Below are 381,460 nucleotides of genomic sequence, written 5' to 3' on the forward strand. Positions count from 1 at the left end.
GCTGCTGTTGCATCAATAGAGTTCGGCCAGCTATCAGCGATTGTTTGACGAGCTGGATCTACTGCGTAATCCATTGTAAAGTTCGGAATGTGTTTACGGATTGATGCTGCAATTTGCTCTGGTTCAAAGCTCATTGCTGTAATGTTAAACGCATTTCTATGAACTAGTTTATTTGGATCAGCTTCCATTAATGAGATGATTGCTTGTAAAGCATCTGGCATATACATCATGTCCATGTATGTTCCTTCTGCAATGTATGAGGTGTATGTACCTTTTTTAATCGCCTCATAATAAATTTCAACTGCATAGTCAGTTGTTCCGCCTCCTGGAGGAGCTACGTAAGAAATTAAGCCTGGGAAACGTACACCGCGCGTATCAACGCCAAACTTTTGATGATAATAATCACATAATAATTCTCCTGCTACTTTGTTTACCCCATACATCGTAGTAGGACGCTGAATTGTATCTTGTGGTGTATTATCTTTTGGCGTTGATGGACCAAATGCACCGATAGAACTTGGCGTGAAAAACTTACAGTTTAATTCACGTGCTGCTTCTAATGCATTTACAAGTCCGCCCATATTTAAATTCCAAGCAAATAACGGATTTTTTTCTGCAGTTGCTGAAAGTAAAGCCGCTAAATGAATAATTGTATCTACTTCATTACGCTTTGCAATATCATGTAATTTTTGTCCATCCGTTACATCTAACGTTTCAAATGGACCAGACGTTACTACTTCACTGTCTGTTTCACGAATATCTGTTGCAATAACATTTGATGCGCCGTATACATCACGAAGTTTCATTACTAGTTCAGAACCAATTTGCCCTAAAGAACCGGTTACTAGAATTTTTTTCATTTTTCCCACTCCCCATTTGCAAGCTATTCAAAAGATGTCGTTACTTAAATGATACCCATTTCTTTCCCTACTTTTTCATACTTACGAACTGCTTCATCTAGCATTTCTTTCGTATGAGCTGCTGTAGGCATATTACGAACGCGTCCCATTCCTTTTGCTACGGTTGGGAATACGATAGATTTTGCGTAAACGCCTTCTTCATTTAGACGTTTACTAAATTCTTGTGTTAATACTTCATCACCAATAATACAAGGTGTAATTGGTGTTTCACTTTCTCCAATGTTAAAGCCAAGTTCTTTTAACCCTTGTTTTAAATAGCGACCATTTTCCCATAAACGATCGTGTAACTCTGTGCTTTCCATTAGAATTTCAATTGATCTCATACAAGCAGCTGCATCAGCTGGTGTTAAAGCTGTTGAGAATAAGAATGGACGTGAACGCACTTTTAACCAATCGATTAAGTTTTGTTTCCCAGCTACATATCCACCAATTACCCCAATTGCTTTTGATAATGTACCGATTTGGAAATCAACTTTATCAGAAAGACCGAAATGTTTTACAGTGCCTGCACCTTTGCCAAGTACACCTGAACCGTGTGCATCATCTACATATGTCATTAAATCCAGCTCTTCTGCAATTTCAACAATCTCTGGTAATTTTGCAATATCTCCATCCATTGAGAAAACACCGTCTGTAATAACCATTAATTTATTATAAAGACCTGATTCTTTTGCCTCGATTGCTTTTTTGCGTAAATCTTCCATATCAGAATGCTTATAAACGATGATTTTCGCTCTTGATAGACGACTACCATCAATAATAGATGCATGGTTTAATTCATCTGAAAGAATCGCATCATTTTTATCCATAACAGCTGAAATCGCTGCCATATTACAGTTAAATCCTGATTGATAAGCAATTGCTGCTTCTGTATGTTTAAACTTTGCAATTGTTTCTTCTAATTTAATATGCAAATCTAAAGTACCGTTAATTGTACGAACAGCTCCTGCTCCAACGCCGTACTTATGAATTGCACCAATTGCTGCTTCTTGTAAGCGATTATCAGTCGCTAATCCAAGATAGTTGTTTGAAGATAAGTTAATATATTCTTTTCCGCCAATTGTAATAATCGGTCCATTTGGACTTTCAAGCGGATCAATTACGTTATAAAGCCCCTTTGATTTTAAATCCTCTAAATTTTCTTCTAAAAAGTTTGCAAGTGTTTTACTAGACATCGTGAAGCCTCCCATCGTTCATGTAAGCGGATTATTATCTTAATAGTTCTAATAATCCCTCTACTAGCTTAACACGTTTTCAGAATTTATTATAGAAAAATAGTTTAAAGAAACCGCTTACAATTTCAGATTATATATGATTCATTACAAGAAATCTATCATTTACTTTTCATATTTGATAGAATTAAAAAAATATTTAGGAGGCTTTTAAAATGGCATTTACTGAATCTGATGTATATAATAACGAAGCATTTTTTGAGCAATATATGAAACGAAGATACCGCGAAAATAGCCCGAATGAATCGATTGAAAGGCCGACATTCTTTCAGCTCATTGGTAATGTACAAGGAAAGAATGTTCTCGATTTAGGTTGTGGTGACGCTAAATTTGGCGTGGAATTATTAGAACATGGATGCCACTCTTACACTGGTATTGAAGGCTCCGAGCTTATGTATGAAAAAGCTAAAAAACAACTAGAAAATAAAAATGGCACCGTTCATTTTTTAAACCTCAAAGACTACACATACCCTCCTTCTACTTTTGATTTAGTAACATCTAGACTCGCCTTACATTATATTGAACACCTTGATATCATTTTTCAAAATGTGTTTCAAACTTTAAAAACAAACGGAACCTTCACCTTTAGCGTTCAACATCCCGTTATTACCTCTTCATTTGAAAGCTTGCAAACGAGTGGTAAAAGAACTAGTTGGCTCGTCGATGATTATTTCAAAACAGGAAAACGAGTTGAGCCATGGATTGATCAAGAAGTTATTAAATATCACCGGACTACGGAAGAATATTTTACATTATTACAACAAGCAGGATTTACGATTACAAACTTAAAAGAAGCTACACCAAATCGAAACTGTTTTCAAGATGAAGAAGAATATGAACGACGTTTACGTATTCCCCTTTTTCTATTATTTTCTTGCCGAAAATAAAGTGAAACTTTAATCAGTGGGGGATGTTCATCCCCCACTGATTATTAGCCCTCACCAATCGGGCTTTTACAGGCAGTTGATCCCCCAACCAGCTTCTTTGCTTTCGCTGAATTTTGAGATGGGGATCTTACTGCCCTCAAATAGCGGGGTAAAAAAGACGATGAATCCTCATCGTCTTTTTTCGTTATCTCATCGCTTGAACAGCCTCTTTAAGTACACGTCTTCCTCTTCCATGTGGGATACAGAGCGGTGTCCCGAATAACGGATCAGCGCTTATTTGACACTCCATACGGAATACATCCCGAACTAACTTCTGGTCAATAACTTCTTCTGGTTTACCTTGCGCATATATTTGTTTATCTTGAATAGCTACAATATTGTCTGCATAACGACATGCCAAATTTAAATCGTGCAATACCATAACAATCGTTCTTTGCTCTGTTTCATTTAATTCGAATAATAAATCTAACACTTCAATTTGGTGCGTCATATCTAAATATGTAGTCGGCTCATCAAGCAAAATAATATCTGTATCTTGTGCAAGGGTCATTGCAATCCAGGCACGTTGACGTTGTCCACCTGAAAGGGCATGAACATCACGCTCAGCAAATTCTGTCATACCCGTTGCAGCAAGCGCTTTTTGTACCATTTCCTCATCTTTTTCGGACCATTGCTTCAGCCATGTTTGATATGGATAACGTCCTTGCTTTACAAGTTGCAATACTGTAAGTCCTTCTGGAGCTTGTGGCCCTTGCGGTAAAATTGCCATTTGGCGAGCAATTTGCTTCGTTTGCATACTTTGAATTGCTTGATTATCTAACAAAATGTCACCGGTTGTTGGCTTTAATAATCTAGCTAGTGAACGTAATAAAGTTGATTTCCCACAACCGTTAGAACCGATTAAGATTGTAATTTTCCCTTTTGGAATTTCTAAATTCAGCTCATCAATAATAATCGTTTCACCATACGACAGCGTCAAGCGTTTCGTCTCCAATGCTTTTTGCATATTAATCTCCCTTTATGAATTCCGACTTTTATAAAGTAAATAAATAAAATAAGGTGCACCAATTGCTGATGTAAATACCCCTGCTGGAATTTCAAGTGGTGTGAAAACTGTACGCCCAATTAAATCTGCAGCGAGTACTAGAATTGCACCGATAATCGCCGCAACTGGGAGCAATGCACCGTAGAAAGAGCCAACTAATCTTCGCGAAATATGAGGTGCCATTAAACCAACAAATCCAATTCCTCCTGCAAAGGCAACTGCCCCGCCAATTAAAGCTGTACTAAGTAACAACATAAATACACGCGACTTCGTTAAAGGAACACCAAGTCCCACTGCTATATCATCCCCTAGCTCTTGTGCATTTAAATGTCTCGCAGCGATAAATGATATTGTCGTTAAAATGAGAACCCACGGCGCAAGTACCATAACATTTTGCCATGAAGAACCGTAAACAGTACCTGTGATCCATACATTCGCTTGACTTGCTTGATAAATTGGTGCTAACAACATAAATAAAGTTGTTGCTGCTTTCGTTAATGCCCAAAATCCAACACCAATTAAAACAAGACTAATCGGTGATAACCCGTCATTTCTCCATGCAAATAAATATACAAACAACGCTACAATCGTTGCACCAGCAAAAGCTGCTAATGGCATATAATGAATGCTTACTGTTAGCGCATTATTTTTATCACTAAATATAGCTAAAAATAGTACAACTGCAACACTTGCCCCGCCCGTAATCCCGATGATATCAGGAGAAGCCAGTGGATTTCGAACGAGCCCTTGTAAAATACAGCCCGCTACAGCAAGTGCGATTCCTACAAGGATGGCAATTAAAATACGCGGCATACGAAATTTATTTACAACCATATTTGACATCGCATCGCCATTTCCCGTAATCGCTTGCCATACATCATAAGGAGCAATTTTCATATCTCCCATACCTGCACTCGCAAAAAATAATCCTATTAAAACAACTAGTAAACTAAACAAGACTAGAACAGCTCGTTTATACATTAAAAACGAGAGCACACCTTTTCCTATACGAAACGGAATATACTTCTTCATTTGCTAAACCCTCTCTTACGTGCAATATAAATAAAGAATGGGGCCCCGATAAATGCTGTCATAACCCCTACTGGTACTTCTTGTGGCATAATGACATATCTAGCTGCTATATCAGCTAAGAGTAATAGTATTGCACCTAACAATCCGCTATACGGTACTCTCCACCTGTGATCTACTCCAACAAGGAATCTGGCAAAATACGGAGTAACAATACCAATAAATCCAATTGGACCAGCGACCGCAACTGAACCACCAGACAGCAATACAATAATAAGTAGTACGAATGATTTCGTTAAAATTGTTCGTTGTCCAAGTCCTTTTGCAACGTCTTCCCCCATCATTAATGTGTTTACTTTCCCTGCCATCATAAGAGATGCGATCCAGCCTATTAATAAATATGGGAATACAGATTGTAAAATTTCTAACTTTCTTCCTTGCACAGATCCGGCAAGCCAAAATAACACTTCTTCAAATGCTTTTTCATTTAAAACAAGTAACCCTTGTGTTAATGATGAAAATAACGCACTGATTGCAACACCTGCTAACGTTAACTTAAGAGGTGTTGTCCCTTCTTTTCCTAAAGAACTAGAGGCGAATACAAGTACTGCTGCAACTGCCGCTCCTAAAAAGGCAATCCAAGTGAAAGCCGATAAAGACGTAACGGAAAAAAGTACAATTGCTACAACTATAAAGAACGCAGCGCCTGAATTTAATCCAATAAAATCTGGAGAAGCAAGCGGATTCTTTGTTAAAGTTTGCATTAAACAACCCGCAATGGCTAAACTAGCACCAACACTAGCTGCAATTAATGCCCTTGGTAGACGCACATTTTGAATAATAATATGTTCATTGGAACCATTAAAATGAAAAAAAGCATCTAACGCTAATTTCCAACTCGTATTTGTATACCCGAAAATAATACTTCCCCAAATACAAATAACGACTGCAATGATTCCAACAAATAATCCAATCCATTTTGCTTGATTTGTTTTTAATAACATGCAGCGTTTCCCCTTCAATGTATAATGATACGTTGTAAGTGTATTTCAACTTAATTCTCATTGTCAATGATAATGAGAATTATTTTCATTGACAAATGGACCATGAAGTATTACTATCATGCTTGCTATTGAAAAAACTTCTCAGTATGTAGGGGGTACATAATGAAATTTATGCGAAAGAACTCGTTTACAGTATTTGTATTTTTACTAGCCTTTTCATTACTTTTAAGTGCTTGTGGAAAATCAAATACTAAAGAGGAAACAAAAGAAGATACGAAAAAAGAAATGATTACGGTTGAACATGCAATGGGTAAAACAGAAGTTCCTGCTAATCCAAAACGTGTAGTTATTTTAACAAATGAAGGAACTGAAGCTTTACTTGAGTTAGGGGTAAAACCAGTTGGTGCTGTAAAATCTTGGACTGGTGATCCGTGGTATCCACATATTAAAGACAAAATGAAAGATGTAAAAGTTGTTGGTGATGAAGGACAAGTTAACGTTGAAACAATTGCTTCTTTAAAACCTGACTTAATTATCGGTAACAAAATGCGCCACGAAAAAGTGTACGAGCAACTAAAAGCAATCGCACCTACTGTGTTCTCTGAAACATTACGCGGTGAATGGAAAGATAACTTCACATTTTATGCAAAGGCTTTAAATAAAGAAAAAGAAGATCAAAAGGTTTTAGCTGATTACGAAAAACGTATGAAAGATTTGAAAGGCCAACTTGGCGATAAAGTAAATCAAGAAATTTCTATGGTACGTTTTATGCCTGGTGATGTTCGTATTTATCATGGCGATACATTCTCTGGTGTTATTTTAAAAGAACTTGGATTTAAACGTCCTGGAGATCAAAACAAAGATGATTTCGCCGAACGTAACGTATCTAAAGAGCGTATTTCGGCAATGGATGGCGATGTATTATTCTACTTCACATTCGATAAAGGCAATGAGAAAAAAGGTTCTGAACTAGAAAAAGAATATATAAACGATCCTCTCTTTAAAAACTTAAATGCAGTAAAGAACGGAAAAGCATACAAAGTTGACGACGTTATTTGGAATACAGCTGGCGGTGTAATGGCTGCTAACTTACTACTAGACGACATTGAAAAACGCTTTGTTAAATAATACATCTCTAGCCAACTCCCTCCAACAGAGGGAGTTGTTTTTTCAATTCACTTAAATGTCACATTATTTCATTTTGTATTTTTATTCCCAATATGTTATATTATAAAAGTAAATAAAATATTTTTTCTCTATATCAGAATAAATATTTTAATCTAAATTTTCTGATTAATCACTATTTTGAATTCGTTTAGAATTCAATTACTACATTTGAAAACGCTTATTATCGAGTTTTCAGGGCAAAATACAATAACGGTTGAAGAAAAATAGAACTTTTTTAGAAATTTTCTTTCTATTTCCATATAATTCTATTGACTTCTAAATATTTTGTAAATTAAAATGATTACATAAATATCCGTTATACAGGATTAGGGGGAAACAAAAATGGATGCAGCTTTAAAATTAGACAAAGCTGGAGAGCAACAATCACCAAAAAAACATCCACCAGGGTTGTATTTGTTGTTCTTAACAGAAATGTGGGAAAGATTTAGTTACTATGGAATGCGCGGCCTTTTAGTTCTTTATTTAACAACTGCTGCTGTTAGTGGCGGATTAGGATTTGATAAAGCAGTCGCAGTGCAATTATACGGTACTTTTACAGCGGCAGTATATTTCATGCCAATTATAGGCGGATGGCTAACGGATCATTATATTACAAGACGTCATGCCATTACTCTCGGCGGAATTATTATGGCAATCGGCAACTTTGTACTATTCTCAATGAATACAAAAACAGGACTACTCCTTGGATTAATACTATTAGTTATTGGTAATGGATTCTTCAAACCAAATATTTCTACACTGTTAGGTGAATTGTATGGTGAAAATGATTCACGTCGTGACAGTGCATTTACTATCTTCTATATGGGTATTAACGTAGGTGCTTTCTTCGCTCCACTTATTTGTGGATTTTTAGCAGAAGATTTCTTTAAAACAAGCGCTAATGGCGTTATTGTTATGGGATATAAATACGGATTCTTAGCAGCTTGTATCGGTATGATTATTGGACAAATTGTTTTCAACTTATTAGCTCCTCGTTACCTTGGTAAAGCAGGAACAACAGTTGTCGGTAAAAAATCAAAAAATCAACCTGTAATCGAAAAGAAACCTTTAACAAAGCAAGAGAAAAATCGTACTTGGGCAATTGTAATTTTAACTTGTTTCGTAGTATTCTTCTGGGCAGGATTTGAACAAGCTGGTAGTTCTCTAACACTTTATACAGATAAATTTGTTGATCGTACAATTTTCGGTTGGGAAGTTCCAACCTCTTGGTTCCAATCAGTTAACCCAGCATTCATCGTACTACTTGCACCATTCGTATCTATGTTATGGTTAAAACTTTCTAAAACAAAACGCGGTGATTTAAAAGTGCCAACAAAAATGGCATTAGGTATGATTTTACTAGGTATAGGTTACCTTGCTTTAACATTAGCAGTTCTAAAGACTGGAAGTAGTGAAGCAGATATAACTGTAAAAGCGAACTTATTATTCATCGTTATCACTTATCTCTTCCATACAATTGGTGAGTTATTCTTATCACCAATCGGTCTATCAATGGTAAGTGCGATTGCTCCTGTAAAATTAGCATCATTACTAATGGGGGTATGGTTAGCTGGTACGGGTATGGCTAACTGGTTAGCAGGTAAACTTGCTTCATTTACACAATCATTAGGATACCTTGAAGTATTTGCAAGTATCGGTATTATCGTTATCGTCTTAGGATTTGTACTCCTTCTCTTCTCTAAAAAAGTTGCGAGTATGATGGAATAACACAAAAAAGACGCTTCTAAAATTAGAAGCGTCTTTTTTATTATTTCTCCTCTAAAGCCGTCACGTCCACATGAACGCTCTCATCAGGATTAGATACGTCATACACTTGAGCAACTCCGCTCTGCTCGTCACAGCTCTCAATCCATACTGGTACGCCTTCATATGTAACGTCAATTCTACTTGAAGAAGATAAGATTTGTTTCACACGTGTCACATCCATACTACTATCCCTCCTTTTTCTTACTACACTCCTTTCTATCTTTTCATATCCCTTCAGAATATATTCCGTCAATTTAGTACTTCAACCGATAGTTTGTTTCTTTCTAACGCGCTAATATATACGCTCTCAAATCTTCCTATTATTAGATCCTTTCCAAATAAAAAAAGACGTATATTTCACACGTCTTCTTTCCATAATATTCAAAAATTAAGAAAATAATGTTTTTACTACTTCACTTACTTTATCGTTATGAATTTGATAGTACACTTCTAACCCGCGTCTCTCAAAGCGTACTACTTTATTTTGTTTTAATTTCGTTAAATGCTGCGAAACAGTTGATTGCGGAATTTCTAATACCTCTTGTAATTGTGTTACATTACATGTTCCACGCTGCATCAGTTCCATTACTAAACGTAGACGAAGTGGATGAGCTAATGCTCTTAACATCTGTACGTCTTCTTCTGAAATACGACAGTCAAATTGGTTTTGGTTCATAAAATTCCCCTCATTTTCATTTTTTATTTTCTCTTTATTTATTTATATATCTGTTCTTATATTTCCTGTTACGACATAACTTTATCAACCTATAATGCTGAGAAAATTTTCCGACTTTTATCAGCACACAGTTCAAGAAAAAATCCCACCTGATTTTGAATATTATACTATATGATACAATAAAAAAGCAAAACAAAGGGCTAGCAATACTTTGCTTACAAACGTTGTTTTATCAGGCTTTTTGTTATATTTTCACCTTACTGAAATGTACAGTAATGATATTGTAAAATACCGTCCATAATTGATAACCTATCGTAAAGTAATTTGACCATATTTAACCACTTTGTTACGATAAAAAGGAAATTTAAGTAAGGAGGATGATGTAATATTAAAAAATGGTTTATTATTGCGTTAATTAGCATTGCCGTTGGCTGGACTATTATCGATCACTTCCTATTAGACAACAAAGAAGATATAGCTTCAAAATCAAACACCCCCATTGGAACTGAAGTTGGCAATGTTGCCCGCAATTTCCTTCTAGAAACAACCACTGGTCAAGAAGTTCGTCTTACAGACTATAAAGGAAAAAAAGTAATATTGAATTTTTGGGCAAGCTGGTGTGGTCCATGCAAAATAGAAATGCCTGATATAGAAAAGTTTTATCACGATACTAAAGATATGGGGATTGAAATTGTCGCTGTAAATGCGACAGCTACTGAAAAAGACCCGAACAATGTAAAACAATTTCTTGAAGAAAACAAATATACCTTTCCCGTCCTATTAGATCAGAAAGGACAGGCAAGTGCCGCATATCAAATTATCAGTATTCCAACATCTTTTGTCATCGATTCAAACGGTGTCATTCAATATAAGCATGTAGGACCAATGACATATGAAAAAATGAAAGAATATGTAAATAATTTATAGAAGCGTAATCAAATCAATTTGATTACGCTTTTTGTCTACTTTATGAACAAAATGTTACTTTTAATACTATTATGGAATAATTATACTTTTTCACGTTGACAATAGTGTTGAAGGAGAATATACTAAGCATGTAAGTTGATTGTGAATTGTTTCACAAATAATGTGAATTTCTTCACATACAATAGATAGGAGTTGTCATTAATATGAGTACTTGGACACAAATTTATGACCCATTAAACAATATTTGGTTATCTGCACTAATCGCAGCACTTCCAATCTTCTGTTTCATCATTTGTTTAATGGGACTCAAAATGAAAAGTTACATCGCTGGGCTTTATAGTGTGATCGTCGCTATTATTCTTGCTATATTTGTTTATAAAATGCCCGCAACTGTAGCTGTAGCATCTGCCGGATTCGGTGTTTTATCTGGATTTTATCCAATTTGTACTATCGTTATCGCAGCCATTTTCCTTTACAAATTAACTGTTAAAACAGAGCAATTCAACATAATTCGCGATAGTATTTCAAGCATTACGAATGATCAACGTTTACAAGTATTATTAATCGCTTATTCTTTCGGTGCTTTCTTAGAAGGCGCAGCTGGTCTAGGGGTTCCAGTTGCTATTACAGCTGCATTACTTGTAGGTATGGGCTTCAATCCATTAAAAGCAGCAGGTATTTGTTTAGTCGCTAACATCGCTGGTGGCGCTATGGGTGCTATGGGGATTCCAGTTACAGTACCAGCACAATTAACTGAACTTGACGCATTAACTATTGGTCGTCAAACTGTTCTTATTTTACCTTTCATTAGCATTATTTTACCTTTCTTACTTGTTTCAATGGTCGATGGAATTAAAGGTATTAAAGAAACTTGGCAAGGTATTCTTGTAAGTGGTGTTTCTTTCGCAATTACTCAGTTCCTTGTAACTTACTTCTTAGGTGCAGAACTTACTAATATTTTCGCAGCCGTTGTAAGTATGGTCTCTCTGGCATTATTCTTACGTGTTTGGCAGCCAAAATCTTCTGCTAAAGAAGAAAAACAAGAAGAAAAAAAATCTCATACATTCAATCAAATTTTATATGCTTGGTCTCCATTCGTATTCTTAACTGCATTCGTAACAATCTTTAATTTAAAACCGATTAAAGCTTTATTTGCTCCGGATGGTCCATTAGCAAACTTAGTATTTAACATTCAGTTCCCTGGTCTTCATAATATGGTTATGAAAACTACACCAATTACAAAGGCTGATACACCTTTCGCAGCGGTTTTCAAATTCGATGTATTCTCTTCTACAACTACTGCAATTGTATTAGCAATTATTGTTTCACTTATCGTTTACCGCGTAAAAGGTAAAATGGTTAAAGAATTAATAGTAGAAACAATGAAAGAACTAAAAGCTCCAGTATATACAATTTGTAGCGTTATCGCTTTAGCTTACGTAGAGAACTACTCTGGTATGTCATCTACACTTGGACTTGCATTCTCTTCTACTGGTAATGCATTCCCAGTTCTTTCTCCAATCTTAGGATGGATTGGCGTATTCATTACAGGATCAGTAGTATCAAGTGGTTCATTATTCGCACCACTTCAAGCAGTAACTGCAGATCAATTAAACATCGTTCCTTCTACACTCGTTGCATTAAACGTAGTAGGTGGTACAATGGCGAAAATGGTTTCACCACAATCTGTAGCAGTTGCTTGTGCAGCAGTTGGACTAGTTGGTCAAGAATCTGCCTTATTTAAAACAGCAATGAAATACAGTTTAATCTTCTTAGCTGTTATTAGCTTACTTCAATTAAACGCTGTATTTAATATCTTCTAAAAAAAAGCACCGATCCAAATGGATCGGTGCTTTTTACATTACATTTTTTTAGTCTTTAATAAAGAAGCACCAGCAATTTCAGGATGCGTCATTTCGTATGGATCCAAAATAATATCAAGCTCTTCTGCTGTAAGTACACCATGTTCTAAACATAGCTCCCTAACAGACTTTCCTGTCGCAATTGCTTCACGTGCAATGCGAGAAGCTGCTTCATAACCAATATGAGGATTCACTGCTGTAATAACTCCAACACTTTTTTCAACATATTGCTTAAGCAACTCTTCATTCGCTGTAATTCCCTTTATACAGTATTCACGGAATACACGGAAACCGTTATTCATAATACTGATGGATTGAATTAAATTAAATACTAATACCGGCTCCATTACATTTAACTCTAATTGTCCAGCTTCTGACGCTAAGCAAATTGTATGGTCATTTCCAATTACTTGGAAAGCAACTTGGTTAATTACTTCTGCCATAACTGGATTTACTTTACCCGGCATAATAGATGAACCTGGTTGACGAGCTGGTAATTGAATTTCCGCCAACCCAACACGTGGACCAGACGCCATAATACGAAGGTCATTTGCAATTTTAGACATATTCATCATACATACTTTTAGTGCTGCAGATACTTCTGTATATGCATCTGTGTTTTGCGTCGCATCAACTAAGTGCTCTGCACCAACAAGAGGGAAACCACTAAAAGTTCGTAAATGCTTCACAACTTGTTCTATATAAGTAGGGTTTGCATTTAATCCCGTACCGACAGCTGTCGCACCCATATTAACTTCGTATAAATGTTGACGAGACTGTTTAATTCTTTTTATATCACGCTCTAGCACTCTGCTATATGCTTCAAATTCTTGTCCAAGGCGAATTGGAACTGCATCTTGCAAATGCGTACGCCCCATTTTAATAACGTGATCAAACTCTTTTGCTTTATCATGAAAAGCAGAGTGAAGTTCTTCCATTGTAACAAGAAGTTCTTCCAGCATCATAAGAGTTGCTATATGAATCCCAGTTGGGAACGCATCATTTGTTGATTGAGCCATGTTCACATGAGTGTTTGGGCTAATTTTCGCATATTCACCTTTTTCGTATCCCATACGCTCTAGCGCTCTATTAGCAATTACTTCATTAGTATTCATATTAATTGAAGTCCCTGCTCCGCCTTGAATCGGGTCTACGATAAATTGATCATGGAACTTTCCATCAACAATCTCTTGTGCCGCTTCTGCAATTTCTTGTCCGATATCTTTAGCTAAGTAACCTGTATCTATATTCGCAAGCGCTGCCGCTTTTTTTACAATTGCCATTGCCGTAATGAGTGACGGATGAATGCGGTATCCTGTAATAGGAAAGTTTTCTACGGCACGTAATGTTTGTACACCATAATAAGCTACACTCGGTACTTCCTTTTCACCTAAAAAATCTTTTTCTATACGTATATCCTTCGTTGCTATCATTTTTCATCACCTATACTTTTCATTCTAAATCCTTATCTAAAGAATTCGCCCTATAAAATACGAGTATCATTAAATGAATTCTTCAGTATCCACTTTCACTATATAGCACCTTTTTTGAAAGCGCAAACATTTATTTTTCTATATATACTTTTTATTAAAGTTTATATAATAGAAAATCCATTCATTCTTCTACTTTCTTTATTTCAACTCGCTTAATTTGATGCATATCCTTTTCAAGAACTTTAAAAGAAAAGCCGTGTTTTTCAATAATATCTCCTTCAGCAACGATTTGCTTTTGTACCATAATCCAGCCACCAATTGTATCTACATCATCAGCGATTAAGTGTATGCCAAATAAATCATTTACTTCACTAATAAGCACTTTTCCCTCTACGATTTTACACCCTTCACTTATATGCTCTATAGGCGGGTGTTCATCTTCATCGTATTCATCTCGGATTTCTCCAACAATTTCTTCTAAAATATCTTCTAGTGTAACGATCCCCGCTGTACCACCATATTCATCATATAATACAGCTAATGGAATTCGTTTTCTTTGCATTTGTAATAGCAAATCATGAATAGGGATATTTTCTAACACTTCAATAACTGGTCTTGTATATGGCGTAATCGAGCACCCCTCGTCTCGATTACCATCCATATAACGAATAAATAAATCCTTTACATTAACCATCCCAATAATTTCATCTTTATCTTCACCAAATACGGGATATCTCGTGTACTTTTCTTGTGCGATTATTTTAATATGTGTTTCAAATGGTTCGTCCTCATATAAACCTACAACTTCCGTACGAGGTACCATAATTTCCTTTGCGACTCTATTATCGAATTCAAAAATATTATTTACATATTTAAATTCCCTTTGATTAATCTCTCCACTCTCATAACTCTCAGATAAGATTAATCGTAATTCTTCCTCCGAATGAGCTACTTCATGTTCAGAAGCCGGATGTAATCCGAATAACCCTGTTACAAGCCTTGCAGAACCATTTAAAGCCCAAATAAACGGATACATTACTCGGTAAAAGTAAATAATTGGCTTCGATAATAATAAGCTAACTTGCTCTGCCCTTTGTATAGCGAGCGTCTTCGGAGCAAGTTCACCAATGACAACATGTAAAAACGTAATAACTGCAAAGGCAATAATAAATGAAACTGTACTTGCAATTGCAGGAGATAAGTGTAGTTTTAAAAACAACGGCTCGAGTATATGTTTTATAGTGGGCTCTCCTAACCACCCAAGCCCTAAAGCAGTAATTGTAATACCTAACTGACATGCTGATAAATACTCATCTAAATTCGAAGTTACTTTTTTAGCTGCCAATGCTCCTCGTCGTTTTTCACTAACGAGTTGATCAATACGACTGCTACGCACCTTAATAATTGCAAACTCAACAGCCACAAAAAATGCTGTTAACGCAATAAGGATGGCTACCATCAGTAATTTTAAAATATCCACATATGTCCTTTAGCTTTCTTAGCTAAAGTTACACCTCCTTTAAAAAAGAAGTTTCACTTTAGTTTCTTCATTTATTTGAAAGCAACCCTATATAAAATTCACCAATTTCAAGCCTCATACAATTCTAAAGGCAAGCCATCAGGATCTTGGAAAAAGACAAATTTTTTATCCGTAATTTCATCCATACGTATCGCTTCAGTCTCCACACCGCATTGTTTTAAATGGTTTACAGCTTCTTCTATATTTGTAACAGCAAATGCTAAATGTCTAAGTCCAGCTGCTTCTGGAAAACTTGGGCGCTTAGGTGGACTAGGAAATGAAAATAATTCAATTTGATACTCTTCCCCTACACATAAATCTAACTTATAAGAATCTCGTTCTTTTCTATATACTTCATTTATCGCTTTAAAACCTAATATCCGAGTATAAAAATCCTTTGACAGTTCATAATTCGAACAAATAATTGCAACGTGGTGCACTCTACATATATTCATGCTCTCTCTATTCCTTTCTTTACCAAAGATGCATATTCTCCCTTAAAATGAAAAACATATATAGCAGAATATCTCTTTTAGGGGGCTTATTATGAAATTTATCACTTTTTTCGTTGGACTTATCGTTGTTTTTCTCCTTGCCTACATCGCTAGTAACAATAAAAAACATATTAAATTCAAGCCAATTTTCATCATGCTTATTATACAGTTAATTTTAACCTATTTATTATTAAATACAGAAATTGGCCTCATCCTTATTACGATAATTTCCAACCTGTTTACAAAGTTACTCGACTATGCTGCATCTGGTATAAATTTTGTATTTGGAGGTCTTGCAAACAAAGGTGAAATGCCATTTTTCCTTAATGTATTATTACCGATTGTGTTTATTTCCGTCTTAATTGGCATATTACAACATTTCAAAATACTACCATTATTTATTCATTGGATTGGTTTCTTTCTTAGCAAAATAAATGGTCTTGGGAAATTAGAATCTTACAATGCCATCGCTTCCGCTATTGTCGGCCAATCAGAAGTTTTTATTACGGTAAAAAAACAATTAGCTCAAATCCCAAAACATCGACTTTATACACTTTGCGCCTCTGCTATGTCTACCGTATCTATGTCCATTGTTGGTGCCTATATGACGATGATCGAACCAAAATATGTAGTAACCGCACTCGTTCTGAACTTATTTAGCGGTTTTATTATCGTACTCATTATTAATCCTTACGACGTTAACGACGACGAAGATATTTTAGAAATAAAAGGTGAAAAGCAAAGTTTTTTTGAAATGCTCGGAGAATACATCCTTGATGGTTTTCGCGTAGCAATTGTCGTCGGCGCTATGCTCATTGGATTCGTCGCATTAATGAGTTGTATTAATGACCTATTCCTCATTATATTCGGCATTACTTTCCAACAACTAATAGGCTATGTATTCGCCCCTATTGCATTTCTTATCGGCGTACCAAGTTCTGAGATTGTCACAGCTGGTAGCATTATGGCAACAAAGCTTGTAACAAATGAATTTGTAGCAATGATGGATCTTAGTAAAATTTCCAGCACTCTCTCTATCCGTACAGTTGGTATTATTTCTGTCTTCCTCGTTTCTTTTGCCAACTTTTCTTCCATTGGAATTATTTCCGGTGCTGTAAAAGGGTTAAACGAAGAACAAGGAAATGTTGTTGCCCGGTTCGGCTTAAAATTACTATACGGAGCTACTCTCGTTAGTATTCTATCTGCAATTATTGTAAGTATTATGTTGTAATTAGGTAAAATTTTATCATTTTCTTATCCTTATCTTTTGTATACAATAACGAATAGATGTCTCATAAATAATCGAGACATCTATTTTTTATACATGTACAATCCATTTTATTTAGCGTAAAATATTTTTTATGTGTTTTAATACGCTTCTAGATATATACACTTTGATAGTTTTAAAGGAGAACAAATGATGAAATCCGACGTTAACAAAAATAATCGAACCACAAAAAAACAATTAAAGAAAAAACGCCTACTTTGGTTCATTCTCATTCCATTACTTATTGTAGCAATGGGAGCAGGAGGCTATTCCTTCCATATATACAGTAAAGCAAAATCTGTCTTAAGCAATGCCTATTCTGAACTCGGCCGGGGAGATAAATCCAGCAAACGTGAAAAAGCTGTTAAACCTATGACTGACAACATTTCTGTCCTTATTATGGGTGTTGATGAAAGTGATATCAGGGAAAAAGGTTACGGAAAAGCAACTCGTACGGATGCATTATTACTTGCAACAATTAATAAAAATGATAAATCAGTTAAACTTGTCAGCATTCCACGTGACTCACGCGTCTACATTAAATCACGTGATAAATATGATAAAATCGCACACGCACACGTATTTGGTGGTGTAGACAGCACAATTGATACAGTAGAAAACTTTTTAGATGTCCCAGTTGATTACTATGTAAAATTTAATTTCAAATCCTTTATCAAGATCGTTGATTCTCTAGGTGGTATAACTGTCGACGTTCCCGTTGAGTTCACAGAACAAAATAGTAGCGACGAAGCAGATGCAATTCACCTCAAAAAAGGACGTCAACATTTAAATGGAGAAGAAGCACTTGCACTAGCTAGAACTCGCCATATTGACAGTGATTATATGCGCGGTCAACGACAACAACTTGTTTTAGAAGCTATTGCTGAGAAAGCACTATCTCTCAATTCCATTAATAAAATCGGAAGCCTATTAGATGCTGTCGATACAGACTTAAAAACAAATTTAACTTTTGATGATATGATGACTATTGCAAAAAATTCAATGGATTCAAATTTAAAAATGGATAAATTGCAAGTGGAAGGTACTGATAAATATATAGGTGGTATTTATTATTACGTTCCAAACGAAAAGAGTGTTAATGATATATCGACAACACTTCAAGAACATCTCGGTGTTACGAATAAAAATGAGCATAAAAAATTATAATAAAAAGGCTGCTAGATTTTTCTAAGCAGCCTTTTTATTATAATTTTCAACATATTTCTCATTCATATTGTGACAAAAAGAGACAATTATTACAGCAGTGTAACATTTTTTATGAAAACATTACACACGTAGTGAAAATAATAGTATACTAGGACGTACATAATGTTATTTTCATCATTTTTATACAAAAAATGTAATACATATATTTATACAAATTTTTCTGGGGGGAAATAAATGAAGCTAAGCAAAATCCTGATCGGTTCCGCTATCGCTGGTGGCATATTACTTTGCGTTGGTGGTGTTGGTGGATATCAATATGTATCCAAATTAAATAATCAACTAAATACAACTGCACTACCAAACACTACATTTGAAGGTATTTCTCTTGATGGAAAAAATAAAGCAGATATTCAAGCCCTTGTTAATCAAAAGGTGAATGAATTAAATCAAAAACCTCTTAACTACGTATTCCAAAATGATAAGCAAAATTACACGTGGAAAGATTTAGGAGTAGATTATAAAGAGAAGGATATTGTCGACAATATCTTTAAAGAACAAGAAGGGAACGTAATGAATCGTTACAACATGCGTAAGCAAGCTGAAAACGGTGAAGTAAAACGTGACTATAAATTAACACCACAATTAAATACAACAACTTATGAAACCTTTATAAAGGATAAATATAATGAAACATTAAAAAATCCTGTCAACGCCGAATTAAGTGTTGAAGGCTCTACAGTAAATATTAGCCAAAGTCAAAATGGGGAAAAAATTGATAAAGGAAAATTAACCGATTTAACAAGCGCAGCTATTACTTCTGGCACATCCGATGTTGTATTACCAGTTACACTAATAAAACCTGAACGTTCTACAGAAGATATACAACAAATGGGGATTAAAGAAGTGATTGCTGAATACTCTACCCCAATGGCTGGCCGTAATGGAAATCAGTCCTATAATGTAAATAAGTCAGCTAATACTTTAAGTGGAGTTATTGTAGCACCTGATGAAACGTTTAGTTTTAATGGCCGTGTTGGCGTAACTGATGCTGCACATGGTTATAAATCCGCAGCAGTATATTCACAAGGTAAAGTTATACAAAGTGCAGGCGGAGGTGTTTGCCAAGTAAGTAGTACTTTATACAGCGCAGCTTTAAGGGCAGATTTAGGAATTGTTTCTCGAAGCAATCATTCTATGCCCGTAAATTATTTACCACTTGGGCAAGATGCAGCAGTAGCAGATTATGGTCCGGATTTAAAATTTAAAAACAATACAGGTAAGCATATTTACATTCAAGCATTTTCAAATGGCGGTAGTATTACTACACGTATTTTCGGTACAAATACTGGTAAAAATGTTGAAGTTTCTTCTCAAGTAGTTAGTAATACTGGTGATAAAATAACAGCGGTTACGTATAAAAAAGTAACACAAAACGGTGAAGTACTCTCAAATGGACAAATTTCAAAAAGCGTATATAAAAGTGCCCCAAAACAATGAGATAATATCAAACGGACAAATTTCAAAAAGCGTATACAAAAAGGCGTGATCTACTCACGCCTTTTTCTTTTGCAATAATAGTAAAAAATTTTCCAGATGATCTTTCGTTTCTTCTAAAGACCACACACGATTGCCTTGCTTCGCAGCTAATACGCACGCTTCTTCCCACGCGTTCTTTTTCTTCATATTTACTAATTCATCGCGTAATTTCAAAACAATCTCTTCGTCCTCTTGCTCTATAAACTCTTCCATCACGCTTACTATTTCATCCTCATGAATACTTAACGTACAGTACGATTTAAGAAAGTATTGTAATGTTGGATACATATATACTCCCCCCTTTATTTATCTGATGGATAAGAAGTAATAATCTTAAATCCTAGATTTCCTGATTTATCTCTCGCTAAAACAGTAACAGTCTTTACTAGCTTGTCTTTTACATTCATATTTTTCTTTATTACTGTTTTTCCAACTGGGAATGAATGGGTTGTATTCAATACAAGACGAGCCTCTTTAGAGTTTTTCAACCAATCCTGAATTTCTTTATCATGTTGTTTTAAACTATCTTTCACAGCCTTTGTCGCTGTTTCCTTATCATAGTATGTACTTGCCGCTGAAACTTTATCTGTCTTCAAACGATTCTTCAAATCCTCTTCCGATTTGCCTACATGCCTTTCAATCGTATGACCATTTTTAGGTGGCCCTTCCATTTCATCTAAAATATTATCACTAATTTTTTCTACTGATGTAGAATGATCCTCTTTTGGTTTTTCTGTTTTTTGTTCTTTTCCTGCACATCCACTTAAAATCAGCATTAGTGCCAATAAACTACTCAAGAACAGACTACTTAATCGTTTCATCGTATCACCTCTTCCATGATTATTATCGTAACTCCACTAAAAGTCAATTTCACAAAGAAAAAACACATACATTTTTTAAATCCTTCAGCTATTTTGTTATATTTACCACTCTATTTTCATCAAACCACTGTTTTTCACCTACTTTAAAATATACCCCTATGATTTTCTAATTATTTCCCGAATTAAAACACCATTCGAAACACTCCGTAAATCCTTTTGTAATAGTATTTATGGAGTGTTTTTCGATAAATTAAAATATACCCCTTATTTTACATACCCAATACCTATATAAGGTATATAAAAGTCGTTTTATCAACACTTTTCTACATTATGTAAATTCCCCCTTGCCTATACAATGGAAATATGGTGTAATGCAAAAAAAGATAAAGGATTTTATAAAATGGTTGAAACAATTCAAAACTTCTTAACAGATTATTATTCGATCGCAATTCCACTTAGTATCTTAATCAACATCATCATCAGTCTTTTAGGTTTTATCCCTAGTATTTTTTTGACCGCTATTAATATACAACTCTTCGGTGTAACAAATGGTACAATCATTTCGATCGCAGGTGAGGCATTAGGGGCTATTATCTCGTTTTATATTTATCGTATAGGCCTTCAAAGGTTCACTCACGATAAAGTAAATAAGTATCCAAAGGTAGAACGCCTTCTTTACGTAGAAGGCAGAGAGGCATTTCTACTCGTCCTATCTTTTCGTTTTATTCCTTTCATTCCGTCCAGTATCGTTACTTTATTTGCAGCTCTAGGCAAGATGTCATTACTCTCTTTCAGTATTGCCAGCACAATAGGGAAACTACCGGCCTTATTGATTGAAGTATATTCTGCATATCATGTCATAAACGGAACAAATGAAGCGAAGTGGATTATAACAATCGCGGGTTGTGTTGGATTATTTTATTTGTGGAAAAAATGGAGAAAAAAATAAAGAAGGAGCCTATGCTCCTTCTTTATTTTTGAGGTATTTTATTAATAACTATCCCTTAAAGCCTTAGTTTACACCAACAGCACTAAATGATTGCTTAACTGCTGCTACTTCTGCAGAGCTAGCACCATATAAATCAGCTGCAGCTTGTACTGCACCAGCACGAGCTTGACTAAATGTAGTAGATTGCGTGAAATACTGTGTATTTGCACGGTAGTAAATCGCACCTAATTTATCTTTACCGATACCAGTTACAGTTACACCAGAATGCGTACCACCATTTGCTAATAAATAAGCTTGTTTGTTAATAATACCACTGTTTGTATGAACGCCACCGTTATCACTTGAACCAGTGTAACGCTTAGAATAATGGTCTGGATCACCATATTTCGTTGGATCACTCATAGAACGCAGTGCATCTCCTGCTTTACCAGGCGTGTAAATATCTTCACCAATCTCCCAATCCGGGTTACGGTTATCATAGAATTCTACTAACGTACCAAAGATATCAGAAATTGCTTCATTTAATGCTCCTGATTCATTTTGATAAATTAAATTCGAGCTATTTTCCGTAACTGCATGCGTTAATTCGTGACCAATTACGTCAATACCACCAGATAATGAAGTGAATGTTACACCATCACCATCTCCGTATACCATTTGTGAACCGTTCCAGAATGCATTATTATACTTACTTCCGTAATGAACAGTTGATTTTAATGGTGCTCCTGCATCATTAATAGAATTTCGGTTAAATGTATCTTTATAGTAATCATATGTTTTACCTGCATAGTAATGAGCATCTACTGCTGCTGCATCATACGCTGCATTGAAAACATTATCTGCATCTGCCCATAATGTTCCTGGTAACGTCGAACGATTTTTCGCATCATATGTGAAAATTGTTGCTCCGCGCGTATTATCTTGCAAGTAGTAAGATGATCCAGATAACGTTGTATTAAGCGATTTCGTATCTCCTAATACACCTTTACCAGTTCCTACTTTATTCGTTCCTGTTACAGGCTTTATAACCGCTTTCGCATCCTGTTTAGGAGCATCTTGTTTAACAGGAGACTTATCATCATTTGTTACATGATCAATTGTATTAAACTTATTTAATACTTTACCGCTTTCCGCCTCAATGAAATAGTAGTAATTTCCTGGGCTTGGATCTAAGAAGTTTAGATTTACAACGTATGCATATGTCGTTTCTTCACCGTTTTGATATACATATAAGTCCGCTTTTGGTTCTACCTCATATTTAGGTGTTACTCCTAAATCTTGCTGCGCGATTTCAATTGCTTTTGCGCCTTCAATCTTATTTTTGTTTTTTAACTTTTCCTTTTTGTCTAAATCAGGCGCAACTGTTCCAGACAATACCTTTAAAGAACCATCTTTACTTACGTGAGCTACTTGAGTAGATCCCCATACAGGTACTCCCTCGTAAACTTGTTGCATACGTACTACTGTTGAATCAGTTACAGCGTCTTTTTTCACTTGTTTCACTTTGAAAGAATCTTGCGCACTCTTTTCCCCTAACTTATAATCACCTTTTGCCGCGTTTAAGTAATCAAACACAACAGATTCCGCTTTCTTACCAGTCGCTCCAGTTAGATCACCAGAAATAAACTCAGGTGACTGTACCGTCTCATTGTACTTCTTAGTAGAGAGTACATTTTTAGAATCCGCAAATGCAGAGCCTGTCCCTCCGAACGTAGTAACTGCCATTCCTGTCGCTAACACTAACGCTAAACTCTTTCTTTTCATATAACCTTCCCCCTAATAAAAAATTTTTGAAAAGAGTAATTTCATATTAGCATTATGTTTCCACTATTAATATACTAAAAATTCAATTAATTGTTTTCTCAAGTTTTGTAGAATTTTCGGGAGCAAATATTGAGAAACCCCTTTCCGTTTGGAAAGGGGTTTTTTTGGTTATGAATTAATTTGTTGAACCGTTTTAGCTTGTTGACCAACGATATCAGGTTTACTACTATACTGATGTATTCCTCCAGCAACTGTAAGAGTTACTATAAACGCCAATACTCCAAATACCATCTTTTTCATTTTCACTCCTCCTTATTATCATTCATCAAATCAATAACTAACCTATAATATCGATTACTTTCCTCAAATCTCGATAAACTAGCGAAATGTTCTGCGAGTTCAACGTATACTTTCTTTAATTCTATTTTATTTCCCGCAGATTTATACAAAGGAATAGCCTCATTTTCCAAAAATACTTTATAATCTTTTGCTTCTTCAAAATGTTTATATCTAAGAATTAAAAGCAAATATAACTTTGCATTAAATCTCTCTTCTTGTTTTGCTGCAACAATTCCCTTATCAATCCATTCCTTTGCCTCTTCTAATTCTTCTAATTTAATGCATACTAATGCCAGTTCATATATTGTATCTAGATAGTTTAAATCTACTTGTTTTTGAAGTTGCAGACTATCCAAATAATATTTCTTCGCCTGCTGATATTTGCTTTTTTTATAATATATACTTCCCATATTGCTTAAAGTAATAGCTAAAAGTACATCCTTATCAGCAAAAGATGTGGCCTCCCTCAATATACTCTCATACATTCTTAAGGCCTCTTCATACTGACCTTTTTCTGTGTAACTTACTGCAATAAGTATCTGGCAATTAATTATATTTCTAAACTTATATTCACTACGAAATCCTTCTAATGCTATATTCACAAAATGAATTGCAAGGTGATGAATATCTAAATGAGTATATGCAAGCGCTATATTATAGTACATACCCGTTTCATGATACCCTTGTTCCTTGGCCATTACTTCTGTTTTTAATAAGTGGTCTAGTCCATCCTTCCATCTATACTGCAAACAGCACAATAACCCTCTACTGTACGTATATAATAACTTCTGAAATGGAGAATACTTTTTGTAGACTTTCTTTAATCTCTCTAATTCTTCTTCAATTGCAGATATATCCCTTTTCATAATTAAATAACGTGTATACAGCAGTTTATAATAATTTATAATTTCAAAATCCAACACATGCTTCATTTCACCTTGCAACTCTTCGTATATGCGCTCTACTTGTTGCTTGTCCAAATGAACTAATGCATTCAACCACTCGTCCAACTTCACCTTCACATCTTCTTCTACATCTCTCAAATCCGTCACGGCAATTTCTAGTCTTGTGCAGAGCAATTGTAGAATTTCTTCTGATGCTTCAATCTTTCCATTTTCGATCTTACTTAAGTATGAGACAGAACAAATGCCCTGACATAATTCTTCTTGTGTCATTTTTTGCTGTAGCCGTTTATAAAAAACTTGCTTGCCTATTTTTTCTAATGTTTGTTGCATTGTCCTCCTCCATTCTCATTACCCCCATTACTCTAATAATACATAAAATCTTGAGAAATATAAATTGATAAATGTAAATTTTCTAAAAAATATGCATTATTTCATTTTTTTCTCCCTTGACTTCAATCCCCTATTACTTCTTTGCTACGAAAGGGGGAAAATTGGTATACTATAACCAAATTGCGGAGGTGTTTTCACAATGAATCATTATAAAGACGATAGTTACGCCTTACATACAGATTTATATCAAATCAACATGGCTTATACATATTGGAAAGATGGTATTCATACTCGCCGTTCTGTTTTTGATCTATACTTTCGAAAGCTTCCATTCGAAAACGGCTATGCTGTTTTTGCTGGTCTTGAAAAAATTGTAGAGTACATAGAAAATTTCAGCTTTACCGAAAGTGACATCGCTTATTTAGCAGAGCTGCAATTTGAAGAAGACTTCCTTCATTATTTACAAAACATGAAATTTACTGGCACGATTCGTAGTATGCAAGAAGGCGAAGTTGTTTTTAATAACGAACCATTATTACGTGTTGATGCACCGCTTGGCGAGGCACAAATAATTGAAACTGCCCTCTTAAATATTGTAAATTACCAAACATTAATTGCTACAAAAGCTGCACGTATGAAGCACGCTGCAAATAATGATGAGCTTTTAGAGTTCGGTACAAGACGCGCTCATGAGTTTGATGCTGCCCTTTGGGGAACACGAGCTGCCTTTATTGGTGGGTTTTCATCTACAAGTAACGTTCGCGCAGGGAAACGCTTTGGCATCCCTGTAGCTGGCACACATGCCCATTCTTTCGTTCAAGCATATCGCGATGAATATGTTGCATTTAAAAAATATGCTGAAACACATAAAAAATGTGTATTTCTTGTCGATACATACGACACATTAAAATCTGGTGTTCCAAATGCGATTCGTGTTGCAAAAGAGTTCGGGGATCGTATCGATTTTTATGGCATTCGCCTTGATAGTGGTGATATGGCATATTTATCAAAGGAGGCCAGAAAACAACTTGATGCAGCTGGATTTACAAACACAAAAATTATCGCTTCTAGCGATTTAGATGAATATACGATTATGCACTTGAAATCTCAAGGGGCAAAAATTGATGTATGGGGTGTTGGTACAAAACTGATTACATCCTTTGAGCAGCCAGCATTAGGGGCCGTTTATAAACTAGTCGCTATTGAAGATACTGACGGAAAATTAAATGATACGATTAAGATTTCATCTAATCCTGAAAAAATTACAACCCCAGGACTTAAACGAATTTATCGTATTATTAACCGTGTTAACGATCATGCAGAGGGCGATTATATTGCTTTAGAGTCAGAAGAACCCGGAAAAGAAGAGCGTTTAAAAATGTTTCATCCAGTTCATACATATATAAGTAAATTCGTAACAAGCTTTGAAGCACGCGAACTGCATCAAGATATTTTCATTAACGGTAACAGAGCGTATGAATTACCTAATATATTAGAGATTCAAAAGTATAATGAACGCAGCCTCTCACTATTTTGGGAAGAGTATATGCGAACTTTAAACCCAGAAGAGTACCCTGTCGATTTAAGCCAAGAATGTTGGGATCATAAAATGAATTATATTCAAACTGTTCGAGAACAAGTTGAAAAAAACATACAAAAATAAAGTGAAGCTTTAATCAGTGGGGTTTTGTCCCTCCCCCACTTCTCCATTTTTCAATACTATATAGATATTTGTAAAAAATATATTAAAATAATAAGAAGAATGTTGTTTTTTTGAAATTTTATATATTACATTATTTAAAAACAAAATAATATTTGATATTATTTTCTTGAGTCCATTTCAACAAAATAACCAATAAAAAAGAGGACGCAATTGCGTCCTCTTTTTTATAAATCTTTTACTCTTAGTACACGCATTGCATTTAATACTGCAAGTAACGTCACACCAACATCTGAGAAGACTGCTTCCCACATTGTTGCAATACCAAAGGCACCGAGTAATAACACTAACCCCTTTACCCCTAATGCAAATATAATATTTTTCCATACGATGCTACGTGTACGTTTTGCAATTTTTACTGCTGTCGCAATTTTTGAAGGCTCATCAGTCATAATAACGATGTCAGCAGCTTCAATTGCTGCATCTGATCCTAAACCGCCCATCGCAATACCAACGTCTGCCCTTGCTAGTACTGGCGTATCATTAATACCATCACCGACAAATGCAATCTTTTCTTTACCGCGTTTTGCTGCATCAATTTTTTCGATTTCTTCTACTTTTTGGTGTGGTAATAATTCGGCATGGACTTCATCTAAACCTAATTCTTTACCAACAGCTTCACCAACTGATTTTGCATCACCAGTTAACATAACTGTCTTCTTAATACCTAGTTCTTTTAACTTTTGAATTGCTTGTTTTGAATCCTCTTTTACCTCATCAGAGATAACGATATAACCTGCATATTTACCATCTACAGCAACATGAACTAGTGTACCTACTGTATTTGGTTGCTTAAATGTAATGTTTTCTTTGCTCATTAATTTAGCATTACCTGCGAAAATTTCTTTTCCTTGTACTTTTACAACCGTACCATGACCAGAAATTTCACTATAGTCTTCAATAGCATTTTCATCGATTGATTTTCCATATGCATTTCGAATAGATTGTGCAATCGGATGATTTGAATATACTTCTGCAAATGCTGCATATTCTAATAGCTCTTCAGCTGTGATACCTTCACTAGGCTCCATCTTCGTAACTTTAAAGACACCTTTTGTTAATGTTCCTGTTTTATCAAAAACGATATATTTCACATCATTCAATGCTTCTAAATAGTTACTTCCTTTTACTAAAATACCACTTTTAGATGCCCCACCAATACCGCCAAAGAATCCAAGAGGAATCGATACAACGAGCGCACATGGACAAGAGATTACTAAGAACACTAAAGCTCTATAAATCCAATCGGAGAATGTAGCACCCTCTAAAATAAGTGGTGGAATAAATGCCATTATTGCTGCTGTTATAACTACAACAGGAGTATAATAACGTGCAAACTTCGTAATAAAGTTTTCTGTTGGCGCTTTTTTGCTACTTGCATTTTGTACTAAGTCTAAAATTTTCGATACAGTGGATTCACCGAACTCTTTTGTAACTTCGACAATTAATACACCATTTTGGTTTACAAAACCACTTAATACGTCATTACCAACTTCTACTTCCCTCGGTACAGACTCACCTGTTAACGCTGAAGTATCCATCATTGATGTTCCCTCAACTACTTTCCCGTCTAACGGTACTTTTTCACCTGGTTTTACGATAATATACTCACCAATTTGCACATCTTCTGGTGATACTTGTTTCGTTTCGTTTCCAACTTTCACATTCGCATAGTCAGGACGAATATCCATTAATGACGTAATTGATTTTCGAGAACGATTTACTGCAATACTTTGGAACAGTTCCCCTACTTGGTAAAATAGCATAACTGCTACCGCTTCTGGATATTGTTGAATCGCGAAAGCTCCTAAAGTTGCAATTGCCATTAAAAAGTTTTCATCGAACACTTGGCCACGAGTTATGTTTCTTGCCGCTCTCCAAACGATATCTCCACCTATTAATAAATAAGCAAGGACGAATAATGGAATTGTTATCATTTGCGGTAATCCGGCTAATGCAGCAATTCCTGTCAAAATTCCACCGACTACTAATCGTCCTATCATCTTTTTCACATTACCATCACCATGATCATGGTCGTGTCCTTTTTCCTCTTCACGAACAACTTTTACATCAGGCTCTAACTTTTGAACAACATTTTTTATATTTTGTACAGTCGATTCAAGTTCTCGTTTATTTGCAACTTCTACTCGTAATTTCTTTGATACGAAATCAACAGTCGCTTCTGAAACCGTTGGCATTTCCTTTACCTTATTTTCAATCTTCATTGCACAATTTGCACAGTCTAAGCCTTCTAATACAAATACTTCTTTTACTGATTTTGTTTTTTGCTCTTCTTGTACTTTAATATGCGGCTCTAATTTTGTAACAAGTTGCTTCGCTTCCGTAACAACTTGATTTTCTTTATTTTGCGGTGTTTCTAAAAGCATCGTTTTTGTTGCAAAGTTTACGGAACAAGATGTTACCCCTTCTATATTCCCAACACCTTTTTCAATTTTCATTGCACAATTTGCACAATCTAAACCTTCTAGCATAAGTTTCTTTTTCACTAATGCTTCTGCCATCGTTCTCCCTCCTCGCTTTTTTATTCTTCCTCGTTTACGTGTTCAAACGCTTGCTCGAAGATATGAATTACGTGTTGATCAGCTAATGAGTAATAAACTACCTTTCCTTCTTTACGGTTCTTTACAAGCTTTGCTTGCTTTAATACACGAAGCTGATGTGAGATTGAAGATTGCGTCATTCCTAATAAATAAGCTAAATCACAAACACACATTTCAGCTTCAAATAATGCATGTAATATTCTCGTACGTGTACGGTCACCTAATACTTTAAATAATTCTGCTACTTTACTTAAACTTTCATCAGTCGGAATTGTTTGTTTTACTTGATCCACGATTTCCTCGTGAATTACCGTTTGAGAACATGCTTCCTGTTGCGTTTCTACTTTATTTTCAGCCATCACAGCTCACCTCTTTATCTGAACATATGAACAACTATTCATATGTCTTATACCTTTATTATATGAGCGTCCATTCATATGTGTCAATGAATTCTCATACATTTTTTAAAACATTTCGTTCACATTTCAAAATAAACATATAAATATTTTCCGCATCTATCATGCTCTTCATACAAAAAGGATGCACGAAAACTACCATGCATCCCTTCTTATTTATTAACTTTTACTGCATCCACAATTAACGAAGCAAATCCTAATTTACCATCTTGATTTCTATGATCAAAACGTTTCGATCGATAAATAAATCCACCGTTCTCTTCCCAATCACTATAATGAAACTGGCCATTCTCATCACAGTATTCTAAAGGCTTTACTTGAAAACCTGCTGCTTCAAACATAGATGTAATCGTTTTGTAGTTATGTACAATTTTATGACTTGCAGCTGGATGATCTAACGGGCCAGGTCCTCCCACTTGCACACCACGCTGATACTCTTCATTTGGGAAAAATGCATCCGGCACTGCACAGCGAATATATCCATTATACTCCAAAAACTCATAACAAACTTTAGCTGCTTCTATACCTTCTTCATACGATAAATGCTCCCATACGTGCTCAGCTAAAATTACTGATAAAGAATTAGACGGAAATTTATTAATCCACGTTTCTCTTTTTAATAAATGTAATTCTTTTTCATTCGTATGTAACCACCCTGGGTTATTATTATATCCCTCTGCTCCAACGACAACTTTCGTCTCCATCTTTCCACCCCTTCTTATATTCCGACATAAAAATTCGACAACATAACATTGGTCTCCTTTATTTCCCCAAAAGAAAAAGCCTTGCGCGCTCCCTAGACGCACAAGGCTTACTAACTTTATATCCCTTTAATTAGCTTTTTCTAAACTATCTTGCGAACTTCCATCGTCTTTTAAATGACTATGTTTTTTCGAATAAACAAAGTATACAACCACTCCGATTGCTAACCAAACACCGAAGTATATCCATGTTTTTAACGGTAGATTTACCATTAAGAATAGACAGCTTGCAACTGAAATAATCGGTAAGATTGGTACAAGTGGTACCATAAATCCACGTTGTAATTTCGGGTGCGTTTTACGAAGAATGATGACAGTTACACCAACCATCGCAAATGTTAATAACGCTCCAATATTTGCTAAATTCGACAATTCTTTTAAATCGATAAATCCGGCAATTAAAGCACTACCAATTCCTGTTAACCAAACTGAAAATGTTGGTGCTTCCGTCTTCTTGTTAATTTTCGCAAAAGATTTTGGCAATAAACCGTCACGGCTCATCGCGAAGAATACACGTGTCGTAGCGTAGATGTATGCGAAAATTACAGCCATAATACCAATTACAGCTCCAATAGCGATTACACCAGCCACTTTATCTTGTCCTACAACTTCTAATACATAGGCCATCGCTTCAGGTACATCTAATTCCTTATAAGAAACCATACCTGTCATAACGAGACAAACTACAACATAAATGATTGTACAAATGACTAATGAAGCAATAATACCAATCGGCAAATCACGTTGTGGATTTTTCACTTCTTCAGCAGAAGTTGCTAATGCATCAAATCCTAAGAATGCGAAGAATACTGCTGCTCCTCCGGCAAAGACTCCACTTAAGCCGTACGGTGCAAATGGTATCCAGTTTTCTGGTTTCACGTAGAATACACCAACTGCAATGAATAAAACAACAATACCAATTTTAATTAATACCATTATGTTATTCACACGCTTACTTTCTTTTGTACCTCGTGATAATAACCAAGTTATCACCAACGTAACGATAACTGCGGGTAAGTTCACCATACCACCTTGCGATGGAATCGTTAACAACGCTTTTGGAATTTCAAGTCCCAATCCACTCACTAAATTATTGAAATAACCTGTCCATCCGCCAGCTACTGCGGCAGTCGTTACGACATATACGGATAGCAATGTCCATCCCATTAAATGGGCAACAAACTCACCAATTGTTGCATATGAATATGTGTACACACTACCTGAAACAGGAAGTGCAGATGCAACCTCTGCATAACATAAAGCTGCAAATCCACAAACAATTGCTGCAATCATAAACGAAAAAATAACTGCTGGACCAGCATCTCTTGCTGCTACTAATCCGGTTAATACTAGAACTCCTGTACCAATTATCGCACCAATCCCTAGCATTGTTAGGTCAAATGCCCCTAGCGTTTTCGTCAAAGTTTTACTTTTACTTTCCCCTAACAATTGCGTAACGGATTTCTTTTTAAATAGGTTGGCCACGATGAATGCCCCCTTTTACCAAGAAGAGCTAAGAGGTATTATCTCTTAGCTCTTATCATGTTGTTTTATATATTGTTCGATTTTGTTTTGTATAATGCTTCTATTAGCAAGATACTGTTTCTGCTTCTAATAATTCTTTAGCACCTTTGTACTCTACACCGTGAGCTTCTGCAACTGCTTCGAATGTTACATAGCCTTCTAATGTATTAATACCTTTTAATAATGCAGTGTTGCCTAGGCAAGCTTCTTTGTAGCCTTTGTTAGCAATTTGTACTGCATATGGTACTGTTACGTTTGTTAATGCAAGAGTTGATGTACGTGGAACCGCACCTGGCATGTTCGCAACTGCATAGTGAACAACGCCGTGTTTTTCATAAGTTGGGTTATCATGAGTTGTAATACGGTCAGTTGTTTCGAAAATACCACCTTGGTCAATCGCGATATCTACAACAACAGAACCTTGTTCCATTGATTGAATCATTTCTTCTGTTACAAGTTTTGGCGCTTTTGCACCTGGGATTAATACTGCACCGATTACAAGATCAGATTCTTTTACAGCTTCTGCAATATTGTAAGGATTAGACATTAAAGTTTTTACTTGGTTTCCGAAAATGTCATCTAATTGACGAAGACGTTCTGCACTTAAGTCGATGATTGTTACATCCGCACCTAGTCCAACTGCAATTTTAGCAGCATTTGTACCAGCTTGTCCACCACCGATAATTGTTACTTTACCACGTTTAACTCCTGGAACACCTGCAAGTAAGATACCTTTACCGCCTTTGTTTTTCTCAAGGAATTGCGCACCGATTTGTGCAGCCATACGACCAGCTACTTCACTCATAGGTGCAAGTAATGGTAATGAACGGTTTTCTAATTGTACTGTTTCATATGCGATAGCAACAACTTTCTTCTCGATTAACGCTTTTGTTAATTCTGGTTCTGGAGCTAAGTGTAAGTATGTGAATAAGATTAAACCTTCGCTGAAGTGTTTGTATTCGCTTTCAACTGGTTCCTTAACTTTCATAACCATTTCCATGTTCCAAGCTTCTTCAGCCGTATCAACAATTTTCGCTCCCGCTTCAACATACTGAGCATCTGTGAAACCAGATCCTACACCTGCGTCCTTTTGAATGAATACTTCGTGATTGTTACGAACTAAATGTACAACACCTGCTGGTGTCATTGCCACACGGTTTTCGTTGTTTTTAATTTCTGCTGGTACCCCAATACGCATAATGAAATGCCCCCTTATAATTAACAGAAAAAAGGAATTCTTTTTTCTTTTTTAAATAATTAATAACTTATGTCCTTATTCTAGCATAACTTAAAAGTTATGAAAACGCTAACATACTATTTTTTTAAAGTTTATATATTTAGAATAGTGTAAATATATAAAACATTGATTTTATTGGGTTCTCCGTACCACTCCATCATCTATTACTCTATTTCTATTATATCCATTCAAAATGCATAGTAATTATTTATTATTTGACAATAATGTAACAATGTAAAAAAACTAAGCAATGACGTATACATATACACTTATTACTTTGTTCAATACTTTAGAAATATATTCTTTTCACAAAAAAACAGCTACTGGCATTTAGCCAGCAGCTGGATAACTTATAAATAACTTTGAAAATAGATCTTCTGTCGTCTCACTAATTTTATCAAACATATCACTTTCACGATCTTCTTGCTCTTTTAACATCTTAATTGTTTCACGTGCATCTTCAGGATAATCGGTAATGATACCATCTACGTTTAACTTATAATATCCCTTTAACCTTTCCATATCATTTACCGTCCATACGTAAATTGGCTTGTTTAGCTTCCTTGCTTCTTTTACTAATTTCTTATTTAACATGTATTCTTCTGCTACATAAAAATCAGCCTTCACATTCTTTAAGTTAGCTCTACTCGCATACAGTATATATCCTACTTTTATATTTGGATTTGCACGTTTAAACTCTTTAATAAGCGGATAGTGTAACGTTTGAATGACACATTGCTTCTCAAATTCATTATCTTTAATCGCTTTTAATACTTTGTTTACGAAATCTTTTTCGCCACCATGAAGCTTCACTTCAATATTAAGTTTGATTTTTCCTTTTGCCAGCTTAATGATCTCATCAAGTGTACTTATTTGTCCTGAAAAACCATCTTGACTAAGGGTAAGCTGTCTTAACTCCTCCATCGTTAAATCTGACACATGAACATTAGCATTAGCAAGACGTTTTAGCTTCAAATCATGTATAACTGCTAGTTCACCGTCTTTTGTTTGCAGTACATCAATTTCAGCGTAGTCTGCTTTGGCATCAATAGCCCCCTGCACAGCTTCTTTCGTATTCTCTACACCTTTTGAAATATAACCACGATGAGCCATAATAATTGGTTCTTTATATGAATTTGAAATAAACGTTACAATGAAGGCAACGACCATTCCGGCGGTAATAATTCCTACAATATATACACCAATAAATTTCCAACGATGTTTTTGGAAGAAACATTTATCTGCTTTTGTTTTCGAATAATCTAATCCTTCTTCTAATAAAACATCTTCAACCGGAACCTTTTGTAAATACAATCGTGTTATTCCCATAATATAAAATGGCGTCACGATAAAACTAAATAAATACAATGTACTCGTTAAAAATACAGACATTGTTGATTCCGCTAATAATGCAAATGTTCCCTGTGGATTTGTAAATTCATACATGCCCCATAGACACAATAAATACATTCCCAAAAATACACCGTACACAATCCCTATTGAAATAAAAAATCCTACTAAAAAGAATAGTACTTTAAAAAAACTTTCTTTTACTAACGTTGCACTTTTACGTGCTGCTGTGCGAAACGGCTTTTGCTCTAAAACAACAATAGGTAGAACAAAAATCCAGCGAAGGTTCAAATACGCAACTACAGCAAAGAACGTGTAATAACCAACTTGTCCCATCGTTGTCTTAAACAGTTCTCCTGTAATAAAGTTAGGAATTTGAATTTGTGGAATTAATGCCGTTTCATATCCAATATTTAAAAGAGGTAACAATACGACCGCATATAAAATAAATCCTGGTAAGCAATATGTGAAAAGAGTAGGTAAATACGTTACGGTTTTATATAAAATCGGACGTAATTTCACCTTTTGTCTTTTATGAGCGAAGTACGAAATGATAATAAGCACCGCAAATTCCGTAAAGATAAGAAACAGTGCTAACAATGATAAAATGACGATTGCCAAAATGCCATATGATGTCTTTAAAAACGCTAATAATTCATCATTCGTCGCATTTGCATAACCACCAAAATACAATAACTTATTAAAAATGATCCCAAATAGCGGGACAAATACAATCGCTGCTAATAATTTATAAGCAAGTTGAAAGGTTAATACATTCCAAAAAGCAAATCTAACTGTTTGAAAGGAATGTCCCATTACTCCTGGTATAGATAGTCTTTTACGGTGTTGCATATATTCCTCCACATTCTAAAACGATATTTGAGATGGATTCCACATTTCCAATTTCAATCCATCTTTTTAATAATAATATATTCCGCTTAACATGAACACTCTTATACATATAATGAAAAAAGTGATGGCTAATCCCATCACTTTTTTCACTCACTCTATTTTTTCTCTAATCCTTGTCCAAATGCTTTTAAGAAACTAAAACCGAATGTAATCGCCCTGTTGATATCTGGATCTTTTAATACTTTAAAGAAATCCATCACTTTTGTTTTCTTTCCGTTTTTCAGCTCATCCGTTGCAAATTGTAATCCAATGACTAAACTAGATGTTATTTGTTTCGTTATTTCTGGGTCCACTGAAGATAATGCCTCTCCTGCCCCCATCATATTGTTTAATGCGTTTTTTACTGGTTCACGATTCAATTGTTCAACAGCTATTTTGGAAACATCTTCTTTTGCAGCAAGTAAACTAATTGCTGCATCTAAAATTCCAGCTTTTTGCAACTGCGCTAATAGCTGCATCGTCTCTTCTACTGCTTCTCTATTTTCAGCTAGATCATTTAACAACTCATCTGTTACTTGCTGTTTTTTTTCTTCTTCTGTTACAATCTTCTTTTTAATTAAAGTAATCTCTTTTGCCATTATCTCCGCCCCCTAATTCTGGTCCACAAGTGATACGTATTGTTTTCTTTGCCACTTTCGCTCGATTTCAACACCATTTTGCGGATGACGTTTTTTATCTCTCGGGTTTGAAGATGGTAACGGACGATTTCCTTTTTCACGTAATACGCGCAGTTTCACCATTGTTTGTTTATAAGCTGGTGTACACGTATAAATGTCTGTTGCTGTTCCTGTTAAAATATTGATTGCCTCTTCATTTACTGTCGCATGCATCGGCAAATATAACTCATTTCCAGTTACACGATCTGTAACAAGCGCTTGTACTTTGATTTTTCCAAATGGTGATGCTAACTCTACAAGACCACCATCTTTCACATTGCGTTCTTTAGCAAGTTCAGGTGAAATTTCAACAAATACTTCAGACACTTTAGATAAAATACCAGCCGACTTATTCGTCATATTCCCTTCATGGAAATGCTCTAGCATACGGCCATTATTTAATAGTAAATCATACTCATCTGGTGCTATAACTGGCGGAACCCATTCATCTAGTGATAAACGTGCTAGTTTGTCTGGGAAGTTAAATCCATCTACATATAATAATGGTGTATCACTACCATCATGGCTACCCCAACATAAACTATTCCAGCCTTCTAGACGGTCGTACGTCGCTTGAGAGTATAACGGTGCAAGCGATGCAATTTCGTCCATAATTTCACTTGGACTTCCATAATTCCAGTCTCCGCCCAGTGCACGAGCTACTTTTTGTAAAATCCACCAATCTGGTTTTGAATCACCAAGCGGTTTCAATACTTCGTATAATCTTTGAATACGGCGCTCTGTATTCGTAAACGTTCCTTCTTTTTCTAAGCTTGGTGCTGCTGGTAAAATAACATCGGCGAAACGAGCTGTTTTCGATAAGAACATATCTTGAACAACAAGGAAGTCTAAATTCGCTAAAATATGTTGTACATGGTTGGCATTTGAATCTACTAAAGCCATTTCTTCTCCCATAACATACATACCACGCAGTTTTCCTTCTTCGGCCGCAAGTAACATTGCGATATTATTTAATCCCGGTTCTTTCGGAATGGTAGTACCGTATGCTTTTTCAAATTTCGCACGATGCACATCATCTGAAACTGCTTGGTAACCCGGAAGCCAGTTCGGTAATGTCGCCATATCACAAGCACCTTGTACGTTATTATGCCCGCGTAACGGATACGCACCGGCACCAGGACGACGGTAGTTACCTGTAACCAGAAGTAAATTTGAAATTGCTGCTGACGTTGTACTTCCTCCTGTATTTTGAGTTACACCCATTCCCCAAAGTACACAAGTACCATCTGCTTCATATACCATACGAGCCATTTCTTTTAACTGATCTTTAGAAATCCCTGTAATTCCCTCAGTATAATCAAGCGTATATTTTTCTAGCATTTTGCTATATTCATCAAAATTCTTTACATTTTCAGCTATGAACTTTTTATCGTGCCAATCTTGATCGATAATGTATTTCGTTATCCCAGCAAGCCATACATAATCCGTCCCTTGACTCGGGTGAACAAATATATCAGCACGCTCCGCCATTTCATGTTTACGAAGGTCTGCGACAATTAGTTTTTGTTCATCTAATTTATGAGCACGCTTCACTCTAGTCGCAAGTACAGGATGTCCTTCTGTTGGATTTGCCCCAACAATAATAACAAGACCTGCCTCAGCAATATCTTTCACTGTTCCAGCATCTCCGCCCATACCGACAGTTTTAAATAAACCGTCTGTTGCTGGAGATTGGCAATAACGGGAACAGTTATCTACATTATTTGTTCCATATATTTGACGAGCTAGTTTTTGCATAAGATAGTTTTCTTCATTTGTTACTTTCGAAGAAGAAATAAACCCAAACGCATCGCTACCATACTCTGATTTAATATGTTGCATATTAGATGCAACAACTTCAAGAGCCTCTTCCCATGAAGCCTCAACAAACATATCCCCTTGGCGAATTAACGGCTTTGTAATACGCTCTTCACTGTTCACAAAGTCCCATCCGAATTTTCCTTTTACACATGTGGAAATACCATTAACCGGTGCATCTGAAACAGGTTGCACTTTTAAAATTTGACGATCTTTCGTCCATACCTCAAATGAACAACCTACACCACAAAATGTACAAACTGTTTTTGTCTTATTAATTTTCGTCTTACGCATCGCGGACTCTACTTCTGAAACTGCTAAAATACTGCTATATCCAGGCTCCACATCTTTTACAAAATCAATCATTGGATTTAGCACATCTGGTTTTAAACCAGTCATAAATCCAGCTTCTCCTAGCATCGTTTTTTCCATTAATGCATTACAAGGACAAACTGTTACACATTGCCCACAGCTAACACAAGACGAGTCATTTATACTCACACCATTGTCCCAAATAACACGTGGACGGTCTAAACTCCAATCAATCGATAAAGTTTCATTTACTTGTAAATTTTGGCATACTTCTACACACTGCCCACAAGCAATACATTGATTTGGATCGTATCGATAGAATGGATGCGACGTATCCACTTCGCATGCACTTACTTTCGGTTCATATGGATATTTCTGTTCTTCAATCTCCATCATATGTACTGTATTATGGACTTTACAGTTACCATTATTGTTATCACATACTGTACAATACAATAAATGATTCTCTAATATTCGATCCATCGCTTCAGTTTGTGCTTCCTTTGCACGTTCCGATTGCCTCTCAATATGCATGCCATCTTCCAACTTCGTCGAACAGGCACGTAGTAAACTTCCATTCACTTCTACAATACATGTATCACAAGTTTGAATAGGATCTACCTCTGGTACATGACAAATTTGAGGATGCTCTAAATTACTTTCGTTAAACAATTGGAGTATCGTCTTTTCACCTGATACGAAAAATTCTTTACCATCAACGGTTACACGGACTGTCTGTTCTGTCATAGTTTCCCCTCTCCTTACAACTAACTGTACAACACAATTATGAATCCGTTTTCATAATTGTGTTGTACATATTTTTGAAGCGCCCTGTTGAAATACTTTCCTTTGGAAGTCGATTCTAGATGTTATAAGGTATAACTACGAAAGCTTGAAAATGTCGCTATTCTACAAATCTATTATATCGTACATATACAATAATAACCAAAATAATCTGCCATCTTCTTGTTAGTAGATGCTTTTGTTTTTTCGATGTTTTATGATAAATATGGAGAAAAATACATATAAAGGGGAATTTAATATGGGGCCTATTCAAGAAACATATACAATTGTACGTTATCAATCTGGTACATTTTCAAAACAAACCGATGAGGTTGTTACGGAATCTCCTATTACAATTAAATTAAATAGCGAAGAATACGTAACAGTTGTATGCACTCCTAATTACATTGAAGATATGGTAACCGGTTTTTTAATTTCTGAAGGAATTATTTCTTCTTATAAAGATATTGAAGAATTATGGATCCAAAAAGAAAACGGAATTGTCCATGTAAAATCATCAAAAATTAATCCGCTCTATCAAACTTTATATAATAAACGGTACGTAACTTCTTGTTGCGGGAAAAGTAGACAAGGTTTTGTTTTCGTCAACGATGCAGCAAAAGCAAAAAAGTTACATGATATACATATAACTATTACTCCGGAGGAATGTTTTCACCTAATGACTTCCTTACAACAATCTTCAACTACATTTCGCCAAACGGGTGGTGTGCATAATACCGCTTTATGTGATCGAAATAACATTCTTTTATCAAGAATGGATATCGGAAGACATAATGCGCTAGATAAAATATACGGTCATTGTTTACGAAACAATATCTCTGTTCAAGGGAAAATCATTGCGTTTAGCGGACGCATCTCATCTGAAATTTTGTTAAAGGTTTCAAAAATAGGTTGCGAAATTGTTCTATCTAAATCAGCTCCAACTAAACTAGCTCTGCAACTCGCCCACGATTTAGGTATTACCGTAGTAGGATTTATTCGAAATGGATCTTGCAATATTTATACACATCCGAAACGAATCGATGGCTACAAAATAAACGATTGAATACGTAAAAGAAAGTGAAAATTTAATCAGTGGAGGGTTTTTCCCTCCTCACTGATTATTAGCCCAACCAATCGGGCTTTTACGGGCAATCCGACTCCCACGAATAGTTGGATAAAAATGACTCCTTTACAAAGCGGGAATTTTAGTTATAAAAATGTAACATATTAAAACCTTGAATAGTTAATAAAGTTAATATATAATTTCATTACATAAATAAAATGAAAACATAGTAGCATAATCTTTTCATTCTTTTACAAATTAAGAAAGAATAGTCACAGAATACATTTAACTAAACTTAATCTTACAAAGTTAATGAATTAAATTTGAATCAATCTAGGAGGTTACAACTATGGAAATTCGCTTATTAACAACAGAGGATGCAGAAATTTATTTGAAAGTGTGTATGGAAGGTTTAATGAAAAACCCTGAGGCTTTTAGCTCTTCTTATGAAGATGTTCTTAAACAGGAAAACCCTGTCGCTGCTATGGCAAAGCGATTAAGCAATCCGGATAAGTATACTCTAGGTGTCTTCAAAGATAATGATTTAATCGGTATTGCTACTCTAGAAACAAAGCCATTTATTAAGCAAGAGCATAAGGCAAAAATCGGCTCAGTTTTTGTTCCTCCAAAAGCGCGTGGCCTCGGTGCAGGACGAGATTTAATTAAAGCGATTATTGAAAATGCCGATAAATTACATGTAGAACAGCTTATGCTTGATGTTGTCGCTGATAACACTGCTGCAAAAAAATTATATGAGTCCCTCGGCTTCCAAACTTACGGTGTGCAAGAACGGTCCTTAAAACATAATGGCCAATATTGGGACGAAGAGCATATGGTTTTATTCTTAAATAATTAACATTTTAATATAATTTTTCAAAAGCATCTTCTTATTAATTAAGATGCTTTTTTCATTACAACAATGTAATCTTCATGTCACCTTTATCGATCGTTCCAATCCTTTCCATTCGTTATACTAAAAATATAAAGTGAAACTTCACTCAGCGAGGAGGATCCGTCTCCCGCTAATTATTAAATGAACGTATAGCATGCAATTGATATGTAGAGGAGAATGTAACATGAAACAAAACAAACAAGCTATCTTTTTAATATTTGCTACAGCAATTGTAACTTCTGGACTGGCAATTCTACCTTGGTTTATTATATAGAACACATTAAAAAAGCTTATTGCTTCTTAAGAAGCAATAAGCTTTTTTTCTATTATAAAATCCCGAAAAATTTATTTACACAACTTATCATAATAAGCATAGATACCGCAACACACATTACAATCGCATTACGATCTTGCTTTTCTTTTTGTAAAAGTTCTACTTTTTTACTCATGTGTACAATCCCCTTTATATTAAAAAAAGTGTGAGATAGGAAATTTTTCTTATCCGATGCGAGGTGAATACGAAAACCCTCTCTATCTCACATACACAATAGAATGGAATTGTCATTTTATAAATAAAATGACATGACGTTATGTCGCAACATAGGGTATTTGTGTCGCTACGTTTTCTATTATAAAAAATAGTTGTGCAAAACTAGTGCATTTTTTATGTCAATTGCCCTGATTGAAAAAATCAGCCATCCATTCAATCACATAAAAAGAGTTTTTTATTATTTTCATGTAAACTATACAAGTAGAATGAATAGTTTGGGGTGCACAAGATTATGGTGAAAATTTTATTAGTAGACGATGAAGAACGTATGTTACGATTGTTAGATTTGTTCTTAAGCCCTCGTGGCTATTTTTGTATGAAAGCTACTTCTGGCCTTGAAGCGCTAGAATTAATCGAACAAAAGGACTTCGATATTATTTTATTAGATGTTATGATGCCGAATACGGATGGGTGGGATACTTGCTATCAAATCCGTCAAATTTCCAACGTTCCAATTATTATGCTAACAGCTCGCAACCAAAATTATGATATGGTCAAAGGCCTGACCATGGGAGCAGATGACTATATTACAAAACCATTTGATGAGCATGTATTAGTCGCACGAATTGAGGCCCTATTACGCCGTACGAAGAAAGACGGATTTGTTAGCTTCAATGGTATTGAGTGGGATAAAACGAAACATACTGTTACAGTTTATGGTGAAAGAATCTCACTAACTCCTATTGAATTCTCGTTACTTGGACTCTTTTTACAAAATACAAACCGCGCTTACAGCCGTGATGATTTAATTGAAAAAATTTGGGGATATCAAACAGACATCGAATACAGAACTATCGATTCACATATTCGTAATATCCGTGATAAATTACGCAAAAAAGAATTTCCAGTTGAAGATTACTTAGAAACCGTCTATAAAGTCGGATATAAATGGAAAAGTGAATAATTACTTCGGTCAGTGGGGATTGATAAAACCCCACTGATTAAAGTTTCACTTTATATGAAATAAGGTATGGTGAGAAAATGAGCAAACTTTCCCTTAAAGTTGGGACATACTTTTTAATATTAGCTTTATGTATTGAGACAATTGCTTTCGTATCTTTTTATAAAAGTCTTTCAAAAATGCGGGTTGAAGAGGAAACCGTTGCTCTATTAGAGAAAGGCAATCGGTATCGTGACAAAATTGTAAACCGAGCAAAATGGAATGAACATTCTAAACAAACTCCAAACACCGAACGTCCTAAACGCCCTTGGTATCAAGAATTCACTATCGAGCATGCAGCTGAAGAATTAATTGGATCAGAATTAATTGCTAATACCGATATCACTATCATTATAACTGACAATAACGGCAAAATCATTTCCACCTCAGAACCCGTAACGAAAGAAATGCAAAAACAACTTACTTGTAAAACGGAAACTATTCCTAAAAGTGGGTTGATTGTAGAAAAAAACTGGAAAAAATCGAAATTCATCTCAACAGTAAGCCCACTTGAAATAAATGGATTTCAAGGTAACTTACATATGTTATTAAAAACATCCTTCTTAGAAAATATGCTACTTAAACTCATGGATCAATTCATTATCGTGAGTATTTTAACACTTATTTTAACAACTATTTCTGTCTTTGTTTTTTCTCGTGTTATTACAGAACCGCTTATAAAAATGAAGCGGGCGACAGAAAAAATGTCGAAATTAAATAAGCCGATTCAATTAGGAATTAAACGAAATGATGAACTTGGAAGCTTAGCAAAAACGATTGAAGATTTATCTAGTGAACTTACGTATATGAAAAAAGAACGAAACGAATTTCTCGCTAGTGTAGCCCATGAATTACTAACTCCATTAACCTATATGAAAGGTTATGCAAAGGTAGCAAAAAGAGATTCTCTAACGAAAGAAGAACGTGAAGAATACTTACAAATCATTGAAGACGAAACGGATAGTGTAACTGATCTCGTACAAGATTTATTTATGCTCGTACAATTAGAGCAACATCAATTCGTTATTAAAAAACAAAAAATGCTCCTGAGGCCATTTTTAGAACGCATGGTTGAAAAAACAAAAACAACATTAACGAACAAACAAATGCAAATTCATGTATACTGTAAAAATGATTTAGAAGTTTGTATAGATGAAAGGCGTATGGAACAAGTGATGTTAAATTTATTGCATAATGCTTATCAACATTCGCTAGAAAACACTTCTATAACAATACGTGTACTAGCAGCCAGTGCGAATACTTTTACAATAAGTATACAAGATGAAGGTGAAGGTATTCCTGAAGAAGATATCCCACACATTTTCGATCGCTTTTATCGTGTCGATAAATCTAGAACACGAGCTACAGGTGGAAAAGGTATCGGACTGGCTGTTGCAAAAGAAATTGTAGAACTTCATAATGGTTCTATTGAAGTTAAAAGTGAAGTAGAAGTCGGAACAGAATTTATAATTGAATTACCATTTGAATAATATATGCGTGAAATCACCAGTAGTAGTCAACACTACTGGTGCTATTTTATTTATAAAACCAGCTCATATAAGCTAAGCTTTTGAAATTATTCTTATTTCAATATAAAATATAGGTATAACTGTCAAAGATTTGGAGGGTGATACAATTGGATATCCATGTATTAACAAAAGACGAAGCAGAAATTTACTTAGAACTTCGAGTAGAAGGATTAAAACAAAATCCGGAAGCTTTCAGCTCTTCTTATGAAGATATTATTAATAAAGAGTGTGCTATTGAATATAAAGCCCAAAAATTAGCACAAGATGAGAACTATACGCTAGGTGCATTTAAAGATGGCACTTTAATCGGAGTTGCAACACTGGAAACGAAACCATATGTAAAACAAGAACATAAAGCAAAAATCGGTTCAGTATACGTGTCTCCAAAAGCACGCGGACTTGGAGCGGGAAAAGCACTTATTAAAGAATGTCTTGAGCTTGCTAAATCTTTAGAAGTAGAGCAAGTTATGCTTGATGTTGTTGTCGGAAACGATGGTGCAAAAAAACTTTATGAGTCATTAGGCTTTAAGACATTTGGTGTGCAAGAACGTTCATTAAAATATAACGGACAATATTGGGATGAAGAGCATATGGTTCTTTTCCTAGATGAAGAAAAATAATAAAAAAACATCCTCCATTTATGAGGATGTTTTTTTACTTTCTTGTAAACCATGCTGTATATAATAATTGAATGGCCTCTTCAATTTCTTCCTCTAATAAAGTCGCAAATCCAAGCAATACTGTACTTTTGGGAGAAGTCCCTTCCTTATAATATATCGAAGCAGGATACACTTTAATACTCCTTTCAGCTGCAACTTCCATTAATTCTTTCTCTTCCATCCCATTATGCACTTTTAATAAAATATGTAGGCCGGAATCTTCCCCTATTACTTCAATTCGATTAGAAAAATATTTTTCTAATACCGAAACAAGACGGTCTCTCTTCTTTCGGTACACAACACGCATTTTATGAATATGTTTTTCCCAATGCCCGTCATTTAAAAATTTCCTAATGATCTCTTGATCCATTCTTGAAACGCTTTGTGTGTAAAATAAATATTGCTCTTGATACTGCTTAATAAGGGATTTTGGTAACACCATGTAACTCATCCGTAATGATGGCAATAGCGCTTTAGACAGCGTCCCCATATAAATAACTTTCCCATCTCTATCTAAACCTTGCAGCGCTGGAATCGGCTTTCCTGAATAGCGAAATTCACTATCATAATCATCCTCAATAATATATCTTCCTTCTTCTTTTTCCGCCCATTGTAACAGCTGCAGTCTTCTCGTAATTGGCATAATCATCCCGCAAGGAAACTGATGCGAAGGTGTAACAAACACAATATTAGCTGAACTATTTTCTAACTCTGAAATACAAATACCATCTTTATCTAAAGATAACATTTGAACATTTTGTTCACCCTGCTCGAAAACAACCATCTTTCGGTGGTAGCCTGGATTTTCAACTGCATAACCACTTCCTTTTAACAATTGAAATAACAACTTCACTAATATCTGCGTACCAGCTCCGATTACAATTTGACTAGCCGAACATCGCACACCTCTTGATTCATATATATAGCTCGCTATTTCTTCACGCAAGCTCACTTCACCTTGTGGATGTCCAAGAAAAAGTAATTCTTTATTCTCTAATTGCCATACCTCGTTTGTAATTTTTCGATATACATGAAACGGAAAAGTACTAGTATCCACACCCGTTTGAGTGAAGTCAAATTTATACTCCTTATCTTGAAAAGGCGCTTCTCCTATTACCTCTTCACTGCCTTCCACATGAATCATTTGCTCGATTTCACATACAAAATAACCTTTTCTAGAAATCGACTCAATATATCCTTCGGCAAGAAGTTGCTCATAAGCAGCTTCAACTGTATTTTTACTCACTTGTAAATATGTCGCCAGCTTCCTCTTAGCCGGTAATTTCGTAAAGGCCGGAATCGTTCCATCTTTAATCTCTTTTTTTATATACTCATACAATTGTACATACAATGCTGTCTTACTATTTGCACTCAAATTAGGCGTTAGTTCTAACACAACATCTGACCCCTCCGAAAAACACATAACTGATACTTTTTACAGTACCAGAAGTTCTATATAATTCTTTTTATCATGTAACACATTAATAATCAAATACTAGAGAGGAGATGCATGATAATGAACAATGGTAGACGCATCGGACTTATGATGATTATTACAGGAGCTACCCTATGGGGATTATCTGGTCCCATGATTCAGTGGCTATTTCAACATACGAACGTATCATCAATTGATTTTTTAACAATTCGCCTGTTACTCGCAGGAATATTCATTTTGGCTTTCTTGCTTATAAAAAAACAAAACATATTTCACATTTGGAAACACCCTAGACATTCTATACAGCTTATTATTTTCTCTATTCTTGGCATGCTTGGTGCGCAGTACGCTTTTATCGAAACAGTTCATATTAGTAATGCGGTCACGGCAACACTATTTCAATTTCTAGGTCCTGTTCTTATTACCATTTACGTTGCGTTTGAGCAAAAGAAATTCCCTGCTTCTATGCAAATACTCGCAATTATAACTGCTCTAACAGGGACATACTTTATTATTACAAACGGTTCAATTGAAAATATTGTTTTATCTAAAGCAGCTATTACTTTCGGCCTGTTAACAGCGATTGGTTTTGCGTTTTATACCCTTCATCCGGCTTCTCTTATTAAAGAATGCGGAACAACTATAGTAATTGGCTGGGGGATGTTAATTGGAGGGATTGCACTGCTTATTTGTAATCGTTCTTTTGGGTGGAATCAGATTTTGCAAACTTTCACACTTCAAACTTTTTCTATGCTTATTCTTATCATTATAAGTGGCACTCTTTCTTTCCTTCTTTATATCGGGAGTCTTAAATATTTAGCAGCAACAGAAACAAGTATTTTATCTAGCATTGAACCACTTGTAGCTGCCATCGTTTCAATCGCTTGGCTTAATGAGTCTTTTGGAGCATATCAATTATTAGGCGGAGTATGTATTGTTCTTTCTGTTATTTTCTTAACAATGCCTCAAAAAGAGAGAGAACCAACCTTTTCAACTGAGCAAATATAAAGTGAAACTTTAATCAGTGGAGGTTTTGTTCATCCCCACTGATTATTAGCCCGCACCAATCAGGCGTTTACGGGCAGTTAATGCGGGATAGAAAATGTCAAAAGAGGTCGTACAAAACTTACGACCTCTTTTTATGATTTAAAGGAATTGTCCCGCCTGCTAGCAAATACAATTACACTAACAATAAAAATTAGGAGTGTGGCAACATGAAAAAAATCGGAACTATGCTACTTTTCTCCTTCCTCATTACTGGCTGCGCACAAGTGCAACCAGATTCAAATGCACCTAAAAAAGAAGTACTAGAAACGTCATCCTCTCAAATTAACGCACCTTCCTTTTTTCATCTTAGTGTTTTAAAAGATGTAAATTGGGAAGAAGCACCTTCATTCGTAGAAGGAAAAATACCGTTAAAAGGCATTGAAAGAAAAATTGCAATGGCTGATAGCTCTATTATCGCAAATGAGCAAAATGAAATAATGTGGTTCTTCCTAGATCCTAAAATACCGACTGGAAAACTATCTATTATCGCGCTAAAACAAGGATCTACAACTCCAACACCAGTACTCTTTCAAAAAGAAACTTCCAAACAAACTTGGACTACTTCAAATACAGTCGATACAACCATAAAGGAACTCCCTCTCGTAATGTCTCTACCTTCATCTGGATTATGGGTATTAAATATATATGTGAATGAAAAATATTATGATCAGTTTGTAATCAACGCCGAATAAAGTGACAAAACTGAAACACTTCCTTACAACAATGTAATTTCTACGTCACGTACTTCGATAGTTGGATTATCTCTCTTCTCTTATACTTAAAATAAGAAATGAAGCGAGGAGAGATGAGAGATGAAAAAAATGATAGAAGTGATCGTAGCAGTAACTGAGGTTTTAGTAAATGGTAAACCAGTTGCAATGGAATTAAATAAAGTGAAACTTTATTCAGTGGGGGTTTTCCCCATCCCCCGCTGAATATTAGTTGAACCAATCGGGCTTTTACGGGCAGTGAATCCCCCAACTAACTTCCTTGCATCCACTGAATTTTGAGTTGGGAGTCTTACTGCCCGTTAATGCGGGATAAATAATGAAAGGGGCTTGAATAAATTTACACTTCTTCATTTTTTTAATTTCTTATCTCAAAAAAAGCAGTGCCTTTTTAAGGCGCTGCTTTTGACTATTTATAACTTGGCATTTTCGTAATTTGCGCCACTCCTGAATCAATGGCTGCTTTTGCTACCGCTTCTGCAACACTTGGAACAACTCTTTTATCTAATGGATTTGGAATTACATAATTCGCATTACGCTCTTCGTCCGTAATTATGTTAGCGATCCCATATGCTGCCGCTAATTTCATCTCTTCTGTAATATCAGTCGCACGAACATCTAACGCACCACGGAATATTCCAGGGAACGCCAATACATTATTTACTTGATTCGAATAATCAGAACGTCCAGTTCCTACTACAGCTGCCCCAGCTGCTAATGCGTCCTCTGGGAATATTTCTGGGATTGGATTCGCCATTGCAAACACAATTTGTTCCTCGTTCATCGTCTGTATAAGTTCTTTCGTTAATACGTTTGGAGCAGATACACCGATGAAAATATCAGCTTGATGAATCGCTTCCTTTAATGTTCCACGTACATATTCTCGGTTTGTCTTCTTTGAAACTTCGATTTGCGCTTCGTTCATCCATGTTTCACCTTCACAAACAATACCTTCTAAACTAACTAACGTAATGTGTTTTGCGCCAGCTTTTAATAATAATTTTCCAATTGCAATTCCTGCCGAACCCGCACCGTTAATAACAATTTTCACATCGTCCATTTGTTTACTTACAACTTTTAGTGCATTAATAACAGCTGCTAAAACGACAATAGCCGTCCCATGTTGATCATCATGGAATACAGGAATATTCGTTTCTTCTTTTAATCGTCTTTCAATTTCAAAGCAACGTGGTGCTGCAATATCTTCTAAATTAATTCCTGCAAATGTAGGCTCTAAATTTTTAACAAGGGTAACGATTTCATCCACATCAGTCGTCCCTAAACATAACGGGAAAGCATCTACATTCGCAAATGTCTTAAATAAAATACTTTTCCCTTCCATAACAGGCATAGCCGCTTTCGGTCCAATATTCCCTAAACCAAGTACTGCAGTTCCATCTGAAACAACTGCAACCATATTACCACGTGCTGTATAGTCATAAGCTGTTTCCTCATCTGCCGCAATTGCTTTGCAAGACTCCGCTACACCTGGTGTATAAGTCAGGCTTAAATCATCCGCTGTATTTACTTCTACCTTACTTGTAATCTCAATTTTCCCTACTAACTCTTTATGCAATAACAATGATCTTTCATTAATTTGATTTTCTAACATACTTATAATCTCCCCTTAATTTGACAAGCTAGCTATATGAATATAGCTAGCTTGTTTGATCATGAAAACATTGTTAATAAGATTGTCGCTGTTACAACCATTGCTGCCCCGCCTAAACGCGTCGAAATTTGCGCAAATGGCATTAATTCCATACGATTTGAAGCTGATAAAATTGCAACATCTCCAGTTCCACCTAAACCGCTATGACATCCAGTTACAATCGCTGATTCAACTGGATACATTTTCATCACTTTTCCTATAAGAAAACCTGACGCTACCATTGTAAGAACAACCGATGCACAAACAACAACATATCCTACAGAAAGAACTGCTGCTACGTCTTTTAACGGAATATATAGCAATCCTAAACCGACCATTAGCGGCCAAGTTAAATTCTTTGAAATAAATTTATATAAATGGAATGCTCCTTGTTCCATTTTTGCTGGCATTAATTTAAAGTATTTCACAAGTGCCGCTGAGAAAATCATAATGATTGCTCCTGGAATACCGATGAACTTAGAAGCAAATCCTCCAAAGATGAAGAACGTACACGCAATTAATAAACCTGCTCCCATTAATGAGAAGTCAATTGGCTTCTCTGTATTTTGTTCTTTTAATAACTCTGCTTGATTATCTGTTTTCACTAATACACCGTTACCACTAAGCTCAGGTCTCTTCTCACCTAAACGCTTCATATACCCTGCACTCACGATTGCAAACATATTCCCAATAATAGCTGCCGGAATAAGCTGTGATACAAACGTTGCTGATGATTCGTTTAAAATATCGCTGTAAGCTAGTGACAATGGTAAAATCCCTTCTCCAATACCACCACTCACAATAGGTACAATGATAAAGAAGAATGTCTGCTTCATTTCAAATCCAAATAGTGAGCCGACTAATAAGCCTACTGCTACAGAAGCTAACGTTCCTACTACTAAAGGAATAAACATGCGAACGAAACCTTGTACTAACACTTTCCGGTTCATTCCTAAAATACTTCCAACTACTAAACAAGAAATATATAAATATAAAAAGTTCGATTTTTTCATTAACATAGTCGCAGCTTCCATTGAAGCTGGATTCATCCAGTTAAAAAATACAAGTAACGATGGAATAAATAATGAGAGAATTGCTGGACCACCGATATTTTTTAAAATTGGAATTCTCATCCCAATGTCACCTAAGAAAATACCCATGATCATAATAACTGCAAAACCACCAATCATATCTGCTGGTAATTTATTATATACAGATGCTCCATAAATAATAGCAGCCAATACTACATATAACGGTAAAGGTATAACACCGATTTTAACGTTCATAATTTTAGAAGCGAAAGATTCACTTTTCAATTCATTGCCTTCAGAAAATGATACCGCTTCCACATTCTTTTGAATTCCCATATGGCACCCCCTTGTTTTCTTAATAACAATATTAAAACGCTTTCAATAGTAAAAATAGTTTTTGTAAGTTTTGTAATTGGTTTTGTAATTAAAAAAAGTATAAGCGACTTATAATAAGTCACTTATACGTAAAAACTTATTTTATTTTGGTCAATACACCTTAATTTACTCACCGGTCTTCCCACATTTTGATACACCATTTCATTCTCTAATACTCCAATTTCAGTCAAAAACATTACATACTTTCGAATAGAAACTCTCGAAACCCCTACTAATTGCGCCATCTCATCTGTTGTGAACGCTTGTCCATGAAGCGATTCGATTTTCTGCCAAATTAGTTGCAACGTTTGCTTTGTTAACCCTTTTGGAAGCTCTTTAGTAACAAGAGCCTCTCTTTTGTCTTTTTGTAAAATTAGTGAATCTAGTTCCGATTGACTAATTTTTTGTTGTTCTTTCATGAAAGTAAATTTTTCTCGATACACCGTTAATGCTTCCTTAAAGCGTTCAAATGTAAATGGTTTAATTAGATAGTCTACAACTCCATATTGTAATGCTTTTTTAATACTTCCCATATCATGCACAGCTGAAATCATCATAATATCAATTTCTTTTTCTTGATTTCGAATATACATTAAAAGCTCAAATCCAGTCTCCTCAGGCATAAAAATATCAAGTAATATGAAGTCTACTCGTGACTTCTCTAATACTTGTATCGCTTCTTTAACTGAGTTAACTGCATGGACAAGCTCAAATCCTCCCACTTGCTCTAAATAATGCGTATTTAACATCGCAACCATCGGATCATCTTCTACAATCAAAACTTTGATCATTTTATCTCTCATCCCTACTTTTAGGTATTTCAATCGTTATTGTTGTTCCCGTTCCTAACAATGACTGCACATAAATTTCCCCATTTATTCGCTGTATACTTTCTTTTACAAGATACAAACCATAACCGCGATTATCCCCTTTTGTGGAATAACCTTTTGTAAATAATGCATCCACTGCGTCTTCTTCTATACCTTTCCCCGTATCTTGCACTGTAATAGTTAATGTATTCTGATATTGTATCCCAACTTCAACTTGTTTCTTTTTGCAATGTATCACTGCCTCTAATGCATTATCTATTAAGTTCCCTACAATCGTAATAAGTTCATGAGTAATACTTTCATCATATATTTCCGGCAAGTAAGAATCTTCACTTATAATTAACTTTATATTTTTCTCCCTAGCATAACTAAGTTTACCTAGTAAAAATCCAGCAAATACTGGACTTTTTATTCTTTTCATAACCCCACCAATTTCATATTGATGCTCTGATACCATGCCGCTTATATACTTTTGTAATTCTTCATATTGTTTCATATGTGTAAGCCCTAATACGACATGCATCTTATTCATAAACTCATGAGATTGTGCCCGTAATGCTTCCGCATATAGCCTAATACCAGTTAGTTCCTCGGCTAGTTTTCTAATCTCTGTTTTATCACGAAATGTTGCAATTGCGCCAACTATTTCTCCTTTTACATATAAAGGAACACGATTCGTCACAATCGTAATTCCATAAATATTTTGTTCTTCGTTTAATTGTACCTCTCCCGTTTGCAACACTTCTTTTATACGCGAATTTGGCATATACAACTCAACATCTTTACCAATAAAATCTTCTTCCAGTCCACTTTTTTTAAATAGCCGTTTCGCTTCATTATTAATTAATGTTACTCTCGCCTCTTTATCTACAGCAATAATGCCTTCTTTTACAGATTGTAACATCGTATTTCTTTCTTCAAGAATTTTCGCTATCCTGTGCGGCTCAAGACCGAATAAACTTTTCTTTATATGCCTAGCTAGCAATATTGCTCCTATAAGTCCGACTAATACTCCAACTCCGACACCGATATAAATAATATGTCTACTTTCCTTAACTCTCTCTTTTACATTATCTGCCGAGATACCAACGGCCACCGCGCCAAGTTGTTCACCTGTTTCAGAAAATATTGGTACAAACACTCGCATTGAAATACCTAAAGTTCCTTCTGCTAGCGATACATGTTCCTTTCCTTTCAATGCAGGCCCTTCATCTCCCCCAATAAAATGATGACCTATTTTTTGAGGATCTGGATGTGATTTTCTTATTCCATTCATGTCCATAACGACAATAAATTGAACACCTGTGTTTTTTAATATTCTATTTGTATACGTTTGAATTGCAGAAGTATCTGCTTTCCCAATCAAACCATCGATTACAATCGAGTCATTCGCCACAATATGTGCAATTGTTTTCGCTTTCTCTGCCTGGCTATCCTCCGTTGTCCGCTCTACATTATGACTAATTAATATATCTGTAACAAGTAAAGAAAAAATTACAACTGTACAAACTAACAATGTAATCGTTTTCCATAAATTCCATAGTCTTTTTCTTTTTTTCATCCCGTTAATGACTCCCCTAATTACTGAATATAAAAATAAGTAAGGTGATATTATTTTCACCTTACTTATTTGCTGTTATTATACTTTAAATTTACTAATCATTTCTTATAGTTCTTCTGTAGCCTTTGCAATTTCATCAATAGCATTCGTTACTTCATTTTCATCGCAGCTAAACCTTTCATTGTTTCTGCTGCTCGATTAATTTCGGAAACAAAATATAATAATAACACGTATTTTTTTTTGCTGATTATGCATTTTTACATATGTAATTATTCTTAAAAGTTTAAATTACAAAATAAGAGAACTTCCATACATAGAAGTTCTCTTTCTTCTTATCAATTTTTCTTCTTTAAAACACTTCTCACAAAACCTTCTTTATAATCCGTATACTCTTATTCCCTTACTTCACTTTGAACTTTTCACATAACTAATTGCTTGGCTCTCCATCTGTATCCAAGCCTTTTCAAAATTCTCCCTCGGTACGCTTATATTCGGACTATCATTAAGAGGATCTTGAATATATACAGACTCCTTATCATATCCAACAAGAACAACACAATGTTCATTATAAGTAATAGAAACATCTCCACCATTTGTTTCCCATATAGTGAATTCCTCCTCATCTAGTGGGGCATATGTTGCATTTGTAATCATGACTACCGGTTGTCCTGATTTTACACTCTTATAAATTTCTTCTATACTTTTTCCTGTTAAATCTATAGCTTCATTCGGTAAATATTTTTTTGCTAATTGAAAAAGCGGTCCATGATATACACCGTATCCCGATTCAGAAAACGTATAAATGTTCCCCACAAATCCTTCATTCGGATTTCCTCTTACACCATCGTCTAAAAAATCTACCTTTTTGATGTCACTCGCTAATTTCATCTTATCTATAGAAACACCCGCATATTGTAACATCATCGCTAAACTTGTTACTTCGCAGCCTCTATCTAACTCTGGTAACTGCTGAATTAAAGGCACATTTGATAACATGACTTTTTCATCGTTATTACTAAACTCTATTCGTTTTTGACTTTGTATACTTGATAATAGTAATCCCTTTACTTTCTCCACATACTCTGTAATCCCATTTGTATATGCACCCCATACCCCTATACATAGTACGGACATACATATATACCACTTCCATTTTCGTATCACTCTCACGCCCTTTTTAATTCGTTAAATACGAATAAAACGCATCAGCATCTGTTTGAATCATCGGTACAAATTTTAATTCATTTCCTTTTTCAGGTTGTTCTCGTTTTATTTTTTCCGCTAGCTCTTGAATGCCTATATTCGTTCTATCCATATTAAGCTCATCTGCCATTTCTACTACTTTTTGTTCATTAATTTCTCTTAATACTTGATATATATCTTTGCCGTATAAATCAATATGATATTTTTTTGCTTCTCCCTGCACTTTTTGTTCGTACACTTCTTGTGCTAAATCTTCCATCTCTTTTCCTTTTTGAGAAATACCTAACTTTCCTGCTTCTTCTCTTACTTTCGTTCCATAGATTTCTTCCGCAATGTCTTCTATTTCTTTTCCATTTGTCGAAATACCTAATTTATCCGCTTCATCATTAATTTTAATCGTATTAATTTGAGTAATCAAATTCACAATCGATGTATTATCTATAGATATGCCTAGTTTTGACGCTTCTTGCTTCACTTTTGTTTCATAGATTTCTTCTGAAAGAGTTCCGACATCTTTTCCTTCTGCCGAAATACCTAATTGTTCTGCTTCTCTTCCTACCTCAGTCTCATGAATTTCTTTTTCTAACGTAATTTGTTCTTTCCCATCCGTTTCAATGCCTAACTTTTCCGCTTTTTCTTCCGTATGCATTGCATGTATTTTCCCATCATTTAATTGTTCTTTACTACGCTGCGTGTAATCTGTCTTTCCTTTTGTCATCCCAGAAGGAGAGGCCCCCCCTAATATACTTAAACTCATTACTCCAATAATGAATACCGTCATCATTTTCTTTTTCAATACTTCTTCCTCCTTCTCACGCTTTCTGTTTCCATCTTTCCCATAATTTTTTTAATACTATACATCAACTTCATCACCGTTAAAAATAACAGTATGATTCATCTAATTCATCCAAAAATATCTACTCCAACATCTCTTTCTATTACAAGTTTCCATGATGTAATACATGATACAAGTTGTTTCTTAACTTTCCCTTAAAAAAAGACGACCTTGTAAAAACAAGATCGTCTTCTCACTTATATTCTTTGGTTTTTAGGGAAAATCACTTCAAAACAAGTTCCTTCTCCCCATTTGCTCTCCACCGATATTTTCCCATAATGCTTTTCTACAATCCAATTAGCGATTGAAAGACCTAACCCAGCTCCTTCTGACATACTTCTTGCTTTATCTCCTTGATAAAAACGATCAAATAACTTTGGAATATCCACTTCTTTAACTCCTATCCCGTTATCCTTCACTTGTATGCGAATCGAACTACTCGTTTGTATACAAGTAATTTGAATATGTCCACCTTCATTCGTATACTTCATTGCATTATCTAGCAATATGACCATCAATTGATGAATTCTCTCTCTATCGCCAATAAACGATATGTCACGTTCTACTTTTAATATCATCTCTTTTTCTTGATAAGAAGCAATCTCTTTATATGGATCTACTATTTCTTCTAACAATTTATCCACTTCAAATGTTTTCTTATCCATCTCGATTTGATTAGAATCCGAACGTGCTAACAATAATAAATTGTTAACTAGTTTTGATAGCCGTCTACATTCCTTTGAAATTGTAGAAATATCCATCGCCTTTTCTTCTATCGTCGCAGATGGTGACTGGAATAATACATCTGTTTTTGATTGAATAACCGCAAGTGGTGTTCTTAATTCATGCGATGCGTCCGAAACGAACTGCTGCTGTTTCTCCCATGAATTTTGAATCGGTATGAGTGCTCTACCCGCTAGGAAAAAGCCGATTCCTATTGCACATAGACTTCCTATGCTGCAACCTATAACGAGAATTAAAAATAAAGTATTTATCATTTCTTTTTCGGCTGTTGTATCACGTACGATTTGCACAATTTGTCCGTCATCCTGAAACGCTAATGTTCTGAAATAATGCCCCTTTACTTCTATATCCTGAAGAACTCCTAATTTCTTTGGCGCAAAAGCTGGAATATTCTCTGTAAAAATAGAGAAAAATCTAGGGTTTTTCTCATCCATTGAGATTGTATTTCCCTTCCAGAACAACTTCATGACTCTTGGATCCCCAATTTGAATATTTTTCATGCCTCCCTTTGGAGGATTCTTAGATTTAACCCCATCTTTATATTCAATTATTTTTTCAAATGATTTATCTACTGCACCATAAATTCGATTATATGTGTATAAATAAATTATACTGCCTAATACCCCAATTAATACGATAAAAACTAATGAATTTACTATAGTCAAACGAATGCGTGTTTTTTGAAACATACTTCCCTTTTTCATTGTTCTTTTAATATATATCCAATACCACGAACAGTTTGAATATCTTTCTGATAACCGAATGGTTCTAATTTTTTACGTAAATGATGAACATACACTTCTACTATGGCTACTGTTGTATCCGAATCAAATCCCCAAACACGATCGAAAATTTGTTCACGCATTAAAATCTTCCCGCTATTTTGAATAAGATACTCTAGTAGCTCGTATTGTTTTAATGTCAGCTTAATACCTTGTCCATCTACTTGAATGTCTTTATCTTTTCCGAACAATTCAATTCCTTTATAGCGAATGGTCTGCTGTGTTGTTAAACTACCACTTCTGCGTAGTAATGCACGAATTCTCGCTTTTAATTCAGGGGCCTGAAACGGTTTAACAATATAATCATCTCCACCAAAGTCCAACCCTTTCACTCGATCTTCTAAAGAATCCCTCGCTGTCAAAAACAGGACTGGTGTTTCAATCTTTTCATCACGTATTTTTTGAATCACTTCAAAACCGTCCATTTCTGGCATCATCACATCAAGCAAAATGGCATCATATATATTCTGTAAAGCTAGAAATAATCCATCTTCTCCATTCAATGCTGTATCTACTTCAAATTCATCGCGTAAAATTTGTACGATAGACTCTAATAACGAGGCATTATCTTCTACTACAAGTAAGCGCATATTCTCACCTTACACAATCTATTTCAACTCTCTTTATTATTGCATCTCTTCTCTTCATAACGAAATAATGTAATCATATTATGTAATTTCATTTTCAACTATTTCCTTCTAAAGTTTTGCTCGATATAAAATTTTGAACCTTTATTATAAAGGCTCTTTCTTAAATTTTGCTTAATAAAAAATTGAAAGAAATAAGATTCCTCTTATCTCTTTCAATTTTTTACTACATATACCTTTTTACTTGGCAACTCCAAACAATTTAACTGACCACCATACACAGCCCCGCCATCAATTCCAATAATACGATTACTACCAAAATACACTCCGCAATTCTCACTACCATGAAGCGTTTTTGTTTCCGTATGGCCAAATACAACAACCTTTTCGCCGCTATATCCATTATGAAATTCATTACGGATCCACATTAATGTATATGGTTCAGATTCAGAAACTCGGTTCATCGGCTCAACACCAGCATGTACAAAGATATACTCTTCTGTTTCAATGTAATGATCTAATTCTTGAATAAACGTTACATGTTCCTCTAATATATGAGATTGTAAAATCGGTTTTTGGAAGTTTTCCTCATTAACCGCAATGTCTTCTTCTACAAATCCATAGCTATATAACGTTTTATCTCCACCATTCCTTTTTACCCAATGGTTCCATGAACGTTCCTCATCAGTCGTTAACGCCTTGATCATCATATCTTCATGATTGCCCTTTAGAACGAGGGCTCCCTCTTCTTTTAACTCTTTTACCTTTTCAATTACTGCACGCGCATTTGGACCACGATCTACATAATCCCCTAATAAAATCAATTGATCCTGTCTTGCATCGTATTGAGCTTCTTCCAATAACTGTTCGAACTTTTCTATTTCTCCATGAATATCACTAATAACAAGTATTCTCTTCATTTCTTCTCCTTCTTTCTAAACCATTCTCTTTCTAATTATAGATTAAAATGAAGGAAATTTCTGAATACTAATCCGAAATAGCATTTATTACAAATAAAACTATTATCCTTACAACACTGTAAGTCTCTTGTCATCCAATTCGATAGTTGCAATCACTATATTTCTTTATACTAAAAGTAAGAAATGAAACAAAAAACAAGGAGAGATGAGATATGAAAAAAGTGATGGAAGTTGTAGTAGCAGTGGCAGAGGTTTTCGTAAATGGTAAACAAGTTGCAATGGAGTTAAACAAATAATGAAAAGGACAATATTCTTTCTAGACCCTTTACTCATATAAAATAGATAAGAATTCATCATTTCTTTGATCCCTTATCTCCTTATAAAGAAAGCCGTATCCCTCATAAGGATACGGCTTTCTCTTATTTTTGATTCGTACGAGCTGAAATACTAATTGCTCTATCTGTTGTTTTTGCAGCTTCATCTAACGCTTCTTTACTATTTTTCCCGTCATACATTGCTTCTAATGCTTTTACGACTGCATCTCTTGATTCTGGGAATACACTAATTAATGCACCTTGAGTTGCTGGAGATTGCTTCGTTGCTTGTAATTGCTCTACCGTTACTTTTAACTGCGGATACTTTTCATACTGCTCTTTTACTAACGGCTCATTATATGCATCTGGATTAATTGAGAAATATCCTGTTGCAGTATGCCATTTTGCTTGTACATCTGGCTTCGTTAAATATTTCATAAAGTCCCAAGCACCTTGCTGCGTTTCTTCTGAAACCATATTCGTCATCCATAATGATGCACCGCCAATAACAACACCATTTTGTTTCGAATCTTCTGGATACGGAATATACGAAACGCCTACATTAAACTTAGATGCATCAATTAAATCACGAACACCAGCTGAAGAATCTAAATACATAGCAACTTGTCCAGACTGAAACGCAGCACGAATATCATCCCAACTTGCTCCATACTTTCCAAGTGCACCAGCTTTATTTAGTTCATCTAACATTCCAAATACTTTCTGTCCTTCTTTACCGTTAAATACCGCTTTCTTTGCAGCATCTTTACGGCCGTTTTCGTTGTCTACATATAAAGCACCTTGTGTCGCTAACAATTCTTCAAAGAACCAACCATAATTCAGCATTGAAAATCCATACTGTTTTACATTTCCACCTTCTTTAATCGTTAACTTTTTCGCCGCTTCTTTTAATTCTGCATATGTTTTCGGAGCTTTCTCTGGATCTAATCCAGCCTTTGCGAAAGCATCTTTATTATAAATTAATACTGGTGTAGATGAATTAAACGGCATAGAATACATTTTTTCATCAACTGAATAATAGTTTGTAATTGCTTTTTCTAATTTTGATGTATCGTACTTATCTTTTTTAATCCAGCTATCGATAGGCGTAATCTTTTTGCTATCAATCATATACTTCGTTGTAATTTCACTCGATTGAACAAGAGCTGGCGCTTCTTTCGTTGCAGACATCGTTTTAAATTTCGTTAAAGACTCTTCGTATGTTCCTTGGAACTCTGCCTTTATCTCGTATTTATTCTGCGACTTATTATAGTCTGCAACAAGCCCATCTAGTACACCTTGTGTTTTTCCACCCATTGCATGCCAGAAACGGATTACAGTTTTATCACCATTCTTTTCAACAGGAGCTACTTTTGTCTGTGCTTCAGGTTTCCCCTCTGTTTTACTATTTGAACAAGCTGCGCCGGTTAATGCCATTGTGGCTGCCATTAAAAGAGCAGCACTTTTTTTCAATAAACTCATCTCAATCCCACCTTTTCCTATGTATGCTTATTTAATTGCACCTTTTGTTAATCCTTTTTGTAATTGCTTTTGCCCTAAAAATAATAAAATCAATGTTGGAATGACGATAACCGTAACACCGGCCATTACACTGCCCCAATCAGTTGCAACTTCTTGAGATTGAAGCTGCTTTACACCAATTTGAACCGTTCTTACTTTTTCATCAGTGGTTACTAAAAGCGGCCACAAATACATATTCCACGTTGTTAAAAAGCTATATACTCCAAGAGTAATAAAACTCGTTTTACAATACGGCATTACTACGCTGAATAAAAACCTTACATTTCCAATACCTTCAATAAAAGCAGCTTCTTTCAGTTCATTCGGAAGCGTCATAAAATGTTGACGTAGTAAGAAAATACCGAAAGCTGTTGCAAAAAACGGCACCGTCATCCCAGCAAAACTATTAATCCATCCGAAGTTTTGAATCGTTAAAAAGTTCGGTACCATCGTTGCTTCCCACGGAATAAGCATTGTTGAAATAAACAAGAAGAAAATTAAGTTTCTACCTTTAAACTGAAGAAAAACAAAAGCATAAGCTGCTAAACTGGATACGATAAGTTGTCCAAGCATAACAACTGTCGATACAATTAAACTGTTATATAAGTATGTAAAAAGAGGTACTTTTTGAAAAATATTAATGAAATTATCAAAAGTAAATTGAGTTGGAAATAACCTTCTCATTTGAATATCGTCTGGTGTCATAAAGCTTATTAAAAACGCATACAGTACAGGAAAAAACACCATTACTGCACTAATAATGAGCAGCATGTATAATAGGAAATTTTGTTTCCACTGTTTAACGATCATTTATAATGCACCTTTCTCTCAGCAAACTTAAATTGAAGTAATGTAGCAATGAAAATGAAAATAAATAATACCATAGCTTGTGCACTTGCTGTTCCAAATTGATGATTCACAAATGCCTCTTTATAAATTGAATACACAATTAAATTCGTTGCATCATTCGGTCCACCGTGCGTTAAAATATCAATTTGTCCAAAGCTTTGGAACGCACTAATTAACGTTACTGTCACGATAAAGAATAAAGTTGGTGATAGCATCGGTAATGTGACGCGGCGAAGCTTATATAAATAACTAGCACCATCTATAGATGCACTCTCATATAAAGACGTATCAATATTTTGTAAACCACCTAATATAACTAAAAATGCAAATCCTGTATTCACCCAAACCGTTGTAACCGATACAGAAAACAGTGCCCATTCTGGACTCGTTAACCATGCGATTGCAGGAAGATTCATAGAGGCTAATATATTATTAAATAACCCTACACTTGGATGAAATAAAAATAGCCAAATCACTGCACTAGCAGCTACTGATATTCCCATCGTTGAAGAAAACAGTACTCGGAATAACCCGATCCCTCTTACTTTTTCATTTGCAATTAATGCAAGAAATAAGGCGAATACAATGCTAGTAGGCACTGTATATAAAACAAATAATAAAGTTGACTTTATACTTTTGTAGAAAGCAGGATCCGAAAATAAATATTGATAATTTTCTAAGCCAACGAAAAGATTAGCTTCTCCGTGTATATCTGTTAAATAAAAGCTATAGTAGATCGTCCTAAACAATGGATAGAAAAGAAAAATTGAAAATAACAAAATAGATGGCGCCAAAAACAATAATCCTATTCTTAAATCTTTCGTTCTGCCCCATAAACTCTTCTTTTTTGACACTGTTGTTTGAACTGGTAACTTACCTACTTCAATCATTATTTCGCCACCACTTTCAACTCTTCTTCAGCTACCACTTTTAATCTTTCATTCGTATTTTGGTGAAAGAAGCATAGTTTTTCTTGCGAGAATAATAATTTTACTTTGTCACCTTTATTCAGGAGTAACTGTCCGATGACTTTCGCACTCCAAGTTGTTCCATTTACCGCAAAGTTTAATATAGATTCATTCCCTAATACTTCTACAGATTGCAGCGTAACTTCTTGTCCTTCCTCAGACAATGCAATATGCTCAGGACGCATGCCGATTCGAATTATTCCTTCTGGTAATTGCTTTAACTGTCCAATAGATAATGGAATTTGCAATTGCCCTATATGTAATATGCCTTTTTCTTTATCCACTTCCCCATCATTTATATTCATAGAAGGAGAACCTATAAAACTTGCAACAAATTCGTTTGCTGGTTCGTTATATATATCAAGCGGTGTTCCAACTTGTTGTATAGTTCCTTTATTTAAAACCATAATACGATCTCCCATAGTCATTGCTTCTATTTGATCGTGAGTAACGTAAATCATCGTAATTCCTAATCGTTGCTGAATTTCTCTAATTTCAATCCTCATCTGTGCACGTAATTTCGCATCTAAATTCGAAAGTGGTTCATCCATTAAACAAATCGGTGCTTGACTGACGATGGCCCTAGCAAGTGCAACACGCTGTCTTTGCCCACCTGATAGTTGCCCAGGCTTCATTTTGACATATTCCTTCAACCCTACCATCTCAACAGCTTCCATCAATCGTTTTTGTCGTTCTTCTTTCTGTACTTTTCTTACCTTAAGTCCAAATAAAATATTTTCTTCTACAGATAAATGTGGGTATAACGCATAATTTTGAAATACCATTGATAGATTACGGTCTTTCGGCTCTAAATCATTTGCAACATGTTCATTAATAATTAAATCTCCCGAAGAAATTTCTTCTAAACCAGCCAGCATTCGTAATAATGTACTTTTTCCACATCCTGAAGGTCCAACTAAAACAAAAAATTCTCCTCTTTTAATATGAACTGATACGTCTTTAACTGCTGTCTCTTCCGCATTTTTATATACCTTTGAAACATTTTTCAATTCAATCACAAGGTTGCACTCCTTTTTTCTTCTTGTATCCACACTTCATAATGACTCGTTGAAATTGCACTTGCTCCTGCACGAATTGCGATTTCTGCATCCTCTCGCGTTTGAATCAGCCCACCTGCAATAATAGGGAATTTTATTTCCTCCGCTAGCTGTTTAATAATAGAAGGCATAATGCCAGGCATAATCTCTACTGCATTCGGTTTAGTCGTTTTACAATTTTCAATTGATTTTGTAAGAGATAAAGTATCAACAATAAAAATGCGTTGAATCGTTTTCAATCCAATTTTATTGGCATTTCGAATTGTCGATCCCTTTGTCGAAATAATACCTTGTGCTCCGATAACATCTTGAATATATAAAAGTGCTTCCTCTGTGTTCGTATTTAAGCCTTGTATAAAATCACAATGAAGAAATACATCGTGTCCATGTTTCTGTAGTTCATATACACGCTCTGGTAACTCCAGCATTGAACCAGTCATAAGAAAAACTGTTTTCGGTAATTTTTTGTATGTTTTGTACCCTTTCCAATCCTTTATCATCGCAATATAAGGTTCTTTAAACATTTATTCCACCTAGCTTTTCTATTTTTATCCAAACTAAAAACACCTACTTACATAGAACACCTTTCTCCTTATTTGAACTCTAGGGAATAGAGCACACTTAAGAAAGCGGCACGTTATATGTAAGCGGGTGTTCTCAAATGTTCTCTACCCTAGTTATTTTGTTACCTTTACTATATTACGCATTTATTAAGTCAGTTTTGATAAATTGTTAATTAGATGTTAATCGAATGTTAATATTCACCATATCACTTTTACAATAATCTAGATATACGAATAAACTCCAACAGCAAACAACTGTGTTTAAAATTTAAGTGATATGCAAATTCATTCCATAATTAATCAATTCTAGTTTTCTTGCCACTGCTTGCGAAGCAAAGTTATCCCAAGAAGTACTATAAAGCGGAATGCGCTTTTCCTCTTGTATTGATAGTGCCCAGGCTGTAACGACATCAGCACCATATCCATTCCCTTGAAACTCCACTAAAGTTTCCACACTTGCCTCAGCAGCTACGGGCGTACTTCTGGCACTGCAACATATAGAAACTACCTTTTCATTTTTTACAATTGCAAAATAAGGTTGCCTCCATTCCATCTGTTCTATTAGATTAGAAAAATTTTCTCGCAAAAGCTCTTTATTCTTCTCTGTTATTTGTATTGTTCTAGTTGGCTTATGTAAATTATTAGGGAACATGAAAGCAGGACCCACCCAAATATTCTCCACCGTTCTCTCTTCATTTAATACTTTAATGATCTTTGCTATCTCAATGTGATTTGAGCATTCTCGAATTAATTTCTCAATCTTACTTATCATTTCATCATGCAGTTTATAATGATACCTCGTTATATTCCCTTCACGAGTTCTGCTAAGAAAAAAACGTGGTGCTTTCAGATTTCCATTTTCATTTACACACTTTATTCTTCCTACTTGATTATGAACAAATAAAACTTCTGCCTGAATTGCTATTAACTCAAGTTCTGAAAATCGCATTTATACCCTCCTTAATTACTATTTGTAGCCTTCTCGATATAGCATCCATCCATTTTTTAAAAACAAAAATCCCATTTAAATACACATTACTGAATCCATCATACTAAAATGACTTCTTCATTCTGTCTATCTAAATGGGATTATTTCGTGCTTCTTATTTCTTCAGCTTGTTATTCCGCCAGTTGTGGTTGCGGCTGTACTACTTCATTCGCTCCAGCTATCCTCAACATATTCGCAATATCTTTAAAACCTCTTTTTTCAGCATATTGCAGCGGCGTAATATTTTCCTTATTGGCCATATTTACATCTGCCCCGTGGTCAATAAGCATTTGAATTACTTTCTTATGACTTTCACTACCATTTCCTAATACAATTGCTTCTAATAAAGCTGTTCCACCACGTTCATTCTTATAATTCACATCAATATCTGTATGCTCTAATAATTCTTTAACAACCTCTACATGGCCACGCTCAGATGCAGAAATAAGTGCTGTTCCACCTGACTTAGTCGTTTCCTTCGTATTAACTCCTGCATTAATTAATACTTTTACAATATCCGTATATCCTTCTCTACTTGCATAAAGAAATGGATTGCTTTGTTTTTCGTCTTGAATTTCAATATCAGCACCCGCATCAATTAATGCTTTAACTGTCTCTACATGATTTTGATACGTCGCTGCAAGGACAGGCGTTTCTCCGTTGTCACCTTCTACATTGATATTCGCTCCATCTTGGATCAGCTTCATAGCTGTTTCTGTGTCTCCAAGCGTCGCAGAAAGTAGCAACTGTTTGTCCATTAAATTTATACTTTTTTCTTCTTTAGATTCTTCCTGTTCTTTATGCTTCTCTTTTTTCTTTTCGTTTTTCACATGAACCGGTTTTGATTCTGGCTCTTCTTGCTTATCGCAAGCCACTACCGTCATTAAAAGTCCTAATAACATACATAATAAAATTTTTTGTTTTCTCACAACTACAGCTCCTATGAAAGATAATGTTTTCTTAACCATTCCTCCATCACATACAATAACTCTTCTTGAGTACATTTATCCATAAGCCCTTTAGATTCCTTCTTTAATCGGATTATCTTAAACTTATACTATGTTTCTCAACCTATTGGAATGATACGCCTGATGGCCTCATCATTAACATTATGAAGCAATTAGTTTAGCACGTTTTTACCGCATTTGTATACATTTCTAAAAAGTACATAAATGATTGCTTTAGGTTACTATATTCCATTGTAACCGTTCTTCTAAAATTTTTACACCTTTTCTATATTTGCACCTGAGTAATAATAGAAAAAGACAACTATATAGTTGTCTTTTTCTATTATTAATGATGCCCACCGTGATTCCCTGTTTTCGGTTTTCCCATCATCTCTTTATTCATTTCCCATTTATGCTCTGATAACTCTTTATACGAAAGAACTTTCCCCTTATAGTTAGATACAAAACTCTCTGCATCTTTTTTATTTTTAAATGAAATGACATTATAAGCCATCGGTGTCGTTATTGTTTTATCATATACGTAAGTAGCATCTTCCAACGAAACCCAATCTTTCGAATCATAATCTCGAACAAATTTTTCTTTCGTCTTTTCACCTGAATTGATCTCCATCCATTTATACATGCAACCAATATCATCAAACTTTAATGCTTTTCCATTTTCTAAAATAATTTCGGTTGCGAATTGATTATCGATTACCCCAATTTGGCAAATGTCACACTTATCATTTTTCTCATTAATCGCAACAGCTGTTAGTTCTTTTTTCCCACATCCTACTATCGTAAATATGAAACATAAACATATAGCAAGTACGACATATTTTACTTTCATCAATATTCCTCCCTAGAAACCGTATACTCCACGAAAAGAATACCAAAAGGTTGTGTGAGATTTGTGAAAAAACAATGTTCTTTTTGTAATATATGGAACAAAAAAGAGATGTGCAGTTACTTCTACACATCTCTCATCATTCACAACCAGTAATTAATAAATCATCTTCTAACTTAACTAATAATGTGTCCGTATCAATGTTTTGTCCAACTTCTACATTTACTAACCTTATATTCCCACTGATCCCTACCCCGATTTTCTCAAGCTCACCATCGTGCTTTCGAATCATCATTAATTTTTCCCATTCATATACGTAAGAGGATTCATTAATAAAAATCTCCTCTACTTTTCCTTTACACGAACTATAAATTTCTTCTATTCTTGTTTGCATTCAAAATCTACTCCCTACTTCACGCTTCGCTATTTCCATCTTATTCTACCATTCTTGCATACAGGCATTTATCTTTTTAAAAATTCAAAATTACCCTGTGAACAAAATGATCAAAATAAAGATTATGCTTCTAATGATGTTATTTTTCAAATTATTTACCATTCCAATTGAACCTTTTATTATAAACAAAAAACCTTTTATCTGAATTTTTATTTTATTTTGAAAGCGTAATCATTTTTTTGGAGGGGGAGATTACATGTTAGCATTACTCGGATTTACAATGGTATTTGTCTTTATGTTTTTGATTATGACGAAACGTATGTCTGCATTAGTAGCATTAATATTAGTTCCAATTATTTTCGCATTAATTGGTGGCTTTTATGCCAATATGGGCCCGATGATGTTAGAAGGAATTCAAAAGCTAGCACCTACTGGTATTATGCTTATGTTCGCCATTTTATATTTCGGAATTATGATTGATAGCGGTTTATTCGATCCTGTTATTAGTAAAATTTTAAAATTTGTAAAAGGTGATCCTTTAAAAATTGTTGTTGGTACAGCTATTCTTACTATTATCGTTTCATTAGATGGTGACGGAACAACAACATATATGATTACAGTTTCCGCAATGTATCCACTATATAAACGTCTTGGGATGAATCCACTTATATTAGCTGGGGTTGTTATGTTAGGGGCAGGTGTTACCAATCTTACACCTTGGGGTGGACCAACTGCTCGGGTTATGAGTGCTCTTGGACTTGATGCATCAGAGCTCTTCACACCACTTATACCAGGAATGATTGCTGGTGCAATTTGGGTAGTTTTCGTTGCCTACTATCTTGGAAAAAAAGAAAGGAAACGTTTAGGAATTATGGATGTCCAATATTTAAAACACATGCAAACAATGGATGAGCAAGCTGCGACAGTCGAAGCTGAAATACATAAACGCCCGAAACTGCTATGGATTAACTTTTTATTAACTGTTGCCCTACTCGTCTGTCTCATACTAGAAATCATGCCGTTACCTGTGTTATTTACAGTCGCTTTTGCTATTGCGGTGATGATTAATTATCCAAGCTTGGAACAACAAAAAGAACGTATTGCTTCTCACGCTGGAAACGTATTAGCGGTTGTTTCTCTCGTATTTGCCGCTGGAATTTTCACTGGTATTCTATCAGGGACAAAAATGGTAGATGCAATGGCTCAAAGTGTAGTGACTCTTATACCAGATGCTCTTGGACCACAACTACCAATTATTACAGCTCTTCTTAGTATGCCGTTCACATTTTTCATGTCCAATGATGCTTTTTACTTCGGTGTACTACCTATTTTAACAAAAGCTGCCGCTGCTTACGGAATTAGTGCAGCAGAAATGGGACGTGCTTCGTTACTCGGTCAACCTGTTCACTTACTGAGTCCCCTCGTTGCTTCCACTTATTTATTAGTCGGAATGGCCAAGGTTGATTTTGGTGAACACCAACGATTCACTTTACTTTGGGCTGTTGGAACGACAATGGTTATGTTGATTACTGGAATTGTAATTGGAATTATTCCAATATAAGATGAAACTAGAAAAAACAGTAGAGGAAATGTAATAATCCTCTACTGTTTTTATTGTTGTAAAAATCCCCTATGAAGAAACGCGGAAATACCTTCTTTCTGGCCTTCCCACACTTCCATATATAAGCTCCGCATGCACTTTCTTTCCAGAGATCAAATACTCTAAATAGCGCCTTGCAGTTGATCGGCTTACACCTACCATTGAACTTAGTATCTCTGCAGTAATTCCCTCTTCATTAATAGTTAGCATATGCTTTTTTATTTTTGCTAACGTTAAAGGGTCGATTCCTTTTGGCGCATATTCTATTGGATTTGCCTGTACCCCTCTTTGGGACCATAGATGTTCAATCTGTTCTGAAGATAATTGAGCATTTTTCTTTAACTTCGTAATCTTCTTTTGATAACTTTCTAAACTTGTTTTAAACCGATCAAATGTAAGTGGCTTTACGATATAATCTGTTACCCCGCCTCGTAAAGCATGCCGCACTACATCCGTCTCTGATGCGGCTGTGATCATAATAATATCTGTATCATGCAAATTATGCCTAATATATGTGACGAGTTCTGTCCCTTGCATGTCAGGTAAATATACATCTAATAAAACGAGTTGTGGCTTTACAAATTCTAACCATTCCTTCGCCTGTTCTCCAGTCGTTGCTGTTCCAATTACTTTAAACCCCTCAATTTTTTCCGTAAAACGACGATGAATTTCCGCAATCCGAATATCATCTTCTACAATTAATACTTCAATCCCCTCATTCATTACAATTCGCCTCTCTCTTTCGGTAATGCAATGATAAATAAAGCACCACCTAAATCCCCTTTTTCAATCGCAATACTCCCGTTTAAATCTTCTACTAACTCTTTCACTTTTGCTAATCCATACCCACGTTTTTCGCCCACTTTCGTCGAAAAACCTTTATAGAATATACTTGTAATTATTTCATCATGAACACCTTGTCCTGAATCTTCTACTTCAATTAATATTTCTTCCCCAATGTCTGTTACAAACATTCTTACTTTCTTATTATGCTCGTGATTTCTTTCAATTGCTTCAAATGCATTCGTAATCAAATTCCCTAAAATAGAAACAACGTAATTACTCTCAATATGCGGACTTAACTCTTCTAAACTACTTTCCCGATCTAACATAAAATCAATCTTCAACTCTCGCGCCCTATTATAAAATCCAATTAAAATCCCACCTAACCATGGATTTTGAATTCGTTTCATAATAAATTGAACGAACTCTTGATATACTGCCGTTTCCTTATGAATAAGCTCTAAAGCATCTTCATAAGACTCTAATTGAATAAGACCTGAAAGCGTATACAACAAATTGTTATATTCGTGTGTTTGCGCCCGTAATGCCTCTGTATATTGCCGTGTTTGAGATAATTCCGCTGTTAATTGATCCATTTCAGATTTCAAGCGCAAGCTGGATACTACACCAGTTACTTTATTATTAACTTTAATAGGTAGGCGATTGGCAATAACATCCTGCCCCTTTATATTTAATTGGCGATCAAATTGTTCTTCTCCGGTTTGAAGCACATCCAGTATCGATGAATTAGGAATAACATCTAAAATAAATTCTCCCATTATATTTTGTTGTTTATCTAAAGAAAGGATATCGTATGCCGCTTGATTTACTAAACTAACCATTCCATTTTTATCGATTACTACAATCCCTTCACGTACAGATTGAATAACTGTACTATGCTCCTCGTATAAAGATGAAATTTCTTCTGGCTCCATTCCAAACATCATCCGCTTAATACTTTTTGCTAAATATACAGAGCCCATTATCCCAATTAACAGACCTGTTATTGTAATCCAAAACACACGCTTTCCATACACTTCTATCGCTCCATGAATATCATCCATTGAAAAACCAACAGATACTACACCAATAATTTCATTATCCTGATTACGAATCGGTACTTTTCCACGTAGTGAAGGCCCTAATGATCCCGTTGCTTTCGAAACATAAGATTCCCCTTCTAATAGAACCCCTTCATTATCTCCGCCAACCATTCTCTCTCCTATTTTATCTCGCTTAGGATGCGCATAACGAATACCATCTTTATTTCCAACTACAATAAAATCAGCATCTGTTTCGATTCGAATTTTTTCTGCAATTGGCTGAATAATAGAAGCTGGATTTTCTTTTTGAAAAGCTTCCCCGATTTCCGGTATAGCAGCAACTGTTTTCGCAACATGCAGCGCTCTTTTTCCGATTTGGTCTTCTACTGTTTCAGATAATATGTAGTAAAATAAATAACTCGTTAACAGCAGTACAGCAAGAATAAGTGTACTAATAGTTAATGTAATTCTCGGTTGCAGTTTCAATTTCTTCAATTTCAAAATCATTCCCCTAACATGGCTAAAGATAGAATTTAAAGAAAATACAGTCTTTTCAATTATCACCTTTTATCATAACACGGTTACTATATATTTCTTTATCTTTATCTTCATAAAGTGAAACTTTAATCAGTGGGGGTTTTGTTCCTCCCCCACTGATTATTAGCCTTCACCAATCGGGCATCTACGGGCCGCCCGACTCCCACCTAACTTCTTTGCTCCAGCCGAATTATGAGGTGGGAGTTTTACTGCCCACAAATAGCGGGATAAAAAAAGAAACGAAGTAAAATTACTACCTCGTTTCTTAATGCTTGTTATTACACTTTAAATTTACCAATCATCTCTTGTAATTCTTCAGCCATTCGCGATAAGTGAACTGCTGCTGAATTTATTTCTTCTACTGAAGCTACTTGTTCTTCAGAGGAGCCAGCAATATTTTGAACGCTTGCTGCATTTTCTTCAATCGTTGCTGCAATTTCATTAATAGATGCACTTACTTGTTTTGTATCTATCGTCATTCGCTTCGCTACATCTACCATACTATCAATTTGTACAACTGTATCATTTGTAGATTTCAATATTTCTACAAAGCTTTGCTTCGCCTCATTTGCAACTACAAGCCCTGACTGTACCTCTGTCCCAACTTGATTCATAGAACTTACAGTTTCTTTTATATCAAATTGTATCTCTTTCACTAACTTTCCAATTTCCGTAGAAGACTGTCCCGATTGTTCCGCTAGTTTACGTACTTCATCTGCTACAATTGCAAAACCTCTTCCTTGCTCTCCAGCTCTTGCAGCCTCAATTGCAGCATTTAATGCTAATAAGTTTGTCTGCTGTGCAATATGTTGAATCACTTCTAGAATAGCTCCAATTTGCTTCGACTTATCATCTAATAAAGAAATGACTTCGTCTGACTGTGACACAGACTCATGAATTAATTGCATTTGATTCACAGTTTGTTCAACTAACTTTCCACCACCTTCAGCTTTTTGCTTCGTATACATAGATGCTGTGGACACTAATGAAGAGCTATCCGCAACACGCTGAATTCCTTCTGTAACTTCTTCTAACAAAGTCGCTCCTTCTTCAACTTCCCGCGTTTGTATTTCTGCCCCACTCGATACTTGTTCCATCGCCCTTGTAATTTGTTCCGTCGCTTCACTTGCTTGCTTCATACTAGCTGTTAATTCTTCCGAAGAAGCTGCTACATGACCAGCTGAAATATTAATATTTGAAATTACATCATGTAATGATGCCGCCATCTCATTAAAGCTTTCACCTAACTGACCAATTTCATCTCTTGAACGAACAGTAATTGACTCCGTTAAGTCACCTTCGCTAATTTTCCTCGCTGATATAACAAGTTGTTTTAACGGTTTAATAATAGATGCGATTATGAAGTAAATTACAATCCCACCAATTATTAATGAGATACCAATAACAGTTAATGTTTTATAGAAAATAGGTTCAGCCGCTTCAATTATTTCTTTTGAAGGCATAATTCCTGCTATTTTCCATCCGGTTTGCTTATTTGTTTTAAAAGTGATATTGCGATCCTCGCCATCTAATGAAAATTGAAAATCACCTGTTTCTTGTTTATACAGTTCCTTTTCAAGTTTCTCTTCTACCTTTTCCCCTGGCTTCAGCGTTGGATGTGCTACCACATTTTTATCCTGATCAAAAATTGCAACATACCCTTCTTTACCGATATTAACCATTTTTGAAGTATTTACAATATCATTAATAATTAAATCAATACCGATAACGCCACTTTTATCTTCATTTTGTTTTGCTATTGTAACAACAATATTTCCTGTCGTTTTTGATTTATATGGAGCTGTGATAATTACTTCACCACTTTTTTTCACTGCCTCTTTATACCAATCTCTTTCTGTAGGATTATACCCTTCTGGCATTTGAATTGCCGGTGATTGAATAAATTGCCCATTACTAGATCCAGTATATATTGCTTCCATTTCTGGATGTAATTTATTATATTCTTCTAATTTATTTTGCACGTTTTGAAGCTGATCTGCTTGATAACTCGCTCCAGTGAATAATTTTGTAAAATATGCTGCGTCTACTTTCTTACTATCTAACTCTTTATTAATTACATTATTTAAAACCTTCACGTTATCTTTTGCTGATTGCAAAATTGTCTCATTAAAATTTTTCTTCGCCTGCTGATAAGACGTCCAACCAATTACAATACTTGGAAAAATTAAAATAATAATAAATGATACAAGTAACTTTGTTTTTAAGCTTCTACTCCTTAATTTTCCTTGAAACATATTCCTACCCCTCCATACCGTTTTAAATGCAATTGTTTTACATTTAATCTCTTTATACAAATCATGCGATTTAAATGTATTGATGAGACCCTCTTTCTCTTTTCCCTCATCTTTCTCTACATTTAAAGTATTGTTACATACCTTTTTCATTCTATAGAATTTAAATAATTAAAACAATATATAAAAATGTACATTATTCGAAATATTACATTTCACGAAAGAACCTCTAGTATCCCATTTACTAGAGGTTCTTTTCATCTTGCTATTCTTTATCTTTGTTTATTTCTTTCTTCTCATCTTCTACTACAGATACGACAGGTTTATCGTTTGATAGTTGCTGCACGGCACCTTTTCCAGCGAATCCTTCTAGTAATTCTTTTAAATCAATACCAGAAGAGGCTTTTAAAGTTTCTTGCATTGTTGCCATTAAATCGGTCGCATACCCTGCAACTTTCCCGGCGCCGCTATTCTTTCCACCACCGCCTGTATCAACGACTGTAATTTTATCAATGTTGCTAAGCGGACTCGCAATTTCTTTCGCATAACTTGGAAGCATTTTAAGAACCATATCCATAATCGCGGCTTGCCCATATAATTCAAATGCTTCTGCAATTTTTTGTTTCGCTTCTGCTTCTGCTAAACCTTTTAACCTAATAACATCTGCTTCCGCTGTACCTTGCGCCTTTTGTACTTCTGCCTTTGCCTGACCTTGTGCTTTTTCAATTTCTGCTTTTGCTAAACCTTCTACACGAACTTCTTCTGCACGTGCTCTTGCTTCTGCTTCAATTTTATATTGATCCGCATCTGCTTTTTTCATTTGTTTTACTTTTTCCGCTTCAGCTGATTGTTCAACAGCATAGCGATCTGCATCTGCCTTTTTCTTTACTTCTGCATCGTATTGCTTTTCACGACGCGCAATCTCTTTTTCTTCTAACTCAATTTGCTTTTCACGCTCAATGATTTTAACTCGCATTTGCTCTTCTGTAACACCTTGTTGCGCTTTCGCTTGTTGTAATTCGTAAGAAAGATCTGCATCTGCACGAGCTTGTTCTTGGTCCCTCTTATAAGATTGTACTTTTAATTCCTTATGTTTTTCAGCTTCAGCGATTTGTGCATCACGTTGATATTCTGCTTCTTTTGCTTCTTTCTCAGCACGAGCTTTTTCAATTCGTGCCTCTTTTTCACGCTCTGCATTTGCAACTGTTGCATCACGCTTAACCATTGCAATTTGCGGCTGACCAAGTGCATCTAAGTAACCGTTTTTATCCATTATTTCTTTAATTGTAAAGGAAACGATGCGAAGTCCCATCTTCTTCAAATCAGTAGAAGCCACTTCATGCACCTTTTGTGCGAATTGCTCTCTATTACTATAAGCATCTTCTACTGTCATAGAAGATAAAATAGCACGTAGATGCCCTTCTAAAACTTCTTTTGCTTCTACTTTTAACTCTTCCGTTTCTTTTCCTAAATATTGTTCAGCTGCTGTAGAAACTTCTTCAATTGTCGATCCTACTTTAATAATAGAAACACCGTTTACTGTAATCGGTACACCTTGTTTCGTATACGTATCACGTGTTCCAACTTCTAATTTGTAGTTTAATAAGCTAAGAAGTTCTGCTCGTTGCATAATTGGAACAACGAAAGTACCACCACCGCGGATAATCTTAATCTTCTTTCCATCATCAGTGGTAACGACATTCTTTCCACCACCAAGCCAGTTCCCTGTTACAATTAATGCTTCGTCCGGGCCAACTGTACGATACTTCGTAATAAATACTAAAATGAGTAAAAGTAAAATTGCGAGTAAAACTCCACCGATAATTAATGGAATCGTCATGTAAATTCCCCCTTATAATTTTGGTTTTTTTAAAGAATAAGCAATGTTTTGTACAAGTAAAACACCATCTTGAACTCCCTCAATAATGACCTCGGTTCCTTGTGAAATATCTTTTTTCCCAATTGTTTTCGCTGGTATTGCATTACTTCCAAATTGAGATGAGATTAATACTTCACCAAACCCTTCTGTAGGAATTGTCGTAATGACTTCCCCCTTGCAACCAATGAATTCATCCATACGTTGCACAGTATTTTGTTCCGCTTCTGCAATTGGTTTTAAAATTAGTATTTTCATTATGAAAACACCGATAAAAGATATAGCAAATGAGGACCCGAAAATAACGAGACTATTATAAGAATATAAATATTCTCCTATATAACTAAATCCACATAACATTGCAAAAAAACTAAGTAATAAAGTTACAACGGATACAGATCCTCCACCAAAACTAAATATTGATTCAAATATATCTCCAAAGAAGATATAAATGACAGTAAGTATAGATGCAATTATGAATCCGTATAAATAAATTGTTTCAAGTGGATAACCAAACAAGACCATTTCTTATCCCCCTTTCTTAAACAATCCCTTTTTTGTTATGTGTATGCCCCACCTCTTTCAAAAAATATTAATCTTAATTTTCAGTTATTTACTTTTTAAAGAAAAACCTGTAAGACAGGTCTCTAAAAAAGAACAGGAGAAACCTATTGTGACAGGCTCCTCCTAGTAAATAACCGATATATTGTATATCTATATAATATACTATTTTCCACAAAAAGTAAAGTTAAACATACATTGGAAGAGTACTTATTTTACTGATAATGTGTATGTTCCATCACCATTATCATATTTATATACATACAAGTAATACTTACCTGGTTTTGCATTAAATTTTGCTTCTATATGATTTCCATTAGCTTGACCGTAAGCTGCGTAATTTTGCATATCTGATTCATGGTGAAGTACCCATGTCATCCCGATTCCATACTCATTTAAAACAGAAATATCGATATCTTTCGCTGATGCGACATTAAATGTATAAACATCGGTGTGATCCCCACCGATAAGGCTACCTTTTATAGTAGTGTTTAACCCAATACGATTTGCTTCTTCTGGACGATTATTTGGTTCTGATTCTGTTACACTTCCATCTTTAATTGTAACAGTTGTTTCGCTTCTACTCTCTTTTCCTTTATCATCTTTTACTACTAACGCCACTTTATAAGTTCCTTCTCTTTCATATGCATGTACTGGATTAACTTCTGTACTTGTACTTCCATCCCCGAAGTCCCATAAATAAGAAACGATTTTTCCATCTTCATCGTTTGACCCATCACTTTTGAATTGAATTCCTTCTTTTACAAGCCCGTTATAAGGTCCGTTTACATTAACCGTCGGAGCTTTATTTTCTCCGTCATCTTTTGCGATACCGTGGAAGACTACATCATATTCAAATTGATTAGAGCTATTCACACGGTAATTGACGAAATATGCTGTAACAGTTTTGTAGCCACTCCATTCTTTTTGCGTCAATTGTTCTAAAGCCTCATTTACTCTTTTACTCATTGCTTTCCAGTCTTCTGACTCACCTTTTGTTACACTACCTGTAAATGTGCCTTCTAATGTAAATGTATTAAAGAATTGAGATGTATGCTTTGTCATTTTTGTATCTTTCATAGACAACGTTTCACTAATTTCTTTCTTCACTTCTGTTAGTGCTTTTGGTGCATGTTCAGCTAAATAATCATCTGCTACTTCCGGCACATTGTACTTATCTTGATTATCAATTAGCTGCTGCATATACTCTTGATACTCTTGATTTAACTTAGAATCTTTACTTAAAGTCTCACGATACGTATCATAATTTCCCACATCATTCGCACGAATTAAATCTTGAATTTTATCAAACGTTTCAAATTGATGAGTATATAAGTAAGACTGCAATGCGAACGAGTAGTTATAGAAATCCCAAGAACCATATTTAGCAAATAGTGTACGCTCTGCTGTATAACGGCTTGCAGGATCAGATGATAATCCACTAATTATGCTCTTTCTTGGTACAACGTTATTTGTACGAGTAGATCCTGCGAAAAATTCTGCATTCCCTTCTTGGAACCAAGTTAATCTTTCATTTTGATACATATCTCCTCTTCCAAATAAACCGGGAACTTCATATCTCCCTTGAAGATAATGAGTAAACTCATGACGGAATAACTCTTCTAAACTATAAATACTTTGCTCTGGCGTACGCTCATATGTAAAGAATGTGCCTGTCTCTTCAATATAAATCCCACCGTTGTTTGTTTCATATCCGTACAGTTGTCTATTTAATTGATATTCATCTGGAGTGTTATAGATTACTATCGTTAATACATCGTCTGCATTACCTTGTTCTAAAGCCTTGTCATTTCCGATTACGCGGTGATATTGCGCTTTTACTTCCTTCGCAGCCCAATATAATCTCTTAATTTTTTCTTCTGAAACTTTATCCCCAGTTTTAAATACAATAGATCCATCGTCGAATGTATACGTTTTTGGTAAGTATTGCTCTTTTCCTTCCTTACGTATCTTCTCTAAATCTACCGTATTCCCGCTATAATCTTTCCCGTTATAGTTTGTTGTAATTTGTTCTACTGCAACAAAATACGGTTCACTTAAACGCGGGTACATATGCATTGCCTGTGTAACAACCTCTAATCCTTTATTTGGATTACTATGAAACTTACCTAAACGACTAGCAAAATAAATTCCATTATTAACGAGCCATTTATTTTCTGGCGTTACTTCATTTAGAAGAGCAATACGATTTATTTCATTAATAAACCCATCTACTTTTCCATACCACATCGTTTCATTCGCTTCTTTACGAGCCTCATTTAAGTAAGACTGTATATCATAATCAATGCCTTGCATCATATCGTATACAGCTTGTCCTTTCATACGATCGTCTACATATGCATTAAAATTATCATTATATTGTTTTAAAATATTCGATGCGTATTGCACCGTTTCAACATCACTTGATGCATTACTAATTAATTTTCCGTATGCAGATACGACTGTATCTTGCTCATTTGTTCCAAGCTTAAAGTTGGGATTTTTCGCAATAGCTTTTAACGCTGGTAAACATTTGTCCTGGAAGCTTCTTTCATTTAAGTCGCTTAATTCATTATTATAAAATGCAAGATAAAAAGCTGAACGTAACACTTCAGTAAACGTTTGAATTCCTTTTGAATCATCTTTCGTAAATGTACTACCTCTATGAGCTAATTCGTCTATAATTACTTGCATTTTTCCGTTATCTTTATAAAAGGCTTTTGCATCTTCATTAAACTGGAATAAGTCTGTAATTTGGTGCCACTTAATACTGCCTAACGTTTCAATTAATTCTTGATCATTCATTTTGTTTAAATCAGCCATTGAATAGCTTTCTTTAGCTTGCTTTACTGCCGAGTTCTTCGTAATAGATGCTGGTCGCTGTGAAAAATCTCCTACTTTTAAACGTTCTTGAAATGATAATGTTTCCTCGGCTTTAGAAGCGTGTCCGATCTCATCTACTGGTTTTTCAATTCCAACTGGTTTCGAATGCAATACATTATACGGTACCTTTTCTTCTGCTGATACATTCGTTTGAATTGCTCCGAGCGATAGCGCCATTGTACTAATACTAAGCATAACTTTATTAATCTTTGATTTCTTGTTCATATCCTTGTCCCCCTATTTAAATATTCCATCCAAGAATTTAACATAAAATCCAGATACAAAAATATAAAATGCAATATTTCATATTATTTCTTCCTACATTTTGTACATATCGTGAACGCCCTTGCCTTTATCTAACCTCCAATGATTATGAATCTATAGCGATTAAACTGTCCTTTTACACACGATAAAAAAACGAATTTTTTGACAATTAAACCTTTAATTGTTATGATTAATATAATTGTTAACTTTATTAAATAAAGGTGGGATTCTATGATAAAAAAAGAGAACAGTGTATTCTATATCTCCATCTTGCTAACAACATTATTCATCATATGGGGAATTACCCCGGCAAGTTGGATACAAGGCTATGATTTACAAAGCGTTACATCTTCTTTAAACTCATTCATTCTCAATAAATTTGGATGGTTTTACTCTCTACTTATGACCTCAATGCTTATTTTAGCTACTTATTTAGCGTTTTCTAAGTATGGATCCATTCGTCTTAGTAAAGATGGAGAAAAACCAAAGTATAGTTATCCATCTTGGCTATCCATGTTGTTTGGGGCAGGAATGGGAATTGGACTCCTCTTTTACGGAATTACTGAACCGATTTCACATTTTACAGATCCATTAACAGGAAAAGCAGGCACAGAAGAAAGCGCCAAGCTCGCTATGCAATATTCATTTTTCCACTGGGGACTCTTTCCGTGGTCACTATACGCGATGGTTGCTTTAACAATTGCATATTTCACGTTCCGCAAACAAAAAGGTAGCACAATTGGTGCTACAGTTACTCCATTATTTAATCGATCGAAAAATTCTCCTATCGGAAAAACAGTCGATATTTTAGCTGTTTTAGCCACAGTATTCGGTATTGTGCCATCTGTTGGGATCGGTGCTCAACAAATCGCCGGAGGATTAAGCTATTTATTCCCTTCTATTCATAACACTTTACTTACACAGCTCGTACTTATCGCCATCTTCGCTGTTTTATATTTAACAAGTGCACAAACTGGCTTAGATCGTGGGATTAAATATTTGAGTAACTTAAATTTCTCTCTTGCAGGTATTTTACTCGTCTCCTTTTTACTTTTAGGACCAACTGTATTTATTATGAAATATTTCACATCTACACTCGGTTCTTATATTGGGGCTTTACCTAGTATGGGATTAAATTTAGGAGCATTTAATGAAAAATCTTCTTCTTGGATTGAAAACTGGACTATTTTTTATTGGGGATGGTGGATCTCTTGGTCTCCATTCGTTGGCACATTCATCGCCCGTATTTCTAAAGGGCGCACAATAAGAGAATTTATTTTTGGAGTTGTATTAGTTCCAACTCTTATCTGTACATTTTGGTTTGCAGTATTTGGCGGTACCGCTATCCATATGGAAATGTTCCAATCGCTTGGAATAGCTGATGAAATCGCAAAAAATGGTACAGAGATTGGATTATTTGCTGTTATTTCACACCTACCATTCTCTACATTTTTAACAATTATCGGGTTAATTTTAGTAGCCACATTTTTCGTTACTTCTGCCGACTCGGCAACATTTGTTGTTTCAATGCAAACGAGTAACGGAAGCTTATCACCGAAAAACAGTTTAAAACTTATATGGGGATTAACAATCGCGATAATTGCAGCTATTTTATTACAAGCAGGAGGACTAAATGCACTACAAATTGCAGCTATAATCGCAGCTCTACCATTTTCTATCGTAGTCGTCCTTATGGTTACTTCGCTCTTTAAAGAGCTGAGAAAGGAAGATGTTAATTCGCAAACAAAAGAAGTTCCGCAAAAGATAAAAAAGGTTATGTAACAATTAGCACCTCTTCTAAATGGGGGTATTCGCTCCTCAGATTAGTCCTGAATCCGTTATTACTGAGAGCGGCAAAGTAAATTAAATAAAACCCATTCGTATGAAATATAATTTTCATACGAATGGGTTTTTACTCTATTATATAGTGCTGTAAACATGCTTTCTCCTCAAAACCTACTTTCTTGTACAACTTCATCGCACGAACATTATTCGTATTCAAACATAGTTCTATCTCTCTCATCCCTTGAAAGGAGAAAATATACTGAATTGCACCTTGTAATAACCGCTCTCCAACACCTTTTCTTCTACTATTTTCAGTGGTTGCAATAAATTCTATATTCGCTTCTTGAAACTCCGGATTTACTTCAATATATACATAACCTTCTAACTTATCATTCTTCATACTTACAAATAATTTATTCGTATCACTTAAACGTTTGATAATTTCATTTCCTTCATAATATGTATTAGGGAAAACATTATTTTGTAAAGTAATAAACTGCTCAAATACTTTTGGTAAAGCTTCTTCTACATTACATATAATACGTTGTCCCGCAATATTATTTAAAATGAGAATACTATGTCGATCTTGTTCTTTAGCATGTAAATCCTTCATTAAGCGGGCACAATTATTATTTTCCACATGATAAAAACCATAAAATTTCTCAATATGAAAAGGCACCTTTTCTATAAGTTCCTTCCACATATGTAAAGCAACTTCTTCCCAATTCTCTGCAATAATAAAAGGCCCCCATATTTCTGCACATTTTTTTACTTCATCCACATCAAATCCTAATACACCTATTATTTTATTATTTTCATAAGTAATAACAAAAGATTGTTCCCAGCCTATATCAGAAAAATCATGGGTAATTGTCTGTAATAACTCCTCTTTCTCATCTCCACAATAACCAACATGATGCGTAGCATCTTTATTTACAGTTGCAATAAATGATGCCACTTCTTCGATTTTCAAAATAGAACTAACATGCATAACCTCTCCTCCTTCTCTAATACATTTACACTTTCCTCATTTATATCCTTCTAAAAAAAGACATCATCATAAGCATATTTCAAAATGAAATCGCCATGATAATGTCTTCTCAAAAACTCATATAATCAATTTACATTATAATAAGATAAAACGTTTTTATTTCTTAAATAATCTCTTTCTAAATACAAACATACTCAGTGCTGAAAGAACTAATGCTACGCCTGAAAGTAACGTTGATGTATTCGCTTGTCCACCTGTTGCTCCTAGCGACTTCTTACTTTCTTCTTGTTTATTAACAACTGGTTTATTTTCTTTCATGCTTTGATTCTCTACTACTTTTTCTGTCACAACCTGATTATTCACGTTTTGTTCTTGAACTACTGTGGCTTGATTTATTTCTTCTTTCGATTTTTCAATTTCTCGTGCTACTTCTTTTTCTTTCGCCCCTTCAACTTCTGTTGTTGGCTCTTTCAATTCTTCTTGCGAGCCTTCAGCTTCTTTTGCTGGTTCTTTTACTTCTTCTTTCGGTCCTTCAACTTCTTTTGTTGGTTCTTTTACTTCTTCTTTCGGTCCTTCAGCTTCTGTTGTCGATTCTTTTACTTCTTCTTTCGCTCCTTCAACTTCTTTCGCCGGTTCTTTCACTTCTTCTTTTGTACCTGCAACTTCTTTCGCCGGCCCTTTTACTTCTTCTTTTGTTTCTTCAACTTCTTTTACCGGCTCTTTTACTTCTTCTTTTGTTTCTTCAATTTCTTTTACCGGCTCTTTTACTTCTTCTTTTGTTTCTTCAATTTCTTTTATCGGCTCTTTTACTTCTTCCTTTATTTCTTCAACTTCTTTTGTTGGTTCTGTCACTTCTTCTTTTTCAACTATATTCTGGATTACTGTTCCGTTAAAGCTTATACTAGTTTCATCCGAATCTAAATCAAATTTATATACCTTTTCACCTGGAGTACTCCATTTCATTACTCCGTTATTAAACGTTCCACCCTCACTTGTTAGTTTAATATTCTCAATAGTTTCTCCTTCTAAGTCATATACCGGAACTTGAATTTCTTCATTTACTTTCGCTTCATTTAAAATGATGTTTTGTCTTCCGACATCAATTGAAAACCATTGACCTAATTGTATTAACGGCCTTACATCACGAATCTCATTTCCATCTAACTTTAAACTTAGTAGGTCTAACATTGAACCAAGAACTGATACATCTTTAATATGATTATCCGCAAGGTTTAACCACTGTAAATTTTCCAGTGAAGATAACAGCGTTATATCTTCAATTTTATTATGAGATACATTCACGTCTTTCAATTGTTTCAAGTTTGAAATGAACTCAATATTTTTCAACCCTACTCCTTCTAAAGTGAGGTTTTCTAAGTTCGTCATGTATTCTAAACCAGTTAGATCTTTTATCTCTTTTTCTTTTTCTTTTTCTTTAAGTATCTCTAATGTTTTAATCTGTAATAAATCTTCTTTTGTTATAGCGGCATTTAGATTCTCTCTACCAAAATTCTTTTTATTAATATGTTGTTGTAAATTTTTATCAAGAATTACATTTTTACTTTCTGTTTGTTTTTCAACTATACTTTGTATAACCGTCCCATTAAATCTTATTTTACTTTCAGCAGAATTCGTATCTAGTTTAAATTCATATATTTTTTCTCCAGGACTATTCCATTTTATAAACCCGTTATTCAGAGTAGCCTCTTCACTTTTCACATTAATATTTTGAAGTGTTTCTCCTTTAAGATTGTATATTGGAATTTTTATTTCTTCATCCACGCTTGCTTCATCTAAAAAGATTTTTTGTCTTTGAATATCGATATACATTCTTTTTCCTAATTCTTGAACAGGTCTAACATCACGAATTTCATTCGAACCCAGCTTTAAATCATATAAACCTGTTAATTGACTAAGTGGTGTTATATCTGAAATATAGTTTTCCTCTAAATTAAGTGATTGTACAGTAGATAATCTTAATAAAGGTTCGATGTTTTTTAATTCATTTTTAGAAAGGTCTAACTCCACTAACTTTTTCATTGAGGTAATATGCTCGATATTAGTAAGTCCATTATTACTTAAAGATAAATTTTTCACATTTTTCAATTGCTCAATCCCAGCGAGATTAACATTACTAATTTGATTATTTGCTACAGTCAAAGTCCTTAAAGTCGTTACTGTAAATAATGGTTTAATATCTTTTATATAATTGCTGTTTAAATCTAACATTTTAATCTTCTTCATTTGACTCAATGGACTTAAATCTGAAATTTTATTGTTTCTCAAACTTAAAATTTCAACATGCTCTAACTCAGCCAAAGGTCCAATATCTTCGAGTTCACCATACGTTATACTTAATGATTTTAATTGTCTCAACTTCGAGATAAACTGTATATTTTCTAACTTAACTTCTTCTAACGTTAAGTTTTCTAAGTTCGTCATATATTCTAGACCGCTTACGTCTTTTATTCCTTTACTTTTTGCCTCAACGACTATTAAAGATTTAACTTTTAATAAATCTTCCTTAGTTATTGGCGTATTTAGATTCTCTCTATTCAAGTTATATTTATTAATATGCATTTGCAATTGCTTATCTACTATTACATTTGCACTTTCATCTTGTTGATCCACTTTATCCTCTTTATTTTCCTTTTGTTCTTCTGGAACATTGCCTTCTAAACTCAATGTATTTACTTCAAATTGCACTTGATACTTATTATCATAGGCCATTGTTGGAATATAAATATGCATTTGCATATTATACCTCTTTCCTAATTCCCCTACTTCAAACTGAATCACTTTCGTTCCATTTTTCTTTTTATCTTCTGATATTACTTTTACATCATGAAACACACCAGGAGTATGAATATCTTCTGTTTTCAAGTATTTGAAGAAATCACTATCACTTAACGTTGCCGTTACAATTTTCTTCCCATTCTCAATTGTTAATTTCGGATTTTTTATATAAACAGCTGCCATAGACTCTTCATTCGTTTTATCTTTATACGCTTTAATAACAGCATCATATGTACCATCTTCTAAAGCATATCCCGTTTTATTAGCCTCAATTGCTACCGCTGCTAAAGCAGGTGTTGAATACGCAGCAAACGGTAGCGATAACGCCGCAGCGATAATCATCGCATTTATATGTTTTCTTTTAGTTTTTTTCAACTTTACATCTCCTCCAAAATATATAAATCGAAATGTAATCATTTCTCGAATAAATGATAATGATTTTCATTATCATTGTCAACTAAAAAAATAAAAAGTTTACAAAAAAATAACCCCTTTACAAGGGGTTATGCCATTTTTTCTCCTGATTCTTCTTTAAAAAAGCTTTTCATCGCATGGAATACATCTGCTTTTTGCTTTAAAATATAATATCTGAAATTCTCGTCTTTAATATTTTTATATGCTGACATAAGCGTACTGTGGCGGTTGTACTGATTCACTTCCCCATACCCAAACATATTACACTTCTTCATCAACTCTTCCACAAGCTTTACGCATCTAGCATTATCCGAAGTTAAATTATCACCGTCTGAAAAATGGAATGGATAAATATTATAACGGTCTGGTGAATATTTATTATCGATTAACTCAAGTGCTTTTTTGTATACAGAAGAACAGATCGTTCCGCCACTTTCCCCTTTTGAGAAAAACTCTTCTTCTGTGACGACCTTTGCTTCCGTATGGTGAGCAATAAACTCAATGTCTACGGTTTCATACTTTGTGCGTAAAAATCTTGTCATCCAGAAAAAGAAGCTACGTGCCATATACTTCTCCCATATCCCCATCGATCCACTCGTATCCATCATCGCTAATACAACGGCTTTTGAATCTGGCTTTAACACTTCATTCCAAGTACGGAACTTTAAATCTTCTTGGTGAATTGGATGGAAAGATGCTTTACCACGCATTGCATTTCGTTTATATGCAGATATCATCGTCCGTTTCTTATCAATATTTCCCCATAATCCTGTTTTTCTAATATCATTAAATTCAATATGTTCAATCCGGTTTTCATCCATTTCTTTTCTCTTTAAATTAGGCAGCTCTAACTCTTTGAAAAACGCTTGCTCCAATTCTAAAATTGAGACTTCTGCTTCATAATAATCTTCTCCAGCTGCATCTCCTGCCCCTTGCCCTTTTCCTGGTCCCTTCTGCTTTTGACCACCGGATCCATCTCTTGCAACAACATCACCAACTTTGCTGTCACCGTTTCCTTGCCCAACGTGTTTGTTTTTATCATAATTGTATCTAATCTTATATTCATCTAAAGAACGAATCGGTATTTTCACAACATCCTTTCCATTAGACATAACTATACTTTCTTCTGTTACAAGGTCTGGTAAATTATTTTTGATTGCCTCCTGCACTTTTTCTTGATGGCGTTGTTGGTCGTCATATCCTTTGCGATGGAGGGACCAGTTTTCCTGTGAAATCGTATAATTTGGTTGGTTTTCTTCGCCCATTCCTTTCCCTCCTTACTGTAATTGTCTTCCTCTATGAACAGCAATCTATAAATTTTGTTCTGTAATATGCCAAGCTAGAATATTTGAAAGGTAACTGTCCATCGAAAATCATCCCATAAACATATATAGCGTTTTTCATACAATACTCCGAGCATCCTAAACAAAATTTTGCCACTCACATACTAGGAAGAAATATTCAGCCGTTGATAAGAAAGAAACACAATGCATTGTTGCACACATTTTCACTTTGCAACATATTGTATTGTGTTGGCTTTTTTCGTATGAATGGTTGGTTACTCTATCATATGCATATTGTAAAAATAATTGACAATAAATTCATGAAATTGCATCTTAATTTATTATATTCGGACAAGGTATGACACTTTTTACAAGTATCAATAGATAACAAAACGCCGTCCCAAGAACAAGAGACAGCGTTTTGTTATCAAACTATCGATTTAACAAACTACCTACATATCGTAACAATTCATTCGCAGATGAAGAATTATATCCATGCTCATCAATTAAGCGTGCAACAACATCATTAATTTTCTTAAGCTGATTTTCATCTGGCGTTTTCGTTGATGTTGTAATTTTCACTATATCTTTTAAATCAGCAAATAGTTTTTTCTGAATCGCTTCACGAAGACGTTCATGTGAATTATAATCAAAGCGCTTTCCTTTACGGGCATAAGCAGAAATTCGAATTAAAATTTCTTCACGGAATGCTTTCTTAGCATTTTCTGAAATTCCAATTTGCTCTTCAATCGAACGCATAAGTTTTTCATCTGGGCTCATTTCTTCACCTGTTAAAGGATCACGTAATTTTGATTTATTGCAGTACGCTTCGACGTTATCTAAGTAATTATCCATAAGTGTCTTAGCTGATTCTTCGTATGAATAAACAAACGCTTTTTGTACTTCTTTCTTAGCAATTTCATCGTATTCTTTTCTCGCTAATGAGATGAAATTCATATAGCGCTCTCGATCTTCATTACTAATTGACGGATGCTGATCCAACCCGTCTTTTAGCGATCTAAGTACATCTAGTGCATTAATAGATGGTACCTCTTTTCGAATAATTGTAGAAGAAATTCGGTTAATGACATAACGAGGATCAATCCCCTTCATACCTTCATCTTGATATTCGCGTTGCAATTCTTCTACATCAATCGCATTATATCCTTCTACCGTTTCTCCATCATATAAACGCATCTTTTTAATTGAATCAATATCCGGACGCTTCGGATCTTTTAAACGAGTTAAAATAGTGAACATTGCCGCAACGCGAAGTGTATGCGGTGCAATATGAACATTAGACACATCACTTTCACGAATCATTTTTTCATAAATATGTTCTTCTTCACTAACCCGTAAATTATATGGAACCGGCATTACAATAATTCGTGAATGCAATGCTTCATTTTTCTTATTTGCTATGAAGGAACGATACTCCGTTTCATTTGTATGCGCTACAATTAATTCATCTGCTGAAATAAGCGCAAATCTTCCTGCTTTAAAATTCCCTTCTTGTGTAAGCGATAGTAAATGCCATAAAAATTTCTCATCACATTTTAACATCTCTTGGAATTCCATCATGCCGCGGTTCGCCTTATTTAATTCTCCATCAAATCGATATGCACGAGGATCTGATTCCGAACCGTATTCTGCAATTGTAGAAAAGTCTAGACTACCTGTTAAATCGGCAATATCTTGTGATTTTGGATCAGAAGGACTAAATGTACCAATTCCTGTACGGCGATCTTCAGAGAAGAAAATACGCTCTACAACTACATCCTCAATTCTTGATCCATATTCTTGCTCTAAACGCATAACATTTAATGGTGATAAATTCCCTTCAATCCTTACTCCATATTCATCAAAGAAATCATTCCGTAAATGCTGTGGAATTAAATGAAGTGGATCTTCATGCATTGGGCATCCTTTTATTGCAAAAATCGCTCCACGATCTGTTCGTGAATATGTTTCTAATCCTCGTTTCAACATCGTAACTAATGTTGATTTCCCCCCACTAACAGGCCCCATTAATAACAAAATACGTTTCCTAACATCTAATCGTTTTGCAGATGGATGAAAATATTCTTCCACAAGGCGTTCTAAAGCATCCTCTAATCCAAATAGCTGATTACTAAAGAAGTTATATTTTCTTCTACCATCAACTTCTTCAATTCCAGCATCTTTTATCATATTGTAAATGCGAGAGTGTGCTGTTTGAGCCACCCATGGTCTTTCTTTCACAAGCTCCAAATACTCCGCAAACGTACCTTCCCATTGTAAACGTTCTTCTGCTTCCCGATATTGTTCAATTTTCTTTAAAATATCCATTATAGCTCCTCCCCCATCTCCTTGTTCAATCGGATTATTATAAAAGGTATGCTAGGATGTCCTTAAACATTCTTTAAATCAAAACGAAATATATAATAGCGCTATAAAATTCTCTCCAAAATTCAAAGAAAATTCTGTATAATAAAGGTATTAAAGTTTTCACGCTGCTATTCATTGTAAATAAATTCTTTTCTTCTAGGAACCTTACATACATTTCGATTCACAAATAGGATTCGTAAACCGAAAAAGTAAGGAGGAAATTAGTATGAAGTTATTATTAATTTTAGGTGTATCGCTCACATTTCTTACAGCTATTTTTACATCTGGTTATAACGATAAACCAGGTACACAAAAAAAGTGATGTGCTTTTCAGCACATCACTTTTTTTCTTGTTTTTTATACACTATTTAAAATAAATATTTTCCACATCGTATATCGATAAAGGGCGATTATAAAAATAACCTTGCGCTATTTTTACATTTTTCCCCTTTAAAAACTGTATTTGTTCCGCCTTTTCTACTCCTTCTGCAATTACATTTAACCCTAGAGTATGTGCTAAATTAATAATTGCAGCCGTAATATTCGTATCTCTTTCATCTATATATATACCTTCCATAAAAGAACGATCAATTTTTAACGTATCAATCGGATATGTTTTTAAATAACTTAAAGATGAATATCCCGTTCCAAAGTCATCTAAATGAATCTTTAAATTTTGTTCCTTTAACTGCAATAACACTCTTTTTGATACATCTTTATGTATAAGAGCCCCTTCTGTAACTTCTATTGCTAATAAATGAGGGGGAACGTTGTACTTATTTAAAGCACGTGTAATCATCTCTATTAATGTAATAGAGCGAAAATGTTTAGCTGAAATATTAACTGCGATTGGTACAACCACATATCCTTTATTTAACCATTCACGTATCTGTTCACAAACTTGATGTACTACCCATTCATCAAGTTTAATAATAAACCCTGTTCTTTCAGCAAGTGGGATAAATTGATTGGGCGAGACAAAACCTAGCTCCTTATTCTCCCACCTTATTAAGGCTTCCATACTGGCTATCTTTCCCGTTTCAATATTAATTTGAGGTTGATAATAGAGGGAAAATTCATTTTTCTCTATAGCACGATGTAACTGATTTTCTATTATAAACCTTTGTTCACGTTCACAATCTAATCCACTACAATAAAAATGATAATACCCTTTTCCTTTTTCCTTTGCTTTTTCCAAAGCTGCGTCGACTCTTTGGAAAAGCATTTTTTCATCCATTCCATCTTCTGGGGCCATTACAATCCCAATTGATGCACTCAAATAAACATCCTCTTCTTCTATTACAAAATGCCCACTAATTTTTTTTAATATTGTTTGTGCAACTTCCTCTACGTATTCTCTCGTTATATTTTCTATTAACATAACAAATTGATCATCATGTTCTCTAAATAAATGCATATCTTCTATTTTTAGGTCTCGTAAGCATTCAGCAACTTTTTTTAAGACTTGATCCCCTTCTTTATGACCAAATGTATCATTAATAAGGTGAAATTCATCCAAATCTATAAAAACCAATGCGAATTCTTTATTCTCAGCTAAAAATTCATTTAGCTTATTTGTACATGATATTCTATTCATTAACCCCGTTAACTGATCAAAGTAAGCCAAATATTCTGTTTTCATCTCATTTAATACTTGCCTCGTAACATCCCTCGTAACAATGTACACCCCGACGATTTCACTATTCACAATAATGGGGATTGTCCTCACGGAAATATAAAGTTCATATCCTTCTTTATGAATATATTTCTTTGCAACAATTTGTTTTGCTCTTCCCTGTAAAGCATTTTTAAATATAATTTGAAAAGTTTTTTCATATTCTTTATTTATAAACTGAAAAATAAATTGGTCCTTTAACTCTTCATATCGATACCCAAAAATTTCATAAGTCGCTGGATTTGCATATGTAATTCTTCCCATAGAGTCTACAGATATAATGGAATCATTATTATATTCTAGTAATGACTTAAATAACATTTGTTTTTCTTCTATTTCCACTTTTTTCTTAACCTGTGCTGTAATATCTCTAGTAATACAAATAATAAACTGACATGTTCCATTTACATCGCATACTGGATTAAGTGAAGATTCATAATGTATATCACCAGTTGGCAAACTAATTACATCACAAAATGTAATTGCTCTCGCTTCTCTCATTACTTTTGCATATTGTCCTTGCAATAACCTTGCCGTATCTTCTGGTAATACTTCTGCAAAAGTTTTCCCATAACATTCTTTCCCTAGCCTGGCGTGATTCATTCCTATTTTATTCACATAAATATATTTAAAAGTTTCATCATCAATAACTTTCACAATAAACACTAAATCTTGAATAGCATGTAACAATCCCTGTCTTACTAAATCCATATCTATCATACTTAAAAAGGTATTTTGATTATTATATTGTTCCTTCATATTTATCTCAACCCGTCTTATCTATTTTTATTCATATATCTCATTCTATATGAATATGTACCTTTTTTAAAATGTATGATTACATATTTTTTTAAAAAATAAAAAAGCCGCCAAATGGCGACTTTTAATAAACGATTTCTAAATCTAATCCTGGATAATTTTGTTGACGGAACGCTTCATAAATTAAAATTGCTGCTGTATTAGATAAATTTAATGAACGTACTTTATCCGTCATTGGAATACGTAAACAATGATCGAAGTTTTCTTCAATTACATTAGCTGGTAATCCATTTGTTTCTCTTCCAAATACGAAATAGTAATCCTTCTCACGTTTGCTATAATCAAATGCTGTATGAGCTTTCTCGCCATACTTTGTTAAATAAAAGAATTCACCATCTTTATTTTTCTCATAAAATTCTTCGATTGAATCATAATACGTAACTTTTACGTGCTGCCAATAATCTAATCCTGCACGCTTTAACATTTTGTCATCCGTTGAAAATCCAAGCGGTCTAATCAAATGCAATTCTGTTCCAGTTGCTGCACAAGTACGTGCAATATTTCCTGTATTTGCTGGAATTTCTGGTTGATATAAAACAACATGTACTCCCACGCGATATTCACCTCTATTTTTTATCTACTACGTATTATACCACTTGAACGAAAAATCTCTACCCATTAATAATATGAAAGAATTTATATTTCATTTGTGGTGTATATTTACTAGAATCTTCATAGTTCCAATAACGCCTGCGGCTATTCGCTGAATGTGCATTTACAAGCGGCATACCATCTGCGTCTTTTGCTACTACAATTGTCGTATGATTCCACCTACCATCATCCTCAAAATCATACGCAATTACATCGCCAAGAATAAGGTCTTCTGGCCTTTCTACTGCTTCTGCTCGAAGCCCTGTTGTAGCACCTGACAAATACCAATAAAAAGAGTGTGCTACAGCCCAGCTCCAACTCCACTGGTTTCCCCTTTGCCACCACCCTTTACGAATGTTAGGATGTCCATTCATTGGTACTTCTCCAGTGTGCAGACATTGTGAAATGAAATTTGTACAATTATCCGGAAAATTACGGTATGCAGAATTACGATCATCCCACCAACGCTCTGCATATTTCACTGCCTCTAAACGATTATATTGATATGAACCGTATTTTTCTTTCGTGACTTCCCGTTCTAACGTTTCACCTATTCCTATTTCTTCTGACACTTCAAGAGCATAATCATCTATTATACAACTATTTTTTAAATAAACTCGTCGTTTTAATTGTTCCTCTTCGATATAAAATAATTCTTTATGCTTAATTAAATATTTCAAGTGTATTTGATAATCAATTTCTTGATGCTCATTACTATTTAATTGTCTAATGAAAGAAATATCTGCAGTTGCTTTCACTATATGTGCACTACGCTTTTGAAACAATTTTTTCTTTCTCTGTACCATTTGTAACAAATCTACTGCAATACCATCTACATCTGTTCGTTTCTCTGTTATATATGCTAAAAACTGTTGCACTTGCTTTTCAATATTCGCTTTTACAACCATTTCGTCTCCCTCCCATATTACAATATGAAAAAGGGAGATATTATCTACTCTTTTTTCTGTGCTAACAATTCAAGTCCACGATTCATTTCATGAAGAACCTCTTCATCTTTCTCACGTTCCATCGCTTTTTCAATCGCTTCTCCTACTCCATCTCCACCAATTTTCCCAAGTGCCCATGCTGCTGTTCCTCGAAGTACTGGTCTTGGATCATCTTTCATAACACTGATTAAATCAGGAATTGCTGCTGTTTCTTTAAAATGTGCAAGTGCTAAAATAGCATTTCGTTGCAATGGTTTTTTACCTCTCCATGAACCAGACATAATTCCATACTTCTCTTTAAAATCACGATTACTAATTGTTAAAAGTGGTGTTAATAACGGTTTAACTAACTCAGGGTCAGGCTCCATTTCAGGATGGTTATGAAAATCCATTCCTTTATTTTTCGGACAAACAGTCTGACACGTATCACATCCATATATACGGTTTCCTATTTTATCGCGATATTCTTCAGGCAGAAACCCTTTTGTCTGTGTTAAAAATGCAATACATTTCTTCGAGTCCAACTGCCCCCCTTGTACTAAAGCACCTGTAGGACAAATATCAATACATTTCGTACAACTTCCACATTGATCTTCTATTGGCCGATCAGGAGGGAATGGAACATTCGTAATCATTTCTCCTAAGTATACATACGAACCAAATTCCGGCGTAATAATAGCGCAGTTCTTACCACTCCATCCAATACCGGCACGCTCTGAAACAGCTCGATCACTTAGCTCCCCTGTATCAACCATTGATTTCACTTCTATATCCGGCAGCTTTTCGATTAAATACGCCTCTAATTTTTGCAAACGATCTCGTAGAACAAGGTGATAATCTTGGCCCCAAGAAGCACGGCAAAAAATCCCACGTCGTTCCCCTCGTTTACTTAATGGTGCATTTTTTAATTTTGAAGGGTATGCTAAAGCAATCGCAATAATTGATTTCGCACCAGGTAACAATAGCTGTGGATTCGTTCTCTTCTCTATATCAGGCTCTTCGAATCCAGACTGATAATTCAATTGTTGTTGCTGGATTAGACGCTGCTTTAATTCCTCAAATGGTGAAGCACTGGCAAAACCTATTTTATCTATACCAATCGTTTTACTATACGCAATTACATCTTGCTTTAATTGTTCAAAGTCCATTTTCAATCGCCTCCACCGATGAATTCATCCCTTATGTAACGACTATATTGGTTATCAATTCACTTTTGGAATAATATTCTTCACTTCTATTTTCGCATACAATTATGATTTTCAAACATTAAAAAACGCAATGCTTCGTTTATCTTAGAAACGAAACACTGCGTTGATCACAATTTATTAGAAAAACATTAAATAAAATTTGGAGCGGGTGAAGAGAATCGAACTCTCGACCAGAGCTTGGAAGGCTCTTGTTTTACCACTAAACTACACCCGCAAATATGAAAAAAATATAAGATATTGAAATAACTTATGTAAAGTAGTATAGCATGTAAAAAAAATCGAAGCAAGAAATTTATCGAAAAAAGTCGAAAAAGTGATGAGATATCTCATCACTTTTTCAATTCTTTATCAATCGCCTTCTTCATACTATCGAAATCAGGGTTTGCAAGATTCCCATTTATATATACTGAAGGAGCACCTTGAACTTTTAATTTTTGAGCACGATCTGAATCTTTACGTACTTTGTCTTTCATTTCTTTACTGTGTAAATCTTTTTTAAACTGTTCTACATTAATTTTCGGAAGCTTTTCTTTCACAATATTAAGAAGTAATTCTTCTGTAATCCATTCTTCCGTATCTTTCTTTTGATTTTGATAAATCTCATCATAGAAAATCCAGAATGAATCTTGATCTTGTTTATAAATTGCTTCACCGGCAGCTGCACCTAAATCAGAGTCTTTTCCGATAAACGGGAAGTTAATAAAATATAACTGCACTTTACCTTTATCAATATACTCTTCTTTTAATCGTGGTAATACTGTTACATCCCAAGTACGACAAGCTGGACATTTAAAGTCTCCAAATTCAACTACCTTAACTGGAGCATCATCTTTCCCTAAAGATTGTTGCGTAGAATAAGCAAACATCTCATTCCCTTTATCTTTCTTGTCATTTATGATGCTATACACAATCGTCCCGATTACAATCAATACTGCGATAGAAAAAACTATACCAAGAGCCATGAGTTTGTTTGATGATTTCATATACATTCCTCTTTAATTTCATATTCTGTATACATCATTGTACACAATACACATAATATCAATACTTACATAGGTCACGCAATGAACACGCTCACATAAATTACAAAAATACAACGTTTGTGACAATATTGTGTCGCCTTTTGTCACAAATTATTAAAAAAGAAGCTCCTATGTAGGAACTTCTTTTAACTTACTGCTTTTTCACGGGCATTTTTTAACATGGATTGCTCTGTTTTTATATCATGGCGAATTACTAATTTCTCACTAACTGCTTGCACATATTCATCATGATTTATATACCCTTCTTTCTCCATTAGCCTTAAAACTACATTCCGTCTCTCAACTGCTTTATCATAATTTTGTGCAGGTGAGTAATAAGCCGGTGCTTTTACTATAGCAGCCATCATTGCACTTTCAGCCAGTGTTAATTGATCCACCTTTTTACCGAAGTAAAGGTTTGCTGCTTTTTCAATCCCCCATGCGCCTTCTCCGTAGTAAATATTACTTACATACAATTTTAATATCTCATCCTTTGTGAATGTACGTTCAATCTTTTTCGTATAAAAAATTTCTTTCCACTTACGGGAAAATGTACGTTCATTAGATAAGAAAGCATTTTTAGATAACTGCTGTGTAATCGTGCTTCCTCCTTGCACAACACCACCAGCTTTTATATTTTCAATAGACGCCCTGATAATCGCTATATAGTCTAAACCGTTATGATGATAAAACCTTTTATCTTCCGTCGCAATAAATGCGTTTGTTAATGATTCTGGCACCTCTAACTTAGCGGGTACATGTAATTTACTAATATCACTTCGCTCAATCATTACATTTCCAGCGAATAATAATGCAAAACTTAACAATAATAATAATATAATGGCTTTATAAAGAAATTTAGTTAATGGATTTAATGCAACTTTTTGATTATAATTCACTCTAGATAATACTCGTTCTTTCATCTCGAACACCTCTTTTCCACACAGCATATAACTCTTAATTTAAGAATACCTTGTTATAAAAGAATATCCCATCGATTTCTCTTACACCTACCTTACAACATTGTAAGGTGTAAAAATGTATTGTATCACAGTCCCTTTTTATCTACTATTCATATGAAATATTGAATATACATTTATTTATCACACTATTCATAGGAAGTAGGACTCTCCTTAATTTCACTTTATTCTTTTATTATATCAGTTTATACATTTATGCTTTTAAACATCTAGCAATCTAATTATATACGATATATCACCATTATACAGAACGAACGTTCTATAAATCAATACTAGCTTTCGGATTATCTCGCTATTTGTGTGCCGTAAGAATTCTCCCTCAAAACTTGGCTAAAACTAGGAAATTAGGTGGTAGTCCTGCTTCCTCCACCAATTATTAGCCTACACTTTATTATTGTGACCTTTTTCTGAAACAGTATACATAAAGAAAAGGTTAGCAATTTGAGCTGTCCTCAAATAACTAACCTTTTCTTTACAACCTTCCTATAAGATTATATGGCTGAACTTCCCATGTTTCGTATGGAATAAAATGCATTGCTTTCATCGCATCAAGTGTCCTTGATTTCATATGAGGACGCGTTATATACTCATCAATGTTCTCTTCGTTTAAAGCAACAAATTTAGCCTCTTGTATTTCTTCAGATTGAATTTTTATTTCACCACTAACATATGCTACTTTAAAAACAACAGCTACAATATGCATAGAAGCATTATAATAAATCCCTGTAACTCCGATAGGCTTCACAGTTAATCCTGTTTCCTCCATTATTTCTCTGCAAACAGCTTGATCGAGCGCTTCCCCTTCTTCTACCTGTCCTCCAGGCATTTCCCACGTATCTGCTCGCCAGTGCACTTTCGTTAAAAGCACCTCATTCTTTTCATTTGTTAAATAACCTGCTACGGCAACAATATGTTTTGGTGTTTTATGCTCCACAGAAATACCTCCTAGAAATCCAGTTATTTCATGTACAATCTATAACCATATTCCCTACCTACAACAAAACACCTTTAATAATTCATCATCTTAATTAACTTCACAAAAAAAGACCTATTCGTTAAACGAAAGGATCTTCTGTCTTATTATTCTCCTAAGTCTACGTTGTGGTAAACTTGTTGTACATCTTCTAAATCTATAGATGAATAATTAATATATCAACGTTATTTAATTTTCCATCCCATATTTATACAAAGGGATATTACTTAATTGAGGTATATCATTTTTATCCATTCAAGCTACATATTAATAAATCTAAATATTAATTTGCGCTATGCTGAAACATTTTTTGCGGGTAATTCATTTTCTCTTCCTTTATTATATCTAGTTATTAGAAATCCTTGTATAGGTTTCTCAACACCAAAAGTAATAACTGTTGCTAAAGCTATTGATATTAATATTGGAACAAGGATAAATATCTCATTTATTAAGCCAAATTGTTCTATAAAATCAATAATGATATATCCAATACTTTGATGTATCAAATATAGACTGTAAGATATTGTTCCTAAGAATGTAAATATTCTAGTACCTAAGAAGCTCAATTTATTATTAATTAGTAAATAAAAGACTCCAACGAAACAACAGATTATTAAACCTGACAATACACCATGAAAGCAAAATTGAAACACTAATGCAAAAACAATAATCAAATGGTTGACTATCAATTTACTTTGTTTCAATTGATAAAACATGATACCAACAATGAATAAATTCGAATAATTTATTATACCTAAATCACCAATAATAGGAGTTATAAGGCTATTTACATAAAGTATTTTAATTGTAAATAGCCCCAGCAACCATAAACTTGTAATTAATACAGGTCGTTTAGCTAGTCCCATTGATAACAAGATTACACAAAAGATATAAAAAGTTACTTCTATACCTAAACTCCAATATGAACCATCCACCAAATCAATTCCTGTGCCTGGAATAACCCCTTGAAACATGGTTAAGTTAAACAAATAATCCCTTAAACTAACCCCCATCCCCTCTAAACCCATTAAAACTATAGTCATGAAAGTTAATGTTACTGCTACCAAATAAGCAGGATAAAGTCTAACCGCCCTCTTAAAGATGAAATCTTTTGTATTATTAGTTTTTAAAAGTGTCATGTATATAACAAAACCACTAATCATAAAAAATAAGTGTACCCCATAACTACCGTACTTAAAATTTAATAAATACTCTTCTTTTACGTGACCATAGGATTGATTATAAAAATAAGTGTAATGAAATAGTAGTACAGACAGTGCTGCTAAACCACGTAAAGCATCTAGTTCAGTTAACCTTTTCTCCTTCAAAAAGAACGCCTCCAAACAAATTGCGCTTTATTAAGAACATAAAATATATCATTCCCCATAAATTATTTAACTTCTACCCTTTCATTTCGTGGCTAACTAAAGCTAATCCTTTTTGTTATTATATTTACCTTATTTAATTAACTAACCAATTGTATTACTTTATAGTAGTTATAGGTTTTAATTGTTCGGTTGGAGTAGTTCTTAATTTGCAAATCAAAAAGAAATCCCTTATAAATATATTCCAACAACGAAAAAACTCACCTCTTATATGAATGGTTTTCATACAAAAAGTGAGTTTTTATGTGTTTTGTTTCCCAAAATGAAAATGGTAAATTTATCACAGTATTTTTAAGAAATCTTCAAAATGGATATCGTAACCCTAAAAAATACTGTTTATATTTTACGGCTCTTTACCACTTTAAAATACTTACACTTTGATTATATACGTTGATTTAATAAGACTGGCAGACCTTTCCTACAAACAAAGGATCTTCTGTCTTATTATTCCCCTAAGTCTACGTTGTGGTAAACTTGCTGTACATCTTCTAAATCTTCTAATGCATCAACCATTTTTTCAAATTGTACTTGAGCATCTTCAGGAAGTTCTACATCACTTTGTGCAAGCATTGTTAATTCTGCAACTGTAAATTCTTCAACACCAGCACCTTTAAGTGCAGATTGTACTGAATGGAACTGATCAGGTTCAGCATAAACGATAACAGAATCTTCTTCTTCTAGAATGTCACGTGCATCTACATCTGCTTCCATTAAGATTTCAAGAACTTCATCTAATGTTTTACCTTCAAGACCGATAACAGCTGTCGCATCAAACATGTAAGCGACAGAACCGTTTACACCCATGTTACCACTGTTTTTGCTAAATGCAGCTCGTACATCTGCTGCAGTACGGTTTACGTTATTTGTCAGTGTATCTACAATTACCATAGATCCGTTTGGTCCAAAGCCTTCATAACGAAGCTCGTCATAGTTTTCTTCTGAACCGCCTTTTGCCTTTTCAATCGCACGGTCAATAATTGTTCTTGGCACGTTGTATGTTTTCGCACGTTCTAATACAACTCTTAACGTTTGGTTTGATTCTGGATCTGGCTCGCCTTGTTTTGCTGCCACATAAATTTCACGTCCAAATTTCGCGTATATACGGCTTGTATTTGCATCTTTTGATGCTTTTTTTTCTTTAATATTGTTCCATTTACGGCCCATACTTTCCACTCTCTTTCCCATTTTAAATCTACATAAAAATATTAATATGAAATATAATGTGTATTCAACACATTTTTAAAAGAAATATAAAAAGTTCATTTTTGATTCATATTACAGACATAATATAAATCATTATCATTTTGTTCTTTCAACAAGTTATATTATACATGAATTCCTAAGTTTATTACGAATTTTAGAATCACATAGCATAATTTAACAAAAAAGACCCTAACATTTCTGTTAGGGTCTTTTTAGGTGACATTTATATAGAGTGCTACCCTTAAAATCCTTTATTTTAAAGCATTTTAAAAATTTTGAGCTTCTTTAAACATGATAAATTAAAATGAAACGGAGCCAAAATGGAATCATATTAAATAACTGACACCTTTTACTTTCATTTCTCTCCCTTGATTAAATTTATCATATTTCATTTATTACTGTGATGATTTATTTTATTATTTCTCGCTAAACAATAAGAAACAGGGCAAAGCTGCCATGTCCTTTTAAAGATTTGTTATGTAGTATGTTATGAACTATTCATTATTAAACTAAAGCTATTCCTTTTCATCCCTCTATCAATTCCCTAATATTACCATAATTACTTTCTATTGCTGTATAATTAAAATAGGAAAAAATTTGAAGAAAAAGATAGGGGAGAATTATGACACATTCAAATGAGAAAAAAGCGCATGGTCTTAAAGGGATAGGAGAAAAGCTAAACCCAACTATCTATCAAGTGAGATTCATAAAATTGGATGGTCCAATTCAATTTTAGCCGTTCCCTAAATTAAAGGAATTAGGGGACTGGTTGAGTACTTCAACGCAAATATGGTCGTGTCACTCAACTATGTACAAGTACAACAGAGAAGAGTTTGAAAAGAAGTTTTTCGAAATTACCAGCTGATAATGTGGTAATTTCAACTGGTGGTATCGGATTTAACTTCATGTCACCAGGGTGGAGAGATTCTCTCTAGAGTGCTCGAAAAAATTCTTGTATATGTAATATTCTACTGAAATTTTATCCTTTTAATACTCATAGTTTCTTCCAACTGTATCTAAAGTTCGTCACTTACTCACCGCACACTACCCCAACGCACTATTAGTGCTTATTTTGTAGTGTGAAGAAAACACAAAAAAACTCTACACAATTAGTGTAGAGCCTTAATGTTACGCCGTTCGTGATACCGATGGTCGGGGTCGAACCGACACTCCCGAAGGAACACGATTTTGAGTCGTGCGCGTCTGCCAATTCCGCCACATCGGCATAAAAGAAAGGCGGCAACCGGATTTGAACCGGTGGTAAAGGTTTTGCAGACCTCTGCCTTACCACTTGGCTATGCCGCCATATGAAGTTAAAATGGAGCGGAAGACGGGATTCGAACCCGCGACCCCAACCTTGGCAAGGTTGTATTCTACCACTGAACTACTTCCGCAAAAATGGCTGGGCTAGCTGGATTCGAACCAGCGCATGACGGAGTCAAAGTCCGTTGCCTTACCGCTTGGCTATAGCCCACCGAAGTTTTACTTAATTATATGTAAGTATCCATTAATTTATTTGTAATTTTAAAAAATAAAAATGGGGCGACTGATGGGAATTGAACCCACGAATGCCGGAGCCACAATCCGGTGCGTTAACCACTTCGCCACAACCGCCATGTTGTGTTTATATATTTGGCAGGGGCAGTAGGAATTGAACCCACACTGGAGGTTTTGGAGACCTCAGTTCTACCTTTAAACTATGCCCCTATGTAAAATGGTGGAGGGGGGCAGATTCGAACTGCCGAACCCGAAGGAGCGGATTTACAGTCCGCCGCGTTTAGCCACTTCGCTACCCCTCCGAAACTTACATGGTGCCGGCTAGAGGACTTGAACCCCCAACCTACTGATTACAAGTCAGTTGCTCTACCAATTGAGCTAAGCCGGCATATTTTATTAAAATGGTGGCTCGGGACGGAATCGAACCGCCGACACGAGGATTTTCAGTCCTCTGCTCTACCGACTGAGCTACCGAGCCTTATTAAAATGGCGGTCCCGACCGGGGTCGAACCGGCGATCTCCTGCGTGACAGGCAGGCATGTTAACCACTACACCACGGGACCATTTGGTTGCGGGGACAGGATTTGAACCTGCGACCTTCGGGTTATGAGCCCGACGAGCTACCGTACTGCTCCACCCCGCGACAATATTATTCATATGATTTATATGGTGGAGGATGACGGGATCGAACCGCCGACCCCCTGCTTGTAAGGCAGGTGCTCTCCCAGCTGAGCTAATCCTCCAAAAGTGGTGACCCGTACGGGATTCGAACCCGTGTTACCGCCGTGAAAGGGCGGTGTCTTAACCACTTGACCAACGGGCCAAATATTATAAATTCCTTATGGCGGAGAGCAAGGGATTCGAACCCTTGATACGCTTGTGACGTATACACGATTTCCAATCGTGCTCCTTCGGCCAACTCGGACAGCTCTCCAATGGCTCCGCAGGTAGGAATCGAACCTACGACCGATCGGTTAACAGCCGATAGCTCTACCGCTGAGCTACTGCGGAATAATATTGCCTGGCAACGTCCTACTCTCACAGGGACAAGGTCCCAACTACCATCGGCGCTAGAGAGCTTAACTTCCGTGTTCGGTATGGGAACGGGTGTGACCTCTCTGCCATCATTACCAGACATTATTCTTTTGAGACAATCATTATTATAACTTATTCACCCTGAAAGTCAATAAGTTTTTTATATTCTCTCAAAACTAGATAACGTTGCTTCATATTATATGGTTAAGTCCTCGATCTATTAGTATTCGTCAGCTCCACATGTCACCATGCTTCCACCTCGAACCTATCAACCTGATCATCTTTCAGGGATCTTACTAGCTTACGCTATGGGAAATCTCATCTTGAGGGGGGCTTCATGCTTAGATGCTTTCAGCACTTATCCCTTCCGCACATAGCTACCCAGCTATGCCCTTGGCAGAACAACTGGTACACCAGCGGTGCGTCCATCCCGGTCCTCTCGTACTAAGGACAGCTCCTCTCAAATTTCCTGCGCCCACGACGGATAGGGACCGAACTGTCTCACGACGTTCTGAACCCAGCTCGCGTACCGCTTTAATGGGCGAACAGCCCAACCCTTGGGACCGACTACAGCCCCAGGATGCGATGAGCCGACATCGAGGTGCCAAACCTCCCCGTCGATGTGGACTCTTGGGGGAGATAAGCCTGTTATCCCCGGGGTAGCTTTTATCCGTTGAGCGATGGCCCTTCCATGCGGAACCACCGGATCACTAAGCCCGACTTTCGTCCCTGCTCGACTTGTAGGTCTCGCAGTCAAGCTCCCTTATGCCTTTGCACTCTACGAATGATTTCCAACCATTCTGAGGGAACCTTTGGGCGCCTCCGTTACACTTTAGGAGGCGACCGCCCCAGTCAAACTGCCCACCTGACACTGTCTCCCGGGTCGATAAGACCCGTAGGTTAGAATTTCAATACAGTCAGGGCGGTATCCCACCAGCGCCTCCACCGAAGCTAGCGCTCCGGTTTCAATGGCTCCCGCCTATCCTGTACAAACTGTACCAAAATTCAATATCAGGCTACAGTAAAGCTCCACGGGGTCTTTCCGTCCTGTCGCGGGTAACCTGCATCTTCACAGGTACTATAATTTCACCGAGTCTCTGGTTGAGACAGTGCCCAAATCGTTACACCTTTCGTGCGGGTCGGAACTTACCCGACAAGGAATTTCGCTACCTTAGGACCGTTATAGTTACGGCCGCCGTTTACTGGGGCTTCAGTTCAGAGCTTCGCTTACGCTAACCCCTCTCCTTAACCTTCCAGCACCGGGCAGGTGTCAGCCCCTATACTTCGCCTTACGGCTTCGCAGAGACCTGTGTTTTTGCTAAACAGTCGCTTGGGCCTATTCACTGCGGCTTTCCGTTAAGAAAGCACCCCTTCTCCCGAAGTTACGGGGTCATTTTGCCGAGTTCCTTAACCAGAGTTCTCTCGCACACCTTAGGATTCTCTCCTCGCCTACCTGTGTCGGTTTGCGGTACAGGCACCTTTTATCTCGCTAGAAGCTTTTCTTGGCAGCGGGGAATCAAAGACTTCGCTCCATAAGGAGCTTCCCCATCACAGCTCAGCCTTCACGATAAGCGGATTTGCCTACTTATCAGCCTAACTGCTTGGACGTGCACAACCAATCGCACGCTTCTTCTATCCTTCTGCGTCCCTCCATTGCTCAAACGATAAAGAGGTGGTACAGGAATATCAACCTGTTGTCCATCGCCTACGCCTGTCGGCCTCGGCTTAGGTCCTGACTAACCCTGAGCGGACGAGCCTTCCTCAGGAAACCTTAGGCATTCGGTGGACGGGATTCTCACCCGTCTTTCGCTACTCATACCGGCATTCTCACTTCTAAGCGCTCCACCAGTCCTTCCGGTCTGACTTCACTGCACTTAGAACGCTCCCCTACCACTGATACCATTGGTATCAATTCGCAGCTTCGGTGGTGTATTTAGCCCCGGTACATTTTCGGCGCAGAGTCACTCGACTAGTGAGCTATTACGCACTCTTTAAATGGTGGCTGCTTCTGAGCCAACATCCTAGTTGTCTAAGCAACTCCACATCCTTTTCCACTTAATACACACTTTGGGACCTTAGCTGGCGATCTGGGCTGTTTCCCTCTTGACTACGGATCTTATCACTCGCAGTCTGACTCCTAAGGATAAGTCATTGGCATTCGGAGTTTGACTGAATTCGGTAATCCGATGAGGACCCCTAGTTCAATCAGTGCTCTACCTCCAAGACTCTTACACTTAAGGCTAGCCCTAAAGCTATTTCGGGGAGAACCAGCTATCTCCAGGTTCGATTGGAATTTCTCCGCTACCCACACCTCATCCCCGCACTTTTCAACGTGCGTGGGTTCGGGCCTCCATTCAGTGTTACCTGAACTTCACCCTGGACATGGGTAGATCACCTGGTTTCGGGTCTACGACCACGTACTAAACGCCCTATTCAGACTCGCTTTCGCTGCGGCTCCGTCTCTTCAACTTAACCTCGCACGGGATCGTAACTCGCCGGTTCATTCTACAAAAGGCACGCCATCACCCATTAACGGGCTCTGACTATTTGTAGGCACACGGTTTCAGGATCTCTTTCACTCCCCTTCCGGGGTGCTTTTCACCTTTCCCTCACGGTACTGGTTCACTATCGATCACTAGGGAGTATTTAGCCTTGGGAGATGGTCCTCCCAGATTCCGACGGAATTTCACGTGTTCCGCCGTACTCAGGATACATTCAAGAGAGAACGAAGTTTCGACTACGGGGTTATTACCCTCTGTGACGGACCTTTCCAGGTCGCTTCGTCTACCTCGTTCCTTTGTAACTCCGTATAGAATGTCCTACAACCCCAAGAGGCAAGCCTCTTGGTTTGGGCTAGATTCCGTTTCGCTCGCCGCTACTCAGGAAATCGCATTTGCTTTCTCTTCCTCCAGGTACTTAGATGTTTCAGTTCCCTGGGTCTGTCTTCCATACCCTATGTATTCAGGTAAGGATACCATACCATTACGTATAGTGGGTTTCCCCATTCGGAAATCTTCGGATCAAAGCTTACTTACAGCTCCCCGAAGCATATCGGCGTTAGTCCCGTCCTTCATCGACTCCTAGTGTCAAGGCATCCACCGTGCGCCCTTTCTAACTTAACCAAACTAAAATTAAAAAAATATGAGCTACACTGTTATCTAGTTTTCAAAGAACATACATTTAAACTTGAGAGATAGTTCTCTCAAAACTGAACGAAACAAAACAAGTCAACGTTTATTGATGAACTGCGTTCATCAATTCTCCATAGAAAGGAGGTGATCCAGCCGCACCTTCCGATACGGCTACCTTGTTACGACTTCACCCCAATCATCTGTCCCACCTTAGGCGGCTGGCTCCATAAAGGTTACCCCACCGACTTCGGGTGTTACAAACTCTCGTGGTGTGACGGGCGGTGTGTACAAGGCCCGGGAACGTATTCACCGCGGCATGCTGATCCGCGATTACTAGCGATTCCAGCTTCATGTAGGCGAGTTGCAGCCTACAATCCGAACTGAGAACGGTTTTATGAGATTAGCTCCACCTCGCGGTCTTGCAGCTCTTTGTACCGTCCATTGTAGCACGTGTGTAGCCCAGGTCATAAGGGGCATGATGATTTGACGTCATCCCCACCTTCCTCCGGTTTGTCACCGGCAGTCACCTTAGAGTGCCCAACTTAATGATGGCAACTAAGATCAAGGGTTGCGCTCGTTGCGGGACTTAACCCAACATCTCACGACACGAGCTGACGACAACCATGCACCACCTGTCACTCTGCTCCCGAAGGAGAAGCTCTATCTCTAGAGTTTTCAGAGGATGTCAAGACCTGGTAAGGTTCTTCGCGTTGCTTCGAATTAAACCACATGCTCCACCGCTTGTGCGGGCCCCCGTCAATTCCTTTGAGTTTCAGCCTTGCGGCCGTACTCCCCAGGCGGAGTGCTTAATGCGTTAACTTCAGCACTAAAGGGCGGAAACCCTCTAACACTTAGCACTCATCGTTTACGGCGTGGACTACCAGGGTATCTAATCCTGTTTGCTCCCCACGCTTTCGCGCCTCAGTGTCAGTTACAGACCAGAAAGTCGCCTTCGCCACTGGTGTTCCTCCATATCTCTACGCATTTCACCGCTACACATGGAATTCCACTTTCCTCTTCTGCACTCAAGTCTCCCAGTTTCCAATGACCCTCCACGGTTGAGCCGTGGGCTTTCACATCAGACTTAAGAAACCACCTGCGCGCGCTTTACGCCCAATAATTCCGGATAACGCTTGCCACCTACGTATTACCGCGGCTGCTGGCACGTAGTTAGCCGTGGCTTTCTGGTTAGGTACCGTCAAGGTGCCAGCTTATTCAACTAGCACTTGTTCTTCCCTAACAACAGAGTTTTACGACCCGAAAGCCTTCATCACTCACGCGGCGTTGCTCCGTCAGACTTTCGTCCATTGCGGAAGATTCCCTACTGCTGCCTCCCGTAGGAGTCTGGGCCGTGTCTCAGTCCCAGTGTGGCCGATCACCCTCTCAGGTCGGCTACGCATCGTCGCCTTGGTGAGCCGTTACCTCACCAACTAGCTAATGCGACGCGGGTCCATCCATAAATGACAGCCGAAGCCGCCTTTCAATTTCGAACTATGCAGTTCAAAATATTATCCGGTATTAGCCCCGGTTTCCCGGAGTTATCCCAGTCTTATGGGTAGGTTACCCACGTGTTACTCACCCGTCCGCCGCTAACTTCATAAGAGCAAGCTCTTAATCCATTCGCTCGACTTGCATGTATTAGGCACGCCGCCAGCGTTCATCCTGAGCCAGGATCAAACTCTCCAATAAAGTTAGTTTGTCTAGCATCTAAAAATAAAAATTGACGTTCACGTTGTTTGTTTCGTTCAGTTTTCAAAGAACTACTTCGCCGCTCAATTGCGACTTTCTTATGTTAACATCTTCGTATTCCGATGTCAACTAAGTTTTTCAAGTTTCTTTTTTTGTCGTTCACTGCGTTTCCGCATCAGCGACGTTTATTAATATATCATGCAGTATATGTAGGGTCAATACTTTTTATAAAAAAATTTCACATCCCGTTAAATGTTAAAAAACTCGTTTCAAAAATCATTATAGCCTCCCTTCATTCTTCATCATACTCCACATTTCATATCTTATCGCTTTATCACGTTTCTGAACGAGTGAAAATTCTAAATTTTATGTTATATTATTATTATAGGAGCGTGGTGAGAATGAGCATTAAATATTCGAACAAAATCAATAAAATTCGGACCTTCGCATTAAGTTTAGTATTTATCGGCCTCTTCATTGCATACTTAGGAGTCTTTTTCCGTGACAACATTATTATTATGACAACATTTATGATGGTTGGCTTTTTAGCTGTTATCGCTAGTACTGTCGTTTATTTTTGGATTGGTATGTTATCTACTAAGACTGTACAAATTATTTGTCCAAGCTGCGATAAGCCAACAAAAATGCTTGGTCGTGTCGACGCATGCATGCATTGCAACCAACCTTTAACACTGGATCCGAGTTTAGAAGGAAAAGAATTTAATGAGAAATACAATAAAAAAAGCTATAAAGGATAACACGTACTTTCACTTTAGTATTTTTTCATCCCTATATAATAAAGAAAGAGGGTGACTTAATCGTCACCCTCTTTCTTTATTATATATTACGCCTTATGACACTCTGGACAAACGCCATAAATTTCTAAGCGATGACTATTAATAATGAATCCTGTCGTTTTCGCAGCTTCCTCTTCAAGCTGTTCCAAACCTCCATAAGGAAAATCAACAATCTTACCACATTTTTCGCAAATCACATGATAATGTTGACTTGTAACATAATCAAATCTACTTGAAGCGTCCCCATAAGTTAATTCCTTTACAAGTCCAACTTCTTTAAACACACGTAAGTTATTATAGACAGTTGCAACACTCATATTTGGAAACTTACCTTCTAATGCTTTATAAATGTCATCCGCTGTTGGGTGCGTCATAGATTCCACAAGGTACTCTAAAATAGCATGACGCTGTGGAGTAATGCGTACACCCGTATTTTTCAGCATTTCTAGCGCTTCTTTTAATTCTTCTTTGACCACCGTCATGCACCCCGATTCTATACGGATTATTATTTTATAATTCTTATAAAGAGTGTACTCCTTTTCTTATAAATCGTCAATATTTCTACTATAAGTATGTGGTTTATTTTTGTATATAGCCTTATTCTTATGTAACTTCCCGTATTTCCTATACATTCACATAGAAAAAAGTGCGACATAATCGCACTTGGAATACTATCATCTGAGGAGGTATGCCCTACACTTTCACTTTATGTATCGCAAGAAAATATGTATAGACGCATGCCTTACATATGTATTTTTTTCCACATTAATATAGATTTATTTTATATAAGAAAGAACGTCCTCAATATGTCCTTTCACTTTCACTTTACGCCATTCTTTTACAAGTTCACCATCTTTATTGATAAGGAATGTAGAACGCTCGATTCCCATGTACTCTTTTCCAAAGTTCTTTTTCAACTTCCAAACATCGTACAATTCTGCTACTTTATGATCTTCATCTACTAAAAGTACAAATGGAAGCTCATGCTTCTCGATGAATTTCATATGTCTGTTCACCGAATCAGGACTTACGCCAAGGATGACCGTGTCCTTCTCTTGGAATAATCCATATGCATCACGAAAATCACATGCTTCGGTTGTACACCCTGGAGTCATATCTTTCGGGTAAAAATATAAAACTACATTTTTACCTCGGAAGTCAGCTAAGCGAATTTGTTCTCCGGTACTTCCCTCTAATGTGAATTCCGGTGCTATTTCTCCTACTGTGATCATTGTTATCACTCCTTTTCTTTTCTATTACTATAACAAATGCTACCTTATTTTTCATTGTCCATTACAGTCCTTACCACAAAAGCAAACGGTAATGTATATCCAATTAATGCTTCTCCAATTGCAATCCATCTTCCGATTCCAATCGGAGCTATATCACCATATCCAACGGACAATAAAGTAACCGCGCTAAAATATAAACATATTTCAACGAGTTGAAAGGAATGAGCACTTAGCCTATCCCCATCTTCTTTTAAAACCGCAAAACCCATTTCCTCTAGCACAACATAACTTAATCCAAACGCAATCAGTACCGTTGTATAAATTAAAAACAACGTAGCTAAATTGTACAGCGAAAAGAAACGATTGGAATTTGAATATGAACTCCATAATAATTGGACACTTCTCAAAATAGCGATTGCCGCAATTAATAGAATAAATCCCCATAACATGTCCTCCACCTCATTTTATATGTATGAGGACTATAGCGGATTTATCCCTTAGAAACGAACAAGCTTCTATAATTAATTTCCCGCACCACGATATCGTTTAACCCCTTGATTCCAGAGGGTAATTGCAATAGTAAAACAGATAACACCAACAATTGGTGTTGCGAAAGCATAGCTATTCCACTCTGTTTTTCTTAAAAAGTATGCTGCTGGATATACCCCAACAAATGCAAACGGTAAAACAAATGTTAAAACAAAGCGAATAACACGGTTATAAATATCAACAGGGTAGCGTCCATAATTCCCTATGTTATACATAAGCGGCATAATGGAACTTTTCGCATCCGACCAAAAGCCAAGACTTGCAAGCGTAACAAATATCCCGCCGTACACAAGTGCTCCTCCCCCTGCCATAAGTAGGAATAAGAAGAAATCATACCAGTAAAAAGATAGTTGCAGCTCCATTGCTGCATAACCCATCACAATAATCCCCGTAATAGCTCCAATTAAAGATTCAAGTTCCATTCTTTCTAATATAATTTGAAATAAACTATGAATCGGTCTCGTTAATATACGGTCCATTTCTCCTTTAATAATGTAACGATCATTAAAGTCCCATATATTAAAGAAAGCTGAAAAAATGGCAAACGGTACTAAAAAGAACCCATAGATAAAGATTACTTCTTCTCGGCTCCACCCTTTTAGTACTTGAGTATGCCCAAACACAACGAGAATGAAGATTAAATTAACAGCTTGTAGTGATAAATCTGAAAGTAATCCGACGATAAAATCGCCACGATACTCCAATTTTGTTTTTATATATTGACTTGCATATTGCAAAAACAATTTTATATATATCATCTCATCATCCCCCTTGTACAATTAGACGTTTTCTCGCCGTTTTCCACATGAGTACAATTGGAATAATAAGTATAATTGCCCACATCACTTGAAATAATAAAGCTTCATATAACTTACTTCCTTGTATACCTTCAGAGAAAATCATACTCGGAATATAACTAATTGCTTGAAACGGTAAAAACATCATTGTTTTTTGGGCCCATAACGGATAAAAACTAATCGGTAATAATAAACCAGAAAATAAATCAATCACGACACGTTTCGCATACATAATTCCACTATTATTAAATAAGAAGAATGTAAGCATCCCTGTCATTAAATTTATTTGTGTATTAATGATAAAACTAAATATTAAAGATAAGAAGAAATATAACCATGTTTGAAAATTCGTTGTAATTTGTAATGAAAATAATAACGTAACAATAACCATACCTGGAATTGAAAAGAAAGCAAAACGAAATATCCCTTCTCCAAGACCTTGCATAACTTTCATACCTAAATAGTTATACGGACGAATTAGCTCTACCGCCACACGTCCTTCCTGAATTTCCATCGCAATTTCTCTATCTATATTATTAAAATAAAAAGCACGTGCCATCCATGCGATCGCAATATAAGTAGTCATTTGTGAAATAGATAAACCTTCAATGTTCTCTTTCCCGCTATAAATCGCTTGCCACAAAAAATAATACGCACCGATATTAATCGTATAAATTAAAATCCCGCTGTAATAATTTGTACGATAGGCAAGCATCATTAAAAAGCGAATCCGAATCATTTCAATATACTTACCCATGCATAATACCTTCTTCATAAATGTTACGAATAATTTCCTCTGTAGACACTTCGTTAATTTTTAAATCTTTAATTTGAAAAGCTTGTACCACTTTAGAAATCAGCATAGAAATGATAACTTCTTCATTCGGTATTTTTGCAACCCACGCATTTTCCTCTTTTGCTTTTGACCAAACGACATGACTATCAGGCATAACCATTGATAACGCCTGGTATGAAACCGGAGCAACAAACTGAAAATGTATTTCCTTCTCCGCTCCCCACTGCGTGCGAAGGTTACCTAAAGATCCATCATACATAATGCTTCCTTCATCAAGCATAATAACGCGCTCACATAAAGCTTCAATATCAGTAATATCATGTGTTGTTAACAAAATTGTTGTTTTATAACGTTCATTCATCTCTTTTAAGAATTCTCGTATTTTCAATTTCACAAGAACATCTAGTCCAATTGTTGGCTCATCTAAAAATAATAACGGCGGATTATGAATTAACGCCGCTGCTAATTCACAACGCATTCTTTGACCAAGAGATAATTTCCGTACCGGTTTATCTAACAAAGGACCAATATCTAACGTTTCAATAACATGTTCCATATGTTCCTTATACTGAGCATCCGATACACCGTACACTTTCTTCAATAAACGAAATGATTCTTGTACAGCGATATCCCACCAAAGCTGAGAACGCTGACCAAACACAACACCGATTGTTCTTACAAATTCTTCTCTCTGTTTGTGTGGGTTCATTCCGTTCACTGTAATTTGCCCTGATGTCGGAGTCAAAATCCCCGTCAGCATTTTAATTGTCGTTGATTTACCAGCACCATTTTCACCAATATAACCAACCATTTCACCTTGCTTTACAGTAAAAGAAACATCATTTACTGCTGGTACTATTTTATAATTACGATTTAATAAATCGCGAAATGCACCCTTTAAGCCCGGACGACTTGAATAAGCTGTAAACTCTTTACGTAACCCTTGTACCTCAATTACCGATTTCATAATCGGACCCCCTTCCTAAATGTCACAACGAATAGTTTACCCAACTGCTCCTTCTATCACAAACAATACGTCTTTTCAAAAAACATGTTAGAATAATACATAGATTTTTGTAAGGAGATGAATTGTAGTGAATTTCACAAAATCAGAAGCGTTACATAAAGAAGCTTTAGAACATATCGTTGGTGGTGTTAATAGTCCTTCCCGTTCTTTTAAAGCAGTTGGAGGCGGTTCTCCTGTTGCAATGGAACGCGGAAAAGGTGCTTATTTCTGGGATGTAGATGGAAATAAATATATCGACTATTTAGCAGCGTATGGCCCTATTATTACTGGACATGCTCACCCACACGTAACAGAAGCAATTAAAACAGCGGCTGAAAACGGCGTACTATACGGTACTCCAACAGCACTAGAAGTAAAATTCGCAAAAATGTTAAAAGAAGCAATGCCCGCTTTAGATAAAGTTCGCTTCGTGAACTCTGGTACAGAATCCGTTATGACAACCATTCGTGTTGCTCGTGCTTACACTGGCCGCACAAAAATTATGAAATTCGCTGGTTGTTACCACGGTCATTCCGATTTAGTACTTGTAGCAGCTGGCTCTGGTCCTTCTACTCTTGGAATTCCTGATTCAGCTGGTGTGCCACAAAGTATCGCTCAAGAAGTTATTACTGTTCCATTTAATAATGTAGAAACTTTAAAAGAAGCGTTAGATAAATGGGGACACGAAGTAGCAGCTATCCTTGTAGAGCCAATCGTTGGAAACTTCGGTATTGTTGAGCCAAAACCTGGCTTCCTTGAAAAAGTTAATGAACTCGTTCACGAAGCTGGTGCACTAGTAATTTATGATGAAGTTATTACTGCTTTCCGCTTTATGTATGGCGGCGCTCAAGACTTACTTGGCGTAACCCCAGATTTAACAGCACTTGGTAAAGTTATCGGCGGTGGACTTCCAATTGGTGCTTACGGTGGTAAGAAAGAAATTATGGAACAAGTTGCACCGCTCGGCCCTGCATACCAAGCTGGTACAATGGCTGGGAACCCTGCTTCTATGGCATCAGGGATTGCCTGTCTAGAAGTACTTCAACAAGAAGGCGTATACGAGAAATTAGATGCACTTGGCGCAATGCTTGAAAAAGGAATTTTAGATCAAGCTACAAAACATAACATCGATATTACAGTAAACCGTCTAAAGGGTGCATTAACTGTATACTTCACGACAAATACAATTGAAGATTACGATGCAGCCAAAAATACAGATGGTGAAATGTTCGGTAGATTCTTCAAGCTGATGCTTCAAGAAGGTATTAATTTAGCACCTTCTAAATATGAAGCATGGTTCTTAACGACAGAACATACAAAAGAAGATATTGAATATACAATTGAAGCTGTTGGCAGAGCATTTTCTACCCTAACGAACAATAAATAATCTCTTCATTACAAAAGGAAAAAAGAAAGCCCATCTTTCTTTTTTCCTTTTTTCTATTTCATAAATCCCTCATTAATAGTATAATTATTCATAATTATCTGTTTTATATCCTTTTATATCTTTACTATCCATGTATACAAGGCAGTTCACGCCTTAAATAGTAAGATTATTCAAAATTCATTTTCCAGAGGGGGGATTGACGGATGCTCAATAAAAAAAATAAATGGACACCGTCTTTATTTCGGAATTATAAAAATGCAGAACATGATGCGTGTGGAATCGTTTCCGTTATGGAAAAACGAAGAATTCCTACAAAAGAAAACATCGATCTTTGTATACAATCTCTAGTCAAAATGAATCATAGAGCTGGTTTCATTAACGGAGAAGGAGATGGTATCGGAATTCATATCGACATGCCAAAAGCACTTTGGAATGAAAAACTGAAAAGTAGCGGATATAATCCAACGATTGTGGATCATCCCCACTTTATCGTTGGACATTTTTTTCTAAATAAAAAAGAAAACATTGCCGAGTTAAAAGATTACATTCGTACGCAACTAAACAATGAAAGCTTTACAATTGTTCTCGAAAATGATGATGTAATAAACTCAGATGCACTCGGTCCTCTTGGTAAACAAGAAGAACCTTTATTTTGGCAAATTGCCCTTATCGCCGAAAGTGAAGTTAAAAATATTGAACAAACATTATTTTCTGTAACAATAAAAATCGAAGAAAATGAAGCAATTCATGTTGCCTCATTAAGTCATGAACATGTTGTATATAAAGTTCTCGGTGCTGGCGATACACTCGTTGCTTATTACAATGATTTACAACACCCACTTATCGCTTCAACTATGACACTAGGACATAATCGCTATTCTACTAATACGTTATCTAATTTTTTTCGTGTACAACCATTTAGCATTCTCGGACATAATGGCGAAATTAACACGATTGCAAAATTACGCGATCAAGCTGAAATGATTAATGTACCACTTACTGCCGGGGGCAGTGATTCCCAAGATTTAAACCGCACCTTAGAAACCCTTCTCGTTCAGTATAACTACAGTTTATTTGAAGCAATGGATATATTATTTCCACCAATTATTAATGAAATAAAGCTTTACGAAACAAACTTACAAAACTTATACACTTATATACGTGAGGCTTGGGGGCATTTCGCACAAGGTCCAGCTGGTATTATTTCACGTTATAAAGATGAAGCTGTTTTCAGTGTCGATTCCCTTGGATTACGCCCAGTTTGGAAAGTAGAGACAGAGAGCTCCTATATTTTCTCTTCTGAACCTGGAGTTGTATCACCAACTGAATATGTAGCAGAGCCGAAACCACTCGCTCCTGGAGAAAAAGTTGGATTAAAATGGAATCAACAAGATGAGCTCGTTCTCTATGAATACGACAATTATCAAATTGAAGTATATAACCGTTTTAAGAAACGAATCGATGTTACCAATTATCATGTAAACTTATCTATCCCTGAAACGAAAGAAACTGAGGGATTATGTGATTCGGTTCAAGTTGAAACGAATCAATACGTCGCTTTCGGCTGGGATCGAGAACATATTCAGCTCCTTGAACAAATGGCGACAAAAGGCGTCGAACCAATTCGTTCACTTGGGCATGACTCACCACTTGCCGCACTTGATACAGATAGACGAAGTATTGCTGATTTCATTAAGGAAAGTGTAGCCGTTGTTACAAATCCAGCAATCGATCGCGATCGAGAAGTTGAACACTTCTCCACACGTACTGTACTCGGAGAGCGTCCGGGTTTATTAGATAACTCTAAACAACCATTTGTAATCGAGATGCTTTCACCCATTATTTTAGAAGGGAATTTAGCTCAATCTATCGCGGCAGACTTACACACGATTACGTACGAACAACTTATACAGCTATTCATTACTCATAGCTCTGTCTCTACAATTTCTGTTACATTTAGTCCATCAGAAACTCTAAAAATCGCATTAAATCGAATTAGTTCCGAAGCGATAGCAGCCGTTAAAAATGGTGCTTCCCTACTAGTATTAGATGATGCTAAATCTCATCAAAATGAACTGTTATGGATTGACCCACATTTAGTTACTGCCAAAGTACATCAAGCATTAACTAAAAATAAATTACGCCGGAAATGCTCTCTCGTTATACGTTCCGGTGCCCTTCGCTCCTTACACGATATCGTCACGCTATACGGATTAGGGGCAGATGGTATTAATCCATATTTATTGTTCGCAACGGTAAATGATGAAACAAAAGTACCAATTACTAATTTGTATACCGCACTTAATAAAGGACTAGAGAAAGTAATTTCAACGATTGGAATTCATGAATTACGCGGTTACGGTCGCCTCTTCTCCTCTATTGGATTACATGAGGAAATCGCAAATATATTACAAATTACAAACTTCTGCGGTTCAAATAATTTAGCTTTTTCACTTGAATCACTTGCTGAAGATGCAAAAATTCGAGCTGAGGATTTTAACAATCCAAAAGTTAGAATGCGAAAATCATTTCATATATTCCCGCGGATTTGGAAAGCAATTGGTGATGTTGCAAAAGGAAACTCTTATGATGATTACCGCGACAAGTTAAGTGAATTAGAAGAAAACACTCCCATCGCAATTAGGCACCTTGTTCAAACAAAACAAGCACAGCATGTAGTTCCGACTGAAGAAGTGTCCATCGGCATTCACAATCATGATTTACCATTTATTATTAGTTCTATGTCATTTGGTTCTCAAAATGAAATTGCCTTTCGCGCGTATGCAGAAGCTGCCGATCAGCTAAATATGATTAGTTTGAACGGTGAAGGCGGCGAAATTAAAGATATGATTGGTAAGTACCCACATACACGCGGACAACAAGTTGCATCTGGCCGATTTGGAGTAAACGCTGAACTACTAAATTCATCAAATTTAATTGAAATTAAAATAGGTCAAGGAGCGAAGCCTGGTGAAGGTGGACATTTACCTGGTTCAAAAGTGACTGCCAAAATTGCGGAAGCACGTAATGCTACAATTGGTTCGGATTTAATTTCACCTTCTAACAACCATGATATTTATTCAATTGAAGACTTAGCTCAAATGATTACAGAAATTAAAACGGCTAATCATCTTGCAAAAGTAGCTGTAAAAGTTCCTGTCGTTCCTAACATCGGAACAATTGCTGTTGGTATCGCAAAAGCTGGCGCTGACTTTATTAACATTAGTGGATTTGATGGCGGAACAGGTGCTGCGCGTATTCACGCATTGCAACATGTTGGTCTTCCTGTAGAGATTGGTGTTAAAGCTGCTCACAATGCGTTACTAGAAGCAAATATGAGACATAAAGTAGAGATTTGGGCAGATGGCGGTATTCGAAGTGTAAATGACGCCTTAAAAATCATGCTTCTCGGAGCAAACCGAATCGGATTTGGCACATTATCAATGATTGCAATCGGCTGTACAACTTGCCGTGGTTGTCATCTTGATACGTGCCACGTCGGAATTGCAACACAAATTGAATCTGAAGCTCAAGCGAAAGAACATGGACTGCGCCGTTTCGTTCCACGTGAATTAGAAAGCGCAGTTACAGGGCTATTAAGCCTATTCACTACTTTCGGTACAGAATTGAAACGTTTAACAGGGCAGCTCGGTTACACAAACTTGCAAGATATTATCGGACGATCAGATTTATTAGAACAAACTCGAGGCAAAGACTTATTAGACTTACGTAATTTAATACACACGATAGAAGATTCATCTGTGAAAATAACGGCATCTGTACAAGAAAAACAATTTGAAACAACAAATTCTCTCCAGTCAAAAGAATTAGTAAGCGTCGGCGTAGAGCAACGCGTAATGGGCGGTCTAGAATCCTGTTATCGTATTCGTAGTAAATTATATGAAAACACTCATCTTGAACCACTTACATTAAAGTATACAAACGGTTCTGTTCCCGGAAACGGATTAGGCGCGTACAATAGTGAGAACTTATTTATACACGTAAATGGTGGCGCGCAAGATGGAATTGGAAAAACTTCATTTGGCGGTGGCATTTATATAACGAAAGCAAAAGGAACAGATGGAACATATTATAACGGTTCTGTCGGAAAAGGATTTGGATACGGCGCTCAAAAAGGTGCATTATACGTGCAAGGTAACGCTGATGCTCGTGCTGGCATTCGCCTTTCTGGAGCAGATATGATAATTGGCGGCAGAATTACAAAACCACTCCGCGAAAAAGAACAAGGAAATATCGGAGTATATTCTAATATAAAAGGATTTGCTTTTGAATATATGACAAATGGTCGCGCTCTTGTTTTAGGAGATCCTGGTCCATGGATTTGTGCCGGTATGACTGGTGGCGTTGTTTATTTACATCATGATCCAAACTTAGGTTTAACAGAACACGCTTTAAAAAGAAGAATTGCTAAAGGTGCAAATGTAACATTGCAGCCAATTAGTAAAAATGGTTTGCAAGATGTGAATGAATTATTATTAGACTACATTCGTGTATTAAATGAGCACGAACAATATGAAGAAGTCGCTTTGTTAACACCATTATTAGATGATATCCAGCTTCACTTCTATGAAATTATCCCAAAAAAAGAACAGGCGGATCCATCTATTTCAACTGAATGACATGTACAATATTTATTTCCATAAAAAAATTGACGAAGCGAGCATCGCATAGTAATCTAGAATAACAATTTGAAACCTGCTGAAATTCAGCAGGTTTTTTTATTAAAGAATAGATGTTTAAAGAGAATTTGGAGAAATTATAAATTGATTGTAATTTATTTATTAAACTTTTTAACGTCACTAAAATATCACTTGCTAACATATTGTAATGAATGTATAGTATCATGTTGTACATTCATTATGACAAGAGAAAGGATATCAATAAGGGTATGAAACTTGGTGCTCGCATTTTAAAAACGGGTATTGCCATTACATTAGCTTTATTTGCTTGTATTTTACTTCAATTACCGAGTCCTGTATTTGCGGGAATCTCAGCTATCTTTGCTGTTCAACCGTCTGTATACCGCTCGTATTTAACTGCTCTTGAGCAAATTCAAGCAAACGTAATTGGTGCTGTATTCGCTATCGTATTTGCTACTGCTTTTGGACATAATCCTTTTATTATTGGATTAACGTGTATATTAGTAATTGCTCTTACTTTGCAATTACGCTTAGAAAAAACAATATCACTCGCTTTAGTAACAGTTATCGCCATTATGGAGTATCAAGGCGAAGATTTCTTTAATTTTGCCTTACTTCGATTCGCGACGATTATGATTGGAATTATTGCGGCTTCTCTTGTAAATTTAGTATTTATGCCGCCAAAATATGAAACAAAACTTTACCATCGCATCGTTGATAATACAGAGGAAATTGTTAAATGGATTCGTATGAACAGTAGGCAAGCTTCTGATTTTACAACGCTAAAAACCGATATTGATCGCATGAAAGAAAAAATGATTAAACTAAATCATTACTATTTGCTGTATAAAGAAGAAAGAAGCTATACGAAAAAAATACAATTCGCGAAAATTCGTAAGCTCGTTTTATTCAGACAAATGTTAGCGACAACAAGCCGCGCTTTAAGCACGTTAAAATCATTACATCGCACCGAAAATGAACTGCGCTATATGCCAGAAGAGTTTCAGGAATCTATTCAAAACGAACTTGATTCATTGACGCATTATCACGAACAAGTGTTATTAAAATTTATTGGTAAAGCAAAGAAACAACAATCCGTTGAGATGCTTGATGAAGTTGAAACAGGTAAACAAGAATTGATTGATATCTTTATGGATTATCAAAATAAGGACGATGAGGAAGCATACAAAATATGGTTACACCTCTTCCCTCTTATTTCTTCAATTATTAACTACAGTGAGGAAGTAGAGCATTTAGATTTACTTGTGGATAGCTTCTACACATACCATAAACCAGAAAGCGAACTCCAAATCGAAGATAAAAAAGAAGACGAATAAAAAACAGCTCCTTTTACGCTAAAGGAGCTGTTTCTGTTATATGCTGAAGTTGATATAGATTGTAATAAAATCCCCTCTTTTTCATTAACTCTTCATGAGAACCCTTTTCTTTTATTTCACCATCTTCAACATAAATAATTGTATCAACATGCGTAATCGTCGCTAATCGATGTGCAATAATAATTGTTGTCCGATCTGCAGCTAACGTTTGCAGTGCCTCTTGAATATATCGTTCATTTTCTAAATCTAAAGCGGAAGTTGCTTCATCTAATATAAGTAAAGACGGATTCTTTAGAAAAACCCGTGCGATTGCTACACGCTGTCTTTGTCCACCAGATAATTTCACACCACGTTCCCCAACGACAGTATCATAGCCCTCTGGCAACTCTGTAATAAAATTATGAATTTGTGCAGCTTTGGCAGCTGAAATCACTTCCGCCTCTGTAGCTTTCGGATTGCCATATAAAATATTAGCCCCGATTGTATCGCTAAATAATAAATTATCTTGTAGCACAATTCCAATATGACTACGTAAATTTCTCATATTATACTTTCTTACATCTATCCCGTCTATATAAACTGCACCTTCAGAAACATCGTAAAAACGCGGAATTAAACTAGCAAGAGATGACTTTCCTCCTCCACTTGCCCCTACAAGCGCAACCTTCTCTCCCGGGCGCATAGTTAATGACAGATTATGCAATATTTCTTTTTCATCCGCATTATAACGAAAAGAAACATTATCAAATATAACTTCCCCATCTAGCCTTTTCGTTTGCACCGCATTTGGCACATTAACAATATCGTATTTTTCATCCAACAATTCAAACACTCGATCCATCGAGGCGAAGGACTGTGTTAATGTTGTAGATGAATTAACAAGGCGACGAAGCGGACTATATAAACTATCCATATATCCAACAAAAGCAACCATCGTGCCCAGTGTTAACGACCCTTGAATTACCTCATATGCCGCAAAACCAATAACAAGTAACGGCCCTAAATCCGTTAACGTATTCACTACCGAAAACGTTCTCGCCGTCCAACTCGTATGAGTTAGTGCTTTCGTTAAAAATTCATTATTTCTCTTTTCAAACTGTCCTCTTTCATACTCTTCTAATGCAAAACTACGTGTCACTTGCATTCCTTGAATACGTTCATGTAAATACCCTTGCATAGTTGCTAACGCTTGCGAGCGCTCTTTCGTCAATTTTCGAAGGCGCCCGAAAAAATATTTCACTGCAACTACATAAATAGGTAAAATTAATAAAGCAACAAAGGTTAATTTTATATTCATAGAAAACATAACGATAATGGCAATAACAATTGTTGCAGTATCTAACCAGACATTCATAAGACCAGTAATTACAAAGTCCTTCGTTTGTTCTACATCATGGATTACACGTGAAATAAGCTCCCCTGTTTTTGTGTTCGAATAATAACGTAAGCTCAATTTTTGCAAGTGCCCAAAAATGTATTTTCGTAAATCATATAGTATTGTATTGGCAATGCGCTGTGCGAAATATTGACGATAATATTCTATCGGCGGTCTTACTACTGCAAAAATAAAAAAAGCAATCCCAATTGCGGTTATTAATTGAGACGTTTTTTCTTGAAGCGATCCCGTGCCTTGAATAACATCATCAATAATATACTTTAATAACCATGGCATAATAAGCGGGATACCGAACTTCACAAGACCAATAATAATTGTAATAGCAATAAGCCATCGATATGGTTTAACAAATTGTAAATATCTTTTTATACCTTGCACATAATCCCCCCTCTAATAGGACAAACCTGCCGGGAAATTCCCTGCAGGTTTGTTTTAATTTCTGTACATTAAATATCTTTCGTACCACATATCTACGAAATCCGGCGCGAATGGACCTTTCCTTTGATGAATCCACTGTGTTAAATGCGCTACATTTCGTTTTAAAATTGTATCAATAACAGGTGGATACTGCATGATTTGACTATGCTTCTCATACTCATCTTCATCTAAAAGTGTATATGTCATATCTGGATACACTTTAATGTCTAAGTCGTAATCAATATACTTTAATGCTTCAGAGTCATATGCAAAAGGAGAACTTAAATTACAATAATAATATACTCCTTCTTCTCTCAGCATTCCAATTACATTAAACCAATAATTAGCATGGAAGTAACAAATCGCAGGTTCGCGAGTAACCCATGTTCGGCCATCTGATTCAGTAACTACTGTACGATCATTCGCTCCGATCACAAGACTCTGCGTCCCTTTTAAAATCGTTGTCTCTTCCCACATTCTATGAATGGCGCCATTATGTTTATAACTATGTATTTGTACCTTTTCTCCTTCTTTGGGAAATCCCATATATGCTCCCTTCTTTCAACTGCAAATGCCATTCTTAAGTTGTCTTAACTACCCCTTGAACTGCATTCACTTTTTTTCTATTATAACTTTTTTGTCAAAATTTTAAAACTAAAGCGATAGGACACTTGTTTTCATGAGGAATATAATGAAGTTTGTATTATTGAATACCACATCACTAACCCTTTTAACTAAGGAACATTTCCTATGAATTAGCAATACGTATTTTAGAAGATTAAACGAAGATATAACAAAAAGAAAAGTCCCCCTCATCTCTGTTTAAGAAAGGACTTTTCCCTAAAATCAACAACATATCTCACCCTTAATTTCAAATTATTTTTTCGGTTTCAAAAGATTGAATCACATTATTCGTTTGCTGTTCAAATTTTTCATGCAAAAGTTTTAATGCTATTTCTGTTCTGTATATTTCTTGACGGATAAAATGCAATTCTTTTTTATCACACGTATCCCTTCCACTCATTTCAATTTGCTGATACTTCTCTAAATGTGATTGTAACTTTAAAAGCTCATCCATCGTTTCCAACTGCTCTCCTACCAACTTATCAAAATCGTTCATCACTTACCCCCTTTTTGATTCATTCGCCATTTATAATTCCTATTACATATTTCTAATCGTGAACTTCTTTCTCCTTTGACTACATTTGTTGACTTATTAGAAGTTATGTCGTTCCCTTTATTTTCATTACAGTGACACGCACACAAAGAAAACACTTCTCTCGAATTGGAGAAGTGTTTTTCTTTCATTACTCGTTTGAACTAGAAGATTGTGATTGTTTTGCAGCTGATTGTGCATTTTGTTTTTTCACTGCATGCACATCTGTTTCAGTTGCAAACTCTGTACCATAACTAGCATTTGCACTTTGAGCACCAGAAGCTTGTGCTTTCTGTGCCTCTGATTGTGCGTTTGCTTGTTTTACTGCTTGTACATTCGTTTCAGTTGCAAACTCTGTACCATAGCTAGCATTTGTACTTTGAATGCTAGCACCAGAAGTTGCCTTATTATAACCTTGTTGTTTTTTACTCATCTTTCTCACCTCCACAATCAATAATGTAACCAATTCACTTAGAAGTTATCCTTAATTTTCTTTTAAAAAATTCACGCATATATCTCTTATCACTCATTCAAACTACATATGATGGAGGTGGGAATATGTATACTGGACGTGATATGACTGAGCTAACTATGATTTCCAAAAATGAATGGAAAGCGGATGAATTAGCTTATTTTCATCATTCATTTCAGCAAATTATGCCTTATCTAAATGTAGAGGGCCAAACGATTTATAAAGAAGTTGTGAAAGAAATCGAGTCACGGGGCGGATTATAAACGCGTGGATTTTCAATCTCAAAATACAAATTTATTTTCAATATAAAAAACGTGTTCCAAAGTTCTGGAACACGTTTTTTATTATTTATCCCGCTATTTGCCGGGCAGTAAGACCCCACCTCAAAATGCAGCGAAAGCAAAGAAGGTAGGTGGGAGCCCTGCTGCCCATAAAAGCCCGATTGGTGAAGGCTAATAATCAGTGGGGGATGAAGAAAACCCCCACTGATTAAAGTTTCACTTTACTGCATTGTAATTTTCTCAACACACTTTTCGTAAATTGTACGATGTGATTTCGAGAAAGGTAACTGTTCAAACGCTTCTTTCGACACAAACTTTAATGTATCCGTTTCGACAATATTACCTGTTACTTTTCCGTAAAATATAAATATATCCCAAGTACGATGTGTAAAAGTATGTTGTACATTCATCGCGTATTCATCAATAGAAACAGAGAGATCAAAGCTCTCCTTCATATAATCCGTAAGCTGTTGTTTTTGATTACGAATACCTTCACTTAGTTCAATATTCGGGAACTCCCACATATTAGCCAGTAATCCCGTACTTGGTCGTTTATTAATTACGTAACGGCCATCTTCAGTTTGAAGTACTCCTGCAACGAGCGGTACCATTGTAGGTGCTTTCGCTTTACTCTTCACTGGTAGTTCTTTTTGAACACCTTCAGCATACCCTCTGCAATGTTCACGTACAGGACAAAGTAAACAAGATGGATTTTTCGGTATACAAATTAATGCCCCTAATTCCATCAAACCTTGGTTAAAATAAGATGGATTTTCTATAGAAATAATTTCACGCACAATCTCTTCAAAAACTTTTCTCGTTTTCGGTTTTGCAATATCATCCCACACTGATAAAATACGAGATAATACGCGCATAACATTTCCATCAACCGCTGGCTCTGGTATTCCATATGCAATGCTTAAAATGGCACCTTTTGTATATGGTCCCACTCCTTTTAATTTTTCAATTTTCTTTACATCGCTCGGTACTGTCCCGCCGTATACTTCTTTTACCTCTTTTACTGCAGCATGTAAATTTCGTGCTCTAGAATAATAACCTAAGCCTTCCCATGCTTTTAATACTTCTTCATCATCGGCAGTTGCTAGCGCTTCAAGCGTAGGAAACTTCCCCATAAAATTTGCGTAATATGGTTTTACAGCCTCTACCCTTGTTTGCTGTAACATAATTTCTGAAACCCAAACACGGTATGGATCTTTATTTTTTCGCCACGGTAAATCACGTTGTTCTTTTTCAAACCAACCAATTAAATCATTTTGAAACTGTTCTATGTTAAACTCATTTAATATTTCAAGTGTCAAACTTGATCCCCCTCATTTTTTTGCATATACGTACTATTATAAAGATTTTAGGAAAAAATTTAAGTAAGATGACATAGGAAATAGAAGGCAAAGGACTTGAGGTATCGAATAAAAAGAGTTACATTAATAAAAAACGGAGGTGGATTTCTATGGACACAGCCACTCACCTTGTTATGGGCGTTACTCTAGGCAGTTTGGCAACATTAGATCCAGCTATAGCACAAAGTGATATTGGGCCACAAGCAGTAATGCTTGCAACAATTGCCGGTTCCAATATTCCTGACATCGATACAGTTTTAAAATTGCGTAATAACGCTAAATATATAAGAAATCATCGCGGGATTACTCATTCCATCCCTGCAGTGATCCTTTGGTCACTCCTTATAAGTGGCATCTCTTTCGCCTTCTTTTCAGACGCTCCCTATCTGCATCTGCTACTTTGGTCATTTATTGCCGTCTTTCTTCATGTCTTTGTGGATATTTTCAATGCCTATGGTACACAGGCATTAAGGCCCTTCACAAAAAAATGGGTAGCGCTCGGCATAATTAATACGTTTGATACTGTCATTTTCTTTATCCATATACTAGCTATCGCCTGTATGCTTGTCGGAGCACATAAAGGCTATACTGCTTTAGCAGCGTATATATTAATGTTTGTTTACTACATTGGCCGCATCATGATGCATCGAAATATCAAAAGTGTAGTATACAAACGTTTCAAAAATGTAGAGAAAGTAATTATTTCTCCTTCTTACAAGTTTTATCATTATCATTTAGCCGTCGTTACAACTGAACATTACTACGTCGCAAGATGGCACCGCGGTAACATCCTTGTATATGACAAATTCGATCGCGTACCGTTCCCGAATACCGCCATTATGCAAGCTGCTGTGCGAGATGAAAATATATCTGCTTTCTTATCTTTCTCGCCTGTATATCGCTGGGATATTTTCGATTATGATAACTATTATGAAGTTCGCTTTATTGATTTGCGGTATCGAAGTAAAGATTATTATCCATTCGTCGCAATCGTTCAGCTCGATCAAAATTTGAATATTATTAGTTCATATACAGGATGGATTTTCAGCGAAGAGAAACTTCGAAAGAAACTGGAATTGCTTCCACATTAAAAAAAGCGACCTACGTCGCTTTTTTTAATGTTTCAAATGATCTTCTTGATTGATTAAATGGCTATACTTCGGATTATTTGTACGCATTTCATGAAGGCGCCCTCCATGATTATTAACCCATGTTCGTACCACTTGTTCAGTCATTTCCTCACCTTGGTAACGACCTGATTTAGCATAAGTTGTTCGGAAGTCTTCCCACAGTAATTCAACCCATGCACGAGCTTGTGCGTAAGAAAGGTTGTCATTTTTATCTAATAATTCTTTCGTTAATGTTTCATAAATATCATTCATGTTCTATTCTCCTTTTACCTATTTATTCCCTTAATTTCTAAAGGATAGTTTCTTCTATTTTGCACATTCTATAAGTGATACTTCTTAAAGAGGTATCAACTGATAATGAGGGGGCGTTCTTAATGGGTAGACAAGCCGAATTTTGGTCTGAGTCAAAAAACAACAGCAAAATCGACGGTCAACCGAAAGCGAAATCACGCTTCGCTTCGAAACGACCTAACGGCACAATTAACACGCACCCACAAGAACGTATGCGTGCTGCAAATCAGCAGGAAGAGTAGTACAAATTAAATTCCTACACGAGGTGATAAAGATGAGCTACCGTGATCGTTTAGATAGTCGTTCTGAATTATTTAACCATACGTGGACTCGTCCGAAACATGCGAAAGCGCAAGTTAACGGACAGACGCAACAAACCCAGTCTCTCATTATATTGGCAAACGAATGTAAAAAACGCCAATTTTAGAATCTCCTATCTCCTTTAACGCCTACCAAAGATAAAAACCAGAGAGAGATTCACTCTCTGGTTTTTATTTTTCTTGCAATAGGGAAATCGGTATTCCAATTTCTTCCTTATCATTTTGCTTATATCCCCAAGCAAATACCCCATTGAAATACGTAATTTTAAATACCACACCAGGTTCTTCTACTAATTCATATGTCTCACCAATATGGAATTTATTTATATCTATCATATAAGCACGAGCCATAGCCATTTTTCTCATTAATACATCGAACTCATTTACAATTCCAAGTTGCTCAGCCTTTACTGCTTGCTCCTTCAAAACCCCAATTTCTTCCCTTAGCTCATGTGGTGTCATTTCACTGTAGCGTTTTGGCATACCCATCTTATTTCCTCATCCCTCTTCACGTTTCATTTGTAAAAATATATCTATCTCATCAATAGAGAATCCTTTTCGATATAACGCTTGCTTCACCTTATTTTCGAATGTCCAACCATCATACTTCTTATATTTCTCATAATATTTATTCCCATGATAGTGTAACGCTTCTTGTTGCTGTTCGTCATCTTTTTCGTCTTTCAATTCTTCCAAACAAATTTGAATCACATCTCTAGAATATCCTTTACGAACGAGCATTTCGTCTAACTTTAGCTTCATTTGTAAAAAGGAATGCTTTTGATAAGATTTTTTCTTCTTTTCTATAAGAATTAAAGCATTCTCAATTTGCTTTTCCTTCGGATATTCTTGTAAACTATGCGTAATAATTAGATCCTGAACACCTTTATTTAATAACTCTCTTTTAATAACAGTTGGACCCTTTCGATTCACATTACTTTGCGTTCTCGTATATAAAACAGCGTACTCTTTATCATTAATATATCGATCATGTAATAATTTCGAAACGACTTCAGAGATGACGGCCTGTCCCACTTCTTTTTTTCGTAAGAAATCTTCTATTTCTTGTTTCGTTCTCATTTGATAGGATAAATAGGAAATTGCTTGTAAATATGCTTTTTGTACCTCTTCATTGTATAAAATATTTCCTAACACCATTTCATCAATTTCTAAGCCTTTTTGTAATCCATGTTTCATTAAGATTACTTGATCCACACTAAATCCGTATTCTTCACCTTGACCTTTATCAATATAAATATTAAATCGTTCTTTCGATCGTTTTTGCACTTCTATTTTTGTAATGACAGCCATACTCTCACCTCTCTATTATTTTAACGTATTATCCGAAAGAAGTCTCCTTCCTGGGGCGTGTGAAAGACGATAGTCTAGCGGTAGGTGGGGGATGAATTTCGGTTTGGCGTAGTCAGAAATTTGGTTTTCTTCTTTATTTCGCCTCTGATATAATCATTCTTATAAGAGGTAAAGTTTGGTATAACAATGAAAGTAGATAATAATGTAATGTTCAGGTTGTGTGCGATGAACCGAGAAGCCCCCACTTCGGGGTAAGCTCGTAAGAGATACTAAGTGGTGGGTAGTTCACCATAGTCAAGGAACGTTTTTGCTTTTCAAGAATATATATAATGAGGAGGAAATAATTGTGAGAATCGCAATTTCTGGTGGTACTGGCTTTATCGGTACATACCTTTCTACTTTTTTTATTCAAAAAGGATATAATGTTTCCATTCTTACTCGAAACGAAACTACTGAAACTTCCCACCCTAACCTTCGGTATGTACAATGGACACCAGATTTACAAACCTTTCCCCTCTCTTCTATTGATGTAGTTATTAATCTAGCTGGAGAGTCTATTAATAGTAGATGGACAAAGAAACAAAAGGACTCCATTTTAAACAGTCGAATTCAAACAACAAAAGGGCTCATTAAACAATTGCAGACACTTGGTACAAAACCAAATACATTTATTAACGCGAGTGCTATTGGATACTATGGAACGTCTGAAACTGAGTCATTTACAGAACAGCATGAGATTCCTGGAAGTGACTTTTTAGCAAATACAGTATATTCATGGGAACAAGAAGCATCTAAAGCACGTTCTCTTGGAATACGAACAATCTACGCAAGACTTGGAGTTGTATTAGGCGCAGACGGAGGAGCTCTTCCAAAAATGCTACTCCCTTATCAATTCTATATCGGAGGTACAATCGGATCTGGAAACCAATGGTTATCATGGATTCATATAGACGATGTAGTTCGCCTAATTGATTTCATCATACACAAAGAAGAAATTGATGGACCTCTTAACATTACAGCTCCCCTACCTATAAGAATGAAGGAATTTGGCGAAACCATTGCAACTATAATGAAAAAACCTCATTGGTTACCTGTCCCTTCATTTATGCTTCACACTTTATTAGGTGAGATGAGTATACTCGTACTAGAAGGACAACATGTATTACCTAGTAAAGCCATTGAACATGGGTATCAATACACATTTCCGGCAATAGACCATGCATTACAAAATATACTTTCGCATACAATATAGTACTTCTAAAACACAGTTTTACAGGGGCCCCTTTCAAAACTTTCATTTTCTAGCATCCGGAGCATTATTACACAAATAACCTTTCAGTTACTTTCCCTTAAATTCCATTAACCTTGTAAAGTAACAGAAATGAGGTATCTATGAAAATATTGCTCAAACAAGCCATTGTATATCCTATTACATCCCAAAAGTTTCAAGGAGATGTACTCGTTATAGGAGAACGCATTGCCGCGGTCAAACCTCATATTGATACTACTCAGGATATGACCGTTATAGATGCACGAGCTCTTCATCTCTTGCCTGGATTTATTGATGTTCATACTCACCTTGGCCTCTACGATGAAGGTACTGGTTGGGCTGGTAATGATGCAAATGAAACATCCGAAGTTTCAACACCACATATCCGTTCTTTAGACGGGATCCATCCTTTTGATATTGCATTTCAAGACGCTGTACAAAATGGTGTTACGACTGTTCACGTGATGCCTGGAAGCCAAAACATTATCGGCGGTACTACTTGTGTAATAAAAACTGCTGGAACTTGTATTGATCATATGATTATTCAGGAACCTGCTGGTTTAAAAATTGCCTTTGGAGAAAATCCTAAAAAGTTCCATAGCAACGGCACAAAAGAATCAATAACACGTATGGGAATTATGGGTTTACTTCGTGAATCATTCTACGACGCACAACACTACGGGCATGAAGCTGATTTTCGAATGCTACCTATTTTAAAAGCACTCCGCCGAGAAATACCGGTACGTATCCACGCTCACCGCGCAGATGATATCACTTCAGCTTTACGCTTTGCGACAGAATTCAATCTTGATTTACGTATTGAACATTGTACAGAAGGACACTTTATTGTTGAAGAGCTTTCGAAACACAATTTAAAAGTTTCAGTTGGACCTACTCTTACACGACGTTCGAAAATCGAATTAAAAAACAAAACGTGGGATACTTATCATATTTTATCGAAAAATGGAGTAGAAGTTTCTATTACAACCGACCACCCTTATACACCAATTCAATATTTAAATGTTTGCGCTGCTATTGCAGTAAGAGAAGGATTAGATGAGAAAACAGCGTTGGAAGGAATCACTATTTTCCCAGCTCGAAATTTACGTTTGGAGGATAGAATTGGAAGCATTGAAGTTGGAAAAGATGCTGACCTCGTGTTATGGACACATCATCCTTTCCATTATTTAGCCAAGCCTGTACTCACTATGATTGACGGAAAAATAATTTACAAAAAAAATAAAAAAAACTAGTTTATTTTTTTGACTAGATACAGTATTATACGATTATAAACTGAATGAAACCATAATCAATTTGTGTCGTGATTATCATTTTCAAATTGATGAATGGGGAAGGCAAATGGTGCGCCACCAGCGTTAGAAACTGGTTCTAGTGGGTTCGATTCCCACCCCGAAATTTTTTAAAGATTGATATAAAAATTTCGAGGGTGGGTGCTTTTTCGTCATGCTACCCTCGTGTGAGGAGGAGTTAGTGTGTTGAAAAAACGCGACTTACACGACAGCCACGTTCTATACGAATTAATGGTGGATCCTGCTGTCTTCCCTTTTGTGCGTCAAAAGGCCTATTCTTATGAAGAATATTTATTTTTAACGAAACAAACAATCGAAGCCGAAGAGCGTGGAGAATTAATCTCACGCACAATTTTAGATGAATGGGGTAACCCCATCGGCACAATTACTTTATTTGATGTGCAAGAAAAAGCTGGATTCCTCGGAACTTGGCTTGGCAAACCATATCATGGTAAAGGATATAATAAATTGGCGAAAGATTCATTTTTTAGCGAACTTTTCTATGAATTAGATATTGAAACGATTTTTATGCGTATTCGTAAAATAAATATTCGGTCTATTAAAGCTGCCGAAAAACTACAATATGTAAATCTAGCAAACGAAACAAGAAAAGCCGTTTATGATGAAATTAACGCGCATGAAGAAGTATATAATTTATATGAAATTCCAAAAGATCAGTATACACTTGCAACAATGCGCGATACAACATTCCAAGAAGCACACCAATTAAAAGAGGCGTAATCTAAAAATTCAGAAATGATAATTAATCATTGCTAGTTTGACATATATGTATATCACCCCATGTCTTTGGAAACGATAGATAGTGACTTTAGGACACGAGGTGATTTGTAATGGATAAAAAGAAACGTGATAAAGCAAAAAACACATTATCTAGTACACAAGAAGTTCTCTATCAGCGAGAATTTCGAAAAGCAGATCGTGCAGCGGGCTATCGCTCAAAAAGTATTTAAAGTGAAACTGAATAATTAGAAGGTTTCCCCCCTAATTATTCAGTTTCATTACATAAGATTTTCCAATGAATTAGCAAAAAAGGTTCCTTATTTATAAGGAACCTTTTTTGTGGACAACCTTATCCACAAAAACCGTAGAATTGTGCATAAATTACAAAAGTATTTTACGAATTCATTTATTTAAATGAATTCTAAACGTGAGAATTGTGGATAATTTTCTAAAAATTGTGGACTATGTGGATATAGTTGTTAATATTTCGACTTTACTGTCTAATAGAAGCGCAATCCTTTGTGGATAAAGTACAACTTTAATCAGTCGGAGTTTTGTTTATCCCCACTGATTATTAGCCCTCACCAATCGGGCTTTTGCGGGATAAGTTAATAATTCACGTTTATTTTTTTACAACAATAAAAAAAACCCTCTTTAAATGCTTAAAAGAGGGTTTCATATTAAGTAAAAGATTCGGCAAGAACTGGTGATTTAATAGGTATATGATTCGGCTCTGCATGATTTTCTGCCAAAATTGTATCCACAATATGACCAGCTGGCTCAGGACGATAAATACTTTTCATTGCTTCTTTCATCTGAAGAAGCTTCATATCATCTTGTAATAACGCCTCTGTTTTTGCAAAAACTTCACTATCATCACGAATTACAACTGCAGCCCCTTGTTTTTCAAAATACAACGCATTTTCATTCTCTTGTCCTGGGACAGGTTTATATAAAATGACAGGTACTTGTAATGCTGCTGCTTCGCTTAATGTAATACCACCTGGCTTCGTAATCATACAAGAAGTAACACGGAACAATTCATCAATGTTTTCAACATAACCAAATACTTTTAAAGCATCAGAACTTTGTTCCTGTAGTTCCATTAAATCCTGCTTTAAAGCTTCGTTTTTCCCACAAACGACAACTACTTGTAAGTTTGGTACTGACATAAATGACTGGCATAGCTCTTTTACACTCCCTAGCACACCATGAGCACCTGCTACAATTAGTAACATCTTTTTATCCTTACATAACTGATATTTATTATATATAATTGCTGGATTTATCTTTAGCTCAAAACTGCTACGAATCGGAATCCCTGTTTCAACAATTTGTTCTGCAGGTACACCGATATCAACCATCACTTTTTTCACATGATCGGTTGCTACAAAATAACGATCTACTTCTCGATGGATCCATATTTTATGCACGCAAAAATCCGTTAATACGTTATAAACAGGAATAGAAATACCTATTTGCTTTTTCAATTCTGGTACAGCGATGATTGGAAAGGTATTAATAACAATATCCGGTTTCTCCACCTGTAATAGCGTCTTCAAACGCTTTCTCCCAAAATTCGCATACCAAGATGCTATTTTTTTATCGTAAATTTTCTCTACACCATAATAAAACAAACGATATAATTCTTTTCCTACCGTATAGCTTTTTAAATATAAATATTTTGTAATATCGGTTATAACTGGATGTGATTCTCCAAACAAGTCGCATACAATTACATCTTCGATTCCTTTTTGGCGAAATGTTTGTTCTAATGTTTTTGCCACTTGCACATGACCGTTACCGTAATGTGCAGTTAATATTAAAACCTTGGGGTTTTTTATCAAACAAATCCACTCCTAGCTTTTTGTTTCTCCATATTGCATATACGACAATAGGAAAAACATTTTCCTTAAAAACTACATACTCGGATTCTAATACTTTCCTGTTAGCTATGTATCTGTCGTGGATATGCAAAGCATATAAGATTGACCCCTTAATCCTATCTGTGCTCATATCTTTACATTATACTTTCCTATAAGAGCTTTCGCAATAACTTACAAATGTTCTATATTCCATAATACTCACTCTTTTACTTCTTAATTCTTTTTACTATTTTGATTTCCCTTTACAATTATGTAAATTTCTCCGCTTATTCTTTACAAAAATATGGATATTCCCTTTTCAGTATACTCTTTTCTAAATATATACTCTAGATTTTATTATGAAGAAACAAAAAGCCTAACCAAATGTTTAGGTTAGACTGCTTGTAAAATATGTTTTGCATGTTCAACATTTTCTTCTGTCGGTGGATTCACATCCGCAAGTGGATACTTATGTCCAAGTGCCTCCCATTTATAAACACCGAGCTTATGATATGGCAGCACTTCCACTTTCTTAACATTAGATAGACTTTGAATAAAGTTTGATAATTTTTGCAAATCCTCTTAACCATCGGTAACACCGGGAACCAATACATGTCTTACCCAAATTGGTTTCTTTCTATCCGATAAATAACGAGCAAATTGTAAAATGTGTTCATTTGGTTTCCCTGTTAATTTACGATGTTTCTTTGAATCAATATGCTTCAAATCCAATAAAACTAAATCTGTATACTCCATTAAAATATCTAGCTTATTTTGGAATTCTGGTTCTTCAGAATAACAACCGCCAGAAGAATCGATTGTTGTATGGATACCAGCTTCTTTGCACTTTTTAAACAACTGGGTTAAGAAGTCTAGCTGTAATAGTGGCTCTCCACCGCTAACTGTTATACCGCCTCCAGAAGCTTCAATAAATGGAAGGTAACATGTCACATCCTGCATCACTTCTTCAACTGTTATTTCTTTACCTTTACCGATTTCCCATGTATCAGCATTATGACAATATTGACAACGTAATAAACACCCTTGTGTAAATATGACATAACGAATCCCTGGGCCATCAACAGTACCACAAGACTCTACAGAATGTATTCTTCCTTTTACCATGTTACTTCCTCCTTTATTGAAACAGCCTCCCTCCGCTATATATTAAAAGCGGAGGGACACTTTTTTCACTTACATGCTTTCATGCATTGTACGGTTTATTACATCAATTTGTTGTTCACGAGTTAATTTAATAAAGTTAACAGCGTAACCAGATACACGAATTGTTAATTGTGGATATTTTTCAGGATGCTCCATTGCATCCATTAATGTTTCACGGTTAAATACGTTAATATTTAAGTGGTGTCCTTCTTTTATTGCATATCCATCAAGCATAGATACTAAGTTGCGTACTTGTACATCATCTTCTTTACCAAGTGCTTTTGGAATAATAGAGAATGTATTTGAAATACCATCTTGTGCATCTTCATATGGTAATTTAGCTACAGATAATAATGATGCTAATGCACCTTTTGTATCACGGCCATGCATTGGGTTTGCGCCCGGTGCAAATGGTTCTCCAGTACGACGTCCATCTGGAGTGTTACCAGTTTTCTTACCGTATACAACGTTAGATGTGATTGTTAAGATTGACATTGTATGAACAGAATTACGGTATGTTTTATGTTTGCGAAGCTTGTTCATAAATGTTTTCACAAGATTTACTGCAATTTCATCTACACGATCATCATTGTTACCGTATTTAGGGAAATCTCCCTCAATTTCGAAATCAACTGCAATACCATTTTCATCACGAATTGGTTTTACTTGTGCATATTTAATTGCACTTAAAGAATCTGCTACTACAGATAATCCAGCGATACCTGTTGCCATTGTACGAAGAACATTTGTATCATGAAGTGCCATTTCAATACGTTCATAGCTATATTTATCGTGCATATAGTGAATTACATTTAATGTATTTAAGTATAGACCAGCTAACCATTCCATTGTCATATCGAATTTACGCATAACTTCTTCATAATCTAATACTTCAGAAGTAATTGGTGCGTATTCAGGACCAACTTGTGCTTTTGACTTTTCATCTTTACCACCGTTAACCGCATATAGTAATGCTTTCGCTAAGTTTGCACGTGCTCCGAAGAACTGCATTTGTTTACCGATTCTCATTGCTGATACACAACAAGCAATACCGTAGTCATCACCGTAGTCAGGACGCATAATGTCATCATTTTCGTATTGAATTGCTGATGTTTTAATAGACATTTTCGCACAGTAGTTTTTAAAGTTCTCTGGTAATTGTTTAGACCAAAGAACTGTTAAGTTTGGTTCTGGAGCTGGTCCTAAATTATCTAATGTATGCAAGAAACGGAATGAGTTTTTTGTTACTAACGGACGACCATCTAACGCCATACCACCGATAGATTCAGTTACCCAAGTTGGATCTCCAGAGAATAGTTCATTGTAATCAGGTGTTCTTGCAAATTTCACAAGACGTAATTTCATAATGAAGTGATCCACAATTTCTTGTGCTGCTTCTTCTGTTAAAGTACCATTTGCTAAATCTCTTTCAATGTAAACATCTAAGAATGTAGAGGTACGTCCAAGGCTCATTGCTGCCCCGTTTTGCTCTTTAATTGCTGCAAGATAAGCAAAGTATAACCATTGGAAAGCCTCTTGTGCATTTGTAGCTGGCTTAGAAATATCGAATCCATGAGAAGCAGCCATCTGTTTTAACTCTTGAAGTGCACGCATTTGCTCAGATAATTCTTCGCGTAAACGCATTGTATCTTCGCTCATTACACCACCAGTTAAATTATAATCAGCTTTTTTCGCTTCAATTAAATGATCTATACCATATAGCGCTACGCGGCGATAGTCACCGATAATACGTCCACGTCCATATGCATCTGGAAGACCAGTAATAACACCTGATTTACGAGCCGCTTTCATTTCTGGTGTGTATGCATCAAATACACCTTGATTATGAGTTTTACGCCAGTCTCTGAAAATACTGCTAAGTTCTTTATCCATTTCATATCCATACGCTTCACACGCTTGTTCCGCCATACGAATACCACCATATGGTTGTAAAGAACGTTTAAATGGTTTATCAGTTTGGAAACCGACCACTTTTTCAATATCTTTATTTAAATATCCTGGCTCATGTGATGTAATAGAAGAAACAATTTTTGTATCCATATCAAGAACGCCACCGTTTTCACGTTCCTTTGTTGTTAAATCCATTACTTGATCCCAAAGTTTTTTCGTTTCTTCAGTTGCTTCCGCTAAGAAAGAGTCTTCTCCCTCGTAAACGTTTACATTATTTAAAATGAAATCGCGAACATCAATCTCTGCTTTCCATTTTTCACCTTTAAAGTTTTCCCACGCGTTTTTTACATTTTCTAATACTTGAGTCATCCTAATCTCCTCCATTTTTGATTAGTACAGGACTACGTTTTTTTATATAACAGCTTACACACTTAGAATACTACTTTTTTTCGGAAGTGAACGAAATAGTTGTGACATGTTTGTGAAATATTGAGCAAACTACTACATACATAGTGTTAACTTCATATAAAACTCTTTAGAATTAACCCTTTCTTTAATTGTATTTTTTTGGTATTCTTATATACGAGTCCTATTTTGTAATATAAGAACGATACCCATTGTAGATCTGTAATACTCTTATCTCCTAATCTGTTATAGTTTTTATAACAGAGCAAAAAAGTGTACATACGTTGTACACTTTTTTTGTTACTACTCTAAAACATCTCTTTTTCTATTCCCATCATAGAATCCACCACGACTACCTTCCAATACAATTAATTGCTCTAACCCTTCTATATGATCACCTATAATTCGAAGGACAGCTGGAGGATGACCTATTTTTGCAAAATGTTCACTGGGACGAATACGGTTCATCTTATCGACCTCAACACGACTTACACATGCGATTTCGAATCCTGAAAGAATAGCTTTCACTTGCGCTACGCAAGGTGACAGTAAAGATCTATACCCAATTGCTTGCAAACATGTACGGCTAAACGCATTAGGTACAGCAATAAGAGAGCCTACTCCTAAATCTTTTCTATCACAAGCTAAATTTAATGCATATTTAAATGCTGTTACAAGATGAAGTGGTACTCTCAAATCTAAATAATGATTTAAATCATTTAATGCGACATCCGTTCCATCTGCAATAGCTTTTGCAAAGGGATATAGCTCACTAGCTGGAATAACAAAATCACCGTCTATAAATAAAACAATTTCTCCTTTTGCAAAATAAGTTCCAAGCGAACGCCCCACATCGTTTCCAAGTGCTTCTTTATACACAATTGTTGTTGCTCCCTTGTCTTTTGCAATTGTTGCCGTTTTATCGGACGAACCATTTACAACAACGATGATTTCAAAAGGTTCAATTTTGCGAAGCTCTTCTATAACGTTTCCAATTGTTTTCTCTTCATTTTGCACAGGAATAATTACCGATAATTGCTCTCCTTTATACAAATTAGATGTAACGCCCCATCCTTGATAAAAATCTTCAAAATTTAGAGTATGATAGACACTCTCTCTTTTCCTATTTCCATCATAATATCCTCCGCGCCCATCGCTGCCTAATATCCGCTCTGCTACAGCTTCTATATGATCACCTATCATTCGTTTTTCAGATTGAGAAAGATCCGTGCCATATGCAGCATGCTCGAATGGACGAAATTTATTTGGCGTAATAACGTCAATTGCACAATGACGACTAATTCTCCATTTACTTTGTGCTAGGCGTAGATGAGCCACAATAGGATTAACAAAACATTCGTATCCAATACTTTGCACAACTTCCTTCGTCAGCGCATGAGGTACAGATAATAAAGAATCAATTTTTAATTCTTCACGCTCTAACATTGCATTTAATATTTGGCGCCATACTGTCACGGAGTGCGGTTTTTGTTTCTTTAAAAATAATGCGTCTACATTATTTAAAACGATGTCCGCCTGATCATGTAAAATCGGATTAAGGAATAATTGTAATTTTGAAGTTTGAATAGCAAAATCTCCATCTACAAACAGTAATACATCACCTATCGCATGTTTTGCACCAACTGCGCGTCCAACGTCGTTACCAAGTGACTCTTTATGCTGGATTACTGTACATCCTAAGCTCTCAGCAATCGCTTCTGTACCATCATTACAACCATTTGCTACTACAATAATCTCTACTGGATTCAATGGTTTTACCGATTGAACCACATCTGAAATCGTATCCACTTCATTGCATACGGGAATAATAACTGATAACGACTTAGCCATTGTTTTCTTCACGAAACCATTTAATAGTTTCTTTCAATCCTTGTTCCCACGTTACTTTCGCTTGAAACTGAACAAGTTCTCTTAATTTCGTTACGTCTGGTCTTCTATTTGGAATCTCTTCAAATCCATGTGGATATACTTCCTCAAATGGAACGTGCACAATTTTGGAAATAGACTTCGTTAATTTTTTTATATCTTCCGCTACTACCCTTATATTTTTTTCATTCTCAGAACCTATATTAATAATTTCACCATTTACCTTCTCATCCATTGCACGAATTGTTGCCTCGACCGCATCACTTACATACGTAAAGCAGCGTGTCTGCTTTCCATCTCCATACACGAGAATATCGTCACCTTGCAAAGCCGCACGAATAAATCGTGGAATTACTCCTGCGTACGGACCATCTTTCGCTCTTGGACCATAAATATTAAAATACCGAACAATCGTTACAGGTAAACCTTCTAATGCGTACCCTAAACATAATGTTTCCTCTAACGTTTTACAAATTGCATAACTCCAACGTATTTTGGAAGTTGCACCGTATAAACGATCTCCTTCTTCAGAGAATGGTGGCTCTCCCTTTCCATATACTTCAGAAGTAGATGCAAATACTACTTTCTTCTTCCCTTTTAACGCTGCTTGTAAAATATTTCTCGTTCCATCGAAATTTGTTTCAATAAGCTCTACACTTTTTTCCATTGTAGTTTTGACTCCCAAAATTGCCGCTAAATGAAACACCACATCATGTTGATTCACTAATTCATAAATTGAATTTTTATCTAAAACGCTTATTGGAATAACCCGGAGCTCTTTCATTAACTCATTATGATATTTATTTTTTCCTTTATAGAAGTTATCCACAATAGTAACTTCATAACCTCTTTTCACCAACTCTTCAGCTAAATGCGAACCAATAAATCCTGCTCCACCTGTAATCAAACATTTTTCACTCATACACTCACCTTCTTTACGATTCCACGTGTATCTATTAATCGCTCAATCCCTTTAAAAAGATTCCAATCGATACTAGAGTGATCCGTTACAATTAAAATACAATCTGCTTGTTTAATTCTTTGTTCATCTAATGGAACAGATTGATATAGTGTATCTCCAATTTTCGCTGTAGAAATATACGGATCATGATATTCTATCTTGTATCCTTCTTTTATTAATAATTGAATAATTGGCAACGCCGGTGATTCTCTCAAATCATTTACGTCTTTCTTATATGCAATCCCTACTATTAAAACCGTTGCGGGTGATTGCACCATGTCTTTTACTTTCCGGACTATTTTCTCTGGCATTTCTTCATTAATTACATGTGCCGCCTCAATTAATCGGCTAATTGCTCCATTCTTTTTTATTCTCCATTGAAAATATAAAGGGTCTACCGGTATACAATGTCCCCCTATTCCTGGTCCTGGCCAATACGGAGTAAATCCAAATGGTTTTGTAGATGCTGCTTCAAGTGCCTCATAAAAATTAATATTCAAACTTTCACAAAGTATATTTAGCTCATTTACTAATGAAATATTAACTAAGCGCTGAATATTTTCAAATAGCTTACACATCTCGGCTACTTTTGGGGAGCTAACTGGAACGATTACATCAAATATAGTGCTATACAAATCCTGTACTTTTTGTTTACACTGCTCGGTTTGTCCACTAATAACTTTTGGAATTGTTTCGACTGAATACTGGCTATTCGCTGGGTCAATTCGCTCTGGTGAATAGCCAATATAATAATCTTCTCCTACCTTTTTACCTGTTTGAGAAATAATCGGAATGATAACTTCCTCCAGTGTACCTGGATATGTGGAGCTTTCAAAAATGAAGGTTTGTCCTTTTTGAAGGTTTTGTTGTATATAATGGGAGGCTGAAATGAGGGCACTTAAATCTGGTTCTTTCTGCTCATTAATTGGGGTTGGCACGGTCACAATAACATAATCGCTACGCTTAAAATCCGCAACACCTTTATCTGGTGTATTCACTATTAATCTTCTTTCGTTTATTAAGCCTTGTAATACTTTAGAAGAAACATCAGGAATATAACTTTCTCCTTTAATTATTGATTCTATCTTCCTAGTATCTTTATCTAATCCAAGTACAGCATGTCCTCTTTCTGCAAAAAGGACCGCTAAAGGAAGGCCAACATATCCTAATCCAATAATGGTTACTTTACTACTAGCATTCATCTATATTTTCTTCTTCCCTTCTCAATTGTAGTATTATATCTCTATCCCTTTCTCCGTCTGTAAAACTCCCGCGCCCATTCGTATGTTGTAATAAATAAGCAATCGCCTCAAGCTGATCACCGAAAATACGATCGAATGCAGGAATTCGTCCATTTACAAACCCATGTTGCTCTGGACGTACTCGATTTGTTTTTATAACATCTACGAATTCCACTGCTGTAATAGAACATTCTTCTAAAATAGCTTTCATTTGAGCTAGTGGTGGAATGATAAGAGAATCATATCCAATTTTCTCTATTACCTTTTTATGCATAGCATGTGGCACTGCCGTCAATGAGTTGTTCCATAAATCTGGTCGTTTCGCTACCAAATTCACGAAATATTTGCCCATACTAATTGGATCTGCCGGGTGAAACATATCTAACAAACATTGCAAATCATTTAACGCCACATCATTTCCGTCTTCAATAGCATGCAAAAATGGAATTAGCTTTTTTGCCGGAATAACAAAATCGCCATCAACAAATAAACAAATATCTGCCGTAGCATGCATAGCCCCTATCGCTCGTGCTACATTATGTCCAAGTGCCTTCGCGAATTCAACTACAATAACATTCTCTAGCTTTGCTTGTTTAATTGTCTCGGCATCTGCTCCATTCGCAACAACTATAATTTCATCTACACCTGCTTTTTTCACTTCCTGTATGACAGATCTTATAGTCATTTTTTCTTCTGATACGGGTATAATAGCACTGTATTTCGCTTTTTCCTTTTGTAATAAAACTAGCTTATACTTCCCTATAAACTCTCTATCCCTGTTTCCCTCCGAAAAACCGCCACGTTTACCATATGTTTCGATTACGTATTGCAAAGCACGTAAATGATCACCCATAATGCGACTAGTCGCTTTCGGATAAGGAGAACCAGGTGATGTACCAGTATGCACAGGACGAACTTTATTTGTATGAATTACATCAACCGAAGCCATATCGACAATATCTACTCCTCTAGACATAGCCATCGCTTGAAATAGTGCTGGATCTGCTAAGTTCCACCACCCAAGCTTCTGAATAACTTCCCTACTCATCGCATGTGGAATTGCGATTAAAGAACCAACAACAAGCTCTTTTTTATTCAAATAACGATTCAACATACATTTTCCAACTGTTGTATAATGTGGTCTCATCTTTAAATACACAGACCATGTTAAATTATTCACAACGATTTGATGACCCTGCTGAATTCCTTTCACGAAACGTTGTAGCTCTACATTATCAATGACAATATCACCATCTAAAAATAATACGATGTCACCTTTTACTTCCCTAGCTCCAATTGCCCGTCCAACATCATTGCCAAGAGAATGTTTATAATAAATCACGTGGCAACGATGTTGTAATGCTATTTCTTTCGTCCCATCTGTTGACCCATTATCTACTACGATAATTTCATATGGTTCGAGCTTCTCTACTTCTACTAAAACTTGAGATAAAGTACTTGCTTCATTATGCGCTGGAATAACAACTGATACTTTCATACTTGTATCACTCTTACCCTTCCAAGCGAACATAAGAAATAATAGGAATACGCACAAGTACATCTTCCGGTGGTCCATAAGAAGGAGCTGTACGAACACTTACTGCCCCGTCCGTCACAGATAAAAGAATGCCTGCAACAATTTCGGCCGCTGTCACAACTTGCACTAATTCACCAACATGCTTACGCAATTCATCAGTAAATAACATATATAAGTCTCCTTTCTTACGCTTCTTTCATTGATATAATACTTGTAAATGGTAATAAAACTTCTGTTCCTATTCCCTCTTGCAGCGTTAAGAAATCGTCACCAACGGCTACAATAACACCTGTTAACTGTCCAACTGTCACAGTAATTTCTACGTTTTTACCTAAATATTGCTTTGCAATTTCTTTAAATGGTGATGTATTGCATTCTTTTAAAATGTTACAAATAATAGATTGAAATTGACTTGATTCTATAAACTCTTCCGTAGCTTGCTTAGAATTTCTTTGAATAAACTTTGCAAAGTTTTGCGAAAATAAAAGTCGTTCCACAGCAGGCAGTAACTTGTCATCTAAAAAATAGCCTAATTGTCTATTAAACAGTCTGGATAATTTATGCCAATATTTTCTGAACAGACACATATGCTTCTCCTCCTATTATTTTTAAAGTATAAAAATTTACATCCATACATCTTAATCTATACAAAGCAGGCTTTTTTTGTGATAGGTAAGACATACATTTTCTAAAAGAAATAATTGTTTCAGAGCATAAAAAAAGATAGATGGTTTCCCATCTATCTCTTTGCTAATCTTTAATTTTTAATTGTCACAATGGCAGCTACGCCGTAATACACCGCTCTTGATAATTCTGCTTGTCCGGATATAGAAGCTGCAACAAGGGATCCACCACTTGCCGAAAAATATTTTGCAGCTTCTAACGGAATACCATCTTCTTTCACATCAATATGTGTTCCATCTTGCCAATCTATTTTCTGCATTGTTGCTGAAAAGTCCCCAGTCACTTTACCAATTTCCTTACCATTCATCTCTAAAAATATCCATTCCCATTTTGTTAAACTTAGTACTTGTTTCAACTCTCCAATTTTCTTTCCATTTACACTATAAAATATATAGAAGTTACGCACGCCCATCTTCTTTTGAACACGCAGCAACCTTTCTCCCGATTGATTATATAAATAAAATTGTTGCTTATGTAGTCCCTTAAAAAGAAAAGAAAGTGCACCTTTCCATATACTTTGAATAACGGAATTATACTCTTCTTTTAAAAACCCTACTGCACTGCCATCTAATCCAAAGTACGTTATTACTTGAAATACCCCTACCTCTCTACGAACAACGAACTTTTGTTGTTCAAATAATCTAGAGCTCCCTATATTACAATTATCCTGTCTAAGCATTTTTGCTCTTCGTTTTTCTATAAAACTATATATTAGTAATCCAAACGCTGGTAGCAAAATACCTATTAATTTCAGAATTTCTTTATCTGAAGTGAATATTGTTCCTTTTTTATATTCCATAACTAATCCAATTACAACGATAATCCATACAATGATAGCTATAAACAAAGTTCGTTTCGCATTGCGTGCATGATGCTTATGTATATTCATAAACCTCCCCCTTTTCCATTTATTTCATTATCGCACCGCACATATATTTCCTCAATGCAAAAAAAACTATCCAAAAGGACAGTCTTTTACACTTCTATATTTCGTAACATCGTATAAATGTCGTTATTCACTTTACCAAATGATTTAATGTTATTTTGAATGTTAGATAATAAAACCACATATACACTACCATTTTTACTAAAACCATTTAAGCAATTCCAACCTGGCATTACACCGTGATTTGAATAGCTTCCTGGATCTACATACCAGCCAAATCCATAATCCTTTTTCACGGCTGTAAACATTTGATTATAACTCTCTTTTGAAATTAATTTTCCAGAAAAGAGTGCTTCATTAAATAAATATAAATCATGCGCGCTCGTATATATATCACCACAACCATATAGTTGTGACATGCTCGGAATATTAGGTGTTGTCATATTGTTATTCACTATTTTATAACCCGTTGATGGGAATCTTGTTTGTTCCAACGCTGTACCGAAACCAGAATGTTTCATACCCGCAGTCGCAAAAATATGTTGTTTTATATATTCTTCGAGTGACTGTCCACTTACCTTCTCAGCAATGTAGGCAAGTATAGAGTAGTTCGAATCTGAATACTTCCATTTCTCTCCTGGTCCTGCAATACGCTTTTGGTTTCCTATTCGTTTTATCAACTCTTCATGAGAAATATCTTCTTTTCCCTGCTCATACTCTGGAATCCCTGATGTATGTGTTAATAAATGTTTTAACTGAATGCTATTACCTTGCGGAAAGTCTGGAATATACTTTGCAACTGTATCCTCTACTTGTAACTTATTTTGATCTTTGAGTTGCATAATAGCAGTCGCCACAAATGCTTTTGAAATAGAACCAATATAAAAGGTCGTCTCTGAATTATTCGGCACTTGCTTCTCTTTATTAGCCATGCCGTATCCTTTATTCACAAGAACTTTCCCATTCTTCACAATAACAGCTGTCCCACTAAATCCCATGCTCTGTAAATATTGATCCAATTGAGCGTTTTCATTAATTTCTTGAGGCGGTCCCTCAGCAGGTTTCTCTATAACTTGCGCCTGTTTTATCTGTTCTTCCTGTTCTTTTTGTTTTCTTTGTTTTTCAGCTTCTTGCCTTTTCACTTCTTCTATCTTTTTTATCTCTTCTTGCTTCTTCATTTCTGCTGCTGCTTTTAAAGTTTCCTCTTTTTTATTATGCGCAACAATTTTTGTATACATGAAATATACAAGTGAAAATAGTAGGACGAGAATGATTGTTCTTTTTATGTATACAATCGGACGACGTACTTTCCCATTAACAGTATTTTTTTCCTGATCCATGATTACCTTTTTCCCCTTATTTACCGATAATTTAATTCATCTACACAAGACTTTCTCCAAATCATTTCAGTAGATTATAGACATTCCATTCTATGTCATCCCTACTTTATCACGCGCTGAACATATTACCAACCTATATGTATAAAAAAGAAAAAGAAAATTTACAAAAGTAAGATTCCCTTTAAAATTTCAACATAATAAAAGAGGATATCCTGTAAAAGACTGGTGTTATCAATCTTTTTGGATATCCTCTTATCTAACTATTTATACGTGTTTTTTCATATCATCGGCAACAGATTCAACATTTGTACCTACGATAACTTGTACACTTGTGTTACTTAATTTCATAACGCCTTTTGCACCTGCGCGTTTTAATGCTGGTTCATTTACTAAACTTGCATCTTTCACTTGTAAGCGTAAACGCGTTGCACAGTTATCAATAACTGCTAAGTTTTCTTTTCCGCCTAAAGCTGCTACGTAAGTTTCACCAATTGAACCTGCAACTGGTGCATCACCCTCTTCAGCTAACTCATCGTCATCTTCACGACCAGGAGTTTTCAAGTCGAACTTCTTAATTAAGAAGTAGAATACTGCAAAATAAATTGCTGCATAAATTAAACCGACTCCTGCTAATAATACAGGTTTTGTTGCAATACCGAAGTTTAAAACGTAATCGATTGCACCGGCACTAAATGAGAAACCATCATGAATGCCAAGTGTTGTTGTAATGAATAAAGAAAGACCTGTTAATACTGCATGAATACCATATAGTACTGGAGATAAGAACATGAATGAGAATTCAATTGGTTCTGTAATACCAGTTAAGAATGAAGTTAATGCTAGGCCACCTAACATACCTGTAACCATTTTACGTTTTTCTGGTTTCGCAGCCGCAATCATTGCGAAACATGCTGCCGGTAAACCGAACATCATGATTGGGAAGAAACCAGTCATAAACATACCTGCTGATGGATCTTTTGCGAAGAAGCGTGCAATATCACCATGAACGATATCACCAGCTGCGTTTGTAAAGTCACCAAGTACAAACCAGAAGTATGTATTCATTACGTGGTGTAAACCGATTGGAATTAATAAACGGTTTAATAATCCGAATAAACCAGCACCAACTGAACCTAAGTTTACGATACCGTGTGCTACTGAATCAATACCACTTTGAATTGTTGGCCAAATTTGACCGAATACTAATCCTAACAGAAGCATTACAATTGAAGTAATGATTGGTACGAAACGTTTTCCAGCAAAGAATCCTAACCATTCTGGTAGTTTAATCTTATGGAATTTGTTGTATAGTAATCCAGCAACAACCCCAGCAATAATACCACCGAGTATGGCCATATTTATTTTTGGCGTTAACGCCGCTGCTTTTGAAACTTTTGTCATTGTATCTGCTAATTTAGTTGGATCTGCTGAACCGACTAAATCCTGAACACTTTTCAATTTATCATTCAGCTCTGCTGCTGAATATGCCTTACTTAGAGCGTTTGTTGTATTTTGTAAAACAAGATATCCAATTGCCCCAGCAAGTCCTGCTGCTCCACTACCATCAATAGACAAACCTATTGCAACACCAATTGCAAAAATAAGTGCTAAATTATCAAAAATTGCTGCACCGGCCTGTGCCATAACAGGAATATTAAATACATCTTCTTGCCCTAAACGAAGCAATAATCCTGCTGCTGGTAGCACTGCGATTGGAAGCATTAACGCTTTACCAATACGTTGTAAAAACTGCAACATTTTAATTCCCCCTATCAAATTTATGAAATCGTTATCATTATAAGTACGCCTTAGAAAACGCTTTCTATTTACATAACCATAATAACATATAGTTGTATAGATGTGTAGTTTTTATTTCCGAACTTTTTATGGATAAATCTCCTATTTCCAAACTGTTATATAAAAGGAAAATTTTCCTTTTATATAACACGGAATAATCGAAACTGAAGACTCACTATAGAACATTCAACTTTCGTTTTATCATTCCACTTTTTCATGTTATTATTTATTTCCGAGCATATCGGGAAAAGTAAACTTAGTTAATTCGAAATAGGAGCGTTGGTACTATGCAGTGCATTGAAACAAACAACTTACAGCAGTTGTTAGAACAAGTAAAACCATATACGAAAAAAGGAAAACTTGCTACTTATATCCCCGAACTAGGAAATGCAAATCCAGATGATCTAGGGATTGCTATTTTTCATAAAGAAACAGCATATATCCATGCTGGTAACTCACAAACACTATTTACTCTTCAAAGTATTTCTAAAGTAATTACACTTGCCCTTGCCCTTTTAGACCGTGGTGAAGAATATGTATTTTCTAAAGTTGGAATGGAACCAACTGGTGACCCATTTAATTCTATTATTAAGCTTGAAACGACAAGTTCTTCCAAGCCTCTTAATCCAATGATTAATGCGGGTGCATTAGCTATTACAAGTATGCTAGCTGGTAATGATAACGAGGAGAAGATGGAACGCATTCTTCAATTTGTGCGTGATATAACAGACAATCCTACTATTAGTTATTCTTCTAAAGTTGCCACTTCTGAATTAGAAACAGCTTACTTAAACCGTTCACTTTGTTACTATATGAAACAAAATGGCATCATCGATAACGATATTGAAGAACTTATGGATTTATATACGCGTCAATGTGCAATTGAGGTTAACTGTATCGATCTAGCACGTATTGGTTTAATCTTTGCAATGGATGGATATGATCCTTATAAAAAGAAACAGATCATCCCTAAACATATTACGAAAATTTGTAAAACATTTATGGTTACTTGCGGGATGTATAATGAATCTGGTGAATTTGCAATTCGTGTTGGAATCCCTGCAAAAAGTGGTGTAGCGGGCGGAATTTTCGGCTGCGTAAAAGGCGAAATGGGAATCGGTATTTTCGGACCAGCTTTAGATGCAAACGGAAATAGTATCGCTGGTTTTAAAATTCTTGAATTACTTTCTGCCCAAGAAGGTTGGAGTATGTTTTAATTTAGAAGTTATCCTGCTATATTGGCAGGATTTTTTATTTCACAAAAATCCGTTCTACTAGGCATCAACACACTTCAAAAAACAGTAATAAAAGTTCTCTTTATTATGCATATTTGCTCCCCCCTCCTGAATAATATAGTACAACCTAGCGCTGTATGTGGAGGTGTAAAAGATGAAACTCATATTTCAAATGGAGAAACAACCTGTTCTCGAAAAAACAATTCTTCTTTTCATATTGAGTATTGTAGAAAGTTTGAAACTAAAAGTTGTTTCACTCGATGAAGCTCACCGATACATATTCAATTTAGAAGTGCTTGAACTATTAATGGATCGGAACATCGATGATCAAGTACTAGAACTTATTCATTTCGGAATGGGACTTGAAGACATTTACCATGTACTTCCCGAAGAACTTGAGCATAGTATCGAAGAACTGAAATGGCTTTGTATTCAAGTTTTAAGTGAGTACAGTATGCATGATGATGAATGTGCACAACTAATTGAAGATATACGCTAAAAAGCACCTATGCAGGTGCTTTTACTTTTTTAAACCTTTTTACACACAAAGATTTGTATAATACTTACAATCTTTCATTACCGTGAAAAGATTTCACGTCGATATATGCAATTTCTTAGTGTATTTCCAAGGAAATACTCGAATACTGTTTTCCCTATCATTCTTACAACAATTGATCAATTCCAATAAGAATTAATAACACACCTGCAATTATAGTTGCCCATTTCCCTAAGTATTCAGCTAAAAATCTTTTACCAACATACGTAAAACCACTAATACAAATAAAACTAAAAACTCCAGAAATACATGCCGTAAGCCAAAGATTTAAATTTGTTACTCCAGCATCAAATCCACCTGCAATATTGTTTATGGACAATGCAACTCCTAAAACAATTGCTTCAGAAAAACTAATTGTTTTAGAACCATCAAAATCTGCTTTTTCTGGATCACGTAAAACCCCCATAAGTACACTACCATCTTTAGATTCTACGGTATCTTTTTGACTCAAGAAAGGCTGACATAAAATAAACACCCCGATTATTCCTAAAACGATTGCTCCAATAATGTTTGCTGTGAACTCTGAAATAAATAATGCGATCCAATTCCCAAAAAATCCAGCTAGTAAAGTAAATAAAAATCCAAAAAATGCGATGATAAAATTGTTAAGCCACGAAATTCGAATTTTACGAATGCCATATGCAATCCCAACACCTGCATTATCTAAATTAGACGCAATCCCGATTAAAAAAATTGAAAATAAACCTGCCGTACTCATCATGCAGTCACCCCTTTTCTCACTTTTCATTGCATATTATGAAAATGTTGAGCAACTGTGCCTGTCTGTTTCATATACTTGTAATAAATGCTCAACATTTTTTCAACGATAGACAATAGAAAAGGAGTGCCTACATTATGCCCAATGAAAATCCAAATGAGCGGCTCGGTAAATTAATAAAGAAACTGTTAAAGGAGCGCGCTCTATCTATGCGCCAACTAGGAACACTTACAAATATTGATCCTGCAACAATTTCAAGAATAATTAATGGCAAACAACAACCGAAGCAAAACCATTTACAAAAATTCGCAAACTGTCTACAAGTTCCACCGCAATTATTACTTGATGAAATGTACCCTGACTCTCCACACATAAATAAGGAAAAAGCAGATATGTACACATCTCTCGATACAATTCAGCAAACATTACAATCCTCTAACCTATTCGACTTCGAATACACAACAACTCGTGTGAAACAAGAACTTGAAAATTACGAGCGCTATGCCCAAACTACTGAAGGCGAAAAACGTATTCACGAGAGTTTCAAAAGTAAAATAGAACAAATTGATAGTGCTGGTCCTTTCATTGAGCAATTAACAAATATGTACCAACAATTTTGTACAGAAACCATTTCAACCGAAGAGCGTGCAATTATTGGGGGTGCCTTACTATATTTCATTTTATCAACAGACATTATCCCCGATTATCTTTTTCCAATCGGCTATTTAGATGATGCGATTGCCGTTGAATTAGCTAAAGAGAAATTAATTGAAATAAAACGAAAAACATAGAAAAATAAAGAACTATTTCAGTTGTTTATGTTCAACTCTGAAATAGTTCACTAAAAAAGCGTACAAGTACATACCTGTACAATTTCAATATACTAATCTATTTTTTTTGTATGACACCATTCATATATGAACGCTGTTATTACTTTTGTAAATTCAATTAACTGCTCAACTTCAACTTTCTCATTTATTGAATGAGCTTCTTCTAATGTACCTGGTCCGTAAATAACAGCTGGAATGTTAAACTCACTAAACCATCCGCCATCAGTTACCGTTGCTGACATATTTAAAATTGCATTTTCAGATAAAATAGATTCATGTACTGAACTTAGCGTTTTTACAGCAACATGTTCGCTATCTACTTCTAAAGAAGGAAAAATTTCGCCACGATCCACAATCATTGATTCTCCGCCCCACTTAAATTGTGGTGGGTTCTCGCTTAACCATGGATCTGCTGCTGCCACTTTTCCTAAATACTCTTCTATTTCTTCTATTATTTGTTCATGCGTTTCATTTGGATAAAAATGTACGGTTATCCACAATCGGCACTCATCCGCAATAAATGCCGCATGACGTCCTCCTTCAATAACAGCTGGATTAATTGTTGTTGTTCCAGATGGATAGCCTTCATATGTTTTCATGACTGCCCAATGACGCTCTAATTCTTGTAAGCTTTGGACAATCTTCATCATTTTCTCAATCGCACTTGCACCAAACAAACGGCCTCCAGCATGAATCATTTGTCTACGTGTTGCATCATGAAACGTTTGCGGGCTTTTCACTGTAATCCATCCAGTAATTACGCCTCCCTGCCCTTGCATATGTAAATTACTTGTATCAACTACTACTGCAAAATCAGCATCATAACCACGCTTACAACATTGAAGTGTCCCTGCTTCTCCTACTTCTTCGCCAATTACCGATTGAAAAATTAAATCTCCAGGTAATTCAATTCCCACTTCTTCTAAAAGCTGAATAGCAAATAAGGCTCCAGCTAGTCCACCTTTCATATCTGCCGCGCCTCTCCCAACTAACCAACCATCTTTTATAAACGGCTCAAATGGATTTGTTTCCCACGGCTCGTCCTTTGATACTTCTGCAACATCTATATGTCCATTAATAATGAGACTTTTATGTGACTCACTTGCTGTCCCTTTTTTCACTCCAACAACATTCGGATCATTCGGATATACATCCCACTTATCAATACTAAAATTTCGTTTTTTTAGAAACTCTGCCACAAATTCTTGCGCCTCATTTGTATTTCTTGCTGGTGGTGCTGGTGTTTCAAAGCGAATTAAAGCTTTTGTAAGTTCTAGTAGCTCGTCTTTTCGTAAATCAATCTGTTTTAATAGCTGTGAAACTTCTTGATTCATTGCTAATTCCCCTTTGCATACGTAGTATGTTTCCAGCTTTATTTTTACAAAAAAAGAGACTGTTTACAATTCTACAGTCTCTAAATTCCTTGTTATTATAAATTCAATTTCAACTATAAACTTTCTAATTCTGTTGTATTCATCTTTTCGATATGTTCTATTTTACTTTTCTTACTTCTTGTAGCACGGTAAAACAGTAAACAAACGATCATAAATGGAATACCACAATATAATGCCATTCTTTGTTCTGGAATAAAAGCCATAGCTACAATTACTGTTAAATTTAATACTAAAGCAAGAATTGGAACAAATGGATACAGTGGTGTTTTAAATTTTAAGTCCTTAATATCCCCGCCTTGCTTCAAATATGTCCTTCTAGCCAATAAATTTGAAAGAGCAATAGATGCCCAAACTAATATTGCTCCGAACCCTGCAATTGAAAGAAGCCATAAATAAACTGTATCTTCCGCATAAATACCTGATAGTAATGAGAGACACCCTACAAACGTACTTACAATCAATGCATAAATAGGAACACCGTTTTTAGATAACTTACCAAAAATCGGGCTAATCATTCCTTGATTAGACATAGACCATAGCATACGGGAAGTTGCATATAATCCTGAATTCGCAACTGATAGTACAGCTGTAATAATAACAAAATTTATAATATCAGCCGCATAAGGAATACCAATTTTATCAAATACAACTACGAATGGACTTTCTATCACGCCTGCTTGCTGCCAAGGAAATAGTCCCGCAAGAATAAAAATAGATAGTACAAAGAAAATAAGTATGCGCCAAACTGTATTATTAATTGCCTTCGGGATAGTTTTCTCTGGATTTTCACTCTCACCAGCTGCAATACCAACTAGTTCTGTTCCTTGGAAGGAAAAATTAACTGCAATCATCGTAATTAAAATGGCTGATAACCCATTTGGGAACAATCCACCATAATCAGTAAAGCTAGAAAACATCGGCGCTGGTTCATTTCCTTTCATATCTAGAAAACCAAACATTGCTGCCCCGCCCAAAATGATAAATGCAATGATTGTAATTACTTTAATACTTGCAAACCAGAATTCAACTTCCGCAAAACTTCTTGAAGATAATGCATTAATAGCAAAGAGCAACACTGCGAACACTACACACCAAATCCATGACGGTACATCAGGAAACCATCGTTTCATCAAAATACTAACTGCAATTAGTTCAATGCCTATCGTAGCCGTCCAGTTTAGCCACGACATCCATCCCACTACATAACCCGCTGCAGGTGAAATATGTTTTGTAGCATATGTTTGATACGATCCTGCATCCGGCATCGCGACTGCTAACTCCCCAAGACAGAGCATCGTTAAATACATAACAAATCCACCGACAAGATACGCTACAATCGCTCCTCCAGGTCCAGCTTCATGAATTGTATAACTGGATCCTAAAAAAAGCCCAGTACCAATAACCCCTCCGAGTGCAATCATAAATATGTGCCGACTTTTCAATTCCCTTTTTAATCCCTGGTTTTGATCCATCATATAAATCCCCCCTTTTCACTTAGTAAACCCTTTTAATGTAAGCGTTTTTAAAACCCTTCATAGTAAAAATAATTATTAAAAAGTGCAAAATACATATTACTACTATTAATCACTACCTGTTATTAAAAGGTCATCCCTCACTGTTATTAATAATTTTTGATCAGCGATAGCTTGTCCTTCTACCACTTCTAATGATTCAATATAACCACTGATTCCCACTTTAATTTCTACTTTCTGTTTATCTATCGTTTCAATTAACGCTAATTTTTCCCACTCATATACGTAAGAACTTTCAGTAACAAATAATTTCTCTACTTTCCCATAACAAGGACTATACACGCCTTCTATAACCGTCTTCACTTTATAAATTCCTCCCTCTTATTAATTGAAACTGAAACGTTGCATACACTATAAAGATTCATAATCCCCCTACTCTTTAAATTTAGAGATCTTAACTACTATTCATGCAAAATACGTACCAACCTCAATACCTATGTAAAATTAGGATTTCTTACGAAAAAAATCTGCATAACCGCAAAAATTTTCTATCATTTGAAAATTTTTAAGAGAAAATAGCAAAAAAATTTTGCGATTTTATAAGAATTTTAATAAAATTATAAAAAGTCAGTCTTCATAGGGTATAACGAGGAGAAGATAATACATGCATACAGAAGAAATCAATTTTAAAAAGATTATTGAAATGAATATGCTATATGAAACTTTACTCAATGAACTCGATATCGGGATTCATATTATTAATGAGGAAAGTAAAACGATTATCTATAACCGCAAAATGATGGAAATTGAATCAATGGACCGCTTAGATGTGCTAGATAAAAATCCTTTAGAAGTATTTGCATTCGAAGAAAATAAAAATAGTACTCTTATAGAGGCGTTAAAACTTGGAAAAACAAACAAAAATATAAAACAAACTTATTTTAACAATAAAGGACAAGAAATTACGACGATTAACGATACTTTTCCTATAATAGAAAATGGAAAAATTAAAGGCGCTATTGAAATTTCAAAAGAGATTAGTCATTTAAAGCAAACAATGAAAACGAACCTTTCTCGAAAACAAAATACTAAGTTTACCTTTGATCACATAATTGGTGATTCTAGAGCTATTCAATCGGTCATTGCAGAAGCAAAGAGAGTAATACGTACATCCTCCTCCATACTTATTGTCGGAGAAACAGGGACTGGTAAAGAGCTATTTGCGCAAAGCATCCATAATGAAAGCCAGCGTTCAACAAAGACATTTATTTCGCAAAACTGTGCCGCCATACCAGAAACCTTAATGGAAAGCCTACTATTTGGTACGAATCGAGGTGCTTTTACAGGAGCAATAGATAAACCTGGTTTATTTGAAGAGGCAAATGGGGGAACTTTATTATTAGATGAAATCAACTCATTAAGCCCAGCACTTCAAGCTAAACTATTGCGTGCTATACAAGAAAAAACAATACGAAGAATTGGGGGCGCGCAAGAAAAAGAAATTGATGTTCGTATTATAGCAACTATTAATGAAGATCCTCTTGAAGCCATAGCACACAATCGATTAAGACAAGACTTATATTACCGATTAAGCGTTGTTACTTTATGTCTTCCACCTTTACGGGAACGAAAAGAAGATATTGCATATCTTGTTCAACACTTTATTGAAAAATACAATATCCAATTTGATCTTAGCGTAAAAGATGTAGATTTAAACGTAAATAACTTCTTCTATAAATACGATTGGCCTGGTAATGTGAGAGAACTAGAACATATAATTGAAGGCTCCATGAACTTAATAGAAGATGAAGATATCATTACAGCGTTCCATATGCCAACGCACTTTCGCGAACTAGCAAAAAAGGAACTGAATATGCAGACTCTGCTAACTAGTCACAATACTGATACGCCACAAACTTTAAAACGTATAATCGAAGAAATGGAAAAGAAATATATCCATCAAATTCTTAAAGAAAATAAAGGTAATATCTCACAAGCCGCAAAGTTTTTAGGATTGAGCAGACAAAACTTACAATATCGAATTAAAAAATTGCACTTACACATATGAAATGAATCTTTCTCCAAGTACAAGTAACCATTTGGAAAAATATGTTATAATTTACATATGACATGATAGAAAGGGGCGATATATATGAGTAATGATAAAAAATTAAAGTTATTACAATACTTATACCTTCTTCCTGCCGTTCTATGTATGATGTTATTCATTAATATTGATATGAACAGCTTTCCTTATGCAAAGCTATTAGCCACAATTAGCGGCTCCTTTGCAGCTATTATGCTTGCTACTTTTTGGAATTTGAAGCTACGTATGAAAAGAGAAAAATCTTCTTAAACGAACAAAGTTAATTATCATAAAAAACACGAGACGGTTACCGCTCTCGTGTTTTTTCATTCTACTCTCTTTATCTCAATGATTTGAAATTTAACTCAAAATTAGTTATATACTGAAAAAATGTACTTTAGTAAAATCGACAAATTTCGACATTTTGTTTTCATTATATTTGTTATCATGTAAGTTCTAAATCTGACATTTCAACATCTTTGAAGATTGTTTATATAAACTTCACTTATGTTAATAACATGTAGTTCATTTTGTTGAACTAACAAATTGTGAGTTGGATGAAAAAGCTAATAAATATTTTCTAAAAGGTGGTTACTATGAAAAGAACAGCAGAATTTGTATTAGGATTAATTGGTGGTATATTCGGGATTTTATGTGCATTCATTGCTTTATTTATCGGAGGCATAGGAGCAGCAGTTGAAGCTGACGGAGCTAATCAAATTATTGGATTAGGCTGGGCTGCTGTAGCTCTTTCAATATTGGGGATTGTTGGATGTGTTATGGTTAAGAGCAAAGCTAAAGTAGGTGGCATTATGATGACTATCGCTGCCATTGGTGGATTTATTTGTATTTCTATTGTTTACTTATTACCAGGTGTTTTATTATTAATCGGCGGATTAATGGGGATTTTCCGAAAAGATAAGACTACTGCATCAGCATAAAAGAAGAAGCACTCAAATGAGTGCTTTTTTCTTATTCATATCTTTTCTAAAACTCAATCTTCTCCAAGTACAATCCACTCGCCTCAGCAAGACAATTAATTTGATTACGTTGTTTTTCCTCTAAAATGTTTGGAATTGCGTCCGCCTCTAATTGTCCTAATCCAACTTCAATTAATGCTCCAACAATTTTCCGCACCATGTTATGAAGGAATCCGTTACCACTTACTCTAATTTGTACAAATCCTGATTCTTCGGAAACATCAAGTGTATACACTTCTCGAACCATAGATTTTTTCTTAGACTTTGCATTTGAAAAAGCAGTGAAGTCATGTGAACCAATTAAATGTTTCGCAGCTTCTTTCATGCTTTTCACATTTAATTGTTTATTCACGTGCATGCTGTATTTACGCATAAATGGGTTCGTATGCTCTTCATTCCAAATTTTATAAAGATATGTTTTTGCTTTAGAATTGTAACGAGCATGGAAACGATCTGGTACTTCTTCTACACTCGTAATACTAATATCATTTGGTAAATATTGATTTAAATACTTTTTCACTTTACGTTCTACTAACTTCTCATCACTTTGAAAGTTAGCTACTTGGTTCAAAGCGTGTACACCAGCATCCGTTCTACTACAGCCGATAATTTCAGTTTCTTTTCCGACCATTTCAGATATTATACTTTCGATTTTCCCTTGAATCGTATTGTCATTATTCCCAAGACGTTGCCACCCTTTATAACGCGCACCGTCATATTGAATCGTCAATTTATAATTGTTCATCGTATTCTCCTTACTTCCATTCGCTAAATAAAATATACCCTCACATAGCTCCTGCTTTGTGAGGGACATATCCTTATTGAATGTTACTTTCTAACAAGTTTCACTACATTTTCTACATGAGCTGTATGTGGGAACATATCAACTGGTTGCACATACTCCACTTCATAACTCTTCATTAATGTTTGCACATCACGTGCTAATGAGGATGGATTACAAGACACGTAAACAACTTGTTTCGGTTTCACTTTTAAAATCGTTTCAAGTAATTTATCATCGCAACCTGTACGCGGTGGATCGACAACAATGACATCTGGACTCCAGCCTTCTTTCACCCATTTTGGTAACCATTGTTCCGCTTTACCAGCTTCATACTTTGCATTTGTGAATCCGTGGCGTTTTGCATTTTTCTTTGCATCTTCAATCGCTTCTGGAATTACATCCATACCACGTACTTCCGCTGCATCATTCGCAAGCCAAAGTCCAATCGTACCGACACCGCAATACGCATCCACAATCTTCTCGTTTCCTGTTAAAGCAGCCGCTTTTTTCGCTTCATCGTATAAAACAACCGTTTGTTCTGGATTTAATTGGAAGAATGCGCGTGCTGATAATTCAAATGATAAATCACCTAGTGTTTCTTGAATGACTTCTTTTCCAGCTAATTTAAATGTTTTATCACCGAAAATAACAGATGTTTTACGCCAGTTTACGTTTTGCATAATTGATTTAACACTTGGCATTTGTTTTTGTACTTCTGCGATAAATTGATCTTTATTTGGTAATTCTTCTTTTGTTGTAATAAGTGTGACTTGCACTTCCCCTGTTTGAACTGCAGTACGTGTCACAATTGTGCGTACTAAACCTTTTTGTTTTTTCTCATTGTAAATAGAAACATTTAATTTTTCTAATATACGTCTTACAACTTTTGTCGCTTCATTCGTTGCTTTATGTTGAATCATGCAATGAGAAATATCAATTAACTGATGTGAGTTTTGCTTATATAACCCTGTAATAACCTTTTCGTCTTTACGCCCCACTTGCAATTGACTTTTATTACGATAATGCCATGGATTTTCCATACCAAGCGTCGGACGAATTTTCTCTTCTAGACTGTCATTCATATACTTCTCGAATGCTTGTACAACGATATCACGCTTTTGATTTAATTGTTCTTTATAATCTAGATGCTGTAATTGACAGCCACCACACTCCTCATATACTGAACATGGTGCTTTCACACGATGTGGTGATGATTTACGAACTTTTTTCACTTTCGCTTCAGCGAAGCCACGCTGAATTTTCGTTGCTTCAGCAACAACTTCTTCTCCTGGCAATGCCCCTGGAATGAAAACAACTTGTCTCTTAAAATAACCAACGCCTTCTCCGTTAATCCCAAGACGTTTAATTGTCACAGGAAACGTTTGACCAACTTCCAACTTACTCTCTTGTTGCTTTTGTATCATTATTACACCTCTACTCTATACTTTTCCATAAATATAACGCTGCATAACTGCAATATGGTTCACACTCTTGTTTCACTTTTTCTAAAAATGCATCATCAGGCTTATCATCTAATTGAAATACACCTTGCACTGCGCGCTGAATTCCAATGTCTGCTTTTGGAAACATATTTTTCCGACCAAGCCCAAACATTAAAAAGTTTTGCACTGTCCATGCCCCAATACCCCTTATTGGTAACAATTGTGCCGATACTTCTTCTTCTGTTTCGTTTTCTATCCTTGCTAAATCTAATTTACCGCCTACAATATGTTTTGCTAATCCTACTATATATTCGGCTTTTCGCTGACTAAACTTCTGCTCTCTCAATTCTTCTATTGAAATGTTCGCTACTCTTTCTGGTGTTGGGAAAAAGAAAACGCCGTTCTTCTCTGTCCCATATCGCTTTACAAATTGATCTGTTAGCACAGTAGCAAATTTCAAATTTATTTGTTGATGAATAATACAGCGAAGAAGACAAGCGAAATAATCGAATTCTAAAATAATTGGAGTATAAGCATATGTTTCAAATAGTGGACGTAATGATGTGTTTAAAAAATGATTTTGTATATTTTGAAACGGTTCATTCCAGTGAAAAATGGATTTCATTCGTTTCATTACTTTCTCTTGATCTCCTGCCTGACTAGAGATCCAAAACTGTGGATTTTGAACAGTACCAATCCCTTGCAAACGAACAACAATCTGTTCTTCGTCTATAAAAAGCGGGACATAAATTACTTTCTCGTCTAATTGAATGACGTTTAACGGGTCGAAAGATAAACGCTTTAGTACTTCCTCAAAATGGTACGGATATTCTAACGTAACATGTTCGCTCCACATACGTTTCCCCATCCTTTTTACACATCATTATAGCATGAGAAAACCGCAAGCATACATGCTTACGGTTGATTGCTTTTTACTAAATCATCTAGGCTTTTAAAATGATACCCTTTCTCGCGCAAATCATCAATGATTTTCGCAAGTGCTTCTGCATTATCTTTTGATATTGCATGAAGTAACAAAACAGATCCTGGATGAATCATAGTCATTACATTATTATGAGCGTATTGCCATCCTCTTTGCTGATCTACTTTCCAATCAAGAAATGCAAGCGACCAAAACACGTTATGATATCCCATTTCTTTCGTAAGAGCTAACGTTCTTTCGCTAAATACACCTCGCGGAGGGCGTACATATTTCACTTCTTTTTGCCCTGTTACTTTTTTAATCTCTTCCGTTACGCTCGTTAATTCTTCACGAAGTTTTGCATCATTTACTGTTGTAAAATCTGGATGACTCCAAGAATGATTACCAATAATATGTCCTTCATTTTTCATTCTTAATAATAAATCTTTTTGTGTTTTTATATAATGTCCCGTCACAAAGAAAGTTGCTGGTACTTTTTTCTCCTTTAATACATCTAAAATCTTTCCTGTATATCCATTTTCGTATCCATTATCAAATGTTAAATAAATATCTTTTTTCTTCGTATCTCCTAAATAAAACCCACCATTTTTTTGTAGTAATTCTGTATATAGTTTCCCTGCATCTGGCACCGTTTCATTTTTAGGACGTGGGATTCCCCAGCTATGTGATGTATTCGTATAAGCAAATGTTGAAACTGGAACAAGTGCCATCATAATTGAAAAAATGAGACCTATATATAACCATTTATATTTCATAAATAGTCTCCTTTCCATATATAATCGTACCTATAGTTTCTGTTTCCCTGCTTTCTTTCATGCTGAACATGTTTTTCTATATATGCCAAAAAATGCACCTCGAATAATTCGAGATGCACTTCTCTTTACTTAAATACAGGTTCTTTAAAGCTCGCCAATTTTTCAAGTGATGTTTTATCAACATCAGCATGTAAACTTTTACCATGAGAATCCATCGTTACAACTGCTTTAAAACCATCGATACGTAAATGCCACATTGCCTCTGGGATACCGAATTGTAAGAAATCAACATCTTTCACTTCTTTAATACATTCAGCATAATATTGCGCTGCACCACCAATTGCATTTAAGTACACACCACCGTGTTCTTCTAAAGCTGCTAATGTTTTAGCACCCATACCGCCTTTACCAATTACAGCACGAATACCGAACTTTTTCATAATGTCGCCTTGATATGGCTCTTCACGAATACTTGTCGTTGGACCTGCCGCTTTAATTTGCCAATTATCATTTTCATCTTTCACTACAACTGGACCACAATGATAAATAATTTGTCCCTTTAAATCTACTGGACAATCGTTATCCATTAAATGTTTATGAATCGCATCACGTCCTGTATACATCATGCCGTTAATTGTAACAACATCACCAACACGAAGTTCACGAATTTGCTCTTCTGTAATTGGAGCTTGTAATACGATTTCACGCTGCTCTGTTTGTTCTTGCGCAGCATCTTGCTGAAGTGTATCTTCACCTTCCTGGTACAACCAATCCATAATTTCACCTGTTTCAGGATGAATTGTTACACCAAGACGACGATATGCCCAACAATTATATGCAACAGATACGTAGAAGCTTGCTGGCAAACGATTATATACTCCAACTTTGCAACCTAATAAAGTTGTTTCTCCGCCAAATCCCATCGTACCAATGCCAAGCTTATTTGCATTCTCTAATACGTACTCTTCAAGCTTTTGTAATTCTGGAACTGAATTTACATCATCTAATGTACGGAATAATTGATTTTTTGCTAATTCGTAACCTGATGTGCGGTCTCCCCCGATACCGACGCCGATTACTCCTGCGCTACACCCTTGACCTTGCGCTTGATATACTGCATGAAGAAGGCATTTACGAATTCCTTCTAAATCACGCCCAGCTCGTCCAAGTCCTTCTATTTCACAAGGCAGGCTATATTGAATATTTTTATTCTCACAACCGCCGCCCTTTAAAATTAAACGTGCATCAATGTAATCTTTTTCCCATTGTTCAAACTTAATAACAGGTGTACCTGGTCCTAAATTGTTTCCGCTATTGTCTCCAAAAAGAGAATCAACAGAGTTTGGACGAAGTTTACCATCTTTTGTCGCCCGCTCAAGCGCACTATAGATAGCTTCCTTCAGTTTTAATTGATTCACACCAACTGGTGTATAAATTTTAAACGTTGGCATCCCTGTATCTTGGCAAATTGGCGAGATATTATCATCTGCCATTTTAATGTTATTCGTAATTGTGCCAAGTGCCATCGCTGAACGAGTCCCTGCATTTTCTCGCTCTTTCGCTTGTTGAATCGCACGACGAACATCCTTCGGTAAGTTCGTTGACGTTTCAACAATTAGTTGATACATGCTTTCTTGAAGCTTTTCCATTGTACTTCCCCCTCAATTGTGAACGCTACCAAAACGTTATGAAATGAAAATTCCATTGTTATACTCTTCAGCTGTTTATTTATCCCGCTATTTGCGGGCAGTAAGACTCCCACCTCAAAATTCAGGTGGGGCAAAGAAGTTAGGTTGGAGATCAACTGCCCGTAAACGCCCGATTGGTGAAGGCCATTAAAGGTTAAATGAAATTTTTCACAACTTGATTATACCTTTTTTTCTATATTCCTTCTATTATCCGTACAGAAAAAGGCTGCCAATTTTGTAGTGGCAGCCTTTTTAATATATTATTCGTCTTTTTTAAATTGCTCACATTTCAGTTCTAATTCATCTAACATTGCAAGAAGACGATCTACATCCTCTAATTCTACCTCTTCTGGTTCAATCGTATCAATTACTTCAATGAACATATTTAAACGTTCTTTCAAATATACTAGTTGTGAATCTTTACCTTGAATTGCTTTTCCCATGAAGGCACTCTCCTTTTAATTCGAGTTGCTTTTATTATACCGCAAAAATGATTGCTATGGGCATGTAATTTCATCAATTTTGTCGCAGTAATTCATTATAATGTAAGCCCTCTCTCTTTTTTTACAAAAAAGTTTCACTTTATAAAAAGCACATATTCTTCTATTATAGAGAATGGACAAATTGTTATTTCAATAGTCAAAGGAGTATTTCATATGACGATATCACAAATAATGAAGCCGATTACTCCTTCTTACGATCCATGGGAAGCGTATATGGACCTTGAAGAGTACGGCAAACTACTATTAACAAACGTTGAGTTTACAACGACGACGTTATGCAATATGCGTTGCGAGCATTGCGCTGTTGGTTACACATTACAGCCGAAAGATCCAAACCCGCTTCCGATGGAGCTTTTATTAAAACGATTAGATGAGATTCCTCATTTACGTTCTTTAAGTATTACAGGCGGAGAACCTATGCTTTCAAAAAAATCCGTCGACAACTATGTAACACCACTCTTAAAATACGCCCATGAACGAGGCGTTCGCACTCAAATCAACTCAAACTTAACTATAGATTTAGCACGTTACGAACAAATTATTCCCTACTTAGATGTATTGCACATTTCACATAATTGGGGAACAATCGATGACTTCGTTGAAGGCGGATTTGCAATGATGGAGCGTAAGCCTACTTATGAACAGCGCGCTAAATTATTTGAAAGAATGATTACAAATAGTAAAGCTCTATCAGAGGCAGGTGTACTCGTATCAGCCGAAACTATGTTAAACAAACGAACTCTACCACATATTGAACATATTCACCGTCAAATCGTTGAAGAAATGGGCTGTAAACGTCATGAAGTGCACCCGATGTATCCGAGTGACTTCGCTAGCACACTTGAAATTTTAACAAAAGAAGAAATTCGAAATGCAGTTGAACATTTATTAGAGATCCGTGATGAAAATGTGTGGATGTTATTCGGAACATTACCTTTCTATGCATGTAGCGATAATGAACACGATTTAGCTACACTAAAGAAATTACATGAAAGTAAAAATGTAACTGTCCGCAATGATCCAGATGGTCGTTCTCGTTTGAACGTAAATATTTTCGATGGAAATATTATCGTGACCGACTTCGGTGATGTCCCGCTTCTAGGTAATGTACAAACAAATACACTACAAGAAGCTTACGACAAATGGTGTGACTCAAAAACAGCAAAATCATTAAGTTGCCATTGTCCTGCTGTGAAATGCCTTGGACCGAATGTTCTTGTAAAAAATAGCTACTATCCAAAAGAAGATTTCTTATCAAAAACATCAAACATTATGTTATAAATAAAAAACGTCAGCTTATAGGCTGACGTTTTTTATTTCATTGTGCATGCGATGAAGAAACAAATTTAAAAAATAAATGATCATGAATTGGAATAGCAGCTCCGATTCCTTGAGATGTAATATTTTTCACGACAAGCTTTTTTTGATTCCCTTTTAACACAAGGTAGACTTCTCCAAATGTTACTTTTCCTTTTTCATTTACTGCTGGTGTATACGCATATAAATATCCAAGTTGACTTGGACTAATATTATAAACACGCTCATGTCCGGTACCATAACCAATGGTTGTTTTAAATGAAAGTGGCAATTGTACTTTTTCAAGCGCTTTTAGAAGCATCATTTTTTTCACATCTGTAGTATCTTTCATATCTGCTGTTAAATCACCTTCGATTGTCTTTTGGGTTTCTTGCTTATAGCGAAGTGGGTATAAGCGATCCCCTCCGCGATTATCATATACATTTCGATTTACTTGCTTATATTCCCAATTAATCGATGTGTCTATTGACTCATAATTTAATGCCCATTGCCCTAAATAAATTTTCGCTCGGTACCCTACTGCAAGCGGTGCATTCGAAATCGTCGTTTCATTAAACATTCGAATTAAATCTGGGTTTTCAATTTTAATATTTGTTGTTTTCAATAATTCTTGAGCAAACTTACTCGGCTGTAAACGTGGTAAATCTTGTGCATCATTTGGAAATGTATTATCTTTTGAAATATTTAAAACAGATGAAGGCATTTTTACTTCTACTGTCGTCTTTGCAAAACTACTGTTAGGAAATAATAAAATAAACGAGACCATAGTTGAAAGACATATGCTGTACACTCGTTTCACCTGTCAGGCTCCTTCCTACGTAAAGGTATATAAATTACTGTATTTATTGTTTTCCCTCAAACACATTGTTATCCCTATTTTTCATAATAAATAAAAACCAATTCCCATAATGACATACGCAGCTAATAAAGTGCCTCCTTCAAACCAGTTTGTATCCCCATCATTTGAAATAGCAATAGTTAAGAAAACAGCTGTAATCATGGAAACAAGCTCTGGTATTGTAAATACTAACGGCATCTTTTGTGCAAAAAACATCGAAAGAAGTACTAACACAGGAGCAACAAACATGGCGATTTGTAATGTAGAACCTACTGCAATTTCAACGGCGATATTCACTTTATTTTTATACGCCATAATAATTGCAGATGCATGTTCTGCTGCATTACCAACAATCGCAACGATGATAACCCCTATAAATAACTCTGACCAGCCAAATGACTTTGCAACCGTTTCAAAAGTATGTACGAGTGCCTCTGAAACATAAGCTACCGCAATTGTTGCTATCGCTAAAACGAGTAGCGCTTTACCTTTCGACCACTCAGGCTCCTCCTCATGTACTTCTTCATCGCTCTTATGTTGATATACACCGCGGTGTGTAACTAACTTAAATAGCAATGCAGCAAGGTACATAATGATCATAATAATAGAAACACCAATACTTAATTGATACGTCTTTCCAGCATCCATTTTCATTGAAAAAATCTCTGGAATAACAAAAGCTACGACAACAGCAAATATTAATAAAGCTGAATTATGCCTTGCATCGTAAACATTAAAGCTTTGTCTTTTATATTTAAGGCCTCCTATAAAGAAGGATAGCCCTCCTACTAATAGTAAGTTTCCAAGTACAGAACCAGTTAAAGATGCTAGCACTACTTCAATTAATCCTGCTTGAAGTGCGAAAATTGAAATGATAAGTTCAACCGCATTACCAAAAGTAGCATTTAATAATCCACCTATCCGAGGTCCAGAAACAATTGCTAAACTTTCTGTTGCTCTCCCCATAAACCCCGCTAATGCGATAATCGTAATGCAATATACAGCAAACATAATTGTTTGAGGCCACTGCAATGTTTTTCCGAGTACAGAAAGTGGTACACCTATAAGCGCTACTATAAGAAATATTTTATTAAACATGCTTTCCATCCTTCCATCTTCTGTATTTCTCCTCAATATTATTATTATTCTTCTCCTAACTTGTCCGATTTCATCACAATTACGTTTAAAAAATCGAATTGAAGAAAACAGTATGAAAGATATTTAAATTGTCTTGTTTAGACAGAAAGAATTAAAAATTTGAAAAGGGGTTAAAAGCATGCACTTAAAAGAAAAAATCGCAACTATTATTCAAGGTCAACGAACAGGTATATTATCTACTGTACGTAACGATAAGCCACATGGTGCCTTTATGATGTTTTTCCATGAAGATTTTGTACTATATGTTGCAACAGATCGAAATTCAAAAAAGATAACAGATATCGAGAAGAATCCAAATGTGCACGTACTACTTGGACGAGAGGGAAAGAAATTAGATAAAGATTACATTGAAGTTGAAGGTATCGCTTCCATCGAAGAAGATCAAACATTAAAAAACAAATTTTGGACTAATAGCTTAAAACGCTGGTTACTCGGTTCGGAAGATCCTAATTACGTACTAATAAAAATCAATCCTGATACAATTTATTACATCGATAGTGCTGGTGCGACCGAGCCCGAGTTTTTACGACTATAAAATAAAAATAAGCCCGCCTTAGGTGGGCTTGTTTTGTCGAAAGGTTCTTCTGAAAAAAACAATAAAATAGGTGGAACTTTCTAAAGATTCTGTTATATAATAGCAGTAACTTAAATAAACTGTATTAAAACAGATTGAGGGGAGAAATAAAAATTGATGAAAAGAGAAGAACGAAAAAACATGATTGAGTTTATTGAAAAGAAAAAAGGGATTGAACGTGACGAATTATTATTTATGACAGACGATGAAGTAGAGCATATTTATAATGTAACGTACTTTTTATATGAAGAAATAGCAGAGTAGTATAATAAACCCCCACCTTATTAAAAATATAGGGCGGGGGTTTATTTCGTTTTTTATACATGAGAATGATTTTCATGTATAATAATGTAAGATTGGAGGAATTTCACTATGAGTTCATGGCTATTATTCGCACTATTATCAGCAATTGCTGCTGCCCTCGTATCTATTTTTGGAAAGATTGGCTTAGATGGAATCGATGCCAATGTTGCAACAACGATTCGCTCTATTATTATGGCATTATTTATGGTAGGAGTTATTATTATACAAGGTAAATTTCAAAATATCGGTGATGTCCTCCTAAATAAAAAAGCACTGCTATTTATCACATTAAGTGGAATCGCTGGTGCTTCGTCATGGCTATTTTATTTTCTTGCATTAAAAACAGGAAAAGTTTCACAAGTAGCACCTATCGATAAATTAAGCGTAGTATTTTCCATTATTCTCGCGATGATTATATTAGGTGAAAAGTTAAACTTTATGACTGGTATTGGTGTAGTCTTTATTACAGCTGGTGTATTATTTGTTGCTTTCAGCTAAAAAACCGCTATTATTAGCGGTTTTTTCTTTTCCTTATGTAAATCCACACAATAAATGTTACAATTGCCGAAACTAATAAAATCCATATTCCATAATGATGGAAACTATATTCAACAAAGCGCCACTTCTCTCCCAGTTTCCAACCTAAGCCAATAAAAACACTTATCCAAATTAGTGCACCACCGTAAGCATACAAACAAAACCGCCACAATGTTAAATTTGAAACTCCAGCAAAATATGCTGTTAAATGACGTACTCCCGGTATAAAGTAGCCAATCATTAAAAGAAATGGACCGTATTTTTCAAATAAAATATGTGTTTTTTCAATATGATGTTCCTTAATTCTAACTTTCGGACCATATTTTTTTAAAACAGGGAGCCCAAGTTTTAAACCTAATATGTAACTTAATGTAATGCCAAGCATTGCACCTGCCATTCCACTTAAAAAAGCAGCTGTTCCTGACATAACTCCTTTTGAAATGTTATATCCGATAAAAGTCAATAAAAACTCATCCGGTATAGGTAATCCAACAATCCCGCCAGCTAAAGCTATAATAATTCCAAAATATCCATAATGTGCGATTAACTCGCCAATATGTTGTTCCATTCGGAAGACACATCCTATACACGATCGTTATTCCATATTGTGCCCATTCTATCTTTAAGACAAACATGGTATACATATTCACTATACATTGTTTTTATAATGAACTCTACTTCTATTCCATTCCTTAAACAGAGATTTAATCAGTGGGGTTTTTTATCCATCCCAACTGATTATTAGCCTGAACCAATCGGGATTTTACGGGCAGCAGGGCTCCTACTTAGCTTCCCTGCATTCGCTAAATTTTGGTGTAGGAGTCTTACTGCCTATAAATAGCGAGATAAAAAAATAAAAATTCATAGGCTTATTTTTTTGTTACAATAAAGGGAAGTTACTTTTTGCAACGGTTTAACTCTCAAGAAAAATGATATATCTAGCAAAAACATAGTTTGGTCTATATAATGCAACTTCTACCTATTAGAGTAACATGCACCCTTTTACATACAACATCATTTTTCTAAATTATACAGGGGGAACGAACATGACCATTGAAAAACAATTTATCCAAAAGATTTACTATAAAACATTTTTAACAGAAGACTCTTCCATTCCGGTAGCGGAAGTACTCGGTGAAGCATATATAAATGAATCAAAAAATGAATTCTCCAACATATCTAATATTCGCTTTGCACAAGGTGAAGTTTATTTCCTAACTAACGACTTTGAAGCCGCTATATTCAAATGGGAGAAAGTAAATAATGAACTTGCTCTCTGGGCTATGAAGAATATTGCAGATGCTTATTTCGAATTAGATTTCTTACCAAAAGCAGAAGAAATTTATAAATTTATCCAAACAGAAGATACAACTCTTACGATGGAAGTTTCCCTACAACTTCTTTCTCTTTATATCGAGCAAAATCGTTTAGGTCTAGCATTTAAGACGATTAGTGACGCTGTTGCGTTTCAACCGGACTATCCAAATATTACTGCAATCGCTCGATCGTTCTATGAAAAACAAGAAGATTGGAATAATGCTATTGAACTAGCCGTTCAAGAAGGAATTCGAACTAAATCTTTACACTGGTTTGATACTTTAATCAATTATGTAAACAGAGGCTTTACTAACAAGATAAAACCTGAGTATTTCTACGAATCTTTAAAAGCCTTATATGCTATTGATCAAGTTCAGTTTAAAGAACTTGTTATTTCACTTTGGAACAGCTATGAAAATGAATCATTCCATCTACCTTGGATTCAAACAATAAATCACCTATTCTTACATATTGAAGTAGATGCTAATGATGATTGGAATGAAATTTCTACTCGCTATCAAGAGACGTACTTCGAATTGATTACTGGACAACATTTCATGCACGAATTACAAGGACTTGTACCAGATTTATTAACAAATTGGTTTAGTTTAACGAAAGCGGAAGATTCTTTACTTGTCTCCGCAGCAGTATTAGCATGGAATGAAGTTTCACCGACAACTCTAGAATCATTACTCGTAAAAAGCGCATTTGCCTTACTTTCAAATGCATCAGCTCATGCAAATGTTGATATGGCAGACGTATCAGCATTATTTGAAACGATTGCTGTATGGGCTGAGAAGAATGATGTAGATTTAGGTCATCAATTCACACTACTTGTTCGTGAGTTATACGATTTAACTGTTACACAACTTCTAGTAGCAGGAGCTAGCGATTATGATAAATCAGCCTTTATTAACTCTATACTAGGAGAAAATATATTAAATGAGGCTATAACAACTTCAATTACATTTAAAGATGATAGTCAAACTGAAATAACTGAGCTTACAGAACTAGATATACGAAATATACCAAACTTTGACGAACTTCATAACATACTAGCGGTACCTTCTCAGTCAAAACTAGAAAGAAAATGTATTGAAGTTAAATTACCAAGTAGATTTTTACGAAAAAATAAGTTTTCATTCCTTGTCACACCTACTGTGCATGGACAACTTGACAAAAACAGCTCTCACTTTGAATACTTACAGGCAGCAGATAGTCTCATCTATGTACTAAATTCAGCTTCACCATTACATGATGAAGAGCTCGATACATTATTATATATTCGTGAGCAAGTACCAAATTTACAAATTAAATTCGTCTTACAAACAATTGATACGAATACTAGTGAAAATATCACGAACAGCATTAAAAAGAAAATACTCGTACATTTCCCAGAAGCACACTTTTTCCCTTACTCTCCTTCACAAGAGAGTAGTGAACAGCTAGGTAACGTAACAGACTCTATTCTTTCTAACCTTACTCAGCGTAACGTGGAAAAAGAACGCATTGAAAAATTATTATGGTTTATCCAAAAAACAATTGCATACCTTGTAAATGAACGTGTGGAATTAGAAAATACGTTAGTGAAATCCGTTCGCTGGAATAAACATATTTTAGTAAAACTTGATGGTTTTATTAATAATCTTACTGCCATTCAAAAAGATAAAATTCGTTCTATTACAGAATCTTATCTCTTAACGAAAGAAGAGATTACGCAGGATATACATTCTCAAATTCCTGAATTGTTGCAGAGTTGCTCTGACCTCGTTCAAGAAGATAGTGATTTCAAACTGGTCCATGAAGAACTAAATGTAGCAATGAATGAAAGAATTCAAAAACATGTACAGCAAGTGCTCCTTCCTAAGTTTACTGGGTCTATTCAAGAATGGATTGAAACTGCTCATAATGAATTCATTCAAGCTCAGGCTTATTTAGATGAAATGAGCGATACCTTTAATAAGCTCTATGAGGAAGAGCGTATTAAACTTCCTTGTGATTTCAAATTACTAGATGACTGGGATAGAGATGTTGCAAGAATGACGAATAGAATTACAGTAGCTAACATCAATATTTTATTACGCTTTACACCGACACAATTTTTCTTAAAAAGTGCAGGAAAGTTATTCGGTAATATGCAAAAAAATCAATCTATGCTATCAAATAAATATAAACAATATATTGAAACAGAAGATTATACAGAAGTTGCTCAGATGATTTCAAAACAATTCTTCCTACAATTTGAAGTGTTTGAAGGTGCGCTAGAACGGGATATCATGATGTTCTTTAAAGACCCTCTTAGCATATTGAAACAAACCGTAGAAGCGGCCCAACTTGAAATACAAGAAGATGAGCAAACATTAACAAAGCTAAGAACGAACCCAGAAACTTATCATGATCCTTTAACACTCTTTAAATTGCAATTGTTACAACGAAAATTCATGTTAAATATCGACCAAAATAATGAACATATTGCTTCACAAGAAACAATAAATAAAACACCAACTGTTTAAATAAGAAAAACCAAGCAACTAATTCGCTTGGTTTTTCTTATTTTCAATCTACAATTTTCACATGTTCAAATGGATAATATATCGCCATGAACTTTCCTAATACTTCTGTTCTATCAATGAGCCCTAAGCCGTTCCTACTATCCCTACTAACTAAACGATTATCTCCCATCACAAAAATTTTATTTTTAGGAATTGTAATCGGTCCAAAATCTTCAGTTAAATTGATAAGTAATTTTTCTGCCTGTTTTTTATTATTCTTTAAATACTCTTCATTTTTCACTTGATGATTAACATATAATTGATCATTCTTCATCTCAATTACATCTCCTGGCAATCCAATAACTCTCTTCACGTAGAAATTATCTGTCTTCACGACAATAATATCCTCTCTCTCATAACTTTCAAATCTCTTTGCAAGTTTATTAATAATTACTTTATCTCCATCTTGTAACGTCGGCCTCATCGATGCTCCTTTTACAGTCGTAGGGAAAAACAAAAAGATTTTTGCCAAAAACACTAATAAACATGCAATTGCAATTATTTCAAAGAATTCACGCAAACGTTTTTTCTTTTGCATCATTCCACCATCTCATCATCTTTTTATTTTTATTATAAGTACTCCGACTAGTTAATTTCCACAAAATTCTGAATTATAACATTAGAATATTACAAATATAAAAATAATATTCCCTATAAATTCACTATTTTTATATACTATGTTTTCCATCTATCAAACAGGACTTTTCCTATGAAATTTATGCTTAAAAAGTATAAAATACTGCACAAATTAAACAAACAAATATAATAGCATAGCAATAAAAAAGATACTCTCAAAATAGTCTATCAACTATTTTTGAGAGTATCTTTTTATAATCCTACATATACAATACACATCTGCGCTGCGACATATGTAAACCAAATCCAAAGCGGTTCATACTTCAGTTTGCGCCCTCCGATATCTGTCACACCGATAATAAAATCAGAAATCACAAACAGTAAACCACCAAGTGCTGGTATCCACCATATTCCTATATTCTCGTAATATAAGGCGAATGCAAAACATGCCATTCCTCCAACCCACAAACCGTAAATTAGAGCGCCTATTGTAAAAAGTTTGTCTTGTTTTTCATTTCGAATAAAGAAAAACCACCCTATAATTAGAAAGAGTCCGTATACGAGTAAACCGATCCAAAAACCATTCCATGAAATACCTGTTTGTAAAAATGCTTTCACATAGAAACAATGTGCAAGAGCGAAAGTAACCATTCCTCCAATTAATCGATGACCAATTGGAATTAATCCTGCCATAAATAAATCCCCTACAGTTGATAAAGTCATACCGAGTGCAACCCACGTACTGTACTCAGCCGATGGATCTTGTAACCATATCCAAATTGCACTTCCTGTTAAAGAAAAACTAAGAATAAGACGAACGGCTAAAGGTAACGGCATATTATTTCTCGTTCTCTTCGTCTGTCCTATTGCATAAATTGCTCCCATTAAAAAAAGAATAATTTGCCCGACTAACACAATGTAAAGTACATTCATAATATGTTCTCCTCAATAAATGCTTTATTCTATCTTTTTTTCGTTACATATATCACATTCTCCTTTTTCTATGTAAAAAAAGAAGAACAATACTGTTCTTCCATTTTAATCGTTTTTCTGTTCTCTATGCTACTTGTTTTTCTTGCTCAACTTTCTTTTTAACCGGGTTACGATTTACTACAATAATTCCCGCTGCGACACACGCTAAACCAAATAGTACAAAGGAATGGATTGCTTCCCCTAAAATTAGACTTGATAGTAGTACACCAAAAACTGGTATAAAGAACATATACATTGAGACTTTCCCTACTTTGTTATACTTCATAATTGTATTCCATATACAGAATCCGGCTGCTGATAAGAACGATAAATATATGAGCATAAGTATTGCATGTAGATTAAATATGAATGGCATCATTCCAACTTGAGATGCACCTATACATAGCAACCCCATTGATCCGAAAATCATCTGATATGCTGTCATATACCCAATATCTAATGTTTTACTACCTTCTTTCGCTAATATGTTTCCATACGAATACATCATGGCTGCCCCAAGAAGTAATAAGCTACCTATTCCAAAATGAAATGATAAACTTCCATCACTCGGTACATTCACTAAAATCACACCGCAAAAACCGATAGCTACTCCAATTACTTTTCGCCTATTTAGAGCATCATCTTTATATAAAAAGTGTGCGAGTAAAATTTGAAAGAATGATGATGTTCCTGAAATAATCGCTCCTTCAATTCCTGAGCTGTAACTCATTCCAATATAAAAACATATATATTGAAGAAAAGTTTGAAACAAGCCAATTTGAACTAACTGCTTTCCTGTTCCTTTTTTGAACTTCATATCTTTTCCTAACGCTTTAAAAAATAATAAGAGCATTACACCAGATAAGAAAAAGCGATAGCCAGCAAATAATATTTGTTCCCCGACTTCTTGTGGCTGAATTCCAAGTTCAGCATAGCTTAATTTAATAAAGGGAAATGCGATTCCCCATAAAAATGTTGCTACTATTGCAGCAATAAACACGCCAATCGGATGGGTGAAAAATTTCTCTGTCTTCAACTTGATGTCTTCCTTTCCGACCTTTTTATGAACAATATTCATATATACCAAAGGAAATACGAAAACACAAGTTTTCAGTTTATCCCGCTATTCGCCGGGCAGTAAAACTCCCACCTCCAAATTCGGCTGGGGCAAAGAAGTTAAGTGGGAGCCCTGCTGCCCGTAAAAGCCCGATTGGCGAGGGCTAATAATCAGCGGGAGATGAACAAAACCCCCACTAATTAAAGTTTCACTTTATACTAAAACAAAAACATATCATCTAAGAAAAACATATGCTATACTATAGAATAATTACAATATAATAACTATTAAAACCAGATTCAACAGAAATGCTGCTATCCATTATGGATGGCAGCTTTCGTCGTTTTATAGGGGTTTCGATTTTGATTCTTTTTCTCAATAAGAATTCGGAAGGAGCGAGTATTAATGAACGCAGAAGTAAAAACATTACAAGCACAAAAAGATATTTCTCATCCCTCTTTATGGGATACATTAAAGAAACATTATGAACTTATATTTGCAATCGCATCTGGTATTTTTATTTTAGCTGGTTGGTTATTCACAAAAAATGATGCAATAAGTGCAGGTATTACTTTATATATCCTTGCTTATGTAGTTGGAGGATTTGCAAAAGCAAAAGAAGGTATTGAAGACACAATTGAAGAGAAAGAGCTAAATGTTGAAATGCTCATGATTTTTGCAGCTATCGGTGCCGCAGTTATTGGTTACTGGGCAGAGGGTGCTATTTTAATCTTCATCTTTGCATTAAGCGGAGCAATGGAATCTTATACATTAAGTAAAAGCCAAAAAGAAATTTCAGCGCTTCTTGATCTACAACCTGAAGAAGCATTACGTATTTCAAACGGAACTCCGGAACGTGTTCCAGTTGAACAATTACAAATTAACGATATTATTTTAATTAAGCCAGGTGAGCGTGTTCCTGCTGATGGCACAATTCATACTGGTGAAACAAATATTGATGAAGCTGCTATTACAGGAGAACCCATTCCGAATGAGAAAAAATTCGGCGATGGAGTATTTGCCGGCACTGTAAATTTACGTGGTGCTATTGAAGTTAAAATTACGAAGCCGAGCGATCAAACATTATTCCAAAAGATTATTCGTCTCGTTCAAAGTGCACAAAGCGAAAAATCCCCATCACAACTATTCATCGAAAAATTTGAAGGAACATACGTAAAAGGTGTACTACTTGTTGTTGCGCTTATGATGTTTGTTCCTCATTTCTTACTTGATTGGAGTTGGAATGAAACGTTTTATCGCGCGATGATCTTACTTGTAGTCGCTTCTCCTTGTGCGCTAGTTGCAGCCATTACACCGGCAACTTTATCAGCAATTTCAAACGGAGCGAGAAACGGTATTCTCTTTAAAGGTGGTATTCATTTAGAACGTCTAGCTTCAGTAAAGGCGATTGCCTTTGATAAAACAGGAACATTAACACAAGGAAAACCTACTGTAACAGATGTATATGTTCGAGAAGGCATAGCAGAAAGTGAAGTACTTTCTATTACAGCAGCGATTGAAAGTCACTCTACACATCCTTTAGCAGAAGCGATTGTTAAATATGCAAAACATGCTTACGACATTACGATAAAAAAACCAGAAAACGTTGAAGATGTAACTGGTTTTGGATTAAAAGGAATATTAGAAAACAAATCTTATAAAATTGGTAAAGCTGATTTTATTGGAGAAGAAACAAAGACATTTCATAATGGCATTTCTGCTTCACTTGAAAAAGAGGGGAAAACGGTCGTTTATATTAGTGATGAGGATGGTATTCTTGGACTGATCGCTTTAAAAGATACCCTTCGCCAAGAAACGATAGCGGCTATTCGTGATTTGCAAAGCATTGGTGTCGAAGCAATCATGATTACTGGTGATAATGAAGAAACAGCAAAAGCAATTGCCAATGAAAGTAATATAAAAGAATATTACGCATCATGTTTACCGGAAACAAAAGTTGAAACGATAAAGCAGTTAAAAGAAAAGTACGGCATAGTCGCCATGGTTGGAGATGGTATAAACGATGCACCTGCACTCGCTACTTCTAGTATTGGTGTTGCAATGGGTGAAGGAACAGACGTAGCATTAGAGACTGCAGACGTTGTTCTTATGAAAAACGAATTATCTCGTCTCTCTCAAGCAATCCGTTTATCAAAACGAATGAACCGTATTGTGAGGCAAAACGTTATCTTCTCTTTAGCTGTCATTGCAATGCTGATTTGTTCTAATTTCTTGCAGTTTTTAGCTCTTCCATTCGGTGTTATTGGACATGAAGGAAGTACCATTCTTGTAATCTTGAATGGCTTACGATTATTAAAAGGAAATAAGTAACGGGTCCCTGATAAAGGACCCGTTTTTTTTAATGGTAGCTATTGTGACCGTTCGCACTACTGCTCGTTTTATGCTTTGGATGCGAACTGCTCTTTTGTTTATTATTACTTTTATTATTGTGGTTCTTCTTATTATTACTCATGAAATATCCCCCCTGTTCCCTTTTATTATGGAACAAGAGCTCATTTTTCATTACGGGAATTATTGTCACCCGTTCTATAATGATGGAGTAAACCATTAATTTCACCGCCAAGTAAAATTACCCACGCAGTTAAGTAAAACCATAACATTAAAATAATGATACCACCGAGACCACCATATGTATTAGCGTAATTTGCAAATTTATCTACATAATAGGCAAATGAGTACGATACCACAATCCATCCTACAGTAGCAAATATTGCTCCCGATATGACTTCTCTTCGCTTTAATTTCCGATCAGGCGCAAATGTATATAAAAAGCTAAACAAAGCGATTAAGACAAAGAAACTTGCTACTAAACGCGTAATACTCCAAACATAAGAAAAACTATCCGATAAACCAATTGCTTTAAACACGGCTGCCCCAATCACTTGTCCAAATACTGGAACGATTAGTGCAAACACAATCATAAAAATTATCGCTAACGTGAACACGATAGATAAAGCTCTTGTTTTAATAAAAGAACGGGTTTCTGTTACATCATAAGCACGGTTAAAAGCGTTCATAACCGCATTCACCCCGTTTGAAGCAAACCATAACATCGATAGTAAACCGAATGATAATAAACCACCATTTTGTTCGTTTACAACTTTATCTACGTTTACTTCAATTAAGTTCATCGCATCTTCTGGTACGTACGGTTCTAATAAATTGAGCACACTTTCTGTTTGAAGGTCAATAAAGCCAAGAAGCGTAATTAAGAAAACAAGCCCAGGGAAAATCGCAAGCAAGAAGAAATAAGCGAGCTGTGCTGCTAAGCCCGCTACATCATCGCGCATCGTCCGGTCATATAAATCTTTCCCAAACGAAAAAGTGCGATTTCTTTTTGCTTTTTCTAGAAATTTCCTCATATTTTTTAGACGCTTTTCTTCTCTTCTTTATTTTGCTTTAGCTCAATGTATGCTTCAGTTTTTTTTTCCTCTGCATTTGAGTCTTTCATAAATAATTCACGCGCTTCTTTCATACCACCATCTTCAGCTACCACTGGCTCTTCTTCTGCTTTAAGCTCATCTACCTTTGGAGATACAGCTTGAATTTCAATCGTTTCCGGCTTTTCTACTGGCACGATTTTTTTCTTACTAAAAATTTCTTTCGTTTCTTTTAACGTTTCTACAACAGACGGCGTCAATTTTTTGATTTCTGCTACTTTCGCTTTCACTACATTAAAATCAGCAAGTTCGCGTCCTTTATCTGTAACAGTTTGCACTTTTTCTTTTATCTTCGCATTTTCACCAATTTCAATCATCTTTGTTTTTGCTTTTTCTGCCGTGTTTTTTACTTTTTCACGGTTTTCTTTCTTTAACATAGATACAGCTACACCTGCAGCTACACCAATCGCAATGTTTCGAGCAATATTATTTTTCTTTGCCATATTCCTTCACCCTTTCATTTCTTATATTAGAAAGTATTACTTTCTAAGCTTCCTCATATTCCTTGTTCATTTCGAATGAAAGCTACTAGCTTTGCACACCCTTCTGTTACAAGGTCATACACTTCTTGGAAGTTCCCTGTAAAGTAAGGGTCAGGAACGTCTGTCCAGCCACCGTCTGGAACAAAATCGGACAGTCTACCAATATAGCCTCCAGTTTTACCAAAACTTTTTAAATCCGCTATATTCTTGTTGTCCATGGCAATAATATAATCAAACTTTGTTAAGTCTTCTTTTTCTACTTGGCGTGCTTTAATTCCTTCAAAAGAGACTTCATTTTCTTTTAAAATTTTTTTTGTTCCTTTATGTGGTGGATGACCAATATGCCAATCTCCAGTTCCTGCAGAATCAATGACAATTTTCTCTTCGAGTCCCTCTTTTACGACAAGATCCCGAAAAATTGCTTCTGCCATTGGAGAACGACAAATGTTCCCAAGACAAACAAACAATACTCGGACCATATTTTTGTTTCTTCCTTTCTTGGTGCAGTTCTTGCTATATACTTATATAGTATAAACAACCAATTATTAATTATAAAGGAAATCCCTACTAATTTAATAGGATTGAAAAGTTTCATTAACGAAAATGATAAAAAAATGTTAAGATAACCTTATGTTATTTTAAAGGGGGACACTTCGGTGGATTTATCCGTAAAATCAGAAGTAAACGTTGAATATATGGTAGAAGCTATTAAAGAAAAATTACGTATGGTTAATGCTGGAGCAATGAGAGCTGCTAGTTTTAACGAAGAAATGTACGAGGACTTACGTGACATTTATGAGCACGTTATGAAACGTGAAACATTCAGTATTAGTGAAATGCAAGCTATTACTGAGGAATTAGGTACATTAATTAAAAAATGACAAAGAGCCTCACGTATTCGAGGCTCTTTTAATTTCAACAAATTCATGACAACTCTTCTCTTTTCCTCCTCACATTCTAAATTACTGTACAATGAAAGTAGAACCTCACCTTAGATTTTTTCTCCATACATACTACTCTAAAAAAATTGCCACACTACCATTGCTAACTGTTTTTACTGGAGGTGCTTACTTATGAGCAATTGGTACAGTAAGACGAAAAATCAAACATTAATCGACCTAGAAACAAATGAACAACACGGTTTAACAGATAAAATCGTAAATGAACGTTTAAAGCAATATGGTTCTAATGAATTAGCTACCAAGCAAAAACGTACTTTATGGCAGCGCGTTTTCGCCCAAATTAATGACGTCCTCGTATATGTCCTTATTATCGCTTCCCTTATTTCCGCCTTTGTAGGTGAATGGGCCGATGCAAGTATTATCGCGCTCGTTGTAGTTTTAAATGCTGTTATCGGTGTAATCCAAGAATCGAAAGCGGAACAGGCTTTAGAAGCATTGAAAAAGATGGCAACACCTAAAGCTATCGTAAAGCGAGATGGTGAACTAAAAGAGATTCCATCTGAGCACGTCGTTCCAGGTGATATCGTTATGCTTGATGCTGGGCGGTATATACCATGTGATTTACGGCTTATCGAAACTGCTAATTTAAAGGTTGAAGAATCTGCTCTAACTGGTGAATCTGTCCCCGTTGATAAAGATGCAGTCTACCATCCTTCCATGCAAAGTGATGAACAAGTACCGTTAGGCGATCAAAAAAACATGGCTTTTATGTCGACGCTAGTAACATACGGACGTGGCGTCGGCGTTGCTGTTGAAACTGGGATGCACTCACAAATTGGTAAGATTGCTACCCTTTTACATGAAGCAGACGATGATATGACACCACTTCAAAAAAGCTTAGCACAAGTAGGAAAATATTTAGGCTTTGTCGCTGTAGCTATTTGTGCTACTATGTTTCTCATCGGTTTTTTACAAGGACGAGATACTTTAGAAATGTTTATGACCGCAATTAGTTTAGCTGTTGCAGCCATTCCAGAAGGCTTACCAGCTATCGTTTCCATCGTTCTTGCAATTGGTGTTCAGCGTATGATTAAACAAAACGTTATCATTCGTAAACTACCAGCTGTTGAAGCTCTCGGTTCTGTCACAATTATTTGTTCAGATAAAACAGGTACATTAACTCAAAATAAAATGACTGTTACTCACTTTTATAGTGATCGCACATACGACCAGCTAGAAAATTTGAATGTAAATAATGATGCACACCGTCTATTATTAGAAAATATGGTTTTATGTAACGATGCTTCTTACGGTACCGACTCACAAACAGGGGATCCTACAGAAATTGCCCTTCTTGTTGCCGGAAGCTCTTTTAACATTCAAAAAGATCCGTTAGAAAATGCACATGAACGCGTTAACGAACTCCCTTTCGATTCAGATCGTAAAATGATGTCAACCGTGCATACATACGATGAAAGCTACTATAGCATGACGAAAGGTGCTATTGATAAACTCTTACCTCACTGCACCCATATCTTTATAAATAACAAAATCGAGGTCCTAACAGATTCTGATAAAAATCAAATATTAGACGCTGCCGGGGCAATGTCTCAAGAAGCTTTAAGAGTACTTTCATTCGCATTTAAACAATACAATTCAAGCGATGTGGATATAAATCATCTCGAAGAAAATCTCATCTTTATCGGTCTTGTCGGTATGATTGATCCACCACGTACAGAAGTAAAAGATTCCATTACAGAGTGTAAAAAAGCTGGTATTCGTACAGTTATGATTACTGGCGATCATAAGGATACCGCCTTTGCAATTGCCAAAGAACTTGGTATCGCTGAAGAAAAATCTGAAATTATGCTTGGAACTGAATTAGATAACATTCCAGATACAGAACTAGCAAGTAAAATTAACCACTTAAATGTATTCGCTAGGGTCTCTCCAGAACATAAAGTGAAGATTATAAAAGCATTACGTGCTAAAGGAAATATCGTTTCCATGACTGGTGACGGTGTAAATGATGCTCCATCTTTAAAACAAGCAGACGTTGGAGTAGCAATGGGAATTACAGGAACAGATGTCGCAAAAGGCGCAGCAGATGTAGTTTTAACAGACGATAACTTCTCATCTATTGTGAAAGCTGTTGAAGAAGGAAGAAATATTTATCGTAATATTAAAAAGTCTATTCTCTTCCTACTCTCTTGTAACTTCGGCGAAATTATAGCTCTCTTTTTAGCTATTTTACTCGGCTGGGCAACACCACTACGCCCTATTCACATTTTGTGGGTAAATTTAATTACAGATACACTGCCTGCATTATCACTCGGTGTTGATCCTGAAGATCCAGATGTGATGAAGGAAAAACCACGACATGCGAAAGAAAGCTTATTTAGCGGCAGCGTTCCTTTTCTTATTTTCAATGGGGTTGTAATTGGACTTCTTACTTTAACAGCCTTTATCGTTGGGGCAAAGCTCTATACAGGAGATACAAATTTATTTCCTCTCTTCCCAGATCAAATTGATGAAGACGCTCTATTACACGCTCAAACGATGGCATTTGTCGTTCTTAGTTTTTCTCAACTCGTTCATTCATTTAACTTACGTTCAAGAACGAAATCAATTTTTTCAATTGGGATATTTACAAATAAATATTTAGTTTTCTCCCTTCTTATCGGTGTTCTTATGCAAGTTTGTATCATTTCCATCCCACCTCTTGCCAATATATTCGGTGTGCATGCATTAACAATGCGAGATTGGGGATTTGTTCTCTTGTTAAGTATCATTCCGCTTGTTGTGAATGAAATCATTAAATTAGTTAAGAGAAACTAAAAGGCAATGAGGACTGTTCCTCATTGCCTTTTCTTTATCCTTGTAATTCTTTTTTGATATTCTCTGTTAATGTAGCCATACGCTTACGACTTTCTTCACGCTCACGTTTATTTTGCTCTTCAATTTGTTGTGTTTCTTGCATACCTCTTGAAATAATGTTCCAAGTTTCCTCAAGTGTTTCCATCTTAATACTAGAAGAACCTGATAATCTCGCTACTTCCACACTTTGAGTTGCGATATTTTGTGCATTTTTCTTAAGTAATTCATTTGTACGGCGATCAAGTTCCGCCATAGAGTCCGCAACAAGCTTTTGACGTTTCGCATTTACCGCTTGAATGATACCATTTTTAAAGATAGGAATCGTTGTAATAAATGCTGTATTGATTTTACCGATTAATTTATTGTTACCGCGTTGAATCATACGAATTTGTGGTGCTGTTAATAGAGCAACCATACGTGCTTTTTCTAAATCATCAATACGCTGTTCTAAAATTTCAACAGAGTTTTTAAGCGATTCTAATTCAATACCCGCTAACTGATCATTATTACGTATGCGCTCTTCGTACATCGGAACTAACTCTGTATTTAAACGCTCTAATAACATTTCCCCTGCTACTACGTATTTTTCTAAGTCTAAATAATACTTTAAGTTTTGCTCATATAAACCATCTAACGTACCAATTGATTTTTTCATTTCATCTTGATACTTCGTAATTTCTACGTATACTTTATCCATTTCGCGACCCATCGTCTGATACTTACTAAAGATTTGTTCAATCATTTTATCTGCTTTTTTGAACATACGTGAGAAGAAACCACTTTTCTCTTCCGCAAAGTCTTTACTATCAAATCTGTCCATAATTTTACCGAGCTGCTTTAATAATTCACCAGAGTCTTCTACTTTCGATAAAGACATTGTATGTAAAATTTGATCAGCGAAACGTGAAATTTCCATAGAAGGTTCTTTTCCGAGTTCAATTAATTCTAATTGATCTTTAATGTCTACTGCGTTATAAATACGTTGCACTTCTGCATCTTGTCTAAGTTGCAAGCGAACATCTTGTGCGGTTTGCTCATTCAATTCTATTTTCGAATCTAGTACGACTGGGTTATTCATATGGTATTCTCCCTTTCCTTATAAAAATGGACGAAATAGTCCTTTTATTGTTTGTGATAAATTTTTATAGGCTGATGAACCATGAAATTCAAGATCGAAATTAACTTCTTCAAGCCAATGTGAATCAAATGCTCCTGATTGAATATACGGTTCAATATCGTTTCTCCCCGTTGGATTAAAGTGGAATACATCTACTCCAATTTGATTTAAAAATAGTAATAACACAGCATCAGAACGACTTAATTCTCCGCTCTTCTCATTATTAAATATAACAATTTTCGGTACTTCTTGCGAATAATCAAATTTCTCAAGCTGCTCTAAAATGTTCGGTGGTATTTGAGAGAGTTGTGCGAAAACATACAGCGCTACATCTTGTTTCGTCTCTTTCGCAATTGGTTTACACATTTCACTTTCACACGTATGGATCATTGCTTCTGCAATACCATGTTGTAATCCTTCTGGTAAACGCTTATGCGGCCACCAATGGCTGTTCATAATTAAATCCGGATGTAACTTTCCCCCGCGGTCCAATGCATCTCGATAATGATATTGGAAATTCGCTTTTTGTTCTTTCGTAAACGGGAATGTATTAATTAATAAACTGTTATCAAATGATGTAATAGCCTTTAATCGCTGAAAATATTCTTTATCATTCTTTGAAACGCCTGATATTTTTGCAAATAAAGAAGGAATATAAATATGCTTATTTTCAACAAAGAATGTTGGACGTACAAATGCCTTTTCTTTCGTAATTAAAAAGAGTTCATCGTACGTCGTTTTGAGCGTACGGGCTACAGGTGTATACGAACGGAATTGCCACGGTTTGTATAATAATGAATTATCATGGTGAAGTACTTGCTCGATTTCTTTTGAAGCTTGATAAGCTACTGTTGCGACGCGTTCACGACGCCGATCAGGAAATGGTTCCAATGAAATACGTCCTGAATGAGATACGACAAAGGTCTTTCCTTCCTCATCTACACTCTCAAATCCATCTTTTCCTTCTGGGTGATAATAAAGCACATCACAGCCGAGCATAATAAGAAAGTATAAGAAATATATACGACTCTCCGTCGCATCACCGTACCAAACGATACGTGGCATTTGCTTCTTATAATTAATTGTAGAAAACCACTTTGCTACGTAATTTTCACTTAATTTAATCATATCGATTAAGAAACGCCGGAATCCTTCTGTTTTTAAAGATTGATTATGTTGTTTCTCATACAATTTCAATACAGAAATAAACGTCGTATGTATATAATGCTGTAAATCAGGATTGTCTACTTGTGGTAATAGTTGTTTTCCAGACAAATGTGCTACAAGCCTATTGACGGTAAGTCCATTCGGCGCTTCTTGATGTAATGCAAAAACTTCTTGAATATGGCGCAGTTTTTCGGGATCAATCACCTTATTTAAATTTTGTTCATGCAAAACCTCGATCCCTTTTGCTTCACTATAATCAAATAGCCCGTTGAAATATTCATCTACATCATTAGGTACACCAAGAATGCGACTTGCTATGTAACTAAATTTCATCTCATTCTCTGTCAGTTCATATTGTGGACGTTTTTCTAAAAGCGCTTCAAATTGCTTTAAATCTGATTCTTCTTTTAATGCACATGGTTGAAGTGTAAAACGTGAAAACACAACAGTTCACCTCCAAAAACATTTACGTTTTTTCTAAAGTTTCTCTTCTATTATAAACTATTTTTAGTTATAAAAAATGGGCGCTCGCATAACGAGCAAACCCATTTCAATTATTTATGTTCACTTTTAGTAGCTGCAACTTCTTCTTTAGCTTGTCCAGAATTCTTCATGTAGTGAAGTATAAACGTTGCTCCAAACGCTATAACTAAAATAATAAAGAACAGCGTATGACTTACTTCAATATGAATGACAGACAGTAGCATTTTTGCTGCAATAATTAAAATTAAAATATATGCTGTCGTTTCAAGTTCTGGAATACGCTCTAACAATTTTAAGAATACGCCAGCGATACCACGCATCATTAAAATACCGAGCATTCCACCTAATAGTAAAATCCAAACTTCATTCGATACACCAAATGCAGCAAGTACACTATCTACAGAGAATGCGATATCCATTAATTCAACCATCGCAACCGTCCCCCAGAAAACACCGAACATTCTGAAGAGAATACTGTTTTGGTTCATACCATGGGCTTCCGCTTCTTCTGAATTGCCTTTTCTTTTATCAATGAAATATTTAATTGATAGCCAAGCTAAGTAAAGCGCACCTAACACTTTTACCCAGGCCAATTTAATTAAGAACATTCCGATTCCAATTGCAATAAAACGGAATACATAAGCTCCAATCAGTCCATAGAATAATGCTTTTTTTCGTTTTTCTTCTGGAAGATGTTTTACCATTACTGCTAATACGAGTGCATTATCGGCAGATAATAAGCCTTCAAGTACAACAAGTGTACCTATTAACCCCCAAGATACTGGATCTTGTAACACTTTAATCCACATGTCCAAGTCGAAAAACTGAGCATACGTATCAAGGATTCCTTGCAAAATACTCATCTTACCTTTATCCCCTATTCTTTGCTAGATTTATAGAAAGGTCAAAAAAAGGAAACGAATGTCGTTTCCCTTCTTATGCATCCAAGCCATACGCTTTTACAAGCGCACCTAATCCACCTTGGAATCCGCTTCCTACTGCACTAAACTTCCACTGTCCATTATGACGATATAATTCACAAAAGACAACTGCTGTTTCAATGGAGAAATCTTCCCCTAAATCAAAACGAAGAACTTCTTCGTTTGTTTCTTCATTTGCTAAACGAACGAATGCATTTGCAACCTGTCCAAAGTTTTGATTACGGCCTTCACCATCATAAATTGTAACTGTAATAGCAATTTTATGAACATCTGCTGGAACCTTTTTCAAATCGACAACAAGTTGCTCATCATCACCGTCACCTGCACCTGTACGGTTATCTCCTGTATGTAAAACTGATTCACAAGGAGACTGTAAATTATTATAGAAAATAAAATCAGTTTCCTTCGTACATTTCCCGTTCGCATCTAATAAAAAGGCAGATGCATCTAAATCGAAATCAGATCCACCATCATAAGATTTAATATCCCATCCAAGACCAATTACTGCTCTTGATAAACCTGGGCTTGTTTTAGCTAAATCTATTTTCTGTCCTTTTTGCAATTGAATAACCATATATATTCACCTCTATATTTTAATTTTTAAAAATATATCCATCAGTAAATACGCGTTTCACTGATGGATATATAAATCTATTACTCTACATCTAAACCAAAGTTATTACATAGAGAACCTAATCCACCTTGGAATCCACTTCCGATTGCATTGAATTTCCATTCACCTGCGTGACGGTATAATTCGCTTACTACTACAGCTGTTTCAATAGAGAAATCTTCTCCTAAATCGTAACGAATTAATTCTGCATTCTTTTCTTCATCCATAATACGTACGAAAGAATTAGAAACTTGTCCGAAGTTTTGGCTGCGGCCTTCTCCATCATAAATTGTAATTGTGAAACAAATACGCTCAATGTTAGCAGGAACATTTTTTAAGTCTATTTTAATTGTTTCATCGTCGCCTTCACCTTCGCCTGTACGGTTATCTCCTAAATGCTCTACAGCACCATTCGCACCTTTTGGATTATTATAGAAGACGAAATCCTCTGCTCCTGAAACTTTACCGTTAGCACCTACTAAGAAGATACTAACATCTAAATCGAAATCGTTTTGTCCATCATAACGATTCGTATCCCAACCAAGTCCTACAAGAACTTTCGAAAGACCTGGATTTGTTTTTGTTAAGTCTACCTTTTGTCCTTTTTTCAATGAAATAGATGCCATATTATACTATTCCTCCTTGGTTTATTTTATTGGTAACGTGATACAATCTCACTTAAGTTTTTATCTTGTGTTCCTTCTCCCACTGCTGAAAACTTCCATTCGTTTCCATGTCGGTACATTTCACCTGCAATTAAAGTCATTTTGCCAGCATAATTATCTGACAAGTTATAACGCGCTAATTCTTCACCTGTTTGTGGGTTTTGAATACGAATATATGCATTGCGAATCATCCCAAAATCTTGACGACGATTTACACAGTCATAAATATTTACAACGAATACTAGACGATTAATACGGCTCGGAACTTTATGTAATTCTACGAAAATTGTTTCGTCGTCACCAGCGCCTTCACCTGTTAAATTATCTCCTGAATGAATGATACTACCACAAGTAGAAAGTTTGTTGCCGAAGTAAACTAAATCATTTTTGTTTAAAAAACGATCCCCTTCTAACATAACAACTGATGCATCACAATCTACATTTGGTTTACTTCCAAATAATGAAGACAGAAATCCACCTGATTGCCCAATTGGATCCCAGCCTAAGCCAACCTGCATTTTCGCTACTCTAGGTTGTCCTTTCGTTAAATCAATCTTTTGTCCTTTTTCTAAAATAATAGGCATGAAGTTTCTTCCTTTCTACAAAGCATTTTCCAACTCGGAAAACATTGTATTCTTCTCTTATATTGTAGCATTATTTATCTAATGAGAAAAAGGATAAATTCTCAATTATATGAAAACAGATACTATATTTATTTATACTGATGTAATAAGTGGTAAATAGAGCCAATCATTCCTGCACAATTACCGCTTTGCGCAAGTTTAATCTCACAATTACTATAAATCTCTTGATTTAAGTATGTTCCTATCTCTTCCTTCACTTCATTTAAGAAATCATCGCCTCTTTCAGTAATTCCCCCACCAATAATAATCATTTTCGGATTAAAAATATAAGCAAGATTGCTAATACCAATCGCCAAATGTTTAAAGAAAATCTTCACGGCTTGAGTAACACCGCTATCACCCTTATCATATAATTCGAAAATTATTTTACCATCCCACTCCTTTTTACCTTTATATCTTCGTACAAGATGAATTAATCCCGAAATTGAGGCAACCTCCTCAAAAGTTTTCCCTTCTATTAACATGTTCCCCCATTCCCCAGCGCCAAACAAATGTCCACGGTATAATTCTCCATTTATAACAATTGCTCCACCAATGCCAGTTCCAAGCGTAAGCATAATAAAATCGCTTTCTCCCCTTCCTGTACCTTTCCATTTCTCTCCTAAGGCTGCACAATTAACATCATTTTCAATAGATACAGGAACTTTTAATACTTCTTGTAATCTCTCAACAATAGAAATATTAGCATAACGCGGAATATGATCCACACCTCCCGTTATAACTCCTTTATCAATATCAACAATTCCCGCTGTACTAATACCAATTCCGGAAATAGTATATTCAGTCATTAACTTTTTTGATAAATATATAAGCTTTTGAACAATTTGTTCCCCGCCCAAGTGAATTTCTGTCGGGGCCTTTTTATGTATTAGTACTACACCTATTTCTGAAACAATTCCATATTTAATTTGCGTACCACCAATATCAAATGCAATATATTCTTTCATCCGTTGCCACTTCCTCTACTGTTATGAGTGTAAATTCTCCATCACTCTACTGTTTGCAAGGAATTTACATTAACTCTTTTCTCCTTTTAGAAATACACCACCTTTTTCTATATATAGTTTTTTTTGCATAAAACTCTTTTTCCTATGAAATATTACAAAGGGGTGTATTTTAGATGGAACAATAATTTTTTCTTCAGGAGGAAAACAATGACAAAAATATTCATTTTAGCATCAACACTTTCTTTATCCTTTTTTAGTGGCTTAAATATTGGTAATGCTGCAACTGAAAACTTCAATCCAATAACAAACGCTATTGTACAAAATAACGATAATTTAGCAGAAGGTAATTCAAAAGATAATAATAAACCTCCAGGAAACAATGGCTCTCAGGACGATAGTGGTTCTGACGGCAACGGCTCTGGTGGCAGTGGTTCTGGCGGCAATGGTTCTGGTGGCAGTGGTTCTGGCGGCAATGGTTCTGACGGCAACGGTTCTGGTGGCAGTGGTTCTGGTGGCAACGGTTCTGGCGGCAGTGGTTCTGACGGCAACGGTTCTGGCGGCAGTGGTTCTGACGGCAACGGTTCTGGTGGCAGTGGTTCTGGTGGCAACGGCTCTGGTGGCAGTGGTTCTGGCGGCAATGGTTCTGGCGGCAATGGTTCTGGTGGCAGTGGTTCTGGCGGCAATGGTTCTGACGGCAACGGTTCTGGTGGCAGTGGTTCTGGTGGCAACGGTTCTGGCGGCAGTGGTTCTGACGGCAACGGTTCTGGCGGTAACGGCTCTGGTGGCAGTGGTTCTGGTGACAATGGCTCTGGCGGCAGTGGTTCTGGTGGCAGTGGTTCTGGTGGCAGTGGCTCCGGTGGCAACGGTTCTGGTGGCAGTGGTTCTGGTGACAATGGTTCTGGTGGCAATGGTTCTGGTGGCAACGGTTCTGGTGGCAGTGGCTCCGGTGGCAACGGTTCTGGTGGCAGTGGTTCTGGTGGCAGTGGTTCTGGTGACAATGGCTCTGGTGGCAATGGTTCTGGTGGCAGTGGCTCCGGTAGCAATGGTTCTGGTGGCAGTGGTTCTGGTGGCAGTGGCTCTCAGGGTGGCAACCGTGTTAAAGGCGACAGTAGTTCTCAAGGTGGTAATGGCTCTCAGGGTGGCAACCGTGTTAAAGGCGATAGCGGCTCTCAAAGCGGTAACGCAAAAGATAATGCAACAAAACAAGGCAATAAGCTGCCTAATACTGCAACGCGTTATCCTGCATCTATTTTAATTGGTCTTTCGACATTCCTAATTGGTGTGTTACTATTTATTCGTCGTAAAAACGCAAAATAAAAAAATCATCCTTCCATCTAAAAATACATGAAACAGATTATAAAATGAAACTTTAATCAGTGGGGATTTTGTTCATCCCCCACTGATTATTAGCCTTCACCAATCGGGCTTTTACGGGCAGCAGGGCTCCCACCTAACTTCTTAGCTCCAGCCGAATTTTGAAGTGGGAGTTTTACTGCCTGGCAAATAGCGGGATAAAACTAAAAAGGACTTTGATTGCATTTTATTATGCAATCAAAGTCCTTTTTGTCATCTAGTAGAAAAAGTATTAATACGCTTTTCCCCAATACACCATCTGCTTCGCTTTTTTACTACAGCAAATACATTCGTCAGCTAAACTTTCTTGTTCGAACGGAATACAACGTGAAGATACTCCAACTTCTTCTTTTAATTTTTCTTCACAAGCTAGTTCTCCACACCACATCGCTTTAATAAAACCTTGCTTTTCATCAGCCGCTTTTTTCATCTCTTCGAAATTCGTCACACTATACGTATTCTCATCGCGAAATACTTTTGCTTTGCTAAATAAAGAATGGTGAATTTCCTCAAGTAGTGCTGGAATGCGTTCTTCTAATTGATCCATTGATATAAATTCTTTTTCTTTCGTATCTCGCCTTACAAGTACAACTTGATTCTTTTCAATATCCTTTGGACCAACTTCTAATCTAATTGGAACACCCTTCATTTCATACTCATTAAATTTCCAGCCAGGTGTTTTATTGCTAGCATCTATTTTTACACGTGCAACCTTCTGAATACGTCCTTGCAACTCTGTTGCTTTTTCTAACACACCTTCTTTGTGCTGAGCAATAGGAACGATAACAACTTGTACTGGAGCGACTTTCGGTGGCATTACAAGTCCGTTATTATCGCTATGAACCATAATAAGTCCACCTATCATTCTTGTTGATACACCCCAAGATGTTTGATGTACGTATTGCCATTTACCGTTATGGTCTAAAAACTTAATATCAAATGCTTCAGAGAAATTCGTTCCAAAGTTATGAGATGTTCCTGTTTGAAGTGCTTTTCCATCATGCATTAAACTTTCAATCGTATAAGTTGCCTTCGCTCCTGCAAACTTTTCTTTTTCTGTTTTTTGCCCTTTAATAACCGGAATCGCTAAATACTCTTCACAAAAAGCAGCATATAGATTTAAAATATTTAATGTTTCAATTTGAGATTCTTCTGCCGTTTCATGAATCGTATGACCTTCTTGCCATAAAAATTCAGTTGTACGAAGGAATGGTCTCGTCGTCTTCTCCCAACGAACTACTGAACACCACTGGTTATATAACTTTGGTAAATCATTATATGATTGAACAATTTTTGAAAAATGCTCACAGAATAGAGTTTCAGATGTAGGGCGTATACAAAGTCTTTCCGCCAATTTCTCATCTCCGCCATGAGTAACCCACGCTACTTCAGGAGCAAATCCTTCAACATGATCTTTCTCTTTTTGTAATAAACTCTCTGGAATAAACATTGGCATGTACACATTTTCATGACCAGATTCTTTTAATTTTTCATCCATCACTTTCTGCATATTTTCCCATAATGCATAACCGTATGGACGTAAAATCATACAACCTTTCACACTTGAATAATCAACAAGCTCCGCTTTTTTTACAATATCGGTATACCACTGAGCAAAGTCTTCTTCCATTTTCGTAATGGCTTGTACTTGTTCTTTTACCATAGTTATTCTTCCTCCTTTAGAAAATAGAAAAAGCCCGCGTCCCCAAATAGGGACCGAGCTTTGTCGGCGTTACCACCCTGATTCATACACAAAAAAATTGAGTATGCTCTCTTTTTGATAACGGGAATTTCCCGCTGCATATGCAGAACTCAAAGGTAGGTTCCATATCGCCTCTTTAAGAATCTTCCAGCCAAAAGGATTCTCTCTCTGCAAAAAGGTAAGACATGTACTATTCCTTTTTCATCGTTATAACAAAATAAATTTGTTGAATATCATAATATATATTTTATTTCAAAACAAGAGCCAATTTTCTTATTTTTATACATTATTTTCAATTATCACTGTTTTATACGTAACTTTTCCGAACTATTTTTACAAGTTGATGAGCAACCATACCAATTAGTGTACCAATTAAAACGAAGAAACAAATAAATCCGTATCCCATTCCTTCCCAACCACCAATAGCGATCATTGTTACAGGAAAGAGAGCTAAACAAAGAAGTACTAAACTAAGTGCAAATATAATATCAAACTGTTTGTCTGGAAAACGTTTCTTTAGTAAATATGACATAAAAAATACAAGGAGAACGGTGACTCCACCAATGATGTAAAAGATACCAAATCCATCTAGCCAATCCATAGTATTCCCTCCTTCCATTCATTCCCTTATACTTATTATATGTTTAATTTTTCTGAAAATAAATAACAAAATTTTATTCGAAAATATATTTTTATTACCAGGTATTAATAGTAATATATAAAAATAGGTTTTATATAATCAGGAGGGAAACTTTATGGATAAAGCATTAACAAATCGCGTCATTATTTTATCTTTCGACTGCTTATCAGCTTTAGATTTTCCTATATTACAAAAACTACCTAATTTCCAAACTTTAATAAACAGGGGCGCGATTGCGAAAAAAGTGGAGCCAATTTATCCTTCTGTAACATATCCAAGCCACTCAACAATCGTAACCGGTAATTATCCTAATAAGCATGGCGTTGTCAGCAATACATTACTTCAACCAGGACGTGATTCACCAGATTGGCATTGGTATCGAAAGTCCATTAAAGGAACAACTTTATATGATGAAGCACGCAAAGCAAATTTAACGACAGCAGCCCTTCTATGGCCTGTTACTGGAAGAGCAAATATCAATTACAATTTACCAGAAATTTTTCCAAATAGAGCGTGGCAAAATCAAATTTTAGTTTCATTATTTAGCGGTAGCCCGCTATATCAATTAGATTTAAATCGTCGTTTCGGCCATATACGAAATGGATTGTCACAGCCTGAGCTTGATGATTTCGTCCTTGCTTCTGCCGTACATACAATCCAGACGAAAAAGCCTAATGTTATGTTTATACATTTTACTGATTTAGATACGCAAAGACATTACCATGGCTTCGAGTCCGAGGAAACAGTAGCTGCAATCCATAGACACGACGAACGCCTTGGAAAAATTATTCATGCATTAAAAGAAAGCGGGATATACGAAGAAAGTACAATTATTGCACTTGGCGATCATAGCGCTTTAAGTGAAAACAAAGCAATCCAATTAAATGTCCTATTTCGTCAAAAAGGACTTATATCCGTAAATAAAAGTGGCAAGTTACTAGATTGGAAAGCTTATTGCCAAAGCTGTGATGGATCTGCCTACGTACATGTAAGAGATAAAAATGATACTGAAACGATTAAAGAGATTCAACTTCTTCTTGAAGGACTTCTTCAGGATAAACAAAATGGAATTGAATTTATTCTGCACGATGAAGATGCAAAAGAACGTGGTGCTGATGGTAATTGCTTATTTATGCTAGAAGCCATGGAAGGTTATTACTTCATTGAAAATTATACAGGTGATTTCATAAAAGAAATTACTAAAAAAGATGTTACTTCTAGTAAGAAATATACATTTGGAACACATGGATATTCCCCAACAAAACCTAACTATGAAACAATTTTTATGGCTACTGGGAAAGGCATTCAAAGTGGCGTTACAATCCCGTATATGAGACTGATTGATGAAGGTCCCACTATTGCTAGGTTACTCGGTTTGCACTTAGGTGAAACAGACGGAGCAATTGTAGAGGATTTACTTCAATTGTAAAGAACTGTGTATATATGTAAAAGTTATGTAAAAATCATCACTGTTTCTCTTTTTACAATTTTTATTTTTGTACACTGTTAGTAGAACAAATTTAAGGGGGAACATTATATGAAAAAAATGTCCAGACAAGAAAAAAGCTGGATATTATATGATTGGGCGAACTCGGTATATTCGCTCGTCATTACAACTGCATTATTTCCAATTTACTTTAAAGCAGCTGCAAAAGAAGCTGGACTATCTGGTGCAACTTCAACAGCCTATTGGGGATATGCAAACTCGTTCGCTACACTTTTAATTTCTATACTCGCTCCTATTCTCGGCACGGTTGCTGATTATAAGGGATTTAAAAAACGATTTTTCACATTCTTCTTTGGACTCGGTATCGTATTTACAAGTATGCTAGCAGTTGTTCCAACATCTCAGTGGTACTTATTACTAGGATGCTATATGCTCGCATTAGTTGGCTTTGCTGGAGCAAATATTTTTTATGATGCATTTCTAGTAGATGTTACCTCTGGAGATAGAATGGACCGAATTTCTACGCGAGGTTTTGCATTAGGTTACATTGGGAGCACAATTCCTTTTATCGGTTGTATTGCTCTTATTATTCTTGCTCAAAAAGGAACTATCCCCTTATCAGTCGGAATTGCTAGTCAAATTTCCTTTGCAATAACAGCTCTTTGGTGGGGACTATTTACGATACCAATGCTAAAAAATGTAGAGCAAACACACTATATTGAACGTCATCCAAGACCAATTGCAATGAGCTTCAAGCGCCTTGCTAATACGTTTAAAAATATTAAAGAATATAAAACTGTATTTATGTTCCTAATAGCTTACTTTTTCTACATTGATGGGGTAGATACAATTATCACTATGTCTACTGCTTACGGAACAGATCTCGGTATTAGTGCAACCAATCTATTAATCATCTTATTTGTAACACAAATTGTCGCTTGTCCATTTGCTTTATTATATGGAAAACTATCGGAAACATTTACCGGTAAAAAAATGCTATATGTCGGCATTATCATTTATATCATTATTTGCACATATGCTTATTTCTTAAAAACGACGTTTGATTTCTGGATTTTAGCAATGTTAGTTGCTACTTCTCAGGGCGGGATTCAAGCACTTAGCCGTTCTTATTTCGCAAAACTAGTACCGAAAGAATCTGCAAATGAATTCTTCGGATTTTATAATATCTTTGGTAAATTCGCGGCAATTATGGGTCCGGTATTAGTTGGTGTCACAACACAATTAACAGGAAAAACAAACGCTGGTGTCCTTAGTATTATTGTCCTATTTATTATCGGTGGATTCTTATTAACTAGAGTACCCGAAAATGATACGTCCGTTACACCACCTAATCCGAAAACTAAAACAATATAAGAGAAAGATCCCCTTCACACAAGAAGGGGATCTTTCTCTTATATTTTTAACGATAACGCCCCACAATTAAAAACTCTAAAGCTTGTACAAAAATAGTTTATCGACAGTTGTTCCTAATACTTCTGCTAACCGGAATGCTAGTGCTAAGCTTGGATCATATTTATTATTCTCAATTGCATTTATCGTCTGTCTTGATACGTTACACTTATCCGCTAATGCACCTTGTGAAATACTATTTGCAGTGCGCAATTCATAGATTTGATTTTTCACACCGTTTCTCCTAACCTGTAAAATCGTTTTTACATCATCAGTATATAGTTGGTACATGTCATTGTCAAAAGATTGCCACAAGAAAAGGGAGCAATTCTGCTCCCTTACAATAGCTATTTCGAAACTAATCAATTCGTCATTTCCTCTCGATTCACAATGTCTTCTTTCTTTATTTGCATACGTAAAACCGGGCCTATCGCAAATAAAATAAGTGCCATTGCTATACAAAATACAGTAACTAGTGAGGTCATCTCCTTCAACCCTCCAGCTAGTGAAGTTCCAATTAACATTGCCCCCATGAACAGTGGTAAAATCGTTCCATTTACTCTTCCAATCATGTTTTCTGGTACAAGCTGAATCATAAGCGTACCGACAACGATATTAACACAAGCTAAACAAATACCTGTTCCAAACCTCATGAAACTAGTAATCCAAAATGATGTAGATAGCCCTTCTACTAAAAATGACATCGCTAATATGCTCATACCGAATACAAACATCTTTTTCGGATTCACTTTTGAAGCGAAAACAGCAGCAACAATACCACCGATTAGCATACCTATTCCATCCGCTGCCGCTAAATATTGAACGGCTTCTTTTTCCATTCCAAGCCGTTCTATTACAAGAAACACCTCTAACGGATTTGTTAGTCCAACTGCTAATCCCATAATGGTGAAAGTGATCGTAATCATACGTAAATTTTTCGTATGAAGAACGTACTTCCAACCCTCTTTTATATCATTTTTTAATGAATCTCTCACCACTTGCTCTTGTTCCACCCATTTTGGTAAAAATGAAAGAGCGATAGCAGATAACAAAAATAAAATAATTAAGCTATATAGTGACGTAAATAAACCAAGTTGTGTGTACACAAGCGATCCTACCACTGGTCCAAAAATCATAAATAGCGACTGTAATGTTTGATTAAATGCAATTGCATTTGCTACCTGTTCTTCTTTTACATAGCGTTTAAATATACGCGAAGATGATGGCTGAGAAAACTGACCTACAATCGCGGAAATGAGTGTTGCAAAAAATATAGCCTGCCAATAATCCAGCTTTAACAACAAGACAATTCCTACAATAGACAGTACACTTAATACATCTCCAGCAACCATCGTTCTTTTCGGATTCCAGCGATCAGCTAGTGCCCCACCGATAAACGAGAAAATAAAAATAGGTGCATATTCCATAACCGATAACAAAGAAACTGAAACTGGATCATTATTCGTTCGCTCCATTATGAAATACAAAAGAGCCATATTTCTAATCCAAATTGCAAATTGTTGTAAAATATCAGATGCCATAACGAGCATAAATGCTCGGTTTTTAAATAAAGCGTTCATTTTCATTCCCCTTTCATAAACCGACCGTTCGGTCTAATTTATTTTGTAAGAAAAGCAACTGACCTATTATTCAGCTGCCATTCCTTTTAACAATACATCTATTGCCTTTTTATAAATACGTTTCAGCTCTTTATAATCTAACTCGTAGTAAAGTACTCCAAGCCCCGATAATAATCCATTCACAATATACATAAGATCACGTGTATCATCTTCTTGAAACTCTCCAGACTGTATACCTGCTTCAATTAATTTCTCAACCATAACATATGATTCTCTAGTTAAAGCTAACAGTTCATCCAGAATTTCTTTACTTACAACTTGGCTCATAGAGAATTCCTCTATTGCATTTGAAATGGGTTGCTGTATGTCCTCTACATAATATTCCGCGAGACCATATAGTTTTTCAATACTAGTACTATACAACTTCTCTTTTTCATTCCATTTTTCAAGCCAATCATACGTATGCTGTTTCACTACAAATAAAAATAATTCTTCTTTACTTTTAAAGTGATAATAAATGCTTCCTTTACTTCTCTCTGTAATTTCACAAATCTCTTCCATAGATGTAGCTGCATAGCCCTTCTGTGAAAACAAACTTTCTGCTTTATAGGCAATTTCTTTCTTTATCTCTTCTGCGCTTCTTCTCATATTCACACCTCTTTAAACCGACCGTTCAGTCTAATAATAACAAATAAAAAACCTCTATCGCAAGAGGCTATACTCCTTATTTAAGAAAACGTACTTTCAAACCACATTCGAATCATATGTATTATTCCAAATTTAAATCCTAATTTAGTAAGAGATACGGTTCCCTTTTCATTTCCCCTAGCATGTTAAAAATATTTAATCAAACGTTTGTTTAACTGTTTTTATGCATATGTAAGCCAACTAATTAAACGTTTGTTTAAAAAGAAATACGCCCCCTATAGGGCGTATTCTCATCAATCACCGCCGCCTCCACCACAGCTACCTCCACTATCTCCGCCAAAAGACCCTCCGCAATCATGTGAATGCCCGCCATCATGTGAACTATTACTATCAGATCCAGCAAAGAAAAATGATGGTGAGGAGGTGTTAGACGTACTATGTGTATTACTCTTTTTAGTAAGGTTTACTCTTCGATTATTTGATTTAACTGATGCTGCAATCATCCAAATTAAAGCACAAAATAGTAATGCTGCTATAACAAACCCCATATAAAAACCTCCCTTATTTTTTTACCAACTGAAGTACTCTCTCAATATTTTCAAGCGAAATAAAGCGCGATTCACGAAGGATCTCTTTTCCATTATGAAATAATAAAATTGTCGGCCCTGTAAATACCGCATATCGCCCTGCAATCTCTTGCATGTCTTGCAGTAATATTTCTACTTTCTCTACGTAATCATAATTCTCTAATACGCAATTTACTTTTCTTAACATAACATCACAAACACTACAATTTTCCGTTTTAATAAACAGCAGTACTAATTGTTGTCCTTCAATATATGTCGCTAATTCTTCTATCGTTTCAAATGTATTCATCTTATCCCTCTTAGCGTAATTTACGAAATACTTTATCCTGATACATACGAAAAGCTGAACTATCTTTAATCTTTCTCTTTTCCATTACTTGCTGAAAACGCAGCGTTTTTGCTGTTAACTCTTCTTGTAATTCTTTTCTCTCTACTTCATCATAACAGCACGCAATTAAGTCTTCTATTTTTAATATATCTTTTTGTAGTTCCATTTCTGGTGGAATCATACCTGCATTTTTCAAGATTTTATAACTCATTCTAAGTTCTGTAGGTACCATTGAAAGGTCTTCTAATTGTAGTGGTTTTCCTTTCCCCGGAATATGATCGAGATCACCATTCCGTATTGCTTGTCGAATTTTTTCTTCAGCAATGTTCAAAAAGACATCCACACCATTCGCTCCTTTACATATTTTTACTATTATTTTACATGATATTTTCTCATCTTGCTACGCTATTACAAATTGACTTTATACAATTTTTTCTCAAATTTAATTACAAGGAGCCTTTTCCTCCCTAATCAATATTTTATTTTCATGTGTAGTCTGTATTAGAGCCATTTAATATTGAGAAAATCTTTGCGAATCAAATAAAGCGTTTACACCAAATCTTGCATTTGCTACGATTTAATCACCCCCAGCTCCCTTGTATAGACTTCGTGATGTCTGATCATTTTTATCCCGCTTTAATGGGCAGTAAGACCCCCACCTCAAAATTTAGCGAAAGCAAAGAAGTTAGGTGGGGGATCAACTGCCCATAAAAGTCCGATTGGTTCAACTAATAATCAGTGGGGGATGAAGCCCCCCACTGATTAAAGTTTCACTTTATCTAGACGTTTCATACGTCTAGATTCACTTTGGTTTATTGGCGCATGCCTTTAAATATATCTTTTATTTTGAAAGGAGAAATGACTATGAGATCAAAAAAATTCACGCTACTATTACTATCCCTACTACTTTTCTTACCTCTTTTTCTCACAAACTTTATTACTCCAAATTTCGCATTAGCAGATTCACCAAAGCAAGGTCAAAAAATTGTTGGGTATTTTCCTTCATGGGGCGTTTACGGACGTAATTATCAAGTTGCAGACATTGATGCATCAAAGCTAACTCATTTAAACTATGCTTTCGCTGATATTTGCTGGAATGGAAAACATGGAAACCCTTCTACTCACCCCGATAATCCAAATAAACAAACGTGGAACTGTAAAGAATCTGGTGTACCACTGCAAAATAAAGAGGTCCCTAATGGCACTCTCGTACTCGGTGAACCATGGGCTGATGTCACAAAATCTTATCCGGGATCGGGTACAACTTGGGAAGATTGTGATAAATATGCCCGCTGTGGAAATTTCGGAGAACTGAAACGATTAAAAGCTAAGTATCCTCACTTAAAAACAATTATTTCAGTTGGTGGCTGGACTTGGTCTAACCGCTTTTCTGATATGGCCGCTGATGAAAAAACAAGAAAAGTATTCGCTGAATCTACAGTAGCTTTTCTTCGCGAATATGGATTTGACGGCGTTGATTTAGACTGGGAATACCCGGGTGTTGAAACGATTCCTGGTGGTAGTTATCGTCCTGAAGATAAACAAAACTTCACCCTTCTGCTTCAAGATGTTCGAAATGCATTAACGAAAGCTGGTGCAGAAGATGGTAAACAATATTTACTAACAATCGCGTCAGGTGCAAGCCAACGTTATGCGGATCATACAGAGCTAAAGAAGATTTCTCAAATACTGGATTGGATTAATATTATGACATACGATTTCCACGGTGGGTGGGAAGCTACTTCTAACCATAATGCTGCACTATACAAAGATCCAAATGACCCCGCAGCGGATACGAAATTTTACGTAGATGGTGCGATAGACATTTATACAAATGAAGGGGTTCCAGCGGATAAACTCGTATTAGGTGTACCTTTTTACGGACGTGGATGGAAAAGTTGCGGAAAAGAAAATAATGGGCAATACCAACCTTGTAAACCAGGTAGTGACGGAAAGCTCGCTTCTAAAGGCACTTGGGATGATTATTCTACCGGTGACACAGGTGTGTACGATTATGGTGATTTAGCATCTAATTATGTGAATAAAAATGGTTTTGTTCGCGGATGGAACGATGTAGCGAAAGTACCTTATTTATATAATGCGACTACAGGAACCTTTATTAGCTATGATGACAATGAATCTATGAAATATAAAACAGACTATATAAAGACAAAGGGTTTAAGTGGCGCAATGTTTTGGGAACTAAGCGGTGATTGCCGTACAAGCCCAAAATATAGTTGCAGTGGACCAAAATTACTTGATACGCTAGTAAAAGAATTACTTGGTGGACCTATTACTCAAAAAGATACTGAACCACCAACAAACGTAAAAAATATTACTGTTACAAATAAAAATTCAAACTCAGTTCAATTAAACTGGACTGCATCTACTGATAACGTAGGCGTTACTGAATATGAAATTACTGCCGGAGAAGAGAAATGGAGTACAACAACAAATAGCATTACAATTAAAAACTTGAAACCTAATACAGAATACACATTTTCAGTATTAGCAAAAGATGCTGCTGGTAACAAATCACAACCTACTTCTATTCTTATAAAAACAGATGATGCTAACACAACACCTCCTGGTGGAAATGGCAATGCTACCTTTTCAGTCACTTCAAATTGGGGAAGTGGTTACAACTTCTCAATTATAATTAAAAATAGCGGAACGACCCCTATTAAAAACTGGAAATTAGAATTTGATTATAACGGCAATTTAACACAAGTTTGGGATTCTAAAATTAGTAGTAAAATAAATAATCATTACGTAATTACGAATGCAGGATGGAATGGTGAAATTCCTCCTGGTGGATCAGTTACAATCGGAGGGGCAGGAGCAGGCAATCCCGCCGAACTTGTAAATACATCCATTAATGAAAACTAAACGTAACCTCCATTAATTATTTCACTAAAGTTTGAATTTAGGTTTGAGTGCTCTATCCTAAATTCAAACTTTTAATTTTATGAAAAATCACAATTTATATTATAATAACCTATTATAATTATATTTAGTTTCTAATATGAAGTTCGCGTGAAGTTCATCTGAATTTTACATGAATTTCCTTTAAGTTCTATTGTCTTCCCATACTAATCACATTATCCTTTACATATAGGAATCATTTCCATTCCATTTCAAACTATCTATATATATATAAAAGATAGTAGCCTATTAGGGAAAGGCATCTAGTATTATTATAAATATAACCAAAGAAAAAGAACTCTTATGGTGCGCTTATAAGCGCACCATAAGAGTTCTTTTTCTTACAATTCTCATTTGAGAGTTCTCGAAAATCATGTTAATCACAAAGAAAAGGCATTAGCTCATAAAAGCTAACGCCTTTTCTTTGTGATTATTGTTAAACGTTCCATTTTTCGATATTCCATATTTTCGTTATCCATGCTTCATAGAAAGAGGGCTCATGTGAAACAATTAAAACTGTACCTTTATATTGTTTTAACGCCTCCTGTAAATCCGTCTTAGTCTCTGTATCCAAATGGTTAGTTGGTTCATCTAAAATTAAAACATTGCTTTTAGTTACGATAAGTTCGCATAATCGTACTTTTGTTTGTTCTCCTCCACTTAATAACTGGATAGGTTTTAATACATGTTCTTCTTTCAATCCGCACTTTGCTAATGCTTGTCGGATTTCTTTTCTTGTCATATCTGGTCTCCCTGCCCATACTCTTTCTAGTGCAGTTATTTCTGAGGAAAATTCCTCTTGTGCAAAATAAGCGGGTTTTACTCGTTCCCCAACAGAAACTGAGCCGCCTAACGGTTTTATTTGTCCTAGTAATGTTTTTAACATTGTTGTTTTTCCAATCCCATTATGACCAATAATCGCAATCTTTTCCCCTTTTTTCACTTGAAAATCCAATTCTGGAAATAACGGTTCACCATAACCAATTTTCAGTTTCTCTACCTGTAATATACGACTCACTGGCTCAGTATAAACATTAAAATCAAAACGGGCGCGAGGTACATCATTAACCTTTTCAACCTTTTTCATTTTCTCTAATACTTTTTCACGACTTTTCGCTTGCTTCGCTTTACGAATTTTATTTTTTTGAATAAAACCCTCTAAATGTGCAATTTCTTTTTGTTGTTTCGCATACGCCGCTTGTAATTGTTTCCTTTGTAATTGATAACTTTGCAAAAAGGTTTCATAATCTCCCGCATAGCGCTTAACCTTTCGTTCTTCTAGATGATAAATAACATTCGTAATATTGTTCAAAAATATTTCATCATGCGAAATGATAATATAAGCTTTTTCATACATTTGTAAATATGATTGCAACCATTCTATATGTGCTGTATCTAAATAGTTAGTTGGCTCATCTAATAATAAAACATCCGCTTTTTCTAAAAGGAGTTTCCCAAGTAACAACTTTGTCCGCTGACCACCACTTAACTTTGAAACATCCTTTTCCAATCCTATTTCAAACAAGCCTAAGCCTGTTGCTACTTCCTCAATTTCTGTATGAATTTGATAAAAATTAGAATTCTCCAATATAGTTTGTAACTCTCCATACCTTACTAACAATTTCGCTACTTCTCCTGCTCCAGCCATCTCTTCTGTAAGTTTTAACATGTCACGTTCCAACTCATACAGGTTAGAAAACGCACTTTGCAAGTATTCTTCAATTGTTATGCCTTCTTGTAAATCTATATGCTGTTGCAAAAAGCCAATCTTCACATGTGGAAACCATTCAATGTTTCCATCATCATGTATAAGTTCTCCTGTTAACAAGCGTAATAATGTGGATTTTCCAATTCCATTTTTCCCTACTAGCCCAACATGTTCGCCCTTTAATAATCGAAAGCACGCTTTATATAAAATGGTTTTCTCACCATATGAATGACTTACATTTTCTACTGTTAATATACTCATTTTTTTCTCTCCTTTTCTTATGATCCATAAGCTAAATAGAGAGAACAACAGTATAAAGCCTTATTTAATTGTGCATATAAAAAATGGGTAAGGTGAATACACCTTACCCATTACATATTATCGTAAAAAAGGATTAAGGTTCTTTACCTGCTGTCTTCAATTTAGCTTAATCGTTAAAAATGGGCAGACTTCTCCCGTATCAAGCTAAAACCATTTGAAGAACAGTTGATAAAGTCATTTTATCCTTTCACTCCTTTAACATTTGTTATATTAAGAGTATAAACTACTCTGTTATATTCTATTCTCTATTTTTTCTTTTGTTCCTTCTTCCAATTTATCCGATGTTAATGAATCCACTGTTTCCCCTATAGATTTCATCTTTCTCCTTCAATAGAAAAAAGCCTCTTAACAGCAATTATACTAAAAACTGTTAAAAGGCTTTTTCTATTTTTTCATATAAGGAGCTAATACTCTTAAAATTTCTTCCTTATCCTTCTTTAACTCAAGAGATGTTAACATATCCATCGTTCGCGGCCTAGGTAATTCCACTTGTACCTCGCCAACTATTGATGCTGGTCTTTGAGATAAAATAAATACGCGATCAGAAAGTAAAATTGCCTCATCTAAGTCATGTGTAACCATAACAATTGTTTGCTTTTCTTGATGCCAAGAATTTAAGAGCCAACTATGTACTTCCATTTTTGTAAATGCATCTAATTTTCCAAAAGGCTCATCAAGTAGCATAATTGGCTTTTCACATAAATATGTGCGAAGGAAACTAATTCTTTGACGCATTCCACCTGATAACTCATCTGGATAATGGTCCGCATATTCATCTAGCTCAAACTGCTTTAATGCTTCCATTCCTTCTGTCAGCCTTTGTTTTTTAGGCTTTCCTTCAATTTCCAATGGAAGAACGATATTTTGCAAAGCCGATCGCCACGGTAGTAATAAATCTTGTTGCGGCATATAACTAACAACATCTTGTTTTTTTACATACTCTTCGTTATAAAACACTTCTCCGCTCGTTGGCTCTTCAACACTTGCAATCATATTTAATAATGTACTTTTTCCACAACCACTCGGACCTACAAAAGAGACAAACTCTCCCTCTTGTATAGAAGCACTAATATTTGCTAATACATTCTTTCCATCGAAAGCTTTTACAATATCTTTTATTTGTAATCCACTCATTTTTCACTTGGAAGGAATTCATTTGTAAAGGCATCTTTTACATCGATTTTCTTTTTAATAACTTTGTTGTCATATAAGAAATTCATGTAATTTGTCCAAATCTCTTCCTTCTGTACTCCCCACGCTTTTGCATCATCTTGATACTTTGTACTTAACCACTTTTGGCTTTCTTGTACTAATTCTTTATTCACATCCGGAACAGCTTTAATTAAAATATCCGCAGCTTCTTTCGGTTCTTTAATTGCAAAATCATAACCTTCTGTCGTTGCCGTCATAAATTTTTTCACAAAATCTTTATCTTGCTTCGTATGTTTTTCACTTGTAATAATAACAGGACTATAGAAATCAAGCGCTGGATCTAAGTCTTTTACCATAATTGTATTTAACTCTTTTCCTTGACGCTTCGCTTCAATTCCATCCCATCCATAATAAATCCATTCAAAGTCTGCATCACGACCGATTGATTTAAAGAAATCTGTTTGTCCAAGAATAATTTTTTCAACTTTATTAAAATCAGCTTGATGTTTCTCCATAATCGTCTTTAACGTCGCTTCTTCTGCTGGTCCCCCCCAGCCGCCATAACGTTTACCTTCAAAATCTTTCGGTGACGTCATATTATCTTTTTTTAGAGATGCAAAAGCAGAGGTATTATGCTGAATAATTGCACCAACAGAAACAACTGGGATTCCTTCAACACGAGCTAATGTTACATTTTCTTGTGCGCTTATCGCAAAGTCTGCTTTCCCAGAAGCAATCATCTGCTCTGCCGTTACATTATCACCAGGCTGGATAATTTCTACATCAAGCCCTTGCTTTTTGTAATAATCTTTCGTTTGCGCTACATATAAGCCAGTATGATTCGTATTTGGAAACCAATCTAAAACGACTTTTACTTTTTTATCTTTACTTGAACTTTCTTCTTTCTTCGCCGGATTACATCCGGCAACAGTTACTGCTAATAATGCAGCTAACATAATTTTTAAACCTTTTTTCATTTTCTGCCGCCCTTTCTGTATATCCATGGTGCTGTTATTCTTGCCATAAATTCAACAATAAAGTACAGACATAATGTCACCATGACGATAATCGCTGCAACACCAAATACTCGAGCCGTTAAAAAGGATTTTGTTGCTCTTGTAAGCATAACTCCTAATCCTTCACTGGCACCAAGCCATTCCCCAATAATCGCCCCCATCACACTATATGTAACAGCAATTTTTAAACCTGAGAAAAAGTATGGGAGTACTGCTGGAAACTTTACTTTCTGGTAAACTTGCCATTTCGTTGCCTTCATTGTTTGTAACAGTTTCAGCATATTTTTATCTACCGTTTGGAAACCTTCTAAAATGCTAAGCGCAATTGGGAAGAAACAAACAAGAATAACAACCATTACTTTTGGCAACATTCCGTATCCAAACCAAATAATAAATAATGGTGCGAGCACAACGATTGGAATTGTTTGCGAAATAACGAGCAATGGATTCATTAAAATCCGAAATAAAGGGATGACATCCATAATGATAGCAATACTCGTCCCAAGTAAAATTGCAAAAAACAACCCAATTATTACTTCCTGTAACGTTTGCACTGTATTCGGTAATAGTAAATCTTTCATTCCAATTAACTCTTGCACAATTGCAGACGGCTTCGGTAAAATCCACGGCTCAATTTTAAATAATGAAACAGATCCTTCCCATATAGCAATGAGAAGGATAAGCCAAATTGTTGTGATTATTTTAGATCGCTTCTGGTTTTGCATATTCATCACGGTACTTCCAAACTTTTTCGTCAATCGTTACGCCTGTACTTGGACGATAGTGAATTTTAATAGAAGTAATTACTTCTTCTGCTCCAGCATCGACGCAAGCTTGTTGCGCGCGTTTAATGACGTCAAGAAGTACATCTAATTCTCCTTCCAACGTTGTTTCCATTGCCCCTACTTCATAACGAACTCCCGACTGTTGTACAACTTCAATTGCTTTATCAACAACGGAATACACATCTTTGTTCTTCGCTTGTGGTACTACTGAAAATGAAATTGTAACTTGTTGTGACATAATAAAATCCCCCTTACAAAATATGGTTTCAAAAAAGAAAAGGCTTTCCTACCATGTAGGAAAGCCTTGTATACAAGTTATTCTATAATAACTTATGCTACATCACTTTAAAGTAACTCCCTACGCTGGCATTATCCAGATCAGGTTGAGGGTCGATGTATACTTACATCCTCTCAGCCAATTGGCTCCCCGGTTCTTAATTCGTTTTCATTGTAGCATGATTTATTTTATTGAACAAACAAAAGCGTACATATCATTTCATTATTTTTGGAAAATATCCAACTTCTTCACCATGAGCTAATAATTGCTGAATAAATTCTTTATTAATCGCTGGCACTACCAGTTCTTTTTTCTTAATCCATTCATTCGTTCTACGAGTACCCATTACAATTTCAGATTGCTGTGCTCCATCTCCTGCAACTTGAGAAGCAATTAGCTCTGCTATTACTTCATTTCCCTTCGCTAATTCAAGCCCGGTATTTACATATTCCGAAAGTGGAACCATTTCAAGGTTGTATCCACATCCCTCAATTAGCTTTATAAAATGTTCAAATTCAACTTGATATGGGTGACAGATGTGTAACATTTCTCCAGCTATTTGTGAATCTTGTACATATGTTACAATCGATTTACTAGCAAAATCAATTGGTGTAAAATCAATTTTCCACTTTACATTCGGAGCTTGTCCAATAAGTAACATCGCTTTAATCAGACGATAAAATGCATTTCCTTCAATATTTTGTTGGAACCTTCCTGTTTCTGAATGACAAGCTAAGTTACCCGCACGATAAATATTTCCTCGTACACCATCTTTTATCGCTTCACGAACAAGGTTTTCTGCCTGTAGTTTACTATTAGAATACACATTCTCCAACACCACATCGTAGTTAAAATCACCTGTTTTTTCATATATATCCCATTGATCCATCGCTAATTCTATCGGAATACCAATTGTTGAAACAAAGTGGAATGTCGCTCCTTCTTCAGTTAACGCTAGCATACGACCCGTTCCTTGCACATTCACATTTTCAAACTGAGCCACATCTCCAAAATGTCTTACATCTGCACCACAATGAATTACAGTATCAACCTTGGAACGAATGACTTTAAATTCTTCCTCACTCATACCAAGATTCTCTGCCCCAAGATCACCAGGTACTGCTGTTATACGTTGTAGCCATTCTTTTTTTATATTTTTAAAGTAATTTGTTAATGTATTAACAATTCTTTGTTGTATATCTTGCGTTGGTCTTACTAAGCAATAAATATGTGCTGTTGTATCTTTTAGTAATTCATACAATATGTGAGAACCTAAATAACCAGTAGCTCCTGTTAAAAAGATATTTGAAACTTTACCGTTTTTCACTTCTTTTATATGTGAAATTGTTGCTGGCTCATGAATTACTTTATATTCACGGAATACGTCTTCTTCCTCTACTTTTAATTCCCTTTGAATTTGCGATAACCTATATATTGTGCGTTCCTGGAAAAAGTCTTGAATTGTTAAATGCGGGAAATCCTCTTTAAGCAAAGTTAAAACTCGTAATACCTTTAATGAATGCCCACCAACTGTAAAGAAGTCGTCATGGACACTAACTTTTGAGACACCTAATACATCAATCCAAGCTTTTGCTATTTTTTCTTCCGCTTCAGTAGATGGTGCGATATATTCTTGTGAACGAACTGGCTCATACTCTTCTTCCAGTTGTGCTAATCGCTTCACATCAACCTTTTTATTTGGTGTAAGTGGCAGTTCATTAATATAAATTAACTTAGATGGCACCATATAATCTGGTAATTGTTCTCTTAAATCGTGTATTAAGGTTTCCATAGCAACTTCATTAACAGTTGTATAGAAAGCAACTAAATAATGACTACCTTCTTCACTTTTCTTCGTAAATACAACGGCATCTTTTATCATTTCATATTTTGCAATTGTATTTTGGATTTCACCTAGTTCAATTCGGTGCCCTCTAATTTTCACTTGATTGTCTTTACGGTGTAGAAATTCAATATTTCCATCTTCCAATATTTTAACAACATCACCTGTTTTATATATCCTACTATCATAATTTAAGGGGTGTGGAATAAACACTTCTTCTGTTTTCTCTGGCTTATTAAAGTAACCTTTCGCGATACCTACTGATTCTATATATAATTCTCCTGGAATACCAATTGGACAAACTTTCATATTGTCATTTAATATCCAAACTTTATAATTATCCGCTGGCTTCCCAATTGGAATACTAGCAAATTTATCATTTAACTCCGCTGGAATTGGATAAGTAGTTGTTGTAATTGTACATTCTGTCGGACCATATGCATTATTCAATTGAACATGAGTACCAATTCTCTGTCGCCATAATTTCACTACTTCAGCAGTAAGCATTTCTCCACCAACTGCAATTCTCTTTAATGAATCCAACTTATATTTACTTTCATCTGGAAGGTATGTTGCTACTTGTTGTAAGAAAATTGTAGCTAATCCTAAAATAGATGTTGCCTTTTCTTTATAAATTGCATTTGCAAAAGCATCGACTGAAAGTCTTTGCTCATCTAATAAAACATATACATTTCCACCACAGAATAATGAAGCAAATAACTCCCAAATAGACGCATCGAAACTAAATGATGGAAACTGTGCAAAAACATCTTCTTCAGTTAATCCATAATGTCTTTGCATCCATGTACATAAATTAACTACCCCGCGGTGCGCAAGCATTGTTCCTTTCGGGTTTCCTGTAGAACCTGATGTGTAGATCATATATGCAATATCATCAAGATGAATTAACAATTTCACATCTGCATCTGAAAACTTTTCAATATTATAAAGAGACAACTCTCGAATGCCTTCATACGGAATTTTTGTTTCTTTTGTTAGCACTAATTTCGATTGGCTATCCTCAATAATATACTGCACCCGATTGGCAGGATAATCTGGATCGATTGGAATATACGCAGCGCCTGCTTTTAAAACCGCTAATAAACTTACTACTGTATCAATACTTCGTTTCATGAAGATACCAACATAATCACCTTGCTTCACTCCATTATGTAATAACATATGAGCGATTTGATTACTCCTTTTATTTAGTTGTTCATATGTTAATGTTCCTTCTACTGAAGACAAGGCTATACGATTTGAAAACTTTGTTACTGTTTCATAAAACATATCGGAAATACTCTTATTCGGATATGGTACTTCTGTATGATTTATCTCTTTATATATTGCTAACTCTTCTTCTGGAATAATATCCATAGATACAATACATTGCTTCTCGTTTGTAATTCCTTGCTGTAATACATACTCAATTTGCTCTATATAACGAGTCGCTGTTTTTTCTTCCAATTGCATTTTATTATAAGAAACCTCAAAGTAATTATTCTTTAATTCAATAAAGTTCAACTGACTATTTCTATTCTCTTTTCCTACTGTAACTGCAGGTTTCCCCCATTTCCCCTCATCATATTGTAATAATACCTTTTGTACTTCTTCCATGTTTTCTAACTGCACAATTTGATCATTAATTTCTACTTTTAGCTCTTCATAAGAAAGTTCCTCTGAAATCGTAATACATAACGGATAACTACTCTGTTCCATATAATGAGGAATCACTATACATTTTTCATTACTAACATGATGCAACCATACAAAAGTAGCGACTATTATATCTAACTTACTATGTTCGATCGCTTGTATATCCTTAATTTTCATCTGCTTATATTCGTTTACTTGAAAATCCTTCGGTATCATAAGTGGTTCATAATTTTGTTGCAAAAATTGTTCATATCTCTCCACATATGAACGTTTTAAGAAAATACTCATACTGAATCCTCTCGCTCTCCATAAAATAAAGTGAAACTTTAATCAGTAGGGGTGTTCATCCCCCACTGATTAAAGTTTCACTTCTAACATCCTTAAATTCAGATATTAGACTGTTAATTAAAGAAATAAAGGTGCAGATTATATCTACACCTTATATTTTTTATTAACTTTTAAATTCTCCAATCAACTCTTGTAGCTCCTGTGAAAGCCAACTTAAAGATGTAGCTAATTCTGCAATATCTTGTACTGATATTTCTTGCTCCTTCATACTTTCTTCAACATTACTACTGCTATTCGCATAAGTATTCGCGATATGTGATAATTCATTTACGACTTGAACGATATTCTGGCTATTTTGTAAAATATCACCTGAGTTGCTAGAAACAGCCCTAACTTGATCTGTAACAGACTGTGCTGACTTTGAAATTTTCTCGAAGAACGCACCACTACTTTGAACAAGAGTAATTCCAGATTCTACTTCTTTTGAACCTTTCTGCATTGAAACTACAGCCTCTTCTGTTTCAGTCTGCGTTTCACTAATTAATTTCGCTATATCTTTCGCTGACGTTTCAGTTTGTTCTGCTAATTTGCGCACTTCATCAGCAACAACTGCAAACCCTCTTCCAGCTGCTCCAGCACGTGAAGCTTCAATAGAAGCATTTAAGGCTAATAAATTTGTTTGATTTGAAATACCTGTAATTACAGTTACAATATCACTAATTTCTTTTGACCTTGTTTCTAACGAATAGATGATAGAAGATAAATCTTGTACTGCATTTTGGATTAAACTCATTTGATTAATAATTTGTCCAATGACTTCATTACCTTCAATTGAATGTTGCTCCATACCTTCTGAAGCAACTGCAACTTGTTTCGCAGCCCCAGTTATCTCTTCTACCTTATTTTCCATTCCATGTACAATTCCTAGGCATTGTTGTACTGAAGTTTCTTGAGATTGCGCTCCTACTCTTAAACCTTCAATAGAACTTGCAATCTCTTGAACTGCCATACTGTTTTCCTCTGTACTTGCCGACAATTCTTGTGAAGAAGAAGAAACTTGCTCAGCAGTCTGTCTTACTTTATCTATAATCCCTTTAAATTTATCAATCGTATTATTGAAATATACATTAATAATTCCAATATCATCTGGTCTTTCTTTTAATTTAATACTTAAATCACCTTCACCAATCTTACGTAATCCCTCTCGTAAATCTTTTAATGGAGCTAACGAGTGACGTACGATAAAGAATTGAGTAATAGTTGCCATTGCTAATGAAATAATAATAAAGAGTATACCCTGTATCACAAAATCCTTCTTTGTACTAGGAACGATAGAAGCATCTAAGTCAGCCGCAACAATTGCAACAATATTGTTTTCTCCATCTGTAATTGGCTCTAATATTGTCACCCACGAACCTAATTCATCTTCATATACTTCTGTCATCTGAGCCTTTTTCGTATCCATCACTTTATCGTATGCATTCATCCAATGAGCGGGTTGTTCATAATAATCTCCCGGCTTTACAGGGACTGCATTTGTTAACTCTGTAGTCAAACCAACGAGTTGTAACTCTCGCTTTTCATTCGCTTTTGCTCCTGTAACATACGTTTGTCCAACACTTTTCAATTCTTTTGACACTTCATCTAATTGCCCTGTTAACTTTTCTTTTTTCACTCTTTCGGCTGTAGGGTCTTTCGTCATGTCTCTAACTAATTCTACATCCAGTTTTTTTAGCACTATCTCTCCCGTTTCAATAGACTGTCTTTCAAATAAAGACATCATACTATTTTGAAACATGTTGAAGCTTAATGCACCCATACTTCCAACAAGCGTCAAAATAACTAAGACAGTTAATAAGACGTTCTTTTGAAGAAATGATAACTTATGCCAATACTTTTTCACTAATATTCACCTTCCTTAATTATCAAAATTAAAAACAAAAAAAACAAAATATACGAATATTTTGTTTGGAAATGATTCTCACTATGTTCGAGAATAAAAAAAGACCAATGAAAAGAGCATTGGTCAAGACCAACCCTATCCGTCCGGTAACTGGCTAGCGTAGCCTTTCGACCTTAGCTCCTGTAGTTTTGCGTCCTAATGTTTCCATCAGTTTGCCTTTCTCGCTGAACGAGTTGAACGATATGGGAGTTCTATGAGAATTAAATTATTCTCTATCAAAGATTACAACATAAAAATTAAAATGTCCACCCATTTGTACATATAAATATAAAGTTTTAACGGATTATTTTTTCGAAATAATTTAACAAAGTACGTAAATGTTACATTTCTTGTGTTATATAATAAAAAATGTATATAGAATAAGGATTATTACGGATGTTTATTTAATTTTCATTCAAATTAAATTATTCAAACATATCTTAACTTACGAATTTCGGAGGTAGTTTATCATGTTTTGGCTACAATTTCTTACGTTACTAATCTGCATTTTTATTGGTGCACGCCTGGGCGGAGTTGGTCTAGGAGTAATGGGTGGCGTTGGTATGGCAATACTTGTTTTCGTCTTCCACTTACAACCTACAGCTCCTCCTATTGATGTAATGCTTATGATTTTAGCAGTAATTACAGCTGCCGGTGCTTTGCAAGCTGCTGGAGGAATGGATTACCTTGTCTACCTTGCTGAGAAAGCATTACGAAAAAATCCAAAGCGTATTACATTTTTTGCTCCTATTGTTACTTATTTATTCACGCTATGCGCGGGAACTGGTCATGTCGCTTATTCTGTACTTCCCGTTATCGCCGAAGTATCTCGCGAATCAGGAATTAGACCTGAACGACCAATGTCAATTGCCGTTATCGCTTCCCAGCAGGCAATTACAGCTAGTCCAATATCGGCTGCAACAGTTGCGCTTTTAGCAATGTTAGCCGACTATAAAATCACCTTGTTAGATATTTTAAAAGTCAGTATCCCTTCTACTTTTATTGCTTGTATGGTAGCTGCATTCGTTGCTAGTAAAATGGGAAAAGAATTAAATGAAGACCCTGAATACTTGAAGCGATTAAAAGAGGGAATGATCCCTAAACTTGAAGAGAAAAAAGAATTTTCGGGTGTAAAAGGCGCTAAATTATCAGTTATCCTTTTCCTAGTAGGAACTTTCCTTGTCGTACTTCTTGGTTCATTTGAAGCCCTTCGTCCGGGATGGATGGTTGACGGAAAGTTAGCTCGTCTTTCCATGCCAAACACAATTGAAATGGTCATGTTAACCATTGCTGCTCTTATTATTATTTTCTGTAAACCAAATGTGGAAAGCATTGTAACTGGTAACGTCTTTAAAGCAGGCGCAACAGCAGTTGTTGCTATTTTTGGTATCGCTTGGATGGGAGATACTTTCTTCAACGGAAACTTAAATATAATTCAAGGATCAATTCAACACTTAGTGACAAGTGCACCATGGTTATTTGCTATTGCACTATTCATTCTATCTATTTTACTGTATAGCCAAGCAGCAACAGTTCGTGCTTTAGTGCCACTTGGACTATCACTTGGTATTCCACCGGCATTACTTATTGCGATGTTCCCTGCAGTAAATGGATATTTCTTCATTCCAAACTACGGGACAATCGTTGCTGCAATTAACTTTGACCGTACTGGTACAACAGGAATTGGTAAATATGTTTTAAATCATAGCTTTATGATTCCGGGCCTGATCGCAACCTTTACTTCTATTGGAATTGGAATGCTCTTAATTTCAATTATGTTTTAAAGAAAAAGCACAAACCTTTATTTAAAAAGGTTTGTGCTTTTTTAATCAAACGTTTGTTTAAACTTTTTTGGCAGTCTATTCCTCCATATAGCATTTAAAATATTACATGGGCTTTTTCTACAAACTCTTATTTACTTCCTCAACTAATTTCTTCGTACTTTCATACGCAGATTCCGCTAAGCTAATCGCTGAAATAACTGAAACACCATCCGCACCCGCTTCTATAACAGAAGCTGTATTTTCAATTGTAATCCCACCAATCCCAACGATCGGTATTGTAATCTCTTGTTCCCTAAAATACTTTAGACCTTTCGTTCCTTGAACCGCTTTTGTATCTTTTTTCGTACTCGTCGGAAAAATTGGACCAACTCCTAAATAATCGGCTCCATTTTCAATCGCCCAGCGTGCTTCTTCAATTGTATGTGTAGATACTCCAATAATTTTATCTCTCATTTTTTTACGAACAGATGTAATTCCTTCATCATCTTGTCCAACATGCACGCCATCTGCATCTAACTCGAGGGCTAGTTCCACATCATCATTTACGATGAATGGTACATCGTACTCCTTGCAAAGCGCTTGCAGTTCTTTCGCAAAATCAATACGTTTCTCTCCCGTTAAAGCCCCTTTCCCCTTTTCACGAAATTGAAAAATTGTTATACCGCCTTCAAGTGCATCTCTCAATACTTGTAGTGGCTCCTTCGTACAATTGTTACTTCCCATAATAAAATATACTCGTAATAACCTAGACATTTCATCCATTGTAATGCGCGACATCTAGTTCCCCTCCTTACTGTATAACCTCAATCTTTCCATACTTCTCAATATCATCTGAAGTTGTATTCGCTAACTGATTTAAAAATTCAATTTGAAAGCTTCCTGGTCCATTCTCTACTGTTTTCGAAGCCGCTATTTCTGCTGCTACTCCATAGAATGTTAATGCGGCTACTGCTGCCTTTACATAATCCTTTTCTACCGCTACAAATGCTCCTATTACAGAAGTTAGTAAACAACCTGTTCCAGTAACTTTCGTTAAAATAGGATGGCCATTTCGAATAAGAATACTTCGCTCTCCATCTGTAACAACATCTTCTTCTCCAGTAATTACCGCAACTGTATTTAATTCATCCGCTGCCTGTTTTGCAATATTTACAACATTACCGTTTCCAGTACCAGCATCTACACCTTTAATTTCCCATTTTTCATTAATAACGTTAGCTATTTCAGCTGCATTTCCGCGAATAACAGCTAAATCGATTTCAGCTGGAATATATCTCGCGACTTCTGTTCGATAAGAAGTTGCTCCTGCCCCAACTGGATCAAACAATACTGGTACATCATTCGTATTTGCTGATTTACCAGCAAGTAACATCGCTTCTACCTCTTCAGGACGAAGTGTACCCATATTTAAAACAAGGGCTCCCGCAATGCTAGCCATTTCTGCTACTTCTTCTTTTGCATACGCCATTACAGGTGATGCTCCTAATGCTAACAAACCGTTTGCTGTAAAATTTGTTACAACAACATTTGTAATATTATGCACGAGTGGATTAGACTCTCTCACCAAATCCACTACTTTACTAATTTCTTTCATATTCATCCTTTTCATCTCCTAACTTTAATGATGGGAGATACACAAAAAGGCACTTTGCGCGTACGCAAAGTGCCTGAACATGTGCTTTTACACTCTCCCTACGCTGGCATTATCCAACAGGTTCAAATGGTCAATGACGGATTAGTCATACTCTCAGTTTGCATCCACAAACTCCCATGTGTTTATTATTCATCTACTTCAAAGTCTACTCTTATTCTAGTAAAATAACAAGTTCTTTACTTTTATAAAATGATAGAGATCATAACTCTCCTGGTTCAACCATTCTTCGCCTTTATATAAGTAAAACTCTCACACGTATATTTCACCACAAATAACTCAAACCGTCAGCAAGACTGAATAGAACAAAGATGTATGCTATATTTAACGTATGGAAATTTGAAAGGATGTTTTTAAACATGGCAAAAAGTATTGTAATTGCTGAAAAACCTTCTGTTGCACGTGATATCGCACGTGTACTGAAATGTGATAAAAAAGGGAACGGCTATCTTGAAGGTAGTAAATATATTGTTACTTGGGCTTTAGGTCATCTCGTTACATTAGCTGATCCAGAAAGCTATGATGTGAAATATAAACAGTGGAATTTAGAAGATTTACCAATGCTACCGGAGCGTTTAAAACTAACCGTTATTAAACAAACAGGGAAACAGTTTAACGCTGTAAAAAGTCAGCTTCTTAGAAAAGATGTAAATGAAATCATTATAGCTACTGACGCCGGTCGTGAGGGAGAGTTGGTCGCACGCTGGATTATCGATAAAGTTAAAATGCAGAAACCGATTAAACGTCTATGGATTTCATCTGTTACCGATAAAGCAATTAAAGATGGCTTCGCAAATTTAAAACCAGGAAAAGCATATGACAATCTATACGCTTCAGCTGTCGCACGTTCAGAGGCTGACTGGTATATCGGACTTAATGCGACTCGAGCATTAACTACTCGCTTTAATGCCCAACTAAATTGTGGTCGTGTTCAAACACCTACTGTAGCCATGATTGCAAGCCGTGAAGATGAAATCAAACATTTCAAAGCTCAAACTTACTATGGTATCGAAGCTCAAACAGCTGAGAGATTAAAGCTAACTTGGCAAGATACAAAAGGAAATAGCCGTAGCTTTAATAAAGAAAAAACTGATGCAATCGTGAACAAAATTAGTAAACAAAATGCTACTGTTGTAGACATTGATAAAAAACAAAAGAAATCGTTCGCTCCTGGTCTTTACGATTTAACTGAACTACAACGTGATGCGAATAAAATATTTGGTTACTCTGCGAAAGAAACATTAAACATTATGCAAAAATTATATGAACAGCATAAAGTTTTAACGTACCCTCGTACAGATTCACGCTATATTTCATCTGATATTGTCGGCACACTTCCAGAGCGTCTGAAGGCTTGCGGAGTTGGAGAATACCGTCCTTTAGCACATAAAGTATTGCAGAAACCTGTAAAATCTAACAAATCATTTGTTGATGATAGTAAAGTAAGTGATCATCACGCAATTATTCCAACAGAGAGCTATGTAAACTTCTCAGCTTTCACAGATAAAGAACGTAAAATTTATGACTTAGTTGTAAAACGTTTCTTAGCTGTTTTATTCCCAGCCTTTGAATATGAACAACTAACATTGCGCACGAAAATTGGTGATGAAACGTTCATCGCACGCGGAAAAACGATTTTACATGCTGGTTGGAAAGAGGTTTATGAAAATCGATTTGAAGATGATGATGCAAGCGATGATGTAAAAGAACAAATCTTACCTCGCATCGAAAAAGGCGATACATTAAACATAAAACTAATTGTCCAAACATCAGGGCAAACGAAAGCACCTGCACGTTTTAATGAAGCAACATTACTTTCAGCGATGGAAAACCCAACAAAATACATGGATACGCAAAACAAACAACTTGCTGACACGTTAAAGTCGACTGGTGGATTAGGTACTGTAGCTACACGAGCTGATATTATCGACAAGCTATTCAATTCGTTCTTGCTTGAAAAACGTGGTAAAGATATTCACATTACTTCAAAAGGCCGTCAGTTACTTGATTTAGTGCCGGAAGAACTGAAATCTCCTACACTAACTGGTGAATGGGAGCAAAAGTTAGAAGCTATCGCTAAAGGAAAATTAAAGAAAGAAGTATTCATTTCAGAAATGAAGAACTATACGAAAGAAATTGTTGCTGAAATTAAATCGAGTGATAAGAAATATAAACACGACAACATTTCAACGAAGTCTTGTCCAGACTGTGGTAAACCAATGTTAGAAGTAAACGGTAAAAAAGGTAAAATGCTTGTATGCCAAGATCGCGAATGTGGTCACCGTAAAAATGTATCCCGCACTACAAATGCACGCTGTCCTCAGTGTAAAAAGAAGCTAGAACTTCGTGGTGAAGGAGCAGGCCAAATTTTCGCATGTAAATGTGGCTATCGCGAGAAACTTTCTACATTCCAAGAGAGACGTAAAAAAGAATCCGGCAGCAAAGCTGATAAACGCGACGTTCAAAAATATATGAAACAGCAGCACAAAGAAGAAGAACCATTAAATAATCCGTTCGCAGAAGCTTTAAAGAAATTAAAATTTGATTAAACAAAAAGGTTCCTACCGCTATCGGTAGGAACCTTTTATTTTTAATGAATAATTTTACTTCCTTTTGCGTTCTCAACAAACTTTTCACTTGATTTGTTAATTGGTGTTTTCAGTAATAACGCAGCAACAATCATAACTACTACGAAAACACTTAACACAAGTAAATCTCTAGTTACTATATCCCAAAGCATTCCGCCAACTGTTTCACGAATTGCACTAATTGCATATGTGAATGGTAAGAACGGATAAATCGCTTGGAAGAACGGTGGTGTCATTTGAATTGGGAATGTTCCGCCTGATCCTGCTACTTGCAGTACAAGTAAAATGATCGCCATCGATTTCCCAACGTTTCCGAAAATAGAAACGAGTGAGTATACGATACAAACAAAGACTCCCCCAATAAATAAACTAAATAACACAAACCAGAACTTATCGACTACGTACGTACCGAGTAAGAATATATCTCCCATTGATACGATAAACGCTTGTGAAAGACCTATCGTTAAGAATGTTAATAAACGTCCGAAGTAAACTTCATGGCTCTTATAATTCGCGCCCTCTTCGTGTACTTCTACCGTTAATAATGAAACCATTAATAATGCGCCTACCCATAATGCAAGCACTGTATAGAATGGTGACATTGCTGAACCGTAGTTCGGCATTGCAAATAATTTATTCTCTTTTAAATTTACTGGATTTGCAAAGTAGTCACTTTGCTTTTCAACATCATTCTTTAATAAGCGTATGATGTCTTTTATATCCTCTTCAGATTCAAAATCACGAATTTTATCTGCTAATTCTTTAATCTTTTTCTCAGTCTCCGGCATTTCAGCTTTAATGTCTGCTAATTTCTTTCTACCGTCTACTAAGCCTTTTGATGAATCTTCTAGTAATTTTTTAACATCTGGAAGCTTCTTATCTGCCTCGCCTAAAATTTGAGATGTATTTTTAGACATCTCTTTTGTACGAGCAATTGCTGCATTGAAATTTGGAGTGATTTCTGAGTCATATTTAGCTAAAATGTCACCAATTTGGCCCGAAACATTTTTAGACACTTGATTAATACTTTCAATAACATCTGCTGCTGGTTTTTGACCTTTATTAATAGCGTCAATTCCTTTATCAGTTAAATCGATTCCTTTTTGCAAACCATCTTTTACTTTATTTAACTTAGCAATTGTGCCATTAAGACTTTTATCACTATTCACATCGCCCAAAACTTTATTTGTACTTTCCATAACCGGAATCATATCATTAACTAAATTCCATCCTGCTTTGAACTGTCCATTTAAATCATTTAAGGCTACTTTTGTAGAATCTAATCCATTAACACCTTTGTTACTTAAGTCTTCTCTTGCTTTTTCAAGCTCCGTTTTTAATCTGCTGTAATCATTTACAGCCTTATCATATTTTTCTCTACCATTGTCTAATGCTTCATTTGTTTGGTTTACTAAATCATTTACTGCTTTTATATCTTGATTTAAATTCCCTCTTAACTGCTGAGCATCTTCTTTTACATTTTCAGCTTTGTTTTTCAATTGCTCAGCTGTGCTTACTGCTTTTTCGAAATCTGCTACAAACGTAGCATTATAATCTGCTTCTGCTTGATTTACCAAGTTATTTATTGCATCTAATTTTTTATTAGTAGCGTCTCTTACATCTTGTTTCACTTCTTGCCCTGTACCAATAATATTGGCAATATCTTTAACGCCACCATTTGCATTTTCAATAGCTGATTTAAGGTTTGTTAATTTTTCTATTCTCTTTTGGAAGAATTCTTTTCCAAAATCAGTTGATGCAGACTCTTTAAATTTAGTAAAGACATCAATTAAATATGAAACACTATCTGCTCGACCTTGCAGCGTCTCAGAAACCTTATTAAGATCTTGTTTCGCTTTTTCCGGATCCAAATTACCATTTTGCAACCCGTTTATAACACCTTGTGCATAAGTTGTTCCGACACGTATCGAACTAAAAACATTATTTACAGTTTGATCAATATTTTTAGCAATATTTTTATACCCCTCACCATTCACTTGCGGTAACGCTGGAATTTCTGGTATTTGTGGTACTTGCGGAATAGTTATATTAGGCAACACTGGGAATTTAGCCGGATCTGGAATTTTCAGATTAGAATCAAATGATGGATTTTTTAAGAAATCCGTAATTGCTGCCGCACTATCTAAACCTTGTTGCATTACAATTAAATTATTCTTAATTGTTCCAGGTGCGCGCTTCAATGTTTCATCATTTCTCGCAAAGAATTTATCTAAATTCCCTAACGCCTCTTGCCCATCATTCATAACACTTTCTACAACTGGCAACTCTTTTTGTGCTACTTTCACAACATCTTCTGCCCGAGTCGCATCATCTAATGCCTTATCCACAAGTGTATTCATTTCTGGGAACTGTGCTTCTAACTTAAATACGAGATCCTTGACCTTCTCAATACTCGGTAAGTTAGTTTCTAAATCGATTCCAAGGTCATTGAAGATTTTAAAAATCTCACCGTTTGCTGTTTTAACAAAGTTTTTACTAACCTCTTCTGTAAGACCCGATGCACCTTTAGCTGTAATTTTCGGTGCAATCGCATTTACTTTTTCATTTACATAGTAATCAAGTTCTGGTTTCTGTGGATTTTCATTCAAGACCGTTGCAATCTTTTCAGAAAAATCTTTTGGAATAGTAATACTTGCGGAATAATCTCCACGCTCTACTCCATAAATTGCTTGCTTTTCATCAACAAACTTCCACCCGAAATTTTTGTTCTTCTTAAGTGAATCTACAATTTCTTCCCCGATGTTAATATCTTTCCCTCTTAAATTTGATCCAACATCTTGGTTAGAAACTGCAATTTGGATTCCTTTCGTATTTCCGTAAGGATCCCAAGAAGCTTTAATGTTAAACCATGCATATAACGATGGTAAAATCATTAACCCTAAAACAATAACAATTGCAGCCCAATGTTTGGCTACATTCCGTAAATCTGTCTTATAAATACGCCAAATTTGTTTCATAAAAGTTATCACCTAATTATATATTTTTCCTTCTTTAGAAAATGATACATACATTTTGTAATTATATCACTTTCTACATCGTGGATTAAACGAAAACATACTATTTTTCCCATTAAATATTTCACTTACTTCATTATATAACGAAGTAAAAAAAGTATACATACAAAATGACCGAATTAGTTTTACATTCAATAATAACAAATATATAGGAAATGTCATAAAAAATACAAGTATTTTCTCTTGGGAATACTTGTATTTATCAAAAAACCCTCCCAGCTTTTCATTATCTGTGAGGGTTTCTTCTATTATATATCTAATTGTACTTCTACACCGAAATGGTCAGAAATTACATTTCGATTTGTTCCATTAAAAATGACTTTTGAAGAAGTAACTGTTTTACTTTGATTGCTTAATATTAGGTCGATTCGTAAGTTTTGTTTATTTTCATCCCAACCAGCAATCTCTCCTTGGACAGTTGTTCCTTCATCCTTCTCTATCGCTAGTTCATATGTGTCATATAAACCTTTTTGCATCATATACTCATAACCCTCTCCTTCTAAACGAGCATTGTTATTAAAATCACCCATTAAGAAGGAAAGTTCATTGCTATTTACACGCTCCATTAAACGATCAACTTGGTCTTGGAATGATTCTTCTTCATCATTCCACCAACCGAGATGGCAAGAATAAAACGTTATATTCTTATCATTATAAGCAATTGTTGCACTTACAATTTTGCGTGTTTTCCAATACGTTGTATCCTTATTTTCTGAGACAAAGAACGTATCTTCCTTTACAATGTTGTGCTTTGTTATAATTGCTAATCCTTCTTCGTACACATCATATCCAATATGAGAGAAATCCCAAATAATATTGTATTCTTTTACATTTAATGCTCTTAACTCTTCTAGCAGTAAAAGTCCAAAATTATCTTTTTTCTTGTTACCGCATACATTTTCAGCTTGTATAGACTGACTTACTTCTTGCAATGCGATCACATCATAATCTTCTTCTTGAATTGCTTTAGCAAGATACTTTATTTTTTCAATTTGATTCTCTTCTTGCCAAGAGTGACAATTTAAAGTTAGCAATTTCATATTATTACGCACCTAACATATCTTGAATATCTGACTTTAATACGTCAGCTTTCGGGCCATATACTGCTTGTACACCTTTATCTTTTACAATAAGTCCTAAAGCACCATTTTGTTTCCATTTTGCTTCTGGTGCAACGGCATCTAAATCTTTTACTGTTACACGTAAACGTGTCATACAAGCATCTACGTCAGCAATATTATCTTTTCCGCCCAATAAATCAATAACTTTTGTTGCTAATGAACCATCTTGTACATTTCCTGTTCCTTCTGTTGACTCATCTTCATTATCAATATAGTTTCCTGCACGCCCTGGCGTTGGTAAATTGAATTTTTTAATTAAGAAGTTGAATAACGTAAAGTTAAGGCCGAAGAACACTAATGAAACAATGACAAAGTTGATTAAATCTCTCGTTAAACCTGCATTGATCATCATTGGTGTACGAGTAATTAACTCAATAAATCCAAATGCATGAACACGTAAATTAATTAAATCCGCTAATGCGAATGCAAGTCCTGTTGTAATCGCATACACAATATATAATACTGGTGCAATAAACATGAACATGAATTCAATTGGTTCTGTTACACCTGTTAAGAATACTGCTAATGCAGCTGATAAGAACATTGGTTTATATTTTGCACGTTTTTCTTTATCAACATTACGGAACATCGCAAACGCAATCCCCATTAACGCTGCCGTTGAGCCGATAACTTGTCCAGCTTTGAAACGAGCTGGTACAACGTTATTTAATAAATCGTTATATGCTTTCGTATCTCCATTTGCTAATAAGTTATTTAAATCTGTAATCCATGCAAGCCATAACGGATCTTGTCCCGCTACAATTTGTCCAACCTTTGAGCCAGTTAACATCGTATATGTTCCACCTAGCTCTGTGTAGTTCATCGGAATCGTTAACATATGATGTAATCCAAATGGTAATAATAAACGTTCTAACGTTCCATATACAAACGGTGCAATAACTGGTGCACTATCTTTAGATGCTGCAATCCAGCGACCAAATTCATTTAATCCACTTTGGATAAATGGCCATACAAGTGATAATACAATCGCAGTGACTGTAGACCAAACAATTACAACGAATGGTACAAATCGTTTTCCATTAAAGAATGCTAGTGCCTGTGGCAGTTTATTATAATTGTAGTATTTGTTATATAAAGTAGCTCCTAAGAAACCTGTAATAATCCCTACGAACACTCCCATGTTTAATGCTGGTGCACCAAGTACAGAAGTGAAATAATCTTTTACAAGTAAATCACCTGCTAATGATGAAGAAACTGTCGCTTTTGAATCCGCTAACATTTGAGCGTTTACGCCAAAGATAGCTCCTGTAATTCTGTTTGTTAAGACGAATGCTAACAGTGCTGCAAATGCACCACCTGCACGATCCTTCGCCCAAGATCCCCCAATTGCTACTGCAAATAAGATGTGTAGATTTGTAATAATTGCCCAACCGATGTCTTCCATTACTCGAGCAATTGTATGAACTGCGTTAATATCCCCAGCAGACATCCCAATTAACTTACCGATCGAAATCATTAAACCAGCTGCTGGCATTACAGCTACAACCACTAATAATGCTTTCCCGAACTTTTGCCAAAAATCAAAAGACGTAATTTTCATCTGTTCTTCCTCCCCTTTATTTATAACAACATAATGATTTAAATTATAATTTCTGTTTCTCTTATGAAAACGATTCCTTATGTTACTTTTTTCCCTTTACGCAACCGTTTTCATAAATCTATTTTAATAAAAGCGTTTTCACATTGCAATAGAAATTTATTTTTTTTCATAAAAAAAGATGCTCAAGGAGCATCCTTTTTCATTATGAAATGCGATAAACCCTTGTTTCATAAGGTTTCAACGTGATTGTAGTTATTTTTTCATGTTCCGCAACTTCATAGTTATTTAAAAGCAAACGTTTGCGTTCTAATGCGAATAAACTCTCATTATACACAGCTTCCTCTTTTGAGATATTACTAATTACAATGACTTTTTCATCCTGTAGCGTACGTGTATATGCATAAATTTGTGGATCGTCTTCTAAAAGTAAATCGTACGTACCGTAGTTCAGTACATCGTGCTCTTTTTTCAAGGCAATCATTTTCTTATAGAAATTGAAAATAGACTTTTCTTCATTTTTTTGCTTTTCAACATTAATTTCTTTGTAATTTGGATTCATGCTAAACCAAGGTGTACTTGTTGTGAAGCCAGCATTCATTTCATCATTCCACTGCATAGGTGTACGTGAATTATCGCGGCAAGAAGCCCATATAATTTCCATCATATCTTGATGTGATACGCCCTCTGCAATTTTCTCTCGATATAAATTTTTAATTGCTACATCATCGTAATCTTCAATATTTGGTAACTGAACATTTGTCATACCAATTTCTTGTCCTTGATAAATAAACGGTGTACCGTGCATAAAGAAATACATCGCTCCTAGAGCTGTTGTACTTTCACGCCAATATTGTTTATCATCTCCCCACGTTGAAACGATACGTGGCTTATCGTGATTCTCGATGTATAAAGCGTTCCATCCTTTATTTTCTAATCCTTTTTGCCATTTCGTTAATACTTTTTTCAATCCTACAACATCAAGGTCTTTCTTCTTTTCTGCATCCCATAAGCTTAAATGTTCAAACTGGAATACCATATTGAATTTACCTTGTTCTTCTCCAACCCAAAGCTCAGCATCTTCAATCTTAACGCCATTTGCTTCACCAACAGTCATAATATCGTACTTAGAGAATGTGTTTTCTTTTAACTCTTCTAATAAAGGTTGAATACCGTCCACATTCATATGTTTATCAAAAGATGGTACATATTTTAATTCTTTTGGATTTGGCATATCCTTGAGGCCATCTTCTTTTTTAATATGACTAATTGCATCAACACGGAAACCATCAATCCCTTTATCAAGCCACCAATTAACTGTATCGTATAACACTTCACGAACTTCTTTATTCTCCCAGTTCAAATCTGGTTGTTTACGCGAGAATAAATGTAAATAATATTGTTCTGTTACTTCATCATACTCCCATGCAGAACCATTAAAAATACTTTCCCAATTGTTTGGTTCCGCCCCGTCTTTCCCATCCTGCCAAATATACCAATCACGCTTCGGATTGTCTTTAGAAGAACTTGATTCAATAAACCATGGATGTTCATCACTTGTATGATTAATAACTAAATCAATAATAAGCTTCATGTCACGCTTATGAACTTCATCTAGTAGCATATCAAAATCTTCCATCGTACCAAATTCATCCATAATATCTTGATAGTCACTAATATCATAACCATTATCGTCATTAGGTGATTTATACATTGGACAAATCCAAATTACATCTATACCTAAATCTTTTAAATAATCCAGCTTTGCAATAATCCCCTTTAAATCTCCAATACCATCACCATTTGAATCCATAAAGCTACGTGGATAAATTTGATAAGCAACTGCTTCTTTCCACCATGTTTTCTTCATAATAACTCTCTCCTTTTGCATCTCGATTTTTTATGCAAACGTTTTCGTAACACTATCATAACAAAATATGAATAGTTTGCAACTGTTTTCATTGAACTCTATGTAGTTTCCTTATACCTTATTTATTTCTCACAAAGATAAAGTGAAACTTTAATCGTTAAGGAGGTGTCCATTCCCCGTTGATTATTAGCCCTTACCAATCGAGCTTTTACGAGCAGCCCTATCTTCTTTGCTTCAGCCCGATTGTCTTACTTCTCGCAAATAACGGGATAAATCTAACTCTTCTCTTCTTCTCGTCCATGCGTGTTAAATACACTCTTCATATACTAATACGAGCTCATATTATTTCAGAAAGGAGATATAAATTGAAACAAACAAAATTAACTGGTCGTATCATCGTTCCCTCGGATCCTGGGTATGACATAGCCCGAATAAATTTAAATTTAAGCATTCCAAAATTTCCTTGTATTATTGTTTTTTGTCAAAATAAAAATGATGTGTGTAACGCCTTAAAATGGGCACGTGAGCGTCATATACCATTTCGCTTAAGAAGTGGACGACATAGCTATGAAAATTTCTCTCTTTTAAATGGCGGGCTTATTATTGATGTGAGTGAAATGAAGCAAATTACGGTTAGTACAGGAAAATTAACAGCAACAATTGAAGCGGGTGCACATCTTGGCACTGTGTATAAAGAACTTTGGAAATACGGTGTTACAATACCAGCTGGCACAAGTGCAAGTGTCGGAATTGTGGGGCTAACACTCGGCGGTGGCATTGGCATGCTTTCACGCTTATTTGGACTAACATGTGATCAATTAGTAGAAGTCGAAATGGTACAAGCGTGCGGGAAATTTGGTGCAAAAATCATTCGTGCAAATGAACAAGAAAACCCTAACCTATTTTGGGCATGCCGTGGCGGTGGTGGTGGAAATTTCGGAATTGTTACTTCCTTAACCTTTCGAGTCCACCCTATTAAAAACGTATCAATTTTCTCACTTACATGGGAATGGAAAGACTTTATTGCTGCATTTCAAACTTGGCAAAACTGGGCACCTTATATAGATGAACGTCTCACTTCATCAATTGAATTATTCTCTAAACAACGAAATAAAATCGAGGTGAAAGGTGAATTTGTCGGCTCTCCTTCTGAACTCTATCATCTATTATCTCCTCTTCTTGAAACTGGTAATCCTTCTCTCTTTATAGATGAAGTCCCGTATATAAAGGCTGTTCAATTCTTTAATAGCGGCAATATTCCTGAAAAATTCAAACGTTCTGGTTCCTACGTATATAAACCTATCCCTCTTAAAGGTATTCAAATCTTACAATATTTTCTTTCTCATGCACCAAATAAAGATGCGAGTATTTGGCACCAATCACTCGTAGGTGCTGTAGAAAACATTTCGCCTAATGAAACAGCTTATTTCCACCGCAAGGCAATTATTGCTCAAGAATATATTACTTCTTGGAAATGCAACGATGAAGAAAATCGAAATATACGCTGGGTTAAAGATTTACGGGAAAGCTTAGATCCTTACACACTAGGAGACTATGTCAATTGGCCCGATATCGACATAAAAAATTGGCAAACTAGTTATTATGGCTCTAATTTCCAAAGGTTGCGTAAAGTGAAGACAGCATATGACCCTTGTAATGTTTTTCGTTTTCAACAAAGTATCCCACCCTTTCATACGTAAAAAAGGGGATAAAATAAAAAACCATCCAATATGCCGTTACCTCACAGCATGTTGGATGATTCAAGTTGATTTTCTATATCTTTTCAAATTATTGCTCCTACTCATAAACTTTCAATTACGGATTAATTGTATTTCTCATCATTTTTATGCAATGAATGTAATTTAATATTTGGTACTTTATCTTTTTCAATACCGCTATTATAAGCAACAGGAATTTGGAATTCGAATTGTTTTGTCTCATGTTTTTGTAAATAGACTGGTTTCGGTACTGGATAACCTTTTGAATTCTCGTTTGCATTATCATATAAAACAACTTTTAATGCCTGTGAATGATTACGATAATTTTTTAAAGTCACAATGCATTTTTGTTCGATACCCTCTCCATTTTTCTCCATTCTACACTGGCTATCTTCTTTTTTATATTCTATCGCCTCTACCCCTGTTTTTCCTGCGTAGTACCATGTTTTATTCAATGTATGGAGAATGTTATTTAAAATAAACGGCATCATTAAAATCAAAATACCAATGCCTACTACTTTTATCTTATTCATTGTTCTAAATGTACTAGATTTCTTTTTTACTAGCCATTTTACAAATAATATAAATGCGATTATATGTAGTACGAAAGAAACAATTAATATATTTGAAACTTTATAACCCATATAAATATATGTATATACCGGAACCTTATAGAAATTGAATAGTTTTTCCCCAATTAATTCATTATCGTTTGGAATTTTTAATAATAACAAAACCCCTATACTGTAACAAATAGCTACTAATCGATCATACTCAATTCGAACCATTCCGTCTCCCCTTCCTTTTGCTTTTTTATTATCGATTTTAGCTATTATTACCATAATATACAATCATTTCATAGAGGATAACGTAAAAAAGTCCCTTATAAATATATAAAGAACCTTATTAATATACAATATGAATTAGAAAATCAATATGCAATTTTCACATAGAGACCTCCTCAAAATATGTTGGATTATGTATTGTAATTTTTTTATCCAGAATTGTAACAATACTATCGTTTTTTAATTGTTTTAATACGCCGCTAACCGTCTCTCGGGACGTCCCAGATATTTTTGATATTTCAATTGTTGTAAGTGGGCATGAAATTACAATCGTTTCGCCACTCTGTTCTCCTAAATCTTGCATTAAATAATTTAATGTTTGAATGACTCGATCTTGTGCATTAGGAATTGTAATATTTTGCACTCGATTTTCGTTTAGTTTTAATATTGATGATAATTGCTGAACAACGTACATTAATTGCGTCCTACTAGATTTCACCATATCTTCGAAAATTACTGTCGGAATATAATATACCTCTACATCTGTCATCGCTTCTGCCGTATAGTTATATCCTCTGTCTGTAAACATACCACCATAAGGAAAAATAGAATACCGCTTTACATAGTCATCATATAATAAATTTCCACTTTGATTTACCCGCTCTAACTTTACAAAACCATCTAACATGAAGTAAATTCTTTCTCTTGAATCCCCTTCTAAAAATAAAAATTGACCCTTTTTATAAGTTCGCCAATAGACAAACTCCGCCAAACCTTTCAATTTCTTTTCTGTTAAATGAGCAAATAATTCAAATTGTTTTAAGTCTTTAACTACGTTCCGTCTATTCATAAAATTCCCTCTCTCTTGCTGTATGTTGGAGCGAAAAATCAAGAAAGCGTATTCAAATTAAATTTTATCATAATTAACTTATATGTTAAGATTTCATCATGAAAACTTTATGAACAATGAGTACAAAAAATATTAATAAATAAAAAGAATGAAGTTACTAACTTCATTCTTTTTTTACTAATAAATAGCGCACACAATTATTTAAACATACATGCATACATTCTGTTTAGAAATAATAGTACCAGCTTTTTCTTCTAGTGCTTCATATACTTTTTCTAAAGACGTAATAATTGTTTTTCTTTTTGGATTTGTATTAACAAAATTAATAGCAGCTTCAATTTTTGGAAGCATACTTCCCGCAGCAAATTGTTTTTCCTCAATGTATTCTTCTAATTGATTCACTGTGACATGCTCTAATTTCTTTTGATTCAGTTGATTATAATTTACATACACATGATCAACTGCAGTTAAAATTACGAGCGTATCAGCATCTACTAATTCAGCTAATTTCTGCGCAGCGAAATCTTTATCGATAACCGCTTCAGTTCCTTTTAACCCTTCTTCGGAATCAATTACTGGAATTCCACCACCACCAACAGCTATCACTATATTTCCATCCTCAACTAAAGAATTAATTACTTTATGCTCATGAATACTTACAGGCTTCGGTGATGGAACAACACGTCTCCACCCTCTGCCAGCATCCTCTTTAAACACTGCTTTTGTTTCTTCCATTAATCTTCTTGCTTCTTCTTCCGTATAAAAAGGACCAATTGGTTTAGTTGGATTTTTAAATGCCTCATCTTTTTCATCCACGACAACGCGTGTTATAACCGTTGCTACGTCTTTTTTTATATTCCGTTTTTTCAATGCCTTTTCAATCGCATTTTCCATCCAATATCCAATCATCCCTTGGCTCATTGCACCACAAGTATCTAATGGCATTGCAGGTGTCTTTTCCGTTTCTGCAGCTTTTTGCTGTAATAAAATATTCCCCACTTGCGGGCCATTTCCGTGCGCAATTACTATATCTACATCATTTTCCATTATTTTCACAAGTTGTTCCGCTGTTTTTTCTAATGCTTCTTGCTGTGCCCCTGCAGTAGCTTTTCCAGACTGTATCGCATTTCCCCCTAGTGCAACTACAATTTTTCTTCGTGCCATATTTCAGCCCTCCAGTTAATTTCGCTTTCACAGCGCTTTATAAAGTAATACTGCCTGTAATTAATCCATAAATCGCAAAGAATGCTAAAGCACCAATTGCTACCGATGATGCTAATTCCACTCGAGTAAATATTTGCTTCGAACTCTTTTGCTTTTGAACATTGTAAAAAATAAAAATACCTGGCGCATATAAGGTCATTGTTAATAATAAATACTCTAAACCAGCTGCATAAACTAACCACACACCATAAATACTTGCTATCAAACCAATTATTATATTTTTATTTCGATCCACTTCTTCAGACTTTAAGCTATGCTTCAGTTGATAAAATGCTGAAAAAGCATATGGGATTAAAATAGCTGAAGATGCTAAAGAGAATGCAAAGTTATACGCCTGATCGGAAACGACGAATGTTAATAAGAACATTTGAATTAAGCCATTTGTTATCCATAATGAATTTATTGGAGCCCTATTTTTATTTTCTTTTGCAAACCATTTTGGAAATACTCCGTCTTTAGCCGCCAAATATGGAATTTCAGATGCGAGTAAAGTCCAGCCTAACCAAGCACCTAATACAGAGATGACTAAACCTAAATTAATAAAGATAGCCCCCCATTTTCCAACAACACTTTCAAATAAATAAGCCATAGACGGATTTTTCAAATTAGCAATATCTGCTTGCTGCATAAGTCCAAGAGACAGTAATGTAATTAAAATGTAAATGATGAGTGTACCAATTAAGCCAATAACCGTTGCTTTCCCTACATCACTTCTATTTTTTGCTCGACTAGATAAAACAACAGCCCCTTCTACCCCAATAAACACCCATAAAGTTACAAGCATTGTACTTTTAACTTGGCTGCCAACCGCTCCCCATGAAAAAGAACCAGTTTGTCCCCAAAATCCATCTAGAAACGTATCAATATGAAACGCGAAGATTCCTATAACAATAAATACAAATACAGGTACTAATTTTGCGATTGTAGTTACTAAATTCACAAGTGCTGCTGATTGAACTCCACGTAAAATTAACATGTGAACACACCATAATAATACGCTTGCACCAATAATGGATGCTACATTTTGACCGCCTTCAAAGATGGGGAAGAAATACCCTAATGAAGAAAACAATAATGTACCGTAAGCTACATTACCAAGCCAGGCAGATAGCCAATATCCCCACGCACTATTAAATCCCATGAAATTACCAAATCCTGCTTTTGCATAGCTAAAAATACCGCCATCTAAATCTGGCCGTTTTACAGTTAGATTTTGAAAAGATAATCCAAGCGCAATCATCCCAATTCCTGTTATAACCCAACCAATAATAATGGCTCCAGCACCAGCACCTTTTGCCATATCACTTGCTAAATTAAATGCTCCACCGCCAATCATAGACCCCACTACAAGCGCCGTTAATGTAAACAACCCTAATTTCTTATCTTCATCCATTCCACTCACCTCTCTTTAATTGCAATAACAATACGAAAGCCATAGTGAATGATAGTGTCTAAAGGAGGAGAAAGAAGAAAGGAAGACTCCCTTTCTTCTTTACTCCATGTTTCCTAAAGTAGCTGCCATAACCGCTTTAATTGTATGCATTCTATTTTCAGCCTGATCAAATACTTTTGAATGTTTACTGCGGAATACTTCGTCAGTTACCTCCATTTCCCTCAACCCATATTTCTCATAAACTTCCTCACCATACATCGTTTCAACATCATGGAATGCGGGTAAACAATGTAAGAAAATCACATTTTCATTTCCTGTTTCTTTAATCATTTTCATATTTACTTGATAAGGTTTCAATAACTCGACACGTTCAGCAAATTTTTCTTCCTCACCCATAGACACCCATACATCTGTATAAATTACATCTGCATTCGCAACAGCTTCTTCCACATTACTTGTTATCATTACCTGTTCATTATATTTTTTTGCTAAATCAATTACTTCTTGCTCTGGCCATAAAGATTCCGGTGCACAAATACGTACATCCATTCCAACGATCGCTCCACCAACTAGTAAGCTATTAGCAACATTATTTCGTCCATCCCCAACGTAAACGAGCTTCACATTTTCTAATTTCCCTACATGTTCTCTAATTGTTAATAAATCTGCAAGTGTTTGTGTTGGATGCCACATATCTGTTAATCCATTCCAAACCGGCACACCAGAATTTTGTGCTAAAGATTCTACAGTTTCATGATTAAATCCACGAAACTCAATTCCGTCAAACATGCGTCCTAACACTTTTGCTGTATCCTCTACGGATTCTTTTTTCCCAAGCTGAATATCACCTTTCCCTAAATATTCAGGGTTCGCCCCCAAATCCGTACATGCTACTGTAAATGCACATCGCGTACGAGTAGAGGTTTTTTCAAATAATAGCGCTACATTTTTACCTTCTAAATAATGATGTGGGACACCGTTTTTCTTTTTCTCTTTTAATTCTGCTGCTAAATCTAGAAAATATAATAATTCTTCTTGTGTAAAATCTTTTTCAGCTAGAAAACTTCTTCCTTTTAAATTTGGTCTAGTCATTAACATACTTCATCCCTACTTTCTCCGTTATTTATACTAAATATCTTTACGAACAATTGGCATACTCATGCAACGTGGCCCCCCACGACCACGAGATAATTCCGAACTTAGCACCTCAATGACTTCTATACCATGCTCCCTTAATAAAGTATTGGATACATAGTTGCGATCATATGTAACAACTACACCTGGCGCAATTGCTAATGTATTAGAACCGTCATTCCATTGTTCACGGGCGGAAGCAATTGCATCTCCTCCTCCACAAGGAATAAGAACTAATTCACTTAAACCTAATACCTCTTTTAATGCTTCCATTAAAGAAGTACGATGTGTAATTTTAAGATTTTCCGCATCTGGACCTTTTTCTAAAATATAAATATTCATATTTCCTTTTGGCCCTTGAATGGCTGGGTGAATTGTAAACTTGTCATAATCAACCATTGTAAACACTGTATCTAAATGCATAAATGCTCGGCATTTTGGAATTTCTATTGCTAACACTTTCTTAATTTTATTTTGTCGGCTAAAAAGATTTTTAGCTAAACGTTCAATTGCTTTAGCTGACGTACGGGCAGATACTCCAATTGCAATTGTTTCTTCATTTAAAATTAGCTCATCGCCACCTTCAATCGGAAACTTATAATCGCGATCTAGCCAAATTGGCACATTGTGATTTGCAAATCTTGGATGATATTTAATGATGTACTCCATGAATAATGATTCACGTCTACGCGCCGGTTCTCTCATCTTATTTATCGTTAAACCATCGCCCACGCTAGCTGCTGGATCACGAGTAAAATATAAATTAGGCATTGGGTCTAAGTAAAACGGATAATGATCTTCCATTAATTCGTATAAATGTGTCTTCTTACTTGTTTCAATTTCGTTTTTCCGTACACCACCCATAATTTTTTGAACTAATTCTTCATTTGAAAAGGAAAGTAAATATTCTTTTAAAGTTTGATGTGCAACATTTACGTCAGCCTGTCCTTCTTCTAAAATACGATCAACAAATTCTTCTCGAAGTTTTTTATCTACTAATGCCTCAGCAGCTAGTTTTTCTAAATAAAGAACTTCAACACCCCGATTGCGTAATGTTTGTGCAAAATAATCATGCTCTTTTTGAATAATTGGTAAGTATGGAATATCGTCAAATAATAATTGTTGCAAATAATCTGGCGTTAAGTTTTCCACTTCTTTACCAGGTCGTTTTAATAAAACTGTTTGTAATTCCCCAATTTCTGAAGTAACATGTATCGGATGCTTCATTTGTTGTACCTCCTTTTAAATATGTTTGATGTCTTACAAGTACATAATAAATGCTACGCGCTTTCATCTTTGTGAAAACATCCACATTATCATTGTGAAATATTAAACAAGTTATTTTTTTAAAATCATATAAATTTGTATTTTTATAACATTCCATCCCGCTTTTTCAATAAAAAAATACATATATTACGCATATATGCTGAATATTTAACTTCCGTATTTTTTAAAAAATCCTGTTTTTAATTTTTATTAAAAACAGGATTTTGCATCTAAATAATTAAATTTAACCTTTCTTCTAAAATCTCCCTATCTGATTTCGACTGAGAAATTATAAGGCATGTATCATTTCCACATATACATCCTATTTTTTCTTTCCAATCTAACTCATCAAACAAAGCACCAATAACATGTGCATTACCGGGTAATGTTTTAATAACCATTAATTGATCTACACAATCAATTTTTACAACAACCTCTCGTAATTTTTTCTTTAACTTTATATCAGTTTGTAAATGCTCTTCTGAGAAAAATTTATATATCATTAATCCTTCTTGAGAAGGTACCTTCGTTAAGTTTAACTCACGAATATCTCGAGAAACTGTAGCTTGTGTTACTAATACATCTTTTTTTGCTAACAATTCTACTAATCTTTCTTGCTTCTCTATTTCATACTCCTTTACAAATTGTTTAATTAATCGTTGTCTTTTTTCTTTTTTCATAAAAGACACCCCTTTTAATATTATAGCTCGCTATAATTTTCATCCGAAAGGGACAGAAAAGAATGTTGCGGAAACGTTCATAGTTTATACTTTTTAACTGTTGATATTAAATCTAGCTAAAAAAAGAGAAGAACAGCATTCTGTTCTTCTCTTTTACATTGAAAATCGTTCAATCGTTTGTTTCAAATCCACTGATTGCTTCTCTAAGTCTTTTAATAATTGATCGATCGCTATCATATTTTTAGACTGTTGCAATGTCACACGTGCCACTTCTTGTGAACCAGCTGACGTTTCTTCCGCAATTGCTGCTACAGCCTTCGTCTGTGCTCCTGTTTGATGAATGTGACTCACTTGTTCGTTCATATAGCTACTAATTTGCTTAGTTGCATCGGCAACTTCCATAATACTCGATGACATTTCTTTTAAAATTAATTCAGTAGCTTCTCCTCGTTTCGCCTCTTCTTTAGCTGTTTTCACTTGCTCCGTCATTTTCAATGCGACTTGTTGCACTTCCTCTTGCATATTTCGTAATAACTGCGATATATTTCTTGCAGAATGATCGCTTTCATCAGCAAGTTTACGTACTTCTTCAGCTACAACTGCAAAGCCCCTTCCATGCTCTCCAGCACGAGCTGCCTCAATAGAAGCATTTAATGCTAATAAATTCGTCTGGCTAGCAATCTCACTCACAACAGAAACAATGTGTTCAACTTGTTTCATTCGCTCTTCTAATTTCTGTACATTTTCCATCGAATCTTCATTTTCTCTCGCCAATGTTTGAATACCTTGAATTAAAGACGTAAAGACACGTGTACTTTGTCCTAAAGCTTGAACCATTTCTGAAGACAACTCGTCAGACTGTTTTGCTTTTCCTTCTACTTCATTTGCAATAGAAGTCGTTGTATCAACAGTAGAAACGATCGCTTGAATCGATGCTGCTGATTGCTCGGCACCGGAAGAAATCTCCGCAAGAGTTTCAGACACACCTTGTGCTTGCTTTGTCGCTTCACCTGTTTGTTTTCTAATTTGCTGAACTTGATTATTTGTATACGAAAATGTAGTATCTATATTTTTTACCATGCCCCTTAAGTTCCCTAGCATCATATTAAATGCAACACTTAAAGAATTAATCTCATCATCGGTCTTTGGCAATGGGACATCTTCACGAATATCACCTTCAGCCGCTTTCCTTGCTGCTTCTTCCAACTTTCGAAGTGGTTTAATTAAAAATATTGCTGCCCCATACGCTAAAATTCCAGACCATACTACACCTAACAACATAACGATAATATTATAAACAGTTTGACTTACATAACTTTGAAAATAATCATATATAACGTAAATGAAAATTAAACTTGTTGAATATGTAATTAAAGCTAAAACTGTAGTGAATAGCATAAGTTGTGTACGTAAGCCAAAAGAAAATGTTTTTCTTTCTTTTCCCATCTCTTCTTTCCCCCTTCTTATAAGCAATATAAGTACTACCTATATATTATTATCCATATTTTCGTTATAGAAAGATATAGGGATTTTAAAAATCATAATTCCCTTGAATATCAAATTCCGCCAAAAAAATAAAGGATTCTGACAATTTATGACTAATAACAGAAATAAGGGGCAACATTTGTAAAATATATTTTTGACTGGGGGTTTTGTATGATTCAAGTTCGAAATCTAGTAAAATCATTTGGCTCACTTGATGTTTTAAAAGGAATTGATTTAGAAGTAAAAGAAAAAGAAGTTGTTGTTTTAATCGGTGCCAGTGGTTCCGGCAAAAGTACATTACTTCGCTGTCTTAACTTTTTAGAAATGTACGATGAAGGTGAAATTCACTTACAAGGTGAACGAATTGATCCGAAGCATTCAAATTTAAACAAAGTCCGTGAAAATGTCGGTATGGTTTTTCAACACTTTAACCTCTTTCCTCATATGACCTCACTAGAAAACATCATAGAAGCACCTATTCACGTAAAAAAATTGGAGACAGCAGACGCGAAGGATGTTGGGAATCAACTCCTACAAAAAGTCGGCCTACAAGATAAGGCGGATGTAACTCCTCACCTACTTTCAGGTGGTCAAAAACAACGCGTTGCGATTGCACGAGCTCTTGCTATGAATCCTAAAATTATGCTATTTGATGAACCTACCTCAGCCTTAGACCCTGAACTTGTTGGAGAAGTATTGCAAGTTATGAAAGAACTTGCTGAAGAAGGAATGACCATGATTATTGTTACTCATGAAATGAATTTCGCAAGAGATGTAGCTGATCGCGTCATATTTATGGATGACGGAAAGATTGTAGAGGACGCTCCGCCAGCACAATTCTTTTCAGCTCCATCACATGAACGAGCAAAACAATTTTTACGCAACGTTTTATAATGTAACTTCTGTTTCAAATGAAAAGAAATACATCCATACGGTGCACAACTAATTGTCCAATTAAAATATCTCAGTAACATACTTAAAACCATCCGTATGATCAATATATAGGAGGGGTTTTATGAAAAGAAAACTATTAACCATTGTTGCGAGTATTACATTATGTACATCCTTCATACTAGGAGCCTGTAGTAAGGAAAGTGCTACTACTTCTTCAAATGGTGAAAAAGAATTTCGTTATGCGATGAGTGGCTTATATAAACCTTTTAACTATAAAGAAAATGACGGAAAGCTTGCCGGTTTTGATGTGGAAATTGGTGAGGCACTTGCGAAAAAAATGAATATGAAACCCACTCCTATTACAAATCCATGGGAAACGCTAATTCAAGGTCTACAATCGAAAAAATATGATGCTATATTGGGCAGTATGGCAATTACAGAAGAACGCTTAAAAGCTGTTAGTTTCTCCAATCCTTATTATCGCTCTGGTGCCCAAATTTTTGTGGCTAAAAAGAATACATCTATCTCTTCTCCAGAAGATTTGAAAGGTAAGAAAATTGGTGTTGTAAAAGCTAGTACCTTTAAAGACCTTGTTGCAAAACATACAGATCAAATCACAGAATATGATAGCGATATTACTGCACTTATGGACTTAGAGCCTGGACGTATTGATGCAGTAATCACTGATCAAATGGTCGGTTTACGTATGATCAAAGAAGGTAAATCAAATATAAAAGAAGCTGGAAAACCATTAAATCTTGATGAAATGGGAATTGCTATTCGTAAAGATGATAAAGAAATGGTTGAGAAAGTAAATAAAGCTTTAGATGAAATCATTAAAGATGGTACGTATGAAAAGATCAGTAAAAAATGGTTTGGGCGTAATATTCTTGGAGACGAGGCAAAAACAAAGTAAGTTAGCCATTTAGAGATTTCATAAATCATGCCCCACTTTGTATGTGGGGCACTTCATTCACTACTAAAATCCATACAATATGAGGTGACACATATGTTTGAAATTTTTATCTCTACCTATCCCACACTCTTAAAGGCTACTATTGTCACATTACAATTAACATTAACATCCCTATTACTCGGTTCACTAATTGGATTACTAGTCGCTTTCTTTCGAATCTCTAACAATAAGGTTTTAAATAGTATTGCTCATGTATATATCGCCATTATTCGTGGTACACCTTTAATTGTTCAAATTGCCATTCTCTATTTCGGTATTACATCGATTATTGTCTTCACTCCTTTTTGGGCAGGAGCAATTGCTTTAGCAATCCATAACGGTGCATATATTACTGAGATTTTCCGCGGATCCATTCAGTCCGTTGACCGTGGACAATTGGAAGCCGCTCGCTCTTTAGGTATGCCTTACCCTTTAGCTATGCGCCGAATTATATTACCACAAGCATTTCGTCTGTCTCTTCCCCCTCTAGGGAACCAATTTATTATTGGATTAAAAGATTCTTCTCTTGTTGCTTACGTAGGGTTGTCCGAATTATGGGGATCAGGTTTATCAATTGCTGCAAGTAACTTCCAACAATTAGATACATACATAATTGTTGGTTTATATTACCTCGTACTTGTTCTTCTATTTACTTATTTTGTTAATCTTTTAGAAAAACGACTTCAACGAAAAGAAAATAACTCTGTCCAGGTCAAGACGAAGAACAAGAAAGAAGTCTCTTTATAACAAAAAGCAAGCTCTAAGAGAGCTTGCTTTTTCATCGTAAAATATGTCTATTATTGATTTACTTTTTTTATAGTCTCTTTTTCCTCTATATGTTCCTCACGATATGAAATATTATGAGGATCCAATCCATTTCCTAAAGAACCATAGAAATGCTCCCTATGCGGATCAACTAATTCACTTCCGTGATAATACACACGTGGTGTATTCCAAAGTGCTGCCAAAGCTTTTGTCATCGGCATTTCGTGATAGCGTTCCGGCCACATTTCTTTAATTTTATCTTTTACTAATGGATAGTATTTAGAACTCATAGCAGGAAACAGATGATGTTCTGTATGGTATGAGAAATTGAAATGTAAAACGTCTACCCAGCGCGGTACTGTTACTGATAAACAGTTTGCTAAAGGATCATTTACTGGAACAATAGGATTTAAGCGGTGATTTGTTGCGATATACGCCATTACAATAAAGTTAGCAATTAACAACGGAATCACGTATGCAAAGAACCACTTTGTAGGTCCCATAATAAACAATAAACTAATCCAAACTGTCCAGGGCAAAAGAAGTTGAAGCCATACAGATTTTTGATTGGATGACTTAAATTCTTTTATAAAATGAAAGAACATTCGAGTCGAATGTAACGTAAATTGAATTGTTAGTGACAGGAAACTAAAGAATGAACGTACATGAAGAGGCATGCGATATACCCAACTCAAAAACTTACTCTTTTTCAGTTTCTCAAATGTCGGCCATGCATCTGGATCATTCTCTTCATGCTGTGTGTGAACATGATGCGTTGCATTATGCCACTTTCTCCAAAGTTTTGGGCCAGTTGATAATGGCATAAATGCTATCGCACCTAAAAAATCACGAAGCCATGCCTTTCTTACAACTGTTCCATGTAAAATTTCATGTCCTAAAAATCCAAGTGAAGCAAAACATAATCCAAGAACAATTGCAATTCCTAGATTTGCCCACACATTCAATTCAAATACACCGATCGTTATTAAACCAGCCAATGCCACAAGTAAATAAGCCAGTCCACCAAATAATCGATTAGGAACTGGTTTAAATGCTTTTTTCGGCAAATGTGGTGCTACACGTGCTGCATACCACCCAAACGTATGAAGCTCCTTCATCCTTTTGCCCCTTTCTTATGCCGCGCCCCGCGCAACTTGCATATATCAATTCTTGCTTCCAGATTGATTTTACTACGTGATCCAAAAAGCATTTATCATAAGGAAAATATACTCACTCTATCGTCACTTAATTTTCGCTTTTATTATCAATGAAAAACATTTCTCTTTTTACTCTCTATCAACCTTTCCACATGATGAATCATAACAATAGAATTTCTATATTGTCAACAACTTTTATGACCTAGTAATAAAGGTTGGTTATATTTTTATAATTATACTTTATTTCACTAAAGAAAAATCATAGATTTCATAAGGCTTTATCAGGTATATATACATATCCACTTAAACAACATAGACTCTATCTTATTCAAGAACTCTCTATGTAATCAACAAATGGAATCACTTGAATTTAGCTTTATATAAATCCTACTTCTTCATACTGCCCCAATAAAATAATTATATTAAAATATTTTTTCTTTCGTTTAGTAAGAATAGAACGCTACGAAAACAACATACATGAATTCCATATAATATGGAAATATTAAAAGGAAAATTGTTCTAATTTGGAGGTTTTCAAAATGACAGATGACACATTTCCGCAGTTACCATCATCCTATTGGATTGAATCTACTCAATTTCCTACTTTTCCTCATTTATCCGAAAATATAAAGACAGAAGTTGCTGTTATCGGAGCTGGTATTACAGGCATTACCACTGCCTATTTACTCGCTAAAGAAGGAATGAAAGTCGTTTTAATTGATTCTGGTCTTATTTTAAATGGAACGACTGGGCATACAACCGCAAAGGTAACGGCACAACATGATCTTATTTATGATGAATTAATAAATCATTTCGGTGTGGAAAAAGCCCGACTTTACTATGAATCAAATAATCATGCTCTACAATTCATAAATGAGACTGTGCAAACATATAAAATCGACTGTAATTTCTCAAATGAAGATTCGTATTTATATACAACTACTGATAATGGATTAAGAAATTTATCGAAAGAATATGAGGCCTATCAAAAATTAAATATACCTTGTGACTATGTTCAATCTCTATCGATTCCGATTCCAGTACAATCTGCACTTGTCATGAAAAACCAAGCACAATTCCATCCCCTCCTTTATTTGAAAACACTTTTAGAAAAGTTTGTGGAGATGGGCGGCAAAGTTTATGAACAAACAACAGCTATTGATGTGGAAAAAGGTGATTGTCCACAAGTCATTACAAAGGGTGACCATCGCATCACTTGTAAATATATTGTCTCTTGTTCACATTTTCCTTTTTATGATGCTAATAGCTTTTTCTTTACGCGAATGTATGCAGAACGCTCATATGCTCTTGCAATAAAAGCAAAAACAGATTATCCAGGTGGCATGTATTTAAGTATTGATGATCCAAAACGCTCCTTACGCTATATAACAAACAATGGAGAAAAGTTGATTTTGATTGGCGGAGAGAGCCATAAAACGGGACAGGGAATAAATACGATGCTTCATTATGAAGCACTCTATTCTTTTGCTGAAGCAACTTTTGGAGTAGATGAAGTTCCCTATAGATGGTCAGCGCAAGATTTAATTACTCTAGACAAGCTCCCTTATATCGGACATATTAACGAAAGAAATCCAAATATATTTGTTGCAACTGGATATCGTAAATGGGGAATGACGACTGGAACTGCAGCAGCTCACTTACTGAAGGACTCCATTCTAAAAGTCCACAGCCCATATAAAGAACTGTTTGCACCATCACGCTTTCATGCAAATCCGGATATAAAAACTTTCCTCTCTCAGAACATTGATGTTGCTAAACATTTAATTGAAGGGAAAATTGAAACCGCATTACGTAAACCAGAAGATCTTGAAGTTGGCGAGGGATCTGTTGTACATGTTAACGGTAAACGAGCAGGTGCTTATAAAGATAAAGAAGGAAAATTACATATCGTCGATACGACTTGTACACACCTCGGCTGTGAAGTTGAATGGAATAACGGTGATTGTACTTGGGATTGCCCTTGTCACGGTTCCCGTTTTTCAATTGATGGGAATGTTATGGAAGGTCCAGCAGATCAACCATTAAAACGAGTTGATAACGAATAAAAAAGCAAAGAAGTTCAACGGGAATCCTGTTGAACTTTTTTATTTTTCATATAAATTTCGACATACGCAGGGAAATATTAACATTAAATAAAATAATATATTCATCTACAAATAAAAGGAGTGAATACTATGCAACCTTCTGCTCCACCTCATCTAGAATCTACAGAAACTATCTTTTCAAGTTCTATTACAAAACTTGTTGTTTTTATTTGTTGGCTAGCCATTCTAGCTGACGGATATGATTTAGGTATTTACGGCGCCGTTCTGCCAAAGCTCCTAGAAGACAAAAGCTGGGCACTATCACCAGCCCACGCTGGAACAATTGCCAGCTATGCTTTATTTGGGATGTTTATTGGTGCTATTCTAGTTGGAACCATTACAGATCTAATTGGACGAAAATGGACACTTATATGCTGTTTAGCCCTTTTTTCTATCACAATGGGCTTAGCTGCAATTGCTCCTTCTCCTGAATTATTTGGGTTATCTCGATTTATCGGAGGAATCGGATTAGGCGGTGTTATCCCAACGGCTTCAGCACTTACTGTTGAATATTCACCAAAAAAACGGCAATCTTTTATTTATGCTCTTATGTTTACCGGCTATCCTTTAGGTATCGTGTTAGGCGCTATTTTATCCATGTTTATGCTAGAAGATTTCGGATGGAGAATTATGTTTGGCATCGGAATGATTCCGCTACTCCTCATTCCTTTCATTATTCGTTATTTACCTGAGTCCATTCAATTTTTATTATCGCGAAATCGACAAGAAGAAGTGAATAAAATTCTTAATCGCTTTCAAATTGAACTCCATGTAAAAGATGAAATTCCTGAAACACCATCTAATATACAAAAGAAAAATGGATTTCTTACGTTATTCTCAAAAGATTACATAAAAGCAACACTACTTTTTTGGCTCACTTATATAATGGGAATGTTTTTAATATACGGTTTAAATACTTGGCTACCACAGATGATGCGCCAGGCAGGATACCCTCTTGGATCTAGTTTATCATTTCTACTTATACTAAATATTACTGCAGCTATCGGTGCATTATTTGCTGGGGCGATTGCCGATCGTATAGGAGCAAAAATTGTTATTAGTATCTCCTATCTTATGGCAGCCATATGTATTGGACTATTAACAATTAAACCATCTGTTACAATCATTTATCTTTTAATTGGTCTTGCTGGAATTGGATCAGTCGGTATTACTCAAATATTAAATGCTTATGTAACACAATACTTCCCATCACATGTACGAGCTACCTCCTTAGGCTGGGGACTTGGACTTGGCCGAGTTGGTGCGATTGCTGGCCCTATTCTTGTCGGTATTATTATGACAATGCAATATGACTTGGCGTGGAATTTTTACTTATTCTCCTTTGCAGGTCTTATCGCAGCTATATCTGTTTTCTTTATTCCTACAAAATAAAGTGAAACTTTAATCAGCCCTCACCAATCGGGCGTTTACGGACAGTTGACCTCCCACCTAACTTCTTCGCTCCAGCCGAATCTTGAGGTGGGAGTCTTACTGCCCGTTAATGCGGGATAAAAAAGAGCACAAACTCACTTGTGCTCTTTTTCATATACTTCAAACAACATATTTCGAAATAATGTATTCAAACTCTCAATATCAATCCCTAATCCCTTTTCAATCCCTTTCACGTATTGCTCATAATAATCAATTTGTTCTTCTAAAAATTGATTTAACACCTCAATTTTCAATCCAACATCTAATTCCGTACCTGCTTTTTTCTTTATTAACAACTTTTCAATTTCATCTAATACACTAGGCTCTACTGATAGTTCCATAATTAACCGGTCAAATTCTACTGGGGGCAATGTCCCTTTCTCTTCTAACCATTTACAAGCTAAAATAGGACGTAATACGTAAAAGTACTTTTTCAACTTTACATTTTCACCTTGTAAAAATTCACGATAGTTTTTTGAAGCCATATGTAAGTAATGATATATCGTTGATTTCGGATTAAAATCCTTTTCACTCATTTGCTGAAGCTGTTCTGGAAGGTTCGAGTTTTTCGAATAAAAAATCGGCGATCGAATCCATTCGAGTAACGCTGGATTTGACTTTGCAAACAGTTGCAAAGCCTTTTTAATATCCCAACCACTTATGTCTAAATCATCACTAATTGGATATTCGATTACATCACGCTTATCATGGATTGATAAATACCATTCTACAGGGTGTATATAAACAAACCTAACATCATAATCACTATCTTTCGATGGAAACCCCCACGCCCGACTCCCTGATTCCACAGCGAATAAAATTTTCACACCATTCTCTTTTTCAATTCGCTCTAGTTCTAATTCAATTTTCTCTCTCATTTCATACCATCTCCATTTTTTGATTATTTCCCTGGGAATTCGACAAATATACGACTAATTTTACTATATACCAAAACAGCTGTCAGACAATTTCTGACAGCTCAATAAAGCACCTATTTTTTATTTTCAATTACAGTAGCAGTAATTCGTTCAAACTCTTTTTGAATTTCCTCTTTATATGCATCCACTTTTGAAAAATCCATAGCAGCAATATAAATTCGTTCTAATTTATCACGAACTGATTTTGCTTTTGCTAAGAAAGACATTGCCTCATTCATTTTTGCTTTATATTGAATGGAAACGTCACGAATTTCTGTAGCATACTTCTCATCCGTCCCCGGTTTAACAATAAGAGCATACATATCTATAATCTCATCACCTTCGCGACTTGGAAAATATTCATGTGGTGCGGTACTATCAAAAATTGCAAATCCTAATTCTCTTACGATAACCATATCAAGACTATTCGGGTCAAATCCGCAATGATATACTTCAACGTCAAAACCTTTTTCTTCTGCTGCCTTCGATAACTTTTTGAGCATTGTTGATTTTCCAGAGCCCGGGCGTCCTTTTATAAAATAACGATGTGGTAACCCTTCTGTTAAATTAGGAACAAAATCAACTGCTCCTTTCGGTGTAGCAGCTCCTAAAAAACGATGTTTCACAATCGATTGTTTCTCCTTTTTATCTGCAAATAATTTCTGAATTAGCTGATCTGTTAGTTCATTTGCTTTATTAAAATCAATGTTATTAATATATATTTTCTCCCACTCATCATGTATAACTAATGCCTCTTTAAAACATCCGTAAGCAGATTTGAAAGCCTTTCCCGCTTCTGATACAAACCGTTCAATTTCTAACTTCTGCTTTCTTAATTTATCTGAGTCCCAAGCAACTCCTAAATTTATATACTCTTCAATAACTCCTGGCATTTTCGGCTCAATAACATGCGGTGATGTTCCATCAACAATTCCTACTTTTAATTTCGGAATAATCACCCCATCAACTGACTTATTATCAGAAGAACAATGCAAAAGTTCAATATCATATCCTTTTTCAACCCATTCACGACCTATTGCCTTAATTAAAGAAGATTTTCCCGTTCCTGGACCACCCTTTAAAATAAACAACCTGTCTAGCCCCTTCAAATTCTCTTCGTATAAGCTGTGAAATCCTCTAGCTGTATTTCCACCGGCATAATAATTCAATACATTCCCTGTCACTGCACTCACTCCTTCGCAACAGTCTACTTACATAAGCTACAATATGCGAGCAACTTTATTTGGGTGAACACCTAATTTGTATTGCACGAAAAAAGGAAATGAATTACAATTTAAATATCACAAACATTCCGAATTTAAAACCGAATAAACCTTTATCAAGAGAGGCAGAGGGACCGGTCCTTTGAAGCCCAGCAACCTCAGTTTATGCAAACTGAATAGGTGCTAATTCCTGCAAAATGCATTGCATTTTGGAAGATAAAACTCAACTAGTATGTAAAGCTCATCTTTCTTGATTATGAAGGATGGGCTTTTTATTATTTGAAAAAAATATATTGGAGGTATGTAAAATGAAAGTAATTGATCTATCACAAACGTTTGAAAATAATATGTCTCAATTTCCTGGAACACCAAGAATCCAACTAGAAGCCATTACAAGCGTTGAAGAAACAGGTTATCAAGTTACGAATTTTCATTCTGTCGTTCATGTTGGTACGCATTGTGATGCGCCTGCTCATTTCATTTCAGGCGCAACCACTATTGATCAATTACCCCTAAATCAATTTGTAGGCGAAGCTGTCCTTATCGATGTGACTCATGTTCAAGAGCGAAAATTACCTAAGGAAGTATTACATACTGTCGACATAAAAGAAGGCGATATTGTCATTTTCCATTCCAATCTATCTAATAAATGGAATACCGAAGCTTATGAGAAAGAAGCGTTTTATCTTTCCGAAGAATTAGCTGAAGAACTAGTTCAATTAAAAGTAAAATCTGTCGGTTTAGATTTTATTTCTCCTGATGAGGTAACGACAGAAACATCACCGATTCATCACATACTGTTAGGAAATAATATTTACTTAATTGAAAACTTAACAAACTTAGATGCCATTAAAGCGAAACGATTCTTTTTCTCAGCAGCACCTTTAAAAATTAAAAATAGTGACGGTGCTTTCGCAAGGGCATTCGCTGTTATTTTTTAAACATGGTCTACAAAAAAAGCAAAGATCACTTTTGACCTTTGCTTTTATATTTTTTATTTAAGTTAAAAAAGAATTGCTCCACCTTTGGTCGTATCCACGCTAAATAATCTTTATCTTTCTTCTTTGTACAAGCTATCTCTTCTCCATCTACCATTTCGACAAGTTCTAGCTCTAACAGTTGCCTCGTAAATGCTACCATATTTACTTCTTCTGCTGGATATTCTTCTTTTAATTTCTCCTCAATTTCTCCCAATAAAAAACCGTCACGCATCATTGCTAGTGCATCAATCCAAAGTGGCGGCATTTCATATGTCTCTCCTGTAATCGTATCTTTTACAATATAGTTCTTTTGCTCTTTTCGAAATTGAATCGTGTGTAAGCATACAGTCGAATTTAATGTTAATTCCATCATACCACCCCTTTCATCATATCCGCATAGAAAAAAGGATGCGCGTGCACCCCTTCTTTTCTTTTCATAACACTACTGAACCGTTACATGAGCTAAAAGCTCTATGTCGATATTTTCCTCCATTATAAACGAAGTTTTTTATAAAAAAAACCCTTCTTGAAACATTTTATAAAATGTTTATATTTACACAACAAGAACACTTTTCTGAAAAGTAATTTCGTCTAATGCACTACACTGTTGGTAAATAAATTTCCACTTTCGTTCCTATCCCCATACTACTTTCAATCGCGATACTCCCTTGATGTTCTTCAATAATTTTATATGTAATCATTAATCCAAGACCTGTACCATTCTCTTTTGTTGTATAAAAAGCTTTTCCGATCTTTTCTATTTTCTCATTTTCTATCCCAAGACCTTGATCTTCAACAGAAATACACAAGTTCTCTCCAGCTTTTTCATATGCCAGAATCCGAATATTCCCGCCTCCTGGCATCGATTCAATTCCATTTTTGATGATGTTTAACAACACTTGTTTTAATTGCTTATCATCACCATTTATAACGGGTAAATTTCCATCTACTTGCAAATGAAATTTCACTTTATATTGAGTCGCATAGCTTTCCATTAACTGTACAACATATAAAAGGATTTCCCCTATATTACACCATTCATAATTTGTTGGTTTCGGTTTTCCTAATAACATCAATTCACTAACAAACCCATTAATTCTCTCAATTTCTTGCAGCATAATCTCATAGCTCATCGTATCTTCAGGATTTCTTTCTTTTTGAATTTGTGTAAATCCTTTTAAAGCTGTTAATGGATTTCGAATTTCATGAGCTATTGTTGTAGACATAGTCCCAATAACCGCTAAATTTTCTGTCTCTTTCATACTGTTCATCATCTCAACAACTGTCCTTACATAAGATTGAAATCTCTTTAATAAAGAATGCGAAATGATGAAAAAGAATATACATAATACAAGCGGAATCACAACTTTTGCATCTTGTAATATCAAAGTAAAAAATACATATTTTCCAATTACACTACAGGAAACGAAATAAAAATATTTTCTGTTCACAAAAATCGGTGCAAATAGAATTAAAAATATTTCAACCATATTTCCATTTTCAAAAACACGATCACTGTGTAAATAAATCATTAAGTTATTAATAAGATCAATAAGCATGTACCCAATTAAAAATAAGTATTTCACAAAATATACATAACCTTGTTTTTGAAGATATATTGAAATAGGAAATAAAGATATTACTAATATATATACACCTATTCCCATACCACCTTCTGGCCACCCTACCCTTGCTTCATTAATATTCATAGCAGGATAAACAAAATAATAGATAACGTCATATAAAAAGAAAATAATATAGAATAATAATATAAATACTTTTAAAGCTTCTCTTTCTTCATAAATCAAGCTCTTGTATTTGTTCATATAAAAACTCCTCTTGATCAATACAAAAAAACATTTCAAGTGTTATCTCTTTAAATTATAATTATGAAATTGCTTTCAGGGCAACATGTAACCTTCTAATACTAAAAGGAAGGAAGGAGATACAGCTCCTTCCTTTTCAGTTACAATTTATATCCATCTTACCCTATCATTTAGCAATCCATCTGTAAAATTATTATGTCCTACTACAAAATCCTTCATATATAAATTTAAATATTCCCCATACTTACTTTCAGTATTTAATAATAATTCTTCTACATAATAAGCGCCTTGTCCAAAAGTATCTAACAGTAAACTACATAAGCCAGCATAAATTCCACACCCTACTTGGAAGTACGTCGCATTTGTTTTATATTTTTGAAAAACTTGGCTACTATTCATTACATTATACATGTATGTCTCATTATGTTCATAAACGAGTAACACACCGACTAAATCTTCTCCTATAATATCATCTTCTGCTGGATTAAATACTTTACGATTCCAATTCCATAAATCTTCCACTTTATCTAAGTTCTGTCTAATTAAGTTTGTTGTATACTCATTGATCCGATAAAGAAAACCCACTTCCATATTAAAAGATTTCCCTAAAATTAAAACTTCTTCATGTGGCATTAAGCAACCATAAAATTCTTTTTCACCTAACTTTACTTTATACTCTGAAGCATATACATCCTCATAAAAGTAAAGTGGACGATGATGACTCATATACATAGGATAACTCCATATCGCTTCATCAAGAAAACGCTCAACTGCCCATGATGCATAAAGTGTATGAGGTTTTATAAGCTCTTTATCATTCAAAAATGAATTATCATGTTCTACAATATAGCATGCTCGCGGCTTTTCATTTGGACGTTCTTTCATAAGCTCAACAACCATCCATTGAACAACACCAGGATTCATACCTGAGCCTATAATCGCTCTTGTATTTGTAAATGTTTCTTTCTCCTTCTCAAACCTCGTATACCTTTCCGTAAGCTGAAAACCAAGTAAACTATCGTCTTGATCTACTGCCTCATTTTCCAAAGCCGAATTAATATAACAAATGCCAAGGTCATTACAACAACTCAGTACCCTAATTGTATCTGCACCTGAAACATCAATAACAACCTTCGTTCTTTTTTCCTTTAAATGATGTTTAAATTTGACTACATCTTGAAGGTTTATTTCATATAAAAAAAATTGCTCTTTCAAATTTGGAAACAACTCATCATAATAACTTTTATCTTTTTGTTTTATATCCACCAAATGGAAGTTCATATTCTTTATCACTTCATAAATTGGATCTTTTTCATTTACTACCGCTTGATTCAAAATTGCTAACACTGCTTTTGCTGCTCCACCAGCACTTCCAAGTAATGTAATCGAAAACGAATTTGGAAACTGCTCCACAAACAAAACCCCTTTAATAAAGTAGTTGAGCAGCTCTTCCTCAAAAAGTGAGTTGAATACACCAAAAGGTAGCTCGTACACCTTTAGTACAAGATTGCCCCTTCAAAGATTACACTAACATACCTATATGATATTCAATTCATTTTCCCCTCATATCCAAATCGAATTAAACAAATAGGCTCGACCTTTTCTTCCCTATATATAAAAGAAAAAGCCAGCCCTTTCAACTAGCCTACGGACAATGGACAGATTTCACATGTTGAATATTCACGTACATTTTTGCGTCACGTGCTTTTAATATTTCAATATGCCCTTCATCAATTTTCGTCATCTTTCCGATTTTATTAGATTCCTCGCCTAAATCAAACACCATAATTTTCCCTGACATTTTAATAAGCTGTTCTTCAAAAGTTCTAGCTAGAGTAATATTTAATGGATTTACGGGGAGTTCATTTTTATTGAGGGAATAAGGTACTTGGTTCTCTTTATAAGGAATTAACCACTTCAAATGCTTTAAAGATATATATACAGTTTTGTAAACAGGGCTATAAAAAACAATATAATCGTTCATCACACTTGTAACATAACCGTGTATCGGAACATTTCCTGCCACATAAATTTCTGTAAAAATCCCTTTAGATGTGATTAATACTTTTCTCAAAGAAATTGAAGGTGATTCCCTCTTAATTACAGAGTCCACACCAGGCTTTAATATTTCTTCATCATGCTCTCTTAAAAATTTATAATACTGGATATGGTATAAAGATATATATACATAGTCTTGTCCATTGTAAAGAACTACAATATCATTTCCTACATCAATTAATACACCTTTAAATCTTTTTTCACCGATTAATTTAACGTATATATTTTCTCCAATATTTTTGTTTAACTCATTCATCTATATCCTCCTTTCTATAAAATACTACTTTTCCTGCCTTCCATTTCTAAAAAAATAATCAGGGCAATGTTCTGTCTTTTAGTAGTAAGAAATTCTTTTTCATATATCGCTAATAATTGTAGCGAACTATGAAATCGTTCTTCACTTCCAATCATAATGCCCCTCTTATTTATCAAACATTATTCTTCTTCATTCTTTTTACACTTAACTACTTGATTCACACTCTTAATATGATAAATAATCACGTAAATGACTTCATCACCATTTACTAGCGTAATGCATTCATCATGTACTTCACTTAATAAACCTTCCACACACTCTGGTCCACCACGATTAACCTTTATCCACTTATACTTCAGGTCACTTAATACATCTAAAAAAGTATCTTCATCAGAATAGAAACATGAACCATAGTAATCGTCACATTTTGTTTCTTTCACTTTCTTGACTAGACTCTTCACATGTTTCAACTGATAATATACTACTTCTCCATGAGGTAATTGTAGTGTAAGGTAATCTTTCCCCAACGATAAAAGTACACCTACTCGACTTTCCGGCCCGCGCAGATTTACCTTTACATTTTCACCGACTAAACCTTTAATTTGATCACAGCATAATAGACTCTCCAATTTCATATCCTCCTTTCTTATTATCTTCCTCTTCTTGATTGTCTTTGTGCACGAGCTCGACTTGAATCATTGCTACTTTCATCACTTTTCTCATCGCTCTCTCCACATACTGATTCGTTATAACTAACACTTTTAATATGAGCTAGTGCAATTAATATAACTTCCTCTTTTATAATTAACGTTACATAATCACAAGAAACGTCTTGTAAAATGCCTTCAACTTTCTCTGGACCACCACGATTAATTTTTACCCAGCGGTATTTGAAGCTTTGAAGTAGCTTTTCAAAATCTTCTGCACAGTCATATTCCAACCAGCCACAATCATCTGTTACACAATCTTTCGTATTCTTTGTAATACTTTTCAGATGGCGAAGCTGATAGTAATAGCGCTCTCCTTTTTCATTCTTTAATACGAAGTAGTCCGTACACACTGATACTATTGTTCCTTTTTGAGATTCTGGTCCACCTCTGTTTACTCTTACATAAGATCCAATTAAATCTTTCAAAAAATCACAATGAAGTAAACTCACGAGAAAACCCCTTCCATTAATTTATAAGCTTTTGCACTGATAGTATATGTATCTGTACAGGTTATGTTCGCTATGTTTGTCCCCGCTATGAAAAAATATGCTTTTAACTAATAATACTAATCCCTATAAAATCTTCTTTCCCTTAAAGTAACTCTAGGATTTCGGATGACTTTTTCATCCCTTAATATAAAAAGCCCCCGTATTAAGATACATTTCTGCATATCTTAATACGGGGGCTTTTTATAAATTTAATCTTCGTCTTTAACATCCATATCTTCTGGAATTGGTTCATTTAATATTTCTTCCACTAACTGCTTATATTTCTCCATTTGTTCTAAATGTGTATTAAACTGTTCCTTATTTATTAAATATTGCTCTCCATCAAACAATGCACGAACTTTCTTTTGCTGAATTAAGTCTTCAACATACGATTTTGGTAATTTCAAATACTCCGCAGCCTCTTCTATCGTTATATACAATGTGTTCATTCCTTTATTATTTTTTCATATACATAATGTATCTTACTTTATTTTTGTAAACAAATAAAAAAGATTTTGTAAATACAAATTAAAAAGCAGGTAGATGCATTCCATATATTGTATAATAGTATAGTAAGTATTTTTTAAATATAGAATGGTATTACCCATTTACACAAAGGAGAGTTAACATATGGCTACTCGTCACATCATTACAATGTTAGAAAAAACATTACGAGTTGAAACAGAAAACACAATTTCTCATCTATCTAAGTCTTTATCCGATCGTATTCTTTCACAAAGTGCAGCAGTACATGAAAATAATTGTTATCATACGATTGGTGAATGGTACAAAAATCATTTCTTATTCCAACAAGATGATTTCCTTTGGGCTAAATACGTTTTCTATGATGCATATTGTGAAGCTATAAAAAAACAAGGCAATCTTACAAAACGCGTTCGTCAAATATTAGAATCATTAGCTCGACAACATGGAAAACAATATATTGTTTCTATACAAAATATTCCATTTCCTAATAAACAGACAAAAGGGACCGCATAATTTAATAATGGTCCGCACAAACCAACTATAGATTCATTGTTTCCTAGAAAGATTTACAAATAAAATGTTCAAGTCTTTGTATTCCCTTTTTATAGAAATACATTCATATGACATGAACTAATGAAAACGGTGTCATGAAAATGATTGAAAATATAGTAAACAGGAAAAACCCCATTTGTATCTCTCGTCCATAGAAATAGAGATGTAAATGGGGGTATACTTGTTCCTTTATTATTTCATCATCTGCTTAATCAATTCTCGATTTCTCTTCTTAAATACTTCATTATGAGAAGAAACCATTCCGTACTCACTTGCATCAGGTTGAATAAATTGTTTCGCTTTATTCACAGCGTTTCCAGCATCTTGGAATGCCCCTGCGATTAAATGCAATTTCCCTTCATGCTTTAAAATATCTCCAGCGGCATATAATCCGTCTACCGAGGACTCACTATTTGCATTCCCCGCAATATAATAATTGTCAACAATAGCAACATCTAGCTCACTATTTTCTAATAATGTTATATCGCGTTCATATCCATGATTAATAATAACTTCATCGACAGATAAATGAGAAATTTCTCCAGTTTCATGATTTGTTAATTCTATATATTCAATCGCTTCATGGTTATCACCAGCAATTAATTTTGTAATCGATGTATTAAAGAAACATTCTGCTGAACTGTTCATAAGTTGTTTTACTTGTGCTTCATGACCAGATAATTCTTCTTTTCTATATGTTAAATAAACTTTTTTTGCGATTGGTTCTAATTCGTTCGCCCAATCAATTGCGGAGTTCCCTCCACCTGAAATAATTACCGTTTTATCTTTGAAACGTTTTAACGATTTAACTGTATAATTTAAATTTGAGACTTCGAATCTCTCCGCACCTTCAATTGATAGCTTTTGTGGATTCAATATACCACTCCCAGTTGCGACGATCACTGTTTTTGAAAAATGTTCTTCCCCAGAGCTTGTTTTTAATGTAAAAATGCCATCCTGATTACGAATAATCGATTCTATTTTTGTATTCAATACAACTTCAGGCTGAAATGTTAATCCTTGTTGTACAAGTTGCTCAATTAATTTATCACCAGTAACCGGTAATAATCCGCCAATATCCCAAATCATTTTCTCCGGATAAACATGTATTTTTCCACCTAACTGTGGTTGAAATTCTATTATTTTCGTTTTCATCTCTCTTAGTCCACTATAAAAAGCTGAATAAAGCCCTGCAGGTCCTCCGCCTATCACAGTTACATCAAACAATTCTTCTTGATTCATTCGTGTCACTCCTCAGCTACTAATAATTGATTATCATTCTCAATAAAATATAACTTGTTTTTATAAATTTTACAATCAAAATCACTATTGACAATACACCTATATAAAATTATAGTATTTAAAGAATCAATAGTGATAATCATTATCAATTTGTTAATTATTAGCAACTGTGAGATTACATCTTCTTCTATTACTATGGTGAATACTATATGGTAAAATCTCAAGTTCAAGATTGTTAATAAGACTTTTGTATTACCACTAACTTTTCAAAAGATCAAAGCTAAACAATTTATTGTATATCACATATCATCTATCAAAAGGAGCAAGACGATGAAAAAATTATTCATTTCACTAACAGTTCTGTTCGTCCTTGTTATGAGTGCTTGTAGCAATGGTTCAACAGACAAGAAGAACGACGCAAAAGGTAAGAAATCAGAAACAATTACATACCAATCTGAAAATGGTAAAGTTGAAGTTCCAGCAAATCCACAACGTGTTGTTGTCCTATCATCATTCGCTGGTAACGTAATGTCATTAGGTGTAAATCTTGTTGGGGTAGATTCATGGTCTAAACAAAACCCACGTTTTGATAGCAAACTGAAAAATGTCGCTGAAGTATCAGATGAGAATGTTGAAAAAATTGCTGAATTAAATCCAGATTTAATCATTGGTTTATCAAATATTAAAAATGTTGATAAGTTAAAGAAAATCGCTCCTACTGTAACATACACTTACGGAAAAGTTGATTACTTAACACAACACTTAGAAATCGGTAAATTATTAAATAAAGAAAAAGAAGCAAAAACTTGGGTTGATGATTTCAAGAAACGCGCACAAACAGCTGGAAAAGACATTAAAGCGAAGATCGGTGAAGATGCAACCGTTTCTGTTGTTGAAAACTTCAACAAGCAGCTTTACGTATACGGCGAAAACTGGGGCCGTGGAACAGAAATTCTTTACCAAGAAATGAAATTAAAAATGCCTGAAAAAGTAAAAGAAAAAGCTTTAAAAGAAGGATACTACGCATTATCTACTGAGGTATTACCTGAGTTTGCTGGTGATTACTTAATCGTAAGTAAAAACAAAGATACTGATAACTCATTCCAAGAGACAGAATCATATAAAAACATTCCGGCAGTAAAAAATAATCGTGTATATGAAGCAAACATGATGGAATTCTATTTCAATGATCCACTTACATTAGATTTCCAACTAGACTTCTTCAAGAAGAGCTTTCTTGGTCAATAATACAAACATGAGGAATTCTTAATTTAAGAATTCCTCTTCCTTTATTCTATGAAAAGAAAAGATGTGAAACTGATGAAAAAAGAGCAAGACAACCTACGTTCCAACGCTTTTACATACAAATTAATTTTGAGTATCATTGCATTCTTTCTTATTTTTATGTTTGCAATGGTGTTAGGCGCTGCAGATACTTCTATAAAAGACGTATGGTTAGCACTTACTTCCTCTGCTAAAGGAGATAAGCTATCCATCCTTCGTGAAATACGTTTACCACGTGAAGTTGCTGCTATTTTTGTAGGAGCTGGACTCGCTGTTTCTGGTGCAATTATGCAAGGATTAACGCGAAACCCACTTGCCGATCCTGGATTACTTGGCCTAACTGGTGGCGCAAATGCTGCACTTGCACTAACACTTGCCTTCAATCCTTCTATAAGCTACCTTTACTTAACACTAGCTTGCTTTATCGGTGCTGCAATTGGCGCTATTATGGTATTTGGAATTGGCATGGTGAAAAAGGGCGGACTTTCTCCTCTTCGAATTGTATTAGCTGGTGCTGCTGTTTCAGCATTTCTACTTGCAATCTCAGAAGGTGTTGGCATTTACTTTAAAATTTCACAAGATGTATCAATGTGGACGGCTGGGGGCGTAATTGGAACGAGTTGGAGCCAATTAAAAATTATTATTCCGGTTATTTCAATAAGTATATTTATCGCTATCTTACTTGCAAAGAAATTAACAGTTCTTAGTTTCAGTGAAGAAGTTGCCGTTGGACTCGGTCAAAAAATAATCGTTATTAAAACGATTTTATTTATCATTATTATCTTACTTGCTGGTGCTTCTGTAGCACTTGTCGGAAACATGGCATTTATCGGCCTTATGGTACCCCATATGGTTCGTCCAATCGTTGGACCAGATTACCGTTTTGTTATACCGATGTCAGCGATTGCTGGTGCTTCTTTTATGCTGCTCGCAGACACAATCGGACGTACAATTAACGCTCCATATGAAACACCAGTTGCTGCAATCGTCGCAATTGTAGGATTACCATTCTTCCTATTTATTGTACGTAAAGGAGGAAGAACTTTCTCATGATGCAATCTATTCTAAAGAAACAACGCCTTATCATACTTGCATTACTCATACTTACCATCACAACAATTGTAATTGGAATGGGACTCGGTTCTGCCGCTCTCTCCTATGACAGATTAATCCCAACACTTATGGGACAAGGTACATTTAAAGAAGAATTCGTTTTATATTCTTTAAGGCTACCTAGAATCGTCATTACATTATTAGCCGGTATGGCACTCGCTTTATCAGGTGCTATATTACAAGGTATTACCCGAAACGATTTAGCTGAACCTGGTATTCTCGGCATTAACGCTGGTGCTGGTGTTGCAGTTTCTGTTTTCTTTCTATACTTCCCGATAGACGTAGGTTCATTTCTTTACCTACTACCAGTCGTTGGATTTATCGGTGCGTTTCTAACAGCTGTTCTAATTTACGTATTTTCATATAGCAAATCCACAGGCCTTCAGCCAATAAGATTAACATTAACCGGCATCGGTTTTTCCTTTGCACTATCTGGCGCGATGATTGTACTTATTTCATCTGCAGATCGTATGAAAGTAGACTTTATCGCTAAATGGATTGCCGGAAACATTTGGGGAGATGACTGGACATTTGTTTTAGCAATGCTTCCATGGCTAATCGTATTAATCCCATTTGTCTTCTATAAAGCAAATCGATTAAATATACTAGCATTAAACGAACCAGTAGCAATCGGTGTTGGAATTGAAATTGAAAAAGAACGAAGATACTTATTAATCGCAGCCGTTGCACTTGCTGCCGCTGCTGTTTCCGTAACAGGAGGCATTAGCTTTATCGGACTTATGGCTCCTCACATCGCCAAATCTTTAGTAGGTCCAAGGCATCAAATATTCATCCCTATCGCCGTTTTAATCGGCGGATGGTTATTACTACTAGCGGATACAATTGGACGAAATATCGTCGAACCTAGCGGTATTCCAGCTGGTATTGTCGTTGCTTTAATTGGTGCACCTTACTTTATGTATTTGTTGCTCAAGAAAGTGTAAGAAACACCCTCAAGATTTTTTCTTGAGGGTGTTTTCATTTCATTCTACTGCTGTCCATACCCTTCAAACTTCTTCGACAAATTCTCCATCTCGTCTTCTGGCAGTAATTTCGGTTCTCCGACACTTTTCGTTTGATAATAAATTTGAGCACAAAACTCTATTTCTTCTGCAATAGTAAACGCCATTTTTATATTATTTGCACCAGCCATTAAACCATGATTCGCAAGTAAAACTGCACGACGATCAATCATTCCTTCCAAAGCAGCCTCTGCTAATTGCTTCGTACCAAATGTTTCATATGGTGCACAGCGAACATTCGGACCTGCAAAAGCAATTAAATATGATACAGCAGGAAGTTCCCATCCTAATGATGCGATTGTCTTCGCATAAGGAGAATGTGTATGTACAAGCGCATTTATATCTTCACGATTTCTATAATAGATAAGGTGCATATCTAATTCGCTTGATGGTTTTCTCTCTCCTTCTATCACTTCACCATCTAAATTCAATATAACTACATCTTCAGGCGTCGTTTCATAATAATCTAGACCACTTGGGCTAATTGCAACAAGACCTTGTTCACGATTGAAAATACTAATATTACCGCCAGTCCCCTTTGTTAAACCACTAGAAATCATTTTCTTTCCGTACGCTACAACTTCTTCTCTTTCGTTTTGTAATAACATATACATCCCCCTAAGTATGAAGCTTATGATGACTGACTATATATCTACTTACTAAAATAGCTTTTTTAAGTTCTCCGTAAACGGTGCTTCCACAATCCCTTTTTCCGTAATAATCGCTGTTACATTTTCATATGGCGTGACATCAAATGCCGGATTGTATACTTTACTTTCTTGCGGAGCAGAGTATTGTCCGAAACGATTGATTACTTCAGAAGCATCCCTTTCTTCAATTGGAATTTCTTTTCCTGTCAGTGTTTTCAAATCAATTGTCGGCGTTGGTGCTGCTACATAAAACGGAATGTTGTAGTATTTAGCTAAAATAGATACGCCTAATGTTCCAATTTTATTTGCTACATCCCCATTTGCTGCTACGCGGTCACATCCAACGATTACCGCATCGATTTTCCCTTGTGACATGACCATTGCTGCCATATTATCTGTAATGACCGTTACATCGATTCCCGCTCGCTGTAGTTCTAATGCTGTTAACGTTGAACCTTGTAATCTAGGACGTGTTTCATCTGAATAGATTTTTAAGTCCCATCCTTTTTCTTTCGCTAAGTACATTGGAGCTGTCGCAGTACCATACTTAGTCGTTGCTAACGCACCTGCATTACAATGCGTTAATACCCCCATGCCATCATGGAATAATGTTAATGCATGTTCTCCAATTTGACGGTTAATTTCTTCATCTTCTCTATGAATCTCTTTTGCTTCTTCTAATAATCTATCTTTCAACTGCGCAATTGATAAGTGAGCATTCTCTTTCGCGACACTTTCCATTCTTTCAAGCGCCCAAAATAAATTTACTGCCGTCGGTCTTGATGTCGCTAAGTATGCACATACCTTTTTTACTTCCGCTATGAATTCTTCCGCCGAACTTTCCGCAACTTCCTTTACTCCTAAATACACACCGTAGGCTGCTGAAACACCTATTGCCGGCGCTCCTCGTACTTTCATTACTTGAATCGCATCCCACACACCCTCAGCCGTTTTAAAAGATTCATAGACTATTTCGTTCGGTAATACCGTTTGATCCAATAACACTAAAGCATCATCTTTCCACTGAATTGGTATTAATTGCTCTGCCATCATCTTCTCCCCTTATTTCGCACTATGCATTGACTGTTTTTTTAACGTTTCTACAAAGCTACTACCTGTTTTATATTGATTCGCTTGTAAAATAAACTTCTTCGCTGTCTGAAGACAAATTCGCTCCGCTCTAGCACGCGCCTCTTCATTCTCAATACAAGTCATATCCTTTACCTTCGCTAGACCAACAATACGACGAATTAACTCAAGACCCGTCACTGCAGCTGTATCCTCTAATACAGATTGTAAATAAACTCGGTTAAAGCCTTCTTCCTTCGCCATAATCTCTGTCACATGAATATCCCAAGCATCTAAAAACTTCTTCTTAAATAAATCAATTACATCTATCATGGTAGATTCTATCCAGTTCATATATGTATCTTTCTCAATACCAGATTGCATCACTGCATCTGCATTCACCCATGCAAACATTAAATTCGCCATTATATTCCCAACGTCATATCCCATAGGTCCATAAAAAGCAAATTCAGGATCAATAACCTTTGTAGAATCACTTTTTACAAAAACAGAACCAGTATGTAAATCACCGTGAAGTAGCGCTTGTGCATTCGTCATAAACGAAAACTTAAGTTTTGCTACTTCCATACGAAGCTCTTTATCACTATAAATATGCTCCCTAATCCATCCTTCATTTAATTGAAACAATTCGTTGCGTTTATTATGGTTTGTGAATGGCTCTGAATATACGAGGTCCTCTGTAATCTCACATAACTCAGGATTTATATAATTCTTCACGAGTTCCTTCTTCTCTTTATGATTCATTACAACATCTGATGTTAATAGAAGGGTATTTACCATAAAAGTAGTTAAATCATCAGCAAGCCTCGGAAACATTTGATGATTTATGAGTGCTGTACGCAATATTGTGTGATCTGATAAATCTTCCATCATGCAACAATTCATCACACTATCGAACAAATATACATTTGGCACGAGTCCAGGTGCTAATTCTCCTTCTAATCGTAAAACATCTGATTCTATACGGATTCGATTCGTCGACAACTTAAACTCATCTGAAATACGCGCTGTATCCCCAGCTTGTTTTACAATGACAGAAATGCTCTTCTGTTCATCACAAACGCGGAACACATAATTTAAATTACCATCACCTATTTCTTTACATTTTAGCCCCTTCGCATGCTCGAACTTAGGTAATTTCTCTTGCACATATGCAATCACATCTTTAGCTTCCATTAAAAAATACTTCGTGAACTTAGACATGGTTTCCCCTCCACACTAAATGTAAACGTTTTCTAAAAGCCGTAAAAAAATAATAGACTGAAACTTTTTCAATCTATACTATATCTTCTCTATTGCAATACATATCTCGCTTTTATTATATCTTGTTAGAAATGAGCGTCAATGTTTCTATTTCTCATTGCAATATACTTCTTATTATATATATTTAAGATGACAATAATTGTTCACAAAGATTCCGATACATTTTGTTTTATTTATTGCACAATTCTTTGTAAAATAGAAGTAAGCAGTTCCTTTTCAAATCCACAACTTCTAAGAAATATTTCCTTCCTAAGAATTTATACTTACACCATGTCTCTAACATACACACTACTCTTTCAAACACTCATTGAAAATTTATGACTTGAAAATTACCTTTTAATTCCCTAGCAGCCTTAATTGAGAATAAATATTAATTAAATTGGTATAAAGTTGGTTTATTCTCTTGACAAAATAACCACTTCTATATGATAATTAATATCGAATTAGAATTATTATAGTTAATTAAAAAATATATTTTATGAGCAAACTAATTTCCGATGCTCAAAACCAACCTTTAGGAGGAATTTTAATATGTTATTAATCGGCACAGAAGTAAAACCGTTTAAAGCTAATGCTTACCATAATGGAGAATTTATCCAAGTTACTGACGAAAGTTTAAAAGGAAAATGGAGCGTAGTTTGTTTCTACCCAGCAGACTTCACATTCGTTTGTCCAACTGAACTTGAAGACTTACAAAACCAATACGCAACTCTAAAAGACTTAGGCGTTGAAGTATACTCTGTATCTACAGACACTCACTTCACTCACAAAGCATGGCATGATAGCTCAGAAACTATCGGCAAAATCGAATACATTATGATTGGTGACCCAACTCGCACAATCACTACAAACTTCAACGTTTTAATGGAAGAAGAAGGTCTTGCTGCTCGTGGTACATTCATCATCGATCCAGACGGCGTTATCCAATCTATGGAAATCAATGCTGACGGTATCGGCCGTGACGCAAGCATCCTTGTTAACAAAATTAAAGCAGCTCAATACGTACGTAACAACCCAGGTGAAGTTTGCCCAGCTAAATGGCAAGAGGGTTCTGCAACACTTAAACCAAGCCTTGACCTTGTAGGCAAAATCTAAGGAGTTCGATCAAAATGATACTAGATGCAGATATAAAAACACAACTATCCCAATACCTTCAGTTAATGGAGAACGATATTTTACTTAAAGTAAGCGCAGGAGACGATAACGTATCTAAAGATATGTTATCCCTAGTAGATGAATTAGCTACTATGTCATCTAAGATTACAGTAGAAAAAGTTGAACTAGAGAGAACACCAAGCTTTAGCGTAAATCGCCCTGGTGAAGACACTGGTGTCGTATTCGCTGGTATTCCATTAGGACACGAATTTACTTCATTAGTGTTAGCTTTACTACAAGTTAGTGGACGTGCTCCAAAAGTTGAACAAAAATTAATCGATCAAATCAAAAACATTCAAGGCGAATATCATTTTGAATCTTATATCAGCCTAAGTTGTCATAACTGTCCTGATGTTGTACAAGCTCTTAACGTGATGAGCGTTCTAAACTCTGGTATTACACATACTATGATTGATGGAGCTGCATTTAAAGAGGAAGTAGAAAGTAAAGACATCATGGCAGTACCAACTGTTTACCTAAATGGCGAATCATTCGGAAGCGGTCGTATGACACTTGAAGAAATTTTAGCTAAAATGGGTAACGGTCCAGATGCATCAGAGCTTTCTGATAAAGATCCATACGATGTTCTTGTTGTTGGTGGCGGCCCAGCTGGTGCAAGTGCAGCAATTTATGCAGCACGTAAAGGCATCCGCACTGGTATCGTTGCTGAGCGCTTCGGTGGTCAAGTAATGGATACTATGGGTATTGAGAACTTCATCAGCGTAAAACGCACTGAAGGTCCTAAGCTAGTAGCAAGTCTTGAAGAGCACGTAAAAGAATACGACATCGATGTAATGAATCTACAACGTGCGAAACGTTTAGAGAAAAAAGAACTTATTGAAGTGGAACTTGAAAACGGCGCTATTCTGAAAAGTAAGAGCGTAATCGTTTCAACAGGTGCTCGCTGGCGTAATGTTGGTGTACCGGGTGAAGCTGAGTTCAAAAACAAAGGTGTAGCATACTGCCCACACTGTGACGGTCCATTATTCATCGGAAAAGATGTAGCGGTTATCGGCGGTGGTAACTCTGGTATTGAAGCAGCTATTGACTTAGCAGGTATTGTTAAGCACGTAACTGTTCTTGAATTCATGCCAGAATTAAAAGCTGATGCTGTATTACAAGAACGTCTTAACAGCTTACCTAACGTAACTGTTCTGAAAAACGTTCAAACGAAAAAAATTACTGGTACTGACAAAGTAAACGGTATTTCTTACATCGATCGTGAAACTGAAGAAGTACACCATGTTGAATTACAAGGTGTATTCGTTCAAATCGGTCTTGTGCCAAACACAGACTGGTTAGGCGAAACAGTTGAACGCGTCCGCGGTGAAATCGTAACAGACAAGCACGGCGCTACAAATGTACCAGGAGTGTTTGGTGCAGGTGACTGTACAAATAATCCGTACAAACAAATCATCATCTCTATGGGTTCAGGTGCGAATGCAGCTTTAGGTGCATTTGATTACTTAATCCGTAACTAATTATATAGACGTGAGTTTTAAAAAAGCAGGTGCCAAGGCACCTGCTTTTTTTATAATCCTAATGTATAAACTAAAAATCTCTCATTCCCATTCTTCTCATAAGCACCCGGTAATCTAACTTCTCTCTTCAATTCAAAAGCAGTCTGATTCTCCAAGAAGAAAATATAATCTTCAGAAGGGTAGTATAAAATAATATCAATTTCTCTCTCCACCGCTTCCACTGAAAGCAAAATGTTATTTACTACGTTCATAAACACTTGTACAGAAAATGGATTGAAGAAATAAAATCGGTTATCACGTGGATCAATCTCATATTCCTGTGCTAAACAACATTCAAACCCAATTTTATCTTTACTGTTTTTTACCTTCCTGGCATAACGCTCACGGTTTTCCATTGCTTCTTTATAAAACTCTTCATTCATTTCAATTCCAACCGCCGAAGCACCACACTTATGGTGCATGTAAAAATTTAATCTCCCTTTACCGCATCCAAAGTCTACAACCTGGTCGCTACTTGTTATTTCATATTGATTCAATAACTCATCTAATCCGCTATATGGCGTCGGTTCATAACGGTGATAATGCATAGACTTATTAAATCCTTTTTGCTCCCCGACAGTTTTTATATGTAATACAGCATCGTAATATTGTTCGTTCATTCGTTTGCTCCTATTAAGAAATATTACTATTATTATACACCACGTACTGAATGCTCATTTTTATCAAATTAATTGGTACGTGAAATTATATTATCGCGAAATCGAACATATCGACTTAACAACAAATTCCTACAAAAAAAAACAGGAGCTTTCTAGCCCCTGTCTTCTAATACTTTCAATACAGTTTGTTTCAATATTTCTACTCCATCCATTATACAGCTATGATCAAACTTCATATACGGATGGTGTAATCCAGGTTGTAAGTTCGCCCCTAGTCCCAGCATGACAGCTTTTAAATGGGGTCTTTTCACTGTATAGTAATGGAAATCATCGCTTCCTGTCGTATACAGTGGTCCAGTACATCCCTCTTCCCCGTACACTTCAAGAATGCCTTTCCGCATGAAACGCTCAGCTTCTTCTGACACTTCAGCTCCTGGTGCGAGATCAATCCACTCATAAGAAAGTTTAGATCCCATTGATTCAGCTGACTGAATTACTTGCTCTATTTTTCGCTTCAATTCATCTAGTAATATGTTATTTTCTGCTCTTACATCTAAACTAAAGTGCCCGTTACCTGGAATAATATTTAGATTATCACCACCAGCTTGGCATCTCGTCATCTTAACAGAATAAGACGTCTGCGGCGGTAACCATATATTTTTCAATCCAATATTGATCATCGAAATGACATCAATTGCATTTATACCTTGATGCGGGCGTGCCCCGTGTGCATCATCTCCATGAATCATCCCTTCTAAAAATCCTGCAGCTCCGTGACGAATAGATGGTGCAGCTTGTTTCAAAGGCAGTTCTTCAATTGGCCTTAAATGAACACCAAATAAGAAATCTGCATCATCCACGGCGCCCTTCTCTACCATCTTTAAGGAACCATTTCCTTTTTCCTCTGCCGGCTGAAAAATAAATCTAACAGTACCGCTATCCCATCTCATATTTTTCAATTGTAAAATAAGGCCCATCACAATTGTCATATGAGCATCGTGGCCGCATGAGTGGTTCGCTTTAAATTCTCCGTCTACTTCTTGCCATAGTGCATCCATATCAGCACGAATCGCGATAACTGGATTCCCTCTTCCGATTTCAGCAATCACGCCAGGGCAATCATCAAATATTTTATATGAAATTCCTTCTTCTTTTAGAAAGTTAGTAATATAAGCTGTCGTTTCATATTCCTTCCAACTTACTTCAGGGTTTTCATGTAAATGCTGAAAAATTTCAGTTAAACGCTCTTGTAGTTCTAATGTTTTCAACTTTTCATTCTCCTTCCCAAATTACAAACCATTAAAGTTAATTATATTTCTGAAAAAACAGATGTTTTTATGAACATATTGAATTTTAAGAAAAAAGTCAATTATTTATTTTAAAATGCTATTAATACCAACATTTACTCATTTTATAAAGATATTTATACAGATAGAACATTCCTTATTTTCTGTTTTTTGTTGACGCTTGCATATATCTTTAGTTATTATAACTTAATAAACGTCTATTTTGCGACAATTCTAAAAATACAAACATACATAATGAGGAGGCAGTTTATGAAAAGAGAAATACCTTTTGGCATAGCAATAATCCCTATTATCATTACAGTTGCAGTTATGATGGTTACAATTGTTGTATTAAAACAAAGCCCTCACGTCCCACTTATTATCGGTACAACCGTTGCTTCTATCGTTGCCTGGCGTTACGGTTACAAATGGAACGACATTGAAGAAGCAATGTATAAAGGAATTCGCCTTGCATTACCCGCTATCGTTATCATTATTCTTGTAGGTTTAACGATCGGTGCTTGGATTGGCGGTGGAATCGTCGCTACTATGATTTATTACGGTTTAAAACTTTTAACTCCATCACTATTTTTAGTTTCAATTACAATTATTTGTTCTATCGTTGCATTAGCAATCGGTAGCTCCTGGTCTACAATGGGAACAATTGGTGTTGCTGGAATGGGAATTGGCCTAAGTATGGGAATCCCAGCTCCAATGGTTGCCGGTGCTATAATTTCCGGTTCTTATTTTGGCGATAAAATGTCACCGCTTTCAGACACGACAAACTTAGCCGCAGGATTAACAAATACAGATTTATTCACACATATTCGTCACATGTTATTTACTACAATTCCAGGTTTAATTATTACTCTTATCGTTTATGCGTTCTTAGGAAGAAGCTTTGGCGATAACAATATTGATTCAAAAAGCATCGATCAAACGTTACAAGTATTGCAACAAAACTTTGTTATCTCACCTTTTCTATTAATTATACCAGTAGTTGTTATGGTATTGGTCGCTAAAAAAGTCCCTGCTATACCAGCTATTCTCGTAGGTGTTATTTTAGGATTCTTATCACAAGTCTTTATTCAAGGTGGTTCTGTCTCATCAGCTGTCGGTGCACTCCAAAGTGGATTTGTTATAGACACTGGAAACAAGCTAGTAGACGAACTATTTAACCGTGGTGGCTTAAGCTCTATGATGAATACAGTTTCTATGACAATTGTCGCTATGACTTTCGGAGGAGTACTAGAACATACTGGCATTCTTCGCTCAATTGTAAATCAAATTTTGAAATTAGCAACATCAGCAAAGGGACTTATCGCTTCTACTATCGCATCTTGCTTTGCAACGAATCTTACTTGCTCTGAACAATATATTTCGATTGTTGTTCCTTCAAGAATGTATGCAAATGCGTACACAGAAAAAGGACTACATTCTAAAAATTTATCCAGAGCATTAGAAGATGGTGGAACATTAACTTCTGTTTTCGTACCTTGGAATACATGTGGTGTATTCATACTCGCAACACTTGGTGTAGGCGCATTCGAATATGCTCCTTATGCTATATTGAATTTCATCGTACCTATTATTTCAATCATTTATGGTATAACTGGCTTCACAATTACAAAGCTATCGGATATTGAAAAAGCAGACCTATTGAAAAAACAAAAAGCGCAACTAGAAGCTTAAAATTTTTGAAACGAATACAATGGTAAATTCAGCTCATATATTGCGCGAGGGCGCCCTTGTTGATAGGGCATTTCCTCGCCGCAAATATTGGCATATCTGTAATCAACTAATTTCTTTAACAGCCTTTCCGTCGATCGCCTAGTCACTTGTAAGTACTCAGAAAGATCCGCCGCTGTAAATTTCAATGATGGATGCGATTGACTAAACTGAATAATTTTTGACAAGTTTGCAGGGCTAAGCTTCGTTTCCTTCGCTATTTTCATTAATTCTGGATTATCGTTTTTTAAACTTTGTACTCTCTGTTCTTTCGGGAACGGACCAAATAATTCTTTATCACTTGTTAGTATATAAAAGCAGCGTTCTATCGGATTATTTTTTGCGAAACCTTGAGCGATTTTTGCATTTTGTTCCGCTTCATTTACTGTTTTTCCGTAACCAAATCCAATAGATACAGCTCCTTCTATATTCGTAAATAAACGATCTATCGTATTTGTTTTTGTACTCGATTCGATATCACCACGAGTTGTATACAAAATAAAAGTCATTTCATCAACTTGTTTAAATGAACCACGTAATTCTTTTGAAATTACATTTAATTGTTCAAACGATTTTTCTTGTAACTCTATAAAAGATATAATACAAGCACCAACAGTAGCTGAATGGCTTTTTGCTAACTCAGCTTTTATTTTTGCATCTTTTAATCCATGTATAATTGATTGCGTTGGATCTATCATACGCTCTGAAGGAATACCTATTTTTTGAAGTTCATCGTAGACAGCGTGAATACTAGTTAAAGCTAAATCAGCCTCTCCTGATTGATATTTAGCTAAATGAAAATCAATGATTCTCTTAATTTCATCATTACTCCATAACACATTTTCATAATCCATCACTTGCGGAGTTTCTTTCAGACCGATATCATGGAACACATTTTTAATAAACGAACGATTTACTAAATCAATTGAAATTTTATGAGGTTGAATACTTTGATGATATATTATAGAAAGAAGTGAAGAAGCGACAGTTGTCTCGTCTTGCTGTAAGTACGTACTTGGAATTGGTAATTGTTCTCTTATTTCTTTTGCCATATAATAAGGTAGGGCACCCGAGAAAAAGATAACATCACAAGGTTTTAAACGCTTTAATAGTTCAGAAGATTCTGCCGGGTGAAGGTAAATATATGGATCAATCTCTATCTCTTCTAGTTTATGAGCAATAGGTAAAAGATTCTCCATAAACTCTTTTGAACCGACAACTGCAATTTTTATCATCATTTTCTCTAACTCCTTATCATTAATTAACGACTATTTAACGTCAACTATATCAAATGTACAAAACCATTGTAAACAGGAAGGGGTCTTTATTCAATGAAAATTACAGCTATTCACCTTTACGCAATTCGTTTACCGCTTCGCGATCCGTTTGTTATTAGTTATGGTTCTTATTCTGATATGCCTTCTATTATCGTCAAAATGGAAACAGATGAAGGTATTATCGGTTACGGTGAAGGCGTTGCTGATGATCACGTTACAGGTGAATCATGGGAAAGTACTTTCCATGTTTTAAAACATACACTAGCTCCTGCTCTAATTGGGAAAAATCCAATGAATATCGAAAAAATACACGATATGATGGACAATACAATTTACGGTATTCCTACTGCGAAAGCTGCGATTGATATCGCTTGTTTTGATATACTGGGTAAAAAACTAAATCAACCTGTATATCAATTAATTGGCGGACGCTACCATGAAGAATTTCCTGTCACTCACGTCTTAAGTATCGCCGATTCAGAAAATATGGCTGAAGAAGCGGCTTCCATGATTAAGAAAGGTTACCAATCTTTCAAAATGAAAGTCGGCACGAATGTAAAAGAAGATGTAAAACGAATTGAAGCTGTACGTGAACGTGTAGGAAATGATATCGCGATTCGTGTTGATGTAAACCAAGGCTGGAAAAATAGCGCAAACACATTAACAGCACTTCGTTCATTAGGTCATTTAAACATCGACTGGATTGAACAACCTGTTATAGCGGATGATATTGACGCAATGGCTCATATTCGTTCTAAAACAGACCTTCCGCTTATGATTGATGAAGGACTAAAAGGCTCTCGTGAAATGCGCCAAATTATTAAATTAGACGCAGCTGATAAAGTGAATATAAAACTAATGAAATGCGGCGGCATATATCCAGCTGTAAAACTCGCTCATCAAGCTGAAATGGCAGGTATTGAATGCCAAGTTGGATCCATGGTTGAATCATCTGTTGCCTCTTCCGCTGGATTCCATGTCGCTTTCTCAAAAAAAATCATTACTAGCGTCGAACTAACAGGACCATTAAAATTCACGAAAGACATCGGAAACTTACATTACGACGTACCATTTATTCGCTTAAACGAAAAACCAGGACTCGGCATTGAAATAAACGAAGATACATTACAAGAACTAACCGTCTTTCAAGACGTTGTACGCTAAAGGAGGACTAACACATGACGATTCTTTACGAAGGAAAATTAAAACAAAACAACGATCCATTTCACGTTACATTACTATCTTTAGAACATATGGAACAAATTTTATCATTACAAAACGTTGTAGTTGAAGGGCTAGAGGATAAAAGTCGTTTACAACCACTCTCGCTAGAAGAATTTCAATACATTCTAGAAGGAAACGGCATGATGATCGGTTCCTTTATAGAAAACGAGCTCATCGCATTTCGTGCCCTACTAGTCCCTCCTATCGACGATGAACATTTAGGGCTCGATATTGGTCTACCAGAAAGTCAGCTACACCGCGTCATCTATCAAGAAATCTCAAACGTTCATCCGAACTGCCGAGGAAATGGGATGCAAAAAATATTAGCCACAGTCATAATGGATGAATTACAAAAAGAAGACAGCCAGTACGACTATGTTTGCTGCACCGTTGCACCTTTTAACATTCCTAGTTTAAAGGATAAATTTGCGCAAGGGATGGAAATTGCTGCACTGAAGGAGAAGTATGGCGGTAGTATGCGGTATGTTTTTGTGAAGGAATTGCGTAAGGACACAGAAAGAGATTGGACGAATGTTAAAAGTGTTCCGATGAGTGATGTTAGTGAAAAGCAAGCGTTACTTTCAGAGGGGTATCGTGGGTATGCGATGGAGAGAATAGACGATACTTTCACTGTGAAGTTTGGACGATAATCTATGTACAAAGAGAACCCTAATTCATTAGGGTTCTACTTTATTTCATTCCACAATCTAAAGTAATAACTAAACCGTCATCTTCCAACTCGATAACGCTAACCAGTTTTCCATTTCCTTATAATCAGGCATTATCTTCCCGACAAGACGCCAAAAAGAGCGATCATGATTTAAATGAACCATATGACACATTTCATGAACAACTACATAATCAATTACCCTCTGAGGTGCCATTGCTAGCTTCCAATTGAATGTTAACTGTAGATTTGAATCACAAGTTCCCCACGTACGACTACTATCTGTAATACGAATAGAACGCGGTTTTGTTTTAAAGTTACTTTGATACGCTTTAATACTCTTCTCTACTAATGCCTTGCACTGCTTATAGTAAAATCGTTTTAAAGCCTGCTGGATTTTCTCATCCTTAAGCTCATTCACATAAATGTGTAGCTTATCCCCTTCAAAAACTGCATTATCTTGCGTAATACTTGCATCTTGAGAAATCTGTATCGGATACGTATTCCCTAAATACAGAAAGCCCTCGCCTTGATCATAATCCTTTTCCTGTGGACCAAGCGCTCGATCCTGCATTTCTTTACGTGTTGCCTGAATCCAGTCCCATTTCTCCTCTAACAATTGGACTAAGTATTCAACAGGTGTTCCCTTTGGAGCCTGCACTTCCACATTTCCGTACGAATCTACAAAAAGACGCACCGACTTTTTCTTCTTATAAGTTATATGAAAATTAATTGTCTCACCTAAATATGTATGTACCATTTCATCACCTAGTGTATTATTTTACAAATAAAAAAGAATAGGACACAAACGCCCTACTCTATCTATTATATCATTTACTGTTTCACCGAACTTATTATCCTCTGTACTTTACACCTAATCCCTTAATGAAATTCCTTGCGTATCTATCGCCACACACTTTGTAATGCTTATGGCCTTTTTTTCTTAATAGAGCGCCTAACTCTCCTTTTGTTACGATAACTCCTACGCTGTCTAATATATCAAGCACATCTTCACTCGTTAAAGATAGTGCTATTTTCATTTTCTTTAGAAAAAGGTTATTCGCACTCTCCTTGCTTTGTACAGGTGCCGGCTGCCCTGGTTTCGGATCTTGCTTCCCTCTTTTTAAAGTAATAAATCCATTTAAAAATGCCTCTAGCATCATCATGTCGCATGTTAATACGTACTCATCTTCGATTACATCATCATCTTCCGCTTCATGTTGTGGACTTCTCTTTACTTTTGTAAGCATATCAAGTACGTCCTCTTTCGTTACTTCCATCCCGCCAAGTTCAAAGATTTCTACCATATCTATATCTCTTATATCTAAAGCGTATCTTACTCTTTTTAATATATCGTTGTTGCTCATTGCCATTGTATTTCCTCCTGAAATGTTGATTATAGTAATGCTTTTAGCATGTATAAATTAATATCGTTAAGTTACTACTTTAACATTTTAGAGGTAGGTTTTGTAGTCTTAGGTGGATTAATGCTTTTGGGGATGATTTTAAAACAGCAAAAAAGTGTGGGATAATCGCGCAAAATTACGAATGGGGATTTACTATTAATTAACACACTTAAAAATGGACTAACCTGATATAGGTTGGTCCATTTCTTTTTATGCAACTCTAATTTAGTGGGCAACTCAAACATGAATGTTACGCAAAATTCAGGTGAAATATATTGATTGTGTTTACTTAGGTTTTTCTTTTTATTTGTGATACGGTTCACCGTAACTAATCTAAATGAGGTTATTGTTCATTATTTTCATAATTAAATTTAACAAAAAAGGTAGTACCTTCCGAGCCTGTTTGAATTTCTATTTTCGCATTATGCCGGGCAGCAATGGCATAACATACACCTAACCCCAATCCAGTTCCATTATCTTTGGTTGTGTAAAATGGAGTACCTAGTTTCTCTAATACTTCAGGCCTGATACCTTTTCCTTGATCCCGCACTGCAAGCACCACACAATCTCGACCTTATTTGTAGGTGCTAATAGTTAGAACTTTCTCTGTGTCCATCGCTTCTAAGCCATTACGGTATAAGTTGATTAATAATTGCCGTATCTCATTACGATTTAAAAGTAATTCCGGAATATCATTTGTATCAACTCGAATATATTTATTTTGATTATACGTATCAATCTTTATTAAAGGAATAATATCGCGGATAATTGAATTTAAATCTAACATCTGCAAATCCGATTTCCTTGTATTACCCATTGAGAGAAATTCAGTAATAATAGAATTGGCACGGTCAAGTTCTTCAATCATTAAATTAAAGTGCTTATTATGTTTCCCATAGGTGGGCTCTTCTTTTAATAACTGCAAAAACCCTCGTACTGTTGTCATTGGATTTCTAATCTCATGGCTGATACCTGCTGCCATTTTCCCTATTAAATCTATGTTCGATAACCTTTTCAATTCCTGCTCATATTGCTTTTTTTCCGTTATGTTTTTAAAAATACAACAAATACCATCATCATACGGGTATGCAATAACTTCGTGCCAATATTCATCAGAGGTAGAAAAAAATTCAAAATAAACTGTAGTTCGCTCTGACATTGCACGATGAAGTTCCTTATACATAACTTCTTCAACGCTACTCGGGAAAATCTCCCATATATTCTTGCCTAATACATCTTTTGCTGTTTTTCTTTGTGGAAAATATTGATGCTTATTTACGTACGTGAATTCCCATGTATTATTCAAAGTAAAAAATCCATCCGTAATACTTTCAATCACACTTGTAACCTTTTCATTAGCAACAGCTAGTTCTCTCGTTCGCTCTTCCACCATGCTTTCAAGTCGATCCATATATAACAAGTTGGAAAACGTAGGTGCTGTGGCATCAACGATAGATTTTGCCAGTTGCATTTGGGAATTATCATAATTGTGAGCTTTTCCCTCTTTGCCAACGACGATTACCCCTAATACTTCTCCCATTGAAACCAATGGAATCATCAGTAGACCCTTACTATCTATATTTTTTGTTTGAATAACCTCTTGGATCTTGGCTTCATAGCTTTTCTCCACCCAATCCGCTTCTGTCCAATAACAATCCTTGCTTAACTTCGTTGTTTTAATCGTTGTTTTGTCTAGCGGGTCTAAAAGGTGGGCAGCCATGTTTTTACTCTCTAAAATCTGTCCTAAGTAAAGAAAACATTTATCAAAACTCTCCTGTATCGAGGAACACATTGATAAATCACGGGTAACATTTAGTAACAGCTGCTTCTCGGAAATAAGATTTTCCTTTTGTGTTAAATTATTTGCGTTTTGAATTGCGACCGCAGCCATATTTACATAAGCTTCAACACTTTGAATTTCTGAATTTGTTAAATTCATTGGAATTCCATAATCAAATAAAAAAACCAGACCAAATAACTCTTGCCCAAATGAGATAGGTAGAGCTAATAAGGACTTAATTTTGAACGCAGCAACTGGTCTCGGATCCGGCCGATGATCCTTTGATGTATCAGGAATATAAATGGTTTTTTTGGTTTCAATAACTTCTTTTGCCAGTAAGTCTATTTCAGGATCAATTACCTGAGTATCGAGCGTTACGCCATTTATTGTCTCTGGTTTTCCTGCAAACCCTCTAAATGTTCCATCTTCCTGGGGTAAATAAATTCCAACAGCGTCGCACTTAACAATCTCCTCTGATATCGCCATTGTTACACGCTGCAATACTTCACGTAGTTCTAATTTTGTATTTATTATTTTTGTTATATTCGCGAGCCTAGAATATCTCGCCTGATCACTTAACATTCACATGGCCTCCAATTATAGGCATAATAAAATAAAAATGATACTATCATTGAAAATCAAGACCAACCTACCATTTTCACTTTTCTCCTGTATTCTTTTCTTACCCTTTTTTACATAGAATACCTCACTTACTTATGATACGGTTCACCTTAATTAAAATGAAACAGTGTAACTTTCAAAAGTTACACTGTTTCACTACCTTCTACCACATTAACACTCGCCTCAAACTTATCAAGCAACGCACGCACTTCATCAGTTGATTTCGTGTTCATCAATTGATTTCTTAGTTCAGCAGCTCCAGGGAATCCTTTTACATAAATTTTGAAAAAGCGATGAAGCCCTGTGATTGAACGTGGTAGTACTTCTGCATATTGATCTTGAAGATCAAGCTGCAGTCTTAGAAGATCAAGGTGTTCTTGACTGCTATGTTCTCTTGGCTCTTTTTCAAAAGCAAATGGATTTTTAAAGATACCTCGTCCGATCATAACGCCATCAATACCGTATTTTTCAGCAAGTTCCATTCCAGTTTGACGGTCAGGAATGTCTCCATTGATTGTTATTAGCGTATTTGGTGCAATGCGATCACGCAATTTTTTAATTTCCGGAATTAGTTCCCAGTGCGCATCGACTTGGCTCATTTCTTCTCTTGTACGTAAGTGAATAGAAAGGTTTGCGATATCTTGTTTGAAAATATGCGTTAACCAATCTTCCCATTCGCTTAACTCTTTAAAGCCCAGTCGTGTTTTTACGCTGACAGGTAGTCCGCCTGCTTTTGCTGCTTGAATAAGTTCTGCCGCAACGTCTGGACGTAGAATAAGACCACTACCTTTTCCTCTTGATGCTACGTTCGGTACAGGGCAACCCATGTTAATATCGATGCCTTTAAATCCTAATTCTGCCATACCAATACTCATTTGACGGAAATATTCAGGATTATCTCCCCAAATATGCGCCACGATCGGTTGTTCATCTTCTGTAAAAATTAAACGGCCACGTACACTTTTCATACCTTCTGGATGACAATAGCTATCCGAGTTTGTAAACTCTGTGAAGAATACATCTGGGCTACCAGCTTCACTTACTACGTGACGGAAAACAACGTCTGTCACATCTTCCATGGGTGCAAGTACGAAAAATGGTCGTGGTAAATCATTCCAAAAATTATCTATCATTTCAAATTCAAATCCTCTCAATATGAATACAATTTCAAACTCTCAATTTAAAAATATAAAGCCAAATAGCAAAAGTACATTTGGACATTTATATTTTGTGAAAATCAGCAATATTCATTTTAACTAAAATCGTTGCTGAATGGTATTTTTATAAACCAAAAAGCAGATGGTATAGATTTTTTCTATATCAACTGCTTTCCTATTATACCAACTTAAGCCAAGCCACACACTCTACATGAGTCGTATGCGGGAACATATCAACAGGCTGTACTTCCTGTGTTTTATATCCGCCTTCTTCTAGTACTTTTAAGTCACGTGCTAATGTTGCTGGGTTACATGATACGTATACGACGCGCTTTGGCTTCATGTCGATGATTGTGTTTAGTAGTGCTTCGTCACAGCCTTTACGCGGTGGGTCTACGACCATTGTGTCGGCGATTACGCCTTCTTTGTACCATTTTGGAATGACTACTTCTGCTTCTCCTACGCCAAATTCAGCGTTTGTCATGTTGTTTAGTGCTGCGTTTCGGTTTGCGTCTTCGATTGCTTCTGGAACAATTTCAACACCGTACACTTTTTTCGCTTTTTGCGCTAGGAATAAGGAGATTGATCCGATTCCGCAATAGGCATCGATTACTGTTTCGTCACCATTTAATTTTGCGTATTCTAACGTTTTATCGTATAGCACTTTCGTTTGTTCTGGGTTTACTTGATAGAATGAACGTGCTGAAATCGCAAATTTAATGTCACCGATAAAGTCATAAATATATTCTGATCCGTACAGTACTGTCGTTTTGTCTCCGAAAATAACGTTTGTACGTTTCGTGTTTACGTTTTGAACGATTGATTTTACTTCTGGGAATTTCGCTGCGATTTCTTCAATGATTGCTTCTTTATTTGGCAGTTCAGCTGTACGTGTAATGAAGACAAGCATAATTTCCCCTGTTACTTGTCCGTAGCGAGCCATTACGTGGCGAAGTGTTCCTTTGTTACGCTCTTCATTATAAGCCGAAATACCGTGCTTTTCACAAATACGTTTTACTTCTTGAATTAATGTATCGTTTTCTTCCGCCTGAATTAAGCATGATTCCATATTAATGATGTCATGCGTTCCTTGACGATAGAAACCAGCTACAAGTCCACCTTCACGTTCTCCAATTGGCACTTGTGCTTTATTGCGGTATACCCACGGGTTTTTCATGCCAAGTACAGGATGAACAGGAACATCACTTAATCCACCGATGCGCTGCATAACGTCACGTACTTGTTTTTCTTTCGCTTTTAATTGTCCTTCATATGTTAAGTGCTGAAGTTGACAACCTCCGCACTCGTTGTACACGGGGCATTCTGCATCTTTACGATATGGACTTTCTTGATGAAGCTTCATTAAACGACCAAACGCGAAGTTTTTCTTCACTTTAATAATTTTAATTTGCGCTTCCTCACCTGGTAATCCGTTTTTTACGAAAATAGGATATCCCTTCACTTTCGCAACACCGGCACCATCATGTGTTAAATCTTCAAACACTACATCTATAAACTCGTTTTTTTCAACTGGTGGCGTCATTTTTATACTCATTTTCCGACCTCTCTTTTTCATAACACTGCGTTACATTTTATCATACTTATATGGTCTATTTCTATTGGAAGAAAAAAAGCTATTGACGATAGTTCTCTAGTAATGTTACGCTACTACTAATTTAATACGGACGATGTTACCTCATATATAGTCGATAATATGGATCGAGAGTTTCTACCCGGCAACCTTAAATTGCTGGACTATGGGGAAAACTAATGAATATTAGCCTATGTATAAAAAAGACTCCTATTGATTAGCTTTCTCTCATAGATGAAAGTGAATCCATAGGGGTCTTTTTTTTATTTTTCAAAAAGGTCAGACATCTTACGTATGACATGAAACTTCCATTACTTTATTTTTAGTAATATAACGAGCGTTTTATGTAAAAACTTTATACGAACTTCTGAAAGGGGCAACTACATGCAATATGTAATGAGCATTATCGGTATTATTGTCGTTTTAGGTTTATGCTTTGCTTTGTCAAACAATAGAAGTAAAATCAACTTCCGTGCAATTGCTATTATGATTAGTTTCCAAATTTTAATCGGTTGGTTTATGTTTGGCGCAAAGATCGGACAGCAAATTATCATCTTCATTAGTAAAGTTTTCAACAAACTAATTAAACTTGGTACGACAGGTGTCGATTTTCTCTTTAATGGAATTCAAAGAGATTTTGTTTTTTTCTTAAACGTATTACTAATTATCGTATTTTTCTCAGCACTACTTTCTATCTTTAGTTATTTAGGTGTTTTACCATTCATCGTTCGTATTGTCGGCGGTGCACTTTCAAAAATTACTGGTTTACCACGCGTTGAATCATTCCACGCAGTAAATTCTGTATTCTTTGGTTCAAGTGAAGCGTTAATCGTTATTAAAAATGATTTACAACATTTTAATAAAAACCGTATGTTTATCATTTGTTGTTCTGCAATGAGCTCAGTTTCTGCCTCTGTAACAGCATCATACGTTATGATGTTAGATGCGAAATATGTATTAGCGGCTCTTCCGCTAAACTTATTCTCAAGCTTAATCGTTTGTTCATTATTAACACCAGTTGATACGAAAAAAGAAGACGAAGTGGTTCAAAAATTTGATAGAAACCTATTCGGAGATAGCCTTATCGGCGCTATGATTAACGGTGCGCTTGATGGTTTAAAAGTAGCTGGTATCGTTGCTGCGTTAATGATTGCCTTCATTGGTGTTATGGAAGTTGTAAACTACGTAATTAGCGCTGCTTCAGGTGCAATGGGATATGCTGTTACTTTACAACAAATCTTCGGTTATATACTTTCTCCATTCGCATTCTTAATGGGTATTCCAACTCAAGATATTATCCCAGCTGGTGGTATTATGGGTACGAAGATTGTATTAAACGAGTTTGTAGCAATCCTTGATTTAAAAGGCGCTACTGCAACATTAGCTCCACGTACAGTTGGAATCGTTACAGTATTCTTAATTAGCTTCGCAAGTATTAGCCAAATTGGTGCGATTGTTGGTACAATCCGTGCCCTTTCTGAAAAACAAGGAAGCATCGTATCAAAATTTGGTTGGAAAATGCTATTTGCATCAACACTTGCTTCTATTTTATCTGCAACAATCGCTGGATTGTTTATTTAATAAAAAATCACCTTCGCTTAGACAGCAAGGTGATTTTTTTATTATCATTTAAGAAACTGAAGAAAACTCTAATATCTCTTCCTTATTAATAATTTCTCCCTTATATTCACCTTTCACCGAAATATCAATAATTGATTTATTTCCTGTTTCCATTTTCCCTAAAGAAAACATATATATTAAGTCATCTTTTTTTAACATCCATTGTTTTCCGTGCCAAGGACCAGTTAACTTCTGTTCTGGCGATGCCAGTATTTCTCCAAAATATTCACATTCGCCTAGAGATGTTTTTACTGTATTCTTCTCCGTATCAATAACTATATATTTAAGAAGTTTTATACTTTCACTTGAAAAAATCTCTACTTCATGGTCACTTTTTTTCTTGAATTTCAGCTTTCCATCCTTTGTATTAACCAATTTACTTTGATCAATTGCATTTAGTACAAACTCATACTCTTCTTTTGTAACACCGAAATTAGGATGATATGGAACACTTTTTTTCTCTGCATGCTCTTCTACGTATTTTAAATACCATTCCATATTATTCACTAGATGCTCTCTCATTCTTTGACCAATATTCCCTACCTTTTTAAGAGCATCTGGATCCATCTCAATCGTCATAATATCCGCCGTCACTTCCGCATTCATAAGATGCGGCGGAATATACTCTTCCACACTATTCGCTTTACTCGTTTCACTTTGACAACCGACTATGAATAGTGATATGAGCAGGATATATACTAATTTTTTATACTTCATCTTTGTTCTCCACTCCGTACATCATTCTTGCTTACATTTATAGCGGTTCTTATTATAGTCCAAGATCCTGATATTTTAATAGAAACTACTCTAAATATGCAAAATTGCATATTAATAAACCTTTCTCTTACTTTAAAATTAACTTAAATTATTTACCAAAATATACAAATTACAATTGAAAAATGTTATAATTTGTAAAAATATATTGGAGGATATTATGAAAGCCCACGCCCTTTTCGACTTCTTACATTTACTAGTCTTGACCATGAAAAGCTATTATTTATGGGGAATGCCTATCTATGTCTTCATTATTCCTCTTATCTTTGTAGTCGGTTATATTATTATCAATTCTAATAAAAAACGAAAGAATACCTCTATTCAAAGTCACTAACCTATCCCATATCTAAAAATGATATGATGAACAAGGGTATATCCCCACCTCTCTTACAGAGGTGGGGATTTTAATGTAAGTATGCAACATAATACACAATAGAAGGTGATTTTATGAGAAAATACGCAGCAATTGCTTTATGTACGTCTGCCATTCTAGCAGGCTGTAACACAAATAATGCTAGCCCAGAACCTGCAAAAGAGAAAAAGGTACAAGAAGTAAAAAAACAAGAAGAGACTGTACAAACACAAGGTAAAATTTCTTATAATCCAATTACGCACGAATCTACAAACGTAAATATTCATATTACGGACATAAAGGATTCTTTAACCGAAGTACAATATAAAATTTGGCGCACTGCTGATGGAAAGAAACACGCTAAATCTTTTTCTTCTAAAGAAAAGGAGAAACAATTTACACTTCCTTTTGATATAAAAGAATTTGAAGGAAAACGCGGTGAATTCCAAATTGAAGCAACAGGAATTAAAGAAGATGGGAAAACGATCCCGCTCACAAAATCTACCCTTACTTTCGAGCAAAAAGTTCCTGTTCTTATGTATCACGCAATTGATGATTATCATGGACAAGGTATTAAAGATTTATTCGTATCGCCTGCTAACTTTGAAGCTCAAATGAAGTATTTAAAAGACAATGGTTATACATTATTAACATTTGAACGCTGGGGTGATATTAATAAAGTAAACAAGCCGGTTTTCGTTACATTTGATGACGGTATGAAAAATAATATGAATGCATTTCGCATTTTACAAAAGCTAAAAGATGATACTTTTAAACCAGCAGCAACGGAATATATGATTGTTGATAACGTTGATGTAGAAGGCGCCCTTTCTACATCTGAAATAAAAGAAATGGTTGATTCAGGTATTTTTTCTGTACAATCTCACACAGCAACACACGCAGACTTGCCGAAAATTACAAACTATGACGAAGAGTTAAAAGGATCAAAAGAAAAGCTAGAGAAAATAACAGGTAAGCCTGTTATCGCAATTGCTTATCCATTCGGTCATGTAGATGATAAAGTTGTCGCAGAAACAAAGAAACACTATCAATTTGCAACAACAACGAAGCCTGGACAATTCATTACGAAGGGTGAACCTGATGAGTTGTTAAAAATGAAGCGTGTTCGCATACACCATACAACGACTGTAGAACAATTTGCTTCTTCGATTAAATAACTATTAGAGCTCAATACATTTTGAGCTCTCTTTTTACGTTATATTTATATATATTTTTAGAATTTTCTTGTATTATATATAGTAAGAAATCTTTCAAACTAAAGGAGATTATACATATGTCATTTGAACAAACGTTAGAGAAATATGCTGCCCTTGCAGTCAATGTTGGTGTTAATATTCAACCCGGACAAACTTTATCAATCAGTGCACCTCTTGAGGCTGTACAGTTTGTACGCCTCGTTACAGAAAAAGCATATAAATCTGGTGCAAAACACGTATATGTTGATTGGAATGATGAGACGTTAACACGCTTAAAGTTCGATCTAGCTCCTGAAGAAGCTTTCTCTGAATTCCCTTCTTGGAAAGCACATGCTCGTGAAGAATTAGCAAAAGAAGGTGCTGCATTTATGTCCATCTATGCAGAGAATCCTGATCTATTAAAAGGTGTAGAACCAAAGAAAATTGCAACAGCTCATAAAGTAGCTGGAGAAGCGATGAAAGTATACCGTGATTATGTGCAAGCAGATAAAGTAAGCTGGTGCGTAATTTCTGTTCCTACGAAAGAATGGGCTGCAAAAGTATTCCCTGACGTAGCGCCAGAAGAACAAGAAACAAAACTATGGGATGCTATCTTCAAAGCTACTCGTGCTGATTTAGAAAATCCTGTGGAAGCATGGAAAGAACATGATGAAACACTACATACAAAAGTAGATTACTTAAACGAAAAACATTATAAAGCTCTTCACTATACAGGCCCTGGAACAGACTTAACAATCGAACTTCCAGAGAAGCATGTATGGGCTGGTGCTGGTAGCTTAAATGAAAAGAACGTAGCATTTATGGCTAACATTCCAACTGAAGAGGTATTTACAATGCCTCTTAAAACAGGTGTGAACGGCCAAGTATCTAGCACAAAACCGTTAGCATTTGCGGGTAATATTATCGATAACTTTACATTAACATTCGAAAACGGACGTATCGTAGACTATAAAGCTGAATCTGGTGAAGAGGCTTTAAAACATTTAGTAAAAACAGATGAAGGTTCTCACTTCTTAGGCGAAGTAGCTTTAGTACCTCATGATTCACCAATTTCAAACACAAATATTTTATTCTACAATACGCTATTTGATGAAAATGCATCTTGCCACCTTGCAATCGGAAATGCTTATGCATTTAACTTAATTGGCGGAAAAACAATGTCTAAAGAAGAACTTGCTGAAAATGGTGCAAACGCTAGTATTACACACGAAGACTTCATGATTGGATCAGCTGAGCTTGATATCGACGGCATTACAGCTGATGGAAGACATGAGCCGATCTTCCGTAAAGGTAACTGGGCGTTTTAATAAAAATAAAAGGCTATCTTCCACGCCGGAAGATAGCCTTTTATGATGCCGATGACACTTTCAGTCCAATTACGCCTAAAACAATAAAGAGAATACAAAATGCTTGGAATAAATTAATATGCTCTTTAAAAAAGTACACACTAATGATTGTAATAAGTAGCGTTCCCACACCAGACCAAATTGCATAAGCAATACTTAAATGAATCTTTTTAACAACGATAGCAAACACGCTGAAACAAATTCCATAGAATACGAAAATAAGTACACTTGGAACAAGCTTTGTTAAACCGTTCGATAACTTCATCGCAATCGTTCCAGCTACTTCAAAAATAATTGTTACAAGTAATAATAGCCAATATACCATACTAGAATCTCCTTCTCTGTTACCTTATAGAGATTCTAGTATACTACTTATAGTCCTAACGAAATATATTTAATTTCTAAATATTCCTCGATACCGAAATGGCCTCCCTCACGGCCGATACCACTTTCTTTAAAGCCACCAAATGGTGCTTGTGCAACTGATGGAAGTCCATCATTTAAACCGATAATACCGTACTCTAATGCTTCGCTAATTTGGAATGCTTGACTAATATCTTTTGTGAAAATATAAGCAGCCAAGCCATATGGTGTATTATTTGCTCGCTCGATTACTTCTTCAGCTGTTTTAAATTTCGCAACTGGTGCAACTGGTCCAAATGTTTCTTCATTCATACAAAGCATCGTGTCATTTGCCAATCCAATTACTGTTGGCTGAATGAAATAACCATCTAACTCTGCAAATTTATGGCCACCGTATAAAACTTCTCCGCCCTTTTGAATTGCATCTTCAATATGTTCTTGTACTTTCGAAACTGCATTCGCATCAATAAGTGGCCCTACAGTTGTTCCTTCGCCGAATCCATCTCCAACTTTAAGCTGCTCTACAGCTTTTGTGAACTTCACTGCAAATTCTTCGTACACTTCTTCTTGAACAAAGACACGGTTTGTACATATACACGTTTGTCCTGCATTACGGAATTTCGAACCAATTACCGCTTCTACCGCCTTATCTAAATCAGCGTCATTCATAACAATAAATGGAGCGTGACCACCTAATTCAAGCGAAACCTTTTTCATCGTTTGCGCAGCGCTAGCCATTAATTCTTTCCCAATTTCAGTTGATCCTGTAAAAGAAACTTTTCGAACGCGCTCATCTTCCATCCACGTATCAGCAATTGCTTTTGCACTACCTGTTACAATATTTATTACACCTTTTGGAATGTCTGCTTCATGTGCTAATTCAACTAACTTCAATGCAGTTAATGGCGTTTGACTCGCTGGTTTCACAACTGCCGTACAGCCTGCTGCAAGTGCTGGAGCTACCTTTCTCGTAATCATAGCAGCCGGGAAATTCCAAGGCGTAATAGCTGCCATAACCCCAACTGGTTGCTTCATAACTAAAATACGCTTATTCGGATGAGAGGCAGGAATCATTTCACCGTATATTCTCTTTCCTTCTTCTGCGTACCATTCAACAAAACTATTTGCATAATTCACTTCACCAAGTGCTTCTGCAAACGGCTTCCCTTGCTCTCTCGTCATGATTGCTGCAATTTCTTCTTTATTTTCATCAATGAGCGTGAACCATTTTTTTAACTTTACTGCGCGATCCGCTGCCGTTAATTTTGACCATAATTTAAAGGCTTCATGTGCAGCATCAACTGCTTGCTTTGCCTCTGTAATCCCGCCCTTTGGCACAGTTGCAAATACTTCCTTTGTCGCTGGATTATTCACTTCGATTTGTTCTTGCAGTGTAATCCACTCACCATTTATATACATCGCTTTTTTATCTAAGTTTACGAACGTCGCTTTTTCATCCAATGTTTTCTTCCTCCTCTATATCTTCATTCTCATTAGAATTATTCTTATACTTATCAAACAGCATTCTCATAAAGAAATAACCACCTAAAATCGTCCACCCTAACACCATTAGCCATTCGTACGGCCAAATTAATGCAGCAGGCATCCCTGGCATATACAATAAAATAAAACCAATACTTAATATTACCGCTATACTCCCGACTACTTTTCCATTCTTCACTCGAAACGGTCTAGCCATATTAGGTTCTGTTTTGCGTAACTTTAAAAATGATAAACTAACTAATAAATATGAAACAACAATCCCAAGCCCACCTGCATTTACAATCCATACAAGTGCTGGTCTTCCAAGTAACGGAGCAAAAAATGATAGCATCCCTAGGAACATAATCGCATTAGTAGGTGTTTTATATTTCGGATGTACTTTTCCAAACCAAGCTGGAATCATTTCATTTTTAGCCATCGCATATAACACACGACTACCTCCAATAATAAATGCATTCCAACTTGTAACAATTCCAGCTAACCCACCAAAGATTAAAATATTCGCAAATATTTTCGATCCAAAAACTGCTCCCATCGCATCAGCAGTTGCCAATTTTGTATTCAAGAGTGCGTTTTGATCTAATGCCATCGAAACTCCAACTGTAATAAGTAGATAGAATACGACCGCACAAACAACAGAGAATATTAAAAGTTTTCCGATTTCTTTAAACGGAAGATTCACTTCTTCCGCTACTTGCGGGATTACATCAAATCCGACAAATAGAAACGGAACCATTATAAGGACAGCCATTACTCCACCTGCACCATTTATAAAAAATGGCTCTAAATTTTTTGTATCTCCGTTGAAACTAGATCCAAAAACGAGCATAATGCCCGTCGCTACAATAAATATTGTAAATATACTTTGAAATACAGCGGCTGTTTTGACACCAAAGTAGTTAATGATTGTAATAAGTAATGCTCCGCCCATTCCAATCATCGCCCACGTCAAGTATACATCCCAGCCTCCTATCGTCCATAAATAAATACTTTGATAATTTGGCAATATATAATCTACCACTGTTGGTAAGGCAACAGCTTCAAAAGTAACAACTGATACATATCCAAGCACCATTGCCCACGATGCGATAAATGCTGATTTTTTCCCAAATGCTTTTTTTACATATAGTAAACCACCGCCTGTTTCCGGCATGGCAGAAGCAAGTTCAGCATATGTTAGTCCAACGAAAATAACAAGTAATCCTCCTATAACGAAAGCAATAACTGCCCCTATAGAACCAGCCGATGTAACCCAATCCCCTGAGAGTACAACCCAACCCCATCCAAGCATAGCGCCTATCGCAAGGAAAAGAACATCAAAACGTGATAGCACTTTTTTAAGTTCCTTCTTCTCCTCCAACTATATAATCCTCCTCTATAAACTTCTTAATTTTCCTAGTAGCAGCAGATTGGCTTATTTTCAAGAATTCTGCGACTTTATAACTGGATCCATGTGTTTTATATGTTTTTAAGATAATGTTTCGTTCCACTTCTTCTAACATTTTATAGAGACTTTGACCCGATTGCTCCACTGTAGACTCCTGCATCGATATTGGCAAATCTTCTATCGTGACAACATCGTCAGCAGTTATAACAATCCTCTCGATTACATTTTCAATCTCTCTATTATTTCCTTCCCAAGGGTACCCTACAAACATTTGTAACGTACTAGGTGCTAACTTCACATCACGTCCGTACTTTTTATTAAAATGCTGTAAATAATGATAGATGAGCGGCAAAATGTCTTCTGTTCTCTCCCGAAGTGGCGGAATTGAAATTGGAATGACATTCAGACGATAGTATAAATCTTTCCGGAATGTTCCTTGTTTCACCATCGTACTTAACTCTCTATTTGTTGCCGCTACAATTCTAACGTCCACCTTTTTGAATTCTCTTCCGCCTATAGGACGAAACGTTTTTTCTTGCAATACTTGCAAAAGCTTCGCTTGAATTTCAAGCGGCATTTCACCAATTTCATCTAAGAAAAGAGTTCCTTTATGCGCTGATTCTAATAGCCCCTTTTTCCCTTCGCGATTTGCACCTGTAAAAGACCCACCTGAATATCCAAAAAGCTCAGATTCGATTAAATTCGTCGGCAATGCCGCACAATTAATTTCATAGAAACTTTCATTCTTCCGGTGACTCACTTCATGCAAATGGCGTACTAATCGGCTTTTCCCCACTCCAGTCTCACCTAATACGAGAACAGTACTATCTACTACTGATACTTTTTTTATTGTTTCGATTATTTTTTGCATAGCGATACTTTTAAAAATAAGTCCTTCGTGTTCATATGTTTCTCTTAATTCTTTTTTATATGTTTTTAACTGATTATCCATTTCCTCTACCTTTTGACGTAATTGATAGAGTTCTGTAAGATCACGAGAATAACTAATCACTCTTCTTAAATTTCCCTCATCATCAAAAACAGGCCTTGTACGAACATGCAAATACTCTCCTGATTTCGTTGTTTGAACAAGTTCAACTGGCCTTTTCTTTTCAATTACTTCTAACGTTGCAGATGGATAAAAAATCCCTTCTTTTTGTAGTTCTTTTACATGCTTTCCTACTAATTCCTTAGCAGAGAGCTGGTAATGTCTTTCACACATGCTATTTACACGTACAACGATTCCTTTATCATCCGTAACAAAAATTTCGTCAAATGCATATTCAAATACATCTTGTAAATCCATCAACACTCGTTCCTTTTCTGCAACCATCCTAGCCACCCCTTACTTCAAATCCATCGATTCACTTCACTACCTTTATTATAAAGTGAATTTTCTGCATTTAATATAGAGTAAGCTAGAATGTTTTCAATTTGTTATTTATACAAATCTATTTATATTTTTCAACACATAATTCGCTGCCTTGAAAAATACAGAATGCCATCGCAACCACACCCTCACTTTGTTTTAGCTTGGCATGGGGCAGGAAAAGGGGCTGACCGATTCTATGCATGGCCAGATGCTCTCTTTCGCCTAAAAAGAAAAGCTTTATGCCCTTTTTTAAGTTATCCCAATTCTTTATACACGAGCGATATTTGCTTGCTCATAACAAGCTTGCAATGATTCTTCAATTATTGTTAAACCTTCCTCAAGTTGCTCATCTGTAATCACTAATGGCATTAAAACACGAATAACATTCCCATATGTTCCTGCTGATAGTAGAAGTAATCCATGCTTATTTGCCTCTGCACATAAATTAGACGCTAATGTTTTATCAGGCGCTTTCGTCTTGCGATCTTGAACGAGCTCGAATGCACACATTGCCCCTAAGCCGCGCACATCACCGATGCAATTGTATTTGTTTTTCATCTCTTGGAATCGGTTCATTACAACTTTCCCTACTTCTATCGCTCTATCATTTAATTTCTCTTTTTCTATTACATCAAGCACAGCTAATGCAGCCGCACATCCTAGTGGGCTTCCTGCATACGTTCCGCCCAGTTCTCCCGGTGCAGACTCATTCATAATTTCTTTACGCCCAATCACGCCACTTATCGGTACACCAGCACCTAATGATTTAGATACCGTAATTAAGTCTGGAACGACATCATAATGATCAATTGCAAAGTATTTTCCAGTACGACTAAAGCCTGTTTGAATTTCATCAGCTACAAATAAAATACCGTGCTCTGAACAAATGCTGCGTACTTCTTGAACGAATTTCTTACTTGGAACGATAAATCCGCCTTCCCCTTGAACAGGTTCCATTACAACTGCTGCAATTGTTTCTGGTGCTACTTCTGATATGAAGAAGTTCTTAAACTCTTCAATGATAAAGTCATCATACTGCTCTTCTGTTAAACCTTCTGGGCGACGGTATTCATATGGGAATGGCGCTTTATATACTTCTGGAGCAAATGGGCCAAATCCAAATTTATATGGTTTTACTTTACTTGTCATCGTCATTGTCATTAATGTACGCCCATGAAATCCTTTAGAAAATGCGATAATTCCAGGTCTCTTCGTATATTTACGAGCAATCTTCACTGCATTTTCAACCGCTTCTGCCCCACTATTTAAAAACAGCACTTGTTTATCGAAATTACCTGGTGCTACTGCGGCAAGCTTTTCCGCTAATTCAATATATGGCTCATACATCATCACATTAAATCCAGTATGAATATATTGATCTACTTGTTTATGAAGCGCTTCTTTAACAGCTGGATGACAGTGTCCTACATTAATTGTCCCAATTGCTCCTGCGAAATCAATGTACTGATTTCCATCCACATCTGTTACGAGTGCACCATTTGCAGATTGTACAAACGTTGGGATGCCGTTACTTACTCCTTTTGGTACTATATTTTGGCGGCGTTCTAATAAAGACGCTGCTTTCGGTCCAGGAATTTGTTCATTTACTTTAGCAAATTTTTTTGTGTTCATTGTGTACCCCATCCTTTTCTATACAATGTTTTCTCTTTATATTGCAAGATGTATGCCAACTTCCTCTTTCTAGTATTCATCCCATTCTCTTACTATCTCGGCATAAAAAAATAAGTCTATAAAGACTCAAATAGAGTCCTTATAGACTTATTCATTTATACATTAGACTTTCCTTGTTCCCAAATAAACTCACCTGAATGAGAAATTAAATCTTCAACAGATTGTAATACTAAATCTGCAAGTGGTTCTAGCGTTTGACGATCACCCGTACCAGATAGTACGCCAATCGCATAACAGTCGCCACCATTTTTCGCTAAATATAAATCCGTCGGTGTATCCCCGACGACTGCTACTTCACATGTCTCTAAATTAAATCTCTCACAAAACGATTCTACAATTTTTTTATCTGGCTTCTGTGCTGGAAATGTATCTGAAGCTATAACACAATCAAAAAAAGCTTCCAATTGATATTGCTTTAAAAATAATTCTGTCGGCGCGAAATCATCAGCTGTAACGACACCTAGAATAAACCCTCTATCCTTTAACGCTTGTAAAACTTTCGGTAAATCTGCCGTCATTCTCATATGTGAACGATGCTCGTACATAAGAGCAAACAACTTTTCACTCACCCATTGATGCATCTCTTCTTCTCTAGATGATGCAATATACTTACAAAGCCCCTTGGCCACATCAAGACTCGTTCCAGCAGCGAGCGCACTACGCGGATGAACAAATGCTCCATCTACGCCAATCTCTTTTAATAAAGCCTGCTGCATTGATTCTGGTAATTGATATAAATTTATACATTCTGCAACAAGCTCTTCAGCTACTTTTATCCAAATTGAATGAAAATCCATTAATGTCCCATCTTTATCAAATAGTATTGCTTTTACCTTCTCCATAGCACCCTACCTCTCATTTCTTATCTCTTCCAGTGTATCAATAAAATATGGATATAAAATAAACGGATTGTAAAAATACCATAAAAATCAAACTAACTTACAATTTACAATTCATCTGCACATAGAGAACCTTTAATCAGTGGGGGAATCTTATTGCTCGCAAATAGTGAGGTGAAAGCAAAAAAAAGATGCCTTTACAGGGCATCCTCTTGGTGTTCAGGAACAAATAGTTCCAGACAATGATATATATTTTCGAATTCCATCGGTGCGTCTCCGCCATATTCACCATCTAAGTTGATCATTAATTTATCAGGTGAATGCACTTTAATACGATTCGCTTGTGTATATAGTACTTTCGGATTGTTAATATGTTCCCCACGCTGCGCTTGTGTTGCTGCTTTAATTAAATCAGCGATAGAACCTTTTTTCAGTACTAATAAATCAAATAATCCATCGTTAATAGATGCATATGGTGCTACTTTTTCGAATCCACCAACTGAACGAGTATTCGTAATTAAAAACATCGTAATTTCTTCTTGTAGCAACTTCCCATCATACTCAATTTCAACATATGTTGGATGTAATGATGGTAACATTTCGATTCCTTTTAAATAGTAAGCAAGTTGTCCTAATACCGTTTTTAGCTTGCTTGGTACTTCATATGTTAATTCTGTAATACGGCCGCCACCAGCGATATTAATGAAATATGTATCATTCGCTCTACCAAGATCTAACGGTACCGTTGTTCCTTCACAAATAATATCCGCAGCCTCTTCAATAACACGAGGTACACCAATCGCACGCGCAAAATCATTTGTCGTTCCAACTGGAATAATTCCAAACTTTGGACGATGCTCATGTCCTACTAAACCGTTCACTACTTCATTTAATGTACCATCACCACCAGCTGCGATAACAACATCAAACTTACGATCTGCAGCTTGCCTCGCTGCCACAGTCGCATCTCCAGGACCAGTTGTCGCATGACAAGACGCTTCATATCCAGCTTGTTCTAATTTTTGTAATACTTCTGGTAAGCTCTTCTTAAATAGCTCGCGCCCAGAAGTAGGATTATAAATAATTCTTGCTCGCTTCATCATTTATTAGCACAGGAAATTCCTTATTCATTGAAAAACGAATACACCGAACCCTTATTCAGTATCCCTATGCTTACCTCCTCTCATCTTCCTATCCTTCTTTAATTCCGCTCAAACAGGCAGTAAGAACCCGATTCGTGTAGCCCATCAAAAGTAACTATTCATTTTCAATGGTTTTGTTTTATTTGACAAAAAAATTTATGTCCATCTATTTCCTCACAACAATTTACATATAACGAATAATAATTATCTATTATTTCATGAGATGAAAAAAACCTCTATGTCTAGATTTATCATTATTCCCACCTTTTTGCAACTATCATACCATAGTTGCTATACAAACATTTTTTCACTTTTGACAGTTAATCAAACGTTTGTTTAAATTATTTTTCACCATTTAAACAAACGTTTGATTAACTCAGAAAAAACACCCAAATACGGGTGTTTTTTCTGTTTAATCTTTAAGAGTCTATACTATTTTAGCGTTCAAAAATAAGAATTCTGCTCTTTTTTTAGCGCTTATTAATCTCTTCAAGTAAGATTTTATTAACAAGCGGTGGATTTGCTTGTCCTTTTGTAGCTTTCATAATTTGACCAACTAAGAAGCCAATTGCACGGTCTTTACCGTTTTTAAAGTCTTCAATAGATTGCTCATTATTATCAAGAATTTCCGTTACAACCTTACGAAGTGTTCCTTCGTCAGAAATTTGAACCAGACCTTTCGCTTTAACGATTTCTTCTGGGTCTCCACCTTTTTCAATTAATTCATTAAATACTTTCTTCGCGATTTTAGAAGAAATTGTACCTTTTTCAATTAATTGAACCATTTTAGATAAACCAGCAGGCGTTAATGCAACGTCTTTTAATTCTTTTTGTTGTTTGTTTAAGTATGCAAGTACTTCACCCATTAACCAGTTTGATGTTAATTTCGCATCAGCACCGTCTGCAACTGTTGCTTCAAAGAAATCAGACATCTCTTTCGTTAATGTCAATACATGCGCATCATAAGCTGGTAAGCCAACTTCTTCAACATAGCGAGCTTTACGTGCATCTGGAAGTTCTGGAATAGAAGCACGAATTTCTTCTTTCCACTCATCGTCGATGTAAAGTTCAACTAAGTCTGGCTCTGGGAAGTAACGGTAATCGTCAGATCCTTCTTTTATACGCATTAAGATTGTTTTCTTCGTTGCTTCATCATAACGACGTGTTTCTTGTTGAATGATACCACCAGATAATAATTCTTTTTCTTGGCGCACTTGCTCATGCTCAAGACCTTTTTGCACGTAAGTGAAAGAGTTTAAGTTTTTCAGTTCTGCTTTTGTACCGAACTTCTCTTGTCCAACTGGACGAAGTGAAATATTCGCATCACAACGAAGAGAACCTTCTTCCATCTTACAATCAGATACACCTGTATATTGAATGATTGATTTTAACTTCTCTAAGTACGCATATGCTTCTTCTGGAGTACGCATATCTGGCTCAGATACGATCTCGATTAAAGGCATACCTTGACGGTTGTAGTCTACTAATGAACAGTCAGCTGCATGCGTTGATTTACCAGCATCTTCTTCTAAATGAAGACGTGTAATACCGATACGCTTCTTTTTACCGTCTACTTCGATTTCAATCCAACCATTTTCACCAATTGGCTTATCAAATTGAGAGATTTGGTAAGCTTTCGGATTATCTGGGTAGAAATAGTTTTTACGGTCAAACTTCGTTTCCGTTGCGATTTCACAGTTTAATGCCATTGCGGCTTTCATTGCAAAGTTAACTGCTTCCTTATTTAAAGTAGGAAGTACCCCTGGGTATCCTAAGTCAATTACACTTGTTTGTGTATTTGGCTCCGCTCCGAATTCTGTTGGACTCGCAGAGAAAATTTTCGAATTTGTTTTTAACTCAACGTGAACCTCTAACCCAATAATTGTTTCTAAATTCATCTATGCTCGCCTCCTTACAGACTTGCTTTTTTTGTATGATAGTCTGTTGCTTGCTCAAACGCATGTGCAACGCGGTAAATCGTCGTTTCATCGAAGTGTTTACCAATGATTTGTAGACCAAGTGGCATGTTGTTAGCACCGAATCCACATGGAACAGAAATCGCTGGAACACCCGCTAAGTTTACTGGAATTGTTAAAATGTCATTTGCATACATTGTCATTGGATCGTCCACTTTTTCGCCTACTTTAAATGCTGGAGTTGGCGTTGTTGGTCCAATAATAACATCGTAGTTAGCAAATACATTTTCAAAGTCATTTTTAATTAATGTACGTACTTGTTGTGCTTTTTTGTAATATGCATCATAGTAACCAGAGCTAAGAGCAAATGTACCAAGCATAATACGACGTTTTACTTCATCACCGAAACCTTCGCTACGTGTATTTTTGTAAAGATCTAATAAGTTATTTACATTATCAGAACGAACACCGTAACGTACGCCATCAAAGCGTGAAAGGTTCGCAGATGCTTCAGAAGAAGATAATAAGTAATACGTTGCTAGAGCGTATTTAGAGTGTGGAAGAGATACTTCCTCCCAAGTTGCGCCCATACCTTCTAACACTTTTAAAGCAGCTAGCACTGACTCACGAGCTTCTTCGCCAACACCTTCGCCTAAGTATTCTTTCGGTACAGCAATACGTAAACCTTTAACATCGCCTGTTAAACCAGCTAAGTAGTTTCCTACTTCAACGTTTGCAGAAGTTGCATCCATACGGTCAATACCTGAAATAGCTTGTAATAAGTATGCATTGTCTTCTACTGTACGTGTAATCGGTCCGATTTGGTCAAGTGAAGATGCGAATGCTACTAATCCGTAACGAGATACGCGTCCGTAAGTTGGTTTTAAACCTACAACGCCGCAATATGCAGCTGGCTGACGGATAGAACCACCCGTATCAGAACCTAGAGAGAATAATACTTCTCCTGCTGCTACTGCTGCTGCAGAACCACCACTAGATCCGCCTGGAACGTAATCTAAGTTCCATGGATTTTTTGTAGCGTAGAAGCCTGAGTTTTCATTTGAAGAACCCATTGCGAACTCGTCCATATTTAATTTACCAATTGTAACTGTGTCAGCAGCTTTTAGCTTTTGTACAACTGTCGCATCGTAAATTGGATCGAAGTTTGCTAATATTTTGCTCGCACAAGTTGTACGAAGACCGTTAGTTACAATGTTATCTTTTACACCAATTGGCATACCGAATAATAAACCATTATCCTCAGCACCAATCTTTGCATCTAATTCTTTCGCTTTCGCGCGTGCATTTTCTTCATCTAATGTAAGAAAAGCTTTTACGTTATCTTCAACATCCGAAATACGTTTGTAAGATTCTTCTACTAAATCCGTAACGGAAATTTCTTTGTTGTTTAACTTCTTATGTAACTCTGATACAGAATGATCAAATAATGACATCGAAATTCCCTCCTCTATTCTAATACTGCTGGAACACGGATTTGATTATCTTTGTGATCCGGTGCATTTTTTAATACTTCTTCTACTGGTAAACCTTTTTCTGGCACATCTTCACGCATAACATTTTTCATAGTTAATACATGAGTTGTTGGTTTTACATCAGTTGTATCTAATTCATTTAACTGTTCTGCAAATGTAACAATTGCATCTAGTTGTTTTTGAAATTTTTCTGCTTCTTGATCAGTAATTGCAAGACGTGCTAAATGTGCTACGTGCTTTACATTCTCAACGGAAATTCTTGACACGGCTAGGCCACCTCCATAATATATCGTTCAATCTACAATACTATTGATGATACCAAATTTCCAGTACTTCAAGCAAGTCAACACACGGCACTTACGGTATTTTTACATAAAAAAAGAAAGGCAAGTGCCTTTCTTTACAATTTACTCTTTATCTAACGATTTATTTTTCGGAAATCTTTCATTATCTTCCTCATTATCACGAATTGTTTTTTGTAATACAAAACAAGACATCGTTAAAAATAATGTTCCAATTAAATAGTACCCTTTTACACTAAGCGTTTCATCTAACGTGTAAATCCCAATTAGCATTCCTGAAAGCGCACAAACAAATGAAGTCCATTATCTATAAAACTTTAATTTCCTAAAACCGCAACAAACAGCTACATCACGCAGTTTTGTACTATATCTGAATTTATAAATGGCAACATATTTCTGGTTGTTTATGACCAATTTGTTACCGAAAAAATCCAAAATGAAACCAATAAAAAAATAAAAGAGCACAGCGTGTATATAGGGTGTTGGAATCACCTTATATACCGTCCGCCTAATCACACTAGGCAAACACTTGCTGTAATCTTATGTACCCCATTTTACCGTACGTAAGGGTTCCTCCGCAACAGTTTGCTTACATTTTGTGGCATTCTGTTGCTTTTTTGTTTTCGGAGGAGACGAGCCCTTATGAAAAAGAAACAAGCTATTACAATTATGGCTGGTGAAGAAACATACGAAAACCTAGCATCCTTTCAAACTCTCAAAGAATTAAATGACACTATACGCGCATATAAAAAGCAATTTGCTGATCAACTGAATAAAAGTCAATTAGCAGTTCTCGATCATTTACACAACTATTCTTCTAAATTCCTTGGTGTATCTTTCAGAACGAAAAAACACATTGCTGAAGACCTCGATATTAGCCGTAGAACGGTTATTCGCGCATGCCAACATTTAGAGTCACTTGGTATGATTAAGCAACTAGAAATGAAACGTAAAAGCGATATGAGACAAACAAGCAATATTATTATCATTCAACCCATCATTGCGGAAGAACAAATTGTCACACAAGTCCTTACTAAAAATGCTAAAATTTGTCACACCAAGAAAACAACCACTAAAACCTTAAAACAAAATATAAAAGATATAATTACACGTAAAGAAGACGTTTCACCATCTTTTCAACATGATGTAGATTTCATCGATTACCGTGTTCCACAATCTATGCGTATGAAATTACAAACCGCTTTTGATTCAAACATGATAAACGAATCTTTCAAAAATGCCAGAAATATTGCGAAGAAGGTTGCAAAGAAGTGTAGTTTACTGGCGGATACAGCTATCTTTCACAACCTTCTTGCGAATGCTTCTTCTGTCCTGTTCTCTAAAACGCATGAGTACGAACATAACGGTACTTTGATGAAAAATCCAATTGGCTATTTTACACGAACATTCAAAAAAATGGTCTATAACTATGTGGATAGCTTTAGAAATATACATAATATTGCTAAGCGTAAATCTCACGTCGTAAGCACGAGTAATATTTTTTATAATTGGTTACAAGAGGATAAACCGACAGAGTCAGCCACAGATACAATAGACCGCGCTCTTGTCCCAGCGGTATATTACAAAATATCTAAAGAAGAAGCTGATGCAATGGGATTATATTAAATGCGGAAGATTACTAAAGAGGATTTATAGTTTGCTTATTTCTGGGATTAAAAACAACTTGATAGACGCTTATTATTTTGCCTGTGAATTTATTCATGGGGTTCTAAGAGGAACTTATCTTTGCTTTACGGCTTGCTAATAAATTTTAAAGGTGTAACATGGTAATAGATGGGGATATTTTCTATAAACGAAAGGTGATAAAGTATGATGACTGACTTACAAAGTTATTTTTTCTCCAGATTACAGATGTCTCCAAAGGAAGACATACAATTTAACGATTTACATGAAATCCTTTTACAAATGGGACACACGTTACCCTATGAGAATATTGATGTTATGGAAGGGGAATTCCGAGAAATTTCGAGAGCAAATATCCAAGAGAAACTACTACTAAACAATCACGGTGGGCTGTGTTATGAACTCAATTCCCTTTTATATTACTTTTTAAGTGATTGCGGATTTGACGTCTACCGAGTAGCTGGGACTGTCTATGATTTAAGCGGAGATAAGTGGAAACCTGATGATGGCCATGTGATTATTATTTTAAAACACAACGGAAAAGAATATATTATTGATGGAGGATTTGCCTCACATCTACCTTTATACCCTATTCCATTTAATGGCGACGTCATCTCATCTCAAACAGGAAAATATCGTATACGTAAGCAAGATACTGAAAAAGGAACCTATCTATTAGAAATGCGCAAAGGAGAAAAAGGGGAAACCGCTCAATTCCTTAATTCTGAACCTACAGATACATGGCGTACTGGATATGCATTTATCTTAGATGAAATAGGTACAAACAAAGTAAATGCCCTACAAGATATTATTGTAGAACACCCAGAATCGCCCTTTAATAAAGGTTACATTATATGTAAATTAATCGTAGATGGACATATTTCACTTACAAAACGAAGCTTTACCAAAACCCATAAAGGACAAAAAATAAAACGAGCCATAACAGAAGAAGAATACCATCAGACTCTTACAGAGGTATTTGATATTTCTCCACACAAATATTGTGGAAAAGTCTTAGAAAGAGGCTAGGTTGGTTAGATCACGGCTCATAACCGTCCGGTCGTAAGTTCGAGTCCTACAAGGTCCATATTGCTATTTATGAGAGACTATGATACCATGCATTTACCATCACGCCGTCTTAGTTGTTTCAAACCTCTAAGATTGGTAGCCCCTTGCCTCATCATTACAAGGGGCTTTTAATATGCATTGTATTCTTACTATACACCCAAAATTATCCTGGTTTATATTTTTTAAAAATAAGGGTATACTATCTATAACGCGCATAAACACAGTTGGAATAAGCAAATAAGATACCAGATTAGGATAACTGGTATCTTATTCATTCTCAACTACAAAAAGGCGTTTCTGCTATAGGACTCCTTTTTTGTTTCATGATTTATGTTTTTCCCTAACACTATTCGTCACCGATAACTTTCGATACAAAACGATAATTATGTGGGCAGATTACATAATCCCTAAATAAAAAACTTTTCAATTACACGAAAGGTTTTTTGTGGTTAATCTCTATTCTGCTTATGTATTCTTTCATATTCATTAATTTGCTTATCAAGACGGTTATCCGCCTTTTTCTCATGTACCACAAATACCGCATGAATTAATCCAGGAAAATAAAAAAACATCGTCAGAACTAAGTAGCGCTTGGACAGGTTTCCCAGTAAGTAACACAACTAAAGGTGGACAAATAACTGCTAATAAATACCTCATGGCATATCACTCCTAGCAAAATATTAGACTAATACAACTACATATTATAGAGATAAACTAATTCAACCATAACTTAATCAGGATTTTCTATTTTTACAAATTCAAGGTGTAATCCCAGTTATTATAAATTACTAGAAATAGCCCAAGGTGATTTTTAAAGGAACTCGATAATTATTGTAGAAGTATATCACGTTACAACATATCAATACAATTAATATATACCACGCTACACGTTATAGGAGGGACGTATGAAAAAGCACCAAATTATTTATACACTTATTTCACCCGATGGCATACATTACAATCGATTCCATTGTAATGTATGCCACTACCGAAAACATCCTTACACAACGTTTAGATAAAGAGCTTCAACGAAGAATGGGTGACCTTTACCAGTGGGAGATAGAAGTTCAGCAAGTAGCAGAGGAACAACTTGACGAGATACAAAGAAAATGTAGGATAATTATCCGCGCGTAAAACTTGGTTTATACAGCCTTACGTTGTGAAAGCTCGGGCTAATACCAATACTTTTATGCCATTTTAGCTGTGTTTATCAAGAAAGTGTGCCGGGTATTGTGGCTCCATAATAAATAGAGAAGTAGAACTTTCATCCAGTGACAACATTGTGGCATACAATAATGTAGCCTGCATATACTATACTGAATTCACCAACATTTCTATACAACGAGAGCACCTTCTACTCACTCCAAGGTGCTCTTTTTTTATAGTTATCTGTTACTTGCCTATAGATAAAGTGCATGTCATTGGGTACTTTACAAAAACATTCAAAAAGGTGGTCTACGACTACATAGATAGTTTTAGAAACATACATATTATGGCACAACGTAAAGCAAATATACATACTAGCAATCTGGATATTTTCCAGCGAATGATTGAATGTTAATTTTGGATTAAATACAAATAAAATCCTCTATTCCCAACATATTCATTGCTAATTCGATAAAGCAAATATTACTTTTATCTATAACTATTCTTTAATTAGCTCGGATTTCAATATGGTAGTAAATTTGACAATATTAAACAACGAATATTCTAAAAAATTTTTAGTTTATCATCCGGATAAAACTCTGACAAACACCCATTTCCAATAAAAATCGAATTTAAATGTTCGTAATTTCAGTTTTTTTAAGATTCACGAAAATAGTGTCGTCATATAATTTTTCAATGATAATTATGACATTAGTCAAAAGCACTTTTCATCATATACAACATAGATCATCAGACCTATACTTAAGCACATCACCTCTACTTGATGTGATGCAAGTTAACAAAATAATTCAACTAGAAAAGGAGATTTACGTATGAAGTACAAAGATCGAAAACATGCAAAGCGTAAATACAAACAAGCGCTTCTTGCAACAGTCGCAACCATGTCCTTAGGAGTAAGTGCATTAGGAGGTACAACTTCTGCATTTGCTGAGGAAAAGACAACAGGAGCACAACAAGAGCAAGCTGCCACTGATTCGTTAGGTGCTGGTGCTGGTGGTGCTGCTACTGGTGCTGATCAGGATTATACTCATTGGTGGGGATTGAAGAAATTTAAAGATTACTGCTTAACTCTGGATAGTCACGGAATTACCAAAGCAACAGATGTACAAACATTAGATAATGGAAAAGAAGAAATAGATACTTATCACTATACAAATACTACTGGAAAAGTAGAACCAGCCCACAAGATACCAGCAGTAGAAAAAACTATTACTAACACTGCAACTGTGACTAGCGGTACGGAGTTTTCATTTGGACAAGAGCTTTCGATAGAATCTGGAAAAGTATCGGAGGCCGTAGCAAAAATAAGCGCGAAATTGACAGCCGGACAAAAATTTACTAATCAGGATCAAAAGGCAATTTCGGACTCTAAAAAGCTTTCATATGGTGGAAATACGTATTCACTTGAACCTGGAGACAAAATGGATGTAAAATATTCAGTCAAAAATACCCGTACAACTGGTACCCTAGAAACAGTACGTCCATTTGACTACGATTTAAATCAAAAATGGACTGTAAGAGGGGTAACAACTGATGAAGTTAACCAAATGAGCAATGCGAATTATACTCAGATTGTAAAAAAACCGTATTATTCTAACAAAGCATTTCCAACAGTATATGGATTTTTTAATCATACAATTAATCAGATGAATTCCGATGCTTTGGAAATAAACTATCATGGGGAAAACAAAAATGATGTATATATTATAAACCATGATACCCTTAAAAACGCATTTGTATTTGATCATGCAAAACAAAAAGTATATTTCAAAGAATCAACAGCTAATTTCGTAATCGACGACCATTCATTTGATATTACTGAAGAGGTTACCATTACCAATCCGAAGACAAATAAATCCGAAACATATTCAAATGTAGTGAAAAATCCTATAATTATTACACAGTAACTACTCGGCCTCCTCAAGGAGGCCTTTTTAAACTTATTATAGTTCTATACATACATTACCTATAGTGCTATGATGCCTAAGTTTCTTTGAATACAAGTCATAACATTGTGTTGAAGGTTTTAAGAGCCATATAGTGAAATCGAAAATAGTACCCGTTTATTCTGTGAAAAAATAGATGTAATCCTTTCATTCACCTTGTTTATAGTTTACCTTATGCTGTGATCAGCCTTTACCTCACTTCATAATACCAACCCTTATGTTCCATAGATATACTATCCTTCAAACCTCACATACTCCCCTGATACCCATTGATCCCCTCCAACGTTATACCATCCATTTTGAATGCCCCAAGATTGATATCGTTCCCCTCGGTACACCTTTTTCACAATGTCATAATTTGTTCCTGATCCCGTACGAACGCGTAATACATCCGCTGTAACCGTAACAACACCTACCCCATTGTTAGATGGTTGTGTGGATGGAGCTGCACCGTTATGATTAGAACCGCCCGAAACTGTTGGTCCAGTTAAAGCATAAACGATGGCATTCGCAATCTTATCTACATTCCATTTTTCCATATCCGTATCATTATCGATGAACCCAAGTTCGATTAAAATTGCTGGTGCTTTCGTACCTCTTAATACCGCTAATTCTTTACGCTCTTTCGCTCCCCTGTCCTTCCAGCCGATATCTTTCGAAAGTTTGGCAGACACCTTCGCTGCCAAAGCTTGTTGATCGTAATAACAAACTTCTACACCGTTAGCAGATCCATTATAAGCGTTCAAATGAAAAGAAATAACAAGATCAACATCATTCGAATTACAGTTCTGAACGATATTTGATAAGTTTCGTGATTGCGTAGCCCCTGTTTCGTCCGTATCATCATAAACGGTATGACCAAGAACTCTTAACTTATCTGCAACCGCGTCTTTCACCTGACGATCCAGAATGTGTTCTTTTCTATTCCCCCAATTAGCACCTTGTACAATACTGTTATGACCACCATGTACACTATAACGAGTCATGATTGAACCTCTCCATTCCCTAAAATTTTTTGTTTAATCTCAGATACATCCTTCGATAAATCTCCAAATGCCTCTGCTTGCTTCGTAATCACTTCCTGATTCTTCTCTATCACTTTTTGATACTGTTCTTCACGCTGTTCGTTCTTTTTTTGCGTAGTAAAAAGCATCCACACGAATAACGCTGCGAATGCTCCTTGTTGAACCATTGAATTAAAAATTGCATCTTCCACTGTTCTCATCTCCTTTGACCAATAAAAAAAGAGAAACGAAATTGCCCCTCTTTGTTATCAAAGCCGTATTTTATTAAGTTTTATATCAATAACTGTGCTGCGAGTGGTAGTTCACCAACGAAGTATGTTGCGCTAAATGGATGAGTTTCACCTGCTTTTACTACACAGTTTTTGTACACTTGTGGATATAGCTTCTGCAAAGTGGCATCTCGATGCTGTAACCAGACGAGCGGATTACGTATTCCGGTTTGCCCTTTACGTAAACCTGCATGAATATTATTTATTTTCATGGCTACTACATACTCTCTTTCTTTGTTTAGCATGGCATAGCTTGCCATTTTCTCACTATTTGGTACATCTTTATAACTGTTATCTGATGCAATTGTATCAAATGATTTCCCTGTCGCATCTACCAATTTTTCTACAAATGGACGGCTCCCCGGAAGCATTGCTATATAACCATCTTCTATGAAAGTATCTTGTAACCATTTTATTTTTATATCAAACGTCACACCTTGATTTGTAACAGTATGAACAGAATAAATCTCACATAATGCATTCGTTAGATCGGAAGGATGGAATCCTTTCATAGCTTGTACCACTCTTACCATTTGTGCTTCTTTTACAGTTGCATCTGCTGTCCAAGAATTTATTTCTTTATCGTCAATATAAATTTTTTGACTGACTTTAAATACCGTAGCGGCACGATGCTCTGGTATCCATTCGGCTGCTACAGATGAGCCGTTTGGTTTCATACGAAATGCGAATTCTTTATTAGAAAACGGGACCAGTAAGTCTACCTCTTTAACTGGATTTAGTAGGTCATCGTATACTAACGCAGTCTTATGTGCTTCTGCTGCTTGTGCATATCCCGTATCATTCTTCACCCATCCTCTTGCAGTATTCGTGCCACTTGCCGGAGGATTAGCTGGATCGTCACCTTTGAAAGTTGCTACGACCGTATGTGTTCCTTTTGCTAAACCCCGTACAACTGAACGGGTTCCATAATTCACTTTTAATTCGTTCGTTGGAACATCGTTAATGTGTGTACTTATTGTTTTTACTACCGTACCATCCACCTTGAACTCCCATAGTCCACCACGATTATCAGTGAAATGTTGAAAGTCAAAACCCGTTCCATCAAATGTAAATGTGAATGTATCACCTACTGTAGTCGTGTAATAGTTTGGCAGATTCGCCTTTTGCACGGCTCCTGTATCGCTTGTATAGTTGATTGCATTCACCTTCTGGGCTACAACACTCAAATTTGAAATCGCACAATCTTCTAATTTTACATAGTCATCTTTTGTATCTTTACGCAACGTGTAATGGGCCACCTTGTTCCCACGAAGTGGTAGCAGTATATCCAATGTACGGTCCCCTACAATACGTGTATACATGTTCGATGAAGTGTTATGGTTCCGAAGTAATGCAATAAAATCCCGTTGATTCGGAAGGAAGTCTGTAATTGTAGTTACATCCACTCCTTCTAATGTCTTCCCAGCTTTCATAATCTTTTCAAAAAGCTGAAATTCATTTTTCGATTCCATGTTATCATCTGCTAATAATGAATCCCTAACTTTGAAAGAAAACGGAAAGGTGCTGATTCGTTTTTTCACACCTAATTCTTCTCGTTCAATGGATATTTCACAAAATACTGTGCCTGTTTTTGCAAGTGTTTGCGTCGTCAAAGAAACACTGATTTTTCCCTTTTCTTTATCTAGGATCTTAATATCCTTGTTTTGAAATACCAACGTTTGGTCTGGTTTCTTGAACGCAATCACAATGGTATCTGTATCTTGTAACACAAAGGGCTGATGTTCATCTTCCGTGATGTTTATGATTAATTCTGACGTATTCAAATTATTTTTGGAAAACTCTATATCATACATACGATTTTCTTGTCGCGTATCTACGATTATTTCATAGGAACGTTTCAATCTCTTCACTCCTTGCCAATCAAAAAAAGACCCTGTATGGCCTTAGTTTCGAATGATATTTTTTAGTTGAGAAAGCTCTCTTTGCCATACCCTTGTGATATCCATACGTTTTGCCCCAAATGTTACTTTCCATTCTCGTTTGTTATTTGCATACACTTCTTCCACATCCGTAATCCTTGCATCCATTATTATCCCAATCTTTTCATCTTCACATGTTACAATATCCCCTATTGTCCAATCCTTCTCATATTCCATCCCTGGTTTCTCCGTTATCACACAAGCAAACGAAACAATCTCATTGTATTCGCTCTCTAGTTTCTGTCGGCCACGATCTGCAAGCATTTGATACATTTCAGATTCGGGTTTATCTTTTTTATCTTCTGTTTGATTACTTACATCTCTAGCATCGATAAACACCTCTTTTCTCGATAAACCTTTGGCCCGCTCTGTCGAAACCTCTACAATCCTTCTTTCTTCTCCCTCACCCTGTCCGCCGACGTATACTGTATTTTTATAATTTGATGTGTCTTTTTCAAATTCACGTTCCAGGACATTTTCTAAAGCAACGGAAAAAATGACAGGTGGATACGTCTGTTGATGCCTTGTCAAGTTTTTCCCAGCAAAAACATCGAAAACAAATTGTCTAGTGTTTTCATCTAGATATACATCCCATCCTAACTCAGAAGCTAGGGATATTTCTTTTAGTTGTTCGGCTAGATTTTTCAAACGACTTTCAACTTGTATATATCCTCCTCTTTTTTGATTTACCTTTATAACAAGATTCGGAATCAATCGATTTGAATCTGATGGATATACCGCATGCCTATCCACATAATGTTTCATAACCGTTTCTGCATCTGCATACCGTCTATCATGGGTTGTATTTGCTGGTGGAGTAATGATTCGGTTACCCAATATCTTTTTTAATTGAAATCCTTTTACCGTTCTTTTATCATTTTTATCTATAGAATAATTTGTGATCATTCCTACACGCTTTTCATCTATTAAAATAAAGTTATCATCAAAGAGACTGCTTGCATATTTGGCATCGTTGGGAACTTGTAATGCAAAGGTTCCAACATCTTCCCATGAACGTCCAAAAGTAAGTGATTCATAATTACTAATTTCACCGATTTTTTCTAAGTCTGGTGTATAGATAATCAATTCCTTTTCCCCTCTCTTATTGGTGTGCGTATTTTGTTGGATACGAAATGGTAGAAATATCTACCTCTTTATTTACCGGTACACTTTTACATATCAATTGTCCATCTGACCACATCACAACATGACCAATCGCAAACCACCCATTATTGTCAATTGTAGTAACAGGTCTATATTGCGGTTCCAGTGGAGCTAGATCACTTGGAATTTGTAAAATAACCATCCCATTGTCTTTGTATCCACTCATAACTGCCCCTCGAAAATGAATCACTCCAAAATCATCTAGAAAATAAGAAACCATTCCATCTTTCCTTGCTGGTGTCCATCCGTTTCTAAACGCTGGTACAACCCAACTTGATTGTTTCTTCTTCGCATATAAACCTGTTTGTCCCTGTAAATCACAAAAAGTACGCTCATCAGTGATTTGCGTACCCTCAATAAATGATTTTCCTTTTATAATTCGAACTTGGGCAATTGGTAACTCATATATCATACCTCCATTGTTCATATTGTCTTGTTGTAATGCTGGAGGTACTGGAATTGCTGCTACCACTCCCTTTTTTACCACAAGATGAATGCTTCTAGTTGCAAGGTTTAACTGTAAAACAATCCGATCTATACGGTCTAACGTAGCATGCGCTGGATCATGTACGAAAATACGTAACCCCTCAAGGATATATCCTCTCCCATATATCACCGCACATCCTGCGTTCACAGAAGTTTTCATACCATCCGATATAGAAATGATATTCATATGATGCAAATATCCTTTTACAACTCCCGTTCCGAAAAACATATCAAATAATTGAGCAAAATCTTGCGAATTATATAATTTATCTTCGCCATCAAAGAAAAAAGAACGCTCTGCCATGATACGTTCTCACCCCTTTCTTTTATTTTATATCCCTGTATATCTTTCTCTAAAACGAATACGAACCGTAGCGCTCTCCCTACCTGCATTCGCACTATAATCTACTATATTTAGACCAACCTGTAATCTAAATTCATTCAACCTGACTCCCGGAGCAATCCAGTTGTATGCATTCGTTTTCGTTCCATCTATACCTACAAGTTCAACTGTATTTTGACCATATGCTGTATTGATTTCAAGACGTTCTCCTGCAAGAATATCCCGGTTGATTTGTATACCTTTCATCGTTGTAAGATTCGTGACCCTTGGATTTGTACAAGGCCCAAACACCTCTATTTTAACAGGTGTTTCCTCATCACCATTATTGATTACCTTTTGTTGTTCACCTTTATATCCAAATTGCACGGTTGGTTTACATGAAAAAGGAAAACTAAATTTTGGTGTCCATGATAATAACGGTACTTCTATATCGCTTTCATTTTTCCAATATGGATCTGAGGTAGTAATATGAAATAATCCTTGTTGTAAAATCAAAAATTGTTCGTCTTCTACCCTGTATTTCGGTAAGTTTTCAATAATTATTGTATTTTGGAATATACCATGTGGCATTTGCACAGTTACTGTGAATGGCCCTGCCTTTGGATGTAACACACGATTTAATTTTCTACGTAATTCGAACAATTCTTTGGCATGAGGTGCTTCGATATAAAACTCAAGTGGATACTGCATCCCTTTCATCGTTACCGAAACAGGTGTAAAACCGTCTTGCATATATCCTTGTGTTTGGGAAAATTCAGCTTCACTTCCCGAAAGATCAATTGAAGTAAGGACATATGGTGGCAATGGTCCGAATTCCACTTTTTCTAGTCTTTGATTTTCGATTATCACTCGCTTACTCATGATGTCCCTCCCCATGTGAAAGCAACTTCATTTAGCACTCTTTGCTGTTGTCTCATTACTTCAGATGTATCTTGATTGTAGAAATGATTCACAATTTGTGTTGGTGTTTTAGTTTGCGCCGATCTATTATCAACAGGCGCGTATTCACGGTTGCTGTTATTACTTGAAATAACATTTTTCCATGCCCCTAAACGGCTTATATCCATTGAGCCAAGATTTTCAAATCTTGCTATATTCCTTCCGATATTTGAAACGATTTCACGCATGTTACCAGAAAAGTTCCCCTGTAAACGAAGGATTTGATTTTGTTTAAAAGAGCGGATTCCATCCATTGCACCTTCCACAGTATCTTGTAAGGCATCACGAACGATTGAAGATTGACTCTTAATACCTGACGCAAGTCCTTGTGCCATTCGGACTCCTGCAAAAGTGTGTTCATTTTTATCCAACTCATTTACTAAAGCATCATTCGCTTGAAATGCAAGTGTACGGCTTTCTTTTTCAGCCATAGGTGATGACTGTTTAATACCTAAAGCAAAACCTTCACCAAATGGCATACCACCCTGATCCCTTGTAAGCTTCGAGGGTGAGTTTACATCAAGCGTGGCTCTCAATGCAGCAAATGCCCCCTGTGCTAATCCCGAAGCAACCCTGGATACAATTGAACCTTTACTGGACATTCCGTCGACGAAACCTTGCGCAAAGCTACCACCTACACTATTAGCACTTACGCTATTTAAACCACTTTTACCACTCTCCGCAACATTTACACCACTAGATCGTGCACTTCCAGTTTGGCCTCCTACTCCTCTAGCAAATTCAATACCAGCTCTAGCACCACCGCCACCATCTGTTGCACTACCCAGCGTTCCTTCCACACCTTGCTTGACTCCTGATGCCGCTCCGACTACACTTCCTTTATTGCCGTTAATTTTACCTTGCATCATAGCAGTTGATGCTGCGCCACCATTTCCATCCGTTGTACTTCCTAAAGTCCCTTGCACACTTTGTTTTACACCTGCGGCTGCTCCATTCACATTCCCTTGATTGTTTGCAATATTATTTCTCATCATGGAAGTGGAATGATTACCACCATTATTATCAGTTGTACTCCCTAATTGTTGCTCTACACCTTGTTTTATTCCACTTGCTTCTCCAACAATCCCCGGCTTATTTTGTGCCATGAATTGCCTCATAAACAAAGTAGACATTGCTCCGCCGTTTCCATCTGTCGTTGAACCAAGCGTTTGCTCTATTCCTTGTTTCACTTCACCCGCCGCTTGAACTGGTTGTCCGCCACTTTGACGAATTCCAGCTGCTGTTGTTTGCGAGATGTTTGCTCCTTGTTGTGTTGTATCGACGTTTGTCTTTGTTACAACCATTTGTCTAATAACTTCAAGTGCCTGATCAATATGAAATTGACCATTCTGCATACCTTGTACAAGCGACCCGATTGTTACTTGTCCATTTTCTCCAAGATCATATTTTGTTTCATCTTCAATACTTACACCGAGTTGTTTCAAAATATCTTGGACGCTAACAAATCCCATTTCCATGCCTGTTTTTAAAGTAGACATGATTTTTGTTCCCTCTTTAGATAAATCGGTTGCAGTTAATTTCGATACATGTTGTTGAAAGAAAATAAACACAGCGTCAATACCAACTGTGCCTTCTTTTAAACCATGTACAAATTGTGTGGTTGTCATCTTGCCAAGCGGACCTAAATCGATTTCTAAATTTTTCTTAAGATCGATATTTAATTTGGCTGCAATATCAGATACGTTCATTTGCTTTAAACCCTCTGCAAATGTTGTCATAACCTTACTACCTTCTGCTGTTAATGATTTATTCCCCATTTCAATGCGCATGGTACTAATGAGAGCAACTGCTACATCCTGAACCTTATATTTTCCCGTTTTTATCCCATCAACAAATTCTTCTACCTTTACTACGCCTTTTTCTCCTAAATGAACAGCCTTTGTACCATCTTCCAGAGCATAAGCGATATCACTACCAACTTGCACAGCCTTTTCACGAGTAGATTGAAAAAGACTGTCATAAACAGTATTAGAATTCGCAAGTAAAGCCTCACCATATCTTTTTACTTCTTCCGCACTTTTTTTGCGTAATTCAGACTCTTTTGCTGATCGTTCTTGAAGCCTTCTAAAGAGATTATCATTCTTGCTCTCAATCATTTCTGAATTCTTAACGTATTCACCAAAGCTTCTACCTTGTATTGTAATTTTTTCTTGTTCGGCTTTTGTAATACCCGTTGTCAAGTCCATTTCAATTCCTTTAGACTTTAACACTTCTTGAGCTTGCTTTAGCCGTTGTTTATAGCCCTCTGTTATGAGGATAGACTGCTCAGAATATTTCTTATTAATTTGCGCAATTGCAACTTCTTGTCCCTTGGTATCAGCTATTTTACTTTTCGCAAACTCTATTTCTTTTTGTCTTGCTTTATCTAAGTTATTATATAAACTTGTATATTGTTTTCCTAAATCTTTTACTTTTCCTTGAATCGTTTCAACAGACGTATTCTTATTGAAATTATCCATTGCTTTGCTGATTTTTTGAATCTCATCTACACTTTTAGATGCTGATTTTCCAACTTCACTATCAATGGATTTTAAAGCTGCAAGAAATACATACTTATCAGCTGCGCTCATTTTATATATTTGTCCATTATATTGTGTGAGTAAGCTTTGTATCTTCTCGTTCGCTTTGATAACCGCTTCTTCTTGCGCTTTAAATACTTCCATTTGATCATTAAGAATTTTATCTTTTGCTCTTAATACAGCTGAATCTGTTTCACCTGAAAACCAACTATCTAAATGAGCCTGAAGCTTGCCTTTATCTTTATTTATTGCTTGAATAGCTTCGTCTGCTAACTTACCGAATTCATCATGCGCTCGCTGAACAGCTTCTTTCGCTTTATCTCCAGTAAGTACAGGAATTTCATCTAATGTTTTAAAAGCTTTTTCTTTTAAGTTTACGTATCCTTCAATTGCTTTTTTTGTACCTTCACTTACACCCTCGCCAAATTTCCGGCTATCTTCTTCTGCTTGTTTCGCTTTTTTACCCGCTTCAGCAACAGCAAATCCCAATGCACCTAACCCAATTACAACACCACCAATTGTCGCAACAATTGGATTTGCTATAATTGCACCTACAGCAAACGAAAGCATTCCAAGAGCACTCACCACCCCTAATACGACCGGGGCTAATAATAAGGATGTACCATATACTTTTTTCGCACTATCATCTAATCCGTTGAACCAATCTGCTACGCCTTTAATAGATTCTTTTAGTTCAGGTATAGCTTGTTTAGCAATATCTAAAATCACCTTGCCAAGTGGTTCTAATGCAATTTGTAATTCACGAGTAACGGATTTCCATTGTTTTGCACTCGTATCATAACCGTCAACCATTTTATTCATTGCACCACTATAGTTTCCTAATCCCGTTTCCATATTGTTTAAAGATAACATAGTAGTAGCTTCGAGATCTTCCCATTTCACGCCAAAAAGTGCAACGCCTAACTGATTTACTTTAATTTGATCATCAGTTGTTCGTAACTCATTTAAAACAGCATTGAAAACATCTTTTACTGTGCCTTTCCCTTTTAAAAACTCTTTCCATACTTTTTGTGTACCTTCTGACATTTGTCCCATAGCATCTGAAGTAGATTTTGAACCATCCTTCACACGGATTTGGAACTCTTTCATTACATCGTTCACATAATCGAGATTATATGCACCGTTTTTACTACCATTAATAAGGATTGTGAACATTTCTTCAGCACTAAATCCCATTTCATTAAATAATGGTCCATACTCACTTAAATTATCAAACAACTCATTAGAATAGTTTAAACCCTTTGCAGAACCTTGCGCTAATAAATCAAAAGCTTGTTGACCCGATAAACCAAACCGCCCCATTAATTGAGCTGCACCACGAGTTACCTCGTTTACATCCGACTCCATTGTTTCAGCTAATATTTCACTATCTCGAGTCACTTGTTTTAATGTGTCATCATCATTTATATCTTTAATATTGCGCTTTACTTTAACTAAAGAATCGCTAACGCTAGCTAAATCTTCACCATAGCCTTCACGCCATACTTCTCTTGCTACAGCACTAACTTTTAAGCTTTCTTCCCTTGTTAATCCTAAACCAGCCTGCACCTTCTTGTTTGCCTCTTCAAATTGACTCGCATTTACTACTAAAGCTCCAACTCCAGCCGCTACACCAACTGCCGCTGCTCCAAATCCTTGACTAATTCTAGTGCCAGTCTCTTGCATACTATTTCCGACTTCATTCATACGCTCTCGTACTCTTCCAAAAACGTTGCTTAGTTGCTCCATTCTTTCTTCTGTATCACCTAATTCATTACGAAAACGATGTAACGCCGCTGAAGCGTTATGAAAGGCTGTATCATTTCGAGAAACTTGTGCAGTTAATCGCTGTAAAGCTTGTGTACCTTGCTTATATTCTTGCTGTAATTGATTATATTGAGCTTGTAAGTCTTTTGTTTCTTGGGCATTTTTCCCGTATGCCTGCGTGCTTTGCTGTATTTCTTGTTCTAATTGTTGCATAGATGTAGCTAGCTGCTCACATTTTTGGCGCATTTCTTGTTGTTTTTGTTGCGAAGTCCTCAAAGCTTGCTCATAATGCTTCATTTTTTGCGTTTGCGCTTCCATCTTTTGATTGAGATGGTTTGACTTATTTTGCAATTGATCCATCTCAGAACCAACGCCGCGTAACTGTTCCGAAGTGTTTCGAAATTCAGCATCTATTCTTTTTAGACTTCGATTCATACCTGCAATTCCATTTTCAAATTGATCTGTGTCCAAACGGACACGACCACCTATTGTATGATCTCCTAGTGTCATTTAAATTCTCACCTACCTTTATAACCATGCTGGCGCTTGATTAGCTGATGTCACACGATTTGCCTTTTGTTTTCGAGCCATACAGGTAAAATAAAACGCAATATCCATCTCATTAATTTGATTTTGTGTCATTCCTGCATCCATCAGGACGTTATATATATCAATCACGATGTCTTCGTATTTGAACGTTTTCTTTTCGGCTTCATCTCTAGCTGTTTCATCAACTTTTTTTTCGCATCTTCTACCGTTTCCATTACTTGTATTGCCTCATTTAAACGGCCCATAATTGTTAAACAAACGGAATGTATTGTTAAACTTAAAAACCATACATGTGTACCATCAACAAACTCTTGCGCTGTAAATTGACCTCCATATATACGAGCTATAAAATGAGCTGCTCTTTCAATTGTTTCTTTTGGGACAAGATCCGCTTGTAATTCATCTGCAAATGTAGATGCTTCAAAAGTGGCTGAACCCGGAATAAACTGTGGTAAATGATAATCTTTTTGTCCCTCTGCATTTTGCAATGTAATTTTCATTCGGTTTTCCTCCTACATTAAAATAGGGATAGCATCAGCTACCCCTTCCATTATTATTTTAAGCTGCTGTTGGTGGCGTTGGTACGGCCTTGAACCAGTTCGCTGCAACAGTTGGATCAAAACCAACTTCCTCTTCGTCTAAACGATGTCTCCAGTTGCCATCAGAACGTTGGATTGCTTTCCCTTTCATTTTCGCACTTTGGAATGTCGGTTTGTCTTCTGCTGTTTTGTGCTCATCACTTGGAAGCTCAAACTTCATTTTGTAATAGCATACATATAGATTTTTTCCGTTGTCGTAAGGTAAACGATATAGTAATGCTACATAAGGTGGTACATCACTTGTATTATCAACAACTTGACCTTTTACAACCTTTTTACCCAACAACTCCGCGTACACGGATAAAGGTAATGTATCTACTTCTAACTCAATTTCTGTTCCACCAAAAGCACTCGCTGTTGCTGCTGGTCCACCTTCAGCATAAAAAGTTACTGATTCTGCTTTAGGTGCTGCTTTACCACTCACTGTTTTACCAATTCGTTTTGGTGTCGTGTAAGTAAATTTACCATCTGGTGTTTCTGTTAAAATCGCGTAATGTAAATCTCTAAAATCGATTGTCATTGCCATCGTTCATTTTCCTCCTTCATTCATAATTTCCGTTATAAAACGAAAACCATATCGATACATTTTTGTATCCATTTCATAATTTGGATAAGTACTTACACGCTGAAAAGACAGCTTTTTCATAGCTGCCTGAACTGCATTTTTTAATTGTGTTTTGATTGGTGCCATTGACCATATATCAACCTGATACATAACGTTAGTGGTTTTTTTCTCATTCTCCGCGTATAGCCCAGGAGAACTATTTAACTCTGAAAATGTAATCCATATATCTGTTTTGTCATTTCCTTTGACAAATTGATATATGAATTCTCCACCTAACTCAGATTTAATATCTACATCTGTACGTAAAACATCGAATATTTCCTTATTTAAATTTTTCATCGTCCTGTAAGCCTCCGCATAAATTCTCTTTTCATTTCTTTTAAGGCTTCTTTTTCACTTTGGATTAAAGTTTTCTCAGCAAACCCTTTGTGCGGTGGATTTGGATTTTCACTTGTTCCCCAGTTTTGAAATTCCATATAATAATGCGGAGAATTATCCGATTTGTCCCATCCAATTTCAATTGAATAGGAATTGCCTTTCTTTATAACTTTCCCTATATGAATAGCATCCTTAGCGTGTTTTCCATCTCGCCATGATTGTTTGGGAGTTGGTTTTTGTACCTCCGGACCGATAGGAGAATTTCTTTCTAAGTTCTTTTTGAATACCTTTGCTCCAGCTTGTAAGGATTGCTTTGTGATTTGGGGAACATCTTGTCCTAACTGTTCCAAATCCCTCATCCATTCCTCAATACCGAAAATTTCTAATTCTGCCAATTTAATCGCTCCTCACAAATAAGGCACATTTCCTTATGTTGTTCGTCGATATCGATAACTGACTTAATCTCGTATAACTTCTCATCATACCTTACACGCATTGCTGAATGAATTCCTTCTCGATATCGAATGGTAAAGTTTATTAGTTTAATAACAAACTCTGCATTTCCTTGAAATATTTCTGATCTAAAACCTGTACCAAATGGTGTTTTAGGTTCTGCCCATACTTTTACGAACTCTAGCCATTTAGACGGACGAACATTTCCTTCTTCATCCTTCCTTTCTGTTTTATGCTCAAGTATGATTCGTTTATTTAACTTTGCCGCGTTTAATGGTCGCTTGTATTTGAAAGGTTGCATATTATTCACCACTCAATACAATTTCTTCTAATGCTTTTGCAACACCAAAACTATTAATTTCGGTTAAAAAGTTTTTAGTAAAATACTCAAGTGCATCATTATAGACATAACGAGAACGTTCAAAAACTAATTCTTTGAACGTCTCATCTTTGTTTATGTCATACGATCCACACAATTTTATTAAAGCTTCATTGGATGCAGAAATGATACGTTTTAGGTTATCATCTTCCTCATCACCTAATCTCATCCTTTCTTTGAATTGTTGTAATATTTCATTCGAAATTACTGCTTCCATTTACATCATCCTTGTGCCGATGGTGTTGGTGGTGTGAAAGAAATTTTTAAATCATAAACAAGAGCTGCTTTATTATCTTTTGGTTTACCATTAGCAAACTGTTTGATTGTATAAAGTGTAGCATCTTCAATTGCTAATGTTTGGTCAAATTTTTTAAGCTTGTATCCACCTGCAATTGCCGCAAGGTATTGACCCTTCACAAAGAATAACGCTTTACCAACTGGCACTTCTTCAGATTCTACAGTTTGAATGTTATATGGTAGTGCCATTACCCATTGGCCTGTTGCCGTTTGAATTGTATTACGCGCTTGTACACCAATTGCATCCACAGGATTTACAACCATCACAATTTTATTTAATACTTTACGAGATTTCCCTTTCCCATCCACAGATAAGGATTTCACTACTTCATAAAGCTCACCCGCAATTACTACACCATTTTCAGACGGAGCAAATGTTAATGTACCAGATGATTTTTTATCTGTTACTGCATTTGTAGTAGAGTTAAAGTCTTTCATTAAACCGATTGGTTGATTTACACCTGTACCATTCACAAAACCATATTCTAAACCAACAGAATAAGATTCTACTAATAAAGTTCGAACATAACGTTCAACCCATTCAGGCCCAAGATCTAACATATCATTTGGAATCGCTGCGAATGCAGTTAATTTAAGTTGGCCAATTTGTTCTTCACGGAATGCCGCATTTACTTGACCCTTGATTTCACCAAATAAAGGCCCCCATACATAAGCTTTAGTTGCATCAGAATAAATAAACTTCGTGACCGCTCCTAAATCTTGTAGTCCTACAGCCTCTAATAATGGATGTTCGGTTACTACATCTTCAAATACGCGCTCTTGCGTAGTTTTAGGAAGAATAGAATCATCTTTGAATCCACCCTCTTGTACAACAGCGTTAAAGAATTTTGTTTCTGCTGAAGTTAGGACGTTTTGACCACGTTGCTGCAGAATAGAACGATCAAGCATATCATTATTTACTTGCTCACGAACTGAGTTCGCTACATCTGTTTGTAATGCATCAAAGAAATTCTCAAATGCTTTCGATTGTTCTTGCTCTGTACTTTCTGCATTAGTTAAGGCATCCGTTAATTTCGCTTTCGCTTTAATAAATGCTTCAGATTTATTAAATGTAATGACCATTGTGTGTTTCCCCCAATTTTTATAATTTTAAAAGGAGCCCTTTAATCCCACTGTTTTTTACAGGTTTGGAATTCGGCTCCTTTGGTTGTTCTTCTATATTGTTTTGTAAATCATTCAGGATTTCATTTTTTAATCCTGATAATGCTGCATGTAAACCTTCTTTCGTAATCCCCTTTCCTTTGTTCACGGTTCCATTTCTAAAGCCATCGATTACTTTCTGCGGAAGCATGGTTGCAGTAGCTGTTGAAGCTGTCATTTTAACTGGATTCTCCATAAACATGATTTCATCCGCGAAATTGTTTTCTAATGCTTGCCTAGGACCCATCCAAGTTTCTTCAGCCATCATGTCAAGTAGTTCTTCTTCTGATTTACCACTTTTCATGACATAGGCATTTACAATTGCTCGATCTGTTATTTTTAACATCTCAGCCGCCTTTTCCATGTCACGATGATCACCACCATGCCACTTAGCGGCGTTGTGAATCATGATTTTTGCTGTTGGAGAAATGCGAACTTTATCACCTGCCATCGCAATTACAGAAGCTGCACTTGCTGCTAAACCAACAATTTGAACTTCCACATGACCAGGATAATTTTTTAATGCTGTGTAAATTTCCGAACCCTCATCTACATAACCACCTGGACTATTGATTGATACAATTAAATCCTCACTATTTGCGTTATCCAGTTGTTTTGTAATCTTACCGGGGCTTGTCGCATCCATTTCAAACCAATCATAAATCCAAGCTTCATCATTCGAAATAATTGGTCCTTTCACGTCAATTTTCACCGTCATTTGTATTCTCATCTCCTTCGGATTCAGTTAGTTTCGTATAGTTTTTCGTAATATGATGTGTATTTAGGTTAGGATCATCAGAAACTTCATATCCTACTTCTAATCGAATCTCATTCCCTGTAAATGCACTTGAAGAAATGAGTTTATCGATGCTTGTCGCAAGATCAAATATACTTTGATAAGAAACGGATTTAATTTCAATCTTTTGACCTAAAAGATACTCTTCTTTTTCAAAAAATTTAACGTTTGCTTCATCTGAAATCTTTTTTAATAATGGTTTCACTGTGAAAAGCATATAATTTTTCGTTTGCTTCTCAACATCAGCCATTTCGCCATATAACAAAGCGGTCGGAATACCAAAAGCCATGGCTACTTGATGTAAGAAACCATTCGTTACTTTGTTGATTTCGTCCACACTCTGACCAGAATTTCCTCCTCCTGATGTTTCAGCGTACTTAAAACCTGGTTGTTGTGGAATGATTGCAACGTCTTTTTCTCCAATTGCTTTATACATGTTATCAATGAAATCTTGAAGTTTCGCTTGATGCTTTTCATTTTTTGCCGCAATCATATCCATATCAACTGTTCCACGAATTTGATTTTTACGTTTTTGAGAGTTTAATATCCTGCCGAATAAATCTCCATAGTCTGCAAATAGTCCATCAATAAGAGGTGTTAATTTGTCATTCCGATACTTTACATGAATAACTTCGCTTTGCTTAAAGCTTCTCTTAAACGTATAATCTTTTACAGTGACATTCGTAAAAATATCTTCAAACACAGCGTATTCATTATGCTCAAAGTCGTCAGCAATAAGTAAATCTCCATCATCCGCTTGTATGATTAGAGCTTCATTATCATAAATAAGTTTATAAATGAACCGCTCCCAGAAGGTACTTGCTGTCATATTCTTATTCGGTCTAACGTTTAGTCGATAATAAAGCTCATTTTTCTCAAATGTTTTACCGTTTCTTACTCTGAATTCAGATTGACTAATCGTTCTTCCTAAAAAGGATATACAGGTATCAATCGCTAATCGCTTCATGTGTACTCTATTTGCTTTTTCAATAAACATTTCCACATCAAACATATATCCTACTTCGCTATTTCTTTTAAATACCGTGTCCAACCATCCAATGATTATCACCCCCATTATTAGAATTTAATACCATCTAGCATAAAGTCGAATTCATCTACAAGAATGTTATCCGCTTGCCATAATGCATGAATAAAAGCCTGAAATCCATCCGTTTTGCGCCTAAACTCATCTTTTTTCAGATATTCTTTGTTGCCGTCTTTTTTGATGTGGACGTAGACGTTGTTGGTATACCAACGCATTAATGGATTATCTCCAAAAATAATACGATTGTTTGCGAATAATGTTTCAACTCTTGGTGCTAATAAAGAATGAATCGCTTTTGGATTACGAATATATAACAATATGAAACCTTCAGCTTCAAGTGCCGTTTTAACAAGATCCAGACGGAATGTATCAGCTACTATTGTGTTACATCCGTATATCTCACGCATGTTTACAAACCAATCTACAATGTGAGAGATAGGAATAACCGGTTCATCCACAATAGTTAGTAAACCATTTTCAGCCCATTCGTAAATAGGTGCCTTTAATTTCACCTTGTCCAAGAATCCTTTACGTACAAATGAATGACCTTTCCAAATATAATCCTCACCATGTTTAAACAATAACCCGACTGATGCGAAGTCTTTGATGCTGGCGAAGTCGAGACCGCCTACAGCTACTTTGTACTTTAAATCTGGAACTTCTCTCCGTGTTTCTCCATCTTCTTCAAAACCAGTACGCATGATTTCTTCCCATGAAGCTACAGACTTTGTTAGATCTACTTCCGGTATATTCATCCTCTTAGTCATGAAATTTTCTCTGTTAGACGGATCGTTTTCTAGATTTTTATACTGACGCATAACTTTCTTAAACAATCCTCTAGCATATTGACTCATTGGCTTACTAAACATCGGGTTTGCTTTTTCCCACATATCGGGATTGTCTACTTCTTCAGGATTATCCAACTTACAAATAAAAGGAAATAATCTATCCTCTTTTTCTTTTCTTTTCAGGATGTTCATAGCTCGCTCTTTCATTTTGTCAAGATAACCTTCACGAACAAATCCGTCTGTGGTAATAAAAAATTCCCTAGAGTTAGGAACTTTACCTAATCCACTAGAGAATACCTCTACAACATCGCTATTTTCATACCTGTGTATCTCATCATAAATCACACATCCATCTCTTAATGAGTCCTTACTTCCTGCATTCGATGTATGAAATTCAAAAGTCGAACGAGTCGCTTTATTCGTAATTAATTGTTTCGTTGATACAAACAGCTCATCTAATATTTCATGCTTTTTATTCTTTTCATACACATCTATAAAAGAAGTCTTAGCTTGCCTTTCTGTATTCGCAACTACCGATACGTTATAATGCTCCATACCATGTAATTCACTAATAAAGAAGTGTGTCAAAGCACTAATCAAGCCGTTTTTACCGGCATCCCTTGCCATCATCCAAAAATGCTGATCAAAATAAACATCCTCATATTCATCAAACAAAAACACAAATGCGATTAAAAATTTTTGAAAAGAATGTAATGTAAAATGCCATTTTTCTATGAAAATTATACATTTATCAATTAAATCCATATCAAAATATAAATCGTCACGGGTTAGTATATCTTGTTTCAGATAATTAATAAGCATGATGCGCTCTTTATTTAATACTACTGATCCTGTCTCATATCGTTCTATATATTCACTTACACACTTATGATGAATCATATCAAATCACTTGCCGAATACTTCTTACTTTCTTTCTTATTATTTTCTTCTGGTAGCAAGTCCGTTAGTTGTTTCATCACCCTTTGATAGGATTGATCACGGGTATTGTATAACCGGGCAACAGGTCGTTCTCTTTCATACGGCTCTGTTTTATCAGATTGTGAGAACAATTCGTAATCACCATTCTCAGATATATCGATCCACATCTCATTCAATAACACTCGTAATCTTGCTGCCTGAATAATTAACCCTTCCACCACTTTTAACTTACTAGGTGGGATGTCTTTAAATAGTCTTTTTAAACGATTTTTTTCTTTGTTAACTAGCATCTCACGCTCATCAATGTCCGCCATACTATCACCTCGATTCAATCATATTTCCATACTGGGTAGGGGTCCTATGCGATAGAGCTCAAAAATCTGGAAAAACGACCCCCTCCCCGGTGCCCGGTTCCCCGAAAAAGATTGAAATATTTTAAAGGGGGGGATTGTTTCTGAATCAGTTTCACCACTTTTCATCGTTTTCCCATGTATTCGGCTTCTTTTCGAAAAATCTTCCATGTTCTTTGTTATGGCAATCCACACAGACTGTTTCGAGATTATCTATTTCTAATGCAAGTTCTGGATGATGTTCTAATTCTTTTATATGATGGACAACGAGTTGAATCTTCTTACGCTTTGCACTCTCACTGTATTCATTCGTGTCTGTTTGAACGCGACCATTACGCTTGCACTCTTGGCATTCATAGTTGTCTCGCTTCTTTACTTGTTCTCTTAATTGTTTCCACACACCACTATCATAGAACTTACGCTTCTGTTGTTTGGTTTTATACTCTTTCATCACTTGTTTGCCTTTCATTTTGTCTTTTACCAAGGATATTTTTGTACATTTATTTTTATATTCCTCATGCTATAGTGAAAGTATCTTAACCATATCTGATATATCCTACAGGTTATATTAGGCCCTTTCTGTTTCTTTATTTGCGCAGTTGCTTGTCGTCCACAGATGATGATGCAACTGTGCCTTTTTTAATTACTCCTTCAGCAACTCATCCCTTGTTTTGTCAAGCAAACTACTCATCGCTTCTCTGTTTTGCTTTGGCGTTGTATTATCTTGCATCTCATTAAAGATTAGAATTGCATTTTCTAATTTCTGTTTATCGATACATTCGTTTACAAAGTCTTGCTCTAACATTGAAATGAATGTACCAATTGCAACCGCTTGTTCTTGTTTATCTAGTTTCATTTATCTCACTCCCTTTAATTACGCGACCTTGAATCGAATCAGCTGTATGTTCGACAATAGATTTTGCTACAACTCTTCCATCTAATGAAATCCCAACTTTACAATCCACCCCTACTGATTTACTATCGTTAATCTTTTTAATTGCTACAGATTCTTTGACCATTTCTCTAACATGAGTTATGTCCGCTTTCGTTGCTAATCCCTTTTCTAACGTATTTACTCTTCTTTCTAGTCCTTCAATCGTTTGTTGTAGTCCAGTGACTCGGATTCTTAATTCAACAATTCCAACTTTCATGTTGTTGGTTTTATTCCCCATCTTCATACTGCTCCTAAAGTAAAAAGTAGACTTCGGCTGCTTAATCACAACTTGACGAACTATCAAATGAACCTCCTGCATCATACGATGAATAGGATGAACAGAAGGATGAATAACTACCACTATCATCGTTTCCATAATCCGAACTGGAGTGAATTGCACTTGATGTCGTCGTATGGTGAATCAACCAATCATTTGTTGTACCCTCACTATTTCTTTTTGCTTGTTCTTGTTTCAATTTCTTATTCTATTCCTTCCTTTTCTTTCTTTCGAAAAACATATCTTTTCGCCTCCTTAAAATAAGAAAAGCACCCATTATGGATGCTTTCGCAACATTCCCTATATAGTTCGACTCGGTCTACGCGCTCGTACAGAAGTTACTTGTTGTACAGAAACGATATGTTCTGGATTGATTACAATATCATCAAAACGTATCAACCCTACCCTAAAATTTCCATCTGGAGCAACCACTTTGTCTAAAAAACTCTCCAACTTCATATGTAAGATATGCGTTTTCCCATTTACCAAGCTCACATGTGTGGCAAATATTTTTTCCATACGATCACCATCCTCTCCCTATTGATATTGTGTTCCAACAGATATTATCACTGCTTGCTATAAATAAACAAGACCACGATACCATCTAGAACCGTGGTCGTATATATAATTCCCCTTGGTCTGTTCGTCCTGTCGCGGGTTCCTACCGCCCATGCCCGTTCTTCGGTAACGTTTTGATAATGGGGCCCACTCACATCACTTCACATGATGGTGGATACGCTATCCCCACAGCCTCCTGTCTTCCAAACAGTAACTGTAAGAATATCGTACCTCCGATCCCAACTTAAAAAGGTACCCGATTTAGTGCCCCAAACAGTACCCCAAAAGTTCCATTATTTTTTATATCATCTCTACTGCCGTTGCGAAATTCAAAATCCCTGACTTTCGTTTCCGATAAAACTTACCGCGCTTCATCCCTAATACTGTATAAATATAATCATCGTTTAGCTCTGTCGCACTCATATACTTCATTTCCAATATTCGTTGTTCGTCTTGATCTAACGCATGTTCAAACGCACGATGTAATTGCCTGTACTTCAGTTCATGGATATCTATTTTTCGTACTTCCGGAAATAAGAGTTCTGCACCTCTCTCCATCCGTTCTCGCTGATTCTGAAAACGAACGCGTAACACCTTATACTTCTTTAATTCTCCTATCACAAAAGGGCGTATTTCTTTTTCATCGATATAGGTAAAAAAAGATAATTTATTCATGCATTATCCTCCCGAATAAAAATCCAAATCCTGTTCATACTGTTACTAAACTCTTACACAGTCTTTTTTTCGATTTCAAATAATCGATTAACCAATATTTTCTTTTCCATACGCAGCAAATGAATCCTTTATGTATAGAAAAGGAGCGTATCTAAAATGAAACAAGTCGGACAACCTATACAAAACGAGAAACAAATAGAAGTGATTCAACATATCCTTTTACAGTCCTCAAAACGTGATGCGCTACTATTCCTATTCGCCATCCATTCCTGCTTAAAAGTAAGTGAACTCTTACAATTACAAGTTAGTGATGTACTGGATGAAAACAGAAATATTCGCCATTCCATCTTATTTTATAACGAACAAATAAAGATACATAAATGGTTCACTGTAAACGAAACCTTACACCTTGCAATCAAACAGTATATATATGAGCGTAAGGGTTTGACATACGAGGAGCCCTTATTCAAATCGCAAAAGGGGCTAAAAACCATTACCAGACAACATGCATGGTATGTGTTAGATAGAGCTGCAAGAGCAGCTGGATTAGAGGGAATCAGCTCGCATACGCTTCAAAAAACTTGGGGATATCGCGCATACAAAGCTGGTGTGGATATCGCATTATTACAACACTTCTTTGACCATAGTAGTCCCGCAACAACTTTAAAATATATCGGTCTCACGCGAAATAACAGCTAATTCTTCCTAGCTGTTATTTCTTAATTATCATCCACTATGAACGGAATCCTCTCTTACTCATTTGATCACGTAAGTTTGATGCCGGTACGCCCAAATATTGCGCTATTTTGGGATAACTAAACCCCTGCTCTCTGAATTTCAGTGCTTGTTGACACCATTCTTCCCATTTTTTCCGACTTTGTTCTTGTATTTCAATTTGCGTTTTTCCTTTCCACATCCCCCTTTTTTTCAATTGCTCACGTAAAGTACTGCTTGGACAACCAAGCTTCTTGGTTATCATGGTGGTCCCAAATCCCTGCTCATATAGCTGGGCAGCTTGTCTACAAATTTCATCCCACTCTTCTCTAGGTCTTCGCCCCACATTCTCTGTAAATAATTCTCTTGCTAATTCTTTCAGTTCCAACCCGATTGCACAGTGCTGCATACATTCTTTCAATGGCTTCATTTGATAGTCACACGTTTGACAATGTTGGTCCTGTATATCTAGAATACGAATGCGAATTTGCTTTTCCTTCTCCTTCATGCTGTACACCTCGCTGACTTTTCACCATTTTATAACACCTGTACGGTTCCTTACTATCACCAGTTTTAACCTTTTCGTAGCAATCATCCTATTTATTCCTTTTTTAACTATAATTTCTTAAATTACATATATTATGTTACCTCTTTACTTTTCGAATCAGTATTTGTTCATGACTCACACATAACAATATGGATGTAAGTTTTCAAAACAGGCACTCTGGCACAAGTACTCGTTTTATTTTTGTGTATAAAAATAAGAAGCTAACTCATACTATACGTAAGCCTCCAACGGCGATGTACCTTCGATTACAAGTATCCATTTACTTTTCTCCTTTCAAACAGCTAACAAAAGTTAGCTGTTTAATTTTGTATACCTTTCACATAATTGCGGTATACTACACATACATTATGATTCATTTGTCAGCTCATATAGGAACTCTCTCATAGGGAGTTCCTCTTTTTTGTTCTCATCTCCATTTTTAATATAACAGTCTTTTCGCTTATTTTAACGAACTATCCTTCGGCCGATACCTATGCCATTCAAAAAAGATTCAAACGTGAATTCACCCTATTGTATGAGGTCGTTTTTCTACAGTATAAAATTCATACCGCCTCCTTATCCATTTCTGGAATAATTCCACGTTTCGTTAACATGTCATGGATAAACAACCTACCTTTTTGTGTCCAGCGTGTATTCATTTTTACAGATTTGCTACCATCCGAATGTGTCACATCAATTGTTTGCGATTTCGTATACCCTTTATTTTGATGTTTGGCATACAGTAGCCATTGATTGTTTACTTTATACTGTACTTTTTCATCTTTTAAGATTTTATTTAATCGTACTGCGGATAACCCATAATCAGCTGCAATTTGTGATACTGTGACGGTATCTTTTGACTGAAGAATTTGATCGAGGTATGTAATCTTAGATACATGCTCTGCAACTTGTTGTGTCAACATGAGATTTTTTTGTTCTGCCACTTGCCTTGCCTGTTGTTCTTGTTTCAGTTGGGACGCGAGACCAATCAGTAAATCTGGATCTTGTAGTAAGGCGTTAATCGTATGCGGTGTCATATAGGCACCATGTTTTCGAATGGTTGGAAGTACTTCTTCAAATACCCATTTTTCAAACTGTTCCGCTTGAGGGAGCTTGGATTTCACAATTAGACGATATAAGTTCGGTTCATTGATAAATCTCTTTTCAACGGTTTGATTTTTCTCTTCAATAACCACTGGGCAAATCGCCCACCCGTCCTCTTTTGTATGTTGTTTTACTGCTTTGTGTGGATCCACATATCCAAGAATTTTTGCAACATCTGTCGCAGGAAAATACTCTTTCCCCTCCATAATCAGAACCTCTAAATTTCCGAACAAATTATGTGAAAATGGTTGCATTTGCGTCATTTCTCATTTCCCCTTTTCTCCAAAATGAATTTTCATTTTATTTCAGTCACATCTTTTAAAGACAAGCATATGGTATAATAACAATTGAAATTCCTTAAGATTTCCTTCTCAAGGCGTTTACTTAGAGCGCATTTACGAATGTGCTCTATTTATATAATGAATTATCACACAAAAATTTTGTTTTATATTTGCACGTATACCCAAAACATACATATGATATGATTGTAATCACCTTTTTTAATATGAGTCTTGGTCATAAAGCATCTCAACGCAGATGCTCTTTTATTTTTTATTCCCTTCTGCCCATTTATCATCATCCTTTCACATAACGCTTTCGTTCGCTTCAAAGAAATTTACTATTATTTAAAAAAAGCAAACATTTATTCAATGTTTTTTCCGAATACTCATGTTATTATGTGATCGCTGGCGTTCACCATCCCAAGAACTCAGCCCCCTGTACTTTCTATTGAGGTGAAAGTACGGGGTTTATTTATACATTTAGCCTTCAATTACTTCTGTGTATTTGTGCAAAATTCAAATATGATTACAGTTTTTCTGCATCTTTCCACATAAGAATCGGTACCAACAATAGAGAGAGTATGAGGACCCCACATACCATATCGTCTACAATTCCTTGCTTAGGTACGAATTCTGTGAAATACGTATACACCACATACCCCAATGGGATATAGGATACAACAGCTATCGTTCTGATAAAAACTTTCATATAAATCATCTCTCATTACTTTTATTTGATATTTAAAGGTGATCCTATTACATGATTTCTTTTGCTGCACCAAACTCCGTAGCCCTTTTCCGAATGCGTTTTAATATCCGACTAACCTGTACCTGACTTTTCCCCACTCCATTCCCAATTTCCTGCTGTGTTTTATGTTCCGCATGCATATCCCACACGATTAATTCTGACTGCTGCAGTGTTTGGTAAAACGATTGAAGCACCAATTGATTCTCTACCTGCTCAGTCTCTTCAAGGGCTTGTGTATCTTCCAACATGTCCTCTAATACAATTTCGTCATCACTACCACCCGTTGATGTGTGCATCACATCCTGCAGAGACTTTGTATGGGGTTGATATCGTAATGCTTCATTCACTTCTTGAACAGATGCTTTGAGTTGTTTACAAATCGTCTCTCCATCTTCTTCCATCAATCCTTGCCTCATCATTTTCCCTCTTAGTACATACAAGCCTCTTGGCACCTTTATCTTGTGACTATTCATCATAAACTTTCCAACTTCTCCATGAATTTTTGGTATCGCGTACGTGGAGAACTGATAACCGAGCTCATGATTAAAATCCCTTCTCGCTTTTATGAGACCAATCATCCCGTACTGCACTAAATCCTCCATCTCCAAACCTGTATTCGCTTTAACTATTTCTAACATGCCCTTATATCTCTTCCAGATAAAGTGATGTACCAAATCTTCATACTTACTCATAAACTCCTCATCTGGCATCGCTCTCACATCTTCAATCGCTTTCATCATGCCTGTTTCTCCTTTTCCGCTTACTTGACTTCTTCGGCACCTGATTCGGCCCTTGCCATAACCCTTGCTTTCTCCATCTATTTTTCACTTTCCCAACGTAGGATGGACTTCGCTCAAACATGATACTCATTTCTTTATCTGGAATCCCCTGGTCATTGAGTTCTCTCACACATGCTGGTGTCAATCCATCCGGCATATTTCCAGGCTTCCCTCCACGACTTCTCGGTTCTGTATCAAAATATCTACCCAACTGGCGTAATGCTTGACCAGTCGGGCAATTCGCGCAAATGTTGATACTAAAGCTCGCCTCATCTGAGCGATTGTAATAACACCGCCTACATTTCTGTTCGATGATATCGCCAATCTGATAGGTAAGCTGGATTCGTTCTTCTTTGTTGAGTTTCATATTCCTCACCTACAATACGGCTTTCAATGCGATACCTAATGCTTGTGCTCTTGCTTGACATTCCAGGCGGTGCTTCCGTTCCATTTCAGCTGTTTCCTCTGCCACGCCGATTCTAATTTGAGTTTTTCGTAGTTCAGCTTCGACTTCCCATTTTTTTTCGCTTAACTGATTGCATTCATTTAACAATGTGATGTATTCTTCCTCACGATCTTGAAGTTGTTGCTTTACCCTTTCCAGTTCAGTTCTTAATTCCATTTGAGGAGATACACAAACATCCTCATCAGACTTTTCCTCTCTCTTTCTAACTACTTTTATCCCTATATCTAACGATTTTTTACTCTTTGATTTTCCTTCACGTTTCCTCGTGCTCCCTTTTTTCTCTCGGCGTTTTGCGACGTTATGATACAGCGTACTTTCACTCACACCCAATCGATCTGCGATTTTTGCCCAAGATAATTTCTGTTCCCGTAACTTCTCCGCCTTCTCACATAATACATCCCAATTTCTCTCTTCAGCCATCTGCTCTGCCATGGTTTCATTTCTCCCTTCCAGTAAAGTGTCGCCTAATTGTTTCAATTTCTTCCCAATCCTACAGTTATCCGTACACCAAGAAGTCTTGCGATTCCCTGACTTCCTGTATGCCGGCACTTTTTCACATCCCCCGCAGTTCTCATCTTGTAGATCTAATACTTGAATCCGAACGGATTTCTTATCAAGCTTCATCGAAATGCTTGTCCTCATCCGCTATTTCGAACTCTTCCGAGACTTGATTCTCAGTTTCCTGATTCCCTTCTTGTTGCACTTCAAGGGCTTCCTCCGGTTTCTCTTCCCCCTTTGTCTCCTCTGTTGGTTCTGGCTGCTGTTCTTTCCACTCATTCCACTTGATAGCTAATGGCGCGATACGCTTACGATATTCATCGATTACTTCGATAATTTGTCCTGAGGACATGCTCAGTTCATTTGCCAATTTCAAGTACGATTCACCCTCTAGACGACGTTTCACCATATCCGGAAGTTTATTCGGCATGCCCTCGAAGTTTGGGGCTAACCCACTAATGATAAAAGCATCGATAATCTCCCGGTCCGCTTGTTCTTTTTCTTCACGAGTCTGAATCTTTTCTTCCGACATATCTAGATCCGCTTCTATTTGCTCGAATGTTGGTTTTACCTCTTGTACCATTCCTTTCTCATCGACTTCGTACTGCGTAACCGGTTCATTTGTTTTCGCATTAATTGTGATATTAAAGTTGACTTGCATAGACTCTAGCGAAACAAACACTTTCGCATCAATCATTTCAGACAGAGAATCCAACTTCCCCTGTAGCGAAGAATCTGTTACTTCTAGCACGATTTCCTTCTTCCCGTCTGGTTTTAAGTTCACTTTCTTTAACACTGGTTTGAATTCGATATATGACATTACAATCAGCTCCCTTTATTTTACTTGGTTTCGCTTTTTCACTTTCTTCTCCGCTCGTTGCAACTTGTTGTATTCATCCAATGTGATAAATCCGCCGTATTTCTTCACATACTTCAGCAAAATCAGCTGTAAGTGCGGGTATTTATATTCAAATAACTTTCTTTTTACGTTGAATGTTTCGGTAATCATACCTTTTATGTCTATAACCTCTACCTCGCCATTGGGCAAATACACCAAGAAGTCCGCTATGTATGTAATCGCTTGAAAGCTCTTGTTATGTTTCTTGAATGCTGGTTGTAACTTAAATACGGGCTGCCGTTCAAATCCTTGTATTTCGCCTCTTGCATTACGAATTTTCAAATTTTCGTAATAATTCGCTTCGGCTTTTGAATCGAAAACATGACCGTCCAAATCAACTTTTTTGTTTTTGTATTTACTCAATTCCGCTCACACTTATTTCATAACCAGCTTTTTAAATAGTGCTTCATCCTTCGTGTCGAGTGCATAATCGATGAGTTGGCGCTTGCCGAGATTCTCCATGTATGTAATAGCTTCCTCTACTCTCACATACTCTTCATCAGGTAAATCCGTTTCTCGTGAAGGCTCATCATCTTCCAATACCGCCATGTATAAAGCATGACTGTATTTGCCTTTAAAATTTATTTGAATGTGTATCTTGCTTTCTGTGTCCTGGGCACTAAAATAATGAAACGCTACACCCGAATCATTGGTTTTCCCTGTTGGTCCAAAGAATGTAAAGCCACTTCTCACGGAACATGTTGCCGACATTTCTATGCCATATGAATATTTTTTCGCATTTTCTACAAAGCGAATTCTCTCTTGAAACTTCTCATGTTGCCCTAACCTGTAAAGCAATCGAAATGCGCTATGCTCTTGAGGTTCTAATTGATCCCATACCCAATCAATAAACGCCAATTTCTTCTCAGCCGACACTTTATTCATCCACCTAATTCTCCTTTCACTTCTTAGAATTCAATTTCTTGTTCTTTTTCAAATCTTCTTAACCGATAATTGTTACCGTTCATTTCAATTACTTCCGTTTCGTCATCAAAGATGCGACTAAAAATCCGCTCATTGTAAATCCCATATAAAGCTGTGACTGCATGGTTGGTTGTATAAATGGTGTGCCTTCCAATTCGGCTATCTATAATCTCAAACAATTTCTTTTGGGCCCATTTATGCTTTTTTAACTCTTCTTCATCATCTGGTTCTTTTTCAGCACCAAGATCATCAATAACCAAACAATCCATTTTAGAAAGCATGGTAAGTAGTTCGTCTTCTGTCATTTCACTTTTGCGATTGTATGTAGCCTTCAACTTCGTAAATAATTTTTCTTCTGTGATAAAACATGCACTTACACCACGCCTCATTAATTCCTTTGTCATCGCTACCGCTAAATGACTTTTCCCTGTCCCATAATCGCCAACAAGCATGATGTTTTTCCCGACTTTCTTGTTAAAAGTTCTTACATACTGCTCACATGCTTCTTTTGCCTCTGTAAGCTGTTTACTTGGCGGAACATAATTTTGAAACGTTGCCTTCTTTAACTTTTGATTAATCAAGCTCCCATCTTCAAAATCCTTAAATAACTTGATAATTTTCGCCTTCTCTTGTAATTCTTGCGTTTCTTTTGCTAGTTGCTGATCCTCTTTTTCAACGGTTTGACATTGCGGGCAAAATTCTTTTCCTGTCCCTTTATCAATTAACATACGTTTATTGCATATATCTCTGAAGTCATTTTTCCCAACCAAAAACGTATTTTTACATCGATTCGGTGATAATTTAAATTGATCTGCAGCCTTTCTTCTAGCGTTTTGAGAAATCATATTTTTCGAAGAATGTTTTACTTGCTTCAGCTCTCCCATTCGATATACCACCCTTTCCCGCTCTCTTTTTAGACTGTTTCTGTCGTTTAAATGCTTCCTCAGATGCTATCACATCCGATAGCGTACGTATGTTACTGTTGGCCCACTGTTTTAAAATTCCCTCCGCATAGTTCCATTTCGCTTGTCTTTTCAGAGCTCGTTCCATTGCCGCAATCACAAGTTCTTCACTCGTGTCTCTAATCCAATGGCCTATGCTATCTGCCATGAATGAATTTAAAACACCGAAATTGTTCTCGTAAAAAGCGAAAGCGCTACTATTACTACTTACATTCTCTGTAGTAATCTCTGTAGTAGTCTCTGGTATTGGTCTGGTCAAATTGACCTGTTCGTCGGGGCAATTTGACCTCTTCGTCTGGTCATTTTGGCCTGACGTCAAGTCAATTTGACTTGCAGCCTCCTGTTCGATGTTGTCTAGTACCTCATAATCAATCCGATACCATTTTGTATGATCTATTTTCAGCTTATTATAGTTTCCTACAATAATAATTTTTCGTTCCTGTAACTTCTTCAATGTTCGCTTAATTGTACTTTCTGACCAAAATGGAAATTGGTTTTTCCATTCTTCATATGTGTTGTATATCCACCCAAAACCATCTTTTACGTTGTTACTTTTTTCTAACCAATAATGCAGTTGCTGAAGGATAATAGCTTCATTTAATCCAATTACTGTAGCAAGTTTCGGTAAAACAACTAATGGTTCATCCTCTAACAACAACCTACTCATGTCTATTCCCCCTCCTGCAAATTGCTAGGTAACTCCCCTTTTCCTTGACCACTTTTTCAATTCGATAATTTGGATACCCAGTCTGTATATATCTTGTAATAGAACGCTTTCGTTCTTCTTTGGATTGCGCTCTCTCCCATAATTTACGAGAGAGGAGCACCTTTGATTTACTCATCCTTCAATCGGGAATTCTTGTTGTCCAGCATCTTCTGTTATTACCTGTTCTCCTTCGATTGGATCCACTTCAATAAACTCTGGTTCTTCTGTAATATCTTTTCGCACCACTTCATCTTGCTGGGCTTGTGTCTGAACTTCAATACTAATCGGTAAGTATTTAAACATGTAACGAACCACGGTTTTCTTTGCCATTTCTTCATAGTCGCTACTCCAAGGGCTATAGCTAGAATTAGCGGAAGCGGAACGTTTCCGACGTTTCTCAATTTCACTTTTCGGCATAAACTCCATTTGATACCCGCCATCTTTAAAATGAGCAACTGCATACGCTCCAATAAACGCGCCACGATCTCCATATGATGGCTTATGCTCCAATTTTGGATGTAACCCCAACTCATATTCGAATTCGTCATTTTCATGTACAGCATGGGCATACATACTTTGAATATGACCAGACCGTCTTGCGAGGTCAATCATCCCCTTATACCCAATGATAAATGTCGCTTCACGCTTATACGGTAAGATGTAACAGTGTCCTAGTAATCCTGGTTCCAATCCTAGCTGTACGGCTTGCATCACAGCCCCCATAAGAGAAGGAACTGCACATTCGAGAAGCTTTGGATTCGTTCGAATTGTTGTTAAAGCAATGCGACTCATACGGTTCATATCCATATGCTTAGGTAATACTTCTGCCATTCTTGGCGCCATTTTCTTCATGTATGCTTCTACTGTTTGTTCCGGTGTAACTGGCGCACTTTCTTTTCGATTTGTTAACTGATTTTTCAACTTTTCATTTGTAGCCATATCTAATCCACTCCCTATTTTTTATTTCACTGAAAACTTTCTTGATATAGTTTCGTTTGTATATTCTTTATGTAAATCAGGATGTTCTGTTTTGAATCGTTTGCTATCAAAACGATTACTTGTATAGGACTTCCATTTGATGGTGTAATTCTCTGTTGTCCCTTTCTCATGAGAACCTAATTTCGCTTTCAACTTGTTCTCATACTCTGCCTTTTGTTCTTTTAACACGCTGATTTCTCTTTCTACTTGCTCTCTCGCTTCAATAAGTAGCTCTTCTTGCTTTCCTAGACTGATAGAACTATCCTCAATAGATTCTGGATACATTTGCTTGAGTAGCTGCGTAGATGCCTCTGAACCGTCAAACATAGGTGGCTCGTCCTTTTCGACGTGATTCCGCCAAAAGTCCCGTTCCATATTGATAAGATACTGGATTATATCCCCATCCCGTTCGATCTTTTTGTACACGAATTTGTTGCCACCAATTAATACGGCAATCCACCATGCTTCATAGCCTGTCACAGCCATATAGTGCTGACACTGAAGAAGATAAGCGACCGGTATTTCTTCACCTTCCCATTCTTTTTTCAAATATTCTGAAGCTGTTTTACATTCAAGACCCACTCGTTCTCCTACAATGAGCCTGTCCACATTCGCAAGCATCCAAGGATACTCTGAGTGCTGCAAAATAGCATTTCGACGTTGTACCTTTAGTCCCGTACGTTTAGCAAACTCCTGTGCGACCACCTCTTCAAGCACGTTTCCAAAATAAGCAGACTCACTTTGTATGTCTTCTTGTTCAATAGCTTGCGTTTTCTCAAGAAACACCTGTACTTGCGACTTCCATTTACTTAAGCCAGCAATGGCTGCCACATCTGAACCACCTAGTCCTTGCTTACGTACTTCTAACCAAGCCTTACGATCCATATGTAATGTATTTGCCAATACCTTTGCCTGCATGTTTCTTTCACTCGCCTTCTGTGGTATACTGACTTCACCTTAAATTTTATTGAGAACTCATTCCCGTGAGTTCTTTTTTTATTCTCCTGCCACAAACCGTGTGCCATGTCTCTCTAAAAACTTCTCATTACATTTCTCGCAAATAAGGTTCCCTTCAAATTCGTAATACGTCATGCCGAAATACAACTCACCGTCACAATCACTACAATAGTGTTCGAAGTCTTGTCTAGAGGAATCGTGCGGATTACCTGTAACGCTTTGATTTTCTAGCATTCAACTAACCTCCTCAGAAAGCGTAATATAATGCACCCTCTCCACAACATCGGCATTCACACCTACACTTCTCAAACGATGAACAATTCCTTTTATGTGCGTACGTTCCTCGTCATACTTCTCTTTCACACGATACAGCTCTGCCAATTCCCTTCGGGCTAACCTGGCTTCTTTGATCCAGATACAAAATTGATAGGGATTCTTTTTTTGTAGTGCATCAACTTGTTGTTGTTCGCAATGCTGTAAGAATTCATCGAGTATTTGTTTCTTTTGTAAGTCCCTTTTTAAAACTGATTTTGTCATATTGGTTTCCCTCTCTTCTTTACATGCAATAGCAATCATTTGGACACATTTACCAGTGCTCTTCATAACTAATTCGTGTTATATTACAAATTAATAAAATACTTTGACACCCAATCAATCTGTATTTTATTGGTTTACATTGACACCACCATTCTTATTACCCATAACCATTTGGTGTCAGAAAGCCCTTTATAGGGCTTTTTTATTTCTCAAACAGCTCGTCCACTGTTGTTTTGAAATATTTCGCTAGTTTTTGCGCTTCTTTTAGGGTGAAGTCACTTTTTCCGTGTTCCTTAGCAAAATATGTTCTCGGTGCAATATGAATTAAATTTGCCGCTTTCTCTTGTGTCATGCGTCGTTCTTTTCTGGCTATGTATAGGTTTTTGTGCATGGTATCGCTCCTTATAACATATCGATTTGTGAAATCCACTTAATTACAATTTTTTCACAATCAAACATAAGTTTCATCGACTGCAACATCAATCCCAAATTTTTTTTGTTGCTCCTGAAATATCAATGATGGGTCTTTTCCTAGAGCATCCGCAATTTTCACAGCGGTATCATAATAAATACGCATTTCCCAATTAATTATCTTATAGCAATGAGATTTAGAAACACCAATTATTTGAGCTAATTCGTGATATTTTAAGCCCGAAGCCTTAAATGCTTTTTGAAGTTCTGTTTGTTTTAATTTATTTCTCATAAAAACTCCCCTTTATGATGCTTATAAATACATTATAAGTTTCAACCAATGCAACTTCAAGTCTTTTTTCACAAAAAATTCAATCAATGCAACTTTTCTCTTTTTAAGTTTCTTATTAAGAAACCTTATGGTAAAATGAACATTAACAAAGATTACTGAAAGGGAGCCATTTTATGCACATGAAAGATCGTCTTAAACAAATTCGTATAGATAACAAAATGAGTCAAGAACAATTCGGAAAAGAAGTTGATTTAACAAAAGGTACTGTTTCAAAATTTGAAAGTGGAAAAGCTTTTCCTAGTAGAGAAACCATCGAAAAAATAATCAAACGTTTTCAAGTTCCAGCCGATTATATTTATGGAAGCATTGAAAAAGATTTCACTATACAAAATGACAAATTAGAAAAATTCCAAGAAATCATGGAATGGTTGGCACCCCTGCCTAAAGAAAAAGAGGAAATGGCTTTAGAACAGATGTTAGCAATTGCTCAAGCCTTGAATAAACATCATAATAAAATAGAAAAGTAGCCCCCCTTATGATAAGGGATGGCTATTTTTTTTGATCTCAGCTATGTATTCTTCTAATTTTTCAGGCTCAAATTCTACAACTGTATCTAAAAAAAACTGAATGATTTCTTCTTTTTCCATCTCGCATCCCCCTAATTCCATTCCACTCATATTTAGATTCATAAAAAATCTCCCCTTTAAAAATTGTTAAATTATAGGTGACCCATTTTTGGAATATACCCCTTTGAAATGGGTCACCCCTAAAAGCACGAAAAGTCACTACTAAGTAGTGACTTTTTTAAAATTCTATTTAGCTAGTTCCCGGATCGTTAAACATATATTTTATTTCTATTTGTTTCTGTTGAATTGCTTGATGTTCAAAACTACTTATATTTCCTCCCCACAGACCTATAACCCCCAAAACTGTTAATATTGCCACTATCTTCATTTTCATGTCAACACAACCCCTTCCCTATTAAGAATTATTTTATACATTCGTCCATAAAAACTCAACCCCATTAATTCAAAATCCAATAGTGCCTGTTTAATCCCCTCAATATCATTAATACACATCGAATATGCAATACGCGAAAAAGGAGTATGCCCGGCATCTTTTAACTTTTCAAAGATGGAAATTGCATATTCTCGATCACCAAAGCGATATTCAAATGTAGCTCGCTCAGTTGGATGAAGTATAGATACATCAATCTTATCAATATTTATATTATTGTATATTCGTACGTGAGCTAAAGTAGTTTGGACTGCTAAATATTTTTGAGATTGCTGAGATACTTTAATTTCCTTTAACATTTCTCCTGACCGTACCAAAAGTGCCTCAGCTTTTATTGGATCCTCTATCTGAAAACTTTCTGCCAAACATGAAACCCCAGTCATTCGAATCATCGGAACGTCTATGTCTGAATCTATAATTTTATTAGCTATTTTTCTACACTCTTCCAACTCGATTCTCCACAAATGCATAAATGCAATACGCTCATCTGCAAATATGCGAAGATAATCCCTTATTCGCCCTTTTTTAATTAGTTTAAGACTTAATTCAACTTCATCAACATATTGAATAATCGCATTATTATTCGGTTTATCTGCTAAAGCTAGCATATATAAAATATTGACCATTACTTGCACATGTGGATTTGCAGAAAAACGTGTGCTCCTAATTTCCTCATACAGAGCTTGTCCTCTCAATTCATTATTGTTACGCTTATTGAATAATTTGTAAATTGTAAAGAATATTGATAAATTCGAATTGTCCCCATGCTTTTCAATTAATTTGTTCATGGAGTCGTATTCCGCTTGCACTTGGAAATATATCAACCCAATTTCTAAGTGGGACGGTAGAGTACAAGCAAGGAAATATTTCTTTGTAATCTCTCGTTTTTTCTCCGGGTTATCATATAAAAAGTTCGTCGCTTTAAAAAATGTTTCCACATCCATTTCACTTTCGCAACTTATGCCTCTACGGAATGTTTCACGACTCACTTTAAGCTTTATAGCGAATTGCCTTCGAGAAAACCCAGCTGATTCAATTCTTGTCAATAATTCATTCATGACTTTTTCCATAATGTTCCCCCTCACTTCTCCTAAAACAATAAAAATTCACCATCCTATTTTCTCAACCTCTAAACTGCACTACGAATGATGAATGTCTGTTAAACTAAGAAGGAACTCGTATGATGCAAGTGTTTTTCCTAAGGTAGCTTTAGGATGAACGATGCGAGAGGCTTTGTTGGGTGTACCTCTTGCACACGCTCTGCGAGTTTTTATGTTTTTGTTTATTTTGTTTTTTACGATTATTCCGTCTATTAATCCGACAGAAACCCATATACTGTATACAGAGTTAATTTTAGCACGGGCTCATACTCCATTCCACCCCAAAACTTATTTCTCAATATAACTTCTAAGAAAAATGTTGAAAATATTTGAATGCAGTTTCACATATTTTATATTCGTAATGAACATTGGTTCATTTCCCATTATATTCCACTAGAATCAATGTAGAAACCAGCCATTTTTTAATAATTACACCCAGCCAATTTGAAAATACATTACAATATCATAAGAAGCAAATGTCGAACTTTCTCAATATGTGTCACGTCATTATTATGGTAATATGATTTTATCCTTACTTTATGTATCATCCTGATTGGTTTCCCTAACCAATCTCCCCACTAATCTTAGTGGGGGATTTTTATTTTTTGAGTATTTTCAAATTTAAATATGCTATACTGTTTTAAACGGCAATTTTATTTTCATGTAGGTAATATGTTATTAAAATTAAAGTGGTTAAAGTCGAAGAAAGGCGCTCAATTTATATTGAGCGTCTTTTCTTTTGGTAACAAACAAGTTATAATCGACTCAATAAATCGAATTATCAATCTTTAGATATACAGGAGGAGTTCCTATGGTGATCTACAAAGATAAAGAACGAGGAACATATTTCTTCGTTGTCAGAGTCCGTCAGTTTGACGGTACACAGAAGCAAGTAAAACGTCGTGGATTTAAAACTAAAAAGGAAGCACGTGAAGCGGAAGCTAAAATGTTAGTTGAAAAAGAAACGAACTCGAGCTTAACGTTCGCTCAAGTTGCGGATAGTTATTTTGATTGGTATTCTCAGAGGAGGAAAAAGTCTTCGACCCTAACAATTCAAAATGTTATTTATAATCACCTAATGCCAGAGTTCAAGAAAATAAAAATCGATTATATTACAGCTAAGCATGTAATGATTTATCAAAATAAAATTATTAATAATTATTCTGCCGAGTTTTTAAAGAAAATTCACACCACACTTTCTGCTATATTTAACTTTACAATAAAATTTCATGGCTTAACTCATAATCCCGCACGTATAGCAGGCAATTTTGAAAAAGAATCAAATAAACGTATGAATTTTTGGGAATTCGCAGAGTTCAAACAGTTTATTGCAGTTGTGGACGATCCGATGTATAAAGCATTCTTTTCAACACTTTACTACAGCGGGGCTAGAAAGGGCGAACTTTTAGCACTAACTTGGGAAGATATCAATTTTGAAGAAAAAACAATTAATATTAATAAAACAGACTTTAATAGGCTAATTACACAACCAAAAACAAAAGCGTCTAATCGAATTATTATGTTACCGACCCTTATCATCAGATTATTGAAGAACTTAAGAGAACATGCTACATTAACAGCACCAGTAAAAGATGATTATGTGGTTTTCGGTACATTCCATACTAGTCTTGCTACAAGCACACTGCAGCAAAATTTCAAAAAATATATAAACATAGCTCAGGTTAAAAATATTGTGTTGCATGAATTCAGGCATTCTCATGCATCTTATCTAATTGACAAAGGCGTCAGTCCACTTGTAGTAGCCCAACGCCTAGGTCATTCAGATGTAGCAACAACTCTAAATACTTATAGCCACTTATACCCATCAAAACAAGCGGAAGCAGTTGCGTTTATGGAGGATGATTTGATATAATTGGTCCCAAATCGTTACCGCAAATACATACACCCTTGATATAACTCATTCCGCACAAACAAATGAAGTCCATGCTAAAAACGTGAACGCTTGCGTATTTCATCTTCTCATCGTTCTCCCCCTCGTTAGCTGTACACCTATTATAGATAAATATATTTATCACAATGGGTTTTTATGTAAAATCACTTTTCTATTTATTAATCTATCACAAAAAATTTCTATTTTGAAGGTATTTTTCTTTCTAATCTGAAAAAACAGTTAAAAACATTGACATTTATTTCAATTCCACATAAAATAAAAAACAAATATTACGAACCTCGAAATATACGGGAGTGGAAATAATTGTTGCAATATGAACATTTTTTAGACTTACTGCTAGATAACGCCAAGAAACTTTTCTATCCTGAAGAATGGGTAAGCCTTGATTTAACACTTTCCAAGACAGAAGTATTTTGTTTACTTTGGATGGAGCGAAATACGGATATTACAATGACAAAAATTGCTGATCTTCTTGATATACCGATGAGTACAACAACGGGCGTTGTAAATCGCCTTGTAAAAAAGGGATATATTGAACGCTACCGGAATGAAAGCGATCGACGTATTGTATTAATTCGTTTAACAGAAAACGGCGTAATGCTCGTTCAAGAAGTAAAACAAAATGCGGCCCATTACTTTAGCCTAGTGACAGACGCATTGTCAGAAGAAGAAAAAGCATTCTTACTACAAATATTCCAAAAGATCATGAATCACATTGCTACGTCACAGCAAAAAACAGAAGAAAAGGTTTCTACACCTAAAATGAAAAACATTCCGATTGAATAAGACCCTAGTTGGGTTTTTATTCAATTAAATATTTCGACACTCGTAATATTCGACATTCGAAACAAAGGGGATATTAATGATGAGAATTATTCTGTATACAGGTAAAGGCGGCGTAGGAAAAACTAGCATTTCAGCAGCAACAGCAATCCAAAGTGCAAAACAAGGATTAAAAACCTTAGTAATGAGCACAGATCCTGCTCATAGTTTAGGGGATTCATTTGGCATAAAACTATCTTCTGAGCCACTAGAAATTCGCGAAAACTTGTGGGCACAAGAAATTAACACTATTTATGAAATGGAAAAAGGCTGGGGGAAATTGCAGAAATATATTACACTACTCTTCACTTCCAAAGCAGCCGATGATATTACAACAGAAGAATTAACGATGTTCCCTGGTATGGAAGATTTAATTAGCTTACTTCGAGTACTCGATTACTATAAACACAACACTTACGACGTCATCATTATTGATTGCGCACCGACTGGAGAAACTTTAGCAATGCTTAGCTTTCCAGACATGCTCGGCTGGTGGATGGAAAAACTCTTTCCTATTAAAAGGAAGATTTTAAAAGTTGTTCGTCCTGTAGCTCAACCACTTCTTGGTGTCCCCCTTCCAACCGATGATATTATGGATGAATTAACAAATACACTTGAACAGCTTGGAGAAATGAGAGATATTTTATCAAACCGAGAAGTAACGAGTATTCGCGTTGTTGTAAATCCTGAAAAAATGGTCATTAAAGAAGCTCAGCGCAGCTTTACGTATTTAAACTTATACGATTATAACGTAGATGCCATTATGATTAACCGCGTCATCCCTAACACTGTTACCGACCCTTACTTTCAGGCATGGAAAGATACACAAAAGAAATATAAGGCGTTAATTAAAGATAGTTTTCAGCCACTTCCTATTTACGAAGCTCCCATGTTTGAACAAGAAGTTGTTGGTTTACCTATGTTAGAGCGTGTAGGGAATGCTTTATTCAAATCAGACCCTTCTCCTACTGAAGTGAAATTTAATGGCCGCACACAATATGTAAAAAAAGATGGCGATGAGTATATTTTCGTTCTGTCCATTCCCTTCTCAAACAAAAGTGAACTTTCATTAAATCAAAAAGGTGATGAACTTATTATTCGAGCCGGCTCTATGAAGCGAAATATCACCTTACCAAAAACATTAACACACCTTTCTATTCAAGGAGCTAAGTTTGAAGATGATGTACTAAACATTCGGTTTGGAGGTGTAGTACATGCATGATGAATTACTAAGAAAGGTAATTCGTACAAAAATAAAAATCGGTATGCGTATATTAGAAGAGCTACCGAATCCGATTCAGCAATCAGCTAAGCACGCACTAAATATTTTGCAAGAGGAGCTCTCCTCTTATGCTGAAGAACAACCGCAACCTGAGAGTAATTTAAAAAGCATCATAATTGAATAACTATACCCTTGTAGAAAGCCTTTTCTTATAGGCTTTCTATCCCTTTATTGGAGCTGATATAAGTTGATAAACACATCTTCAACAAGACATTTCACCACTAATATAATCTGGCTAATCCCCCTTCTATTCTTTTTTCATAACCTTGAAGAAGCTTTCCAAATGCCACAATATATCGCTAATCGATTTTCGATCCATTTTATAACTAACAAACAATTTTTCATTGCAATTTCCATATTAACAACCTTCGTCTTACTCATAGTCATTCTATATCAATTAAGCATCATATCTTCTATTTACTTGATCATTTTTATACAGGGCTGTATCTTCTTTAACGCCGTTCAACATATTATCTTGTATTTCATTTATCGTTCTTATAATCCAGGAGTAATCTCAGCATCTATCATTATCCTATTTTCTCTTTTCTTATTTTCATCAAAGAAACTATTAATCCCTAAAAAGAAATTAGCAAGTACACTCATTTTTAGTTTAATCTCTTACCCAATCATAATTTGGATTTCCTTATTATTAGCCAGCTGCTTTAATTAAAAAAAGACCAGGAAAACTCCTGGTCCATCACTCTACTTAACAAACATTGGATTCTATGTTATACAAAATTGGAAGGTACAGAATTAGGGTTTTGTTTGTTAAGTAGATTATATGTTGAACGAGCTAACAGCGGAGGGGTTCCTACTGCTAGTCCGTTAAACTCAACATTATTTTGCGATTTTTGCAAGCTCATCAAGTGAAAGATCTACTGAAATTGAACCATCATTCGTTTCTTTCTTAATTGCATCTGTTACTTCTTTTGAATGATACAATTCAATTACTTTTTTCAGCGTTGGATCATCTTTGTCTTTCGTACGAGCTGCGAAAATATTAATATAGGCCTTTGCATTTTCATTCTTTGGATCTTCTAAGAAAATAGGATCCTTCGCTGGATCTAATCCAGCTTGACCAGCAACACCGTTATTAATAACTGAAGCTGCTACATCTTTTAATACACGAGGTGTTTGCTGTGCGATAACCGGTGTGATTTTTAACTTCTTCGGATTTTCAGCGATACCGCTTGGATCCCCAAATAGACCAAAATCTTTCTTAAGCTTTAATAATCCAGCTGCATCAAGAAGTTTTAATGCACGTGCTTGGTTCGTTGGATCATTCGGAATAGCAATTTCCGAACCATCTGGGATTTCATTTGCTTTCTTATATTTTTCAGAGTATAAGCCCATCGGTGCAATTTGCGTTGTACCAACAGCTGTAATATCTAACTTATGCTCCTTTTTAAATTGCTCTAAGAAAGCGATGTGCTGGAATGAGTTTAGTTCAATATCTCCATCAGCTAACGCTTTGTTGGGTGTTGTGTAATCAGAGAACTCAACCAGTTTAATTTTAATCCCTTCTTTTTCAGCTTTTTTCTTTAAAATTTCCCAAACGTCTCCATCTGTTCCAGTTACACCGACGCGAACTACTTTCTCTTTCGCTCCTGCACCTGTGTCTCCACCTGAGCAGCCGCTTAACGCTGTAATTCCTACGATCGCTGATAATGCAAATGCTAAAATTTTCTTCATTTTTTTTCCCCTCTTCCTTTTTATGATCTGCGTAAAAAAACTTTCGCAAAGTAGTTCCCTAAATTTTGAGCTACCTGTACAAGAATAATAAGTAAAACGACCGTTACAAACATAACTGACGTATCAAAGCGTTGATAACCATATGTCATTGCTAAGTCACCAAGACCGCCACCACCGACAAGCCCAGCAACTGCAGAAAATTCAATTAAACCAACCGTCATAAACGTGACACCTAAGATCAATGGTGCTAAAGCTTCTGGTACGAGGATTTCAAAAACAATTCTAAGTGGTGAAGCGCCCATTGCTTGTGCTGCTTCAATTACCCCTTTCGGAACGGAAACAAGATTTGTTTCAACCATTCTAGCAATACCAATTGATGCAACTAACGTCATTGGGAAGATTGCTGCAGCCGTTCCAATCGTCGTTCCAATAACACTTCTTGTTAGTGGGCTTAAAGCTACTAAAAAGATAATGAATGGAACCGGACGAATTGTATTAATTATGATATTAAGAATAGAAAAGACCCATTTATTTTCTAAAAAATTTCCTTTTCTCGTTACGTACAATAGTAAACCTAGAGGTATACCAAGAATTGTAGCGAATATAAGGGTTACAATTACCATTAAAAGGGTATCCCCCGTCGCATCTAATATGCGAGGCCAAAATATACTCCAATCAACTCGCATGAGCTTCTACCTCCTTCAGCTGCACTTGCAGTCTTAGATGTTGTAATGCTTTTTGAATTTCTTTCTGTTCACCTTGTAGCTCTACAAGAAGATTTCCAAATAGCACATTTTGGAGTTCAATAATATTTCCATAAAGAACATTTACATCGACGTTATAGTTTTTCGCAATATATGATAGTACAGGCTGCCCTGTCTCTTCCCCAGTAAAAGTCAGGCGATAAATCTGACCTCCGTTTTGAATTTTCGCTAGAACACTTTCTGGTAAGTGATCATTAATAACAGAGCGTACAAAATTTTGAGTGGTCTTTGTTTTTGGTTGTGTGAAAACGTCAAACAGTTTTCCTTCTTCAATTACTTTTCCTTTTTCCATAACGGCTACACGGTGACAAATCTCTTTCACAACGTGCATTTCATGTGTAATAAGTAGAATCGTTAAATTGTACTCTCTATTTACCTTCTTTAATAAATTTAAGATTTCTGTCGTTGTTTCCGGATCTAAAGCTGATGTTGCCTCATCACATATGAGAATATCCGGTGATGTCGCAAGTGCTCTTGCAATCCCAACACGCTGCTTTTGCCCACCTGATAACTGTTCTGGATAATAGTTCGCTTTATCTTCTAAACCAACAAATTTTAGTAGTTCATTCACTCTTTCTTTTATCTCATTCTTCGGCAATTTCGCTAACCTTAATGGATAAGCAATGTTCCCAAACACCGTTCTTGAATTAAATAGATTAAAACTTTGGAAAATCATCCCAATTCTTTGTCTTAGTTTCCGTAATTCTTTCGCCGATAATGATGTAATATCTTTATCATCTATTGAAATTGTTCCTGCAGTTGGTCTTTCTAACATATTTACTAAACGTAATAACGTACTCTTTCCAGCACCACTAAATCCGATAATGCCAAAAATTTCGCCCTTTTCAACTGACAGCGTTACATCCTCAACCGCATGAACAGATTGCCCACCTGATTCATATACTTTACTTACATTGTTAAAAGAAATCATTTTCTTCCCTCCTATATGCTGTAAAAACTTGAAGTAGAGCTTTCGAGGTAAAATAAAAAGTGCTCTCCTTCTTATCAGTAATAAAAGATAAGAAGGAGAGCACTTTTATATGTACTCATTCACATCTTCTCATCTTCCAAGCCTTTATAGGCTTGCTGGAGTTAGCACGGTATTAAAAAACCCGTTGCTGAGGTATCGTAGGGCCAGTCCCTCCACCTCTCTGGATAAGAGTGTATCGATTTAATTGTCGTTTAATTAAGTCTTATTATAGAACTCAGAATAATGAGAGTCAATACAATTTTTAGAAAAAACATTAATTATTTCTCTATTTAAATTTTTAAATAAGAAGTAACAATACAATAGTGATTTTTAAAGTTATGTAAAATCCTTCTCACTCATACTTTTAAAAAGGAGAATCTTCTCTACTCATTGAATAACATTATTTGAATATGAAATCGGAGGAAGATAGATATATGAAAACAGCTCTTTTGCTCGTCGACATTCAAAATGATTATTTTCCAAGTGGAATGATGGAATTACGTAATCCAGTAGAAGCAAGTGAATATGCTAGTCAGCTACTACAACATTTTAGAATAAGAAACGAACCTATTTTTCATATCCAACATGTAGCTATAAAAGATAGCGCTACTTTTTTCCTACCCAATACAGAAGGTGTCCATATTCACGAAAATGTCCGTCCACTTAGAGAGGAAACCGTTATCCTTAAACATTATCCAAATAGCTTCCGAGAAACTGATCTTCTAGAACAATTACAACGTTCAGGAATTGAGCACGTCGTAATATGCGGGATGATGACCCATATGTGTATTGATGCTACAGTAAGAGCTGCTTTTGATTTTGGCCTTCACTGTACCGTAATACACGATGCTTGTGCTACAAAAGATCTTTCATTTAAGAATGCTACTATACCAGCTGTTTATATTCATAATACAATTTTGGCGAGTTTAAATGGAGTATACGCAAATATAATGAGTACAGAAGAGTTTTTAGCGCCCTAAAAAAAACACTCCTTTCAGTTAGCAAAGCCGAAAGGAGTGTTCTCTTGTCTAACCATAGATTTTCTTTCAAATTGTATTATACAGGAAATCCTCAAAATGAATACTAAAAAATATGACTAATAAGTCAATTTTTCTCGTTGTTTTGTTTCTATTTACATGTTTATCCCGATATTAATAGGGTTTAGCTAGTTCCAACCACCAAATAGTAATATACGGTAATACCTTTCGATTCAAATTAACTAACTCCTATTATAGAGAGTTTCTCAAAAAGAAGAGATCTTCACAGACTGTGAAGATCTCTTCTACTATTTCTTATAAAGTTTCAGAAGTAGTTTTTGCTTGCATGTGAAGTGCTAAGTAGTCAGGACCACCAGCTTTAGAGTCTGTACCAGACATGTTAAAGCCACCGAATGGTTGGTAACCTACGATTGCACCAGTACATCCACGGTTGAAGTATAAGTTACCAACGTGGAAGTCTTCACGTGCTTTTTCAATATGGTCACGGTTGTTAGTAACAACTGCTCCTGTTAAACCGTATTCTGTATTGTTTGCAATTGCAAGTGCATGATCAAAGTCTTTTGCTTTACAGAATGCTACTACTGGTCCGAAGATTTCTTCTTTCATTAAGCGAGCATCTTCTGCAACATCAGCAACGATTGTTGGTTGGATGAACCAGCCTTTAGAATCGTCTCCTTCGCCACCTGATACGATTTTACCTTCTTCTTTACCAATTGCAACATAGCTCATTACTTTATCGAATGCAGCTTGGTCATTAACAGGTCCCATGTTAATATCTTTTGCATCTGGGTTACCTACTGTTAATTCTTTTGTTAATTCAACAGCACGATTTAATACATGATCGTATACATCTTCATGGATTACTGCACGAGAACATGCAGAACATTTTTGTCCTGAGAATCCGAATGCTGATGCAACGATAGATTTAGCTGCTAATTCAAGATCTGCCTCTTTATCAACAACGATTGTATCTTTACCGCCCATTTCAGCGATAACACGTTTTAACCAAATTTGTCCCGGGTTTACTTTTGCTGCACGTTCGTAAATACGAATACCTACATCGCGAGATCCAGTAAAGCTAACGAAACGTGTACGAGGGTGATCTACTAAGTAGTCACCAACTTCAGAGCCATTACCTGGAACGAAGTTTACTACGCCAGCTGGTAAACCAGCTTCTTCTAATACTTCCATAAATTTCGCTGCTACTACAGGAGTTGTACTAGCTGGTTTTAGTAATACTGTGTTACCAGAAACTACAGCAGCTGTTGTCATACCTGCCATAATTGCGAATGGGAAGTTCCAAGGAGAAATAATAACACCTACTCCTAATGGAATGTAAGAGAAACGATTATATTCAATTGGACGGCTTTCTACTGGAATACCGTCTTTTAATTTCAACATTTGACGAGCATAATATTCCATAAAGTCGATTGCTTCTGCTGTATCAGCATCTGCCTCATTCCATGGTTTACCTGCTTCTTTTACAAGAATAGCAGAGAACTCATGTTTTCTACGACGAACGATTGCTGCAGCACGGAATAAAATATCTGCACGCATTTCTGGTTTTGACTTTCTCCAAGTTTGGAATGTTGCATCCGCTACTTGCATTGCTTTTTCAGCTAATTCACGGCTTGCTTTTGAAACGCGACCAACAAGTTCCTCTTTATTTGCAGGGTTTACAGAAACAATTTTGTCTTCTGTAGTGATTTTTTCTCCCCCGATAATTAATGGATAGTCTTGTCCAAGATAAGATTCTACTTTCTTTAAACCCTCTTCAAACGCTAATTTGTTAGCCTCTACTGAAAAATCTGTAAATGGCTCATGTTTGTATGCTACTACCATCTTTTTAGCCTCCCCTTAGAAAAACGTTTACATTTTACAACATTATTCTACACGATAATTTAGATTTATTCAAATATTCCTAGACTTATATTTTAAAAATTAATAAATTTTTAAAATATAATAAAAAAAAGAGATTCATACATACGTATGAATCTACAAAATATGAGTATATTCCAAAACATTTTTCCCGATTAATAAAATAGTAACTAATAAAAATAAAGTCCTTACATATCCAACACCTTTTTGAACCGCAAACTTCGATCCAAAATAAGCACCTAAAATCATTGATAAGCCCATAATTATACCGTATTCAAAATGAATCACATCTAAAAATAAAAAAGTAATTAAAGATACGATATTACTAACGAAGTTCAAAAGTTTTCCAGATGCTGCCGCTTGAATAAAATCCAAACCAATTAATAAAAATGCAAAAATTAAAAAGGATCCTGTCCCTGGTCCAAAAAATCCATCATAAAATCCTATCATTAAAATAACAAAGAAAAACATTAATGTTTTTCCTTTTGTCATCTTTTTATAGGTAGATGCACTTCCCCAATCTTTTTTCGCAATAATATAAATGGCAATAAAAACCAACATTACGAGCACTAGTGGACGCAAAATATCAGGCGGAATAAACTTTACTACTAAAGCCCCTGCGACTGCTCCAATAATAGTTAACGGGATTAACTTTCCTACAATCCGAAAATTCACCTTACCTGATCGAATAAAATAAATTGTGCTCGTAAGCGTCCCCATCGTTGCAGCTAATTTATTCGTTGCAATTGCCGAAGCTGGTGATAAACCAACAAACATAAGTGCAGGAAGCGAAATTAACCCTCCCCCTCCAACAACTGAGTCAATAAAAGCAGATAAAAATCCGAATGCAATTAATAAAATAATGACTTGAAAGCTTAGTTCTTCCATGAATTTGCCCCTTACCCCTTTATTTGTAACATTTAAAATTATAACAAAATTTTTCAAGAAAAAAAGCTGTTCCTTTATGGAACAGCTCTCATCTTTAATCTAAAATTTTCACAAACGGTTCATCTTGCTTCGCTTCACGTATAATAATTGCTTCTGGACGTTCTACAGATTTAATTGTTACTTGTACTTTCATATAATTCGGGAAGTATTCCATAACAAGTCCAGCTACATATTGTGTAAAACCAATTACTTCAGCTTTCCCATTGAATTGGACAGGAATATCGAGCTTCATTTCTCTTAATTCATCATCTCTATACATTCCAGTACCGATAACAGCTGTATAATCTCCTTGGAAATACTCACTTAATTTTGCTTTAAAGTTTGACACCCTCGCAAGATCTTCACGTTTATTATCCGATTTCGCTTGTTCAGACGGGAATAAATAGTATTTCTCATTGATCGGCTTCCAATCCTCAACCTCAACCGTTTCACTGCCTTTTTCTACCTTAGCATAAGAAACAAAATTCCCTGGTACAAGCGAAGACTTTGGACCTTGACGATAAATCGCAAATGTAACCGGAATATTTTTTATTTCAGGCTTTTTTTGCTGCATTACTTTCAAGATTTCTTGGGCCATCCTTTTCCCTTCAGCTAACATTTTTGCATCTGGAATTGCAGCCTCACGCGGATAACCATGCTCTTCCTCATAATATTGAACAGAATTCATCGCTAATCCAACTACAATGCCACCACGTTCAACATCGTTCTCACCTTTTCTTACATAATAATCATGCTCTAAAATATTTGAGATATACATTGGACTTTTTTTATTCTTTACTTCTAGCGATTCTGATCCTTCACTTAAGGCTGGATTCAACCCTACATTCGGAAATTTAACCGCATCTTTTTTCAACTTATCCTCTAGCTCTTTTTGTTCAGCATCTGTACGCTTTCTTTTCACAAGCATTTGAATCGTTTGTGTGTCTAAAACGTCTCCACCTTTAAAGAAATAATCTTTCGTGCTAAATGATTCTTTCGCAATGCGCATTAGTCCCGTTTCAAATTCATCTATATCTAGACGATTGTTCAAACTTTGTCCAACTAAACCACGTGCACGACCTGGATCAAATGGAACCGTTGTCTTATAATATTCATCCGAAATCGAGTATTTCGGGATAACAGCTTGCTCTTTCGCTTTCCCCGATTTCTCAACTGCTTTTTCATCTTTATTGGAACCCATACTACACCCACTTACAAGTAGGCTAAGACTTAATACCGCTAACGCTATTTTTTTCATCGTAAGTTTGCACCTCTTACTTATTCAGCTCTTGTAAGAACCTCTCTTCATTCCAAACTTCAACATTGTGCTTCTCTGCTTGCGCTAATTTCGAACCAGCAGCTTCACCAGCAACAACTAAATCCGTACTTTTACTAACACTTCCTGTTACTTTTCCACCTAATGCCTCAATATTCTTCTTTGCTTCACTGCGTCCCATAACTTCTAATTTCCCTGTTAAGACGACAGTTTTTCCTGCAAAGTACGATTCAACATTTTGTAAATCAGCAATTTTCATACCTTTGTATGCCATGTTCACGCCATACTCTTTAAATTGTTGTAATAGCTCTAATACGTCTTCATTATCGAAATACGTTACAACGGATTGAGCCATTTTTTCACCAATCTCGTTAATTGTTTTTAGTTCTTCTTCCGTCGCTTTCACAAGCTCATCCATCGTTTCGAAATGCTCAGCAAATGTACGTGCGGCTTTCGCACCGACGTGGCGAATACCAAGACCGAATAATAATCGCTCTAATGAGTTTTCCTTAGAATTCTCAATTGCTTGGACTAAATTTGTTGCTGATTTTTCACCGAAACGTTCTAGTTCTAATAATTGCTCTTTCGTCAATGAATATAAATCAGCAAACGTACGAATATAATCCGCATCAAAGAGTTGTGTAATTACACGTTCTCCAAGTCCATCAATATTCATTGCATTTCTTGAAACGAAATGGATTAATCCTTCACGAATTTGAGCTGGACAAGTCGGATTTATACATCGAAGTGCTACTTCTTCTTCTAAACGAACAAGTTCACTCTCACATGCTGGACAATGCGTTGGCATATGATATTCTTCTTCCTCACCAGTACGCTTATCAAAAATAACGTTCACAACTTCAGGAATAATATCTCCAGCCTTTTTCACAACAACGTAGTCACCAATTCGAATATCCTTTTCACGAATTAAATCTTCGTTATGTAAAGAAGCACGACGGACAATAGTTCCGGCTACTCGCACTGGCTCCAGCTCTGCAGTTGGTGTTACAACTCCTGTACGGCCGACACTTAATTCAATCCCTGTTAATCTCGTCACAACTTCTTCAGCTGGGAATTTATAAGCTATTGCCCATCTTGGACTCTTTGCTGTAGTTCCTAAGCTTTCTTGAATAGCAACATCGTCTACTTTTATAACAATTCCGTCAATCTCATAATCAAGATGCGGGCGTTTTTCTTGCCACTCTTCTACATAGGCTATTACGTCTTCAATTGTTTCACATGTACGACGATTTGGATTCGTCTTAAATCCAAGCTCACCTAAGAAATCCAGTGATTCACTGTGGGATGGAATTGTTTTTTCTTCTACATTAGCAAGACCATACACAAACATAGATAAGTTACGCTTCGCTGCAATTTTCGGATCAAGTTGGCGTATCGATCCTGCTGCCGCATTACGTGGATTCGCAAATACATCTTCACCATTTTGCTCTTTTTCCTCATTTAATTTAACGAATGAACGCTTCGGCATATAAGCCTCGCCTCGTGCTTCTAACGTTACTTCTTCATTTAAACGCAGCGGGATAACTTTAATCGTTTTTAAGTTTTGGGTAATATCTTCACCCGTTATACCATCACCACGTGTTGCTCCTTGAATGAAGCGTCCTTTTTCATAATGAAGTGAAACAGCAAGTCCGTCAATTTTTAATTCGCATATATATCTTACATTCGCATCATCAATTCCCTGATGTACTCTTCGATCAAAATCACGCAAATCTCCTTCATTAAACGCGTTTCCTAAACTTAACATTGGTGATTTATGCGTTACCTTTTCAAATATATCAAGAACAGTCCCCCCAACGCGAATGGAGGGAGAGTCTTCACTCATAAACTCTGGGTTCTCTGCTTCTAATTTTATAAGCTCCTGCATATCACGGTCATATTCCGCATCAGAAACAGAAGGATTGTCTAATACGTGATATTGATAGTTAAATGTATTTAACAAATCACGCAGTTCTTCTATACGTTTTTTGGCTATCTCTTTTGACATATCCTCAGTCCTTTCCTATTGTTTCGTCACAGGTGCAAATTTTGCTAATAAACGTTTAATACCAATTGGGCTTGGGAACGCAATATCTAATTCTTTTGAATCTCCTTCACCCTTTACACTTACAACTGTACCGACTCCCCACTTCTGGTGAGCAGCTTTATCGCCTATTCCCCAGCCAATTTGCTCGCCACCTGTCGTCTTAACAGCCGGACGCGCGAAAGCTGAACGAGAACGTGTTGTAGTTGCGCTTGTCGTTCTTCCTTTTGCACCAAACGAAGTTTCACGCTTCGGTGCTGTTTCGTTTAATGGTTCTACTAATTCTGTCGGAATTTCTGTAATAAATCGAGATGCTGCATTCATACTTGTTCTACCAAATAAAGTACGCATTTGAGCATTGGATAAGTATAGCTCTTCTTCTGCACGAGTAATACCTACATAGGCAAGACGACGCTCTTCTTGCATTTCATCCTCTTCCATAAGAGAACGAGTATGCGGGAATATCCCTTCCTCTAAGCCAACAATAAAGACAACTGGGAACTCTAATCCTTTTGCTGAGTGCATCGTCATTAAAATAACTTCTTCACCAGCAGTTGGATCTTCATCTACACGATCAATATCCGCAACAAGAGCTAAGTCTGTTAAGAATGCAACAAGGCTCTTATCTTCGCTTTGGGATTCAAATGTTTGTGTAACAGATAAAAACTCGTCTAAGTTTTCTAAACGACCTTCTGCTTCTAAAGAACGCTCATTTTTCAACATATCGCGATAGCCTGTCTTCTCAATAACTTCTTCTACTAATTCTGTAACAGATAAATACTCTTGCATATTTACCCAGTTGTGTAATAAACTTGCGAATTCTTTTACTGCTTTTGTTATTTTTGCACTTACACCAACATGCTCAATCTCATCAAATACAGCAGTTAATGAGATTCCGTTTTGCACACCATAATTAATAATTTTATCGATAGAAGTCGCACCAATCCCACGCTTTGGCATGTTTATAATACGTGCAAAACTAATCTCATCATCTGGATTCCCAATTAAACGTAAGTACGCCAAAATGTCTTTAATCTCTTTACGGTCGTAGAACTTAGTACCTCCGACGATTTTGTAAGGGATATTAGATTTCAGGAAAATCTCCTCAATCATACGAGACTGGGCATTTGTACGATATAACACTGCAAAATCAGTATATTTTCGGTTCCCCATTTGAATATCATCACGAATTTTTTTCGCAACAAAATACGCTTCGTCCTTTTCGGTTGCAGCACGATAATACGAGATTTTGCTTCCAATTTGATTGTCTGTCCATAATTTCTTCGGTTTACGGTTTGAATTTTTTTCAATTACAGCATTAGCTGCATTTAAAATATTTTGTGATGAACGATAATTTTGTTCTAACAAGATAACTTGCGCATTCTCATAGTCTTTTTCGAATGACAAAATGTTAGAAATGTCAGCCCCGCGCCAGCGGTAAATAGACTGATCCGAATCACCAACAACACAAAGGTTTTTAAAACGTGATGCCAAATGTTTAACAAGAAGGTACTGAGCTTTGTTCGTATCTTGATACTCATCAACGTGAATATATTGGAATTTACGCTGATAAAACTCTAGTACTTCTGGAACACGTTCAAATAGCTGAATCGTCGTCATAATTAAATCATCAAAGTCTAATGAGTTATTTTTCAAAAGACGTTTTTGATATTCTGTATATACATCGCTCGTTAATTTTTCATATGGATCAGCGGTTGTAATTTTTTTTGCATATTTATCTGCAGATAACAGTTCATTTTTCGCATTGCTAATACCCGCTAAAATAGAGCGCGGCTCAAACTTCTTCGGGTCAATATTGCGCTCCTTCATAATTTTTTTTACTACAGTTAACTGATCACCTGAATCTAAGATTGTAAAGTTACGATTAATACCAATGCGGTCAATATCACGTCGTAAAATACGTACGCACATAGAGTGGAACGTAGAAATCCAAATATCTTCTGCTTCTGGTCCAACAAGTTTATCAATACGCTCACGCATTTCACGAGCAGCTTTATTTGTAAAGGTAATTGCTAGTACATTCCATGGCGCCACACCTTTTTCACCAAGTAAATATGCAATACGGTGTGTTAACACACGTGTTTTCCCACTACCTGCGCCTGCCATTAATAGAAGTGCTCCATTTGTTGTTTGTACTGCTTTTTGTTGCTGCGGATTTAAACCATTTAATAACTTATCTGTCGTACTCATATGTGCCTGCACCTACTCTCCTTTTACTGCTTTAACTGTTTTTAATGCCGATTTTATATCATCATAAATAATATTTCCAACAACTACTGTATCAGCATACTGTGCCATTTCTTTCGCTTGTTCTGCATTAGAAATACCACCGCCATAATATAGCTTAGCTTGTTTCAATTCTGCTTTTACATTTTTAACAAGCTCAATATCTCCATACGTCCCGCTATATTCTAAATAGAATATAGGTAAATGTAATAACTTGTCTGCTAAACGTGCATATGCAATAACATCATCTTCTGTTAAATCACATTTTGCATCTGTAAGCTGGGCTACTTTCGCTTCAGGGTTTAAAACACAATACCCTTCCATGAAAATTTCGTCCCAGTCCATAATATCCCCAAATTCTTTCAATGCCTCATGATGAACACCTGTTACCCATTCTACTTTTCGGCTATTTAAAACGCTTGGGATATAATAAAAATCAAATCCTGGTGTAATTGCCTCCACATCAGAAACCTCTAACACACAAGGAACTGCATATCTACGAATGCTAACTAGCATGTGTAATACGTTATCAATTGTCACTCCATCACTTCCGCCTACAATAACAGCATCCGTTCCAGATTCACAAATCATTTCTAAATGTTCGTCACTTAACTCCTTATTTGGATCAAGCTTAAACACATGTTTCCATTTGGAAATATCGTACATGAAAACACCCTTTCTTTTCTCTAGTTATATAATTTCTGTTCAAAATAACAGTTAATTTTTATCAAGATTTTTTACATTCCTTGCTATATCTTTACCGGACTGGCGTATGCAACGATGAAATGCGACAGCTATCTTTACCGGACTTTTTGAACTTCCCTACTATATTTGTTCAAAAAGGAGGATATAGAGAGCCGAGCAGATCGAGGCGCATTCGCCAGGAGGAACGGAATGTAGTTTTCCCTACATGAGTACCGGACTGGCGTATGCAACGATGAAATGCGACAGCTATCTTTACCGGACTTTTTGAACTTCCTTTTACACATTCTTTCATTATAACAAAAAAAGCTACCTACACACACGCCCAATCCAACATCTTTTTCAACGTCAAATGTTGGATTACATATCAAAAAACTTATACGGAATACTAACAAATGAAATAGTATTTTCTATTTCGAAGTTAATTAAAAAAGGAGTGTTTTTCTAATGAAGCAAAACATCGGCACAATTAGTGCTCTAATTCGAATTACACTCGGACTCATCCTCTTCGGTTGTAGTACAGCTAAACTCGTACGTAAACCTTGGTGCACTTGGTCTAAAGTTTTGCTATGGGTTGGTGCCATGAAAATTGCGGAGGGAATCGTCCGTTTCTGCCCTATTGTTGAAGCCTGTAAGTTTGGAAAATATATGAATATGAGCGCATTTAAAATGCCTAGCATGAATTTCACTGAAAAAGGACATAATAAAGAAGAAGTTAATTCAGCTTCCAGTCATGACAAGCCAAAGTCAAAGTCAGATGGAAGTTATGACACTTCTGACAAAGAGATTGAGTCAGCGATTGAAGAATTAATCCTGGCAAAACCGCTTTGAATCATTTGTCACGATGCAAGATGCTCTCAAAGGGACTTAGCTGCTGCAGTGGGCAGCTAAGTCTTCTTTATTTTACCACGAAAAAGAACGTACATTCTCGTTTTTCACCCTTAAAACGTACATAAAAGATATCAAACAATAAAATTCAGAAAATTAGGTGTAACCCTCTTGCATGTAATGATATAAAAGTGATATCATTTTTATATCAAGGAGGCGATCATATGAAAGAAAAACAAGTATTTTATGTTAATGGATTTCTCGGCGTTATTGGAATTTTAGTTTTAGCCGCTATCGGTGTATTTTGCCTTGTACAAGAAATGTTTGTAATAGCTATTTTAGCTCTCATATTAGCATCTGTTTTAGCTACAGGTATCGGTATCGTTCAACCGAATCAAGCGAAAGTTATTACGTTCTTCGGTAGTTATTTAGGAACAATTCGTCAAAATGGTTTATTTTTAACAATTCCATTCGCGTTTCGTCAAACTGTATCTTTACGTGTTGAAAACTTTAACAGTAAGAAATTAAAAGTAAACGATGTTGAGGGAAATCCAATTGAAATTGCAGCCGTTATCGTATATAAAGTTGTTGATTCCGCAAAAGCAATTTTCGGTGTTGAGCATTATGATCGATTCGTAGAAATTCAAAGTGAAACAGCAATCCGCCACGTTGCTACAAAATATCCTTATGATAATTTCCAAGATGAAACTTGCATCACGTTACGAGGAAATACTGAAGAAATCTCTGAGGAATTAAAGCGTGAGTTAGAAGCACGACTTGAAATCGCTGGCGTAGAAGTATTAGAAACTCGTTTAACACATTTAGCTTACGCAACAGAAATTGCCCATGCAATGCTTCAACGTCAACAAGCGAAAGCGGTATTAGCTGCTCGAAAAGAGATTGTTGAAGGTGCTGTGAAAATGGCTAAAGATTCAATCCTCATGCTAGATGAAGAAGGCGTACTTGATTTAGATGACGAGCGTAAAGCAAATATGGTAAACAACTTATTAGTTGCCATCGTTTCAGATAAAGGTGCGCAACCAGTTATTAATACAGGAAGCCTATATTAAAGGTTGTAAATGATTATGGCCAAAAAGAAAAGCTTTCCATTACGTATTGATCCTGAATTACACGCAGTCATCGAAAAATGGGCGAATGATGAGTTTCGTAGCGTCAATGCACACATCGAGTATTTACTTCGAGAAATGGCAAAGCAAAAAGGGAAATTGAAAAAAGATAAAGATGCATAAAAATCCCGCTGAGAAATCAGCGGGATTTTTTATACATTAGCTTCTCGTCATCTCATGACCAATTGCACGATATCCTATATCACTTCGGTAAAATAAACCATCACTCTCAATTTTACCGATTTCTTTATAGGCCTTATCTTTCGCTTCTTGTAAACTATTCGCCTTACAAGCAACAAATAATACACGGCCACCGTTTGTTACAAAGTCACCATGTTTCATCGCTGTACCCGCATGGAAAACAATCACATCTTGCAGTGCATCTAATCCGTTAATAATTTCACCTTTTTTATATGCTTCTGGATATCCTTTCGAAGCAAGTACGACACCAATAACTGCTTCCTTTGACCATTGTAACGTTAATTCACTTTCATCTAATACAGCGTTACATACATCAACTAAATCATTTTCTAAGCGTGGTAATACAACTTCCGTTTCAGGATCACCAAAGCGTGCATTGAACTCAATTACCTTTGGACCATCATTCGTTAAAATAAGCCCCGCATATAAAATTCCTGTAAACGAACGATTTTCTTGGATCATCGCTTTAGCAGTTGGATGTAATACTGTTTGAATCGCTTCTTGAACCGCTGACTCCGGAATTTGTGGTACTGGAGAATATGCGCCCATTCCGCCTGTATTAGGACCTTTATCGCCGTCAAAAGCTCGTTTATGATCTTGAGCAATTACCATCGGATGTACAGTTGTTCCATTTACAAATGCCATTAATGAAAATTCTTGTCCATCTAAAAACTCTTCAATAACGACCTTCTTGCTTGCTGCGCCGAATTTCACATCTTGTAGCATTTCTTTCACAGCTTGCAATGCATCTTCAAGCGTCATTGCTACCGTTACACCTTTACCAGCAGCTAATCCATCTGCCTTAATTACAATCGGCGCACCAACTTTTTGAATGTACTTTACTGCCTCTTCATAGTCTGTAAAAGTTTCATATGCCGCAGTTGGGATATCATACTTTTTCATCAATTCTTTTGTAAAAGCTTTACTACCTTCAATAACAGCAGCCGCTTTATTAGGACCAAATACACGAAGTCCCTCTTCCTTAAAACGATCCACGATTCCGTTCATAAGTGGAATCTCTGGTCCAACGAAAGTTAATTCAACATTCTTCTCTTTTGCAAATAAGACTAATGCATCAAAATCATTTTCATCAATATCAACTGGTGTTGCAACATCTCGCATACCTTCATTACCTGGCGCTACATATACTTTTTCTACCTTTTCAGATTGCGCAAACTTCCAAGCTAAAGCATGCTCACGTCCACCGCGGCCGATTACTAAAACATTCATATTTCATCCCCCAATAATTAAATAAGTACAAACTAGAAGCTATGCTCCTAGTTTGTTTTCATATCAATAAAAGTTTAAAAAGGAGGATCAAGAGAACCGAGCAGGTCGAGGCGCATTTGCCAGGAGGACACGGAGTGTAGCTTTCCTACATGAGTACCGCACTGGCATTGCAACGGCGACATGCGACAGTTATCTTGACCGGACTTTTTAAACATCCCTAACAATAACAGTTTAAAAGGGAGGATCAAGAGAACCGAGTAGGTCGAGGCGCATTTGCCAGGAGGACACGGAGTGTAGCTTTCCTACATGAGTACCGCACTGGCATTGCAACGACGACATGCGACAGTTATCTTGACCGGACTTTTTAAACATCCTCTATTAATGTTTGAAATGACGTACGCCAGTGAACACCATCGTAATCCCATACGCATCTGCCATTTTAATAGAATCTTCATCACGAATCGATCCGCCTGGTTGGATGATTGCTGTAATTCCAGCTTTTGCTGCTTCTTCTACTGTATCTGGCATTGGGAAGAAAGCATCAGATGCAAGTGCGCTACCCTGTGCTTTTTCGCCAGCTTGTGTAATTGCGATTTTTGCAGAACCTACACGGTTCATCTGTCCCGCGCCTACACCAACTGTCATGTTATCATTCGCTAAAACAATTGCATTTGATTTCACATGTTTTACAACTTTCCAAGCTAGTTTTAAATCTTTCCATTCTTGTTCTGATGGTTCACGTTTCGTTGGAATTGAAATTGCGTCCTCATCTAATGATAACGTATCTTCTTCTTGAACAAGAAGGCCACCTTGTACAGAAGTTAGTTTTTTACTTGCACTTGTCGCTTTTTCAATATTTACAGTTAGTAAGCGTAAGTTTTTCTTACTTTGCAACACTTCTAAAGCTTCTTGCGAGAACGAAGGAGCGATAACAATTTCTAAGAAAATTTCGTGTAACTTTTCTGCTGTAGCTTTATCAATTTCACGATTTGCTGCAATAATACCGCCGAAGATTGATACTGGATCCGCTTCATAAGCACGTGTGTATGCTTCGTGAATATCAGTTCCTACTCCAACACCACATGGATTCATATGTTTTACCGCTACTACTGCTGGTTCTGTAAATTCTTTCACGATGCTAAGTGCTGCATCCGCATCGTTGATATTGTTGTAAGATAATTCTTTACCGTGTAATTGTTCTGCGTATGCAACAGAAGAAGTTGCTTCGAATGGCGCTTTATAGAATGTCGCTTTTTGATGTGGATTTTCGCCATAGCGTAAATCTTGTTTTTTCTCAAATGTCACCGTTACTGTTTCAGGGCTTTCTTCGCCCATTTGCTTTGTTAAGTAGTTAGAAATTAACGCATCATATGCCGCTGTATGACGGAATACTTTCGCTGCTAATTTACGTTTCGTTTCCTCTATTACTTCACCGTTCTCTTTCAGTTCTGCTAATACAACATCATAATCTACTGGATCTACAATTACCGATACAAATTTATGATTTTTCGCAGCAGAGCGAATCATTGTTGGGCCACCGATATCAATATTTTCAATTGCATCAGCAAATGTTACATCAGGCTTAGCGATTGTTTCTTTAAATGGGTATAAGTTAACAACAACAAAGTCAATTGGCTCCATACCTAATTCATTCATTTGCGCTACATGCATTTCATTATCACGAACTGCTAATAGACCACCATGAATATTTGGATGTAATGTTTTTACACGACCATCCATAATTTCTGGGAAACCAGTTACTTCAGAAATACCAATTACTTGCAAGCCGTTTTCTTCTAATAATTTTTTCGTACCACCTGTTGAAATAACTTCAATCCCTTGTTCAAGTAAACCTTTAACAAATTCTACTACTCCTGTTTTATCTGAAACACTTACTAATGCACGCTTTTTCATTTATCCTTCACCCCTGGTTGTATGTTAGTTAACAGTTGGTTTTTTCACAGACTGAACAATTTGATTCACTGTATTTACGTATAATTTATGTTCAACTTGTTGAATTTTCTTTTGTAAGCTTTCTCTCGTATCCCCTTCAGAAACAACTACTGCTTCTTGCGCAATAATTGGACCTGTATCCATACCTGCATCTACATAGTGAATCGTTACTCCGGTTACTTTCACACCCGCTTCTAACGCTTGACCAACAGCATCTTTCCCTGGAAAACTCGGTAGTAGTGATGGATGAATATTAATAATTTTCCCGCCGTACGCTTCTAGTAAAGTCGTTCCAATTAAACGCATATATCCAGCTAAAATAACATAATCAATTTCATACTCTTCTAGCTTTTTTAATATCTCTTTTTCAAATGCTTCTTTTGACTCATATGCTTTCGCTGAAAAGGAAAAACACGGAATATGGTGATAATGTGCCCGTCCAATAGCGCGTGCCTCTGGTTTATCACATACTAATAAACTAATATCTGCATCCAATCTTTTTTCTTCTACCGCATTAATGAGAGATTGAAAGTTAGAACCGCTCCCAGAAGCAAAAACTGCTAATCTACTCATACTTCTGTTCCCTCAATAAAGGTAACACCAGATCCTTGTACAGTGAGTCCAATAATACGTGCTTTCTCTCCTTGCTCCTCAAGAAGACGAACAATATCCTTTGCCTCTTCTTCCTTAACCGCTACTACCATACCAACACCCATGTTAAAAATATTGAACATTTCTTTCTCTTCTAGTTTCCCAACTTCTTGAAGTAAACTGAAGATCGGCTGAATTTCCCAAGACCCTAATTCAATTTCCGCACCGATTCCTTCTGGCAACATACGTGGAATATTTTCAATGAATCCACCACCTGTAATATGTGCCATACCGTATACTTCATGTTTCTTCAATAGTTCTAAAATAGGTTTGACATAAATTTTCGTTGGTTTTAATAATTCTTCACCAAGAGGTAGTTCTAAGCGTCCGTAAATACGATCTAAAGATAGTTCTCCATCTTCTAGTAGCACTTTTCTTACTAAAGAATAACCGTTACTATGAATACCGCTAGATGCTAAGCCAATTAATACGTGACCAGCTTCAATTTTTTCACCTGTTACAATTTTCTTTTTATCAACAATTCCAACTGTAAAACCAGCTAAATCGTATTCTTCCGTAGAATACATTCCTGGCATTTCAGCTGTTTCTCCACCAATTAATGCACAACCAGCTTGGCGACAGCCCTCTGATATACCTTTGACGATGTTTTCAATTTTACTAGGTTCAGCTTTACCACAAGCAATATAATCAAGGAAGAAAAGCGGCTCTGCTCCTTGGACAACAATATCATTTACACACATTGCTACTGCATCAATACCAATTGTGTCATGTTTATCTGCCATAAAAGCGAGCATCAATTTCGTTCCCACGCCATCTGTTCCAGATACTAATACAGGTTCTTCTAATGCAAATTTTGATAGATCAAACATACCTCCAAAACCGCCTAAACCGCCTAGCACTTCTTTTCTCATTGTTGTTTGTACGTGTTTTTTCATGCGAGATACCGCTTCATATCCAGCTTCAATATCTACTCCTGCTTGCTTATATGCATTCGCCATCGTTTTTTACACCTCGTCTTTTAATTTCTCCCCATCCAGGGCGGCCGTTTTAAGAAAGAAGCTAGCTTCTACATCAAAAGAAGTAGAAGCTTTTTTCTTCTTATTTCATACTTTCTAAAAGCTCTTGCTCATAATCATAAAGAGCTGTTGGATAGTCTCCATTGAAGTAAGCCATACATAGACCACCGTATTTCCCTTCATATGGGCGTCCAATTGCATCTACTAATCCATCTTCACTTAAAAATGTTAGTGAATCTGCTCCGATGATTTGACGGATTTCTTCTATTGAATTATTTGCTGCGATTAATTCTTTTCTCGTTTGAATATCAATGCCATAGAAGCATGGATACTTAAGAGGTGGTGAAGCAATTCTTACATGGACTTCTGTCGCTCCAGCCTCGCGAAGCATACGAACAATTCGTTTACTTGTCGTTCCTCTTACGATAGAATCGTCAATCATAACAACTCGTTTTCCTTCAACTACGCCTCTTACTGCTGAAAGCTTCATCTTAACCCCTTGCTCACGCAGTTCTTGAGAAGGTTGAATAAACGTACGTCCAACGTAACGATTTTTAATTAACCCTAACTCATACGGAATTCCTGTCGCCTCCGCATAACCAATTGCTGCTGAAATACTAGAGTCTGGTACACCAGTAACAACATCAGCTTCAATAGGAGCTTCCGCCGCTAAACGTTTCCCCATGTTTTTACGAGCTGCATGAACATTAATACCAGCGATATTAGAATCTGGACGTGCAAAGTAAATGTATTCCATACTGCAAATCGCATGGTCTACTTCATTTGTAAAACGATCTACGTGAATTCCTTCATCATTGATAATAAGCAATTCACCAGGTTCTACATCACGAATGTATGTTGCACCAACTACATCGAAAGCACATGTTTCCGACGCTACAACGTAAGCATCCCCCATCTTTCCGATTGAAAGAGGACGGAATCCATTTGGATCTAGCGCAACGATCATTTCATTTCCAGTTAGTAAAAGATATGCAAACGCACCTTTCACTTTATTTAGAGCCTCTTTTACACTATCAATTAAAGAATCTTTTGTACTACGCTTAATAAGGTGTAAAAGTACTTCTGTATCTGAACTTGTTTGAAAAATACTTCCCTCTGCCTCTAATTCACGACGAAGCATTTTTGCGTTAATTAAATTTCCGTTATGAGCTAACGCCATGCTATGATCGGAAAAACGGAATAATAATGGTTGAACGTTAGCAACTTCACTTCCACCAGCTGTTGCATATCGTACGTGTCCAATTGCTGATTTCCCGTTTAATCCCTCTAGCTCACCTCTTGAAAACACTTCTGATATTAAACCTAACCCCTTGTGACCGATGATTTTTTCCCCATTATTTACAACAATGCCTGCGCCTTCTTGCCCACGGTGCTGCAAACTGTGCAATCCGTAGTACGAAACTTGTGCTGCATTTTCATGCCCCCAAATTCCGAAAACGCCACATTCTTCATTTAACCCCTTTATTTCAGTAAGCATGGGATTGCCCCTTTCCAAGCCTTTCTCATTTCATCTACATTTGCTGTAAGTAATACTTCATTTTCTTCATTATGAATTGTTACTTCATTTGTATTTGTCACTTCTCCAACTTGAATTGCTTCAACCGCTTTCTCAAATGCTTCTTTATTTTCACGTTTTACAGTTATAACGAAGCGCGATTGTGATTCTGCAAATAATACTGTTGTTGCTTCCCCATCTAATTTCACAGTAGCGCCTAAACCGTTAGCACCAATTGCACTTTCAGTAATTGCAACTGCTAAACCACCTTCTGCAACATCATGTGCAGATTGAACAAGGCCAGCTTGAATTGCTGCTAGTACTTGCTTTTGGCGTTTTAATTCTACATCTAGATCGATGCTTGGTGATTGACCGAAAATTTTTCCGTAGATCATTTTCTGTAATTCACTTCCACCAAACTCAGCTTTCGTCTCTCCAATTACATAAACTAAATCGCCAGCTTGTTTAAATTCTTGTGTTGTTACGTGTTTTAAATCGTGTACAAGTCCAACCATCCCAACAGTTGGTGTTGGATATACAGCTTCACCACTACGCTCGTTATACATTGATACATTCCCGCCGATAACTGGCGTTTGTAACTTGCGGCAAGCTTCACTCATACCGTCTACTGATTTCTCAATTTGCCAGAAGATTTCTGGTTTTTCTGGGTTACCGAAGTTTAAGCAATCTGTAATTGCAAGTGGCTCCCCGCCAGAACATACGATATTACGTGCTGCCTCTGCTACTGCAATTTTACCGCCCACTTCTGGATCTAAATAAATGTAGCGAGAGTTACAATCTGTCGTCATTGCTAATCCTTTTTCTGTGCCGCGTACACGTATAACCGCTGCATCTGAACCTGGTGTAACGATTGTGCTAGTGCGCACTTGATAATCATATTGATCATATACCCACTCTTTACTTGCAATCGTTGGTTGTTGTAATAAAGATAATAACGTTGCTTTATAATCTTCTACTTTTGGTGTTTCCATTTTCATCTGCTGGAACTCAGCAAAGTATGCTGCTTCTTTTGACGGTTTATGATAAATTGGTGCTTCTTCTGCAAGAGCATCCGCCGGTACTTCAGCTACCATTTCGTCTTTATGGAATAGACGAAGCATTTTATCTTCAGTTACTTTCCCCATCGTAACTGCTGCAAGACCATATTTTTCAAATAAATCTACTATTTCTTGCTCTCTACCTTTTTTCACAACGATTAACATACGTTCTTGTGATTCAGATAACATCATTTCATATGGAGTCATGCCAGTTTCACGCTGTGGTACATCATCTAAGTACATTTCAATACCCATACCTGCTTTACTTGCCATTTCTGCAGAAGATGATGTTAAACCAGCAGCTCCCATATCTTGAATTCCAACAAGTGCATCAGACTGAATAAGTTCTAAACATGCTTCAATAAGAAGTTTCTCCATAAATGGATCCCCTACTTGAACTGCCGGACGCTTCGCTTCTGAGCTTTCAGATAGCTCTTCAGATGCGAACGTTGCACCGTGAATACCATCACGACCAGTTGATGCTCCTACGTACATTACTGTATTACCAGCACCATGCGCTTGCCCTTTTTTAATATCTTCATGATTAATTAGGCCTACACACATTGCATTTACAAGTGGATTTCCTTCATAGCATGGATCAAACTGTACTTCGCCGCCAACAGTAGGAATACCGATGCAGTTACCGTATCCTGCGATTCCTGCTACTACTTCTTCGAATAAATATTTCACACGTGGTGATTGTAATTCACCGAAACGAAGTGAGTTTAATAGAGCTACCGGACGTGCGCCCATAGAGAATACATCGCGAATAATACCACCGACACCTGTTGCTGCCCCTTGATATGGCTCAATTGCAGAAGGATGGTTATGACTTTCCATTTTAAATACCACCGCTTGGTTATCACCGATATCTACAATTCCAGCGCCTTCTCCAGGTCCTTGTAAAACACGCTCACCTGTCGTTGGAAACTTACGAAGAACTGGCTTTGAATTTTTATAACTACAATGTTCAGACCACATAACAGAAAATAGTCCCGTTTCTGTATAATTCGGCAAACGGCCTAAAATCTTTTCAACCATGGCAAACTCTTCGTCTGTTAGCCCCATTTCCGCATATATACGCTCTTCTTTAATTTGTGTTGGATTTGGCTCAAGCATTAACGACATATGTTTCCCTCCACTGTTTTAAGATAGATTGAAAGACTTTTAACCCTTCAGCACCGCCAAGTAATTCATCTACAGCACGCTCTGGGTGTGGCATCATACCAAGAACATTTCCTTTTTCATTTACAATACCTGCAATATCTGAAACGCTTCCATTCGGATTTTCTACGTAACGGAATGCGATTTGATTATTCTCTTCTAATTGTTTAAGAGTCGCTTCATCACAATAGTAATTTCCTTCGCCATGTGCAATTGGAATGTTAATTACTTCATCTTTTTCATATTGTGATGTAAACATAGTTTCATTATTTTCAACACGTAACTGAACCGTACGGCACATAAACTTTAAGTTTTCGTTTCTCATTAATGCTCCTGGTAGTAATCCTGATTCAACAAGAATCTGGAATCCATTACACACTCCTAAAATCGGCTTTCCTTGCTCAGCAGCTTTTTGCACTGCTTTCATTGCGTTAGCAAAGCGAGAAATAGCCCCGCATCGTAAATAGTCACCGTAAGAGAATCCACCTGGTAGTAAAATTGCATCATATTCATCTAAATTCTCTCTATCGTGCCAAACGTAATCTACTTCTTCACCAAGCTCATCTTTAATTGCATGGAACATATCGACATCACAGTTCGAACCTGGAAATACTATGACTGCAAATTTCACTGTGCGACAACCTCCTCAACTTCATAACGGAAGTCTTCCATTACAACGTTTGCTAATAATTTTTCACACATTTCTTTTACCTTGCTATCCAGATCAGATACTGATTTATCAATTGTTAATTCCATATATTTTCCGATTCGAACGTCTTGTACTTCTGTAAATGAAAGACTATGAAGTGCTCCCTTTACCGCAGTTCCTTGTGGATCTAATACACTTTCTCTTAACGTTACATATACCTTAACTTTATACATGTGAAGCTCCCCCTAAACGTTTTAAAATTTCTTCATATGCTTCTGTTAAATTCCCAAGATCACGACGGAATACATCTTTATCAAATTTTTCGTTGCTCGTTTCATCCCATAAACGGCAAGTATCTGGTGAAATTTCATCTGCTAATATGATTTCCCCTTCTTCTGTTACGCCAAACTCTAATTTAAAATCTACTAATCTTACACGACAGCTTGCGAAATGCTCAATCATCACTTGATTGATTTGTAGAGCTGCATCTCGTAATACGCTTACTTGCTCTGGTGTTGCAACATTTAACAAACGAATATGATCTTCCGTTACAAGTGGATCTCCTAAATCATCATCTTTGTAGTAAAATTCTACGATTGGTGTTGTAAGAGCAGTTCCTTCTTCCATTCCTAGTCTTTTTGAAAGACTACCTGCAATTACGTTTCTTGTGACAACTTCTAATGGAATAATACTCACCTTTTTGACAAGTTGTTCTGTATCAGATAACTTCTCCACAAAGTGTGTTTTAATTCCAACTTCTTGTAACTTTCTGAACAATAAAGTTGTAATCTCATTGTTCAAACGACCTTTTCCGGTAATTGTCGCTTTTTTCTCCCCATTGAAAGCAGTCGCACTATCTTTGTACTCTACCCAAACCATATCTGCTGCTTCTGTACGATAAATTCTTTTTGCCTTACCTTCATACAGCAATTCTAGCTTTTGCATTTCGCAAGCCCCCTGTAGTTTGAAAAATGTGAATAATGTTTTTATAAAGAATGGCACAGAATGACTCTATTCTGTGCCATATGAAATTTTACGCTTCGTTTAATCCAAGGCGTTCAAAGATTGTATCAACGTGTTGCATATGATGTTCATAATTGAAACATTCGTTAATTTCTTCTTGCGTTAACTTACTTGTAATACGCTCGTCAGCTTCTACAAGCTCTTTAAATTGTACTTGTGTTTCCCAAGCTTCCATTGCTTTAGGCTGTACGATATCATAAGCTTCTTCACGTACCAGACCTTTGTCAATTAGTGTAAGCATTACGCGCTGAGAGTAAATTAAGCCGTATGTTCTTGTCATATTGCGTTTCATATTCTCTGGGAATACAGTTAAGTTTTTAACGATATTACCAAAGCGATTTAACATGTAATTTAACGCGATTGTAGCATCTGGTAAAATTACGCGTTCTGCAGAAGAGTGAGAGATATCACGCTCATGCCATAACGGAACATTCTCGTAAGCTGTCATCATATAACCGCGGATAACACGAGCTAAACCAGTCATATTTTCAGATCCAATTGGATTACGTTTATGCGGCATTGCAGAAGAACCTTTTTGACCTTTTGCGAAAGCCTCTTCAACTTCACGTGTTTCACTCTTTTGTAAACCACGAATCTCAACTGCCATCTTTTCAACAGATGTTGCGATTAGTGCAAGTGTTGACATGTAATGTGCATGACGATCACGTTGCAATGTTTGTGTTGAAATTGGTGCTGCTTCTAATCCTAAGTTTTCACAAACATACTTTTCTACGAATGGATCAATATTTGCATATGTACCAACCGCACCAGATAATTTACCAACGCGAACTGTATCAGCAGCTTGTTTGAAACGCTCTACGTTACGTTTCATTTCTTCATACCAAAGACCAAGTTTTAAACCAAATGTTGTTGGCTCTGCATGTACACCATGTGTTCTTCCCATCATGATCGTGTATTTATGCTCTTTCGCTTTATTAGCTAAAATGCTAACAAAGTTTTCTAAGTCTTTTAACAAGATTTCATTTGCTTGTTTTAAGATATAAGATAACGCTGTATCTACTACGTCTGTAGATGTTAAACCGTAATGAACCCATTTACGTTCCTCGCCTAATGTTGGTGTTTCTGATACAGCACGAGTGAAAGCAACTACGTCATGACGTGTTTCTTTTTCAATTTCATAAATACGATCAATATCAAATGATGCATGTTCACGAATTTTTTTAACATCTTCTTTTGGAATGTCGCCAAGCTCTGCCCATGCTTCACAAGCTAAAATCTCAACTTCTAACCATGCCTTAAATTTGTTTTCTTCCGTCCAAATTGCACCCATTTCAGGGCGTGTATAACGATTAATCATCTTTTTCCCTCCAACAGTTGTTCTTGATGGTCCCAAATATGCAAACTCTTCGCTTTTTCTAGAGCGACTTCAATATTATCATTTAAAATATTAACATGCCCCATTTTTCGCTGCGCTTTTGCTTCTTCTTTTCCATACAAGTGTAAATAGCACCCGGTTAGTCTATTCACTTGTCCTAGGACCCCTTCTATATGTTCGCCTAAAATGTTTACCATGACAACTGGTTTTAACAAATTTGTTTCTCCAAGAGGTAAATTACAGATTGCTCGAATATGTTGACCAAATTGACTCGTTTCACATGCATCCTGTGTATAGTGTCCTGAATTGTGAGGTCTTGGTGCTAATTCATTAATGTAAATCTCACCGTCAGCTGTAGCAAACATCTCTACCGCTAGTGTTCCCACAAGTTCTAGTTCATCCGCAAGTACCTTTGCGTAAGCAATTGCTTTTTGAGAAAGTTCTTCTGTAATGCGAGCTGGAACGATAGATTCATGTAAAATGTTATTTACATGAATATTTTCCGCTACCGGAAATACTTTCGTTTCACCACTTACACTACGAATTACAATAACTGATACTTCTTTTTCAAAAGGCACCCATTTTTCTAGAATGCACTCTGCTTCATCCGCAAGCTCTCGTGCCTTCTCAACATCAGTTTCACTTCTTAAAACAACTTGCCCTTTCCCATCATATCCACCTGTCGTCGTTTTTAAGACGGAAGGAAATGATAATTCAGCAATCGCTTCAGTAAGCTGATTTTGATTTTGAACTAATCTATACATTGCTACTGGTAACCCAGCTTTCTCAATTGCATTCTTTTCTGTAAAACGATTTTGCGTTTTATTTAACAATTGACTACCTTGTGGTAAGTAAGCATGTTTTTCAAGCCATTGTAAACATCTATAATCAATATTCTCAAATTCATATGTGACAACGTCGCTTATCTCTGCTAAATGCTGAATTGCTTTTAGATCGTCATATGGTGCAACGACTTCAACATCAGCAACTTGTGCACATGGTGAATGCTTTGTAGGATCTAAAACAGCAATTTTATAACCCATTTCCTTAGCTGCCAACGCCATCATTCTTCCAAGCTGGCCGCCTCCAATAATGCCGATTGTTTTTCCAGGTAAAATGATTCTCGTCATACTAGCTCACTACCTTCACGCACAGTTTTCTCAATAGCTTCTCGTCTCAACTCTAATGCATCATGTATATCATCATGAAATGATCCAAGTATTTGTGCAGCAAGTAATCCAGCATTCGTTGAACCAGCCTTACCAATTGCAACAGTTGCAACTGGAACCCCTCCTGGCATTTGGACAATGGATAATAATGAATCTAGACCGTTTAACGCTTTTGATTGAACTGGGACACCGATTACAGGAAGATTTGTCTTCGCTGCAACCATTCCTGGTAAATGCGCTGCTCCACCGGCTCCAGCAATAATAACTTTTAATCCACGTTCACGAGCTGTTTCTGCATATTCAAACATATAATCCGGAGTCCGATGAGCGGATACAACTTTTTTCTCATACGGTATATTTAATTCATCTAAAATGTCACAAGCATATTTCATTGTTTCCCAGTCTGACGTGCTTCCCATTATGACTCCAACTAGTGATTTCATATTAGAATCCCCCCGATTCAAATAAAAAAAGCCTGAAATAGAACAGTTTCTCTTTTACTATGAGAGAAAGCGCTCTACTCAGGCATACGTATCCCTTGTGAATAGAAAAATACCGAGTGACTTTCCCTCATAGTCTAACGAATAACGGTCGTTAGGTAGAGACTTGCAGGCCATATCCCCGCGATTATATGAGGTCTTATATATTATTGTTTCTATGGCTATATTAACAATATTTCATAAACAATGTCAATAAATAATCGAATGTTTTTTTATTAGTCATCGATAACGTTCGTGTTTTAGTTATATTCAAAAGAAGAATTGCAACTATATACAAGAAGAAAAGGGAATTAGAATATATATTTCTAGAGATCTATTTTATACATAACTGTTCATATATACTGTTGTGTCTACAAATCAATATAATTTATAAGGAGGATAACCGTGAAAAAATAACTATGCTATTATCATATTTGTTTTTCTCTGTCGCAGCAATTTCTGTAATTATTGAATACTTATTGATATCATCCCATTTTTAAAATGTACACTTATGATAGAAATAATGTTTCCTATTTTAGGGATTATTTTAGGGGAATTTGGAAAATTAGGAGCACGAAAAATCATTGCCATTATTTTAAATAGTCTCTATTTCATCCTTTTTTCGTCTTTAGGATTATTAAATTTATGAATTTTAACCTTCGGTAAATAAAAATAAACACAAAAAAACCTAAGTCGAAACGACTTAGGTTTTTGCTTGGCGACGTCCTACTCTCACAGGGACAAGGTCCCAACTACCATCGGCGCTAGAGAGCTTAACTTCCGTGTTCGGTATGGGAACGGGTGTGACCTCTCTGCCATCATCACCAAACTGATGAAGGTATATTCCTTCAAAACTAGATAACATTGCTTCATATTATATGGTTAAGTCCTCGATCTATTAGTATTCGTCAGCTCCACATGTCACCATGCTTCCACCTCGAACCTATCAACCTGATCATCTTTCAGGGATCTTACTAGCTTACGCTATGGGAAATCTCATCTTGAGGGGGGCTTCATGCTTAGATGCTTTCAGCACTTATCCCTTCCGCACATAGCTACCCAGCTATGCCCTTGGCAGAACAACTGGTACACCAGCGGTGCGTCCATCCCGGTCCTCTCGTACTAAGGACAGCTCCTCTCAAATTTCCTGCGCCCACGACGGATAGGGACCGAACTGTCTCACGACGTTCTGAACCCAGCTCGCGTACCGCTTTAATGGGCGAACAGCCCAACCCTTGGGACCGACTACAGCCCCAGGATGCGATGAGCCGACATCGAGGTGCCAAACCTCCCCGTCGATGTGGACTCTTGGGGGAGATAAGCCTGTTATCCCCGGGGTAGCTTTTATCCGTTGAGCGATGGCCCTTCCATGCGGAACCACCGGATCACTAAGCCCGACTTTCGTCCCTGCTCGACTTGTAGGTCTCGCAGTCAAGCTCCCTTATGCCTTTGCACTCTACGAATGATTTCCAACCATTCTGAGGGAACCTTTGGTCGCCTCCGTTACACTTTAGGAGGCGACCGCCCCAGTCAAACTGCCCACCTGACACTGTCTCCCGGGTCGATAAGACCCGTAGGTTAGAATTTCAATACAGTCAGGGCGGTATCCCACCAGCGCCTCCACCGAAGCTAGCGCTCCGGTTTCAATGGCTCCCGCCTATCCTGTACAAACTGTACCAAAATTCAATATCAGGCTACAGTAAAGCTCCACGGGGTCTTTCCGTCCTGTCGCGGGTAACCTGCATCTTCACAGGTACTATAATTTCACCGAGTCTCTGGTTGAGACAGTGCCCAAATCGTTACACCTTTCGTGCGGGTCGGAACTTACCCGACAAGGAATTTCGCTACCTTAGGACCGTTATAGTTACGGCCGCCGTTTACTGGGGCTTCAGTTCAGAGCTTCGCTTACGCTAACCCCTCTCCTTAACCTTCCAGCACCGGGCAGGTGTCAGCCCCTATACTTCGCCTTACGGCTTCGCAGAGACCTGTGTTTTTGCTAAACAGTCGCTTGGGCCTATTCACTGCGGCTTTCCGTTAAGAAAGCACCCCTTCTCCCGAAGTTACGGGGTCATTTTGCCGAGTTCCTTAACCAGAGTTCTCTCGCACACCTTAGGATTCTCTCCTCGCCTACCTGTGTCGGTTTGCGGTACAGGCACCTTTTATCTCGCTAGAAGCTTTTCTTGGCAGCGGGGAATCAAAGACTTCGCTCCATAAGGAGCTTCCCCATCACAGCTCAGCCTTCACGATAAGCGGATTTGCCTACTTATCAGCCTAACTGCTTGGACGTGCACAACCAATCGCACGCTTCTTCTATCCTTCTGCGTCCCTCCATTGCTCAAACGATAAAGAGGTGGTACAGGAATATCAACCTGTTGTCCATCGCCTACGCCTGTCGGCCTCGGCTTAGGTCCTGACTAACCCTGAGCGGACGAGCCTTCCTCAGGAAACCTTAGGCATTCGGTGGACGGGATTCTCACCCGTCTTTCGCTACTCATACCGGCATTCTCACTTCTAAGCGCTCCACCAGTCCTTCCGGTCTGACTTCACTGCACTTAGAACGCTCCCCTACCACTGATACCATTGGTATCAATTCGCAGCTTCGGTGGTGTATTTAGCCCCGGTACATTTTCGGCGCAGAGTCACTCGACTAGTGAGCTATTACGCACTCTTTAAATGGTGGCTGCTTCTGAGCCAACATCCTAGTTGTCTAAGCAACTCCACATCCTTTTCCACTTAATACACACTTTGGGACCTTAGCTGGCGATCTGGGCTGTTTCCCTCTTGACTACGGATCTTATCACTCGCAGTCTGACTCCTAAGGATAAGTCATTGGCATTCGGAGTTTGACTGAATTCGGTAATCCGATGAGGACCCCTAGTTCAATCAGTGCTCTACCTCCAAGACTCTTACACTTAAGGCTAGCCCTAAAGCTATTTCGGGGAGAACCAGCTATCTCCAGGTTCGATTGGAATTTCTCCGCTACCCACACCTCATCCCCGCACTTTTCAACGTGCGTGGGTTCGGGCCTCCATTCAGTGTTACCTGAACTTCACCCTGGACATGGGTAGATCACCTGGTTTCGGGTCTACGACCACGTACTAAACGCCCTATTCAGACTCGCTTTCGCTGCGGCTCCGTCTCTTCAACTTAACCTCGCACGGGATCGTAACTCGCCGGTTCATTCTACAAAAGGCACGCCATCACCCATTAACGGGCTCTGACTATTTGTAGGCACACGGTTTCAGGATCTCTTTCACTCCCCTTCCGGGGTGCTTTTCACCTTTCCCTCACGGTACTGGTTCACTATCGATCACTAGGGAGTATTTAGCCTTGGGAGATGGTCCTCCCAGATTCCGACGGAATTTCACGTGTTCCGCCGTACTCAGGATACATTCAAGAGAGAACGAAGTTTCGACTACGGGGTTATTACCCTCTGTGACGGACCTTTCCAGGTCGCTTCGTCTACCTCGTTCCTTTGTAACTCCGTATAGAATGTCCTACAACCCCAAGAGGCAAGCCTCTTGGTTTGGGCTAGATTCCGTTTCGCTCGCCGCTACTCAGGAAATCGCATTTGCTTTCTCTTCCTCCAGGTACTTAGATGTTTCAGTTCCCTGGGTCTGTCTTCCATACCCTATGTATTCAGGTAAGGATACCATACCATTACGTATAGTGGGTTTCCCCATTCGGAAATCTTCGGATCAAAGCTTACTTACAGCTCCCCGAAGCATATCGGCGTTAGTCCCGTCCTTCATCGACTCCTAGTGTCAAGGCATCCACCGTGCGCCCTTTCTAACTTAACCAAACTAAAATTAAAAAAATATGAGCTACACTGTTATCTAGTTTTCAAAGAACATACATTTAAACTTGAGAGATAGTTCTCTCAAAACTGAACGAAACAAAACAAGTCAACGTTTATTGATGAACTGCGTTCATCAATTCTCCATAGAAAGGAGGTGATCCAGCCGCACCTTCCGATACGGCTACCTTGTTACGACTTCACCCCAATCATCTGTCCCACCTTAGGCGGCTGGCTCCATAAAGGTTACCCCACCGACTTCGGGTGTTACAAACTCTCGTGGTGTGACGGGCGGTGTGTACAAGGCCCGGGAACGTATTCACCGCGGCATGCTGATCCGCGATTACTAGCGATTCCAGCTTCATGTAGGCGAGTTGCAGCCTACAATCCGAACTGAGAACGGTTTTATGAGATTAGCTCCACCTCGCGGTCTTGCAGCTCTTTGTACCGTCCATTGTAGCACGTGTGTAGCCCAGGTCATAAGGGGCATGATGATTTGACGTCATCCCCACCTTCCTCCGGTTTGTCACCGGCAGTCACCTTAGAGTGCCCAACTTAATGATGGCAACTAAGATCAAGGGTTGCGCTCGTTGCGGGACTTAACCCAACATCTCACGACACGAGCTGACGACAACCATGCACCACCTGTCACTCTGCTCCCGAAGGAGAAGCTCTATCTCTAGAGTTTTCAGAGGATGTCAAGACCTGGTAAGGTTCTTCGCGTTGCTTCGAATTAAACCACATGCTCCACCGCTTGTGCGGGCCCCCGTCAATTCCTTTGAGTTTCAGCCTTGCGGCCGTACTCCCCAGGCGGAGTGCTTAATGCGTTAACTTCAGCACTAAAGGGCGGAAACCCTCTAACACTTAGCACTCATCGTTTACGGCGTGGACTACCAGGGTATCTAATCCTGTTTGCTCCCCACGCTTTCGCGCCTCAGTGTCAGTTACAGACCAGAAAGTCGCCTTCGCCACTGGTGTTCCTCCATATCTCTACGCATTTCACCGCTACACATGGAATTCCACTTTCCTCTTCTGCACTCAAGTCTCCCAGTTTCCAATGACCCTCCACGGTTGAGCCGTGGGCTTTCACATCAGACTTAAGAAACCACCTGCGCGCGCTTTACGCCCAATAATTCCGGATAACGCTTGCCACCTACGTATTACCGCGGCTGCTGGCACGTAGTTAGCCGTGGCTTTCTGGTTAGGTACCGTCAAGGCGCCAGCTTATTCAACTAGCACTTGTTCTTCCCTAACAACAGAGTTTTACGACCCGAAAGCCTTCATCACTCACGCGGCGTTGCTCCGTCAGACTTTCGTCCATTGCGGAAGATTCCCTACTGCTGCCTCCCGTAGGAGTCTGGGCCGTGTCTCAGTCCCAGTGTGGCCGATCACCCTCTCAGGTCGGCTACGCATCGTCGCCTTGGTGAGCCGTTACCTCACCAACTAGCTAATGCGACGCGGGTCCATCCATAAGTGACAGCCGAAGCCGCCTTTCAATTTCGAACTATGCAGTTCAAAATATTATCCGGTATTAGCCCCGGTTTCCCGGAGTTATCCCAGTCTTATGGGTAGGTTACCCACGTGTTACTCACCCGTCCGCCGCTAACTTCATAAGAGCAAGCTCTTAATCCATTCGCTCGACTTGCATGTATTAGGCACGCCGCCAGCGTTCACCCTGAGCCAGGATCAAACTCTCCAATAAAGTTAGTTTGTCTAGCATCTAAAAATAAAAATTGACGTTCACGTTGTTTGTTTCGTTCAGTTTTCAAAGAACTTGTTTGCCGCTCATTTGCGACTCCCTTATGTTAACATTTTCATATTTCAATGTCAACCAAGTTTTTTTATTTCTTTTGTCGCTTTCTGCGTTGTTGCTATCGGCGACTTGTCCTATATTACACCTCTATAAGCTAATCGTCAACACCTTTTTACAAAGAAATTTAATTTAGTACCTTTGCACTCTTTAACTCTAGATAAGGACCTACAAAGATCTCATTAAAATAGAAACCATCGTCTACTTTTCTTTACCAATCTATTCTTCTAAATACTATTCAATTTAGGCACTTCTCTATTTCAAAAGGCTCGCTTCCCTCATCTTACCGAACTCATACAATTGATTCTTTTCAGGTAAACTAGCAACCTTATTTTAACAATTAATAGTATATAATTAGAAAGTTGCTTTATTTTTTATTACCGCTCCCTATCCCCCTTTGTTTATCAAGTTGTAATATCAATAACATTCTATTAGAAACAGGTGACGATATGAAAGATATACCTATTCTTATAGCAGATGACGATAAAGAAATTCGAGACTTATTAAAAAGATATTTAGAACGAGAATTATATATGGTAGATACTGCAATTAATGGAGAAGAAGCTTTGTGCTTATTTAACCAAAATAACTACAACCTCGTTATATTAGATCTTATGATGCCGAAAGTAGATGGTATCGAAGTGTGTAGAAAACTTAGAGATACAACCAACATTCCTATATTAATGCTAACTGCTAAAGATCACGAAGTTGATAAAATTTTGGGCTTAAGCATAGGTGCTGATGATTATATTACGAAACCTTTCAGTATTCACGAAGTGGTTGCAAGAGTAAAAGCTCTTATGCGACGTTTTTTAGTTCTTGGAAGTAACACTAACGTACAAGAGAAAACAGCTTTAACATTTAAAGGACTAACTATCGATTTTAAAAAATACACAGTCCATACGAACGGAAAAGAAATCAACTTAACTGGAAAAGAACTTGAACTATTAAAATTCTTCGCTTCAAACCCAGAGCAAGTATTTACGAAAACACAACTCTTTCGGAATGTATGGGACGATAATTATATAGAAGATGATAATACAGTTATGGTGCATATTAGAAAGCTTAGAAAGAAAATAGAAATTGATTCTTCCAATCCAAAATTCATTCAGACCGTATGGGGAATCGGTTATAAGTTTGTAGGTGAAAAGGTTGAAAAATGATAAGGTCCTCTTTCTTATTTCATTACAACTTATCATTTGCGGACTTTTAAATATAGATATGGGATACCATGTAAAAATATCTTTATTTATTGCTCTTATCATAATCACAATATATCTTTTCTTTTCAAGAGTTCACTTTATTCAAAGCAACGAATCGATGGTTACTAAATTAAGCCGTGCACTTAAAGGGAATTTACAAACGAGGCTATTCACAAATAACGACCGTTCACTAAATAGTATCGTGTTTTCAATAAACGACTTAATAACTGCATTAGAAAAGGGCCAGATCGAAGCAAGGGAATCCCAAGAAGCTAGAAAACAACTTTTATCTAATATCTCACATGATATCCGGACACCACTTACTTCTATTATTGGATATATTGATGCTTTAAAAGATGATGTCGCTGCTTCTGAAGTAGAAAAGCAAGAATATCTTGAAATACTTTATAAGAAATCGAATGACTTAAAACATCTGGTCGATGAAATCTTTAATATGGCCAAGCTAGATGCTGATGAATTTCCGTTAAAAGAAGAAGAACTCGATTTTTCTGAGGTTACTAGAGAAGTATTAATCGACTTTTTACCCGAGCTATCAAAACATGACATTGAACTACAAGTTCTCATACCAGAATCTACTTCCCCTATTATTGCAGATCACCTTAGCCTTATACGAATTATAGGTAATCTAATAAAAAACGCTATCCATCACGGAAAAGCTGGGAAAATAGTAGGAGTCGAACTACTAGAAACCAATACAGAATATGAGATTCTTATTTGGGACAAGGGACCCGGTATTCCAAAACATGATTTACAAAACGTATTTAAGCGGATGTACCGCAGCGAACAATCAAGAAATCCTTCTTACGGTGGTAGTGGCCTCGGACTTTCTATTTCTAAAGCCCTCGTTGAAAAAAATGGTGGGCGTATATGGGTTGACAGTATTCCTTGGGAACGAACTACTTTTGGTTTTTCCGTCCCAAAACACACTACTTTTAAGAAATAGTTAAGAAATGATTAATATGCAGTTAAACCTTCCTTTTTATTATGTAATTAAGAACTTATAGAAAGTAGGTGCCCCCTATAAATACAGTTATAAAAACGACAAACCTTACTAAAGTTTATGGGAACCAAAAGTCAGTAGATAATCTAAATATAAATGTACAGCAAGGAGAGATTTATGGATTCATAGGGCGTAACGGTGCTGGTAAAACAACTACAATCCGTATGCTGCTTAGTCTTATAAAACCTACAAGTGGAAATATAGAAATATTCGGTGAGGATTTACTTCGGAATCCAAAAGACATTTTAAGAAGAATTGGTTCTATCGTTGAAGTCCCAGGATTTTATGAAAACTTAACTGCAAGAGAGAACTTATTAATTAATGCAAAGATAATTGGAGTTCACAAAAGGAATGCAATTGAAGAAGCATTAGAAATTGTAGGCTTGCAGCACGAAACAAAAAAATTAGTAGGAAAATACTCTTTAGGAATGAAGCAACGCTTAGGAATTGCACGTGCTCTTCTCCATTATCCTGAACTACTCATACTAGATGAACCAACTAACGGACTAGATCCAATCGGTATTAAAGAAATGCGAAAACTCATTAAATCTTTAGCTCAAGACAGAAATATAACGATACTCATTTCTAGTCATATATTAGCTGAGGTGGAACAACTAGTCGATCGTATGGGAATTATTCATGAAGGAAGGTTATTAGAAGAAGTTTCTCTTGATACACTGCGTAAAGCCAATCGTAAGTACATAGAATTCCAAGTAAATAATGATAATAAAGCTGCGATGCTATTAGAAAATCATTTTCAAATTTTTGATTATGAGGTACATGATGAAGGAAATATTCGCGTTTATTCTCACTTTGGACAGCAGGGATACATTAACAGAACGTTAGTTCGTAACGATATTGAGGTATTAAAAATTGTGATGAGCGAAGATAGACTAGAAGATTATTTCACCAAACTAGTTGGGGGTGGCACAATTGGTTAATCTGCTTTATACAGAACTATTAAAATTGAAACGATCCAATATGTTTTTGATTAGTATTATCGGGGCAGGTGTCGCGCCATTTTTAGTGGTTGTAGCTTCTTATATACACATGAAGACAAAGCAACCTACTCCAACTATTTTATTTGGTCAACTGTTCACTGAAGTTAACCTATACACTACTTTAATTATAGGATTCCCCTTATATGGAGTTGTGACCGCTTATCTATTTACCCGTGAATACACTGAAGATACATTAAAAAATTTGCTAACTATCCCAGTATCACGTATTAGCTTTATTATAAGTAAGTTTATCCTTCTATTCCTTTGGATCATGATGCTAACTTTAGTTGCTTGGACGCTAACTTTATTATTAGGGCTAATAGGTAGCTTCCCTGGGTTTAGTATCACCTTACTTTTAGGCTCTCTCATAAAATTTTTAATATGTGGTGGACTTCTCTTTCTTTTGTCTTCACCTATTGTACTACTAACTCTTGTAATGAAGACCTATGTACCGCCTATTATATTAACAATCATTATTACAATGACTAACCTTATGATCGTAAATTCAAAACATAAAGACCTATTCCCATGGACCGCTACTCTAGATATAGCAAATAACGAATTACAACCGACTTATCCATCAGAGTATTCTTATATCATCATTGCAGTAACAGCGATTTTCGGATTTATTACAACACTATTCTATTTTAAAAGGGTGGATATTCATTAATTTATAGGAGTGAAACTATGAGCAATCTTATCATTGCCTTCATACTTGGTATTGTAGAAGGGTTAGCTGAATTTTTACCCATCTCTTCTACTGGCCATCTTATATTAGTCGGACATTTATTAGATTTTGAAGGAGAAAGGGCAAAAACGTTTGAAATTGTCATACAGTTAGGGGCAATTTTAGCTATCGCGATTTTATATCATAAACGCCTTGTTTCTTTATGTAATATTAAACCCCTTCTACGGAAAGAGAAAAAATTCAATGCATTACATGTTTTTCTCGGTGTATTCCCAGCAGTAGTTGTTGGCCTATCATTACATGATGTTATTAAAACATACTTATTTCAGCCGTATACTGTCGTAATCGGACTTGTAGCAGGAGCAATTCTTATGATTTTTGCAGAAGCAAAAAAAGCAGAGGCAACCGCCTTTTCACTAGATGATTTAACATACCGTCAAGCATTAACAATTGGATTATTTCAATGCTTAGCAGTATATCCTGGCTTCTCTAGAGCGGGCTCTACTATTTCTGGAGGGCTATTAGCAAAAGTAAATTATAAGGCTGCATCTGAGTTCTCTTTTCTCATTGCCATTCCTGTAATGGCCGGAGCTACAGGGTTAGACTTATTAAAAAGTTGGAAGTATTTAAGTGTAGATGATATTCCTATGTTTGCGGTAGGATTCATTACCTCTTTTCTTGTAGCAATGCTAGCGGTAGTAACCTTCCTGAAGCTTTTAGAAAAGATAGGTTTAAAACCTTTTGCATATTATCGTATTTTGTTAGCCATTGTATTTACACTTTTCGTATTGCTATAGCTTCATATAAGTCACATATTATTAAACCGATATTCAAGGAATATCGGTTTTTATCTATTTCACCTCTAGTATTACTCACTTCAATATGGCATAGTGGATAATAGATCAATATTAATAATCAGAATATTCTTTACCTCTAAACAACACTTCATTAAAATATGTAACGTTAAAAGCTATATTTGAAATCCGAACCTAGTAATAGCATTTCTTCTTTAAACACATATACTGAATTAAAAATAAATACCTCAATTGATTGAATATGCCCGTTACACCACTACAGAACAAACGTTCTATACCGCTACTTCCTTGTATTTAAGTAATCGCACTATAGTTTTTTTCACTTGCACTTATCTTCTCTACGAAAGACTCCCAATTATAAGATTTAAGGAGGTTTCATCCTATGTCTATATACACAATTAGAAAAGCAGATCGAATTGCTAACAAATCATTTAGTTTCATTTAATAGTATTAACAGCACCATCGGCGAAGTCGGTATTATAGATGAACTATATGGCATCTTAAAAAGCTTCCCTTATTTTCGAGTATGTATGGATTCAATATGTCCCTCATGATCCAATAGGGGAGAAAAATGCATTTGCGTTTGTAAAAGGGACACATGATTCAACTTCTACTATTATCTATCCTTCTCATTTAGATACGGTTGGCATTGAAGACTTCGAATCGTTAAAAGAATATGCTTTCTCTCCTGAAACACTCGAACAATATTTTCAAACCGATGCAAAACCTGGAGAGTGGCTGTTCGGCCGTGGTTCTCTTGATATGAAAAGCGGCGCTGCCATTCATCTAGCCAATATACTATACTTCTCAGAACATGTGCATTTATTTGAAGGAAATTTACTTCTCTTATTCAATGAAGATGAAGAAGGGGAACATCGTGGAATTATCTCTGCCTTAACCGAACTCGAAAGACTGAAGCAAGAAAAACAATTACAGTATCGTTTGGCTTTAACAATGATTTTATAATACCTTTATATGATGGAGATACTCCGCGCTACATTTATACAGGAACTTCAGGTAAACTTCTTCCTTGTTTCTATATTTATGGAAGAGAAGTACATGTAGGTGATACATTGTCTGGCATTGATCCTAATTTTATTGCAGCCCAAATCACAAATAGACTACATAACAACTATATCCATTACCATACGAAACAATCCAAAAATTAAACATCCCATCTATTTATATGGGCGTCTACGGGAAAGATGGCCATAAATGGACAGAACGTGTTTACAAACTCTATTCATTCAGCGTATTATCTTTATTAATCCATAATACAACAATACAAATTTTAAATGACTACAAAGCTATTACAAATAGGAAAATTGCCCAGGGATTATAAAGAAAGTGAACTTTAACTAAAGTGAGGTAAATATACAAATGAATCCATTAGCACAATCATATTGGGATACTTATTGGGGAAACAATGAAAAACCAGAATCTGTTACAGCTTGGCAATTTGGTGATTCTCCTGATTATCTCGCTAAACTAGTCATTGATGGTGTGAAAACCGCAACATGCTCCGGCCAGATTTTTTATGAATTAGAAAACGAACCACTACCAACAACTAACGATTATAGTATTGTACTCAATAGTCAGGATGAACCTGTAGCTATTATTAAGACAATAGAAGTAACTATAATGCCAATGAATGAAGTGACTGAAGAATTCGCTATCGCTGAAGGCGAAGGCGATCGTACCTATAGTTACTGGAGAGACACCCATATACAGTTCTTTACAAAGGAACTAAGCGAACTTGGTCTTAGTTTTTCTGAAGATATGCTGCTCGTTTGCGAACGTTTTAAGCTTATCGATGTAAAAAACAAAGTGAAGCTATGATAAATAACGATTTTACCGGAAGTCCATACTAGATAAATACATTTATCTTTAAACAAATAAGCTTGTTATCAATGGATTTCTTGAGCCATTAATAACAAGCTTATTTCATTAAACACAAAAAAGACGAGTCATTCTGACTCGTCTTAAAGTTGCTTGGCGACGTCCTACTCTCACAGGGACAAGGTCCCAACTACCATCGGCGCTAGAGAGCTTAACTTCCGTGTTCGGTATGGGAACGGGTGTGACCTCTCTGCCATCATCACCAAACTATGAAGGTATATTCCTTCAAAACTAGATAACATTTGCTTCATATTATATGGTTAAGTCCTCGATCTATTAGTATTCGTCAGCTCCACATGTCACCATGCTTCCACCTCGAACCTATCAACCTGATCATCTTTCAGGGATCTTACTAGCTTACGCTATGGGAAATCTCATCTTGAGGGGGGCTTCATGCTTAGATGCTTTCAGCACTTATCCCTTCCGCACATAGCTACCCAGCTATGCCCTTGGCAGAACAACTGGTACACCAGCGGTGCGTCCATCCCGGTCCTCTCGTACTAAGGACAGCTCCTCTCAAATTTCCTGCGCCCACGACGGATAGGGACCGAACTGTCTCACGACGTTCTGAACCCAGCTCGCGTACCGCTTTAATGGGCGAACAGCCCAACCCTTGGGACCGACTACAGCCCCAGGATGCGATGAGCCGACATCGAGGTGCCAAACCTCCCCGTCGATGTGGACTCTTGGGGGAGATAAGCCTGTTATCCCCGGGGTAGCTTTTATCCGTTGAGCGATGGCCCTTCCATGCGGAACCACCGGATCACTAAGCCCGACTTTCGTCCCTGCTCGACTTGTAGGTCTCGCAGTCAAGCTCCCTTATGCCTTTGCACTCTACGAATGATTTCCAACCATTCTGAGGGAACCTTTGGGCGCCTCCGTTACACTTTAGGAGGCGACCGCCCCAGTCAAACTGCCCACCTGACACTGTCTCCCGGGTCGATAAGACCCGTAGGTTAGAATTTCAATACAGTCAGGGCGGTATCCCACCAGCGCCTCCACCGAAGCTAGCGCTCCGGTTTCAATGGCTCCCGCCTATCCTGTACAAACTGTACCAAAATTCAATATCAGGCTACAGTAAAGCTCCACGGGGTCTTTCCGTCCTGTCGCGGGTAACCTGCATCTTCACAGGTACTATAATTTCACCGAGTCTCTGGTTGAGACAGTGCCCAAATCGTTACACCTTTCGTGCGGGTCGGAACTTACCCGACAAGGAATTTCGCTACCTTAGGACCGTTATAGTTACGGCCGCCGTTTACTGGGGCTTCAGTTCAGAGCTTCGCTTACGCTAACCCCTCTCCTTAACCTTCCAGCACCGGGCAGGTGTCAGCCCCTATACTTCGCCTTACGGCTTCGCAGAGACCTGTGTTTTTGCTAAACAGTCGCTTGGGCCTATTCACTGCGGCTTTCCGTTAAGAAAGCACCCCTTCTCCCGAAGTTACGGGGTCATTTTGCCGAGTTCCTTAACCAGAGTTCTCTCGCACACCTTAGGATTCTCTCCTCGCCTACCTGTGTCGGTTTGCGGTACAGGCACCTTTTATCTCGCTAGAAGCTTTTCTTGGCAGCGGGGAATCAAAGACTTCGCTCCATAAGGAGCTTCCCCATCACAGCTCAGCCTTTACGATAAGCGGATTTGCCTACTTATCAGCCTAACTGCTTGGACGTGCACAACCAATCGCACGCTTCTTCTATCCTTCTGCGTCCCTCCATTGCTCAAACGATAAAGAGGTGGTACAGGAATATCAACCTGTTGTCCATCGCCTACGCCTGTCGGCCTCGGCTTAGGTCCTGACTAACCCTGAGCGGACGAGCCTTCCTCAGGAAACCTTAGGCATTCGGTGGACGGGATTCTCACCCGTCTTTCGCTACTCATACCGGCATTCTCACTTCTAAGCGCTCCACCAGTCCTTCCGGTCTGACTTCACTGCACTTAGAACGCTCCCCTACCACTGATACCATTGGTATCAATTCGCAGCTTCGGTGGTGTATTTAGCCCCGGTACATTTTCGGCGCAGAGTCACTCGACTAGTGAGCTATTACGCACTCTTTAAATGGTGGCTGCTTCTGAGCCAACATCCTAGTTGTCTAAGCAACTCCACATCCTTTTCCACTTAATACACACTTTGGGACCTTAGCTGGCGATCTGGGCTGTTTCCCTCTTGACTACGGATCTTATCACTCGCAGTCTGACTCCTAAGGATAAGTCATTGGCATTCGGAGTTTGACTGAATTCGGTAATCCGATGAGGACCCCTAGTTCAATCAGTGCTCTACCTCCAAGACTCTTACACTTAAGGCTAGCCCTAAAGCTATTTCGGGGAGAACCAGCTATCTCCAGGTTCGATTGGAATTTCTCCGCTACCCACACCTCATCCCCGCACTTTTCAACGTGCGTGGGTTCGGGCCTCCATTCAGTGTTACCTGAACTTCACCCTGGACATGGGTAGATCACCTGGTTTCGGGTCTACGACCACGTACTAAACGCCCTATTCAGACTCGCTTTCGCTGCGGCTCCGTCTCTTCAACTTAACCTCGCACGGGATCGTAACTCGCCGGTTCATTCTACAAAAGGCACGCCATCACCCATTAACGGGCTCTGACTATTTGTAGGCACACGGTTTCAGGATCTCTTTCACTCCCCTTCCGGGGTGCTTTTCACCTTTCCCTCACGGTACTGGTTCACTATCGATCACTAGGGAGTATTTAGCCTTGGGAGATGGTCCTCCCAGATTCCGACGGAATTTCACGTGTTCCG

Annotated in this window: 331 protein-coding genes, 16 tRNA genes, 8 rRNA genes, 8 pseudogenes, 7 riboswitches and 1 other annotated feature (2 of these 371 only partly in view); of the genes and pseudogenes, 94 read left to right on the plus strand and 269 right to left on the minus strand. The window is 36.1% G+C overall.

The annotated features are described in order from the left end of the window. Together I6L50_RS01670 and I6L50_RS01675 are read right to left on the minus strand one after the other, a co-directional pair. A protein-coding gene (locus I6L50_RS01670) for an L-threonine 3-dehydrogenase (protein WP_002125175.1) crosses the window boundary here: on the minus strand, nucleotides 1-860 show its 5' portion. Its footprint begins 106 nt before the window's first position; 860 of the gene's 966 nt are visible here — the first part of the coding sequence; the start codon lies at nucleotides 858-860; the stop codon falls past the left edge of the window. 44 nt (nucleotides 861-904) lie between these two features. After that, a complete protein-coding gene (locus I6L50_RS01675; protein ID WP_219300230.1) occupies nucleotides 905-2,095 on the minus strand; it encodes a glycine C-acetyltransferase in 1,191 nt (396 codons plus the stop codon). 212 nt (nucleotides 2,096-2,307) lie between these two features. Here I6L50_RS01675 and I6L50_RS01680 point away from each other — a divergent pair, with 212 nt between their 5' ends. Beyond that, a complete protein-coding gene (locus tag I6L50_RS01680) occupies nucleotides 2,308-3,039 on the plus strand; it encodes a class I SAM-dependent DNA methyltransferase (protein ID WP_219300232.1) in 732 nt (243 codons plus the stop codon). A 184-nt stretch (nucleotides 3,040-3,223) separates the two neighbouring features. Here the strand turns inward: I6L50_RS01680 and I6L50_RS01685 are convergent, their stop codons facing one another. From I6L50_RS01685 to I6L50_RS01695, 3 genes are read right to left on the minus strand one after another with little or no spacing between them, the layout of a single operon-like run. After that, nucleotides 3,224-4,045, minus strand: a complete 822-nt coding sequence (locus I6L50_RS01685; protein ID WP_219300234.1) for an ABC transporter ATP-binding protein — start codon at nucleotides 4,043-4,045, stop codon at nucleotides 3,224-3,226. A gap of 12 nt (nucleotides 4,046-4,057) precedes the next feature. Continuing rightward, complete coding sequence (locus I6L50_RS01690; RefSeq protein WP_219300236.1) at nucleotides 4,058-5,116, minus strand: FecCD family ABC transporter permease; 1,059 nt, start codon at nucleotides 5,114-5,116, stop codon at nucleotides 4,058-4,060. Continuing rightward, complete coding sequence (locus I6L50_RS01695) at nucleotides 5,113-6,117, minus strand: FecCD family ABC transporter permease (protein WP_219300239.1); 1,005 nt, start codon at nucleotides 6,115-6,117, stop codon at nucleotides 5,113-5,115. Before I6L50_RS01695 ends, I6L50_RS01690 begins: the two co-directional genes overlap by 4 nt. Before the next feature lie 162 nt (nucleotides 6,118-6,279). Between I6L50_RS01695 and I6L50_RS01700 the strand changes: the two genes are divergently transcribed. Together I6L50_RS01700 and I6L50_RS01705 are read left to right on the plus strand one after the other, a co-directional pair. Then, nucleotides 6,280-7,245, plus strand: coding sequence for an ABC transporter substrate-binding protein (locus tag I6L50_RS01700; RefSeq protein WP_219300241.1), 966 nt, complete (start codon nucleotides 6,280-6,282; stop codon nucleotides 7,243-7,245). 381 nt (nucleotides 7,246-7,626) lie between these two features. Continuing rightward, the gene (locus I6L50_RS01705; RefSeq protein WP_016093355.1) at nucleotides 7,627-9,012 is read left to right on the plus strand and encodes a peptide MFS transporter; all 1,386 of its coding nucleotides are present in this window, start codon (nucleotides 7,627-7,629) and stop codon (nucleotides 9,010-9,012) included. 40 nt (nucleotides 9,013-9,052) lie between these two features. Here the strand turns inward: I6L50_RS01705 and I6L50_RS01710 are convergent, their stop codons facing one another. Then, on the minus strand, nucleotides 9,053-9,232 hold the full coding sequence (locus tag I6L50_RS01710; protein ID WP_002091002.1) for an acid-soluble spore protein H: 180 nt from the start codon (nucleotides 9,230-9,232) through the stop codon (nucleotides 9,053-9,055). 207 nt (nucleotides 9,233-9,439) lie between these two features. Then, nucleotides 9,440-9,727, minus strand: a complete 288-nt coding sequence (locus I6L50_RS01715; RefSeq protein ID WP_001075217.1) for an ArsR/SmtB family transcription factor — start codon at nucleotides 9,725-9,727, stop codon at nucleotides 9,440-9,442. 498 nt (nucleotides 9,728-10,225) lie between these two features. Between I6L50_RS01715 and I6L50_RS01720 the strand changes: the two genes are divergently transcribed. Next, nucleotides 10,226-10,654, plus strand: a complete 429-nt coding sequence (locus I6L50_RS01720) for a TlpA disulfide reductase family protein (protein WP_219301282.1) — start codon at nucleotides 10,226-10,228, stop codon at nucleotides 10,652-10,654. 203 nt (nucleotides 10,655-10,857) lie between these two features. Then, on the plus strand, nucleotides 10,858-12,477 hold the full coding sequence (locus tag I6L50_RS01725) for a lactate permease LctP family transporter (protein WP_098635241.1): 1,620 nt from the start codon (nucleotides 10,858-10,860) through the stop codon (nucleotides 12,475-12,477). A 38-nt stretch (nucleotides 12,478-12,515) separates the two neighbouring features. Here the strand turns inward: I6L50_RS01725 and aspA are convergent, their stop codons facing one another. The 3 genes from aspA to gloA2 all read right to left on the minus strand — a co-directional run bounded on the left by aspA (nucleotide 12,516) and on the right by gloA2 (nucleotide 15,923). Next, on the minus strand, nucleotides 12,516-13,949 hold the full coding sequence (aspA, locus tag I6L50_RS01730) for an aspartate ammonia-lyase (RefSeq protein WP_002029742.1): 1,434 nt from the start codon (nucleotides 13,947-13,949) through the stop codon (nucleotides 12,516-12,518). 181 nt (nucleotides 13,950-14,130) lie between these two features. Then, nucleotides 14,131-15,429, minus strand: coding sequence for a hemolysin family protein (locus I6L50_RS01735; RefSeq protein ID WP_016093357.1), 1,299 nt, complete (start codon nucleotides 15,427-15,429; stop codon nucleotides 14,131-14,133). Nucleotides 15,430-15,536: 107 nt separating this feature from the next. Next, complete coding sequence (gene gloA2, locus I6L50_RS01740; protein WP_060751662.1) at nucleotides 15,537-15,923, minus strand: SMU1112c/YaeR family gloxylase I-like metalloprotein; 387 nt, start codon at nucleotides 15,921-15,923, stop codon at nucleotides 15,537-15,539. A gap of 91 nt (nucleotides 15,924-16,014) precedes the next feature. Between gloA2 and I6L50_RS01745 the strand changes: the two genes are divergently transcribed. The 3 genes from I6L50_RS01745 to I6L50_RS01755 all read left to right on the plus strand — a co-directional run bounded on the left by I6L50_RS01745 (nucleotide 16,015) and on the right by I6L50_RS01755 (nucleotide 19,893). Next, entirely contained in the window at nucleotides 16,015-17,193 is a 1,179-nt protein-coding gene (locus tag I6L50_RS01745) for a NupC/NupG family nucleoside CNT transporter (RefSeq protein WP_113937884.1), read from the plus strand. A gap of 186 nt (nucleotides 17,194-17,379) precedes the next feature. After that, nucleotides 17,380-18,396, plus strand: a complete 1,017-nt coding sequence (locus I6L50_RS01750) for an LCP family protein (protein WP_219300243.1) — start codon at nucleotides 17,380-17,382, stop codon at nucleotides 18,394-18,396. Between the two features lie 234 nt (nucleotides 18,397-18,630). Next, nucleotides 18,631-19,893 (plus strand): VanW family protein, encoded by a 1,263-nt coding sequence (locus I6L50_RS01755; RefSeq protein ID WP_219300245.1) that lies wholly within the window; start codon nucleotides 18,631-18,633, stop codon nucleotides 19,891-19,893. A 54-nt stretch (nucleotides 19,894-19,947) separates the two neighbouring features. Here the strand turns inward: I6L50_RS01755 and I6L50_RS01760 are convergent, their stop codons facing one another. After that, nucleotides 19,948-20,220 carry a hypothetical protein gene (locus tag I6L50_RS01760; protein ID WP_016097207.1) on the minus strand — a complete coding sequence of 91 codons (273 nt, stop codon included), beginning with the start codon at nucleotides 20,218-20,220 and terminating at the stop codon, nucleotides 19,948-19,950. 14 nt (nucleotides 20,221-20,234) lie between these two features. Further along, nucleotides 20,235-20,753 (minus strand): RNase A-like domain-containing lipoprotein, encoded by a 519-nt coding sequence (locus I6L50_RS01765; protein ID WP_002125157.1) that lies wholly within the window; start codon nucleotides 20,751-20,753, stop codon nucleotides 20,235-20,237. A gap of 400 nt (nucleotides 20,754-21,153) precedes the next feature. Here I6L50_RS01765 and I6L50_RS01770 point away from each other — a divergent pair, with 400 nt between their 5' ends. Further along, nucleotides 21,154-21,702 carry a TVP38/TMEM64 family protein gene (locus I6L50_RS01770; RefSeq protein ID WP_219300247.1) on the plus strand — a complete coding sequence of 183 codons (549 nt, stop codon included), beginning with the start codon at nucleotides 21,154-21,156 and terminating at the stop codon, nucleotides 21,700-21,702. Nucleotides 21,703-21,765: 63 nt separating this feature from the next. On the opposite strand, the gene I6L50_RS01775 is transcribed toward I6L50_RS01770, so the two are convergent. The 3 genes from I6L50_RS01775 to I6L50_RS01785 all read right to left on the minus strand — a co-directional run bounded on the left by I6L50_RS01775 (nucleotide 21,766) and on the right by I6L50_RS01785 (nucleotide 25,040). After that, the gene (locus I6L50_RS01775) at nucleotides 21,766-23,466 is read right to left on the minus strand and encodes a M4 family metallopeptidase (RefSeq protein ID WP_219300249.1); all 1,701 of its coding nucleotides are present in this window, start codon (nucleotides 23,464-23,466) and stop codon (nucleotides 21,766-21,768) included. 168 nt (nucleotides 23,467-23,634) lie between these two features. Further along, nucleotides 23,635-23,766, minus strand: a complete 132-nt coding sequence (nprX, locus tag I6L50_RS01780) for a quorum-signaling peptide NprX (RefSeq protein ID WP_002174820.1) — start codon at nucleotides 23,764-23,766, stop codon at nucleotides 23,635-23,637. 2 nt (nucleotides 23,767-23,768) lie between these two features. Beyond that, complete coding sequence (locus tag I6L50_RS01785) at nucleotides 23,769-25,040, minus strand: tetratricopeptide repeat protein (RefSeq protein ID WP_016101848.1); 1,272 nt, start codon at nucleotides 25,038-25,040, stop codon at nucleotides 23,769-23,771. Between the two features lie 199 nt (nucleotides 25,041-25,239). Between I6L50_RS01785 and I6L50_RS01790 the strand changes: the two genes are divergently transcribed. After that, nucleotides 25,240-26,703 (plus strand): nicotinate phosphoribosyltransferase, encoded by a 1,464-nt coding sequence (locus I6L50_RS01790; RefSeq protein ID WP_078178067.1) that lies wholly within the window; start codon nucleotides 25,240-25,242, stop codon nucleotides 26,701-26,703. Nucleotides 26,704-26,927: 224 nt separating this feature from the next. On the opposite strand, the gene I6L50_RS01795 is transcribed toward I6L50_RS01790, so the two are convergent. From I6L50_RS01795 to fdhF, 8 genes are all read right to left on the minus strand, one after another. Then, nucleotides 26,928-29,282, minus strand: coding sequence for a heavy metal translocating P-type ATPase (locus I6L50_RS01795; RefSeq protein WP_219300251.1), 2,355 nt, complete (start codon nucleotides 29,280-29,282; stop codon nucleotides 26,928-26,930). Nucleotides 29,283-29,302: 20 nt separating this feature from the next. Then, entirely contained in the window at nucleotides 29,303-29,680 is a 378-nt protein-coding gene (locus I6L50_RS01800) for an ArsR/SmtB family transcription factor (protein ID WP_002010461.1), read from the minus strand. A gap of 209 nt (nucleotides 29,681-29,889) precedes the next feature. Further along, the gene (locus tag I6L50_RS01805; RefSeq protein ID WP_219300253.1) at nucleotides 29,890-30,441 is read right to left on the minus strand and encodes a class I SAM-dependent methyltransferase; all 552 of its coding nucleotides are present in this window, start codon (nucleotides 30,439-30,441) and stop codon (nucleotides 29,890-29,892) included. 126 nt (nucleotides 30,442-30,567) lie between these two features. Then, on the minus strand, nucleotides 30,568-31,983 hold the full coding sequence (locus I6L50_RS01810) for an amino acid permease (RefSeq protein WP_002063741.1): 1,416 nt from the start codon (nucleotides 31,981-31,983) through the stop codon (nucleotides 30,568-30,570). 103 nt (nucleotides 31,984-32,086) lie between these two features. Further along, nucleotides 32,087-33,220, minus strand: coding sequence for an alanine dehydrogenase (gene ald / locus I6L50_RS01815; protein ID WP_002125150.1), 1,134 nt, complete (start codon nucleotides 33,218-33,220; stop codon nucleotides 32,087-32,089). A gap of 369 nt (nucleotides 33,221-33,589) precedes the next feature. After that, entirely contained in the window at nucleotides 33,590-35,461 is a 1,872-nt protein-coding gene (locus I6L50_RS01820; protein WP_219300255.1) for a glycerophosphoryl diester phosphodiesterase membrane domain-containing protein, read from the minus strand. A 155-nt stretch (nucleotides 35,462-35,616) separates the two neighbouring features. Next, nucleotides 35,617-36,099 (minus strand): helical membrane plugin domain-containing protein, encoded by a 483-nt coding sequence (locus tag I6L50_RS01825; RefSeq protein WP_219300257.1) that lies wholly within the window; start codon nucleotides 36,097-36,099, stop codon nucleotides 35,617-35,619. Nucleotides 36,100-36,111: 12 nt separating this feature from the next. Continuing rightward, the gene (fdhF, locus tag I6L50_RS01830) at nucleotides 36,112-39,054 is read right to left on the minus strand and encodes a formate dehydrogenase subunit alpha (RefSeq protein ID WP_219300259.1); all 2,943 of its coding nucleotides are present in this window, start codon (nucleotides 39,052-39,054) and stop codon (nucleotides 36,112-36,114) included. 295 nt (nucleotides 39,055-39,349) lie between these two features. Here fdhF and fdhD point away from each other — a divergent pair, with 295 nt between their 5' ends. Continuing rightward, nucleotides 39,350-40,156, plus strand: coding sequence for a formate dehydrogenase accessory sulfurtransferase FdhD (gene fdhD / locus I6L50_RS01835; protein ID WP_219300261.1), 807 nt, complete (start codon nucleotides 39,350-39,352; stop codon nucleotides 40,154-40,156). 349 nt (nucleotides 40,157-40,505) lie between these two features. Continuing rightward, entirely contained in the window at nucleotides 40,506-41,012 is a 507-nt protein-coding gene (locus I6L50_RS01840) for a GNAT family N-acetyltransferase (protein WP_219300263.1), read from the plus strand. Between the two features lie 362 nt (nucleotides 41,013-41,374). Here the strand turns inward: I6L50_RS01840 and I6L50_RS34685 are convergent, their stop codons facing one another. Next, nucleotides 41,375-41,497: a hypothetical protein gene (locus I6L50_RS34685; protein WP_002010441.1), complete on the minus strand. Its 123-nt coding sequence runs from the start codon at nucleotides 41,495-41,497 to the stop codon at nucleotides 41,375-41,377. Between the two features lie 333 nt (nucleotides 41,498-41,830). Between I6L50_RS34685 and I6L50_RS01845 the strand changes: the two genes are divergently transcribed. The 3 genes from I6L50_RS01845 (at nucleotide 41,831) to I6L50_RS01855 (ending at nucleotide 44,687) form a co-directional block, all read left to right on the plus strand. After that, nucleotides 41,831-42,502: a response regulator transcription factor gene (locus tag I6L50_RS01845; RefSeq protein ID WP_219300265.1), complete on the plus strand. Its 672-nt coding sequence runs from the start codon at nucleotides 41,831-41,833 to the stop codon at nucleotides 42,500-42,502. A gap of 77 nt (nucleotides 42,503-42,579) precedes the next feature. Beyond that, on the plus strand, nucleotides 42,580-44,028 hold the full coding sequence (locus tag I6L50_RS01850; protein ID WP_002134322.1) for a sensor histidine kinase: 1,449 nt from the start codon (nucleotides 42,580-42,582) through the stop codon (nucleotides 44,026-44,028). A 146-nt stretch (nucleotides 44,029-44,174) separates the two neighbouring features. Further along, nucleotides 44,175-44,687, plus strand: coding sequence for a GNAT family N-acetyltransferase (locus I6L50_RS01855; RefSeq protein ID WP_002029700.1), 513 nt, complete (start codon nucleotides 44,175-44,177; stop codon nucleotides 44,685-44,687). A 34-nt stretch (nucleotides 44,688-44,721) separates the two neighbouring features. On the opposite strand, the gene pdxR is transcribed toward I6L50_RS01855, so the two are convergent. After that, complete coding sequence (gene pdxR, locus I6L50_RS01860) at nucleotides 44,722-46,122, minus strand: MocR-like pyridoxine biosynthesis transcription factor PdxR (protein WP_219300267.1); 1,401 nt, start codon at nucleotides 46,120-46,122, stop codon at nucleotides 44,722-44,724. Between the two features lie 120 nt (nucleotides 46,123-46,242). Between pdxR and I6L50_RS01865 the strand changes: the two genes are divergently transcribed. The 3 genes from I6L50_RS01865 (at nucleotide 46,243) to I6L50_RS34690 (ending at nucleotide 48,143) form a co-directional block, all read left to right on the plus strand. Next, nucleotides 46,243-47,169, plus strand: coding sequence for a DMT family transporter (locus I6L50_RS01865; protein ID WP_219300269.1), 927 nt, complete (start codon nucleotides 46,243-46,245; stop codon nucleotides 47,167-47,169). Between the two features lie 206 nt (nucleotides 47,170-47,375). Beyond that, complete coding sequence (locus I6L50_RS01870) at nucleotides 47,376-47,900, plus strand: DUF4871 domain-containing protein (RefSeq protein ID WP_219300270.1); 525 nt, start codon at nucleotides 47,376-47,378, stop codon at nucleotides 47,898-47,900. Nucleotides 47,901-48,020: 120 nt separating this feature from the next. Then, nucleotides 48,021-48,143: a hypothetical protein gene (locus I6L50_RS34690; RefSeq protein WP_257475349.1), complete on the plus strand. Its 123-nt coding sequence runs from the start codon at nucleotides 48,021-48,023 to the stop codon at nucleotides 48,141-48,143. A 202-nt stretch (nucleotides 48,144-48,345) separates the two neighbouring features. On the opposite strand, the gene I6L50_RS01875 is transcribed toward I6L50_RS34690, so the two are convergent. From I6L50_RS01875 to I6L50_RS01960, 18 genes are all read right to left on the minus strand, one after another. Then, nucleotides 48,346-49,548, minus strand: coding sequence for an NAD(P)-dependent malic enzyme (locus I6L50_RS01875; RefSeq protein ID WP_219300272.1), 1,203 nt, complete (start codon nucleotides 49,546-49,548; stop codon nucleotides 48,346-48,348). A 59-nt stretch (nucleotides 49,549-49,607) separates the two neighbouring features. Next, nucleotides 49,608-50,954, minus strand: a complete 1,347-nt coding sequence (locus tag I6L50_RS01880) for a 2-hydroxycarboxylate transporter family protein (RefSeq protein WP_016093372.1) — start codon at nucleotides 50,952-50,954, stop codon at nucleotides 49,608-49,610. Nucleotides 50,955-51,076: 122 nt separating this feature from the next. Continuing rightward, the gene (locus I6L50_RS01885) at nucleotides 51,077-51,784 is read right to left on the minus strand and encodes a response regulator (protein ID WP_219300275.1); all 708 of its coding nucleotides are present in this window, start codon (nucleotides 51,782-51,784) and stop codon (nucleotides 51,077-51,079) included. Nucleotide 51,785: 1 nt separating this feature from the next. Continuing rightward, nucleotides 51,786-53,384 (minus strand): sensor histidine kinase, encoded by a 1,599-nt coding sequence (locus I6L50_RS01890; protein WP_219300277.1) that lies wholly within the window; start codon nucleotides 53,382-53,384, stop codon nucleotides 51,786-51,788. Between the two features lie 405 nt (nucleotides 53,385-53,789). Next, nucleotides 53,790-54,518, minus strand: coding sequence for a C39 family peptidase (locus I6L50_RS01895; protein WP_219300279.1), 729 nt, complete (start codon nucleotides 54,516-54,518; stop codon nucleotides 53,790-53,792). A 43-nt stretch (nucleotides 54,519-54,561) separates the two neighbouring features. Continuing rightward, nucleotides 54,562-55,383 carry a transporter gene (locus I6L50_RS01900; RefSeq protein WP_219300281.1) on the minus strand — a complete coding sequence of 274 codons (822 nt, stop codon included), beginning with the start codon at nucleotides 55,381-55,383 and terminating at the stop codon, nucleotides 54,562-54,564. A gap of 236 nt (nucleotides 55,384-55,619) precedes the next feature. Next, nucleotides 55,620-56,855, minus strand: coding sequence for a sensor histidine kinase (locus tag I6L50_RS01905; protein ID WP_219300283.1), 1,236 nt, complete (start codon nucleotides 56,853-56,855; stop codon nucleotides 55,620-55,622). Between the two features lie 11 nt (nucleotides 56,856-56,866). Continuing rightward, the gene (locus tag I6L50_RS01910) at nucleotides 56,867-57,538 is read right to left on the minus strand and encodes a response regulator transcription factor (RefSeq protein ID WP_113937945.1); all 672 of its coding nucleotides are present in this window, start codon (nucleotides 57,536-57,538) and stop codon (nucleotides 56,867-56,869) included. Nucleotides 57,539-57,750: 212 nt separating this feature from the next. Further along, nucleotides 57,751-58,455 (minus strand): metallophosphoesterase family protein, encoded by a 705-nt coding sequence (locus I6L50_RS01915; RefSeq protein WP_219300285.1) that lies wholly within the window; start codon nucleotides 58,453-58,455, stop codon nucleotides 57,751-57,753. A 419-nt stretch (nucleotides 58,456-58,874) separates the two neighbouring features. Continuing rightward, nucleotides 58,875-60,251 carry an ABC transporter substrate-binding protein gene (locus I6L50_RS01920; protein WP_219300287.1) on the minus strand — a complete coding sequence of 459 codons (1,377 nt, stop codon included), beginning with the start codon at nucleotides 60,249-60,251 and terminating at the stop codon, nucleotides 58,875-58,877. A 27-nt stretch (nucleotides 60,252-60,278) separates the two neighbouring features. Next, nucleotides 60,279-61,100 carry a carbohydrate ABC transporter permease gene (locus I6L50_RS01925; protein WP_113937864.1) on the minus strand — a complete coding sequence of 274 codons (822 nt, stop codon included), beginning with the start codon at nucleotides 61,098-61,100 and terminating at the stop codon, nucleotides 60,279-60,281. Beyond that, nucleotides 61,097-62,029, minus strand: a complete 933-nt coding sequence (locus tag I6L50_RS01930) for a carbohydrate ABC transporter permease (protein WP_113937863.1) — start codon at nucleotides 62,027-62,029, stop codon at nucleotides 61,097-61,099. The genes I6L50_RS01925 and I6L50_RS01930 overlap by 4 nt, the downstream gene beginning before the upstream one ends. After that, nucleotides 62,029-63,126, minus strand: a complete 1,098-nt coding sequence (locus I6L50_RS01935) for an ABC transporter ATP-binding protein (protein WP_219300289.1) — start codon at nucleotides 63,124-63,126, stop codon at nucleotides 62,029-62,031. Before I6L50_RS01935 ends, I6L50_RS01930 begins: the two co-directional genes overlap by 1 nt. Beyond that, a complete protein-coding gene (locus I6L50_RS01940) occupies nucleotides 63,123-63,689 on the minus strand; it encodes a glycerol-3-phosphate responsive antiterminator (protein WP_002010401.1) in 567 nt (188 codons plus the stop codon). Before I6L50_RS01940 ends, I6L50_RS01935 begins: the two co-directional genes overlap by 4 nt. A gap of 307 nt (nucleotides 63,690-63,996) precedes the next feature. After that, complete coding sequence (locus tag I6L50_RS01945) at nucleotides 63,997-64,677, minus strand: GNAT family N-acetyltransferase (protein ID WP_219300291.1); 681 nt, start codon at nucleotides 64,675-64,677, stop codon at nucleotides 63,997-63,999. 170 nt (nucleotides 64,678-64,847) lie between these two features. Further along, complete coding sequence (locus tag I6L50_RS01950; protein ID WP_002029673.1) at nucleotides 64,848-65,720, minus strand: ankyrin repeat domain-containing protein; 873 nt, start codon at nucleotides 65,718-65,720, stop codon at nucleotides 64,848-64,850. Nucleotides 65,721-66,009: 289 nt separating this feature from the next. Next, a complete protein-coding gene (locus I6L50_RS01955) occupies nucleotides 66,010-66,513 on the minus strand; it encodes a nitrous oxide reductase accessory protein NosL (RefSeq protein ID WP_044444442.1) in 504 nt (167 codons plus the stop codon). A gap of 136 nt (nucleotides 66,514-66,649) precedes the next feature. Further along, nucleotides 66,650-66,904 (minus strand): hypothetical protein, encoded by a 255-nt coding sequence (locus I6L50_RS01960; protein ID WP_113937859.1) that lies wholly within the window; start codon nucleotides 66,902-66,904, stop codon nucleotides 66,650-66,652. A 256-nt stretch (nucleotides 66,905-67,160) separates the two neighbouring features. On the opposite strand from I6L50_RS01960, the gene I6L50_RS01965 reads away from it, so the two are divergent. Continuing rightward, a complete protein-coding gene (locus I6L50_RS01965) occupies nucleotides 67,161-68,465 on the plus strand; it encodes a CitMHS family transporter (protein ID WP_113937858.1) in 1,305 nt (434 codons plus the stop codon). 69 nt (nucleotides 68,466-68,534) lie between these two features. Here the strand turns inward: I6L50_RS01965 and I6L50_RS01970 are convergent, their stop codons facing one another. From I6L50_RS01970 to colA, 7 genes and pseudogenes are all read right to left on the minus strand, one after another. Then, complete coding sequence (locus I6L50_RS01970; protein WP_044444439.1) at nucleotides 68,535-69,227, minus strand: response regulator; 693 nt, start codon at nucleotides 69,225-69,227, stop codon at nucleotides 68,535-68,537. Beyond that, nucleotides 69,227-70,837, minus strand: coding sequence for an ATP-binding protein (locus I6L50_RS01975; protein WP_219300293.1), 1,611 nt, complete (start codon nucleotides 70,835-70,837; stop codon nucleotides 69,227-69,229). The genes I6L50_RS01970 and I6L50_RS01975 overlap by 1 nt, the downstream gene beginning before the upstream one ends. 308 nt (nucleotides 70,838-71,145) lie before the next feature. Then, nucleotides 71,146-72,093, minus strand: a complete 948-nt coding sequence (locus I6L50_RS35785) for a methyl-accepting chemotaxis protein (RefSeq protein WP_374108364.1) — start codon at nucleotides 72,091-72,093, stop codon at nucleotides 71,146-71,148. Beyond that, nucleotides 72,085-73,272 (minus strand): annotated as a pseudogene (locus I6L50_RS35790) (HAMP domain-containing protein); the annotation flags it as partial. The gene I6L50_RS35785 and the pseudogene I6L50_RS35790, both read right to left, overlap by 9 nt. A gap of 112 nt (nucleotides 73,273-73,384) precedes the next feature. Next, a complete protein-coding gene (locus tag I6L50_RS01985; RefSeq protein ID WP_044444436.1) occupies nucleotides 73,385-74,959 on the minus strand; it encodes a flotillin lipid rafts scaffold protein FloT in 1,575 nt (524 codons plus the stop codon). 12 nt (nucleotides 74,960-74,971) lie between these two features. Continuing rightward, complete coding sequence (locus I6L50_RS01990; RefSeq protein WP_219300297.1) at nucleotides 74,972-75,520, minus strand: NfeD family protein; 549 nt, start codon at nucleotides 75,518-75,520, stop codon at nucleotides 74,972-74,974. Nucleotides 75,521-75,766: 246 nt separating this feature from the next. Further along, complete coding sequence (colA, locus tag I6L50_RS01995) at nucleotides 75,767-78,664, minus strand: collagenase ColA (RefSeq protein ID WP_219300299.1); 2,898 nt, start codon at nucleotides 78,662-78,664, stop codon at nucleotides 75,767-75,769. A 270-nt stretch (nucleotides 78,665-78,934) separates the two neighbouring features. Here colA and opuD point away from each other — a divergent pair, with 270 nt between their 5' ends. Beyond that, nucleotides 78,935-80,485, plus strand: coding sequence for a glycine betaine transporter OpuD (gene opuD / locus I6L50_RS02000; RefSeq protein ID WP_219300301.1), 1,551 nt, complete (start codon nucleotides 78,935-78,937; stop codon nucleotides 80,483-80,485). 130 nt (nucleotides 80,486-80,615) lie between these two features. Here the strand turns inward: opuD and I6L50_RS02005 are convergent, their stop codons facing one another. From I6L50_RS02005 to I6L50_RS02070, 14 genes are all read right to left on the minus strand, one after another. Next, complete coding sequence (locus I6L50_RS02005) at nucleotides 80,616-81,479, minus strand: GNAT family N-acetyltransferase (RefSeq protein WP_219300303.1); 864 nt, start codon at nucleotides 81,477-81,479, stop codon at nucleotides 80,616-80,618. Nucleotides 81,480-81,635: 156 nt separating this feature from the next. After that, on the minus strand, nucleotides 81,636-84,650 hold the full coding sequence (locus I6L50_RS02010) for a leucine-rich repeat domain-containing protein (RefSeq protein WP_219300305.1): 3,015 nt from the start codon (nucleotides 84,648-84,650) through the stop codon (nucleotides 81,636-81,638). Nucleotides 84,651-84,778: 128 nt separating this feature from the next. Continuing rightward, nucleotides 84,779-85,954 carry a sporulation protein YhbH gene (gene yhbH / locus I6L50_RS02015; RefSeq protein WP_016089393.1) on the minus strand — a complete coding sequence of 392 codons (1,176 nt, stop codon included), beginning with the start codon at nucleotides 85,952-85,954 and terminating at the stop codon, nucleotides 84,779-84,781. A gap of 450 nt (nucleotides 85,955-86,404) precedes the next feature. Beyond that, nucleotides 86,405-88,300: a PrkA family serine protein kinase gene (locus I6L50_RS02020; RefSeq protein WP_113937853.1), complete on the minus strand. Its 1,896-nt coding sequence runs from the start codon at nucleotides 88,298-88,300 to the stop codon at nucleotides 86,405-86,407. Between the two features lie 403 nt (nucleotides 88,301-88,703). Continuing rightward, entirely contained in the window at nucleotides 88,704-90,773 is a 2,070-nt protein-coding gene (locus I6L50_RS02025) for a sensor domain-containing protein (RefSeq protein WP_219300307.1), read from the minus strand. 124 nt (nucleotides 90,774-90,897) lie between these two features. Then, a complete protein-coding gene (gene trmL / locus I6L50_RS02030; protein ID WP_000538149.1) occupies nucleotides 90,898-91,386 on the minus strand; it encodes a tRNA (uridine(34)/cytosine(34)/5-carboxymethylaminomethyluridine(34)-2'-O)-methyltransferase TrmL in 489 nt (162 codons plus the stop codon). Nucleotides 91,387-91,444: 58 nt separating this feature from the next. After that, complete coding sequence (locus tag I6L50_RS02035) at nucleotides 91,445-92,332, minus strand: amidase domain-containing protein (RefSeq protein WP_219300309.1); 888 nt, start codon at nucleotides 92,330-92,332, stop codon at nucleotides 91,445-91,447. A 44-nt stretch (nucleotides 92,333-92,376) separates the two neighbouring features. After that, a complete protein-coding gene (queG, locus tag I6L50_RS02040; RefSeq protein WP_219300311.1) occupies nucleotides 92,377-93,519 on the minus strand; it encodes a tRNA epoxyqueuosine(34) reductase QueG in 1,143 nt (380 codons plus the stop codon). A gap of 200 nt (nucleotides 93,520-93,719) precedes the next feature. After that, nucleotides 93,720-93,793 (minus strand) — tRNA-Gly (locus I6L50_RS02045). A 115-nt stretch (nucleotides 93,794-93,908) separates the two neighbouring features. Continuing rightward, on the minus strand, nucleotides 93,909-94,562 hold the full coding sequence (locus I6L50_RS02050; RefSeq protein WP_002091101.1) for a DsbA family protein: 654 nt from the start codon (nucleotides 94,560-94,562) through the stop codon (nucleotides 93,909-93,911). Nucleotides 94,563-94,747: 185 nt separating this feature from the next. Further along, nucleotides 94,748-95,524: a transglycosylase domain-containing protein gene (locus tag I6L50_RS02055; RefSeq protein WP_219300313.1), complete on the minus strand. Its 777-nt coding sequence runs from the start codon at nucleotides 95,522-95,524 to the stop codon at nucleotides 94,748-94,750. Between the two features lie 529 nt (nucleotides 95,525-96,053). Then, on the minus strand, nucleotides 96,054-96,515 hold the full coding sequence (locus tag I6L50_RS02060) for an NUDIX hydrolase (RefSeq protein WP_002010362.1): 462 nt from the start codon (nucleotides 96,513-96,515) through the stop codon (nucleotides 96,054-96,056). Nucleotides 96,516-96,847: 332 nt separating this feature from the next. Further along, nucleotides 96,848-97,882 carry an acyltransferase family protein gene (locus tag I6L50_RS02065; protein WP_219300315.1) on the minus strand — a complete coding sequence of 345 codons (1,035 nt, stop codon included), beginning with the start codon at nucleotides 97,880-97,882 and terminating at the stop codon, nucleotides 96,848-96,850. A gap of 501 nt (nucleotides 97,883-98,383) precedes the next feature. Next, nucleotides 98,384-99,103, minus strand: coding sequence for a YebC/PmpR family DNA-binding transcriptional regulator (locus I6L50_RS02070; RefSeq protein WP_002091105.1), 720 nt, complete (start codon nucleotides 99,101-99,103; stop codon nucleotides 98,384-98,386). 661 nt (nucleotides 99,104-99,764) lie between these two features. Between I6L50_RS02070 and I6L50_RS02075 the strand changes: the two are divergent. Then, nucleotides 99,765-100,077 (plus strand): annotated as a pseudogene (locus tag I6L50_RS02075) (DUF3884 family protein). A gap of 208 nt (nucleotides 100,078-100,285) precedes the next feature. Here the strand turns inward: I6L50_RS02075 and I6L50_RS02080 are convergent. The 18 genes from I6L50_RS02080 to I6L50_RS02165 form a co-directional block, all read right to left on the minus strand. Next, nucleotides 100,286-100,367 (minus strand) — tRNA-Leu (locus I6L50_RS02080). A gap of 9 nt (nucleotides 100,368-100,376) precedes the next feature. Further along, nucleotides 100,377-100,447, minus strand: a tRNA-Cys gene (locus I6L50_RS02085). 14 nt (nucleotides 100,448-100,461) lie between these two features. Then, nucleotides 100,462-100,536, minus strand: a tRNA-Gly gene (locus I6L50_RS02090). 5 nt (nucleotides 100,537-100,541) lie between these two features. After that, nucleotides 100,542-100,616, minus strand: a tRNA-Gln gene (locus I6L50_RS02095). Between the two features lie 64 nt (nucleotides 100,617-100,680). Further along, a tRNA-His gene (locus I6L50_RS02100) sits at nucleotides 100,681-100,756 on the minus strand. 19 nt (nucleotides 100,757-100,775) lie between these two features. Continuing rightward, a tRNA-Trp gene (locus I6L50_RS02105) sits at nucleotides 100,776-100,849 on the minus strand. A gap of 8 nt (nucleotides 100,850-100,857) precedes the next feature. Then, a tRNA-Tyr gene (locus tag I6L50_RS02110) sits at nucleotides 100,858-100,941 on the minus strand. Between the two features lie 10 nt (nucleotides 100,942-100,951). Continuing rightward, nucleotides 100,952-101,027: transfer RNA gene (locus I6L50_RS02115), tRNA-Thr, on the minus strand. Between the two features lie 14 nt (nucleotides 101,028-101,041). Continuing rightward, nucleotides 101,042-101,117: transfer RNA gene (locus I6L50_RS02120), tRNA-Phe, on the minus strand. A 9-nt stretch (nucleotides 101,118-101,126) separates the two neighbouring features. Then, nucleotides 101,127-101,202 (minus strand) — tRNA-Asp (locus I6L50_RS02125). Between the two features lie 3 nt (nucleotides 101,203-101,205). Then, nucleotides 101,206-101,282: transfer RNA gene (locus tag I6L50_RS02130), tRNA-Met, on the minus strand. A 24-nt stretch (nucleotides 101,283-101,306) separates the two neighbouring features. Further along, nucleotides 101,307-101,382 (minus strand) — tRNA-Val (locus I6L50_RS02135). A 5-nt stretch (nucleotides 101,383-101,387) separates the two neighbouring features. Continuing rightward, a tRNA-Glu gene (locus I6L50_RS02140) sits at nucleotides 101,388-101,462 on the minus strand. 19 nt (nucleotides 101,463-101,481) lie between these two features. Further along, nucleotides 101,482-101,573 (minus strand) — tRNA-Ser (locus tag I6L50_RS02145). A gap of 2 nt (nucleotides 101,574-101,575) precedes the next feature. Continuing rightward, a tRNA-Asn gene (locus I6L50_RS02150) sits at nucleotides 101,576-101,650 on the minus strand. An 8-nt stretch (nucleotides 101,651-101,658) separates the two neighbouring features. After that, a 5S ribosomal RNA gene (gene rrf, locus I6L50_RS02155) occupies nucleotides 101,659-101,774 on the minus strand. A gap of 100 nt (nucleotides 101,775-101,874) precedes the next feature. Continuing rightward, nucleotides 101,875-104,796: ribosomal RNA gene (locus tag I6L50_RS02160) — 23S ribosomal RNA — on the minus strand. A gap of 146 nt (nucleotides 104,797-104,942) precedes the next feature. Beyond that, nucleotides 104,943-106,494, minus strand: a 16S ribosomal RNA gene (locus I6L50_RS02165). The 16S, 23S and 5S rRNA genes sit together here with 15 tRNA genes alongside, the layout of an rRNA operon. Before the next feature lie 401 nt (nucleotides 106,495-106,895). Here I6L50_RS02165 and I6L50_RS02170 point away from each other — a divergent pair. Further along, nucleotides 106,896-107,252 carry a YgzB family protein gene (locus tag I6L50_RS02170; RefSeq protein WP_002063699.1) on the plus strand — a complete coding sequence of 119 codons (357 nt, stop codon included), beginning with the start codon at nucleotides 106,896-106,898 and terminating at the stop codon, nucleotides 107,250-107,252. 86 nt (nucleotides 107,253-107,338) lie between these two features. Here I6L50_RS02170 and perR read toward each other — a convergent pair whose 3' ends face one another. The 6 genes from perR to I6L50_RS02200 form a co-directional block, all read right to left on the minus strand. Further along, nucleotides 107,339-107,767, minus strand: a complete 429-nt coding sequence (perR, locus tag I6L50_RS02175) for a peroxide-responsive transcriptional repressor PerR (protein ID WP_165762387.1) — start codon at nucleotides 107,765-107,767, stop codon at nucleotides 107,339-107,341. Between the two features lie 300 nt (nucleotides 107,768-108,067). Next, complete coding sequence (gene bcp / locus I6L50_RS02180; protein ID WP_002010353.1) at nucleotides 108,068-108,523, minus strand: thioredoxin-dependent thiol peroxidase; 456 nt, start codon at nucleotides 108,521-108,523, stop codon at nucleotides 108,068-108,070. Nucleotides 108,524-108,567: 44 nt separating this feature from the next. Next, nucleotides 108,568-108,972 carry a potassium channel family protein gene (locus tag I6L50_RS02185; RefSeq protein WP_002091112.1) on the minus strand — a complete coding sequence of 135 codons (405 nt, stop codon included), beginning with the start codon at nucleotides 108,970-108,972 and terminating at the stop codon, nucleotides 108,568-108,570. A 72-nt stretch (nucleotides 108,973-109,044) separates the two neighbouring features. Beyond that, entirely contained in the window at nucleotides 109,045-109,830 is a 786-nt protein-coding gene (locus tag I6L50_RS02190) for an ABC transporter permease (RefSeq protein WP_113937948.1), read from the minus strand. A gap of 4 nt (nucleotides 109,831-109,834) precedes the next feature. After that, nucleotides 109,835-110,626: an ABC transporter permease gene (locus I6L50_RS02195; RefSeq protein ID WP_113937949.1), complete on the minus strand. Its 792-nt coding sequence runs from the start codon at nucleotides 110,624-110,626 to the stop codon at nucleotides 109,835-109,837. Beyond that, a complete protein-coding gene (locus I6L50_RS02200) occupies nucleotides 110,619-111,632 on the minus strand; it encodes an ABC transporter ATP-binding protein (protein WP_113937950.1) in 1,014 nt (337 codons plus the stop codon). Before I6L50_RS02200 ends, I6L50_RS02195 begins: the two co-directional genes overlap by 8 nt. A gap of 127 nt (nucleotides 111,633-111,759) precedes the next feature. Between I6L50_RS02200 and hemL the strand changes: the two genes are divergently transcribed. The 3 genes from hemL (at nucleotide 111,760) to I6L50_RS02215 (ending at nucleotide 119,056) form a co-directional block, all read left to right on the plus strand. After that, nucleotides 111,760-113,058, plus strand: coding sequence for a glutamate-1-semialdehyde-2,1-aminomutase (gene hemL, locus I6L50_RS02205; RefSeq protein WP_219300316.1), 1,299 nt, complete (start codon nucleotides 111,760-111,762; stop codon nucleotides 113,056-113,058). 203 nt (nucleotides 113,059-113,261) lie between these two features. Further along, nucleotides 113,262-117,698 carry a glutamate synthase-related protein gene (locus I6L50_RS02210; protein WP_219300318.1) on the plus strand — a complete coding sequence of 1,479 codons (4,437 nt, stop codon included), beginning with the start codon at nucleotides 113,262-113,264 and terminating at the stop codon, nucleotides 117,696-117,698. A 269-nt stretch (nucleotides 117,699-117,967) separates the two neighbouring features. Further along, nucleotides 117,968-119,056, plus strand: a complete 1,089-nt coding sequence (locus tag I6L50_RS02215) for an aromatic acid exporter family protein (RefSeq protein ID WP_002063696.1) — start codon at nucleotides 117,968-117,970, stop codon at nucleotides 119,054-119,056. A 13-nt stretch (nucleotides 119,057-119,069) separates the two neighbouring features. Here I6L50_RS02215 and I6L50_RS02220 read toward each other — a convergent pair whose 3' ends face one another. The 4 genes from I6L50_RS02220 to I6L50_RS02235 form a co-directional block, all read right to left on the minus strand. Continuing rightward, nucleotides 119,070-120,830, minus strand: coding sequence for an ABC transporter ATP-binding protein (locus I6L50_RS02220; RefSeq protein ID WP_002091119.1), 1,761 nt, complete (start codon nucleotides 120,828-120,830; stop codon nucleotides 119,070-119,072). A 54-nt stretch (nucleotides 120,831-120,884) separates the two neighbouring features. Beyond that, entirely contained in the window at nucleotides 120,885-121,415 is a 531-nt protein-coding gene (gene ntdP, locus I6L50_RS02225; RefSeq protein WP_113937952.1) for a nucleoside tri-diphosphate phosphatase, read from the minus strand. 325 nt (nucleotides 121,416-121,740) lie between these two features. After that, nucleotides 121,741-121,989: a YgaB family protein gene (locus tag I6L50_RS02230; RefSeq protein ID WP_002091121.1), complete on the minus strand. Its 249-nt coding sequence runs from the start codon at nucleotides 121,987-121,989 to the stop codon at nucleotides 121,741-121,743. A 187-nt stretch (nucleotides 121,990-122,176) separates the two neighbouring features. Next, nucleotides 122,177-122,458 (minus strand): gamma-type small acid-soluble spore protein, encoded by a 282-nt coding sequence (locus I6L50_RS02235; RefSeq protein WP_002091122.1) that lies wholly within the window; start codon nucleotides 122,456-122,458, stop codon nucleotides 122,177-122,179. Between the two features lie 125 nt (nucleotides 122,459-122,583). Here I6L50_RS02235 and I6L50_RS02240 point away from each other — a divergent pair, with 125 nt between their 5' ends. Next, nucleotides 122,584-122,760, plus strand: a complete 177-nt coding sequence (locus I6L50_RS02240; RefSeq protein WP_181777951.1) for a hypothetical protein — start codon at nucleotides 122,584-122,586, stop codon at nucleotides 122,758-122,760. Between the two features lie 239 nt (nucleotides 122,761-122,999). On the opposite strand, the gene mutY is transcribed toward I6L50_RS02240, so the two are convergent. Further along, nucleotides 123,000-124,097, minus strand: a complete 1,098-nt coding sequence (gene mutY, locus I6L50_RS02245; RefSeq protein ID WP_002091125.1) for an A/G-specific adenine glycosylase — start codon at nucleotides 124,095-124,097, stop codon at nucleotides 123,000-123,002. 149 nt (nucleotides 124,098-124,246) lie between these two features. Here mutY and I6L50_RS02250 point away from each other — a divergent pair, with 149 nt between their 5' ends. Next, nucleotides 124,247-125,227, plus strand: a complete 981-nt coding sequence (locus I6L50_RS02250) for a metal-dependent hydrolase (protein ID WP_002010329.1) — start codon at nucleotides 124,247-124,249, stop codon at nucleotides 125,225-125,227. Between the two features lie 24 nt (nucleotides 125,228-125,251). Here I6L50_RS02250 and I6L50_RS02255 read toward each other — a convergent pair whose 3' ends face one another. Beyond that, nucleotides 125,252-125,518, minus strand: a complete 267-nt coding sequence (locus I6L50_RS02255; protein WP_002010328.1) for a YfhJ family protein — start codon at nucleotides 125,516-125,518, stop codon at nucleotides 125,252-125,254. A gap of 122 nt (nucleotides 125,519-125,640) precedes the next feature. On the opposite strand from I6L50_RS02255, the gene I6L50_RS02260 reads away from it, so the two are divergent. Together I6L50_RS02260 and I6L50_RS02265 are read left to right on the plus strand one after the other, a co-directional pair. After that, on the plus strand, nucleotides 125,641-125,799 hold the full coding sequence (locus I6L50_RS02260) for a small, acid-soluble spore protein K (RefSeq protein WP_002010326.1): 159 nt from the start codon (nucleotides 125,641-125,643) through the stop codon (nucleotides 125,797-125,799). A 32-nt stretch (nucleotides 125,800-125,831) separates the two neighbouring features. Further along, nucleotides 125,832-125,984 (plus strand): YpzG family protein, encoded by a 153-nt coding sequence (locus tag I6L50_RS02265; RefSeq protein WP_000122093.1) that lies wholly within the window; start codon nucleotides 125,832-125,834, stop codon nucleotides 125,982-125,984. A 64-nt stretch (nucleotides 125,985-126,048) separates the two neighbouring features. On the opposite strand, the gene I6L50_RS02270 is transcribed toward I6L50_RS02265, so the two are convergent. Both I6L50_RS02270 and recX read right to left on the minus strand, forming a co-directional pair. Next, the gene (locus tag I6L50_RS02270; protein ID WP_002139556.1) at nucleotides 126,049-126,366 is read right to left on the minus strand and encodes a YfhH family protein; all 318 of its coding nucleotides are present in this window, start codon (nucleotides 126,364-126,366) and stop codon (nucleotides 126,049-126,051) included. A gap of 9 nt (nucleotides 126,367-126,375) precedes the next feature. Next, nucleotides 126,376-127,188, minus strand: a complete 813-nt coding sequence (gene recX / locus I6L50_RS02275; protein ID WP_219300320.1) for a recombination regulator RecX — start codon at nucleotides 127,186-127,188, stop codon at nucleotides 126,376-126,378. 346 nt (nucleotides 127,189-127,534) lie between these two features. Between recX and I6L50_RS02280 the strand changes: the two genes are divergently transcribed. The 4 genes from I6L50_RS02280 (at nucleotide 127,535) to I6L50_RS02295 (ending at nucleotide 130,739) form a co-directional block, all read left to right on the plus strand. Beyond that, nucleotides 127,535-128,440 (plus strand): TIGR01777 family oxidoreductase, encoded by a 906-nt coding sequence (locus I6L50_RS02280; protein ID WP_219300322.1) that lies wholly within the window; start codon nucleotides 127,535-127,537, stop codon nucleotides 128,438-128,440. A gap of 140 nt (nucleotides 128,441-128,580) precedes the next feature. Next, nucleotides 128,581-129,711 (plus strand): amidohydrolase, encoded by a 1,131-nt coding sequence (locus I6L50_RS02285; RefSeq protein WP_113937957.1) that lies wholly within the window; start codon nucleotides 128,581-128,583, stop codon nucleotides 129,709-129,711. A gap of 240 nt (nucleotides 129,712-129,951) precedes the next feature. Continuing rightward, complete coding sequence (locus I6L50_RS02290) at nucleotides 129,952-130,509, plus strand: GNAT family N-acetyltransferase (RefSeq protein WP_002091129.1); 558 nt, start codon at nucleotides 129,952-129,954, stop codon at nucleotides 130,507-130,509. A gap of 110 nt (nucleotides 130,510-130,619) precedes the next feature. Next, nucleotides 130,620-130,739, plus strand: coding sequence for a YfhE family protein (locus I6L50_RS02295; protein ID WP_000358484.1), 120 nt, complete (start codon nucleotides 130,620-130,622; stop codon nucleotides 130,737-130,739). Between the two features lie 450 nt (nucleotides 130,740-131,189). Here I6L50_RS02295 and I6L50_RS02300 read toward each other — a convergent pair whose 3' ends face one another. The 12 genes and pseudogenes from I6L50_RS02300 to nagE all read right to left on the minus strand — a co-directional run bounded on the left by I6L50_RS02300 (nucleotide 131,190) and on the right by nagE (nucleotide 146,148). After that, nucleotides 131,190-132,356 carry a diglucosyl diacylglycerol synthase gene (locus I6L50_RS02300; RefSeq protein WP_002091130.1) on the minus strand — a complete coding sequence of 389 codons (1,167 nt, stop codon included), beginning with the start codon at nucleotides 132,354-132,356 and terminating at the stop codon, nucleotides 131,190-131,192. Nucleotides 132,357-132,767: 411 nt separating this feature from the next. After that, a pseudogene (gene pflA / locus I6L50_RS02305) lies at nucleotides 132,768-133,499 on the minus strand (pyruvate formate-lyase-activating protein). A gap of 69 nt (nucleotides 133,500-133,568) precedes the next feature. Next, nucleotides 133,569-135,818 (minus strand): formate C-acetyltransferase, encoded by a 2,250-nt coding sequence (pflB, locus tag I6L50_RS02310; RefSeq protein WP_113937958.1) that lies wholly within the window; start codon nucleotides 135,816-135,818, stop codon nucleotides 133,569-133,571. A 339-nt stretch (nucleotides 135,819-136,157) separates the two neighbouring features. Continuing rightward, nucleotides 136,158-137,705 carry a glycosyltransferase family 2 protein gene (locus I6L50_RS02315; protein WP_219300324.1) on the minus strand — a complete coding sequence of 516 codons (1,548 nt, stop codon included), beginning with the start codon at nucleotides 137,703-137,705 and terminating at the stop codon, nucleotides 136,158-136,160. After that, nucleotides 137,698-138,663 carry an NAD-dependent epimerase/dehydratase family protein gene (locus I6L50_RS02320; protein ID WP_002140285.1) on the minus strand — a complete coding sequence of 322 codons (966 nt, stop codon included), beginning with the start codon at nucleotides 138,661-138,663 and terminating at the stop codon, nucleotides 137,698-137,700. Before I6L50_RS02320 ends, I6L50_RS02315 begins: the two co-directional genes overlap by 8 nt. Next, complete coding sequence (locus I6L50_RS02325; protein WP_113937961.1) at nucleotides 138,660-139,904, minus strand: nucleotide sugar dehydrogenase; 1,245 nt, start codon at nucleotides 139,902-139,904, stop codon at nucleotides 138,660-138,662. The genes I6L50_RS02320 and I6L50_RS02325 overlap by 4 nt, the downstream gene beginning before the upstream one ends. Then, a complete protein-coding gene (locus I6L50_RS02330) occupies nucleotides 139,894-141,441 on the minus strand; it encodes a glycosyltransferase family 2 protein (RefSeq protein WP_219300326.1) in 1,548 nt (515 codons plus the stop codon). The genes I6L50_RS02325 and I6L50_RS02330 overlap by 11 nt, the downstream gene beginning before the upstream one ends. 13 nt (nucleotides 141,442-141,454) lie before the next feature. After that, nucleotides 141,455-141,649 carry an LSm family protein gene (locus I6L50_RS02335; RefSeq protein WP_219300328.1) on the minus strand — a complete coding sequence of 65 codons (195 nt, stop codon included), beginning with the start codon at nucleotides 141,647-141,649 and terminating at the stop codon, nucleotides 141,455-141,457. A gap of 16 nt (nucleotides 141,650-141,665) precedes the next feature. Further along, nucleotides 141,666-142,067 carry an LSm family protein gene (locus I6L50_RS02340; RefSeq protein ID WP_033715617.1) on the minus strand — a complete coding sequence of 134 codons (402 nt, stop codon included), beginning with the start codon at nucleotides 142,065-142,067 and terminating at the stop codon, nucleotides 141,666-141,668. Between the two features lie 170 nt (nucleotides 142,068-142,237). After that, on the minus strand, nucleotides 142,238-143,053 hold the full coding sequence (locus tag I6L50_RS02345; RefSeq protein WP_219300330.1) for a sugar ABC transporter ATP-binding protein: 816 nt from the start codon (nucleotides 143,051-143,053) through the stop codon (nucleotides 142,238-142,240). An 86-nt stretch (nucleotides 143,054-143,139) separates the two neighbouring features. Further along, nucleotides 143,140-144,390 carry a serine hydrolase domain-containing protein gene (locus I6L50_RS02350; protein ID WP_002010295.1) on the minus strand — a complete coding sequence of 417 codons (1,251 nt, stop codon included), beginning with the start codon at nucleotides 144,388-144,390 and terminating at the stop codon, nucleotides 143,140-143,142. Nucleotides 144,391-144,654: 264 nt separating this feature from the next. Then, complete coding sequence (gene nagE, locus I6L50_RS02355; protein ID WP_219300333.1) at nucleotides 144,655-146,148, minus strand: N-acetylglucosamine-specific PTS transporter subunit IIBC; 1,494 nt, start codon at nucleotides 146,146-146,148, stop codon at nucleotides 144,655-144,657. 326 nt (nucleotides 146,149-146,474) lie between these two features. On the opposite strand from nagE, the gene glsA reads away from it, so the two are divergent. Both glsA and I6L50_RS02365 read left to right on the plus strand, forming a co-directional pair. Further along, complete coding sequence (glsA, locus tag I6L50_RS02360; RefSeq protein ID WP_002010291.1) at nucleotides 146,475-147,404, plus strand: glutaminase A; 930 nt, start codon at nucleotides 146,475-146,477, stop codon at nucleotides 147,402-147,404. Nucleotides 147,405-147,576: 172 nt separating this feature from the next. Continuing rightward, entirely contained in the window at nucleotides 147,577-147,921 is a 345-nt protein-coding gene (locus tag I6L50_RS02365; protein WP_002091149.1) for a DUF3969 family protein, read from the plus strand. A 163-nt stretch (nucleotides 147,922-148,084) separates the two neighbouring features. Here I6L50_RS02365 and ytaF read toward each other — a convergent pair whose 3' ends face one another. Then, on the minus strand, nucleotides 148,085-148,696 hold the full coding sequence (ytaF, locus tag I6L50_RS02370) for a sporulation membrane protein YtaF (protein WP_257475350.1): 612 nt from the start codon (nucleotides 148,694-148,696) through the stop codon (nucleotides 148,085-148,087). Nucleotides 148,697-148,833: 137 nt separating this feature from the next. On the opposite strand from ytaF, the gene I6L50_RS02375 reads away from it, so the two are divergent. Then, entirely contained in the window at nucleotides 148,834-149,487 is a 654-nt protein-coding gene (locus I6L50_RS02375; protein WP_002091151.1) for a helix-turn-helix domain-containing protein, read from the plus strand. Between the two features lie 92 nt (nucleotides 149,488-149,579). On the opposite strand, the gene I6L50_RS02380 is transcribed toward I6L50_RS02375, so the two are convergent. The 3 genes from I6L50_RS02380 to I6L50_RS02390 all read right to left on the minus strand — a co-directional run bounded on the left by I6L50_RS02380 (nucleotide 149,580) and on the right by I6L50_RS02390 (nucleotide 152,755). After that, nucleotides 149,580-150,860, minus strand: a complete 1,281-nt coding sequence (locus I6L50_RS02380; RefSeq protein ID WP_219300337.1) for an acetylornithine deacetylase — start codon at nucleotides 150,858-150,860, stop codon at nucleotides 149,580-149,582. Nucleotides 150,861-150,973: 113 nt separating this feature from the next. Further along, complete coding sequence (locus I6L50_RS02385; protein ID WP_219300339.1) at nucleotides 150,974-152,395, minus strand: amino acid permease; 1,422 nt, start codon at nucleotides 152,393-152,395, stop codon at nucleotides 150,974-150,976. Between the two features lie 105 nt (nucleotides 152,396-152,500). Beyond that, the gene (locus tag I6L50_RS02390) at nucleotides 152,501-152,755 is read right to left on the minus strand and encodes a biotin/lipoyl attachment domain-containing protein (RefSeq protein WP_000859494.1); all 255 of its coding nucleotides are present in this window, start codon (nucleotides 152,753-152,755) and stop codon (nucleotides 152,501-152,503) included. Nucleotides 152,756-153,056: 301 nt separating this feature from the next. Between I6L50_RS02390 and I6L50_RS02395 the strand changes: the two genes are divergently transcribed. The 3 genes from I6L50_RS02395 (at nucleotide 153,057) to I6L50_RS02405 (ending at nucleotide 155,419) form a co-directional block, all read left to right on the plus strand. Then, complete coding sequence (locus I6L50_RS02395) at nucleotides 153,057-154,460, plus strand: sigma-54 interaction domain-containing protein (RefSeq protein WP_219300341.1); 1,404 nt, start codon at nucleotides 153,057-153,059, stop codon at nucleotides 154,458-154,460. Nucleotides 154,461-154,544: 84 nt separating this feature from the next. Continuing rightward, the gene (locus tag I6L50_RS02400) at nucleotides 154,545-154,748 is read left to right on the plus strand and encodes a hypothetical protein (protein ID WP_219300343.1); all 204 of its coding nucleotides are present in this window, start codon (nucleotides 154,545-154,547) and stop codon (nucleotides 154,746-154,748) included. Between the two features lie 326 nt (nucleotides 154,749-155,074). Continuing rightward, a complete protein-coding gene (locus tag I6L50_RS02405) occupies nucleotides 155,075-155,419 on the plus strand; it encodes a DUF4064 domain-containing protein (protein WP_002091161.1) in 345 nt (114 codons plus the stop codon). A gap of 46 nt (nucleotides 155,420-155,465) precedes the next feature. Here the strand turns inward: I6L50_RS02405 and truA are convergent, their stop codons facing one another. The 6 genes from truA to I6L50_RS02435 form a co-directional block, all read right to left on the minus strand. Next, nucleotides 155,466-156,203 carry a tRNA pseudouridine(38-40) synthase TruA gene (gene truA / locus I6L50_RS02410; RefSeq protein WP_219300345.1) on the minus strand — a complete coding sequence of 246 codons (738 nt, stop codon included), beginning with the start codon at nucleotides 156,201-156,203 and terminating at the stop codon, nucleotides 155,466-155,468. Between the two features lie 83 nt (nucleotides 156,204-156,286). Beyond that, nucleotides 156,287-157,666: a 23S rRNA (uracil(1939)-C(5))-methyltransferase RlmD gene (rlmD, locus tag I6L50_RS02415; protein ID WP_219300347.1), complete on the minus strand. Its 1,380-nt coding sequence runs from the start codon at nucleotides 157,664-157,666 to the stop codon at nucleotides 156,287-156,289. 10 nt (nucleotides 157,667-157,676) lie between these two features. Then, nucleotides 157,677-158,540 (minus strand): DNA-3-methyladenine glycosylase family protein, encoded by an 864-nt coding sequence (locus I6L50_RS02420; protein WP_097881490.1) that lies wholly within the window; start codon nucleotides 158,538-158,540, stop codon nucleotides 157,677-157,679. Between the two features lie 59 nt (nucleotides 158,541-158,599). Then, nucleotides 158,600-159,382, minus strand: a complete 783-nt coding sequence (gene pdaA / locus I6L50_RS02425) for a delta-lactam-biosynthetic de-N-acetylase (RefSeq protein ID WP_002091167.1) — start codon at nucleotides 159,380-159,382, stop codon at nucleotides 158,600-158,602. A gap of 125 nt (nucleotides 159,383-159,507) precedes the next feature. After that, a complete protein-coding gene (gene fumA / locus I6L50_RS02430) occupies nucleotides 159,508-161,031 on the minus strand; it encodes a class I fumarate hydratase (protein ID WP_087945984.1) in 1,524 nt (507 codons plus the stop codon). A 299-nt stretch (nucleotides 161,032-161,330) separates the two neighbouring features. After that, nucleotides 161,331-161,513, minus strand: a complete 183-nt coding sequence (locus I6L50_RS02435; protein ID WP_002010264.1) for an SE1561 family protein — start codon at nucleotides 161,511-161,513, stop codon at nucleotides 161,331-161,333. 213 nt (nucleotides 161,514-161,726) lie between these two features. Here I6L50_RS02435 and yfkAB point away from each other — a divergent pair, with 213 nt between their 5' ends. Beyond that, complete coding sequence (gene yfkAB, locus I6L50_RS02440; RefSeq protein ID WP_002125019.1) at nucleotides 161,727-162,854, plus strand: radical SAM/CxCxxxxC motif protein YfkAB; 1,128 nt, start codon at nucleotides 161,727-161,729, stop codon at nucleotides 162,852-162,854. 37 nt (nucleotides 162,855-162,891) lie between these two features. Here the strand turns inward: yfkAB and I6L50_RS02445 are convergent, their stop codons facing one another. Beyond that, entirely contained in the window at nucleotides 162,892-163,689 is a 798-nt protein-coding gene (locus I6L50_RS02445) for a YfkD famly protein (protein WP_002091172.1), read from the minus strand. 81 nt (nucleotides 163,690-163,770) lie between these two features. Beyond that, entirely contained in the window at nucleotides 163,771-164,826 is a 1,056-nt protein-coding gene (gene cax / locus I6L50_RS02450) for a calcium/proton exchanger (protein WP_219300349.1), read from the minus strand. A 178-nt stretch (nucleotides 164,827-165,004) separates the two neighbouring features. On the opposite strand from cax, the gene I6L50_RS02455 reads away from it, so the two are divergent. From I6L50_RS02455 to I6L50_RS02465, 3 genes are all read left to right on the plus strand, one after another. After that, complete coding sequence (locus I6L50_RS02455; protein WP_219300351.1) at nucleotides 165,005-165,421, plus strand: pyridoxamine 5'-phosphate oxidase family protein; 417 nt, start codon at nucleotides 165,005-165,007, stop codon at nucleotides 165,419-165,421. Between the two features lie 156 nt (nucleotides 165,422-165,577). Then, on the plus strand, nucleotides 165,578-165,724 hold the full coding sequence (locus I6L50_RS02460) for a BH0509 family protein (protein ID WP_000817786.1): 147 nt from the start codon (nucleotides 165,578-165,580) through the stop codon (nucleotides 165,722-165,724). A 108-nt stretch (nucleotides 165,725-165,832) separates the two neighbouring features. Further along, nucleotides 165,833-166,261, plus strand: coding sequence for an EamA family transporter (locus I6L50_RS02465; protein ID WP_002091176.1), 429 nt, complete (start codon nucleotides 165,833-165,835; stop codon nucleotides 166,259-166,261). Between the two features lie 13 nt (nucleotides 166,262-166,274). On the opposite strand, the gene I6L50_RS02470 is transcribed toward I6L50_RS02465, so the two are convergent. Further along, nucleotides 166,275-166,868, minus strand: a complete 594-nt coding sequence (locus I6L50_RS02470) for a DedA family protein (protein WP_002091181.1) — start codon at nucleotides 166,866-166,868, stop codon at nucleotides 166,275-166,277. Between the two features lie 478 nt (nucleotides 166,869-167,346). Between I6L50_RS02470 and I6L50_RS02475 the strand changes: the two genes are divergently transcribed. Continuing rightward, nucleotides 167,347-170,130, plus strand: coding sequence for a tetratricopeptide repeat protein (locus I6L50_RS02475; RefSeq protein ID WP_219300353.1), 2,784 nt, complete (start codon nucleotides 167,347-167,349; stop codon nucleotides 170,128-170,130). A 43-nt stretch (nucleotides 170,131-170,173) separates the two neighbouring features. On the opposite strand, the gene lepB is transcribed toward I6L50_RS02475, so the two are convergent. The 3 genes from lepB to I6L50_RS02490 all read right to left on the minus strand — a co-directional run bounded on the left by lepB (nucleotide 170,174) and on the right by I6L50_RS02490 (nucleotide 172,753). After that, the gene (gene lepB, locus I6L50_RS02480; RefSeq protein ID WP_002010249.1) at nucleotides 170,174-170,710 is read right to left on the minus strand and encodes a signal peptidase I; all 537 of its coding nucleotides are present in this window, start codon (nucleotides 170,708-170,710) and stop codon (nucleotides 170,174-170,176) included. Between the two features lie 287 nt (nucleotides 170,711-170,997). Then, on the minus strand, nucleotides 170,998-171,678 hold the full coding sequence (locus tag I6L50_RS02485; RefSeq protein ID WP_002063659.1) for a lysoplasmalogenase: 681 nt from the start codon (nucleotides 171,676-171,678) through the stop codon (nucleotides 170,998-171,000). 124 nt (nucleotides 171,679-171,802) lie between these two features. Beyond that, entirely contained in the window at nucleotides 171,803-172,753 is a 951-nt protein-coding gene (locus I6L50_RS02490) for a DMT family transporter (protein WP_219300355.1), read from the minus strand. Nucleotides 172,754-173,179: 426 nt separating this feature from the next. On the opposite strand from I6L50_RS02490, the gene I6L50_RS02495 reads away from it, so the two are divergent. Continuing rightward, nucleotides 173,180-175,105 (plus strand): heavy metal translocating P-type ATPase, encoded by a 1,926-nt coding sequence (locus I6L50_RS02495; protein ID WP_219300358.1) that lies wholly within the window; start codon nucleotides 173,180-173,182, stop codon nucleotides 175,103-175,105. Nucleotides 175,106-175,287: 182 nt separating this feature from the next. On the opposite strand, the gene I6L50_RS02500 is transcribed toward I6L50_RS02495, so the two are convergent. Genes I6L50_RS02500 through I6L50_RS02510 form a run of 3 tightly spaced genes read right to left on the minus strand, consistent with a single transcriptional unit; the run spans nucleotide 175,288 to nucleotide 177,196 of the window. Beyond that, complete coding sequence (locus tag I6L50_RS02500) at nucleotides 175,288-176,157, minus strand: YihY/virulence factor BrkB family protein (protein ID WP_002063656.1); 870 nt, start codon at nucleotides 176,155-176,157, stop codon at nucleotides 175,288-175,290. A gap of 5 nt (nucleotides 176,158-176,162) precedes the next feature. Beyond that, a complete protein-coding gene (locus I6L50_RS02505) occupies nucleotides 176,163-176,678 on the minus strand; it encodes a DUF4075 domain-containing protein (RefSeq protein WP_002115844.1) in 516 nt (171 codons plus the stop codon). A gap of 53 nt (nucleotides 176,679-176,731) precedes the next feature. Continuing rightward, nucleotides 176,732-177,196: a low molecular weight protein-tyrosine-phosphatase gene (locus tag I6L50_RS02510; RefSeq protein ID WP_002091191.1), complete on the minus strand. Its 465-nt coding sequence runs from the start codon at nucleotides 177,194-177,196 to the stop codon at nucleotides 176,732-176,734. Between the two features lie 177 nt (nucleotides 177,197-177,373). On the opposite strand from I6L50_RS02510, the gene I6L50_RS02515 reads away from it, so the two are divergent. Together I6L50_RS02515 and I6L50_RS02520 are read left to right on the plus strand one after the other, a co-directional pair. Continuing rightward, nucleotides 177,374-177,598 (plus strand): DUF1128 domain-containing protein, encoded by a 225-nt coding sequence (locus I6L50_RS02515; RefSeq protein WP_113937976.1) that lies wholly within the window; start codon nucleotides 177,374-177,376, stop codon nucleotides 177,596-177,598. A 192-nt stretch (nucleotides 177,599-177,790) separates the two neighbouring features. After that, entirely contained in the window at nucleotides 177,791-180,457 is a 2,667-nt protein-coding gene (locus tag I6L50_RS02520; RefSeq protein ID WP_219300360.1) for a cation-translocating P-type ATPase, read from the plus strand. Between the two features lie 34 nt (nucleotides 180,458-180,491). Here the strand turns inward: I6L50_RS02520 and I6L50_RS02525 are convergent, their stop codons facing one another. The 7 genes from I6L50_RS02525 to I6L50_RS02555 form a co-directional block, all read right to left on the minus strand. Then, entirely contained in the window at nucleotides 180,492-181,574 is a 1,083-nt protein-coding gene (locus I6L50_RS02525) for a toxic anion resistance protein (RefSeq protein WP_219300362.1), read from the minus strand. 18 nt (nucleotides 181,575-181,592) lie between these two features. Next, on the minus strand, nucleotides 181,593-183,224 hold the full coding sequence (locus I6L50_RS02530) for a YceG family protein (protein WP_219300364.1): 1,632 nt from the start codon (nucleotides 183,222-183,224) through the stop codon (nucleotides 181,593-181,595). A gap of 110 nt (nucleotides 183,225-183,334) precedes the next feature. Next, the gene (locus I6L50_RS02535) at nucleotides 183,335-184,126 is read right to left on the minus strand and encodes a TerC family protein (RefSeq protein ID WP_113937979.1); all 792 of its coding nucleotides are present in this window, start codon (nucleotides 184,124-184,126) and stop codon (nucleotides 183,335-183,337) included. 73 nt (nucleotides 184,127-184,199) lie between these two features. Further along, nucleotides 184,200-184,778, minus strand: a complete 579-nt coding sequence (locus I6L50_RS02540; protein WP_002091197.1) for a TerD family protein — start codon at nucleotides 184,776-184,778, stop codon at nucleotides 184,200-184,202. A gap of 80 nt (nucleotides 184,779-184,858) precedes the next feature. Further along, nucleotides 184,859-185,443 carry a TerD family protein gene (locus tag I6L50_RS02545; protein ID WP_002010225.1) on the minus strand — a complete coding sequence of 195 codons (585 nt, stop codon included), beginning with the start codon at nucleotides 185,441-185,443 and terminating at the stop codon, nucleotides 184,859-184,861. 26 nt (nucleotides 185,444-185,469) lie between these two features. Beyond that, nucleotides 185,470-186,066 carry a TerD family protein gene (locus I6L50_RS02550; RefSeq protein WP_113937980.1) on the minus strand — a complete coding sequence of 199 codons (597 nt, stop codon included), beginning with the start codon at nucleotides 186,064-186,066 and terminating at the stop codon, nucleotides 185,470-185,472. Between the two features lie 128 nt (nucleotides 186,067-186,194). Beyond that, the gene (locus I6L50_RS02555; protein WP_113937981.1) at nucleotides 186,195-187,073 is read right to left on the minus strand and encodes an ROK family protein; all 879 of its coding nucleotides are present in this window, start codon (nucleotides 187,071-187,073) and stop codon (nucleotides 186,195-186,197) included. A gap of 207 nt (nucleotides 187,074-187,280) precedes the next feature. Between I6L50_RS02555 and I6L50_RS34695 the strand changes: the two genes are divergently transcribed. After that, on the plus strand, nucleotides 187,281-188,390 hold the full coding sequence (locus tag I6L50_RS34695) for an LPXTG cell wall anchor domain-containing protein (protein WP_257475369.1): 1,110 nt from the start codon (nucleotides 187,281-187,283) through the stop codon (nucleotides 188,388-188,390). 268 nt (nucleotides 188,391-188,658) lie between these two features. Here I6L50_RS34695 and proS read toward each other — a convergent pair whose 3' ends face one another. Together proS and I6L50_RS02570 are read right to left on the minus strand one after the other, a co-directional pair. Continuing rightward, nucleotides 188,659-190,089 (minus strand): proline--tRNA ligase, encoded by a 1,431-nt coding sequence (gene proS / locus I6L50_RS02565; RefSeq protein WP_219300368.1) that lies wholly within the window; start codon nucleotides 190,087-190,089, stop codon nucleotides 188,659-188,661. 45 nt (nucleotides 190,090-190,134) lie between these two features. Continuing rightward, nucleotides 190,135-190,342: a binding site (T-box leader), on the minus strand. A gap of 93 nt (nucleotides 190,343-190,435) precedes the next feature. Then, nucleotides 190,436-190,729, minus strand: coding sequence for a YesK-like family protein (locus tag I6L50_RS02570; RefSeq protein ID WP_113937983.1), 294 nt, complete (start codon nucleotides 190,727-190,729; stop codon nucleotides 190,436-190,438). Between the two features lie 154 nt (nucleotides 190,730-190,883). Here I6L50_RS02570 and I6L50_RS02575 point away from each other — a divergent pair, with 154 nt between their 5' ends. Both I6L50_RS02575 and I6L50_RS02580 read left to right on the plus strand, forming a co-directional pair. After that, entirely contained in the window at nucleotides 190,884-192,197 is a 1,314-nt protein-coding gene (locus I6L50_RS02575; protein WP_219300370.1) for an alkaline phosphatase family protein, read from the plus strand. 108 nt (nucleotides 192,198-192,305) lie between these two features. Continuing rightward, entirely contained in the window at nucleotides 192,306-193,589 is a 1,284-nt protein-coding gene (locus tag I6L50_RS02580; RefSeq protein WP_002140249.1) for an MFS transporter, read from the plus strand. 75 nt (nucleotides 193,590-193,664) lie between these two features. On the opposite strand, the gene I6L50_RS02585 is transcribed toward I6L50_RS02580, so the two are convergent. The 7 genes and pseudogenes from I6L50_RS02585 to I6L50_RS02615 form a co-directional block, all read right to left on the minus strand. Then, on the minus strand, nucleotides 193,665-193,916 hold the full coding sequence (locus tag I6L50_RS02585) for a helix-turn-helix transcriptional regulator (protein ID WP_088031697.1): 252 nt from the start codon (nucleotides 193,914-193,916) through the stop codon (nucleotides 193,665-193,667). A gap of 71 nt (nucleotides 193,917-193,987) precedes the next feature. Next, nucleotides 193,988-195,205: an MFS transporter gene (locus tag I6L50_RS02590; RefSeq protein WP_219300373.1), complete on the minus strand. Its 1,218-nt coding sequence runs from the start codon at nucleotides 195,203-195,205 to the stop codon at nucleotides 193,988-193,990. Between the two features lie 66 nt (nucleotides 195,206-195,271). Further along, nucleotides 195,272-195,853, minus strand: a complete 582-nt coding sequence (locus I6L50_RS02595; protein WP_113710405.1) for a TetR/AcrR family transcriptional regulator — start codon at nucleotides 195,851-195,853, stop codon at nucleotides 195,272-195,274. A gap of 80 nt (nucleotides 195,854-195,933) precedes the next feature. Continuing rightward, nucleotides 195,934-196,017, minus strand: a pseudogene (locus tag I6L50_RS02600) (histidine kinase); the annotation flags it as partial. Between the two features lie 129 nt (nucleotides 196,018-196,146). After that, complete coding sequence (locus I6L50_RS02605; protein WP_113937985.1) at nucleotides 196,147-196,401, minus strand: hypothetical protein; 255 nt, start codon at nucleotides 196,399-196,401, stop codon at nucleotides 196,147-196,149. A gap of 13 nt (nucleotides 196,402-196,414) precedes the next feature. Beyond that, the gene (locus I6L50_RS02610) at nucleotides 196,415-196,729 is read right to left on the minus strand and encodes a thioredoxin family protein (RefSeq protein ID WP_219300375.1); all 315 of its coding nucleotides are present in this window, start codon (nucleotides 196,727-196,729) and stop codon (nucleotides 196,415-196,417) included. Nucleotides 196,730-196,739: 10 nt separating this feature from the next. Beyond that, a complete protein-coding gene (locus I6L50_RS02615) occupies nucleotides 196,740-197,111 on the minus strand; it encodes a DnaJ family domain-containing protein (protein ID WP_219300377.1) in 372 nt (123 codons plus the stop codon). 521 nt (nucleotides 197,112-197,632) lie between these two features. On the opposite strand from I6L50_RS02615, the gene I6L50_RS02620 reads away from it, so the two are divergent. Next, complete coding sequence (locus I6L50_RS02620) at nucleotides 197,633-199,657, plus strand: glycosyl hydrolase family 18 protein (RefSeq protein ID WP_219300379.1); 2,025 nt, start codon at nucleotides 197,633-197,635, stop codon at nucleotides 199,655-199,657. 472 nt (nucleotides 199,658-200,129) lie between these two features. Here I6L50_RS02620 and I6L50_RS02625 read toward each other — a convergent pair whose 3' ends face one another. From I6L50_RS02625 to I6L50_RS02655, 7 genes are all read right to left on the minus strand, one after another. Further along, complete coding sequence (locus I6L50_RS02625) at nucleotides 200,130-201,662, minus strand: ABC-F family ATP-binding cassette domain-containing protein (RefSeq protein WP_219300381.1); 1,533 nt, start codon at nucleotides 201,660-201,662, stop codon at nucleotides 200,130-200,132. 444 nt (nucleotides 201,663-202,106) lie between these two features. Continuing rightward, a complete protein-coding gene (locus I6L50_RS02630; RefSeq protein ID WP_002139487.1) occupies nucleotides 202,107-202,856 on the minus strand; it encodes an ABC transporter ATP-binding protein in 750 nt (249 codons plus the stop codon). After that, the gene (locus I6L50_RS02635; protein ID WP_002124979.1) at nucleotides 202,853-203,851 is read right to left on the minus strand and encodes an ABC transporter substrate-binding protein; all 999 of its coding nucleotides are present in this window, start codon (nucleotides 203,849-203,851) and stop codon (nucleotides 202,853-202,855) included. Before I6L50_RS02635 ends, I6L50_RS02630 begins: the two co-directional genes overlap by 4 nt. Beyond that, nucleotides 203,848-204,621, minus strand: coding sequence for an ABC transporter permease (locus I6L50_RS02640; RefSeq protein WP_002091231.1), 774 nt, complete (start codon nucleotides 204,619-204,621; stop codon nucleotides 203,848-203,850). Before I6L50_RS02640 ends, I6L50_RS02635 begins: the two co-directional genes overlap by 4 nt. Next, nucleotides 204,593-204,913: an MTH1187 family thiamine-binding protein gene (locus I6L50_RS02645; protein ID WP_000082898.1), complete on the minus strand. Its 321-nt coding sequence runs from the start codon at nucleotides 204,911-204,913 to the stop codon at nucleotides 204,593-204,595. The genes I6L50_RS02640 and I6L50_RS02645 overlap by 29 nt, the downstream gene beginning before the upstream one ends. Before the next feature lie 100 nt (nucleotides 204,914-205,013). After that, a riboswitch (TPP riboswitch) is annotated at nucleotides 205,014-205,115 on the minus strand. Nucleotides 205,116-205,166: 51 nt separating this feature from the next. Beyond that, nucleotides 205,167-208,739, minus strand: a complete 3,573-nt coding sequence (locus I6L50_RS02650; protein WP_374108348.1) for a non-ribosomal peptide synthetase family protein — start codon at nucleotides 208,737-208,739, stop codon at nucleotides 205,167-205,169. Between the two features lie 163 nt (nucleotides 208,740-208,902). Then, complete coding sequence (locus I6L50_RS02655; RefSeq protein WP_219300383.1) at nucleotides 208,903-210,642, minus strand: methyl-accepting chemotaxis protein; 1,740 nt, start codon at nucleotides 210,640-210,642, stop codon at nucleotides 208,903-208,905. Between the two features lie 142 nt (nucleotides 210,643-210,784). After that, nucleotides 210,785-210,869, minus strand: a riboswitch (cyclic di-GMP riboswitch). Nucleotides 210,870-211,151: 282 nt separating this feature from the next. Between I6L50_RS02655 and I6L50_RS02660 the strand changes: the two genes are divergently transcribed. Next, nucleotides 211,152-212,465, plus strand: coding sequence for an anaerobic C4-dicarboxylate transporter family protein (locus tag I6L50_RS02660; protein ID WP_219300385.1), 1,314 nt, complete (start codon nucleotides 211,152-211,154; stop codon nucleotides 212,463-212,465). Nucleotides 212,466-212,582: 117 nt separating this feature from the next. Here I6L50_RS02660 and thiE read toward each other — a convergent pair whose 3' ends face one another. Continuing rightward, entirely contained in the window at nucleotides 212,583-213,242 is a 660-nt protein-coding gene (thiE, locus tag I6L50_RS02665) for a thiamine phosphate synthase (RefSeq protein WP_219300387.1), read from the minus strand. Nucleotides 213,243-213,255: 13 nt separating this feature from the next. Further along, a complete protein-coding gene (thiM, locus tag I6L50_RS02670; RefSeq protein ID WP_219300389.1) occupies nucleotides 213,256-214,065 on the minus strand; it encodes a hydroxyethylthiazole kinase in 810 nt (269 codons plus the stop codon). A 72-nt stretch (nucleotides 214,066-214,137) separates the two neighbouring features. After that, a riboswitch (TPP riboswitch) is annotated at nucleotides 214,138-214,247 on the minus strand. Nucleotides 214,248-214,475: 228 nt separating this feature from the next. Here thiM and topB point away from each other — a divergent pair. Continuing rightward, nucleotides 214,476-216,665, plus strand: a complete 2,190-nt coding sequence (gene topB / locus I6L50_RS02675) for a DNA topoisomerase III (RefSeq protein ID WP_219300391.1) — start codon at nucleotides 214,476-214,478, stop codon at nucleotides 216,663-216,665. Nucleotides 216,666-216,706: 41 nt separating this feature from the next. Here the strand turns inward: topB and I6L50_RS02680 are convergent, their stop codons facing one another. From I6L50_RS02680 to I6L50_RS02695, 4 genes are all read right to left on the minus strand, one after another. Next, nucleotides 216,707-219,682, minus strand: coding sequence for a YhgE/Pip domain-containing protein (locus tag I6L50_RS02680; RefSeq protein ID WP_219300393.1), 2,976 nt, complete (start codon nucleotides 219,680-219,682; stop codon nucleotides 216,707-216,709). Between the two features lie 305 nt (nucleotides 219,683-219,987). Beyond that, nucleotides 219,988-220,779 carry an endonuclease/exonuclease/phosphatase family protein gene (locus I6L50_RS02685; protein ID WP_215600886.1) on the minus strand — a complete coding sequence of 264 codons (792 nt, stop codon included), beginning with the start codon at nucleotides 220,777-220,779 and terminating at the stop codon, nucleotides 219,988-219,990. A gap of 4 nt (nucleotides 220,780-220,783) precedes the next feature. Further along, a complete protein-coding gene (locus I6L50_RS02690) occupies nucleotides 220,784-222,421 on the minus strand; it encodes a PTS transporter subunit IIBC (RefSeq protein ID WP_219300395.1) in 1,638 nt (545 codons plus the stop codon). A 202-nt stretch (nucleotides 222,422-222,623) separates the two neighbouring features. After that, entirely contained in the window at nucleotides 222,624-224,288 is a 1,665-nt protein-coding gene (locus tag I6L50_RS02695) for a glycoside hydrolase family 13 protein (RefSeq protein WP_219300397.1), read from the minus strand. 365 nt (nucleotides 224,289-224,653) lie between these two features. Here I6L50_RS02695 and I6L50_RS02700 point away from each other — a divergent pair, with 365 nt between their 5' ends. Next, entirely contained in the window at nucleotides 224,654-225,988 is a 1,335-nt protein-coding gene (locus tag I6L50_RS02700) for an FAD-binding oxidoreductase (protein WP_219300399.1), read from the plus strand. 122 nt (nucleotides 225,989-226,110) lie between these two features. Here the strand turns inward: I6L50_RS02700 and I6L50_RS02705 are convergent, their stop codons facing one another. The 8 genes from I6L50_RS02705 to I6L50_RS02740 form a co-directional block, all read right to left on the minus strand. Beyond that, entirely contained in the window at nucleotides 226,111-226,794 is a 684-nt protein-coding gene (locus I6L50_RS02705; protein ID WP_219300400.1) for an ABC transporter permease, read from the minus strand. A gap of 157 nt (nucleotides 226,795-226,951) precedes the next feature. Then, on the minus strand, nucleotides 226,952-227,641 hold the full coding sequence (locus I6L50_RS02710; RefSeq protein ID WP_088038295.1) for a Crp/Fnr family transcriptional regulator: 690 nt from the start codon (nucleotides 227,639-227,641) through the stop codon (nucleotides 226,952-226,954). Nucleotides 227,642-227,842: 201 nt separating this feature from the next. After that, nucleotides 227,843-228,805, minus strand: coding sequence for a carbamate kinase (gene arcC / locus I6L50_RS02715; RefSeq protein WP_002139469.1), 963 nt, complete (start codon nucleotides 228,803-228,805; stop codon nucleotides 227,843-227,845). A 37-nt stretch (nucleotides 228,806-228,842) separates the two neighbouring features. After that, complete coding sequence (gene arcD, locus I6L50_RS02720; RefSeq protein WP_219300403.1) at nucleotides 228,843-230,258, minus strand: arginine-ornithine antiporter; 1,416 nt, start codon at nucleotides 230,256-230,258, stop codon at nucleotides 228,843-228,845. Between the two features lie 99 nt (nucleotides 230,259-230,357). Beyond that, nucleotides 230,358-231,356: an ornithine carbamoyltransferase gene (argF, locus tag I6L50_RS02725; RefSeq protein WP_088038293.1), complete on the minus strand. Its 999-nt coding sequence runs from the start codon at nucleotides 231,354-231,356 to the stop codon at nucleotides 230,358-230,360. A 30-nt stretch (nucleotides 231,357-231,386) separates the two neighbouring features. After that, a complete protein-coding gene (gene arcA, locus I6L50_RS02730) occupies nucleotides 231,387-232,619 on the minus strand; it encodes an arginine deiminase (protein ID WP_002029542.1) in 1,233 nt (410 codons plus the stop codon). A gap of 269 nt (nucleotides 232,620-232,888) precedes the next feature. Next, the gene (gene argR, locus I6L50_RS02735; RefSeq protein ID WP_033708744.1) at nucleotides 232,889-233,338 is read right to left on the minus strand and encodes an arginine repressor; all 450 of its coding nucleotides are present in this window, start codon (nucleotides 233,336-233,338) and stop codon (nucleotides 232,889-232,891) included. A 153-nt stretch (nucleotides 233,339-233,491) separates the two neighbouring features. Continuing rightward, nucleotides 233,492-234,784, minus strand: coding sequence for a methyl-accepting chemotaxis protein (locus I6L50_RS02740; RefSeq protein ID WP_219300405.1), 1,293 nt, complete (start codon nucleotides 234,782-234,784; stop codon nucleotides 233,492-233,494). 210 nt (nucleotides 234,785-234,994) lie between these two features. Here I6L50_RS02740 and I6L50_RS02745 point away from each other — a divergent pair, with 210 nt between their 5' ends. From I6L50_RS02745 to I6L50_RS02755, 3 genes are all read left to right on the plus strand, one after another. Continuing rightward, nucleotides 234,995-235,717 carry an amino acid ABC transporter ATP-binding protein gene (locus I6L50_RS02745; RefSeq protein ID WP_002029539.1) on the plus strand — a complete coding sequence of 241 codons (723 nt, stop codon included), beginning with the start codon at nucleotides 234,995-234,997 and terminating at the stop codon, nucleotides 235,715-235,717. Between the two features lie 121 nt (nucleotides 235,718-235,838). Beyond that, nucleotides 235,839-236,633 (plus strand): ABC transporter substrate-binding protein, encoded by a 795-nt coding sequence (locus I6L50_RS02750; protein ID WP_002091263.1) that lies wholly within the window; start codon nucleotides 235,839-235,841, stop codon nucleotides 236,631-236,633. Between the two features lie 93 nt (nucleotides 236,634-236,726). Further along, nucleotides 236,727-237,419 (plus strand): amino acid ABC transporter permease, encoded by a 693-nt coding sequence (locus tag I6L50_RS02755; protein ID WP_113770341.1) that lies wholly within the window; start codon nucleotides 236,727-236,729, stop codon nucleotides 237,417-237,419. 50 nt (nucleotides 237,420-237,469) lie between these two features. Here I6L50_RS02755 and desB read toward each other — a convergent pair whose 3' ends face one another. Beyond that, nucleotides 237,470-238,555 carry a Delta(10) desaturase DesB gene (gene desB / locus I6L50_RS02760; RefSeq protein WP_002091268.1) on the minus strand — a complete coding sequence of 362 codons (1,086 nt, stop codon included), beginning with the start codon at nucleotides 238,553-238,555 and terminating at the stop codon, nucleotides 237,470-237,472. 578 nt (nucleotides 238,556-239,133) lie between these two features. Here desB and I6L50_RS02765 point away from each other — a divergent pair. Together I6L50_RS02765 and I6L50_RS02770 are read left to right on the plus strand one after the other, a co-directional pair. Continuing rightward, nucleotides 239,134-240,660, plus strand: a complete 1,527-nt coding sequence (locus tag I6L50_RS02765; protein WP_219300407.1) for an FAD-dependent oxidoreductase — start codon at nucleotides 239,134-239,136, stop codon at nucleotides 240,658-240,660. A gap of 129 nt (nucleotides 240,661-240,789) precedes the next feature. Then, nucleotides 240,790-242,091, plus strand: a complete 1,302-nt coding sequence (locus I6L50_RS02770) for an MFS transporter (RefSeq protein WP_219300409.1) — start codon at nucleotides 240,790-240,792, stop codon at nucleotides 242,089-242,091. A 134-nt stretch (nucleotides 242,092-242,225) separates the two neighbouring features. Here I6L50_RS02770 and I6L50_RS02775 read toward each other — a convergent pair whose 3' ends face one another. Next, the gene (locus tag I6L50_RS02775; protein WP_113938005.1) at nucleotides 242,226-243,008 is read right to left on the minus strand and encodes a nucleotidyltransferase domain-containing protein; all 783 of its coding nucleotides are present in this window, start codon (nucleotides 243,006-243,008) and stop codon (nucleotides 242,226-242,228) included. 113 nt (nucleotides 243,009-243,121) lie between these two features. After that, nucleotides 243,122-244,231: a PRK06851 family protein gene (locus tag I6L50_RS02780; RefSeq protein WP_113938006.1), complete on the minus strand. Its 1,110-nt coding sequence runs from the start codon at nucleotides 244,229-244,231 to the stop codon at nucleotides 243,122-243,124. A gap of 149 nt (nucleotides 244,232-244,380) precedes the next feature. Continuing rightward, nucleotides 244,381-244,493, plus strand: a riboswitch (SAM riboswitch). A gap of 85 nt (nucleotides 244,494-244,578) precedes the next feature. On the opposite strand from I6L50_RS02780, the gene I6L50_RS02785 reads away from it, so the two are divergent. Further along, entirely contained in the window at nucleotides 244,579-245,211 is a 633-nt protein-coding gene (locus I6L50_RS02785) for a cyclase family protein (protein ID WP_219300411.1), read from the plus strand. Between the two features lie 25 nt (nucleotides 245,212-245,236). Here I6L50_RS02785 and I6L50_RS02790 read toward each other — a convergent pair whose 3' ends face one another. From I6L50_RS02790 to I6L50_RS02825, 8 genes are all read right to left on the minus strand, one after another. After that, nucleotides 245,237-245,620 carry a hypothetical protein gene (locus I6L50_RS02790; RefSeq protein ID WP_033715352.1) on the minus strand — a complete coding sequence of 128 codons (384 nt, stop codon included), beginning with the start codon at nucleotides 245,618-245,620 and terminating at the stop codon, nucleotides 245,237-245,239. Nucleotides 245,621-245,849: 229 nt separating this feature from the next. Then, the gene (locus I6L50_RS02795) at nucleotides 245,850-247,076 is read right to left on the minus strand and encodes an ATP-binding protein (protein ID WP_219300413.1); all 1,227 of its coding nucleotides are present in this window, start codon (nucleotides 247,074-247,076) and stop codon (nucleotides 245,850-245,852) included. 147 nt (nucleotides 247,077-247,223) lie between these two features. Next, the gene (locus tag I6L50_RS02800; RefSeq protein ID WP_219300416.1) at nucleotides 247,224-248,489 is read right to left on the minus strand and encodes an S-adenosylmethionine decarboxylase related protein; all 1,266 of its coding nucleotides are present in this window, start codon (nucleotides 248,487-248,489) and stop codon (nucleotides 247,224-247,226) included. 232 nt (nucleotides 248,490-248,721) lie between these two features. Then, nucleotides 248,722-249,390, minus strand: coding sequence for an LSm family protein (locus I6L50_RS02805; protein ID WP_002016710.1), 669 nt, complete (start codon nucleotides 249,388-249,390; stop codon nucleotides 248,722-248,724). Between the two features lie 14 nt (nucleotides 249,391-249,404). Then, a complete protein-coding gene (locus I6L50_RS02810; RefSeq protein ID WP_219300418.1) occupies nucleotides 249,405-249,545 on the minus strand; it encodes a hypothetical protein in 141 nt (46 codons plus the stop codon). 24 nt (nucleotides 249,546-249,569) lie between these two features. After that, nucleotides 249,570-250,019 carry a spore coat protein gene (locus tag I6L50_RS02815; RefSeq protein ID WP_113938009.1) on the minus strand — a complete coding sequence of 150 codons (450 nt, stop codon included), beginning with the start codon at nucleotides 250,017-250,019 and terminating at the stop codon, nucleotides 249,570-249,572. Between the two features lie 20 nt (nucleotides 250,020-250,039). Then, nucleotides 250,040-250,549, minus strand: a complete 510-nt coding sequence (locus I6L50_RS02820) for a spore coat protein (RefSeq protein WP_113938010.1) — start codon at nucleotides 250,547-250,549, stop codon at nucleotides 250,040-250,042. A gap of 248 nt (nucleotides 250,550-250,797) precedes the next feature. Further along, nucleotides 250,798-251,037: a helix-turn-helix domain-containing protein gene (locus I6L50_RS02825; RefSeq protein ID WP_002010190.1), complete on the minus strand. Its 240-nt coding sequence runs from the start codon at nucleotides 251,035-251,037 to the stop codon at nucleotides 250,798-250,800. A 181-nt stretch (nucleotides 251,038-251,218) separates the two neighbouring features. Here I6L50_RS02825 and I6L50_RS02830 point away from each other — a divergent pair, with 181 nt between their 5' ends. Next, on the plus strand, nucleotides 251,219-251,587 hold the full coding sequence (locus I6L50_RS02830; RefSeq protein WP_219300420.1) for a hypothetical protein: 369 nt from the start codon (nucleotides 251,219-251,221) through the stop codon (nucleotides 251,585-251,587). A gap of 231 nt (nucleotides 251,588-251,818) precedes the next feature. On the opposite strand, the gene I6L50_RS02835 is transcribed toward I6L50_RS02830, so the two are convergent. Then, a complete protein-coding gene (locus tag I6L50_RS02835; protein ID WP_219300422.1) occupies nucleotides 251,819-252,868 on the minus strand; it encodes an NAD(P)/FAD-dependent oxidoreductase in 1,050 nt (349 codons plus the stop codon). 330 nt (nucleotides 252,869-253,198) lie between these two features. On the opposite strand from I6L50_RS02835, the gene I6L50_RS02840 reads away from it, so the two are divergent. The 3 genes from I6L50_RS02840 to I6L50_RS02850 are packed head-to-tail and all read left to right on the plus strand — an operon-like array spanning nucleotide 253,199 to nucleotide 256,209. Further along, complete coding sequence (locus I6L50_RS02840; protein WP_000732562.1) at nucleotides 253,199-254,116, plus strand: iron-hydroxamate ABC transporter substrate-binding protein; 918 nt, start codon at nucleotides 253,199-253,201, stop codon at nucleotides 254,114-254,116. A gap of 48 nt (nucleotides 254,117-254,164) precedes the next feature. Then, nucleotides 254,165-255,205: a FecCD family ABC transporter permease gene (locus tag I6L50_RS02845; protein WP_002139451.1), complete on the plus strand. Its 1,041-nt coding sequence runs from the start codon at nucleotides 254,165-254,167 to the stop codon at nucleotides 255,203-255,205. Then, complete coding sequence (locus tag I6L50_RS02850) at nucleotides 255,202-256,209, plus strand: FecCD family ABC transporter permease (protein WP_044444293.1); 1,008 nt, start codon at nucleotides 255,202-255,204, stop codon at nucleotides 256,207-256,209. The genes I6L50_RS02845 and I6L50_RS02850 overlap by 4 nt, the downstream gene beginning before the upstream one ends. A gap of 44 nt (nucleotides 256,210-256,253) precedes the next feature. On the opposite strand, the gene I6L50_RS02855 is transcribed toward I6L50_RS02850, so the two are convergent. From I6L50_RS02855 to mtnK, 3 genes are read right to left on the minus strand one after another with little or no spacing between them, the layout of a single operon-like run. Beyond that, the gene (locus tag I6L50_RS02855; protein WP_219300424.1) at nucleotides 256,254-256,895 is read right to left on the minus strand and encodes an L-fuculose-phosphate aldolase; all 642 of its coding nucleotides are present in this window, start codon (nucleotides 256,893-256,895) and stop codon (nucleotides 256,254-256,256) included. Nucleotides 256,896-256,946: 51 nt separating this feature from the next. Beyond that, a complete protein-coding gene (mtnA, locus tag I6L50_RS02860) occupies nucleotides 256,947-257,987 on the minus strand; it encodes an S-methyl-5-thioribose-1-phosphate isomerase (RefSeq protein WP_219300426.1) in 1,041 nt (346 codons plus the stop codon). A 12-nt stretch (nucleotides 257,988-257,999) separates the two neighbouring features. Further along, the gene (gene mtnK / locus I6L50_RS02865) at nucleotides 258,000-259,229 is read right to left on the minus strand and encodes an S-methyl-5-thioribose kinase (RefSeq protein WP_219300428.1); all 1,230 of its coding nucleotides are present in this window, start codon (nucleotides 259,227-259,229) and stop codon (nucleotides 258,000-258,002) included. Nucleotides 259,230-259,820: 591 nt separating this feature from the next. On the opposite strand from mtnK, the gene ahpC reads away from it, so the two are divergent. Both ahpC and ahpF read left to right on the plus strand, forming a co-directional pair. Next, nucleotides 259,821-260,384, plus strand: a complete 564-nt coding sequence (ahpC, locus tag I6L50_RS02870; protein ID WP_000924420.1) for an alkyl hydroperoxide reductase subunit C — start codon at nucleotides 259,821-259,823, stop codon at nucleotides 260,382-260,384. Between the two features lie 14 nt (nucleotides 260,385-260,398). Further along, on the plus strand, nucleotides 260,399-261,925 hold the full coding sequence (gene ahpF, locus I6L50_RS02875) for an alkyl hydroperoxide reductase subunit F (RefSeq protein ID WP_219300430.1): 1,527 nt from the start codon (nucleotides 260,399-260,401) through the stop codon (nucleotides 261,923-261,925). 50 nt (nucleotides 261,926-261,975) lie between these two features. Here the strand turns inward: ahpF and I6L50_RS02880 are convergent, their stop codons facing one another. Both I6L50_RS02880 and I6L50_RS02885 read right to left on the minus strand, forming a co-directional pair. Beyond that, the gene (locus I6L50_RS02880; RefSeq protein ID WP_219300432.1) at nucleotides 261,976-262,584 is read right to left on the minus strand and encodes an SAM-dependent methyltransferase; all 609 of its coding nucleotides are present in this window, start codon (nucleotides 262,582-262,584) and stop codon (nucleotides 261,976-261,978) included. Nucleotides 262,585-262,736: 152 nt separating this feature from the next. Beyond that, nucleotides 262,737-263,852, minus strand: a complete 1,116-nt coding sequence (locus tag I6L50_RS02885) for a M20 peptidase aminoacylase family protein (protein ID WP_002159466.1) — start codon at nucleotides 263,850-263,852, stop codon at nucleotides 262,737-262,739. 288 nt (nucleotides 263,853-264,140) lie between these two features. Here I6L50_RS02885 and nhaC point away from each other — a divergent pair, with 288 nt between their 5' ends. Then, nucleotides 264,141-265,562: a Na+/H+ antiporter NhaC gene (gene nhaC / locus I6L50_RS02890; protein ID WP_002139436.1), complete on the plus strand. Its 1,422-nt coding sequence runs from the start codon at nucleotides 264,141-264,143 to the stop codon at nucleotides 265,560-265,562. Here nhaC and I6L50_RS02895 read toward each other — a convergent pair. Continuing rightward, on the minus strand, nucleotides 265,559-266,836 hold the full coding sequence (locus I6L50_RS02895; protein WP_219300434.1) for a transcriptional regulator: 1,278 nt from the start codon (nucleotides 266,834-266,836) through the stop codon (nucleotides 265,559-265,561). The genes nhaC and I6L50_RS02895 overlap by 4 nt on opposite strands. Before the next feature lie 93 nt (nucleotides 266,837-266,929). Between I6L50_RS02895 and I6L50_RS02900 the strand changes: the two genes are divergently transcribed. Together I6L50_RS02900 and I6L50_RS02905 are read left to right on the plus strand one after the other, a co-directional pair. Next, a complete protein-coding gene (locus I6L50_RS02900) occupies nucleotides 266,930-268,039 on the plus strand; it encodes a mandelate racemase/muconate lactonizing enzyme family protein (RefSeq protein WP_219300436.1) in 1,110 nt (369 codons plus the stop codon). A 14-nt stretch (nucleotides 268,040-268,053) separates the two neighbouring features. Then, on the plus strand, nucleotides 268,054-268,749 hold the full coding sequence (locus I6L50_RS02905) for a GNAT family N-acetyltransferase (protein ID WP_219300438.1): 696 nt from the start codon (nucleotides 268,054-268,056) through the stop codon (nucleotides 268,747-268,749). Between the two features lie 69 nt (nucleotides 268,750-268,818). Here I6L50_RS02905 and I6L50_RS02910 read toward each other — a convergent pair whose 3' ends face one another. From I6L50_RS02910 to rlmD (I6L50_RS02930), 5 genes and pseudogenes are all read right to left on the minus strand, one after another. After that, a complete protein-coding gene (locus tag I6L50_RS02910; protein ID WP_219300440.1) occupies nucleotides 268,819-269,526 on the minus strand; it encodes a M48 family metallopeptidase in 708 nt (235 codons plus the stop codon). A gap of 94 nt (nucleotides 269,527-269,620) precedes the next feature. Next, the gene (locus tag I6L50_RS02915; protein WP_219300442.1) at nucleotides 269,621-270,139 is read right to left on the minus strand and encodes a YehS family protein; all 519 of its coding nucleotides are present in this window, start codon (nucleotides 270,137-270,139) and stop codon (nucleotides 269,621-269,623) included. Between the two features lie 376 nt (nucleotides 270,140-270,515). Continuing rightward, a pseudogene (locus I6L50_RS02920) lies at nucleotides 270,516-272,534 on the minus strand (GAF domain-containing sensor histidine kinase). Between the two features lie 182 nt (nucleotides 272,535-272,716). Then, nucleotides 272,717-273,706 carry a tRNA dihydrouridine synthase gene (locus tag I6L50_RS02925; RefSeq protein ID WP_219300444.1) on the minus strand — a complete coding sequence of 330 codons (990 nt, stop codon included), beginning with the start codon at nucleotides 273,704-273,706 and terminating at the stop codon, nucleotides 272,717-272,719. A gap of 202 nt (nucleotides 273,707-273,908) precedes the next feature. Beyond that, nucleotides 273,909-275,285: a 23S rRNA (uracil(1939)-C(5))-methyltransferase RlmD gene (rlmD, locus tag I6L50_RS02930; protein ID WP_044444283.1), complete on the minus strand. Its 1,377-nt coding sequence runs from the start codon at nucleotides 275,283-275,285 to the stop codon at nucleotides 273,909-273,911. Nucleotides 275,286-275,406: 121 nt separating this feature from the next. Further along, a riboswitch (purine riboswitch) is annotated at nucleotides 275,407-275,508 on the plus strand. Between the two features lie 197 nt (nucleotides 275,509-275,705). Here rlmD (I6L50_RS02930) and I6L50_RS02935 point away from each other — a divergent pair. Beyond that, nucleotides 275,706-276,902 carry a NupC/NupG family nucleoside CNT transporter gene (locus I6L50_RS02935; protein WP_219300446.1) on the plus strand — a complete coding sequence of 399 codons (1,197 nt, stop codon included), beginning with the start codon at nucleotides 275,706-275,708 and terminating at the stop codon, nucleotides 276,900-276,902. Nucleotides 276,903-276,950: 48 nt separating this feature from the next. Here the strand turns inward: I6L50_RS02935 and I6L50_RS02940 are convergent, their stop codons facing one another. Next, complete coding sequence (locus tag I6L50_RS02940; RefSeq protein ID WP_219300448.1) at nucleotides 276,951-277,658, minus strand: hypothetical protein; 708 nt, start codon at nucleotides 277,656-277,658, stop codon at nucleotides 276,951-276,953. Nucleotides 277,659-278,162: 504 nt separating this feature from the next. On the opposite strand from I6L50_RS02940, the gene I6L50_RS02945 reads away from it, so the two are divergent. Together I6L50_RS02945 and I6L50_RS02950 are read left to right on the plus strand one after the other, a co-directional pair. Beyond that, nucleotides 278,163-279,245 (plus strand): polysaccharide deacetylase family protein, encoded by a 1,083-nt coding sequence (locus tag I6L50_RS02945; protein ID WP_219300450.1) that lies wholly within the window; start codon nucleotides 278,163-278,165, stop codon nucleotides 279,243-279,245. A 116-nt stretch (nucleotides 279,246-279,361) separates the two neighbouring features. Beyond that, the gene (locus I6L50_RS02950; RefSeq protein WP_219300452.1) at nucleotides 279,362-280,591 is read left to right on the plus strand and encodes an aminopeptidase; all 1,230 of its coding nucleotides are present in this window, start codon (nucleotides 279,362-279,364) and stop codon (nucleotides 280,589-280,591) included. Nucleotides 280,592-280,631: 40 nt separating this feature from the next. On the opposite strand, the gene I6L50_RS02955 is transcribed toward I6L50_RS02950, so the two are convergent. From I6L50_RS02955 to I6L50_RS03005, 11 genes and pseudogenes are all read right to left on the minus strand, one after another. Beyond that, complete coding sequence (locus tag I6L50_RS02955) at nucleotides 280,632-280,955, minus strand: DMT family transporter (RefSeq protein WP_000263259.1); 324 nt, start codon at nucleotides 280,953-280,955, stop codon at nucleotides 280,632-280,634. 47 nt (nucleotides 280,956-281,002) lie between these two features. Next, nucleotides 281,003-282,454, minus strand: coding sequence for an NADP-dependent succinate-semialdehyde dehydrogenase (gabD, locus tag I6L50_RS02960; protein ID WP_219300454.1), 1,452 nt, complete (start codon nucleotides 282,452-282,454; stop codon nucleotides 281,003-281,005). Then, on the minus strand, nucleotides 282,447-283,856 hold the full coding sequence (locus I6L50_RS02965; protein ID WP_071735241.1) for an APC family permease: 1,410 nt from the start codon (nucleotides 283,854-283,856) through the stop codon (nucleotides 282,447-282,449). The genes gabD and I6L50_RS02965 overlap by 8 nt, the downstream gene beginning before the upstream one ends. Continuing rightward, nucleotides 283,834-285,216: a sigma-54 interaction domain-containing protein gene (locus I6L50_RS02970; protein WP_219300456.1), complete on the minus strand. Its 1,383-nt coding sequence runs from the start codon at nucleotides 285,214-285,216 to the stop codon at nucleotides 283,834-283,836. Before I6L50_RS02970 ends, I6L50_RS02965 begins: the two co-directional genes overlap by 23 nt. Before the next feature lie 306 nt (nucleotides 285,217-285,522). Next, complete coding sequence (gabT, locus tag I6L50_RS02975; RefSeq protein ID WP_016103209.1) at nucleotides 285,523-286,887, minus strand: 4-aminobutyrate--2-oxoglutarate transaminase; 1,365 nt, start codon at nucleotides 286,885-286,887, stop codon at nucleotides 285,523-285,525. Between the two features lie 155 nt (nucleotides 286,888-287,042). Next, a complete protein-coding gene (locus I6L50_RS02980; protein WP_002029491.1) occupies nucleotides 287,043-287,789 on the minus strand; it encodes an HAD family hydrolase in 747 nt (248 codons plus the stop codon). A gap of 194 nt (nucleotides 287,790-287,983) precedes the next feature. Then, complete coding sequence (locus I6L50_RS02985) at nucleotides 287,984-288,889, minus strand: diacylglycerol kinase (protein ID WP_002010051.1); 906 nt, start codon at nucleotides 288,887-288,889, stop codon at nucleotides 287,984-287,986. Between the two features lie 509 nt (nucleotides 288,890-289,398). Beyond that, nucleotides 289,399-290,826: an Asp-tRNA(Asn)/Glu-tRNA(Gln) amidotransferase subunit GatB gene (gene gatB, locus I6L50_RS02990; RefSeq protein WP_219300458.1), complete on the minus strand. Its 1,428-nt coding sequence runs from the start codon at nucleotides 290,824-290,826 to the stop codon at nucleotides 289,399-289,401. Nucleotides 290,827-290,840: 14 nt separating this feature from the next. After that, nucleotides 290,841-292,298, minus strand: coding sequence for an Asp-tRNA(Asn)/Glu-tRNA(Gln) amidotransferase subunit GatA (gene gatA / locus I6L50_RS02995; RefSeq protein WP_002010048.1), 1,458 nt, complete (start codon nucleotides 292,296-292,298; stop codon nucleotides 290,841-290,843). Between the two features lie 14 nt (nucleotides 292,299-292,312). Next, the gene (gene gatC, locus I6L50_RS03000; RefSeq protein WP_000086999.1) at nucleotides 292,313-292,603 is read right to left on the minus strand and encodes an Asp-tRNA(Asn)/Glu-tRNA(Gln) amidotransferase subunit GatC; all 291 of its coding nucleotides are present in this window, start codon (nucleotides 292,601-292,603) and stop codon (nucleotides 292,313-292,315) included. Nucleotides 292,604-292,744: 141 nt separating this feature from the next. After that, nucleotides 292,745-292,942: pseudogene (locus I6L50_RS03005) on the minus strand (YiaA/YiaB family inner membrane protein); the annotation flags it as partial. 339 nt (nucleotides 292,943-293,281) lie between these two features. On the opposite strand from I6L50_RS03005, the gene I6L50_RS03010 reads away from it, so the two are divergent. Next, complete coding sequence (locus tag I6L50_RS03010; RefSeq protein WP_219300460.1) at nucleotides 293,282-294,265, plus strand: helix-turn-helix domain-containing protein; 984 nt, start codon at nucleotides 293,282-293,284, stop codon at nucleotides 294,263-294,265. Between the two features lie 204 nt (nucleotides 294,266-294,469). Beyond that, nucleotides 294,470-295,312, plus strand: a complete 843-nt coding sequence (locus I6L50_RS03015) for an arylamine N-acetyltransferase family protein (protein ID WP_219300462.1) — start codon at nucleotides 294,470-294,472, stop codon at nucleotides 295,310-295,312. Nucleotides 295,313-295,873: 561 nt separating this feature from the next. Here I6L50_RS03015 and I6L50_RS35795 read toward each other — a convergent pair. Further along, the gene (locus I6L50_RS35795) at nucleotides 295,874-296,008 is read right to left on the minus strand and encodes a hypothetical protein (protein ID WP_374108349.1); all 135 of its coding nucleotides are present in this window, start codon (nucleotides 296,006-296,008) and stop codon (nucleotides 295,874-295,876) included. Nucleotides 296,009-297,330: 1,322 nt separating this feature from the next. On the opposite strand from I6L50_RS35795, the gene I6L50_RS03025 reads away from it, so the two are divergent. Continuing rightward, nucleotides 297,331-298,425, plus strand: coding sequence for a hypothetical protein (locus I6L50_RS03025; RefSeq protein ID WP_219300463.1), 1,095 nt, complete (start codon nucleotides 297,331-297,333; stop codon nucleotides 298,423-298,425). Between the two features lie 272 nt (nucleotides 298,426-298,697). On the opposite strand, the gene I6L50_RS03030 is transcribed toward I6L50_RS03025, so the two are convergent. The 24 genes from I6L50_RS03030 to I6L50_RS03145 form a co-directional block, all read right to left on the minus strand. After that, the gene (locus I6L50_RS03030; protein ID WP_219300465.1) at nucleotides 298,698-299,450 is read right to left on the minus strand and encodes an N-acetylmuramoyl-L-alanine amidase; all 753 of its coding nucleotides are present in this window, start codon (nucleotides 299,448-299,450) and stop codon (nucleotides 298,698-298,700) included. Then, nucleotides 299,447-299,680, minus strand: coding sequence for a BhlA/UviB family holin-like peptide (locus I6L50_RS03035; RefSeq protein WP_219300467.1), 234 nt, complete (start codon nucleotides 299,678-299,680; stop codon nucleotides 299,447-299,449). Before I6L50_RS03035 ends, I6L50_RS03030 begins: the two co-directional genes overlap by 4 nt. Nucleotides 299,681-299,760: 80 nt before the next feature. Continuing rightward, nucleotides 299,761-301,620 carry a BppU family phage baseplate upper protein gene (locus tag I6L50_RS03040; protein WP_219300469.1) on the minus strand — a complete coding sequence of 620 codons (1,860 nt, stop codon included), beginning with the start codon at nucleotides 301,618-301,620 and terminating at the stop codon, nucleotides 299,761-299,763. Nucleotides 301,621-301,662: 42 nt separating this feature from the next. Continuing rightward, on the minus strand, nucleotides 301,663-302,784 hold the full coding sequence (locus tag I6L50_RS03045) for a siphovirus ReqiPepy6 Gp37-like family protein (protein ID WP_219300471.1): 1,122 nt from the start codon (nucleotides 302,782-302,784) through the stop codon (nucleotides 301,663-301,665). A 16-nt stretch (nucleotides 302,785-302,800) separates the two neighbouring features. Beyond that, nucleotides 302,801-303,652 (minus strand): structural protein, encoded by an 852-nt coding sequence (locus I6L50_RS03050; protein WP_219300473.1) that lies wholly within the window; start codon nucleotides 303,650-303,652, stop codon nucleotides 302,801-302,803. Nucleotides 303,653-303,679: 27 nt separating this feature from the next. After that, nucleotides 303,680-304,552: a phage distal tail protein gene (locus I6L50_RS03055; RefSeq protein WP_219300475.1), complete on the minus strand. Its 873-nt coding sequence runs from the start codon at nucleotides 304,550-304,552 to the stop codon at nucleotides 303,680-303,682. Beyond that, entirely contained in the window at nucleotides 304,549-309,447 is a 4,899-nt protein-coding gene (locus I6L50_RS03060) for a phage tail tape measure protein (RefSeq protein ID WP_219300477.1), read from the minus strand. The genes I6L50_RS03055 and I6L50_RS03060 overlap by 4 nt, the downstream gene beginning before the upstream one ends. Before the next feature lie 164 nt (nucleotides 309,448-309,611). Then, nucleotides 309,612-309,986, minus strand: a complete 375-nt coding sequence (gene gpG / locus I6L50_RS03065) for a phage tail assembly chaperone G (RefSeq protein ID WP_219300479.1) — start codon at nucleotides 309,984-309,986, stop codon at nucleotides 309,612-309,614. A 58-nt stretch (nucleotides 309,987-310,044) separates the two neighbouring features. Beyond that, nucleotides 310,045-310,611, minus strand: a complete 567-nt coding sequence (locus I6L50_RS03070) for a major tail protein (RefSeq protein WP_219300481.1) — start codon at nucleotides 310,609-310,611, stop codon at nucleotides 310,045-310,047. Between the two features lie 3 nt (nucleotides 310,612-310,614). Continuing rightward, nucleotides 310,615-310,989 carry a tail completion protein gp17 gene (gene gp17 / locus I6L50_RS03075; protein ID WP_219300483.1) on the minus strand — a complete coding sequence of 125 codons (375 nt, stop codon included), beginning with the start codon at nucleotides 310,987-310,989 and terminating at the stop codon, nucleotides 310,615-310,617. Continuing rightward, nucleotides 310,986-311,423 carry an HK97-gp10 family putative phage morphogenesis protein gene (locus tag I6L50_RS03080; RefSeq protein WP_219300485.1) on the minus strand — a complete coding sequence of 146 codons (438 nt, stop codon included), beginning with the start codon at nucleotides 311,421-311,423 and terminating at the stop codon, nucleotides 310,986-310,988. The genes gp17 and I6L50_RS03080 overlap by 4 nt, the downstream gene beginning before the upstream one ends. Beyond that, nucleotides 311,411-311,782: a phage head closure protein gene (locus I6L50_RS03085; protein ID WP_219300486.1), complete on the minus strand. Its 372-nt coding sequence runs from the start codon at nucleotides 311,780-311,782 to the stop codon at nucleotides 311,411-311,413. Before I6L50_RS03085 ends, I6L50_RS03080 begins: the two co-directional genes overlap by 13 nt. Before the next feature lies 1 nt (nucleotide 311,783). Further along, nucleotides 311,784-312,077, minus strand: a complete 294-nt coding sequence (locus tag I6L50_RS03090) for a hypothetical protein (RefSeq protein ID WP_219300488.1) — start codon at nucleotides 312,075-312,077, stop codon at nucleotides 311,784-311,786. Between the two features lie 5 nt (nucleotides 312,078-312,082). After that, complete coding sequence (locus tag I6L50_RS03095; protein WP_219300490.1) at nucleotides 312,083-313,240, minus strand: phage major capsid protein; 1,158 nt, start codon at nucleotides 313,238-313,240, stop codon at nucleotides 312,083-312,085. 19 nt (nucleotides 313,241-313,259) lie between these two features. Continuing rightward, nucleotides 313,260-314,036, minus strand: a complete 777-nt coding sequence (locus I6L50_RS03100; protein WP_219300492.1) for a head maturation protease, ClpP-related — start codon at nucleotides 314,034-314,036, stop codon at nucleotides 313,260-313,262. After that, nucleotides 314,020-315,183: a phage portal protein gene (locus tag I6L50_RS03105; RefSeq protein WP_219300494.1), complete on the minus strand. Its 1,164-nt coding sequence runs from the start codon at nucleotides 315,181-315,183 to the stop codon at nucleotides 314,020-314,022. Before I6L50_RS03105 ends, I6L50_RS03100 begins: the two co-directional genes overlap by 17 nt. 8 nt (nucleotides 315,184-315,191) lie before the next feature. Next, nucleotides 315,192-316,847 (minus strand): terminase TerL endonuclease subunit, encoded by a 1,656-nt coding sequence (locus tag I6L50_RS03110; RefSeq protein WP_219300496.1) that lies wholly within the window; start codon nucleotides 316,845-316,847, stop codon nucleotides 315,192-315,194. Beyond that, nucleotides 316,844-317,200: a hypothetical protein gene (locus tag I6L50_RS03115; protein WP_219300498.1), complete on the minus strand. Its 357-nt coding sequence runs from the start codon at nucleotides 317,198-317,200 to the stop codon at nucleotides 316,844-316,846. The genes I6L50_RS03110 and I6L50_RS03115 overlap by 4 nt, the downstream gene beginning before the upstream one ends. A gap of 151 nt (nucleotides 317,201-317,351) precedes the next feature. Further along, nucleotides 317,352-317,687, minus strand: a complete 336-nt coding sequence (locus I6L50_RS03120; RefSeq protein WP_219301284.1) for an HNH endonuclease — start codon at nucleotides 317,685-317,687, stop codon at nucleotides 317,352-317,354. A gap of 192 nt (nucleotides 317,688-317,879) precedes the next feature. Beyond that, nucleotides 317,880-318,092 carry a hypothetical protein gene (locus I6L50_RS03125; RefSeq protein WP_219300500.1) on the minus strand — a complete coding sequence of 71 codons (213 nt, stop codon included), beginning with the start codon at nucleotides 318,090-318,092 and terminating at the stop codon, nucleotides 317,880-317,882. Then, a complete protein-coding gene (locus tag I6L50_RS03130) occupies nucleotides 318,079-318,408 on the minus strand; it encodes a hypothetical protein (RefSeq protein ID WP_219301285.1) in 330 nt (109 codons plus the stop codon). The genes I6L50_RS03125 and I6L50_RS03130 overlap by 14 nt, the downstream gene beginning before the upstream one ends. Nucleotides 318,409-318,448: 40 nt before the next feature. Then, the gene (locus tag I6L50_RS03135) at nucleotides 318,449-318,646 is read right to left on the minus strand and encodes a hypothetical protein (RefSeq protein WP_257475351.1); all 198 of its coding nucleotides are present in this window, start codon (nucleotides 318,644-318,646) and stop codon (nucleotides 318,449-318,451) included. A 101-nt stretch (nucleotides 318,647-318,747) separates the two neighbouring features. After that, a complete protein-coding gene (locus tag I6L50_RS03140; protein ID WP_219300502.1) occupies nucleotides 318,748-318,966 on the minus strand; it encodes a hypothetical protein in 219 nt (72 codons plus the stop codon). A gap of 339 nt (nucleotides 318,967-319,305) precedes the next feature. Further along, nucleotides 319,306-319,680, minus strand: coding sequence for an ArpU family phage packaging/lysis transcriptional regulator (locus tag I6L50_RS03145; protein WP_219300504.1), 375 nt, complete (start codon nucleotides 319,678-319,680; stop codon nucleotides 319,306-319,308). Nucleotides 319,681-319,836: 156 nt separating this feature from the next. On the opposite strand from I6L50_RS03145, the gene I6L50_RS03150 reads away from it, so the two are divergent. After that, entirely contained in the window at nucleotides 319,837-320,379 is a 543-nt protein-coding gene (locus I6L50_RS03150) for a tyrosine-type recombinase/integrase (RefSeq protein ID WP_219300506.1), read from the plus strand. 34 nt (nucleotides 320,380-320,413) lie between these two features. Here I6L50_RS03150 and I6L50_RS03155 read toward each other — a convergent pair whose 3' ends face one another. The 17 genes from I6L50_RS03155 to I6L50_RS03235 form a co-directional block, all read right to left on the minus strand. Next, nucleotides 320,414-320,902, minus strand: a complete 489-nt coding sequence (locus I6L50_RS03155; RefSeq protein WP_219300508.1) for a hypothetical protein — start codon at nucleotides 320,900-320,902, stop codon at nucleotides 320,414-320,416. 602 nt (nucleotides 320,903-321,504) lie between these two features. After that, entirely contained in the window at nucleotides 321,505-322,308 is an 804-nt protein-coding gene (locus I6L50_RS03160; protein WP_219300510.1) for a phage antirepressor KilAC domain-containing protein, read from the minus strand. Between the two features lie 544 nt (nucleotides 322,309-322,852). Beyond that, nucleotides 322,853-323,035: a hypothetical protein gene (locus I6L50_RS03165; RefSeq protein WP_219300512.1), complete on the minus strand. Its 183-nt coding sequence runs from the start codon at nucleotides 323,033-323,035 to the stop codon at nucleotides 322,853-322,855. Nucleotides 323,036-323,082: 47 nt separating this feature from the next. Continuing rightward, a complete protein-coding gene (locus I6L50_RS03170) occupies nucleotides 323,083-323,814 on the minus strand; it encodes a sigma-70 family RNA polymerase sigma factor (RefSeq protein WP_219300514.1) in 732 nt (243 codons plus the stop codon). Next, nucleotides 323,798-324,220, minus strand: coding sequence for a hypothetical protein (locus I6L50_RS03175; protein WP_219300516.1), 423 nt, complete (start codon nucleotides 324,218-324,220; stop codon nucleotides 323,798-323,800). The genes I6L50_RS03170 and I6L50_RS03175 overlap by 17 nt, the downstream gene beginning before the upstream one ends. A 9-nt stretch (nucleotides 324,221-324,229) precedes the next feature. Further along, nucleotides 324,230-324,943 carry a zinc-finger domain-containing protein gene (locus tag I6L50_RS03180; RefSeq protein ID WP_219300518.1) on the minus strand — a complete coding sequence of 238 codons (714 nt, stop codon included), beginning with the start codon at nucleotides 324,941-324,943 and terminating at the stop codon, nucleotides 324,230-324,232. Further along, nucleotides 324,933-325,637: a 2-methylcitrate dehydratase gene (locus I6L50_RS03185; RefSeq protein ID WP_219300520.1), complete on the minus strand. Its 705-nt coding sequence runs from the start codon at nucleotides 325,635-325,637 to the stop codon at nucleotides 324,933-324,935. Before I6L50_RS03185 ends, I6L50_RS03180 begins: the two co-directional genes overlap by 11 nt. Nucleotides 325,638-325,652: 15 nt before the next feature. Beyond that, entirely contained in the window at nucleotides 325,653-326,078 is a 426-nt protein-coding gene (locus tag I6L50_RS03190) for a DUF1064 domain-containing protein (RefSeq protein ID WP_219300522.1), read from the minus strand. Between the two features lie 12 nt (nucleotides 326,079-326,090). Then, on the minus strand, nucleotides 326,091-326,600 hold the full coding sequence (locus I6L50_RS03195; RefSeq protein ID WP_219300524.1) for a YpiB family protein: 510 nt from the start codon (nucleotides 326,598-326,600) through the stop codon (nucleotides 326,091-326,093). Nucleotides 326,601-326,623: 23 nt separating this feature from the next. Further along, nucleotides 326,624-327,523, minus strand: a complete 900-nt coding sequence (locus tag I6L50_RS03200; RefSeq protein WP_483861632.1) for an ATP-binding protein — start codon at nucleotides 327,521-327,523, stop codon at nucleotides 326,624-326,626. Beyond that, a complete protein-coding gene (locus I6L50_RS03205) occupies nucleotides 327,465-328,268 on the minus strand; it encodes a DnaD domain-containing protein (RefSeq protein ID WP_219300526.1) in 804 nt (267 codons plus the stop codon). Before I6L50_RS03205 ends, I6L50_RS03200 begins: the two co-directional genes overlap by 59 nt. Nucleotides 328,269-328,439: 171 nt before the next feature. Then, on the minus strand, nucleotides 328,440-329,246 hold the full coding sequence (gene recT / locus I6L50_RS03210) for a recombination protein RecT (RefSeq protein ID WP_219300528.1): 807 nt from the start codon (nucleotides 329,244-329,246) through the stop codon (nucleotides 328,440-328,442). 21 nt (nucleotides 329,247-329,267) lie between these two features. Further along, a complete protein-coding gene (locus I6L50_RS03215; RefSeq protein ID WP_219300530.1) occupies nucleotides 329,268-330,203 on the minus strand; it encodes a YqaJ viral recombinase family nuclease in 936 nt (311 codons plus the stop codon). Between the two features lie 78 nt (nucleotides 330,204-330,281). Continuing rightward, nucleotides 330,282-330,476: a hypothetical protein gene (locus tag I6L50_RS03220; protein WP_219300532.1), complete on the minus strand. Its 195-nt coding sequence runs from the start codon at nucleotides 330,474-330,476 to the stop codon at nucleotides 330,282-330,284. Beyond that, nucleotides 330,477-330,779: a hypothetical protein gene (locus tag I6L50_RS03225; protein WP_219300534.1), complete on the minus strand. Its 303-nt coding sequence runs from the start codon at nucleotides 330,777-330,779 to the stop codon at nucleotides 330,477-330,479. Between the two features lie 202 nt (nucleotides 330,780-330,981). Then, nucleotides 330,982-331,170, minus strand: coding sequence for a helix-turn-helix transcriptional regulator (locus I6L50_RS03230; RefSeq protein ID WP_098873007.1), 189 nt, complete (start codon nucleotides 331,168-331,170; stop codon nucleotides 330,982-330,984). Between the two features lie 60 nt (nucleotides 331,171-331,230). After that, complete coding sequence (locus tag I6L50_RS03235; protein WP_219300536.1) at nucleotides 331,231-331,482, minus strand: helix-turn-helix domain-containing protein; 252 nt, start codon at nucleotides 331,480-331,482, stop codon at nucleotides 331,231-331,233. Nucleotides 331,483-331,655: 173 nt separating this feature from the next. Here I6L50_RS03235 and I6L50_RS03240 point away from each other — a divergent pair, with 173 nt between their 5' ends. Then, the gene (locus I6L50_RS03240) at nucleotides 331,656-332,009 is read left to right on the plus strand and encodes a helix-turn-helix domain-containing protein (protein WP_219300538.1); all 354 of its coding nucleotides are present in this window, start codon (nucleotides 331,656-331,658) and stop codon (nucleotides 332,007-332,009) included. 289 nt (nucleotides 332,010-332,298) lie between these two features. Here I6L50_RS03240 and I6L50_RS03245 read toward each other — a convergent pair whose 3' ends face one another. Together I6L50_RS03245 and I6L50_RS03250 are read right to left on the minus strand one after the other, a co-directional pair. After that, entirely contained in the window at nucleotides 332,299-332,442 is a 144-nt protein-coding gene (locus I6L50_RS03245; protein ID WP_170924937.1) for a hypothetical protein, read from the minus strand. After that, on the minus strand, nucleotides 332,439-333,569 hold the full coding sequence (locus I6L50_RS03250) for an AimR family lysis-lysogeny pheromone receptor (protein ID WP_219300540.1): 1,131 nt from the start codon (nucleotides 333,567-333,569) through the stop codon (nucleotides 332,439-332,441). Before I6L50_RS03250 ends, I6L50_RS03245 begins: the two co-directional genes overlap by 4 nt. 841 nt (nucleotides 333,570-334,410) lie before the next feature. Between I6L50_RS03250 and I6L50_RS03255 the strand changes: the two genes are divergently transcribed. The 5 genes from I6L50_RS03255 to I6L50_RS03275 all read left to right on the plus strand — a co-directional run bounded on the left by I6L50_RS03255 (nucleotide 334,411) and on the right by I6L50_RS03275 (nucleotide 338,285). Continuing rightward, on the plus strand, nucleotides 334,411-335,472 hold the full coding sequence (locus tag I6L50_RS03255; protein WP_219300542.1) for a tyrosine-type recombinase/integrase: 1,062 nt from the start codon (nucleotides 334,411-334,413) through the stop codon (nucleotides 335,470-335,472). Between the two features lie 342 nt (nucleotides 335,473-335,814). Then, nucleotides 335,815-336,297 (plus strand): MarR family winged helix-turn-helix transcriptional regulator, encoded by a 483-nt coding sequence (locus I6L50_RS03260; RefSeq protein WP_000942491.1) that lies wholly within the window; start codon nucleotides 335,815-335,817, stop codon nucleotides 336,295-336,297. Between the two features lie 76 nt (nucleotides 336,298-336,373). Next, a complete protein-coding gene (locus I6L50_RS03265; protein ID WP_002124897.1) occupies nucleotides 336,374-337,555 on the plus strand; it encodes an ArsA family ATPase in 1,182 nt (393 codons plus the stop codon). After that, complete coding sequence (locus I6L50_RS03270; RefSeq protein ID WP_002091335.1) at nucleotides 337,548-337,739, plus strand: DUF3926 domain-containing protein; 192 nt, start codon at nucleotides 337,548-337,550, stop codon at nucleotides 337,737-337,739. The genes I6L50_RS03265 and I6L50_RS03270 overlap by 8 nt, the downstream gene beginning before the upstream one ends. A 63-nt stretch (nucleotides 337,740-337,802) precedes the next feature. Continuing rightward, nucleotides 337,803-338,285, plus strand: coding sequence for an HXXEE domain-containing protein (locus I6L50_RS03275; protein ID WP_080001730.1), 483 nt, complete (start codon nucleotides 337,803-337,805; stop codon nucleotides 338,283-338,285). Nucleotides 338,286-338,452: 167 nt separating this feature from the next. Here I6L50_RS03275 and I6L50_RS03280 read toward each other — a convergent pair whose 3' ends face one another. The 3 genes from I6L50_RS03280 to I6L50_RS03290 are packed head-to-tail and all read right to left on the minus strand — an operon-like array spanning nucleotide 338,453 to nucleotide 341,002. Then, nucleotides 338,453-339,307 (minus strand): MetQ/NlpA family ABC transporter substrate-binding protein, encoded by an 855-nt coding sequence (locus I6L50_RS03280; RefSeq protein WP_219300544.1) that lies wholly within the window; start codon nucleotides 339,305-339,307, stop codon nucleotides 338,453-338,455. A 20-nt stretch (nucleotides 339,308-339,327) separates the two neighbouring features. Continuing rightward, nucleotides 339,328-339,993, minus strand: a complete 666-nt coding sequence (locus I6L50_RS03285) for a methionine ABC transporter permease (RefSeq protein WP_002091343.1) — start codon at nucleotides 339,991-339,993, stop codon at nucleotides 339,328-339,330. Beyond that, complete coding sequence (locus tag I6L50_RS03290) at nucleotides 339,983-341,002, minus strand: methionine ABC transporter ATP-binding protein (protein WP_002029486.1); 1,020 nt, start codon at nucleotides 341,000-341,002, stop codon at nucleotides 339,983-339,985. The genes I6L50_RS03285 and I6L50_RS03290 overlap by 11 nt, the downstream gene beginning before the upstream one ends. 126 nt (nucleotides 341,003-341,128) lie before the next feature. Beyond that, nucleotides 341,129-341,233, minus strand: a riboswitch (SAM riboswitch). Between the two features lie 242 nt (nucleotides 341,234-341,475). Between I6L50_RS03290 and I6L50_RS03295 the strand changes: the two genes are divergently transcribed. Beyond that, on the plus strand, nucleotides 341,476-342,021 hold the full coding sequence (locus I6L50_RS03295) for a cysteine hydrolase family protein (protein WP_016093464.1): 546 nt from the start codon (nucleotides 341,476-341,478) through the stop codon (nucleotides 342,019-342,021). A 312-nt stretch (nucleotides 342,022-342,333) separates the two neighbouring features. Here the strand turns inward: I6L50_RS03295 and pruA are convergent, their stop codons facing one another. The 6 genes from pruA to pcrB all read right to left on the minus strand — a co-directional run bounded on the left by pruA (nucleotide 342,334) and on the right by pcrB (nucleotide 351,077). Continuing rightward, the gene (gene pruA, locus I6L50_RS03300) at nucleotides 342,334-343,881 is read right to left on the minus strand and encodes an L-glutamate gamma-semialdehyde dehydrogenase (RefSeq protein WP_002124887.1); all 1,548 of its coding nucleotides are present in this window, start codon (nucleotides 343,879-343,881) and stop codon (nucleotides 342,334-342,336) included. 153 nt (nucleotides 343,882-344,034) lie between these two features. After that, a complete protein-coding gene (locus I6L50_RS03305; RefSeq protein ID WP_219300546.1) occupies nucleotides 344,035-344,805 on the minus strand; it encodes a TSUP family transporter in 771 nt (256 codons plus the stop codon). Nucleotides 344,806-344,899: 94 nt separating this feature from the next. Further along, nucleotides 344,900-346,102 (minus strand): CamS family sex pheromone protein, encoded by a 1,203-nt coding sequence (locus tag I6L50_RS03310; RefSeq protein WP_219300548.1) that lies wholly within the window; start codon nucleotides 346,100-346,102, stop codon nucleotides 344,900-344,902. A 16-nt stretch (nucleotides 346,103-346,118) separates the two neighbouring features. Continuing rightward, nucleotides 346,119-348,128 carry an NAD-dependent DNA ligase LigA gene (gene ligA / locus I6L50_RS03315; protein ID WP_219300550.1) on the minus strand — a complete coding sequence of 670 codons (2,010 nt, stop codon included), beginning with the start codon at nucleotides 348,126-348,128 and terminating at the stop codon, nucleotides 346,119-346,121. 15 nt (nucleotides 348,129-348,143) lie between these two features. Further along, on the minus strand, nucleotides 348,144-350,375 hold the full coding sequence (pcrA, locus tag I6L50_RS03320) for a DNA helicase PcrA (RefSeq protein WP_219300552.1): 2,232 nt from the start codon (nucleotides 350,373-350,375) through the stop codon (nucleotides 348,144-348,146). Between the two features lie 12 nt (nucleotides 350,376-350,387). Beyond that, nucleotides 350,388-351,077 carry a heptaprenylglyceryl phosphate synthase gene (gene pcrB / locus I6L50_RS03325; protein WP_113735433.1) on the minus strand — a complete coding sequence of 230 codons (690 nt, stop codon included), beginning with the start codon at nucleotides 351,075-351,077 and terminating at the stop codon, nucleotides 350,388-350,390. A 483-nt stretch (nucleotides 351,078-351,560) separates the two neighbouring features. On the opposite strand from pcrB, the gene I6L50_RS03330 reads away from it, so the two are divergent. The 3 genes from I6L50_RS03330 to I6L50_RS03340 all read left to right on the plus strand — a co-directional run bounded on the left by I6L50_RS03330 (nucleotide 351,561) and on the right by I6L50_RS03340 (nucleotide 353,191). Continuing rightward, on the plus strand, nucleotides 351,561-351,944 hold the full coding sequence (locus I6L50_RS03330) for a YgaP family membrane protein (protein ID WP_219300554.1): 384 nt from the start codon (nucleotides 351,561-351,563) through the stop codon (nucleotides 351,942-351,944). A 221-nt stretch (nucleotides 351,945-352,165) separates the two neighbouring features. Continuing rightward, nucleotides 352,166-353,011, plus strand: coding sequence for an SPFH domain-containing protein (locus tag I6L50_RS03335; protein ID WP_219300556.1), 846 nt, complete (start codon nucleotides 352,166-352,168; stop codon nucleotides 353,009-353,011). Nucleotides 353,012-353,026: 15 nt separating this feature from the next. Then, a complete protein-coding gene (locus I6L50_RS03340; protein ID WP_001085171.1) occupies nucleotides 353,027-353,191 on the plus strand; it encodes a type II toxin-antitoxin system antitoxin in 165 nt (54 codons plus the stop codon). Between the two features lie 36 nt (nucleotides 353,192-353,227). Here I6L50_RS03340 and purD read toward each other — a convergent pair whose 3' ends face one another. From purD to purE, 12 genes are all read right to left on the minus strand, one after another. Beyond that, a complete protein-coding gene (purD, locus tag I6L50_RS03345) occupies nucleotides 353,228-354,499 on the minus strand; it encodes a phosphoribosylamine--glycine ligase (protein ID WP_219300558.1) in 1,272 nt (423 codons plus the stop codon). 378 nt (nucleotides 354,500-354,877) lie between these two features. Then, entirely contained in the window at nucleotides 354,878-356,413 is a 1,536-nt protein-coding gene (gene purH, locus I6L50_RS03350; RefSeq protein ID WP_219300560.1) for a bifunctional phosphoribosylaminoimidazolecarboxamide formyltransferase/IMP cyclohydrolase, read from the minus strand. Nucleotides 356,414-356,437: 24 nt separating this feature from the next. Further along, on the minus strand, nucleotides 356,438-357,025 hold the full coding sequence (purN, locus tag I6L50_RS03355) for a phosphoribosylglycinamide formyltransferase (RefSeq protein WP_002113480.1): 588 nt from the start codon (nucleotides 357,023-357,025) through the stop codon (nucleotides 356,438-356,440). Next, the gene (purM, locus tag I6L50_RS03360) at nucleotides 357,022-358,062 is read right to left on the minus strand and encodes a phosphoribosylformylglycinamidine cyclo-ligase (RefSeq protein ID WP_219300562.1); all 1,041 of its coding nucleotides are present in this window, start codon (nucleotides 358,060-358,062) and stop codon (nucleotides 357,022-357,024) included. Before purM ends, purN begins: the two co-directional genes overlap by 4 nt. Before the next feature lie 100 nt (nucleotides 358,063-358,162). Then, on the minus strand, nucleotides 358,163-359,578 hold the full coding sequence (gene purF / locus I6L50_RS03365) for an amidophosphoribosyltransferase (RefSeq protein ID WP_002091359.1): 1,416 nt from the start codon (nucleotides 359,576-359,578) through the stop codon (nucleotides 358,163-358,165). Beyond that, nucleotides 359,563-361,782: a phosphoribosylformylglycinamidine synthase II gene (gene purL, locus I6L50_RS03370; RefSeq protein WP_113938629.1), complete on the minus strand. Its 2,220-nt coding sequence runs from the start codon at nucleotides 361,780-361,782 to the stop codon at nucleotides 359,563-359,565. Before purL ends, purF begins: the two co-directional genes overlap by 16 nt. Further along, complete coding sequence (gene purQ / locus I6L50_RS03375) at nucleotides 361,766-362,449, minus strand: phosphoribosylformylglycinamidine synthase subunit PurQ (protein ID WP_000666771.1); 684 nt, start codon at nucleotides 362,447-362,449, stop codon at nucleotides 361,766-361,768. Before purQ ends, purL begins: the two co-directional genes overlap by 17 nt. Further along, nucleotides 362,446-362,700, minus strand: coding sequence for a phosphoribosylformylglycinamidine synthase subunit PurS (gene purS / locus I6L50_RS03380; protein ID WP_000278823.1), 255 nt, complete (start codon nucleotides 362,698-362,700; stop codon nucleotides 362,446-362,448). Before purS ends, purQ begins: the two co-directional genes overlap by 4 nt. Beyond that, entirely contained in the window at nucleotides 362,693-363,412 is a 720-nt protein-coding gene (gene purC, locus I6L50_RS03385; RefSeq protein WP_002029482.1) for a phosphoribosylaminoimidazolesuccinocarboxamide synthase, read from the minus strand. The genes purS and purC overlap by 8 nt, the downstream gene beginning before the upstream one ends. Nucleotides 363,413-363,500: 88 nt before the next feature. Then, nucleotides 363,501-364,808 carry an adenylosuccinate lyase gene (purB, locus tag I6L50_RS03390; protein WP_002091361.1) on the minus strand — a complete coding sequence of 436 codons (1,308 nt, stop codon included), beginning with the start codon at nucleotides 364,806-364,808 and terminating at the stop codon, nucleotides 363,501-363,503. Beyond that, on the minus strand, nucleotides 364,805-365,956 hold the full coding sequence (gene purK / locus I6L50_RS03395) for a 5-(carboxyamino)imidazole ribonucleotide synthase (protein WP_219300564.1): 1,152 nt from the start codon (nucleotides 365,954-365,956) through the stop codon (nucleotides 364,805-364,807). The genes purB and purK overlap by 4 nt, the downstream gene beginning before the upstream one ends. Beyond that, nucleotides 365,953-366,438, minus strand: a complete 486-nt coding sequence (purE, locus tag I6L50_RS03400; protein WP_002010008.1) for a 5-(carboxyamino)imidazole ribonucleotide mutase — start codon at nucleotides 366,436-366,438, stop codon at nucleotides 365,953-365,955. The genes purK and purE overlap by 4 nt, the downstream gene beginning before the upstream one ends. 110 nt (nucleotides 366,439-366,548) lie before the next feature. Continuing rightward, nucleotides 366,549-366,650: riboswitch (purine riboswitch) on the minus strand. A gap of 243 nt (nucleotides 366,651-366,893) precedes the next feature. Between purE and I6L50_RS35640 the strand changes: the two are divergent. Then, nucleotides 366,894-367,123 (plus strand): annotated as a pseudogene (locus I6L50_RS35640) (hypothetical protein). Nucleotides 367,124-367,187: 64 nt separating this feature from the next. Here the strand turns inward: I6L50_RS35640 and rrf (I6L50_RS03405) are convergent. The 3 genes from rrf (I6L50_RS03405) to I6L50_RS03415 all read right to left on the minus strand — a co-directional run bounded on the left by rrf (I6L50_RS03405) (nucleotide 367,188) and on the right by I6L50_RS03415 (nucleotide 371,972). Beyond that, nucleotides 367,188-367,303: ribosomal RNA gene (gene rrf, locus I6L50_RS03405) — 5S ribosomal RNA — on the minus strand. Nucleotides 367,304-367,352: 49 nt separating this feature from the next. Then, nucleotides 367,353-370,274 (minus strand): 23S ribosomal RNA (locus I6L50_RS03410). Between the two features lie 146 nt (nucleotides 370,275-370,420). Continuing rightward, nucleotides 370,421-371,972, minus strand: a 16S ribosomal RNA gene (locus I6L50_RS03415). A gap of 557 nt (nucleotides 371,973-372,529) precedes the next feature. On the opposite strand from I6L50_RS03415, the gene I6L50_RS03420 reads away from it, so the two are divergent. From I6L50_RS03420 to I6L50_RS03450, 7 genes and pseudogenes are all read left to right on the plus strand, one after another. Then, nucleotides 372,530-373,243: a response regulator transcription factor gene (locus tag I6L50_RS03420; protein ID WP_219300566.1), complete on the plus strand. Its 714-nt coding sequence runs from the start codon at nucleotides 372,530-372,532 to the stop codon at nucleotides 373,241-373,243. Continuing rightward, nucleotides 373,233-374,246, plus strand: a complete 1,014-nt coding sequence (locus I6L50_RS03425; RefSeq protein WP_219300568.1) for a sensor histidine kinase — start codon at nucleotides 373,233-373,235, stop codon at nucleotides 374,244-374,246. Before I6L50_RS03420 ends, I6L50_RS03425 begins: the two co-directional genes overlap by 11 nt. Before the next feature lie 68 nt (nucleotides 374,247-374,314). Next, a complete protein-coding gene (locus I6L50_RS03430; RefSeq protein ID WP_219300570.1) occupies nucleotides 374,315-375,244 on the plus strand; it encodes an ABC transporter ATP-binding protein in 930 nt (309 codons plus the stop codon). Further along, entirely contained in the window at nucleotides 375,237-375,974 is a 738-nt protein-coding gene (locus tag I6L50_RS03435; protein WP_002140180.1) for an ABC transporter permease, read from the plus strand. The genes I6L50_RS03430 and I6L50_RS03435 overlap by 8 nt, the downstream gene beginning before the upstream one ends. Nucleotides 375,975-375,991: 17 nt before the next feature. Next, nucleotides 375,992-376,789, plus strand: a complete 798-nt coding sequence (gene bacA / locus I6L50_RS03440; RefSeq protein ID WP_219300572.1) for an undecaprenyl-diphosphate phosphatase — start codon at nucleotides 375,992-375,994, stop codon at nucleotides 376,787-376,789. 395 nt (nucleotides 376,790-377,184) lie between these two features. Beyond that, a pseudogene (locus I6L50_RS03445) lies at nucleotides 377,185-377,940 on the plus strand (M20/M25/M40 family metallo-hydrolase); the annotation flags it as partial. Between the two features lie 247 nt (nucleotides 377,941-378,187). Further along, nucleotides 378,188-378,646, plus strand: a complete 459-nt coding sequence (locus tag I6L50_RS03450) for an ASCH domain-containing protein (protein ID WP_219300574.1) — start codon at nucleotides 378,188-378,190, stop codon at nucleotides 378,644-378,646. Nucleotides 378,647-378,797: 151 nt separating this feature from the next. Here I6L50_RS03450 and rrf (I6L50_RS03455) read toward each other — a convergent pair. Next, nucleotides 378,798-378,913, minus strand: a 5S ribosomal RNA gene (gene rrf / locus I6L50_RS03455). 49 nt (nucleotides 378,914-378,962) lie between these two features. Beyond that, a 23S ribosomal RNA gene (locus tag I6L50_RS03460) occupies nucleotides 378,963-381,460 on the minus strand (it continues 424 nt past the right edge of the window).

Origin of the sequence: Bacillus sp. FDAARGOS_1420, from assembly GCF_019344915.1 — a bacterium.
Classification (GTDB): domain Bacteria; phylum Bacillota; class Bacilli; order Bacillales; family Bacillaceae_G; genus Bacillus_A; species Bacillus_A mycoides.

Bases quoted from the DNA above. Each gene is read 5' to 3' on its own strand.
- I6L50_RS01675 (WP_219300230.1), bottom strand. From the start codon at position 2,095: ATGTCTAGTAAAACACTTGCAAACTTTTTAGAAGAAAATTTAGAGGAT.
- I6L50_RS01680 (WP_219300232.1), top strand. From the start codon at position 2,308: ATGGCATTTACTGAATCTGATGTATATAATAACGAAGCATTTTTTGAG.
- I6L50_RS01685 (WP_219300234.1), bottom strand. From the start codon at position 4,045: ATGCAAAAAGCATTGGAGACGAAACGCTTGACGCTGTCGTATGGTGAA.
- I6L50_RS01690 (WP_219300236.1), bottom strand. From the start codon at position 5,116: ATGAAGAAGTATATTCCGTTTCGTATAGGAAAAGGTGTGCTCTCGTTT.
- I6L50_RS01695 (WP_219300239.1), bottom strand. From the start codon at position 6,117: ATGTTATTAAAAACAAATCAAGCAAAATGGATTGGATTATTTGTTGGA.
- I6L50_RS01700 (WP_219300241.1), top strand. From the start codon at position 6,280: ATGAAATTTATGCGAAAGAACTCGTTTACAGTATTTGTATTTTTACTA.
- I6L50_RS01705 (WP_016093355.1), top strand. From the start codon at position 7,627: ATGGATGCAGCTTTAAAATTAGACAAAGCTGGAGAGCAACAATCACCA.
- I6L50_RS01710 (WP_002091002.1), bottom strand. From the start codon at position 9,232: ATGGATGTGACACGTGTGAAACAAATCTTATCTTCTTCAAGTAGAATT.
- I6L50_RS01715 (WP_001075217.1), bottom strand. From the start codon at position 9,727: ATGAACCAAAACCAATTTGACTGTCGTATTTCAGAAGAAGACGTACAG.
- I6L50_RS01725 (WP_098635241.1), top strand. From the start codon at position 10,858: ATGAGTACTTGGACACAAATTTATGACCCATTAAACAATATTTGGTTA.
- aspA (WP_002029742.1), bottom strand. From the start codon at position 13,949: ATGATAGCAACGAAGGATATACGTATAGAAAAAGATTTTTTAGGTGAA.
- gloA2 (WP_060751662.1), bottom strand. From the start codon at position 15,923: ATGAATATATGTAGAGTGCACCACGTTGCAATTATTTGTTCGAATTAT.
- I6L50_RS01745 (WP_113937884.1), top strand. From the start codon at position 16,015: ATGAAATTTATCACTTTTTTCGTTGGACTTATCGTTGTTTTTCTCCTT.
- I6L50_RS01750 (WP_219300243.1), top strand. From the start codon at position 17,380: ATGATGAAATCCGACGTTAACAAAAATAATCGAACCACAAAAAAACAA.
- I6L50_RS01755 (WP_219300245.1), top strand. From the start codon at position 18,631: ATGAAGCTAAGCAAAATCCTGATCGGTTCCGCTATCGCTGGTGGCATA.
- I6L50_RS01760 (WP_016097207.1), bottom strand. From the start codon at position 20,220: ATGTATCCAACATTACAATACTTTCTTAAATCGTACTGTACGTTAAGT.
- I6L50_RS01765 (WP_002125157.1), bottom strand. From the start codon at position 20,753: ATGAAACGATTAAGTAGTCTGTTCTTGAGTAGTTTATTGGCACTAATG.
- I6L50_RS01770 (WP_219300247.1), top strand. From the start codon at position 21,154: ATGGTTGAAACAATTCAAAACTTCTTAACAGATTATTATTCGATCGCA.
- I6L50_RS01775 (WP_219300249.1), bottom strand. From the start codon at position 23,466: ATGAAAAGAAAGAGTTTAGCGTTAGTGTTAGCGACAGGAATGGCAGTT.
- nprX (WP_002174820.1), bottom strand. From the start codon at position 23,766: ATGAAAAAGATGGTATTTGGAGTATTGGCGTTTATAGTAACTCTTACA.
- I6L50_RS01785 (WP_016101848.1), bottom strand. From the start codon at position 25,040: ATGCAACAAACATTAGAAAAAATAGGCAAGCAAGTTTTTTATAAACGG.
- I6L50_RS01790 (WP_078178067.1), top strand. From the start codon at position 25,240: ATGAATCATTATAAAGACGATAGTTACGCCTTACATACAGATTTATAT.
- I6L50_RS01795 (WP_219300251.1), bottom strand. From the start codon at position 29,282: ATGGCAGAAGCATTAGTGAAAAAGAAACTTATGCTAGAAGGTTTAGAT.
- I6L50_RS01800 (WP_002010461.1), bottom strand. From the start codon at position 29,680: ATGGCTGAAAATAAAGTAGAAACGCAACAGGAAGCATGTTCTCAAACG.
- I6L50_RS01805 (WP_219300253.1), bottom strand. From the start codon at position 30,441: ATGGAGACGAAAGTTGTCGTTGGAGCAGAGGGATATAATAATAACCCA.
- ald (WP_002125150.1), bottom strand. From the start codon at position 33,220: ATGCGTATTGGGGTACCAGCAGAAATTAAAAACAACGAAAACCGTGTG.
- I6L50_RS01820 (WP_219300255.1), bottom strand. From the start codon at position 35,461: ATGCAACACCGTAAAAGACTATCTATACCAGGAGTAATGGGACATTCC.
- I6L50_RS01825 (WP_219300257.1), bottom strand. From the start codon at position 36,099: ATGGCAAAAGAGATTACTTTAATTAAAAAGAAGATTGTAACAGAAGAA.
- fdhF (WP_219300259.1), bottom strand. From the start codon at position 39,054: ATGACAGAACAGACAGTCCGTGTAACCGTTGATGGTAAAGAATTTTTC.
- fdhD (WP_219300261.1), top strand. From the start codon at position 39,350: ATGGGGCCTATTCAAGAAACATATACAATTGTACGTTATCAATCTGGT.
- I6L50_RS01840 (WP_219300263.1), top strand. From the start codon at position 40,506: ATGGAAATTCGCTTATTAACAACAGAGGATGCAGAAATTTATTTGAAA.
- I6L50_RS34685 (WP_002010441.1), bottom strand. From the start codon at position 41,497: ATGAGTAAAAAAGTAGAACTTTTACAAAAAGAAAAGCAAGATCGTAAT.
- I6L50_RS01845 (WP_219300265.1), top strand. From the start codon at position 41,831: ATGGTGAAAATTTTATTAGTAGACGATGAAGAACGTATGTTACGATTG.
- I6L50_RS01850 (WP_002134322.1), top strand. From the start codon at position 42,580: ATGAGCAAACTTTCCCTTAAAGTTGGGACATACTTTTTAATATTAGCT.
- I6L50_RS01865 (WP_219300269.1), top strand. From the start codon at position 46,243: ATGAACAATGGTAGACGCATCGGACTTATGATGATTATTACAGGAGCT.
- I6L50_RS01870 (WP_219300270.1), top strand. From the start codon at position 47,376: ATGAAAAAAATCGGAACTATGCTACTTTTCTCCTTCCTCATTACTGGC.
- I6L50_RS34690 (WP_257475349.1), top strand. From the start codon at position 48,021: ATGAAAAAAATGATAGAAGTGATCGTAGCAGTAACTGAGGTTTTAGTA.
- I6L50_RS01875 (WP_219300272.1), bottom strand. From the start codon at position 49,548: ATGTTAGAAAATCAAATTAATGAAAGATCATTGTTATTGCATAAAGAG.
- I6L50_RS01880 (WP_016093372.1), bottom strand. From the start codon at position 50,954: ATGGGAATTCAAAAGAATGTGGAAGCGGTATCATTTTCTGAAGGCAAT.
- I6L50_RS01885 (WP_219300275.1), bottom strand. From the start codon at position 51,784: ATGATCAAAGTTTTGATTGTAGAAGATGATCCGATGGTTGCGATGTTA.
- I6L50_RS01890 (WP_219300277.1), bottom strand. From the start codon at position 53,384: ATGAAAAAAAGAAAAAGACTATGGAATTTATGGAAAACGATTACATTG.
- I6L50_RS01895 (WP_219300279.1), bottom strand. From the start codon at position 54,518: ATGTCCGTACTATGTATAGGGGTATGGGGTGCATATACAAATGGGATT.
- I6L50_RS01905 (WP_219300283.1), bottom strand. From the start codon at position 56,855: ATGTTTCAAAAAACACGCATTCGTTTGACTATAGTAAATTCATTAGTT.
- I6L50_RS01910 (WP_113937945.1), bottom strand. From the start codon at position 57,538: ATGCGCTTACTTGTAGTAGAAGATAATGCCTCGTTATTAGAGTCTATC.
- I6L50_RS01915 (WP_219300285.1), bottom strand. From the start codon at position 58,455: ATGAAGAGAATACTTGTTATTAGTGATATTCATGGAGAAATAGAAAAG.
- I6L50_RS01920 (WP_219300287.1), bottom strand. From the start codon at position 60,251: ATGAGTTTATTGAAAAAAAGTGCTGCTCTTTTAATGGCAGCCACAATG.
- I6L50_RS01925 (WP_113937864.1), bottom strand. From the start codon at position 61,100: ATGATCGTTAAACAGTGGAAACAAAATTTCCTATTATACATGCTGCTC.
- I6L50_RS01930 (WP_113937863.1), bottom strand. From the start codon at position 62,029: ATGATTGAAGTAGGTAAGTTACCAGTTCAAACAACAGTGTCAAAAAAG.
- I6L50_RS01940 (WP_002010401.1), bottom strand. From the start codon at position 63,689: ATGTTTAAAGAACCTTATATTGCGATGATAAAGGATTGGAAAGGGTAC.
- I6L50_RS01945 (WP_219300291.1), bottom strand. From the start codon at position 64,677: ATGCGATTTTCAGAACTTGAGTTAATAGCAATTCAGGCAGAAGTTTTA.
- I6L50_RS01950 (WP_002029673.1), bottom strand. From the start codon at position 65,720: ATGTACTCAAGAAGAGTTATTGTATGTGATGGAGGAATGGTTAAGAAA.
- I6L50_RS01955 (WP_044444442.1), bottom strand. From the start codon at position 66,513: ATGAAAGTAAAATATGTCGTACTTGCTATATGTTTATGTTTCATATTT.
- I6L50_RS01960 (WP_113937859.1), bottom strand. From the start codon at position 66,904: ATGCAAACAAGAATAGAAGAAATTTATAGTTCGTGTAAAGGAAAAGTA.
- I6L50_RS01965 (WP_113937858.1), top strand. From the start codon at position 67,161: ATGTTAGCATTACTCGGATTTACAATGGTATTTGTCTTTATGTTTTTG.
- I6L50_RS01970 (WP_044444439.1), bottom strand. From the start codon at position 69,227: ATGAATGAGGGGATTGAAGTATTAATTGTAGAAGATGATATTCGGATT.
- I6L50_RS01975 (WP_219300293.1), bottom strand. From the start codon at position 70,837: ATGATTTTGAAATTGAAGAAATTGAAACTGCAACCGAGAATTACATTA.
- I6L50_RS35785 (WP_374108364.1), bottom strand. From the start codon at position 72,093: ATGGCGGCATCATTACATGATGTAATTTCAAATATTAATATTTCAGCT.
- I6L50_RS01985 (WP_044444436.1), bottom strand. From the start codon at position 74,959: ATGACGATTCCATTAATTATCGGTGGAGTTTTACTCGCAATTTTACTT.
- I6L50_RS01990 (WP_219300297.1), bottom strand. From the start codon at position 75,520: ATGGTCTTGTTTGGTTATCCACTTGAAACAATTTATTTATACGGATTC.
- colA (WP_219300299.1), bottom strand. From the start codon at position 78,664: ATGAACAAGAAATCAAAGATTAATAAAGTTATGCTTAGTATTAGTACA.
- opuD (WP_219300301.1), top strand. From the start codon at position 78,935: ATGATAAAAAAAGAGAACAGTGTATTCTATATCTCCATCTTGCTAACA.
- I6L50_RS02005 (WP_219300303.1), bottom strand. From the start codon at position 81,479: ATGCATGTTAGTTCTATTTTGAAAATCGAAGAAGTGGCATCATTTATT.
- yhbH (WP_016089393.1), bottom strand. From the start codon at position 85,954: ATGGGCGAAGAAAACCAACCAAATTATACGATTTCACAGGAAAACTGG.
- I6L50_RS02020 (WP_113937853.1), bottom strand. From the start codon at position 88,300: ATGGATATTTTAAAGAAAATTGAACAATATCGGGAAGCAGAAGAACGT.
- I6L50_RS02025 (WP_219300307.1), bottom strand. From the start codon at position 90,773: ATGAAGGAACAATATAATAATCAAAATACCTTTTTAAGTATGATAGAT.
- I6L50_RS02035 (WP_219300309.1), bottom strand. From the start codon at position 92,332: ATGGTTGTAAAAGCGAATATTGAAAAGCAAGTGCAACAGTTTTTAGCA.
- queG (WP_219300311.1), bottom strand. From the start codon at position 93,519: ATGGACTTTGAACAATTAAAGCAAGATGTAATTGCGTATAGTAAAACG.
- I6L50_RS02050 (WP_002091101.1), bottom strand. From the start codon at position 94,562: ATGAAATCATCAAACAAACTCATGGCTCTTGGTATAGTTTTTTCTATC.
- I6L50_RS02055 (WP_219300313.1), bottom strand. From the start codon at position 95,524: ATGAAAGAACGAGTATTATCTAGAGTGAATTATAATCAAAAAGTTGCA.
- I6L50_RS02070 (WP_002091105.1), bottom strand. From the start codon at position 99,103: ATGGGCCGTAAATGGAACAATATTAAAGAAAAAAAAGCATCAAAAGAT.
- I6L50_RS02170 (WP_002063699.1), top strand. From the start codon at position 106,896: ATGAGCATTAAATATTCGAACAAAATCAATAAAATTCGGACCTTCGCA.
- bcp (WP_002010353.1), bottom strand. From the start codon at position 108,523: ATGATCACAGTAGGAGAAATAGCACCGGAATTCACATTAGAGGGAAGT.
- I6L50_RS02185 (WP_002091112.1), bottom strand. From the start codon at position 108,972: ATGTTATGGGGATTTATTCTATTAATTGCGGCAATCGCTATTTTGAGA.
- I6L50_RS02190 (WP_113937948.1), bottom strand. From the start codon at position 109,830: ATGATATATATAAAATTGTTTTTGCAATATGCAAGTCAATATATAAAA.
- I6L50_RS02195 (WP_113937949.1), bottom strand. From the start codon at position 110,626: ATGGGTAAGTATATTGAAATGATTCGGATTCGCTTTTTAATGATGCTT.
- I6L50_RS02200 (WP_113937950.1), bottom strand. From the start codon at position 111,632: ATGAAATCGGTAATTGAGGTACAAGGGTTACGTAAAGAGTTTACAGCT.
- I6L50_RS02210 (WP_219300318.1), top strand. From the start codon at position 113,262: ATGCTCAATAAAAAAAATAAATGGACACCGTCTTTATTTCGGAATTAT.
- I6L50_RS02215 (WP_002063696.1), top strand. From the start codon at position 117,968: ATGAAACTTGGTGCTCGCATTTTAAAAACGGGTATTGCCATTACATTA.
- ntdP (WP_113937952.1), bottom strand. From the start codon at position 121,415: ATGGGATTTCCCAAAGAAGGAGAAAAGGTACAAATACATAGTTATAAA.
- I6L50_RS02230 (WP_002091121.1), bottom strand. From the start codon at position 121,989: ATGAACGATTTTGATAAGTTGGTAGGAGAGCAGTTGGAAACGATGGAT.
- I6L50_RS02235 (WP_002091122.1), bottom strand. From the start codon at position 122,458: ATGAGTAAAAAACAACAAGGTTATAATAAGGCAACTTCTGGTGCTAGC.
- I6L50_RS02240 (WP_181777951.1), top strand. From the start codon at position 122,584: ATGTATACTGGACGTGATATGACTGAGCTAACTATGATTTCCAAAAAT.
- I6L50_RS02250 (WP_002010329.1), top strand. From the start codon at position 124,247: ATGGACACAGCCACTCACCTTGTTATGGGCGTTACTCTAGGCAGTTTG.
- I6L50_RS02255 (WP_002010328.1), bottom strand. From the start codon at position 125,518: ATGAATGATATTTATGAAACATTAACGAAAGAATTATTAGATAAAAAT.
- I6L50_RS02260 (WP_002010326.1), top strand. From the start codon at position 125,641: ATGGGTAGACAAGCCGAATTTTGGTCTGAGTCAAAAAACAACAGCAAA.
- I6L50_RS02265 (WP_000122093.1), top strand. From the start codon at position 125,832: ATGAGCTACCGTGATCGTTTAGATAGTCGTTCTGAATTATTTAACCAT.
- I6L50_RS02270 (WP_002139556.1), bottom strand. From the start codon at position 126,366: ATGGGTATGCCAAAACGCTACAGTGAAATGACACCACATGAGCTAAGG.
- recX (WP_219300320.1), bottom strand. From the start codon at position 127,188: ATGGCTGTCATTACAAAAATAGAAGTGCAAAAACGATCGAAAGAACGA.
- I6L50_RS02285 (WP_113937957.1), top strand. From the start codon at position 128,581: ATGAAAATATTGCTCAAACAAGCCATTGTATATCCTATTACATCCCAA.
- I6L50_RS02295 (WP_000358484.1), top strand. From the start codon at position 130,620: ATGGATAAAAAGAAACGTGATAAAGCAAAAAACACATTATCTAGTACA.
- pflB (WP_113937958.1), bottom strand. From the start codon at position 135,818: ATGACTCAAGTATTAGAAAATGTAAAAAACGCGTGGGAAAACTTTAAA.
- I6L50_RS02315 (WP_219300324.1), bottom strand. From the start codon at position 137,705: ATGGCTAAGTCGTTATCAGTTATTATTCCCGTATGCAATGAAGTGGAT.
- I6L50_RS02320 (WP_002140285.1), bottom strand. From the start codon at position 138,663: ATGAGTGAAAAATGTTTGATTACAGGTGGAGCAGGATTTATTGGTTCG.
- I6L50_RS02325 (WP_113937961.1), bottom strand. From the start codon at position 139,904: ATGAATGCTAGTAGTAAAGTAACCATTATTGGATTAGGATATGTTGGC.
- I6L50_RS02330 (WP_219300326.1), bottom strand. From the start codon at position 141,441: ATGAAAGTATCAGTTGTTATTCCAGCGCATAATGAAGCAAGTACTTTA.
- I6L50_RS02335 (WP_219300328.1), bottom strand. From the start codon at position 141,649: ATGTTATTTACTGATGAATTGCGTAAGCATGTTGGTGAATTAGTGCAA.
- I6L50_RS02340 (WP_033715617.1), bottom strand. From the start codon at position 142,067: ATGTGTCTGTTCAGAAAATATTGGCATAAATTATCCAGACTGTTTAAT.
- I6L50_RS02345 (WP_219300330.1), bottom strand. From the start codon at position 143,053: ATGAATATACATAAGCATCATGCACGCAATGCGAAACGAACTTTGTTT.
- I6L50_RS02350 (WP_002010295.1), bottom strand. From the start codon at position 144,390: ATGGATCAGGAAAAAAATACTGTTAATGGGAAAGTACGTCGTCCGATT.
- nagE (WP_219300333.1), bottom strand. From the start codon at position 146,148: ATGTTGCAGTTTTTACAACGTATTGGTAAAGCGTTAATGCTTCCAATC.
- glsA (WP_002010291.1), top strand. From the start codon at position 146,475: ATGCAGTGCATTGAAACAAACAACTTACAGCAGTTGTTAGAACAAGTA.
- I6L50_RS02365 (WP_002091149.1), top strand. From the start codon at position 147,577: ATGAAACTCATATTTCAAATGGAGAAACAACCTGTTCTCGAAAAAACA.
- ytaF (WP_257475350.1), bottom strand. From the start codon at position 148,696: ATGAGTACGGCAGGTTTATTTTCAATTTTTTTAATCGGGATTGCGTCT.
- I6L50_RS02375 (WP_002091151.1), top strand. From the start codon at position 148,834: ATGCCCAATGAAAATCCAAATGAGCGGCTCGGTAAATTAATAAAGAAA.
- I6L50_RS02380 (WP_219300337.1), bottom strand. From the start codon at position 150,860: ATGAATCAAGAAGTTTCACAGCTATTAAAACAGATTGATTTACGAAAA.
- I6L50_RS02385 (WP_219300339.1), bottom strand. From the start codon at position 152,395: ATGATGGATCAAAACCAGGGATTAAAAAGGGAATTGAAAAGTCGGCAC.
- I6L50_RS02395 (WP_219300341.1), top strand. From the start codon at position 153,057: ATGCATACAGAAGAAATCAATTTTAAAAAGATTATTGAAATGAATATG.
- I6L50_RS02400 (WP_219300343.1), top strand. From the start codon at position 154,545: ATGAGTAATGATAAAAAATTAAAGTTATTACAATACTTATACCTTCTT.
- I6L50_RS02405 (WP_002091161.1), top strand. From the start codon at position 155,075: ATGAAAAGAACAGCAGAATTTGTATTAGGATTAATTGGTGGTATATTC.
- truA (WP_219300345.1), bottom strand. From the start codon at position 156,203: ATGAACAATTATAAATTGACGATTCAATATGACGGTGCGCGTTATAAA.
- rlmD (WP_219300347.1), bottom strand. From the start codon at position 157,666: ATGATACAAAAGCAACAAGAGAGTAAGTTGGAAGTTGGTCAAACGTTT.
- I6L50_RS02420 (WP_097881490.1), bottom strand. From the start codon at position 158,540: ATGTGGAGCGAACATGTTACGTTAGAATATCCGTACCATTTTGAGGAA.
- pdaA (WP_002091167.1), bottom strand. From the start codon at position 159,382: ATGAAATATAAATGGTTATATATAGGTCTCATTTTTTCAATTATGATG.
- fumA (WP_087945984.1), bottom strand. From the start codon at position 161,031: ATGGAAAAGCTTCAAGAAAGCATGTATCAACTAATTGTTGAAACGTCA.
- I6L50_RS02435 (WP_002010264.1), bottom strand. From the start codon at position 161,513: ATGGGAAAAGCAATTCAAGGTAAAGATTCACAACTAGTATATTTGAAA.
- yfkAB (WP_002125019.1), top strand. From the start codon at position 161,727: ATGACGATATCACAAATAATGAAGCCGATTACTCCTTCTTACGATCCA.
- cax (WP_219300349.1), bottom strand. From the start codon at position 164,826: ATGTTTAATAAAATATTTCTTATAGTAGCGCTTATAGGTGTACCACTT.
- I6L50_RS02455 (WP_219300351.1), top strand. From the start codon at position 165,005: ATGCACTTAAAAGAAAAAATCGCAACTATTATTCAAGGTCAACGAACA.
- I6L50_RS02460 (WP_000817786.1), top strand. From the start codon at position 165,578: ATGAAAAGAGAAGAACGAAAAAACATGATTGAGTTTATTGAAAAGAAA.
- I6L50_RS02465 (WP_002091176.1), top strand. From the start codon at position 165,833: ATGAGTTCATGGCTATTATTCGCACTATTATCAGCAATTGCTGCTGCC.
- I6L50_RS02470 (WP_002091181.1), bottom strand. From the start codon at position 166,868: ATGGAACAACATATTGGCGAGTTAATCGCACATTATGGATATTTTGGA.
- I6L50_RS02475 (WP_219300353.1), top strand. From the start codon at position 167,347: ATGACCATTGAAAAACAATTTATCCAAAAGATTTACTATAAAACATTT.
- lepB (WP_002010249.1), bottom strand. From the start codon at position 170,710: ATGATGCAAAAGAAAAAACGTTTGCGTGAATTCTTTGAAATAATTGCA.
- I6L50_RS02485 (WP_002063659.1), bottom strand. From the start codon at position 171,678: ATGAATGTACTTTACATTGTGTTAGTCGGGCAAATTATTCTTTTTTTA.
- I6L50_RS02495 (WP_219300358.1), top strand. From the start codon at position 173,180: ATGAACGCAGAAGTAAAAACATTACAAGCACAAAAAGATATTTCTCAT.
- I6L50_RS02500 (WP_002063656.1), bottom strand. From the start codon at position 176,157: ATGAGGAAATTTCTAGAAAAAGCAAAAAGAAATCGCACTTTTTCGTTT.
- I6L50_RS02505 (WP_002115844.1), bottom strand. From the start codon at position 176,678: ATGGCAAAGAAAAATAATATTGCTCGAAACATTGCGATTGGTGTAGCT.
- I6L50_RS02510 (WP_002091191.1), bottom strand. From the start codon at position 177,196: ATGGTCCGAGTATTGTTTGTTTGTCTTGGGAACATTTGTCGTTCTCCA.
- I6L50_RS02520 (WP_219300360.1), top strand. From the start codon at position 177,791: ATGAGCAATTGGTACAGTAAGACGAAAAATCAAACATTAATCGACCTA.
- I6L50_RS02525 (WP_219300362.1), bottom strand. From the start codon at position 181,574: ATGAATAACCCAGTCGTACTAGATTCGAAAATAGAATTGAATGAGCAA.
- I6L50_RS02535 (WP_113937979.1), bottom strand. From the start codon at position 184,126: ATGAGTATTTTGCAAGGAATCCTTGATACGTATGCTCAGTTTTTCGAC.
- I6L50_RS02540 (WP_002091197.1), bottom strand. From the start codon at position 184,778: ATGGTTATTCAATTGCAAAAAGGACAGAAAATAGATTTAGCTAAAACA.
- I6L50_RS02545 (WP_002010225.1), bottom strand. From the start codon at position 185,443: ATGGCATCTATTTCATTGAAAAAAGGACAAAAGGTAGACTTAACAAAA.
- I6L50_RS02550 (WP_113937980.1), bottom strand. From the start codon at position 186,066: ATGCCTATTATTTTAGAAAAAGGACAAAAGATTGATTTAACGAAAGGA.
- I6L50_RS02555 (WP_113937981.1), bottom strand. From the start codon at position 187,073: ATGAAAGAATATATTGCATTTGATATTGGTGGTACGCAAATTAAATAT.
- I6L50_RS34695 (WP_257475369.1), top strand. From the start codon at position 187,281: ATGACAAAAATATTCATTTTAGCATCAACACTTTCTTTATCCTTTTTT.
- proS (WP_219300368.1), bottom strand. From the start codon at position 190,089: ATGGTAAAAGAACAAGTACAAGCCATTACGAAAATGGAAGAAGACTTT.
- I6L50_RS02570 (WP_113937983.1), bottom strand. From the start codon at position 190,729: ATGGATTGGCTAGATGGATTTGGTATCTTTTACATCATTGGTGGAGTC.
- I6L50_RS02575 (WP_219300370.1), top strand. From the start codon at position 190,884: ATGGATAAAGCATTAACAAATCGCGTCATTATTTTATCTTTCGACTGC.
- I6L50_RS02580 (WP_002140249.1), top strand. From the start codon at position 192,306: ATGAAAAAAATGTCCAGACAAGAAAAAAGCTGGATATTATATGATTGG.
- I6L50_RS02585 (WP_088031697.1), bottom strand. From the start codon at position 193,916: ATGTACCAACTATATACTGATGATGTAAAAACGATTTTACAGGTTAGG.
- I6L50_RS02590 (WP_219300373.1), bottom strand. From the start codon at position 195,205: ATGAACGCTTTATTTAAAAACCGAGCATTTATGCTCGTTATGGCATCT.
- I6L50_RS02595 (WP_113710405.1), bottom strand. From the start codon at position 195,853: ATGAGAAGAAGCGCAGAAGAGATAAAGAAAGAAATTGCCTATAAAGCA.
- I6L50_RS02605 (WP_113937985.1), bottom strand. From the start codon at position 196,401: ATGGGGTTTGTTATAGCAGCATTACTATTTTGTGCTTTAATTTGGATG.
- I6L50_RS02610 (WP_219300375.1), bottom strand. From the start codon at position 196,729: ATGAATACATTTGAAACGATAGAAGAATTAGCGACATATATTGAAGGA.
- I6L50_RS02620 (WP_219300379.1), top strand. From the start codon at position 197,633: ATGAGATCAAAAAAATTCACGCTACTATTACTATCCCTACTACTTTTC.
- I6L50_RS02625 (WP_219300381.1), bottom strand. From the start codon at position 201,662: ATGAGTATATTAACAGTAGAAAATGTAAGTCATTCATATGGTGAGAAA.
- I6L50_RS02630 (WP_002139487.1), bottom strand. From the start codon at position 202,856: ATGAGTGGATTACAAATAAAAGATATTGTAAAAGCTTTCGATGGAAAG.
- I6L50_RS02635 (WP_002124979.1), bottom strand. From the start codon at position 203,851: ATGAAAAAAGGTTTAAAAATTATGTTAGCTGCATTATTAGCAGTAACT.
- I6L50_RS02640 (WP_002091231.1), bottom strand. From the start codon at position 204,621: ATGAATATGCAAAACCAGAAGCGATCTAAAATAATCACAACAATTTGG.
- I6L50_RS02645 (WP_000082898.1), bottom strand. From the start codon at position 204,913: ATGTCACAACAAGTTACAATTTCATTTTCAGTAGTACCACAAGCGAAG.
- I6L50_RS02650 (WP_374108348.1), bottom strand. From the start codon at position 208,739: ATGAGTATTTTCTTAAAACGTTCATATGTGGAGAGATATGAACAATTT.
- I6L50_RS02660 (WP_219300385.1), top strand. From the start codon at position 211,152: ATGTTTTGGCTACAATTTCTTACGTTACTAATCTGCATTTTTATTGGT.
- thiE (WP_219300387.1), bottom strand. From the start codon at position 213,242: ATGTCGCGCATTACAATGGATGAAATGTCTAGGTTATTACGAGTATAT.
- thiM (WP_219300389.1), bottom strand. From the start codon at position 214,065: ATGAATATGAAAGAAATTAGTAAAGTAGTGGATTTGGTGAGAGAGTCT.
- topB (WP_219300391.1), top strand. From the start codon at position 214,476: ATGGCAAAAAGTATTGTAATTGCTGAAAAACCTTCTGTTGCACGTGAT.
- I6L50_RS02680 (WP_219300393.1), bottom strand. From the start codon at position 219,682: ATGAAACAAATTTGGCGTATTTATAAGACAGATTTACGGAATGTAGCC.
- I6L50_RS02685 (WP_215600886.1), bottom strand. From the start codon at position 220,779: ATGAAATTGCTAACTTTAAATTGTCACTCTTGGCAAGAAGAGAATCAA.
- I6L50_RS02690 (WP_219300395.1), bottom strand. From the start codon at position 222,421: ATGAAAATTACGTCTTTTGATTTTTGGCAAAAGTTCGGGAAAGCATTA.
- I6L50_RS02695 (WP_219300397.1), bottom strand. From the start codon at position 224,288: ATGAAGAAAACATGGTGGAAAGAAGCAGTTGCTTATCAAATTTATCCA.
- I6L50_RS02705 (WP_219300400.1), bottom strand. From the start codon at position 226,794: ATGGTTCGAATTGAGTATGATCGATTAGTAGCTATTTGTTACAGTATA.
- I6L50_RS02710 (WP_088038295.1), bottom strand. From the start codon at position 227,641: ATGAATAGACGGAACGTAGTTAAAGACTTAAAACAATTTGAATTATTT.
- arcC (WP_002139469.1), bottom strand. From the start codon at position 228,805: ATGGCACGAAGAAAAATTGTAGTTGCACTAGGGGGAAATGCGATACAG.
- arcD (WP_219300403.1), bottom strand. From the start codon at position 230,258: ATGGATGAAGATAAGAAATTAGGGTTGTTTACATTAACGGCGCTTGTA.
- argF (WP_088038293.1), bottom strand. From the start codon at position 231,356: ATGTTAATGACTAGACCAAATTTAAAAGGAAGAAGTTTTCTAGCTGAA.
- arcA (WP_002029542.1), bottom strand. From the start codon at position 232,619: ATGAAGCATCCGATACATGTTACTTCAGAAATTGGGGAATTACAAACA.
- argR (WP_033708744.1), bottom strand. From the start codon at position 233,338: ATGAAAAAAGAAAAAAGACAACGATTAATTAAACAATTTGTAAAGGAG.
- I6L50_RS02740 (WP_219300405.1), bottom strand. From the start codon at position 234,784: ATGGGAAAAGAAAGAAAAACATTTTCTTTTGGCTTACGTACACAACTT.
- I6L50_RS02745 (WP_002029539.1), top strand. From the start codon at position 234,995: ATGATTCAAGTTCGAAATCTAGTAAAATCATTTGGCTCACTTGATGTT.
- I6L50_RS02750 (WP_002091263.1), top strand. From the start codon at position 235,839: ATGAAAAGAAAACTATTAACCATTGTTGCGAGTATTACATTATGTACA.
- I6L50_RS02755 (WP_113770341.1), top strand. From the start codon at position 236,727: ATGTTTGAAATTTTTATCTCTACCTATCCCACACTCTTAAAGGCTACT.
- desB (WP_002091268.1), bottom strand. From the start codon at position 238,555: ATGAAGGAGCTTCATACGTTTGGGTGGTATGCAGCACGTGTAGCACCA.
- I6L50_RS02765 (WP_219300407.1), top strand. From the start codon at position 239,134: ATGACAGATGACACATTTCCGCAGTTACCATCATCCTATTGGATTGAA.
- I6L50_RS02770 (WP_219300409.1), top strand. From the start codon at position 240,790: ATGCAACCTTCTGCTCCACCTCATCTAGAATCTACAGAAACTATCTTT.
- I6L50_RS02775 (WP_113938005.1), bottom strand. From the start codon at position 243,008: ATGAGAGAGAAAATTGAATTAGAACTAGAGCGAATTGAAAAAGAGAAT.
- I6L50_RS02785 (WP_219300411.1), top strand. From the start codon at position 244,579: ATGAAAGTAATTGATCTATCACAAACGTTTGAAAATAATATGTCTCAA.
- I6L50_RS02790 (WP_033715352.1), bottom strand. From the start codon at position 245,620: ATGGAATTAACATTAAATTCGACTGTATGCTTACACACGATTCAATTT.
- I6L50_RS02795 (WP_219300413.1), bottom strand. From the start codon at position 247,076: ATGAACAAATACAAGAGCTTGATTTATGAAGAAAGAGAAGCTTTAAAA.
- I6L50_RS02805 (WP_002016710.1), bottom strand. From the start codon at position 249,390: ATGAATGAGTTAAACAAAAATATTGGAGAAAATATATACGTTAAATTA.
- I6L50_RS02810 (WP_219300418.1), bottom strand. From the start codon at position 249,545: ATGATTGGAAGTGAAGAACGATTTCATAGTTCGCTACAATTATTAGCG.
- I6L50_RS02825 (WP_002010190.1), bottom strand. From the start codon at position 251,037: ATGAACACATTGTATATAACGATAGAAGAGGCTGCGGAGTATTTGAAA.
- I6L50_RS02830 (WP_219300420.1), top strand. From the start codon at position 251,219: ATGGCTACTCGTCACATCATTACAATGTTAGAAAAAACATTACGAGTT.
- I6L50_RS02835 (WP_219300422.1), bottom strand. From the start codon at position 252,868: ATGAATCAAGAAGAATTGTTTGATGTAACTGTGATAGGCGGAGGACCT.
- I6L50_RS02840 (WP_000732562.1), top strand. From the start codon at position 253,199: ATGAAAAAATTATTCATTTCACTAACAGTTCTGTTCGTCCTTGTTATG.
- I6L50_RS02845 (WP_002139451.1), top strand. From the start codon at position 254,165: ATGAAAAGAAAAGATGTGAAACTGATGAAAAAAGAGCAAGACAACCTA.
- I6L50_RS02850 (WP_044444293.1), top strand. From the start codon at position 255,202: ATGATGCAATCTATTCTAAAGAAACAACGCCTTATCATACTTGCATTA.
- I6L50_RS02855 (WP_219300424.1), bottom strand. From the start codon at position 256,895: ATGTTATTACAAAACGAAAGAGAAGAAGTTGTAGCGTACGGAAAGAAA.
- mtnA (WP_219300426.1), bottom strand. From the start codon at position 257,987: ATGGCAGAGCAATTAATACCAATTCAGTGGAAAGATGATGCTTTAGTG.
- mtnK (WP_219300428.1), bottom strand. From the start codon at position 259,229: ATGTCTAAGTTCACGAAGTATTTTTTAATGGAAGCTAAAGATGTGATT.
- ahpC (WP_000924420.1), top strand. From the start codon at position 259,821: ATGTTATTAATCGGCACAGAAGTAAAACCGTTTAAAGCTAATGCTTAC.
- ahpF (WP_219300430.1), top strand. From the start codon at position 260,399: ATGATACTAGATGCAGATATAAAAACACAACTATCCCAATACCTTCAG.
- I6L50_RS02880 (WP_219300432.1), bottom strand. From the start codon at position 262,584: ATGAACGAACAATATTACGATGCTGTATTACATATAAAAACTGTCGGG.
- nhaC (WP_002139436.1), top strand. From the start codon at position 264,141: ATGAAAAGAGAAATACCTTTTGGCATAGCAATAATCCCTATTATCATT.
- I6L50_RS02895 (WP_219300434.1), bottom strand. From the start codon at position 266,836: ATGATGATAAAAATTGCAGTTGTCGGTTCAAAAGAGTTTATGGAGAAT.
- I6L50_RS02900 (WP_219300436.1), top strand. From the start codon at position 266,930: ATGAAAATTACAGCTATTCACCTTTACGCAATTCGTTTACCGCTTCGC.
- I6L50_RS02905 (WP_219300438.1), top strand. From the start codon at position 268,054: ATGACGATTCTTTACGAAGGAAAATTAAAACAAAACAACGATCCATTT.
- I6L50_RS02910 (WP_219300440.1), bottom strand. From the start codon at position 269,526: ATGGTACATACATATTTAGGTGAGACAATTAATTTTCATATAACTTAT.
- I6L50_RS02915 (WP_219300442.1), bottom strand. From the start codon at position 270,139: ATGGCAATGAGCAACAACGATATATTAAAAAGAGTAAGATACGCTTTA.
- I6L50_RS02925 (WP_219300444.1), bottom strand. From the start codon at position 273,706: ATGATAGATAATTTTTGGAATGATTTACCACGACCATTTTTCGTACTT.
- rlmD (WP_044444283.1), bottom strand. From the start codon at position 275,285: ATGAGTATAAAAATGACGCCACCAGTTGAAAAAAACGAGTTTATAGAT.
- I6L50_RS02935 (WP_219300446.1), top strand. From the start codon at position 275,706: ATGCAATATGTAATGAGCATTATCGGTATTATTGTCGTTTTAGGTTTA.
- I6L50_RS02940 (WP_219300448.1), bottom strand. From the start codon at position 277,658: ATGAAGTATAAAAAATTAGTATATATCCTGCTCATATCACTATTCATA.
- I6L50_RS02945 (WP_219300450.1), top strand. From the start codon at position 278,163: ATGAGAAAATACGCAGCAATTGCTTTATGTACGTCTGCCATTCTAGCA.
- I6L50_RS02950 (WP_219300452.1), top strand. From the start codon at position 279,362: ATGTCATTTGAACAAACGTTAGAGAAATATGCTGCCCTTGCAGTCAAT.
- I6L50_RS02955 (WP_000263259.1), bottom strand. From the start codon at position 280,955: ATGGTATATTGGCTATTATTACTTGTAACAATTATTTTTGAAGTAGCT.
- I6L50_RS02970 (WP_219300456.1), bottom strand. From the start codon at position 285,216: ATGGTTGCAGAAAAGGAACGAGTGTTGATGGATTTACAAGATGTATTT.
- gabT (WP_016103209.1), bottom strand. From the start codon at position 286,887: ATGAACACAAAAAAATTTGCTAAAGTAAATGAACAAATTCCTGGACCG.
- I6L50_RS02980 (WP_002029491.1), bottom strand. From the start codon at position 287,789: ATGGAGAAGGTAAAAGCAATACTATTTGATAAAGATGGGACATTAATG.
- I6L50_RS02985 (WP_002010051.1), bottom strand. From the start codon at position 288,889: ATGATGAAGCGAGCAAGAATTATTTATAATCCTACTTCTGGGCGCGAG.
- gatB (WP_219300458.1), bottom strand. From the start codon at position 290,826: ATGAATTTAGAAACAATTATTGGGTTAGAGGTTCACGTTGAGTTAAAA.
- gatA (WP_002010048.1), bottom strand. From the start codon at position 292,298: ATGTCATTATTTGATCATTCTGTATCAGAGTTACATAAGAAGTTAAAC.
- I6L50_RS03010 (WP_219300460.1), top strand. From the start codon at position 293,282: ATGAAAAAGAAACAAGCTATTACAATTATGGCTGGTGAAGAAACATAC.
- I6L50_RS03015 (WP_219300462.1), top strand. From the start codon at position 294,470: ATGATGACTGACTTACAAAGTTATTTTTTCTCCAGATTACAGATGTCT.
- I6L50_RS35795 (WP_374108349.1), bottom strand. From the start codon at position 296,008: ATGAGGTATTTATTAGCAGTTATTTGTCCACCTTTAGTTGTGTTACTT.
- I6L50_RS03025 (WP_219300463.1), top strand. From the start codon at position 297,331: ATGAAGTACAAAGATCGAAAACATGCAAAGCGTAAATACAAACAAGCG.
- I6L50_RS03030 (WP_219300465.1), bottom strand. From the start codon at position 299,450: ATGACTCGTTATAGTGTACATGGTGGTCATAACAGTATTGTACAAGGT.
- I6L50_RS03050 (WP_219300473.1), bottom strand. From the start codon at position 303,652: ATGGCAGAGCGTTCTTTTTTCTTTGATGGCGAAGATAAATTATATAAT.
- I6L50_RS03055 (WP_219300475.1), bottom strand. From the start codon at position 304,552: ATGAGTAAGCGAGTGATAATCGAAAATCAAAGACTAGAAAAAGTGGAA.
- I6L50_RS03060 (WP_219300477.1), bottom strand. From the start codon at position 309,447: ATGACACTAGGAGATCATACAATAGGTGGTCGTGTCCGTTTGGACACA.
- gpG (WP_219300479.1), bottom strand. From the start codon at position 309,986: ATGAAAATTACATTGCAAAATGCAGAGGGACAAAAAGATTATCATTTA.
- I6L50_RS03070 (WP_219300481.1), bottom strand. From the start codon at position 310,611: ATGGCAATGACAATCGATTTTAGAGATTTACATTACGCGATTTTAACA.
- gp17 (WP_219300483.1), bottom strand. From the start codon at position 310,989: ATGAAAAATTTAAATAAGGAAATATTCGATGTTTTACGTACAGATGTA.
- I6L50_RS03085 (WP_219300486.1), bottom strand. From the start codon at position 311,782: ATGCAACCTTTCAAATACAAGCGACCATTAAACGCGGCAAAGTTAAAT.
- I6L50_RS03090 (WP_219300488.1), bottom strand. From the start codon at position 312,077: ATGGAAGCAGTAATTTCGAATGAAATATTACAACAATTCAAAGAAAGG.
- I6L50_RS03095 (WP_219300490.1), bottom strand. From the start codon at position 313,240: ATGGTCATTACATTTAATAAATCTGAAGCATTTATTAAAGCGAAAGCG.
- I6L50_RS03100 (WP_219300492.1), bottom strand. From the start codon at position 314,036: ATGACGGTGAAAATTGACGTGAAAGGACCAATTATTTCGAATGATGAA.
- I6L50_RS03110 (WP_219300496.1), bottom strand. From the start codon at position 316,847: ATGATTCATCATAAGTGTGTAAGTGAATATATAGAACGATATGAGACA.
- I6L50_RS03115 (WP_219300498.1), bottom strand. From the start codon at position 317,200: ATGGCGGACATTGATGAGCGTGAGATGCTAGTTAACAAAGAAAAAAAT.
- I6L50_RS03120 (WP_219301284.1), bottom strand. From the start codon at position 317,687: ATGAAAGAGTATAAAACCAAACAACAGAAGCGTAAGTTCTATGATAGT.
- I6L50_RS03125 (WP_219300500.1), bottom strand. From the start codon at position 318,092: ATGAAACTAGATAAACAAGAACAAGCGGTTGCAATTGGTACATTCATT.
- I6L50_RS03130 (WP_219301285.1), bottom strand. From the start codon at position 318,408: ATGGGGAATAAAACCAACAACATGAAAGTTGGAATTGTTGAATTAAGA.
- I6L50_RS03140 (WP_219300502.1), bottom strand. From the start codon at position 318,966: ATGGAAAAAATATTTGCCACACATGTGAGCTTGGTAAATGGGAAAACG.
- I6L50_RS03145 (WP_219300504.1), bottom strand. From the start codon at position 319,680: ATGAATAAATTATCTTTTTTTACCTATATCGATGAAAAAGAAATACGC.
- I6L50_RS03150 (WP_219300506.1), top strand. From the start codon at position 319,837: ATGAAACAAGTCGGACAACCTATACAAAACGAGAAACAAATAGAAGTG.
- I6L50_RS03155 (WP_219300508.1), bottom strand. From the start codon at position 320,902: ATGAAGGAGAAGGAAAAGCAAATTCGCATTCGTATTCTAGATATACAG.
- I6L50_RS03160 (WP_219300510.1), bottom strand. From the start codon at position 322,308: ATGACGCAAATGCAACCATTTTCACATAATTTGTTCGGAAATTTAGAG.
- I6L50_RS03165 (WP_219300512.1), bottom strand. From the start codon at position 323,035: ATGAAAGTTTTTATCAGAACGATAGCTGTTGTATCCTATATCCCATTG.
- I6L50_RS03170 (WP_219300514.1), bottom strand. From the start codon at position 323,814: ATGATGAAAGCGATTGAAGATGTGAGAGCGATGCCAGATGAGGAGTTT.
- I6L50_RS03175 (WP_219300516.1), bottom strand. From the start codon at position 324,220: ATGAAACTCAACAAAGAAGAACGAATCCAGCTTACCTATCAGATTGGC.
- I6L50_RS03180 (WP_219300518.1), bottom strand. From the start codon at position 324,943: ATGAAGCTTGATAAGAAATCCGTTCGGATTCAAGTATTAGATCTACAA.
- I6L50_RS03185 (WP_219300520.1), bottom strand. From the start codon at position 325,637: ATGTCATATATCGAATTCAAACCAGTGTTAAAGAAAGTGAACTTAAAA.
- I6L50_RS03195 (WP_219300524.1), bottom strand. From the start codon at position 326,600: ATGAATAAAGTGTCGGCTGAGAAGAAATTGGCGTTTATTGATTGGGTA.
- I6L50_RS03200 (WP_483861632.1), bottom strand. From the start codon at position 327,523: ATGGGAGAGCTGAAGCAAGTAAAACATTCTTCGAAAAATATGATTTCT.
- I6L50_RS03205 (WP_219300526.1), bottom strand. From the start codon at position 328,268: ATGAGTAGGTTGTTGTTAGAGGATGAACCATTAGTTGTTTTACCGAAA.
- recT (WP_219300528.1), bottom strand. From the start codon at position 329,246: ATGGCTACAAATGAAAAGTTGAAAAATCAGTTAACAAATCGAAAAGAA.
- I6L50_RS03215 (WP_219300530.1), bottom strand. From the start codon at position 330,203: ATGCAGGCAAAGGTATTGGCAAATACATTACATATGGATCGTAAGGCT.
- I6L50_RS03220 (WP_219300532.1), bottom strand. From the start codon at position 330,476: ATGCTAGAAAATCAAAGCGTTACAGGTAATCCGCACGATTCCTCTAGA.
- I6L50_RS03225 (WP_219300534.1), bottom strand. From the start codon at position 330,779: ATGACAAAATCAGTTTTAAAAAGGGACTTACAAAAGAAACAAATACTC.
- I6L50_RS03230 (WP_098873007.1), bottom strand. From the start codon at position 331,170: ATGCACAAAAACCTATACATAGCCAGAAAAGAACGACGCATGACACAA.
- I6L50_RS03235 (WP_219300536.1), bottom strand. From the start codon at position 331,482: ATGAGAAATAAATTAAAACAAACAGAACTTCAAAAAGCATTTAAGGCT.
- I6L50_RS03240 (WP_219300538.1), top strand. From the start codon at position 331,656: ATGCACATGAAAGATCGTCTTAAACAAATTCGTATAGATAACAAAATG.
- I6L50_RS03245 (WP_170924937.1), bottom strand. From the start codon at position 332,442: ATGAAAATGAAGATAGTGGCAATATTAACAGTTTTGGGGGTTATAGGT.
- I6L50_RS03250 (WP_219300540.1), bottom strand. From the start codon at position 333,569: ATGGAAAAAGTCATGAATGAATTATTGACAAGAATTGAATCAGCTGGG.
- I6L50_RS03255 (WP_219300542.1), top strand. From the start codon at position 334,411: ATGGTGATCTACAAAGATAAAGAACGAGGAACATATTTCTTCGTTGTC.
- I6L50_RS03265 (WP_002124897.1), top strand. From the start codon at position 336,374: ATGATGAGAATTATTCTGTATACAGGTAAAGGCGGCGTAGGAAAAACT.
- I6L50_RS03270 (WP_002091335.1), top strand. From the start codon at position 337,548: ATGCATGATGAATTACTAAGAAAGGTAATTCGTACAAAAATAAAAATC.
- I6L50_RS03280 (WP_219300544.1), bottom strand. From the start codon at position 339,307: ATGAAGAAAATTTTAGCATTTGCATTATCAGCGATCGTAGGAATTACA.
- I6L50_RS03285 (WP_002091343.1), bottom strand. From the start codon at position 339,993: ATGCGAGTTGATTGGAGTATATTTTGGCCTCGCATATTAGATGCGACG.
- I6L50_RS03290 (WP_002029486.1), bottom strand. From the start codon at position 341,002: ATGATTTCTTTTAACAATGTAAGTAAAGTATATGAATCAGGTGGGCAA.
- I6L50_RS03295 (WP_016093464.1), top strand. From the start codon at position 341,476: ATGAAAACAGCTCTTTTGCTCGTCGACATTCAAAATGATTATTTTCCA.
- pruA (WP_002124887.1), bottom strand. From the start codon at position 343,881: ATGGTAGTAGCATACAAACATGAGCCATTTACAGATTTTTCAGTAGAG.
- I6L50_RS03305 (WP_219300546.1), bottom strand. From the start codon at position 344,805: ATGGAAGAACTAAGCTTTCAAGTCATTATTTTATTAATTGCATTCGGA.
- I6L50_RS03310 (WP_219300548.1), bottom strand. From the start codon at position 346,102: ATGAAAAAAATAGCGTTAGCGGTATTAAGTCTTAGCCTACTTGTAAGT.
- ligA (WP_219300550.1), bottom strand. From the start codon at position 348,128: ATGTCAAAAGAGATAGCCAAAAAACGTATAGAAGAACTGCGTGATTTG.
- pcrA (WP_219300552.1), bottom strand. From the start codon at position 350,375: ATGAGTACGACAGATAAGTTATTAAATGGTTTAAATCCGCAGCAACAA.
- pcrB (WP_113735433.1), bottom strand. From the start codon at position 351,077: ATGTACGATATTTCCAAATGGAAACATGTGTTTAAGCTTGATCCAAAT.
- I6L50_RS03330 (WP_219300554.1), top strand. From the start codon at position 351,561: ATGAAGCAAAACATCGGCACAATTAGTGCTCTAATTCGAATTACACTC.
- I6L50_RS03335 (WP_219300556.1), top strand. From the start codon at position 352,166: ATGAAAGAAAAACAAGTATTTTATGTTAATGGATTTCTCGGCGTTATT.
- I6L50_RS03340 (WP_001085171.1), top strand. From the start codon at position 353,027: ATGGCCAAAAAGAAAAGCTTTCCATTACGTATTGATCCTGAATTACAC.
- purD (WP_219300558.1), bottom strand. From the start codon at position 354,499: ATGAATGTTTTAGTAATCGGCCGCGGTGGACGTGAGCATGCTTTAGCT.
- purH (WP_219300560.1), bottom strand. From the start codon at position 356,413: ATGAAAAAGCGTGCATTAGTAAGTGTTTCAGATAAAACAGGAGTAGTA.
- purN (WP_002113480.1), bottom strand. From the start codon at position 357,025: ATGAGTAGATTAGCAGTTTTTGCTTCTGGGAGCGGTTCTAACTTTCAA.
- purM (WP_219300562.1), bottom strand. From the start codon at position 358,062: ATGGCGAATGCATATAAGCAAGCAGGAGTAGATATTGAAGCTGGATAT.
- purF (WP_002091359.1), bottom strand. From the start codon at position 359,578: ATGCTTACTGAAATAAAGGGGTTAAATGAAGAATGTGGCGTTTTCGGA.
- purL (WP_113938629.1), bottom strand. From the start codon at position 361,782: ATGTCGTTAATGCTTGAGCCAAATCCAACACAAATTAAAGAAGAGCGT.
- purS (WP_000278823.1), bottom strand. From the start codon at position 362,700: ATGTATAAAGTTAAGGTATATGTAACGTTAAGAGAAAGTGTATTAGAT.
- purC (WP_002029482.1), bottom strand. From the start codon at position 363,412: ATGCAAAAGCTAGAATTGCTGTATGAAGGTAAGGCAAAAAGAATTTAT.
- purB (WP_002091361.1), bottom strand. From the start codon at position 364,808: ATGATTAATCGTTATACACGCCCTGAAATGGGTGCAATTTGGACGGAA.
- purK (WP_219300564.1), bottom strand. From the start codon at position 365,956: ATGACGAGAATCATTTTACCTGGAAAAACAATCGGCATTATTGGAGGC.
- purE (WP_002010008.1), bottom strand. From the start codon at position 366,438: ATGAAATCACTAGTTGGAGTCATAATGGGAAGCACGTCAGACTGGGAA.
- I6L50_RS03420 (WP_219300566.1), top strand. From the start codon at position 372,530: ATGAAAGATATACCTATTCTTATAGCAGATGACGATAAAGAAATTCGA.
- bacA (WP_219300572.1), top strand. From the start codon at position 375,992: ATGAGCAATCTTATCATTGCCTTCATACTTGGTATTGTAGAAGGGTTA.
- I6L50_RS03450 (WP_219300574.1), top strand. From the start codon at position 378,188: ATGAATCCATTAGCACAATCATATTGGGATACTTATTGGGGAAACAAT.